This window comes from Bradyrhizobium sp. dw_78 (assembly GCF_018449525.1).
Classification (GTDB): Bacteria; Pseudomonadota; Alphaproteobacteria; order Rhizobiales; family Xanthobacteraceae; genus Bradyrhizobium.
Window position 1 is genome coordinate 114,204 of the sequence record NZ_JAAVUS010000003.1, and the last position, 461,373, is coordinate 575,576.

At 62.6% G+C, this 461,373-nt stretch carries 404 protein-coding genes, 5 tRNA genes, 4 pseudogenes and 2 riboswitches (2 of these 415 running past the window's edge); of the genes and pseudogenes, 235 read left to right on the plus strand and 178 right to left on the minus strand.

Features of this window, described 5'->3' with window-relative positions:
- Positions 1 to 514 carry the 5' portion of a hydroxyacylglutathione hydrolase gene (gene gloB / locus HB630_RS09695; protein ID WP_213772024.1) on the minus strand. Its footprint begins 254 nt before the window's first position, so 514 of the gene's 768 nt are visible here — the first part of the coding sequence; the start codon lies at positions 512 to 514; its stop codon lies beyond the left edge, outside the window.
- Between the two features lie 135 nt (positions 515 to 649).
- Here gloB and HB630_RS09700 point away from each other — a divergent pair, with 135 nt between their 5' ends.
- Positions 650 to 1,387, plus strand: a complete 738-nt coding sequence (locus HB630_RS09700) for a methyltransferase domain-containing protein (protein ID WP_213772025.1) — start codon at positions 650 to 652, stop codon at positions 1,385 to 1,387.
- Positions 1,388 to 1,556: 169 nt separating this feature from the next.
- Here HB630_RS09700 and HB630_RS09705 read toward each other — a convergent pair whose 3' ends face one another.
- The 5 genes from HB630_RS09705 to HB630_RS09725 all read right to left on the minus strand — a co-directional run bounded on the left by HB630_RS09705 (position 1,557) and on the right by HB630_RS09725 (position 8,906).
- The gene (locus HB630_RS09705; protein WP_213772026.1) at positions 1,557 to 2,285 is read right to left on the minus strand and encodes a DUF4167 domain-containing protein; all 729 of its coding nucleotides are present in this window, start codon (positions 2,283 to 2,285) and stop codon (positions 1,557 to 1,559) included.
- A 535-nt stretch (positions 2,286 to 2,820) separates the two neighbouring features.
- The gene (gene prmC, locus HB630_RS09710) at positions 2,821 to 3,705 is read right to left on the minus strand and encodes a peptide chain release factor N(5)-glutamine methyltransferase (RefSeq protein WP_213772027.1); all 885 of its coding nucleotides are present in this window, start codon (positions 3,703 to 3,705) and stop codon (positions 2,821 to 2,823) included.
- Between the two features lie 115 nt (positions 3,706 to 3,820).
- Positions 3,821 to 4,906, minus strand: a complete 1,086-nt coding sequence (prfA, locus tag HB630_RS09715) for a peptide chain release factor 1 (RefSeq protein WP_213772028.1) — start codon at positions 4,904 to 4,906, stop codon at positions 3,821 to 3,823.
- A 48-nt stretch (positions 4,907 to 4,954) separates the two neighbouring features.
- Positions 4,955 to 7,222 carry a phosphoenolpyruvate--protein phosphotransferase gene (ptsP, locus tag HB630_RS09720; RefSeq protein WP_213772029.1) on the minus strand — a complete coding sequence of 756 codons (2,268 nt, stop codon included), beginning with the start codon at positions 7,220 to 7,222 and terminating at the stop codon, positions 4,955 to 4,957.
- A 430-nt stretch (positions 7,223 to 7,652) separates the two neighbouring features.
- Positions 7,653 to 8,906, minus strand: coding sequence for an aspartate kinase (locus HB630_RS09725; RefSeq protein WP_213772030.1), 1,254 nt, complete (start codon positions 8,904 to 8,906; stop codon positions 7,653 to 7,655).
- Positions 8,907 to 9,065: 159 nt separating this feature from the next.
- Here HB630_RS09725 and HB630_RS09730 point away from each other — a divergent pair, with 159 nt between their 5' ends.
- From HB630_RS09730 to HB630_RS09740, 3 genes are all read left to right on the plus strand, one after another.
- The gene (locus HB630_RS09730) at positions 9,066 to 9,533 is read left to right on the plus strand and encodes a PH domain-containing protein (protein ID WP_213772031.1); all 468 of its coding nucleotides are present in this window, start codon (positions 9,066 to 9,068) and stop codon (positions 9,531 to 9,533) included.
- A gap of 18 nt (positions 9,534 to 9,551) precedes the next feature.
- Positions 9,552 to 10,340, plus strand: a complete 789-nt coding sequence (gene ubiG, locus HB630_RS09735) for a bifunctional 2-polyprenyl-6-hydroxyphenol methylase/3-demethylubiquinol 3-O-methyltransferase UbiG (RefSeq protein ID WP_213772032.1) — start codon at positions 9,552 to 9,554, stop codon at positions 10,338 to 10,340.
- A gap of 127 nt (positions 10,341 to 10,467) precedes the next feature.
- On the plus strand, positions 10,468 to 11,367 hold the full coding sequence (locus HB630_RS09740) for an EamA/RhaT family transporter (protein ID WP_213772033.1): 900 nt from the start codon (positions 10,468 to 10,470) through the stop codon (positions 11,365 to 11,367).
- Positions 11,368 to 11,488: 121 nt separating this feature from the next.
- Here the strand turns inward: HB630_RS09740 and HB630_RS09745 are convergent, their stop codons facing one another.
- From HB630_RS09745 to HB630_RS09760, 4 genes are read right to left on the minus strand one after another with little or no spacing between them, the layout of a single operon-like run.
- Positions 11,489 to 11,971: a DUF1178 family protein gene (locus HB630_RS09745; protein WP_213772034.1), complete on the minus strand. Its 483-nt coding sequence runs from the start codon at positions 11,969 to 11,971 to the stop codon at positions 11,489 to 11,491.
- Positions 11,968 to 12,846, minus strand: a complete 879-nt coding sequence (locus tag HB630_RS09750; RefSeq protein ID WP_213772035.1) for a carbon-nitrogen hydrolase family protein — start codon at positions 12,844 to 12,846, stop codon at positions 11,968 to 11,970. Before HB630_RS09750 ends, HB630_RS09745 begins: the two co-directional genes overlap by 4 nt.
- Positions 12,843 to 13,118, minus strand: coding sequence for a glutaredoxin 3 (grxC, locus tag HB630_RS09755; protein WP_213772036.1), 276 nt, complete (start codon positions 13,116 to 13,118; stop codon positions 12,843 to 12,845). The genes HB630_RS09750 and grxC overlap by 4 nt, the downstream gene beginning before the upstream one ends.
- Before the next feature lie 30 nt (positions 13,119 to 13,148).
- Complete coding sequence (locus tag HB630_RS09760) at positions 13,149 to 13,958, minus strand: ComF family protein (RefSeq protein ID WP_213772037.1); 810 nt, start codon at positions 13,956 to 13,958, stop codon at positions 13,149 to 13,151.
- Positions 13,959 to 14,040: 82 nt separating this feature from the next.
- Here HB630_RS09760 and HB630_RS09765 point away from each other — a divergent pair, with 82 nt between their 5' ends.
- The gene (locus HB630_RS09765) at positions 14,041 to 14,898 is read left to right on the plus strand and encodes a methyltransferase domain-containing protein (protein ID WP_213772038.1); all 858 of its coding nucleotides are present in this window, start codon (positions 14,041 to 14,043) and stop codon (positions 14,896 to 14,898) included.
- A gap of 142 nt (positions 14,899 to 15,040) precedes the next feature.
- On the opposite strand, the gene mutT is transcribed toward HB630_RS09765, so the two are convergent.
- The 3 genes from mutT to HB630_RS09780 all read right to left on the minus strand — a co-directional run bounded on the left by mutT (position 15,041) and on the right by HB630_RS09780 (position 17,864).
- Positions 15,041 to 15,451, minus strand: coding sequence for an 8-oxo-dGTP diphosphatase MutT (gene mutT / locus HB630_RS09770; RefSeq protein ID WP_213772039.1), 411 nt, complete (start codon positions 15,449 to 15,451; stop codon positions 15,041 to 15,043).
- Positions 15,452 to 15,472: 21 nt separating this feature from the next.
- Positions 15,473 to 16,717 carry a bifunctional glutamate N-acetyltransferase/amino-acid acetyltransferase ArgJ gene (argJ, locus tag HB630_RS09775; protein ID WP_213772040.1) on the minus strand — a complete coding sequence of 415 codons (1,245 nt, stop codon included), beginning with the start codon at positions 16,715 to 16,717 and terminating at the stop codon, positions 15,473 to 15,475.
- Between the two features lie 223 nt (positions 16,718 to 16,940).
- Positions 16,941 to 17,864, minus strand: a complete 924-nt coding sequence (locus tag HB630_RS09780) for a peptidylprolyl isomerase (RefSeq protein WP_213772041.1) — start codon at positions 17,862 to 17,864, stop codon at positions 16,941 to 16,943.
- A 335-nt stretch (positions 17,865 to 18,199) separates the two neighbouring features.
- Here HB630_RS09780 and secA point away from each other — a divergent pair, with 335 nt between their 5' ends.
- On the plus strand, positions 18,200 to 21,037 hold the full coding sequence (gene secA / locus HB630_RS09785; protein ID WP_213772042.1) for a preprotein translocase subunit SecA: 2,838 nt from the start codon (positions 18,200 to 18,202) through the stop codon (positions 21,035 to 21,037).
- Between the two features lie 278 nt (positions 21,038 to 21,315).
- Here secA and HB630_RS09790 read toward each other — a convergent pair whose 3' ends face one another.
- The 4 genes from HB630_RS09790 to HB630_RS09805 form a co-directional block, all read right to left on the minus strand.
- Complete coding sequence (locus HB630_RS09790) at positions 21,316 to 22,782, minus strand: murein L,D-transpeptidase family protein (protein ID WP_213772043.1); 1,467 nt, start codon at positions 22,780 to 22,782, stop codon at positions 21,316 to 21,318.
- 261 nt (positions 22,783 to 23,043) lie between these two features.
- Complete coding sequence (locus HB630_RS09795) at positions 23,044 to 24,006, minus strand: acetyl-CoA carboxylase carboxyltransferase subunit alpha (protein ID WP_213772044.1); 963 nt, start codon at positions 24,004 to 24,006, stop codon at positions 23,044 to 23,046.
- Between the two features lie 229 nt (positions 24,007 to 24,235).
- Entirely contained in the window at positions 24,236 to 25,219 is a 984-nt protein-coding gene (locus tag HB630_RS09800; RefSeq protein ID WP_213772398.1) for a site-specific tyrosine recombinase, read from the minus strand.
- Between the two features lie 108 nt (positions 25,220 to 25,327).
- Positions 25,328 to 25,474 (minus strand): histidine kinase, encoded by a 147-nt coding sequence (locus tag HB630_RS09805; RefSeq protein ID WP_213772045.1) that lies wholly within the window; start codon positions 25,472 to 25,474, stop codon positions 25,328 to 25,330.
- A 216-nt stretch (positions 25,475 to 25,690) separates the two neighbouring features.
- Here HB630_RS09805 and HB630_RS09810 point away from each other — a divergent pair, with 216 nt between their 5' ends.
- From HB630_RS09810 to HB630_RS09820, 3 genes are read left to right on the plus strand one after another with little or no spacing between them, the layout of a single operon-like run.
- Positions 25,691 to 26,317 (plus strand): shikimate kinase, encoded by a 627-nt coding sequence (locus tag HB630_RS09810; protein ID WP_213772046.1) that lies wholly within the window; start codon positions 25,691 to 25,693, stop codon positions 26,315 to 26,317.
- Positions 26,314 to 27,462, plus strand: a complete 1,149-nt coding sequence (gene aroB / locus HB630_RS09815) for a 3-dehydroquinate synthase (RefSeq protein ID WP_213772047.1) — start codon at positions 26,314 to 26,316, stop codon at positions 27,460 to 27,462. Before HB630_RS09810 ends, aroB begins: the two co-directional genes overlap by 4 nt.
- 6 nt (positions 27,463 to 27,468) lie before the next feature.
- Positions 27,469 to 28,776 (plus strand): HlyC/CorC family transporter, encoded by a 1,308-nt coding sequence (locus HB630_RS09820; protein ID WP_213772048.1) that lies wholly within the window; start codon positions 27,469 to 27,471, stop codon positions 28,774 to 28,776.
- A 229-nt stretch (positions 28,777 to 29,005) separates the two neighbouring features.
- Here HB630_RS09820 and HB630_RS09825 read toward each other — a convergent pair whose 3' ends face one another.
- Complete coding sequence (locus HB630_RS09825) at positions 29,006 to 29,293, minus strand: BolA family protein (protein ID WP_213772399.1); 288 nt, start codon at positions 29,291 to 29,293, stop codon at positions 29,006 to 29,008.
- 108 nt (positions 29,294 to 29,401) lie between these two features.
- On the opposite strand from HB630_RS09825, the gene HB630_RS09830 reads away from it, so the two are divergent.
- A complete protein-coding gene (locus HB630_RS09830; protein WP_213772049.1) occupies positions 29,402 to 30,058 on the plus strand; it encodes a DnaJ domain-containing protein in 657 nt (218 codons plus the stop codon).
- Between the two features lie 12 nt (positions 30,059 to 30,070).
- Here HB630_RS09830 and HB630_RS09835 read toward each other — a convergent pair whose 3' ends face one another.
- Entirely contained in the window at positions 30,071 to 30,763 is a 693-nt protein-coding gene (locus tag HB630_RS09835) for a VTT domain-containing protein (RefSeq protein WP_213772050.1), read from the minus strand.
- A gap of 305 nt (positions 30,764 to 31,068) precedes the next feature.
- Between HB630_RS09835 and cobS the strand changes: the two genes are divergently transcribed.
- From cobS to HB630_RS09860, 5 genes are all read left to right on the plus strand, one after another.
- A complete protein-coding gene (gene cobS / locus HB630_RS09840; protein WP_213772051.1) occupies positions 31,069 to 32,067 on the plus strand; it encodes a cobaltochelatase subunit CobS in 999 nt (332 codons plus the stop codon).
- 161 nt (positions 32,068 to 32,228) lie between these two features.
- The gene (cobT, locus tag HB630_RS09845; RefSeq protein WP_213772052.1) at positions 32,229 to 34,133 is read left to right on the plus strand and encodes a cobaltochelatase subunit CobT; all 1,905 of its coding nucleotides are present in this window, start codon (positions 32,229 to 32,231) and stop codon (positions 34,131 to 34,133) included.
- Positions 34,134 to 34,283: 150 nt separating this feature from the next.
- Entirely contained in the window at positions 34,284 to 35,354 is a 1,071-nt protein-coding gene (locus tag HB630_RS09850) for an esterase-like activity of phytase family protein (RefSeq protein ID WP_213772053.1), read from the plus strand.
- A gap of 52 nt (positions 35,355 to 35,406) precedes the next feature.
- Entirely contained in the window at positions 35,407 to 36,363 is a 957-nt protein-coding gene (locus HB630_RS09855; RefSeq protein ID WP_213772054.1) for a tripartite tricarboxylate transporter substrate binding protein, read from the plus strand.
- A 94-nt stretch (positions 36,364 to 36,457) separates the two neighbouring features.
- Positions 36,458 to 37,570 (plus strand): NADH:flavin oxidoreductase/NADH oxidase, encoded by a 1,113-nt coding sequence (locus tag HB630_RS09860; protein ID WP_213772055.1) that lies wholly within the window; start codon positions 36,458 to 36,460, stop codon positions 37,568 to 37,570.
- 57 nt (positions 37,571 to 37,627) lie between these two features.
- On the opposite strand, the gene HB630_RS09865 is transcribed toward HB630_RS09860, so the two are convergent.
- The 3 genes from HB630_RS09865 to HB630_RS09875 all read right to left on the minus strand — a co-directional run bounded on the left by HB630_RS09865 (position 37,628) and on the right by HB630_RS09875 (position 41,601).
- Positions 37,628 to 38,743 (minus strand): DUF2336 domain-containing protein, encoded by a 1,116-nt coding sequence (locus tag HB630_RS09865; RefSeq protein ID WP_213772056.1) that lies wholly within the window; start codon positions 38,741 to 38,743, stop codon positions 37,628 to 37,630.
- 164 nt (positions 38,744 to 38,907) lie between these two features.
- Positions 38,908 to 40,035, minus strand: coding sequence for a DUF2336 domain-containing protein (locus HB630_RS09870; RefSeq protein WP_213772057.1), 1,128 nt, complete (start codon positions 40,033 to 40,035; stop codon positions 38,908 to 38,910).
- Positions 40,036 to 40,221: 186 nt separating this feature from the next.
- Positions 40,222 to 41,601: a patatin-like phospholipase family protein gene (locus tag HB630_RS09875; protein WP_346656062.1), complete on the minus strand. Its 1,380-nt coding sequence runs from the start codon at positions 41,599 to 41,601 to the stop codon at positions 40,222 to 40,224.
- Between HB630_RS09875 and HB630_RS09880 the strand changes: the two genes are divergently transcribed.
- Positions 41,594 to 42,160, plus strand: coding sequence for a hypothetical protein (locus tag HB630_RS09880; RefSeq protein WP_213772058.1), 567 nt, complete (start codon positions 41,594 to 41,596; stop codon positions 42,158 to 42,160). The genes HB630_RS09875 and HB630_RS09880 overlap by 8 nt on opposite strands.
- Positions 42,161 to 43,144: 984 nt before the next feature.
- On the opposite strand, the gene HB630_RS09885 is transcribed toward HB630_RS09880, so the two are convergent.
- The 5 genes from HB630_RS09885 to rpmB all read right to left on the minus strand — a co-directional run bounded on the left by HB630_RS09885 (position 43,145) and on the right by rpmB (position 47,849).
- Entirely contained in the window at positions 43,145 to 43,735 is a 591-nt protein-coding gene (locus HB630_RS09885; RefSeq protein ID WP_213772059.1) for a septal ring lytic transglycosylase RlpA family protein, read from the minus strand.
- Positions 43,736 to 43,891: 156 nt separating this feature from the next.
- On the minus strand, positions 43,892 to 44,371 hold the full coding sequence (locus tag HB630_RS09890) for a hypothetical protein (protein WP_213772060.1): 480 nt from the start codon (positions 44,369 to 44,371) through the stop codon (positions 43,892 to 43,894).
- 425 nt (positions 44,372 to 44,796) lie between these two features.
- Positions 44,797 to 45,822 carry a hypothetical protein gene (locus HB630_RS09895; RefSeq protein ID WP_213772061.1) on the minus strand — a complete coding sequence of 342 codons (1,026 nt, stop codon included), beginning with the start codon at positions 45,820 to 45,822 and terminating at the stop codon, positions 44,797 to 44,799.
- Between the two features lie 44 nt (positions 45,823 to 45,866).
- The gene (locus tag HB630_RS09900; protein WP_213772062.1) at positions 45,867 to 47,186 is read right to left on the minus strand and encodes a DNA cytosine methyltransferase; all 1,320 of its coding nucleotides are present in this window, start codon (positions 47,184 to 47,186) and stop codon (positions 45,867 to 45,869) included.
- Positions 47,187 to 47,540: 354 nt separating this feature from the next.
- Complete coding sequence (gene rpmB, locus HB630_RS09905) at positions 47,541 to 47,849, minus strand: 50S ribosomal protein L28 (protein ID WP_213772063.1); 309 nt, start codon at positions 47,847 to 47,849, stop codon at positions 47,541 to 47,543.
- 507 nt (positions 47,850 to 48,356) lie between these two features.
- Between rpmB and HB630_RS09910 the strand changes: the two genes are divergently transcribed.
- The 5 genes from HB630_RS09910 to HB630_RS09930 all read left to right on the plus strand — a co-directional run bounded on the left by HB630_RS09910 (position 48,357) and on the right by HB630_RS09930 (position 55,399).
- Positions 48,357 to 49,175: a DUF3108 domain-containing protein gene (locus tag HB630_RS09910; protein ID WP_213772401.1), complete on the plus strand. Its 819-nt coding sequence runs from the start codon at positions 48,357 to 48,359 to the stop codon at positions 49,173 to 49,175.
- A 538-nt stretch (positions 49,176 to 49,713) separates the two neighbouring features.
- Positions 49,714 to 53,241 carry a helicase-related protein gene (locus HB630_RS09915; RefSeq protein ID WP_213772064.1) on the plus strand — a complete coding sequence of 1,176 codons (3,528 nt, stop codon included), beginning with the start codon at positions 49,714 to 49,716 and terminating at the stop codon, positions 53,239 to 53,241.
- 41 nt (positions 53,242 to 53,282) lie between these two features.
- Positions 53,283 to 53,552 (plus strand): RNA-binding S4 domain-containing protein, encoded by a 270-nt coding sequence (locus HB630_RS09920; RefSeq protein ID WP_213772065.1) that lies wholly within the window; start codon positions 53,283 to 53,285, stop codon positions 53,550 to 53,552.
- Between the two features lie 154 nt (positions 53,553 to 53,706).
- Positions 53,707 to 54,045, plus strand: a complete 339-nt coding sequence (gene fdxA, locus HB630_RS09925; protein ID WP_213772066.1) for a ferredoxin FdxA — start codon at positions 53,707 to 53,709, stop codon at positions 54,043 to 54,045.
- A gap of 538 nt (positions 54,046 to 54,583) precedes the next feature.
- Complete coding sequence (locus tag HB630_RS09930; RefSeq protein ID WP_249780777.1) at positions 54,584 to 55,399, plus strand: CarD family transcriptional regulator; 816 nt, start codon at positions 54,584 to 54,586, stop codon at positions 55,397 to 55,399.
- 194 nt (positions 55,400 to 55,593) lie between these two features.
- Here the strand turns inward: HB630_RS09930 and HB630_RS09935 are convergent, their stop codons facing one another.
- Positions 55,594 to 57,021, minus strand: a complete 1,428-nt coding sequence (locus HB630_RS09935) for a M48 family metalloprotease (RefSeq protein ID WP_213772068.1) — start codon at positions 57,019 to 57,021, stop codon at positions 55,594 to 55,596.
- Positions 57,022 to 57,333: 312 nt separating this feature from the next.
- On the minus strand, positions 57,334 to 58,068 hold the full coding sequence (locus HB630_RS09940; RefSeq protein ID WP_249780802.1) for a thermonuclease family protein: 735 nt from the start codon (positions 58,066 to 58,068) through the stop codon (positions 57,334 to 57,336).
- Positions 58,069 to 58,320: 252 nt separating this feature from the next.
- Here HB630_RS09940 and HB630_RS09945 point away from each other — a divergent pair, with 252 nt between their 5' ends.
- The 3 genes from HB630_RS09945 (at position 58,321) to HB630_RS09955 (ending at position 61,622) form a co-directional block, all read left to right on the plus strand.
- A complete protein-coding gene (locus HB630_RS09945) occupies positions 58,321 to 59,538 on the plus strand; it encodes an ABC transporter substrate-binding protein (RefSeq protein WP_213772069.1) in 1,218 nt (405 codons plus the stop codon).
- 152 nt (positions 59,539 to 59,690) lie between these two features.
- Entirely contained in the window at positions 59,691 to 60,479 is a 789-nt protein-coding gene (locus HB630_RS09950; RefSeq protein ID WP_213772070.1) for an enoyl-CoA hydratase, read from the plus strand.
- Between the two features lie 210 nt (positions 60,480 to 60,689).
- Positions 60,690 to 61,622, plus strand: a complete 933-nt coding sequence (locus HB630_RS09955) for a class I SAM-dependent methyltransferase (RefSeq protein ID WP_213772071.1) — start codon at positions 60,690 to 60,692, stop codon at positions 61,620 to 61,622.
- A gap of 113 nt (positions 61,623 to 61,735) precedes the next feature.
- Here HB630_RS09955 and HB630_RS09960 read toward each other — a convergent pair whose 3' ends face one another.
- The 3 genes from HB630_RS09960 to HB630_RS09970 form a co-directional block, all read right to left on the minus strand.
- On the minus strand, positions 61,736 to 62,542 hold the full coding sequence (locus HB630_RS09960) for an enoyl-CoA hydratase/isomerase family protein (protein ID WP_213772072.1): 807 nt from the start codon (positions 62,540 to 62,542) through the stop codon (positions 61,736 to 61,738).
- Between the two features lie 295 nt (positions 62,543 to 62,837).
- Positions 62,838 to 63,998 (minus strand): acyl-CoA dehydrogenase family protein, encoded by a 1,161-nt coding sequence (locus tag HB630_RS09965; protein ID WP_213772073.1) that lies wholly within the window; start codon positions 63,996 to 63,998, stop codon positions 62,838 to 62,840.
- A 26-nt stretch (positions 63,999 to 64,024) separates the two neighbouring features.
- Positions 64,025 to 65,089 carry an acyl-CoA dehydrogenase family protein gene (locus HB630_RS09970; protein WP_213772074.1) on the minus strand — a complete coding sequence of 355 codons (1,065 nt, stop codon included), beginning with the start codon at positions 65,087 to 65,089 and terminating at the stop codon, positions 64,025 to 64,027.
- A 282-nt stretch (positions 65,090 to 65,371) separates the two neighbouring features.
- Between HB630_RS09970 and HB630_RS09975 the strand changes: the two genes are divergently transcribed.
- Positions 65,372 to 66,154 (plus strand): SDR family oxidoreductase, encoded by a 783-nt coding sequence (locus HB630_RS09975; protein WP_213772075.1) that lies wholly within the window; start codon positions 65,372 to 65,374, stop codon positions 66,152 to 66,154.
- A 161-nt stretch (positions 66,155 to 66,315) separates the two neighbouring features.
- Here the strand turns inward: HB630_RS09975 and HB630_RS09980 are convergent, their stop codons facing one another.
- Together HB630_RS09980 and HB630_RS09985 are read right to left on the minus strand one after the other, a co-directional pair.
- Positions 66,316 to 66,594, minus strand: coding sequence for a GlsB/YeaQ/YmgE family stress response membrane protein (locus tag HB630_RS09980; protein WP_213772076.1), 279 nt, complete (start codon positions 66,592 to 66,594; stop codon positions 66,316 to 66,318).
- A gap of 54 nt (positions 66,595 to 66,648) precedes the next feature.
- Positions 66,649 to 67,248: a YidB family protein gene (locus tag HB630_RS09985; protein ID WP_213772077.1), complete on the minus strand. Its 600-nt coding sequence runs from the start codon at positions 67,246 to 67,248 to the stop codon at positions 66,649 to 66,651.
- A gap of 266 nt (positions 67,249 to 67,514) precedes the next feature.
- Here HB630_RS09985 and HB630_RS09990 point away from each other — a divergent pair, with 266 nt between their 5' ends.
- Entirely contained in the window at positions 67,515 to 67,733 is a 219-nt protein-coding gene (locus tag HB630_RS09990; RefSeq protein ID WP_213772078.1) for a hypothetical protein, read from the plus strand.
- A 53-nt stretch (positions 67,734 to 67,786) separates the two neighbouring features.
- Here the strand turns inward: HB630_RS09990 and HB630_RS09995 are convergent, their stop codons facing one another.
- Entirely contained in the window at positions 67,787 to 68,395 is a 609-nt protein-coding gene (locus HB630_RS09995; RefSeq protein ID WP_346656063.1) for a hypothetical protein, read from the minus strand.
- A 333-nt stretch (positions 68,396 to 68,728) separates the two neighbouring features.
- On the opposite strand from HB630_RS09995, the gene ppk2 reads away from it, so the two are divergent.
- Positions 68,729 to 69,646, plus strand: coding sequence for a polyphosphate kinase 2 (ppk2, locus tag HB630_RS10000; protein ID WP_213772079.1), 918 nt, complete (start codon positions 68,729 to 68,731; stop codon positions 69,644 to 69,646).
- A gap of 51 nt (positions 69,647 to 69,697) precedes the next feature.
- On the opposite strand, the gene HB630_RS10005 is transcribed toward ppk2, so the two are convergent.
- The 6 genes from HB630_RS10005 to HB630_RS10030 all read right to left on the minus strand — a co-directional run bounded on the left by HB630_RS10005 (position 69,698) and on the right by HB630_RS10030 (position 76,661).
- The gene (locus tag HB630_RS10005) at positions 69,698 to 71,008 is read right to left on the minus strand and encodes a TAXI family TRAP transporter solute-binding subunit (RefSeq protein WP_346656064.1); all 1,311 of its coding nucleotides are present in this window, start codon (positions 71,006 to 71,008) and stop codon (positions 69,698 to 69,700) included.
- A gap of 339 nt (positions 71,009 to 71,347) precedes the next feature.
- On the minus strand, positions 71,348 to 72,364 hold the full coding sequence (locus HB630_RS10010) for an alpha/beta fold hydrolase (protein ID WP_213772080.1): 1,017 nt from the start codon (positions 72,362 to 72,364) through the stop codon (positions 71,348 to 71,350).
- Between the two features lie 25 nt (positions 72,365 to 72,389).
- A complete protein-coding gene (locus tag HB630_RS10015) occupies positions 72,390 to 73,511 on the minus strand; it encodes an ABC transporter ATP-binding protein (protein WP_213772081.1) in 1,122 nt (373 codons plus the stop codon).
- A 14-nt stretch (positions 73,512 to 73,525) separates the two neighbouring features.
- Positions 73,526 to 74,419 carry an ABC transporter permease gene (locus tag HB630_RS10020; protein WP_213772082.1) on the minus strand — a complete coding sequence of 298 codons (894 nt, stop codon included), beginning with the start codon at positions 74,417 to 74,419 and terminating at the stop codon, positions 73,526 to 73,528.
- On the minus strand, positions 74,416 to 75,279 hold the full coding sequence (locus HB630_RS10025; RefSeq protein WP_213772083.1) for an ABC transporter permease: 864 nt from the start codon (positions 75,277 to 75,279) through the stop codon (positions 74,416 to 74,418). Before HB630_RS10025 ends, HB630_RS10020 begins: the two co-directional genes overlap by 4 nt.
- 65 nt (positions 75,280 to 75,344) lie before the next feature.
- Positions 75,345 to 76,661 (minus strand): PotD/PotF family extracellular solute-binding protein, encoded by a 1,317-nt coding sequence (locus HB630_RS10030; protein ID WP_213772084.1) that lies wholly within the window; start codon positions 76,659 to 76,661, stop codon positions 75,345 to 75,347.
- 715 nt (positions 76,662 to 77,376) lie between these two features.
- Here HB630_RS10030 and HB630_RS10035 point away from each other — a divergent pair.
- Positions 77,377 to 77,453: transfer RNA gene (locus tag HB630_RS10035), tRNA-Arg, on the plus strand.
- Positions 77,454 to 77,581: 128 nt separating this feature from the next.
- Here HB630_RS10035 and HB630_RS10040 read toward each other — a convergent pair.
- From HB630_RS10040 to HB630_RS10050, 3 genes are all read right to left on the minus strand, one after another.
- The gene (locus HB630_RS10040; RefSeq protein ID WP_213772085.1) at positions 77,582 to 79,066 is read right to left on the minus strand and encodes a mechanosensitive ion channel family protein; all 1,485 of its coding nucleotides are present in this window, start codon (positions 79,064 to 79,066) and stop codon (positions 77,582 to 77,584) included.
- Positions 79,067 to 79,338: 272 nt separating this feature from the next.
- Positions 79,339 to 82,500 carry a multidrug efflux RND transporter permease subunit gene (locus tag HB630_RS10045; RefSeq protein WP_213772086.1) on the minus strand — a complete coding sequence of 1,054 codons (3,162 nt, stop codon included), beginning with the start codon at positions 82,498 to 82,500 and terminating at the stop codon, positions 79,339 to 79,341.
- 53 nt (positions 82,501 to 82,553) lie between these two features.
- Entirely contained in the window at positions 82,554 to 83,801 is a 1,248-nt protein-coding gene (locus tag HB630_RS10050; RefSeq protein ID WP_213772087.1) for an efflux RND transporter periplasmic adaptor subunit, read from the minus strand.
- Positions 83,802 to 84,074: 273 nt separating this feature from the next.
- On the opposite strand from HB630_RS10050, the gene HB630_RS10055 reads away from it, so the two are divergent.
- The 4 genes from HB630_RS10055 to HB630_RS10070 all read left to right on the plus strand — a co-directional run bounded on the left by HB630_RS10055 (position 84,075) and on the right by HB630_RS10070 (position 89,460).
- Positions 84,075 to 84,674 carry a TetR/AcrR family transcriptional regulator gene (locus HB630_RS10055; RefSeq protein WP_346656065.1) on the plus strand — a complete coding sequence of 200 codons (600 nt, stop codon included), beginning with the start codon at positions 84,075 to 84,077 and terminating at the stop codon, positions 84,672 to 84,674.
- Between the two features lie 463 nt (positions 84,675 to 85,137).
- Complete coding sequence (locus HB630_RS10060) at positions 85,138 to 86,121, plus strand: efflux RND transporter periplasmic adaptor subunit (RefSeq protein WP_346656066.1); 984 nt, start codon at positions 85,138 to 85,140, stop codon at positions 86,119 to 86,121.
- Complete coding sequence (locus tag HB630_RS10065) at positions 86,118 to 88,463, plus strand: ABC transporter permease (protein ID WP_213772089.1); 2,346 nt, start codon at positions 86,118 to 86,120, stop codon at positions 88,461 to 88,463. Before HB630_RS10060 ends, HB630_RS10065 begins: the two co-directional genes overlap by 4 nt.
- On the plus strand, positions 88,453 to 89,460 hold the full coding sequence (locus tag HB630_RS10070) for a biotin/lipoyl-binding protein (RefSeq protein ID WP_213772090.1): 1,008 nt from the start codon (positions 88,453 to 88,455) through the stop codon (positions 89,458 to 89,460). Before HB630_RS10065 ends, HB630_RS10070 begins: the two co-directional genes overlap by 11 nt.
- Before the next feature lie 69 nt (positions 89,461 to 89,529).
- On the opposite strand, the gene greA is transcribed toward HB630_RS10070, so the two are convergent.
- Positions 89,530 to 90,012 carry a transcription elongation factor GreA gene (gene greA / locus HB630_RS10075; RefSeq protein ID WP_213772091.1) on the minus strand — a complete coding sequence of 161 codons (483 nt, stop codon included), beginning with the start codon at positions 90,010 to 90,012 and terminating at the stop codon, positions 89,530 to 89,532.
- A 39-nt stretch (positions 90,013 to 90,051) separates the two neighbouring features.
- Entirely contained in the window at positions 90,052 to 91,074 is a 1,023-nt protein-coding gene (locus HB630_RS10080) for an LLM class flavin-dependent oxidoreductase (protein ID WP_213772092.1), read from the minus strand.
- 505 nt (positions 91,075 to 91,579) lie between these two features.
- Between HB630_RS10080 and HB630_RS10085 the strand changes: the two genes are divergently transcribed.
- The 4 genes from HB630_RS10085 (at position 91,580) to HB630_RS10100 (ending at position 95,640) form a co-directional block, all read left to right on the plus strand.
- Positions 91,580 to 92,476: a LysR family transcriptional regulator gene (locus tag HB630_RS10085; RefSeq protein WP_213772093.1), complete on the plus strand. Its 897-nt coding sequence runs from the start codon at positions 91,580 to 91,582 to the stop codon at positions 92,474 to 92,476.
- Positions 92,477 to 92,591: 115 nt separating this feature from the next.
- Positions 92,592 to 93,902 carry an MFS transporter gene (locus HB630_RS10090; protein WP_249780780.1) on the plus strand — a complete coding sequence of 437 codons (1,311 nt, stop codon included), beginning with the start codon at positions 92,592 to 92,594 and terminating at the stop codon, positions 93,900 to 93,902.
- Between the two features lie 28 nt (positions 93,903 to 93,930).
- Positions 93,931 to 94,857, plus strand: a complete 927-nt coding sequence (locus HB630_RS10095; protein ID WP_213772094.1) for an ABC transporter substrate-binding protein — start codon at positions 93,931 to 93,933, stop codon at positions 94,855 to 94,857.
- Positions 94,858 to 94,965: 108 nt separating this feature from the next.
- Entirely contained in the window at positions 94,966 to 95,640 is a 675-nt protein-coding gene (locus HB630_RS10100; RefSeq protein WP_249780806.1) for an aspartate/glutamate racemase family protein, read from the plus strand.
- Positions 95,641 to 95,708: 68 nt separating this feature from the next.
- On the opposite strand, the gene HB630_RS10105 is transcribed toward HB630_RS10100, so the two are convergent.
- Both HB630_RS10105 and HB630_RS10110 read right to left on the minus strand, forming a co-directional pair.
- The gene (locus HB630_RS10105) at positions 95,709 to 96,131 is read right to left on the minus strand and encodes a hypothetical protein (protein ID WP_213772096.1); all 423 of its coding nucleotides are present in this window, start codon (positions 96,129 to 96,131) and stop codon (positions 95,709 to 95,711) included.
- A gap of 219 nt (positions 96,132 to 96,350) precedes the next feature.
- On the minus strand, positions 96,351 to 96,599 hold the full coding sequence (locus tag HB630_RS10110; protein WP_213772097.1) for a hypothetical protein: 249 nt from the start codon (positions 96,597 to 96,599) through the stop codon (positions 96,351 to 96,353).
- 226 nt (positions 96,600 to 96,825) lie between these two features.
- Between HB630_RS10110 and HB630_RS10115 the strand changes: the two genes are divergently transcribed.
- Positions 96,826 to 98,514, plus strand: a complete 1,689-nt coding sequence (locus tag HB630_RS10115; RefSeq protein ID WP_213772098.1) for a methyl-accepting chemotaxis protein — start codon at positions 96,826 to 96,828, stop codon at positions 98,512 to 98,514.
- 36 nt (positions 98,515 to 98,550) lie between these two features.
- On the opposite strand, the gene HB630_RS10120 is transcribed toward HB630_RS10115, so the two are convergent.
- The gene (locus tag HB630_RS10120) at positions 98,551 to 98,892 is read right to left on the minus strand and encodes a hypothetical protein (protein WP_213772099.1); all 342 of its coding nucleotides are present in this window, start codon (positions 98,890 to 98,892) and stop codon (positions 98,551 to 98,553) included.
- A gap of 147 nt (positions 98,893 to 99,039) precedes the next feature.
- Between HB630_RS10120 and HB630_RS10125 the strand changes: the two genes are divergently transcribed.
- Both HB630_RS10125 and araD read left to right on the plus strand, forming a co-directional pair.
- Entirely contained in the window at positions 99,040 to 99,675 is a 636-nt protein-coding gene (locus HB630_RS10125; RefSeq protein WP_213772100.1) for a response regulator, read from the plus strand.
- Positions 99,676 to 99,970: 295 nt separating this feature from the next.
- Complete coding sequence (gene araD / locus HB630_RS10130; protein WP_213772101.1) at positions 99,971 to 101,707, plus strand: L-arabinonate dehydratase; 1,737 nt, start codon at positions 99,971 to 99,973, stop codon at positions 101,705 to 101,707.
- Between the two features lie 105 nt (positions 101,708 to 101,812).
- Here araD and HB630_RS10135 read toward each other — a convergent pair whose 3' ends face one another.
- From HB630_RS10135 to HB630_RS10155, 5 genes are all read right to left on the minus strand, one after another.
- Positions 101,813 to 102,373, minus strand: a complete 561-nt coding sequence (locus HB630_RS10135; RefSeq protein WP_213772102.1) for a flavin reductase family protein — start codon at positions 102,371 to 102,373, stop codon at positions 101,813 to 101,815.
- Positions 102,374 to 102,562: 189 nt separating this feature from the next.
- The gene (locus HB630_RS10140; protein WP_213772103.1) at positions 102,563 to 104,701 is read right to left on the minus strand and encodes a prolyl oligopeptidase family serine peptidase; all 2,139 of its coding nucleotides are present in this window, start codon (positions 104,699 to 104,701) and stop codon (positions 102,563 to 102,565) included.
- Between the two features lie 194 nt (positions 104,702 to 104,895).
- On the minus strand, positions 104,896 to 106,083 hold the full coding sequence (locus HB630_RS10145) for an aminotransferase class V-fold PLP-dependent enzyme (protein ID WP_213772104.1): 1,188 nt from the start codon (positions 106,081 to 106,083) through the stop codon (positions 104,896 to 104,898).
- A 104-nt stretch (positions 106,084 to 106,187) separates the two neighbouring features.
- A complete protein-coding gene (locus tag HB630_RS10150) occupies positions 106,188 to 106,925 on the minus strand; it encodes a thermonuclease family protein (protein WP_213772105.1) in 738 nt (245 codons plus the stop codon).
- A gap of 306 nt (positions 106,926 to 107,231) precedes the next feature.
- Positions 107,232 to 108,968: a hypothetical protein gene (locus HB630_RS10155; protein ID WP_213772106.1), complete on the minus strand. Its 1,737-nt coding sequence runs from the start codon at positions 108,966 to 108,968 to the stop codon at positions 107,232 to 107,234.
- A 448-nt stretch (positions 108,969 to 109,416) separates the two neighbouring features.
- On the opposite strand from HB630_RS10155, the gene HB630_RS10160 reads away from it, so the two are divergent.
- Positions 109,417 to 110,274 (plus strand): caspase family protein, encoded by an 858-nt coding sequence (locus HB630_RS10160; RefSeq protein ID WP_213772407.1) that lies wholly within the window; start codon positions 109,417 to 109,419, stop codon positions 110,272 to 110,274.
- Between the two features lie 206 nt (positions 110,275 to 110,480).
- On the opposite strand, the gene HB630_RS10165 is transcribed toward HB630_RS10160, so the two are convergent.
- A complete protein-coding gene (locus HB630_RS10165; RefSeq protein WP_213772107.1) occupies positions 110,481 to 111,380 on the minus strand; it encodes an HlyD family efflux transporter periplasmic adaptor subunit in 900 nt (299 codons plus the stop codon).
- Between the two features lie 460 nt (positions 111,381 to 111,840).
- Between HB630_RS10165 and HB630_RS10170 the strand changes: the two genes are divergently transcribed.
- Positions 111,841 to 112,509: a Crp/Fnr family transcriptional regulator gene (locus tag HB630_RS10170; RefSeq protein WP_213772108.1), complete on the plus strand. Its 669-nt coding sequence runs from the start codon at positions 111,841 to 111,843 to the stop codon at positions 112,507 to 112,509.
- A 1-nt stretch (position 112,510) separates the two neighbouring features.
- On the opposite strand, the gene HB630_RS10175 is transcribed toward HB630_RS10170, so the two are convergent.
- The 3 genes and pseudogenes from HB630_RS10175 to HB630_RS28335 form a co-directional block, all read right to left on the minus strand.
- Positions 112,511 to 115,681 carry an efflux RND transporter permease subunit gene (locus HB630_RS10175; RefSeq protein ID WP_213772109.1) on the minus strand — a complete coding sequence of 1,057 codons (3,171 nt, stop codon included), beginning with the start codon at positions 115,679 to 115,681 and terminating at the stop codon, positions 112,511 to 112,513.
- A complete protein-coding gene (locus HB630_RS10180) occupies positions 115,681 to 116,589 on the minus strand; it encodes an efflux RND transporter periplasmic adaptor subunit (RefSeq protein ID WP_213772110.1) in 909 nt (302 codons plus the stop codon). Before HB630_RS10180 ends, HB630_RS10175 begins: the two co-directional genes overlap by 1 nt.
- A 232-nt stretch (positions 116,590 to 116,821) precedes the next feature.
- Positions 116,822 to 116,938: pseudogene (locus HB630_RS28335) on the minus strand (OmpA family protein); the annotation flags it as partial.
- Positions 116,939 to 117,288: 350 nt separating this feature from the next.
- On the opposite strand from HB630_RS28335, the gene HB630_RS10185 reads away from it, so the two are divergent.
- Both HB630_RS10185 and HB630_RS10190 read left to right on the plus strand, forming a co-directional pair.
- Positions 117,289 to 118,095 carry an N-acyl homoserine lactonase family protein gene (locus tag HB630_RS10185; protein WP_213772111.1) on the plus strand — a complete coding sequence of 269 codons (807 nt, stop codon included), beginning with the start codon at positions 117,289 to 117,291 and terminating at the stop codon, positions 118,093 to 118,095.
- 47 nt (positions 118,096 to 118,142) lie between these two features.
- A pseudogene (locus HB630_RS10190) lies at positions 118,143 to 119,036 on the plus strand (NAD(P)-dependent oxidoreductase); the annotation flags it as partial.
- A 103-nt stretch (positions 119,037 to 119,139) separates the two neighbouring features.
- On the opposite strand, the gene HB630_RS10195 reads toward HB630_RS10190, so the two are convergent.
- Positions 119,140 to 119,589, minus strand: coding sequence for a MarR family transcriptional regulator (locus HB630_RS10195; RefSeq protein ID WP_346656071.1), 450 nt, complete (start codon positions 119,587 to 119,589; stop codon positions 119,140 to 119,142).
- 329 nt (positions 119,590 to 119,918) lie between these two features.
- Here HB630_RS10195 and HB630_RS10200 point away from each other — a divergent pair, with 329 nt between their 5' ends.
- The 3 genes from HB630_RS10200 (at position 119,919) to fahA (ending at position 122,990) form a co-directional block, all read left to right on the plus strand.
- A complete protein-coding gene (locus tag HB630_RS10200) occupies positions 119,919 to 120,143 on the plus strand; it encodes a DUF2783 domain-containing protein (protein ID WP_213772408.1) in 225 nt (74 codons plus the stop codon).
- A gap of 43 nt (positions 120,144 to 120,186) precedes the next feature.
- Positions 120,187 to 121,533, plus strand: coding sequence for a homogentisate 1,2-dioxygenase (gene hmgA, locus HB630_RS10205; protein ID WP_213772114.1), 1,347 nt, complete (start codon positions 120,187 to 120,189; stop codon positions 121,531 to 121,533).
- 185 nt (positions 121,534 to 121,718) lie between these two features.
- Positions 121,719 to 122,990, plus strand: a complete 1,272-nt coding sequence (gene fahA / locus HB630_RS10210; RefSeq protein ID WP_213772115.1) for a fumarylacetoacetase — start codon at positions 121,719 to 121,721, stop codon at positions 122,988 to 122,990.
- Between the two features lie 49 nt (positions 122,991 to 123,039).
- On the opposite strand, the gene HB630_RS10215 is transcribed toward fahA, so the two are convergent.
- On the minus strand, positions 123,040 to 123,507 hold the full coding sequence (locus tag HB630_RS10215) for an Lrp/AsnC family transcriptional regulator (RefSeq protein WP_213772116.1): 468 nt from the start codon (positions 123,505 to 123,507) through the stop codon (positions 123,040 to 123,042).
- Positions 123,508 to 123,627: 120 nt separating this feature from the next.
- On the opposite strand from HB630_RS10215, the gene hppD reads away from it, so the two are divergent.
- On the plus strand, positions 123,628 to 124,743 hold the full coding sequence (gene hppD / locus HB630_RS10220; protein WP_213772117.1) for a 4-hydroxyphenylpyruvate dioxygenase: 1,116 nt from the start codon (positions 123,628 to 123,630) through the stop codon (positions 124,741 to 124,743).
- Between the two features lie 259 nt (positions 124,744 to 125,002).
- Here the strand turns inward: hppD and HB630_RS10225 are convergent, their stop codons facing one another.
- Both HB630_RS10225 and HB630_RS10230 read right to left on the minus strand, forming a co-directional pair.
- On the minus strand, positions 125,003 to 126,322 hold the full coding sequence (locus HB630_RS10225) for an MFS transporter (RefSeq protein WP_213772118.1): 1,320 nt from the start codon (positions 126,320 to 126,322) through the stop codon (positions 125,003 to 125,005).
- A 142-nt stretch (positions 126,323 to 126,464) separates the two neighbouring features.
- Complete coding sequence (locus HB630_RS10230) at positions 126,465 to 127,586, minus strand: CoA transferase (protein ID WP_213772119.1); 1,122 nt, start codon at positions 127,584 to 127,586, stop codon at positions 126,465 to 126,467.
- 337 nt (positions 127,587 to 127,923) lie between these two features.
- Here HB630_RS10230 and HB630_RS10235 point away from each other — a divergent pair, with 337 nt between their 5' ends.
- Positions 127,924 to 129,963, plus strand: coding sequence for a HAMP domain-containing methyl-accepting chemotaxis protein (locus HB630_RS10235; protein ID WP_213772120.1), 2,040 nt, complete (start codon positions 127,924 to 127,926; stop codon positions 129,961 to 129,963).
- A gap of 152 nt (positions 129,964 to 130,115) precedes the next feature.
- Here HB630_RS10235 and HB630_RS10240 read toward each other — a convergent pair whose 3' ends face one another.
- A complete protein-coding gene (locus HB630_RS10240; RefSeq protein WP_213772121.1) occupies positions 130,116 to 130,481 on the minus strand; it encodes a DUF3175 domain-containing protein in 366 nt (121 codons plus the stop codon).
- 235 nt (positions 130,482 to 130,716) lie between these two features.
- On the opposite strand from HB630_RS10240, the gene HB630_RS10245 reads away from it, so the two are divergent.
- The 5 genes from HB630_RS10245 to HB630_RS10265 all read left to right on the plus strand — a co-directional run bounded on the left by HB630_RS10245 (position 130,717) and on the right by HB630_RS10265 (position 135,450).
- Positions 130,717 to 132,174, plus strand: coding sequence for an MFS transporter (locus tag HB630_RS10245; RefSeq protein WP_249780781.1), 1,458 nt, complete (start codon positions 130,717 to 130,719; stop codon positions 132,172 to 132,174).
- Between the two features lie 6 nt (positions 132,175 to 132,180).
- Entirely contained in the window at positions 132,181 to 133,008 is an 828-nt protein-coding gene (otsB, locus tag HB630_RS10250) for a trehalose-phosphatase (RefSeq protein ID WP_213772122.1), read from the plus strand.
- 164 nt (positions 133,009 to 133,172) lie between these two features.
- On the plus strand, positions 133,173 to 134,645 hold the full coding sequence (locus HB630_RS10255) for a trehalose-6-phosphate synthase (RefSeq protein ID WP_213772123.1): 1,473 nt from the start codon (positions 133,173 to 133,175) through the stop codon (positions 134,643 to 134,645).
- Positions 134,646 to 135,022: 377 nt separating this feature from the next.
- Positions 135,023 to 135,112 (plus strand) — tRNA-Ser (locus tag HB630_RS10260).
- A gap of 74 nt (positions 135,113 to 135,186) precedes the next feature.
- Positions 135,187 to 135,450, plus strand: coding sequence for an integrase arm-type DNA-binding domain-containing protein (locus tag HB630_RS10265; RefSeq protein ID WP_213772124.1), 264 nt, complete (start codon positions 135,187 to 135,189; stop codon positions 135,448 to 135,450).
- Positions 135,451 to 135,865: 415 nt separating this feature from the next.
- Here the strand turns inward: HB630_RS10265 and HB630_RS10270 are convergent, their stop codons facing one another.
- The gene (locus tag HB630_RS10270) at positions 135,866 to 136,732 is read right to left on the minus strand and encodes a MurR/RpiR family transcriptional regulator (RefSeq protein ID WP_213772125.1); all 867 of its coding nucleotides are present in this window, start codon (positions 136,730 to 136,732) and stop codon (positions 135,866 to 135,868) included.
- 390 nt (positions 136,733 to 137,122) lie between these two features.
- On the opposite strand from HB630_RS10270, the gene HB630_RS10275 reads away from it, so the two are divergent.
- From HB630_RS10275 to npdG, 11 genes are all read left to right on the plus strand, one after another.
- A complete protein-coding gene (locus tag HB630_RS10275) occupies positions 137,123 to 138,133 on the plus strand; it encodes an LLM class flavin-dependent oxidoreductase (RefSeq protein ID WP_213772126.1) in 1,011 nt (336 codons plus the stop codon).
- Positions 138,134 to 138,403: 270 nt separating this feature from the next.
- Positions 138,404 to 139,261, plus strand: coding sequence for a xanthine dehydrogenase family protein subunit M (locus tag HB630_RS10280; RefSeq protein WP_213772127.1), 858 nt, complete (start codon positions 138,404 to 138,406; stop codon positions 139,259 to 139,261).
- 17 nt (positions 139,262 to 139,278) lie between these two features.
- Positions 139,279 to 139,752 carry a (2Fe-2S)-binding protein gene (locus HB630_RS10285; protein ID WP_213772128.1) on the plus strand — a complete coding sequence of 158 codons (474 nt, stop codon included), beginning with the start codon at positions 139,279 to 139,281 and terminating at the stop codon, positions 139,750 to 139,752.
- Positions 139,752 to 142,028: a xanthine dehydrogenase family protein molybdopterin-binding subunit gene (locus HB630_RS10290; protein ID WP_213772129.1), complete on the plus strand. Its 2,277-nt coding sequence runs from the start codon at positions 139,752 to 139,754 to the stop codon at positions 142,026 to 142,028. The genes HB630_RS10285 and HB630_RS10290 overlap by 1 nt, the downstream gene beginning before the upstream one ends.
- A 338-nt stretch (positions 142,029 to 142,366) precedes the next feature.
- The gene (locus HB630_RS10295) at positions 142,367 to 143,497 is read left to right on the plus strand and encodes a M20/M25/M40 family metallo-hydrolase (protein ID WP_213772130.1); all 1,131 of its coding nucleotides are present in this window, start codon (positions 142,367 to 142,369) and stop codon (positions 143,495 to 143,497) included.
- Positions 143,494 to 144,648, plus strand: a complete 1,155-nt coding sequence (iadA, locus tag HB630_RS10300; RefSeq protein ID WP_213772131.1) for a beta-aspartyl-peptidase — start codon at positions 143,494 to 143,496, stop codon at positions 144,646 to 144,648. Before HB630_RS10295 ends, iadA begins: the two co-directional genes overlap by 4 nt.
- A gap of 227 nt (positions 144,649 to 144,875) precedes the next feature.
- Positions 144,876 to 145,838, plus strand: coding sequence for a tripartite tricarboxylate transporter substrate binding protein (locus tag HB630_RS10305; RefSeq protein WP_249780809.1), 963 nt, complete (start codon positions 144,876 to 144,878; stop codon positions 145,836 to 145,838).
- A gap of 109 nt (positions 145,839 to 145,947) precedes the next feature.
- Complete coding sequence (locus HB630_RS10310) at positions 145,948 to 146,412, plus strand: tripartite tricarboxylate transporter TctB family protein (RefSeq protein ID WP_213772133.1); 465 nt, start codon at positions 145,948 to 145,950, stop codon at positions 146,410 to 146,412.
- Positions 146,413 to 146,458: 46 nt separating this feature from the next.
- A complete protein-coding gene (locus HB630_RS10315) occupies positions 146,459 to 147,949 on the plus strand; it encodes a tripartite tricarboxylate transporter permease (RefSeq protein WP_346656067.1) in 1,491 nt (496 codons plus the stop codon).
- 97 nt (positions 147,950 to 148,046) lie between these two features.
- The gene (gene cofH, locus HB630_RS10320) at positions 148,047 to 150,458 is read left to right on the plus strand and encodes a 5-amino-6-(D-ribitylamino)uracil--L-tyrosine 4-hydroxyphenyl transferase CofH (RefSeq protein ID WP_213772135.1); all 2,412 of its coding nucleotides are present in this window, start codon (positions 148,047 to 148,049) and stop codon (positions 150,456 to 150,458) included.
- 8 nt (positions 150,459 to 150,466) lie between these two features.
- The gene (npdG, locus tag HB630_RS10325) at positions 150,467 to 151,135 is read left to right on the plus strand and encodes an NADPH-dependent F420 reductase (protein WP_213772136.1); all 669 of its coding nucleotides are present in this window, start codon (positions 150,467 to 150,469) and stop codon (positions 151,133 to 151,135) included.
- A 341-nt stretch (positions 151,136 to 151,476) separates the two neighbouring features.
- On the opposite strand, the gene HB630_RS28340 is transcribed toward npdG, so the two are convergent.
- Both HB630_RS28340 and HB630_RS10335 read right to left on the minus strand, forming a co-directional pair.
- Complete coding sequence (locus HB630_RS28340; RefSeq protein WP_249780782.1) at positions 151,477 to 151,914, minus strand: hypothetical protein; 438 nt, start codon at positions 151,912 to 151,914, stop codon at positions 151,477 to 151,479.
- A gap of 566 nt (positions 151,915 to 152,480) precedes the next feature.
- A complete protein-coding gene (locus HB630_RS10335) occupies positions 152,481 to 152,978 on the minus strand; it encodes a hypothetical protein (protein ID WP_213772137.1) in 498 nt (165 codons plus the stop codon).
- Positions 152,979 to 153,456: 478 nt separating this feature from the next.
- Between HB630_RS10335 and HB630_RS10340 the strand changes: the two genes are divergently transcribed.
- The 3 genes from HB630_RS10340 (at position 153,457) to HB630_RS10350 (ending at position 154,501) form a co-directional block, all read left to right on the plus strand.
- Positions 153,457 to 153,660, plus strand: coding sequence for a hypothetical protein (locus tag HB630_RS10340; RefSeq protein ID WP_213772138.1), 204 nt, complete (start codon positions 153,457 to 153,459; stop codon positions 153,658 to 153,660).
- Positions 153,661 to 153,770: 110 nt separating this feature from the next.
- Positions 153,771 to 154,094 (plus strand): metalloregulator ArsR/SmtB family transcription factor, encoded by a 324-nt coding sequence (locus HB630_RS10345; RefSeq protein WP_213772139.1) that lies wholly within the window; start codon positions 153,771 to 153,773, stop codon positions 154,092 to 154,094.
- Positions 154,091 to 154,501: an SRPBCC domain-containing protein gene (locus HB630_RS10350; protein WP_213772140.1), complete on the plus strand. Its 411-nt coding sequence runs from the start codon at positions 154,091 to 154,093 to the stop codon at positions 154,499 to 154,501. Before HB630_RS10345 ends, HB630_RS10350 begins: the two co-directional genes overlap by 4 nt.
- A gap of 156 nt (positions 154,502 to 154,657) precedes the next feature.
- On the opposite strand, the gene dosP is transcribed toward HB630_RS10350, so the two are convergent.
- Positions 154,658 to 157,228, minus strand: a complete 2,571-nt coding sequence (dosP, locus tag HB630_RS10355) for an oxygen-sensing cyclic-di-GMP phosphodiesterase DosP (protein WP_213772141.1) — start codon at positions 157,226 to 157,228, stop codon at positions 154,658 to 154,660.
- Between the two features lie 73 nt (positions 157,229 to 157,301).
- Here dosP and HB630_RS10360 point away from each other — a divergent pair, with 73 nt between their 5' ends.
- Complete coding sequence (locus HB630_RS10360) at positions 157,302 to 157,550, plus strand: hypothetical protein (protein ID WP_213772142.1); 249 nt, start codon at positions 157,302 to 157,304, stop codon at positions 157,548 to 157,550.
- Between the two features lie 389 nt (positions 157,551 to 157,939).
- On the opposite strand, the gene HB630_RS10365 is transcribed toward HB630_RS10360, so the two are convergent.
- The 5 genes from HB630_RS10365 to HB630_RS10385 form a co-directional block, all read right to left on the minus strand.
- A complete protein-coding gene (locus HB630_RS10365) occupies positions 157,940 to 160,642 on the minus strand; it encodes an EAL domain-containing protein (RefSeq protein ID WP_213772143.1) in 2,703 nt (900 codons plus the stop codon).
- A 167-nt stretch (positions 160,643 to 160,809) separates the two neighbouring features.
- Positions 160,810 to 162,633, minus strand: a complete 1,824-nt coding sequence (gene recQ, locus HB630_RS10370; RefSeq protein ID WP_213772144.1) for a DNA helicase RecQ — start codon at positions 162,631 to 162,633, stop codon at positions 160,810 to 160,812.
- A gap of 113 nt (positions 162,634 to 162,746) precedes the next feature.
- Positions 162,747 to 163,499, minus strand: coding sequence for a polysaccharide deacetylase family protein (locus tag HB630_RS10375; RefSeq protein WP_218626075.1), 753 nt, complete (start codon positions 163,497 to 163,499; stop codon positions 162,747 to 162,749).
- A 14-nt stretch (positions 163,500 to 163,513) separates the two neighbouring features.
- Positions 163,514 to 164,542, minus strand: a complete 1,029-nt coding sequence (locus tag HB630_RS10380; RefSeq protein WP_213772145.1) for a homoserine O-succinyltransferase — start codon at positions 164,540 to 164,542, stop codon at positions 163,514 to 163,516.
- Positions 164,543 to 164,805: 263 nt separating this feature from the next.
- On the minus strand, positions 164,806 to 165,684 hold the full coding sequence (locus tag HB630_RS10385) for an acyl-CoA acyltransferase (protein ID WP_213772146.1): 879 nt from the start codon (positions 165,682 to 165,684) through the stop codon (positions 164,806 to 164,808).
- Positions 165,685 to 166,057: 373 nt separating this feature from the next.
- On the opposite strand from HB630_RS10385, the gene HB630_RS10390 reads away from it, so the two are divergent.
- The 4 genes from HB630_RS10390 to HB630_RS10405 all read left to right on the plus strand — a co-directional run bounded on the left by HB630_RS10390 (position 166,058) and on the right by HB630_RS10405 (position 170,724).
- On the plus strand, positions 166,058 to 166,342 hold the full coding sequence (locus HB630_RS10390) for a phosphopantetheine-binding protein (protein WP_213772147.1): 285 nt from the start codon (positions 166,058 to 166,060) through the stop codon (positions 166,340 to 166,342).
- A 259-nt stretch (positions 166,343 to 166,601) separates the two neighbouring features.
- Positions 166,602 to 167,996, plus strand: coding sequence for a cytochrome c (locus HB630_RS10395; RefSeq protein WP_249780783.1), 1,395 nt, complete (start codon positions 166,602 to 166,604; stop codon positions 167,994 to 167,996).
- Positions 167,993 to 168,490, plus strand: coding sequence for a (2Fe-2S)-binding protein (locus HB630_RS10400; protein ID WP_213772149.1), 498 nt, complete (start codon positions 167,993 to 167,995; stop codon positions 168,488 to 168,490). Before HB630_RS10395 ends, HB630_RS10400 begins: the two co-directional genes overlap by 4 nt.
- The gene (locus HB630_RS10405; protein ID WP_213772150.1) at positions 168,487 to 170,724 is read left to right on the plus strand and encodes a molybdopterin cofactor-binding domain-containing protein; all 2,238 of its coding nucleotides are present in this window, start codon (positions 168,487 to 168,489) and stop codon (positions 170,722 to 170,724) included. The genes HB630_RS10400 and HB630_RS10405 overlap by 4 nt, the downstream gene beginning before the upstream one ends.
- A 158-nt stretch (positions 170,725 to 170,882) precedes the next feature.
- Here HB630_RS10405 and HB630_RS10410 read toward each other — a convergent pair whose 3' ends face one another.
- Positions 170,883 to 172,241 carry a VWA domain-containing protein gene (locus tag HB630_RS10410; protein ID WP_213772151.1) on the minus strand — a complete coding sequence of 453 codons (1,359 nt, stop codon included), beginning with the start codon at positions 172,239 to 172,241 and terminating at the stop codon, positions 170,883 to 170,885.
- 6 nt (positions 172,242 to 172,247) lie between these two features.
- A complete protein-coding gene (locus HB630_RS10415) occupies positions 172,248 to 173,195 on the minus strand; it encodes an AAA family ATPase (RefSeq protein ID WP_213772152.1) in 948 nt (315 codons plus the stop codon).
- A gap of 144 nt (positions 173,196 to 173,339) precedes the next feature.
- Here HB630_RS10415 and HB630_RS10420 point away from each other — a divergent pair, with 144 nt between their 5' ends.
- Positions 173,340 to 174,104, plus strand: a complete 765-nt coding sequence (locus tag HB630_RS10420) for a trypsin-like serine protease (protein WP_213772412.1) — start codon at positions 173,340 to 173,342, stop codon at positions 174,102 to 174,104.
- 14 nt (positions 174,105 to 174,118) lie between these two features.
- On the opposite strand, the gene HB630_RS10425 is transcribed toward HB630_RS10420, so the two are convergent.
- Entirely contained in the window at positions 174,119 to 175,048 is a 930-nt protein-coding gene (locus tag HB630_RS10425) for a response regulator transcription factor (protein ID WP_213772153.1), read from the minus strand.
- A complete protein-coding gene (locus tag HB630_RS10430) occupies positions 175,038 to 178,409 on the minus strand; it encodes an ATP-binding protein (protein WP_213772154.1) in 3,372 nt (1,123 codons plus the stop codon). The genes HB630_RS10425 and HB630_RS10430 overlap by 11 nt, the downstream gene beginning before the upstream one ends.
- Before the next feature lie 163 nt (positions 178,410 to 178,572).
- Here HB630_RS10430 and urtA point away from each other — a divergent pair, with 163 nt between their 5' ends.
- The 7 genes from urtA (at position 178,573) to HB630_RS10465 (ending at position 185,233) form a co-directional block, all read left to right on the plus strand.
- Positions 178,573 to 179,835, plus strand: a complete 1,263-nt coding sequence (urtA, locus tag HB630_RS10435) for an urea ABC transporter substrate-binding protein (protein WP_213772155.1) — start codon at positions 178,573 to 178,575, stop codon at positions 179,833 to 179,835.
- 122 nt (positions 179,836 to 179,957) lie between these two features.
- Positions 179,958 to 180,884 (plus strand): urea ABC transporter permease subunit UrtB, encoded by a 927-nt coding sequence (gene urtB / locus HB630_RS10440; protein ID WP_213772156.1) that lies wholly within the window; start codon positions 179,958 to 179,960, stop codon positions 180,882 to 180,884.
- Between the two features lie 18 nt (positions 180,885 to 180,902).
- Positions 180,903 to 182,051 (plus strand): urea ABC transporter permease subunit UrtC, encoded by a 1,149-nt coding sequence (urtC, locus tag HB630_RS10445; RefSeq protein ID WP_213772157.1) that lies wholly within the window; start codon positions 180,903 to 180,905, stop codon positions 182,049 to 182,051.
- Between the two features lie 10 nt (positions 182,052 to 182,061).
- Positions 182,062 to 182,817: an urea ABC transporter ATP-binding protein UrtD gene (urtD, locus tag HB630_RS10450; protein WP_213772158.1), complete on the plus strand. Its 756-nt coding sequence runs from the start codon at positions 182,062 to 182,064 to the stop codon at positions 182,815 to 182,817.
- 26 nt (positions 182,818 to 182,843) lie between these two features.
- A complete protein-coding gene (gene urtE, locus HB630_RS10455; protein ID WP_213772159.1) occupies positions 182,844 to 183,533 on the plus strand; it encodes an urea ABC transporter ATP-binding subunit UrtE in 690 nt (229 codons plus the stop codon).
- 30 nt (positions 183,534 to 183,563) lie between these two features.
- Positions 183,564 to 184,793 (plus strand): formamidase, encoded by a 1,230-nt coding sequence (gene fmdA / locus HB630_RS10460; RefSeq protein WP_213772160.1) that lies wholly within the window; start codon positions 183,564 to 183,566, stop codon positions 184,791 to 184,793.
- Positions 184,794 to 184,894: 101 nt separating this feature from the next.
- On the plus strand, positions 184,895 to 185,233 hold the full coding sequence (locus tag HB630_RS10465; protein ID WP_213772161.1) for a zinc ribbon domain-containing protein: 339 nt from the start codon (positions 184,895 to 184,897) through the stop codon (positions 185,231 to 185,233).
- An 18-nt stretch (positions 185,234 to 185,251) separates the two neighbouring features.
- Here the strand turns inward: HB630_RS10465 and HB630_RS10470 are convergent, their stop codons facing one another.
- From HB630_RS10470 to HB630_RS10480, 3 genes are all read right to left on the minus strand, one after another.
- Complete coding sequence (locus HB630_RS10470; protein ID WP_213772162.1) at positions 185,252 to 185,968, minus strand: DUF1614 domain-containing protein; 717 nt, start codon at positions 185,966 to 185,968, stop codon at positions 185,252 to 185,254.
- Positions 185,969 to 186,044: 76 nt separating this feature from the next.
- Entirely contained in the window at positions 186,045 to 186,968 is a 924-nt protein-coding gene (locus HB630_RS10475; RefSeq protein WP_213772163.1) for a 3-keto-5-aminohexanoate cleavage protein, read from the minus strand.
- A gap of 38 nt (positions 186,969 to 187,006) precedes the next feature.
- Positions 187,007 to 187,954, minus strand: coding sequence for a 3-hydroxyacyl-CoA dehydrogenase (locus HB630_RS10480; protein ID WP_213772164.1), 948 nt, complete (start codon positions 187,952 to 187,954; stop codon positions 187,007 to 187,009).
- 422 nt (positions 187,955 to 188,376) lie between these two features.
- Between HB630_RS10480 and HB630_RS10485 the strand changes: the two genes are divergently transcribed.
- Positions 188,377 to 189,153: an SDR family oxidoreductase gene (locus tag HB630_RS10485; protein ID WP_213772165.1), complete on the plus strand. Its 777-nt coding sequence runs from the start codon at positions 188,377 to 188,379 to the stop codon at positions 189,151 to 189,153.
- A gap of 100 nt (positions 189,154 to 189,253) precedes the next feature.
- Positions 189,254 to 190,200: pseudogene (locus HB630_RS10490) on the plus strand (IS630 family transposase).
- A gap of 113 nt (positions 190,201 to 190,313) precedes the next feature.
- Here HB630_RS10490 and HB630_RS10495 read toward each other — a convergent pair.
- The 6 genes from HB630_RS10495 to HB630_RS10520 all read right to left on the minus strand — a co-directional run bounded on the left by HB630_RS10495 (position 190,314) and on the right by HB630_RS10520 (position 199,764).
- Positions 190,314 to 192,236 (minus strand): diguanylate cyclase, encoded by a 1,923-nt coding sequence (locus HB630_RS10495; protein WP_213772166.1) that lies wholly within the window; start codon positions 192,234 to 192,236, stop codon positions 190,314 to 190,316.
- A 324-nt stretch (positions 192,237 to 192,560) separates the two neighbouring features.
- Complete coding sequence (locus HB630_RS10500; protein ID WP_213772167.1) at positions 192,561 to 194,915, minus strand: TonB-dependent siderophore receptor; 2,355 nt, start codon at positions 194,913 to 194,915, stop codon at positions 192,561 to 192,563.
- 235 nt (positions 194,916 to 195,150) lie between these two features.
- Entirely contained in the window at positions 195,151 to 195,543 is a 393-nt protein-coding gene (locus HB630_RS10505) for an MAPEG family protein (RefSeq protein ID WP_213772168.1), read from the minus strand.
- Between the two features lie 30 nt (positions 195,544 to 195,573).
- Complete coding sequence (locus HB630_RS10510; protein WP_213772169.1) at positions 195,574 to 196,662, minus strand: lipocalin-like domain-containing protein; 1,089 nt, start codon at positions 196,660 to 196,662, stop codon at positions 195,574 to 195,576.
- Positions 196,652 to 199,114, minus strand: coding sequence for an FtsX-like permease family protein (locus HB630_RS10515; RefSeq protein WP_213772170.1), 2,463 nt, complete (start codon positions 199,112 to 199,114; stop codon positions 196,652 to 196,654). Before HB630_RS10515 ends, HB630_RS10510 begins: the two co-directional genes overlap by 11 nt.
- Positions 199,111 to 199,764 (minus strand): ATP-binding cassette domain-containing protein, encoded by a 654-nt coding sequence (locus HB630_RS10520; RefSeq protein ID WP_213772171.1) that lies wholly within the window; start codon positions 199,762 to 199,764, stop codon positions 199,111 to 199,113. The genes HB630_RS10515 and HB630_RS10520 overlap by 4 nt, the downstream gene beginning before the upstream one ends.
- A 116-nt stretch (positions 199,765 to 199,880) precedes the next feature.
- Between HB630_RS10520 and HB630_RS10525 the strand changes: the two genes are divergently transcribed.
- Positions 199,881 to 201,176, plus strand: coding sequence for an MFS transporter (locus HB630_RS10525; protein WP_249780784.1), 1,296 nt, complete (start codon positions 199,881 to 199,883; stop codon positions 201,174 to 201,176).
- A 182-nt stretch (positions 201,177 to 201,358) separates the two neighbouring features.
- The gene (locus tag HB630_RS10530) at positions 201,359 to 202,609 is read left to right on the plus strand and encodes an MFS transporter (RefSeq protein ID WP_249780785.1); all 1,251 of its coding nucleotides are present in this window, start codon (positions 201,359 to 201,361) and stop codon (positions 202,607 to 202,609) included.
- Positions 202,610 to 202,654: 45 nt separating this feature from the next.
- Here the strand turns inward: HB630_RS10530 and HB630_RS10535 are convergent, their stop codons facing one another.
- From HB630_RS10535 to HB630_RS10550, 4 genes are all read right to left on the minus strand, one after another.
- Positions 202,655 to 202,897 (minus strand): hypothetical protein, encoded by a 243-nt coding sequence (locus HB630_RS10535; protein ID WP_213772173.1) that lies wholly within the window; start codon positions 202,895 to 202,897, stop codon positions 202,655 to 202,657.
- A 163-nt stretch (positions 202,898 to 203,060) separates the two neighbouring features.
- Complete coding sequence (locus HB630_RS10540) at positions 203,061 to 204,299, minus strand: MFS transporter (protein ID WP_213772174.1); 1,239 nt, start codon at positions 204,297 to 204,299, stop codon at positions 203,061 to 203,063.
- 116 nt (positions 204,300 to 204,415) lie between these two features.
- Positions 204,416 to 204,571, minus strand: a complete 156-nt coding sequence (locus HB630_RS10545; protein WP_213772175.1) for a hypothetical protein — start codon at positions 204,569 to 204,571, stop codon at positions 204,416 to 204,418.
- Positions 204,572 to 204,764: 193 nt separating this feature from the next.
- Positions 204,765 to 207,020 (minus strand): TonB-dependent receptor, encoded by a 2,256-nt coding sequence (locus HB630_RS10550; RefSeq protein ID WP_213772176.1) that lies wholly within the window; start codon positions 207,018 to 207,020, stop codon positions 204,765 to 204,767.
- A gap of 110 nt (positions 207,021 to 207,130) precedes the next feature.
- Positions 207,131 to 207,330, minus strand: a riboswitch (cobalamin riboswitch).
- 148 nt (positions 207,331 to 207,478) lie between these two features.
- Here HB630_RS10550 and HB630_RS10555 point away from each other — a divergent pair.
- Genes HB630_RS10555 through HB630_RS10565 form a run of 3 tightly spaced genes read left to right on the plus strand, consistent with a single transcriptional unit; the run spans position 207,479 to position 210,145 of the window.
- Positions 207,479 to 208,504: an iron ABC transporter permease gene (locus HB630_RS10555; RefSeq protein WP_213772414.1), complete on the plus strand. Its 1,026-nt coding sequence runs from the start codon at positions 207,479 to 207,481 to the stop codon at positions 208,502 to 208,504.
- A complete protein-coding gene (locus tag HB630_RS10560) occupies positions 208,501 to 209,283 on the plus strand; it encodes an ABC transporter ATP-binding protein (protein WP_213772177.1) in 783 nt (260 codons plus the stop codon). The genes HB630_RS10555 and HB630_RS10560 overlap by 4 nt, the downstream gene beginning before the upstream one ends.
- Before the next feature lie 7 nt (positions 209,284 to 209,290).
- A complete protein-coding gene (locus HB630_RS10565; RefSeq protein ID WP_213772178.1) occupies positions 209,291 to 210,145 on the plus strand; it encodes an ABC transporter substrate-binding protein in 855 nt (284 codons plus the stop codon).
- 174 nt (positions 210,146 to 210,319) lie between these two features.
- On the opposite strand, the gene HB630_RS10570 is transcribed toward HB630_RS10565, so the two are convergent.
- The 10 genes from HB630_RS10570 to soxX form a co-directional block, all read right to left on the minus strand.
- Complete coding sequence (locus tag HB630_RS10570; protein ID WP_213772179.1) at positions 210,320 to 211,360, minus strand: MBL fold metallo-hydrolase; 1,041 nt, start codon at positions 211,358 to 211,360, stop codon at positions 210,320 to 210,322.
- A gap of 61 nt (positions 211,361 to 211,421) precedes the next feature.
- Complete coding sequence (locus tag HB630_RS10575) at positions 211,422 to 211,898, minus strand: heme-binding protein (protein ID WP_249780811.1); 477 nt, start codon at positions 211,896 to 211,898, stop codon at positions 211,422 to 211,424.
- A 44-nt stretch (positions 211,899 to 211,942) separates the two neighbouring features.
- The gene (locus HB630_RS10580) at positions 211,943 to 212,398 is read right to left on the minus strand and encodes a DsrE family protein (RefSeq protein WP_213772181.1); all 456 of its coding nucleotides are present in this window, start codon (positions 212,396 to 212,398) and stop codon (positions 211,943 to 211,945) included.
- A gap of 11 nt (positions 212,399 to 212,409) precedes the next feature.
- Entirely contained in the window at positions 212,410 to 212,841 is a 432-nt protein-coding gene (locus tag HB630_RS10585) for a hypothetical protein (protein WP_249780812.1), read from the minus strand.
- Positions 212,842 to 212,891: 50 nt separating this feature from the next.
- Complete coding sequence (gene soxB / locus HB630_RS10590) at positions 212,892 to 214,640, minus strand: thiosulfohydrolase SoxB (RefSeq protein WP_213772183.1); 1,749 nt, start codon at positions 214,638 to 214,640, stop codon at positions 212,892 to 212,894.
- 28 nt (positions 214,641 to 214,668) lie between these two features.
- Positions 214,669 to 214,965 carry a hypothetical protein gene (locus tag HB630_RS10595; RefSeq protein ID WP_213772415.1) on the minus strand — a complete coding sequence of 99 codons (297 nt, stop codon included), beginning with the start codon at positions 214,963 to 214,965 and terminating at the stop codon, positions 214,669 to 214,671.
- A 23-nt stretch (positions 214,966 to 214,988) separates the two neighbouring features.
- On the minus strand, positions 214,989 to 215,852 hold the full coding sequence (gene soxA / locus HB630_RS10600) for a sulfur oxidation c-type cytochrome SoxA (protein ID WP_213772184.1): 864 nt from the start codon (positions 215,850 to 215,852) through the stop codon (positions 214,989 to 214,991).
- Between the two features lie 17 nt (positions 215,853 to 215,869).
- Complete coding sequence (gene soxZ, locus HB630_RS10605; protein WP_213772185.1) at positions 215,870 to 216,181, minus strand: thiosulfate oxidation carrier complex protein SoxZ; 312 nt, start codon at positions 216,179 to 216,181, stop codon at positions 215,870 to 215,872.
- 25 nt (positions 216,182 to 216,206) lie between these two features.
- On the minus strand, positions 216,207 to 216,701 hold the full coding sequence (gene soxY / locus HB630_RS10610) for a thiosulfate oxidation carrier protein SoxY (protein WP_213772186.1): 495 nt from the start codon (positions 216,699 to 216,701) through the stop codon (positions 216,207 to 216,209).
- Positions 216,702 to 216,732: 31 nt separating this feature from the next.
- Positions 216,733 to 217,029 (minus strand): sulfur oxidation c-type cytochrome SoxX, encoded by a 297-nt coding sequence (gene soxX / locus HB630_RS10615; RefSeq protein WP_346656072.1) that lies wholly within the window; start codon positions 217,027 to 217,029, stop codon positions 216,733 to 216,735.
- A gap of 220 nt (positions 217,030 to 217,249) precedes the next feature.
- On the opposite strand from soxX, the gene HB630_RS10620 reads away from it, so the two are divergent.
- From HB630_RS10620 to HB630_RS10630, 3 genes are all read left to right on the plus strand, one after another.
- A complete protein-coding gene (locus tag HB630_RS10620; RefSeq protein ID WP_213772188.1) occupies positions 217,250 to 217,933 on the plus strand; it encodes a DUF938 domain-containing protein in 684 nt (227 codons plus the stop codon).
- Positions 217,934 to 218,027: 94 nt separating this feature from the next.
- A complete protein-coding gene (locus tag HB630_RS10625; RefSeq protein WP_213772189.1) occupies positions 218,028 to 219,284 on the plus strand; it encodes an MFS transporter in 1,257 nt (418 codons plus the stop codon).
- A 99-nt stretch (positions 219,285 to 219,383) separates the two neighbouring features.
- Positions 219,384 to 220,640, plus strand: a complete 1,257-nt coding sequence (locus HB630_RS10630; RefSeq protein WP_213772190.1) for an MFS transporter — start codon at positions 219,384 to 219,386, stop codon at positions 220,638 to 220,640.
- Here HB630_RS10630 and HB630_RS10635 read toward each other — a convergent pair.
- The 9 genes from HB630_RS10635 to HB630_RS10675 form a co-directional block, all read right to left on the minus strand.
- A complete protein-coding gene (locus HB630_RS10635) occupies positions 220,591 to 221,085 on the minus strand; it encodes a VOC family protein (protein ID WP_213772191.1) in 495 nt (164 codons plus the stop codon). The genes HB630_RS10630 and HB630_RS10635 overlap by 50 nt on opposite strands.
- A 54-nt stretch (positions 221,086 to 221,139) precedes the next feature.
- Positions 221,140 to 221,685 carry a carboxymuconolactone decarboxylase family protein gene (locus tag HB630_RS10640; protein WP_213772192.1) on the minus strand — a complete coding sequence of 182 codons (546 nt, stop codon included), beginning with the start codon at positions 221,683 to 221,685 and terminating at the stop codon, positions 221,140 to 221,142.
- A 108-nt stretch (positions 221,686 to 221,793) separates the two neighbouring features.
- Positions 221,794 to 222,831 carry an amino acid ABC transporter substrate-binding protein gene (locus tag HB630_RS10645; RefSeq protein ID WP_213772193.1) on the minus strand — a complete coding sequence of 346 codons (1,038 nt, stop codon included), beginning with the start codon at positions 222,829 to 222,831 and terminating at the stop codon, positions 221,794 to 221,796.
- Between the two features lie 60 nt (positions 222,832 to 222,891).
- Positions 222,892 to 223,488, minus strand: coding sequence for a L,D-transpeptidase (locus tag HB630_RS10650; protein ID WP_213772194.1), 597 nt, complete (start codon positions 223,486 to 223,488; stop codon positions 222,892 to 222,894).
- Between the two features lie 554 nt (positions 223,489 to 224,042).
- The gene (locus tag HB630_RS10655) at positions 224,043 to 224,654 is read right to left on the minus strand and encodes a sigma-70 family RNA polymerase sigma factor (RefSeq protein WP_213772195.1); all 612 of its coding nucleotides are present in this window, start codon (positions 224,652 to 224,654) and stop codon (positions 224,043 to 224,045) included.
- A 260-nt stretch (positions 224,655 to 224,914) separates the two neighbouring features.
- Positions 224,915 to 225,655: a response regulator gene (locus HB630_RS10660; RefSeq protein WP_213772196.1), complete on the minus strand. Its 741-nt coding sequence runs from the start codon at positions 225,653 to 225,655 to the stop codon at positions 224,915 to 224,917.
- A gap of 1 nt (position 225,656) precedes the next feature.
- The gene (locus tag HB630_RS10665) at positions 225,657 to 227,399 is read right to left on the minus strand and encodes a DUF3369 domain-containing protein (RefSeq protein ID WP_213772197.1); all 1,743 of its coding nucleotides are present in this window, start codon (positions 227,397 to 227,399) and stop codon (positions 225,657 to 225,659) included.
- Entirely contained in the window at positions 227,369 to 229,405 is a 2,037-nt protein-coding gene (locus HB630_RS10670) for an ATP-binding protein (protein ID WP_346656073.1), read from the minus strand. The genes HB630_RS10665 and HB630_RS10670 overlap by 31 nt, the downstream gene beginning before the upstream one ends.
- Positions 229,406 to 229,463: 58 nt before the next feature.
- Positions 229,464 to 229,850 (minus strand): hypothetical protein, encoded by a 387-nt coding sequence (locus HB630_RS10675; protein ID WP_213772199.1) that lies wholly within the window; start codon positions 229,848 to 229,850, stop codon positions 229,464 to 229,466.
- 300 nt (positions 229,851 to 230,150) lie between these two features.
- On the opposite strand from HB630_RS10675, the gene HB630_RS10680 reads away from it, so the two are divergent.
- The 8 genes from HB630_RS10680 (at position 230,151) to HB630_RS10715 (ending at position 238,356) form a co-directional block, all read left to right on the plus strand.
- Positions 230,151 to 231,770, plus strand: a complete 1,620-nt coding sequence (locus HB630_RS10680) for an ABC transporter substrate-binding protein (protein ID WP_213772200.1) — start codon at positions 230,151 to 230,153, stop codon at positions 231,768 to 231,770.
- A 103-nt stretch (positions 231,771 to 231,873) separates the two neighbouring features.
- Complete coding sequence (locus HB630_RS10685; protein ID WP_213772201.1) at positions 231,874 to 232,887, plus strand: ABC transporter permease; 1,014 nt, start codon at positions 231,874 to 231,876, stop codon at positions 232,885 to 232,887.
- 10 nt (positions 232,888 to 232,897) lie between these two features.
- Positions 232,898 to 233,797 carry an ABC transporter permease gene (locus tag HB630_RS10690; RefSeq protein WP_213772202.1) on the plus strand — a complete coding sequence of 300 codons (900 nt, stop codon included), beginning with the start codon at positions 232,898 to 232,900 and terminating at the stop codon, positions 233,795 to 233,797.
- 7 nt (positions 233,798 to 233,804) lie between these two features.
- Positions 233,805 to 235,607, plus strand: a complete 1,803-nt coding sequence (locus tag HB630_RS10695) for an ABC transporter ATP-binding protein (RefSeq protein WP_213772203.1) — start codon at positions 233,805 to 233,807, stop codon at positions 235,605 to 235,607.
- 35 nt (positions 235,608 to 235,642) lie between these two features.
- Positions 235,643 to 235,825 (plus strand): DUF4089 domain-containing protein, encoded by a 183-nt coding sequence (locus tag HB630_RS10700; protein ID WP_213772416.1) that lies wholly within the window; start codon positions 235,643 to 235,645, stop codon positions 235,823 to 235,825.
- Between the two features lie 7 nt (positions 235,826 to 235,832).
- Complete coding sequence (locus tag HB630_RS10705) at positions 235,833 to 237,230, plus strand: AtzE family amidohydrolase (RefSeq protein ID WP_213772204.1); 1,398 nt, start codon at positions 235,833 to 235,835, stop codon at positions 237,228 to 237,230.
- A 2-nt stretch (positions 237,231 to 237,232) separates the two neighbouring features.
- Positions 237,233 to 237,631, plus strand: a complete 399-nt coding sequence (gene hpxZ / locus HB630_RS10710) for an oxalurate catabolism protein HpxZ (protein ID WP_213772205.1) — start codon at positions 237,233 to 237,235, stop codon at positions 237,629 to 237,631.
- Positions 237,628 to 238,356 (plus strand): GntR family transcriptional regulator, encoded by a 729-nt coding sequence (locus tag HB630_RS10715; RefSeq protein ID WP_213772206.1) that lies wholly within the window; start codon positions 237,628 to 237,630, stop codon positions 238,354 to 238,356. Before hpxZ ends, HB630_RS10715 begins: the two co-directional genes overlap by 4 nt.
- Positions 238,357 to 238,361: 5 nt before the next feature.
- On the opposite strand, the gene atzF (HB630_RS10720) is transcribed toward HB630_RS10715, so the two are convergent.
- From atzF (HB630_RS10720) to HB630_RS10730, 3 genes are all read right to left on the minus strand, one after another.
- Positions 238,362 to 240,158 (minus strand): allophanate hydrolase, encoded by a 1,797-nt coding sequence (gene atzF, locus HB630_RS10720; RefSeq protein ID WP_213772207.1) that lies wholly within the window; start codon positions 240,156 to 240,158, stop codon positions 238,362 to 238,364.
- Positions 240,159 to 240,170: 12 nt separating this feature from the next.
- Positions 240,171 to 240,905: an isochorismatase family cysteine hydrolase gene (locus HB630_RS10725; RefSeq protein WP_213772417.1), complete on the minus strand. Its 735-nt coding sequence runs from the start codon at positions 240,903 to 240,905 to the stop codon at positions 240,171 to 240,173.
- A 225-nt stretch (positions 240,906 to 241,130) separates the two neighbouring features.
- Positions 241,131 to 242,405, minus strand: coding sequence for an NAD(P)/FAD-dependent oxidoreductase (locus HB630_RS10730; RefSeq protein ID WP_213772208.1), 1,275 nt, complete (start codon positions 242,403 to 242,405; stop codon positions 241,131 to 241,133).
- A gap of 325 nt (positions 242,406 to 242,730) precedes the next feature.
- Between HB630_RS10730 and HB630_RS10735 the strand changes: the two genes are divergently transcribed.
- Genes HB630_RS10735 through HB630_RS10750 form a run of 4 tightly spaced genes read left to right on the plus strand, consistent with a single transcriptional unit; the run spans position 242,731 to position 246,064 of the window.
- On the plus strand, positions 242,731 to 243,648 hold the full coding sequence (locus tag HB630_RS10735; protein WP_213772209.1) for a branched-chain amino acid ABC transporter permease: 918 nt from the start codon (positions 242,731 to 242,733) through the stop codon (positions 243,646 to 243,648).
- Complete coding sequence (locus tag HB630_RS10740; protein WP_213772210.1) at positions 243,645 to 244,592, plus strand: branched-chain amino acid ABC transporter permease; 948 nt, start codon at positions 243,645 to 243,647, stop codon at positions 244,590 to 244,592. Before HB630_RS10735 ends, HB630_RS10740 begins: the two co-directional genes overlap by 4 nt.
- Positions 244,585 to 245,355, plus strand: coding sequence for an ABC transporter ATP-binding protein (locus HB630_RS10745; RefSeq protein ID WP_213772211.1), 771 nt, complete (start codon positions 244,585 to 244,587; stop codon positions 245,353 to 245,355). Before HB630_RS10740 ends, HB630_RS10745 begins: the two co-directional genes overlap by 8 nt.
- Complete coding sequence (locus HB630_RS10750; protein ID WP_213772212.1) at positions 245,345 to 246,064, plus strand: ABC transporter ATP-binding protein; 720 nt, start codon at positions 245,345 to 245,347, stop codon at positions 246,062 to 246,064. Before HB630_RS10745 ends, HB630_RS10750 begins: the two co-directional genes overlap by 11 nt.
- 165 nt (positions 246,065 to 246,229) lie before the next feature.
- On the opposite strand, the gene HB630_RS10755 is transcribed toward HB630_RS10750, so the two are convergent.
- From HB630_RS10755 to HB630_RS10765, 3 genes are all read right to left on the minus strand, one after another.
- Complete coding sequence (locus HB630_RS10755) at positions 246,230 to 247,666, minus strand: glutamine synthetase family protein (protein WP_213772213.1); 1,437 nt, start codon at positions 247,664 to 247,666, stop codon at positions 246,230 to 246,232.
- A 175-nt stretch (positions 247,667 to 247,841) separates the two neighbouring features.
- The gene (locus HB630_RS10760) at positions 247,842 to 249,200 is read right to left on the minus strand and encodes an aromatic ring-hydroxylating dioxygenase subunit alpha (protein WP_213772214.1); all 1,359 of its coding nucleotides are present in this window, start codon (positions 249,198 to 249,200) and stop codon (positions 247,842 to 247,844) included.
- A gap of 100 nt (positions 249,201 to 249,300) precedes the next feature.
- On the minus strand, positions 249,301 to 250,206 hold the full coding sequence (locus HB630_RS10765) for a helix-turn-helix transcriptional regulator (protein ID WP_213772215.1): 906 nt from the start codon (positions 250,204 to 250,206) through the stop codon (positions 249,301 to 249,303).
- Positions 250,207 to 250,362: 156 nt separating this feature from the next.
- Here HB630_RS10765 and HB630_RS10770 point away from each other — a divergent pair, with 156 nt between their 5' ends.
- Both HB630_RS10770 and HB630_RS10775 read left to right on the plus strand, forming a co-directional pair.
- Entirely contained in the window at positions 250,363 to 251,907 is a 1,545-nt protein-coding gene (locus HB630_RS10770; RefSeq protein WP_213772418.1) for a benzoate-CoA ligase family protein, read from the plus strand.
- A 105-nt stretch (positions 251,908 to 252,012) separates the two neighbouring features.
- A complete protein-coding gene (locus HB630_RS10775; protein WP_213772216.1) occupies positions 252,013 to 252,825 on the plus strand; it encodes an alpha/beta hydrolase in 813 nt (270 codons plus the stop codon).
- Positions 252,826 to 252,906: 81 nt separating this feature from the next.
- Here the strand turns inward: HB630_RS10775 and HB630_RS10780 are convergent, their stop codons facing one another.
- Positions 252,907 to 253,716, minus strand: coding sequence for an SDR family oxidoreductase (locus tag HB630_RS10780; protein WP_213772217.1), 810 nt, complete (start codon positions 253,714 to 253,716; stop codon positions 252,907 to 252,909).
- Between the two features lie 399 nt (positions 253,717 to 254,115).
- On the opposite strand from HB630_RS10780, the gene HB630_RS10785 reads away from it, so the two are divergent.
- The 10 genes from HB630_RS10785 (at position 254,116) to phoB (ending at position 263,967) form a co-directional block, all read left to right on the plus strand.
- A complete protein-coding gene (locus HB630_RS10785) occupies positions 254,116 to 255,510 on the plus strand; it encodes an OmpA family protein (RefSeq protein ID WP_213772218.1) in 1,395 nt (464 codons plus the stop codon).
- Positions 255,511 to 255,514: 4 nt separating this feature from the next.
- Positions 255,515 to 255,811 carry a hypothetical protein gene (locus tag HB630_RS10790; protein WP_213772219.1) on the plus strand — a complete coding sequence of 99 codons (297 nt, stop codon included), beginning with the start codon at positions 255,515 to 255,517 and terminating at the stop codon, positions 255,809 to 255,811.
- A 273-nt stretch (positions 255,812 to 256,084) separates the two neighbouring features.
- A complete protein-coding gene (locus HB630_RS10795) occupies positions 256,085 to 257,140 on the plus strand; it encodes a YbhN family protein (protein WP_213772220.1) in 1,056 nt (351 codons plus the stop codon).
- A gap of 31 nt (positions 257,141 to 257,171) precedes the next feature.
- On the plus strand, positions 257,172 to 258,470 hold the full coding sequence (locus tag HB630_RS10800; protein WP_213772221.1) for an ATP-binding protein: 1,299 nt from the start codon (positions 257,172 to 257,174) through the stop codon (positions 258,468 to 258,470).
- Positions 258,471 to 258,610: 140 nt separating this feature from the next.
- On the plus strand, positions 258,611 to 259,621 hold the full coding sequence (gene pstS / locus HB630_RS10805) for a phosphate ABC transporter substrate-binding protein PstS (RefSeq protein WP_213772222.1): 1,011 nt from the start codon (positions 258,611 to 258,613) through the stop codon (positions 259,619 to 259,621).
- A 231-nt stretch (positions 259,622 to 259,852) separates the two neighbouring features.
- On the plus strand, positions 259,853 to 260,842 hold the full coding sequence (gene pstC / locus HB630_RS10810; protein WP_213772419.1) for a phosphate ABC transporter permease subunit PstC: 990 nt from the start codon (positions 259,853 to 259,855) through the stop codon (positions 260,840 to 260,842).
- 18 nt (positions 260,843 to 260,860) lie between these two features.
- Complete coding sequence (gene pstA, locus HB630_RS10815; protein WP_213772420.1) at positions 260,861 to 261,706, plus strand: phosphate ABC transporter permease PstA; 846 nt, start codon at positions 260,861 to 260,863, stop codon at positions 261,704 to 261,706.
- The gene (gene pstB, locus HB630_RS10820) at positions 261,703 to 262,524 is read left to right on the plus strand and encodes a phosphate ABC transporter ATP-binding protein PstB (protein ID WP_213772223.1); all 822 of its coding nucleotides are present in this window, start codon (positions 261,703 to 261,705) and stop codon (positions 262,522 to 262,524) included. The genes pstA and pstB overlap by 4 nt, the downstream gene beginning before the upstream one ends.
- An 11-nt stretch (positions 262,525 to 262,535) precedes the next feature.
- A complete protein-coding gene (gene phoU / locus HB630_RS10825; RefSeq protein ID WP_213772224.1) occupies positions 262,536 to 263,252 on the plus strand; it encodes a phosphate signaling complex protein PhoU in 717 nt (238 codons plus the stop codon).
- Between the two features lie 13 nt (positions 263,253 to 263,265).
- Positions 263,266 to 263,967, plus strand: coding sequence for a phosphate regulon transcriptional regulator PhoB (gene phoB / locus HB630_RS10830; RefSeq protein WP_100384553.1), 702 nt, complete (start codon positions 263,266 to 263,268; stop codon positions 263,965 to 263,967).
- A gap of 365 nt (positions 263,968 to 264,332) precedes the next feature.
- Here the strand turns inward: phoB and HB630_RS10835 are convergent, their stop codons facing one another.
- Positions 264,333 to 264,845, minus strand: a complete 513-nt coding sequence (locus HB630_RS10835; protein WP_213772225.1) for a GcrA family cell cycle regulator — start codon at positions 264,843 to 264,845, stop codon at positions 264,333 to 264,335.
- Positions 264,846 to 265,325: 480 nt separating this feature from the next.
- Here HB630_RS10835 and HB630_RS10840 point away from each other — a divergent pair, with 480 nt between their 5' ends.
- From HB630_RS10840 to HB630_RS10850, 3 genes are all read left to right on the plus strand, one after another.
- A complete protein-coding gene (locus HB630_RS10840) occupies positions 265,326 to 266,537 on the plus strand; it encodes an aspartate aminotransferase family protein (protein ID WP_213772226.1) in 1,212 nt (403 codons plus the stop codon).
- Positions 266,534 to 267,460 (plus strand): ornithine carbamoyltransferase, encoded by a 927-nt coding sequence (argF, locus tag HB630_RS10845; protein ID WP_213772227.1) that lies wholly within the window; start codon positions 266,534 to 266,536, stop codon positions 267,458 to 267,460. Before HB630_RS10840 ends, argF begins: the two co-directional genes overlap by 4 nt.
- Before the next feature lie 115 nt (positions 267,461 to 267,575).
- A complete protein-coding gene (locus HB630_RS10850; RefSeq protein ID WP_213772228.1) occupies positions 267,576 to 268,577 on the plus strand; it encodes an Hsp33 family molecular chaperone in 1,002 nt (333 codons plus the stop codon).
- Positions 268,578 to 269,288: 711 nt separating this feature from the next.
- Here HB630_RS10850 and apaG read toward each other — a convergent pair.
- Entirely contained in the window at positions 269,289 to 269,681 is a 393-nt protein-coding gene (gene apaG / locus HB630_RS10855) for a Co2+/Mg2+ efflux protein ApaG (RefSeq protein ID WP_213772229.1), read from the minus strand.
- Between the two features lie 351 nt (positions 269,682 to 270,032).
- On the opposite strand from apaG, the gene HB630_RS10860 reads away from it, so the two are divergent.
- Genes HB630_RS10860 through HB630_RS10870 form a run of 3 tightly spaced genes read left to right on the plus strand, consistent with a single transcriptional unit; the run spans position 270,033 to position 273,175 of the window.
- The gene (locus tag HB630_RS10860; RefSeq protein WP_213772230.1) at positions 270,033 to 271,286 is read left to right on the plus strand and encodes an OpgC domain-containing protein; all 1,254 of its coding nucleotides are present in this window, start codon (positions 270,033 to 270,035) and stop codon (positions 271,284 to 271,286) included.
- A complete protein-coding gene (locus tag HB630_RS10865) occupies positions 271,283 to 272,149 on the plus strand; it encodes an SGNH/GDSL hydrolase family protein (RefSeq protein ID WP_249780786.1) in 867 nt (288 codons plus the stop codon). The genes HB630_RS10860 and HB630_RS10865 overlap by 4 nt, the downstream gene beginning before the upstream one ends.
- 12 nt (positions 272,150 to 272,161) lie before the next feature.
- Positions 272,162 to 273,175 carry an SGNH/GDSL hydrolase family protein gene (locus tag HB630_RS10870; RefSeq protein ID WP_213772231.1) on the plus strand — a complete coding sequence of 338 codons (1,014 nt, stop codon included), beginning with the start codon at positions 272,162 to 272,164 and terminating at the stop codon, positions 273,173 to 273,175.
- A 73-nt stretch (positions 273,176 to 273,248) separates the two neighbouring features.
- Here HB630_RS10870 and HB630_RS10875 read toward each other — a convergent pair whose 3' ends face one another.
- Positions 273,249 to 274,445, minus strand: coding sequence for an O-succinylhomoserine sulfhydrylase (locus HB630_RS10875; protein WP_213772232.1), 1,197 nt, complete (start codon positions 274,443 to 274,445; stop codon positions 273,249 to 273,251).
- A 71-nt stretch (positions 274,446 to 274,516) separates the two neighbouring features.
- Positions 274,517 to 274,596: riboswitch (SAM riboswitch) on the minus strand.
- A 94-nt stretch (positions 274,597 to 274,690) separates the two neighbouring features.
- Between HB630_RS10875 and HB630_RS10880 the strand changes: the two genes are divergently transcribed.
- A complete protein-coding gene (locus HB630_RS10880; protein ID WP_213772421.1) occupies positions 274,691 to 275,797 on the plus strand; it encodes a 2'-deoxycytidine 5'-triphosphate deaminase in 1,107 nt (368 codons plus the stop codon).
- 76 nt (positions 275,798 to 275,873) lie between these two features.
- Here HB630_RS10880 and HB630_RS10885 read toward each other — a convergent pair whose 3' ends face one another.
- A complete protein-coding gene (locus HB630_RS10885; protein WP_213772233.1) occupies positions 275,874 to 277,589 on the minus strand; it encodes a tetratricopeptide repeat protein in 1,716 nt (571 codons plus the stop codon).
- An 899-nt stretch (positions 277,590 to 278,488) separates the two neighbouring features.
- On the opposite strand from HB630_RS10885, the gene HB630_RS10890 reads away from it, so the two are divergent.
- From HB630_RS10890 to HB630_RS10905, 4 genes are all read left to right on the plus strand, one after another.
- The gene (locus HB630_RS10890) at positions 278,489 to 278,854 is read left to right on the plus strand and encodes a Rieske 2Fe-2S domain-containing protein (protein ID WP_213772234.1); all 366 of its coding nucleotides are present in this window, start codon (positions 278,489 to 278,491) and stop codon (positions 278,852 to 278,854) included.
- The gene (locus HB630_RS10895; protein ID WP_213772235.1) at positions 278,841 to 279,197 is read left to right on the plus strand and encodes a hypothetical protein; all 357 of its coding nucleotides are present in this window, start codon (positions 278,841 to 278,843) and stop codon (positions 279,195 to 279,197) included. Before HB630_RS10890 ends, HB630_RS10895 begins: the two co-directional genes overlap by 14 nt.
- Positions 279,194 to 280,435: an amidohydrolase family protein gene (locus HB630_RS10900; RefSeq protein WP_213772236.1), complete on the plus strand. Its 1,242-nt coding sequence runs from the start codon at positions 279,194 to 279,196 to the stop codon at positions 280,433 to 280,435. The genes HB630_RS10895 and HB630_RS10900 overlap by 4 nt, the downstream gene beginning before the upstream one ends.
- Positions 280,436 to 280,530: 95 nt before the next feature.
- Positions 280,531 to 281,844 (plus strand): MFS transporter, encoded by a 1,314-nt coding sequence (locus HB630_RS10905; protein ID WP_213772237.1) that lies wholly within the window; start codon positions 280,531 to 280,533, stop codon positions 281,842 to 281,844.
- Here HB630_RS10905 and HB630_RS10910 read toward each other — a convergent pair.
- Positions 281,841 to 282,815, minus strand: a complete 975-nt coding sequence (locus tag HB630_RS10910) for a LysR family transcriptional regulator (RefSeq protein WP_249780787.1) — start codon at positions 282,813 to 282,815, stop codon at positions 281,841 to 281,843. The two genes, HB630_RS10905 and HB630_RS10910, sit on opposite strands and share 4 nt — an antisense overlap.
- Before the next feature lie 256 nt (positions 282,816 to 283,071).
- On the opposite strand from HB630_RS10910, the gene HB630_RS10915 reads away from it, so the two are divergent.
- Positions 283,072 to 283,145 (plus strand) — tRNA-Gly (locus HB630_RS10915).
- Positions 283,146 to 283,199: 54 nt separating this feature from the next.
- Here the strand turns inward: HB630_RS10915 and HB630_RS10920 are convergent.
- Positions 283,200 to 283,769 (minus strand): MarR family winged helix-turn-helix transcriptional regulator, encoded by a 570-nt coding sequence (locus HB630_RS10920; RefSeq protein WP_213772238.1) that lies wholly within the window; start codon positions 283,767 to 283,769, stop codon positions 283,200 to 283,202.
- 301 nt (positions 283,770 to 284,070) lie between these two features.
- Between HB630_RS10920 and HB630_RS10925 the strand changes: the two genes are divergently transcribed.
- The 6 genes from HB630_RS10925 (at position 284,071) to HB630_RS10950 (ending at position 291,342) form a co-directional block, all read left to right on the plus strand.
- Positions 284,071 to 284,670 (plus strand): UbiX family flavin prenyltransferase, encoded by a 600-nt coding sequence (locus tag HB630_RS10925; protein WP_213772239.1) that lies wholly within the window; start codon positions 284,071 to 284,073, stop codon positions 284,668 to 284,670.
- Positions 284,671 to 285,012: 342 nt separating this feature from the next.
- A complete protein-coding gene (locus HB630_RS10930) occupies positions 285,013 to 286,473 on the plus strand; it encodes a UbiD family decarboxylase (RefSeq protein ID WP_213772240.1) in 1,461 nt (486 codons plus the stop codon).
- Between the two features lie 104 nt (positions 286,474 to 286,577).
- Positions 286,578 to 287,543, plus strand: coding sequence for a tripartite tricarboxylate transporter substrate binding protein (locus HB630_RS10935; RefSeq protein ID WP_213772241.1), 966 nt, complete (start codon positions 286,578 to 286,580; stop codon positions 287,541 to 287,543).
- A 169-nt stretch (positions 287,544 to 287,712) separates the two neighbouring features.
- Positions 287,713 to 288,117 carry a tripartite tricarboxylate transporter TctB family protein gene (locus HB630_RS10940; protein WP_213772242.1) on the plus strand — a complete coding sequence of 135 codons (405 nt, stop codon included), beginning with the start codon at positions 287,713 to 287,715 and terminating at the stop codon, positions 288,115 to 288,117.
- Positions 288,117 to 289,616 carry a tripartite tricarboxylate transporter permease gene (locus HB630_RS10945; protein WP_213772423.1) on the plus strand — a complete coding sequence of 500 codons (1,500 nt, stop codon included), beginning with the start codon at positions 288,117 to 288,119 and terminating at the stop codon, positions 289,614 to 289,616. The genes HB630_RS10940 and HB630_RS10945 overlap by 1 nt, the downstream gene beginning before the upstream one ends.
- Before the next feature lie 49 nt (positions 289,617 to 289,665).
- The gene (locus HB630_RS10950) at positions 289,666 to 291,342 is read left to right on the plus strand and encodes a thiamine pyrophosphate-binding protein (RefSeq protein WP_346656068.1); all 1,677 of its coding nucleotides are present in this window, start codon (positions 289,666 to 289,668) and stop codon (positions 291,340 to 291,342) included.
- A 74-nt stretch (positions 291,343 to 291,416) separates the two neighbouring features.
- Here the strand turns inward: HB630_RS10950 and HB630_RS10955 are convergent, their stop codons facing one another.
- Genes HB630_RS10955 through HB630_RS10965 form a run of 3 tightly spaced genes read right to left on the minus strand, consistent with a single transcriptional unit; the run spans position 291,417 to position 294,636 of the window.
- The gene (locus tag HB630_RS10955) at positions 291,417 to 292,592 is read right to left on the minus strand and encodes a thiolase (protein WP_213772244.1); all 1,176 of its coding nucleotides are present in this window, start codon (positions 292,590 to 292,592) and stop codon (positions 291,417 to 291,419) included.
- The gene (locus HB630_RS10960; protein ID WP_213772245.1) at positions 292,589 to 292,981 is read right to left on the minus strand and encodes a Zn-ribbon domain-containing OB-fold protein; all 393 of its coding nucleotides are present in this window, start codon (positions 292,979 to 292,981) and stop codon (positions 292,589 to 292,591) included. Before HB630_RS10960 ends, HB630_RS10955 begins: the two co-directional genes overlap by 4 nt.
- On the minus strand, positions 292,978 to 294,636 hold the full coding sequence (locus HB630_RS10965; protein WP_213772246.1) for a long-chain-fatty-acid--CoA ligase: 1,659 nt from the start codon (positions 294,634 to 294,636) through the stop codon (positions 292,978 to 292,980). Before HB630_RS10965 ends, HB630_RS10960 begins: the two co-directional genes overlap by 4 nt.
- Before the next feature lie 261 nt (positions 294,637 to 294,897).
- Between HB630_RS10965 and HB630_RS10970 the strand changes: the two genes are divergently transcribed.
- From HB630_RS10970 to HB630_RS10985, 4 genes are all read left to right on the plus strand, one after another.
- The gene (locus HB630_RS10970) at positions 294,898 to 296,103 is read left to right on the plus strand and encodes an FAD-dependent monooxygenase (RefSeq protein WP_213772247.1); all 1,206 of its coding nucleotides are present in this window, start codon (positions 294,898 to 294,900) and stop codon (positions 296,101 to 296,103) included.
- A gap of 22 nt (positions 296,104 to 296,125) precedes the next feature.
- Positions 296,126 to 296,818 (plus strand): DUF2848 domain-containing protein, encoded by a 693-nt coding sequence (locus tag HB630_RS10975; RefSeq protein WP_213772248.1) that lies wholly within the window; start codon positions 296,126 to 296,128, stop codon positions 296,816 to 296,818.
- Positions 296,819 to 296,868: 50 nt separating this feature from the next.
- Positions 296,869 to 297,249, plus strand: a complete 381-nt coding sequence (locus HB630_RS10980) for a cupin (protein WP_213772249.1) — start codon at positions 296,869 to 296,871, stop codon at positions 297,247 to 297,249.
- A 387-nt stretch (positions 297,250 to 297,636) separates the two neighbouring features.
- The gene (locus HB630_RS10985; RefSeq protein WP_213772250.1) at positions 297,637 to 298,284 is read left to right on the plus strand and encodes a GntR family transcriptional regulator; all 648 of its coding nucleotides are present in this window, start codon (positions 297,637 to 297,639) and stop codon (positions 298,282 to 298,284) included.
- Positions 298,285 to 298,440: 156 nt separating this feature from the next.
- On the opposite strand, the gene HB630_RS10990 is transcribed toward HB630_RS10985, so the two are convergent.
- The gene (locus tag HB630_RS10990) at positions 298,441 to 298,953 is read right to left on the minus strand and encodes a cupin domain-containing protein (RefSeq protein ID WP_213772251.1); all 513 of its coding nucleotides are present in this window, start codon (positions 298,951 to 298,953) and stop codon (positions 298,441 to 298,443) included.
- 209 nt (positions 298,954 to 299,162) lie between these two features.
- On the opposite strand from HB630_RS10990, the gene HB630_RS10995 reads away from it, so the two are divergent.
- Complete coding sequence (locus HB630_RS10995) at positions 299,163 to 300,029, plus strand: LysR family transcriptional regulator (protein ID WP_213772252.1); 867 nt, start codon at positions 299,163 to 299,165, stop codon at positions 300,027 to 300,029.
- Positions 300,030 to 300,051: 22 nt separating this feature from the next.
- Here the strand turns inward: HB630_RS10995 and HB630_RS11000 are convergent, their stop codons facing one another.
- Entirely contained in the window at positions 300,052 to 300,831 is a 780-nt protein-coding gene (locus tag HB630_RS11000) for an alpha/beta hydrolase (RefSeq protein ID WP_213772253.1), read from the minus strand.
- Between the two features lie 360 nt (positions 300,832 to 301,191).
- Between HB630_RS11000 and HB630_RS11005 the strand changes: the two genes are divergently transcribed.
- From HB630_RS11005 to HB630_RS11030, 6 genes are all read left to right on the plus strand, one after another.
- Complete coding sequence (locus HB630_RS11005) at positions 301,192 to 302,391, plus strand: ABC transporter substrate-binding protein (protein ID WP_213772254.1); 1,200 nt, start codon at positions 301,192 to 301,194, stop codon at positions 302,389 to 302,391.
- Positions 302,392 to 302,435: 44 nt separating this feature from the next.
- Positions 302,436 to 303,314, plus strand: a complete 879-nt coding sequence (locus HB630_RS11010; protein ID WP_213772255.1) for a branched-chain amino acid ABC transporter permease — start codon at positions 302,436 to 302,438, stop codon at positions 303,312 to 303,314.
- Complete coding sequence (locus tag HB630_RS11015) at positions 303,315 to 304,346, plus strand: branched-chain amino acid ABC transporter permease (protein ID WP_213772256.1); 1,032 nt, start codon at positions 303,315 to 303,317, stop codon at positions 304,344 to 304,346.
- Position 304,347: 1 nt separating this feature from the next.
- On the plus strand, positions 304,348 to 305,115 hold the full coding sequence (locus HB630_RS11020; RefSeq protein ID WP_213772257.1) for an ABC transporter ATP-binding protein: 768 nt from the start codon (positions 304,348 to 304,350) through the stop codon (positions 305,113 to 305,115).
- A 1-nt stretch (position 305,116) separates the two neighbouring features.
- Entirely contained in the window at positions 305,117 to 305,872 is a 756-nt protein-coding gene (locus HB630_RS11025) for an ABC transporter ATP-binding protein (RefSeq protein WP_213772258.1), read from the plus strand.
- Positions 305,873 to 306,101: 229 nt separating this feature from the next.
- Positions 306,102 to 307,556 carry an amidase gene (locus tag HB630_RS11030; RefSeq protein ID WP_213772259.1) on the plus strand — a complete coding sequence of 485 codons (1,455 nt, stop codon included), beginning with the start codon at positions 306,102 to 306,104 and terminating at the stop codon, positions 307,554 to 307,556.
- Between the two features lie 29 nt (positions 307,557 to 307,585).
- Here the strand turns inward: HB630_RS11030 and HB630_RS11035 are convergent, their stop codons facing one another.
- Entirely contained in the window at positions 307,586 to 308,479 is an 894-nt protein-coding gene (locus tag HB630_RS11035; RefSeq protein WP_213772260.1) for a LysR family transcriptional regulator, read from the minus strand.
- Positions 308,480 to 308,639: 160 nt separating this feature from the next.
- On the opposite strand from HB630_RS11035, the gene HB630_RS11040 reads away from it, so the two are divergent.
- The 10 genes from HB630_RS11040 (at position 308,640) to HB630_RS11085 (ending at position 318,708) form a co-directional block, all read left to right on the plus strand.
- On the plus strand, positions 308,640 to 309,431 hold the full coding sequence (locus HB630_RS11040) for a crotonase/enoyl-CoA hydratase family protein (protein ID WP_213772261.1): 792 nt from the start codon (positions 308,640 to 308,642) through the stop codon (positions 309,429 to 309,431).
- A 225-nt stretch (positions 309,432 to 309,656) separates the two neighbouring features.
- Entirely contained in the window at positions 309,657 to 310,847 is a 1,191-nt protein-coding gene (locus tag HB630_RS11045; protein ID WP_213772262.1) for an ABC transporter substrate-binding protein, read from the plus strand.
- A gap of 189 nt (positions 310,848 to 311,036) precedes the next feature.
- On the plus strand, positions 311,037 to 311,906 hold the full coding sequence (locus HB630_RS11050) for a branched-chain amino acid ABC transporter permease (RefSeq protein WP_213772263.1): 870 nt from the start codon (positions 311,037 to 311,039) through the stop codon (positions 311,904 to 311,906).
- Positions 311,907 to 311,908: 2 nt separating this feature from the next.
- A complete protein-coding gene (locus HB630_RS11055) occupies positions 311,909 to 312,856 on the plus strand; it encodes a branched-chain amino acid ABC transporter permease (RefSeq protein ID WP_213772264.1) in 948 nt (315 codons plus the stop codon).
- Complete coding sequence (locus tag HB630_RS11060; protein WP_213772265.1) at positions 312,853 to 313,614, plus strand: ABC transporter ATP-binding protein; 762 nt, start codon at positions 312,853 to 312,855, stop codon at positions 313,612 to 313,614. Before HB630_RS11055 ends, HB630_RS11060 begins: the two co-directional genes overlap by 4 nt.
- 1 nt (position 313,615) lies before the next feature.
- Positions 313,616 to 314,320 (plus strand): ABC transporter ATP-binding protein, encoded by a 705-nt coding sequence (locus HB630_RS11065; protein WP_213772266.1) that lies wholly within the window; start codon positions 313,616 to 313,618, stop codon positions 314,318 to 314,320.
- Positions 314,321 to 314,629: 309 nt separating this feature from the next.
- Positions 314,630 to 315,148 carry a flavin reductase family protein gene (locus HB630_RS11070; RefSeq protein ID WP_218626077.1) on the plus strand — a complete coding sequence of 173 codons (519 nt, stop codon included), beginning with the start codon at positions 314,630 to 314,632 and terminating at the stop codon, positions 315,146 to 315,148.
- 35 nt (positions 315,149 to 315,183) lie between these two features.
- A complete protein-coding gene (locus tag HB630_RS11075) occupies positions 315,184 to 316,662 on the plus strand; it encodes a 4-hydroxyphenylacetate 3-hydroxylase N-terminal domain-containing protein (protein WP_213772267.1) in 1,479 nt (492 codons plus the stop codon).
- Positions 316,663 to 316,687: 25 nt separating this feature from the next.
- Positions 316,688 to 318,376, plus strand: a complete 1,689-nt coding sequence (locus HB630_RS11080) for an FAD-binding protein (protein ID WP_213772268.1) — start codon at positions 316,688 to 316,690, stop codon at positions 318,374 to 318,376.
- Positions 318,373 to 318,708, plus strand: coding sequence for a 2Fe-2S iron-sulfur cluster-binding protein (locus tag HB630_RS11085; protein ID WP_213772269.1), 336 nt, complete (start codon positions 318,373 to 318,375; stop codon positions 318,706 to 318,708). The genes HB630_RS11080 and HB630_RS11085 overlap by 4 nt, the downstream gene beginning before the upstream one ends.
- A 129-nt stretch (positions 318,709 to 318,837) precedes the next feature.
- Here HB630_RS11085 and dctP read toward each other — a convergent pair whose 3' ends face one another.
- Positions 318,838 to 319,722, minus strand: a complete 885-nt coding sequence (gene dctP / locus HB630_RS11090) for a TRAP transporter substrate-binding protein DctP (protein ID WP_249780789.1) — start codon at positions 319,720 to 319,722, stop codon at positions 318,838 to 318,840.
- A 322-nt stretch (positions 319,723 to 320,044) separates the two neighbouring features.
- Here dctP and HB630_RS11095 point away from each other — a divergent pair, with 322 nt between their 5' ends.
- Positions 320,045 to 320,827 (plus strand): Crp/Fnr family transcriptional regulator, encoded by a 783-nt coding sequence (locus HB630_RS11095; RefSeq protein WP_249780790.1) that lies wholly within the window; start codon positions 320,045 to 320,047, stop codon positions 320,825 to 320,827.
- Here HB630_RS11095 and atzF (HB630_RS11100) read toward each other — a convergent pair.
- Positions 320,820 to 322,235 (minus strand): allophanate hydrolase, encoded by a 1,416-nt coding sequence (gene atzF / locus HB630_RS11100; RefSeq protein ID WP_213772270.1) that lies wholly within the window; start codon positions 322,233 to 322,235, stop codon positions 320,820 to 320,822. The two genes, HB630_RS11095 and atzF (HB630_RS11100), sit on opposite strands and share 8 nt — an antisense overlap.
- Positions 322,236 to 322,339: 104 nt before the next feature.
- Between atzF (HB630_RS11100) and HB630_RS11105 the strand changes: the two genes are divergently transcribed.
- The 3 genes from HB630_RS11105 (at position 322,340) to HB630_RS11115 (ending at position 325,368) form a co-directional block, all read left to right on the plus strand.
- Positions 322,340 to 323,629: an NrtA/SsuA/CpmA family ABC transporter substrate-binding protein gene (locus HB630_RS11105; protein WP_346656074.1), complete on the plus strand. Its 1,290-nt coding sequence runs from the start codon at positions 322,340 to 322,342 to the stop codon at positions 323,627 to 323,629.
- A gap of 117 nt (positions 323,630 to 323,746) precedes the next feature.
- Positions 323,747 to 324,508, plus strand: coding sequence for an ABC transporter permease (locus tag HB630_RS11110; protein ID WP_213772271.1), 762 nt, complete (start codon positions 323,747 to 323,749; stop codon positions 324,506 to 324,508).
- An 80-nt stretch (positions 324,509 to 324,588) separates the two neighbouring features.
- Positions 324,589 to 325,368 carry an ABC transporter ATP-binding protein gene (locus tag HB630_RS11115; protein WP_346656075.1) on the plus strand — a complete coding sequence of 260 codons (780 nt, stop codon included), beginning with the start codon at positions 324,589 to 324,591 and terminating at the stop codon, positions 325,366 to 325,368.
- Between the two features lie 97 nt (positions 325,369 to 325,465).
- Here HB630_RS11115 and HB630_RS11120 read toward each other — a convergent pair whose 3' ends face one another.
- Together HB630_RS11120 and HB630_RS11125 are read right to left on the minus strand one after the other, a co-directional pair.
- The gene (locus HB630_RS11120; protein ID WP_213772272.1) at positions 325,466 to 327,331 is read right to left on the minus strand and encodes an EAL domain-containing protein; all 1,866 of its coding nucleotides are present in this window, start codon (positions 327,329 to 327,331) and stop codon (positions 325,466 to 325,468) included.
- A gap of 270 nt (positions 327,332 to 327,601) precedes the next feature.
- Positions 327,602 to 329,260 carry an FAD-binding dehydrogenase gene (locus tag HB630_RS11125; protein WP_213772273.1) on the minus strand — a complete coding sequence of 553 codons (1,659 nt, stop codon included), beginning with the start codon at positions 329,258 to 329,260 and terminating at the stop codon, positions 327,602 to 327,604.
- Between the two features lie 342 nt (positions 329,261 to 329,602).
- Between HB630_RS11125 and HB630_RS11130 the strand changes: the two genes are divergently transcribed.
- The 7 genes from HB630_RS11130 to HB630_RS11160 all read left to right on the plus strand — a co-directional run bounded on the left by HB630_RS11130 (position 329,603) and on the right by HB630_RS11160 (position 335,614).
- Positions 329,603 to 330,160 (plus strand): hypothetical protein, encoded by a 558-nt coding sequence (locus HB630_RS11130; protein WP_213772274.1) that lies wholly within the window; start codon positions 329,603 to 329,605, stop codon positions 330,158 to 330,160.
- A 145-nt stretch (positions 330,161 to 330,305) separates the two neighbouring features.
- On the plus strand, positions 330,306 to 330,497 hold the full coding sequence (locus HB630_RS11135) for a hypothetical protein (protein ID WP_213772275.1): 192 nt from the start codon (positions 330,306 to 330,308) through the stop codon (positions 330,495 to 330,497).
- Positions 330,498 to 330,533: 36 nt separating this feature from the next.
- Positions 330,534 to 331,124 (plus strand): SCO family protein, encoded by a 591-nt coding sequence (locus HB630_RS11140; protein ID WP_213772276.1) that lies wholly within the window; start codon positions 330,534 to 330,536, stop codon positions 331,122 to 331,124.
- A 221-nt stretch (positions 331,125 to 331,345) separates the two neighbouring features.
- A complete protein-coding gene (locus HB630_RS11145) occupies positions 331,346 to 332,182 on the plus strand; it encodes a transporter substrate-binding domain-containing protein (protein ID WP_249780818.1) in 837 nt (278 codons plus the stop codon).
- 155 nt (positions 332,183 to 332,337) lie between these two features.
- On the plus strand, positions 332,338 to 333,978 hold the full coding sequence (locus HB630_RS11150; protein WP_213772278.1) for a lysine--tRNA ligase: 1,641 nt from the start codon (positions 332,338 to 332,340) through the stop codon (positions 333,976 to 333,978).
- Positions 333,979 to 334,142: 164 nt separating this feature from the next.
- A complete protein-coding gene (locus HB630_RS11155) occupies positions 334,143 to 334,523 on the plus strand; it encodes a DUF952 domain-containing protein (RefSeq protein WP_213772279.1) in 381 nt (126 codons plus the stop codon).
- Positions 334,520 to 335,614, plus strand: a complete 1,095-nt coding sequence (locus HB630_RS11160; RefSeq protein ID WP_213772280.1) for a quinone-dependent dihydroorotate dehydrogenase — start codon at positions 334,520 to 334,522, stop codon at positions 335,612 to 335,614. The genes HB630_RS11155 and HB630_RS11160 overlap by 4 nt, the downstream gene beginning before the upstream one ends.
- Here HB630_RS11160 and HB630_RS11165 read toward each other — a convergent pair.
- The 5 genes from HB630_RS11165 to HB630_RS11185 form a co-directional block, all read right to left on the minus strand.
- Complete coding sequence (locus HB630_RS11165; RefSeq protein WP_213772429.1) at positions 335,611 to 336,864, minus strand: MATE family efflux transporter; 1,254 nt, start codon at positions 336,862 to 336,864, stop codon at positions 335,611 to 335,613. The two genes, HB630_RS11160 and HB630_RS11165, sit on opposite strands and share 4 nt — an antisense overlap.
- 86 nt (positions 336,865 to 336,950) lie before the next feature.
- Positions 336,951 to 337,685: an MBL fold metallo-hydrolase gene (locus HB630_RS11170; protein WP_213772281.1), complete on the minus strand. Its 735-nt coding sequence runs from the start codon at positions 337,683 to 337,685 to the stop codon at positions 336,951 to 336,953.
- 24 nt (positions 337,686 to 337,709) lie between these two features.
- A complete protein-coding gene (locus HB630_RS11175; RefSeq protein ID WP_213772282.1) occupies positions 337,710 to 338,012 on the minus strand; it encodes a DUF6460 domain-containing protein in 303 nt (100 codons plus the stop codon).
- 101 nt (positions 338,013 to 338,113) lie between these two features.
- Positions 338,114 to 339,841, minus strand: coding sequence for a cisplatin damage response ATP-dependent DNA ligase (locus HB630_RS11180; RefSeq protein ID WP_213772283.1), 1,728 nt, complete (start codon positions 339,839 to 339,841; stop codon positions 338,114 to 338,116).
- On the minus strand, positions 339,838 to 340,878 hold the full coding sequence (locus tag HB630_RS11185) for a ligase-associated DNA damage response exonuclease (RefSeq protein ID WP_213772284.1): 1,041 nt from the start codon (positions 340,876 to 340,878) through the stop codon (positions 339,838 to 339,840). The genes HB630_RS11180 and HB630_RS11185 overlap by 4 nt, the downstream gene beginning before the upstream one ends.
- 174 nt (positions 340,879 to 341,052) lie before the next feature.
- Between HB630_RS11185 and HB630_RS11190 the strand changes: the two genes are divergently transcribed.
- The 3 genes from HB630_RS11190 (at position 341,053) to pdeM (ending at position 345,413) form a co-directional block, all read left to right on the plus strand.
- On the plus strand, positions 341,053 to 341,994 hold the full coding sequence (locus HB630_RS11190) for a methyltransferase domain-containing protein (protein WP_213772285.1): 942 nt from the start codon (positions 341,053 to 341,055) through the stop codon (positions 341,992 to 341,994).
- Positions 341,995 to 342,060: 66 nt separating this feature from the next.
- Entirely contained in the window at positions 342,061 to 344,694 is a 2,634-nt protein-coding gene (locus HB630_RS11195) for a ligase-associated DNA damage response DEXH box helicase (RefSeq protein ID WP_346656076.1), read from the plus strand.
- Between the two features lie 53 nt (positions 344,695 to 344,747).
- Entirely contained in the window at positions 344,748 to 345,413 is a 666-nt protein-coding gene (pdeM, locus tag HB630_RS11200; protein ID WP_346656077.1) for a ligase-associated DNA damage response endonuclease PdeM, read from the plus strand.
- Between the two features lie 57 nt (positions 345,414 to 345,470).
- On the opposite strand, the gene HB630_RS11205 is transcribed toward pdeM, so the two are convergent.
- A complete protein-coding gene (locus tag HB630_RS11205) occupies positions 345,471 to 346,334 on the minus strand; it encodes a LysR family transcriptional regulator (protein ID WP_213772432.1) in 864 nt (287 codons plus the stop codon).
- Between the two features lie 94 nt (positions 346,335 to 346,428).
- Here HB630_RS11205 and HB630_RS11210 point away from each other — a divergent pair, with 94 nt between their 5' ends.
- The 4 genes from HB630_RS11210 to HB630_RS11225 all read left to right on the plus strand — a co-directional run bounded on the left by HB630_RS11210 (position 346,429) and on the right by HB630_RS11225 (position 350,733).
- Positions 346,429 to 347,343, plus strand: a complete 915-nt coding sequence (locus tag HB630_RS11210; RefSeq protein WP_213772286.1) for a DMT family transporter — start codon at positions 346,429 to 346,431, stop codon at positions 347,341 to 347,343.
- Positions 347,344 to 347,359: 16 nt separating this feature from the next.
- On the plus strand, positions 347,360 to 348,148 hold the full coding sequence (locus HB630_RS11215; RefSeq protein ID WP_213772287.1) for an MBL fold metallo-hydrolase: 789 nt from the start codon (positions 347,360 to 347,362) through the stop codon (positions 348,146 to 348,148).
- Between the two features lie 248 nt (positions 348,149 to 348,396).
- Positions 348,397 to 349,584 carry a urate hydroxylase PuuD gene (locus tag HB630_RS11220; RefSeq protein WP_213772433.1) on the plus strand — a complete coding sequence of 396 codons (1,188 nt, stop codon included), beginning with the start codon at positions 348,397 to 348,399 and terminating at the stop codon, positions 349,582 to 349,584.
- Positions 349,585 to 349,776: 192 nt separating this feature from the next.
- On the plus strand, positions 349,777 to 350,733 hold the full coding sequence (locus tag HB630_RS11225; protein WP_213772434.1) for a fatty acid desaturase: 957 nt from the start codon (positions 349,777 to 349,779) through the stop codon (positions 350,731 to 350,733).
- A 5-nt stretch (positions 350,734 to 350,738) separates the two neighbouring features.
- Here the strand turns inward: HB630_RS11225 and HB630_RS11230 are convergent, their stop codons facing one another.
- From HB630_RS11230 to HB630_RS11245, 4 genes are all read right to left on the minus strand, one after another.
- Positions 350,739 to 351,326, minus strand: coding sequence for a TetR/AcrR family transcriptional regulator (locus HB630_RS11230; RefSeq protein WP_346656069.1), 588 nt, complete (start codon positions 351,324 to 351,326; stop codon positions 350,739 to 350,741).
- 96 nt (positions 351,327 to 351,422) lie between these two features.
- Positions 351,423 to 352,214: a TIGR02186 family protein gene (locus HB630_RS11235; protein ID WP_213772288.1), complete on the minus strand. Its 792-nt coding sequence runs from the start codon at positions 352,212 to 352,214 to the stop codon at positions 351,423 to 351,425.
- Positions 352,211 to 353,134, minus strand: coding sequence for a TSUP family transporter (locus HB630_RS11240; protein WP_213772289.1), 924 nt, complete (start codon positions 353,132 to 353,134; stop codon positions 352,211 to 352,213). Before HB630_RS11240 ends, HB630_RS11235 begins: the two co-directional genes overlap by 4 nt.
- A gap of 189 nt (positions 353,135 to 353,323) precedes the next feature.
- Entirely contained in the window at positions 353,324 to 356,578 is a 3,255-nt protein-coding gene (locus HB630_RS11245) for a tetratricopeptide repeat protein (protein ID WP_213772290.1), read from the minus strand.
- A gap of 434 nt (positions 356,579 to 357,012) precedes the next feature.
- On the opposite strand from HB630_RS11245, the gene HB630_RS11250 reads away from it, so the two are divergent.
- The 3 genes from HB630_RS11250 to HB630_RS11260 all read left to right on the plus strand — a co-directional run bounded on the left by HB630_RS11250 (position 357,013) and on the right by HB630_RS11260 (position 362,591).
- Complete coding sequence (locus HB630_RS11250) at positions 357,013 to 358,803, plus strand: acyl-CoA dehydrogenase C-terminal domain-containing protein (RefSeq protein ID WP_213772291.1); 1,791 nt, start codon at positions 357,013 to 357,015, stop codon at positions 358,801 to 358,803.
- A gap of 87 nt (positions 358,804 to 358,890) precedes the next feature.
- Entirely contained in the window at positions 358,891 to 360,099 is a 1,209-nt protein-coding gene (locus tag HB630_RS11255; RefSeq protein ID WP_213772292.1) for an acetyl-CoA C-acetyltransferase, read from the plus strand.
- Positions 360,100 to 360,374: 275 nt separating this feature from the next.
- Entirely contained in the window at positions 360,375 to 362,591 is a 2,217-nt protein-coding gene (locus HB630_RS11260; protein ID WP_213772293.1) for an FAD-dependent oxidoreductase, read from the plus strand.
- A gap of 88 nt (positions 362,592 to 362,679) precedes the next feature.
- On the opposite strand, the gene HB630_RS11265 is transcribed toward HB630_RS11260, so the two are convergent.
- Entirely contained in the window at positions 362,680 to 363,144 is a 465-nt protein-coding gene (locus HB630_RS11265; protein ID WP_213772294.1) for a MarR family transcriptional regulator, read from the minus strand.
- A gap of 294 nt (positions 363,145 to 363,438) precedes the next feature.
- Between HB630_RS11265 and HB630_RS11270 the strand changes: the two genes are divergently transcribed.
- The gene (locus HB630_RS11270) at positions 363,439 to 364,260 is read left to right on the plus strand and encodes an alpha/beta hydrolase (protein ID WP_213772295.1); all 822 of its coding nucleotides are present in this window, start codon (positions 363,439 to 363,441) and stop codon (positions 364,258 to 364,260) included.
- 93 nt (positions 364,261 to 364,353) lie between these two features.
- Here the strand turns inward: HB630_RS11270 and gstA are convergent, their stop codons facing one another.
- Positions 364,354 to 364,968, minus strand: coding sequence for a glutathione transferase GstA (gene gstA / locus HB630_RS11275; RefSeq protein ID WP_213772296.1), 615 nt, complete (start codon positions 364,966 to 364,968; stop codon positions 364,354 to 364,356).
- 147 nt (positions 364,969 to 365,115) lie between these two features.
- Between gstA and HB630_RS11280 the strand changes: the two genes are divergently transcribed.
- Complete coding sequence (locus tag HB630_RS11280; RefSeq protein ID WP_213772297.1) at positions 365,116 to 365,604, plus strand: MarR family winged helix-turn-helix transcriptional regulator; 489 nt, start codon at positions 365,116 to 365,118, stop codon at positions 365,602 to 365,604.
- Positions 365,605 to 365,700: 96 nt separating this feature from the next.
- A complete protein-coding gene (locus HB630_RS11285) occupies positions 365,701 to 367,071 on the plus strand; it encodes a glutamate--cysteine ligase (RefSeq protein WP_213772298.1) in 1,371 nt (456 codons plus the stop codon).
- Between the two features lie 163 nt (positions 367,072 to 367,234).
- Here the strand turns inward: HB630_RS11285 and HB630_RS11290 are convergent, their stop codons facing one another.
- Positions 367,235 to 367,906, minus strand: a complete 672-nt coding sequence (locus tag HB630_RS11290) for a TetR family transcriptional regulator (protein ID WP_213772299.1) — start codon at positions 367,904 to 367,906, stop codon at positions 367,235 to 367,237.
- Between the two features lie 83 nt (positions 367,907 to 367,989).
- Here HB630_RS11290 and HB630_RS11295 point away from each other — a divergent pair, with 83 nt between their 5' ends.
- Both HB630_RS11295 and HB630_RS11300 read left to right on the plus strand, forming a co-directional pair.
- The gene (locus tag HB630_RS11295) at positions 367,990 to 369,135 is read left to right on the plus strand and encodes an NAD(P)/FAD-dependent oxidoreductase (protein ID WP_213772300.1); all 1,146 of its coding nucleotides are present in this window, start codon (positions 367,990 to 367,992) and stop codon (positions 369,133 to 369,135) included.
- A 240-nt stretch (positions 369,136 to 369,375) separates the two neighbouring features.
- Positions 369,376 to 369,930: a PAN domain-containing protein gene (locus HB630_RS11300; protein ID WP_213772301.1), complete on the plus strand. Its 555-nt coding sequence runs from the start codon at positions 369,376 to 369,378 to the stop codon at positions 369,928 to 369,930.
- Positions 369,931 to 370,111: 181 nt separating this feature from the next.
- Here HB630_RS11300 and lepB read toward each other — a convergent pair whose 3' ends face one another.
- The 3 genes from lepB to HB630_RS11315 all read right to left on the minus strand — a co-directional run bounded on the left by lepB (position 370,112) and on the right by HB630_RS11315 (position 373,035).
- Entirely contained in the window at positions 370,112 to 370,882 is a 771-nt protein-coding gene (lepB, locus tag HB630_RS11305) for a signal peptidase I (RefSeq protein ID WP_213772302.1), read from the minus strand.
- The gene (gene tldD, locus HB630_RS11310) at positions 370,879 to 372,306 is read right to left on the minus strand and encodes a metalloprotease TldD (protein ID WP_213772303.1); all 1,428 of its coding nucleotides are present in this window, start codon (positions 372,304 to 372,306) and stop codon (positions 370,879 to 370,881) included. Before tldD ends, lepB begins: the two co-directional genes overlap by 4 nt.
- Positions 372,307 to 372,459: 153 nt before the next feature.
- Positions 372,460 to 373,035: an invasion associated locus B family protein gene (locus tag HB630_RS11315; RefSeq protein ID WP_213772304.1), complete on the minus strand. Its 576-nt coding sequence runs from the start codon at positions 373,033 to 373,035 to the stop codon at positions 372,460 to 372,462.
- Positions 373,036 to 373,539: 504 nt separating this feature from the next.
- On the opposite strand from HB630_RS11315, the gene coxB reads away from it, so the two are divergent.
- The 9 genes from coxB to HB630_RS11360 all read left to right on the plus strand — a co-directional run bounded on the left by coxB (position 373,540) and on the right by HB630_RS11360 (position 384,538).
- Positions 373,540 to 374,379 carry a cytochrome c oxidase subunit II gene (gene coxB, locus HB630_RS11320; RefSeq protein ID WP_213772305.1) on the plus strand — a complete coding sequence of 280 codons (840 nt, stop codon included), beginning with the start codon at positions 373,540 to 373,542 and terminating at the stop codon, positions 374,377 to 374,379.
- A 76-nt stretch (positions 374,380 to 374,455) separates the two neighbouring features.
- Complete coding sequence (gene ctaD / locus HB630_RS11325) at positions 374,456 to 376,087, plus strand: cytochrome c oxidase subunit I (protein ID WP_213772306.1); 1,632 nt, start codon at positions 374,456 to 374,458, stop codon at positions 376,085 to 376,087.
- A 60-nt stretch (positions 376,088 to 376,147) separates the two neighbouring features.
- Positions 376,148 to 377,089 (plus strand): heme o synthase, encoded by a 942-nt coding sequence (locus tag HB630_RS11330; RefSeq protein WP_213772307.1) that lies wholly within the window; start codon positions 376,148 to 376,150, stop codon positions 377,087 to 377,089.
- 19 nt (positions 377,090 to 377,108) lie between these two features.
- Complete coding sequence (locus tag HB630_RS11335; RefSeq protein WP_213772308.1) at positions 377,109 to 377,276, plus strand: CoxF protein; 168 nt, start codon at positions 377,109 to 377,111, stop codon at positions 377,274 to 377,276.
- A 47-nt stretch (positions 377,277 to 377,323) separates the two neighbouring features.
- The gene (locus HB630_RS11340; protein ID WP_213772309.1) at positions 377,324 to 377,974 is read left to right on the plus strand and encodes a cytochrome c oxidase assembly protein; all 651 of its coding nucleotides are present in this window, start codon (positions 377,324 to 377,326) and stop codon (positions 377,972 to 377,974) included.
- A 92-nt stretch (positions 377,975 to 378,066) separates the two neighbouring features.
- On the plus strand, positions 378,067 to 378,963 hold the full coding sequence (locus HB630_RS11345; protein WP_213772310.1) for a cytochrome c oxidase subunit 3: 897 nt from the start codon (positions 378,067 to 378,069) through the stop codon (positions 378,961 to 378,963).
- Positions 378,964 to 379,057: 94 nt separating this feature from the next.
- Positions 379,058 to 379,447, plus strand: a complete 390-nt coding sequence (locus HB630_RS11350) for a DUF983 domain-containing protein (RefSeq protein ID WP_213772311.1) — start codon at positions 379,058 to 379,060, stop codon at positions 379,445 to 379,447.
- Positions 379,444 to 380,223, plus strand: a complete 780-nt coding sequence (locus tag HB630_RS11355) for an SURF1 family cytochrome oxidase biogenesis protein (protein WP_213772312.1) — start codon at positions 379,444 to 379,446, stop codon at positions 380,221 to 380,223. Before HB630_RS11350 ends, HB630_RS11355 begins: the two co-directional genes overlap by 4 nt.
- Before the next feature lie 631 nt (positions 380,224 to 380,854).
- Positions 380,855 to 384,538, plus strand: coding sequence for an autotransporter outer membrane beta-barrel domain-containing protein (locus tag HB630_RS11360; RefSeq protein WP_213772313.1), 3,684 nt, complete (start codon positions 380,855 to 380,857; stop codon positions 384,536 to 384,538).
- A 212-nt stretch (positions 384,539 to 384,750) separates the two neighbouring features.
- Here the strand turns inward: HB630_RS11360 and HB630_RS28345 are convergent, their stop codons facing one another.
- From HB630_RS28345 to HB630_RS11375, 4 genes are all read right to left on the minus strand, one after another.
- A complete protein-coding gene (locus HB630_RS28345; protein ID WP_249780792.1) occupies positions 384,751 to 385,488 on the minus strand; it encodes a sensor histidine kinase in 738 nt (245 codons plus the stop codon).
- A gap of 117 nt (positions 385,489 to 385,605) precedes the next feature.
- The gene (locus HB630_RS28350; RefSeq protein ID WP_249780793.1) at positions 385,606 to 385,992 is read right to left on the minus strand and encodes a response regulator; all 387 of its coding nucleotides are present in this window, start codon (positions 385,990 to 385,992) and stop codon (positions 385,606 to 385,608) included.
- Between the two features lie 315 nt (positions 385,993 to 386,307).
- Entirely contained in the window at positions 386,308 to 386,445 is a 138-nt protein-coding gene (locus tag HB630_RS11370; RefSeq protein ID WP_213772314.1) for a hypothetical protein, read from the minus strand.
- A 507-nt stretch (positions 386,446 to 386,952) separates the two neighbouring features.
- Positions 386,953 to 387,180, minus strand: coding sequence for a hypothetical protein (locus tag HB630_RS11375; RefSeq protein ID WP_213772315.1), 228 nt, complete (start codon positions 387,178 to 387,180; stop codon positions 386,953 to 386,955).
- A 720-nt stretch (positions 387,181 to 387,900) separates the two neighbouring features.
- On the opposite strand from HB630_RS11375, the gene thrC reads away from it, so the two are divergent.
- The 4 genes from thrC (at position 387,901) to HB630_RS11395 (ending at position 392,156) form a co-directional block, all read left to right on the plus strand.
- Entirely contained in the window at positions 387,901 to 389,319 is a 1,419-nt protein-coding gene (gene thrC / locus HB630_RS11380) for a threonine synthase (protein ID WP_213772316.1), read from the plus strand.
- A complete protein-coding gene (locus HB630_RS11385; protein WP_213772317.1) occupies positions 389,316 to 390,605 on the plus strand; it encodes a pitrilysin family protein in 1,290 nt (429 codons plus the stop codon). The genes thrC and HB630_RS11385 overlap by 4 nt, the downstream gene beginning before the upstream one ends.
- A 60-nt stretch (positions 390,606 to 390,665) precedes the next feature.
- The gene (locus tag HB630_RS11390) at positions 390,666 to 391,253 is read left to right on the plus strand and encodes a GNAT family protein (RefSeq protein ID WP_213772318.1); all 588 of its coding nucleotides are present in this window, start codon (positions 390,666 to 390,668) and stop codon (positions 391,251 to 391,253) included.
- A gap of 243 nt (positions 391,254 to 391,496) precedes the next feature.
- Positions 391,497 to 392,156: a hypothetical protein gene (locus HB630_RS11395; protein WP_213772319.1), complete on the plus strand. Its 660-nt coding sequence runs from the start codon at positions 391,497 to 391,499 to the stop codon at positions 392,154 to 392,156.
- A gap of 52 nt (positions 392,157 to 392,208) precedes the next feature.
- Here HB630_RS11395 and HB630_RS11400 read toward each other — a convergent pair whose 3' ends face one another.
- From HB630_RS11400 to HB630_RS11420, 5 genes are all read right to left on the minus strand, one after another.
- A complete protein-coding gene (locus HB630_RS11400; protein WP_213772320.1) occupies positions 392,209 to 392,694 on the minus strand; it encodes an ATP F0F1 synthase subunit B in 486 nt (161 codons plus the stop codon).
- A gap of 5 nt (positions 392,695 to 392,699) precedes the next feature.
- Positions 392,700 to 393,254 carry a F0F1 ATP synthase subunit B' gene (locus HB630_RS11405; protein WP_213772321.1) on the minus strand — a complete coding sequence of 185 codons (555 nt, stop codon included), beginning with the start codon at positions 393,252 to 393,254 and terminating at the stop codon, positions 392,700 to 392,702.
- A 73-nt stretch (positions 393,255 to 393,327) separates the two neighbouring features.
- Positions 393,328 to 393,555: a F0F1 ATP synthase subunit C gene (locus HB630_RS11410; protein ID WP_009796340.1), complete on the minus strand. Its 228-nt coding sequence runs from the start codon at positions 393,553 to 393,555 to the stop codon at positions 393,328 to 393,330.
- 41 nt (positions 393,556 to 393,596) lie between these two features.
- Positions 393,597 to 394,340 (minus strand): F0F1 ATP synthase subunit A, encoded by a 744-nt coding sequence (locus HB630_RS11415; protein ID WP_213772322.1) that lies wholly within the window; start codon positions 394,338 to 394,340, stop codon positions 393,597 to 393,599.
- A 71-nt stretch (positions 394,341 to 394,411) separates the two neighbouring features.
- Positions 394,412 to 394,789, minus strand: coding sequence for an AtpZ/AtpI family protein (locus HB630_RS11420; protein WP_213772323.1), 378 nt, complete (start codon positions 394,787 to 394,789; stop codon positions 394,412 to 394,414).
- 287 nt (positions 394,790 to 395,076) lie between these two features.
- Here HB630_RS11420 and HB630_RS11425 point away from each other — a divergent pair, with 287 nt between their 5' ends.
- From HB630_RS11425 to HB630_RS11435, 3 genes are all read left to right on the plus strand, one after another.
- Positions 395,077 to 395,700 (plus strand): 2-hydroxychromene-2-carboxylate isomerase, encoded by a 624-nt coding sequence (locus HB630_RS11425; RefSeq protein ID WP_213772324.1) that lies wholly within the window; start codon positions 395,077 to 395,079, stop codon positions 395,698 to 395,700.
- A 191-nt stretch (positions 395,701 to 395,891) separates the two neighbouring features.
- Positions 395,892 to 396,365 carry a hypothetical protein gene (locus tag HB630_RS11430; protein ID WP_249780821.1) on the plus strand — a complete coding sequence of 158 codons (474 nt, stop codon included), beginning with the start codon at positions 395,892 to 395,894 and terminating at the stop codon, positions 396,363 to 396,365.
- A gap of 78 nt (positions 396,366 to 396,443) precedes the next feature.
- Positions 396,444 to 396,917, plus strand: a complete 474-nt coding sequence (locus HB630_RS11435) for a secondary thiamine-phosphate synthase enzyme YjbQ (RefSeq protein ID WP_213772326.1) — start codon at positions 396,444 to 396,446, stop codon at positions 396,915 to 396,917.
- A 70-nt stretch (positions 396,918 to 396,987) separates the two neighbouring features.
- On the opposite strand, the gene HB630_RS11440 is transcribed toward HB630_RS11435, so the two are convergent.
- Positions 396,988 to 398,670 (minus strand): MFS transporter, encoded by a 1,683-nt coding sequence (locus tag HB630_RS11440; RefSeq protein WP_213772436.1) that lies wholly within the window; start codon positions 398,668 to 398,670, stop codon positions 396,988 to 396,990.
- Positions 398,671 to 399,060: 390 nt separating this feature from the next.
- Here HB630_RS11440 and HB630_RS11445 point away from each other — a divergent pair, with 390 nt between their 5' ends.
- Entirely contained in the window at positions 399,061 to 399,729 is a 669-nt protein-coding gene (locus tag HB630_RS11445) for a response regulator transcription factor (protein WP_213772327.1), read from the plus strand.
- A gap of 137 nt (positions 399,730 to 399,866) precedes the next feature.
- Here the strand turns inward: HB630_RS11445 and HB630_RS11450 are convergent, their stop codons facing one another.
- From HB630_RS11450 to HB630_RS11475, 6 genes are all read right to left on the minus strand, one after another.
- Positions 399,867 to 403,367 carry a hybrid sensor histidine kinase/response regulator gene (locus HB630_RS11450; RefSeq protein WP_213772328.1) on the minus strand — a complete coding sequence of 1,167 codons (3,501 nt, stop codon included), beginning with the start codon at positions 403,365 to 403,367 and terminating at the stop codon, positions 399,867 to 399,869.
- A gap of 273 nt (positions 403,368 to 403,640) precedes the next feature.
- A complete protein-coding gene (hemA, locus tag HB630_RS11455) occupies positions 403,641 to 404,870 on the minus strand; it encodes a 5-aminolevulinate synthase (protein ID WP_213772329.1) in 1,230 nt (409 codons plus the stop codon).
- Positions 404,871 to 405,063: 193 nt separating this feature from the next.
- On the minus strand, positions 405,064 to 406,125 hold the full coding sequence (locus tag HB630_RS11460) for an MBL fold metallo-hydrolase (protein WP_213772330.1): 1,062 nt from the start codon (positions 406,123 to 406,125) through the stop codon (positions 405,064 to 405,066).
- A 133-nt stretch (positions 406,126 to 406,258) separates the two neighbouring features.
- On the minus strand, positions 406,259 to 408,403 hold the full coding sequence (locus tag HB630_RS11465; protein ID WP_213772331.1) for a methyl-accepting chemotaxis protein: 2,145 nt from the start codon (positions 408,401 to 408,403) through the stop codon (positions 406,259 to 406,261).
- Positions 408,404 to 408,786: 383 nt separating this feature from the next.
- Positions 408,787 to 409,506, minus strand: a complete 720-nt coding sequence (locus tag HB630_RS11470) for an outer membrane beta-barrel protein (RefSeq protein ID WP_213772332.1) — start codon at positions 409,504 to 409,506, stop codon at positions 408,787 to 408,789.
- A gap of 343 nt (positions 409,507 to 409,849) precedes the next feature.
- Positions 409,850 to 410,482, minus strand: coding sequence for a TetR/AcrR family transcriptional regulator (locus HB630_RS11475; RefSeq protein WP_213772333.1), 633 nt, complete (start codon positions 410,480 to 410,482; stop codon positions 409,850 to 409,852).
- A gap of 128 nt (positions 410,483 to 410,610) precedes the next feature.
- Between HB630_RS11475 and HB630_RS11480 the strand changes: the two genes are divergently transcribed.
- From HB630_RS11480 to HB630_RS11490, 3 genes are read left to right on the plus strand one after another with little or no spacing between them, the layout of a single operon-like run.
- On the plus strand, positions 410,611 to 411,801 hold the full coding sequence (locus tag HB630_RS11480) for an HlyD family secretion protein (protein ID WP_213772334.1): 1,191 nt from the start codon (positions 410,611 to 410,613) through the stop codon (positions 411,799 to 411,801).
- Between the two features lie 13 nt (positions 411,802 to 411,814).
- Positions 411,815 to 413,401: a DHA2 family efflux MFS transporter permease subunit gene (locus HB630_RS11485; protein WP_213772335.1), complete on the plus strand. Its 1,587-nt coding sequence runs from the start codon at positions 411,815 to 411,817 to the stop codon at positions 413,399 to 413,401.
- Positions 413,401 to 414,939, plus strand: a complete 1,539-nt coding sequence (locus HB630_RS11490) for an efflux transporter outer membrane subunit (RefSeq protein WP_213772336.1) — start codon at positions 413,401 to 413,403, stop codon at positions 414,937 to 414,939. Before HB630_RS11485 ends, HB630_RS11490 begins: the two co-directional genes overlap by 1 nt.
- A 65-nt stretch (positions 414,940 to 415,004) precedes the next feature.
- Here HB630_RS11490 and HB630_RS11495 read toward each other — a convergent pair whose 3' ends face one another.
- Positions 415,005 to 415,397, minus strand: coding sequence for a very short patch repair endonuclease (locus HB630_RS11495; RefSeq protein ID WP_213772337.1), 393 nt, complete (start codon positions 415,395 to 415,397; stop codon positions 415,005 to 415,007).
- Between the two features lie 100 nt (positions 415,398 to 415,497).
- Between HB630_RS11495 and HB630_RS11500 the strand changes: the two genes are divergently transcribed.
- Positions 415,498 to 415,776: a hypothetical protein gene (locus HB630_RS11500; protein ID WP_213772338.1), complete on the plus strand. Its 279-nt coding sequence runs from the start codon at positions 415,498 to 415,500 to the stop codon at positions 415,774 to 415,776.
- Here HB630_RS11500 and HB630_RS11505 read toward each other — a convergent pair.
- The 4 genes from HB630_RS11505 to HB630_RS11520 form a co-directional block, all read right to left on the minus strand.
- Positions 415,769 to 416,854, minus strand: a complete 1,086-nt coding sequence (locus HB630_RS11505; protein WP_213772339.1) for a hypothetical protein — start codon at positions 416,852 to 416,854, stop codon at positions 415,769 to 415,771. The two genes, HB630_RS11500 and HB630_RS11505, sit on opposite strands and share 8 nt — an antisense overlap.
- The gene (locus HB630_RS11510) at positions 416,847 to 418,217 is read right to left on the minus strand and encodes a DNA cytosine methyltransferase (protein ID WP_213772340.1); all 1,371 of its coding nucleotides are present in this window, start codon (positions 418,215 to 418,217) and stop codon (positions 416,847 to 416,849) included. Before HB630_RS11510 ends, HB630_RS11505 begins: the two co-directional genes overlap by 8 nt.
- Before the next feature lie 19 nt (positions 418,218 to 418,236).
- Positions 418,237 to 418,794, minus strand: coding sequence for a DUF6538 domain-containing protein (locus HB630_RS11515; RefSeq protein WP_213772341.1), 558 nt, complete (start codon positions 418,792 to 418,794; stop codon positions 418,237 to 418,239).
- Positions 418,795 to 418,887: 93 nt separating this feature from the next.
- Positions 418,888 to 418,962, minus strand: a tRNA-Thr gene (locus HB630_RS11520).
- A 266-nt stretch (positions 418,963 to 419,228) separates the two neighbouring features.
- Between HB630_RS11520 and HB630_RS11525 the strand changes: the two genes are divergently transcribed.
- From HB630_RS11525 to HB630_RS11545, 5 genes are all read left to right on the plus strand, one after another.
- Positions 419,229 to 419,447: a hypothetical protein gene (locus HB630_RS11525; protein WP_218626081.1), complete on the plus strand. Its 219-nt coding sequence runs from the start codon at positions 419,229 to 419,231 to the stop codon at positions 419,445 to 419,447.
- A 75-nt stretch (positions 419,448 to 419,522) separates the two neighbouring features.
- Positions 419,523 to 421,226 (plus strand): FAD-dependent oxidoreductase, encoded by a 1,704-nt coding sequence (locus HB630_RS11530; RefSeq protein ID WP_346656070.1) that lies wholly within the window; start codon positions 419,523 to 419,525, stop codon positions 421,224 to 421,226.
- Between the two features lie 17 nt (positions 421,227 to 421,243).
- Entirely contained in the window at positions 421,244 to 421,552 is a 309-nt protein-coding gene (locus HB630_RS11535; RefSeq protein ID WP_213772342.1) for a UBP-type zinc finger domain-containing protein, read from the plus strand.
- A 153-nt stretch (positions 421,553 to 421,705) separates the two neighbouring features.
- Positions 421,706 to 422,209: a hypothetical protein gene (locus HB630_RS11540; protein WP_213772343.1), complete on the plus strand. Its 504-nt coding sequence runs from the start codon at positions 421,706 to 421,708 to the stop codon at positions 422,207 to 422,209.
- A 68-nt stretch (positions 422,210 to 422,277) separates the two neighbouring features.
- Entirely contained in the window at positions 422,278 to 423,102 is an 825-nt protein-coding gene (locus HB630_RS11545) for an alpha/beta hydrolase (protein ID WP_213772344.1), read from the plus strand.
- A gap of 21 nt (positions 423,103 to 423,123) precedes the next feature.
- On the opposite strand, the gene HB630_RS11550 is transcribed toward HB630_RS11545, so the two are convergent.
- The gene (locus HB630_RS11550) at positions 423,124 to 423,702 is read right to left on the minus strand and encodes a TetR family transcriptional regulator (protein WP_346656078.1); all 579 of its coding nucleotides are present in this window, start codon (positions 423,700 to 423,702) and stop codon (positions 423,124 to 423,126) included.
- A 204-nt stretch (positions 423,703 to 423,906) separates the two neighbouring features.
- On the opposite strand from HB630_RS11550, the gene HB630_RS11555 reads away from it, so the two are divergent.
- From HB630_RS11555 to HB630_RS11620, 14 genes are all read left to right on the plus strand, one after another.
- Entirely contained in the window at positions 423,907 to 424,845 is a 939-nt protein-coding gene (locus tag HB630_RS11555) for an SDR family oxidoreductase (RefSeq protein WP_213772345.1), read from the plus strand.
- 32 nt (positions 424,846 to 424,877) lie between these two features.
- Positions 424,878 to 425,537 (plus strand): epimerase, encoded by a 660-nt coding sequence (locus HB630_RS11560; RefSeq protein ID WP_213772346.1) that lies wholly within the window; start codon positions 424,878 to 424,880, stop codon positions 425,535 to 425,537.
- Between the two features lie 161 nt (positions 425,538 to 425,698).
- Positions 425,699 to 426,988 carry a UDP-N-acetylglucosamine 1-carboxyvinyltransferase gene (gene murA / locus HB630_RS11565; RefSeq protein WP_213772347.1) on the plus strand — a complete coding sequence of 430 codons (1,290 nt, stop codon included), beginning with the start codon at positions 425,699 to 425,701 and terminating at the stop codon, positions 426,986 to 426,988.
- A gap of 74 nt (positions 426,989 to 427,062) precedes the next feature.
- On the plus strand, positions 427,063 to 427,497 hold the full coding sequence (locus HB630_RS11570) for a DUF2948 family protein (RefSeq protein WP_213772348.1): 435 nt from the start codon (positions 427,063 to 427,065) through the stop codon (positions 427,495 to 427,497).
- A gap of 201 nt (positions 427,498 to 427,698) precedes the next feature.
- On the plus strand, positions 427,699 to 428,994 hold the full coding sequence (gene hisD, locus HB630_RS11575) for a histidinol dehydrogenase (RefSeq protein WP_213772349.1): 1,296 nt from the start codon (positions 427,699 to 427,701) through the stop codon (positions 428,992 to 428,994).
- 7 nt (positions 428,995 to 429,001) lie between these two features.
- Positions 429,002 to 429,505 (plus strand): UPF0262 family protein, encoded by a 504-nt coding sequence (locus HB630_RS11580; RefSeq protein WP_213772350.1) that lies wholly within the window; start codon positions 429,002 to 429,004, stop codon positions 429,503 to 429,505.
- A 42-nt stretch (positions 429,506 to 429,547) separates the two neighbouring features.
- Positions 429,548 to 430,015, plus strand: coding sequence for a low molecular weight phosphatase family protein (locus HB630_RS11585; RefSeq protein ID WP_213772351.1), 468 nt, complete (start codon positions 429,548 to 429,550; stop codon positions 430,013 to 430,015).
- A 342-nt stretch (positions 430,016 to 430,357) separates the two neighbouring features.
- Entirely contained in the window at positions 430,358 to 430,981 is a 624-nt protein-coding gene (locus HB630_RS11590) for a Maf-like protein (protein ID WP_213772352.1), read from the plus strand.
- Entirely contained in the window at positions 430,971 to 431,201 is a 231-nt protein-coding gene (yacG, locus tag HB630_RS11595) for a DNA gyrase inhibitor YacG (RefSeq protein WP_213772353.1), read from the plus strand. The genes HB630_RS11590 and yacG overlap by 11 nt, the downstream gene beginning before the upstream one ends.
- A 101-nt stretch (positions 431,202 to 431,302) precedes the next feature.
- A tRNA-Phe gene (locus tag HB630_RS11600) sits at positions 431,303 to 431,378 on the plus strand.
- Positions 431,379 to 431,721: 343 nt separating this feature from the next.
- Positions 431,722 to 433,071 (plus strand): MFS transporter, encoded by a 1,350-nt coding sequence (locus tag HB630_RS11605; RefSeq protein ID WP_213772354.1) that lies wholly within the window; start codon positions 431,722 to 431,724, stop codon positions 433,069 to 433,071.
- Positions 433,072 to 433,348: 277 nt separating this feature from the next.
- Positions 433,349 to 433,693 (plus strand): hypothetical protein, encoded by a 345-nt coding sequence (locus HB630_RS11610; protein WP_213772355.1) that lies wholly within the window; start codon positions 433,349 to 433,351, stop codon positions 433,691 to 433,693.
- 96 nt (positions 433,694 to 433,789) lie between these two features.
- On the plus strand, positions 433,790 to 435,346 hold the full coding sequence (locus HB630_RS11615; protein ID WP_213772356.1) for an NAD(P)/FAD-dependent oxidoreductase: 1,557 nt from the start codon (positions 433,790 to 433,792) through the stop codon (positions 435,344 to 435,346).
- A 7-nt stretch (positions 435,347 to 435,353) separates the two neighbouring features.
- Positions 435,354 to 435,857: an ureidoglycolate lyase gene (locus tag HB630_RS11620; protein WP_213772357.1), complete on the plus strand. Its 504-nt coding sequence runs from the start codon at positions 435,354 to 435,356 to the stop codon at positions 435,855 to 435,857.
- A gap of 24 nt (positions 435,858 to 435,881) precedes the next feature.
- Here HB630_RS11620 and HB630_RS11625 read toward each other — a convergent pair whose 3' ends face one another.
- A complete protein-coding gene (locus HB630_RS11625; protein WP_213772358.1) occupies positions 435,882 to 436,523 on the minus strand; it encodes a TetR/AcrR family transcriptional regulator in 642 nt (213 codons plus the stop codon).
- A 167-nt stretch (positions 436,524 to 436,690) separates the two neighbouring features.
- Between HB630_RS11625 and HB630_RS11630 the strand changes: the two genes are divergently transcribed.
- Together HB630_RS11630 and HB630_RS11635 are read left to right on the plus strand one after the other, a co-directional pair.
- Positions 436,691 to 439,852, plus strand: a complete 3,162-nt coding sequence (locus tag HB630_RS11630; RefSeq protein WP_213772359.1) for a multidrug efflux RND transporter permease subunit — start codon at positions 436,691 to 436,693, stop codon at positions 439,850 to 439,852.
- A gap of 15 nt (positions 439,853 to 439,867) precedes the next feature.
- Positions 439,868 to 441,016: an efflux RND transporter periplasmic adaptor subunit gene (locus HB630_RS11635; RefSeq protein WP_213772360.1), complete on the plus strand. Its 1,149-nt coding sequence runs from the start codon at positions 439,868 to 439,870 to the stop codon at positions 441,014 to 441,016.
- 164 nt (positions 441,017 to 441,180) lie between these two features.
- Here HB630_RS11635 and HB630_RS11640 read toward each other — a convergent pair whose 3' ends face one another.
- The 3 genes from HB630_RS11640 to HB630_RS11650 form a co-directional block, all read right to left on the minus strand.
- On the minus strand, positions 441,181 to 441,375 hold the full coding sequence (locus tag HB630_RS11640; protein WP_213772361.1) for a hypothetical protein: 195 nt from the start codon (positions 441,373 to 441,375) through the stop codon (positions 441,181 to 441,183).
- A 234-nt stretch (positions 441,376 to 441,609) separates the two neighbouring features.
- A complete protein-coding gene (locus tag HB630_RS11645) occupies positions 441,610 to 442,623 on the minus strand; it encodes an aldo/keto reductase (RefSeq protein ID WP_213772362.1) in 1,014 nt (337 codons plus the stop codon).
- Between the two features lie 266 nt (positions 442,624 to 442,889).
- Positions 442,890 to 443,315, minus strand: coding sequence for a PaaI family thioesterase (locus tag HB630_RS11650; RefSeq protein WP_213772363.1), 426 nt, complete (start codon positions 443,313 to 443,315; stop codon positions 442,890 to 442,892).
- 79 nt (positions 443,316 to 443,394) lie between these two features.
- Here HB630_RS11650 and HB630_RS11655 point away from each other — a divergent pair, with 79 nt between their 5' ends.
- Together HB630_RS11655 and HB630_RS11660 are read left to right on the plus strand one after the other, a co-directional pair.
- A complete protein-coding gene (locus tag HB630_RS11655) occupies positions 443,395 to 444,027 on the plus strand; it encodes a CoA pyrophosphatase (protein WP_213772364.1) in 633 nt (210 codons plus the stop codon).
- A gap of 133 nt (positions 444,028 to 444,160) precedes the next feature.
- The gene (locus HB630_RS11660; protein ID WP_213772365.1) at positions 444,161 to 445,357 is read left to right on the plus strand and encodes a hypothetical protein; all 1,197 of its coding nucleotides are present in this window, start codon (positions 444,161 to 444,163) and stop codon (positions 445,355 to 445,357) included.
- Positions 445,358 to 445,407: 50 nt separating this feature from the next.
- Here the strand turns inward: HB630_RS11660 and HB630_RS11665 are convergent, their stop codons facing one another.
- Positions 445,408 to 445,713, minus strand: a complete 306-nt coding sequence (locus tag HB630_RS11665; RefSeq protein ID WP_213772366.1) for a hypothetical protein — start codon at positions 445,711 to 445,713, stop codon at positions 445,408 to 445,410.
- Positions 445,714 to 445,931: 218 nt separating this feature from the next.
- Here HB630_RS11665 and HB630_RS11670 point away from each other — a divergent pair, with 218 nt between their 5' ends.
- Positions 445,932 to 446,441: a hypothetical protein gene (locus tag HB630_RS11670; protein WP_213772367.1), complete on the plus strand. Its 510-nt coding sequence runs from the start codon at positions 445,932 to 445,934 to the stop codon at positions 446,439 to 446,441.
- 185 nt (positions 446,442 to 446,626) lie between these two features.
- On the opposite strand, the gene HB630_RS11675 is transcribed toward HB630_RS11670, so the two are convergent.
- Complete coding sequence (locus HB630_RS11675) at positions 446,627 to 447,799, minus strand: beta-propeller fold lactonase family protein (protein WP_213772368.1); 1,173 nt, start codon at positions 447,797 to 447,799, stop codon at positions 446,627 to 446,629.
- Between the two features lie 381 nt (positions 447,800 to 448,180).
- Between HB630_RS11675 and HB630_RS11680 the strand changes: the two genes are divergently transcribed.
- The 4 genes from HB630_RS11680 to HB630_RS11695 all read left to right on the plus strand — a co-directional run bounded on the left by HB630_RS11680 (position 448,181) and on the right by HB630_RS11695 (position 451,875).
- Positions 448,181 to 449,128: a TAXI family TRAP transporter solute-binding subunit gene (locus HB630_RS11680; protein WP_213772369.1), complete on the plus strand. Its 948-nt coding sequence runs from the start codon at positions 448,181 to 448,183 to the stop codon at positions 449,126 to 449,128.
- 125 nt (positions 449,129 to 449,253) lie between these two features.
- Positions 449,254 to 451,362: a TRAP transporter permease gene (locus HB630_RS11685; RefSeq protein ID WP_213772370.1), complete on the plus strand. Its 2,109-nt coding sequence runs from the start codon at positions 449,254 to 449,256 to the stop codon at positions 451,360 to 451,362.
- Positions 451,323 to 451,733, plus strand: coding sequence for a DUF1850 domain-containing protein (locus HB630_RS11690; RefSeq protein ID WP_213772371.1), 411 nt, complete (start codon positions 451,323 to 451,325; stop codon positions 451,731 to 451,733). The genes HB630_RS11685 and HB630_RS11690 overlap by 40 nt, the downstream gene beginning before the upstream one ends.
- Positions 451,702 to 451,875: a hypothetical protein gene (locus tag HB630_RS11695; protein ID WP_213772441.1), complete on the plus strand. Its 174-nt coding sequence runs from the start codon at positions 451,702 to 451,704 to the stop codon at positions 451,873 to 451,875. The genes HB630_RS11690 and HB630_RS11695 overlap by 32 nt, the downstream gene beginning before the upstream one ends.
- Before the next feature lie 104 nt (positions 451,876 to 451,979).
- Here the strand turns inward: HB630_RS11695 and HB630_RS11700 are convergent, their stop codons facing one another.
- Positions 451,980 to 453,524, minus strand: a complete 1,545-nt coding sequence (locus tag HB630_RS11700) for a sodium:proton antiporter (RefSeq protein ID WP_213772372.1) — start codon at positions 453,522 to 453,524, stop codon at positions 451,980 to 451,982.
- A 234-nt stretch (positions 453,525 to 453,758) separates the two neighbouring features.
- Here HB630_RS11700 and HB630_RS11705 point away from each other — a divergent pair, with 234 nt between their 5' ends.
- The 4 genes and pseudogenes from HB630_RS11705 to HB630_RS11720 form a co-directional block, all read left to right on the plus strand.
- Positions 453,759 to 454,535 carry a hypothetical protein gene (locus HB630_RS11705; RefSeq protein WP_213772373.1) on the plus strand — a complete coding sequence of 259 codons (777 nt, stop codon included), beginning with the start codon at positions 453,759 to 453,761 and terminating at the stop codon, positions 454,533 to 454,535.
- Between the two features lie 257 nt (positions 454,536 to 454,792).
- Complete coding sequence (locus tag HB630_RS11710; RefSeq protein ID WP_213772374.1) at positions 454,793 to 456,703, plus strand: propionyl-CoA synthetase; 1,911 nt, start codon at positions 454,793 to 454,795, stop codon at positions 456,701 to 456,703.
- A 181-nt stretch (positions 456,704 to 456,884) separates the two neighbouring features.
- Positions 456,885 to 457,160: a hypothetical protein gene (locus HB630_RS11715; RefSeq protein ID WP_213772375.1), complete on the plus strand. Its 276-nt coding sequence runs from the start codon at positions 456,885 to 456,887 to the stop codon at positions 457,158 to 457,160.
- 116 nt (positions 457,161 to 457,276) lie between these two features.
- Positions 457,277 to 457,390: pseudogene (locus HB630_RS11720) on the plus strand (PhnA domain-containing protein); the annotation flags it as partial.
- 184 nt (positions 457,391 to 457,574) lie between these two features.
- Here the strand turns inward: HB630_RS11720 and HB630_RS11725 are convergent.
- The gene (locus HB630_RS11725) at positions 457,575 to 458,270 is read right to left on the minus strand and encodes a cell cycle transcriptional regulator TrcR (protein WP_213772376.1); all 696 of its coding nucleotides are present in this window, start codon (positions 458,268 to 458,270) and stop codon (positions 457,575 to 457,577) included.
- Positions 458,271 to 458,485: 215 nt separating this feature from the next.
- On the opposite strand from HB630_RS11725, the gene ispH reads away from it, so the two are divergent.
- Genes ispH through rnhA form a run of 3 tightly spaced genes read left to right on the plus strand, consistent with a single transcriptional unit; the run spans position 458,486 to position 460,904 of the window.
- On the plus strand, positions 458,486 to 459,454 hold the full coding sequence (gene ispH, locus HB630_RS11730; RefSeq protein ID WP_213772377.1) for a 4-hydroxy-3-methylbut-2-enyl diphosphate reductase: 969 nt from the start codon (positions 458,486 to 458,488) through the stop codon (positions 459,452 to 459,454).
- A 5-nt stretch (positions 459,455 to 459,459) separates the two neighbouring features.
- The gene (locus HB630_RS11735) at positions 459,460 to 460,443 is read left to right on the plus strand and encodes a homoserine kinase (protein ID WP_213772378.1); all 984 of its coding nucleotides are present in this window, start codon (positions 459,460 to 459,462) and stop codon (positions 460,441 to 460,443) included.
- Positions 460,440 to 460,904: a ribonuclease HI gene (rnhA, locus tag HB630_RS11740; protein ID WP_213772379.1), complete on the plus strand. Its 465-nt coding sequence runs from the start codon at positions 460,440 to 460,442 to the stop codon at positions 460,902 to 460,904. The genes HB630_RS11735 and rnhA overlap by 4 nt, the downstream gene beginning before the upstream one ends.
- A 144-nt stretch (positions 460,905 to 461,048) precedes the next feature.
- Here the strand turns inward: rnhA and HB630_RS11745 are convergent, their stop codons facing one another.
- Positions 461,049 to 461,373, minus strand: the 3' portion of a protein-coding gene (locus HB630_RS11745; protein ID WP_213772380.1) for a peroxiredoxin. 161 nt of this gene lie beyond the right edge of the window; the window shows 325 of its 486 coding nt (coding positions 162-486); its start codon lies off the right edge, out of view; the stop codon is at positions 461,049 to 461,051.

Sequence of the window (461,373 nt, forward strand, 5' to 3'; positions counted from 1 at the left end):
CATGCCCGCAATAGAGATTGAAGTCGTCGGGCAGTGCGCGCAGCTTCAACAGCGAGTCCCACATCATCGGATAGGTGCCCTCGAACACCCGTCCGCAGCCGATCGAGAACAGCGTATCGGCCGCGAACAGCGCCTTTTCATTGTCGAAGACATAGCTGACATGGTCCAGCGTATGGCCCGGCGTTTCCAGCACGCGCGCCAGCAGGCTGCCGATCTTGAGCACGTCGCCCTGGGCGGTGCGCTGGTCGACATCGGCAATCTTGGTCGTCTTGTCGTGGGGCGCCACCACGCGGCATCCGTATTTCTGCTTCAGCTCTGCGACGCCGCCGACATGGTCGTGATGATGATGGGTGATCAGGATGTCGGTCAGCGTCCATCCTTCGCGTTCGAGCGCCTTGATGATCGGGGCTGCTTCGGGAGCGTCGATCGAGGCGGTCGCCTTGGTGGCGGAGTCGTGGATCAGGTAGCCGAAATTGTCGGTCAGGCAGGGGAACAGGCGAATCTCGGCGGCCATGACAGCTCCTCGGTCCAGATATGGCGGCAGCACTGAGCGCAGCCACAAGAAGTCCCGATTTATGGCGTTAACGCCAAATCGGCAAGGCGATATTGAGGCGCGCCGATGAGGTCCGGGGCATGTTAGATTGGCGTCATGAGCATCGACGTCATCGATCTTCGCGATTTCTATTCGCAGCGCCTCGGCGTCGTGGCGCGGCAGTTGATCAATCGCGGCATCCGGGCGCGCTGGCCGAAAGCGGATGGCCAGCGCGTGCTTGGCCTCGGCTATCCCACGCCCTATCTCGGATTGTTTCGCGAAGACAGCGAACGCTGCATCGCGTTCATGCCGGCGGCGCAAGGCGTGTTGAAGTGGCCGACCGAGCGGCCGACGCTGGCGACATTGGTCGACGAAATGTCGCTGCCGTTGCCGGACGCGGCCGTCGACCGGATCCTGCTGGTTCATGCGCTGGAAATGTCCGACGATCCCGATGGTCTGCTGCGCGAGGTGTGGCGGGTGCTGGCGCCGTCGGGCCGGATGATGGCGGTGATACCGAACCGGCGCGGGCTGTGGACGCGCACCGACAATACGCCGTTCGGTCACGGCCGGCCCTATTCGCGCTCGCAGATCACGCAATTGCTGCGGCAGGCCTGGTTTACGCCGACGGCGTGGGGCGAGGCGCTGTTCATGCCGCCGGTTGCGGGCGGCTGGTTCCTGCGCTCGGCGATGGCGTGGGAGCGCGCCGGCGCGGCGTTGTCGATGCCATTCGCCGGCGTGCATATCGTGGAAGCGACCAAGCAGGTCTATCGCCCGATCCCGGCCCGCCGCGAAAGCAAGCGGCTGATCCCGGCGCTAAGGCCGGTGCTGGCGCCGCCGTCGCCGGCCAGGGGATAATTTTGCAAGGATAGGTTTGCTTTGCGGGATGGATGGGTAAAGGCGCAACTGCGCGCCGCCCTTCAGTTCATCCAACAAACAAAAAAGGGTGGGCACGCTGCGCGTTGCCCACCCTACGGACTCCCGGAATGACGATCGTGCTTTCGAACGCGATCGTCAGGCCAGTTGCCTATTCGCCCGGATTGAAATCTTCGCCCTGGGGTGCCGGCGCGGCCATGTTGTTGTCGGGGCGCGGGCCGTGCGGCCGGCGCCGGCGGCGCGGCGGAAACCGTTCGCCGCCGCCATTGCCCTCGTAGCCGCCAGGGGCGCCGTTGACGGGCGGCTGCGCGCCGCCGGTGATGAACGAGGGCAGGCGGTCGACGCCCCCATTGTCGGCTACTACCGGCTGCGGCTGCTGTTGCGGCTGGTACTGGGGCTGCTGCCGATGCTCGCGATTATGGTTGTGCTCGCGGGGCTGATGCTGCTGCTCGCGCGGATAGGGTTGATTGTCGCGCGGAACGAACGGCTGTTGCTGCACCGGAACGAAGCCGGGCTCCTGCCCGAAATTCGAATAATCGCCTTCGTCGTCGCCGTCCTCCGTGGACGACGTCTCGCTGTCGATGCGCGGTTGCGGCTGGTTCTGCCGCAACTGTTCCTGGGCCGCAGCGATCAGGCGAAAATAATGTTCGGCATGCTGATAGTAATTTTCGGCGGCAACCGGATCGCCGGAAGAGCGCGCGTCGCGCGCCAGTTGCACGTATTTTTCGGCAACATGGGACGCGGTGCCGCGAATCTTGATGTCGGGTCCGTTGGACTCGAACACCCGGGTCATCGGGTTCTGGCCGCGCCGGTTGTTATTGTTGTTATTATTATTGTTGTTCCGGTTACGCATCCGCTTGTTGTTTTGACCGTTTCTCATGTCCTGCCTTTATTCCAGCCCTGAAGTTTTACGCCTCGAAACCTAACGTCTTGGGGTTGTTCGCCTTGAAGGGTTAAACACCTTGAATTGCCGGTATCATCGGATTGCCGGTATCGTTTGGCCCGGCGCAATTCGCGTCACAGGCACAATGGCGGTGCAGTTCGATTCCACACCCGTTTCGCCATACGTCTCGGTCAACAAAGACGCGATCCCCCACAGCCCGGCACACGACACGCCGGCTGCATCAAATCATTCCGCCTGCCAAAACGAACACAGGTTTGTCGCGTGAGCTTTCAAGCGCAATAACAGGCTTTCGTTCGCTTTGCGGTCAGCAGCAGCGTAGCTCTTAAAAGCCGTCGCGCTTGATGAGACCTGCGTTTTTGGAACCCTTACCCGGGGCGGGCTCTCGCTCTGAGAACTCTGGCCTTCACCCGTGTGGTAGCTACGGGGCCAGTAACCCTGGACCGATGTTGTGAGGGAACGTAGTCGCTCCCGCCGGATATTCCAAGTGGTTTTTTTGCACCTCAATCAGGCTTTATGGGGGCAATTTCAGGCCCGCGACAGCGCGCGGAATGCCTGCCAGGTCGGCCTTGGGCGGCCTTTCATGTATTAACCCTGTTGCTGTCATCAATCGTTCAACCTGGCCGCTTTGGCCGCGCCCCACCTCCACGGCGAGAACCCCGTTGGGCGCGAGAAGCGAAGCTGCCTGCGGGATCAGCGTGCGATAGGCGGCAAGTCCGTCCGGACCGCCGTCCAGCGCGCGATGCGGGTCGTGATCGCGAACTTCCGCGGCGAGGCCGGCGATGTCATTGGTGCGGATATAGGGCGGATTCGACACGATCAGATCGAAGCCGCCGCCCAATGCCGATGCATAGTCGCACGCAACAAAGCCGGCGCGATCGCTTAAACCGAGCCGGGCGGCATTGGTCCTCGCAGCCGACAGCGCGGCGCCGCTGATATCTGTGCCTATGCCATAGGCATCCGGCAGCTCGGACAACAGCGCCAGCAAGATCGCGCCGGATCCGGTGCCGATATCGGCGATCGACCTGCGCCGGTCCGGGCGAGGTGCGGCGCGCAACATTTCCAGGGCCAACTCAACCACCGTCTCGGTGTCAGGCCGCGGCACCAGCGTCGCCGGCGACAATTGCAGCGGCAGCCCCCAGAATTCCTTGGCCGCGAGAATCCGCGCGACCGGTTCGCCCGCAAGGCGGCGGCGGACGAAATCTTCGAGGCGCGCAGCTTCCGCCGCGGTCAATTGCCGCGCGGCCTGCGCGATCAGGCCGGTCAGATCGAGATTCAATCCGGCGCCGATCAGAATCCGCGCGTCGAGTTCGGCGGTATCGATGGCGGCGGATTCGAATCGCCTCGTCACAGCGCGCCGCGCGATCTCGATGGTTTGCCCGGCGAGGGAATCGCTCACGCGACATGCCCGCTCAAAATCGCGCGACCGGGGTTATGGGTCCCTGCGTTCGCAGGGACGACGCCGAGATTGTTGCCCAGTCGCGGCGATGGCCAGGACGACAGCAGGGCGGCGCTCACGCCGCGGCGCCCTGGGCGGCAAGCTGGGCCGCCTGATGTTCCGTCGTCAAGGCGTCGATGAGTTCGCCCAGCGCCTCGCCCGAGATCACCTGCGGCAGCTTGTAGAGCGTGAGGTTGATGCGGTGATCGGTGACGCGCCCTTGCGGGAAATTATAGGTGCGGATGCGCTCCGAGCGGTCGCCGGAGCCGACCTTCTCGCGGCGATCGGCCGAACGCGCCGTATCGATGCGCTGGCGTTCGGCATCGTAGATGCGGGAGCGCAGGATGTTCATCGCCGACGCGCGGTTCTTGTGCTGCGAGCGGCTGTCCTGCATCATCACCACGATGCCGGTCGGAATATGGGTGATGCGGATCGCTGATTCGGTCTTGTTGACGTGCTGGCCGCCGGCGCCCTGGGCGCGCATGGTATCGATCTTGAGATCGTCGCTCTTGATGTCGACGTCGACCTCCTCGACCTCCGGCAGCACGGCCACGGTCGCCGCCGAGGTGTGAATGCGGCCCTGCGTCTCGGTATCGGGCACGCGCTGCACCCGGTGTACGCCGGATTCGAATTTCAGTTTTGCGAAGGCGCCGCGGCCGCGCACCTCGGCGATGATTTCCTTGTAGCCGCCCATCGTGCCTTCGCTGGCCGAGACCACCTCGACCTTCCAGCCCTGCAGGCTGGCGAAGCGTTCATACATCCGGAACAGGTCGCCGGCGAACAGCGAGGCTTCGTCGCCGCCGGTGCCGGCGCGGATTTCCAGCACCACGTTGCGGTCGTCCATGGCGTCCTTGGGGAGAAGCGCGATGCGAATCTGCTGTTCGAGCTCGACCACGCGCGCATGCAGCGAATCGAGCTCGGCTTCCGCCATGCCGCGCATGTCGGGCTCGGTCGCGGGATCGGCGATCAGCGTTTCGGTGTCGGCAATCTCGGCGCGGGCGGCGCGATAGGCTTTCACGGCGTCGATCAGCGGATTGAGCTCGGCGAGCTCGCGCGTGATGCGCACGTAGTTCTCCGAATTCACCTGGCCCAGCAGTTCGGCCTCGAGCGAGGCATGGTGCGCCAGCAGGACATCAAGTTTGGCTTCTGGAAGCGTCGACATGGTTTGGTCTCGAATCACGAAGAGGGCGCCACACAAAGACGGGCGCAGCTACAACGCAAGCCCCTCGGCCTCGGCGAATTCGATCAGCTTCTGGCGGATCGAGACGCTGCCGGACGGCGCGTCGAGCAACGGCATTATCATCGCTTCGGCTTTCCTGGCGTCGAGATCGAGGATCATGGCCTTGACCGGGCCATGCCCGGTCGCCGACAGGGATAAAGAGCGATAACCCAGTGCGATCAGCGCCAGCGCGCCGATCGGCTTCGACGCCATCTCGCCGCACAGCGACGCTGATTTCTTGGCCGCTTGCGCTTTTTGCACGATATCGCGCAACGCCCGCAGGATCGGCGCCCCCATCGTGTCGAACCGCTCCGAAACCTTGGCGTTGCCGCGATCGACCGCGAACAGGAACTGGAACAGGTCGTTCGATCCCACCGAGACGAAATCGACCTTCTTCAGGAGTTCGTCGAGCTGGTAGAGCAGCGCCGGCACTTCCACCATGGTGCCGATATCGATGCGTTCCGGCAGCGCATGGCCATGCTGGCGCAGATAGGTCAGCTCGCGCTCGACCATGCCTTTGGCGAGGTCGAATTCGGCCACTTCGGTAATCATCGGGAACATGATGCGCAGGGCCCGGCCGCCGCCGGCGCGCAGCAGCGCGCGGATCTGGCCGCGCAACAGCCCCGGCCGGTCGAGACCGAGCCTTATCGCGCGCCAGCCGAGTGCGGGGTTTTCCTCGATCACGGCTTCCATATAGGGCAGCGCCTTGTCGCCGCCGATGTCGAGGGTGCGGAACGTCACCGGCTTGGAGCCGGCGGCGTCCAGCACCGTGCGGTAGAGCGCGAGCTGGTCGCTGGATCGCGGCAGGCTCTGCCCGACCATGAATTGCAGCTCGGTGCGGAACAGGCCGATGCCGGCGCTGCCGGTGTCGTCGATATGGGGCAGGTCGATGGTGAGGCCGGCATTGATCATGAGTTCGACCGGCTGGCCGTCCTTGGTCACGCAGGGCTTGTCGCGCAGCGCCGAATATTGCGCCTGCCGCCGGGCGCGGAACCGCACCCGCTCGGCATAGGCCGATTCGATTTCCACCGACGGCCGGACATAGATCTCGCCCGAGGTGCCGTCGACGATGATGGCGTCGCCGGGATCGGCGATGCCCGGCGCGTTCGGCACCTCGCCGACCGCGGGAATGCCGAGCGCGCGCGCCACGATCGAAACGTGGGAATTGGCGGTGCCTTCCTCCAGCACCAGTCCGCGCAGGCGCTTGCGGTCGTAGTCGAGCAGCGCCGCGGGCCCCATCGCGCGCGCGATCAGGATGGCGTTGTCGGGCAGTTGCTCGCGCGACGGCGCGTGATCCTGCCCGACCAGTTGCCGCATCAGCCGGTGGCCGAGATCCTCGAGGTCATGCAGGCGGTCGCGCAGATAGGGATCGGTGGAGCGCAGCATGCGGGCGCGGGTGTCGGATTGCACGCGTTCGACGGCGGCTTCCGCGGTGAGGCCGGTGGCGACCGCCTCGTGCAGCTTGTGCGACCAGCCATGATCGTTGGCGAACATCCGATAGGCCTCCAGCACCTCGCGGTGCTCGCCGCCATCGGCGACGTCGCCGCGCTCCAGCATGCGGTCAAGATCGGCGCGCAGCTTGGCCAGCGCGGCGTCGAGCCGCTTGATTTCCTTCGGCAGGTCCTCTGCGATGTAATTGGTGATGACGACGCGCGGCTCGTGCAGCACCACATGGCCGAGCGCGATGCCGTCGGACAGGATCGCGCCGGTCTTGTGCAGCGAATGCCGCGCGGCGGGCTCGGCGCCGGGCTGCGCCAGCGCGGACAATTCGCCTGAGGCGATCATCTCCGCCAGCACCATCGCCGTGGTTTGCAGCGCCTCGACTTCCTCCTCGACATAGGTGCGCTTGGCGCGGTTCTGCACCACCAGCACGCCGAGCGTGTTGCCGGCGCGCAGAATCGGAACGCCGAGGAAGGAGTGATAGATTTCTTCGCCGGTCTCCGGGCGGAACGAGAACGCCGGGTGGCTTTGCGCGTCGCTTAGATTGAGCGGCGTCGCCTCGCTCGCCACGAGACCGACAAGGCCTTCATGCGCGCTCAGGACGGTGCGATGCACCGCGTCGCGGTTGAGACCTTCGGTGGCATAGAGTTCCAGCGTGTTGTCGACGCGCAGCACATAGACCGAGCAGACTTCGGCCACCATGTTGGCCGCGATCAGCACCACGATCTTGTCCAGCCGCTCCTGGGCCGAGACCTGCTCCGCCATGGTTTCGCGGAGCCGTCTCAACAAGACGCGGGGACCTCCCGACGCGCTCCGCATAGGTCGAAACCCTCCTCCGTGAACCCAGCCCGCCGGGTGGCCGGGAGCTGGCGTTAAACCCAGACAAAACAACAATTTTATTCATTCGGCGCCGTCACAAGCCATCGAATGAGCCTTGGAAACCGGCCGAATCGGAGAACCGAAACTGCGTTGCAGTCTACGGCAGCCCGCCCGTCAGGCCGTATAGCGAATTGAGGCTTGTTTTGCCAAGCAAAACGCCTGCCAGAGACAATAATGTCTCCACGAGCCCAATGCTGCGGGCGCTAAGAGAAAAACGTTCTAAACTTTGGCCGAACGCTGTCGATTTCCGAGCGCAGCGCGCCGCAGGGCGTGGCTTCCGCCAAAGCCGCGTCTGGAAAACGCGTCAAAACAAGGAAAATGGGCTTGGTTCTGATTCGATCGGAACCGAAAAGGCGCTAAAATCGTGGCTTCAGGCCTGGTCGAGACCGTAAAGCGTGTGCAGCGTGCGCACCGCGAGTTCGGTATAGGCTGCGTCGATCAGCACCGAAAACTTGATTTCGGAGGTGGTGATGGCGCGGATATTGATGTTGCGCGCGGCCAGCGCCCCGAATGCCTGGGCCGCGACGCCGGCATGGCTGCGCATGCCGCTGCCGATCACCGAGACCTTGGCAACGTCGGTGGCGCTGTCGAGCCGGGCGTAGCCGATCTTGCCCTTGGCCGAACTGATGGTGTCGCGGGCGCGGTTATAGTCCGAGGCCGGGACCGTGAAGGTGAGGTCGGTGGTCTTGCCGTCTTCCGAGACGTTCTGCACGATCATGTCGACATTGATATTGGCATCCGCGAGCGGGCCGAAGATCGAGGCGGCGACGCCCGGCTTGTCCTCGATCTGGCGCACGGAAATCTGGGCCTCGTCCTTGGAAAAGGCGATGCCGGTGACAACGTGGCTTTCCATGATTTCCTCCTCGCTGCAGATCAGCGTGCCCGGCGGCGTTCCGTGCGGGTCGATATCTTCGGGCTTGTCGAAACTGGAGCGGACGAAGATCGGCATGTTATGCACCATGCCGAGTTCGACCGAACGGACCTGCAATACCTTCGCGCCCTGCGAGGCCAGTTCCAGCATGTCCTCGAACGCGATCCTGTCGAGCCGGCGCGCCTTGAGAACCACGCGCGGGTCGGTCGTATAGACGCCGTCGACGTCGGTATAGATATCGCAGCGGTCGGCATGGATCGCGGCGGCGATCGCGACCGCCGAGGTGTCGGAGCCGCCGCGCCCGAGCGTGGTGATTCGCCCGCTCTCCCGGTTGATCCCCTGGAAGCCGGCGATGACGGCGACTTCCTTGCGTTCCTTGAAACGGCTGATCAGTTCGGTGCCGTCGATCTCGAGGATTCGCGCCGAGGCATGGGCGTCACTGGTCAGAATCGGAATCTGCCAGCCCTGCCATGAACGCGCCTGGATGCCGATCGCCTGCAGCGCGATCGCGAGCAGTCCGGACGTGACCTGTTCCCCGGACGCCACCACGGCGTCGTATTCGCGGGCGTCGTGCATCGGCGAGGCGTCGCGGCACCATTCCACCAGCTCGTTGGTTTTGCCGGCCATCGCCGAGACCACCACGGCGACATCGTGCCCGGCATCCACCTCGCGCTTCACGTGGAGCGCGACGTTGCGGATGCGGTCGAGATTGGCGACGGACGTGCCGCCGAATTTCATGACGAGGCGACCCATGACGGCGCGCTTATTCCTCAACAGGATAAATAGGGTGGCCCGCACAGAAAGCAAAAGCGCGGGGACCGAAAGGCGCGTATACATAGCGGCGCGGCCGGGGGCAAGCGGGTTCCTCCTGATTTGAGGAGGGCCCCGGCGCTGGGATCAAGGCTTTGAAGTATGGGGCGTTATATCGACGATATTCTGCAGCCCGGCGAGAAGGTGCTGTATTCGACCAACGCGCATTGGATATTCTACGGACCGGCGGTCGCGGCCTGGATCGTGGTTGTGGCGCTTCTCGTGATGTCGCGCATGACCACGACGGACGGTATCATTCTATTGTGCCTGCTGGCTTCCGCCGCGGTGGCGCTGGCGGCGTTGTACTGGACCGTCAAGGCCTGGTTCCATCGCTGGACCACCGAGACCGACGTCACCAATCTGCGGGTGGTCCACAAGGCCGGTTTCATCAAGCGCCGGACCTTCGAAATGAGCCTCGACAAGGTCGAAAGCGTCGATGTTAACCAAACCATTCTCGGCCGTATCCTGAACTACGGCGACGTTACGGTACGGGGCGTCGGCGAGGGAGCCGAGACGATCAAGATGATTGCCTCGCCGCTCGATTTCCGCAATCACATCACGGCGCGGTAAGGAGCGGCGCGTTCATCCATGTCTACGCAACAACAGAGTTTTCCGGCCCAGAACGGTCCCGACGATGTTTCGGTCGCCGTGGGCAGCACGGTCGACCCGGCCGAAGTCGCGAAATTTTCCAAACTGTCGGAACAGTGGTGGGATCCGAACGGCAAGATGGCGCCGTTGCACAAGATCAACCCGCTGCGGCTAACCTATATCCGCGACGCCGCCTGCCGCAAGTTCGAACGCAACGTCAAAAGCCTGAGCTGCCTGTCGGACCTGCGCGTCCTCGATATCGGCTGCGGCGCCGGCCTGCTGTGCGAGCCGCTGACGCGGCTCGGCGCGCAGGTGATCGGCGTCGACCCGTCAGCCAGCAATATCGCGGCCGCCAAACTGCATGCCGACAAGGGGCACCTCTCGATCGACTATCGCTGCACCACGGTCGAGCAGATGGATGTGCGCGAGCGCTTCGATATCGTACTGGCGATGGAAGTGGTCGAGCATGTCGCCGATGTCGGCGTGTTCCTCAACCGCTGCACGGCGATGCTGAAGCCCGGCGGCATGATGGTGCTCTCGACGCTGAACCGCAACTGGAAGAGCTTTGCGCTTGCCATCGTCGGCGCCGAATATGTCCTGCGCTGGCTGCCGCGCGGCACCCATCAATGGGACAAGTTCGTCACGCCGAGCGAACTCGCGCGCTATCTGCTCGACAACAAGCTCGTCATCACCGAGGAAACCGGCGTGGTCTACAGCCCGTTCGCGGACCGCTGGAGCCTCTCCTCCGACACCGATGTGAATTACATGGTGATCGCGGAGTGGGCTTAAAGAAGTTTTTTGATGTGTCGTCCCTGCGTTCGCAGGGACGACAGGCTCGTCATGCGCGGGTTTGGTTGACCGCGTCAGCCATGCCCGGCACGGCGGCCGACTTTAGCCGCCAGCCAAATCCCCCTGCATGATCAGCATCGCCGCGCTCTGGATTCCCTTTACGATCATTGCCGCGCTGGGACAGGTCGCGCGTAATGCGATGCAGCGCAGCCTGACCGGGCCGCTCGGCACCTGGGGCGCGACCAACATCCGCTTTCTGTTCGGCTTCCCGTTCTCGCTGGTTTTCTTCCTCGCGGTGATTCTTGCGACCGGCGACGCCGTGCCGTGGCCGTTCGCGGCGTTCTGGCCGTGGTTGATGCTGGGCGCGCTCAGCCAGATCGTCGCCACCGGCTTGATGCTGCTCGCCATGAACGACCGCTCGTTCGTGGTGACGACGGCCTATCTCAAGACCGAGGCGATCCAGACTGCGATCTTCGGCTTCGTCTTTCTCGGCGATCATCTCACCGTTCTGAAAGTGATCGCGATCCTGATTGCATCGGTCGGCGTGATCATCACCGCGCTGCGGCCGGGCGCGGAAAAAAGCTTCGCCGAACTGAAGCCGACCGTCACCGGCCTGGTCGCGGCGGCGGCGTTTGCCTTGTCGGCGATCGGTTTTCGCGGCGCCATCCTCACCGTGCCGGGCGTTTCTTTCGTGACGGCCGCGTCTTACACGCTGGTGCTCGGCCTGTTCGTGCAGACGCTGGTGCTGACCATCTATCTGCTGGCGCGCGCGCCCGGGATATTGCGGAAAATTGTCGGCCTGTGGCGGCCGTCATTGTTCGCCGGCTTCATGGGCGCGTTCGCTTCGCAATTCTGGTTCCTGGCGTTCGCACTCACCGCCGCTGCCAATGTGCGCACGCTGGCGCTGATCGAGGTGCTGTTCGCGCAAGCCGTGGCGTATTACTCGTTCAAGCAGCCGCTCTCGGCGCGCGAGCTTTCCGGCATCGCGCTGATCGTGGTTGGGGTCGGGATGTTGGTAGCGGTGTAGAACCCGCGTCGTCATTCCGGGGCGATGCAAAACATCGAACTCCGATGTGCAATGGCACATCGGAGAATCTCGAGATTCCGGGCTCACGCGAAGACGCGTGCCCCGGAATGACGCTGACGCGTCAATTCCTATCGTCGGGCAGTACCGGCAGCGGCGACACCTCGATACCTTCCTCGACCAACGCGCGGGCTTCGTCGGGCGAGGCCTCGCCATAGATCGGGCGATGCTCGATATCGCCATAATGCATCTTGCGGGCTTCGTTCGGAAAGCGCTCGCCGACATTGTCGGCGTTCTTGACGATGTGATCGCGCAATTCCTTGAGTTTGGCGCGCAACTCGCGCTCCTGCGCCATCATCAGCGGCGTCGCCGCAGCCGCCGGCGCTGCTGCAGTCTCGGCGGCGACGGGCGCCGGCGCGGGAACGGCGTCGCCGCGGCCCTTCTTGCCGACGATCTGCGGGGCCATGATGGCGCGCTCGATCCTGTCGGAACCGCAGACCGGACAGCCGATCAGCTTGCGCTTCTCCTGCGCCTCATACGCCGAGGAACTTTGAAACCAGCTTTCGAATGCATGGCCGCGCTCGCAGCGCAGGTTGTAGTGGATCATGCCGAGCCCCGCACCAGGTGCAGATGTTCGGGCCCTGCCTTGGGATCGGCGACGCTGAAGCGCCTTCCATGCTGCAACGACGGGATCGCCTTGCGCGCGGCCTCGACCCTCGCCGGATCGATCTTGGCCAGGAAAACGCCGGGCTCGACACCGCCTTCGGCAAGGATTTCGCCCCAGGGCGCGACGATCAGCGAATGGCCATAGGTCTCGCGCTTGTTCTCGTGCAGGCCGGCCTGCGCCGCCGCGAACACGAAGCAGCCATTCTCGATGGCGCGGGCGCGCAACAGCGTATGCCAATGCGCCTCGCCGGTCTTGCGGGTGAAGGCGGAGGGCACGGTAAGAAACGACGCGCCGGCTTCGGCCAGCGCGCGGTACAGCGCCGGAAAACGCACGTCGTAGCAGATCGTCAGGCCCATGCGGCCCCACGGCAGATCCGCGATCACGGCGGTTTCGCCCGGCTGATAATTGGCGGATTCGTGATAGCTCTCGCCGTTCCCCAGATCGATGTCGAACATGTGGATCTTGTCGTAGCTCGCGATCACACCGCCGTCCGGTCCGATCAGGAACGAGCGATTGACGGCCCGTTCGGCGGAAGCGCGCAAGGCCAGCGAGCCGATATGCAGGTGGATCTTCAGTTCGGCCGCGAGCGCGCGATAGGCTTTCAGCGAGAGATCGTCTTCCTCGGCGGCGAGATGCTCGAACAGCGCCGTGCGGTTCAATTGCATCATGTTGCTGACCTCGGGCGTCAGCACATAATCGGCGCCCTGGGCCGCGGCTTCGCGGATCAACCTGCTGCCCTGTTCGAGGTTTGGCTCCGGCAACAGCCCGGTGCGCATCTGCACCATGGCGGCGGTGAAGCTGAGGTCGGTGCTCATGAGCTGGCCTTTTCGCCGGCGAGCAACGCATCGAGCTTGCCCTCGCGGTCGAGCGCGTAAAGCTCGTCGCAGCCGCCGACATGGAGTTCGCCGATAAAGATTTGCGGGAAGGTCGAGCCGGCGCCGGCGCGGTCATACATTTGCTGGCGCAGCGCGGGATCGGTCGCGACGTTGAGTTCGGTGAACGCGGTTTTCTTCCGCGTCAACAGCGACTTGGCCGCGCTGCAATAGCCGCAGCCCGGACGGGTGTAGATTTCGATGGCAGCGGTCATGGCTTGCTCGGGTTTGCAAAGGAGCCTGAATTATATGGGAGTTTTATGGGTATCCACAACCCGCGCAAACACCAGCACGTCGACGGAAGCCGCCTTGGCGCGCAACAGCGCCCGCGCGCAGGCGTCGACGGTGGCTCCGGAGGTCAGGACATCGTCGATCAGGACCACGCGGCGGCCTGCAATGTCGCCGTTGCGGTCGTTCGCGACCTTGAACGCGCCCTGCACATTGCTGGCGCGTTGCGCGCGCGACAGCCCGACCTGCTGCTCGGTCGGCCGCACCCGCCGCAGCGCTTCCGAAGCCAGCCTGACGCCGCTCTGCCGCTCGATCACCCGCGCCAGCGCGCCCGACTGGTTGTAACGGCGCGACCAGCCGCGCCGCCAATGCAGCGGGACCGGGACCAGGATGTCGGCTTGCTCGAGCAGTTCGTGGCCGGCGCGTGCCATCCAGCGGCCCATCGTGGGGGCCAGGTCGGTGCGGTCCTGGTATTTCAGCGCATGCACCAGCACGCGCGCGACGTCGTCATAGCGCACCGCGGCGCGGGCGCGCGCATAGGCCGGCGGGTTGGCGATCGCTTCCATCGACAGCAATTCAGGACCGGGATCGTAAATGAAGGGAATGCCGAGCCGCGGGCAAAACGGCGGCGCAATGAACGACATCTTGGCCCAGCAGGCCGCGCAGACGCCTTCACCGCTGACCGGCTCGCGGCAAGCCACGCACAGCGTCGGCAGCGCGATATCGAGCGCGAGTTTTGCCGCCTGCGACCACGCCCCGCGGCAAGCGCCGAGCGCGCCGCGCAAATGGCCGGAGATCGACCGGGATGGCAGGGTTTCGGCTTCCATAGGCGGTAAGGTTAGCCTTGGCGCGCCGGGCGCTCAAGCGCGCCGGATTGCCAGAACAGGGGCGGGCGGCGTACCAACGCGCATGGCCAACACCAGCGAAGCCACTGCCGCACCCCTGCTGTTCGACCGCGCCCTGCTGCAAACGCGGCAAAGCCGCGCGCGTAAGCTTGGGCCCGCGATGTTCCTGCTGGATCGGGTCGCGGAAGACATCGGCGAGCGGCTGCAAGCGGTGCTGCGCGATTTCTCCGATGTCGCGGATGTCTGGACGCCGGGCGATTTGCTGCGGGGGCCGGTCCGCGATCGCTTCAAGAGCGCGACGCATGTCGATCCCGATGGCTCGCCGCGGGAGGCGCTGCCGCTGCGGCCGGCATCGCTCGATCTCGCCATCTCCGGGCTGGCTTTTCAATTCGTCAACGACCTGCCGGGCGTGCTCAGCCAGATCCGCCGCGCCTTGAAGCCCGATGGGCTGCTGCTGGCGGCGATGATCGGCGGCGACACATTGACGGAACTCCGGCAATCCTTTGCCGCGGCGGAGGCCGAGCGCGAAGGCGGCGTCTCGCCGCGCGTCGCGCCATTCGCCGATCTGCGCGACGTGGGAGGCCTGTTGCAACGCGCTGGTTTCGCGCTGCCGGTCACCGATCTCGATCACCTTGTGGTGCGCTACGACAACGCGTTCGCGCTGATGGCCGATCTGCGGCGCATGGGCGCGACCAATATCCTGTTCGAGCGGCGGCGAACGCCGACCCGCCGCGCGACGCTGTTGCGGATGGCGCAGATTTACAGTGAGCGTTTCGCCGACGCGGACGGCCGCATCCGCGCCACCTTCGATGTGATCTGGCTGTCGGGCTGGGCGCCGCATGAGAGCCAGCCCAAGCCGCTGAAGCCGGGATCGGCGAAAGCCAGCCTGGAAGCGGCGGTGAAGCGGGCGCCGAAGACTTGAACCGACGTGCGGCGAAATCCAGCCATTGTCATTGTCGGGCTTGAACCCGGCAATCCATCCGCCTGGTAACAACTCTTCCCGGAGGTCGATGGATGCGCCGGTCAAGCCCGCACATGACGATCAGGGGCGTTGCGCCTCCGCCTCACATCAGCAAATCGACCAGATGCGGGATCAGCGGAATGTCCGCCGCCGGCATCGGATAGTCGCGCAATTTATTGGCGCGGACCCAGGCCAGGTTCTGGCCCTCGCGCGCGATCGCGATCCCTTCCCAGCGCCGGCAGATATAGAGCGGCATCAGCAGATGAAAATTCTCATAGGCGTGGCTGGCGAAGGTCAGCGGCGCCAGGCATGGCTCGCTCACGGTGATGCCGATCTCTTCCTGCAATTCGCGGATCAGCGTCTGTTCCGGCCGCTCGCCGGGCTCGATCTTGCCGCCGGGAAATTCCCACAGGCCAGCCATCGCCTTGCCTTCGGGGCGCTGCGCGATCAGCACCCGCTTGTCGGCATCGACCAGCGCGCAGGCCACGACGAGGGTGAGCTTGAGATCAGCCATGCTCGGCGCATGCCTTCGGGTTCATGAGCGGTAATCGCCGTTGATCGCGACATATTCCTTGGTGAGGTCGCAGGTCAGCACGCGGTCGCGGCCTTTGCCCAGGCCCAGCCCGACCTTGATCTGGATCTTCGGATTCTTCATCGCGGCGGAAACTTCCGCCTCGTCATAGGACGGATCGCGCGCGCCGCTTTTGGCGACGCGGATGCCGTTGAAGGAGATCGCGAGCTTGTCGCGGTTGGCGGGCTCGCCGGCCTTGCCGACCGCCATCACCACGCGGCCCCAATTGGCGTCCTCGCCGGCGATCGCCGTCTTCACCAGCGGCGAATTCGCGATCGACATCGCGATCCTGCGCGCGGATGCTTTCGTCGTCGCGCCCTCGACCACGATTTCGACCAGCTTGCGCGCGCCTTCGCCGTCGCGGGCGACCTGTTCGGCGAGATCGGCGAGCACAGCGTGGAAGGCCTTGGTGAATGCCTTCAGGCGCGGGTCGCTGGCGCGGCTGATCTTCGGCGCCCCATGCGCGGCGGCCGCGCCGGTGGCAAACGCCAGCAGCGTATCCGATGTCGAGGTGTCGCCGTCGATGGTGACGGCGTTGAACGTGTCGTCGACGCCGGCCTTGAGCAGCGATTGCAGCGCGCCGGCTGAGATCGGCGCATCGGTGAAGATGAACGACAGCATCGTCGCCATGTCGGGCGCGATCATGCCGGCGCCCTTGGCCATGCCGTTGATCGTGACCGTGGCCTTGCCGAGCTTCACCCTAGCGGTCGCAACCTTGGGGAAGGTGTCGGTGGTCATGATCGCCCTGGCCGCTTCCATCCATTCGCCCGATACGGCCTGTTCGGCGAGCGAGCCGAGCACACCGTCGAATTTGGTCGCATCGAGCGGCTCGCCGATCACGCCGGTCGAGGCGAGAAACACCTCGCCCACGCCGCATCGCAGCGCCTTGGCGGCGATCTGGGCGGTCAGCGCCGTCGCCTGCCGGCCGCTTTTGCCGGTGAACGCGTTGGCGTTGCCGGAATTCACCACCAGCGCCCGCGCCTTGCCGCCGCCGGAAAGCTTGCTGCGGCACCACTCGACCGGAGCCGACGGGCATTTCGATTTGGTGAACACGCCGGCGACCGTGGTGCCGGGATCCATCATGGCGAGCAGCACGTCGGTGCGGCCCTTGTAGCGAATGCCGGCGGCGGCGGTGGCGAGCTTCACCCCGTCGACGACGGGCATATCGGGGACATCGGTCGGGGCGAGCGGGGAGACGGCAGTGGACATGCGTGAATTCCGCAAAACAGCAGGATGAAATCAGTCGTCAGGACTCAGAACATAACGGTCCGCCTTGCGCGCAGATGCGTAAATTTGTCCGCGCTTCCGGCCAGCCATACTTTGCTCACCACGTCTTTGCTCGCGTAACGAGGTTTAAGACGGTGATGGCCGGGACAAGCCCGGCCATCACGATGCTAAATACTATTGGCTGCGAAGAAGTGACAGCAGATTTTTACTTCTTGGCGGGCGCCATCTTGGAGTCCTTCGCCGCGTCGGGCGCCGGGGCGGCCGGGGTCGCCGGCGTGTTGGCGGCCTGGTCCAGACGCTCGATCTTGGCGCCTTCCCGCAGCTTGGCGACGTAATCGGCCTGCGCCTTGCGCGCGACATAGGTCTCGATCTGGGCCTTGACCTGGTTGAAGTCGGGCGCCTGGCGGTTGCGCTTTTCCTCGACCTTGATGATGTGCCAGCCGAATTGCGACTTCACCGGGTCGGAAATCTTGCCGGGTTCGAGCGCGAAGGCGACGGCGGAGAATTCCGGCACCATCTGGTCCTTGGTGAAGAAACCGAGATCGCCGCCGTCCGACGCGCCCGGATCCTTGGATTTCTTCTTGGCCAACTCGGCGAAATCGGCGCCGTTCTTGAGTTCCTTCTCGATTTCCTTGGCCTCGTCCTCGGTCTCGACCAGGATATGCCGGGCATGGACTTCCTGCTCGCCGGTGATCTGCTTGGCGGCGTCGTCATAGACCTTCTTCATGGCATCGTCGGTGGTCGCCGCCTTGCCTTCGGTCGCCAGCAGGCTGTCCATCAACAGCCGGTTACGGGCGAAAGCGAGCCGCTTCTTGAACTCCTCGCTGTCTTCGACCTTCTTGTCCTCGGCCGCCTTGGCGACGAGTTTCATGTCGATCAGGAACGCGATCAGGTTTTCCTGCTTGGTCGCGGGATCCATCTTGTCGAGGCTCGGCCCCAGTTCCTCTTCAGCGATCGCCATGTCGCTCTGGCGGATCTCCGAGCCATTGACCTTGGCGAGCACCGGGTTGGCGTCGTCGGCGCGCACCGGGGAGTTTGCGAACAGAATCATTGCGAGACAGCCCGCCATTGCGGCAGAGGCCAGGCCAAGGCGCAGGCCGGTTTTCGTTTCCGGAAACGAGGTGGTCATGAAAGATCCTTTTGGGGCTGTTTGAGCGGGCGGACACTCGCCCAATCGCGGGGCCTTGGCAACGCGAAAGTCTGTCATAAAGGATGAATTCCTTGACAGCTTCGCGTTGTTGACAAGGCCCGGACCCAGCCATATCTCTGCCGAAACCCGGACAGCGGCAAGGGCGTTTGTCGGCTGTGCTTCTGGCCGCTGAACCTTGGATTGCTGAATTCCAGCTCATTTGACGGTCGCTGCCGGATCGGGGCCAGCGCCGTGATGTGTCACGACGAGTTGATAGGTGCCCCGGTGAACCGATTTATGGCTGCTACGCCGACCCGCACAGACAGGAATTTGGTATGATCGGCGCGCTTGCCCGGAGGTTTTTCGGTTCCGCCAACGACCGGCGGGTCAAAGGGTATCAAGCCCGGGTCGATGCCATCAATGCGCTTGAGCCCGAAATCGCGGCGTTGTCCGACGAAGCGCTGAAAGCGCGCACCGGCGAATTCCGCAAGGCGCTGGCGGAAGGCAAGACCCTCGACGACCTTCTGGTGCCGGCCTTCGCGACCGTCCGCGAGGCGGCGAAGCGCACGCTCGGCCAACGGCATTTCGATGTGCAGTTGATCGGCGGCATGGTGCTGCACGAAGGCGATATCGCCGAGATGAAGACCGGCGAAGGCAAGACGCTGGTCGCGACGCTGGCGGTCTATCTCAACGCGCTGGCCGGCAAGGGCGTCCACGTCGTCACCGTCAACGACTACCTCGCCAGCCGCGACTCCGGCTGGATGGGGCAGATCTACGGTTTCCTCGGCCTCACCACCGGCGTGATCGTCCACGGCCTCGACGACGCCGAGCGCAAGGAAGCCTACGCGCGCGACATCACCTACGGCACCAACAACGAATACGGCTTCGACTATCTGCGCGACAACATGAAGTACCGCCTGGAGGACATGGTCCAGCGCGGTCACTTCTACGCCATCGTCGACGAGGTCGATTCGATCCTGATCGATGAGGCGCGCACGCCGCTGATCATTTCCGGGCCGCTCGACGACCGCTCGGAATTCTACAACACCATCGACACCTTCATGCCGAAGCTGCAAAAGGTCGCCGATTACGAGGTCGACGAGAAGCAGCGTTCGGTGACGCTGACCGAAGCCGGCATGGAAAAGATCGAAGTTCTGCTGCGCGACGCCGGCCAGCTCAAGGGCGATTCGCTCTATGACGTCGAGAACGTCTCGGTGGTGCATCATATCAACCAGGCGCTGCGCGCGCATTCGCTGTTCCAGCGCGACAAGGATTACATCGTCCGCGACGGCGAGGTCGTCATCATCGACGAGTTCACCGGCCGCATGATGCAGGGCCGCCGCTATTCCGAGGGTCTGCACCAGGCGTTGGAAGCCAAGGAGCATGTCCAGGTCCAGCCGGAAAACCAGACGCTGGCCTCGATCACCTTCCAGAATTATTTCCGGATGTACGAGAAGCTCTCCGGCATGACCGGCACGGCGCTGACCGAAGCCGACGAATTATTCGACATCTACAAGCTCGAAGTGGTGGAGATCCCGACCAACCTGCCGGTGGCGCGTCTCGACGAAGACGATGAGGTCTATCGCACCCAGAACGAGAAACATGGGGCGATCATGGCCGAGATCGAACGCGCCAACGCGCGGCTGCAACCGGTATTGGTCGGCACCGCTTCGATCGAAAAATCCGAGGTGCTGGCCGAGTACCTGAAAAAGAACGGCTACAAGCAGATCGATTTCGGCGCCGAATCCGGAATGGACAAGCTTTACGCAGCAGCCCGCGCCGGCAAGCCGGCCAAGCTGTTCGCGGTGTTGAATGCGCGCTTCCACGAGCAGGAAGCCTATATCGTCGCGGAAGCCGGCGTGCCCGGCGCGATCACGATCGCGACCAACATGGCCGGCCGCGGCACCGACATCAAGCTCGGCGGCTCGCTCGAGATGCGGATCCAGCAGGAGACCGGCGGTATCACCGACGAGGCCGAGAAGGCCGCCAAGATCGAGCAGATCAAGGCCGATATCGAACGCTTCCGCAACATCGTGCTCAAGGCCGAGGATGTCATCGAGATCGAACCCGCCAAGGGATCGAAGCCGGCCAGGACCGTGACCCGGCCGGGCGGGCTCTACATCATCGGCTCCGAGCGCCATGAATCGCGGCGCATCGACAACCAGTTGCGCGGCCGCTCGGGACGCCAGGGCGATCCCGGACGCTCGAAATTCTTCCTGTCGCTGGAAGACGATCTGATGCGGATTTTCGGCTCCGACCGGCTCGACACCATGCTGACGCGGCTTGGCCTGAAAGAGGGCGAGGCCATCATCCATCCCTGGATCAACAAGGCGCTGGAGAAAGCGCAGCAGAAGGTCGAGGCGCGCAACTTCGACATCCGCAAGAATCTGCTGAAATATGACGACGTCCAGAACGATCAGCGCAAGGTGATCTTCGAGCAGCGCGTCGATCTGATGAAGGATGACAGTGTCGCCGAGACTGTCGCCGACATGCGACACGCTTTTGTCGAGGACGTCGTCACCAAGCACGTGCCCGAACACGCCTATGCCGAGCAATGGGACGTTGCCGGCCTGAAGGAAGAATTGAAGCGCGTCCTCGAGATCGATCTGCCGGTCGATGAATGGGCCAAGGAAGAAGGCATCGCCGACGAGGAATTGCTGTCGCGCATCGAGAGCCGCGTCGACGAGCACATGGCGGCCAAGGTGGCGCAATGGGGCCCGGACGTGATGCGTTATGTCGAAAAGACGATCCTGCTGCAAACGCTGGATCATCTATGGCGCGAGCACCTGGTGATGCTCGATCATCTGCGTCAGGTGATCGGGCTGCGCGGCTACGGCCAGCGCGATCCGTTGCAGGAGTACAAGTCGGAAGCCTTCAGCCTGTTCGAGGCGATGATCGCTCACCTGCGCGAGGCGGTGACGGCGCAACTGATGCGCGTCGAGATCGTGCCGCCGGAAGAGCCACAGCCGGTGCTGCTGGCGATGGAAGCGCACAAGCTCGATCCGAACACCGGGGAAGACGAAATGGCCTTCGCCGACGCTTCGCTAGTGCCGGCGGTAACCGCTGCCCGCGATCCCAAAAATCCGGCGACCTGGGGCAAGGTCGGCCGCAACGAGGACTGCCCCTGCGGCTCCGGCAAGAAGTACAAGCACTGCCACGGCAGATATGCCTGAGCGAATCAGGCGAGATACGCTGACATCATCACTTAAGATCTTGTGATAATTGGATGCGTAGCAACCATTAAGCCCCACCGTCATTCCGGGATGGTCCGCAGGGACTTAGACCCCAGACGCGCAATTGCGCATCGGGGAATCTCGCGATTCCGGGTTCGATGCGATGCTGTACATCGAACCGGAATGACGACGGTACTTCACGGCTACTTCATCGGGCTGCGGCTTCCGCGGACCCGATGGCATTCTCCGGAAATGGCATTCCCCGGAACGACCGCCTGTTAGCGCGTCGCCGAGAAGCGGCTGTTGAATGAGTTCGACTGCACGACCGGCTGAGCGCCAGCGACCAGCGTGTCTTGTTGTGCAGGGGCCGCCGCAGCCGTTGCGGGCTTATCGGTTGCCGAGGGTTTCGGTGCCGGCTTGGTCGCGGCTTGCTGGGTTTCGGGTTTTGCCGCCTCGGGGCGTGCCGGCACGCCGCGTCGGGCTTCGATCACTTTCGGCTTGGCCGGAGCGGCGGGAGGCGGCGGTGGCATGGCCGCCGTGGTGTCGGCGGCCGCGGCGCCGAAGCCGACCTTGTGGGCCAGGTTATGGAAGAATCCGTCAGATGGCGCATTTGCATTCGGTGCTGCCGCGGCCACTCTCGTTGCCGGCGGCGTGACCGCAACGACCGGCTGCTGTTCGTCGGGCTGCGCCAGATTCGGCGGGTGCGGCGGATTGACGTGATCGATCGGGATCGTTCCGGGCAGCCGCTCATGCACCAGCGAAAGGCCTTGGCCGCCTTCGGACAATCCGGTGTTGCCGTCGGGCAGCGCCGCGGCGAAGATCTTGTTCATGCCGCCGTCGATCCCGGTATTCATCCTCGCGACCGGCGTTCCCTTGGAAACCAGCTTGGCGAATTCGGCGTCGTCCTGCTCCTGTTTCTGGCGCACGGCGTCGGCGATTTCATCCGGGATCACATAGGCCGGGCATTTGGCCGAGGCATCGAACACAGGGTCCTTGGTCGCATTTGGCGCCCTCGCCGCGTCAAAGACGTATTTCTTTTCGCAGAAATCGACCTTCGGCTCCTGTTTCGTCACCTCGAAATGATCGTTGCCTTCCTTGATCATGCGCCAGAACGGCATGTTCGGGTTGTTGCGGTGCCTAGCCATGTTCACCGGCGTCATCCGGAACGGATAGGCCTGGAACTGGAAGGCGCGCTGGCCGCCGAAGAATGATTCCCGCCCCAGCGAATAGATTTCCGCGATCTGTTCGTCGGTCATGGCGTAGCAGCCGCGCGACGAGCAGTCGCCATGCACCATCAGTTCGGAGCCGGTGCGGCCCAGCGCCTTGTCGAAGGCGTTGGGGAAGCCGGTGTTGAACGAAAGATAATAGGCCGATTGCGGGTTCATCTGCGCCGGCGAGATCGAGTAAAAGCCCTCCGGCGCCTGGCGGTCGCCCTCGCGGACCTTGGGGCCCAGATCGCCCGACCAGCGGCAGATCGGATAGGTTTTCAGGAGCGCGAAGCGGCCGGACCGGTCCTGCTTCCAGATCTCCAGTTCCGCCTCTTCCTTGAACAGCCGGACCAGGATCGGCGACTGCAGATCCATGTTCTTTTCGTTGATCGCGGCGACCAGCTTCGGGGAAACCGGTTGATTGGCCTTGGCGTTATTGGCGAGCGAGACTTCGTCGCTGTTGCAGCCGGCCAGCAGCGCACCGGCCGCCAGCGCGACCGATGTGATAAGTGCGCGAACCAGCGAGCGATGGATCAATGCGAAGCTCCACACCCAACGGGCAATTCCACGCCCCAACTATAGTGTCCGTGCCCTGAAGCCATTGTTTAAAATACTACTCTTCGGGTCCCCCGCTCGCAAGCCGACCGGGGCGTGGCAGCGGGTTCCTGGCCCGGCATGGTCAACAAGGATTAAATACCGGGCTGTGGGCCTAATTGCGGCCAAAACCGCCGATTTTTGCAAGATGCAAGCGGTTCTAGTCCGCGCCGAGGGTCAGGCGCAAAGCCGCGGCCGCGCCGCTCAGGCCAGCTTCCGGCCGATATCGAGGAATTTCTGACGTCGCTGCTGGCGGATCGCGTCTGGGCTAAGGCCGCGCAGCTCGCTGAAGGCTTGGGCGATCGCCTCGCCGGTGGCCGCGATCATGGCTTGCGGGTCGCGATGGGCGCCGCCCGGCGGCTCCTTCAGGATGGAATCGATCACGCCAAACCGCAGCATGTCCTGCGCCGTGATCTTCATGCTGGTCGCCGCTTCCTGGGCCTTGGTCCCGTCGCGCCACAGGATCGAGGACGCCGCTTCCGGCGAGATCACGCTGTAAATGGCATGTTCGAGCATCAGGACGCGGTTGGCCGTCGTGATCGCGATGGCGCCGCCGGACATGCCCTCGCCGGTGATGATCGCGACATTGGGCACGCGCAGCGCCAGGCAGGCGTCGGTCGACCGCGCGATCGCCTCGGCCTGTCCGCGCTCCTCGGCGCCGATGCCGGGATAGGCGCCGGCGGAATCGACGATCGACAGCACGGGAATGCCGAAGCGCTCCGCCATCTCCATCAGGCGCACCGCCTTGCGGTAGCCTTCGGGGCGCGCCATGCCGAAATTATGCTTGATGCGGGATTCGGTGCTGGCGCCCTTTTCCTGGCCCATCACGCAGATGCTCTCGCCGTGGAAACGGCCGAAGCCGCCGATCAGCGCGGCGTCCTCGCCGAATTTGCGGTCGCCGGCGAGCGGGGTGAATTCGGTGATCAGGCCGCCGATGAAATCGGTCAAATGCGGCCGCTGCGGATGCCGCGCGACCAGCGTCTTCTGCCACGGCGTCAGATTGGCGTAGAGGTCGCTCAGCGCCTGCGCCGACTTCTCCTCCAGCCGCGAAATTTCCTCGTTGATGTCGCTGCCGGTCACCGCCAGCATGCGCAGTTCGTCGACCTTGGAGTCGAGTTCGGCGACGGGCTTTTCAAAGTCGAGATAGCTGCGCATGTGATCCGGCATCAAAGCAATATAAGGACGAACGCGATTCGGCGCGAAGCGGCTTCGGGCGATTTGAAGAAGGTAATGATCTTCAATTGGTTAGCGTGTATTTCGGGGTGCGGTGAGGCCGGTTCGGTGGGACGCTGGCGGAAACGCCCGCAGGCGGGCGGATGGCTCTTTCGCGGCAGAACGCGCCCAAGTCAAGGTGCCAAGTCGAGGTGTCCCGGCAAGGCAGTGCTTCGGCGTGAGGTTATTTCTCCGCCAGCGGATGCAGGTCGCGCACCAGGCTTTTCAGGCGCTCCTCGACCACATGGGTATAAATCTGGGTGGTCGAGATATCGGTGTGGCCGAGCAGTGTCTGCACGATGCGCAGGTCCGCGCCGTTGTGCAGGAGGTGGCTGGCGAAGGCGTGGCGCAGCACATGCGGGCTGACCAGCCGCGGGGCGAGCCCGGTAGAGGCTGCCAGTTCCTTCAGGTCGCGCGCGAAATGCTGACGGGTCAGGTGCCCGCTTTCGCCAAAGGACGGAAACAGCCATTTCGAGGCCGGCGAGGCCGGATTGTCTTTTGATGCCGGGGCGCCTTTGTTCTTTTCGCCCTTGAGCCCCTGCATCGCCGCAAGGTAATCGACCATCGCCTGCCGCGAAGCCTGGTTCAGCGGCACCAGCCGTTCCTTGCCGCCCTTGCCGCGCACCACGATCATGCTGGTATCGCGGCGCGAGGCCGACAGCGGCAGCGCCACCAGTTCGGAGACCCGAAGGCCGGTAGCGTAGAGCACTTCGAGCAGGCAATAGAGGCGGATCGCGCGAAGCCGTTGCTGCGCGGAAGCCTCCGGCACGGCGGCAAGCTCCTTGGCGCGCGTCAGCAGGCGGTCGACGTCCGATATCGACAGCACTTTGGGCAGGCCGCGGCCGCGCTTCGGGCCGGACAGGATCGCCGCGGGATCGTCGCTGCGGATGCGTTCGTTGAGCAGGAAACGAAACAGATGCCGGGTCGCCGACAGCCTTCGCGCCACGCTCGACGACTTGAATCCGCGCGTATCGAGATCGGCGAGGTAGTCGCGCAGCGCCTGGGTTTCGGCCTTGGCAAGGGTTTGGCCGCTGCGGCCGAGGAATTCGGAAAGGTCGGTGAGATCGCGGCGATAGGCATCGATCGTGTTGTCGCCGGCGCCCTGTTCCGCCGCCAGCATGTCGAGGAACAGGCCGATCAGCTTGGCGTCAGAATTCTTGGAACCCAGATTCTTGGAACCCATCGGTCACCGCCGTCCCCGCAACGCGCCGGCCCCTCCGTCAGGGCGAAGCCGCACCGGATGCGCCGCTCGCATCCGCAAGCCGGACCGTAGCTTCTATTTCTTGAGAAATTTGTCGGGCGGGATCGTGACGGTCATTTGCCGCGGCTTCGGATTGACGAAGTTGGCGAGGGCGAAGATCACCCCATAGACAATCCCGCAGATGAGGGCGACGACCGTCAGAAAGCGGAACAGGCTGGGCATCGGCGAAGGCCTTTGGCAGGCGTATTGATCACGGAATCATCAGCTTAGCGGCAGGTGACCAACCACCATCATGTTCGTTCCGGCGTTGCAAGGGCGGCGTCCACCCATCGGGCCGTCGTCCGAGGGCGTGTTTTCCGGATCCTGCTCTAGCAACGGTATCAGCGGGGGTAGTATGGTGGCGGACCATGCGGCAAATCCGCCACAAAAGGTTTTTTGATGTCTGAGACCGCCTTGCCGGCACCCATTGGCGCTTCCCAGGAGGCCGGGATTATCTCGGCGCTGGGAACGCGCTCGGTCGTGCTGGTGGGCATGATGGGCGCCGGCAAGTCGACCGTCGGGCGAAGGCTGGCGGCGCGGCTGCGGCTTCCGTTCCTCGACGCGGATATCGAAATCGAGGCCGCGCACCGGCTGTCGATCCCGGACATTTTCGAAACCTATGGCGAACCCTATTTCAGGGATGGCGAGGCGCGGGTAATCGCGCGGCTGCTCGACAGCGGACCCGGCGTGCTTGCCACCGGCGGCGGCGCCTTCCTGCGCGAGGATACCCGCGAGCGGATTCGCCGCCAAGCGGTCTCGATCTGGCTCAAGGCCGATGCCGATGTCATCATGCGCCGGGTCAAGCGCCGCGCCGACCGGCCGCTGCTGAAGACCGCCGATCCGGCTGGAACGGTCGATCGTCTGATCGGCGAGCGCGAACCGTTCTACCGGCAGGCCGATCTCACCATCTGGTCGCGCGACGTGCCGCACGACAAGATCGTCGATGAATGCCTCGATGCCCTGCATGGCTGGCTGTGCGGCGGCGCGACCGCCGCGACCCCGAACACCTTGGACGCTACCGGATGACCGCGCCGCTGAAACATTCTGCTTCCCTGACCGTCGAGGTCGCGCTCGGCGAGCGCGCCTATGACATCATCATCGGCCGCGACGTGCTGCAATCGCTCGGCGCCCGTATCGCCGCGCTGCGGCCCGGCGCGCGTACCGCCATCGTCACCGACCGTACGGTGGCAAAACATTGGCTGAAGCAGACCGAGGCCGCGCTGTCGGAAGCGGGCATTGCGACCTCAGCCATCGTGGTCGAGGAAGGCGAGGGTTCCAAGAGCTACGCCGGTCTCCAGCAGGTCAGCGAGGCGCTGATCGCAGCCAAAATTGAGCGCAACGACCTAGTGGTGGCGCTGGGCGGCGGCGTGGTCGGCGATCTCGCCGGTTTCGCGGCGGCGATCCTGCGCCGCGGCGTCGATTTCGTGCAGGTGCCGACGTCGCTGCTGGCGCAGGTCGATTCGTCGGTCGGCGGCAAGACCGGAATCAATTCACCTCGCGGCAAGAACCTGCTCGGCGCATTTCACCAGCCGGTGCTGGTGGTGGCGGATACCGCGGTGCTCGACACCCTGTCGCCGCGCCAGTTCCGCGCCGGCTACGCCGAGGTCGCCAAATATGGCCTGCTCGGGGACGAAGCGTTTTTCACCTGGCTCGAAGCCAACCATGCCGGCATCTTCACCGGCGGCGCGGCGCGGGAGCACGCGATCGCTACCTCCTGCCGCGCCAAGGCGGCGATCGTGGCGCGCGACGAGCGCGAGACCGGCGAGCGGGCGCTGCTCAATCTCGGCCATACGTTCGGCCACGCCCTGGAGGCCGCGACCGGGTTTTCCGATCGCCTGTTTCATGGCGAAGGCGTTGCCGTCGGCATGGTGCTGGCGGCCGAATTTTCCGCGCAGCTCGGCATGATCGGAGCATCGGATGTGGTCCGAATCCGGCATCACCTTGCCGAAGCGGGTCTGCCGACCCATTTACAGGATATAGCAGGCTTCACCCAGGAAGGGTTGGCGGATGCCGACGCGCTGATGGCGCTGATGGCGCAGGACAAGAAGGTCAAGCGCGGCCGTCTCACCTTCATCCTGCTCGAGGCGATCGGACGCGCCGTCATCGCGCCTGACATTCAACCGTCTTTGGTTCGTGATTTTCTGGCGCGCAAACTGGCGCAGAGCAATTGAAAGCTCATGGACTGGATCACGCTCTCGATCGTCATCGTATGTCTTTTGATATCCGCTTTTTTCGCGGCTAGCGAAACCGCGCTGACCGGCGCCTCGCGCGCCAGCATGCTGCGGCTGTCGAAGCAGGGCAATCGCGATGCCGACGTCGTCTCCAGCCTGTTTGCGATGCGCGAACGGCTGATCGGCGCGCTGCTGCTCGGTAACAACATCGCCAATATCGGCGCCTCGGTGCTGGCGACCGGGATCTTCACGGCGTGGTTCGGCGATGTCGGCGTGCTCTACGCCACCGGCGTGATGACGGCGCTGGTCGTCATTTTCGCCGAAGTGCTGCCCAAGACCATCGCCATCAACGCGCCGGACCGGGTCTCGCTCGCGGTCGCGCGCCCGATGAAGCTGATGGTGTATCTGCTCGGGCCGCTGCTCGCCGTCGTCGAGGTGATCGTCCGCGGGTTGATGCGGGCGCTGGGGATCAGGATCGGCGCCAACCAGCCGATCCTGTCGCCGACCGAACGGCTGCGCGGCGCGGTCGATTTGTTGCATCACGAGGGCAAGGTCGAAAAGCAGGACCGCGACATGTTCGGCGGATTGCTGGATTTGCGCGAGCTCCAGGTCTCCGACGTGATGGTCCATCGCACCGAGATGGTGATGATCAACGCCGATCTGCCGGCGGAAGAACTGGTGCGCGAGGTGCTGGCGAGCGAGTACACCCGCATTCCGCTCTGGCGGGACAAGCCCGAAAACATCATCGGCGTGCTGCACGCCAAGGATCTGTTGCGCGCGATCCGCAACGCCGACGGCGATACCTCGAAGATCGACGTCTCGACGATCGCGCTGCCGCCCTGGTTCGTGCCGGAGATGCGCTCGGTATCCGAACAGCTCAAAGCGTTCCGCCGCCGCAAGACCCACTTCGCGCTGGTCGTCGACGAGTATGGCGAGGTCGAGGGTATCGTGACGCTGGAGGATATCCTGGAAGAAATCGTCGGCGATATTTCCGACGAGCAGGATGTCGTGGTGGCGGGCGTCCGCGCCCAGCCCGACGGCTCCGTGGTGGTGGACGGTTCGGTGCCGATCCGCGATCTCAACCGCGCGATGGACTGGCGTCTGCCCGACGAAGAGGCGACCACCGTCGCCGGTCTCGTGATTCACGAGGCCCGTTCGATCCCCGAACGCGGCCAGAGCTTCACCTTCCACGGCTTCCGCTTCCGCGTCCTGCGCCGCGAGCGCAACCGCATCACCGCGCTGCGAATCGTGCCGGTGCCGCGCGAGGCCGAGGGCGAGGGGAAAAAGCCGAAGCGGGCCGGCACGGCATCTTAAAGCGAAGCGGATAGCGGTTCGCGTGAAGAAAACGCGTTAAAACAAAATGGTAGAGCCCGCGTCTGATTCAATCAGAACCGATAAGGCATCTAGGGCCGCGGCAAGCTCGACTGTCATTTCGGGACACGCGATAACGTGGACCCGGAATCCAGAAGTTATTGGCTCGAGATTCCGGATCGCCGCTTCGCGCCGTCCGGAATGACGATGGCCGAGGGCGGAACCAGGAATCTCAGTCTTTCTTTTCGCCCGGCGTCTGCGCGCTGATCGCCAGCGCATGCACGGGGCCTGCGAGTTCCTCGACCAGCGCCGCATTAATCAGGCGGTGGCGTTCGATTCGGCTCTTCCCTTCGAACGCGGGCGACACAATATAGATTCGGAAATGCGTCTCGCCGCCCGGCGCGTGGCCGGCGTGGCCTTCATGCAGATGTGACTCGTCGGCGACGTCGAGACTTTCCGGTGCGAAAGTTTCGCGCAACTTGTTTGTGATAGCCTGCTTGACGGGTCGATTGCTGCTCATCGTCTGGGCAATACGACCGCGGCTGCAATTCGTCAATGGCGTGTCAGGAGTGAGGTATTCGCAATGTCAAGACTTGAAGCCTTTTGCATTGCGTAGTCAAAGTCAGCCATGCCGATTGATTCATCCAAATTCTTCGATTCCATTCGCATCAAGCCCAACAAGCTGAGCGCCAAGCAGCAGGCTCAGGCGCGCGAAGCCGCGACCGGGTGCGAATGGCCTGGCTGCAACAACAAGGGCCCGCATCGCGCGCCCAAGGGCCGCTTGCAGGACAAGGAGTATTGGCACTTCTGTCTTAACCATGTCCGCGAGTACAATCAGTCCTATAATTTCTTCCAGGGCATGAATGCCGATGCGGTCGCGCGCTATCAGAAGGATGCGCTGACCGGCCACCGTCCGACCTGGAAAATGGGCGCCAACACCAGCGCCAAGCGCGGCAAGGGCGACGCCGAGGCTGATCTCGAAGGCGCCTCCGATCCGTTTCATATGTTCAGCGAGCTCAACGGCCGTGGACGCTGGCGGCCGGGTCCCGGCGCGGCGGACAGCGAAGTCAAGGGCGAGCCGCGCAAGGTGTTCAATGCCGAGCGCAAGGCGTTGCAGGTGATGGGTCTCGGCGCCGAAGCGACACTCGAGGACGTCAAGACGAAGTACAAGGCGCTGGTGAAGCAGCATCATCCCGACGCCAATGGCGGCGACCGCTCCACCGAGGATCGCCTGATCGAAATCATCAAGGCGTATAATTATCTCAAGACCGTCGTTCGCAGCTGACGTTGGCGCGATTCACGTCTCGCGGTGAGCGTCGGGACGGCTGAACAGCGGCCGGGGCGGCGGTTCAATGGCGTTGCCGCCCTGCCGGCGGCGGATCACCCAGGTGACCAGCGCGATAACGATTGCGCTGCCAAACACGGCCAGCATCCAATAATGCCTGCCCAGGCCGGCATGAGGCGGAAGCCCGGCATATTTGTGGAGCGCCGACACCGCAAGCACGCCCGGCAGCACATGTGCCGGCGCCCACAGCAGGATCGCAGGGATGTTGACGGCGTAGAATCGCAGCGGCGGCATCGCCAGCGCCCCGGCCGTGATCGGCACGAACGCGCGTATCGGCGGCACGAAGCGGGCGAAGAACACCGCCAGCGCCCCCCAGCGATGAAAGAACGCCGCGCTCTGCGCGATCACCCGCGGATAATTCGCCAGCGGCCAAGTGTTGAGGATCTCGCGCTGGCTGCGGTGACCGATCCAGAACGCTGTGCCGTCGCCCAGCAGCGCGCCGGCAATCGCTGCCGCCAACACCCATTCGATCCGCAATTCTCCGCCGGGCACCAGCGCGCTCAGCGCCAGGATGATGGTCGAGCCCGGCACCACCGAGCCGACAACGGGAACGGCTTCCAGCAACGCCGCCAGGAATAGCGTGAAATAGGCCAGCCCCGCATGGGCCGAGGCGAAAGCGACCAGTGGTTCGATATAGGAGCTCACTCAATTCCCGCGTTGGCATCGCCGCCCGATTCGGCAGGCCTAGCATAACCCCTATCCGGGCGGGAAAGTGCCGCCGGTGCCGGCCTGCGCCGCGACTCAGGGCCGAACGAGCCGAAAGTGCGGCGGGAATCGCAGGGCAGCCTTCCAAAAACCAGCGTCAGCGCCTATCTTGATGATAAGGCAATGGAACTTTGATTGGCCTCCGGGCTTCTGCCCGCCGTTGCTCTCTGCTAGGTTTCGGATAGCACCCTTCCGCAGCCACACCGCAATCTGGTTTCGGGACCGCCCGAGACCCCGGAGGACTGATGACGACCGCCGCCATGACCAAATCAGCAGAAATCACCGGCTTGCCCGACATGAAGGTGTCGGTCCGTCAGGTTTTCGGAATCGACAGCGACCTCGAAGTCCCGGCCTATTCCGAGAGCGATCCGCACGTTCCGGAAGTCGATGCCGACTACCGTTTCGATCGCGCCACCACGCTTGCGATCCTGGCCGGCTTTTCCAGAAACCGCCGCGTCATGGTCACCGGCTATCACGGCACCGGCAAATCGACGCATATCGAGCAGGTGGCGGCGCGGCTGAACTGGCCCTGCGTGCGCGTCAATCTCGACAGCCACATCAGCCGGATCGATCTGGTCGGCAAGGACTCCATTGTCGTCCGCGACGGCAAGCAGGTCACCGAATTCCGCGACGGCATCCTGCCCTGGGCTTTGCAGCACAATATCGCGCTTGTGTTCGACGAATATGACGCCGGACGCCCCGACGTGATGTTCGTGATCCAGCGCGTGCTCGAAGTCTCCGGCCGGCTGACGCTGCTCGACCAGAACAAGGTGATCAAGCCGCATCCGTGTTTCCGCCTGTTCGCGACCGCCAACACCGTCGGTCTCGGCGACACATCGGGCCTCTATCACGGCACCCAGCAGATCAACCAGGGCCAGATGGACCGCTGGTCGATCGTGACCACGCTGAATTATCTTGCCCATGACGAAGAGGTCGAGATCGTGCTGGCGAAAGCGCGCCATTATCGCAATCCCGAAGGCCGCGACATCGTCAACAAGATGGTGCGGCTGGCCGATCTCACCCGCAACGCCTTCGCCAATGGCGATCTGTCGACGGTGATGAGTCCGCGCACGGTGATCACCTGGGCGGAAAACGCCGAGATCTTCAGCGATATCGGGTTTGCGTTCCGCGTTACTTTCCTCAACAAATGCGACGAACTGGAACGGCCGCTGGTCGCCGAATTCTATCAGCGCTGCTTCAACGCGGAGCTGACGGAATCGTCGGTCAACGTGGCGTTGAGCTAAGGACCAATGACCAATGATGTGGTCCCGGACAAGCGGAGCGCGATCCGGGACCCATAACCACAGGACGTGGTTGTTGCGAAGATTGGGACCGCGTCCGCGCTCAACGACTCTTTCCTGAGGTTATGGGTCCCCGCTTTCTCGGGGACGACGGTGAGATCGAGATGACCACCTCCAACATCAAATTCCGTACCGGAGCCAAGGAAGCGCCGACCGAGCCGTTCAAGCGCGCGGTCGCGGCCTGTCTGCGCGCGATCGCCAAAACGCCTGAACTCGAAGTGACGTTCGCCGCCGAACGTCCGGGGCTGTCGCCCGGTAAGGCCCGGCTGCCGGAGCCGGCGCGCAAGATGACCAGGCGCGATGCCGCCATCGTGCGCGGCCATGCCGACTCGATCGCCTTGAAGCTCGCCTGCCATGACCCGAAAGTGCATCGCAAGCTGATGCCGGGAAACCCGCAGGCCCGCGGCGTGTTCGAGGCGGTGGAGCAGGCGCGGGTGGAAGCGATCGGCTCGCGGCGGATGTCCGGGGTCGCCAAGAATCTCACCGCCATGCTCGACGATCACTTCCATCGCGGCAAGTTCGATGAGATCACCGATCGCGCCGATGCGCCGCTGTCCGACGCGCTGGCGATGCTGGTGCGCGAGCGGTTGACCGGGCTCGCCCCGCCGGTGGCGGCACGCAAGATGGTCGATCTCTGGCGGCCGATTCTGGAGGACAAGATCGGTTCGCGTCTCGATCAGTTGAGCCGCGTCACCGAGGATCAGGCGAAATTCGGCGATCTCGTGCATGATCTGTTGTCGGCGCTCGATCTTGGCGACGACCGCGACGCGGAGGCCGACGAGGACGAGAACCAGGACGAAAATCCGGATGGCGAGAGCGATCAGTCGGGCTCCGAGGGCTCGCCCGACAGCGACGCGGCGCAGGAAATGACCGCCGATCAGGCGCAGACGACAACCGACGAAATGTCGGAAAGCGCGATGGAAAGCGCGCAAGCCTCGACCAGCGACACCTTCGACGACGGCGAGCTCGGCGACGACGAGACGCCGGGCGAGGCGACGCGGCCGAACACGCGTGGCGCCAACGAGCCGCGCGGGCCGGAATATCATGCGTTTGCGCCGAAATTCGACGAGGTCATCGCCGCCGAAGATCTTTGCGATCACGACGAACTTGAGCGCCTGCGCAGCTATCTCGACAAGCAGCTCGCGCATCTGCAAGGCATCGTCGCGCGGCTGGCGAACCGGTTGCAGCGCCGCCTGATGGCGCAGCAGAACCGCGCCTGGGAATTCGACCTCGAGGAAGGCATCCTCGATCCGGCGCGGCTGTCGCGCGTGGTGACCGATCCCCATCACCCGTTGTCGTTCATGAACGAAAAGGAAGCGACCTTCCGCGATACCGTGGTGACGCTGCTGCTCGACAATTCCGGCTCGATGCGCGGCAGGCCGATCACGGTGGCGGCGACCTGCGCGGATATCCTGGCGCGGACGCTGGAGCGCTGCGGCGTCAAGGTCGAGATCCTCGGTTTTACGACGCGGGCTTGGAAGGGCGGCCAGTCGCGCGAGGCCTGGCTTGCCGCCGGCAAGCCGGCCAATCCCGGACGCCTCAACGATCTCCGTCACATCATCTACAAGGCGGCGGACGCGCCGTGGCGGCGTTCGCGCAAGAATCTCGGGCTGATGATGCGCGAGGGCCTGCTCAAGGAGAATATCGACGGCGAGGCGCTCGACTGGGCGCACAAGCGGCTGCTCGCTCGGCCCGAGCAGCGCAAGATCCTGATGATGATTTCCGATGGCGCCCCGGTCGACGATTCCACGCTGTCGGTCAATCCCGGCAATTACCTGGAGCGGCATCTGCGCCACATCATCGAGGAGATCGAGACCCGCTCGCCGGTCGAGCTGATCGCGATCGGCATCGGCCACGATGTCACGCGCTATTATCGCCGCGCGGTTACCATCGTGGATGCCGAGGAACTCGGTGGCGCCATCACGGAAAAACTCGCGGAACTGTTCAGCGAGACCCACGGCGCTGCGCCCGCTCCAAGCAACCGTCCCCGGCGCAAGCTGCATTCGTAAGAATGAGATCATGAAGCTGTCATTCCGGGGCCCGCCACCGGGTCCGCGCTTTGCGCGGACCGATGACGGGCTCGCGCCAAGTGGCGTATCCCGGAATGACGGCGGTATGCGCCAGGCGTCCGTGCCCGAAATCAGCGGACGCCGTATCTGATGCGACACGACATCGGCCGCCGCCGCTTCCTGCAATCCAGCGCTGCGATGCTTTCCACGCTTGCGCTGCCCGGCGTCGCGCGGGCGCAGCTTGCGACGGAACTATCGTCGAAACAGGGGGCATTGGATGAACACTCGGTCGCGGCCCCGATCTCGATCGAAGTCAACGCCCGGCCGATTCCTTCGTTCGATCCGCGCGACCGCTCCCATGTGCGGTTCGGCTCATTGCAATATCGCGGCGGGCTGGTGCTTACCTCGCGCTTTCCGGGGTTCGGTGGCTTGTCGGGAATCCGGCTTGACCGCAAGGGCGAGCGCTTCATCTCCTTCAGCGACAAGGGAAGCTGGTTCACCGGCCGCATCCTTTATCAGGAAGGCGAGATGACCGGGCTCGCCGATGTCGAGGCCGCGCCGATGTTGGGAGCCGACGGCCGGCCGATCACGGCGCGGGGCTGGTTCGACACCGAATCGATCGCGCTCGACGGATCGTTCGTCTATATCGGGCTCGAGCGCGTCAACCAGGTGCTGCGGTTCGATTTCAGCAAGGGCTTCACGCGCTCACGCGGCGAGGTGGTGCCGATGCCGCCGGCGGTGAAGACGCTCCCGTTCAACCAGGGGCTGGAAGCGCTGGTGGTGGTGCCCAAGGGGCTGCCGCTGGCGGGTACGCTGATCGCGCTCTCCGAACGCGGGCTCGATGCCGACGGCAATCTCATCGCGTTCCTGGTCGGCGGCCCGTCGCCGGGGCAATTCAGCGTCCGCCGCAGCAACGCCTACGACATCAGCGATGCGACGCTGCTGCCTTCGGGCGAACTCCTGGTATTGGAGCGGAAATTTTCGTTCGTTGCCGGTGTTGGTATTCGCATCCGCCGCATCCCGCTTCAATCGGTGGCGCCGGGCGCGTTGGTCGACGGCCCGTCGATCTTCGAAGCGGACCTCGGCGACGAGATCGACAACATGGAAGGTATCGACGCCTTCATTACACCCGAAGGCGACACCGTGCTGACGCTGGTTTCCGATGACAATTTCTCGTTGATCCAGCGCACGCTGCTGCTGCAATTCACGCTGCTGCAATGAAAGCCGCCCGGAACGGTTCTTGCATCGTTGCGACGATTGAAAAGGAATGTTGATGAGCAAGTTGTTCCGTTTGTTGTGTGTTCTCTCAAGTATGTTCGCTGTCGCCCACGCGGAAACCTGGCCATCGCATCTGATCAGGGCGACGATTCCGTTCGGCGCCGGCAGTGCGACCGACGTGGTGCCGCGTCTGGTGTTCGATCGCCTCGCGGCTGAACTCGGGCAATCCATCGTGGTCGAGAATCGCACCGGCGCCGGCGGCACGCTCGGTACGGCGATGGTGGCAAAGGCCGATCCCGATGGTTACAGCGTTCTCGCCCATTCCTCGGCGCTGACGATCGCGCCCGCGATTTTTCCCGATCTGCCATTCGATGCCAGCCGCGATCTTTCAGGCGCGCTGATGATCGGATCCAGCGCCAATGTGATGATCGTGCCGGCATCGCGGCCGTGGAAAACCGTGCAGGATTTCATCGCCGACGCCAAGGCCAAGCCCGGCTCGATCTCCTTTGGTTCGGTCGGCATCGGCAGTGCGGTGCATATCAGCGCGGAGAAATTCCGGCTTGCGGCCGGCATCGAGGCGACCCACGTGCCTTATCGCGGCGGCGCGGAGGTGATTGCCGATCTCATCGCAGGCCGCGTCGATTTCTATTTCTGTCCGCTGGCGACCGCGCTGCCGCTGATCCATGCCGGTCAGGTGCGGGCGTTGCTGGTCTCGACGCCGAAGCGCGTCGCCGATCTGCCCGATGTGCCGGCACCGCCTGAAATCGGCTTGAAGAACGCGGACAGCGCGATTTGGTTCGCCATGTTCATGCCGGCGAAGACGCCGCGCGACATCATCAGCAAGTTTCACGATGCCGGGGTCAAGGTGCTCTCCGAACCCGCGATGCAGGCCAGCCTGAAGCAGCTCGGCGTCGAAGTGCTGCCGATGTCGCCTGAAGAAATCGACGATCTCGTCAAGCGGGAGACCGCAGCCAACATGGAAGTGATCAAGGCTGCGGGAATCAAGCAATAGGAATCAAATAATAGTGGGCGCGGTTGAGCAGAGCCGGACGGTTCATTAGATTGAGGCGAGATGATCGATCCTTCTCTTTCGCAGGATATCCTCGATGAGCACCCTGTTCTCCCCGATTCAATTACGCGGTCTCAAGCTGGCCAACCGCATCATGGTGGCACCGATGTGCCAATATTCGGCAATCGATGGCGAGGCCAGCGACTGGCATTTCACGCATATCAACACGCTGGCGCTGTCGGGCGCGGCGATGTTCTGCATCGAGGCCACCCACGTGGAAGCGATCGGCCGGATCACGCCGGGATGCCTCGGATTGTGGAACGACGCCACTGAAGCCGCGCTGAAGCCGATCTTGGCCTCGGTGCGCAAGCACTCCAAAACCGCCATGGCGATGCAACTCGCCCATGCCGGCCGCAAGGGATCGAGCCATACGCCGTGGAACGGCGGTCAGCAGATCCCGCTTGCCGAAGGCGGCTGGCAGACGGTGGGTCCTTCCGCCCTGCCGCACAAGGAAGGCGAACTGGCGCCGGTCGCGCTCGATGCGGCGGGTCTGACACGGGTGCGCGATGCGTTCGTCGCGGCCGCCAGACGCGCCGAGCGGCTGGGTCTCGATGCCCTCGAACTGCATGGCGCGCATGGCTATCTCCTGCATGAGTTCCTGTCGCCGATTTCGAACCGGCGCACCGACCAATATGGCGGCGGCCTGCAAAACCGCATGCGTTTTCCGCTCGAAGTCTATGATGCGGTGCGCGCGGCGTTTCCGGAAGCGAAGCCGATCGGCGTCAAGGTATCCGCGACCGACTGGGTCGAGGGCGGCTGGGACGTCGCGCAGACCGTTGAATTCGCCAAGGAACTGAAGAAACGCGGCGTTGACTGGATCGATGTCTCTTCCGGTGGGGCCTCGCCCTTGCAGAAGATTCCGCTGTCGCCCGGCTATCAGGTGCCGTTCGCGCAGGCGGTGAAGGAAGCAACCGGCGTCACCACCATGGCGGTCGGCCTGATCACGGAAGCCAAACAGGCCGAAGAGATCGTCGTCTCAGGCAAGGCCGACATGGTCGCGCTCGCCCGCGGCATGCTTTACGATCCGCGCTGGGGCTGGCACGCCGCGGCCGAACTCGGCGGCCAAGTCGAGGCGCCGCCGCAATATTGGCGCTCGCAGCCTTCGACGCTGAAGGAGCTGTTCGGCAAAACGACGTTCGGCTCGCGGTGAAGGATCGCCGCTCTGCGCCGGGGAATCGCCGGTTTCGGGCTCGCGATTGAATCCGGTTCAGGTGGCGTGCGGTTCGGCCATCTGCAGGCCGTCGGCGGAGGCGTCCTTGCGCGACCGGTAGACGCTGAGGACCTGCTTGGAGGTCTCGACATTCAGTTTTTGGAAATCGCGCTTCATCCGGTCCAGATCTCCCGCGGTGATCCGATAATTGGGCGAGCCGAGAAACAGCAGCGACATCGTCGTCGCCCACGAGAAATCAAGCGCCTTGGCCAGGATCAGGATGACTTCCCTGTTGGTGTCGACCAGCGCGCGCTCGACGACGTCGATCGGCACGTCGCACAACAACGACATGGCAACCGCCGTCTCGTTGAACTTGAGCGAGTGCGCAAACTCGAAGACCTTGTCTTCGTTCAGGCCGCCATATTGATGGAGTTTGCCCACCATGCGCTTGGCCGCGAAATAGTTCTTCGACGCCGGTCCGAATTTCGCGTGGATCGTGCCGGTGACGTCGGTGACCACGGCCTGGATCAGGTCCCCCATGTCGGGACGCTCGCGCTCGAGCTTCTTTTTTACTTCGTCGGAGGCCTTCGAAATCAGTTGCTGGAACAGATGCCTTGGAATGTCCTTGCGCAGGCCAAGCTGTTCGGCCAGGATCGAGTCGTCTTCGGAGCGCTGCAAAAGGTGCAGAAAGCCGAAACCGGAAAAGCGCGCGCCTTTGTTCGCCGCCACCGAGCTGACAACCTCCGGCGATCCGCGCACCACCAGCACGTCGGTCACGGCGTCGGAAATCGACTTCCGCTTCGAGATGGCCAGCAAATGCCGCTGGCTTTTTGATTTTGCACTGGCAACCAGCGTTTTGACGTCGAGCCGATCCGATTGCCGGAGCACGGGGCCGGCGACGTCGATCGAATCGTCGAAGGCGAGATCCCGGATGACGTCGAGCGGCGCGTTGTTGCTGGGAGCGAGCTTGTTCGCCAGCTGGACGCGCGCGGTGAGTTCGATTTCCTCGGCCAGGCGGCCAATGACCCCGCCGAAGGTCCGGATCTGGTCTTCGGAATAGCGGCCGGCGATGAGGATATCGGTCGCGTGCCACAAGGCCCGCAGGCAGCTTTCGGCCGTTCCCCTGGAAACCGCCTCTTCCAATTCCGCCAGAAACGACTTCGATTCAGCCATCCAACAATCCGATGAACGAAATTTCTTTCCAATCAATCGTGGCGCATTAGAGTGCCCAGGGACTCAACGAGTCGTGAAGCTTGTTCCGGCGTCCCGTTGTCTTGATTAACAAAGCGCTAACAGCCGAAGCCGCCGAGCCAGCATTAAACGAGGGCTGTCATGCTTTAATGCCGGGTTGGCGAGGAGTTTGCCCGAACCTGCCAGAATTTCAGCACGCGGCGCGCATGCTCGGTTGTCAGCCGCGCAAACTGGGCGCGGGCCTTGACCAGCTCATGCAGCGCGATCGAGCCGGTGGCGAGCCGGCTTTCCAGCACCGCGCTGACGGTGTCCCAGCCGAGCCCGGCCACCTTGCAGGGCACCAGAATGCCGTCGTCGCGCAGGCTTTGCATCAGGGGACGGATCACCTCGATGCTGGAATGCGACAGCGCGGCCAGCGCCGCCACGGTCTCTTCATATTTCCGCTGCGTGGCAAAGGCGAACAGCGCCGCCTCGTTGAGTTCGCCGTTCTCGCGCAGCAGGGCCACGGCGCGCCGGGCCGCGTTGAAATCGCGCGCCCTGGACATCTCGCGATCGACGCCGGCCGACACCGCCGCGATGGCGCCACGGATCTCCTCAAACAAATGGGGCGGCGCCTGCGACAACAGCCGAGCCCGGACCGTTTCGGTCGCATTGCGCAATAATTGAAGGCGGAGACCGGCCGGCAAATCGACGCGAATCCCGGTTGCGACCGCAAGCTCGGGATCGGATTCGGCCTGCGCCACGACGATGGCGAATCCCGCGGCCGAAACCCGCGCGCCGGGATTGGCGATCAGGCGCCGGCTCACCGATGGATAGCGACGTGCCAGCAGCGCGTCGGTGACGATTTCCTTCAGCCACCAGCGGCCCGAGACTGCCAGCAGATGCGGTTCGCTCTTGGTTTGGGCGATCTCGACCAGATCGTCGGTGCTGAGACGGGCGGATTCGGTCAGCACCGGTCCGGCGATGGCGATCTCGTCATGCCGCGCCAGCCGGCGGATCACGGCAGGCGGCGCCTGCGAGACCGGCGCCAGCTGCGCGCTCATCTCGGCCAGCGCGATCCGGGCACTTACGTCGGCGATCGCCCGGAGCTCGATGGTCTTGACCAGCCGCTCGAGCACGTCGTCGAACAGCGCGATCTGTTCCTCGTTGTAGCTGCCCGCCTGCGACAAAAACAGGTCGGTGACGCGCTTGATGGTCTCAAAGCGTTTTTGCTCGGATCCGACATGGATGGCCGCTTCGACTTCGTCGGCGATCGCTAGGTCTATGGCTGGCATCGCTCGTCCTGAGCGGTTGGGGCGCTTCTCGCCGACACATCACCCTATGGAAAAGAACTGAATGTTCCGTAAAATTTTAACAATCCACCCAGCGCCCAAAAGCGGTCCGCCGCGGATGAACATTTATGAAACGCAACAGCCGGGACAAAGGTCCATCGGCTCGCTTGCGCATGTCGATCGCGGCAATCAGACCAGCTCGGGCTCCGCGAAAGCCGGAGGCACTTCGAATGCTGGCGGCGCCTCGAATGCCCGTGGCGCTTCGGAGGCATCAATCCCCGGCGCGCCGATGTCTTCATGCGGCTGCCGGGGTGCGGACGGCTTCCCGTCCGGACCGTGGTTCAGCCAACGCTCGGCGGCGGCGCGGCCGCTGCGGTGCAGCAGGCCGATGAAGTTGCGCCCGAGATCGACCGGGCTGCGCTGGGCCAGTCCCTCGATCTCGTCTTCCGCCGCGATCCGGGAGAGCCGCAAGGCCCGCAGCGCTGGCGTCGAAGCGGCGTCGCGCGCCCATTCGAGCGCGGCGAATTCGGCGTTGAGCACCGCATTGGCCGTGATCTGGTCGAGACGGCGGTCGATCGCCGCCATCGTCACCGGAATATAGCTGTCGCGCGACGGCGTGACCTGAACCACCAGCACGTCGCTCGCCTCCGATTCCTGCACCAGCCGGAGCAGCGGCGGGTTGGCGCCGTAACCGCCGTCCCAATAGGCGTCGCCGTCGAGGTCGACCGCGCAATGCAGCTGCGGCGGACAGGTCGAGGCCAGCAGGACATCGGCCGTGAGATCCCGGTTGCGGAAGATCTGCAAGGCGCCGTCGCGCACCCGCGTCGCCGCGACCAGCAGTTTCGGGCAGGCCGGATCCTGCAACTTGGCGAAATCGATGTCCTTGGCCAGCGCTTGGCGCAGCGGATCGAGATCGAACGGATCGAACTGTCCCGACCGCAGCGCCGGGCCGAACGCCACGGTGCTGCCGGCCGGCGAAAATCCGCCGATCAGCATCAGCGAGCGGAACGACGCTTCGCTGGTCATCCGGCCCCAGAATCTTCCAAGCAGCGCATGCGCGCCTTCGCGGCCGCCGGAGGCCAGCCCGCTCGCCAGCAGTGCGGCGTTGACCGCTCCGGCGCTGGCGCCGCTGATGACATCGAAGCTGCATTCCGGCTGCTCCAGCAGCCGCTCGAGCACGCCCCAGCTGAAAGCGGCGAACGAGCCGCCGCCCTGCAGCGCCACCGACAATTTTCGCGGCGGCCAGGCTTTGGCTTCGGTTGCGTGCCTGGTAGCGGCCGTCTTGTCCAAGGCGGCATTGTGCGCGGCGGTTCGCGCGTCCGCGACGATGGCCTGCACCTCCGCCGCCGCCGCGAATTGCGGCAGCACGTTTGCGATCGTCGCCCGCTCGGGAACCTTGATGATCTCGGCAATTCCGGCGAGTTGCGGTTCGCTCGCCTGCGCTGGCGCGATTCCGGCGGTGGCGCGTTCGCCAATGCCGATAGCTTTGATGTCACTGGTTTTGACGTCAGCAGCTTCGGCGTCGGCGGTTGCGTGAGGTGGCGGCGTGTCCGCAGCCGTCATGGTCACGGAAACCGTAGCCTCTGAACTTGTGGTCTCCGAACGCCTGGCGTTGAAGCTTGCGGTCCCTGAATTCGAAGTCTCTGAATTTAACGTCCCGGAACTTTTGGCGGGCGCGGCCGTCCGTGATTCCGTCGACCAGATCGCCGCAACCAGCCGTTCGCGCACGCTGCGCGGCTTGATCTCTGCAGTCGTCTCCGCCTGTGGCGGCAAATCCGACGCCGCTTTCTCGGGCGCGGCCGCTACCGGCTCGGGAATCCTGGCCTCAAGAGGCTTGGCTTCAAAAGATTTGGCACCGAGAGGTTTAGCCTCGGGAAGGGGCTCAGCCTCGGGACTTTTGGCAGGCGCGGTCGCGCCGGCCGACCAGATTTCGGTGGCCGACAGCAATCCCATCGCGGCGCTTCGCGCCGGAGCCGTCGCATGCTGCGTGGCGCTATCCGAATTGCGGCCATCGTGCGCGACTGATGGATCTTTTCCATTCATGTTCGCAACCACATTACGCCTTCCCGACTCACACGATGCCACGCAGCGAATCGCTTGGCCAGACCGGGGCGCGCGCTGCTCGTAAAAATAAACTTCGCGTCCACAGATTGACTGTGTTGATTGCGTCACAAGCCATGTTGGCGCGAGCCTCTCGTCGTAATGAGATGCGAAGCCGCGTCCCGCGGCGCAGGTCGCGTCCGGGTTCGGCATGCACAGTTTGCCCTGAAGACAGAGGGCGCAGGCGACCCCCAAGAGAGGGCGCAGGGAATGCCGGGTGTCCGTTGCACCCGCAGCCTCGCGTGCAAAATAAAAAGCACACGAGTAAGTCACCACAGGTACAGCCGGCTCAGCCGGCATTCCCCGCGCAATGGTTTTAACGGCTTACTCCGCGCTCTCCCCGGTGACCGGGCACTTTTGCCACCGTCGCCCGCGAGACGCGGCAACGCGTCTTCGCGAGCTTGACGCCAGCGTCGGGGCGTCAGGACCACACGGCTTCACCGTCCGCGAAAGCGCGCTTCGTCGTCGCGCGCGCCCGCGTCCACCGCATCCCGCCGCAACGTCCGTGACGACGCGTACGCCCCTCCCATCGAGGCGGGACGCGCGGCAGATGCGGGTGATTTGGCCTTGGGGTCAAGCGGGAAGGGAGGCTCCTTTTGCGTATGGCGGCCGCGACCGCCGGGGTCCTTCCGTACTTTCCAGTGCTGTGGCTTCATCCTTCGAGACGGCGCGAAGGAGCGGCTCCTCAGAGTCTGACTGAAAAAACGAGCCATGAAATCGGGTTTTTCAAGGAGTTCGCCATGGCCGGGACAGGCCCGGCCATGACAAAAAAGCGATTCACGTTCAGATGGTTAGGAGGAGCCCGCAAACATTGAACGCTTTTTCAGTCAGACTCCGAGGATGAAGTCCGCTTGGACTCTCATGGTGAGGAGCGCGGCATCGCCGCGCGTCTCCGGACGATGCGGAGTCTGTCATCGAGCGCGCATTCGCGCGACCCGTTGGCACCGCCTGGAGAACCACGAGGCCACGGATCCCCGATCATGATTCAAACCCAGGCACAACACGCTCAGCTCTAACGCACGACGTCCAGTTTGACCTTCGCGGTGCCGTTGTTGACCATGTCCAGCGCTGCCGCCGCCGAATAGGACACGTCGACAATGCGTCCGGGAACGTAAGGGCCGCGGTCATTGACGCGGACGGTGACGGATTTTCCGGTGGCGACATTGGTCACGCGCAATCTCGTGCCGAACGGCAAGGTTGGATGGGCGGCGGTCAATTCGTTTGTGTCGAATTTCTCGCCGCTCGCGGTCTGTGTGCCCTCGGTGTAGAAGCTCGCAATGCCGCGCGAGGCGATCGGCCCGGCATCATGTGCCGCTGTCTTGAACGGCGTGTGTTTTCTCGCAACCGTCACGCGCCCGGCGGCTGCGACCCGGCTCTCCCGGTTGCGTTCCAGCCGGGCCTCCCGGGGACCGGCATTGAATTCGGATTTGCCGGTCACGAGTGAGGATTGCGCGCAGGCCGCCAGCGAAGCCGCGCCGGCGAGGATGGCAAGCCATTGCGTGGCGCGCCGGATCCGGTTCGCCGAAACAAGACACGTGTTCAAATAGGCGCGGCGTGCATCGATTCCGATGCACGGCGCGCTGGCAAAGCGGATGAAAGACATCGTCGCACCTGCTTGCCCCGCCCGCGTCGAAGTCCGGCAGGCAATGGAGGCCAAACCGTGTCGGCCCCACGCCAGGTGCGTCATCGCCGTTCGATTTTAGTTCGGTGTGGTTATTGGGCCACGGTCACGCCCGCGCGTGAGGCTGCCAGCAGCGCCCTATTGCTGGGTGAAGCCGGCTTCAAACGACAGGCTGACATTCGACGTCGGCTTGAATTCGACGCCGGCATGCGCGCGATAGCCGGTCGCAGTGTTCGTCGTGGAATTGAAGGCAGAAAACGGGTTACCGATGCTCGTGTTGTATTGCACGGTATCCAGCCCGCCGAAGATCTTGAAGGGCGATGCGCCGGTCTCGTCCTTGAAATTGTAGCCGAACTGCACGCTCTGATAGCTGAGCGTGCCGATGCTGCCGAGCGTGTCGGCTTGCGTGAAGCCGAAGCTGTTCGCGCTGACGCCCATGGTGCCGCTTTCGCCGCCGACAAACCAGCCATCCGGCAGATTGCCGCGTGCGGCGGAAAAGCCGCCGCCTCCGGCTGCATTGAAATCAAAGTTCGGAAAGTTGCTGTAGCTGTTCAAGCCTTGCACGCCGGAGAGACTGCCGCCGAAACCGAACGGGCCGCCCGGTATCCAATAGCTCAAGGGAGCAGCCTGGGCGTGAGCCGCTCGCCCGCCCAGACAGAGCGCCAGCAACAGAATTGCGAGACCTGATTTACGAGAGAAAAGGGACATCCGCGCGACCGTCAAGTGTACACAAATTATACGCTCGGGAGACCGGAAAAGCCAGTGTAGGGCGGATCGCTCCCGGGAGTGTGCGGAAACATTCGTTCCGCAAAGAGGACGCAGGGAATGTCGGCATCGCCTCGGCAAACTTGACACCGGCCATCAGGGGTCAGTCCGCGCGGCTTCACTGTCCGCCTCGGCGCTGTCTGCACGCCGTAGCCTTGCCGCGGATAGGCCGCATGATCTCGCTGCATTTCTCTGGTGAGACAGTGTCCATTTACAGGCACGATCCCTGACATCCGTGAACCCATGCTCCAATCACAAACGCGCACAGGCTTTCCAGTCTAATCCTCCTCTGGATCGGTCGCGAGTTCGGGTTTTTCCAGGCGATCGATAAGCCATTCATGTTTCTCGCCGTTCTTTCCAAACCGGAAAATGAAGGTTCGTCGATCCGGGCTTGCAGACGCGTTAAGATCCAGGAGAGTGGGCGCGAATTGGTCCAACTGCGAAATCGGCTTCCTGACATATCGCTCAACGAAGGTGGCCATCACGCTGCCGGCTTCGTTTTCCAGATGGTCCCAGGCTGCGTCACCAATAAACGCTATTCCCTGAGCGGCCTCGAAAGCGGCTTTCAGATCGGATAAGCGGGGGTTCGGCGTCGGGTCTAAAACCAGAAGGACCGGCCGAAACCCCGAGCCCCTGCAATCTTTTGCAAAGTTTATCTCCTCGGCAAATCTGCCCTGCCCGCTCGCGGCAATGGTAACTCGCAGCTTAAATTCGTAAGCGTCTTTCCCAACAATGCAGTCCACCTGCCGCCCCTTGTTGGTGTCGCTCAGCCTGCGAATTGGAGAGCGCGTCGATGGAAACGGAGTTCCCCCCAACGAACTCGCCAGAATGGGCTCAAACAAGTACCCGGTTTCCTGTCCGGCTCGATTGTCGATGTCGAAGAACCATTTGCGCCATGTGAGCCACGATGCGAGCACATCGGTTGGAATGCCGCCAAACTCCAGCAGCGCTCTTGGCGATACTTGGACCATGGTTGGCAAGGGTTGAGCCGAGAGGATGATGGAATACTTACGTCGACGCTTGTGAAGTTCGCACAAACACTCAAAATACGTCTCAAAATCTGCAAGCTGATCTGAAAATCGGAGATAATGAGAAACGAAATCGTTCGCCTCGGCACGTTCCTGGAACCACGAAAGCGGGATTTTGTAGTAGTCTGCCTCGGCGCTTCGCGGGAGTTCGGGCAAGTCTTTGCTTAAATCTTTGCGGTCATTGTCCGAGGCAATGACAGAAAGCAATTTTAGCAACTCTGCGTCTTCAAGCGTGATGTTGATCTCGCGACCTGTGCCCAAGATGCGAGCCTTCATTAGCCGTCTCGATTGGTCGAGACTTAATCTCGCGTCTCGCGCCATCAAACGGTACTCGCTTCGGCAGGCACAAAACTCATACCGGTCTGATTCTCAGAGAGCGTTGCGAGCATCCTCTCGGTTTTGGAAAGTGCGGGGCTCTTGCCGCTGGCGTTGGTCAAATGGAAGTCAACAAGACCGCCTGCGGCTGGACTTCGTACCAGATCTGCCCCGGCTGCGCCATCGAGGCTTGCGAGATGATTTGCCAGGACCTCGGCTGCCAACGGCGGAAACGCGTTTCCAATTTGTTGCGCGATACTTCGCGTCGTGCCGTGGAACTTAAACTTATCCGGAAACGATTGAAGCCGCGCCGCCTCTCTCAGTGTGAGCGGACGATCTTCAAGGGGGTGCAGGAATTCCCGGGTTGCGGCGCTCGTTATTGTCAAAGAATTTAGAGCAGCGACAAGCCGTTTGAGCCCGCTTGGTGCTCCCCCCCTCCGTTCTGTCGGAGTGCCGTCCATAACGCGTCGATTGGCGCGGCGTCGGTAACTTTCATGCCACATTGCTTCGGGAAGATCTTTCATTGTTTGCCCCTCAGCAAGATGCTTTGCGATTTCCTGGGAAACTGACGAAAGGCCTTCGATGGCATGCTGATCTACCCCGCCGCTTGAGTTGCCGCTCCTCATTGCGGCATCGTAGCGTGTTTGCGGAGGCCCAACGTAGGGAACGATCTCACCATTTTTCTGGGCGGCGCTGCCTAGTCCTGCGAGTGCGTCCATCAATGGCGGTGCAAACGGCAGGTGACTTAACGCCTGGTGCTTGCCCGCATTGTAAGAGTGCGTCGAGCGCGGGAACTCGAAATCTAGGCCAAGGGAGTTGCCGATGATGAGGATGCGCTTCCGGGCTTGCGGAAGTCCGTAGGAAGCGAAATTGACTTTCTCAAGCCTCACCCGGTAGCCGATCGAGATGAACTTGCGAACAAGGGCTACGACGCTATGCCCCTCGTTGGAGGTCAGGAGCCCTTCCACATTTTCGAATAAGAACCAACGGGGGCGCACCCTTTCGACAATTGAGAAATAATTGAAGATCAGCCGATTGCGCTGGTCCAATCCGCTCTTGGCTCCGGCACTGCTGAAACCCTGACATGGCGGGCCGCCAATGAGAGCAAATGCCCCCGTCTTTCCGTCCAATTCCTTCTCAAAGCGGGGATCCAGATCGGCAAGGTCGATGCAGTGAGAGCCGTCTCCCAGATTCGCTTGATAGGTCGCGCAAGCATCTCGATCGACGTCTGCGGCGATGACCGGCTTGAGTCCCGCACCCGCAAAGCCAAGTGACATGCCCCCCGCACCCGAGAAGAGAGAAATAACCTTGTCATTGTGCTTCATGAAGATGTGCTTGTCTTGCAGAGGCGGCCGACGCTCTTTGGACCTCTGCGATCAGAGTGCTCAAAATCCCGTAAGAAGACTAGCAATCCGCTTGGTTTTCCCCGTGCAATTGCTTGTCGATCAAGGCGTCGATCGATCGATGGTCAAGGCCGGCTAGCAGCGTCTTTGCCCAAACGCAAAATCCGATGAACGCCTTCCGGCGGGACAGCCTTCCGACCCGATGATGTCTGTCGCGGCGAAACAGGGCTTCTGACGCATTTACGTCCCTAAAACAAAACGGCCGGATCTTTCGACCCGGCCGTTCAAAACTCTCATAGCTGTTTTGGCCCGGCTCTCGTAAGCCGCGCCGTCGCCTCAGCTCGCCTGCTGCTCCGGCGCAGCCGCGGCGCGCTTCTTCTCGATCGCACGCTTCAGGTCGAGGGCGCGGGGCGAGAGGTTGTCGGCGCGGGCCTTGAGCAGGAAGGCGTCGAAGCCGCCATTGTGGTCGACGCTCTTGATTGCGTTGGTGGAGACGCGCAAGCGCACATTGCGGCCAAGCACATCGGAAATGAAGGTGACGTTGCACAGGTTCGGCAGGAACCGGCGCTTGGTCTTGATATTGGAGTGGCTCACCTTGTGGCCCACCTGCGGGCCCTTGGCCGTCAGTTCACAGCGCCGCGACATCGTAACAAATCCTCTGCCATCCCCGCTTCGCTTCCGGCCCATCCTGGGGCCGCCGCGGGGGTCCAAATTCACGTCCATCTTGGGAACCGCGGACGTATAGGGGCTCAACCGCGGGGCGTCAAGGTTTTAACGCCGGCCCGAACCCGCAAAGCAGGCCGGTTTCATCAGAAGTTCCCAAGGTTTACATAAAGCTTATAGATCAAGGCCGATAGCGTTTTCGAGCGAAATGGCTTCCGGTTCGCGTGAAGAAAACGCGTCAAAACAACAAACTAGAGCCTGTCACATACCGGGTTTGAGTCATCATATAAACGGCGTATTCCGCGCCGAAATCGGTTGGGCGTCGTTATGGCCGTGTTTTGCCGTGGAATTCGTTATTTCAGCCGGAATGCGCGTTGCCTGCCGGGTATTGTTGCATAAATGAACCGTCGATCGCGCGTAATCAGGGGCTGCCGTTTCGTGACTACGTTCAGGACGACGTCGCCGCGTCCGGCGTTTTGGCTGCGGCGGATGCCGGGCAGTCTCGCCGCGCTGGCGCTGCTGTGGCTGGCCGCCCCGCACACCGCCTCGGCGCAGGGCAAGCTCGACGCCCGCTACGAGGCGACGCTGGCGGGGATTCCCGTCGGCAACGGCGCCTGGACCATCGAGATCCTGGACGACCAGTTTTCCGCCGCCGCTTCCGGCGGTACCGCGGGACTGCTGAAAGCCTTTGCCGGCGGCTCCGGCACCAGCGCCTCGCAAGGCCGCATCGTCAACGGCGCTTTGGTCGCGACCAATTATGAAGGCACCGCGGCGTGGTCGAAAAAATCCGAAGTCATCCATATGACGCTGGTCAACGGCTATGTGAAGGAGTTCGCGATCGATCCGCAGCCGCCGGTCGATCCGGACCGGCTTCCGGTCACCGATGCGCAGCGTCACGGCGTGTTCGATCCGATGACCGGCGCGTTGTTGCGCGTGCCCGGCAATGGCGAGGTGCTCGCCCCGGATTCCTGCCGCACCGGCGCCGCGTTTTTCGACGGCCGGATGCGCTACGAGCTCAAGCTCGACTTCAAGCGCATGACGACGGTGAAATCCGAGACCGGCTACCAGGGCCCGGCGCTGGTCTGCGCGGTCTATTTCACGCCGGTCGCGGGCTATATTCCGGAGCGCCCGGTGATCAAATATCTCACCGCCCAGCGCAACATGGAGATCACCTTCGCGCCGCTGGCGGGTACCCGCATCCTGGTGCCCTACCGGATGGTGGTGCCGACCCCGCTCGGCACCGCGATGCTGGAAGCCACCCGGTTCGTCACCCAGGCGACGCCGCCGCGCGTCGCCAAGACGCAGTGAACGCCGCCGTCATTCCGGGGCGATGCCACCGGGTCCGCGCGAAACGCGGCCCGATGACAGGCTCCGTATCGAACCACGATGGACAATGGCGCATCGGAGAATCTCGCGATTCCGGATCGCCGCTTTGCGTCGTCCGGAATGACGATGCGCGCGGAATCCAGTTGACTCTTTGCCGCTTCTGATTCGACTCCGCCATCGCGCCATCTTTAGGAATTTCGCCGGAAAACAGCAGCTTGTGAGACCGCAGCAAACTTGATCTAGTGCGATGATGGATGGCCAACGCGAGATGTTGCGGTGAACGAAGCAGGACATAGGGCTGAGTCAGCGATTCGGGCGCGATTTGTTCCCACCCCGTTCCAGAGCTTAAGCCACTGTCGAACAAGCGTCGCAAAGTGAGACACTTATCAAGTCAGGCGACGACAGCAGCCCGAAGCGTTTTCGAGCGAAGTGGATGCCGGTTCGCGTCAGGAAAGCGCGTCACAACAAAAGGATAAAGCCCCGCTTCTGACAGGACCAGGACCGGAGCCTCAACGAAACCATGGCCTTTTCTCCCTCAGTGGCGGCGTTCACCCAGGAACGCGCTCCCGGCGCCGGCGTCACCGCCGTGCTCGGGCCGACCAATACCGGCAAGACCCATCTCGCCATCGAGCGGATGCTGGCGCATTCGTCCGGCCTGATCGGCCTGCCGCTGCGGCTCTTGGCGCGCGAGGTCTATAACAAGATCGTCGACCGCGCCGGCGCGGAGTCCGTTGCGCTGATCACGGGCGAGGAGAAGATCAAGCCGCCGAAGGCGCGGTTCTGGGTCTCCACCGTGGAGGCGATGCCGCGCGATCTCGACGTCTCGTTTCTGGCGGTCGACGAAATCCAGATCGCGGCCGATCTCGAACGCGGCCACGTCTTCACCGACCGCATCCTCAACCGGCGCGGCCGCGACGAGACGCTGCTGTTGGGTGCGGCGACGATGCGCCCGATTATCGAGCGGCTGCTGCCGGGGGCGTCGATCGTCACCCGGCCCAGACTGTCGCAGCTCGACTATGCCGGCGACCGCAAGATCACGCGGCAGCCGCGCCGCACCGCGATCGTGGCGTTTTCGGCCGATGAAGTCTATGCGATCGCCGAACTGGTCAAACGACAGCATGGCGGGGCGGCCGTGGTGCTGGGCTCGCTAAGCCCGCGCACCCGCAATGCCCAGGTGGCGATGTTTCAGAACGGCGACGTCGATTATCTGATCGCCACCGACGCGGTCGGCATGGGGCTCAATCTCGACGTCGATCACGTCGCCTTCGCCTCCGACCGCAAATATGACGGCTATCAGTTCCGCCGCCTCAACCCGTCCGAATTCGCGCAGATCGCCGGCCGCGCCGGCCGCGCCACCCGCAACGGCACCTTCGGCACCACGGGGCGCTGCGCGCCGTTCGAGCCGGAACTGGTCAATGCGTTGCAGAACCACACTTTCGAGAGCGTGAAGATGCTGCAATGGCGCAATCCGAAGCTGGATTTCGCCTCGCTCGGCGCGTTGCAGGTCTCGCTGGCGTTGTCGCCCGCGCATGAGGCGCTGACCCGCGCGCCGATCGCGGAGGATCAGCGGGTGCTCGATCACGTCGCGCGCGACGCCGAGGTGCGCGAAATGGCGCATGGCACGGCCGCGGTGGAGCGGCTGTGGGACGCCTGCCAGATCCCGGATTACCGCAAATTGTCGCCGGCGGCGCATGCCGAACTGGTGGCCACTTTGTATGGTTTCCTGATGAAGCGCGGCCGCATTCCCGACGCCTGGTTTGCGGCCCAGGTCGATCAGGCCGATAACGCCACCGGCGATATCGACACGCTGTCGGGCCGGATCGCGCAGATCCGGACCTGGACCTTCGTGGCCAACCGGCCGGACTGGCTGGCCGACGCCGAACATTGGCAGGGGATTACACGCGACGTTGAAAATAAATTGTCCGATGCGCTGCACGAACGGCTTACGGAGCGTTTCGTTGATCGCCGGACCAGTGTATTGATGCGCCGCCTGCGGGAGAACACCATTTTGAATACCGAAATCGGCAAGACCGGCGAAGTGATCGTCGAAGGCCATGTCATCGGCCGGCTCGACGGCTTTACCTTTGCGCCCGATGCGGCGGAGGCCGGTTCCGACGCCAAAGCCTTGCAGGCGACCGCGCAAAAGGCGCTGGCCGGCGAGATCGACGCGCGTGCCGAAAAACTGGCCGAAGCCCCCGACGACCAGTTCGTGCTGGCCTCCGACGGCACGCTGCGCTGGACCGGCGATGCCGTGGCCAAGCTGGTCGCGGCCGAGGAGGCGCTGCATCCGCGCATCCGCATCATTGCCGACGAGCGCCTGAGCGGGGCGCCGCGCGAGAAGGTGCAGGCCCGGCTCGATCTGTGGCTGAAGACCCATATCGAGAAGCTGCTCGGCCCGCTGTTCGAACTGTCCAAGGCCGAGGACATCACGGGGATCGCGCGCGGCATCGCGTTCCAGATGGTCGAGGCGCTCGGCGTGCTGGAGCGGCAGAAGATCCAGGGCGAGATGAAGGATCTCGATCAGCCTTCGCGCGCAAGCTTGCGCAAATACGGCGTGCGGTTCGGCGCCTATCATATCTATTTCCCGGCGCTGTTGAAGCCCGCGGCGCGCTCGCTGGCCTCGCTGTTATGGGCCGAAAAGCAGGACAACGCCGATCTGTCGGCGCTGTCGGGCGCGCAGCATCTGGCCTCCAGCGGCCGCACCTCGTTCCCGATCGACAAGGCGCTGCCCCGCGATGCCTATCGCGTGCTCGGCTACAAGCAATGCGGCGAACGCGCGGTGCGCGTCGACATCCTGGAACGGCTCGCCGATCTCATTCGCCCGGCGCTGGCGTGGCGCGAAACCGTGTCGGGCGAAAAGCCGGCCGGTGCGTTCGACGGCCGCGGCTTTGTCGTCACCCAGGCGATGACCTCGCTCACGGGGTCGGCGGGCGAGGATTTCGCCTCGGTGCTGCGCGCGCTCGGCTATCGCATGGAGCGCCGCCCGCCACTGCCGCCGAAACCGGCCGTGGCCGAAGCGCCCGCCGCCGAAGCGGCGCCACCTGAGGTGGTGTCATCCGAGACGGCCGCACCCGACGCGGCCTCCTCCGGGATTTCCTCGCCGGAGGCGATCTCGTCGGTGTCCACCGAAGCCGACGCCATCGGCGTCGAGCCGGTTGCGGCCGCCGAGACCGGCGATATCGCTGACATCACGGAGGACGCGCCGCCGGCCGTCGAAGAGGCCCCCGCGCCGTCGGTGGCGTTGTTGCCCGATATCGCCTTCGCGCCGGTGACGGCGACAGAAGAGCCGGCGCCGGCCGATGCGCCGCAGCAGGAATCTCGGGAAGAACCTGTTGCGACCAGCGAGGCCGATGCCGCGCCGGATATGTCGTCGGGACCGGTCGCCGCCGAAACATCGGCCGAGATCGCCGCGCCGGTCGAGGCCGCTGTAACCGCTGACGCTGTCACGGAAGCGGCTCCGGAAGCGCCGGCCGAACCCGAACTGGTCGAAGTCTGGCGGCCCGGCGGGCGTTCGGAAGACCGCAGGCCGCGTCACGAGCGCCATCGCCAGCGTCATCCGGGTCCTCAGGATGGCGCACAACCCGCCGCTGCTTCGGGTGAAGCCGGCGAGGGCGACAAACGCGAGCATCACCGGCGCGGAAGGCGGCATCAGGATTTCCGCAAGCCCCGCGCCGACGCACCGGCGGAAGCCGCCGCTCAATCCCAACCCGGCGCCGAAGCTGCGACGACGACGCAAGCCCCGCGTGAGGACAAGGGCGGCCGGCGCGAACGGTTCGAAGGCAAGGGCCGGGACAGGGACGGGCGCCGGGATAAATTCCAGGGGGCTGGTAATAAGGGCCCTCATGATAATAAAGGCCCGCGCGACAAGGGTTCGCGCGACAGGGCTGGCCGCGACGGCGGCCGCGACAAGCGCGATGGCGGGCCATCGCATCGCCAGTATGCGACCAGCGCCAGCCCGCGCGAGCGCGACCGTCCGATCGATCCGAATTCGCCGTTCGCCAAGCTGGCGGCGCTGAAGGAACAGCTCGCCGCCGGCCGGAAGGATTAAGGCGTTCGAGCGAAAGCCTGCCCCGTTTCGGATGAGGTGATTTGGAGCGCCAGCGTCTGGATAAATGGTTATGGCATGCGCGGGTGGTGAAAGCCCGCGCCAGCGCCGCCGCGCTGGTCGAGGCCGGTCATGTCCGCATCAACGGCGTGCGCGAGAAGGCTCCCGGTCACGGCGTCAAGGTCGGCGACGTCGTGACGATCGGGCTCGATCATGGCGTCCGCATCCTGAAGGTCATCGGGTTTGCCGAGCGGCGGGGCGACGCGCAGGCCGCGCGCGGGCTCTACGACGAGGTACGGGAGCGGCCGGCATGACGCCTGCGGCTTTCCGGCAATTTCTTGCTTTCGGGCCGTCCCGGTCTGGCGCAGAACCGGCTGGAAACGTTTCGCGAAAGCGATCCGCTTCCCTTGCGGCTGCGGACTTCCTGCGCTAGCAAGCCACTCAAAATCGATCGTTTCGGAGTTTTGGATGACTTACGTCGTCACTGAAGCCTGCATCAAGTGCAAATATACTGACTGCGTCGAAGTCTGCCCGGTGGACTGCTTTTACGAAGGTGAGAACATGCTCGTCATCCATCCGGATGAATGCATCGATTGCGGGGTGTGCGAGCCTGAATGCCCGGCCGATGCGATCAAGCCGGATACCGAGCCGGGGCTGGAGAAATGGCTCGGGGTCAATTCCGAATACGCCAAGAACTGGCCGAATATCACCCAGAAGAAGGAATCCCCGGCGGACGCCAAGGATTTCGATGGGGTCGAAGGCAAGTTCGAGAAATATTTTTCTCCGAAGCCGGGTACCGGCGACTGATTATCGCGTTTTGAGTGCTCTGCCCCGGACCTTGGATGGCGGGATGGTTTCCGGCTCGCGCCAGGAAAGGTGCGGCAAAAAATAGAGCCTCGGTTCTGATTCCATCAAAACCGTAGCCCGGCAGGCCGCCGCGGGGACACAAAACGGTGAGCGCCAGCCGGCCTTGCTGCCCGTTCGTTTAACCCTAACAGCGGTTGATAAGACCAAAACTGCTCGCGCAGGGGCTGTGCGGAGCCGTAAATCATTGATTTTTGCGGAAAATGTGTTATATTTCATACAATGCAAGCCGAACCCGGCCATGCGTATCTTGTGGCGTAAGAGGTTCCCGTAAAAACATCGAACAGGGGCGTGGCAGTTCCGCGCGCAGGCTGTGTCACAGAAAACGCGTAAAAAGAGTGCTTCCAAGAGTTCAAAGAGTGCGAAAAAAGTCGCTGCGGCGAGCCGTGGTGCAACCAAGAGCCGTGCCCGGGCGTCTCTGACGACAAGGACCGCCCCCAAGGCTTCGGCTGCAAAGTCCTCCAAAAACAAAAGAAGCTCAATGCCCCACAAGACTGCGAAAACTGCCGGTAAAGCGACCGGATCGAAGGCCCCTGCTTCGAAGGTCGCCGCCAAGACTGCTGCACCGAAGACCGTCGCCAAGGCTCCTGTTGTCAATAAGGCTCCCGTCGTCGCCGCCAAGGCGCCCGTTGTCAACAAGGCTCCGGTGAAGCCGGTTGCCGCTGCCCCTCGCGTCGAGGAGCCGAAGAAGGTGCTGACCCAGCGCCAGGGCTTCAAGACCAGCGAATTCGTGGTTTATCCCGCGCATGGCGTCGGCCAGATCCTGGCGATCGAAGAGCAGGAGATCGCCGGCGCGAGGCTTGAGCTGTTCGTGATCAATTTCATGAAGGACAAGATGACGCTGCGGGTGCCGACCGCCAAGATCGCCAATGTCGGCATGCGCAAGCTGTCGGAGCCGGCGCTGGTCAAGAAAGCGCTGGAGACCCTGAAGGGTCGCGCGCGCGTCAAGCGCACGATGTGGTCGCGCCGGGCGCAGGAATATGAAGCCAAGATCAATTCGGGCGATATCGTCGCGATCGCGGAAGTCGTGCGCGATCTCTATCGCTCGGAGTCGCAGCCGGAGCAGTCCTACAGCGAACGTCAGCTCTATGAAGCCGCCCTCGACCGTCTGTCGCGCGAGATCGCCGTCGTGCAGCATGTGACGGAAACCGAAGCGGTCAAGGAGATCGAAGGCCAGCTCGCCAAGAGCCCGCGCCGCGGCGCCAAGGTCGAGACCGAAGCCGGCGCGGCCGACGAGGCCGATGCGGATGAGGCCGACGACGGCGACGATACCGCGGTTGCGGACGAGGCGGCGTAAGCGCTTCTTTTGCAGAATGAGAAATGAAAAGCCCGGTCCGAAAGGCCGGGCTTTTTGTTGGTTGGTTGTCATTCCGGGGCGCAAGCGGAGCGAGCGAGCCCGGAATGACGAAGTTGCTGCGCGAGATTCCCCGATGCGCAATTGCGCATCCGAGGTCTGGTCCTTCGGCCCATCCCGGAATGACAGCTACGCCGTCAATCCACCACGATCTTGACGCGATCGCGAACCTTGACCTGGGTGTGGTCGTCGAGGCCGTTGAGGACGCGGAAGCGGTCCACCGGGCGGTCGACGCCGGTCATGCGGTGCGACAGCGATTCCACGGTATCGCCGGGCTGCACGGTGATGACCTTGATGCGCAGCGGCCGCGCCGCCTGGATCTCGTCCAGCGTCAGCCGGCGGAACGAATTCACGGTCTCGCGGGCGTTGCGTTCGCTCTCGGTGGTCTTCTGCTTGGCGGCGAAGATGAAGCGGTAGACGTCGCTGCCGAAGCGCAGCGCATAGACCTTGAATTGCCAGTCGTCGGTATGCGCGCTGGCGGAGGCCGCTGGGAAACCGTTGATGGTCTGGTCCTCGATCGAGGGCTTGTCGACATTCTCCATCCAGCCGGAATTGAGATAGTCGCCGAGGCTTTGTTCCGCCGCCACCCGCACGACGTCGAAGCGCATCGCCTGCGAGCCGCCCTCGCGCACGCCGATCACGGCCTGCGCGGTATTGTCGAGCGTGAAGGTGTCGGGCGCGGTAAAGGTGAAACCGAGCTTGGGATGCAGGAAGCGGTGGCCGCGCACGAATCCTTCGCTCGGATCCTCGCCATAGACGATGTTGTCGATCGCCGCGAGATAGTCCTCGCGGTCGCGCTCGCCATTGTCGGGTGAGGCATATTGCTTCGCGCTGGCCTGGGCGCTCTGGATCCGCTCCGGCGTCGCCGGATGCGATGACAGGAAGTCCTGGGTGCGCGGATCGTCGGTCGGGGTTTTTCCTGCCTTCAGATCGGCGTTGCGCTCCATCGACGTCAGGAAACGCGACGCGCCATAGGGATCGAAATGCGCGCGCGCCGCGATACCGACGCCGATGCTATCCGCCTCGAATTCCTGCTGACGCGAAAAGCTCGCCAGCGTCAGCTTGGTCTTGGCGAGCGCCAGCGCGGTCATGTCCGGATCGTTGCCCATGTCGTTGACGACGCGGGTCACGACGGCGGCCTGGCGCGCCTGGTCCTCGCGGATCGCGGCGTGCTTGGCCAGCACATGCGCCATCTCGTGCGACAGCACCGAGGACAGTTCGGAGGTGTCGCAGGCCAGCGCGATCAGGCCGCGGGTCACGTAAAGCTGGCCGGTCGGCAGCGCGAAGGCGTTCACCGCGCCGGAATTGAGGATCGTCACCTTGTAGGCCTGGTCGGGCCGTTCGGAAGCGGCCACGAGCCGGTCGACCGTCTTGCTGATCAGCGCCTGAAGTTTGGGGTCGTCATAGGCGCCGCCATAGGATGACAGGATGCGTTCATGCTCGCGCTCGGAGGCGGGCGTCGGGGCCACCGTGCGCGCCGCGACCGCCGGCTTGGCCGGACTTGGCGCCGGGGCGGCGGTCTGGAAGCGGCCCATTTCGCCGCAGCCGGAAAGCGCGATCGCCATACACAGCAGAACGGGAGCCGCCCAAAGGTGGCAGCCTGTCCTTCCCTCGCGCCGTCCCGCTCGCTTCGACACCGCCGCCGCTCTTGTTTCCGCCGGCGAGGGTCTGATCGCTTGTCCGCGATCAAACCTCCGCTTCGGCCTCTCGTTTGGGCATCATCTTGTCCGAAAACCGGATTCCGCGTCGCGCCAACGCGGCCCGCCGGATCATGCCCTATATCGTGATCCGATCGGATTGAATCGGATCACGATTTTATCTCTTTGTCTGGGCATGACCTTTTCGGAAAACCGGTATCCACTTTTCCGGATCATGCCCTAATTTTCGTCCAGCACTTCAATTTGCCCCACCCGGAGCGCTTCAATTCGCGGTCCGCCACGGGCCTCGATAAAGCCCCGCACCCGAACGCGCCGATTTTCCAATGACTTGAGCGCAACCCCAGCGGCCTCATAGGCCGCTATCATGCGCTTTGGAATAGTCACAGCAAAGTCCCGTGTCCAGTTCCGTCCGAAATTCAGATAGGTCGTAGACCCCGCCTGCCGGACGGACAGAACCTTGCCCTCGACCAAGGTGAATCGCCCGACCCCTGCCAAAATATCGCCCGGACTTTCCGCGTTTTTTATGGCCGACGGATCGGCCCAGATCCCGCGTCTGTCCCGCCGCGCCGCCGCTTCGGTCGCCGCCAGCAGCGCGGCGCAGTCCTTGTCCATCACGTTCGCCGCGGCCAGCGCGTCGCCCTGCGCCAGCAGCGCGACCTGCACCGGCGTCTCGGACCCGTCGACAAACACGAAAGCGGGCTCGCGTCCGTAACGATCGGGCGTATCGTCGTCGCCGCGCAGCGTCACCTCGCGGCCGGCCAGGATCGCCGCCAGCGCCGCCACGCGGCTCGCCTTTGTGTCTTGGGTTGCGGCGGGCTCGATGCCGGCGAGGCGGACGTCGCGTCCATCCTGAAGGCGAAGCGTGCGGGTATCGATGATGTCAGTGACGCGTCCTTCGCCCAGCACCTCGAAGGCGCAACCCGCCGCGGCGTGCGCAGCGCCGGCCGCCACCATAAGGCCGCCGAGCGTAAGGGCCGCGCCAGCCGTGCGCCGGAATTCGATTGTTGTTGCCGACAGGAACATCACGCCATGTTCGCACAAGATTTATTTCTACAACACTTCCCGCACCGCCTGTATTCCGTTTGGAGGAAAAGATCGGGCGACCGATCTGGCCGCGGCTTGCCGCTGCCTGTCGCTTGCGGCATGATCGCAACAACAGATTTCGAGGCCGCGACAAGGCGGCCCGTTCGCAGGGGGGAAGTATTGATGAAGCGCGTGTTTTCCGGAATTGTCGCGGCGCTGCTAGCCCACGTCGCGACCGCGGCGATGGCGCAAGAGATCGCCAGGGACAAGCCGCCGCTGAAACTCGGCGGCATCCTCGACATGTCCGGTCTTTACGCCGACATCACCGGTCCGGGTGCCGAGACGGCCGCCAAAATGGCGGCGGAGGATTTCGGCGGCGAGGTGCTGGGCCGCAAGATCGAGATCATCGCCGCCGACCATCTCAACAAGGCCGACCTCGCCGCCAACATCGCCCGCGACATGTTCGACCAGCAGGGCGTCGAGATGATCTACGACGTCGCGGCGTCGGCGACCGCGCTGGCCGCCAACGAGATCGCCAAGGCGCGCAACAAGATCATCATGTTCAACGGCCCCGGCTCGATCCGCCTGACCAACGAGGCCTGCGGTCCCTACAGCGTCCACTACACGTTCGATACGTTCGCGCAGGCCAATGTGACCGGACTTGCCGCGGTGAAGTCCGGCCTCGATACTTGGTTCTTCCTGACCGCGGATTACGCCTTCGGCGCCGACCTGGAAAAGGACACCAGCAATGTCGTGCTCAAATCCGGCGGCAAGGTGCTGGGCAGCGTCCGCCATCCGCTGAACACGTCGGACTTCTCCTCCTATCTGTTGCAGGCGCAGGCCTCGAAGGTCAAGGTGATCGGGCTCGCCAATGCCGGCGGTGACACCATCAACGCCATCAAGCAGGCGGCGGAATTCGGCATCATGAAGGGCGGGCAGAAGATGTCGCCGCTGCTCGCCTTCGTGACCGACATCGACGGCGTCGGGCTGGAGACCGCACAGGGCCTGCTGCTTACCGAAGCCTTCTATTGGGACCTCAACGACGACACCCGCGCTTTCACCAAGCGCTTCATGGCGCGGACGAAGCGGCCGCCGACCTCGGCGCAGGCCGGCGTCTATTCGTCGGTCACGCATTATCTGCAAGCCGTCAAGGCCGCGGGAACCACCGACCCGGCCGCCGTCATGAAGATCATGAAGGAGACGCCGATCAACGACATGTTCGCCCAGAACGGCCGGATCCGCGAGGATGGCCGCATGGTGCATGACATGTACCTGTTCGAGGTCAAGAAGCCGTCGGAATCCAAGGGACGCTGGGACGACTACAAGCTGCTGGCGACCGTGCCCGGCAACGAGGCGTTCCAGCCGCTCGAATTGTCGCGCTGCCCGCTGGTGAAGAAATGATGGCCGAAGGCTGTTATTCCGGATGGCGCGTTAGCGCCAGACCCGGAATCCAGAAATTATCTGGCACGGCTCTATCACAGCGAGATTCCGGGTTGGACGCTTCGCATCGCCCCGGAATGACGGAGTTCTAATAACAACAAAGGCAACACCGCATGACCGACATCGTCCTGCAAAACCTCGATCAGGGTTTGCTCACCATCACCATGAACCGTCCCGACCGGCGCAACGCGCTCAATCCGGACATGACCAGGGGACTGGTCGAGGCGGCACGGCGTGCGGCCGAGGACCATGAAGTTCGCGCGGTGCTGCTCCGGGGCGCCGGCGGCACGTTCTGCGTCGGCGGCGACGTGAAGTCGATGGCGGAGGCGCGCGCGCCGCTGCCGTTCGAAGCCAAGATGGCCAATCTGCGCCGCGGCATGGAAGTCTCGCGCATTCTTCACCAGATGCAAAAGCCGGTGGTGGCGCAACTCGATGGCGCGGCGGCCGGCGCCGGGCTTTCGATCGCGCTCGCCTGCGATTTCCGCGTCGCCGGCGCCTCCTGCAAGATCACCACGGCGTTCGCCAAGGTCGGACTGTCAGGCGATTACGGCGGAACTTATTTCCTGACCCATCTGCTCGGCAGCGCGAAGGCGCGTGAGCTTTATCTGCTGTCGCCGGTGCTGACGGCGCAGGAAGCGCTCGGGCTCGGCATGGTGACCAGGGTTGTGGCCGACGCCGAGGTCGAAGCCGCAACGCATGAACTGGCGATGTCGCTGGCGCAGGGACCGTCGGTGACGCTGGGCTACATCAAGCGCAACATCAACAACGCCGAGCACCTGTCGCTGGAAGCCTGTTTCGACGCCGAGGCGATTCATCATACCCGCGCCGGCGAAACCGCGGACCATAAGGAAGCCGCCAAGGCGTTTGTCGAAAAGCGCAAGCCGGCGTTCTCAGGTCATTGATCATGATCGGGAACCTCGAGCGTGACGCGGCCATTCGCGCACCGTGGCGCGGATGACGGTCAAGCCGCGGGTTCATTCGATATGATGCGCGCAAATCTCGCCTGAAATTCTCCTAAAGAAAGCCGGTTTTTTTGCGTAGTTCCATTCTCAGGGAACGCGATCACGCGGGAACTGCATTAAAACGCGTTGTGGTTGAAGGGAGGTTTCGCAATGAACTCTCGCGTCACACCAACACAGGCTGAGATCGTTTCGCATTGCCCGTTCTGCGCCTCGGACGATATTCACGATACGCAGTTGCGTGCGCTCGAGGACAGCAGCGGGCGGCTTTATCTGGTCTATGAATGCGGTTCCTGCACCGGCCGCTTCGTGGCCGACCGGCCCGGGCGAATCGAAAAGGTCGAAGACGAGGCGGCGGACACTTTTTCATCGCCCGAACGGGTCGCCCAGCAGCGCGCGCATTTCGCCTGGAAACGGATTTTCGACGAGAACGACTACCCCTATTCGATCATTCCGCTGATCGAACGCTGGGCGCCGGGACGGCGCGTGCTGGACCTTGGATGCGGTGCCTCGCAGCTATTGCCGATGCTGATGAAGCGCGGCTTCGACGTGGTCGGCTTCGAGGGCGATCCCGCCCGCGCCCAGGTGGCGCGCGAGAACGGCGTCACCATCGTGTCCGGCGACTGGCGCAAGATCGGCGACGTGCTCGGCCCCCATCGCTTCGATTGCATCGTGTCCGATCAGGTGTTCGAGCATATGCTCGATCCCGTCGGCACCTTGCGGTCGCTCAAGGCCCTGCTCGCCGACGACGGCGTGCTGATTTTCCGCTTTCCCAACGAAGGCAGCTGGCGACGCAAGACCGAACTGGCCTGGGCCCGGCTTCGCGGCAATAACCGGCCGCTGTCCTACTTCGTCGATCACTGGAACTATTTCAACGAGCGGGCAGCGCGCATCTGTTTCTCGGCAGCCGATTACGAGGTGCTGCGGATCAAGAAGGATTTGAGCCTGCACGGGTTTCTGGTGCGGAAGGTGTTCCCGAATCTCGCGGTGGTCCCCGGCCTGCCGCAATTCATCGCGCGCACCATCGCCTCGGTCGACAGCAACGCGCTGTCGAACGGACTGACGGTGGTGTCGCGGCCGCATTGAAGGTTCCGATTGGATCCGAAGTCTTGCATCGGATTTCGTCATCCGGGTCCACGCTATCGCGTGGCCCGGAACGACGTTGGAAAAATTCACCGGCCCTTGCAGCCGGAAAAAACTCAGCGTGCCTTGAAATTGGCGACGCGGCGTTCCGCGGTGGCCTTGATGCCTTCCTTGAAGTCCTCGGTGGTACGGAGCCGGGTCTGCTCGGCGAGTTCGTGGTTGGTGGCGGCGAGCACACGGTCGGCGAGGCCGGCGCGCATGGTGGCGCGGGTCGCAAGCAGGCCGAGCGGCGAGCATTCGGCGATTTCGCCGGCGAGTTTCAACGCTGCGGCGCGGACCTGATCCTGCGGCACCAGTTCATTGGCAAGGCCCCATCGATAGGCTTCTTCTCCGGTGACGCGGCGGCTGGTGTAGAACATCAGTTCCGCATTGTTCTTGCCGATCAGTTCGGGAAGCGTCGCGGTCAGACCGAAACCCGGATGGAATCCGAGCTTGGTGAAATTCGCGGAAAAGCGCGTCTCGGGGCAGGCGACGCGGAAATCCGCCGAGATTGCCAGCCCCAGCCCGCCGCCGATGGCCGCGCCCTGGACTGCCGCGACGATCGGCTTCTGGTTGCGGAAGATACGCACCGCCTGGATGTAGAGATGGTTGATCGAGCCAAGGCCGTCGGCCGGATCACCTTTGGCTTCGCTGGCGTCCTGTTCCTGCGGCGCCGGATCGTTGAAATTGGCGCCGGCGCAGAACGCCTTGCCCTGGGCGGCGAGCACGGAAGAGCGGATTTCGATGTCGCGATCGAATTCCTCCAGTGCGTCGGCGATCTGGTTGATCAGCGAGATGTCGAAGAAATTCAACGGCGGCCGCCGGATTTCAATCAGGCCGACATGGCCGTGCTTCTCGATGCCGATATCCTTGTAGGTGCTCATATGGTGGTCTCCGTGGATTTCAAATCTCTCTGCAGCGGTGCTGTGCTCCCCCTCACACCTAATTCGGGTTTACCCGAGTTAGGATTTTATATTATCGAAGTCGGATAAGTCCGACTTCGATGGGAGAGGACCGGGGTGAGGAGTTACGGTCTATCGTTGGTCTGTAACCCCTCACCCGGCGCTAAAGCGCCGATCTCTCCCAAAGGGAGAGGTTGGAAAAGTGTGCGTCGCTCCAGATTCTTGTTTTGACGCGTTTTCTTCACGCGAACCGGTATCCACTTCGCTCAAAAACGCTCTACCGCAAGCCGAGCCCGCGCGCGATGATGCCGCGCAGCACTTCGGTGGTGCCGCCCTGGATCGTCAGCTTGGGCGCGGTCTTGATCGCGAACGACAATTGGTGTTCCAGCGTCGCGCGGTTGCTCGCCTCCTCCTCGACAAAGGCGGCGAGATCGCGAACCCGCTGCGGCAATTGCTGCTCCCACACCGTGCCGATATCCTTGACGATCGAGGCTTCCACCACCGGCTCTTTGCCGGCTTGCAGCATGCCCGCCACCGAAACCGACATCCGCCGCATGGTGTGCAGTTGCGCGACCAGACGCCCGATGCCTTCGGCGCTGCGGGTATCCGGATTCTTTCCGACCGCGCGGACCAGTTCGGTGAGCACGTAATAGGTTTCCAGGAAACGCTCCGGTCCGGAGCGCTCATAGGCGAGCTCGCTGGTTGCCTGTTTCCAGGCGCCGTCGATCTCGCCCAGCACATAATCGTCAGGAACGAAGGCGTCGGTGAACACCACCTCGTTGAACTCGAATTGCCCGGTGATCTGGCCGATCGGGTTCACCTTGATGCCCGGTGTCTTCATGTCGACCAGGAACTGGGTCAGGCCGTGGCGGCGGTTCTCCTTGGTCGGCGGCGAGGTGCGGAAGATCGCGATCATGTAATCGGCCATATGCGCCGAGGTGGTCCAGACTTTGCTGCCGTTGATCAGATAGCCGCCGTCGGTTTTGGTCGCCTTGGTCTTCGCCGCGAACAGGTCGGAGCCGGAATTGGGTTCGCTCATGCCGATCGCGAAACAAAGCTCACCGCGGCAGATGCGCGGCAGGATGTCCAGCTTGACGTGCTCGGGCGCGTATTTCAGCAGCACCGGGCCGCTCTGCCGGTCGGCGACGAAGAAGCGCCGTGTCGGGGCGTTGGCGACGCGCATTTCCTCGGTCACCACGTAGCGTTCGAGGAACGAACGCTCATGGCCGCCATATCTCTTCGGCCAGGTCATGCCGAGCCAGCCGCGTTCGCCGACCCGGCGGGAAAATTCCGGCGCGTCGGCATCCTCGCGGTCGGGCTGATGCGGATCGAAGGTGCCGGCGGCGATCTCCTCGGCGAGGAAGGCGCGCACTTCCTTGCGCAAGGTCTCGCATTCGCTCGGCAGTCGGATCGGATCGAAACGAAGGGCTGCGGTCATTTTAAAGGCTCGACTTTCTCAGGATATCAGCGCGCCGCGACCAGCGGCCACAATTCGTCGGCGCCGCGCGCCGCGACCCGTTTGCCGAGTTCAACCGCCCAATAGCTTTCGGAGCCGAAATCATCGCGCCAGGCCAGCGCACGCAGCGAATAGCGGTGCAGGATGTGCTCGGTCGTGAAGCCGATCGCGCCGTGGACCTGATGGGCGATGCTGCCGCCTTTTTCGGCAGCTTCCGCGCAACGGATTTTTGCGGATGCGGCTTCGAGGAAGATCTCGTCGTTGAAAGCGGTCGCGTTGGCGATCGCGTCCGCGGCCGAGGTCGCGGCCGCCAGCGCCGCCGCCGATTCGCCGGCGAGCCGCGCCAGATTGTGCTGTACCGCCTGGAATTTCGCGATCTTCTTTTCGAACGCGACGCGCTCGCCGGCGTAGCGCACGCTGATGTCGAGGATCGATTCCAGGCTGCCCGCGATTTGCAGGCTGCGCGCCACCCCGCCCATCAGCATCAGGCTGTTCTGGTCAAAATCCTTCGGTGCGGGCTTGATCGCGGACGGCCGGGCCTTGTCGAAGGTCACGGTATCGCTGTTGTCGCCGCCCAGCCCGAGGCCGGCTTCGATCCGGGCCGCCGCCGCCTCGACCAGCGCGATCGAGGCGCCGTTGCTGCCGGTTGCCAGCACGGCGATGTGCCGGGCGTCCTTGGCAAAGGGAATGCCGCGCGCGCGGCCGGACAGGGTGCCGTCGGGGTTCAGCGCGATGCGGTCTTTTGGATTGGCCGGCGCGACCGTCATCGCGCCGTCCGGCGAGGTGATCCCGGCTTGCGACAACAGCCATCCCGCCAGCATGGTCTCGGCCAGCGGCACGGCGAGGGCAAAGCGCCCGGCGGCGCTCAGCACGCTGAATCCTTCGGCCAGGCTCGCGCCCGAGCCGCCGCAATCTTCCGGGACCCACGACAGCGGCAATCCGGCTTCGGTCAGCGCCCGCCACAGCGGTTCTTTCCAACGGCCTTCCTTGTCATGATTGATGGTCTGGGTGTCGGCGAGATCGGCGAAAATCTTTTCCGCGGTCTCGGCAACAATATTCTCACTCTCCGCCACAGCGTTCCTCGTTACGATCCGCATCGCCCGGCGCTCTGCGGGGTGGTCCCGCCGGGTTTCGGATGACGCCTCTTGTTGCATGGCATGATGGGGAAAAGCCACCCGCATGACAAGCGCCGGTGGTCGCAGGGCGGCCTGCGAGACCGGCATAAGTCACAGTCGCAACTGGATTAATTCCGCAGAGCGAACTTTGATGGATTCGCGGGCAATCCGCCGCACAATATGGTAGACCGCGCCGACGCGGCGGATGGGACTGCCCAAGATCAGATAGGGGAAGTGCGGATGTCGAAGGATGGTTTGTGCGCGATTATCACCGGTTCTGCGTCCGGCCTCGGGGCTGCGACCGCAGCCATGCTGGCCAAGGATGGTGCGCGCATCGTCATCAATTACGCATCGAGCCAGAAGGAAGCCGAACAGACCGCCGATCTCTGCCGCAGCGAGGGCGGCGAGGTCGTGGTCGTGCAGGGTGACGTATCGCGTGACGAGGACTGCCGCAAGATCGTCGCGGCGGCGGCGCCCTGGGGACGCCTTGATGCCCTGATCAACAATGCCGGCATCACCAAGCACATGGTGCATGACAATCTCGACGGCCTGTCGGCGGAGGATTTCCAGCGGCTGTTCGGCGTCAACACCATCGGCCCGTTCCAGATGGTCCGGGCGGCGCGAGGCCTGCTGGAAGCGGGCGCCAAGGCGTCCGGCCTTGCCGCGTCGGTGGTCAACGTGTCGTCGGTCGCCGGCATCAGCGGCATCGGCTCGTCGGTCGCCTATGCCGCGAGCAAGGGTGCGCTCAACACCATGACCCAGTCGCTGGCCCGGGCGTTGGCGCCGCTGATCCGCGTCAACGCCGTCTGTCCCGGCTATATCGACACGCCGTGGTTCACCAAGGGACGCGGTGTCGAGGGCGCGGCCAAGGTGCGCGATGCCGTGGTCGCGAAAGTGCCGCTCAAGCGCGCTTCAACGGCCGACGATGTCGCCAACCTCGTCTATTTCCTCGCCACGCCGCGATCGAGCAACGTGACCGGCGAGATGATGCGGATCGACGCCGGCGCGCATCTGATTACGTGAGGGTTTAAGTTGTTATTGTGGGTCCGTGCCTGAAGGCGCATTCTGGAATGACGGTCGAGCCTGCTCTGTTCTGATTCAATCAGAACCATGCTCTCATATATTGTTTGACGCGTTTTCTTGACGCGAACCGGAATCCGCTTCGCTCGAAAACGCTATGGCCGTCACTTATTTCCCAGGTCGGGAATCACGCGGCTCGCCACCAGCCGGTTCCAGATGAACAGCACCACCAGTGCGCCGATGGTGGCGGTGATGAAGCCCGCGCCCTGATCGGGACCGTAATGGCCGATCAACTGGCCGATGAAGGTCGCCAGAAACGCGCCGGCAATGCCGAGGATGGTGGTGAGGATGAAGCCGCTTGGATTGTTCGGGCCCGGCGAGAGCAGGCGCGCGATAATCCCGGCGACGAAGCCGACAATAATGATCCAGAGAATTCCGCTCATGGCAATCATCCTTTCCTGAACAGGCAGCTAAAAAAGCCGGCTATTTTTTTCGCGTCAAAGCCGTCCGGACAGTTCGTTGTCGGTCGGCAGCCGTCCGTCCGGCGTCAGATGATGGATCGCGCCGGGCAGATATTGGCTGAGGCCCTGGAGCAGTTCGTCGCGCGACAGGCCGCTTTGCGCCGACAGATGGTCGATCTGATCCGCGCCGAGCGCGTTGGCGAGATCGCCCGGCGAAATCGGCTTGTTGGGGCCATTGCCGACCCATGAATTGGCGGTTTCGCCGTGGCCGTTCTGCTGAAGTTGCTTGAGCAGGTCGCCGAGTCCGCCGCTGATGACGCTTCCCGCGGCGCCGCCGGCGAGCAAGCCGCCGAGACCGCCCGAAAGAACGTTGCCAAGGCTACCGCCAAGACCACCACCACTAAGACCGCCGCCCGCTACGTTGCCGGGCAGTGAGGTAGGCGCGGGCGATGAAGGCGCGGATTGCGGCGCCGCGCCGGGCTGGCTTGCGGTGAGATGTTTGAAGGCCTTCCAGGCCAGCAGGCCGAGGATCGCCATGGTCATCGGCGACATTCCTCCGCCGGACGATTGGTCGCTTGGGGTGCTCGGACCGCGCGGGCCGTTCTGCATGCCGTTGAGTACGTCGAGTAAACCCATGGTTCTCTCCTGCCGCTCGCGTGTCAGCCCCGTGCGAAAACATAACGGCACGTCATGACGGTTACAAGGCGCGGCTGCGCGCCGGCGGCGGGCGGCCGTACGAGCGCCGTGGCCGAAAACCCTGCTAAACAAAGTCCCAGGCGATTATTTCCAAGGCTTCCAAACGCAGTTGCCAACGAAAATTCCAAAGGAAAATTCCAAAACCAATTATGCCAAACATTTAACGGAATTCGGAAATGATTCTGAACCGAGCACGGAGACAGGGCATGAAACGAGTTTGCACGGCTTGCGCCGGTGCGGCCTTTGGGCTGCTCGCCTTGGCGGTGACGGCGAACGCCGCGCCGCCGACCGTGACGCCATCGCCGGGGTATGATGCGAGATTGCAGGAGCAGCGGGCCGCGCCTCTGAATTGGGATGCGGCGCCCGCGCTGGCCCCGCGGGTTCACCGGCGCCGCGTCAGGAGAACGCACCACGTTTCGCATTGACCGGCGCCGCTGCGGCCGGGATGACTGGCGATCACGGATGACGGCGACGCGATTCAGCCGCGCTTGGCTTTGCTCGCGGTCGAGCCGAACAGCATCTTCTTCAGATCGCTGATGCGTTCGGAAAGCCGCGGCCATTGGCAGGAGAACGTATGCTGCGCGCAATAGCGCGCCCTGGCCAGCATCTTCGAATTGGCGGCGACGGCCAGCGGCTTGTTGGGCGCCTGCACCGGCAGCGGAACCCTGGCTGGCTCATTTTTGAAGATGGCCTGCTGCAATTCTTGCTGCTGCTGTTGTTTCGCGGCGAATGCGGCGGCGATGTTGTCGCGACGCTGCCGATCGAGAAATTCGGTATATTGCTCGTCGATATGCTTCTGCTCCTCCGGCGTCGGATTGGGACCGGCGATGTCGAAGCTGCGGTTCTGCATGAAGTCGTAATAGGTGTAGCCGCCGCTGGGCTTGCGGCGTCCGGCGAACTTCGCGTTGCATTGGGTCAGCGCCGAAGTCTTGTCCTCCTTGGTCGCGGCCTTCTCGGCTGCGTCGGCGCACTCCTCGAAGTCCTTTGGCGTATGCGACCACCATTGCGCATGCGTCAGCGACGGTTGCAACAATATGCAACCAACCACCGCAGCGATCGGCAAGGCGGGCCAACGCAATGTAATCACGGACAAATTTCCCCAGACGGGTCAAAACGGCCGCGATAGCCCGGCCGCCGCGACGTTAGCCAATTGTCGCCATTATTCGCCGATTTGTCACCGGGTACCGGATGTTTTTCCCGGCCGAGTTGCGAGAATTTTTTACCCCGTGTGGTGGGTGAAACACATCCCCATCGGCCTCCATCTCCGCCCTGATGTCGGTTTTGGCGCGCCCTGCCGCCGGTCATGGCCGGATTGCAAACGGCCATTCCGCCGGAACCGGATCCTGTCACAACGCCGTCACCGGTCATGGAAATTGTGCGGCGCGAACCGCATGGAATTGCCAATGGAGGACTCCTGAAGATGAGCCATTCCGACATCACCAGCGATGAAGCCCTGCGCGCGCGGATCGACGCCGACATGCGGGACAGCCTCGACGAAGAGCTCGAAATGGAATTCGACGAAAGCCGGCTGGAGCCATTCCAGGCCGGCGATGAAACGCGCGAGACCCTGGATCGTGACGTCTATTTCAGGGAGCTGTTCCGGCTCCAGGGCGAACTGGTCAAGCTGCAAAGCTGGGTCCAGCACCACAAGCTCAAGGTCGCGGTCCTGTTCGAAGGACGCGACTCCGCCGGCAAGGGTGGTGTCATCAAGCGCATCACCCAGCGTCTCAATCCGCGCATCTGCCGCGTCGCCGCGCTTCCGGCGCCGAACGAGCGCGAGCGCACGCAATGGTATTTCCAGCGCTATGTCGCGCATCTTCCCGCGGGCGGGGAAATCGTACTGTTCGACCGTTCCTGGTACAACCGTGCCGGCGTCGAGAAGGTGATGGGCTTCTGCAACGACGAGCAGTACGAGGAGTTTTTCCGTTCGGTGCCGGACTTCGAGCGGATGCTGGTGCGGTCGGGCATCGTGCTGCTCAAATACTGGTTCTCCATCACCGACGAAGAGCAGCAATTCCGCTTCCTGATGCGGATCCAGGATCCGCTCAAGCAATGGAAGCTGAGCCCGATGGACGTGCAGGCCAGGGCGCGCTGGGAGCAATACACAAAGGCCAAGGAAATCATGCTGCGGCGGACGCACGCGCCCGAGGCGCCGTGGTGGGTGGTCGAGGCCGTGGACAAGAAACGGGCGCGGCTCAACTGCATCTCGCATTTTCTCAGCCAGATTCCCTATCAGGAAGTCCCGCACGAACAGGTGGTCCTGCCGGAACGCGTCCACAATCCGGCCTACCACCGCGATCAAATCCCGCCCGACATGTACGTTCCGGCGATCTATTGATCGGACGTTATCCGGGAGCTGGATGATGCTTCGAAGAAAATTTATCCAGCTCTAGCTTGCGCGCATGCGCGGCATGGAGTTGGCGTTGGCCGCGGTTGCGCCGAGCGCGGCCCGCCGGTCGACCACGGCGTGATGGAACTGATCGAGCACGAGGCTGTAGGCGGCGAGATCGCCTTGCTCGATCGCGCCGTCGTCATAGCATTCGAGCGTTTCGCGAACGAACTGGTCGGCCTCGCATTGCAGGGCGTCGAGTTCTTCGATGGAATCGATCTGCCGCACCAGCCCGATCGCGGCGAGCAGCTTTTCGCGGTGCAGGATGTTCAGTTTCCGCTCGTCGCGTTTCACGTAGTGGCGCACCCCCGCGACGCCCGAGCCCAGCACGGAAAACAGCAAAACAGCGCCCCAGATATAGTCGCTGTAATTGTCCATGAAGGAGCGTTCATTGCCGTCGATATAGGCGGCGGCGCCGCGATGCGCGGGCACCGCGGCATCCTTGTCGGTATCGGGTTTCTCGATTTTCGCCGCGCTCGGCACTTCCTTCGCGAGCGAGGGCCGCGCCGCAAAGAGCTGCCGGGTCAGCGCCGCGACCGTGCCTTCCGACAGCGACTTTGGCGCCACGATCAGATGATTGACCCCGAGCGTCTCGATCTTGTCGTCGGGCCGCGCCGGCAATGAGCTGAACGCGCTGCCGGGAATCTCCTCGGATTGATAAAGCGGATGCCGCGAGGCGATCGCTTCCGACACGTCGACCGGCAGGAAGGTCGGCTCACCCCTGGCGCGCGTGGTCGCTGCGATGGCTTCGGAGGTGACCTTGCTGTCGAGCGGGCCGACCGTCATGAACGCATCGATCGTGGTATCGCGCGCCATCTCGGCGATCTGGTTCGGGTTGAATAGCGCGATCGCCACCTTGTCGGGATCGACGCCGGATTCCTTCAGGATGACGCGCAGCAGCGTGATGTTCACCTGGGTCCGGCCGACGACGCCGACGCGGTGGCCCGCCAGATCGCCGATGGCCTTGATTTTCGGCTTGGCCGGCTTGCCGGATCCCTTCCGCGCGGGAGCCCACAATACCGCGACATTCTTGCGCAGGATGGCCACGGATTCGGCGCCGTCGGGCATTTCCTCATCGCTTCGCACCACCGCGAGATCGGCCTTGCGCGCCCGGAGCGCCGCGATGCTGTCGATCGGGCCGGCGGTGGTCATCACCGAGAGCCGGACCGGATCACCATCGCGGGCGAAGGTTTCCGCCAGCGCCTGAGCCAGATCATGGTCGTCGCTGCCCGATGGCCCCACGGCGATTCGAAGGGTCGTCGGTCGCATGATCATGAGGGCGATGCCGACGGCGGCGGCAAACAGCAGCAATCCCGTCGCCAGGAGCAGGAGCGGAGAGCTTCTGTTTTTTCGGCGGCGAAGAGACAAGTCTCCCGCGCCGGTCAAACCGTCTGAAGAGGACATGATGCGGCCGTGCTGCTGACGATGATCCAGGCGGATGCCGGCGAGGATAGCACGCTTCCCGGCCGCGGTCATACCGGATCGGGTCATCCGGGATGCCGGCTGACAGGATCGCGGACCAATGGAAGGTTAAGTCAAAACCGCCCCGAACCAGACCGGCCGGGCGCGATCGCGGCCGGCACCCGCAATGTCCGGAAATCGATCTGATATCCGGGCACAATTCGCCTTTATGGATGCCTTGAAGTTCGCTTAACTGGCAAGAAGCTCTTTAAGCGCAGCATCCAGAACCTTGATGTCGTCGGGACTGGTGCCCGGACCGCCGGCGAAGTGGCCCCAATAGGTCTCAACCACTCTCAGTTCGGCGTTCGGCATGTGCTTGACCTCGAAGGCGCTGTCTTCCTGCGGGAAGTACAGGTCGGTGGAGGCCGGCATCACGAAGGCCTTGGCCTTGATGGCCGACAGCGCTTTGACGTAGTCGCCGCCATAGATCGGGTTGTTGGATATGTCGCCGTACTGCCAGGTCCACAGCATCGTCAACAGGTTGTTGGCGTCCTTGGAAAGCAGCCAGCCTTCCCAGAATCCGACCAGGAAATCCTCCAACGAAGCGTAGCCCAACTTTTTGATATCGGCTTCGAGGCGATAGAAGGTCTGAGAAAGGCCCCAGCCGGCATAGACGCGCGCTGCCGCACGCAGGCCCTTGGCGGGCTGATCCTTGTAGAAGCCGTCCATATAGGCGGAATCGGCCTGAAGGGCCGCCTTCACGCCTTCCAGGAAGACGAAATTGTGCCGCGAGCATTTCGCCGAACCCTGGAACGGCAATATCCGCTCGACCATGTCGGGGAAAATGGCGCCCCAATGGAATGTCTGAAGCGCGCCCATCGACCAGCCGGTAACGAGCTTGATTTTCTTGATGCCGAATTTCTCGACGACGAGGCGCTGCTGCTGCACGACATTGTCATAGGCCGTGATGTTCGGAAAGCGCGAGCCGTTGAACGGAGCCGGTGTATTGCTCGCCGAGGTCGACAGGCCATTGCCGAAAATGTTCGGGATAATGATGAAATACTTTGCGGGATCGAGCGCCATGCCGGGCCCGATCAGCCACTCGTTCTCCAGATGCGTTCCGGAATACCAGCAGGGATAGACGATCACATTGTCCTTGGCCGCATTGAGCGTGCCATAGGTTTTGTAGGCCATCTTGGCGCCGCGCAGGATCTGCCCGCACTGCAAAGTGACATCGCCGAGTTCGAAGATTTCATAGTCCACCATAGCCGATCCCCTGTTCTGGTTTAATCTACGCGGATAGTGCCGTTGTTTTTGAAAGCAGGCGTCCGAGGCTGGTCGGCCACGCCGCCAGCACCACATCCCCGATCGTGTACGGGTCCCGGAAGTAGGTGCGCTCCGGCACATAGGCGACGAATTCGTCGGTGCCGATCGCGTCCAGCATGACCTTGACGAAGTTGCCCTGGTATTCGACCGCCAGAACCCGGCTCGCCAGCGACGACCTGTCCGCCGCCAGATCGAGGCCCGGACGGACGAGATCGATATCGTCGCGCCGCACGGCGACGTCTACCGTGTCGCCCTGGCTGACGCGGGAGTTGCCGATCGGCACCGCGACCGCCTTCATCTCCGGGGCCGTGAGACTGACGCGGTCACCGGAGATGGCGCCGACCCGGCCGGAAAACACGTTCTGACCGCCGAGGAATTCGGCGACGTAGCGATCCCTGGGGGTGGCGTAGACATCGCGCGCTGGTCCCGCCTGCATGATCTGCCCGCGATCCATCACCACCACCATGTCGGCCAGGGCAATCGCCTCCAGTTGCGAATGGGTGACGTGAACGAAGGTGATGCCGAGCTCGCGCTGCATCCGCTGCAGCTCGACCCGCATTCGCACCCGCAATTGTTCATCGAGGGCCGAGAGCGGTTCGTCGAGCAAAAGCACGCGCGGCTCGGTAATGGCCGCCCGGGCCAGCGCGACACGCTGCTGCTGCCCGCCGGAGAGTTGCGCCGGCAGGCGGTTGGCAAGTTCGGTCAGCCGGACCTTTTCGATCATCGCATCGGTCTGGCGATAGCGGTCCGCCTTGCTCATGCCCCGTATCCGCAATGCGAAGGCGATATTGTCGCGCACGGTCAAATGCGGAAACAGGGCGTAGGATTGAAACATCATTGCGGTGCCGCGCTCGACCGGCGGCAATCCCACGACGTCTTCGCCGCCGATCAGGATCTCGCCGTCGGTCGGATCCTCGTGGCCCGCGATCATGCGCAAGATCGTGGTCTTGCCGCAGCCGGATGGCCCAAGGAAACAGCAATAGGCGCCGTCCGGAATTTTCAGGTTGATGCCCTGCACCACCGTATGCACGCCGTCGTAGCTCTTGGTGAGACCCGCAAGCTCGATGTCTCCGCGCTTGACCGCCATTGCCGTTACTCCAGTCAGTTTTCGTTGGCGCGGGCGCTTCGCCGCCGCTGCATGAACACGATGGTCCCGAGCGCGGCAGCGATGATGACAAAGGAAATGATCGTGGTGACGGTTCCCAGCGCGTAGAGCGACGGCGACGTGACATTGAGCGTCATGCTCCATATCTCCAGCGGCAAGGTGTTTTGCGGGCCGGCCGTTTGCAGGGTGCGGGCGAACTCGTCGTAGGAAAGCGTGAACCCGAATAGCGCTACGGCGACCAGCCCCGGCGCCAGCACCGGAATGATCACCAGCCGGATGGTTTGCCAGGTCGTCGCCCCGAGATCGCGCGCGGCCTCTTCCCAGGCCGGATTGAATCTCGACATCACCGCGAACATCACCAGCACGCCGAACGGCAGCGTCCAGGAGAGTTGCGCCCCGAGCGCGGAACCGAAAGGCGAGGTATCGATGCCGATCGCGTTGAACAACAGGCCGACGCCGATGCCCAGCACCAGGCCGGGTGCCACCAGGCTGCCGATCATCAGCGCGAAGACGATATTGTCTCCGGGAAAGCGGCGGCGAAACGCCATCGCGGCCATGAACGAGACCACCACCGTGATCGCGGTCACCACTATGGCCAGCTTGATGGAACGATCGAATGCTCCCTTGACGTCGCCGGTCCTCACCTGCGTGAAGAGGTCGACGAACCAGTGCAGCGACAGTCCCTTCATCGGGAACACCAGCCCGCCGCGAACATCCTGGAACGACAGGATGTAGATGCAGATCATCGGACCATAGAGCGCGATGACGTAAAATGTAAAAAGCGCAGCCAGCACATAGAACGTCCACGGCCGGCCACCGCGGCTCGGCGCGATGGCCTTCTTGCTGACGCGCGGAGGATCCATCACGGCGGTGTGCGGCGTCGCGCTCATTGCGTGATCTCCTTGCGGATATCGACGGTGCGCAGGATGAAGGAGACCACGGCGAGCAGGATCACGGTCAGGACGATCGCGCTTGCCGCGGCGCCCGGATATTGGAGCACCGAGATGTCCTCGTAGAAAGCGCCCACGACCGAGGCCGATCCGCCGCCGGACATCACCTTGGTGACGAAGAAATCGCCCATCACGATCGAAATGACGAAGATCGACCCCAGCGCGATCCCGCTCTTGGAGAGCGGCACCACGATCAGCCGCATGATGTCGAAACGGCTGGCCCCCGCATCCACCGCCGCCTCGATCACCCGCTTGTCGATCCGCGCCATCGAATTGAAGATCGGCACGATCATGAAGATCGTCAGCTGATGCACATAGGCGACGACGACGGCGAAGCTCGAATACAGCAGGAATTCAAGCGGTTCGCGAATGAGGCCAAGCCGCAACAGCGCCGAGTTGATGAGCCCCTCCTTTCCCAATAGCGGAATCCACGAAATCATCCTGATGATGTTCGACGTCCAGAACGGAACCGTGCAGATCAGAAACAGGCCGATCGCGAGCAACGGATTGCGGACGTGGAAGACCAGGAAATACGCGATGAAGAAGCCAAGCAGCAGCGTGAAGAACCAGGTGAGAACCGTGAACTTGATGGTTTCGAGATAGAGATTGAACGTCAGTCCGGACGTCAGAACGGTTGCATAGTTCGCAAGCGTGAACGTCGGAATCAGGCCTCCGAAACCGTCGGTCTCGAACACGCTTGCGACCAGCACCACCAGGATAGGCAAGACGAAGAAGGGTATCAGGACGAGCATCAGCGGCGAGATATAGAGCCAGCTCTGTATCGGTCGGGAAATGGTCATAAAGGCCTCTGGATTTGTCTTCTGGTCGGCATTGACCGACCGGAAGCTTTGCCGACGAAGGTCGATCAGGCGACCTTGAAGTCGTTCCAGCGCTTGTTCATGTAAGCCGCCTCATCCATCAGCGTGTTCCAGCACGAAATATTGGTGACGCGATCGACAAAGGAGCCGCCGTCGCGGACCGTGCCGGCCACCTCCATCGGCACGCCGTAGGGATCGGTGACGGGTTCGGGGGCGGGCTTGCCTTCGTACCAGAAGGCGTATTCGGCCGGGGTCATGAACTTCTTTGCGGTGGAGGGGACCGGGCTGTAGTAGCCATAGCGGCTGACGAACGCGCCCTGCCAGCCCGACATGTACCAGTTCATGTATTCATAGGCGGCATCCAGCTTTTTGCCGGTCAGATGCTTCATCAGACCCATGCCGTTGCACCAGCCGCGATAGCCCTCCTTGCCGTCCTTGATGTTGACCGGGGCATAGGTGCAGGGAATCTGCTTCACCCGGACGGCGGCGACAGCCGGCGACCACATCGATTGAATGACGACCTCACCGGCGGCCATCAACTGCACCGACTGGTCGAACGTGGTCCAGGTGGCGCGGAATTGTCCGGCCTTCTTCAGTTCGATCAACTTGTCGCAGGTGAAGTCGATCTCCTTCTTGCTCATGTTTCCCTTGTTGCCGTATTTGATCAGGCCCGCGCTCTCGAAACACAGCGCCGCGTCCATGATCCCGATCGCAGGGACATCGAGGATGGCGGCTTTGCCCTTGAATTTCGGATCGATCAGGTCTTTCCATTCGGTCACGGTATGACCCACGAGGTCCGGCCGATAGCCGATGGAGTCGGCATTGTAGACCTGCGGAACGTTGGTCAACCAATCCGTGACGCCGTCGTGCAATTCCGTCGAATCATGTTTCTCGATGTAGAGCGCTTCGTAAGGTGAAATGCCCTGGCGGGGAATCTTGTGTCCGTCGAGCTCTCCCTTGGTGAAGATCGGCAGGAAATTATTGAACTCCGCGATCTTCTTGGCTTCGATACCCTGGATAACGCCGCGCTTGGCGGCGAGCTTGGCCTGCCAGCCCTCGAGATCCGCTATATCGACGCTGTTCGGCTGCGTGATGAATCGATTGATGGCCGCCGAGGTGTCGAGATTCTGCATCGTCACCTTGAAGCCGAGATCTTTCGCTGCCTGATCGCCGATCGCCTTCACGACGGAATAGGAGACGCCGACGTGGCGCAACTCGATATCCTTGATCTCCTGCGCCCAGATGGTCGGAAAACCGGTGATGACGCCTGATCCCGCAACGGCAGCGCCTGCCTTCAGAAACGATCGCCGATTGACGCGCTTGGGAGACGTTGTCGGATTGTCTTTTTCATCCTTGGCAGTCATTTCTCACCTCTGGTCAATGTTCGACACCGGGGATGGACTGCGGATGGTACAGTTTGCAACCGCTACCGGCATTGGCAGGGTTGGATTTCGACAAGCATAAAGATCGTCACGCTTGCCACTACCAGCAGTTCATTTGTCGCTCGTGACAAAAAGTGTCTGGCAAACGGCACGCGCGCGAAACTAGCTTTTTCACCCAGAGCTGAGGGTCAAAACACGTATTTATTTTGAGCTAAGAAACAGATATGCGCTGCCGGAGGTGCCACCCTGACGGCCGCCGATATTATCGGCAGCGTGGCGCTACAACGTTCACGGACAACACGCTTATCACCCTCTGCGTCTAATTGATGTGCATTTTGAGAGTTAATTTGCTTGATTGCATACGGCGAGACTTTCGGACTCATTCGTCGCCGACGTCGGACCGCAATTGGAGATCATGCCCCTTTTTGACCGAGGCAACAGCTGCTCGATGGTGCTTTTGACCACTGAGCTGACAGCCGTATCAGCGGAGCATCATTGCCGGATCTCGCGAACAGGGCGAAGCCCGGTCAAGCATTGGCCGACCTCGTTGTCGGGTGCCGCGGTCGACCGAAATAATAGAGTGTTTTCCGGCAAACCGGCCTGCGACCCGGACCAATACGCGGCCGGCAAGGACTGGCGATCATGCGCCCGTTCTGCTATGGACCCGTCCTGCGCCCGCGTCTGACCGCGGGTCTCCGGTCCCGTAGCTCAGCCGGATAGAGCGACGGTTTCCTAAACCGTAGGTCGGAAGTTCGAGTCTTCCCGGGATCGCCAGCGCGCCTGTTGCGCTTTGCGTAATGAAATCAACCGTTTCTCCGTTCAACCCGTCCGCGCCTTGAAAAGGCTGTGTGCGAAGGGCGATCGGCGCCGCCGATCCGGGATCGCCAGGGGTTGCGGTCCGGTCATATCGATCCGTCCCGATCGGACTCAAAATGGAAGAAGTTTCGAATGCGGGGCAGCAGCCGGCCGCCCATGTCGACATTCTCGGTCGCGCGGGTCATGGCTTGCCGATGGAGGATATCCAGCCCGTGCCTCGCCGACTTTTCGAATGCAGATGCCAGTTCGGGATCCGTCGAGATCAATGGCGCGATGGCGTCGTGAGGCAGGATGTAGATCCGGCAATATGTACGTGCCGTCGCCGTCGCGGCGTGAGGCGTTCCCGTAAAGAGACCGATTTCACCGATATATTCTCCAGCTCCAATGCAACCGATGGTCTCGGCGGCAGCCGCCTCGGTCTGTCGCGTGACTTCCAGTATGCCTGATGCAACGACATAGAGATTGGTGTCCGCGGCTCCCTCAACGAAGAGCTTTTCGCCGGGCTCAATTAAGCGCGATTTCAGTTTGTCGACGAGGCCGTCTATCTGCTGTGCCGTAAGACATTCGAATAGAACAAGGCCATGAAGGAGTCTGCGCGCCAAGTCGGTTGTCGTTGACGAAATCTTATCGGGTTCACCGTGCTGACGTTTCTTTTCAAGAAACCCGCCATAATAAAGCTGCTGGCGCGCGCGCCTGAGAAGCAGATCCTTTGCCGGCGAGAGATCCTTTGTGCTCTCCACGAAAAACGAGATCTTATAGACGTTTCGCTTTGATCCTAGTTGGATGAGAACCGCCGTTGGCTCAGGCATTCTGAGAATGTTCGGGCAGAGCAGGGTTGCTTGCTGGAGCGTATCAATGATGTTTTCCGGATTCGCACGTTCAGGACACGAGATCTCGACGGACGCTGCCCGGCGCTGGCGAGGAACACTTCTGTTGATGATCTCGGCCTTGGCGATATGACTGTTGGGAATGATCGCGACATCATCCCCGTCAGTCTGAATGCGGATCGATCGCCAATTGATCTGCACGACCTGTCCTTCGATCTTGTCGTCAATCTGAATTCTGTCACCGACACCGAACGGCTCCTCGACGCCAACGGCCATTCCGGCAAATACGTCGGCGAGGGTATTCTGCAGCGCGAGGCCAAGGACAATCGCTAACACCCCGGATGTCGCCAAAAGACCGGTGACCGGAAGGGCAAATACCGAATTCAGGACGACAAGCGCTGTCGCGATGTAGATGGCGGCGCCGAAGAGATCGGAAAACAGCGTGGTCTGGCGCGCGCGTCGATCACGGTGAAAGCTGAGCCAGAGAAGCGAGACAATGATCCTGGCCCCCAGCAACCACCAGGCGCCTCCGATCGCTCGCATCCACAACGCCGCGCTGTCGAGCGGCCCGCTGGGAGGCGGAAAGATCGGAGAAACGCCCCGTCTCAGAAGATAGATGCTGATCGCCGCGAATACCGCGGAGTCGAATGTGAGACGGATGCGGTCCGGAAAGCGACGTAAGGCGAGGATGCCGATCACGGTGATCGCAACAAGCACAGCGGCTGGAATTAAAGTCGGACTCATGCCATCGCCATGATCGCTATTTGGGCTCCACGCCAAGCATGCCGGTTAATCGAACGCGGGGATAGGCGCGATAATGTGGTACGGCAAGCTTCCGCCGTGGCGTTTTCTGCCTACCGGAGCATCGTCTCCGCCGGCATATTGGACAGAAATGCGACAGGTCGCCAAGTGGGGCAAGATCACAAATAGTGCGAGTGCCTTCGCGAAGGAGGGCAGGGGCAGCGCGAGCCGGCGCCTGTTCGCAATCCTCGCCGCAGGACTCCGATCCTGCGGCGTTACACTACATGCGCAACTTCCTGGGCTTTCGCCTGCCGCTTCTTGCGGCTGATCTTGCGGACCACGGTGTAGAAGGCCGGCGTGAACAAGAGGCCGAACGCCGTCACCCCGAGCATGCCGGCAAAGACAGCCGTACCGAGCGATTGCCGCATCTCCGAGCCGGCGCCGGTTGCGACCACCAGCGGCGCGACGCCGAAGATGAACGCCAGCGACGTCATCAGGATCGGCCGCAGCCGCGTGCGCGCCGCGGTGACGGCGGCCTCGGCGGGGGTGGCGCCGTTTGCCTCGGTCTGCCGCGCGAATTCCACGATCAGGATCGCGTTCTTGGCGGCAAGTCCGACCAGCACGACGAAGCCGATCTGCGCCAGCACGTCGATCGGCATGCCCCGTATCAACAGCCCGGTTACGGAGGCCAACAGGCACATCGGAACGATCATCACCACCGCGAGCGGCAGATTCCAGCTTTCATACTGCGCCGCGAGCACCAGGAACACGAACAGGGCGGCCGCGCCGAACACCAGCAGCGATGACGTTCCCGGCAGTTGCTGCTGGAAAGCGAGTTCGGTCCATTCGAAGCCGATGCCGGGCGGCAAGACTTCGTGGGCGAGTTCTTCCATCCGATGCAATGCGGTGCCGGTTGCAACGTCGGGAGCGGCGACGCCCATTACTTCGGCGGCGGGAAACAGATCGTAGCGGGGCACGCGGTAGGGCGCATTCTCCGGCTTCAACTGTGCCACGGTGCCGATCGGCACCATCTCGCCCGATGCATTGCGCGCTTTCAGCCGCGTGATGTCCTGCGGATCCTGACGGAAGCCGCCGTCAGCCTGCGCGATGACCTCGTAGGTACGGCCGAGATAGTTGAAGTCGTTGACATATTGCGAGCCGAGATAGAGCTGCAGCGTGTTGAACACGTCGGTCGGCGTCAGGCCTACCTTTTCGGCTTTCTCGCGATTGATATCGGCATAGACCGACGGCGAGCGGGTACTGAACAAGGTGAAGACGCCGGCAAAGCTCGGATCCTTGTTGGCGGCGGCGACCAGCGTCTGCGCCGCTTTGGCGAGCGCTTCCGATCCGAGACCGGCGCGATCCTGCAGCATCATCTTGAAGCCACCGGCACTGCCGATGCCCTGCACGGGCGGCGGCGGAATCGTCAGCACATTGGCTTCCTGGATCACCGAGAGGCGCTTGCGCAGATCGGCAAGCACGCTGTTCGCGGTCACGCCCTTGACGTCGTGATTGTACAGCGAGGGCAGGGCCGAGAAGATCGTCGCGGCATTGGATGCGATGGTGAAAGTGGTCGCGTCCAGCCCGGCGAACGGTGCGACGTGCTCGACTCCTGGCGTCGACATGATGATGTCGATCGCTTTCTTGACCACCGCTTCGGTGCGGTCGAGCGTTGCCCCGGGCGGCAACTGCACCACCGTGATGAGATAGCCCTGGTCCTGCTCGGGAATGAAGCCTGTCGGCGCGCGGAAGAACTGGAAGCCGGTGATGCCGATCAGCGCCACATAGATCACGAGCACGACGCCGGTGATCTGCACCAGCCGCCGCGTCAGCCGTCCATAGCTCGTCGACAGCCACTGGAATCCGAAATTGAAGCGGTCGAATCCGGCCTGCACCAACCGCGCGATCCATGAACGGCGCGCCGCGTGGCCGGGCTCGTGGGCCTTGAACAGCACCGCGCACAGGGCGGGGCTCAGGGTCAGCGAGACGAAGCAGGAGATCAGGGTCGAGGCGGCGATGGTGATCGCGAATTGCTGGAAGAACAGGCCGGTGATGCCGGACAGGAAGGCCGACGGCACGAACACCGCACACAAAGTCAGCGCGATCGAGATCAGCGCGCCGCCGACCTCGTTCATGGTGACATGGGCGGCCTCTTTCGGGCTCATTCCCCGTTCGAGGTTGCGCTCGACATTTTCCACCACGACGATGGCGTCGTCGACGACGATGCCGACCGCCAGCACGAGGCCGAACAGCGATAAATTGTTCAACGAAATGCCGAGCGCATAAAGGAAGGTAAAGGTGCCAACCAGCGACACCGGGATCGCGATCACGGGAATGATGGCGGCGCGCCAGCTCTGCAGGAACAGGAACACGACGCCCACCACCAGAAGGATCGCGATGAAGATCGTCTTGACCACCTCGTCGACCGATTTGCCAACGAAAATGGTGGGATCATAGATGATCTTGTAGTCGAGGCCGGGTGGGAAGTCCTTGGCCAGCGTTTTCATCGCGTCGAGCACTTCGTGATCGACAGCGAGGGAATTGGCGCCCGGTTGAGCAAATATCAGCAGCGGCAGGCCCGGCTGACGGTCCATGTAGGCGCTCGAACCGTAATCGGAGGCGCCGATCTCGACGCGGCCGACATCGCGCAGGCGCGTCACGCGGCCCTCGCTGTCCGACTTCAGCACGATCGAGGCGAACTCTTCGGGCGTGGAGAGCCGGCCGAGCGTCTGCACGTTGAGCTGATAGGCCTGCTTTGATGCGATCGGCGGCTGGTTCAAGATGCCCGCCGAGACCTGGATGTTCTGGGCGCGCAGCGCGGCAAGAACCTCGCCCGCGTTCAAATTATGCGCGGCGACCTTGTCCGGATCGAGCCAGATGCGCATGGCGTAATCGCGGCCGCCCTGGAACTGTACGTCGCCGACGCCCGGCAGCCGCGCCAGCACGTCCTTCACGTGCAAGGTTGCGTAGTTCGAGGTGTAGAGCAGGTCGCGGGAGCTATCCGGTGAATAAAGATGGACGGCGAGCAGGATGTTGGGTGTCGACTTTCTCACCTGTACACCGAGTTGCTGGACGTCCGCGGGGAGGCGGGGCAGCGCGTCCTGCACCCGGTTCTGCGTCAGCATCTGCGCGACGTTGAGGTCGGTGCCGATCCGGAAAGTCACGGTGATGGTGAGCTTGCCGTCGCCAGTCGACTGGCTGTTCATGTAGATCATGTTCTCGACGCCGTTGATCTCCTGCTCAAGCGGCGTGGCAACCGTCCGTGAAACAACGTCCGCGGACGCGCCCGGATAGGACGTGGTGATCTGGACGGTGGGTGGCACGATCTCCGGATATTGCGCAATTGGCAGCATGGCGAGCGCGCCGAGCCCGATCAGCGTCAGGAAGACGCTGAGGACCGTGGCGAAGATCGGCCGGTCGATGAAGCTATGGGACATGGAAAGCTCCTGCCTCGGTCCAGATGGTTTGGCGAAAATGTCTCAGGCTTGGTTCAGCCTCGACCTTCCGCGGCCGCGTCGTAGTGGATGGCGCCGTCCTGCGGCGCGACCTTGGCGCCGGGAATGGCGCGCACCAGGCCATCGATGATGACGCGGTCGCTCGCGTCCAGCCCGGACTGGATCACGCGCAATCCGCCGCGAAGATCGCCGGTAGTCACGATCTTGGGCTTCACGGTCGCATCGGGGGCCACCGTCATCACCAGTCGCTGCGACTGGTCGAGCACGACCGCGGAGTCCGGCAGCAGATAGACCGGTGCGGGCGGTGCGATCGCGACTCGAAGCCGGGCGAATTGGCCCGGCGCCAGGAACAGGTCCGGGTTCGGTACCGTGGCCCGCGCGTGAATGGTCCCGCTCGAACGGTCGAGCGAATTGTCGATGAAGTCGAGCGTACCTTCGCGGCCGAAACTGTTCTCGTCGCTGAGGCCGATCGCAACCTTGTTGGCCAGCGGACCGCCGATGCGGGCGCGCTCGCGCGAGAAGGTCAGGAAATCGGATTCGCTCATGTCGAAATCGAGATAAAGCGGATCGAGTGAAACCAGGGTCGCCAGCAGCGTGGTCGGGCTGGTAGCGGCGCGGCTGCCCGCGACCAGGCTTCCGATCGAGACCTGGCGCGCGCCGATGCGGCCGGTGAACGGCGCCCGCACGTGGCAATATTCGAGGTCGAGCTCGGCGTCGCGGATGCGCGCCGTGGCGTCCTCGACCGCCGCCTGCGACGTATCATGGTCGGAGGTCCGCTGGTCGACCGTCTCCTGGGTTGCGAATTCATTGCGCCGAAGCGACTGCGCGCGCGAAAGCTGAGTGTTGGCGAGTTCCACATGGGCCGTCGCGGTCTGTAGCGCCGCTTTGGCCTGCTCGAGCTTGATCTCGTAGGGGCGCGGATCGATCACAAAGAGAAGGTCGCCCTTGTGTACGATCTGGCCGTCCTTGAAGTGGATCTCGGTCAGCGTCCCGCCGACCTGGGCCCGCAGTTCGATGCGGTCGATCGCCGAGAACTGGCCGAGAAAGCCGACCCTGGTATCGACCTCTCGCTGCAAGGGCTGACTGACCGTCACCAGGGGGGCAGGAGTCGCAAGTGCCACCGCCTGGCTTCCCTTGGGAGGTCCGAAGCCGAAATAGACGGCGAGGAGACCGAGAACCACCGCGGCGCCGACCGCGGCCGTTCTCCAGGTCCGCCGGCGCGGCGGTGCGGGTTCATCAAGCGGTTCTTTTTCGAGCTTCGAGCGATCTGTGATCTGATCCATGAGGCTGTCCATAAATCCTTGCCATGCGGTCCGAAATTCGGCGGCCCCGCCACCGTGCCGTCCGCTCCAACGTGTCGAAATCGGCATGCCAGGCGCTTGTCATTCGGCAGCGGAAAAGTCTCGGTCGGGGTTGATATTTGGAGCAGGAGCTCCAAATATTGTTGGCGGGATATAAACTCCGGGAGGCGTGGTTCAAGGATTTTTGGAGCAATGACATCAAAAATAATCAAGGGAAGCATCCAGGGAAGCAAACGCGGTCGGGGACGGCCGGCAGTGTTCGATCGCGACCTCGCGTTGAGAGAGGCGATGAATCTGTTCTGGGAGCGTGGCTATGAGGGCACGTCGTTCGACGACTTGATCGCCGCGATGGGGATCAGTTCGTCGAGTTTCTACAATTCGTTCGGCAGCAAGGAAGCGCTCTATTGCGAGGCCACGCAGTCTTATCTGGAGTGGTCAGGCCACTGGTTCTTCGCCATTCTCAACGATCCCTCGATCGATGCGAAAACCGCCTTCGCGCGGCTGTTCGCCGCGACGGCGGAAGAGTTCACGCGCGGCGATCACCCGCTCGGCTGCATGATTTCGCTCGCGGGTACGCATTGCCCGCCGGGAATGAAGAACATTCGCGAAATGATGGCCGAGCATCGCGCCTTTTCGGAAGGCGCGATGGCGGAGCGCATGCGAAAGGGTATCCAGGATGGCGACCTGTCCGAAGATACCGACTGCGACATGCTTGCGGCCTATTATAGCGCCGTGGCGCGGGGGCTTGCGGTGCAGGCGCGCGATGGCGCATCGCACGAGAAACTGGCCGAGATCGGCCGGCTGGCGATGCGCGCCTGGCCAGCCCGGCAAGGCGCGGAGAAGGTCATAGCTTGACCGCACCCGCCGCCGAGCGGTCGTTCGCCCGTTCGTGAAAGGGCTTGATCAGTCCTCAAGGGGAAAGCCCCGCCATGCGGCGTGGCAATGACGAACAGATCGATCTTCGATAGAGCCTCTCGCGTGTACGATCAGGAAAACCCGCCGACGTAACCGCGCGAGTCGCTGAGGCTGGCGCTGCCCGACATTTTTATGACATTGCTTCCGTGTGGCTTCCGCTTGCCGCGCGTTCGTCCGGCTTCCGTTGGACTTGTTGTCTCCGCGCAGAGGAGGCATGATCGGCGCCATTAACGCCAACGGGTGATCGAACGGCACACGGATCCTCACTCACATGACGGCAATTGATCAGCAACCGGCAACGACGCGAAGTTCAGCCTCTGCCGAGTCCATAGCGGCCTCGTCCCAGACCTCCGATTCTCCGGCGTCTTCGTCCGCGCCGTCCCCGGAGCCGCCGGGACCCAAGGTGGCCCGGGCACCGGCCATCATCGTCACCATCATCGTCGCTGCGATGGTCGGGCTTTCGCTGTGGTATTTGGTGCAGCCACAGCCGCTCATCATCCAGGGAGAAGCCGACGCTACCCGCATCGATATTGCCGCCCGTGTCGACGGCAGGGTCGGCAAGCGCCCGGTGTCGCGCGGCGACAATGTCAGCGCCGGGCAATTGCTGTTCGAAATCGACAATCCGGAGCTCGTCACCAAGCTGCATGAGGCGGAGGCGGGGATGGCGGTCGCGTCCGCACAGCTTGCGAATATCGAAGTGGGCACGCGCGCCGAGGTGATCGCGCAGCGCAAGGCTGCGGTCGAAAGCGCCACCGCCGATCTCACATTCGCGCAGCAAACCTATGATCGCGTCAAGCAATTGGCCGGAACCGGCGATACGCCGATCCAGCGCCTCGACGAAGTCACCAACTCACTTCAGGTCGCGCAACGCAGCCTCGATCAGGCGAAGTTGGCTTATCAGGCGGCGGTCAACGGCTATACGCCGGAGGAGCGTGGTGTCGCGCGCGCCAACGTCGCCAAGGCGCAAGCGTCGGTCGACACGATCAGGGCGCAGGTCAACGAATTGACGGTGAAGGCGCCGGTCGCCACGCAGGTCTACCAGATCGGCGCCGAGCTCGGCGAATATGTTTCGCCCGGCGTGCCGCTATTGTCCCTCATCGACTTGAACGATGTCTGGTTGCGTTTCGACCTTCGCGAGGATCTGGCGAAGGGACTGAAGGTGGGGGATCAGTTTCAGATGCGGGTTCCCGCCCTCGGCGACCGGTTGATCACGGCGGAAATCCGCTTGATTGCGACCAGAGGCGAATTTGCGGGCTGGCGAGCCACACGCGCGACCGGCGATTTCGACCTGCGCACTTTCGCGATTCGCGCCTATCCGGTTTCGCCCGTGCCCGGACTGCGGCCCGGAATGAGCGTCTATGCCGAGTGGCCGGGCAGGAGACCATGAGGGCGCCGCCGCAGCCCGGCATTCTTCTCGTCGCCACCCGCGAATTGCGCTGGATGCGGCGCGATCGCCTCGCGCTGCTGCTGACGATCGGCGTGCCGATCATCGCCTTTACGATTTTGGCGATAACCTTCGGCAACGCCGTCATTCGCAATCTCCGGGTGACGGTCGTCGACAGCGACCGCTCGCCGACATCGATGATCTATGTGCAGGCGGTGGCGTCGGCGCCCGGCGTCACCGTGTCCGAGCGCTCCGGCGATATGACCAGCGCGATGCACGCCATCCGCTCCGGCGAGGCGATCGCCGCCATCTATATCCCGGAGAATTTCGAACGGGATCTGGTCGCCCGCAAACGCCCCCAGATCGTCGTGCTTTATAACCGGCAGTATTTCACGCCGGGCAACAGCGCCTCGGCCGCGATATCCAGCGCGATCGCCACGGCGACGGCCACGTTGTCCACACCATCAGGCGCGAACGGTACATTCGCGCCGGGCTCGCTGGTCGTGGAGCAATATGTTCTGACCAATCCCGAATTGAATTACGCGCAGTTTTTGCTCCGCGCCGTTCTACCCACCGTCCTCCACGTCATCGTGGCGATCGCCGCCGGATATTCGGTCGGCTCCGAATTTTCGCGCCGCAGCGTGCGGGGCTGGCTAAAGGCGGCAGGGGGCAGTCCGCTGGCGGCGCTGGTCGGAAAGCTGGCGCCGCTGTTCGCGATCTTTGTGATCATGATGATCGTGGAGGCCGGCATCATCCATGGTCTCTACCAGGTTCCGTTCCGGGGCGATGCTTTGCTGATGGGAGCCGCGGCCTGCCTGCTGGTCATCGCCTATCTTTCGCTCGGCAGCCTGTTGCAGCTTCTGGCCGGCGATCTTGCGCTCGGCCTGAGCCTGACCGCGCTGTTCTGCAACCCGGCCTTCGGCTTTGCCGGCGTCGGCTTTCCGGTGCTGGCGATGAATGGTTTCGCGCGCTTCTGGGGCGCGCTCCTGCCGCTGCGCTGGTACGTCCAGATCCTGTTCGACCAGGCCGTTCGCGGATTGCCGACGGCGGTGTCCGCGCAGCCGTTCATGATCCTGGGCGCGCTCGCCTCGCTATTGTTCGGATTGAGCTGGTGGCGCCTGCACGCCATCGCCCGGAAAACACCGGCGCCCGTTGTCGATCATCTACCGATGACAAGCTCCTACCAGGCCCCCGGCGTCGGAGCCGCGATGGTCGCCGAATTCCGCCGCATCCTCAACGACCGCGGCGTCTTCGGCCTGATCCTGATCGCGCCCGTGATCTACGGTCTTCTCTATCCGCAGCCCTATCTCGGCCAGGTGTTGCGCGGCATCCCGATCGCGGTGGTGGATCAGGATCACACTGAGCTCAGCCGCCGTCTTGTTCAGACCGTGAACGCCGACGAGGCGGTCAGCGTCGCCGTTCGCGCCGACACGCTGGCGGACGCGCAGGCTGCGCTCGCACGGCGCCAGGTGTTCGCGATCCTGGAAATTCCCGAGCGGACCGAGCGGGAGGTGTTGAAGGGCAATCAGGCGCGGCTCGCCGCCTATGTCGATTCGGCCTATTTCCTTCTGTACAACCGCACGCTGCAGGGCATCTCCGAAGCGAGCAATGAAGTCACCGAGGAAGTCGCCACGCGCGGAGCCCGGATCGATGGCAGTCTTGCCCATGCGGCTCTGATCCGGAACGCCCCGGTCGATTTGTTGGTGCAGCCGCTGTTCAATCCGACCGGCGGCTATGCGAGCTATGTCGTTCCGGCCGCCTTCGTGCTGATCCTGCAGCAGACGCTGCTGCTGGGCGCGGCTACGCTGGGAGGGGTGACATTCGAGCAGGGCGGAATCCAGGGGCGGCGGCGACGCGCGAATGCGCGCGCCATCGTAGGCCAGGCGCTTGCGCATCTATGCCTCGCGATGCCGGGAATCGCGCTGTATCTGATCATCCTGCCGCGCGTCTATGGCTTTTCGACCTTGGGAGGTCTCCTCGATCTGTTCCTGATGGTGCTGCCGTTCGTCCTTTCGGTCAGTTTTCTGGCGCAGTTCGTCAGCCTGTGGTTCAAGCGGCGGGAAACGGCGGTGATCCTGTTCATCGCTGTGAGTTTGCCGCTGTTTTTCCTGGTCGGCGTATCCTGGCCGGTCGAGGCCATCCCGGAGTTTCTGCGCTCGGCCAGCCGTCTGTTCCCGAGCACCTCCGCGATCGACGGTCTCGTGCGCATCAATCAGATGGGCGCCACCCTCCATGACGTTTCGCGGGATTGGGCGGCGCTCTGGATTCTGGCCGGCGTTTACGGGCTCCTCGCCATCGTGGCGGCCAACCTTTTGAACAGGGTGGAGATCCGCCGTGAGCATTAGTCCAGCCCTCCGTCGATTTGCCATTCTCGGGATCATCGTCCTGATCGGATTGGCCGGGGCCTTCGCATATCGATCGCAGGCGGCGCGGTTGTCGCCGCCGCCGATTGTCGGGGTTGTGCATCAAACCGAAATTCGCATCGCTCCCGAGACCAGCGGGCGGCTTGCGTCCTTTGGTGTGAGCAAAGGACAGGAAGTCCACAAGGGCGATATGCTGGCGGTGCTCAGCAGCCCCGAGCTTACGGCTGCCGTTCAAGAGGCGAGGGCCAACGCCGCCACCGCGAGAGCCGACCGGGCCAATGTCGACGCCGGCATCCGCAAGGAGGAAGTCGACATCGCGGCGCAAAATGTCACCATCGCGGAATCGAATCTGGTCCTTGCAAGACAACAATACGCCCGCGCCTCGACGCTCGCCTCCAAGGATTTTGCAAGCAAGCAGCAGCTTGACGAAAGGACATCGGAACTCGGCAAGGCCGAAGCCAATCTCGGCCTGGTGCAGGCGACTTACGCGCAGAGCAAGGCTGGTCCGACCAGAGAGGAACGCGCCATCGCCGAAGCAAAGGTCGTTTCCGCCGAAGCCGCGATCGCTGATCTTGAAGCCCAGCTCGCCAAAACGACGCTTGTGGCACCCGTGGATGGCGTTGTGAATCTTCTGGTCGCCGAACCCGGTGAAGCGATCGTCCCCGGACAGCCTGTCATGACGCTCGGTGTCGGACGCGAGAGCTGGTTCACCTTCACGATCCGGGAAGACCTTCTCGGAGCTATCGCCGTCGGCAGCCCTGTTGAACTGCTGACCGCGAAGGGGGCCCGGATCGAGGCGCGGGTCACCGAGCTGCGTCCGCTCGGCGAATTCGCGGTCTGGCGTGCGGCGCGTGCCGTCGGCGATCATGATCTCAACAGTTTTCTGGTCCGGGCGGATCCGATAACCGCGACCCAGGGGCTGGAGCCGGGAATGACCGTTTGGCTTGACCGCGCTGCTTCCGGAGCGGACGTCAAGTAGGAGCGCAAGATCCCATGCGGGATGCTGCGCGCTGGTACAAATCGATCGGCGGGCTTGTGAAAGTGCCTGCTATGAGATCGCGATGATCTCAAGCTCCTGACCGGATGTGCCGACGACGTCCCCGACGCCTTTGCCCATCAGAAGCCTCGCCACCGGCGATACGAAGGAAATCGAGCCGGTCTTGGGATCGGCTTCGTCCTCTCCCACGATCCGATATTTCTGCATGCGCCCATCGTCACGCCTGAAAGCCACCGTGCTCCCAAAGGCAACGATGTCGGTTGACGCAGGCCTGGCGATGACCTGAGCCGTCCGAAGTCTCGCCGCAAAGTAGCGCGCGTCACGCAAGGGAGACGCTGCCTGCCGCCGTCTTTCGTTCACGTCTTCGATCTTCTGCGCGCACTCGTAGACCTCGCGGGCCTGGGCGAGCTGAAATTCCAGAGCTTTCAATCCCGCTTCGGTTACAAGGTTCGGGTGAGGTGAAACCGGGCGGTCCGGCAGCAGGGTTTCCGACGCCGTTTCGGCACTGTCTTCCTTGGTGAAAGCAACGCTCAATACGGGCTCCTTTCAAATGAGAGATGTCAGGCCGGTTTGTCAGCGCCATCCCAGCGCCGGAGCGACATGGGTCAAAATCGCTTCGATCACATGCGCGTTGTAGGCAACGCCCAACTGGTTGGGGACGGTCAACAGCAGCGTGTCGGCCTCGGCGATGGCTTCGTCTTTCCTGAGCTGATCGATCAGGATATCCGGCTCGGCGGCATAGCTGCGGCCGAAGATCGCCCGGGTCTTGTCGTCGATGAATCCGACCTGGTCCTCATCTTCGCGGCCCTGCCCGAAATAGGCCCGATCGCGATCGTCAATGAGAGCGAAGATGCTGCGGCTGACCGAGACCCGTGGCTCACGCGCATGGCCGGCCTCGCGCCAGGCGGCGCGGTAGGCCCGGATCTGGGCCGCCTGCTGCACATGGAAAGCCTCGCCTGTTTCGTCGTCCTTGAGCGTCGAGCTTTGCAGGTTCATCCCGAGTTTTGCCGCCCAGATCGCCGTGGCGTTCGAGCCGGCGCCCCACCAGATCCGGTCCCTCAGGCCGTCAGACCAGGGTTCCAGGCGCAATAGCCCGGGCGGATTTGGAAACATGGGCCGCGGACTCGGCTGGGCGAAACCTTCACCGCGCAGCAGGTCGAAGAAGACCTCCGCATGACTCCGCCCCATCTCGGCGTCATTCTGGCCCTCGGCCGGTTGATAACCGAAATAGCGCCATCCATCGATCACCTGCTCGGGCGACCCTCTGCTGATGCCTAGCTGCAGGCGCCCGCCGGCGATAAGATCGGCGGCGCTAGCATCCTCGGCCATGTAGAACGGGTTCTCGTAGCGCATGTCGATCACCGCCGTGCCGATCTCGATGCGGCTGGTCTTCGCGCCGACCGCCGCCAGCAGCGGGAAAGGCGAGGCAAGCTGGCGGGCGAAGTGGTGGACGCGAAAATAGGCTCCGTCCGCGCCCAATTCCTCGGCGGCAACGGCGAGGTCGATGGATTGCAGGAGGGTGTCCGCGGCCGAGCGGGTCTGTGATTGCGACGAGGGCGTCCAGTGCCCGAACGAGAGAAAGCCGATCTTCTTCATGCGGGCAATCCATTACTATCCAGGTTGGTTGGCGACCGCCGGTGTGCGGTACACCCGCTTCGCCGGCGGTCTTTCCAGGGTCGGTCTTCCGCGCATATGGACCGTAATCCGAGCGCCGGCGGGAATCGAACGTAAGCTATTGATATCCCGGAGCGGGTCCAGCCGTGGCTTGCAAAAACATTCGAATATTTTAGCAGGCTGGACCAGGCACCGAATCCGGCGCCGCTTCGCCCCGATGCCGGCCCGCGCGCAACATGTCAGCCACATCTATGACCCTAACCTATTGATATCGTTGTCCTGAAAGCGCCTCCCCAACCCTTGGGCCGGAAATTCGAGTCTTTCCGGGATCGCCAGCGCCTGGAATGGATTGATGCCCTCATCGGGCGTCCCGACCAGGTTCGGGGTGCTTCCTCAAACCCGGCAGTCTCCATTCTATCGCGCCAACGGTCGCGCCGCTAAAAGCCGTGGCGATGCCAACCGGCCTTTCCATAAGCGAGTTGATTGCATGCGCCCGCGAAGCCTTGATCTCAATCTTCTGGTGATGCTCGAAGCCCTGGTCGCCGAGCGCAGCGTGTCGGGGGCGGCGCTGCGCCTCGGCCTGACCCAGTCCGCGGTCAGTCATGCGCTGCGCAGGCTGCGCAACAATTTCAAGGATGAGCTGTTCATCCGCTCGTCCAGGGGAATGCAGCCCACCCAGCGCGCGATGGAAATCGCCGACGCGACGCGGGTCGCGATCGAGAATATCGGCGCGGTCATCGAGCAGTCAAAGACCTTCGATCCGGCGACGGCGATGCGATCGTTCCGGCTGCGCATTTCCGAATATGTCTCGAGCCATCTGCTGCAGCGGCTGTGCCCGGTGCTGCGAAGGATCGCGCCGGGCATTCACGTCAACGCCGCTCATTTTTCCGGCGATCGGCACGAGAACGAGATCGTCGGCGACGAAATCCATATCCGCCTCGGCGAATCGCCGCAGCTAGCGGGACGCGATGATACGATGCGGGTGATGGAAGAGCGGTTCGTGGTGCTGATGAACCGGAAAAACCCGCTCCGCTCGAAGAAGATGACGCTGGCGCTGTACGCCTCCTTGTCCCACGTCAAGGTGGCGGGCACGATCGGCACCAATGTCATCGACGATGCGCTGAAGGTAAGGGGATTGCGGCGCGAGATCGCCTTTCAGGTGCCGAGCTGGCGGGATGCCCGTCATATCGTCGCGGCGACCGATCTGGTGGCCGCCATCCCGGCTCGGTGGGCGCTGGATCGCGACACTTCGCATCGCTGCGTGACGTCGCCCTTCCCGCTGAACGACGTGACATTCGCAATCGATCTGGAATGGCATTCGCGCTTCAGCCGGGATCCGGCCCACGCCTGGATGCGGCAGCTAATCTCCGAGCAGTTCCGCTAACGGCATCATATGAACGATATTCATTTTCTGTATGACAAATATGAATTGTCCCGCCGCTCCGATCTGTGGAAATGTGACATGCGAATAATAATCAAAAGCCGACCGGAGGAACGCATTGGGCATTCAGAAACGATATCTCGTCTACGTCGGGCTGTTTGTCCTGATGTTCATCAATTATCTCGACCGGGTGAATCTGTCGGTGGCCGCCAAGGCCATCGCCGAGACCTACAACCTCTCGCCCATCGACATGGGTTACATTTTCTCCGCGTTCCTGTGGACTTACCTGATCTGCCTGATCCCGATGGGGCTGCTGGCGGACCGGTTCGGCGGACGCGCCATCACCTATGCGACGCTTGGCCTGTGGTCGCTTGCCGGCATCTGGACCGGAACAGCGGCAAGCTACGGCTCGCTGTTCGCCTCTCGCCTGGTGCTCGGAATCGGTGAATCCGCCAGCTATCCGGCCGGCGGCAAGATCATCCGCGAGTGGGCGCCTGGCGGCGAACGCGGCATCGCTGCCGCGTTCCTCAATTCCGGGGCGCATGCCGGCCTTTGCGTCGGTTCGGTCGTGGTCGGCGCGCTCATCCTCCAGTTCGGATGGCGGGAATCCTTCTACGTCACCGGCGCCCTGGGGCTGACGCTCGCGCTCGCGTGGCTGGTGTTCTATCGCCGCCCCGAACAGGCGTCATGGCTGAGCCGGCCGGAGCGGGACATGATCCTCGGCCAGCGCGGAGAGGCCGCGCAGCGGCTGAACGCGGACATGACGCAGTTCGACGCGCTGAAGGCGTTGCTGCGGAGCCCGTCGATGCTGGCGCTGGCGCTTACGCAGGGCTGCGCGGGCTACACGCTCTATCTGTTCATGACCTGGCTGCCGAGCTATCTGGCGGCGACGCGCGGCATGGACGTGCTGAAGACCGGGCTGTTTTCGGCGATTCCCTATGGCGCCGCCGCCATCCTCGGGCTGGCGATCGGCTGGTTCAGCGACAAATTGCTGAAGCGGTCGCGCGGCACCAATGCGGAGCGCCGCAAACTGATTGCCGCGCTGCTGCTGCTGTCGTCGGTGATTCTGGCGACGCCGTTCGTCGAATCGATCTGGCTGATCGAAGGCCTGATCAGCGTGTCGCTGGCCTGCGTCGCGACCGCGATGGCGATGAACATCGCCCTGACCGCGGACCTTCTGACCGATGGAAGCTGCAACGGCGTCGCCACCAGCCTCCTGATCATGGGAGGCAATGTGTTCGGCACCGCCGCGCCGATCGTGACCGGCTATGTCGTCGCCGCGACCGGTGGCTTTGCCGGAGCCTTCCTGATCGCCGGCGTTCTGTTACTCGGCGGCGCCCTCGTCATCCTGTCGGGCGCCCGCAACCCGATCCAATTGACCGGCCCGGCCGTCGCGCCATCGCCCAACCGAACGGCGCAGGCCGTCTAACGAATTCCGAGAAGAGGTCTTCAAGAGAATGGAAAAGCTGGTGTTTACCGCGGTGTCGCGGAACTATTTCAACATGCCGGTCTGGATCGCGCAGCATCAGGGAATGTTTGCCGATGAAGGGCTGGACGTTGCGATCGAGCTCTACGAAGGCGTCGACGAAGTCACCAACCGGCTTCGCGACGGCCGGGCGCAGCTCGCTTACGGCATCACCGAACATGTGGTCCTCGACAGCGAAGGCGGCGGCGCGCTGGAAATCATCGGCGGCAACGTCAACCGGCTGCCGTTCTCGTTCGTCGGCGGCAAGAACATCAGGAGCTTCGAGGACCTGCGCGGAAAGACCGTGGGCGTGTCCTCGATCGAAGCCGGCAGTTCGTCGCTGGTGATGAAATTGATGTCGGCGCGGGGGCTTGAATATCCGCGCGATTACGACATCAGGGCGGTCGGGCCGATTTTAACGCGGTGGGAAATGCTGCAATCGGGCGAGATCGACGCCGGGCTTCAAGGCGCGCCCCTGAACTACATCGCCGTCGATCAGGGCTTTCCCAGCCTGTGTGAGCCGCGCGCGGAAGTGCCGTATTTCCAGTTCACCTCGCTGAACGTGGACCGGCGCTGGGCGCGCGCCAACCCGGCCATCATGAGAAAGTTCATGCGGGCGTTCGTGCGGGCGCATGAGTGGTTTTTCACCAACCGCGAGGGTGCGACATCCGTTGCGATCCGGGAGACCGGAATCACGCGGGAATATGCCTTGCGCGCCTGGGACGAATACACCGCCGACCAGATTTTCCCGCGTGACGGAGACGCCAGCACGGAAGCGGTGCAGGCCCTGATCGAGATCAGCTCCCTGATCCGGGCCGTGCCCAACCGCGTCAAATCCTCGGCTGACGGCTATATCAACCGCGACTATCTGCGTGCGGCGCAAATGGAAGTGTTCGGACGTTCGTCCGTTCGGGCGTAACGCGGCATGCTGTCCCCGATGCGCCCTGCGATCGATTATGGCGACCGCCTGCGCGCGGGCGTACTGATTCCATCGGGCAATTCGGTCGCGGAACCCGAATTGCGCGCGATGCTGCCCGCCGGCGTGTCGATGCTGGTGACGCGACTGCCGCTGCTCGGCAGCAGCCGTACCGAACTGATGGGTATGCTGGATCAGCTCGAGGCGTCGGCGAAGCTATTGGCCGATGCAAAGGTGGATGTGGTGGTATTTCATTGTACCGCGGTGTCGACCTTCGCGCCAGATCTCGCCCAGGGCATTCGTGAGCGGATCGAGGCCGCGACCGGCATCCGCTCGTTCAGCACGGCCGAGGCGATCCTGACGGCCCTGGCGCGTTTGAAGGCCCGGCGCATCACCCTGCTGACGCCCTATATCGACGAAGTGCATCAACGCGAGGCCGCGTTTCTCGAGTCCAATGGCGTCGCGGTCGCAAGCGACGCGAACCTCGGCATCGATACCAATACCGAGATGTCCAGGCTGGAGCCTGGCGAGATTCTTCACTGGGCACTGAAACACACGCGCGGTTCAACAGACGCATGTTTTCTGAGCTGCACGGCGATCCGCTCCGCTCCGATCATCCACAGCCTGGAACAGGCGCTCGGCATTCCCGTCATCACCAGCAATCAGAGCATGGCGTGGCATCTGCTCCGTGGCGGCGGGGTTTCCGCCGCCGGCCAGGGAGTCATTGAAGGAGCTGTTCCAGGAACGGTTCAAGGATTCGGCCGGCTGTTCGAGTTCGACCGTTAGAGCGCGATCGCCTCATTTCGCTCTCTCACCTGGCGCTGCTCCACGCGCCTCCTTACTGGCTTGTCGTGTCACTTGGCCTTGTCGTGCTCCGCGAGACCGGCCGCCTTGTAGTCATAGGTCGGATAGAACTCGGTGTGATAGGGGCCCCAGGCGGTGGTCTCGAAGATGCGGTTGACCTCGCGCAGCCGTGAGGCGGGAAGCCGCAGCGTCACGACCTGTCCGATCCCCATCAGCACATTCCAGCTCACGACTTCGACGCCGGGCGGCGGGAACGCCTTGTAGAATCCCTGCTTCTCGAGCTGCGCGTTGAGTTCGTTCAGCGGGCGCGACTGGTCGTGCTTCAGGAACACGGTGAGCAGGATGGCGTTGTCCGCGGTCGGCGCCGCATTTGCGGCAGGCGCCGCGGCCGTCTGCGCCAGGGCGCTTGCGTTCAACGCCAAAACACCGGCCAGCGCGGCAGCCGCCGTCAACCATCCAATCCTTCGTCCCATTCTACGTCTCCTGGTTTCCGAGGTGTCCGGCCTGAGATCCAGGACGATCACGGTTTAATCAGAGTGCCGTGTATCCTGAAACGCTTCCAGCGCAACCTTCGGCCTCACCGGCTTTTGATGTTTCCGCTATGCCCTTGCCGATATCGCGGGCGCAGGCCGAAACATGCATCGCACAGGTACGCGCGCATTTGCGAGGATCGGCGACGGTGCGGCGTTCGATTAATACAACTCAAGATCGTCTGCGAACGCGCGCGGACGAGGCGCCGGCCGTGCCGTCGCGGCCCTGGGCTCGGCCGGAATGATCGTGATGCTCCAACTCGGCGGGACGCTCGATCTGTGCTCCAGCACCGACCGGACAAAGCCGGTCACCGCCGATCCGTCATGCGTGACGGTGATGGCCCTGCCGTTGAACTGCGCGGTGCGGAAACGACGGACTTGCTTCGGATCGGTCGTCTCGAACGTCAACATGGATGATGGATGCTCCCAATCTGCCGCCATTCTAGCCGCCGATCATTAGACTTGTATGAACATCCCGATCCGTAGAAGTCCGGTGGGTTGCGGCGGCGCGAGGCTGCTGGCGCCGTCGGATGACTCAATGTCGCAGCCGGTGACGGCGCGAGAGCCGGTTAATCGTATCTTAGATAAGTCTGCCGATAAGCTGTACTCCGGTTTCATTTCTCGCGTCAGGTCGCCGATGAATTTCGTCAACAAGATCAAAATCCGCTCCAAGCTTCTGATCGTACTGGCGCTCTCGGCGCTGTCCCTGGTCGCCGCCATCGCCGTCTCGACCTCGATCCTGCATGAAAGGATGCTCAATGACCGCATCGACAAGCTGCGGGCGATCGTCGAGACCAGCCACGGGCTGGCCCAGGCGCTTGAGGCGCAGGTCCAGGCCGGGAAATTGACCCACGATCAGGCGCTCGAGCGTTACAAGAATGAAACGCGGGCGATGTGGTATGACGATCATCAGAGCTACGTCGCGGTCGGACAGGCGGACGGCTTCTGGTTCGTCAATCCCGGCGCACCCAACGTCGAGGGTACCCGCGGCAAATTGATGCCAAATGGCCAATACACCCTAGACGGAATCAACGGAGCGGTCGGCAGCGGCGATGAAGGCCTGTTTACCTACGACTATCCCAAGCCGGGTCAGACCGAAAAGCTGCCCAAGCTCACCTTCGCCAAGAAGTTTAAACCTTGGAATTTCATGATCACTTCCGGCGTCTGGATCGATGATCTCGATGCCGCCTATCACAAGACGGTGCTGCATTTGGCCGGACTTGGCCTTGTCATCCTTGTGGTCATGGGAGGCCTGGTGCTGGCGCTGAGCCGCAACATCGCGGGCTCGCTGACGCGACTCGCCGCAAAAATGGAGAGCGTCGTCGCCGGAGATCTGTCGGTGACGATCGAGGAGGCGACGCGTTCCGACGAAGTCGGCCAGATGGCGAAATCGCTCGAGGTGTTCAAGGAAAACGCACTTGCGGTGCGGCGGCTGCAGGCGGAGCAGGCAGAGCAGGCCAAGAAAGCCGAACAGGAGAAGCGGCAGGCGCTCTATGCGATGGCGGACGGGTTCGAGGGCCGGGTCGGTGGGGTGGTCGACACCGTCTCGCAGGCCGCCCATGCCATGCAGGATACCGCCAAGACGATCGCGGGAAGCATTTCCGGAACGCAGCGGCAGGCCGGCGCGGTCGCCTCGGGCGCCGAGGAAGCCTCGGTCAACATCCAGACGGTCGCATCCGCCTCGGAAGAGCTGACGGCTTCGATTTCCGAAATCGGCCGTCAGGTCACGCAGGCGTCCCATGTCGCCAAGACCGCCGCGCAGGAGAGCGAAGCCACCAACCAGAAGGTTCTCGCGTTGGCCGGCGCCGCGCAGAAGATCGAAGAGGTCGTCGCGTTCATCAACCAGATCGCGAGCCAGACCAATCTGCTGGCGCTCAACGCCACCATCGAGGCGGCGCGCGCGGGGGATGCCGGACGGGGATTTGCGGTGGTCGCCTCGGAGGTCAAGGCGCTGGCGACCCAGACCTCGCGCGCGACCGAGGATATCCGGTCGCAAATCACCGCCATCCAGGATGAAACGACCGGCGTCGTCACCGCCATCAAGCGCATCTCGCAGACCATTGCCGAGGTCGATGAGATCTCGACGGCGATCGCCGCGGCGATGGAGCAGCAGGCGGCGGCGACCCAGGAAATCACCCGCAACGTGCAGGAGGCTGCGCAATCCTCCAACCAGGTCTCGCAGAATATCGGCGGCGTCAATTCCGCGGTCCGCGATACCGATGGCGCCGCCTCGAACATGCTGGGTGCGGCGGATGTGCTGGCGGCTCAGGCCGGAACGCTGCGCAGCGAGGTCGACAGCTTTCTTGCCACGGTCCGCGCGGCGTAAGCACCGGGCACGTCCCGCGGCGGTTTCCGCCGCGGATCAGGCCCCGGACAGGCTTTCGTGCGAAAACGCTACAGGTCCGCCGGTTGTGGCGTTCGATGCATGGGCATCCAGCAGCGACTGCAAGGCGACGGTCAAGGCCCTGCTGCAGGCGTCCAGCGTTGCATTCACCATGACATAACAGGGTGTGATGTCATCCAGGACGGCAACGTCCTCACTGGCTTCCTGGCCGTCACCGGCGGTTTCCCTGGCGATAGCAAGATCGAGCATTTCCGTGCCAGCCTTGAGCTGTTCGATCAGGGACGCGAGGGTTGCAACGACCGAACGACAGGTGTCGTTCCGGCCACCGGAGCAGGTATCGCCGCTTGCTGGATTAAGCATGGTGGTTCTCCTCGCCGCGGTGTTAGGGCCGACAGCCCTACTTGAGTGTTAACACGCGGTCCCGTACAAATACGGCTTGGGCTGGTCCGGCGAATAGGCACCGGGACCGTTCGGCTTGCCCTCATGACGAGCGATGGATGATGGCGCATGGCCGACAAATCCCCATCCCGCGGCGAGATATTTGTCGTCGATGACGATCCCGCCGTTCGCGAAACCCTCTCGATCGTGTTGTCGGCCGGCGGCTATCAGGTCATCTGCTTTGCGGACGGCGCCGCGCTGCTGGCGGTTGCGCGAACCCGGGTGCCCGCGTGCATCCTGCTCGACGTACACATTCCCGGCAAATCCGGCCTCGATGTCCTGAAGGAGCTGCGCGGCGAGGATTATCCTGCGCCGATCTTCATCATTTCCGGGCAAGGCGACATCGCGATGGCGGTGAGCGCGATCAAGAACGGCGCTCTGGATTTCATCGAGAAGCCGTTCAGGGGGCATGAACTTGTCGCCCGGCTGGAGGAGGCGATCGGGGCTTATGCGCGCCGGCAGGCGGAGAACTCTGCGTCGAAAGTCGGATCGCTGCATTTCCCCGGGCGCGAACCGTTGACCCGGCGCGAACGCGACGTGCTCGAACAGTTCACCGCCGGCGCCTCGAACAAGGAAGCCGGACGCTCGCTCGGAATCAGCCCGCGGACGATCGAGGATCATCGCGCCAATATCATGCGGAAGCTTGGTGCCCGGAATGCCGCCGACCTGATCCGCATCGTCATGACGGCTCAGCGGGCGTCCTGAAATAATTTCCATTGTCCGGCGGCCGCCGTGCTGTTTCGGCGCCGTTTTTTGTGCGCCGCAAAAAGCCGGCGCAGGCGATGTATCGTGTATGGCGACGATGTCGGCCGATCTTGTAATCCCCTAACTTTCATGCGCAATGCGGATACCGGTCAATTCATCCTGGGGTATGATCCAACTGCGTTGAGACACACTCGTTTCCCATCTTCTTGTTTGAGCATGATCTTTCCGGAAAACCGGTACACACTTTTCCGGATCATGCTCTGGACTCCTCGATTTTTCCCGTTCAGGTGCAGCCATGACAGCAAAGAAAGATCCAAAAACGCTTCGCAGCGCGCGCTGGTTCGCGCCTGATGATCTTCGCGCCTTCGGCCATCGCTCGCGCGCCATGCAGATGGGCTACGCGCCGGAAGAATGGAAGGACCGCCCTATGATCGCGATCCTCAATACCTGGTCGGATGCGCAGCCCTGCCACATGCATTTCAAATCGCGCGTCGACGACGTCAAGCGCGGCATCTTCATGGCCGGGGGCTTTCCTTTGGAATTGCCGGCGCTGTCGCTGTCGGAATCGCTGCTGAAGCCGACCACCATGCTCTACCGCAATCTGCTGGCGATGGACGCCGAGGAATTGCTGCGCGGCCACCCCATCGACGGCGTGGTGCTGATGGGCGGCTGCGACAAGACCACGCCAGCGCTGCTGCTGGGCGCCACCAGCATGAACCTGCCGGCGATCTATCTGCCCGCGGGTCCGATGCTGCGCGGCAACTGGAAGGGCAAGACGCTGGGCTCCGGCTCGGACGCCTGGAAATACTGGGACGAGCGCCGCGCGGGGAAAATCTCCGACAAGGATTGGGTCGATGTCGAGGCCGGCATCGCCCGCAGCTACGGCACCTGCATGACCATGGGCACCGCCTCGACCATGACGGCGATCGCCGAAGCAATTGGCATGACCTTGCCGGGCGCGTCGTCGATTCCGGCCGCCGACGCCGGCCACATCCGCATGGCTTCCGAATGTGGACGGCGCATCGTCGAAATGGTCTGGGAGGATCTGACGCCGAAAAAGATCCAGACCCGCCAGGCTTTCGAGAACGCGATCACGGTGGCGATGGCGATGGGCTGCTCGACCAACGCCATCATCCATTTGATCGCGCAGGCCCGCCGCGCCGGCCAGGACATCGGCCTCGACGATTTCGAAAAGGCCAGCCGCAAGGTGCCTGTCATCGCCAATGTTCGGCCCTCCGGCGATAAATATCTGATGGAGGATTTCTTCTATGCCGGCGGATTGCCGGGTTTGATGGGCCGCATTCGGGAACATCTGCATCTCGATTGCCTGACCGTGACCGGCCGGACGCTCGGCGACAATATCGCGAGAGCCGAAGTCTATGATGACGACGTGATCAGGACCACCGCCGATCCGATCTATGCCGAAGGCGCGCTGGCGGTGCTGAAGGGCAATCTTGCGCCGGACGGCTGCGTCATCAAGCCCTCCGCCTGCGAGCCGCGCTTCCTCAAACATACCGGCCCGGCGCTGGTGTTCGACGATTATCCCGCGATGAAGAAGGCGATCGACGATCCAGATCTCGACGTCACGGCCGATCACGTCTTGATCCTGCGCAATGCCGGGCCGCAGGGCGGACCCGGCATGCCGGAATGGGGCATGCTGCCGATCCCCACCAAACTGGTGAAGCAGGGCGTGCGCGACATGGTGCGGCTGTCGGATGCGCGCATGAGCGGCACCAGCTACGGCGCCTGCATCCTGCATGTCGCGCCGGAATCCTATATCGGCGGGCCGCTGGCGCTGGTGAAAAACGGCGACCTGATTACGCTCGACGTCGCCGCGCGCACGATCAATCTCGACCTCTCCGATGCCGAGATGGAAAAGCGCCGCGCCGAATGGACGAAGCCGGAGACCCGGTTCGAACGCGGCTATGGCTGGATGTTCACGCGTCACATCCGGCAGGCCAACGAAGGCTGCGATTTCGATTTCCTCGAAACGGACTTTGGCGCCCCGGTCGGCGAGCCGTCGATTTATTAACTCATCATTAGGCCGTCATTCCGGGCCTGGCCCTTTGGGCCATCCCGGAATAACGGATATTGGGTGACAAGGAGACGGTAGTTTTCGCCATTCTGCCGTGAACTTTCACAACATTCCCGGCCTGAACAACTTCCGATATTTCCGGGTCTCGGCACCGGAAATCATGAACTCGCCGTCACCGCGATAATGGATCGTCTTCGGATATTTCGGCGAAGTGGCGACATGCGCTTCGACCACTTCAAACACGAAGACATTGTATTTCCTGATCCAGCTCGTATCGACCAGTTTGCACTCGAAATTGGCATAGCATTCGTCGATCAGCGGCGCGCGAACCTGCTTGCCGGGCTTTGCCGAAAGGCCGAATTCGGCGAATTTGTCGATATCCCGCCCCGAGCTGTTGCCGATCTTCACCACCTTGGCGGCGAGATCGACGGTCGGAACATTGATCACGCATTGCCGGCTGTTGCGGACCAGGTCGAAACTATAATTGGCGGACGAGATCAGGCAGCCGACCAGCGAGGGCGTGAATTCCATCACCATGTGCCAGCCCATGGTCATGATGTTGGTCTGGCCTTTATGAGCGGAGCTGACGAGGACGATCGGACCCGGCTCGAGAAAGCGGCGGATGTTGCTGACCGGAAAATTGGTCTTGGTGGTGTTCGGCATGGCGTTCATTCCTGCCTGTCATTCCGGGATGGTGCGCTAGCACCAGACCTCAGATGCGCAATTGCGTATCCGGGAAATCCATAGCGCCACGTTCTATGCTGCGCCATGGATTCCGGGTTCGCTTCGCGTCTCGGAATGACGGAATAAATTGATGGAGCGCAGCCCGGATGAAGCGAAGTGAAATCCGGGTTATGAAATCGCGCCATTCTTGTCCGCCATCCCGACTGCCCACAGCGCAAACGCATAGGCGATCGCGACTTCGTCGAGCCGGTTGAAGCGGCCGGAGGCACCGCCGTGGCCGGCGCCCATATTGGTGCGCAACAGCACCGGGCCGCCGCCGGTCATGGTTGCGCGCAGCCGCGCGATCCATTTCGCCGGCTCCCAATAGGTGACGCGCGGATCGGTCAACCCGCCCATCGCGAGAATCGCCGGATAATCCTTTGCCGCAACGTTGTCGTAAGGCGAATAGGACAGGATGGTCTTGAAATCATCCGCGCTTTCGATCGGGTTGCCCCATTCCGGCCATTCCGGCGGCGTCAGCGGCAGGCTGTCGTCGAGCATGGTGTTGAGCACGTCGACGAACGGCACTTCGGCGACGATGCCGGCGAACAATTCGCCGGCCTGGTTCGCCACGGCGCCCATCAGCATGCCGCCGGCACTGCCGCCATGGCCGACGATACGTTTGGGGCCGGTGTATTTCGCCTCGATCAACGCACGGGCGGAGGCTGCGAAATCGTCAAAGCTGTTGGTCTTCTTCTCGCGCTTGCCGTCGAGATACCAGCCCCAGCCCTTGTCGGAGCCGCCGCGAATATGCGCGATCGCGTAGACAAAGCCGCGGTCGACCAGCGACAGCCGGTTGGCCGAGAACGACGCCGGCATCGCCATGCCGTAGGATCCATAGCCATACAGCAACAGCGGCGCCTTCCTGTCGCGGGTGAGGCCCTTGCGATGCAGGATCGACACCGGCACCTCGGCGCCGTCATGCGATTTCGCCATGATGCGGGTGGTGACGTAATTGGCAGGATCGTGGCCGGACGGAATCTCCTGCCGCTTGCGCAAGGTGCGCGCCCGGCTCGTCATGTCATAGTCGTAGACTTCCGACGGCGTCGTCATCGACGAATAGGAGAAGCGCAGATTCGTGGTGTCGAATTCGTAAGACCCCATGGTGTCGAGCGAATAGGCGGCCTCGTCGAAGGCGATCGCGTGCTCGTCACCGGTCTTGAGATCGCGGATGATGATCGCGGGCAATGCATTGGCGCGCTCCAGCCGCACCAGATGGCCGGCATAGAGATCGATGTCCATTACATAAACGCCGGTGCGATACGGGATCAGGTCGCGCCAGTTGGCGCGCTCCGGCGCGGCCAGCGGCGCGGTCATGACCTTGAAGTCGATGGCGTCGTCGGCGTTGGTGAGGATGAACAATTCATCGCCGCGGTCGGCGATCGAATATTGCACGCCGGTTTGACGCGCCGCGACCAGCCGCGGCGGCGCGTCGATCTTTGCAAGGTCGATCAGCCGCTGTTCGGAAGTTTCGTGGTCGCCGCCGGCGATGACGCAGAAGCGGCCGCTGGTGCTTTCATGGATATGGGTGAACCAGCCGGAATCCTGCTCCTCATAGATCAGCACATCGTCCGCTTGCGGCGTGCCGAGGCGGTGCCGCCAGACCTGCATCGGGCGGTGATTGTCGTCGAGCTTGACGTAGAAGAACGCGCGCGAATCCGCGCTCCACACCACGGCGCCGTCGGTCTCCTCGACGAGGTCGTCGCGGTCTTTCTTGCTCGCCCAGTCGCGCACCCGGATCGAGAAATATTCCGAACCCTTGATGTCGGCGCTCCAGGCTTCGAGCCGGTGATCCGGCGAATGGCGCGCGCCGCCGAACCTGAAATATTCCTGGTCGGCGGCCAGTTCATCGCCGTCGAGGATGATCTCGTGCTCGCCGCCGTGGCGCGGCATGCGACCAAATTGTTCGTGTTGGCCACCCTCACGGAATTTGCGGAAATAGGCGTAAGCGCCGTCCGGGGACGGCACGCTGGAATCGTCTTCCTTGATTCGCCCGCGCATCTCGGCGATCAGCTTTTTTTGCAAGCCTGCGGTATGGCCGAGCAGGCTCTCGGTATAGGCGTTTTCTGCTTCGAGATAGTTGCGGATATCCGGATCTAGGATCGACGGGTCGCGCAGCACCTCCTGCCAGTTGGGATCCTTCAGCCAGGCATAATCGTCCGTCACCGTGACGCCGTGCAAGGTAAAGGCGTGCGGACGGCGCGGCGCGACGGGCGCCGGCTGAGAAGCGCCCCGGCTGTGCGGGGTCTGGCTAACTGCGTGAGACACGTGAATCCTCGCTCGGTTCCGTCGGTTGCGGACCGACTCTATATCGGATCAAACATAGAGAATTTAAAGAAGCGCCAAAGTTCGCGGCGGGGCGGATTTCGGGGCACGCCCATATTCCGATATATATAACATGCGTCATTCCGGGATGCGCCGTATGCGAGCGCCCCGAAATCACGAGAGAAGGCGAGATCGGCTCAGGCGCTCACGCTTTCGCCGAGCCATTCGATCGCGGCTTCGGTGCCGCCCTTGCCGTGCGGGATATCGAGCGCGTTCAGCGCCACCTCGATCACGCCCAGCGTTCCCAGGATCATCGGCGCGTTGACGTGTCCCATATGGGCGATCCGGAACGCCTGGCCCTGCAATTCGCCGATGCCGGTGCCGAGCACCACGCCGCATTTTTCCTTGCAGTAACGTTGCAGCGCGATTGGATCGTATCCATCGGACATCGTCACGGTCGTGACCGTGTTCGCTCGCTCGCTCGGCTCCCCGATATTGAAGCCGAGCACCTGGCCTTCAGACCAGACAGCCACTGCGCGCCGCACCGCTTCGGCCAGCAGGCGATGGCGCTCGAATGCGTTCTCGAGGCCTTCCGCGAACAGCATGTTGATCGCCTGGCGCAGCGCGAACAACAGATGCACCGGCGCAGTGCCGGCATATTTGCGGTAATGCTCGCTGCCGTCGCGCTCGGTCCAGTCCCAATAGGGCGTCCGCAGGCCGGCGGTCTTATGCACCTCGCGCGCGCGATCATTGGCGGCGACGAAGCCGAGGCCCGGCGGCGTCATCAGGCCTTTCTGCGAGCCGGACATCGCGACGTCGATGCCCCACGCGTCCATCTCGAACGGCATGCAGCCGAGCGAAGCCACGGTGTCCACCATGAACAGCGCGGGATGGCCTGCGGCCCTGATCGCCTTGCCGATCGCTTCGATATCGTTGAACACGCTTGATGCGGTGTCGACCTGGACCGCGAGTACCGCCTTGATGCTGTGGCTCTTGTCCTGCCGCAGCCGGGCTTCGACGTCGGCCGGCCGGATCGCGCGGCGCCAATCACCCTCCAGCACTTCGACCTCGGCGCCCATCGCCTTCGCCGCGTTGCCCCAGTTGACGGCGAAGCGCCCGCTTTCCAGCACCAGCACCTTGTCGCCGCGCGACAGCACGTTGGAGAGCGTCGCTTCCCACGCGCCGTGGCCGTTGGCGATGTAGATATAGGAATGACCCTTGGTCGCGAACAGCCGGCTGAGATCGGCGAGCAGGCTTTCGGTCAGTTCCACCATCTCATGGGAATAGATGTCGAGCGCCGGGCGATGCATCGCCTGCAGCACTTCATCGGGCATGGTGGTAGGCCCGGGGATCGCCAGGAATTCCCGGCCCGCGCGAACGGTCATTGGTTGGCTTTCCTTAAATTTGTCGCGGCAGGCCACGCTGCCGCAGTCTGGAGAGGCAAATGCGCATGGGGGTTGTACGCGGGCAGGTCTGCCAAGAAAAGCATCTATCTCTTGGTCTCGCGGCAGCCCGCGGCCTCGGCGTCCTCGACCGAACAGAACCAGCGGGTGCCCTTGCTGATCTGCATCTTGATCTGCGCGTACCAGCGGCTTTGTTTGGTATGGTAAATACATTCACCGGCGCTGTTGACGTTGCCCTTGATAGTGCAGTCGGGCGACGGCGCGACCGGTCCGGAGGCCGACGCCATCAGGATCGCGTGGGCGTTCGGCGGCGGTTTGGTGGCGCCGAGGATCGCCGTCTTCTTGTTGCGGATGCGCCAGTCCCAGGGCGCGATGAAGGCGCCCTGCCACATGCCGGCTTTGGCCTCGCGCGCCGCCTTTTCGTCGGCGTCGTAATCATGGGAGAAGCGCGTATAGGCCAGCGCCCAGCCGCTCTTCACCAGCCATTTCTGGATGTCCTCGCCGTCGACCTCGCATCTGGCGACGATGCGGCCGCGGCGATCGGTTCGCTCGCTGTGACAGGTCCAGTTCTTGTTCTCGGTGTGATGCAGCAGTTCGTCGCGCGCGGCGATGCCGCAGGTCCAGCGTTCGCCCTGGGTGTTGAGGCAAAGCTGATCACTCGACGGCGCGTCGATTCCGCCGAGGCGGATGCGGGAAGCGCCGATCTGGATCTGGTCGCCGTCGCGGATTTTTGCCGCGCCGCTGATGTCGGCGGCCTCGGCCGGGGTCAGCAGGAATTCCGGCAGGAAAAGGACGGCGATCGCGAGCAGGAATTTTTTGCGCATTCAAATGGCCATGTTTAAAGCAGCTGCGGAAATATCAAGCGGCCGAATTGTGGTGCGGATTGGGTCGGCGTACCAGCACCTTGGTATAAGGTGGGCTTTCAACTTAATGCGAGAAGCAGATCGCAGGCGGGTTTGAGTCACGCGAATGATCCGATGCCGTCATTCCGGGATGGTCCGAAGGACCAGGCCCGGAATCTCGAGATTCTCCGATGTGCAATTGCACATCGTAGTTCGATGCTAACGCATCGCCCCGGAATGACCGAGACTGGATTTTGCTCCACAGCAATGACGGAAGACGGTCCGACGCTAACCACTTGCGCACCGCATCAAGGTCCGCCGCGCCAGCGCAAGTCCCATCAGCACGAAGGCCGAGGTGACTTCGGGGCCGCCGACCAGGATGCGGATCGGGGTTTTCATCTTGTTCCATTCATAGGCTTTGAACGGGCCGCGTCGTCCGCCTTCGCCGAGATGACTGATGATGCAGTGCAATGCCGGCGTGAAAGAAGCGGGTTTTGCGCCGAGATGGCCAAGCGCGATCAGCGCCAGCGCCGCGTCGAACACGTTCATTTCGGCGGAGATCAATTCGTTCTCGACATAGCCGAGCACCCTGTCGCGGATCAGGGCGAAAGCGCCTTCCGGGTCGACCGCGCGCTGCGCGGATGGCGACAGGCTTGAGAATGCGGCATAGCAGCGGCCGAAATAGGCGCAATAAAGCTCGGGCAGATAATAGATATGCGACCTGGGATCGCTGAACGCGCCGCTTTGCACCAGCCGCTTCTGAAAACCGACGATCCTGCGTAACGTATCGAGCCGTTGCGGCGTCTCGATTACTTTCCAGCGCGCCAGATTGCGGAAGCTGACCTCGATCACGTCGAGATTAAGCGTCGGGTCGAGATCGTTGCCGAACGGCCGCGCGCCGGCGAGGTTATCGATCCAGGTGGCGATGCCGCCGTCGTAATCGATGTTGTCATTGAGCGGCACCGTGACCCGCGGCTCGTTGACGCCGGCGCGGACCTGATAGCCGGCGTAAAAGTCCAGCAGCGGCTGCGATAGGATCGGATCAGTGGAGCCGGCTTGCGTCGCGGCCGAGAACGAGCAGGCGGTGGTGTCGCAATCCGGCACATAGACGTCGAAGCCGAGATCCTGCTTGATCTGGGCGAAGAACCGGGAAAAGCGCGGATGCGGCAGCGGCGCCAGCGCCGTGATCACGCTGAAAGGGGCGCCGTCGAGCGCGCGGACGTCCTCCTTGCTGGTGACCAGGCAGAAATCCACCATCGCCTTGATCGCACGTTGCGCGGCGCTGGTCTCGCCGGCCGATGCGAGGCCGGTCTCGATGAAGCCCAGCAAGGCCTCGGTGAAGAACGCGTCGTAATAGGCCGAGCGATGGCGGATCTGGATCGGCTCCCACATCGGCTCGGCGATGCCGCGCCACGGCGGATTGATCAATTCGCGGGCCGGCGAGCGCGCGATGAATACCCGCGCCAGGTTGAACAGCAATGTCGAATTCTTGTAGCCGCGGGCGTTGAGGCCGGACAGCGCCATCAGCAATTCGCGGCCGCCTGCGTCGGCATCGCCGATCAGGTTGAAGGCGGCATAGGTCGGGATGAAGCCGTTCGAGCGGTACGAATGCAGCAGATGCGCGCCGCAGGTCCGGATCGCCGCTTCGATCTCGCCCAGGCCGGGGGCGCGCCCCGGCGCCGGCATGGGCGGAGGCGCGGGATGCGCCAGCCTGATGGTGTCGAGCAGCGCTGCGACCGGCTGGCCGACGGAGGCCCAGTCCGGCAAGGCCTCGTCGCGGGCTCGGACCAGGGCGTGCCGGAGCGATTGCAGGCGTGACCCGTCGCACAGCTCTGCAAGTCCGGTCCGGCGCAGCAGCGTCCGCAGCGCCGGGTTGCCGAGCGCGGTCTTGTAGAATTGGCCGAGGTGGCGGTCGCCGCCCTGATATCTCAGCAGCACGGGGTCGCAGACGTCGTAAAGCGAAGGGCCATCTTTCTTGGCCGTGAGCGCGCGGCAGGCGGCGCCGGCGATTTGGCTAAGATTCATGTTGGTTAAGATTCATGGCGTGTGTTTCCGCGCGGATCCCATCGCGCGTCCTGCCAGGTCGGGCCATCCGCGGCGCGGCTGCCACACCTTGCAATAACCCGCAAGTCCTTGAAAACCTATCCGAATAGCCGGAAAATACAAAGCTGATCCAGGTCAAGGCGTGCTGCTGTGAACAGAAACAGAATGACGCTGGCAAGTTGAGGGAAAATATTAACCAAAGGCCGGTGCTATGCGCGGCCGAAAACGTTGGTTCCAACGGAGGCCTGCAGGGTGGTGTCCGGGGAAGTCCGGGTTGCCGGGCGGGCCCCGGTAGGTTAAAGGGTGGTTTGTTGCGGTGCCGCAAATTGCGTGCAATTCGACGGCGAATCTGCCCTGCAACCCCTCAAACCTAGACGGCATTGGCGCGACCGATTTTGCGCGCCTGTGACGATGACAGGAATGAATCGTGATGCATGTAGGTCCGCTTCGTCTCTCGCGCCGCTCGATCGGCATCGCCGTTGCTGTGGCGGGCGTGCTGTCGCTGGCGATCGGCGCCCATGCGGCGTTGAACATGCGGGCGCTCGACGCCGCCAAGGCGACCGCGAGCGACCAGGATAACGGCGTCGCCGGGCACGCGTCGCGGGTCGCTCTCATCATCGGCAACGGCCATTATCCCGACGCCAATGCGCCGCTGACCCAGCCGATCAACGACGCCCGCGCCCTGACCGAGGCGCTGCGGCGTGATGGCTTCGAGGTCGATGTCGTCGAGGACGCCAGCAAGGACGATATGAGCCGTGCGGTCGCCCGCTTGAAAGCAAGGATCAATCCCGGTTCCGTGGTGATGCTGTTCTTCGGCGGTTACGGCGTGCAGGTCGGCCGCGAGAGCTACATGGTCCCGGTCGACGCCGCGATCTGGAAGGAATCCGATGTTCGCCGCGACGGCGTCAGCATCGAGGCGGTGCTCGACGTGATGAAGCAGAAGGGCGCCCGCGCCAGGCTCGTCGTCGTCGACGCCTCGCGTCGTAATCCCTATGAGCGCCGCTTCCGTTCGTTCTCGCATGGCCTTGCGCCGATCAACGCGCCGGACAACGCGCTGATCCTGTCGTCGGCCACGCCGGGACAGGTCGCCGATGATTCCAAAGGCCAGTACAGCGTGCTGATGACCGAACTTCTCAACAACCTCAACGCGCAGACCGGGGCCGAAGCCGCTTTCAACAAAACCCGCGGCGCCATCGCCCGAGCCTCCGAGGGCCAGCAAGTGCCGTCGGTGTCGTCGTCGCTGTCGGAAGACGTCCACTTTGCGGCGAGCGGAAACACCGGCGGTTAGTTTTTTCATTGTCATTCCGGGTTCGCTCGCAAGAGCTCGCGCCCCGGAATGACAAAACTGAGCCGTCTGGGAATATTCCCCGGACTCCTACTGCTTCCACTTGTTCGGGCGCTCCCTCTCCCACAAGGGAAGACGGAGCGCACTGTGATCGCCGCGACATCTAAACCAATGTTACGGCTTAGATCGCCATGACTCGGGCTATCCACTCACTTCGTATCCGCGCTTTCGGTCACCGGCCGCACCAGATCGCCTTCGCGGAGTAGCGCACCGGCCCGCGCCACCACCATGTCGCCGTCGGCAAGCCCGTCGCGGATTTCGACCTGTCCGCCGGATATCAGGCCGACCTCGACGCGCCTGGTCTCGACCCGTTCGCGCCGCACCACCTGCACCACGGTGCCGGCGGTCGAGTAGAGCACGGCGGTCAGCGGCACCGAGACGCCGCAGCTCTCGCTGGTCTTGATCATCGCGCGCGCCGACGAATTCACCAGCAGGCGCTGGTTCGACGTCACCGCGATGATAACCTGGCCGAGCTGGGTGTTGGGCTCGACGGTCGGCGCCACCCGGCTCACCTTGCCGTCGACATCAGCGGCGCCGATCGCCTTGATCCGCGCGGCCTGGTCGACCTTCAGCTTCGACAGATCCTGGGTTGCGACCTGGCCCAGCAGGTCGAACTCGCCGCGGGCGATGATCGTAAACAGCGCCTCGCCCCTGGCCGAAGCCACCCCGCCGATCACCGCCGACGAATTCAGGATCAGTCCCGCGACCGGGGACTGCACCAGCACCGTGCCGCTCTCGGGCAGGCTGAGCCGCGCCAGCGTCTGGCCGGCGCTCACGCTGTCGCCGGGCTCGGCCAGGATGTCCGCAACCTTCAGCCCCAGCCGCTCGGGCCGCACCACGGTCTCGTTCCGCGGCCGGACAAGGCCGGAAACCTCGACGATATCGGAGAAGCAGGCCCTGGTTGCCTTGAGCACCGTGACGGCCATGCCCCGCGGCGTGTCGTCAGACTCGCTGGCGGCGAAGGTGGGATGGAGGGAAAGGCAAAGGAATGCAGTAGCGGCCAGCATCGGCAGCTTTCGCGAAACGTCACGCGCGGTGAAAGTGCTCATTGGCGTTCCCGTCGGATTTCGGAAGTCATGGATATCAGACGACCAGTTGGAGCGCCTAGCAGTAATCGTCATGTCATGAACGACTTCGGGATTGAGTGAGCGGCGCCTGCGATTTTCAGGGCTCTCATGGCGGTATTATTTCAACCCGGACAAGCCAATATCGATTGCCGCCGCGCCATGCCGGGCGTGCCTGACGGTTTTAGCCTGTCCCGGAAAGAGCAAGCTGCTCACAGCCGTCAAAATAATCCGGCGGCGCGGCAGAATTATGTGACTTGTGACACACTCTCTCGACCGTGAATTTTGATACGTCTGCATTTGACGCTTTCAGAGCATGATCCGAACTCGTGAAGGTCGCGTTCGCGCCAAGCGGGAACGGCTTTTCCGGCAGGATTGCTCAACAAGAAATGAGATCAGAATTCGATTCAATCCGGCCCGATGATGATTTTCCAGGGGCATTGCCTTGAGCAAACAGACCGAATTTGCGGTTATTCTGAAGATGAATCCGATGTTCGCGGATTTGGGCGCCGACGAATTGCAGCGGGTCTCCGGCCTTTGCCACACCCGGCATCTGGCGTCCGGCGAAATGCTGTTCCGGAAAGGCGATCCCGGCGACGCCCTGTTCGGCGTCCGGCGCGGACAGGTCCGGATCGAGACCGGCGCTTCCGACGGCGCCCGCCTGACCCTGAATTTCATGGGGCCCGGCGATCTGTTCGGCGAGGTCGCGGTGCTCGACGGCCAGAGCCGCGCCGCGGATGCGACCGCAGGCGAGCCCACGGAATTGTTCGTGTTGCGGCGCGAGGATATTCTCGGCTTTCTCGAGCGTGAGCCGAAAGTCGCGATCAAGCTCATCGCGCTATTGTGCCAGCGCATCCGGTGGCAAAGCGAGCGGATGGAAGTTTTGCAGCCGCTGCCGGTCCGGTTGGCGCGGCGGCTATGCGCGCTGGCCTCCGATTTCGGTTCCGAAGTGCATATTTCGCAGCAGCAGCTCGGCATTTTCGTCGGCGCTGCGCGCGAAAGCGTCAACCGCCAGCTTCAGACCTGGCGCAAGGACGGCATTCTGGATTTGCAGCGCGGCCGCATCCTGCTGCAGAACATGACCAAGCTGGCCGCGGTGGCAAGGAACGAGTAGCTCACTCCGCCGCCGGTGAACGCACGATCGACGGCGGCTCCTTGCGATCGGCTGGCTTCTGATCGTCCGGCGGATTCGCGCCGGGCTCTGTCGCATCGGGGTCGGTGCCAGCGTCCGAGACCACCAGCCGTCGGCCGAAGCGCAGGATCAGCGAGCCGAGATCGTCCATCACCATGAACATGGCCGGCACGAACACCAGCGACAGCACGGTCGAGAACAGCAGGCCGCCGATCACCGCCAGCGCCATCGGCGAGCGGAACTCGCCGCCGGCGCCGAATGCCAACGCGCTCGGCGTCATGCCGGCGGCCATCGCGATCGTGGTCATGACAATCGGGCGCGCGCGCTTCCGGCCGGCGTCGATCATCGCTTCGTCCCGCGGCTTGCCTTCGCGGATGGCTTCGATGGCGAACTCCACCAGCATGATGGCGTTCTTGGTCACGATGCCCATCAGCATCAGGATGCCGATCCATACCGGCGTCGTCAGCTGCTTGCCGGTGATCAGCAGCGCCATGATCGCGCCGCCGATCGAGAGCGGCAGCGAGAACAGGATGGTGATCGGCTGCAGAAAGGTCCCGAACAGCAGCACCAGCACCGCATAGACCATCATCAGTCCGGCGGTGATCGCGGTGGTAAAGCCGTCCTGCAATTCGTTCAGGCTTTCGGCGTCGCCCGACGGGCTCACCTTCACGCCTTTCGGCAGGCTTTTCATTACCGGCAGGTCGGCGATCTTCCTGGTGGCGTCGCCGAGCGCGGCTGACCCGACGAGGTCGGCCGCCACGGTGGCCTGGCGCTCGCGGTCGTAGCGGCTGATGCTGGTCGGGCCCTGGTCGAGCTTGACATCGGCGACCACCGACAGCGGCACGCCGCCCTTCTCGCCGTGCTGGCCGAGCGGCACGCGCAACTGCTCGAGCAGCGGCAGGTCGCCGCGCGCGGAATCCTCTAGCTGGACACGGATCGGCACCAGCCGGTCGCCGGCGTCGAATTTGGCCAGCGCGGGACCGACATCGCCGATCGTGGCCACGCGGATGGTCTGCGACAGGCTCTCGGTGGAAACGCCGAGCCGCGCCGCCAGATCCGCCCGCGGCTGGATCCGCAGTTCGGGGCGGTCGAGCGACACTTCCGAAATCACGTTGGAGATGATCGGGATCCGCTTCATCTGCGTCGCCAACTCGCTGGCGACGTTGCCGACGATGTTGCTGTCGGCGCCGGTGACGACCAGCGAGATGGCGCGCAGGCCGTTCTCGTCCAGGAACCAGAATCGGATGTCGGGAACGTCATCGAGTTCGTTGCTGATCTCGAGTTCCAGTTCGCGCTGGGTGATGCCGCGTTCGGATTTCGGCGTGTAGTTGATGATCAGCGCGGCGCGGCGCACTTCCTGGATTCCCGGCGGCACGCGGCCGCCGTCGACGAACACGCTTCTGACCTCGGGATACTTGCGCAGCCGCGCGGCGATTTCCTCGGTGACCTTCTCGGTATAGGCGAGCTGCGAGCCGGGCGGCAATTCCACCGCCAGCAGCGAGCGCGCGGTGTCCTGCGCCGGCAGGAAGCCCCGCGGCAACAGCGTGATGCTCCAGATCGAGGCGGCGAAAATGCCGAATCCGATCAGCACCGTGATGAAATAGTGCCGTACCGACCAGGTCACGAGCCTGGTATAGGCCTGCAGCGCGCGTCCCGGCGGCGGATCGTCATGGCCGTGATCCCGGAGGAAATAGGCGGCCAGCACCGGTGTGACAAAGCGCGCGGCGAGCAGCGAGAAGAACACCTGCACCGAAACCGTGATGCCGAACTGCTTGAAGAATTGCCCGGCGATGCCGGACATGAAGCTTGCGGGAGCGAAAATCGCGATGATGGTCAGGCTGATCGCGATCACGGCGAGGCCGATCTCGTCGGCGGCTTCCAGCGCCGCGCGATAGGGCGACTTGCCCATCCGCGTATGGCGCACGATGTTCTCGATCTCGACGATGGCGTCGTCGACCAGAATGCCGGTCGACAGCGTGATGGCGAGAAAGCTGACGAGGTTCAGCGAGAAGCCGAGCAGGTCCATCGCCCAGAACGCCGGGAAGATCGACAGCGGCAGCGAGATCGCGGCGATGATGGTGGCGCGGATGTCGCGCAGGAATAGCAGCACGATGACGACGGCCAGGATCGCGCCTTCAAACAGGGTCGAGATCGCGGCCTCGTAATTGCCCCTGGTGAAATCCACCGAGCTATCGATCAGCTTGAGATCGACATCGGGATATTGGGCCTTGAGCGCGTCGATCCGCTTCTGCACCAGGCCCGCGACCACCACGTCGCTGGCGCCTTTGGAACGTTTGATGCCGAGCGCGACGACCGGCTCGCCGTTGAAGCGGGCGAAGGTGCGGCGGTCGGCGATGGTGTCGGTGACGGTACCGAGGTCGTCGAGGCGCACTTCGCCGCCGGAAAACAGCGGGATCATGGTGCCGGCCAGTTCGTTCAGCGTCTTGGCGCCGGCCAGCGTGCGGATCGCCTGGTCGTTCCGGCCGATCTCGGCCCGTCCGCCGGCCAGATCGACATTGGTGCCGCGCAGGCTCTGGCTGACATTGACGGCGGTCAGCCCCGCCGCCTGCAGCTTGTCGGGATCGAGCGAAACCAGAATCTCGCGTTCGACGCCGCCGATGCGCTCGACCTGGGCGACGCCGCGCACGCCCTGCAAGGCGCGTTTGACGACATCGTCGACGAAATAGGACAATTGCTCGGGCGTCTTGCCCGGTGAAATCGCGGCATAGGTCACGATCGGCAGGCCGATCACATCGACGCGCTGGATCAGCGGCTCGTTGACGTTTTGCGGCAAATTGGCGCGGACGCGGGTGACGGCGTCCTTGACGTCGTTCAGCGCCCGGTCGGTGTTGGTCTCCAGTGCAAACTGGATCGTCGTCACCGAAAGCCCGTCGGTGATCGACGAGGTGATGTGCCGCACGCCCTCGACGCCCGATACGCCGTCCTCGATGGTCTTGGTAACCTGCGATTCGAGCTCGGCCGGCGCCGCGCCGAATTGCGACACCGCGACTGAGATCACCGGAATGTCGGCGCTCGGCAGCCGCGTCACCGCGAGCCGGGTGAAGCTGACCCAGCCCAGCACCAGCAGGATGATCGAGAAGACGACCGACGGCAGCGGATGTCGGATCGACCAGGCCGAGATATTCAGCGCCATTATCGTCCCCGCATGCGGTCGAGTTCGTCTGCGAACATGGTCTTGATCTGGTCGCCGTCATGCAGCGAAGAACCGGCATCGGCGACGACGATCTCGCCGACATCGAGGCCTTCGAGGATTTCCGTGGAAGTATCCGAGACCAGGCCAACCCGGACGTTCCGCGTCTCGACAATATTTCCCTTCACCACCTGGACGGTCAGATGGTCGATGGCGGTTCGCGGAATCGCCACGCCGCAGCTGCGCTTGGCGTCGATGCTGGCGCGGGCGAACATGCCGACCTTGAGCGAGGAGGTATTGGTCAGCGATATCCTGACATGGCCAAGCTGGCTGCCGCGATCGATCTCCGGCGCGACCAGCCTGACACGGCCGATGAGATCGGGCGTGTCGTCCCGGCTGATCCGCACCGTCGCCCCCGGATTGAGCTTCAGCATCTGGACCGCCGGCACCTGGGCGTCCAGCTCGAGCTCGTTGTTGATCGCAATGCGGAACATCGGTCCGGCCTGCGGCGAGGCCGGCGCGCCGACACTGGTTTTGACCTCGGTGACAAGTCCCGCCGCCGGCGCGCGCAGCGAGATCGGTCCCTGGCCGGATCGCGGCGACGGCGCGCTCAGCCGGGCCAGTTCCTGGCCGTCGGTGACGGTGTCGCCTTCATGCACCAGCAGGTCGGTGACCTTGGAGCCTTCCTGGTCGGTGCCGACCACCGCTTCCCGGCGGGGCACGACAAAGCCGGTGACCCGCACCAGGTCGGAGAAGCAGGCGTTGGTGGATTTCGTCACCAGGACAAGGGCCTCGCCCGTCGCATCGTTTTTCCTCGGAGGTGACCGATGCCCGAAAAGATAATATCCGGCGGCCAAGGCGACGATGCCGGCCACCGTCAGCGCGGGTTTGAGGGATTCGGAAAGCGTCATCGCCGGATCAATCCAGGCCTGTCATGGTGTCGCGCGGTGCTTGCGGCGTTGCTTCGGTCGCCAGAATGGGGCGGGGTAAATTCCGAAACGACGGGTGCCCGATAATGCTGCAGGACGCATTTTAGCTGCAAAACCAGCCCCGGCGCCACGCCCCGATCGCGCTTCCGATCAGCTGGATTCCGGTCAGTTGGACCCAGATCATTGGGATATTGATCACTTGCATATTGACCACTTACACGCGGCGGTTCACTTCCGCCAGCGGCTGGCTCGGATCCTTGAGCCTGGTCTTGCCGTAACCGACCATCGCCGGACCGCGGCTGGCGACGACGAATTTTTCGATTAAATAGCGTTAAAACCAGACAGGCCACAATCGATTGCGGCCGTGGCGACATTAACTTGGCGGAAGACCCGTTATCAAACCGGGTTCGCCCACCGTCAACCGCTTGCAGCTTCGCACTTATGGCGACATTCGACCGCGACGGCCGTCGATCCGTTCGAGAATATCGCGCCGTCCAGCAATGCTTCGCCGCGCGAGGACGCTTCCGCAGTTTCAGCTGAAATCTTCAGTCGGCAATGTGATTGGCCTCCCATTGAGGCCATGGTGTCATGCGGCGGACGCGCAGCCCGCCGTTTGACCTTTGCGCGGGACGATGGCTTGCTGCGGTGGTCGGCCAGCTCCAACCAAAAAAGAGAAAACCGATGGGAAACGTCCACGAAGTCTACGCGCTGCGTTACGCGACGATGTCGCCGCGCACGCCTCATTTGAATCACCTTATTCCGGATCCGCACGAGACCACGACCCAGGACCTCGACTACTTCGTCTGGCTGATCCGCGGTGGCGGCCGCGACATCCTGGTCGATACCGGGTTCAATGCGGAGGAAGCGCAGTCACGCGCGCGCCAGCTCACGCTCAACCCGGTCGATGCGCTGGACCGGTTCGGCGTGAAAGCCGGCAGTATCGCCGACGTCATCGTCACCCATCTGCATTACGACCATGCGGGCAATCTCGACCGCTTTCCCAATGCGCGGTTTCATCTGCAGGAACGCGAGATGGCCTATGCCACCGGCCGCTGCATGTGCAACGGCATGTTGCGGCATCCGTTTTCGCTCGCGCATGTGACGCTGATGGTGCGCCATGTCTATGGCGAACGCGTTGCGTTCTATTCCGGCGACGGCGAGATCGCGCCGGGCGTGACGGTGCATCGCGTCGGCGGCCATTCCGACGGCTTGCAGGTGGTGCGGGTGGAAACCGCGCGCGGGCCGGTGGTGCTGGCCTCCGACGCTTCGCATTACTACAGCAATCTGCACCGCCGCAGCCCGTTTCCGATCGTCTACAATATCGGCGACATGGCGATGGGCTGGGAAATCGTCGAGCGTCTGGCGGGCCATCCCGACCGCTTCATCCCCGGCCATGATCCGATCGTGTGCGAGATCTACCCGCGCGCCAGCGACAAGGTCGACGCCTTTGCGTTGCACCTCGCTCCCTCGCGCTCCTTCGCCAGATAAAAGTGCGATAGAGCAAAAGCCCGAACAAAACGCGTCAAAACGAAAAGACGAGGAAACAGATGCCAGACGACAAGACCATCGGCTTCATCGGCCTGGGTGTGATGGGGGAACCGATCTGCCGCAATCTCGTGAAGAAGAGCGGCGCGAGGGTGACTGTGTTCGACCTTGCGCCGGAACCGCTGGCGCGGCTGCGGGCCGAAGGCGCTACAGTGGCCGGATCGGTCGCCGAGATCGTCACCAAAAGCGACATCGTGTTCCTGTGCCTGCCGAGCGCCAAACATGCACGCGCCGTGTTCGAGGGCGACGGCATCCTGAAGAATATCCGGCAAGGACAGGTCGTCGTCGATCTCGGCACGTCGTCGGTCAACCAGACCCGCGATTTCGCCGGACAATTGCAGGCCAAAGGCGGGTCATGGGCCGATGCGCCGATCGCGCGAACGCGGCAGGCGGCGCAGGACGGCACGCTCAGCGTGATGGTCGGCGCCTCGCCGCAACTTTACGCCGCGATCGAGCCTCTGATCCGCTGTTTCGCCACCGACGTGACGCTGTGTGGCGAGGTCGGCGCGGGGCAGGTGACCAAGATCCTCAACAACATGGTGCTGTTCGAGACCGTTAACGCCTTGGCCGAGGCGGTCGCGGTGGCCAAACGCAACGGGGTCGATCCAAAGCTCCTGCTCGATACGCTGTCGAAAGGCTCGGCCGACAGTTTTGCGTTGCGCAATCACGGCCTGAAGGCGATCGTGCCGGGTATGTTTCCGGATCGGGCGTTCTCGACGGAATACGCGTTGAAGGATCTGTCTTACGCGCTCGAACTGGCCAGTGACGCCGGCATCAAGATTCGCGGCGCGGAATTGATCGGCAGGATTTTGCAGGAAACGATCGATGCCGGTTCGGGCGAGGCGTATTTTCCGGTCATGGCGAAGTATATCGATCACCCCTGATCGTCATTCCGGGGCGCGAAGCGAACCCGGAATCCAGAGGTTGTTGCACGAGATTCCGGGCTCGCGTCTTCGACGCGCCCCGGAATGACGGCGGTGAATTGCGCTAATACCCCTCCGCCTCGCTCGCCTCTTCGCTGGTCTGAACCAGGTCGAGGCTTTGTTCGATCTTGCCGAGCAGCGCCGCGAAATCCTTGCGTTCCTGGGGCGAGAGGCAGGACAGGATGGTGTTCTCTTTCCGCAACAGGCGTGGGATCAGTTCTTCGTAGAGCGCCTTGCCCTTTCGTGTCAGGCGCAGATTGTATTCGCGGCGGTCGGCCTCGTTCTCGACGCGCTCGACCAGCTGCCGCGCCGTCAGCGCGGTGACGGCGCGGCTGATGGTGGATTTATGCGTGCGGGTGCAATGGGCGATATATTGTGCGCTGCACGCGGCGTTGCGGAAGCCGAGCGTCGCCAATACGCGCCACTCCGGAATGTCGAGCCCGTAATGTTCGCGATATTCGCCGGACAGTTCGGCGCTGACCTCGGCCGCCAGCCGGTTCAGCCGGAACGGCACGAATTTGAAGAGATCGAGCGTGGTGTCTTTTTCGGACGCGTTTTCTTGACGCGAACCGGCATCCGCCCCGGATCGCGTCCGGGGCCTGACGCCGCTTGAAAACGCCTTTGGCAAAAATCGCTCCAATTTGAGTTGCGCGAAAACCCGGTGCGAGGCTAAGATAGTTGCAGATGAGACTAATTTAGCGGGGATGAACCCCGTTGGCCAGAGCAGGTTGCTTGGCCGAAGCAAGTTGGAAACGCATGACGCAGCCGCCCGAAGTCCCGTTCGGTTATTGCCGGCATCCCGACCATGACCGGAGCGCCGGCGACGCCGCCCATCGTCGGATCATGGCATTGTTGACGGGCTCGAACTTCGCCAAGCCGGACGAGGCGTTGCGCGCCATCGTCGAGGCCCATCGCGGCTTGAGCGATGCGCAAAGCGCCGATCTCGACGCGGCGCTGGTCCTGATCCTCGCCGACCATATCGGCGATCTTGCCGCGCTGGATGAAGCGATCGCGCTGGCCAAGCGGCGAATGCTGGCGGCCGAACAGCAGCAACAACAGCAGCAGTAAATCAGGCGAATATTATTCGCCGCCACGCCCAAGGAGGATAATGATGAACATCAACGCCTCGCCTCACGTCATCAATCGCAATTCCGTTAACATCACGCCGGGCTACATGTCCGGCTTCGGCAACAGTTTCGAGACCGAGGCGCTGCCCGGCGCGCTGCCGATCGGGCGTAATTCGCCGCAGCGTTGCGCCTATGGGCTCTATGCCGAACAACTCTCCGGCTCGCCGTTCACGGCGCCGCGCGGCGCCAACGAACGCTCCTGGCTCTATCGCATCCGTCCGTCGGTGAAGCATTCCGGGCATTTCGCCAAGGCCGATGCAGGCTTGTGGCGCACCGCGCCGTGCCACGAAATCGAGATGCCGATCGCGCAATTGCGCTGGGACCCGGCGCCGATCCCGAAGCAGGAGATGACGTTCCTGCAGGGCGTACAGACCATGACCACGGCCGGCGACGCCAATACCCAGGCCGGCATGGCCTCGCATGTCTATCTCATCACCAAATCGATGGTCGATCAGCATTTCTACAATGCCGACGGCGAGATGCTGTTCGTGTTGCAGCAGGGCGATCTGCGCTTCGTCACCGAGTTTGGCCGTATCGATGCGGGGCCCGGCGAGATCGTGGTGATCCCGCGCGGGGTGAAATTCCGCATCGAGATTCCGTCCGGTCCGGCGCGCGGTTATCTCTGCGAGAATTATGGCGGCGCGTTCACGCTGCCGGAGCGTGGCCCGATCGGCGCCAATTGCCTGGCCAATTCGCGCGACTTCCTGACCCCCGTTGCGGATTATGAGGACAAGGACACGCCGACCGAATTGTTCGTGAAATGGGGCGGCGCGCTGTGGAAGACGACGTTGCCGCATTCGCCGATCGACGTGGTGGCGTGGCACGGTAATTACGCGCCGTATAAATATGATCTTCGGACCTTCTCGCCGGTCGGCGCGATCGGATTCGACCACCCCGATCCGTCGATCTTCACCGTGCTGACCTCGCCCTCGGAAACCGCGGGCACCGCCAATATCGATTTCGTGATTTTCCCGGAGCGCTGGATGGTGGCCGAAAACACCTTCCGGCCGCCGTGGTATCACATGAACATCATGTCGGAGTTCATGGGGCTGATCTACGGCGTCTATGACGCCAAGCCGCAGGGCTTCGTGCCGGGCGGCATCTCCCTGCATAATTGCATGCTGCCGCACGGACCCGATCGCGAGGCGTTCGACCACGCCAGCAATTCGGAGCTCAAGCCGGTCAAGCTGACGGGCACGATGGCCTTCATGTTCGAGACCCGCTATCCGCAACGTGTCACCGCCCATGCCGCGAAGTCCTCGACCTTGCAGGACGATTACGCGGATTGCTGGAAGGGGCTGGAAAAGCGGTTCGATCCGAACCGGCCGTAGTTTCCTGTCGTCATTCCGGGGCATCGCGCAGCGATGAACCCGGAATCTCGCGCCCATAACTTCTGGATTCCGGGTCTGCGCCATCCAAGTCGGCTGTTGCCGACTTGGGTAATTTGAGTGGCCAAACTCGGGTAAACCCGAGTTTGGGCGGCGCATCCCGGAATGACATTTTCTTGGAGAATTAAGTGACCCATCCCAACGACCCCACTCTCCGCTCCTTCATCGACGTCGATCCGACGTTGGACTTCCCGATCCAGAACCTCCCCTACGGCGTGTTCTCGACTGCGGACGGGCTCGCTCCACGCGTAGGGGTCGCGATCGGTGATGACGTGCTCGATCTCTGGCAGCTTGCGCAGGATTGCCGGATTGATGTTGCCGAACTTGGCGTGTTCGCGGCATCGACGCTCAATCCCTTCATGGCGCTGGGACCGAAGGTATGGTCGCGAGTCCGCGCACGCATCAGCGAATTGCTGCGCCATGACAATCCGGAACTGCGCGACAATGAAAAATTGCGCCGTCGCGTGCTGGTGCCGATGGCCGATGTCAAACTGCATCTGCCGATCGCGGTTTCCGGTTATACCGATTTCTATGCCTCGAAGGAGCACGCCACCAATATCGGCGTCATCTTCCGCGGCAAGGACAATGCATTGCAGCCGAATTGGCTACATATGCCGGTCGGTTATAACGGTCGCGCGTCGACGATGGTGGTCTCCGGCACCAAAGTGCGGCGGCCGCGCGGCCAGTTGAAACCGGCGAACGCCGAGGTGCCAAGTTTCGGGCCGTGCCAGCGGCTCGACTTCGAGCTCGAAATGGGCGTCGTGATCGGGCAGTCCTCGACGATGGGCGAAATGCTCAGCGAAAACCAGGCGGAGGAGATGATCTTCGGTTTTGTGCTGCTCAATGATTGGAGCGCACGTGACATCCAGCAATGGGAATATGTGCCGCTCGGGCCGTTCCAGGGCAAGGCGTTCGCGACCTCGATCAGCCCGTGGATCGTCACCCGCGAGGCGCTGGAGCCGTTCCGGGTGAACGGGCCTGAACAGAAGCCGACGCCGCTGCCTTATCTTCAGCAGACGCGCCCGAACAATTACGATCTGCAGCTCGATGTCGATCTGCGCGCGGTGCAGATGAAGCAAGCGATGCGGATCTGCCGGACCAATTTCAAATACATGTATTGGTCGTCGGTGCAGCAATTGATGCATCACGCCTCAAGCGGCTGCGCGATGAATATCGGCGATCTTCTGGGGAGCGGCACCATCAGCGGCCCGGAGAAGCATCAGCGCGGCAGCCTGATGGAGATCAGCTGGAACGGCACCGAGCCGTTCGAGTTGCCGGGGGGTGGCAAGCGCACGTTCCTCGAAGACGGAGATTCGCTCGCATTGCGCGGCTGGTGCCAGGGCGACGGCTACCGCGTCGGTTTTGGCGAAGTGGAGGGGACGATTTTGCCGGCGCAGTGACGGTTGATATTCGAAGCGCGAATTTTTCTTGATTTCGAACAAGGCCAGCTCAGTCTCGGAGCGGCAATTTCGAGCTTTCCTTCAAACGGTCCAGCACGATCGATGAGCGCACATGCGCCACGCTCTGGTGCGGCATCAGCACGTTGTTGACGATGTCGGACAGGCTCTTGAGGTCGCGCAGCACGGCTTTCAGCACATAATCGGCGTCGCCGGTCAGCGCATAGGCTTCCTGAATTTCGTCGACGCGGTTGACCAGCGCGCGAAACTTCTTGGCGTTGTCGGGCGAGTGGGTCGCAAGCGTGATGTGGATGAAGGCGATCAGGTTAAAGCCGAGCGCTTCGCCGGCGAGATCGGCGTGATAGCCCGAAATGACTTTTTCCTCTTCCAGCCGCATGCGGCGGCGCGAGCATTGCGATGCCGACAGGCCCACCCGATCGGCCAGCTGTTGGTTGGTCAGCCGGCCGTCGTCCTGCAACGCGCCGAGGATCTTGAGGTCGAAGGTGTCGACGGAGATCATGCGTCTTTTATCACTTATATGCACAAACCATGCGTAATTATAGCATAATGCCCGCGGATTGCATGAACTTTGCGGCCCGAGCCGCGCAAAATCCCGATAGCCAAAAGAGGGAGATTCGCCATGGGTCCGTTTCCGCATGACGCGCCGGCCGCCACCATCAGCGCCGACAATCCGATGGGCACCGACGGCTTCGAGTTCGTCGAATATGCGCATCCGAAGCCCGAAGAACTGCACGCGCTGTTCAAGCTGACGGGATATGAGCCGGTCGCGCGCCACAAGACCAAGAAGATCACGGTCTATCGCCAGGGCGACATCAACTATCTCGTTAATGAAGAGCCCGGCACCCACGGCTTCGATTTCGTCTCGGCGCATGGGCCGTGCGCGCCGTCGATGGCGTTTCGTGTCGTCGACGCGAAACAGGCCTATGAACGGGCGCTGTCGCTGGGCGCGGAGCCCGCCGGTGCTTCATCCGCAGAAAAGACGCTCGATGTTCCCGCGATCAAGGGTATCGGCGGCAGCCTGCTGTATCTGGTCGATCGCTACGGCGCCAAGGGCTCGGCCTATGACGCCGAGTTCGAATGGCTCGGCGCCGAAAACCCGCATCCGGTGGGCGTCGGATTGTTCCACGTCGATCATCTGACCCACAACGTCCAGCGCGGCCGCATGGATGTCTGGACCGGCTTCTACGAAAAATTGTTCAACTTCCGGCAGATTCGTTATTTCGACATCGAGGGCCGCGCCTCCGGCCTGTTCTCGCGGGCGCTGACCAGTCCCGACGGCAAGATCCGGATTCCGATCAACGAGGATGCCGGCGATTCCGGCCAGATCGAGGAATATCTCAACGTCTATCGCGGCGAGGGCATCCAGCACATCGCCTGCGGCGTGCATGATATCCACGACACGATCGAAACGCTGCGCGAGGCCGGGCTGCCGTTCATGCCGTCGCCGCCGGACACCTATTTCGACAAAATCGACAGGCGGTTGCCGAAACATGGCGAGGACGTCACGCGCCTGCAAAAGAACGGCATCCTGATCGACGGCGAGGGCGTGGTCGACGGCGGCCAGACCAAGGTGCTGCTGCAGATATTTTCCGCCAATGCCATCGGCCCGATCTTCTTCGAGTTCATCCAGCGCAAGGGCGACGACGGCTTCGGCGAGGGCAATTTCAAGGCGCTGTTCGAATCGATCGAGGAAGACCAGATCCGCCGCGGTGTGCTCAAGGTGGAGGCGGCGTAGCTTCCTTGGTCATTTCCGGGGCGTATCGTAGATACGAGCCCGGAATCCCGATGTAATAACCTCCGGATTTCGGGTTCGATGCTGTCGCATCGCCCCGGAATGACGGTGGCTGGGTTTTTTCGCTCGCGATGACGCGAGAATTATCCTCCTGCCTTCCACGTGCGGATCAACTCGCCGATATCCACCATCGCTACGCCACGGATCGCCGACGGCATGCGCGAGAAGCGGGCTGCTGACGCCATGGCAGGCGATGCATACCTCACGCGTCGGCAAGTATTGCTGTCTGCGTTGTCGTCCCGGGCTTGTGATCCTGCGTGTCCGGAATCCGGATCGCCGCGGTCGCGAGGAAATTGACCACGCTCATCGCGACGATATACCAAATCCAGGAGAGTTTATCGCCCGTGGCTGTGATGATCCACGTAAAGACGATCTGTGCAGTGCCGCCGAAAATGGTGACGCCGAGTGCGTAGGCGATGGAAAGTCCCGAGGTGCGCACGGCCGCGGGGAAAATCAGCGGAATAAGCGAGATACTTGCGGAAGAACACACGGCATGAATGGCCATCAGCGCGGCCATGGCGATGACCAGCACCGGCGGCGAGCCGGAGGTCACCACGACTTGCAGAACCGGATAGAGCAGCAGGGCAACGATCAGGCGCGGCACCAGCGCGATCCGCTTGACGCCGAACCTGTCCGCGAGAACGCCGCCGACCAGCGAGAACACCACGCCGCTGACGCCGGTGGCGAGATTGGCGGCCATCGACCAGCCCTGGCTGTAATGCAGCGTGTTGATGGCGTAGGTGGTCGTGTAGATGAAGAAATACTGGGTGATCGTTGCACCCGAGACCACCAGGATGCACAGCAGGATCTTTTGCCAATGGCCGATCAGCACCTCGGAGAGGACCTTTCCGATGTTGCCGTGGGCTTGTTCGGCATCCATCGTCTCGTCGAGATTGCGGCGAATGTAATAGCCGATGGGCGCGATCAGAATGCCGAGCAGGAAGGGTACCCGCCAGCCCCAGCTATCGGTAGCGCCAGGCGTGATCAGCGCGGCCAGCAAAAGGCCGACCAATCCGGAAATCACGCTGCCGATATTCTGGCTGGCCAATTGCCAGCTCCCGAAAAAGAAACGCCGATGGGCCGGCGCGCTTTCCAGCAGATAGGTCGTCGCCGGTCCCATCTCGCCGCCGGTCGAAAACCCCTGCAATAGCCGCGCGAACACCAGCAGGACAGGCGCCAGCACGCCGATGTCGGCATAGGTGGGCAACAGCCCGATCATGCCGCTGCCGACCGCCATCAGCCAGATGGTCAGGGTCATGGCGGGGCGGCGGCCGAACCGGTCGGCGTAGGCGCCGATCAGAATGCCGCCGAGAGGACGCGCGACAAATCCGACGCCGAAGGTGGCGACCGTGAGCAGCAGGCTGACGCTCGGATTGTCCGTCGGGAAAAAGGCCTTCGCAAGCCAGACGGCGAAGGCCGCATAAACCGTGAAATCGTAGAATTCCAGCGCATTCCCGAGAATGGCTGCGGTTACCCGTATGTGCGAGGAGGGCGTGCGGCGGACATCTTCGGTTTGGCTCATGAGAACTTTCGGCACGGATAAATGGCTGGCGTACAATGAAGCAAGAAGCCTGCCTTGTTTGCCGGGCGTATTAGATCGTGCCGTGGATATATATAGTCACGAATTGGGTAAGTCGAATTTGCCCGAGCGACGACTACCCCGTTCAGCGACCCCGTGCGGAGCCTTGCCATTCGCTTGTCAGCGCCAGGAGATCCGCGGTTTCCGTATCCCGCGCCGCCGAGGGTGTGCGCGAGAAGCGCGGCGCCGGGGCGGGTTGTGTCACGCCGTGGCGGGTGACGAAGACCTCGCGCGCCGCCATGTGCGGATGATGGGGCGCTTCCGTCATGGTCAGGATCGGCGCGAAGCAGATGTCGGTGCCTTCCATGATCGCGCACCACTCAGTGCGGGTTCTGGTCTTGAATGCCTCCGCAAGCTTTTGCTTCAGCGCGGGCCAGGCCTCTTGGTCCATCTGCGCGTCGAAGTCGGGGTCGGAAAGTCCGGCATGTTCGCGCAACAGCGCGTAGAATTGCGGCTCGATCGAGCCGATCGAAATGAAGTTGCCGCACGAACATTCATAGACGCCATAGAAATGTGCGCCGCCGTCGAGGAAATTGCTCTCGCGCCCTTCGCGCCAGCGGCCGTCAGCGGACAGATCAAAGAACATCGACATCAGCGATGCCGCGCCGTCGCACATCGCGGCGTCCACCACCTGGCCCTGGCCGGATTTCTTCGCTTCCAACAGCGCCGCAAGCACGCCAACCACGAGATAAAGCGCGCCGCCGCCGAAATCGCCAACCAAATTGAGCGGCGGTACCGGCTTTTCCGCGGGGCCGATCGCGGCCAGCGCGCCGGTGATCGAAATGTAATTGATGTCGTGGCCGGCCGCCTGCGCCAGCGGGCCTTGCTGGCCCCATCCGGTCATGCGGCCATAAACGAGACGCGGATTGCGCGCCAGCACCGCATCGGGCCCAAGACCAAGGCGCTCCATCACGCCGGGCCGGAAACCTTCGATCAGCGCATCGGCATTCGCCAGCAGGTCGAGCACCCGCGTAACCGCGGCCTTGTCCTTCAAATCGAGCTCGACGACCTTGCGCCCGCGCGCCGCTACCGATTTCAGGTTCTTGTTGGCGCCGACGCGATCGAGCGTGACGACCTCCGCGCCCATATCCCCCAGCATCATGCAGGCGAACGGGCCGGGGCCGATGCCGGCGAATTCGACGATGCGATATCCGGCGAGCGGGCCGGAGGTGCGGGTAGAGGATTGGGCGGCTGCTTTATCGAGCACGTTGTTTTTCCATTGGTGCGTTTCCCTGCCCGACTTTCCCGCCTCGGGACGGGCGAGGCAAGTGCGATTTGGGACATTTTCAGTTCCGTGGCTTCGTCCATCAAGACGCAGCGCGCCAGCTGTCGAATACGATCGGCGATCCGTTCGTTCTCAGCGCCGTCTCGATGGCCGGCATCCGTATGACGCCGCTCGCGCGATCTCGCCGGCTGCGCTCCGGCGATGAGAACTCGACCTGAGCGCGAATTTACGGCCTTTTATCCATTTTACGCTAGTGTGCCGGGCTGGATCGGGCGCCCGGCGTACCGATACCGGCCGGAAAACGGGGGCAGGGATGGGAATGTCGAAGCGCGTCATGCAGCAATCGCTGTTCTTGAAACTTCCGGCCTTGCGGTTTCGCGGCAAGATCATGCTCGGCTTCATGGCCGTTCTCGTGATCTCGGCAGCCAGCATGGGCATCGCCTATCTTGGCTTTGAGCACGTCTCGTCAGGTGTGGCATCCTACCGAAAAAGCGTGTCGGAGGCCGATCTGGCGCGCACCATCGATCGCGACGTGGTCCTGTACCGGGGCTTGGCGCAATATTACGTGGTCACCGGCAAGGATGAGGACAGCAAGACGGCGCTGGCGGCCGAATCGGGTTTGAAGGACGCCATCGATCAGGCGATGAAGGGCACGACGAATCCGGCGGTGCTCGATCAGATCACGCGGCTGGCCCGGGAATTTCGTACCTTTACCAAGATTTTCGCCGACATCCTGAAGGTCAAGGGCGAGAGCATGCTGGTGTCGCAGAACCAGCTCGCGCGCGGCGGCAACATGCTGCGTTACAAGCTCGATGAGCTGGCGGGCGACGCCGGGGAAGCCGAGCTTCCGGCCATCGAACTCGGCATCAAGCAGGTAACTGCGCAATATCAGGCGATGACCGCGCTCGCCAACATGTTCGCCATCAATTCGGACCAGGCGGTTGCCGCCGCCGCGCTGGCGCGGCTGAAATTCGTCGAGAATTCGATTCACGCAATTTCGACGACCGATGACAAGATCGTGCATGGCCTCGGCGAGGCGGCCGGGCTGCTCGACGACTACAAGCAAGCCCTGAGCAAGCTGGTCGATAATGCAAAATCGATCCAGCAGCTGACCGGCGAGATGACCGATTCGGCCACCTCGATCATGCAGGGCTCAAGCACGATGAAGGCGGACCTGCTTGCGGATCAGCAAAGGCTGGAGGCCGAGTCCGATGCGACCATCGGCCGGACCGAGCGCCTGATCGTGATGCTCGCGGTCGGCGGCTTTCTGCTTGGCGGCGTGCTGGCGGCCTTGCTGGGCAGGGGAATATCCCGGCCGATGACCGCGATGTGCAAGGCGATGCGCGAACTCGCCGGCGGCAAGTTCGACGTCGTGTTGCCGGGACTCGGCCGCAAGGACGAGCTTGGCGAGATGGCCGGCGCAATGGAGGAATTCAAGGTGCAGGCGGTCGCCAAGGCCGAACGCGACGCCGCCGAGCAGGACGCCCGCAACAAGGCCGGCAGCGCCGCGCGCCGCGCCGAGCTCATTCGCTTTGCCGACGAATTCGAGGCCGCGGTGGGCGCGATCGTCTCCAATGTCTCGGCATCGGCCGAGCAACTCGAATCCGCCGCCGGAACGCTGACGCGGACCGCGGAAACCACACAAAGCCTGTCCGGCAAGGTCGCAGGCTCATCCGAGGAGGCCGCGAGCAACATGCAGTCGGTGGCGTCGGCCACGGAAGAGCTTTCCGCTTCCGTCGACGAAATCGGAAAGCGGGTGCGCGAATCCAACGGGATTGCCGAGGCGGCGGTCGTCCAGGCGCGGCAAACCGACGAACGCATCGGCAGATTGTCGCGCGCCGCGCAGGAGGTCGGCGACGTCGTCAAGCTGATTACCGCGATCGCCGAGCAAACCAATCTGCTGGCGTTGAACGCCACCATCGAGGCCGCCCGCGCCGGCGAGGCCGGCCGCGGCTTTGCCGTCGTCGCTTCCGAGGTCAAATCGCTGGCGAGCCAGACCGCGAAAGCGACCGACGACATTTCGTCCCATATCGCCGGCATGCAGGAAGCGACGCAGGAATCGGTTGTCGCCATCAAGGAAATCGGCGGCACCATTTCGCAGATCTCCGGCATCGCTTCGTCGATCGCCATCGCGGTGGAGCAACAAAGCTCGGCCACGCAGGAAATCGCGCTCAGCGTTCAGAAGGTCGCGCGCGGCACCGACGAGGCGTCGGCCAGCATCGTGGAAGTCAATCGCGGCGCGACCGAAACCGGGTCGGCGTCGGAGGGCGTGCTGAACTCGGCGCGGACACTGTCAAGCGAAAGCACGCGCCTGCGCGCGGAACTCGATCGCTTCATGGCCAATATTCGCGCGGCCTGAGTATCTCCGTCGCCCCGGCCTCCGAGCTGGGGCCCATAACCACCGTCGCTTGTTGTTTTAATTCAGGAAGTGACGGGCTTCGTGCCAACATCTCCGTCACGGCGTATGGGTTCCGGCTCAAGGCCGAGACGACGATAAAGACGGGATGACTTTCAATCTCTCCCGAACTGGTGCTTCAACTCGACCTTGGCGCGTTGCAGCCGGTCGCGCTGCGCCTTCGGCAAGGTCTTGCCGGCGCGGTTGATATAGAATGTCAGCATGGACAGCGCGGAACGATAGGCCCCCGTTTTGCGGCGCGAGCTGTGCTCCGCCGAAAGCTTGAGCGAGGCCGCGATTTTCTTTGGATCGGTGAGCGTGAAAACGCCGCGTTTCAGGTCGAGCGCGTCGCTTTCGCGCGTCACGCGTTGCGACCAGCGCTTTGGCGATGGCTTTGCGGCGGCCTTTTTCGGCGCCGGGCCGGTTGTGCGCTTTGTCTTTGGCGTCGATTTACGCGTCGCAATTCTTCGGCGTTCGGCCATGGATGACTCCCGTCATATCGGCAATGTCGGCGAAGAACAGCGGCTGACCGGATTCGTTCCTGAAGCCGCAATATGGAACCCGATGGCCTCTGCGGCGTTACTTTCAGGGGCGGGCATCATGGTTCCGCGATGAAGGTTTGAAGACCTTGGAATGTCGCGTTCCAGGGTTTTCGTCATTGGCCTTGGTCTGATGGACTTCCAACTGAAACAGCGAAATTCCGCGTCGAAGACAGCTATGCCCGCCACGAATTCCGCGCCGGCGAACGACGATCGCGTTATCGAGACCGATATCGCCGCCCGGCTCGACAGCCTGCCCTGGAGCGGCTTCCACACCCGCGTCGTGTTCGCGCTCGGCATCACCTGGATTCTCGATGGCCTTGAAGTGACGCTCGCGGGTACGCTGTCCGGCGCGCTGAAAGCGAGCCCGTCGCTGCATTTCAGCAATTTCGATGTCGGATTTTCCAACAGCGCCTATCTCGCCGGCGCCGTGCTCGGCGCGCTGGGTTTCGGATGGCTCACGGACCGGATCGGCCGCAAGAAGCTGTTCTTCATCACGCTGGCGCTCTATCTCACAGCGACCGCTGCGACCGCGCTGTCGTGGGGGCTGATGAGCTATGCCACGTTCCGTTTTTTCACCGGCGCCGGTATCGGCGGCGAATATACCGCGATCAATTCGACGATTCAGGAACTGGTGCCGGCGCGTTATCGCGGATGGACCGACATCGTGATCAATGGCAGCTTCTGGATCGGCACCGCGATGGGCGCGGTCTGCGCGATCGTGTTGCTCGATCCCGCGGTGATCGGGTCCGATCTCGGCTGGCGGCTCGCTTATTTCGCCGGCGCCTGTCTCGGGCTGGTGGTGCTGGTGATGCGGATGTGGATTCCCGAAAGTCCGCGCTGGCTGATCATTCATGGCTATCCCGATCGCGCCGACATCATCGTCGCCGATATCGAGCGATCCGTGATCGGAAAGGCGCAGGAGCCGCGCCAGCATCGCTGGCCCAAGATCAAACTGAGGATGCGCGACCACACCCCGTTGCGCGAGGTGGCGCACACGCTTTTTTCCGTCTATCGGCAGCGTGCGCTGGTCGGACTGGCGCTGATGGTGGCGCAGGCTTTTTTCTACAACGCGATCTTCTTCACCTTCGCGCTGGTGCTGAGCGAATTCTACGGCATCGCGGCGGACCGGATCGGCTGGTACATTCTGCCGTTCGCCGCAGGCAATTTCCTGGGGCCGCTATTGCTCGGCCGGCTGTTCGATACGCTGGGCCGCCGGGTGATGATCACCTTCACCTACGGCATCTCCGGTATTCTGCTGGCGCTTTCCGGCTATCTGTTCGCGCATGGCCTGTTGAGCGCGCAGGGCCAGACCATCGCCTGGATGGTGATTTTCTTTTTTGCTTCGCCGGCGGCCAGCGCCGCCTATCTCACCGTTAGCGAGACCTTTCCGCTGGAGATCCGTGCGCTGGCGATCGCGCTGTTCTATGCGGTCGGAACCGGAATCGGCGGCGTCGCGGGGCCGGCGCTGTTCGGCGCGTTGATCGATACCGGATCGCGCGGCAGCGTTTTCGCCGGTTATCTGTTCGGGGCGGGATTGATGGTGGCGGCGGCCGCGATCGCCTGGCGCTATTGCATCGCCGCCGAGCGCAAGCCGCTGGAATCCGTCGCACGGCCGTTGGCTTTTGTGGAGTAGAATGACATGAACGAGAAGTTGGCGGAGAAGCTGGTGCCAGAGGATCGATCGTTGGAACAGTCCATCCCTGATGCCGCCGTTCCGGTGTCGCGCGGGCGGTTGCCGCGGCTAAGCGAGACGGCGCTGCTGCTCGATATCGACGGCACGCTGCTCGATCTTGCACCGACGCCGCGCGAGGTCTGGGTGCCGCCGGGCCTGGCCAAGACCCTCAACGGCCTCCTGGAGCGGACCTCGGGCGCGCTGGCCTTCGTCAGCGGCCGCTCGTTGAACGATATCGATCTGATCTTTGCGCCGGACCAGTTCCCGGCGGTGGGAGGCCACGGCGCGGAAATGCGGCTCTCGGCCGATGGCGAGGCCGTCGCCAGCCATGCGCCGCCGATGGACAAGGAATTGAAACGGCGGCTCGCGGCCATCGCCAAACTCAGCCCGGGAATCCTGCTCGAAGACAAGGGCTATTCGCTGGCGCTGCATTACCGGCTGGCGCCGCATGCGGAGAAGGCGATCTATGAGGCGGTCGCGCTGATCCGGGCCGATCTGCCGAATGCGCCGATCGAGGTGCTGCCGGGAAAATCCGTATGCGAGATCAAGCATTCCGGGTTCAACAAGGCGTCGGGCGTGCTTGAACTGATGAAGCACGCGCCCTTCAAGGGCCGCCGCCCGCTTTTCATCGGCGACGACGTCACCGACGAGTCGGTGTTCGCCATCATGCCCGAGCTGAACGGTTTTGCATTTTCGGTTGGCCGGCATGCGCAAGGCGTGACCGGTCACTTCGATCAGCCCGGCGATGTCCGCACATGGCTTGCGCATCTGCTCGATGCAGAGGCAGGGCCATAATCGGTTGGCGATCATCGATTTCGGGCAATATTTGGCTTTTTTATTGAAATCATCGGGCTCCCACAGGCGTGCCCGAATTTGGTTTCAATTCGTTGAAAGGGTGCGCTGGAACCATATTGATGAATGGCTGTTAATACACGAGTGATTACCCAGGAGGGGACCCTGTGAATCTCGTCGTTGTTTCAAATCGCGTTGCGCGCGGTACAGCCCATGAACCCATGACCGGGGGGCTCGCCGCTGCGTTGTTGCCGGTGGTTGAGAAGTCCGGTGCGATTTGGGTCGGTTCCAGCGGCCGCGTCCGCGATGGCGCGCAAAAAGAGCCTTTTGCAGAAATTGAGGCGCTCGGAGCCGGTGCGCTAGCGATGCTCGACCTGCCGTCCGCGCATTACGGCGGCTATTATGAAGGTTTTGCGAACTCGGCATTGTGGCCGGCGCTGCATTCCCGTAGCGACCTGATCTGCGCGACCGAGGAGGATTATCGTTCTTATCGCGAAGTGAACAGCTTCATGGCAAGGGCGCTGCTGCGCTTCGTCAAGCCGGACACGGCGTTCTGGATCCAGGACTATCACTTCCTCGCGCTGGGCGCGGAACTGCGTCATTTGGGCGTGACGCGTCCAATCGGCTTCTTCCTGCATACGCCGTGGCCGACGCGTGCGATTATGGGCGGCGTGTCTCATCATCGCGAATTGATCGAGGCGATGCTGGCCTATGATCTGATCGGGTTCCAGACCCAGGACGATCGCGAGAATTTCCTCGATTATCTTGCTTCGGATCTTGGACTGGAAATAAAAAATAGCGTGGTGACCTCGCGCTACGGCAAATCACACATCAAGGTATTTCCGATCGGCATCGACCCGCGGAAATTCGCCGAGCAGTCCGCCAGGGCGGCGTCCCATCCCGACGTGTCGCGGCTGCGGCGAAGCCTGAACGGCGAGAAACTCGCGATCGGTGTCGACCGGCTGGATTATTCCAAGGGGCTGGTCAACCGCATCAAGGCGTTCGACCGCATGTGGACGATGCAGCCTGCGCTGGCGCGAACGGTGTCGTTGTTGCAGATCGCAACGCCGTCGCGCGGCGCGATCGAAGCCTACGGCAATCTGCAAAGCGAACTTGCCAAGCTGGTCAGCGACGTCAATGGCCGACACGGCGAGGTGGACTGGACTCCGATCCGCTACCTCAACAAGGGCTATAGCCAGACCGTGCTGGCGGGCCTCTATCGCACGGCGCAGGTCGGCGTGGTGACGCCGCTGCATGACGGCATGAATCTCGTCGCCAAGGAATATGTCGCGGCCCAGAACCCGGCCGATCCCGGCGTGCTGGTGCTGTCGAAATTCGCCGGCGCCGCGAACGAACTCGATACCGCGCTGCTGGTCAATCCGCACGATATCGACGGCATGGCGCGGACCATTGCGACCGCGGTCACGATGCCCCTGCACGAGCGGCGCATGCGCTGGGAAGCGATGATGGCGAAGCTTCGCGCCAGCACCATCCAGCAGTGGTTTGCCGATTTCGTCGATGCGTTGCAGGAAACAGCGCAGGAGACGCGGTCCGAGAGAGATCCGGCAGAGCCGTTGATCGACGAACCGCTGGCCGTACGGTCGCTTCGCTCGGCCGGTTCCGGTGTGCAGTATCACTGACCGCGCGGCAATCCATCGCCGGCTGATCGCGGTACGATGCGCCATCCTTGATGGCGTTATGTTTCGGCGCGCCCGGATGATCCGGGGCACGACGTCTTTTGCCTCAATCCGTCTTTGCCTTGGCCGATGCGAATACGCCCTGTCCCGCTGGCGGCAAGCGCCGCGCCGAAGGTCATGCCGTCTCCACAAAACCGAATGGCCGCTCCGGTCGGTCGTCCTTGCCGGCCGGTTTCCGCCTCACCGGCTTTCGCCAGCGCCTGCCGGCCGCCGCCGGAAATGCAAAATTATCAATAATATTCAATCGGTTGGGAAAATTGCGGCGATCCCGGCCACAGTCCCTTGCAAAACTCCTCCCGCGCCTTCAAGAGAGGGCATCCGGAGAGATGGCCGAGTGGCTTAAGGCGCACGCTTGGAAAGCGTGTGTGCGGGAAACCGTACCGTGGGTTCGAATCCCACTCTCTCCGCCAAAATCTCCCAAAAACCCTGCAAATTAAGCCCATTCCGCACTTTGTGGCCCCTTCTACCCCTGCCGATACGCCCGATGGTCGCGGCCTTTATCTGCAAGTCACGAAAAGGGGGCGCCGGCGACGTCACCCGGTCTTGGCTGTTCCAATACTCTTGGAACGGCAAGGTGCGGCAGGTGGGCCTCGGGTCGTACCAGCAGGCCTCGCTGGCTCAGGCAAGAAAGCGCGCCAAAGCCGCGCGCGACAAGCTGGCCAACGGCATCGATCCGATCGGCGAGAAGCGATTGCGGTGGGATGAGATCGGCGAACGCATGCAAACGCCTAGCCTGACAGATGTCTGAAGGCCCCTTTCCGAGTGCATTTTTCAGCCCTGATACGGGCTGCGGTTAGGCCGATGGGATGTCTATCCCAACAAGGATGTTGCGAAGTGGCAGATATCGTTACCCGGCTCGTCGCTCCGAAATAATGAGCCGTATTCGAGGAAGCCGGAGGTTGCGAATTGACGTTGAAAGGCCATCGTCGTCGCGCTCGATGTGAGCGCGTGCTTATGGCCCTACACACGAATGCTGCTGACTGCCTGCAGTTCGTGTTGTGCATCCTGCATCAAAACGCTGCTCAATAGTCACGCCGCCGCGTCGACAGGCGTCTAAGGTAAATTCAATCGGCCGACCGATCTCCTTCGTATCCGCAGGACGATCTTCTGCATTCCCGGAAATCAGTATCCGGCTTTTGTCGGTCCGGCCTCAAAAACGGTCTTCAACCAGTCAAGCGAACGAAGCGCTCGCTTAGGGAGGCCACCTTTTCCAAACGGTTGAGATTTTGTCGAACTGCGTCCGGTTGGGCATGCACGCAGAATGCGAGTAAAAGATTGGTAATGGCAACGGCGGCCACGAAAGAATTGCCGTAGAAGTCGGAAATGGCAGGGGCGATCAGGCTGTAGTCGCTGAGTTGAGCGGCTGGCGAATTCCGCGAATCGGTAATGGCGCTAGTGGGCGCCCCGGCGGACTTGGCGATCTGAATCGCGTCCACCGTCGCCTTGCTGTATCGGGGAAAGGAATATGCGATCAGGACATCCTTTTCGTTTGCCCAACTCAGCTGCTCGAACATGGAATCGCTCGATACAATGACCGTGACCTTGGGTGAGATCTTGGTGAGATAGTGGCCCAGCAGGATGGCTGGCGAACGCGATGATCGAAGCCCGACAATATAACAGGTTCGCGCAGCGCATATGGCATCCACCAATTCCTGCAGAGCCTTGCAGTCGACGGTTTCGAGCGCCGCACGAAGATTGGAGATTTCCCGATCGGCCAGATGCTCGACAAGTTTCGACTTGTCCTTGATTTCGTCGCTGCCGATGAGGCGGTCCACGGGGGACAGAGTTTCAAGCAGCCCCTGGCGCAGGAAATCCTGCAGTTCGGGATAGCCGTGGAAGCCGAGCATTCTCGCAAAGCGGACGACCGTCGATTCGCTTGCGCCGACGCTCGATGCGATTTCCGCCGCCGTCAAAAATGCCGCTTTGTGTCCGCTTTTCAAAAGGAACGCCGCGATTTTATTGTGCGTGACGGACAGCGATCGCTCAATGACGTTTAAGCGCTCGAGCAGGGTTCTTTCTTGCAACTTCATCTCCCGTTTTCCGAACTGCGAATTCAGAAGTCATATAGTGACTATTATTAAGGCAATAACGCAAGTCTTGCATCAATGACGGAATACTGTTATCTCGGTAAATTATAGCAAGCGCTCCTGCACTTTTGGGCATGTTAACAATCGGGTTCTCCCTCGGAAGTCTCGTTGGAAAGTCTCGGTGGGTTCGAAAATATCTTGTTCGCGACGGGTAATGGCGGGCCTTGCTCTCGTTCAGCCAGAACTGCGCATTGTCGCGTGTGTCGATCTCTCCCGCCATCGGCGTAACGCGATAGGTCCCGGCGGAAACTCCATCGTTTCCGGACGGAGGCGGTGTGTCATCTGCGACCGCCGCACTGGGTATGCAAGACTTGATATCAAGGTGAAGTTCGAATGACGAGGATCGGTTTTGCTACGGGCTACGACCACACCGTTCGTATCCAGGACTTTGCCAACGCAATACGTGCGGCGGAGGATCGCAATTTTGAGATTGGATTCTTCTCCGAGACATGGGCGCTGATGCGCGACTCGGTCACGGCCATGGCGGCGTTTGCGATGGCCACCAATAAAATCAGTTTGGGCTGTACCCAGATTGTCCGTCTTCGCAGCCCCGTATTGATGGCGCAGACGGCGGCGACCCTCGACGAGTTTTCCGGCGGACGAATGGTGATATGCCCGGGGGCGGCATCAGAGGTTCATGCCAAACGCCACGGATTCGAGCATGTGACGCCCGCGCTAGCTCTGAGGGAATGGGTCGAGGTTTTCCGGCTGATGCTGTCTGGTGACAAGGTCGATTACCAGGGCAAGCTGTTGAAAATCGAAGGCGCCCAATTGGGCTGGAAGCCCGTTCGTTCCAGGATTCCACTTTGGTTTGCCGCGACGAGCACGACCGGTCTTCGGCTTGCGGGAAAATTGGCTGATGGAGTCCTGCTCAATACCGTTTCATCCCCGGAATATGCAGCCAACGCTATCAAGATCGTGAAGGCGGCGGCCGAGGAAGAGGGGCGCGACTGGAAGGATTTCCAGGTTGCTATTCTCATCAATACCTCGGTCGAGGACGACCCGGATGCCGCCATCGACGCGGTGCGTTGGGAAGTCGCTAACAAGTTCATGCCCGAAAAGGTCGTCTCGCAATCAAAGGCGCGACAGCGCGTCGGAGAACCCTATATCGACGAGGATGAATTGCCGCGTCTTCATTCCGCGTATGCGACGGGAGGCAAGGAAGCCTTGGCAAAGGCCCTCAGCAAGAAAACAGTCCAGGGTCTGACAGCAGCTGGAACGCCGGCCGATGTCGTGAAGAAGATTCAGGAGTATCGGGACGCCGGGGTACATCTTCCGATCGTCAGGCCCGCGGCCTGGCATCAGAATGAAGCAATTCTCAATCTGTTCGCTCCCCGAAATTAGGCGCGGAGTATTGCGGGTGAGCTTGTGAACCAGATTTCTTGCCGGCAGTCGGAGATCGAGATTCTATCATCGATCAATGACGGGAGATCGCGCGACGGGAGTGCGTGCGGGAAGGACTGGGGCTTGTATAGCGCGGGCCGATCCGGGCGCCGCCGTTGCGAGCGGCATGACGAGAAAACGAGACGGCCAAGCGGATGTAACCGTCGATACTGGTTCCGTCCGGCCGCCGAGGATCCCGGCAAATCACGCCGACGCTGACCGGGAGCCGTCATGAAGCCGCCAAGCTTTGCATACGCGTCGCCTTCGACTTTGGCTGAAGCCGTCAATCTGCTGGCCTCGGGCAACGGGAATGCAAAAGTGATTTCGGGCGGCCAAAGTCTGATGCCGATGCTGGCATTCCGTCTCGCTGCGCCCGATTTGCTTGTCGATCTCAAGCACCTGAAGGATCTCGGTACCATCACGATCGGCGACGATGGTGTCAGGTTGGGTGCCAAGGTCCGATGGTGCGACATCGAGAACGACCGACGATTGGTCCGTAGTCATCCTTTGCTTGCGGAAGCCATAAAACACGTCGCGCATTATCAGGTCCGTAACCGGGGAACGATCGGGGGTTCGCTCGCGCATGCGGACCCGTCTGCCGAGATGCCCGGCGTGGCGTTGACCTGCGACGGTGAGATGACCATCGTGGGAAGCGGTGGCACCCGAGTAGAAAAAGCATCCTCGTTCTTTACCGGTCCGTTGCAGACGAGTCTGGAGCCGGACGAAATTGTTACCGAACTCCACCTTCCGGCCTGGCCCGCCACGAGACGCTGGGCGTTTCGGGAGTTTGCCCGCAGAAAAGGCGACTTCGCGATGGCCGGGGTGCTGCTTTTCTATGATCTGGATCACAGGAATTGCGCGGTCGACGCACACATCGGCGCGATCGGCATTGCCGATTGCCCGATCAGACTGTCCGCGGCAGAGGCGGCGCTAAACGGAAATGCGGTCACGGAAGACTGCATTGCTGCCGTGGCAGCGGCAGCGAAGGAATCGATCGATCCGCCGTCCGACATCCATGCGCCCGGTGCCTATCGTCGCGCGCTGCTGGGTACGTTACTGGCTCGCGGCCTTCAACACTCGATCTCCTGAGGACCTGGACACGCCGGATGCAAGTTGCATTTGAACTCAACGGAGATCCGGTCAACGCGGACGTCGAACCCCGCACGACGCTTGCCGACTGTATCAGGGATCGTTTGGGGCGGACCGGGACTCATGTCGGATGCGAGCATGGTGTTTGCGGGGCTTGCACCGTGCTCGTCAATGGCGAGGCCGTCCGTTCCTGCCTGATGCTGGCCGTGCAGGCACAGGACGAAAAGGTTGTCACGATCGAAGGGTTGTCCGGAGACCAGTTGTCTCCCCTGCAGGCAGCGTTTCGCAAACACCATGCGCTTCAGTGCGGCTTTTGTACGCCGGGTTTCATCACCACCGCCCACGCGCTTCTTACCAACGAGCCGGACGCCGACCAGGAAAGGATACGCGAGGTCCTGTCGGGCAATCTGTGCAGATGCACCGGCTACATTCCGATCGTGGAGGCTATTCTGGATGCCCGCAGTCACTATGCCCGCGACGGGGAAAAGTGATGAAGGTCTCGAATTCCTACGTCGGCCGTCCGATGGAGCGCGTCGAGGATCTTCGCATGGTGCGAGGCAGGGGCACCTACGTCGCAGACGTCAATCGGCCTGACCAGCTTTATGCGGTGATCCTGCGCAGTTCCGTTGCTCACGGGACGATCCGCTCTATCGACTTCACCCGCGCTCTCGAACTACCGGGAGTCAGGCATGTCCTGACCGCTGGCGGTCTGGGCGATTTCGTCCCGCGCATTCCCGTGCGCTTGCAATCGCTGCCCGAGCTTGAGCCGTTTCACCAGCCGGTGCTTGCGGACCGGAAGGTTCGCTATGTCGGAGAGCCCGTTGCGGTCGTGATCGCCGATACGGCGGCGATCGCTGAAGATGCCCTGGAGCATATCGTTCTCGATATTGAAACGCTGCCTGCCGTCGCCGGCCGGGAACAGGCCGAAACCGAGCCTTCGCTTCTTTTCGAAGGCCATGGCTCCAACACCGCAATTACCTGGAGGGCTTGTCTCGGCGACGCCGATGCGGCGTTCAAGTCCGCAGACTACGTGCGACGCGAACGGTTTAAAGTTCAGCGCCACACCGCAATGTTCATGGAGCCGCGAGGCTTCGTTGCCGAATGGAATGCTGTTGCGGGTGAAATGACGGTCTGGGGCACGGCAAAGACGGCCTTTTACAATCGTCGCGTGCTTGCCGCTGCTCTCGGCCTGGACGAGCACGCCGTAAAGCTGGTCGAGGTCGATGTCGGCGGCGGATTCGGGTCGCGGGGAGAATTTTATCCCGAGGACTATCTGATTCCCGCCGCGGCCATGATCGCGCGGCGACCCGTGAAGTGGACCGAAGATCGGCGGGAACACATGATGAGTGCCAATCACTCGCGCGACATCGAGTGTGACGTTGAGATCGCGGTGAGCCGTGACGGGCGCTTCCTGGGACTCCGCGGTCAGATCTGGGCGGACATTGGCGCCTATCTCCGGACAAATGGTTCAGTTGGTCCGCGGAATGTCGCGCAATGCATGTCCGGTCCTTATTGTTTCGAGAGCGTCGATCTCAGGAGCTCGATGCTGGTGACAAACAAGACCCCGACCGGCAGTTACCGGGGGCCGGGAAGGTTCGAGGCCGATTTCGCCCGCGAGCGCTTGATCGATATCGTTGCAAGAGATCTTGAGATGGATCGTCTCGAGTTGCGACGCCGCAATCTGGTCGCGGACAGCCAGATGCCATATCCGCTTCCGACCGTGACCCCATTCGAAAGTACGAACGAACTCGATAGCGGCGACTATCACGCGGTGTTCGACCGTTGTCTGGCGGAATTCAAATGGGAAGACAGGAGCAAACTGCGCGGCAGGTTGATCGACGGCTATTATCACGGCCTCGGAATCGGCAGCTTCATAGAGGGCGGCGCCGCGGGGCCAAAGGAAGACGCGCGGCTCGTTCTCGAAACGGATGGTTCGCTTTCGGTATATCTCGGCTCGTCCGCGATCGGCCAGGGACTGGAAACGATCATGTCCCAGATTGCAGCCGACGCGATGGAGGTTCCTTTTGAGAGGATCACGATCAATCACGGATCGACCGATCATGTGAAGGACGGCTACGGCTCGTATCATTCGCGCTCGACGGTGATGGGCGGCTCGTCAATTCTGCTCGCGGCGGAGAAATTAAAGGAGCTTATTCGCGAGACCGCTGCGAAACGCTTCAATTGCAGTCCCGCCGACGTCTCGATCGACGGGGAGAAGGTCAGCCATGCCGGCAATCACCTGACGTTTTCAAATCTTTCGGACATTCCGCTGGAGGTCGAAGCCTCGTTCTTCAACAGCAAGCACACCTGGGCATACGGCACGCAGGCGGCATATGTCGCGGTCGATCCCGGCACAGGCCATGTCAAGGTGATCGATTATCTCTCGGTCGAGGACGTTGGCCGGATGATCAATCCCCTGACGCTGCACGGACAGGCGATCGGGTCGATCGTGCAGGGCCTCGGCGGGACCTTCCTTGAGCATCTCGTTTATGATTCCGAAGGCCAGCTCCTGACCGGCTCGTTTGCCGACTATCTGCTGCCGACGGCATCCGACTTTCCCAACATCCGGTCGATTACGCTTGAGTTGAAGCGGTGCCCCAACAATCCCCTGGGAGCAAAGGGCGCAGGCGAGGGCGGCATAATTCCGGTCGCGGGCGTGATCGGCAATGCGGTGGCCGACGCCCTGTTTCATCTGAACGTCCAGCCGAACGAACTGCCGCTTTCCCCTCCGCGCCTATGGCAATTGATTGAGGAAGCTCGACAGTAACGTATCGTTCTGTCGCGCGCCGACCGGCCCGTATGAAAATCGCGCCTGTCGATGGTCTCCCGTTCCGCGCTGAGGATGTCTGGATAGCCGACGGCTCTTCCCGTTCTGCGATGACCGACGTCCCGCAAGCGGTCGCCGGTACAACCGCGTTTCGCGCCGTGCGCCGCCTTGTCAGATTGGATTTCGGTTGTGCCGCGCCAAGCGACTACGGGGGCCGCCCGACATCCTTGCGGGTGATCAGGCCAGTGAAGAAATAGCAGAATACTTGCATCAATGACGGCAATATGTTATCATCTTGTCAAGTTTGCAACGGTGTAATTAACAGTGGTGGGCAGGGTTTGCTTGATTTGATCGAGGTGGATACCGGTTTCGGGGAAGCGCTTGTTCAGGAAGCGCTCGCCATCTGCAGAATACCGTCTCCCACCTTTAGCGAGGGAAACCGCGCGCAATACATCGCCGACCGGCTCCGCGAGTTTGGCCTGAAGCAGGTCGAAATCGATCATCTATCCAACGTGACGGCCTTGCTGCCTGCGGACGAGTGTCGAGCTCCTCCCATCATGCTCGTTGCGCATATCGATACGGTGTTTCCCGAAGGAACCAATGTCGAGCCCCGCTGGGATGGTCGGTATTGGCGGGCGCCGGGAATCCGGGACAACAGTGCATCCGCCGCGATCACGCTACTGCTGCCGGAACTGTTGCGCCGCAACGGCGTGAGATTGGCGCGCGATCTCATATTGGCATTCTCTGTCGGCGAAGAGGGGTTGGGCAACCTTCGCGGCATGCGCGCCTTGATGGATCGATACGGCGATCGGGTCTCGGCGGTTATCGCCGTCGATGGAAATCTGGGTATCGTCAATCACATCGCGATCAGCGTGCGGCGGCTGGAAATCGCGGTCAAGACGGCGGGCGGTCATAGCTGGGCGGATGCTGGCAAGCCGAGCGCCGTGCATGTGCTTGCACGCGTCGCCGGAAAAATAAGCGAGATAGCGGTGCCTTCGAATCCGAAGACCGTTCTCAATATCGGAACCGTGAACGGAGGCACCTCCGTCAATGCGATCGCCCAGCAGGCCAATCTTTCGCTCGATATAAGGTCGCTGGATCATGCTGTCGTGCAGGCGCTTGAAGCGGAAGTGCGAGGTATCGTCGGCGCCATTCCTGCCGACGAACAGATTGACGTTGCAATTTCCGTAATTGGAGATCGCCCGGGAGGAGAGATCGCCTCCAGTCATCCGCTGGTCCGGGCTATCCTGGACGGACTTGCGGGAGTTGGGGTAACGGGGTCGTTGTTGCCGGGCAGTACCGACGCCAACATCCCTCTTTCTCTTGGCATAGCCGCGGCTTCGATGGGTGTCACTTCCGGAGGAAGCATTCACACCCTGCAAGAGTTTCTGGATCCTGAAAGTCTGCCGGTTGGAGCCGGCGCTCTTTTGCGGACTCTCATCTTGATGCAGGAGGATGCAAAGCCGTGATCACCGTATTGAGGAACTGTCGTCTTCATAATCCCAGGGAAGTCGGGATTCGCGATGTACTTGTCGCGGATCATCGTATCGCAGCCGTCGAGAGCTCTTTGCCGCGAGTTGGTTTGTCTGACGTCAGGGAAATTGACTGTCAGGGCAAAATAGTGGCGCCTGGGTTCATCGACAGCCACGTCCATATACTTGGTGGCGGCGGCAGCAACGGCCCAATCACCCGCGGGCCCGAACTGAATCTCACGGAATTTACCACCAACGGAACAACCACGGTGGTCGGATTGCTGGGCGCCGACGGGTTGACGCGAGACTTGATGGGCTTGCTGGCGAAAGCGCGCGCTCTCGAGCTCGAAGGAATGTCAGCTTACATTCTTCTCGGCGCTTACGATCTACCGCTTCCTTCCTTCACCGGCGATCTCAAGAAGGACATCGTCCTGGTTTCCAATGCGCTCGGCATCGGCGAAGTGGCGATCGCGGACGAACGTTCGTCGCAGCCGACGCTTGAGGAGATCATCCGTATCGGTGCCGATGCCCGCATCGCCGGGCGCCTGGCCGGTCGCGGCGGATTCGTCAACATCCATATCGGACCGGGAAAGAAAGGCATCCAACTGCTGTTCGACGCGGTCGAACAGAGCGATCTGCCGCCCAACACCTACTTGCCCACACACTGCAATCGAAACGGCGCCGTGCTTGACCAGATGGTCAAGTGGGGCGAGCTGGGCGGACCGATAGATCTCACCACCATCAGAACCATCCCGGGATTCGTTGCGTGTCCCGACGCAGTGGAGTTCTTGCTCGGGAAAGGCGTGCCGCTCGAACGGCTCAGCATGAGCACAGATGGCGGAGGAGTTTATCCCCACCTGTCGGACGCGCGGGGCAACTCCACAATGGCGCGCTGGGAGACCAGCGCTCTCCATTATGAATTCAAGAGCGTGGTGGATGCAGGCATAGATATTGCATCCGCGTTAAGCATAGTGAGCGCAAATCCGGCCCGGCATTTGCGACTCTATCCGCGAAAGGGCGTGATCGCTGCAGGATCGGATGCCGATCTTGTCGTTCTCAATGAGGATCTGACCATCGATAAGGTTATCGCCATGGGGCAGTTGATGGTGGATGGCGGACAGGCGGTCGTCAAAGGAGTCTTCGAATAGCGTGTCCGACATCGTCAAAGCCGATTTCAGGAATTGTTGAGCGAGGCTCTGATCTCCTTGATTGCGGCTAATCGTTCAGAAGGTTTCGAGCGCGGCGGGCATGATGCCGCTTCCGTCGGAACTGCCCGAGTTTACGCCCCTGATCGCAAAACAGAGCGTTCGTAAGCGACGTTCTGCGATCTCCTGAAAGAGGGCGTGCCGAGAGTGAATGGAGAAGCGACGTGGTCATGAAACTGAGCCGTATCGTATTGTCGGTTATATTGCTATGCGGCTTTGCGCAGTCATCCCAGGCGCTCGACTATCCCACCAAGTTCGTTCGACTGATCATTCCCTTTCCGCCGGGAGGCGGATCGGAAGCGCAGGCAAGAACGCTGGCCATGCAGCTCAGCAAGATGTGGAATCAGCAGGTCATCGTCGAGAACAGGCCCGGAGCAGGGACGACCATAGGCGCGGCGTACGTGGCCAATTCGGCGCCCGATGGCTACACGCTCTATTTGAACAGCGTTTCTCACACCGTGGCTGCCAGCCTCTACAGCAACCTCAGATACGATCCCGTCAAGAGCTTTACGCCGATCTCGCGCCTGTCGACCTCTCCGTTCATATTGCTGGTCAATCCCTCGCTTGGCGTAAATTCGATGGCTGATTTGCTGGCGCTGGCGCGCAGCAAGCCGGGTAAACTGAACTATGGAACGACCGGGGTCGGCGCCGGTCCGTATTTGGCCGCGCAAATGATGGTCGCCACTACCAAGATCGACGCGCGGCACGTTCCCTTCAACGGCTCGGGGCCGCTGCTGACGGCGGTGCTCGGAAATGTCGTCGACTTCGGCTTCGGCGATCCGAGCGCGTTGCCGTCGATCAAGGCCGGCACGTTGAAGGCGCTGGGCGTGACCAGCATCAAGCGTTCTGCGATCCTTCCTGACGTGCCGACGTTCGATGAGACCATTCAAAAAGGCTTCGACATGGCGAATTGGAGTTCGATCCTGGCGCCCGCCAACACGCCGCCCGAAATCGTCAACTTCATTAACCAGTCGATCGCTACGGCCGTGAAGTCGCCCGAGATGATCAAGGCCTTTGCCGCTCAGGGCTTTGAGCCAGCACCCAGCAGCCCGGAAGAACTTCGCGAGCTGATGATTTCCGAAGTAAAGAAGTACCACGATGTGCTGGAAGCGGCAGGCGTCAAGCCGCAATGAAAAGTCGGGGTTCTTCGTTGTCGAGCGCTGCATCCTGTCACGGACGTAACTCGCTCGACGTGGTTTGCGGAGAATTTATTTTCGAGTTGCGCGACAGGAAGTCGGAGAGATGAAGCCGTTCGCGAGAGTTAGTAGGGATCATTATGCCGGCGGCCTGGTGGCGCTGATCGGTCTGGGAACGATCGCTCAGGCCAGCCGCTACGATCTCGGGACTCGAGAGATGATGGGTTCGGGATTCTTTCCGATGATACTGGGAAGCGTTCTGCTGGCGGTGGGAGTGCTTATCTTCGTCAGCGCGGGCCGCGCTGCAGCGGACCGGCATGAGGGAAACGATCTCGGCGCTCCGGAGTGGCGGGGATGGGTCTGCATTATCGCCGGGATGTCGCTCTTCATTTTTCTCGCCGAAAGGCGTGGCCTTTTGCCGGCGACATTCGCATGCGTCTTCGTTTCCGCGCTTGGCGATAAAAACTCCAGCTTCAAGAGCGCGTTGGTCCTCGCTGCCGGCATGAGCGTTCTCGGCATCGCGCTGTTTTCATACGGGCTGAAAATTCCCCTCCCCGTGCTGAACTGGTGATGTGATGTTTGCGACGGCGATAGCGGATCTATCTCATGGTTTTGGAGTGGCATTCCAGCCGCACAACTTCCTGGCGTGTCTCGTCGGGGTGTTGATGGGTAATCTCGTCGGCGTCCTTCCCGGCATGGGGGTGATGGCTGCGATTTCGATTCTGCTTCCCGTTACATTTTCGATGCCGCCTGTGGCGGCCATTCTGATGCTCGCGGGCATCTATTATGGCGCCCAATATGGCGGAGCGATCTGCTCGATCCTGCTGAACCTGCCATGTCACCCGCCGCATGCGGTGACCTGCCTGGATGGTTACCCGCTCACGCAGCAAGGCAAGGGCGGAACCGCTTTGGGAATCACCATGATGGCGTCGTTCGTCGGCGCATCGTTCGGCATAACCGAGATGATCTTTTTCGCGCCCGTGCTTGTCAGGGTGGCGCTCAAATTCGGTCCTCCGGAAATTTGCTCACTGATGCTGTTGGGGCTTTTGGCAGGCTCGACGTTGACGCGCGGGTCTCCGCTGAAGGGCGTTGCAATGACGACGCTTGGCCTGACGCTCGGCCTTGTCGGTTCGGACGCGTTGAACGGAACGGAACGATTCACATTCGGCCTGCTTGATCTGGCCGACGGCATCGACGTCGTCGCGCTGGCTCTCGGCTTGTTCGGCATCGCCGAGTTTCTAAAAAGCGTAAACAAGATCGTTCCTCTTCATGCGTCCCGGGCGAAGCTCCGGCTCCGGGACATGCGGCCTAGCCGGGCGGATATCAAGGCGGCATCGATTCCAATGCTGCGCGGGACGATCATCGGCAGTTTGTGCGCGCTCATTCCTGGAACGGGCCCGACGATCGCTTCGTTCATCTCATATGCCACTGAAAAGAAGCTCTCGAAGACGCCCGAGAGATTCGGCCGCGGTGCGATCGAGGGAGTCGCCGCTCCGGAAGCCTCGACGCATTCTGCGGTGCAGGGCGATTTCATTCCGACGATGAGTCTCGGCATTCCCGGCGACGCGGTAATGGCACTGCTCCTTGCGGCGCTTACGATTCAGGGAATTAGCCCCGGTCCGCAATTGATCAGCGACCATCCCGATATTTTCTGGGGCCTGATCGCAAGCTTCTGGGTCGGAAATATTCTTCTTGTCGTTCTCAACGTGCCGCTGATCGGGCTGTGGGTAAAGCTGCTTACGGTGCCCTACAAGTATCTATATCCCAGTGCCCTGTTTTTCGTTTGCGTCGGAGTCTACAGCACGAACAACGACCTGTTTCAGGTCGGCGAAACGCTCGCGATCGGTATTGCCGGCTACGTGCTGCTGACGCTTGGTTTTCATCCAGCGCCGATACTTCTCGGTTTCGTTCTCGGGCCCCGTTTCGAGGAAAATCTCCGCAGGACGATGCTGATCTCGCGGGGCGATTTCGCGGTGTTCGTGGAGCGGCCGATCAGCGCCGTCTTTCTCGCGCTTTGTGTCATCCTGATCGGAACGCAGATCTATTTGAAATGGCGCAAGGACAGCGTCGAGGAGCCGTCTGCTCCGGCCCCGATCTTCGATAGTTGACCTACACGGGAGGCATGTGGATATGCTTGTTACCGGGGGTGTCTAACCATCTAATGTTGACCGGAACGCGGGAAGTGCGCTGCCCGAAGGGACGATCATGCTGACGGCAGAAATCACGCGTCTGTTTTCGCACGAGGAAGCTCGTTGGCGGCTTGCGACATTCGAAGCACAGCCGCTTCAGGAATTGCTGGGACGATCACGGGCCTTGAAGCGAGAAGGTCATGGCTCAGCGATCAGCTATTCGCGCAAGGTGTTTATTCCGTTGACTCAGCTCTGCCGGGACGTGTGCGGTTACTGCACTTTCGCCCAAAGTCCCCGGCAGGTTCGAAAGCCGTTCCTGTCGCCTGAAGACGTACTGTCCATTGCCCGGGCGGGCGAGAAGATGGGATGTCGCGAAGCCTTGTTCACGCTGGGCGACAAGCCGGAATTGCGTTACGAGGCCGCGCGCGAGGCACTACGTGAACTCGGCTTTGCAACGACGATGGACTACCTGGTTGCGGTATGCGCGCTGGTCCTGAAGGAAACCAGCCTCCTGCCTCACGTTAACGCCGGCGTGATGAGCGAAGAAGAACTTGTGCGGCTGCGCAGGGTCAGCGTTTCGCAGGGGATCATGCTGGAAACGATTTCGCCCCGCCTGGGTGAACGCGGCGGCGCGCATTTCGGCTCGCCGGACAAGGACCCGCAGCTTCGAATGGCGATGATCGCCGCAGCCGGCCGACAACGCATTCCGTTCACCAGCGGGATTCTGATCGGTATCGGCGAGACTCGGCTCGAACGCATTCAATCGCTACTGGCGTTGAAGAATCTGCACGAGCGCTACGGTCATCTTCAGGAAATCATCATTCAGAATTTCCGGGCCAAGCCCGACACGCGCTTTGCAAACAGCCGGGAACCGGATATCGACGATCTGCTCTGGTCCGCCGCCGTCGCTCGGCACATCTTCGGCGCGGCCATGAACATTCAGGTGCCGCCCAATCTTAGCTATTCCGATTTTCCGGAATTGCTGGACTCGGGTATCAATGATTGGGGCGGCATTTCCCCCGTGACCGCCGACCACGTCAACCCGGAAGCGCCCTGGCCGGAGATCGCGCAGCTTCAAAGCGCGACGGAGAGGGCCGGCTGCACCCTGCAGCAACGTCTTGCAATCTATCCTTCCTATGTGGCGAATGCGGGCAAATGGCTGGATCGTGCGCTGATGCATAAAGTGCTGCGCGAAGTCGATGCCGATGGATTCGTCCGCGAGGACGGCTGGATGCCGGGATCGCTGGAACGCCTGCCGACGCCACCGCCTGCAGTGCGAGCGGATCGCGGCATCGATGAGCTACTCCAGCGCGCCGCAGCGGGATCGCGCCTGTCGGAAGGAGACATCGTCAGGCTGTTCTCGGCCCGAAGCGGCGACGTCGATGTCATCTGTTCCGCCGCGGATGAACTGAGAGCACGGATGAATGGCGCTATCGTCCGCTATGTGGTCAACCGGAATATCAACTATACCAATGTTTGCAGCTATCGATGCAGCTTTTGCGCGTTCTCGAAGGGAAAGACCAGCGAGACTCTGCGCGGCAAGCCCTATGACCTGGCGCTGGATGAAGTGGCGCGGCGCGCGCGCGAGGCGTGGGATCGCGGTGCGACTGAAGTCTGCATGCAGGGCGGTATCAACCCAAGCTATACCGGCGAAAAGTATCTGGAACTGCTGCGTGTGGTGAAAGCGGAGGTCCCGGGTATGCATGTGCATGCCTTCTCGCCGCTGGAGATTTCGCAGGGCGCGTCGACGCTCGGAATAGGTACGCGCCGCTATCTCGAAATTCTGCGCGACGCCGGTCTCGGCTCGTTGCCTGGCACGGCGGCCGAAATACTCGACGACGAGGTGAGGGCATCGATCTGCCCCGACAAGCTCAACACCCGGGAATGGCTGGACGTCATCGCCGCGGCGCATGAGGTGGGCTTACGCACGACGTCCACAATCATGTTCGGTCATATCGAGCATCCGGCAAGCTGGGCCAGGCACTTGCTGCATCTGCGCGACCTGCAGGAACGAACCGGCGGCATCACCGAGTTCGTGCCGCTGCCGTTCGTGCATATGGAAGCGCCGATGTCGCTGCGGGGACAGTCGCGTATCGGGCCGACATGGCGTGAAGTGCGGTTGATGCATGCGGTCTCGCGCCTCGTCCTCAACCCGCTGATCACCAATATCCAGGCGTCGTGGGTCAAGCTCGGGGAAGCCGGACTCGCGGCCCTGCTTCAGAGCGGCGTTAATGATCTCGGTGGCACCTTGATGAATGAAAGCATTTCACGCGCTGCGGGCACGCAGCATGGCCAGGAATTCGCGCCTGAACAGATGGAAGCGCTCATCGAGACGCTGGGACGGCGGCCGCAGCAGCGCACGACGCTCTACGGGCCGGTATCGAGAGAGCGCTACGAGGCGAGCTTTGGCGTGCCCGCGCTGGCCGAACTCATTATGACGCCGTTCGGATCGAGGACTTCTGTCCGCGACGGTTTAGCAAGCTTCTGAGGAAAATAATGGCTTCAACCAAATATACGATCTGTGTCGTGGGTGGAACTGGCGCCGAAGGTGGAGGTTTGGCGCTGCGCTGGGCGCGACACGGTCACGATGTCGTCATCGGTTCTCGCGATGGCGAAAAAGCAAGGATGGCGGCGCGGGAGCTGAATGGCCTGCTTGGAACAGAGGCCATCCGGGGCGTGGAGAGTCGGGACGGGGTGCAGTTTGCCGAGATTGTCGTCCTGGCTGTGCCGTTCTCGGGCCAGATGTCGACGGTGGAGTCCCTGAAGGATGCGTTACGGGGAAAGATTCTGATCGATGTTACGGTGCCGTTAGTTCCGCCCAAGGTCTCAAGGGTGCAATTGCCGGAATCGGACTCCTGCGTGGTTGCAGTTCAATCGTTATTGGGAGATCAGGTTCGCGTCGTTTCGGCGTTTCAAAACGTCTCCGCACATAAGCTGAAACATCTCGACACACACATTGAATGTGACGTGCTTGTCGCCAGCGATGACAAGGACGCCCGACAGATCGGCATTCAGTTGGCGGCTGATGCGGGCTTGCGCGGTATCGATGCGGGTGCGCTTGCCAACTCGGTGGTGGCTGAAAGCCTGACATCGGCATTAATCTGGATTAACCGGACCTACAAGGTGCCCGATGCTGGCATCCGCATTACGGGACTTCCAATCTGATCGAGTGAAAGAGACTACGGCTTGTCGAGTTGATCCTGTCCGAATTGGCCGCAGTCGTTCGCGCGAGACAATATAGGTGCCGAAGAGCTATCCAACCAAATCCAACCTTCCGTCGAACATCTTCGCCCACACTTAGGCCCATACTAGCGTGAAGATTGCACGCGAATTGGAGCGAATGCGAGAGAGGTCCGGCGCACAGCTCGTGCCTGCGGCTCAAGGGTTTCTCGAATTCCGGCGAACGTATGCACATGAGGGTGAGATATATAGATTTGGACACTCTCTCCGCCAAAATCTCCCAAAAACCCTGCAAATTAAGCCAATTCCGCACTTTGTGGCCCCTTCTACCCCTGCCGATATCCATTAAGCATTTTCCTCAATCCCGGTAGGGTTGCGCTATTCTGGGCGCTGATCTTCTGGTCATGCTCGTAAAACTCAGCGCTGCAGCGATTACCCGCAAGCCAGAATACCGGAGACCCGGCCGATACGCCGATGGCGGCGGCCTTTATCTGCAAGTTACGAAAAGGGCGGATGCCGGCGACGTCACCCGGTCTTGGCTGTTCCAATATTCTTGAAACGGCAAGGTGCGTCAGATGGGTCTCGGGCCGTACTAGCAGGTCTCGCTGGCTCAGGCACGAAAGCGCGCCAAAGCCGCACGTGACAAGCTGGCCGACGGCATCGATCCGATCGACGAGAAGCGATCGCAGCGCAGAGCGGCGGCTGTCGAGGTCGTCCTGCCCCGGACCTTCGAAGCGTATGCATCCGACTACATCGCGACGCATTCGCCATCGTGGCGAAACGAGATCCGCGCGCCATTCGTGGCGTCGTCCTCAACCGCGGCGCATCGAAGTCCAGAACGGAACGGCTTTGTGCCGAAGGTAGCTCTGATCAATCGAAGCGACTCAGTGAAAAGGAATTGATCTCGCAATTCGGCAAGACCTGATTTCCGATCCCTCTCGCTCCCGTAACCGGCGAGAGGGCGCGGCGCTCGGATTGCGTTGCATCGATCCGAGCCGCTGACCAGTCGTCGGTGTCCTCGTTCATAAAACAATACCGACAGCCCGAGGCCTGACTCACAGGCGCGGCGGGAAGTCCCCGATAAGTAAGAGTACGGGGCATCTGAGCTGATGACAGCATAGACGGCGCTCGCATCATGCAATGTCTCGCTCAAAGCCGGCCTTTACCGGAGATGGTGAAGCCGGCCGGCAGGTCGCTAGAAGTGGCGGCCCGCCAGATTTCGGCCTGGCGTCCGCGACGCAGCGCTAGGCCGTTGGTGGAGGCCTGCCGTCGTCGTCTCGGCGCGATGACGGTAGGTGCCCGGGTCAAGCCCACGCGGTTGCTGAAAGCGCTAACTATCCTTTTGCTGCTGCTTTCGGAACCGCATGCATATCAGACCCACAATTGCACCCAACAGCATCAAGCCGAAGGGAATTTCAGTTAAACTGGAAAGCTGTTTGTAGTCGGCGAGCTTTATCGCTCCGAGGGAAAGGAACATGATGATGAGCAGGCCCAATATTGTCGTAAGCCGGTTCACCTCTGCTTTATCGGTAGCGCCAGCAACCCGCTTTAGGCCGGGAAAAACGGTGCCATACTTGATCCGGTTAAAGATCGATAAGCCAAAACCTGCGGCGATGAACGCAGCAATTGCGATGAAGCCCATCAATGCCTTGTCGGCTTTCGATGGCGCGAACGGCGCAATTGTTAAGAGTGCAAAGCACACAAAGGACACAGTGCCAAAGATGGCTTGGATATACCATGGCTGTTTCATAATGGGCCCCGGCAAAATCGATATTGGCAATACCGGCAGCGTATCGAGCGGTTCTTTCCAAAGCGCTAAGTAGGACATTGATATTTCGGGCGTTACCTCCCGTTTCCGGCATGTGCTGCCAGACTCCCGAATAAGCCGGTTCCAGCCCGGTAGCGGCGCTGCCGCCCGGAGAGCCATCCCCTGACACGGCAAACGCGCCAAACCGCCTCTAAACGCGTCCGTTCCTAGGTGCTGGTGGCCTCCAGCCGACAATCGCTAGCGGCTGGATTCATCGTTCCTCGTTTATTCTATTGCCGGCGAATTTTGGCGCCGTTAGGCCGACCATTGCGAATGGCGTCTTCCGCCATTTTTTGATCGTCAGTTAGCTCATCATAATGGTCGCCGGCAGAGGAAATTGACTCCCCGTTCCGGACCTCACGATGATCATGCCGATATACGATTAGCTTGCCCACCGTCTTCTCCTTTTAGATTGTCCAGGGCTCATCATCATTTTCTGGATCATGACGGCTTTCGCGATCGTCGACCTCATTGCCTTGTTGCTGATCCGCTCGCAAGCATGCAGCCAATTTTCTTCACTGCTAAAGCGTTGGAATTGTTGGACCGCAATTCCGCAACGCTCAACCTCCTCTCCGCCAGCCCGCCGATTGCATGCGATAGCGCGATAGCTGCGCAAACACTGCCGATGACCGAACGCATCGATTTCATGGGGGCCTTATCGGTCCTGATTGAAGCAGGATCGGACTCCAGTATTTTATTTTGACGCGTTTTCCTCACGCGAACCGGAATCCATCCCAGATCAAGTTCTCGATTGACTCATTCATAACTAGTCAGTTATTGATCTAATCAATAGCCAACGAGTTATGAGTTTCGATGCCATACGATCACGACCTGATCTTCAAAACGCTCGCCGATCCGACGCGCCGAGCCATCTTCGAGCGGTTGTGCCGTGAAGGAGAGCAGACGGTCGCGGCGCTGACGGCTCAGGCCGGGGTCTCGCAGCCGGCGGTCTCAAAGCATCTCGGCATCCTGAAGCAGGCCGGGCTGGTGCTCGACCGCCATGAAGGTCGCCAGACGCACTACAGCGCGAAGCTCGGCGCCCTGGTTCCGCTGATCGACTGGACAAGCCGGATGGCCGGGTTCTGGCAGAGCCGATTCGACGATCTCGAAGACCTGCTGAAAAGGATGGACCAATGAACGAGAAATCGACCGAAACGCTTTCCGTCGTTGTCGAACGGGAGATGCCCTATCCGCCGGAAAAGATCTGGCGCGCGCTCACTCACCCGCACCTGATCGAGGAGTGGCTCATGAAGAACGACTTCGAGCCTGTCGTGGGCCACCGTTTTGATTTTCGCGCAGACTGGGGCGCCGTCGATTGTGAGGTCAGGATCGTCGAGCCGAACAAAACCCTGTCCTACACATGGGTAGCGCTTGGCCTCGAGAGTGTCGTCACCTGGACTCTCACCGCGACCAGCGCGGGGACCTATCTGCGCATGGAGCAAACCGGCTTCCGGCCGGATCAGCAACAGGCCTATCAGGGCGCCAGGTTCGGGTGGCAGCGATTCTTTACGAACCTGGAGCAGCTCCTGGCGCGGACGGACTGAAGTTTGCAAGTGGCGCTTCGGCTCGTCTTCGGGGGCTCCCGTACCGGCGGATTGGCGCGAGTCCTTTGCCGGCTGTCATGTCTCGGCTATCATCTCCATGACCTGAGCTGGCGGCAGGCTTCGCCGATTGCTCGCGAAGCCGATCGGCAAAACAGCTCAGACGTGGCTCAGGAGCAATTCGGCGGCGTCCGGTTGGCCCGCGGTGATCCACTGCTCGAGATCGCAGGGTGCCATGGGCTTGGCGAAATAAAAGCCCTGGGCGACCGTGCAATTGAGCATATGGAGCAGCCGGGCCTGATCCTCGGTCTCGACGCCTTCCGACACCACGGTCATGCCGAGGCTCTGTCCGATGCGCACCACCGCCGTGGTGACGGCCTGCGCGCTCGGATCGGTCTCGAAATTGCGCATGAAGCTGCGGTCGAGCTTTAGTTCGTTGATCGGCATCTGGGTCAGGCTCGACAGCGAGGAGAAGCCCGTTCCGAAGTCGTCCATCGACAGGCCGACGCCGAGCTCGTGCAGCCTGCTCAATGTCTTGAGCGTTTCGGGACCGGCGTCCATCATGACGCTTTCGGTGATTTCGACCGTGAGGCAGTTGCTGGGCAGGCTGAATTCGTGCAGCAGGTTCGTGACGAATTTAGGCAGGGCAGAATCGTTGAAATGCGATGGCGACAGGTTGACCGAGACGGCCGGGATCGAAAGACCGCCGCCGCGCCATTCGGCCATCTGGCGGCAGGCTTCGCGCAGCGACCATCTTCCGATGCTTTCGACCAGCCCGATTTCCTCGGCGAGCGCGATGAAGCGGGCGGGCGAGATATGGCCGAGCACCGGGTCGTGCCAGCGGGCGAGGGCCTCGACACCGTGAAGCGTCTTCGAACCGAGATGGATCTGCGGCTGATAGTGGAGTTTCAGCCTGTTCGACGATACCGCGGTTCGCAGCGCCGTGCCGACCACGAGCCGCTCTTCGGCGATCTGGTTCATCTCCGGACTGAAGAAGCGATAGGCGGCGCGGCCGGCGGCCTTGGCCTGATACATCGCCATTTCGGCATGGTTGAGAAGCGTCTCGGGATCGGAGCCGTTGTCCCGGAATATGCTGATGCCGATGCTGGCGGAAAGCGGCAGGGTGTAGCCGGACACTTCGGTCGGTTCGGAAACGGCCCGCAGGATCTTGTCGGCCTTGACCGATACTTTTGCGATGTCGCAATCGGGCAGCACGATGGTGAAGGAGTCGCCGCCGGTGCGGCTGACGATCGCAGAGACGTCGTCGGTGGCCCGTTGCAGGCGATAGGCGGCCTCGATCAGCACCTTGTCGCCGACAGCGTGGCCAAGGCCATTATTGACGTCCTTGAAGCGATCGAGATTGACCGCGAAGAAGGCGATCTTCCGGCTCTCGTCGCGTGATTTCCGAAGCAGGTTTTCGATTTCATCGAGCAGCCGTGTCCGGTTGGGCAGGCCGGTTAGGGCGTCGAAGTTGGAAAGCAGCGCGATCTGGCGGCGCGTTTCCTCCCGTTCGATGGCAAGCTTGCTCAGATGCAGGCAGGCCTTGACGATTTGCTCGTGAAACGGGCTCGGCCCGCGGGGCTCGCGATAATAGAAGGCGAAGCTGCCGGCGATACGGCCGTCGCGCAGCTTGATCGGCGACGACCAGCATGCTCTCAGGCCGTGCGGCAAAGCGAGGTGCTTGAAAGATGCCCAGAGCGGGTCTGTCTCGATGTCGGTCACATAGACCGGCTTGCCGCGCCAGGCGGCTGTGCCGCACGAGCCGGCGGTCTCGCCGACCGGCACGCCGTCGATCGCCTCGCTATAGGCCGCGGGCAGGCTGGGGCCGGCCAGCGGCCGCAATTTGTTTTCACTGTCGACCAGCACGATGGATGAGACAATGTCCGGCGCGATCTGCTCGACACGACGGCACAGGAATTCGGTGACTTCGGAAAGCGAAAGGCCGCTGGCGAGGGCTTCGAGCACGTCATCCTGCAAGGACTGAACACGCTTGAGCGCCGTGATATCGGTTATCACGACAACGACGTTAGAGACTTCACCCTGCTCGTCCAGAATTGGATTGATCGCGGCGGAAACCCAGACCGTGTTGCCGTGGCGATCATAGATGAGAATGTCTTCGGTGAAGCCCTGCTTTTCCCGGGCTCCGCGCCGGATGCGGGCGAGCGCGTCAGGCTCGGTGTTCTTGCCGGCCAGAAAGTCGGTCGGTAGTCTGCCGAGGACCTCTGGAAAGCTGTAACCGAACAACTCGGTGAAGGCGCGGTTGCTGTAGATAATGCGGCGATCCCGATCGAGCATCAGGATGGCGCGATGGGTTCTGTTGACCACCAGCGACAGCAGGCGCAATTCTTCGCGCTGCTGCCTTTCTTCGGTCATGTCCCGCAGGAATCCCATATAGTGGATCTTGCCGCCGACGTCGATCTTCGACAGCGAGAACGAGCTCCAGACCTGGGTGCCGTCCTTGCGGACGATACGAATTTCGCGGCTGGTCCCGACGATCCTGTTCTTGCGGCCCTTTCTGTTGGCCTCGATATAGCTGTCGTGGTGTGGTTTGATATCGCTGGGAACAAGGAGCGTGACCTCCTTGCCGAGGACTTCCTCCCGGCTATATCCCCAGAGCTTCTCGGCGGCGGCATTGAAGAAATTGATGCGATTGGTGTCATCGATCAGAACGACGGCATCGACAGCCTGCTCAAGCGCTGGAACAAGAATCTGACGATCATCGATATCCATTCGGGCCACCTGAAAGCGCGAGTATGATTTGAGCCGACCGAACATGGCCGCGTGCGGCATGCGGTCGACCGATATGACCACCCTGGCACAAGAGGTGAGGGTGAAGACGCGAAATGACTTCGTGGTAAAAATGAATCGATCGCCCCGCTTTCGAAGCCGCGCCGTAATCGGCGCGATCTATCGACGACAAGGCGGCACGCGTCTGTGCGAAAACCCCGCCGCGCTGCAGGGCATGTCTGGGACGCATATCCGGCATCTGATGCCTGTTCGAGATTCCGGCACAACCGATGCGCCGGGTGTGCATGTGTTCAACCGTTCTTAGGGGCGCACCGGTTAAGTATTATTGAAATTGATCCGGGGCGCGGTTGATCAACATAGAGAAATCAAAACAGCGAATATGAAGGTAACTGCGACACGGATCGTTAAGCACGAGGTGCGGCGCATCGGTTCTGCGGATAGAATGCTTCGCCTTGCGAAAGATGATTTGGCGGAAGACATCCGGTCTCCGGAAACGATCTGACGGGCGGGTTCCGATAGCCGGTTGATTTTAGTTAAATGAGATCGATCGCTAGCCCGGCTGCCGCGATTTCGTGCGAAGCTTCATCCCGAAACCATAGCGAAGCAATCCGAAATGGATCCCGGCTCGCGTGGAGTCTCCGTGTCAAAAGATGGGCAAAGCTCCGGTTCTGATCCTGTCGGAACCGTAAAGTTCTAGGCCGCCACCACCCGGTCCTTGCCCGATGACAACAGCGCTCTGATTTCCGCAGCGGGCCGCGGGCGACTGAACAGAAAGCCCTGCATCTCGGTGCATCCAAGATCGCGCAGCATCTCCCTTTGCGGTTCGGTCTCGATACCTTCCGCCGTCGTCGTCATGTGTTGCGCGTCGGCGATGTTGACGAGCGCCCGCACGATCGCGGCCGAGCCCTCGACTTCCGTGATGCCGTCGACAAAGGAGCGGTCGATCTTGATCTTGTCGAACGGAAATCGCCGCAGATAGCTCAACGAAGAATATCCGGTGCCGAAATCATCGAGCGCGATCCGGACGCCGAGCGAGCGAAGGTGTTGCAGCAGGCTCCGCGCCGTCTCGTCATCACGGATCAGAACGGCTTCGGTGATTTCGAGCTCGAGGCGGTTGGCCGGCAAACCCGTTGCGGCCAGCACATTGACCACTTTCAGCGAAAACGCATCGCTCCGGAGCTGGACCGGCGAGACGTTGACCGCCAGCCGGACGTGCGGCGGCCAGTTCATGGCCTCCGCGCAAGCGGTGGCGAGCGCCCAGTCGCCGATCTCGCAGATCAGGCCGGTCTCTTCGGCGACCGGGATGAACTCGGCGGGCGATATCATCCCGCGGACAGGATGGCGCCAGCGCAACAGCGCTTCGCAACCGACAATCTCGTTGTTGTGCAAATTGACGACCGGCTGGTAATGCAGTTCGAACGCGCGATCGGCAATGGCCTGGCGCATGTCCAGCTCGAGCGCGCGGCGCGCTTTGACGCGGGCGTCCATTTCGGCTTCGAAAAAGCGATAGGTCCGGCGTCCGTCGGCTTTGGCGCCGTACATGGCGAGATCCGCGCTTCGCAGCAATTGATCGAGGTCGGTAGCGTCATGGGGAGCCAGCGCGATGCCGATACTGGCGTCCGTCATGACGTGATGGCCGAGACATTCGTAGGGTTTGCGGATCGTCTCCTGAATCCGTCTGACGAGTTCCATGACGTCGTCCGGCTCTCCGGCGCCGGTCTGGACGATGGCAAATTCGTCGCCGCCCAGCCGGGCGACGAAATCCGTTTCCCTGATGCAGTTCCGCAAGCGCGACGCGACCTCCTTGAGGAGTTCATCGCCCACGGGATGGCCGAGCGAGTCGTTGATGCTCTTGAATTCGTCGATATCGATATAGAACATGGCGAGCCGCTCGCCCCGTCTCACTCGCTCAAGCTCGCGTTCGAGCTGTTCGCGAAACAGCGCGCGGTTCGGCAGGTCCGTCAGCGCGTCGTAATGCGCGAGATGCGCGATTTGCCGTTCGGCGCGCCGACGTTCGGTGATGTCTTCCTGCGTGGCGACCCATCCCCCGCCTTTCAGCGGCTGGATTCCGATCGAGATCTCGCGCCCGTCGGGGAGTTCCATGATGCTGTGGGTCGTCTGCTTTTCGGCCACGGTGTGCAGGACGCTTGTACAAAACGCCTCGATATCCCCCTTGAACGAGCCGTTGGCTTTTCGATAGGCGATCAGATCGCGGAAATGAACGCCGGGCTTCACCACGTCACACGACGGGCCATAATACATGTCCACATAGCGCTGGTTGAACAAGACGACCCGCGCGTCCCGGCCATACAACAACAATCCCTGGGACATGTTGTTGATGGCGGTATCGAGACGCTCTTTTTCGAGTTCCAGTCTCCGTTCGGAATTCCGATGCTGCTGCGAGAGCTTTCGAACGATGAGGAACAAAGTGAGGCCGATCACGAGGGTCGCGAGCGCGGCTGCGCCGACCAGAAACCGCGTCTGTGCCCGCCAATCGGCCAGTGCCGTCGATATCTTCACCGTCGCGAGGACCAGGAGCGGAAACTGGCTCAGCGTGTGTGCCGCGGCCAGCCGGTCCTCGCCGTCGACGGGGCTGAGCAAACGCAAGGTCGCGTGGTCGGTGTTCACCAGCAGCTTCTGCACCGGAGCGTCATGCAGATCACGTCCCATCATGGCTTCGATATGGGGATAGCGCGCCAACATGGTCCCGTCGCGATGCAGCATCTGGATCGCGGAGCCTTCTCCGAGCGTAAGCGATTCGAAGAAAGTCTCGAAATTGGCCGGTGACAAGCCTCGGGCAACGACGCCCAGAAACGTGCCATCAGGGCCGACAATCTTGCGTGCGATCACGGTGGTCCATCCGGCGGAGAAGCGGCTCCGGAGCGGCGCGATCACGATGTCGGGCGATTGCGGGTCGTTCTTGAAGCGCTGGAAGTAGTCGCGATCGGCGATATTGATCGAGGGCAACGGTGAGGCCATCGACGAATTAACAAGCTGGCCGCTGGCGTCGAAAATATTGATTCGGGTCATGTCGGAGAGGTTGCTGACGAATGTCCGAAGCGCGTTGTGGGCGTCTTCCCCCGACATTTGCCGGTCGAATGCGGCGGGTGTCGCGATTCCGGTCGCCTTCATGCGCCGGATGAAATCTCTCTGGATGGCGTCGAAATTGTCCAGCTCCCGGTCGAAATGACGGGACAGCAGCAGAACCGTGTTTTGCAGTTCGCGCGCGCTGTTCGACAAGGCGCGTTGCCGAAAGCTGATGATCGTGAGGGAGGTGCCGATCGCAATCGCCGCAATCAGCAGGATCCCGCCGAGGATCAGCAGATTGAGCGGATTGCGGTGATCGAGCGCCGCGGGATCGTCATGGCGGCCGTTCTCGGCGATGTTGTCGGGCATGCCCCCCTCCTGAGGTACATCCCTACGATGTTTAAGTGGATGAACCCTTGGGAAGTTCGGTTAGCGAAGCCTTAACGGCTGCCGAACCTGACAACGAGCGTTTCTGAACAGCTCATAAGGCGATTCGAGAAAGCGGCCGCTGCTCCGGGCCATCTTTCCCGATCCGGTCAATTTCCTTCGGCGTTCACCAGGGCGATCAGGTCATGCCCATAACTTTCAAGCTTCTTGTCGCCGATGCCGGGGATGCTGCGAAGTTGTTCCGGCGTCCTGGGGCGTATCGACGCGATGCCGTCGATCGTGGCGTCGTGCAGCACGACATAGGCCGGCACACCGTGTCGGCGCGCCACCTCGGAACGCCACGCCCTGAGCCTGCCGAGCAGGGCCGTATCGCCCGCGGCGGAGGGACTGGAAGCAAGGTCGCCGCGCCTCGATCGGGTCCGGCTGGGGCGCTGCGCCGGTTCCTCGCGCAGCGATATTTCGGTCTCGCCCTTCAGCACGCCGCGCGCGGTCTCGGTGAGCTTCAGCGCGCCAAAGGCTTCGTTGTCGGATTGAAGGTAGCCCATCGCCACCAATTGACGCAGAGCGGAACGCCACTGCCTTTCATTCAGTTCGCGGCCGATGCCGAACACGGAAAGTCCGTCGTGCCCGAACTGCTTGACGCGCTCGGTCAGGCGGCCGACCAGAACGTCGATCAAATGCATCGCGCCGAAACGCTGTCCGGTGCGGTAGGCGCAGGACAACAGCTTCTGTGCGATGACCTTGCCGTCGCGTACCTGCGGCGGCGACTGGCAGTTGTCGCAATTGCCGCATCGGGCCGCCTTCAGGGTTTCCCCGAAATATTGAAGCAGCCGGCTTCGCCGGCATTCGGCGGTCTCGGCCAGGCCGACAAGGGCGTCGAGCTTTCCGATCGAGACGCGTTTGAAGGCCTCGGTGCCCTCGGACTCGTCGATCATGCGGCGCTGCTGCACGATGTCGGACAGGCCATAGGCCATCCAGGCGCTGGAAGGCTTGCCGTCACGCCCGGCGCGCCCGGTCTCCTGGTAATAGGCCTCGATGCTTTTCGGCAAATCAAGATGCGCGACGAACCGCACGTCCGGCTTGTCGATGCCCATGCCGAACGCGACCGTGGCGACCATCACGATGCCGTCCTCGTTGATGAAGCGATCCTGATGGCGCGTGCGCAGATTCGCGTCGAGGCCGGCGTGATAGGGCAATGCCGGGATGCCGGCCCTGTTCAACGCGGCCGCCGTGTCCTCGACCTTGGCGCGCGACAGGCAATAGACGATGCCGGCGTCGCCGGCATGGCGTTCACTGATGAAGGCCTTGAGCTGCGTCTGCGCGTTCTGCTTGGCGACGATTTCATATTTGATGTTCGGGCGGTCAAAACTTGCGACAAAGCGCGGCGCGTGGGCAAGCCCGAGGCGATCGACGATCTCCTGGCGGGTCAGTTCATCCGCCGTCGCCGTGAGCGCAATGCGCGGAACGTTCGGAAAGCGTTCCGCTATCGCGGACAGGCCGATATATTCGGGGCGGAAGTCGTGGCCCCATTGCGAGACGCAATGCGCTTCGTCGATCGCAAACAGGGCGATCCTGGCGCGGCCGAGCAGGGCGAGGCAGCGCGGCGTCAATAGCCGCTCCGGCGCGACGTAGAGCAGGTCGATATCGCCGGCGATCAGCCGCTGCTCGACCGCCGCGGCCTCTTCCCATGACAGCGTCGAATTCAGCACCGCCGCCTTGACGCCGGCTTCGGTGAGCCCTGCGACCTGGTCGCGCATCAGCGCGATCAGCGGCGAGACCACGATTCCGCAGCCTTCGCGCAACAAGGAGGGTAATTGATAGCACAGCGACTTGCCGCCGCCGGTGGGCATCAGCACCAGGCAATTGCCGCCACCGGCGACATGTTCGACGATCTCTTCCTGCGCGCCCCGGAAGGCCGGCAGGCCGAACACGGAATTCAGCAGCGAGAGCGCGTGGGAAAGGGGGGCGGGCACGTCTCAGGTCTATTCCTGATTCGGACCGTCACGCCTATTCACTTTCGCGCCGGACCTGGATGAAATAGGTGTGGCAAACCGCGAAAGACCGGCTTTTCCGCGAGAGAGGGCGCTCAGGCGCCGGCCGCCCACAGCGCTTCGGCGATGCTCAGGTTGGAAACCTTGCGGCGCGACGCCGCCTCCAGCGCCTGGCGCAGCAGTGCCGGCGAACAGCCATAGGGGCTTGGCTCGGCCGCGACGTCGTGGCTGTAGAAGATCAGCCAGCCATTGGTCTCGACCGCCGCGTCGAACGCGCGTTCGATGCCGTCGCGGTCGATCTGCCGTTCGATCAGCGGCATGGCGTGCAGATATTGCAGGTCCACGGTGCCACTGTTGATGCCGGGAAAAATGCCGCGGGACGAGCGGAACAACTTGCCAAGCTGGCCCTTGCGCGAAACCGAGCCCAGCCCGTAGGGATAGGCGAAGTTCTCGATCCGGATCGATGGGTCCAGCCCGAGCAAATAGCGCCGATTGCGCTCGACCTCATCCGCCATCGCCGTCGCGGACAGGTCGGTCGCGCGCTTGTGCGAGAAGGTGTGGCAGGCAATTTCGTGCGCCCTACGGTGAAGGCCGACGATGTTCTCGGCGCCGATCGCGGTCCAATGGCCGGACCACGTATCGGCCAGTCCGCCGGCGACGTAGAACGTCCCCCGGGCGCCGTATTCCTCCAGCAGCGCGGCGCCGGTGGTCGCGGCGCTGACGGGCGCGTCATCGAAGGTGAAGCTGACCATCGGACGCTTGTTGAGCAGCCGGTGCGGCGTGGCGCACAGATGTCGCGCGAGCCGGTTGCTGACGCGCGCCTTGAGGGAAGACCACACCGGGGACATGACGCGCGTGCTTTCTATCGCCGGTGCGACGCTTCGGCCGTAGGCTTGACGCCTTCGGAAAGATATTCGAGCCAGTTGCGGAAGATGCTTGACGCCGCCTCGCCGGATGCAAGACCGGGACGAAGCGTGAGCCTGGGAAGCTCGATACTGAGCGGGATTGTGCGCTCGGCGACTGCGCGCTTGCGGTAATGCGCGAGCTTTTTTTCGGTCTCCTGGTCGAAATAATGCGCGGGCGTATCCGGAAAACGATCGCGCTGACGCGACAGATACCGGGTGATGTCGCGGAGATATTCCCGCTGTAGCGACAAAGCTTCGTATTCCGGATATCCCTGGAAGAACACGAAGCGGCTGCGCAGCTGCTTGACGAAGATGTCGACGCCGGCATCCGGCGATTCAGTCAAGATCTGATATCCGTTGGCGGCAAGATCGCTTCTACGCAGCGCATGAAGGCGCGAATGCGCAATCTTGAGCGGCGATGCGACGTCTTGTGTCAGGCGATCGTCGATCACTTTGAAGCAGTCGTAGACGCCCGAACATTTCTCATCCAGAAGCTGCCGCTCGATCCCGTCGAGATGCAGGACCGCGGCATGTGCGGCGAGGCACGACCAGATCGCAGAGCGCGTGTTGATCTTGGCCCAGTCGACGATCGCAACGAGATCGTTCCAGAATGGCTCCTCACGCAGGGCCGCCGCATTCGGCGCAGCGTCGGTGACGATCACTCCGTCGAAACGCAGGCGGTCGAGATCGGCGATGTCCCTGTAGCGCCCATGCATCAATTGCTGGGTCTGTTCCGACCGTTTCACCGACGGCAGCGAGAAATAATGCAGATCGATATGGCGGTTGCCCGCTTCTGCCTGCAACAGGCGCGTGAACTTGCGTTCGGTGGCCTGCAGCGCCGAGTCCGGCATGCTGTTGATGAGGCCGATGGTGAGCGCCGTATCGGCGGCTTGCTGACGGTTGTCGAACGCATCGGCCTCGCCCAACTGGGTGGGCGCCAGAGCCGGGCTGGCAACAGGCCGATGTTTGCCGCATAGCACTGTCATGCCAGATTCCATCCGATCTATTCCGCAGGCACCCGGGCCATCGGTGCAGCGCGCCATGACCGGCGCAGGCCCCGCGCATCTCGACATGCGCTTAATTTTTATTCGCTCAGATTGTTTCTAGAGATGGGCGGTGAGGCCGGCAATAATTCGCGAAGAGATTGAGGAAATAACCCTAATGCGAGAGCGCGAATTGACTAAAATTTGAATCAAATGTCGGATGCACAGGCACGGCAGTCATATTGGGATTTTGCCTGTGCCCGGATTTAAGGCCCGTACAATACGAGCTCGGTGTCGGTCAGGTCGGCGAGGCGTGGCTGGTGCGGGCCCTTGAAATATTTGCGGCCGCGCCATTCGGTATAGAAACCGATCAGGCCCGGCACGCGGCCGTTGGCGTCAAGGATCACCGAGAGCTTGCCGTGCCAAACCAGATGCTTGCCGATGGCGCCTGAGCATCGGACATATTCGGCGATATCGCGGCAATAGATCAGTTGCATCGCCGGCGGCGCGATCCATCCCTTGCGGATACGAACCGGCTGCAGGATGAACGGCAAGGCGCTGCCGTCGGCCGTGCGGCCTACCAGGCTGAGGCAGCCATAGCGTGCGTGCCGCGTCAGCAGCTCGACCTCGGATAAGGCGAGGCCTTCGATCGCCTGCGTATCGGGCGAGACGGTCTCGATGGTCATGCCGGCCTTCGCGCGCGACAGCGCCGGAATAGAGAAGAACAGGCCGCTGCAATAACAATTGAAGCCCTGCGTCTCGATGATGGGCCAGGTCCATGTCGCGGCGCTGATGTTGATGTAGGTAACATCCTTGTGCTTCTGCGCGATCTTGGTCAGCAGCGGTGCGTAATTCCGAAACGCCGGCTCGACATACCAGCTCGACAGGTTGCAATGGATCTTGGTCTCGCCGCCCTCGGCCCTCGCCGTATATAACAGCAGGAGAATGCCGACCGGCGCGCCGCCATTGTCGAGCATATAGCCGAAGCGCGGATAGCCTTGAGGCACCTCGCGCCTGGCCTGGCGGCGCAGCCCCTGCATCCAGTATTCGCGCGACCGGCCGACAAATCCGCGCGTCAAAAGCTCAGCGATCGCGTCGATATCGGCCTCGGAGATTTCGCGGCAGCGGATCTGTTGCTTGAGCACGGTTTAGCTTCCTGCACGTTCCTGCATGCGATGCCTCCGAATCTTGTCGGTGCGGAGTTCCTGCGCAAGATTTCGCGTCTGGTGTGACATCGATCGCCACAGCACCCGATCAAGGCAACGTTCGAGGATTTGAAGGGCTTAGGGATTTAATTCAAATGCGTCGATGAAATTCAGGGTAAACGGATCTGACATCAGGGTTGACGGTTAATCAGCGGTATTTCGATGCTTCTGATTCCTGCAATCGGATCAACGTTTGCGCAACCGTCATTGGCGCTAAGGGCAGAATGACAGTTTGCGTCAACGAGAGGCGCTGTTTCCCGGACGACGCCGGAGCTAAAAGGCGGCCTTCAGTGCGGCAAGAGGGAAAAGCGGAATGCAGGAATTTGGCGCCGACGTTCAGACCAGGATACTGGCCCTTGTCCAGCTGACCCTCGAGCAGAATAAAATCGGCGCTGAAGTCGGTCCGCAGACGCGGCTGGTGGATGCCGGGCTGACATCGAGCGATATGGTCGACCTGATGCTGGCTGTCGAAGCCGAGTTCGAGTTTACAATCCCGCAATCCGAAATCACGCCGGAGAATTTCCGGTCGGCCGAAACGCTGGAACGGATGATCGTCCGTCAGCTTGAGCCGGCGGCGGTCGCCCGATTGATCGCCTGAAACCCATCGGGCGCCGGATCCGCCGGACATTGGCGTGATCCACCATCTTGCCGTCGACGGCCGCGACCTTGCTGTTTCTTTGCGCCGTTTCGAGCGTCGCAGGGTGAATAGCGGCCGAAAACATGCTGTTTCGTTCAAGGGGAAAGTCAACAGGCGGTGATCGACGCCTTGCAGCAGGCCCGGCAAAAAGGATATGTGTTAAAATAATTCGGCCATAGACCGTCCCAAGGACAAGGCAGGCATGACAGGTTCGCCGCGAATGATCGCAGCTGCCATTGCCGGCGTTTTGATCGCCGCCGGAATTGCCGGCTTTGCCGTAACGTGGCGCCCGGCGATTGCCGCCGTTGAGCCGCCTTCGCCGCAATCGTTCGACCCGGTGCTGGTCAAGCGCGGCCGCGAACTCGCCGCGATCGGCAATTGCAATGATTGCCACACCATGCGGGGCGGTTCGAGCTTTGCCGGCGGCCTTCCGGTGCCGACGCCGTTCGGCACGATCTACTCGTCCAATATCACGCCTGATCCGGACACCGGGATCGGCCGCTGGCCGGAACAGGCCTTTCGCCGTGCCATGCGGTCGGGCGTCGATCGCGACGGGCAGCATCTCTATCCGACCTTTCCCTACGATCATTTCACCAATGTCAGCGACGAGGATGACCGGGCGCTCTATGCGTTCCTGATGACGAGGCCGCCGGTTCACGCGCCCGCCCGCGACAACCAGCTTTCTTTTCCGCTCGATCAGCGCTTTGTGGTCGCGGGCTGGAAATTGCTGTTCCTCCGTCATGGCGGCTATCAACCGGACGGCGGCAGGAGCGCGGAATGGAATCGCGGCGCCTATCTGGTTGAAGGGCTGGCGCATTGCGGCTCCTGCCATACGCCGCGCAACGGCCTGGGTGCGGAACGTCCCGATGCGCAATTTGCCGGCGGCGATGTCGATAACTGGCATGCCTACGCGATCAATTCACAATCGCCGTCGCCGGTGCCGTGGAACGCGGACACGCTGTTCTCCTATCTGCGTCGGGGCTGGGATTCCGACCACGGCACTGCGCGCGGGCCGATGGCGGAGGTGGTCAGCAACCTGTCGTCGGTCAGTGAAAGCGATGTACGGGCGATCGCGCTCTACATGGCGGATGTGTTCGGCGCGCCGGCGCCGGATCGCATCCGGCATGGCGAGGCCGTGCTGGCGCAAGCCAAGATGCGAGCCAAGACGCAAGCCGGAGCGCCGGCCGCGCAGGCAGCGAATGGCGCTGCGACGCAAGATTGGACCATGAATGCAACTGGCGCGTCGATCTATGCGGCGGCCTGCGCGACATGCCATGAAAGTAACCGGGCCTTGCCCTATGGCGGCGTCAATCTGGCGCTGAGCACCGCCCTCAGCGGCCCCGATCCGCGCAACGCCGTCAACATCGTGTTGTCGGGCGTTCGTCCGGTGCCGGGCGAGCGCAGCCCGATCATGCCGGGCTTTGCCGACAGCATGAACAATGAGCAGATCGTGGCGCTGTTGCAGTTCCTGCGCGGCCGGTTCTCCAACCAGCCGGCATGGAGCGGCGTTGCAAAGACCGTCTTGGATGCAAGGCGCATGCAGACCGTGTTTCTCCAGACATCGCCGGGACCATCCAATCCGCCCGCCGATGCAACACAGCGAGGCGGGCCATGATGACATTGAAGGTCAATGGCAAGGACCATGTGGTCGATGCCGATCCCGATACACCGTTGCTCTATGTGCTGCGCGACGATCTCAAGCTCAACGCCGCGAAGTTCGGCTGCGGGCTCGGCCAGTGCGGGGCCTGCACCGTGATCGTGGATGGCAAGGCCGTGCTGTCCTGCGTGACGCCGCTGCTCCTGCTTGACGGCAAGCAGGTGACGACCCTGGAGGGATTGGGAACGATCGAAGCTCCGGCGCCGATCCAGCGCGCCTTCATGGAAGAGCAGGCGGCGCAATGCGGCTACTGCATCTCCGGCATGATGATGCGGGCGCAAGCGTTGCTGCAGCGAAATTCCAAGCCGACCGACGCGCAGATCCGCGCCGAACTCCAGCCCAATCTGTGCCGCTGCGGTACGCATATGCGGATCATGCGTGCGGTACACCGGGCCTCCCGGTTGATGGACAGTGCCGACGCTTCTCCAGTGATCCAGAGGAGCGCGCCATGAACGCGCCCGTGATTCTCGATCGCCGCCGCGTGCTCGCCGGTGGCGGCGCGCTGATCGTCAGCTTCTCGCTCACCGGTGCTTTCGCCGAGGAAAAAAGCCCGCCGGGTGTTGTTACAGCGCCAAAGCCGCCCGGCAGCCTGAAGGATGCGCCGTTGCTGGATTCCTGGATCCGGATCGAGGCCGACGGCAAGATCACCGCGTTCACCGGCAAGGCCGAACTCGGCCAGGGCTTCAAGACGGCGTTCCAGCAGATCGCCGCCGAACAGCTCGATATTCCCTTCGCGTCGCTGACGGTGGTTACGGCCGACACGCACCGCACCGCGAACGAAGGCTATACGTCCGGCAGCCATTCGATGCAGGACAGCGGCACCGCGATCCTGAACGCCGCCGCGCAAGCGCGTGCGTTATTGGTGGCGGAGGCCGCGCGGCGTCTTGATCTGCCGGAAGACACTCTGCGGACCGAAAATGGCGCGGTGATCGCGCCGGATGGAAGGCGTCTTGGGTATGGCGATCTGGTCGCGGGCGACATGCTGCATGTCCAGGCGCAGCCGACATCGAAGCTGAAGGATCCCGCGAGCTTTGGGATCATGGGCCAGCCGGTGCCGCGCCTCGATATCCCGAACAAGGTCACGGGCGGGGCGGCCTATGTCCAGGATATGCGTCCGCCCGGCATGGTGCATGCCCGGATTGTCCGCCCGCCGAGCTATGGCGCGCAACTAACGGCGTGCGATACGGCGGCGGTCGAGAAGATGCCGGGGGTCGTCAAGGTCGTTCGCGACGGCAATTTCCTGGCCGTGGTCGCGACAAAGGAATTTTTAGCGGTGAAGGCGATGCGCGCGCTGTCGGCCGCCGCGCAATGGAAGGAGACGGCAAGCCTGCCGAAGCAGGACGACCTGCTTCACGTGCTGGCGACCGGCCTGCCGTCGCAGGATTCGGTGATTTTCCAGCACAGCAATCCGTCGGCCGTCGGTCGGAAAACCCTGGAAGCCACCTATACGCGGCCCTATCAGTCGCACGGCTCGATCGGTCCGTCCTGCGCGGTCGCGCAGCTGGTGGATGACGCGATGACGGTCTGGACCCACACCCAGGGCGTCTATCCCGACCGCCAGGGCATCGCCGAGATGTTGCATATGCCGCAGCCGAGCGTTCGCCTGATCCATGTCGAGGGCTCCGGCTGTTACGGCCATAACGGTGCCGACGATGTCGCGGCCGATGCGGCCCTGATCGCGCGCGAATTGCCGGGCGTACCGGTACGGGTGCAATGGATGCGCGAGCAGGAGCATAGCTGGGAGCCGTATGGCCCGGCGATGGTGACGAAGCTGAAGGCCTCGCTCGACGAGAACGGCGCCATCGCCGACTGGAATTTCGAAGTGTGGAGCAACACGCATTCGATGCGTCCGGGCGGCGCCGGATGCCTGCTGGCGGCGCAGCATATCGCGCAACCTTTCGCCGTGCCGCCGGCCAAGCCGCTGCCGTTGCCGGAAGGCGGCGGCGACCGCAATGCGATCCCGATCTACACATTCCCCAACGCGCATGTGGTGCATCACTTCCTTCCCGACATGCCGTTGCGGATTTCCGCGATGCGCGGGCTCGGCGCCTATCACAACGTGTTCTCGATCGAGAGTTTCATGAGCGAACTGGCGCTGGCGGCCGGAGCCGACCCCGTCGCGTTCAGGCTGAAGCATCTGGACGATCCGCGCGGCCGCGATGTCGTCATGAAGGCGGCCGAGGGTTTCGGCTGGCGAGAGGGTCAGAAAGCGCCGCCCGGTCATGGCTATGGCTTTGCCTTCGCGCGCTACAAGAATCTCGCGGCCTATTGCGCGATCGCCACCGAGATCGAGGTCAACCGCGAGACCGGGCAGCCGCGCCTGCTGCGCGCGGTCGCGGCCGTCGACAGCGGCCAGGCGGTCAATCCGGACGGGCTGGCCAACCAGATCGAAGGCGCGATCATGCAATCGATGAGCTGGACGTTGTTTGAAAGCGTGACTTTCGACGATACCCGAATCACCAGCATCGACTGGCAGACCTATCCGATCCTGCGGTTCAATTCGGCGCCCGACAGCATCGACGTCCATATCATCAACCGTCCGGGCCTGCCGTTCCTCGGCAGCGGCGAGACCGGGCAGGGGCCGGCGGCGGCGTCGATCGCCAACGCCATCGCCGACGCTACCGGAAAACGGCTGCGCAACCTGCCGCTGACGCGCAAGCGCATCAAGGATGCGATCGACGCGTAACAAAGACTTTTCGTCGTCCCGGCCTTGCGCCGGGGCCCATAACCACCGTTCTTTGTATTGATCAAAGCCGGAGCCGCAGGCATCGCATCATCGATGCGCTTTCGTGGTTATGGTGTTCCCGCCTTCGCGGGAACGACGATAATGGATATGGCTCATCCTTACTGATAGGTCGCGACGATGTCCGACACCGCGCGCTCGAGCTGCTGCGCGGTGGCGCATTGGCGCACGACAGTGCAGAAGGTCGCATAGCGCGGCATCTCGGAATCGCCGAAGCCCCAGGCCGTGCGTCCCTCGGGATTGAGCCAAACTAGCCGCTTCGACCGCTCCGCGATGCGGCGCAGGATATCCGCGCGCGGATCGAGGTTGTTGCTGCGGGCGTCGCCGAGCACGATCACGGTGGTCTGCTGCGTGATCGCGCTCATCCATTGCTTCTCGAAATCGGCGAAGGAATTGCCGTAGTCGGACGAACCGAAGCCGACCTTGGACATGATCTCCTGCATCGCCTGTTCCGGTGATTGGGTTTCCAGGAGGTCGCTGACTTCGATCAGATGTCCGGAAAAGGCGAAGGAGCGTACATCCGATACCACCTCGTGCAGGCTGTGGATCAACAGCAGGAAGAAATCCGAGACACGCGCCACCGAGCCGCTGACATCGCAGAGCGCCACGATCTTCGGCCGGTCGCGCCGCCGCCGCTTCCAGGCGGTGAGGAAAGGCACGCCGCCCCAAGCGGCGTTGCGGCGGATGGTCCGACGCACGTCGAGATGGCCACGCCGCTGCCGCTTGCGCGGCTTGCTGTAGCGCTCGCGCAGGCGGCGCGCGATCTGGCGGATCAGTAGCTGCATCTGCGCGACCTGCCGGGGTTCGATCCGCGACAGCGGCGCGTTGCGCAGGATCTCGTTGCGAAGATTCTCCGCTTCCTCTCGGCCGTAAAGCAGCAGCGCCTGCGAGACCGTGTCGCGGACATTATCGCGCAACACATTCAATGCCGCCGTCAGCCGTTCCGTCAGCGCGGTATCGGTCGCGGCCAGATCATCAAGGTCATCGCGCAGGCGCGCAATGCCCATCAGATCGAGGATACGGCTTGAAAATATCCCGCGCTGGGTGAAATACCGGATATCGGGCAAAGAAGCTGCGCTCGACGCAGCGGCGATGGCGGCGGCCATCTCCGTCCGGTCCTGCGACAGCAGCATCTGCGCGAGCGGGCCGAGACCGCTGGCCGATTGATCATCTGCACGCCCCGTTGTCTGGCTCTTTGTCGCTTCTCTTTCTTCGCCGCGGCTGCCGGGCTCGGTCTGCGAAGACTCCGGAAGATCGAAGAAAAGGTCAAAACATTGGCCGAGCGCTTTCTTCTCATCCTCGGTCTTGGCCAATGTCAGCAGGAGCGTGTCGCGCAGGATGCCGCGGTCGGAAAAGCCGACATTGGCGACTGCGCGCATCGCATCGATGCTTTCGGCCGGCGAGACCCGGACTCCCGCTCCCCGCGCCGCGCGAAAGAAGCGATGCAGGTTCTCCCGCATTCGTGCTCAGCCGAACACGTTGTGGTGCGATGCCCTGGCGACGAAAGTCGTGACCTGCGGCAGCGTGGCCTCGATATCGGCCTCGTATTTCAGGAGTACGTTGAGCGTATCCTTGACCATCTCATGGCCGAGTTCGGACGCCTGCAGCAGCACCAGCACGCGGGCCCAGTCGATGGTTTCGCTCACCGACGGCAGCTTTTTCAGGTCGAGCGTGCGGACCTGATGGATGAATCCGACGAGCTGCTTGCGCAGCGTTTGCGAAATGCCGGGCACGCGGCTTTCGACGATGCGCTCCTCGAGCCTTTGTTCGGGGAAACCGATGTGAAGGTGCAGGCAGCGCCGCTTCAGCGCGTCGCCGAGATCGCGCTCGCCATTGGAGGTCAGGATCACCGTCGGCGGCACGGCGGCGACGATGGTGCCGAGTTCGGGGATGCTGACCTGGAAATCGCTGAGGATTTCGAGCAGCAGCGATTCGAATTCGGCGTCCGATTTGTCGATCTCGTCGATCAGCAGCACGCAGCCCGTGGGCTGTTCCAGTGCCTGCAACAACGGGCGCGACTCGACGAATTCCTTGGAGAAAAATACGTCGCCGAAATCGTGCAACTGGCCCAGCGCCGCGTGCAGCGTCTTTGCGCCGCCGAGCACCTCGCCGAGCTTATCCTTCAATATCTGCGTATACAGAAGCTGCTTGGCGTATTTCCACTCATAGAGCGCCTTGGCTTCGTCGAGCCCTTCGTAGCATTGCAGGCGAATCATCTTCAGCCCGCGCCAGGCGGCGATCGCCTTGGCAAGCTCGGTCTTGCCGACGCCCGCGGGACCTTCGACCAGGATCGGCTTCTCGATCTGCTGGGCGAGATAGACCGCGGTCGCGATCTGCCGGCTCGCCATATAGCCCTGCGCGGCAAGGCCGCTCTCGACGGCTTCGATGGCGGCCGAAGGCCGATGTTCAGCCACGGATTTTCACTCCCGATATCCAGTCTTCATGGTGTTCTGCCCGCGTTCCAGGGAAAGAACAAGCCCGGTGCCGCGCCGATTTGACCTTCCGGGCCGGTCCACTTGCCCTTGGCGGCTCGCTTGATGGCCGCTATTGCTGCCGCGATGAAAATCCTGACCCGAATGTTCGCCGGCATGGCGTTGCTGCTGGCCAATCCGGCGCTCGCGATCGTCGGCGGCGCGGCGCCCTCGACCGAGGGCGTCGGCCGCTCCGTTGTCACCATCGTCGGCTCGCGCGGCAATTTCTGCACCGGCAGCCTGATCGCGCCCAACCTGGTGTTGTCGGCGGCGCATTGCGTCGGGCCTGGGGCGATCTACAAGATCGTCGAATATGGCGTGGACCACCAGCCGCGGCTTGAGGACGTCACGAGGGTCGCGGCCCATCCCGGTTTCAATATGCAGACGATGCTGGCGCATCGCGCGACCGCCGATGTGAGCCTGTTGCAGCTCAGAACGCCAAAGAAGAATCCGTCACCGATCGGCGCGCCTGCGGCGCCGCTTGCCGCGGGGGATCGTTTCATTGTTGCGGGCGTCGGCGTCACCATTCGCGGCGACGGCAAGAGCGGTGGCACCGTCCGCACCGCGGACCTCATTGCGACCGGTCAACCGGGCACGCTGCAGATTCGTCTGGTCGATCCCTCAGGTGTGGGCGTACGCGCCGGTCTTGGCGCCTGCACCGGCGATTCCGGCGGACCGGTGTTCGAGGATCAGCAAGGCAGGGCTGTCATTGTCGGTGTCGTCAGCTGGTCGACGGGACCGAACGGCGCCAGCGGCTGCGGCGGTCTGACCGGCGTGACCCCGCTCACGCTTTATCGCGACTGGATCGCGAAGACCGCACAACAGTGGGGGTCGACTCTGGCGGCGCCGTGATCGTTTTTGATTGATTATGAATTTTTTCGGCTGGCATTGGCCGCGATCGCGGCCGCGGCGGTGCGGTTCTCGACACCGAGCTTGGCGTAGATCTGTTCGAGATGCTTATCCACCGTCCTCGGACTGAGACCAAGGATCTGGGCGATGTCCCGATTGGTCTTGCCCTTGGACAGCCACGACAGCACTTCGCCCTCGCGCGTGGTCAGGCCGAGTTCGCTGCTGAACCTGGCCGGCAAATCCGGGGTCGCGTCCTTGGCGAGGCGGAGCAGGAATTCATTCGGTCCGAGCTTTCCCATATATTGCAGTTGAAGCTGCTCGTTGGAGGGAAACGACACGGTGGTTTGGGACTTCGATCCCGCCTTGCCTTTCTGAGCCTGCTCCAGCCATTGCAGCATGGAAGCCGGCAGCTCCAGATCATCGTCTGCGCCGGCTGCGAGATTATCCGATAGTAATTTCTGCGCCTGCGGCGTTGCCCATAGGATCTTGCCCTGCCCGTTGACGGCGAGCAGGAACCGTCCGGACACGTCGAGCGCGGCGCGGGCGCTCTGGGTCAGCCGCGCATTGGCTAGGTGGACCCGGATCCGCGCCAGCATTTCCTCGATCACGATCGGCTTGGTCACGTAATCGACGCCGCCGGCTTCCAGCCCGCGCACGATGTGTTCGGTCTCCGCAAGCCCGGTCATGAAGATCACGGGCACGTTGCTGAGGCCGGCCTCGCGCTTGAGGCGCCGGCAGGTCTCGAAGCCGTCGATGCCGGGCATGACCGCGTCGAGCAGAATGATGTCGGGCGTGATCTGATCGACGATCCGCATCGCGGCGGCGCCGTCCATCGCGACCATGACCGTCATGCCGGCGCCGTCGAGCGCATCGGTCAGCAGCCGCAGCGTTTCCGGCGAGTCGTCGATGACAAGCGCAACGTCACGCTTTTTGGCCTCAGTGATCATAGCTGTGCAGCGTTTTCAGGGTTGCCATGTACTGATCGAGATCGAAGCGGTCGATCAGTATGCGCATTTGCGACACGAAGCCGGCATGTTCGGGCCGGTCGTTGCCCATCTCTTCGAGCTTGACCTGGATGGCGCGGATGTAACCCATATGGCCGAGATCGAGCAGTTCCTCGACATCCTTCAGTGGCGGCCTTGATCCGGCGTCCGGCTTCCACGGCGGCGTGGCGACCGTATCGGTCTCGTACTGCCACTCGATCTTGAGCAGCTGGCGGATCGATTCCAGCAGCCGGGGAATATCGATCGGCTTCATCAGGTAGCCGTCATGGAACGGCTGCGCCAGCGGTGTGCCGTGAGCTTCCAGCGCACTTGCCGAAACCATCAGGATGCGGGCCTGATGATGGCCGGTCGAGCGCAGCATCTCCGCGACCTGCCACCCGTCCATGCCCGGCATTGAGATATCGAGCAGGAACAGGTCGGGACGGCAGTGCTGCGCCAGCGTCAGGCAGGAAGGGCCATCCGGCGCGCTGAGCAGGATGAAGCCGAGCGGCGTCAGCACTTCGCGCAACAGGTCGCGCTGGACCGGGTCGTCGTCGGTGACCAGGATGGTCTTGCGCGTCCCGTGATAGCCGAAGACGGCGGCATCGACCGGCGCATCCCGGGTCGGGTTGGTGACCTCCGACAGCAGCATCTTCACGCGGAACGTGCTGCCGGCGCCGACTGTGCTGGTGACCTTGATATCGCCGCCCATGACGCCCGCCAGCAGTCGGCTGATCGTCAACCCGAGCCCGGTTCCGGTTTGCGGCTGGGCGACGCCGAGTGCGCCGCGCTCGAAGGGTGCGAAAATGCGCTCAAGATCGTCTGGCTGGATTCCCGGACCGGTGTCGGTCACCTCGAATTCGGCGACCGGGCTGCGGTAGTGAACGACGAAATGCACGCTGCCGGCCTGCGTGAACTTGATTGCATTCGACAGAAGGTTGATCAGGATCTGGCGCAGGCGCTTCTCGTCGGAGAATACCGCAACGGGAAGGAAGGCCGGGCGTTTGAAAATGAAGTCGATGCCCTTGGCGGCCGCCTGCAGGCGGAACATGCCGACGAGCTGATCGAGGAAGTCGTGCAGGCGGACCTCGTCGCGCGACAAATGCAGCCTGCCGGCCTCGATCTTCGAAATATCGAGAATGCCGTCGATCAACCCCGATAAATGATCGGCGCTGCGGCGCACCACGCGGACCTGATCTTTCGGCTTCGGTTGCAGGCTCGCATCCTGCTCCAGCAACTGCGCATAGCCGCTGATGGCATTCAGCGGCGATCGCAATTCATGGCTCAGGCCCACGACATAGCGGCTCTTGGCGAGGTTGGCGGATTCGGCGACTTCCTTGGCGCGCTGGAGCGCGGCGTCGGTGCGCTTGTGCGCGTCGATTTCCTGGATCAGAAGCGAGGTCTGCCGCCGCGTTTCGGCTTCCGCCGCGCGCCGGCTCTGCTGGGCGAGCACGAACAGCCACGCGACGACGCCGATGATGATCGTCAGTGCGAAGAACGCTTTCCAGAGCACCGCGGATAATTGCAGATTGTCGGCGTGAACCGCGGCCGCTGTTTGCAGATAGATCAGGCCGAGCGTCAGTCCGACCAGGCCGGCGGAGATCGCGAAGACGCCGAGATAATGTCCGAGTTGCGAATTGATCAGCGCGTAGACCGGCTTCGGCAGGCGGTCGCCGAGTGTCTCGGTGACCTGCGCCTGGAACCTAGCATGCGGCTTGCAAAGGTCGTGGCAGCGCGCGTCGAGCGAACAGCATAGCGAGCAGATCGGGCCTGCATAAGCGGGGCACGACGCCATATCCTCCGGCTCGAACGAATGCTCGCAGATGCAGCACTGGATCGCTTCGAGATTTTGCCAGCTCCGCTTCGGCTTGCGCGCGATGTAATATTTTCCGCCGGTGATATAGGCGATCGACGGGGCGACGATGAACGCCACCGCCAACGCGACGAATGGGGAGAGCGCCTTCGCCGTCGGCCCGAACAGGCCATAGAAGGCGCTGATGGAAACCACGGTGGCGATCGTCATCGCGCCGACGCCGACCGGATTGACGTCATAGAGATGTGCGCGCTTGAATTCCATGTGCCGCGGCCGCAGGCCGAGGGGCTTGTTGATGATGAGGTCGGCGACCAGCGCACCGACCCAGGCGATGGCGACGTTTGAATAAAGTGCGAGCGTCTGCTCGAGCGCCTTGTAGACGCCAATCTCCATCAACAGCAATGCGACCAGCACATTGAAAACCAGCCAGACGACGCGGCCCGGATGGCTGTGGGTCAGGCGGGAAAAGAAGTTCGACCATGCGATCGAGCCGGCATAGGCGTTGGTGACGTTGATCTTGAGCTGGGAAAGGACCACGAAGGCGCCGGTCAGCGCCAGCGCGAGGTTCGGCTGCGACAGCACATAGCGAAACGCTTCGAGATACATGTGCGCGGGCTCGGCGGCATGTTCGGCGGACACGCCATGCTCCAGCGCAAAAAACGCCAGGAACGAGCCGGCGAGCAACTTGAGCGCGCCAAGGACGATCCAGCCCGGACCGGCGCTGAGCAGCGCGATCCACCATGCCGATTTCGAGGTGTGGCGGTCGCGCGGCAGAAAACGCAGGAAGTCGACCTGCTCGCCGATCTGCGCCACCAGCGAAAACACCACCGAGGCGGCGGCGCCGAACAGCAGGAGATCGAGACGCCCCGCGGGATCTCCGTGTTCGCCGGGAAATTTCAGCCATTCGGAAAAGGAGAGTGGATTGGCGTAGGCGATCGCCGCGAACGGCAGGATGTGAAGGATGATCCATAGCGGCTGCGTCCACAATTGGAAGCGGCTGATCAGCGTGATGCCGTAGGTGACGAGCGGGATGATGATGACGGCGCTGAGCAGATAGCCGACGGGTCGCGGGATGCCGAAGCACAGTTCCAGCGCGGTGGCGAGGATCACCGCTTCGATGGCGAAGAAAATGAAGGTGAAGGAAGCATAGATCAGCGAGGTGACGGTCGAACCGATATAGCCGAAGCCGGCGCCGCGGGTCAGCAGATCGATGTCGATGCCGTATTTTGCGGCATGATAGGCGATCGGCAGGCCGCAGCAAAAAATGATGACGCTGACGACCAGGATGGCGGCGATGGAGTTGGTGACGCCGTAATTAAGCGTGATGGTGCCGCCGATCGCTTCCAGTGCCAGGAAGGAGATCGCGCCGAGCGCGGTGTTGGCAACCCGAGCGGCGGACCAGCGCCGCGCGCTTTTAGCTGTAAAGCGCAGCGCGTAATCTTCCAGCGTCTGATTGGCAACCCATTGATTATACTGGCGCCTGACGCGGTCTATCCGCTGCCGCCCTGCCACTCACTGCTCCTTGCTCTGCAAAGAATGACCCTGCAATCCCCATTCCAAAATCTACGTCGCTATTTTGCGGTGCAGTATACGCGATCTTGCGTATCCGTGCGTTGCACAATCCGATCGATGCTCGTGGGCCAATCGCGTGTCCTCGAACAGGAATGGGGTGCTCATGTCAGACGAAATCAAACCGGGACTGAAGTCTCCGCTTCGGCGCAAGCTGCTGATGGGAATGGCCGCCCTGCCGGCCATATCGATGCTTCCGCGTCCTTCCTTCGCAGACGTTCCGGCGACTTCCGCCATCAATACCACCGGTCTTGCGGTGACCGACAGCGAGGTGACGGTCGGCATCCTTCATTCCGTGACCGGCACGATGGCGATCTCGGAAACCGGCTCGGTGGAGGCGGAAAAGCTCGCGATCTCCCAGATCAATGACGCCGGCGGCGTGCTCGGGCGTAAGATCAAGTTCATCCAGGAAGACGGCGCCAGCGACTGGCCGACCTTCGCCGAGAAGGCGAAGAAGCTTCTCGTCAACGACAAATGCGCCGCCGTCATGGGCTGCTGGACCTCGGCCTCGCGCAAGGCGGTGCTGCCGGTGTTCGAACAATATAACGGCATGCTTTATTATCCGACCTTCTACGAGGGCCTCGAGCAGTCCAAGAACGTCATCTATACGGGGCAGGAAGCGACCCAGCAAATCCTCGCCGGCCTCGACTGGGTCAACAAGACCAAGGGCTCCAAGACCTTTTATTTGCTCGGCTCCGACTACATCTGGCCGCGCACCTCGAACAAGATCGCGCGCAAACATATCGAAGGCCATCTGGAGGGCTGTAAAGTCGTCGGCGAGGAATATTTCCCGCTCGGCAACACCCAGTTCAACTCGGTCATCAACAAGATCAAGCTGGTCAAGCCGGACGTGATCTACGCCATTATCGTCGGCGGTTCGAACGTCGCATTCTATAAGCAACTGAAAGCCGCCGGCATCGATCTGTCGAAGCAGACGCTTCTAACCATCTCGGTGACCGAAGACGAGATCGACGGCATCGGCGGCGAGAACATCGCCGGCGCCTATGCCTGCATGAAATACTTCCAGTCGCTCGACAATCCCAACAACAAGGTGTTCGTGCCCGCCTTCAAGAAGATGTGGGGTGAGAAGACGGTGATCGGCGATGTCACCCAGGCGGCGTATCTTGGCCCTTGGCTGTGGAAATTAACAGCCGAGAAGGCCGGAAGCTTCGACATCGACAAGATCGCGGCGGCTTCGCCGGGCGTCGAGTTCAAGGGTGCGCCGGAAGGTTACGTCCGTATCCATGAAAACCATCATCTGTGGTCGAAGACGCGGGTTGGCCGGGCCAAGGCCGATGGCCAGTACGAGCTGATTTACGAGACCGCCGATCTGGTCGAGCCGAACCCCTTCCCCAAGGGTTATCAGTAAGGCCGCCAGTCACCTGAAACGCTCATCCGCTGCTGCCGGCGTGGGCCGCATTGCCCACGCCTCCTATCCCGGCGTCGCGAATCCGTTCGCGGCGCGGGCCTGACAGATCACGGAGGACAGATATGTTCGGCGACTATTCACTCGGCGATCTCGGCGCCATCTTCGCGATGCAGGGCTTCGCCGGCCTGATCCTGTTTTCCGTCTACGTGCTGATGGCGCTGGGACTCGCCATCATCTTCGGCCAGATGGGCGTCATCAACATGGCGCACGGCGAATTCATGATTCTCGGCGCCTACGTCACCTGGATGACGTCGAACGCCTTTCAGCAATATCTGCCTTCGCTGTTTCCCGGCTACTTCTTTGTTGCGATGATATTGGCCTTCATCGCCTCGGGCGCGCTCGGCATGCTGGTTGAATGGGGGCTGATACGCCATCTCTACAAACGCCCGCTTGATACGCTGCTCGCGACCTGGGGCTTGAGCCTCATCCTGCAACAGGCCTATCGCTCAATATTCGGGGCGCGCGAGGTCGGTGTCGATCTGCCGGAATGGATGATGGGGTCGTGGCAAGCCACCGATACCATCCAGATCCCGATCAACGGCATGTTCGTGATGGCGCTGACCATATTGATCACGATCGCCGTTTCCTACGTCCTGTTCTGGTCGCGCTGGGGCAGGCAGGTTCGCGCCGTGGTGCAGAACCGCGTGATGGCCGGCGCCGTCGGCATCAACACCGAGAAGGTCGACCGTTACACCTTTGGCCTTGGCTGCGGTATCGCCGGGGTCGCCGGCAGCGCCTTCACCATGATCGGTTCGACCGGGCCGACCGCCGGCCAGCTCTATATCGTCGATACCTTTCTTGTCGTGGTGTTCGGCGGCGCGGCGAGCCTGTTCGGCACCATCGCATCGGCCTTCACCATCTCCCAGACCCAGTCGACCCTGGAATTCTTCCTGTCGGGGTCGATGGCCAAGGTCATCACGCTGCTCGCGATCGTCGCCATCCTGATGATGCGGCCGCAAGGGCTCTTCGCGCTCAAGGTTCGCAAATAAGAACAAGAAAGCACGGTCATGATCATCAACTCGCGCTTCTTCGATCGTTCCGAACTGATTGGGTTTATCGCACTCGCGCTGCTGCTCTTCATCATCCTGCCGCTGACGCTCGACATTTTCCGCCTCAACCTTGTCGCGAAATACCTGACCTATGCCTTCGTCGCGATCGGCCTGGTGCTGTGCTGGGGATATGGCGGCATCCTGAGTCTGGGGCAGGGCGTGTTCTTCGGCCTCGGCGGCTATTGCATGGCGATGTACCTCAAGCTTGAGGCCTCCAGCGTCGCGAACACCAAGATCCAGTCGACGCCGGGCATTCCCGACTTCATGGACTGGAACCAGATCACCGAGCTGCCGATGTTCTGGAAGCCGTTCCACAGTTTTCCCCTCACGCTGCTGGCGATTATCCTGGTGCCCGGCATTTTCGCCTTCATTATCGGCGCGGCGATGTTCAAGCGCCGGGTCGGCGGGGTCTATTTCGCGATCATCACGCAGGCGATTGCGGCCATCCTGACCATCCTGATCGTGGGCCAGCAGGGTTACACCGGCGGTATCAACGGCATCACCGACCTGCGGACCCTTCACGGCTGGGACATTCGCACCGACCATGCCAAGTTCATCCTCTATTTCGTCGAGGTGCTCCTGCTGTTCGGCTGCATCGTGGTGGCGCAGTTCATTCGCCTGACCAAACTCGGCCGCATCCTGGTGGCGATGCGCGAAAAGGAGGACCGGGTCCGCTTCTCCGGCTATAGCGTCGCGAATTTCAAGATCTTCGCGTTTTGTGTGGCCGCGGTTTTCGCGGCGATCGGCGGCGCCCTGTTCACGCTGGAAGTCGGCTTCATGTCACCGTCCTTTGTTGGCATCGTGCCGTCGATCGAAATGGTGATCTACACCGCGGTCGGCGGCCGGATGTCGATCTTCGGCGCGGTGTGGGGCTCGTTGCTGGTGAACTTCGCCAAAACCAGTCTTTCGGAATCGTTCCCGCAACTCTGGCTGTTCGGGCTCGGCGCACTGTTCATCGCCGTCGTGCTGCTGTTTCCCGGCGGCCTGTCCGGAATCTGGCAGGATTACGTTCAGCCCCGGATCGATCGCCTGATCTCATCGCGCAAGCCGAAATCAGGCAATGGCTGGGCCGACAAATCTGTCGCCGACAGCGCGCCGGCAGAGTGAGGAGGTCACCATGCTCGTAGGTCATCAGCCCAAGGAATTCCTGCTCGCGGTCGAGGCGCTCACCGTTTCCTTTGACGGCTTCAAGGCCGTCAACGATCTTTCTTTCTATGTCGAGGAAAACGAAATCCGCGTCATCATCGGTCCCAACGGCGCCGGCAAGACCACGGTGCTCGATCTGATCTGCGGAAAGACCAAGGCGACGTCGGGCTCGATCCAGTTTCGGGGCAAGGAGCTGACCCGGATGAAGGAGAACGAGATCGTCCAGGCCGGGGTCGGCCGCAAATTCCAGACGCCGTCGGTTTACGACGATCTCACCGTGTTCGAAAATCTGGAAATCTCCTATCCGCGCGGCCGCACCGTGTTCGGTGCGCTGACGTTCCAGCGCGATGCCGCGGTGCGCCAGCGGGTCGAGGAGGTCGCCGAGATGATCTTCCTGAAGGACAAGCTCGACATGTATGCCGACCTTCTCAGCCACGGCCAGAAGCAGTGGCTCGAGATCGGTATGCTGCTGATCCAGGATCCGGACCTGCTGATGCTGGACGAGCCGGTCGCCGGCATGAGCGTCAGCGAGCGCGCCAAGACCGCGGAACTGCTCAATCGCATCATCAAGGACCGTTCGGTGCTGGTGATCGAGCACGACATGAAATTCGTCGAGGACATCGCCCACAAGGTGACGGTGCTGCACCAGGGCCAGATCCTGTCGGAAGGGACGATGGAGCACGTCAAGAACGATCCCAAGGTCATCGAAGTCTATCTCGGGCACTAAACCACGGAAGCCAAGGAGCGGTATCGATGCTGGCAATCTCGGATCTTCACGTCGCCTACGGCCAGAGCGAGGTGCTGCATGGCCTCAACGTGTCCGTCGCGCCGAACGAGATTGTCGCCATCATGGGCCGCAACGGCATGGGCAAAACCACGCTGATGAAATCCTTGATGGGAATCATGCCGACCAAGAGCGGCTCGGTGACGATGGATGGTGCCGAGCTCGGCGGCCTGAAGAGCTATGAGCGAGTCGCCAAGGGGCTCGCTTACGTACCGCAGGGCCGCATGATTTTCTCGACCATGACGGTGAAGGAGAATATCGAGACCGGTCTCGTGGTGTCGGGCGAGAGCGAAGTCCCTGGCGATATCTACGAGCTGTTCCCGGTGCTGTTGGAAATGAAGGGCCGGCGCGGCGGCAATTTATCCGGCGGCCAGCAGCAGCAATTGGCGATCGCCCGCGCGCTGGCGACCAAGCCCAAGGTGCTGTTGCTGGATGAGCCGACCGAAGGCATCCAGCCGTCGATCATCAAGGACATGGCGCGCACCTTGAAGCGCATTCGCGACGAACGCGGATTGTCGATCGTGGTCTCCGAGCAGGTTCTGAGCTTCGCGCTCGATATCGCAGACCGGGTTCTCGTCATCGAGAACGGCGCGATCGTCCGTGACGATGCACGCGCGAATGTCGATGCCGCGCAGATCTCGAAATTCTTGTCGGTCTAAATCTCAAACTTGTAAACAGGGGAGCTTTTGATGCCAGAAACACTGATCAAGGTTGATCTCACGCAGTCGGCCTACGAAAACGACATGATCCACAACCGCTGGCATCCCGACGTTCCGATGGTGGCATGGGTCAATCCGGGCGACGATTTCATCGTCGAGACCTACGACTGGACCGGCGGCTTCATCAAGAACAACGATTCCGCTGACGATGTGCGCGACATTGATCTGTCGATCGTGCATTTCCTGTCCGGCCCGATCGGCGTCAAGGGCGCCGAGCCCGGCGACCTGCTGGTGGTCGATCTGCTCGACATCGGCCCGAAGAAGGACAGCCTGTGGGGCTTCAACGGCTTCTTCTCCAAGCAGAACGGCGGCGGATTCCTGACCGAGCATTTCCCGCTGGCGCAGAAATCGATCTGGGACATCAAGGGCCTCTACACCTCGTCGCGTCATGTGCCCGGCGTGAATTTCGCGGGCCTGGTTCATCCCGGCCTGATCGGTTGTCTGCCCGACCCGAAACTGCTGGCGACGTGGAACGAGCGGGAGAGCGCGCTGATCGCGACCAATCCGGACCGCGTGCCGGGTCTCGCCAATCCGCCTTTCGCCGCGACCGCCCATGCCGGCCGCGCCAAAGGCGATGCCAAGGCCAAGATCGGCGCCGAGGGCGCGCGGACGGTGCCGCCGCGCGAGCATGGCGGCAACTGCGATATCAAGGATCTGTCGCGCGGCTCGAAGATCTATTTCCCGGTCTATGTGCCGGGCGGCGGCCTCTCGATGGGCGATCTGCATTTCAGCCAGGGTGACGGCGAGATCACCTTCTGCGGCGCGATCGAGATGGCGGGCTGGCTGCACATCAAGGTCGATGTGATCAAGGATGGCGTCTCGAAATACGGCATCAAGAATCCGATCTTCAAGCCGTCGCCGATCACTCCGAACTACAAGGACTATCTGATCTTCGAGGGCATCTCGGTCGACGAAGCCGGCAAGCAGTATTATCTCGACGTTCATATTGCCTATCGCCAGGCCTGCCTGAATGCGATCGAATATCTCAAGAAGTTCGGCTATTCCGGCGCGCAGGCCTACACGATCCTGGGCGTGGCGCCGGTACAGGGCCATATCAGCGGCGTGGTCGACGTTCCGAATGCCTGCGCCACGCTGTATCTGCCGACCGAAATCTTCGATTTCGATATCATGCCGTCGTCGGCCGGCCCGATCAAACATATCAAGGGCGGCGTGGATGTGCCGCTGTCGCCGGACAAGTAATCCATGCGCGGCGGGGGGCGCGCGGGGCGGCGACTGTTGGTCGCCCCGCGGCCGCACTGCCGGGATATTTCGTTGAATCATGATTGCGCGGGAAAGCAAAAATGCCGGTCTACGACTATCTCTGCAACGATTGCGGTCCGTTCACCGATATGCGGCCGATGTCGGAATGCGACGCGCCGCAGCAATGCCCGCGATGCGCGAATTCAGCGCCGCGAGCGATCCTGACGGCGCCGAATTTCTTTTGCATGCCGTCCGACAGGCGGAAAGCGTATGCGACCAACGAGCGCAGCGCCAATGCGCCCAAGACGCTTGGTGAATACAAGGCGTCGCATGGGCCGGGCTGCGGGTGCTGTTCCGGCAAAGCGTCGCGCCTTGTCACCAAGACCAGGAGCGGCGCCAAGGGTTTTCCGACCGCGCGCCCGTGGATGATCAGTCACTAGATTATAAGGCAATCCTGTCTAGCGGCCCGGCCGCATCCGGGAGGGCGCAGCGATGCCGGCGAGCAGGACGGCAAGAATGCCGGTGAGAAAGATGCCGTCGAAGGTCCCGGCGCCGCCGATCGAGGCGACCGGCGCGCCAAGGCCGGTGATCTTGTCGAGATTGAGAAGATCGGCGCCGATCAGCGTGCCCATCGAGCCGCCGATATAGGCCAGCGGCGGCGCATATTCGCGTGAGAGGATGAACGCCAGGATCGCTGTTGTCACGACCGGTGCAAAGACCGGAACCGCGATGCCGATGCCCTGCACCGGCGTAGCCATTGCATGGATGATCGCGGCGATGATCACCACCGCCAGCGCTGCCTTGAGCCAGAGCTGATACCGGATCACGAGATAGGCCGACATCATGGCCGGGATCACCGCGCCGCCGATATTCACCGCCAGAACCGTTCCGGGCCATTGCGTCACCAGCGGCACAACATAGCGCATGCCGTAGAATTCGATAATCTGCCCGGACCTCTCCGGCGTTCCCGGCAGAATTGCGATCGGCACGTTGAAATAGCTGCCGATCAGCGAGCCGAACAACAATAACAGCGCCGCGCCAGGCCCGATCCCGAGCCGCATATAGGCGTATCTGAGAATGCGGAGCTGGATCAGGATGACGAGGCCGATGAACAAAATCACCAGGATCGAGAACAATCCCGGCGTCATCGGCAGGTAATGGACCTGTGACCTCATGATGTCCGTGCTTCAGTTTCGACGATCGACCTGAAGCATCTCACGAGACCGGGGCAAATCAAATAGCCTCGCGCCGTCAGACCTCCAGCTTGTCGCCGCCTTTCAGGTCGAGAATTTCGCGCGCCTCGTCCGGCGTCGCCACTTCAAGGCCCAGGCCTTCGATGATCTTGCGCGCCAGCTGCACCTGTTCGGCGTTCGACGTCGCCATTCGTCCCGGCGCCGCCCACAGCGAGTCCTCGAGGCCGACACGGATATTGCTGCCCATCGCCGCCGCCATCGCCGCGATTGGCAATTGGTTGCGGCCGGCGCCCAGCACCGACCAGATGAACTTGTCGCCGAACAGCCGCTCGGCGGTGCGTTTCATGTGCATGACATCTTCCGGATGCGCCCCCGTTCCGCCCTGCAGGCCGAATACCGTCTGCACGAACAGCGGCGGTTTCACCATGCCCTGGTCGAGGAAATATTTCAGGTTGTAGAGATGAGCGGTGTCGTAGCACTCGAACTCGAAGCGCGTGCCGGTCTCGGATAACGTCTTCAGCACATATTCGATGTCCTGGAAGGTGTTGCGGAACACGATGTCCTTGTTCTCGAGATGCTTGCGCTCCCATTCATGGTCGAATTTCTTGAAGCGGTTGAGCATGCCGAAGAACGCAAAATTCATCGATCCCATGTTGAGGGACGCGACTTCCGGCTTGTAGACTGCGGCAGGACGCACCCGTTCGTCCACCGTCATGGTCGGCGCGCCGCCAGTGGTGAGGTTGATCACGGCGTTCGAACGCTGCTTGATGATTTTCAGGAACGGCGCGAACGCCTCCGGACTCTGGTCGGGCCGGCCGGTCTTCGGATTGCGCGCATGCAGATGCACGATCGCGGCGCCGGCTTCGGCCGCGTCGACCGCCGCATCGGCGATCTCCTGCGGCGTCACCGGCAGGGCCTTTGACATCGAGGGGGTATGAATGGCGCCGGTCACGGCGCAGGTGATGATGACTTTGCGGCTCATGTTGGGCTCTCTTCCTCGGAGTTATGATTCTTTGGGGGCTATGACGGATTATTCTTGGTCTTCTTGTGCGCGGCCAACGCCGCGAGGCGTTCGTTGCGCCGCTGCGTCAGCGTCGCGATCCGCTCGGGTGACGGCTGGTGCGGCCATGCCGCGATCACCCGGTCCACATTCGGGCTTTGGTAGACTTCGGGGCCGGCGGCGGTCGCGGCAAGCTCCTTGTAGAAGCCGGTGTAGCGCGCGCAATAATCCGGGATGCCGCCCGGCGCGTTGAGTTCGATGGTCTCGAACGGACCGAGGAACGACCAGCGCAGCCCGAGGCCATCCTTGACGGTGTGATCGAGATCTTCCGCCGAAATATAGCCTTCACCGACCAGCCGGAAGGCTTCGGCGAGCAGCGCGCCTTGCAGCCGGTTCAGGACAAAGCCGTTGATCTCGCGCTTGACGGTCACCGGCACCTGGCCGATCTCGCGATAGATCTGCCGCGTCCGCTCGATGGTCTCGGGCGACGTCCACGGTGCGCCGCACAATTCGACCAGCGGCACGAGGTGCGGCGGATTGACGGGATGCCCGACCAGACAGCGCGCGCGGCCCGGCAGCGCCTCCGTGAAACGCGATGCGGTGATGGCCGACGTCGAGGACGCCAGCACCGCGCCGGGCGGCGCCAGCCGGTCAAGTTCGGCAAAGATCGTTTTTTTCTGCTCGACCAGTTCCGGGCCGTTCTCCTGCACGAATTCAGCGCCTTCGACGGCCTCCTTGAGACTCGCCGCAACGGTGAGCCGCGCCGCGGCGCCGTCGGGATCATCCGCCAGCCCGTGACGCGCCAGCGCGCGCAATTCGTCCCGGATCAGGCCGGGGGCTGCCGCGAGTGTTGGTGCGTGCGGATCAGTCAGCCGAACGTTCCAGCCGGCGCGGGCAAAGATCGCCGCCCAGGCTCGTCCAATCAGGCCGACGCCGACGATGGCGACCTGGCGATTCTCATTTTTCATTGTGTGCTCGCTGGCTGGAACAGGTCTCGCGCGGGCGCGAAGGGCTGCGATGCCCGATATGGCGTGTCGCTGGATATCAACTCTCTCCTCCCTGACGCGGCCGCGCTGTGCGGCTCTTCTGTTGTTCGGCAGGCGGCGCACCGTTTGGGTCAGGCGCGCGGCCTTGCTTGCCGTGATTATTGACCGCTATCAGAACCGAGGTTCTGATCTTTGATTTGACGCGTTTTCTTCACGCGAACCGGTATCCACTTTGCTCGAAAGCACTATAGACTTGCAAAAGACCGGGCCGTTGTCGATTCCCCTCTTTGGATCCTGCTGCATGGGAGAATTGACTTCAGTCTCGCTCGAACCGGCCGGCGCCGCGTGGCTTTGCCGGCATTCTTGCTGTTAAATTCATTTCAAGCGACATTCACGGAGCGATCATGGATCTCGACATCATGGGTTTGCGTGTGCTGGTCACGGCCGGCGCCAACGGCATCGGCCACGCCATCGCGTGCCGCTTTGCCGGCGAGGGCGCCAGGGTTCACGTTTGCGATGTCGACGAAGCCGCGCTCTCGGCGCTGGTGTCGGGCGACCCCCGGATCACCTCGACTCCCTGCGATGTCTCCGACCGCGCTGCTGTCAAGAAGCTGTTCGAGGAGGCGACGGCAAAGCTCGGTGGCCTCGATGTACTGGTCAATAACGCCGGTGTTGCCGGGCCGACGTCCAAGGTCGAGGACATGAATCCCGAGGACTGGGACCGCTGCCTGGAGATTTGCCTGACCGGACAATTCAATTGCACGCGGCTCGCCGTGCCGCTGCTGCGGCAGAGCAAGAATGCGTCGATCGTCAACATTTCTTCTGTCGCGGGCCGGCTCGGTTTTGCCATGCGTGCGCCCTATGCCGCGGCAAAATGGGGCGTGATCGGTTTCACCAAATCGCTGTCGATCGAGCTTGGGCCGGACAACATCCGCGTCAATGCGATTTTGCCGGGCCTCGTCGCCGGCGACCGGCAGCGCCGCGTGCTGGAAGCCAAGGCGCAGCAGCGCGGGATTTCCTATGCGGAGATGGAGCGCACCGCCTTTTCCTACACCTCGATCAAGGAATATGTGACGCCGGAACAGATCGCCGACCAGATCCTGTTCATGTGCAGCCTGCGCGGCAAGACCATTTCCGGCCAGGCGATTTCGATCTGCGGCGACACGCAAATGCTCGGATAGCTGCTCCCTAGAGCATTTTCCGTTCTGATTGAATCGGAGGGGATTCCCAAGGGGATGCGGATCTGATTCAAGCTTCGTGCTGGATCGGAGGCCAGCATGGATGGCAAAGGCGCTTTCGATTGACCTTCGTGATCGTTTGATCGCCGCGGTGGCTAAGGGGATGTCGCGCCGGCAGGCTGCGGAGCGCTTTGGCGTAAGTGCCGCCAGCGCGATCCGCTGGTGTGCGCTTGAGCGGGATGCCGGTGATGCGAGGCCGAAGCGGCAGGGCGGCGATCGACGCTCGGGACGGATTGAGGCCCATGCCGTGCTGATCCTGAGCATTGTCGAGCAGACAAAGGATATCACGATCGCAGAGGTTCAGGCAAAGCTGGCCGAGCAGAGTCTTTCCTTCGGCATCGGCACCCTCTGGCGCTTCTTCGACCGTCACCGGATCACGCTCAAAAAAAGTCGGCGCACGCCTCCGAGCAGGAGCGCCCGGACGTCGTGAAGCGGCGGGAGGACTGGTTCGACAGTCGGCTTCATCTCGACCCAGAGCGCCTTGTTTTTATCGACGAGACCTGGGCTTCGACCAACATGGCACGCCAGCGAGGGCGCGCTCCGAAAGGCGAAAGGCTGCTCGCCGCCATTCCCCATGGTCACTGGAAGACCACGACCTTCGTCGCGGGCCTGCGCCTCTCCGGCATGATGGCGCCCATGGTGCTCGACGGGCCGATCAACCGTGATGCTTTCCAGGCCTACATCGACCAAGTGCTGGTGCCCGAGCTCAAGCCCGGGGACGTCGTCATCATGGACAACCTATCGAGCCACAAGGGCGTGAAGGTTCGCGAGGCGATCGAGACGATGGAGGCAACGCTGCTCTACTTGCCGCCCTACAGTCCGGACCTCAACCCCATCGAAAACGCCTTCGCCAAACTAAAGGCATTCCTGCGCAAAGCCGCCGCGCGCACCGTCCACGGCCTTTGAGCAGCTATCGGACGCGTCATCGATCTCTTCACCCCGAACGAATGCCTCAATTACTTCAAGGCCGCAGGATATGATCCAGACTGATTGGAAAATGCTCTAGCGTTTTCGAGCGAAGTGGCTTCCGGTTCGGGTGAAGAAAACGCGTCAAATCAAACGAGGTGAGTCTCGGTTCTGATTCCACCAGGACCGAAACGCCTCTATTGGTCCGGCGAGAATTGAAGCGGCACCTGCTCGACGAAGCTGTGTTTCAGCGCGCTGCTGGCGAAGCTTCGATTGCGGCCATGTCGTTTTGCCTCATAGAGCGCGATATCCGCATCGCCAATCAGCGCCGTTGCGTCCAGGGTGGACTCGGTTTTGGCGGAAACGCCGACACTGACCGTCACGGATCCATGCCTCGATGCGGCGTTGGGAATACCGAGCGCTCTGACCGTCAGCCTGACCGCCTCTGCGATACGAAGGGCATCTGCCTCGGAAACGTCGGGAAGGACGATGACGAACTCTTCTCCTCCGTATCGCGCCGACATGCCGGACGTGTTGAACGTTGCCTCGGCAATGACTTTTGCGACGGCTTTCAAGCACTCGTCGCCGGCCTGATGGCCATAGGCATCGTTATAGCCTTTGAAATAGTCGATATCGATCAACAATATCGATATGACGTCGCAGGCTTCGTATTCGCGGCGAATGAATCCGTCGAATGTTCGACGATTGGAAAGGCCGGTCAGTCCGTCGGTGGTGGCAAGCTGAGCGAGACGGGTATTGAGCGAAGTCAGCTCGTCTTCCATCATCTTGCGCTGGGTGATATCTCTCAGTACCCCGACAAATTTCGTCTGGCCGCGATCGTCCTGTTCCGACGCCAGTTTGAGGCGGATTTCGACCCAGGCGATCGACCGGTCGGCGCGCGCGATTCTGAAAGCAACGGTATTGGTGGAATCCGCGCTTGGCTGGGCGGTGGCGGCCAGGACACGCTCCTTGTCGTCCGGATGCACAAGATCGAAGCACGATTTTCCGATCAGGTCGTTTCCATGCAGGCCCAGCACCGGCTCGACGGACGGCGACACGTAAAGCAGGGTTCCATGTCCCTCGAGCAGGATCACGATGTCGGCGATGTTGTCCGAGAGCAGCCGATAGCGTCTTTCGCGTTCGAAAAGCTCGCGTTCCGTCTTTCGCCGAAAGCGGAATTGCGACCACAATAATGCCGCCGAAACAACGATCAGGCCCAGCATCATGGCGCCGACCAGCGCATCGGTGCGCAACGCGGCCCGCCAGCTCGAAAGAATCTCGCTCTCGGAACGGGCGACGGTCACAACGAGTGGATATTGCGGGGTTTCCTCATAGCCGAGATATTTCACTTTGCCGTCGAATGACGAAATGGTCCTGTAATATCCGACCGGGCTGAGCCCGATCTGTTTTGTGAACAGCTCTGTTTTCGACAGATCGGCGCCGATATTCGCGGATGGCGCGCGGATCAGAACGATGCCATCGTTGCGTAACAGGCCGATGGCTCCTCCGGGTCCAAACTGGAAGCCGTTGTAGAACGCATTGAAGTAATCGCAGTCGATCGTGGCGATCAGGACACCGCCGAAACCGCCATCCTGCCTGGTGACCCGCTTCGAGAGCACGATGGTCATGCGGCCGGTCAGTCGCGATTTTACCGGGCGGCTGATCTTGAGTGCCGTGTCGGGTGCGTCGCGATGGTAGATGAAATAATCGCGGTCGGCAGTATCGTAACGCGGCAGCTCTGCAAGCGACGAATATTGCCACGCACCGTCGGCGTCCAGCACGCTGATTTCGTAGAGTTGCGGCAACGCGCTGACGGTGTCCGCGAGGAACGAGTTAAGGCGCTCGGGCAGCGGTGTCCGGTATTTCAGAAGTTCGACAATGCCGCTCATGGCGATGTCGACCGACTGAATCGTGTGCGAGGCGTGTTCCGCGAGCGAGTGAGCAAGGTTCTGCGTTGTGGTCTGGCCGTGATCGAGGGTGGCGGCCTTGGCTCCCAGTGCCTTCCAGACAACGATTTCCAGCACGCACGCGCTGGTCGCCAGCACAAGAAAAGCCGCGATCATGATCGGCGCGATAGGCCGGCTTAGTGGCGTGCTGGTTGCGGGGACGTGATCTGGCATATCGCGGGCGCCAATGGGAAAAAGGTAAACAGACCATAGGCACGATATGCCTTCCACGGCGACAAGGCCGTTCCGCGCTTTTGATTCAATTGCCGCTTATGCCGCGATCAGCATCGCGATCGGGTGATCGCCCGGACGCCGGCTGGCGTGGCGCCGTTCATCATGGGTTCGATGGAATGGCGCTTACACGATGCGCGAGCTCGCGCGTCCGCTGTACACGACCTTTGTCCTCCCCCGACTTTGCCTGACGTCAGTCCGGTGCAGGAAATGCGGGGAGAGGAGCCGTCTACGGATCTTATTTTGTGCCGTGATGCGAAAGCCGGTTTATTCGTGGTAGCGAACGGTAAGGAAGGCGCTCAATCCTTCGCCGACAAATCCGCCGGCGCCGTTGGCGGCAACGAAGTAGCGTTCGTTGGTGATGTTCTTCACATTCAAGGCAACACCCCAATTGGCATTGTCCCAGCCGATCATCGCATTGCCGATCACGAAAGCGGGGACCGTGTTGACATCGGTCGTGTCGCTATAGGTCTTGTCGCGATAGTTCAGGCCGGCGCCGATCTGGAATCCGGGAATTCCTCCGATCGAGAATTTGTAGGTGCTCCAGAGGTTGGCCATATAGGCCGGTACGCCCTGCGGATGATTTCCTACCGTCGTTGGGGTTTGCGGAGCGCTGGTGACGACGGCTTCCTGCGCCGTCGCATTGGCGAGCAGGTGCCATTGATCGGTGATGGCGGCATCGAGCGAGGCTTCGACGCCATTGGTCAATTGGCTGTCGAACACGATCGTATCGGTGGCAGAGATAAGGGTTGCGACGTTGTCACGTGAGACGTTGAAGACCGAGGTGTTCAGGATGACCTTGTCATTGAGTAGCGAGAACTTGACTCCAGCCTCGTATTGCAGTGCCGATTCCGGTGCGCCGATGCCGTTCTGGGTATTTTCCGAGTTGAAGTTCGTGAGATAGCTCTTCGAAGCCCCGATATAGGGCGAAATGCCGGGGAAGATCTGGTACAGGGTGCCGACGCTCCAGCTTACCGGCGCGTCGTTGCGGGAGAGCGGCACGCCGGCGATGATCGGCACGGCGGTAGAGGTAAAGCGGCCCGGCACGGTGGTCAGCGGATCGAGCTCCGTGTCGTACCAGTCCTGGCGAACGCCGAGGCGTAGCTTCCATTTGTCGGTCAGATCCATCTGATCGGTGGCGTAGAGGCCGTAATAATCCGCCACCAGGTGATCGTTGTCGCAGGAATGCTTGGCGTCGCACTGGAAATTCAGGCTGGCCGGAGTCAGCTCCGGTGGCGTCGGCGCGAAAATATTGGCGATGTTCGGAAGATCGGCCGTCGTTCGCTGCGTATCCATGACCTGATGCTGATATTCGAATCCGGTCAGCAGCGTATGCCGGACCGAGCCGGTACCGAATTTCCACACCGGCTCGAACTGATAGTCGAGGCTGCCGTCGGAATCATTCTGCGAGCGCAATTGCCGCCCTTCCAGCGAGTCGCCGACAATGCGCGTGCCGCTGCTGCTGTTGGCGGCGGTCATGCTGTCGTTGTTGCGCATGACGTCGATGTCGCGATGCGTATAGGAGAGCCGGTTGTTGATCGTCAGGAAATTCGTGACGTCCCACGCGTCGGTCAGGGTAGGGCGGATGTAATCCTGATTGGCGAACGAAAACGGCGTCGAGTATTTGGCGCTGGTCGCGACGCCGGTGATCGGCGAGCCGTTCATATAGATCAGGCCGTAGGAATCCGGCGTCTGCTTGATGTGGCGAGCATCGAGCGCGAAACTGAGCGTGTGGTCCTCGACATGCCAGGTGAATTCCGGTCGGATTTCATAATCCTGGCTGGCGAGGTCGCGAAAGCCGTCGGCGCGCGAGAAAGTGGTGTCGAGCCGGTAATTCAGGCCGTCGATGGTGGTGGGGCCGGTGACGTAGTTGCTGTTGGTGACGGTGCCAAAGGATCCCGCCTGCAGGCTGCTGCCCCAATGGAACACGGGCGAGGGATCATAATGGACGATGTTGATGGTGCCGCCGGGCGGGCCGCTGCCGAATAGCGCCGAGCCGGGGCCTTCCAGAATTTCAACCCGCCGCACGCCGTTGAGCGAATGGGACAGACCGCCAAGCTGATCGCCGTCGGAAAAGCCGTCGGTATAGACCTGGGCGTTCAGGCCGCGGATCAGGAAGTGGTCGAAATAGCCCAGTGAATCCTGGCCGCCGGTATTGACGCCGCTGGCATTGGTGACGGCATCGCGCAGCATCGTGGCGCCCTGCTCAGTAAGAACCTCGCGGGGAATGATCTGCACGCTGGCGGGCAGATCTTCCAGTTTGGTGCCGGTCTTGCCGAGCGAAGGCGCCTGTTGCAGCGGCGGGCCGGAATTATTGTTGTTGGGGCCGTTGCCGTCATCGACCACGTTCGCCGTCTGGGCCGCCGGCTTTGGCGGCTGGGTCGAGCGCGCTGTCCTTCGTCGCGCAGAAGGCTTTGCCGCCGCCGACGTCTGCCTTTGCGCCGGACGATTTTTCGGCGCCTCGACCTGCACGGGAGGAAGGTTTGCCGGCCTCTCCGTAGTCTGTGCCTGCGCCGATGCGGGCACGAAGGCCGCCATTGCGATGCAGAACAATCCGGTGGCACGATATGCGTTACCGCGCCGGGCGTTGGTGATCTCCGGCCCCTGAACAGTCTTTGCCAATTTCACGTGACGCCCCGCTGACAGATTAGAACCATACTAATGAGCAGCAGCGATCCATCGCCGCACCCCATGCGCGAACGAACACAGATCCGACGATGCTATTCCGAGGGGCTTGCGCGCGGCTGTCTTGAATCGCTCTAAACGCAGCGGGTCATGCTTCGCCCGGCATCACGAAGACGGGCGAACCGATCTTGGCGGCTGATGATCGCGAGAGCGATGCCAGCTCGAACTATCGCTAGAGATGAATGAGATTGCTGATGATGGCGCCGAACGCACCGAGCCAAAGAATGATGCAGCTCAGCCCTTGAATCGCAAACCCGGGCCCGCGCTTTTCGACGGCTCGCATATAACCGACCATGTAGAGAATACGGCCGATGATCCAGACCAGGCCGAGCGCCGCAGCACCGGCATCGCCGAGATAGATGGCAAACAGCCAGAGCGACGGCAGGAAGATCGGCATCCATTCCAGCGTATTCATCTGCACGCGAAACACCCGTTCGAAGTCGGGATGGCCGGAAGTGGCCGGCAGTTTGACGCCGTAGGTCTTGCGGGCTCGCGTCACCTGGATGCTGGTGAAGAGATAGAGCAGGACAGCCAGGCAGGTGATGAGTGCGGTGAATGGATACATTGCGAGATCCCCTATAAGTGACGATGGTTTTCAGTAGCCGGTCATCTCGAGATAGCCCATGCCGTTGTGGCTCCCGGCAAAGCGGATCGGCCCCTCCCAATAGGGAAAGCTCGTTCCCATCCAGCTTCGCGCATTCAGGGCGGTGGTCTCGATGGCCAGGCCCCGCGTAGGGATTTCGATGCGCCACGCTGTCGGCAGTCTGCGAGCTTCGGTCGCCGTGAACGCGGTTGGCGTCATCTTGATCTGCGCCGGAGCGATCGGCTCGGACGTGCCGGCGGGTGATATCCAGTTGCCGGAGGCATAGTCGGTGCCGTCGTTCTGGCGCAGCCGAAACAACATCAGCTTCTCGTTCGTATTCAGATGCAGCGAGAACCAGTCCCATCCGGTCTGGTCGGATGCAAGCGGCTGGCTACTCCATTCACGGTCCAGCCATGCCTGTCCGCTGACCTCGACGGGCTTGCCGTCGATGGTGATGCGGCCCGTCGCCGTAAAGAACGGCTGGCTGAAATAATATGACGCCTGCTCGCGTTCCGATTTTTTGCTGTAGCCGCCATCGCCCTGAAGAACCAGCGGCCGGTCCGCACCTAACCGCAGCGCGTAACTGAAGTCTGCGCCGGAGGCCGTCAACTCGAGTGGCGCGACGGTCCTGTCATTCAGGCCGTTGAGCCCGCGCATCTCCCAGGAATCGATCCAGGCTTCAAACGGCTTGGCGTTCACGCCGGCCTGGCCGATGCCGCCGCGCGCGAATTTCTCGCTGAACCGGTGAAGGTCCATCCGGGTCACGGCGGCGTGGCCCATCCAGATCTGCTGACTGGCCCAGCCCTGTTGTTCGGGGCCGGGTTTGGAGGCCTGGCGGAATAACGTCCATTGCACACCGCAGGCCGCACCGCTCGAATCCACGAGGTTTGCGGTGATGTACCACCATTCGATCCGGTAATCCGGATGCGAGCCGAGATCTTCGGGGAACGAAAATATCTTGCCGGGAACGACGGCCGCAAATCCATCCGCCTTCTCGCCGAGCCCGGCGAAGCCCTGCGCCAACGAATGTCGCGGGCGGAGGCCGAGAAGTGCTGCGCCGCCCGTGAACACGCGGCGCGATATCAGGCGCCTATCGTTCATTGGCGAAAACTTTGACCAGATTTGCCGGCTGCATGCGCGAAAGCTTGAGCGCCGGAATCAATGCGGCGAGCAACGCGGCCAGCATGGCGACGCCGACCAGCTCGAGCAGTTGCAGCGGAAAGACATCAAACGGCAGCCGCCAGCCGAACGCCTTCACATTCACCACCGCGATCAGGCACCACGCCACCAGAAGCCCCAGTGGCAATGCCAACAGCGTCGTGATCAGCGCCACCGACATGGTTTTCAGAACTTCGATCGATGCCAGTTGCCGCCGCGTGATTCCGATTGCCCATAGCGGCGCGAGCTGGGGTAGCCGGGAATTGCTCAGTGTCAGCAGGCTGGTCAATAGCGCGACGCCGGCGATCCCAAGCGTGAAACTGTTCAGCGCTGTGGTCACCGCAAAGGTCCGGTTGAAGATTCGCGTCGAGTCGGCCTTCAGCGTCGCCTGGTCGATCAGATTGCGGCCATCGAGGCCGAATTTGCCTTGCAGCGCCGACATCAGCGCCGGAATTTCGCCGGGCGCAACGCGCAGGCCCAGCCGGGTTCGCGGAATATTGGGAAAGCGCCGCGTCAGCGCGGCGAAGTTGACGGCGACCTGTCCCTTGGGGTTGCCGTAGTCCGCATAGATGCCGACGATTTCAAGCGTCCAGTTGCCGCCGGGTGCGGGCATATCGATGTGATCGCCGATGGCGAGGTTCAGGCGCCGGGCCAGTTGCTCGCTGACAAACCCCGTATCGCCCGGACGAAGACGGACCCAGGCATTGTTTGCGGACCGAAGCAGCGGCCAGTGGTCGCGATAGGTCGCGTGGTCGGGAAGGCCGAGAATTTCGACCGGCGCGCCGTTGATTTCCGTCTCGGCGCGGCCGCCCGGCAGGATCGCCTGCACCTCGGGGCGCTGGCCCAGCCATGCCCTGATCTCGTTGGCCCGCGCATCGTCTGATGCGTTGATATAGACATCCGCCGCCAGCCTGCCGTCCAGCCAGGTGATAAACGTCCGGCTGAAGGTTTCCACCATGGTTCCGACGCCGACATTGACCGCGAGCGCGAGCAACAGCGCCATCAATGCCAGCGATAATCCTGAGAGCTGCTGGCGGCTGTCGGCCCAGCACCAGGCCACCAGCGCATCACGAGCGCTGCGCTGGCCGAGCGAGAGCGCCAATTCCAGCAAGGCGGGCAGCGCCAGCGCCGCGCCCAGCAGCAGCGCCGCCAGCACGGCAAATCCGGACAACAGCGAATCGCCGAACCACAGGCAGCCGCCGGCCGCGATCAGCACCACAAGCGCAACGCCGCATTGGATGACGAGCCAGCGACGCTGTTGCTGTTGCCAGGCCTGGGGCTGCGCCGCGACCAGAATAGGAAGCCGCGCCGCCTTGGTCAGGCTCGCGGCCGCCGCCGCCAGCGCGCCGAGGATGCTGATCGCAAGTCCTGCGATCCACCATTGCGGTTTTAACGTCAGCTGTCCGGGAATTTCCGCGCCATAAAGGCCGCGCAGGCTGGCGGCCACGTCGGGCAGCAGCGAACCGGCGATCAAGTAGCCGCAGACAAGCCCGATGATGCCCGCGGCCAGCGCCAGCGTGACCAGTTCGAGCAGCAGCACGGCGTTGAGCAGGCACGCTGACACGCCGCAGGCGCGCAGCGTCCGCAGCATCGGCAGACGCTGCTCGAAGGCGAGCCCGATCGCCGAATTGACGATGAACAGTCCGACGAAAAACGACAGCAGGCCGAACGCTGTCAAATTGAGATGAAAGCTGTCGGTGAGGCGTTCGAGATCGCTTTCGGCATCGGCGGCGACCAGGCGGAGCCTGTCGCCGGCGACAGTTTCGAGCGGCAGGCGCGGCTCTTTGGCCGGGCCGACCAAAAGACGCGAAATCCGGTCCGGCATATTCAGGAGCCGTTGCGCGACGCCGATATCGACCACCAGCACGCCCGGCGCCAATTGTGGCTGCACATGCAGCGGCGGCAGCGATGCGCCGTTGCTCGCAAGCAACGAGGCGCCTTCCGGCTCATGGAGTTCGGAAAGTGTTTCGGGCGCCGCCAGCGTCTGGCCCGGCGGCGCGATGAACGCCTGTGAATTCCCTTTTCCGATCGCCGGCGCATTGCCAATTTCGGCAGGCAGCGTGACCGGTTCGATGCCCAGCAGCCGGAACGATCGTCCGCCGATCTGGAGACGGCCCTCGACGACGGGCGAGACCGGCCAGCCGGCGCGGCGCAGGTCGGTGAAAAGCCGTTGCGGAAAAGCCGCTCCGTCCTTGCCGGCCAGCATCGGCGTTCGCGCGCCGCCGAACGCCGCCGCTGCCCGGTCGTAAGAACTGCGGGCCTGCTGGTTCAGCGCCTGCACGCCGCTCCATAGGGCCGTCGCCGAAATCAATCCGATCAGCAAGGTCGCAAGCTGCATCGGATGCCGCCGCCAATGGCTGAGCAGAACCGCGAGAATCCAGATGATGCGACTCATGCGATCAGCCCGGCGTGGAGATTGATCTGGCGGTCGAGCGTGGCGGCGAGGCGCGCGCTGTGCGTCACCATCAGGAAGCCGCAGCCGGTACGAGCGACCAGATCGCGCGTCAGCGCCAGAACCTGGTCCGCGGTCGCCTCGTCGAGATTGCCGGTGGGCTCGTCCGCCAGCAGCAGCAGGGGCTTCACCGCCAGCGCGCGGCCGATGGCAACGCGCTGCTGCTGGCCGCCGGAAAGCTGCTCGGGATAGCGCTTCAGCAGATGGCCGAGGCCAAGGCGTTCGACAAGTTCGGCGTGCCAGGCAGGCTCGTGACGGCCGGCGATGCGCGCCTGGAAGGCGAGATTGTCTTCGACATTCAGGCTCGGGATCAGGTTGAACTGTTGAAACACCAGGCCCAGCCGGTCGCGCCGCAGTTCGGCCCGGCCGGCATCGGTCAGATCGCCAACCAGTTTGTCTGCGAGCCGGATGTCGCCGCCGTCGGCGCGATCGAGCCCCGCGATCAGGTGCAGCAGCGTGCTCTTGCCGCTGCCGGATTCCCCGGTCAGCGCGACGCGCTCGCCCGCGGCGATTTCCAGGTTCACGCCGCGGAGCACGGCAACCTGCTCTCCGGCGGCGCGATAGGTCTTGGTCAGATGGCGGACGCTCAGCACGATACGGTTGTTACCTTTCTCAAATTGTCGGGTTGCAATGCCGACGATGCCGTGGATAGCATCAGATGAGGCTCGTCGACAGGGCTGTCAGAATAAACGCTGAACGGGGAGTAGCCATGAGCACGCAACCGACGCCCGAGGGCGCCTGGAAAATCACGTTTCTCCTCTTCTTGTTCATGCTGGTGAATTTTGCGGACAAGATCGTGGTCGGTCTTGCCGGCGTCCCGATCGCGACCGAACTGAAGCTCGAGCCCGACCAGTTCGGCCTGCTCGGCTCCTCCTTCTTCCTGCTGTTTTCGATCTCGGCCATTGCCGTCGGCTTCATTGTCAATCGTGTTGCGGCACGCTGGGTGCTGCTGGCACTGGCGCTGGTGTGGGCCCTGGCGCAGTTTCCGATGGTGGGCAGCATCGGCTTCACCACGCTGTTGATCTGCCGCGTCATCCTCGGCGCCGGCGAGGGCCCGGCTTTTTCGGTGGCGGCGCATGCGGTCTATAAATGGTTTCCCGACGAGAAACGGACCTTGCCCACGGCGATCCTGTCCCAGGGATCGGCGTTCGGTGTGGTCCTCGCGGTGCCGGCGCTGAACTGGGTGATCGTGAATTATTCCTGGCATTACGCCTTCGGCGCGCTCGGCGTGGCCGGCCTGATTTGGGCCGCGGCGTGGCTTGTCCTCGGCAAGGAAGGTCCGTTGGCGCAGACCGCAGCGATGGCGGCGAGCGAGCCGCGGATTCCCTATTCCCGGCTTCTGACGTCGCGAACCTTCGTCGGCTGCTGCGTCGCCACGCTTGGAGCCTATTGGGCGCTATCGCTCGGTCTCACCTGGTTCACGTCGTTCATCGTCAATGGGCTGGGATTCTCGCAGCAGGCAGCGGGCCTTATTTCGATCCTGCCCTGGGTATTCGGCGCCGTCATCGTGATTCTGAGCGGCTGGATTTCGCAACGGCTGATGGCGCGCGGCATGACCACGCGCGGCGCGCGGGGCGTGCTCGGCTCGGTTCCCCTGATCGTTGCTGGATTGATCATCGCGACGCTGCCCTATGTCGATAACGCCGGCTTGCGGATCGCGCTGCTCGTGATCGGGTCCGGGCTTTGCGGATCGATCTATGTGGTCTGTCCGCCGATGCTCGGGGAATTCACGCCGGTGTCGCAGCGTGGCGCGGTGATCTCGATCTATGGCGCGATCTATACGCTTGCCGGAATCGTGGCTCCCTGGGTGATGGGCAGCGTAATCCTGCACGCGGGAGGAATCCTGCAAGGGTACATGACCGGCTTCACCATCAATGCCGTTGTCCTGATCGTCGCGGGCCTGTTAGGCTTGCTGCTGCTCCAGCCTGACACCGAACGCGCGCGCTTGATGGGACAGCAGGTGGTGCGGTCCAGATTCGCCTGGAGACTTATCGGTCCCGATTGAACAGAACCGGGCTCTCATATTTTTTGACGCGTTTCCCCGGCGCGCCCGATTCCGTTTAGCCCGAAACGACATGGAGCATGATCCGGAAAGTGGAAACCGGTTTTCCCTCTCGACAAACGTGGAACGCGTTTGCGATGCTGGATATGGTCCCTACGAAATGCAGCAAAGCTGGTGATCTTTTTATGAGCGATACGAGAGCTATCCCCGTCAACGCATCCCTATCCACGAAGCGGTCTTTTGCGGCGATGCGCCATCCGGGCTTTCGCGCCCAGTTCATCACTTTCGTGCTCGCCATGATGGCGGACAATATCGAGCACGTCATCAGCTACTGGATGCTGTATCAGAAATTTCACTCGCCGGCCTTGGCGGGCTTCGCCATCGTTTCGCATTGGCTGCCATTCTTGTTATTCTCAGTCGCCTCCGGGGCGCTCGCGGACCGTTTCGACCCGCGCCGGATCATCCAGATCGGCATGGGCCTTTTCATCATTGCATCTCTGAGCTGGAGCTATTTCTTTGTCACCGGCGCCCTGCAGATGTGGCAGGCGATGGTGATTTTGGTCATTCATGGTTGTGCCGGGGTGCTGTGGCAGACGCCGAACCAGATGCTGCTCTACGACATCGTCGGACCGTCGGATCTGGAGAGCGCGGTACGGCTCAACGCGATGGCGCGTTATCTCGCCGTCCTGGTTGGGCCGGCCGTCGGCGGCGCCATTCTGCTGGTGTTCGGGCCGGCGCCCGGCATCATGCTCAACACCATATTCTATCTGCCGCTGGTGCTATGGCTCATGAATGCTCCTTATGGTCCGCGCTACCGCGCCGGCACGCCTGCGCCGCGTCGCGCGGTCAGGGGGCTTGGCGACATCATGCAGACGATGCGCGACATAAAGGATCATTCCGTCATCGTCTCGATGACGCTGCTCGCCGGCGCGGCGTCATTCTTTGTAGGTAATGCCTATAGTTCGCAGATGCCCGGTTTCGCGAACGATCTCGGCCATGGCGATCCTGGGGCATCCTACAGTTTGTTGCTGGCCGCGGATGCCGCCGGCGGACTGCTCGCGGGTGTGGTGCTCGAAGGTGGCGGGTTGCTGCCGCCCAAGTCCCGCACCGCGATCGTGCTCGCGATGCTGTGGTGTGCCGCGCTCGCGACTTTCTCGCTGGCAAAAACCTATCCACTGGCTCTCGGCTTCCTGTTCGCCGCGGGATTCCTGGAATTGTCCTTCAACGCAATGGCGCAGAGTCTTGTCCAGTTGAATGCTCCATCCGATAAGCGTGGACGCGTCATCGGTCTGTTCAACATGTCGAGCCTCGGCCTGCGCGCCTTCAGCGGCATTTCGGTTGGCCTGCTCGGTAGTCTCATCGGCGTGCATTGGTCGCTTGCGCTGTCCGCTCTCGCCACCTTGGCGTTCGCCGGCAGTCTGCTGCTCCTCCCGTAAGGATTCTTCCTCTGTAGCTTGGCCAGGCCGTCAGGGGCGCCGCATCTATTGGTTCACGACAAGCCGCAATTGCGGCTTTAGTGCTCTCTGTAAATCGGCCTCGATCTTCTTAACGCGAGGATCCGACGAGCGGACAGCGCAGACCGAATATTGGCTGACCGATTTGACGAGGGCTTGGTGCTCTGCCTTTGTCTTGGTGATCTCATCGCTTGAGAGCTTCAGCACCAGCCCGCCGAGATGGACCAGGATCTCGTCCAGCGCTCTATCAATCTTTGCAATCTCATCCATGGCGCTCCTCCTCTCGGAGGAGGTAAATGGTTCGCGAACCGGAGCGTTCCGGTCCCACCACGGTTACGGATAATCAAAGATTAATGGTCGGGAACTGGCCCCAAAGATAGTGTCAGCAGGCCGGGAATTTCGCGCAGATCATGTTCCGCTCTGGAGACTAGGTTCAGGAATGCGCGAGCTTGGCGCCGGCCTCTGCCGAACTGTCCTGCGGCTTGCGGTCGGTGATGAACCCGAGCACGACCGTCAGGGCCATGAATATGGCTGAGGCTCCGAACACCCAGCGCGGCAGGCTCTGGTCCATGATCCAGCCGAACAGCAACGGGCTGATGATGCCGCCAACGTTGAAGCCGGTGGAGACGATTCCAAAGGCCCGCCCGGCCGCGCCCCGCGGCACGGCGTTGCGTACCAGCATGTCGCGCGACGGCGTAATCACGCCGCCGAGGAATCCGGCAAGCGCCATTGCCATCGTCAACGCCACTGGCGGCAGCGTCATCAAGGCGACGACGAGCACGATGGCTGCGTTGATCCCAAAACAGACGGAGGCGACCTGTCCATGGTGCCGGGTGCGGTCCGCCAGGAATCCACCCGCCAGCACGCCGACCGCGCTGCCGCCCAGGAACACCGTGAGCGCGATATTGGCGGTGGTGAACGCCGTGCCATAGCCGCTCATCAGTGCGACCACGCTGAAATTATTGATTCCGGAGCTGGACAGGTTGAGCAGCGCGAAAAACAGCGTCAGCACCATCAGGGCCGGCGTGACGATATTTTGCCGTGAAGGCCCTGCGCCCTTGGTGTTGTGATCGACGCGGTGTGCATCGGGGGTGCGGAGCGCCACGATCAACAGCGCCACCAGCGGCCCGGCCGCGCCGGTCACGATCAACGTATTGTTGCCGCCGATCGTGCCGGCCAGCGCCGCTACGATGGCCGGCGCGACCGCGCCGCCGAGGAAGCCGGCAAAGGTATGGATCGAAAAGGCGCGGCCCATCCGTGCTTCGTCCATATGCGCCGAAAGGATCGCGTAGTCCGCCGGATGATAGACGCTATTGGCAAGTCCCAGCAGCACGGCGCTGGCGATCAGGCAGGTATAGCTTAAGTACAGGCCGAGCATGATCAGCGCGAAGCCGCCGAGGGCAAGGCCCATCAGCAGGATTTTGCGGGCGCCGATATGATCGGCGAGATAGCCGATCGGCGCCTGAGTCAGGCCGGAGATGACGGCGAAGACGGTGAGTGCGAAGCCGAGATCGATATATCCGACGCCAAGTTTTTCCTTCAGGAAGGGAAACAGCATAGGCAGCACGAACATATGAAAATGACTGACCCAATGGGCCGTCGAAATTCCGGCAAGCGTGCGCAGCGAGTTGGCCGCCCTCGTTTGTTGCGGTGCGGCGTAAACGTCGACCATTTGAATTGAACCCCGATTAAGCAATCGCCCGGCAAGGCGCGCGACTAACTATCGTTGGGCCGGGTTATTTGTCCATGAACGAGGTTGCATGGCAGCCCCGGCGCACCCGGCCGGGATCACAGCGGCTCGTCGTCGGTGCCGTTGCGATCGCGCTTCGGCGTGGCGATGTCGCCATCCTCGAAATCGTCGTCTTCGGTCGATGCAGGCGGCGGCTTCTTCGGCTGATCGCCGTGCTCTTTCGGAGTTTCGTTCTTTCTACCGATCCCATTCATGTCGATCTCCTGCATCAATGACATGTTAACCGCGATGCAGGGCCGTGCCACTGCTTTCCAGTGCCTCTGATCTAGGCTTGCCTAATGTATGATCAATGATCGGGTTGGATCGTTTTTGACATATTCCAAAATTCTCCCGACAGTGCGCCGGGAAAATTTTGTCGCATCAGGTCAGAATGAGTCGATCTCTCCGTCAGAAGGTCGCGCCGGCCTTCAACATGTAGGTCCGGCCAGGCAGCGGATAGGCGGCGAAGGCGCCGGGCGTGGAGGCGCTGGCGACCGCATAATCATAGTACAGCGCGTTGAAAACGTTGTTCACACTCAACGACCAGAAATACCGATCATAGGCGCCGCTCAGTTTGACATCGACCGTCGCATTCGCCGGAATCAAAGGCTGCGTGTTGGGTTGATCGTTGTCCATGCGCCGGCTGCTCCAGTAACGCACCGTCGCGTCGGCAACGAGAAATTTCTGCCAGATGTTCCAGCTGACGCCGGCGGTCGCCGAATAGCGTGAAACCAGCGGGATGTCGTTGCCCGCGAAGGGACCTTCCCGGAAGATGGCGCGCGTATAGGCGAATCCGCCGCGGAACAGCAGCGTATCGCTGGCGCGATAGGTGGCGCTGGTCTCCGACCCGTAGCGCCGGGTCGGATCGAGATTGTAGTCGACGAAGTTCACCGGATCGAAATGAATCTCGTTGGTCAGGTCCATGTCGTAGATGCTCGATTGCATCTCGAACCCGCCTGACTTGACGCGGAAGCCTCCCTCGATGTCCTCCGAGGTCTGCGTCTTGAGATTGAAGTTGCCCTGCACGGGATTGAAATCGGCGTCGAACAGCGGGCCGGAAGCGATTCGTTCATCGACGTTCGGCACGCGAAAGGCGCTGGCGGCTCGGGCGAAGACCGAAAAGACATCGTTGAAGCGATGCTCGATACCGATATGCAGGGCGTGATTGATTTCCTGGCTGTTGAGCGGGAGCGCTTGGGCGTCGCCGAAATAGCCGGGCGCCATCGGATCGAGCCTATCGTGGGCGTCCACCGTCGTCTGTTGAATCCGGGCGCCGTAGGAAAAATCGGTGGTTGGAAGCAAGCCGATGGTTTGCTGCCAGTAAGTCGCGATGGTCTGCTGGGACAGGTCATAGCTGTGGATCGGCGGCGTGCTCCGCAATTCGCCGCGCTCCGAATGATAGCTCGCGTCGTAATAGTCGATGCCGGTCAAAATGGTCGAAGGCAGCCCGGCGACCAGGCTTTTGATGCTCAGCCGGGGCGTCAAAGACCATGTCTGCAGCCTCGTATTGTCATAACTGGCGTTGAAGTCCTGCAGCGGAAGGCTGCCGAAAAAACCTGCCTGCTGTCTCTTGTCGCGCACGCCGCCATCGACAATGAGGTCGACCCCGTTCACCAGCGTCTTGGTGAAACCCGCCGTTGCATTGGCACCCTGCTGATTGCCGTAATCGAGCGGCGTGTCGGTGCCGGATCGGTCGGTGGCCAGCTCGTTGATGCCAAGAGCCGGGTTGACGGTCCGGACGCCGGGAAATCCGAGATGCTGGTTGTCGCCGGAGACGTTGAAAAACGCCGTGAGGTCGGGCGTGGTGTATCGCAGCTCGCCGACGCCGTTTTGTTGCGAAAGGGCGTTGTTGGCGCGGTAGCCGTCGGAGTTGATTCCGTTGCCGAAAAAGGATGTCGACCACGGCCCGTGACTGGCCGTCGCCGAGATCGCGGCCATCTGCTGGTTGAACGATCCGACGCCGGCTTCGGCGCGTATCGAGACCGGCGGCCCGCCGGCGCCGGTCTTGGTCACGATATTGATGACGCCGCCGACGGCATTGTCGCCGTAAAGCACCGCGCCGCTGTTGCCCCGGGTGATTTCGATGCGCTCGATCGAATCCAGCGGAATGGTCGAGAAATCGACGCCTTGCAGGTCGATGTCATTCACCCGCCGGCCGTTGATCAGCAGCAGCGTATTGGCCGTGGCGAACGCTCCGAAACCGCGCATGTCGACCGACGTGCCGGCGCCGGCGACGCCGCCATACAGGGTTTGTATCTGTACGCCGGGAACCTGCGCGATGATCTCCGGCAGCGTCTGGGCCGGGGATCGCGCGATATCCTGCGCGGTGATGACGGTTGAAAATGCGCCGACGATGCCGTCGAACTGTCGCTGGGCCGTCGCCGCGGTGGTGGTGGTGCTGTTGCCGCTCGGCGCGCTGTCCGCCGTCGCGGTCGAGGAGATGTTCGGGGCGATGCGGCGTGGACCCGAATCCCGGTCCGTCAGCGGCTTCGCGCGCGTCTGGTTATCGTCGCGCGGCGGGCTGATCTCGACCGGAGGCAGGTCCGGCGACGCCGCCTGCTGCGCCCTGGCTGCGGAAACTCCGAACGACAGGATCGGCACAAGAAAACTGGACGCGAGCAGGCGGCTGCGCCGCCGCCTGATGGCAACACTCCTGGAAGGCATGGTTGGAACCTCGGTATGACGTCAGTGGCACGTCACAGCGAACCAGTCCCACCATCATGCTTGCGCATAGCGGTGATGCTAATGTCTGTGCTCCCCGACCGACATCTTCGCGTGTGACCACGGCTGACGGCAGGTCTCCTGGCTCGCGGGTCGATACCTCGCATCGCCTTCCCAGGACCGAGAGCCCAGTGGCATGTGATACGAGATTCACCGCTTACAGTTGCGGGGGCAGCTACGGCATTGGGAGAAACTCCCGCACCGCATTCCCTTTTGATCCCCTTGAAGGGGAACCGTCGGCGATTACGGTAGAAGTTTGGCAAGGCTCAAGTCAATCCTATCGTGACAGGTGCGTAATCCTGGCTGGACGAGTGCGCCTTTTTTGCCGCATGTGCCGACTTGAAGCTTAGATCAATATTGGCTTCGCCGGTTGAGGATGACGGATGGGCATTGAAAGCGTGATGGGAAGGCCCGACATCGCCGCGCGCCGGCGCGCAACCGCGATGGCCGCGCTCATTGTGCTGGTCGTGCTGCTGGTGCTGCTCTCGCTCGGGATCGGATCGGTGCGGCTGTCGCCATTGACTGTGATCGATGCGCTGTTCGGCGGCGGCAGCGACGCGCAGCAAGTGATCGTGCGCGAGATCCGGCTGCCCCGCACCATCCTGGGCTTTGCGATCGGAGCCATTCTCGGGCTGTCGGGCGCCGCGTTGCAGGGATTGCTGCGCAATCCCCTGGCGTCGCCCTCGCTGTTCGGCGCGCCGCAAGCGGCGGCGTTCGGCGCGGTGGTGATCATCGCATTCGGCCTTGCCGACGTGCGTTCCTACGCGCTTCCGGTCGCCGCGATCATCGCGGCATTCGCGTCGGTGTTCGTCCTGCTCGCCGTCGCGGGCCGCAACGCCGGGCTGTTGATCCTGATTCTGTCGGGGCTTGCGATCTCGAGCCTGGCGGGGGCGGCGACCGCGCTGGTGATGAACTTGTCGAGCAATCCCTTCGTCGTGCTCGAAATCGCGTTCTGGCTGCTCGGCTCGCTGGAGGATCGCAGTTTTCGCCACGTCATGCTGGCGCTGCCCTTCATCATCGCGGGCGCGGCGATCCTGTGGAGCCAGCGCCATGCGTTTCGCGCGCTCAGCCTGGGCGAGGAGGCGGCGCAAAGCCTCGGCGTCGATGTCGGACGGCTGCGGCTCGGCGTGATCCTCGGCACGGCGCTCGGCGTCGGCGGCGCGGTCGCCGTGTCGGGCACGATCGGCTTCATTGGCCTGATCGCGCCGCATCTGGTGCGGCCGCTGGTCGGTTACGATCCCGCGCGCCTGCTGGCCCCGAGCGCACTCGCCGGCGCCGCGCTGCTGCTCGCGGCCGATATCGCCGTGCGCATCATTCCCTCAAGCAGCGACATCAAGGTCGGCGTGCTGACCTCGATCATCGGCGTACCGTTCTTCCTCTATCTGATCATGCGCGAGCGCCGCGCGCTCGGCGGAGGCGTTGCATGATGGCCGATGCCCTTCTCAGCGCGCAAAGCGTGTACGTCAAACTGGCCGGCCGCACGGTGCTGAACGACATTTCGTGTACCCTGCCGCCGGGACATCTGGTTGCTCTGGTCGGGCCGAACGGCGCCGGCAAGACCACGCTGTTGCGGGCGCTGGCGGGGTTGTTGCCATCGGATGGAGACATCCAGATAGGCGGCGACGCGTTGTCGTCGCTTTCCTTGCGCGACCGCGCCAGGCGCTTCGCCTATCTGCCGCAGGGCCATATTGTGTACTGGCCGCTGCCCGCACACGACATCGTGGCGCTCGGCCGCTATCCGCACGGCGCGACCGATCCCTCGCGATTGGCGCCGGAGGATGCCGAGGCGGTGTTGCGTGCGATGCAGGCCGCGGATGTGATGGAATTTGCCGCGCGCCGCGTCACCGAATTGTCCGGCGGCGAGCGCAGCCGCGTCGCATTGGCGCGGGTGTTCGCCGTGGAAGCGCCGGTGATCCTGGCGGACGAGCCGACGGCTTCGCTCGATCCGCGTCACCAGCTCGACGTCATGAAAAGCCTGCGCATGGCCGCTGACAAGGGTGTGCTGGTGATCGTGGTGACGCACGATCTCGGGCTCGCGGCGCGGTTCGCCGATACGGTTCTGGTGTTGTCGCAAGGCCGCCTCGCGGCCCACGGAGCTCCGGGTGAGGCCTTGTCGGAGCGCGTCATGGCGGAGGTGTTCGGGATCAGCGCCTATCGCGCGGAATATCAGCATGAGGCCGTCATCGTGCCCTGGGCGGAAATCTGAAAAGGCGATGAAGAGCCGCGCCGGATTTTTATCACGAAGGATCGCCACGGCGGCTCTGGCGCTATCCTGCATGGCGCTGTCGGCCGCGCGGGCGGAGGGCCTGCCGCGGATCGTCTCGATGAATGCCTGCACCGACCAGCTTCTGATCGCGCTCGCCGATCCCGGGCAGATCCTCGGCATCAGCCGCTTCGCACGCGACGCGTGGCAATCCAGGATGGGCGGCGATCCGCGCGATTATCGGGTTCTGTCGGGCGCGGAAGAGGTTTTGGTGCTCAGGCCGGACATCGTGGTCGCGAGCCTGTTCGACCGGCGGACGACGCGCGAACTCCTGAAGGCGAAAGGCTTTCATCTGGAGGAATTTGGCGTGCCGAATTCGCTCGATGAAGTCAAGGATCAGATTCGCCGGATGGAGGACATCGTCGGCCATCCCGATCGCGCCGCGGCGGAAATCGCCCGGCTCGACCAGGCGCTAGCGCGGGCGCGTCAGGCTATGAGCGGTAAACATTATTCGGTGCTGCCGCTGCAGCGGCGCGGCTGGGTAACCGGCAGCGACAGCCTGCTTGGTTCGCTCTTGAGCGAGGTTGGCCTCTCCAATGCCGCCGGTGAACTCGGCGTCACTTCGGGCGGTTACGCCACGCTGGAGGCGATCGTGAACGCCAGGCCCGATTTCATCGTGGTGTCGGAGGCCGGTGATCATGCGCCGGACGAGGGCAGCGCCTTTCTGCTGCATCCCGCGCTGGAGCGGTTCTATCCGGCGAGCAAGCGCATCGTGATTCCGGACCGACTCGCCGTCTGCGGCGGCGTGTTGCTGGCGGATGCGCTGGATAGGCTGGTTACGGAGCTGGAGCGGGTTGGGAGGTAGGTGCTGCCCCAAGATTTGTCATTCCGGGATGGTCCGAAGGACCAGACATCAGATGCGCAGTTGCGCATCGGGGAATCTTGAGATTCTCCGATGTGCAATTGCACATCGGAGTTCGCATCTTCGATGCGCCCCAGAATGACTGAGAAGATTGTCCGGGTCAAACGAGATTGACCTTTATCCCCTTAGCACCGGGCCGCCGGCCTTTTTCCAGGCATCGAGGCCGCCGGCGATATGGGCGGTGTTGGCGAGGCCCGCATTCTTCGCGGTGGCGACGGCCATCGCCGAGCGCTCGCCGAACGCGCAGAAGAACACGACGCGGCGTCCGGTCGCCGCCGCGACTTCGCGCAGCATGCCGCCCGGCCGCAGACTCTCGCCGATTGCGGGATAGGGGGCGTGAAGCGCGCCCGCCAGCGTGCCGTGCCTGTCACGTTCGCCGTTCTCGCGCAGGTCGACCAGCAGCATGTCGGGCCGGCCGAGGCTTTCGATCGCATCGCGGGCGCTGAGCGCGAGGCCCTGCTTCGCAAGTTCCTCCTGGTGCAGCCCGACATGCATGTTGGCCGGCACCGCCACATCCATCATTTTCGGATTGGGCAGATTGAGGTTGTTCATCAGCTCGACATATTGGTCGACCGAGCGCACTTGCAGCCGCGGATTGTAGCGTTTCTCCTCGCCGATGGTGGAGACGGTGTCGCCCTTATAGTCGTGGGCGGGAAACACCATGGTCTCTTCGGGCAGTTTCAGCAGCCGGTTGAAGATCGAATCATATTGCGCCCGCGCGCTGCCGTTCTGGAAATCGGTGCGGCCGGTGCCGCGGATCAGCAACGTATCGCCGGTGAAGACGCGATCGCCCATCAGGTAGCTATAGGAATCGTCGGTATGGCCGGGCGTGTACATCACGTCGAGCGCAAGGCCCTCGATCGTGACCCTGTCGCCGTCGGCGACCCGCATCGCCACCACATCGGCCTTGCTCTGCTCGCCCATGATGGTGACGCATTGGGTGCGGTCGCGCAGCTCGCCAAGCCCGGTGACATGATCGGCGTGCAGATGGGTGTCGACGGCCTTGACCAGCTTGAGGTCGAGTTCGCGCAGCAACTGGCAGTAGCGGTCGGCCTTCTCCAGTACGGGGTCGAGGATCAGGGCCTCACCGCCGATCCGGCTGGCGAGCAGATAGCTATAGGTTCCGGAAACGCTGTCGAAGAGCTGGCGAAAAATCATGGTCGAATTCTACCGTGTTCTGGCCAAATCATAGACGATTTTTCGATATATTCCTATTTTTCTAGAAATCAATTCTGTCGCGGATGGCGTCGAGCCCGGCTTTGGCGCAAACCTCGTCCTTGTCGCCGCCCGGCGCGCCGGACACGCCGATGCCGCCAAGCAGCGTGCCGCCCGCTTCGATGATGAGCCCGCCGGCCAGCACGGCGACATGGGGCAATCGGGCGAGGCCGGGATCGGTCTTGCCGGACTGGATCGACTTTTCGAGGTCGCTGGTATTAGTGCGGAAACTCAGCGCGGTGTAGGCCTTGCGGGTCGCGGTATCCGGGGCGGGCGGGCCGGCAAAACGGTCCCGCAGCATCACCTGCGGCTGGCCGAAGCGGTCAACCACCGCGACCGCCACCTGGTATCCGTTGTCGCGGCATTGCTGGAGCGCGGCCTGCGCCGCCGCAAGCGCGATTTCCGGCGACAGCGATTTGTAGGTGACGATCGCATCGTTGTCGGCCATCGCGGAAGACCAGCCCAACGCCAGCAAGGTCATACCGAGGGCGGCCGGATATCGCAGCGCGATTGCCATCGTCCTCGTCATGGCCGAACGTAGCTCCAGCCCTGTTCCTGCAACTCCATCAAATGAACGACGCCGGACGGAACGACGGTGGCCTCGGGCAGAATGGCAATCTCATGGCCTTCCGCCTTTTCCATGCCCTGCCGGGTGTTGTCGCAGGCCGAGAACTGGATCTTGCCGGGAAAGACCATGTCCTTGAGCCGCTTGATGCGGTCCTTCACCGGCGAAGTGTCGGCGCGCAGCATGTGCAGGCCGGGCCCATAGGCGACGATATCGATGTCCACATCCTCGTGCCTGCTCTGATAGTAGCCGATCACGTTGGCGGCGTTGTTGATCACGAGGTTCATGATTTGCGGATCGTTCTGATCGATCTGAATGGCGACGTGGTGTGTCTTGCCGTCGGCGGCCGAACTTGCGGAGATATATCCGATCGACATCAGGGCGACCGTTGCTATGCGAAGAATAAAGTCACGCATGAGATCACTCCTCAAGGCCGGACCAGCGTGTAGCCGTTTTCGGTCAGCGACAGGATTTGGCCGACGCCGACCTGAACCGGCGTCGCGGCGGGAATATAGGGCGGCCGCTTGCCGGTTTCGCGTTCGATCGTATCAACGGTGTTGAGGCAGATATCGAACTTTACGCCCTGCGCGACCAGGCTCTCGATCAATTTGCGGTTGGGATTGTCCGGAAACAGCAACTCGATGCCGGGGCCGAACGCCACCACCTCGATCGCGACCTTGTCGGGATCGTAGAGTTTCAGCAGATTGAACGCGACGCTGATCACCAGGCTTTGTTTCTTCGGATCGCTGTCCGAGAGCTGCAAGGCGATGCGATGCTCGGCGAACGGTTTGTCCGGCAGCGGCGCGGGCTCTGCGCGCGCCGTCGAAAAGGCCGTTGTCGTTACGATCGCCGCCATCATGGCGAAGCTGACGGCGCGCGCGATCGACCATCGCTGTTTCATCAAGGGCCTCATCCTTGTTCCGCGAGGCCCGGATTGTCGTCGACGCCCTTCAGCGTGACGCCCGACTTGCGCGGATCTCCGATTTTTCCGGCGCGCAGATAGTTGGCGAGGACATCCCACACCGGCGTTCCCTTCTGCGCGTTGACCGACGCCCATCCGGCTACCTTGTAGCTCTTGCCGGCTTCGATGGCGCGGCCATTGTCGAGCGTCAGGCCGGATATCCGGCGGCCCGCCGCCTCGGCCGGCGAACAAATATAGGCCATGCCGCCGGCGCGGACCATGTCCCCGCCCTGCTGGTAATAGGGATCGGCATTGAAGAGATTGTCGCAGACATCTTCCAGGATCTCTTTGATCTGGCTCCCGGTCATGCGCTGGACATAGGTTTCCGGGTAGGTGATCGCGGTCTCCGCCAGCACATCGTTCATGGTCACAGGCTGATCCTGCAAGACCGTGGTGCCCCAGCGGAACCCCGGCGAGAGCGCGATCTCGGCGTCGAGTTCGCGGCGCAGCGCATCGCAGATCAGCCGGTCCATCGTGCCGTCGAAATTGCCGCGGCGATAGAGCAGGCGGTCGGCGGTCGCGATCTTCTCGGCGTAAGTCGCCGCATAGGGTTCGCCGATCCTGTCGATCAGCGCCTGCATCCCGGGATCGGGCTTCAGCAGTTCGGAGAACACCGGGAACAGCCGGTAGCGCACATCGGCGACCTTGCCCTTTGCCAGTTCGAGATCGAGCACGCCCAGGAATTTTCCGTTCGAGCCGGCATTGGTGACCAGCGTGACCCCGCCGGCGTTTCGGACCGCGACCGGCTGCGGCACGGCGTCATGGGTGTGGCCGCCGAGGATGACATCGATGCCGCTGACGCGGCTGGCGAGCTTGAGATCGACGTCCATGCCGTTATGCGACAGCAGCAGGACCGCATCGACCTTGTCATGGATGCGCAGCGCATCGACCAGTTTCTGCAATTCGTCGTCGCGGACACCGAAGGTCCAGTCCGGCGTAAACCGCTTGGGATGGGCGATCGGCACATAGGGAAAGGCCTGGCCGATCACGGCGACGCGATATCCGCCGATTTCCCTGATGATCGAGGGTTTGAACACGCGCCCCGTTGCAGGGTCGAAGGCCCTGGCGTCGTTGAAGGCGGCTTCCTCGGTGAGAAAAACGTTCTGCGCCAGGAACTCGCCCTTGAAGCGCTCCAGGTTCTTGCGCAGCGCCGCCTCGCCATAGGTGAATTCCCAATGACCGGTCATCGCCTCGATGCCGAGCAGGTTCGCGGCCTCCACCATGTCGGCGCCCTGCATCGCGTTGGCCTGTCCGGTGCCTTGCCACAGATCGCCGCCATCGAGCAGCAGGGTGCGTCCCGGGCCTGCGTCATTGCGGAACCGATCGATCAGCGTCTTCAGATGGGCAAAGCCGCCGAGCCTGCCGAACCGCGCGGCGGATTTTTCGAAATCGAGAAAGGTGAAGGCGTAGGCATCGGCACTGTCGGGCCTGATGCCGAAGCGGTCGAGAAAGGCTTTGCCAACCAGATGCGGCGGTCGTCCCCGCATCTCGCCGAGGCCGAGATTGACGCTCGGCTCGCGAAAATAGACCGGCTGCAACTGCGCATGGGTATCCGTCATGTGCAGGATGCGCGCGTTGCCGAAGCGTTCGAGATCGTAAACGCTTGGCGTGTCGGCGCTGCGCGCGAGGCGCGGCAATCCGCCCGACAAGGCGGCCGCACCTGAAATCCTGAGAAAGTCGCGGCGGCGGACGGTCATGCGATGTTTCAGCGCTTCCGGCTAAGCATCAACGGATTTCGAGCGCCTTCCAGGCGTCCTTCTCGCTGGTCGCCTGCAAGATCGAGGCCCTGGCCAGGGCTTCGGCTTCTTTCGCCGACGCAACGGCCTGATCGAAATTGCCGGCGTCGGCGGCTTTGTTCGCGGCATCCAGGGCGGCCTGCGTCGTGGTCCACTGATCGCGCAACCGGCCTGCCTCTTTGTTGGCAGCCTCGGCCGCGGCATAGGCGGTCTTGAAATCAACCTCCGACGCGGCCTGTGCGGGTGATAGTGCTGCGATCAGCAGCGCGGACGACAGCGCGAGCACCGAGACCTTGTTTTGAAACACGCTCACGGCCGCGCTCCCGGACCGGAGATCGGCAACCCGTTGCTGACATAGGACAGATAATATTCGAGATTGCGGTATTCGTCCGATTGCGGCTCGAGCGGAACGCCGCGGGTCTGGATGTTGCAGGTGACGAAGCGGCGGCTGATCGTGCCCATGCCGCCCCATTCGGATCGGTAGATCGGCATCGCGTTGAGAATGCCGAGCGCGGGTGCGAGGATTTCGGCACGGATCCGCTCGCCGGGATTCTGCACATGGCAGCTCGCGCAGGAGAAGTTGAGTTGGCCGCGGCGCGTATAGAAATAGCGCTTGCCGTCCTCGAACGCTTCAAGCGCGCGCGGATCATTGGGGATCTTGATGTCGAACGGTTTACCGCGCGAGGTGAACGCCATATAGGCGGTGAGCGCGGCCATGTCGTCCTTCACATAGGAAATCGGCGCCTCGCCATTGGCCTCGCGGCATCGATTCAGCGCCAGTTCGAGCGTGACGACCTTGCCTTCCTTCCCGTCGAAATAAGGATAGTCCTGACGGATGCCGATGCCGCCGTTGGGGAAGCAATCGGCATAGGTCTTGCCGTTCCTGAACGGCGTGGAGAACATCTCCTTGCCGGCTTCAAGGGAAAATTCATAAGGCGGAAATTCTTCCTTTTCCTGCCACTGCCGGCGCATGTCCTCGTTCATCGAATAGGGTCCGTTGACGAAGTCCTTCAGCTCCAGCCTGGGAAATTTGTCGGTGAAATATTTCTGGAACGCTTTCGCGTCCGCAGCCGGATCGATGCTGTCGGCGGCGATCGCGGACGGTCCGATAACGATCAGCGCCGCCAGCGCGACGGCGGCCGAAGCAAACTGGATCGCGGATTGCAGCTTCATATTTGCCGGCTCGCGCGTCACTGAATCTTGGCGGTGGTCGTGTCGGATGCGCCCTTGTTGTCGACCCAGCTGATCTTGAGGTCGTCGCCCCTGTTGCCGCCCTTGAAGCTGAACTTGACGTAGGGGTCCTTAGAGACCGCGGCGCCCCAATCGGCGACGAACACGCTTTTGCCGTTACATTCGAAGGTCAATTGCTGGATGAAGTGCGGCGGGATGATTTGCCCCTGCGCATCCTTGACGAAGCCGGAATCCATCGGGTGCTGGATCAGCGCCTGGACTTCGGTGATGTCGCCGTTTGCGGTGGCCCGCACGCGAATAGTCGATGCCATCGGAATACTCCTCGAACGTTCTTTGTCAGCCGCCGCAGCCGCCGACGGTCACCTTGACTTCCTTGGTCGCGCTGTAGAGCTTGCCGCCGGCTTCCACGATCGCGGTCACATTGCTCGTCTTCGCCATTTTGAGCCGGTTGGCCACGCTCGGCAGCGTGCCCGGCGGAATTTGGTAGGACGCCGCCAGCGCATTCGGATTGTCGGCGACGAGAAACGAGATCGAGGTCACATCGTCCAGCGTCGTCGCGACCGAAACCGGCACCACCGCGCCGTTCTCCGCGATCTCGGGCGCGTCGAGCCTGACCTTGTCGGACGGCTCGGCGGTCTTGCCGTAAAGCGCCTTGATAGCGTCGGCCTCGCCCTTCTGCTTGAACGCATCTTCCGGCCATTTGTCGTTGGCCGCGGCCAGTGCCGGTATCGCGCCGAACGGAACGCCGCCAAGGCCGATCAACGCGACGGTCGCGGTGCCTTTCAGGATCAGCCGCCGCGCCGCCGAAAATCCGTTGTCAGTCGAAATCATCCGAAGTCTTTCCTAAAGCGCGCGTTCGCCGTTACAATGTCTGCAGGAAATCCACGATCGCGTCGATCTCCTGCTCGGTCAAAATCCGGTTTCGCCCGAACGGGGGCATCACGGTCTGTGGATTGCGCCTGGTCTCATCGTTGAGGATCGCCACCAGATCCTTGCGGTCGGGATATTTGCGCTTGATGTCGGCGAGTTCCGGGCCGATCGAGCCGGGAAGATCGCCGCCCTTGATGACATGGCAGGTCAGGCAGTTGCCCTTGCCGCGATCGAACGCCAGTTTCTGGCCTTCGGACGCCGCGGATTGCGCGCGGGCCGGGCCCGTCAACAGCGCAGCACCGATCGCAAACGCCAAGGCCAGCGCCGGAACCCGCACGGGGTTCGTCGAACGGATCTCTGTCAAAGGCATTTTCCGCAAATTCATCCCGGCAGCTTTGGAATTATAGGGTGTCAAAAGCAGAAACGCCATCAGATGGCAATGGCGACAACGGGATCGCGGCAGTAAGGTAAAAGCAGTAAATTAGTCGCCAATGCTGCGGAGCTGCGTCATGGCTGAGTTTGTCGTGGAATTCGGCAAAGACGGCCGTCCGGTTGAGCCCGACGGACGCCTCGATGCGGCGGCGTTCCATCGCAACCATCAGCCGATTTGGGACGTGTTGCAGCGCTTCCTTGCCGGCAGATCCGGGGATGTCGTCGAGGCCGGCAGCGGCACCGGTCAGCACGTGGTCCATTTCGCGCGCCACACGCCCGACATCGTCTGGTGGCCGGGCGATCTCAACGAGCAGCATCTCAAGAGCATTGCGGCCTGGCGGGCGCATGCCGGGCTATCGAATATCCGCCCGCCGTTGCGGATCGATTTGTCCGATCCGGCCTGGTGCGCCGAGATGCGCGATGGCCGCGGTCCCGGCAAGCTGCTCGCGGCCTTCTGCGCCAATGTGATCCATATCGCGCCGTGGCGCGTGGCCGAAGGCCTGTTCGCGGGAGCGGGGCGCTACCTCGGCGCCGACGGGCGGCTGTTTCTCTATGGGCCGTTCAAGCGTGGCGGCAAGCATATCGCCGTCAGCAATGCCGTGTTCGACAGCGCGCTCCGCGACCAGAATCCCGAATGGGGCGTGCGCGATGTCGCCGACCTTGAAGGCCTGGCGGCCGATGCGGGTCTGGCGCTGATCGAGATGGTCGAGATGCCTGCCAACAATCTGATCCTGGTGTTCGGGCGAACCGAGACAGCCTGACCGCCGATGCATGGCCCGCGCCCGCTCGCGCCGGTTGATCGCGCCACCGCGTCTCTCCATAGTGCCGGAACCGGGAGATTCTGCGGACATACCGATGGCCGACACCATAGCGACCGACGAGATAGCCACCAACGAAGCCGCCGCCGATGCGCGCGTCCGAGCCAATGTGCTGCGGCTGGCGGCGGCGCAGGCGCTGACCGGCGCGAATTCCGCGGTCATTTTCGCCACCGGCTCGATCGTCGGCGCGACGCTGGCGCCGGATATGTCGTTCGCTACGGTGCCGATCTCGATGTATGTGGTCGGGCTTGCCGCCGGAACGTTGCCGACCGGCGCGATCTCGCGGCGTTATGGCCGTCGCGTCGCCTTCATCATCGGCACCGGCTGCGGCGTGCTGACCGGCCTGCTCGGCGCGTTCGCGATTCTGCATGGTTCGTTTCCGCTGTTCTGCTGTGCGACCTTCCTCGGCGGACTATATGGGGCGGTGTCGCAATCCTATCGTTTTGCCGCCGCCGACGGCGCCAGCGCCGCCTACCGGCCGAAGGCGGTGTCGTGGGTGATGGCCGGCGGCGTGTTCGCCGGCGTGCTCGGCCCGCAGCTTGTGCAATGGACCATGGATATCTGGCAGCCCTATCTGTTCGCGTTCAGCTTCGTGGTACAGGCCGCAGTCGCCGTGGTTGCGATGGTCGTGCTGTCGGGGATCGACGCGCCGAAGCCGGCGCCGTCCGATCTTCACGGTGGCCGTCCGCTGCTGGAGATCGTGCGGCAGCCGCGGTTCATCGCCGCCGCGCTGTGCGGCATCGTCGCCTATCCCATGATGAACCTGGTGATGACGTCGGCGCCGCTGGCGATGAAGATATGCGGTCTGCCCGTCAGCGATTCCAATTTCGGCATCCAGTGGCACATCGTTGCGATGTACGGGCCGAGCTTTTTCACCGGGACCCTGATTGCCCGTTTCGGAGCGGCGAGGATCGTCGCCACGGGGCTGCTGCTGGAGGCCTGTGCCGCGACGATCGGACTGTCGGGCATCACGGCGATGCATTTCTGGGCCACGCTGTTCGTTCTCGGCGTCGGCTGGAATTTCGGCTTCGTCGGCGCGTCGGCCCTGGTGCTGGAGACCCACCGGCCGCAGGAACGCAACAAGGTGCAGGCTTTCAACGATTTCCTGGTGTTCGGAATGATGGCGCTGGGATCGTTCTCCTCCGGCCAGTTGCTGGCGAATTACGGCTGGTCGGCGGTGAATATGGTGGTCTATCCGCCGGTGCTGCTGGGATTGGCGGTTCTGATGGTGGCTTCGCTCGCGAGGCGCCGTCGGCTGCGGGACCTCGATCGAGTTCCGGATCCAGGCATCTGACCGCGCGACGGCTCGATTGCCATCGAAGCATCGCCGGTTGCGGGGCTGTTAATTTCGTCGCCATCCCGATAAGAGCGCGAAGCGTTAAGAGAAAAGAAGTTGGACGCATCCAGCCATCCCTCCATCGTCACCGACGAAACCTCGATCCGCTACGACGGCTGGCGCATCGTCGCGGTCTGCTTTCTGGTGGGGACGTTCGGCTGGGGCTTCGGTTTTTACGGCCAGAGCATTTATGTCGCCGAACTGCATCGCCTGCACGGCTGGCCGACCTCGCTGATCTCGAGCGCGACGACCTTCTTCTATCTGCTGGGCGCTTTGCTGGTTGTGTTCATCAGCGAGACGATCCGAGTCTTCGGCCCGCGCTATTGCCTGTTGGCGGGTCTATTTTCTTTGGCCGTGGCGGCCGTCCTGATCGGCCAGGTCACCGAGCCCTGGCAGCTTTATGTCGCCGATGGCGTTCTTGCCTTCGGCTGGGCGGGCACCAGCCTCGGCATCATCACCAACACGCTCGGCCTCTGGTTCGACAAAAGGCGGGGCCTGGCGCTGAACGGCGCCAGCTTCGGCGGCATTGCCGGCGTGCCGCTATTGGTCGCCGCGATCGGTGCGTTCGGATTTGCCGGCGCCTTGCTGACGGTCGCGGCGGCGATGCTGGTGCTGATGGTCCCGGTGGTCCTGATCTTCGTCGGGCAACCGCCCGGCCGCCGCGGCATCGTATCGACGTCTGTGAAACCGGATGCGCAGCCGGCAACGCAGATCCGCGCCGAGGCGCTTCGCAATGTCGCATTCCTGAGCATATCCATCGCGTTCGCGCTGGTGCTGTTCGCGCAGGTGGGATTCATCGTCCATCTGGTTGCTTTTCTCGATCCGGTGATCGGCCGCGAGCAGGCGGCGGTCGCTGTTTCGCTGTTGACCGCGATGGCGTTGATCGGGCGAGTGCTGTTCTCCGCGGTGATCGACCGGCTCAATCAGCGGCTGGCGTCGGCGATTTCGTTCGCCAGCCAGGCTGCGGCGCTCGCGATCGTCATCAATTCGCGCAGCGCAATCGTGCTGACGGCGGCCTGCGCGTTGTTCGGATTTTCGGTCGGAAACCTGATTACGTTGCCGTCGCTGATCGTGCAGCGCGAATTCGACCCGCGCTCGTTCGGCGTCTTGATCAGCCTGATCACGGCGATCAATCAGGTCACCTACGCCTTCGGTCCGGGTGTGATCGGCCTGTTGCGCGATATGTCGGGCAGCTACGCCCTGCCATTTTACGGCTGTATCGGGCTGGAATTGGCCGCAGCGATCCTGATCGTGACGGTGAAGGCTACGCCTCTCGTTGTTGCAGCAGGTCCTCGAGATCGAGCCGCTTCGTGAACATCGCCAGCGTTCCGTCCGGCGTAAGCGGCCATTGCTCCTTGGGGCGGTCCCAATAGAGTTCGACGCCGTTCTCGTCGGGGTCGCGCAGGTACAACGCTTCGCTGACGCCATGGTCGCTGGCGCCGTCGAGCGGAATTCCGGCACCGATCACGCGATGCAGCGCGTCCGCCAGCGAAGGGCGGGTCGGGTAGAGGATCGCGGTATGAAACAACCCGGTCGTCCCCGGTGGCGGCGGATGGCCGCCTTTGCTCTCCCAGGTGTTGAGCCCGATATGGTGATGATAGCCGCCGGCCGAGATGAACGCCGCACCGGAGCCCATCCGCTGCATCAGCTCAAATCCCAGCACGCCGCAATAAAAGCCGAGCGCGCGATCGAGGTCGGCCACCTTGAGATGAACGTGTCCGATCCGCGTGCCCGCGATAATAGGTGGATTTTCCGGCATATTCGCTCCATCGCCGATGTAGAGGCCTACCGCGATCTATGCAGCGGACGACGATCACGCAAGCTCGGACACTTCGCCGTCCGGCAATCCGAATTCGAACGTGTTCAGCGTCATCGAGACCAGCGTGTAATAGCCGCACAGCCCGACGATCTCGGTGACGCCGCGCTCGCCGACCATCCTGACGGCCTCGTCGTACAGCCCCTTGGCGACGCCGTGGCCTTCATGCAGCGATTTGGCGACGTCGTAGACCAGCTTGGCCGTGGGGTCGTCGAATTGCGGCGTACGGCGGTCACGGATGTCATCGATGATCTTCGGATCGAGGCCGCCCTTCAGCGCAAGACGCTTATGGGCGTACCATTCGTAATGCGCCGTCCAATGCCGCGCGGTGACCAGGATGGCGATTTCGGAAATCCTGGCGGGGAATACCGTATCGAAGCGCAGGAAACCGCCCAGGCGCGTGGCATGCCGCGCCATTTCCGGGCTGTTGAGCCAGGCCATCATCGGTGGCGGCGGTGCGCCACGCTTGCCGGCGATCGATTCGTCGTAGGTTTGCTTCTGGTCCGCGCTCATTTCGCCAGGCGAAAGCAGTTTCAGGCGCATCTCTGTTTCCTTTTGTTTTAAACGGCAGACATCCGGGCCTTCGGCGGGCGACGGCATTTTATCAAGGGAGCCGTTACCCGGCGGGTGCAGGACTATCTGGTCGGGAGGCTATCTGATCGGCGGGGCGTACTGAATGCCGCCGTTGCTCCAGAGCTGATTGAGCCCGCGCGGAATGTGCAGCTTCGATCCGCTGCCGACATTACGGTCGTAGACCTCGCCGTAATTGCCGACGTGACGGATGATACGGGCGGCCCAGTCCTTGGTGAGCCCGAGATCCTCGCCATAGCTGCCTTCGGTCCCGACCAGCCGCATCACGTCGGGTTTCTTCGATTTCAGGGCTTCATCGATGTTCTTCGAGGTGATGCCGAGCTCCTCGGCGTTGATCATCGCATAGAGCGTCCACTTCACGATCAGCATCCAGTCGTCGTCGCGCTCGCGCACGACGGGGGCCAGCGGTTCCTTCGAAATGATATCCGGCAGGATGACGTGATCGTCCGGTTTCGAAAGATTCAGCCGCAGGGCATAAAGCTGCGACGCGTCGGAAGTGAAGGTGTCACATTTGCCGGTGTCGTAGGCCTTGACGACATCGTCCAGCCTGTCGAACTTGATTTCCTCGTACTTCATGTTGTTGGCGCGGAAATAATCCGCGAGGTTGAGCCTGGTCGTGGTGTTGTCCTGAACGCAGATCTTGCTGCCGTCGAGCGCCAGCGCTGAATCGATATTGCGCGAGCGCGGCACCATGAATCCCTCGCCGTCGTAATAAGCCACCGCAGGAAAATAGAGATCGTAATTGGTCTCGCGCGACATGCTCCATGTCGAGTTGCGCGAAAGAATGTCCACTTTGCGATTCTGCAATTCCTTGAAGCGCTCATCGGTGTCGAGCGGAATGAACTTCGCTTTCGTCGGATCGTCGAAGATCGCGGCCGCGACCGCGCGGCAGAAGTCGACGTCGAATCCGCTCCAGTTGCCATTGCCGTCGGGAATCGAGAAGCCGGGCAGGCCGGTATTGACGCCGCACAGCACCTCACCGCGCCGCAGCGTCCGCTTCAGGGTCCGGGTGTCATATCGTTCATAGGTGACGGCGGCAGCCGCGACCGCGAATGCAATCACGAGCCCGATGAGCAGGCCGCCTCGAAATGTGCGCATGATGTATCTCTCGCCAATGGATGAAGAAACAACGGGCTGGGAAGGAAGCGGCCGGCGCGATCACAGCTCCGGCTTCTGCTTCACGATCACCTTGGTGCCGACCGGGATGCGGTCGTAAAGGTCGATCACGTCGGCATTGACCAGGCGGAAACAGCCGGATGAAATCGCCGTGCCGATGGTCTCGGGCTGATTGGTGCCGTGGATGCGGTAGACGGTGGTGCCGAGATACATCGCGCGGGCGCCGAGCGGATTGCCGGGACCGCCGGCCATGAAACGCGGCAGATAGGGCTGGCGTGCGATCATCTCGGGCGGCGGCGTCCAGTCCGGCCACTCCGCCTTGCGCGTGATGTTCAGAAGGCCCTGCCACTGGAAGCCGTCGCGGCCGACGCCGATGCCGTAACGCAGCGCGCGTCCGCTGCCCTGGATCAGATAAAGATGCCGTTCCGCCGTCGAAATGATGATGGTGCCGGGCGGTTCGGTGCTGCGGTAGGAGACCATCTGCTTGCGGAACTCCGGATCGAGTTCGACATTCTCTTCCGGCACCAGGCCCGGCTGGTCGCCCGGATCTTCCGGCTGCTGAGCAAAGCTCTGCGAGACCGATAATGCCAGTCCGGCTGCGGCGACGATCATCCAGATCAGATGCCGTAACTTGATCATGCAAAGCTCTCCTGTTGGCGCCGCCGGAAGATGCTGCCGCCATTTGCCGATTACTTCGGGCCATCAAATCGTACCGATAGCGGAATGGCAAGCAGGGCCGGCCATGACGGATGAACGCGGCCCACGGCGCTTTCGGTTTTTCGAAAGCCGCCATGTCGGCAAAATGTCTTGAAAGCCGTATTTCGGCGCAGGCCAGAGCCGCAGGCCGAACGAAACAGGCGCCACCGCGTCGCCGCACCAGAACGCAGCGAACCCCAACAGGCGGTGCGACGGCGGCCGCGGTTGAACGGAGGTCGAAAAACAGCGGAGACGGAAAATCCGCTCCCGATACAGAGCGGCCCGGATGGGGGCATGCCATCCGGGCCGTTGGAGATTTGGGAGGTTAGAAAACTTGAGAGGCTAGAAAACGATGACAGCGGGTCGTGGTCTCGCTGTCACAGGAAGGAGGCCGTCGTGGAGACCTCCAAACGATTCATGGTCAATATAGCAAAGATTTTTTTCCGGGCGATGTCGAAAATTGTTTCAATTGTATCGTTGCATGAACGTGATGAAGGTCACGCGGCAACACTTCCAAGGCCGGCGCCCTTGAGCAGCTCGGCGAGTTGCTTGCGGGCGTAGAACATCCGGGTCTTCACCGTGCTTTGCGGAATTCCGATGATCTCGCCGGCCTCCTCGACCGATTTCTCGTGGTAGTAAACGAGGTTGATGATCTCGCGATGCGCCGGCGAAAGCTTGGCGATGCAGGCGCGGAGGATGGCGCTGGTGTTGGCGCGTTCCATCGAGGCTTCCGGCGTATCGGCGGGGTCGGCGATTTCAAGCACGTCTTCCTGTTCGATGTCCTCGTACCGGCGCTGGCGTATCGCGGTCAGAGCCTTGAAACGGGCGATCGACAACAGCCAGGTGGAAACCTGGGAACGGCCCTCGAACTGGCGCGCGGTGCGCCACACGTCGAGAAAGACCTGGCTGACGAGATCTTCCGCCGTCGTGGCGTCCCGGACGATCCGCAGGATGAAGCGATAGACCCGCAGATGATGCCGGGAATACAGGATGTGCATCGCCGTCCGGCCGCCGTCGGCAATACTCTCGATCAGCAGTTCATCGGAGGTCGCCTGGGCGGCGATGATGCCCTGGCGGGCCGCTGCGTTGATGGCAATGACGTTCTGCATGACATACTCCCAAGAATTCGCCGCTTGGCGGCGCCTCGTTGGGAAAATTGATAGTCAGCGAACGTTTCGGGGTGTCTGCGTGAAAAGCGGAAAATGGTTTCGTCGTCGGGAGAATTGTTTCGTCGCGGTCCTGGCGACGAAACAATCGGGCAGTAAACGTGAATGATTTCAACGTCGGCGGCGTTTGGAGGCTGTACGGTGAGCGGCTTGGAACAAATTCCAGCCGCCGTGGCGTGTGGTTCAACCCGTAAGGGCAGCGCTCACGCCTTGTCGCCGACGGGAGAAAACAGATATCCGCCGCCCCGGATGGTGCGGATGACCGCAGGCTTGGTCGGGTCCGGCTCGATCTTGCGCCGGATTCGCATGATCCGCAGATCGACGGCGCGGTCGAACGCCTCGCTGTCGCGCGCATTGGCCAGTTCCAGCAGCCGCTCGCGCGACAGCACCCGCTTCGGATTGGCCGCGAAAACCTTGAGCAGGCCGAATTCGGAAGCGGTCAGCGGATGCTCGTTACCCTCGTCGTCGCGCAGCGCCTGCGCCCCGAGATCGAGCCATTTGGTGCCGAATCGCACCAACTGATCCTTTTCGGCCTTGGCGGCGGCAGCTTCCGAACCCATCGCAGCCTTGGCCGGCGTGCTTCGCCGCAGCACCGAACGAATCCGCGCCATCAACTCGCGCAACTCGCAAGGTTTGGCGACGTAATCGTCGGCGCCGAGTTCCAGCCCGACCACGCGGTCGATCGGGCTTGCGGTCGCGGTCAGCATGATGACGGGGACATTGGTGCGGCTTTTCAGGTCGCGGATGATGGAAAGCCCGTCTTCCTCCGGCATGTTCAGATCGAGCACCACGAGATCGGGAGCGCCGGCTTCGATCGCGGTGCGCAGGCTCTTGCCGCCCTCGCACAGCGTCACCGCAAAGCCGTGCATCTTGAGGTATTCGCCGACCATCTCGCGCGCCGGCGCCTCGTCGTCGACAATGATGATGTGCGGGCTTTGGCTCATGTCATGACATCTCGGTCGCGGGCAGCGCGAGGGCGAAAGTCGATCCCTGGCCGGGGCCGGCGCTTTCCGCGGTTACCTGACCGCCATGCATGTCGAGAATGCGTTTGACGATCGACAGTCCGAGGCCGGTCGAGCTTTCGCCGGCGGTGGGTTTGGCGGAGAGCCGCTGGAAACGGCCGAACAGCCGGCCGAGATCCTCGGGCGACAGGCCGGCCCCCTCATCGGCGATGCGGATGAGGGTGTGGCCCTGTTCCTGGCTCACCACGATCGTGATCTTGCCGCCGATCGAACTGTATTTGATGGCGTTGCTGACGAGATTGTCGATGGCTTCCCGCATCCGGTCGGCGTCGCACATGGTGACGATATTGGGTGGCGCCGACACCGCGATGGTCTGCTGCTTGTTGGTGGCCAGCGGCCGGTTGGCCTCGGCGACCTCGCTGACCAGGGCCGAGACGTCGACCGCCTCGCGGCGGATCGTGATGTCGAAAGCGTCGGCCATCGCGTCCGAGATCAGGTGATCGACCATCAAGGTCAGGCGCTTGGTGGCGTCGCGAATGTGCTCGACCTGCGCGGTGACGCTTTCCCTGGAGGAGCCGGCGCCGATCAGCTCGGTCAGCATCTCGGTACGGCCGAGGATGACGCCGAGCGGATTCTTCAGGTCATGGGCGACGGTGCCGAGAATCTCGTTCTTGAAGCCGTTGGCGCGCTGCAGCCGCAGCCATTGCGCCGAAAGCCTGCGATTGGCCTGCATCAGCGCGCGGGTGCGCTGCGCGACACGGTCTTCGAGCTGCGTGTTCGCCTCATGGAGCTGTTGATAGAGGATGACATTGTCGAAAGCGATCGACAGCCGGCTGCCGAAAATCTCGACCAGCGACCGGTCGGTTTCGGACAGCGGCCGTTCCGCCTGCAGCAGCACGACGACCTCGCGCCCGCTGCCGGTGCGGATATAGAGCACCGAGCGGTGATCGGCGAATTCATGCTTGCGCCGCCTGAAGGCGTCCTCCACCATCGCGCGCAGATCGGGATCGAGCGATTTCGACCCGGTGGTGCCGATGAAGCGGCTGTAGCAGCCCGACCCCGCCAGCACGGAAAGCTCCTCGACCAGTCCGTTGTCGCGCAGCACCAGGATGCCGGCGCAATCGACATTCAACAGCGAGGCTATCTGCGTCAGCACGCCCTCGGCGAGCCGTTGCATCGATTTGAAGTCGTATAGGGTCGATGCGGCGTCGATGATGATTTCCAGCCCGCGCCGGGTTTGCACCATGCGCTCGAGCTGCTGGTAACTGCGTAACGCCGCGGTCAGCGAGGTGAACAGCTTGTCCGCGGTCAGCTCGGTCTTGGCCTTGTAGTCGTTGATGTCGTACTGGACGATGACGCGGCGCTCGGGCGCCTGTCCGGGCTGCCCGGTGCGCAGGATGATGCGGACGGTTTCGTTCTTGATGTCGTTGCGGATGTACTCGACGAGGTCGAGGCCGGCGGCGTCGGTTTCCATGATGACGTCGAGCAGCACGGCGGCGACGTCGGGATGCTCCCGCATCAGGATGCGGCCTTCCGCCGCAGAATAGGCCGACAGGATTTCAAGCGTCTGCCCGTTCAGGCTGTAGTCGCTGAGGGCAAAGCGGGTGCCTTCATGGACGGCCTGATCGTCGTCGATCACCGCGACCTTCCATTTTCGCGCGGTGGAGACTTCCGGAACGGCGCCGGTGTCTTCGATCAGGTGGAGGACATCGTCCGGGTCGGCCATCGAGAGCTTCCGTCGCTTTCCGTGTTGGCGGTTGCCGGACCGCCTTGTGAGGTTTTCGGCATGATAATGCGAAAGGTAGTACCTTGTCCCAGCCTTGAATCCAGCATCATACGGCCGCCGAACTGCTGGGTAACCAGGGTATAGACGATATGCAGGCCGAGTCCGGTGCCGCCTTCGTTGCGGCGGGTGGTAAAGAACGGGTCGAACGCCCGCCGCTGCACCTCCGGGGTCATTCCGGCGCCGTTGTCGGCGAAAACGATCTCGACGTCATCATCCGGACCGCCGGAACTGGCGGAAATCGAGATCGTGCCGGCGCGGCCGTCGGCAAAGGCATGATTGGCGGCGTTGAGGACGAGGTTGGTCAGGATCTGCCCATACGATCCCGGATAGCCGTCGATCGCCAGGCCCTCCGGCACATCCAGGGAAAGGCTGATTCCCGCCTTCTTGAGGACCGGCCACAGGCTGGCGACGATCTGGCCGGTCGCCTCGTTCAGCAGGAATTGCCGGCGCTCGGCATGGGAGCGATCGACCGCGACCTGCTTGAAGGACTGGATCAGTTCGCCGGCGCGATTGAGATTCGCAACCAGTTGCTCGGCGGCATCGCGCGAGGAGCGGACGAATTCTTCAAGCTGCGACCGCCGCAACCGGGTGTCGGATTTCAGTTCGGCGTCGAACATTTCGGTGCGGCGGGCGAAACTCGACGCCACCGTCAGGCTGATGCCGAGCGGATTATTGACCTCGTGGGTGACGCCTGCAACCAGGCCGCCGAGTGCCGCCAGGCGTTCGGCGTCGATCAGATTTCGCTGGGCGGCGCTCAATTCGAGCAGGGCGCTCTCGGCCTTCTCCTTTGAGGCGCGTAATTCGTCTTCGGTCGCGCGCTTGGCGATGGCGTTCTCGCGGAAGACGTCCACCGCGCGGGCCATCGCACCGATTTCGTCGCGGGCGTCCGTTCCCTGCACCCGCCGGCCATAATCGCCCGACGTGATCGCCTGCATCGCCGACATGATCTGATAGAGCGGCAGCCGGATGCTGAGCGCGATCACCACGCCGGCGCTGAGGATGATGCCGAGAAAGATCACCGCGATGGACAATACCCGGCGCGAGATATTGGCCAGCGTCCGGTCGAAGGTCTCCTGCGCCTTCTGCTCGCGCTGGCGCATCTTGACCGACAATCCGTCGATGGCGCCGCTGGTTTCGGCCTGGCTGGCGTCGATGCCGTTGCGCAGCAGTTCGGTTCGGCTGGAAAGCTCGTCCGATAATTTTGCCAGGCCTTGCCGCAACGCTTCCGTCCGCTCGTTCAGGTGCTCTAACGCCACGCGCTGCAAGTCGTTGTCGGCGAGGCCGGTCATGACCGGGATGGTCTTCTCGATCGTCTCGGTATTGCGGCGGGCTTCCTCGGCGGACGCTGCCGCCAACGAGAAATAATAGGAATTGGCGGCGACCAGCAGGGCCGTAAAGGCCTCGCGGGACCTGCCCAGCGCCGGCCAGATCAGTGCGTCGCGGTGCCCGGTCGCGCCCTCGATGATCGAATAGAGCCCGGCCATGTCCTTGGCGGGGCCCAGCACCTGGTCTTCGTAGGTTTTCGTGATCTGCGCCTGCACGGCGCGCAATTGGCCGAAGCCGTTGAGGAAACGCTCGGTCGCGCGTTCAAGCTCCGCCGCCGATCCGGAGAGCATCGGATCGGCCGACGCGTGCGTGGTCAGCGTGCCCAGAATGGCCTCGCGCGACTGCAATATTTCCGCGGAGAATTCCGGACCCGGCTGGTTGATGTAGCGGTGGATCAGGTTCTGCAGCCGGCTGGTCTCGCTCCCGAGCAGCGCCAGGGTGTTGTCGGATTCCCGCACCTGCCGGACATCGTCCCAGGCCGACCGGAGCACCTGGACGTCGTTCCAGATCATGACGGCCAGCACCACGACGACCGCCGTGTTCAGCGCGGCGATCGACAGGATGCGCCAGCGGATCGGCACCGCGCGGACCAGCCCGACGATTCGGGAGCGAACGCGCACGGCGAGGCATGTCGGCCGTTCCGCGGTTTCGTCCTGCCGGGCTATCGCCAAGATCGATTCACTCCGTCTGCCGGATCGGTTCGATCCGCTCCGTCACCGCGGCCCGAAAAGGGGTGGAGTGGATCGGCCGCGCTCCGGAATCGTAAAACGCCAGACCGACCGATCCATCGGGCTCGAAACGGCGGTGGATTTCGCTGCCGATCAACGTCGCCTCGCTGCGATTGGGATCGATCGTGCCGGTGTGGGTCTGCCCGATGCGGTGATGGATGGCGGGCCGTTCGGCGATCAGGCGTCCCATCGATTCAAGCGCCGCTATGGCCGGGGGATCGTCACGCCGGCTATCCGCGGCGCGAAACTGCGGCGCGCCCGCCGAACCCGCCGTCAGAAACAGCGCAGCAGCGACCGTCACGGTCCGCGATAGGCTGACCTGGCTGTACACAGGCAATCTGACCCCTCGGTGAAGTTGTCGACGGTCGGGCCAAAAGGTTCAAGCCGATGTAGCTGGTCATGCTGGGCATGGCCTCTGCTTCACGCCGAGGAAAGGCCAAGCGTAGTTTCGGCTATAAAATAGGCAAATATCCATCTTTGTATGCAATGATGCTGCTGTATGGGCGCGGTCTGGATGGGAGGGTTCTTAATAAAAATACAAATAAATCAATGTCTTAATTCTGTGCTGGGCCTTCGCTAGGGTCTGGCACAAACCTTGCGACATAGCTCCAAAGCCATTTGGTGTTTGGAGCATCCTATGAAGCGTCGCGATTTCCTGAAATCCGCATCCGGGCTGGCTGCGGGCGCCATGGTGCCCGCCCCCGCGATCTGGTCACCGGCCAAGGCGGATGCCCGTTCCGAGACCTTGTTGATCGTCTCGGAAGGCGGGCCCAACAATCTCGACATTCATGGCGTCGGCACCAACGTCCCCGGCTATGAAGTGTCGTGGAATTGTTATGACCGTCTGATCAGCCACGAGATGAAAAGCGGTCCGGGTGGGGTGCCCTATTACGACCGCGACAAGTTCAAGCCCGAACTCGCCGAGGACATGAATGTCGGCGACATGTCGGCGACGTTCAAGCTGAGGAAGAACGCGAAGTTTCACGACGGTACGCCGGTGACGGCCAAAGACGTCAAATGGTCGCTGGACCGCTCCGTCAGCGTCGGCGGTTTCCCGACCTTCCAGATGAGCGCGGGCTCGCTGACCAAGCCCGAACAGTTCGTGATCGTCGACGACTACACGGTGCGGGTCGATTTCCTGAAGAAGGACCGGCTGACGATTCCCGATCTTGCCGTCATCGTGCCCTGTATCGTCAATTCCGAACTGGTGAAGAAGAACGCCTCGGAAAAGGATCCGTGGGGCCTCGAATACACCAAGCAGCAGACCGCGGGTTCCGGCGCCTACAAGGTGACGAAATGGACCGCCGGCACCGAAGTCATCATGGAGCGCAACGACGACTGGGTTTGCGGGCCGATGCCGAAGATCAAGCGCGTGATCTGGCGCATGGTGCCGCAGGCCGGCAACCGCCGTGCGCTATTGGAACGAGGCGACGCCGACATTTCCTACGAATTGCCGAACAAGGATTTCCAGGAGCTCAAGGCCGCCGGCAAGGTCAACATCGTGTCGCTGCCGTTCTCGAACGGCATTCAGTATATCGGTATGAACGTGACCAAGCCGCCCTTCGATAATCTGAAGGTGCGCCAGGCCGTGGCCTACGCCATTCCCTATCAGAAGATCATGGACGTGGTGATGTACGGCCTCGCCAATCCGATGTTCGGCGCGCCGGCCGACAAGGCGACGGAAGTCGCCTGGCCGCAGCCGACCAAATATTTCACCGATATCGACAAGGCCAAGGCGCTGATGGCCGAGGCCGGTTATCCCAACGGCCTCGAGACCACGCTTTCGTTCGACCTCGGCTTCGCGCAGGTCAACGAGCCGCTCTGCGTGCTGGTGCAGGAAAGCCTGGCGCAGATCGGCATCAAGACCACGATCGACAAGGTGCCCGGCGCCAACTGGCGCACCGAATTGAACAAGAAGGAGATGCCGCTCTTCACCAACGTGTTCTCGGGGTGGCTCGATTATCCCGAATACTTCTTCTACTGGTGCTATCACGGCAATAATTCCGTCTTCAACACCATGAGCTACAAGTCGCCGGAGATGGACAGGTTGATCGACGGCGCGCGTAATGCGGCCGCGATCGGCGACAAGGCGACCTACGATGCCGACGTGAAGGGCTTCGTCGATCTTGCCTTCAGCGATGTCCCGCGCATTCCGCTGTACCAGCCCTTCGTCAACGTCGCGATGCAGAAGAACATCTCGGGCTACGAATACTGGTTCCACCGCCGTCTCGATTACCGCTCGCTGGTCAAGGCGTGAGTAAATGGCGAATGGCGAATAGGGAGTAGCGAATGGCTGCAGACGGTCGCGATAATCCATTCGCCACGCGCCATTCGCTATTCGTCGGCGCGGAGCGCCTGCCATGCTGAGCCTGATCGGCAAGCGGCTGATGTTCGCGATCCCGAGCCTGATCGGGGTGGTGATCGTCACCTTCTTGCTGACGCGCGCGCTGCCCGGCGATCCCGCGGCGTATTTCGCCGGTCCTGCGGCGACCAAGGAGGCGGTCGATCAGATCCGGAAAAAGCTTGGCTTCGACAAGCCGCTGATCGAGCAGTTCTTCCGCTACACCGACGACCTCGCGCATGGCGATCTGGGCACCTCGCTCACCACCGGCCAGCCGGTCGCGGATGAAATCCGCAATCGCCTGCCGGCGTCGGCCGAACTGACGCTGCTCGGGCTGCTGGTCTCGATCGTGATCGCATTGCCGCTTGGCGTGTTGGCGGCGACCCGTCCGGGCTCATGGATCGACCATCTCTGTCGCGTGACCACGACGGCCGGGGTTTCGCTGCCGGTGTTCTTCACGGGTTTGCTGCTGGTCTATATCTTCTACTTCCAGCTTGGCTGGTCGCCGGCGCCGCTCGGACGGCTCGACGTGTTCTACAGCGCGCCGCCGACGGTCACCGGTTTCTACCTGATCGATACTCTGGTCGCGCGTGATTTCGAGGCATTCCGTTCCGCGCTCAACCAGTTGATCCTGCCGTCGGCGACGCTGGCGATTTTCTCATTGGCGCCGATCGCGCGAATAACGCGCGCCTCGATGCTCTCGGTGCTGGCGTCGGATTTCGTCCGTACTGCACGCGCCAGCGGTCTTTCGCCGACCACCGTGATCATCACCTACGCCTTCCGCAATGCGATGCTGCCGGTCATCACCACGCTCAGCATGGTGTTCTCGTTTTTGCTCGGCGCCAACGTGCTGGTCGAGAAGGTGTTCGCCTGGCCCGGCATCGGCTCTTACGCGGTGGAAGCGCTGATCTCGTCGGACTTCGCGCCGGTGCAGGGCTTCGTGCTGACGATGGCGGTGATGTATGTGCTGCTCAATCTCCTGATCGATATCCTCTATGGCGTGATCGATCCGCGCATGCGGCTGGAAGGGTAGGGAGGCAAGGATGAGTAGCGTTGCGCCTGCCGCCGAACCCGTTGCTCCCGCGCGAAGCTCGGGTTTTGCCGCGATGTTCGAACATACGCGCTATGTGCTCGGCGAGAATCGCGTAACCGGCTTTGCCTTCGTTCTTCTGATCATCATCATTTTCGCGGCACTGTTCGGCCCGGCTATTGTGCCCTACGATCCCTTGGCGTCCGACACGGCGATGGCGCTGAAGGCGCCGTCATGGGCGCACTGGTTCGGCACCGATCAATTGGGACGCGATATTTTCAGCCGTGTCGTGGTCGCCACGCGGCTCGATACCTTTATCGCGGTCGCATCGGTCGTATTGGTGTTCCTGATGGGCGGCCTCGCCGGGATCGCCGCCGGCTATTTCGGCGGCTGGACCGACCGCATCGTCGGGCGGATCGCCGACACCATCATGGCATTTCCGCTGTTCGTGCTGGCGATGGGCATCGTCGCCGCGCTCGGCAACACCGTGCAGAACATCATCCTGGCGACGGCCATCGTCAATTTCCCGCTTTACGCCCGTGTGGCGCGCGCCGAGGCCAATGTCCGGCGCGACGCCGGCTTCGTGCAGGCGGCGCGGTTGTCGGGCAATTCCGAGTTCCGGATTTTGCTGGTGCATATCCTTCCCAACATCATGCCGATCATGATCGTGCAGATGTCGCTGACCATGGGTTACGCGATTCTCAATGCGGCCGGGCTGTCGTTCATCGGCCTCGGCGTGCGGCCGCCGACGGCGGAATGGGGCATCATGGTCGCCGAAGGCGCGGGCTTCATGGTCTCGGGCGAATGGTGGATCGCGGCGTTTCCAGGCCTCGCGCTGATGGTCGCGGTGTTCTGCTTCAACCTGCTCGGCGATGGCCTGCGCGACATCGTCGATCCGCAGCGAAGGACGTGACAAAGCCATGACCGCGCAGCCGCTGCTCGACGTCCATGACCTCACGGTGGAATTCGCGACGCGGCGCGGCGTCGTCAAGGCGGTGCAGCAGGTCAATATCTCCGTCGCCAAAGGCGAGACGCTCGGCATCGTCGGCGAATCCGGCTCCGGCAAGTCGGTCACCTCCTATGCGGTGATGCGGATCCTCGACCGTGCCGGCAAGATCGCCGAGGGCTCGGTGATGTTTTCCGGCATCGACGTGAGAACCGCGAGCGAAAGCCAGATGCGCGACCTGCGCGGGCGCGAAATCTCGATGATTTTCCAGAACCCGCGCGCGGCCCTCAATCCGATCCGAAAAGTCGGCGACCAGATCGAGGATGTGCTGCGTCAGCACGAACAGGCCGCCGCGATCGATCGCGGCGAGAAGGCAATCGGGGCGCTGGAACAGGTCAGGATCGCCAGGCCGCGCGAACGCTATCACGCCTATCCGTTCGAACTGTCCGGCGGCATGTGCCAGCGTGTGGTGATCGCGCTGGCGCTGGCGTGCAATCCGCAGCTTCTGATCGCAGACGAGCCGACCACCGGCCTCGACGTCACCACGCAGAAGGCCGTCATGGATCTGATCGTCGAGCTGACCAAACGGCGCGGCATGTCGACGATCCTGATCACGCATGATCTGGGGCTGGCGGCGGCCTATTGCGATCGCGTGGTGGTGATGGAAAAGGGTCGCGTCGTTGAAACCGCGAAATCCGCGGACATCTTCGCCAACCCGCAACATGCCTATACCAGGAAGCTGATGCGCGCGACGCCGCGGCTCGGCGCCTCCCTGCGCGATCTGCTGCCGGAGGAGGAGACCGTGCCATCCGCTGCGTTCTCCTCGCCCGGCCCATCCCTCGTCATGGCCGGGCTTCATCCGGCCATCCATCCTTCCTCGAACGGCCCTTCGCAGGAGGCGATGGACCCCCGGATCAGGCCCGGGGGTGACGAAGACACAAAGCCGCTTTTGCTGGTCGAGAAGCTGGTGAAGGAATATCCGCGCCAGGGCGCTACGGCGACGTTGACCAGGCTGTTCTCCAGAACGCCGCCGGTTGAGCTCGAGCAGTTCCGCGCGGTCGACGGCATTGGTTTTGAGATCGGGCATGGCGAAAGCGTCGGCCTGGTCGGCGAATCCGGTTGCGGCAAGTCCACGACGTCGATGATGGTGATGCGGCTGCTCGACCAGACCTCGGGCCGCATCCTGTTCGACGGCGAGGAGATCGGCGGCATCCTGCCAAAGGCATTCGCGCGCTCGCCGCTGCGCAAAAGCATCCAGATGGTGTTTCAGGATCCGACCGACAGTCTCAACCCCCGCTTCACCGCCGAGCGTGCGATCGCCGATCCGTTGATGCAGCTCGGCGGCGTCAAGGGACGCGACGCCTTGCGCGCCCGTTGCGAGGAACTGGCGGAGCAGGTCGGTCTGCCGGTCAACCTGCTCGATCGTTTCCCGCATCAATTGTCGGGCGGACAAAAAGCTCGCGTCGGTATCGCGCGCGCGATCGCGCTGCATCCCAAGCTTGTGATTCTCGACGAACCGACCGCGGCGCTCGACGTCTCGGTGCAGGCGGTGGTCCTGAATTTGCTTCAGGACCTCAAGCGGTCAATGGGCATGAGTTATCTGTTTGTGTCGCACGATTTGAACGTGGTACGATTGCTGTGCGACCGCGTTATCGTGATGCGGGCAGGTCGAATTGTCGAAGAAGGGCCGTCGGAACGCGTCCTTGGCGATCCGCAGGATGCCTATACCAGGGAGCTGCTGACGGCGATTCCACATCCGCCGCGGCCGGCTCACTGAGTGTACTGAAATTGAACGTAGTGAATGGGAAGATGATGGCCGCCGATCCGCTTGACGAATATATCGATGCCGTTGGGAAAGCACTGGCGCTTCCGGTCGAGGAAGCCTGGCGGCCGGAGATACGGGCCAATCTCGCGGTATCGCTGAAACTCGCGCGGCTGGTGGACGAGTTCGTCCTGCCGGACGAAGCCGAGCCCGCCAGTGTCTTTACCGCCTGATATCGACATGAACGCAACTTCAGGAGAACTGACGGCTTCCGGGATCGCGCAAGCTGTCGCCAGCAAAAAGATGTCGGCGCTCGACGCGACCGAGGCCGCGTTGGCGCGGATCGACAAGCACAACCCCGTGCTGAATGCCTTCACCGATATCACGGCGGATCGCGCCCGCGCCAAGGCGCGGGCCGTCGACGCCGCCATCGCCGCCGGCCAGAATGCCGGCCCGCTTGCCGGGGTGCCGTTCGCGGTAAAGAATCTGTTCGATGTGCAGGGCCTTGCCACGCGGGCCGGATCGAAGATCAACCGAGACCTACCGTCGGCGCCGCGTGACGCGACGCTGATCGAGCGGCTGGAAGCGGCCGGCGCGGTTCTGGTCGGCGCGCTCAACATGGGCGAATATGCCTACGACTTCACCGGCGAAAATGTGCATGACGGATCCGCGCGCAATCCGCATGACGTGACCCGGATGACCGGTGGCTCGTCGGGTGGCTCGGGCGGCGCGGTCGGCGGCCGCCTGGTGCCGGTGGCGCTGGGGTCCGACACCAACGGCTCGATCCGGGTACCGTCGTCGTTCTGCGGCATTTTTGGACTGAAGCCGACCTATGGCCGGCTGTCCCGCGCGCGATCGTTTCCGTTCGTCGCGAGCTTCGACCATCTCGGTCCGTTCGCGCGCAATGTCGGCGATCTCGCGCTGGCCTATGACGCCATGCAGGGACCTGATGCCGGGGATGCGGCATGTTCGGCGCGCGCGGTCGAGCCGGTGACGGCGCTGCTGACCCAGGATATCGGGAATTTGAGGGTCGCGGTCGCCGGCGGATATTTTCAGGAGAATGTTTTCCCCGAGGCGGTCGAAGCCGTTGGCCGCGTCGCCAAGGCGCTGGGCGTAACTCGGACGGTCGAAATTCCGGAGGCGGCGCGCGCCCGCGCCGCGGCCTATGTGATCACCACGACGGAGGGCGCCTCGCTGCATCTCGATCGGCTGCGGCGGCGGGCGGGCGATTTCGACCCGGCGGTGCGCGACCGGCTGCTGGCCGGCGCGATGGTTCCGGCGCCGCTGGTCGACCGCGCGCAGAAATTCCGCCGCTGGTATCGGGCGCAAGTGCTGGAACTGTTCAAGTCGGTCGATGTCATCCTGGCGCCGGCAACGCCCTGCACCGCGCCGAAGCTCGGACAGACGACCTTCGTGCTCGACGGCGTCGAATTGCCGGTGCGCGCCAATGTCGGCATCCACACCCAGCCGATCTCCTTCATCGGCCTCCCCGTGGTTGCGGTGCCGGTTCCGCTGGAGCCGATGCCGATCGGTGTGCAGATCATTGCGCCGCCCTGGCGCGAGGATATTGCGCTCCGCGTCGCCCATGCACTTGAGCGCGCCGGCGTGGTTGCCGCGCCGTCGCCGAAAGGATTCTAGAAATGCAGGTCGATCTTCCCGAAGTCGTCGCCGAGGTGACCGAGCAATTCGCCCGCTACGAGAAGGCGCTGGTCAGCAACGACGTCGCCGTGCTCGGTGAACTGTTCCGGAAGGATCCGCGGACGCTGCGTTACGGGATTGGCGAAAATCTCTATGGCTATGACGCGATCAACGCCTTTCGCGCCGCGCGCTCGCCGGCCGGGCTGATGCGCCGGACCGCAAAGACGGTGATCACCGCCTATGGCCAGGACTGCGCGGTGGCGTCAACGCTGTTTTATCGCGATACCGTGCCCGGCAAGGTCGGACGCCAGATGCAGACCTGGGTGCGGTTTGCCGAGGGATGGAGAATCGTTGCGGCTCACGTCAGCGTCATCGACGAGCCGCCGGGACAAGCTACATGAGCCTCGACGATCTTCCGACCGGCGCCCGTCGGCGGCCGGCAGAAGCGATGGTCCGGCGCGTCGATCGCGCCACGCCCAGTTCCTACAAGATCACCCGCGCGGAAGAACTGCGCCTGCAACTGGCCGATGAAATCGTGCGCGGCGCGTTGCGGCCGGGTGCCGCGCTCGATGAGACCGATATCGCTCGCCGCTTCAACGTATCCCGCACGCCGGTGCGCGAGGCGCTGCGTCAGCTTGCCGCCAGCGGCCTGATCGATGCGCGGGCGCATCGCGGCGCGGTGGTGGCGCGTCCCTCGATCGAGCGGCTGACCGGGATGTTCGAGGCGATGGCCGAGCTGGAAGCGTTGTGCGCCGGCCTTGCCGCGGAACGAATGCAGCCGGTCGAGCGCCACGCGCTGGAGGCGGTCCATGAGGAACTGCGGATGCTGAGCTATACCGGCAATCCGGAGCGATTTAACGAGGTCAACGAGCGCTTCCACAATACGATCTACGCCGGCTCGCAAAACGAGTATATCGCGGAGATGACGCTCGCGACCCGGGTGCGGGTACAGCCGTTCCGCCGCGCCCAATTCCGCAACCTCGGACGGTTGGCGAAATCGCATGCCGAGCACGACCGCGTCGTGGTGGCGATCCTGCGCGGCGACAAGGCCGGTGCGGCAAGTGCGATGCGCACCCATATCGAACTGGTGCGCGGCGAGTACGAGCTCTACGCGGTTTCGGTTTAAGCTGGCTAAATCGTCGCCGTTCCCGCCATGAAGGTGCGCCAGCCGCCGAACGAAGAAATATCGCGCGCGCCGCCGACATCGGCGGATTCGACGATGAAGCCTTTCACGCCACGGCCGTCGGCGAGGCGCACCGTGCCGATCGAGAGCGGCGGCGGCACTGCGGCGACGAAATTTCCGAACGCGGCCGCCGGCAGAGCCCAGACTTCCAGTTCGATCGATGACCCCGAACCTGCTTCAATGCGCAGCATGCCGGGTCTGGCCGGCGCCGTGTCCAGCGCATAAAGCCGGTAGTCCGGCGCGGTTTTGGCGGTCCCCAGCAATCGCCCGCCGATGGACGTCAATTCGCCGTTGAGCGTCATGCCGGACAGATGCGCGCCGACCACGGCGATCGCGATCTCGTCGCCCTGCGTGCCGGCCGGCAATGCCGCAAGCGGCGGCTGCGGCAAGGATCTGCTGCCCAGAGGCAATCCGGTGTCGGCGTGGAAGGCGCGGCCGATGCTGGCGAGTTGCGCGTCCCGTCCGCCGGGCGCCAGCAGCGTAATTCCGAACGGCGCCCCGTCGGCGCGCATCGCCGCCGGCAAGGCGAGCCCGCAGAGGTCGAGCAGGTTGACGAAATTGGTGTAGGTGCCGAGCCGGCTGTTGAGCTCGATCGGATTGGCCAGCACTTGCGCCGTGCCGTAGACCGTCGGGGCCGTCGGCAGCACCAGCGCGTCGATATCGGCGAAGGTGCGGTCGCTGACCTTGCGTAGCGCCTGCAAGCGGTAAAGCGCGGCGAAGGTGTCGGCGGCGGTCAGCCGCGCGCCGGGAAGGGTGATCTCGCGCGTCACCGGATGAATCGCATCGGGCGACGACGCCAGCAGGTCGCGGATCACCAGATAGCGTTCCGTGATCCACGGCCCTTCATAGAGCAGCCGCGCGGTTTCATAGAACGGCTCGAGGTCGAATTCGACCAGCGTGGCGCCCAGCGCGGCCCAGCGCTGGAGCGCGTCCCGATAGGCGTGTTCGGAAGCCTTGTCGCCGAAGAAGATCAATTGTCCGCTGCGCGGCACGCCCAGCCTGAGACCGGCCGGAAAGGCCGTCATCCGCGCCAGCGGCCGGGTGCGCGAATAGGGATCGGCGGCATCGGGGCCGGCCATGACCTCCAGCGCGGTGACCGCGTCGTCCGTCGTCAGCGCGAAAATCGAGACGCAGTCGAGGGTGCGGCACGCCGGCACCACGCCGGATGTCGAGATCAGCCCGAGGCTCGGCTTCAGCCCGACGATGTTGTTCAGCATCGCCGGAACGCGCCCGGAACCGGCGGTGTCGGTGCCCAGCGCCAGCGGCACCAGCCCGGCCGATACGGCGACAGCCGAGCCGGAACTCGATCCGCCCGGAATCAGATCGCCGCGGACCGGATTGCGCGGGATGCCATACGGCGAGCGCACGCCGACCAGGCCGGTGGCGAACTGGTCCAGATTGGTCTTGCCGATGACGATCGCGCCGGCCGCGCGAAGTTTCGCGACCACGGTGGCGTCGCGCGCCGGCGAATAGGCAAAAGCCGGGCAGGCGGCGGTGGTCGGCAATCCTGCCGCGTCGATATTGTCCTTGATGGCGACCGGGACGCCATAGAGCGGAAGCTGCGCCGGATCTTTTGCGGCGAGCGCTTCCGCTTCCGCCAGCGCGTCGCTTTCGTTGCGCAGGCTGATGAAAACAGCGGGGTCATGATGGTCCCGGATGCGCTGAAAGCTGCGCGCCACTGTCTGCGCAGGCAATATCGTGCCGGCACGATGGGCGGCGACAATGGCCGCAACGGTTTCTGTCACGTGAAGATCCACTCAGGAAATATAGCGTTTCCCGCCACCTGTAGCATGGGTTGGCAGCGCCTCCACCATCGCTTCGAGAACCGCCGCCGAATCGCTGACCCAGCCGAAGATGCCGCCCTGGGCCTTGATCATCTTCAGGCCCATCTCGTGGAATTCGGGAAAATACGACGCGCAGCAATCGGCCAGCACGATGCAGCGGTAGCCGCGGTCATTGGCCTCGCGCACCGTGGTGTTGACGCAGACCTCGGTGGTGACGCCGCAGACCAGCAAATTCTCGATGCCGTATTTGCGCAGGACGTCGCCCATTTCCGTCGCGTAGAACGCGCCCTTGCCCGGCTTGTCGATGACGATTTCACTGTCGAGCGGATATAGCGCCGGGATGATGTCGTGGCCGGCTTCGCCGCGGATCAGGATTCGCCCCATCGGGCCGGGATCGCCGATGCGAAGGCTTGGCGCGCCGCGCTCGACCTTGGCCGGCGGCGCATCGGAGAGATCCGGCAAATGCCCCTCGCGGGTGTGGATCACCAGAATTCCGGCCTCGCGCGCGGCTTGCAGCACGTCGGCGCAAGGCTGTACCGCCCGTGCGAGTTGCGAGACATCGTTGCCGAGGGTCTCGCCGAAACCGCCGGGTTCGAGGAAGTCGCGCTGCATGTCGATGATGACCAATGCAGTTTCGGTCCAGTCCAGCTTGACCGGACCGGGTTCCGCGGCGAGCAGGCTGGTGCTTTCCGGACTGAGGCTTGCCATGATCGACGGCGCTCCCGACAGGTGGTTCATCGCGGTTGAAGCAAGCGGCGTGCCATTGTGTACATCGGTGTAATCGAACCGGTTCATGGAAATCACCTCGCACTATCAGTTGTTTGGCTGCATCGCTGAGCGATATTTACGGCTGGATTGAACGCCCGGATCGATCCCTTTTGCTTATTCTGTAAGCAATCTGGCCGGCTGGGATCGAGTGCGAGGGCGCGAGCGTTAGCGGACGACCTTGCTGCTGCCCTGCGTGATCAGGCGCGCGGCGCGCTGGTCGCGCGCGTAGACCCAGAGCCAGCTGATGGCGACGCTCAGCCGGTTGCGCACGCCGATCAGGAAATAGATGTGCGCGATGCCCCAGATCCACCACGCAAGGGCGCCGCGTAATTTGATGCGCCCGAAATCGATCACGGCCCGCCGTTTGCCGATCTGCGCCAGGCTGCCGGCATGTTTGTAGCGGAACGGCGGCAACGTCCGGCCGCTCAGCCGCGCCTTGATCGCCTGTGCGACATAGCGTCCCTGTTGCTTGGCTGCCGGTGCAATGCCCGGTACCGGATTGCCGTCCGGGCCCGCGATCGCGACCGTATCGCCGATGGCAAAAATGTCGGGATGGCCAGGTACCGTGAGGTCGGGCCGTACCTGCAGGCGTCCGGCGCGATCCGCCGGGGCATCCAGCCATTCGGCGGCGGGGGAAGCGCGTACCCCGGCGGCCCAGATGATGGTCCGGGCCTCCAGCTTGTTGCCGCCATAGACGACGCCGTCGGCGGTGCATTCGGTGACGGCCTGTCCCAGCACCACTTCGACACCGGCTTTCTCCAGCGCATGTTGCGCATAGGCCGACAGCTCGTCGGCGAAGCCGGCGAGCACACGCGGCCCGGCCTCGATCAGCACGACGCGCGTTTTGCGGGTGTCGATGTTGCGGAAGTCGGGCGCCAGCGTATCCTGCGCCAGCTCGGCGATGGTGCCGGCAAGTTCGACCCCGGTCGGGCCGGCGCCGATGATGACGAAGGTCAGGAGCGCGGCGCGGTGTGCTGGATCGCTTTCGCGTTCGGCGCGCTCGAAGGCGACCAGGATTCGCCGGCGCAGCGTGGTGGCGTCTTCCAGCGTTTTCAGTCCCGGCGCGAACGGCTCCCATTCGTCATGGCCGAAATAAGCGTGCCGCGCGCCGGTCGCGAGAATGAGCGTGTCGTAAGGCAACGCGTCGCTGTCATCGAGCAGGATGCGTCCGGCGGCCGTGTCCACGCCGGTTACCGTGGCGAACAGGGTCGTGACGTCATGGCGGTCGCGCAGCAGATGGCGGATCGGCCAGGCGATCTCCGAGGTCGCCAGCGAAGCGGTCGCGACCTGATAGAGCAGCGGCTGAAACAGATGATGGTTGCGCCGGTCGATCAGCGTGATCTCGACGCCCGCGCCGCCGAGGCCGAACGCCGCTTCCAGCCCGCCGAAACCGGCGCCGACGATCACCACGCGATGGGGGTTTGACGTCGCGGCGGTCATGAACTCCGGTCCTCGGTCGTCGCGTTGTTCGGCACTGTCATAAGCTATGCCTTCCGGCATGCGGTCCAAGAGTAACCTGCTTCTCGTTCGCTTGGTGCGCCACATCGACTGTTATGGCCTGCGACAAATCGGACGCGGCTGGACAAATCGGCGGGGCGGTCGTCCAGAACTATAATTCTTGCCATCCGCGCATGTCGCGAATTATGGTTCATGGCTGCAGGGGGAGCCACGACACATGCAGCATGAAATGATCCACGCTTCAGTTTCGCACGGTGGCGGCGGATTTGCGCTGCCGCCGTTTTGTTGCGGCTTGAAATAAGGACCGATGCTGCTCGTCGCCGAACAATTGCTGAATGGACTGCAGTTCGGGCTGTTGCTGTTTCTGCTCGCGGCGGGACTGACGCTGGTGTTCGGCATCATGGACCTCGTCAATCTGGCGCATGGCTCGCTTTACATGATGGGGGCCTATTTCGCCGCGAGCTTGGTGGCGTGGAGCGGCAGCTATGTCATCGGCGTGGCGCTGGCGCTCGGCGCGACCTTCCTGCTCGGCGTCGTGCTGGAATTCGTCGCGCTGCGGCATCTCTATGGCCGGGATCATCTCGACCATGTGCTGGCGACGTTCGGGCTGATCCTGTTCTTCAACGATGCGGTGCGGCTGATCTGGGGTCCGGAGGGGCTGTCGCTGCCGCTGCCGGCCTGGCTCTCCGCGCCGATCCAGATCGTGCCGGGCTTCTTCTATCCCTCCTACCGGCTTGCGATCATCGTGGTCGCGTTGGCCGTCGCCTTGATGCTTTATTGGGTGGTGATGCGAACCCGGATCGGCATGCTGATCCGGGCCGGTGCGTCCAACCGCGAAATGATCGGCGCGCTCGGCATCAACATCAAACTGCTCTACACGCTGGTGTTCGGGCTTGGCGCCGCGCTCGCCGGTCTTGCCGGGCTGATGCAGGCGCCGATCCTCACGGTGCAGATCGGCATGGGCGAGAACATTCTCATTCTCGCCTTCGTCATCATCGTGATCGGCGGTATCGGTTCGATTCGGGGCGCGTTCCTGGCGGCGATCTTTGTCGGCATGATCGATACGCTCGGCCGCGCCTTCCTGCCCGAGCTGTTGCGCAAGATGCTGAGCTCGGCCGCCGCTTCCACCGCGGCGCCCGCGATCTCCTCGATGCTGATCTATCTGGTGATGGCGATCGTGCTGGTGGTTCGGCCGGAGGGGCTGTTTCCGGCCAGCAAGCGATGAGTTTTGCGTTCAATGCCCGCAACGCGGCCGCCGCGCTCCTGGTCGCCGGTCTGTTGCTGCTGCCGCTCTATTCGTCGCTTAGCGGCAACGTCTTCGTCCTTACGCTGTTCACCCGCATCGTGATCTTTGCGCTCGCGGCCGTCAGCCTCAATCTGATCATGGGCTATGGCGGGATGATGAGTTTCGGCCACGCCGCCTATCTCGGCATCGGCGGCTATGCGGTCGGCATTCTCGCCTTTGAGGGCATTGGCTCCGGCTTCATCCAGTGGCCGGTGGCGCTGCTGGCGTCCGCGCTATATGCGCTCGTGATCGGCGCGCTCAGTCTGCGCACCCGCGGCGTCTATTTCATCATGATCACGCTGGCCTTTGCGCAAATGGCCTATTACGTCGCCTCAAGCCTGGCGCGTTACGGCGGCGACGACGGCCTCACGATCTACAAGCGCAGCAACTTTGCCGGCCTGATCAATTTGTCGAGTCGCGTGCCGTTCTATTATCTCTGCCTGGCCTGCCTGTTCGGCGGCATCTACCTGATCTGGCGCATCGTCAATTCGCGCTTCGGCCTGGTGGTGCAGGGCCTGCGTTCCAATGAAGCGCGGATGCAGGCGATCGGCTTTCCGGCGACGCGCTACCGGCTGGTCTGCTTCGTCATTGCCGGCACGATGTGCGGCCTCGCCGGTGCGCTGCTGGCGAACAATACCGACTTCGTCAGTCCGGCCGCGATGTACTGGACCCGTTCCGGCGATCTCATGGTGATGGTGATCCTCGGCGGCATGGGCACATTGTTCGGGCCGGTGATCGGTGCGATCGCCTATCTGGTGCTGGAAGACGTGTTGTCGCGGTGTACTGAATATTGGGCGCTGATCATGGGACCGCTATTGCTGTTGATCGTGCTGTTCGGGCGCGGCGGCATCATGGGGCTGCTCGGGAGGCGGGGCGATGGCTGAACCCCTGCTTGGCGTGGAAAATCTGGTGCGGCGCTTCGGCGGCATCACGGCGACCGACAACCTCTCGCTGGAGGTCGCCAAGGGTGAGCTGCACGCCATCATCGGCCCCAACGGCGCCGGCAAGACCACGCTGATCAGCCAGCTCACGGGGCAATTATCGCCGGATTCCGGCACCATCCGCTTCGCCGGACGGGACGTCACCCGCCTGCCGGCCTGGCGGCGCAGCGCGCTCGGGCTGGCGCGCTCGTTTCAGATCACCTCGCTGCTGCCGGACTTCACCGCTGCGGACAATGTCGCGCTCGCCGCCCAGGCCCATGACGGTCATTCCTTTTATTTCTGGGGCAATGCCCGCAAGGAAAAACATCTGCGCGAAGCCGCGCATGCGGCGCTCGGCCGGGTCGGACTCGGACATCGCGCCGATACCGTGGTCTCGAAACTCAGTCACGGCGAGCAGCGCGAGCTCGAGCTTGCGGTCGCGCTTGCCACCGGGCCGCAATTGCTGCTGCTCGACGAGCCGATGGCAGGACTCGGCGTCGCCGAATCAGCGCGCATGGTGCAATTGCTGCAAGAGCTGCGGCGCGAATTCACCATCGTCCTGGTCGAGCATGACATGGAAGCGGTGTTCGCGCTCGCCGACCGCATCAGCGTGCTGGTCTATGGCCGCGTGATCGCGTGCGGCGCGCCGGATGCGATCCGCGCCAATGACGAGGTGAAGCGCGCCTATCTCGGCGAACAGCACGCGGTGGTTGGGCATGGCCGATAGCGCGCCCCTGCTCGAAATCGACGGCATCGAAACCTGCTATGGGGTGAGCCAGGTGCTGTTTGGCCTGTCGTTGCAGATTCGGAGCGGCGAGATGGTGGCCCTGATGGGCCGCAACGGCATGGGCAAGACCACCACGATCCGCTCCATCATGGGACTGACGCCGGCGCGCGCGGGCGCGATCCGTTTTGCCGGTCACGACGTTCGCAAACTGCCTTCGTTCCGGATCGCGCAGCTTGGCATCGGCCTCGTCCCCGAGGGACGCCAGATCTTTCCCAACCTGACCGTGCGCGAAAACCTGGTCGCCGCGTCCGGCAATCGCCTGCGCCGTTCCGATCCCTGGACCCTCGACAGGATCCATGCGCTGTTTCCGCGGCTGGCCGAACGCGGCAATAACATGGGCGGCACGCTCTCCGGCGGCGAGCAGCAGATGCTGGCGATCGGGCGCGCGCTGATGACCAATCCGTTGCTGTTGATCCTGGACGAAGCGACCGAAGGTCTCGCGCCCCTGATCCGCGATGAAATCTGGGATTGCCTGTCGATGCTGAAGGCGCAGGGCCAGTCGGTGCTGGTGATCGACAAGAATGTCGAGAACCTCACCCGGATCGCCGACCGCCATTACATCATCGAGCGCGGCCGGACGGTGTGGGGCGGCACGTCCGGACAGCTGATCGCGGAGCCCGAATTGCAGCACCGGTATCTGGGGATTTGATGGGGGATGTGCGGCCGTCGATCCACGCGATGCAGCCCTGCTCGTCATTCCGGGGCGCGCGAAGCGCGAACCCGGAAGCTAGCTGACTTGAGTACGGCGCTTAAATAACCTCCGGATTCCGGATCCATCGCTGCGCGCCGGTCCGGAATGACGGAGGATGCGTTTTCAAAACATCTCGAAATATTCGCGATGCTCCCAATCCGAGACTTCCGCCTGGAAACGCTCGATCTCGGCATTCTTGATGTGGACGTAATAGTCGACGAATCCCGCGCCCAGCGCCTCGCGGAAAAACGGATCGTCGTTGAGCGCGAATACCGCCTCGCGCAGGCTCTTCGGCAATAGCGCTGCCTTGGTCTCATAGGGCGTGTCGGCGGAGGGGCCGGGATCGAGCTTGCGGTCGACGCCGTCGAGCCCGGAGAGAATTTGCGAGGCCATGTAGAGATAGGGATTGGCCGCCGGCTCGCCGATCCGGTTTTCGAGCCGCGTGGCGGGATCGCCGTGGCCGCCGAGCATGCGGATCATCACGCCCCGGTTGTCGCGGCCCCAGATCGCGCGGTCCGGCGCCAGCGAATAGGAGCGATAGCGCTTGTAGCCGTTGATGGTCGGCGTCGTGAACACCGCCGAAGCGCGGGCATGCTCCAGAAGCCCGCCAAGGTAATGACGGCCGAACGTGGACAGGATCTCGCCGTCGTCCTTGGCCATGAAGGCGTTCCCGCCGCCGGCGCGCGCGACGATCGACTGATGCAGATGCCATCCCGACGCGAACACATTCGGCAGTTTCGGGCGGCACATGAAGGTCGCGTGATAGCCGTGCCGCCGCGCGATCTGCTTCACGGCTGAACGGAACAGCACCATGTTGTCGGCCGGCGTCAGGCCAACCGTCGGGCGGAAGGTGAATTCACACTGGCTCGGGCCGAATTCGACCTCGATCGAACGCAGGGGCAGGCCGAGCGCCAGGATATCGCGCCGGAGAATCTCAAGCACCGGCTCCATCTGGTCGTAGCGCTGCTCGGTCAGATATTGATAGCCATGCGACAGCAGGCTGACCGATGGCGGCTGGCCGGGCTGTCCGGCATCTTCCGGCGCCATTCTGGCATCGTCGAGCTTGAAGACATGGAATTCAACCTCGAGACCGGCGACGAAATCGTAGCCGCGCGCGCCGAGCTTTTCCAGGACCGACCGGTAAAGACTTCGCGTCGCGAACGGCACCGGCCGCCCATCGGTAAAATAGATGTCGCATAACAGCCAGCCGGTGGTGGGTGCCCACGGCAACACGCGGAACGTCGTGGGATCGGCCACCATCAGCACGTCCGCCGCGCCCTCCATCTCCCGCATGCCGAAGCCGCCGCCGGCCGTGAACACCGGAAACACCGTGCGGTGCGAGGTGTCCTTGGCCAGCATGGTCGTGGTGATGGTGCAGCCGCTTTCGAGCGAGGCCAGCGCTTCGCTGGCGACCAGGGTCTTGCCGCGCAGGATTCCGTGCTGGTCGGGAAACGATAGCCTGATGACTTCGAGTTCTTGCTCTTCGACGATGCGGCGCAGGTGCTTTGCCGCCTCTTTCTGTTCATCCGACCAGAGGCCGTGACGCTCGACAAAACTCAACGCGCCGTTCCCCCCAATATGCCGATGATCGTAATCCCAGCCTCGTCATGCGCGGGCCTGACCCGCGCATCCATCCCAAAGGAATTGACTTGATTCAACACGATGGATTGCCGGGTCAAGCCCGGCAATGACGAAGTGAATGGATCGGCGTCAATACGCCCGCGTGAAGAATCCATCACTCCGCTGCCGACAGATGGCGCACTTTATTGGCAATCTCCTCCGGCACCGGTGCGGCCCACGGCGCGCCGCGGCGCCGCTTCACGTCGACTTCCATCCAGAAGGTTTCCCAGCCGCGCGTTGGGCCGATGCCGTCCATCGTCGCAGGGCCCTGGATGCTGCGTGCATGTGCGCCGTCGAGAAACATGAACGGCTTCTCGCCGCCGGTGACCTTGTCGATTTCCTGCCGCAGCAGGCGGCGATATTGCACGATGGCCTTGTCGGCCTGGCCGAGATGCTCCTTGGTGCGATCCTGGATCGCGCCCAGCGATTCCACCGCCCACTGATCGTGGACGTTGATGTCGCTGCCCATGCCGGTATAGGTCGCGGTCGCCTGCTCCTGCGGATCGAAACCGTAATCGTTCGACCTGTTCTTGCGCGACGTGTAGTCGGGCAGTTCGTAGAGTTCGAGGCGCTGGTCCCGCATCTTCTTCTTGTCGACCGGCGTCGAATAGGAAGTGAAGATCGCATACCAGTAGCAATTCTCGTCATCGACCGGCACATGCCACTGCGTGATCGTCATCTCCGTGCTCATGGGAATGACGAAGCCGTGCGGGAAAAGCTGGTTGGTGACGCGGACGTGGGTGCGCTCGTCGTCGATCTCGCGCAGCGCGATCAGCCGCAGGCCATATTCGGTGTGCTCGATATTGATGATCGGCCGGTCATATTCGCGCAGGATTTTCGTCATCGGCATGTCGGTGCCGGCGGAGGCGCCGCGGAACTGCTTGCCGTAAGCCGCCGAGGTATCCTCATCCTCGAAGAAGCGATGCAGGAAGGAGGCGTGCGACGGATCGATGCCGACTTCGAGCGCCTGCAGCCAGTTGCAGTTAATGTGGCCCTTGAATGCGAACGTATAGGCGTCCGGCGCGACGAAGCAGTCGATCTCGGGAAAGGCCGGCGGCTCGCCTTCGCCGAGGTAAGCCCAGAGGATGCCGCTCTTCTCGACCACGGGGTAGGAACGCTGCCTGATACCCTTGCACAGCGTCGAGCCTTTGGGCTCGGCGGGCGTTTCCAGGCATTGGCCTGACGTGTCGAATAGCCAGCCGTGAAACGCGCAGCGCAGGCCGCCCGGTTCGAGCCGGCCGAAAGCGAGGTCGGCGCCGCGATGCGCGCAGTGCCGCTCGATCAGGCCGTAGCGGTCTTGCTCGTCGCGAAACAGCACCAGGTCTTCGTCCAGCAGCCTGACGGCCCGGACCGGCCGCGGCCCCTGCAATTCATCCGCCAGCGCCGCCGGCTGCCAGTACATCCGCATCAGTCTCCCGCACGGATCTTTCGGTCCGGTGCGGGTGATTAGGTCGTTCTGCTCCTGGCTCATCATGGCTGGTCGCGTCCTTTCGCGGTCGCGCGCGGAACTTGATTTGAAATCAAGTTACTAGGCCTGCATTCCCCTGCAAGCTGATTCCTTGGGCGCAAACTGCCTAGGAGGCGCTGCGCAGGCCGAACATGCCCGCCTCGTCATGCAGTACCGGCCTGACCGCGTCGATCAGGCGGGCTGCTGCGGCATCGATGGAAAGACCCGCGGTATCGACCACGGCGGACGCACGCGCATAAAGCGGCTCGCGGCTGACCAGAATGTTGCGCAGTTCGGCCATCGCCGAACGATCGTCGGCCATCGGGCGCAGGTCGCCCTGGCGTCGCACCCGCGCCATGTGTTCTTCCGGCTCGGCCTTCAGCCAGATCGTATAGAACGACGACAGGATCAGATCGAAGGTCAGCGGCTCGGAGACGATGCCGCCGCCGGTCGCCAGCACCATCAATTCCCGCCGCGCCAGCAATTGACCGAGCGCGGCCTGCTCCATGCGCCGAAAACCCTCCTGGCCGTAAAGCGCGATGATCTCGGCCACGGATAATCCGTTCTGCTGCTCGATCTCCTTGTTCAACTCGACGAAATTCCAGCCGATCTTCTTCGCCAGCATCTTGCCGAGCGTGGATTTTCCGGCGCCGCGCAGTCCGATCAGGGCGATGCCGGCGAACGGTGTTTGTCGCGGCGCCGAAGCGCCGCCGCCGGCGAGGATGTCCTTGGCCTGGGCAATCTGGTTTGGCGTGGCCTTGCGCAGGAGATCGCGGATCACCTGCCAGTCCGGCGCCGGTTCGGAGGCCGGGATGAGGTCCTCGAGATGCGCGCCCATCGCGTTCGATACCCGGCGCAGCAGCACGATCGAGACGTTGCCCTTGCCGCTTTCAAGCTGCGCGATGTAGCGCTCGGAAATGCCGGAAACCTTGGCGAGCACCTTGCGCGACATGCCGCGCAACGCCCGCATGGTGCGGACGCGCTGGCCAAGCTGCTGGAGAAAGCCGGTTTCGGGGTCAAGATTTCGGGTCATATCCGGCCATGAATGCGCAAGTCTCGGAAACATAATGCCGATGAAGATTGACAGCAAGCGCGCTTGCTGGCTTTATATGAATTATAATTCTTAAAAAATCGGGGAGGGATACGTCGTGACATGCGTCGTGATCCGTTTGGGCTTCCGGGGCGCGCCATGAGCGGCGGTTCCTACAATGCTGTAACTTGGCTGCTCGACCGTAATGTCGATGAGGGCCGCGGCGGCAAGCTCGCCTTCACCGATACCGTTTCCGAACTGACCTATGGCGGTCTGCAACAACAGACCTGCCGCGTCGCCAACATGCTGCGCCGTCTCGGCGTCCGCCGCGAAGAGCGCGTGGCGATGATCATGCTGGACACGGTCGATTTTCCGGCCGTGTTTCTCGGCGCAATCCGTGCCGGCATCGTGCCGGTGCCGCTTAATACGCTTCTGACCCCGGATCAATATGCCTACATCCTGGCGGACTGCCGGGCGCGGGTGCTGTTCATCTCCGAAGCGCTGTTGCCGGCCGTGAAAGACATGGTCGGCCGGATGCCGGACCTCGAGCGCGTCATCGTTGCCGGCAAGGACGCGCATGGCCACAAAAAACTGTCCGAGGAGATCGCGCGCGAGAGCGATTCTTTTGCGACCGCCGCGACCCATCCCGACGAGCCGGCGTTCTGGCTGTATTCGTCGGGCTCGACCGGCATGCCCAAGGGCGTGCGGCACCTGCATTCCAATCTGGCTGCAACGGCGGAAACCTACGCCCGGCAGGTGCTCGGCATTCGCGAGGACGATGTCGGGCTGTCGGCGGCCAAGCTGTTCTTTGCTTACGGCCTCGGCAACGCGCTGACCTTTCCGATGTCGGTCGGCGCCACCACGGTGCTTAATTCCGAGCGCCCGACGCCTTCGGTGATGTTTTCGCTGATGAACAAATATCATCCCAGCATCTTCTTCGGGGTGCCGACCTTGTTCGCCTCGATGCTCAACGACGAGACATTGAAAGAGACGCACGCCGGCAACCGCCTGCGTATCTGCACCTCTGCCGGCGAGGCGCTGCCGGAATCGGTCGGCAACGGCTGGAAGTCGCGTTTCGGCGTCGACATTCTCGATGGCGTCGGTTCGACCGAACTTCTCCATATTTTCCTGTCCAACGCACCCGGCGATATCAAATACGGCTGCTCCGGCCGTCCGGTACCGGGCTACAAGGTGCGGCTGGTCAATGAATCGGGCCAGGACGTGCCCGACGGCGAAGTCGGCGAACTGCTGGTCGATGCGCCCTCCGCCGGCGAGGGCTACTGGAATCAGCGCAGCAAGAGCCGCCATACCTTCGAGGGCCACTGGACCCGCACCGGCGACAAATACATCCGCGACGCTGATGGCCGCTACACGTTCTGCGGCCGTTCGGACGACATGTTCAAGGTGTCCGGCATTTGGGTGTCGCCGTTCGAAGTCGAGAGCGCGCTGATCACCCACCCCTCGGTGCTGGAGGCCGCCGTGGTGCCCGAGGCCGATCCGGAAGGCCTGTTGAAACCGAAGGCCTTCGTGGTATTGCGCCCGGGCACAACAGCGGACGGATTGCATGAAGCGCTCAAGGAGCACGTCAAGCAGAAGATCGGCCCCTGGAAATATCCGCGCTGGATCGCTGTCGTCGACAGCCTGCCGAAGACCGCGACCGGAAAAGTCCAGCGCTTCAAGCTGCGGGATGGCGACAAGGTTTAGCCGTCATGACCGGGCTTGACCCGGCCATCCACGCCTTGTGTGGAGGTTAAGCGACAAGTGGATGCCTGCGACACGCGGCATGATGAATGAAGCAAGAGCAACTGCATGATCCTCTCACCCACCGGTTTCCTTTCGATCGGCGCTTCCGAACTCGAATACCGGATGATCGGGCCGCAGCCCGATGAAGCGCCGACCATCGTGATGCTGCATGAGGGCTTGGGATCTGCGGCGCTGTGGGGCGATTTTCCGGACAGGCTGCAGGCGGTCACCGGCGCCGGCGTTTTCGTCTATTCGCGCGCGGGCTATGGCGGCTCGACGCCGGCAAAACTGCCGCGCCCGCTGGACTATATGCAGGTCGAAGCGCTGGAGGTATTGCCGAAGCTGCTCGATCGAATCGGCTTTCGCCGCGGCATGCTGCTCGGACATTCCGACGGCGCTTCGATCGCTGCGATCTATGCCGGCGGCCATCAGGATCATCGCGTGCAGGGGGTGGCGATGATCGCCCCGCACTTCATCGTCGAGGATATTTCGATCGCCTCGATCGCCGGGATCAGGACCGCCTACGAGACCACTGATCTCAGGGCCAGGCTGGCGCGCTGGCACAAGGACGTCGACAACGCATTCCGTGGCTGGAACGGCGCCTGGCTCGACCCGGAATTCCGCAACTGGGATATTTCGGAATATCTCGCCTATATCCGCGTGCCGGTTGCGATCATCCAGGGGGCCGGCGATCAATACGGCACGGCGCGTCAGATCGAGATCGCGCAGGAGGAATGCTATTGCCCGGTCGACGTGATGTTGATTCCCGGCGCCGGACATTCGCCGCAGCGTGAAGCGACAGAGGCGACGCTGGAGACGCTCTCGCAATTCGCAAGCGCCGTTTTGCACGGCGCGAGGCCGGTAGCTTCGGATAAATGAAAGTCGAGACCTGAAGACCAAGGCTTGACGGTCAAGATTCGAAGCCTTGCCGGTTCTGATTGAATCAGAACCGCGCAAGCCTCAGCTATCCCACCCCTCACCCTTGAGGCCGGGATTGGCATAGACGATGCCGCCGTCGACGGTAAGGGTGGCGCCGACCACATAGTCGCCGGCGCGGGAGGCGAGGTAGATCGCCGCGCCCGCCATGTCTTCATCCGTGCCGACGCGTCCCGACGGCACGTGCGTCGCCACCGCATCGGTATGGTCCCGCGCCGCGCGGTTCATATCCGATTTGAACGGTCCCGGCGCGATCGCGGTGACCACGATATGGTCATGGATCAGCTTGGTCGCCATCCGCCGCGTCAGGTGGATCAGCCCGGCCTTGCTCGCGGCATAGGAATAGGTCTCCATCGGATTGACGAAGATACCGTCGATCGAGGCGATGTTGATCACTTTCGCCGGCCTCTCGGCGGTCGCCGCCGCGCGCAGCGGAACTGCCAGCGCCTTGGTCAGGAAGAACGGCGTCTTGACGTTCAGGTTCATCACCTTGTCCCAGCCGCTTTCCGGGAATTCGTCGAACTCGGCGCCCCACGCCGCGCCGGCGTTGTTGACGAGAATGTCGAGCCTCGGCTCGCGCTTCCCGATCTCGGCCGCCAGAAGGCCGATACCGGCCATCGTGGAGATGTCGATCGGCAAGGCGATGCATTCGCCGCCATATTCACCGGTCAATTCCTTTGCGGTCGCCTCGCATGGCGCGGCCTTGCGCGCCGTGATATAGACCTTTGCTGCGCCTTGGCTGAGGAAGCCGCGCGCGATCATCTTGCCGATGCCGCGCGATCCGCCGGTCACCAGCGCGACGCGGCCGTTGAGCGAGAACAGATCCTTGAACATGTGACCTCCCTTGTTGTTGCTCGTGGTTCTGGGCGGCAGCGCTCAACGAGTCAAGCAAGGGTCCGCAACCAGCCCGTCGTCCAGCGTCGGCGGGATGCGACGGCATGGCGCGTAGGTGGCGTGATCCCGAGACGCCGATTCGGCCCGGCTCTTGCCAGGAGCGGCCGTCGCAAATAACGGTCGTGTCCACAGCGTTTTCGAGCAAAACGGATTCCGGTTCGCGTCAGGAAAACGCGTCAAAACAGAAAAATAGAGTCATGGTTCTGATTCCATCAGAATCCGGCTCCGCAAGCGCCTGATCGGACGTCTGACGATTGAGCGCACCACCCCCTGCCATTTCGAGTTTGACAGCCCGGCAAGGGTTTGTTTTCTCTCGCCTCCCAGACCTCAGGACATCGAATGCAGAGACTTTTCAGGTGGAGCAGCAAATGGTGGCCGGGATTGATTCCTCTGGTCATCCTTTGGGCGATCGCGGCCTGGTCGACTACCGCGCCACTTGAAGCCGATCTGGCCGCGCAAAGCGCCGCCGCGTCGAACGATACGGTGCTCGACAAGCGGCGGATCGAGGTGGACGGCCGTGATGTCACCTTTGCCGCCGATGCATTCTCCGAAGACGGACGCCGCAGCGCGGTAGCCGCGGTAAAAGCCGTGCCGGGTGTGCGGCTGGTCAATGATGAAACGCGCCTTGTTGCTGAAGCCAAACCCTTCGTCTGGTCGGCTGGGCGAGACGTGGTCAGGGTGACGCTGGGCGGAAGCGCGCCGTTGCCGGCGAGCAAGAGCAAATTGCTCGATGCCGCCCGCGCTGCGCTCGGCGGTGTCGAAGTCGTCGATCAGATGAATTTGGCGCGCGGCGCGCCGCCGCGCTTCGAGAGCGCGGCGCTGCTCTTGATCGACCAGATCGGGAAATTGAAAGACGGCAAGATCACCATTTCGGATACCCAGGTCAGCCTTGCCGGCATGGCGCGCGACCTCGGCGGCCGGGAAGCGATCGCGGCCGGTCTGAAAAATCTCCCCGAAGGATTTTCCGTGGTGGCGAACGACATCAAGGCGCCGCCTTATGTTTTTCAAGCCTACAAGGATCCGGTCGCCGTGACGTTGACGTTGACCGGCTATGTGCCGGACAACGCCGTACACGCGGCGCTGGTCGCGGCGGCGGGACGGAAATTCTTCAATGAAAAGGTGGTCGACAATCTCAAGGCCAGCGTCGGCGCGCCCGGCGGATTTGCGGCCGCCGTGGCGCCGGCGCTGGGGGCGCTGTCGCGGCTATCGACGGGAACGCTGGTGGTGTCGGACCGGGAGGTGAACCTCTCGGGCGATGCCTTCTATGACGCGGCGTCGCTCCAGATCCGTAATGGTCTGGGCAAGGATTTTCCGCAGGGCTGGCAGTACAAGGCCGACATTTCCGTCAAGCCGGCGGCGGCGCCGGTGGATGCCACGGTGTGTCAGCAGCTGTTTTCGGATTTGCTCGGCAAGGGAAAAATCCTCTTCGAGTCCGGGCGCGCGACCATCGATCCGGATTCGGCGGGGTTGCTCGACCGGCTGATTGAGACCGCGTTGCGATGCCCGAACGCGAACATCGAGATCGCCGGACACACCGACGCCGACGGCGACGATGCCTCCAACCAGGCGCTGTCCGAGAAGCGCGCGCAGGCGGTCATGGACTATCTCGTCAAGGCGGGGCTGCCCGCCGATCGCTTTACGGCGGCGGGCTATGGCAGCACCCGGCCGGTAGCCTCCAACGACACCGACGAGGGCAAGGCGCAGAACCGCCGCATCGAGTTCGTGGTGAGGTAAGGTCATGGCGTATCTAGCGATGTTTCATTGGGGTTGGCTGTTGGGCGCGCTGTTGCTGGGCCTTGTGGCGGGCTGGATTGCGGTGGTGCAGCGCGGCCGGGGTGTTTCGAAGGTGACCGCGCGCTGGCTCGCGGTGCTGGTGGCGGCGCTTGTCGCTGCGGCGCTGGCGCGCATCGTTCCCGGTCGTCCCGGCTATTGGCTCGATCTCGGCCTTGTCATGTTCGCATTGTATCTGATCGGTTGTGCGCTCGGATCGTGGTTGCGCGACCGCGCGCTTTCGCGTCATACGCCTCCGGCCTGAATTGTCGTAGACCGGTCCCGGCGGCGAAGCGCCGGAACGGCCGTTTGCGGGAAAGGTATTTGCCGGAAAGCCCACCGGGCGGGCGAATGCAGCAAAACTATGCATCCGCCGTCATCAATTCCTACCTAATATATTGAAGGATCGTGTTTTATTCACGCCAGGCGAATTCCACTGCGGCTCAAAACGCGCTACGACATTGGGCCAAAGGGTGAAACTTGGCGTCGGCGGTGTTCACCCGGCGGCTGTGTCGCAGGATCGCAATTCGAGGTCTAGATGCTGGAAGCAATACGCAGGGCGATATCGTTTCTGCGCCAGAAGCAAATCCTGCATAAGCTGGGTGTTGCGGTCAGCATCGCCGTCATCGGCATCGCATGCTACGTGCTGTACCACATGCTGCGGGGCATGGATGTCGACGACGTCGTCGAAGCCATCAAGGAGACGGAACCCCGCTCGATCGCCCTGGCCGCCCTGTTCGTGGCCGCCGGCTATTTCACGCTGACCTTCTACGATCTGTTTGCGGTTCGTGCGATCGGCCGAGCCGATATTCCCTACCGCGTCAACGCGCTTGCAGCCTTCACCAGCTATTCCATCGGCCACAATGTCGGCGCCAGCGTCTTCACCGGCGGCGCGGTGCGTTACCGCATTTATGCCAATTGGGGGCTGAATGCGATCGACGTCGCCAAAATCTGCTTTCTCGCCGGTCTGACCTTCTGGCTCGGCAATGCCGCGGTGTTGGGGCTGGGGATCGCCTGTCACCCGGAGGCGGCCGCGGCGATCGATCAACTGCCGCCCTGGCTGAACCGGCTCTTTGCCTTCGGCATCATCCTGGGCCTGGTGGCCTATGTGGCCTGGGTGTCGGCGCGGCCCAGGGTGGTCGGACGCGGACTCTGGACGGTGGTGCTGCCGGGGGGATCGCTGACGCTGTTGCAGATCCTGATCGGAATTGTCGATCTCGGTTTTTGCGCGCTGGCGATGTACGTCCTGGTGCCCGACGAGCCCAATCTGGGGTTCGTCGTGGTCGCGGTCATCTTCGTCTCGGCGACGCTGCTCGGCTTTGCCAGCCATTCGCCCGGCGGACTCGGGGTGTTTGACGCCGCCATGCTGGTCGGGCTGTGGCAGATGGACCGGGAGGATCTGTTGGCCGGGATGCTGCTGTTCCGCCTCCTCTATTATATTGCACCTTTTGTCATATCTGTAATCTTGCTGACGTTTCGGGAGGTTATCCTGGGGGCGAGAAACAAGCGCCTGCGCCAGGTGGCGCAAGGGCTCGAGGTCGAACCGCATCGCGAAGCCGCTTACGTGCGGGAGCGCGGAGATCCGAGTGCCTGACGATGCGCCCCCGAACGGGAGAGCCGGCTTTATGGCATTAGAAGCCCCTTCCACTTCCTTTTATTCGCCGTGGCCGGACCGGTTGCGGCACTCGGCCATTGTCCTGCTGGTCGCGGGCCTCGCTTTGGCCGTCCTGGTCGCGTTCGGGGAATTGTCGCCGCTTCGCGCCACCGCGGTTTTTGCCTGCATCGCCGCGGCGGCCCTGGTGCCGTGGCGGCTGCACAACGCGGCCGCGTCGCGTGAAGACGCTCGCGGCGTCAATCCGGTCGAAACCGCTGCGGTCAGCGCCGTCGTCGCCGGCATGCCGGATCCCGCCGTGCTGCTCGACCGCGCCGGCCGCGTGATCCACCTCAACGCCGCCGCGGCGCAACTGGCGCCGGCGCTGCGCAGGAACGAGCTCGCCCAGTTCGCCCTGCGCTCGCCTGAAATCGTCACGGCGCTGCGGGAGGCGATCGCGACCTCCGAAACCCGGCGCGCCACCTATCTCGATCACGTGCCGGTCGACCGCTGGATGGAACTGGTGGTTACGCCGGTGCCGGTGCCGACCTTGTTCGGCGGCACCGACAAATGCATGCTGATGACATTCCACGATCTGACCCCGCTGCGCCGGGTCGAGGAAATGCGCGCCGACTTCGTGGCCAATGCCAGCCATGAACTGCGCACGCCGCTGGCGGCGCTGTCGGGCTTCATCGATACGCTGCAGGGGCCGGCCAAGGATGACGCCAAGGCGCGCGAGCGGTTCCTCGGCATCATGCATGCCCAGGCGACGCGCATGGCGCGGCTGATCGACGATCTCCTGTCGCTGTCGCGGGTCGAACTCTCGGCCCATGTCCGCCCGGACACGCTGGTGGATATCGTTCCGATCATCCGCCAGGTGGCCGACGGGCTGGAGCCGCTGGCCCGCGAGCGCCAGGTCGTGATCGATATCGACCTGCCGGAGACGCAGGTCGCGATCGCCGGCGACCGCGAGGAATTGCTGCGGCTGTTCGAAAACCTGATCGAGAACGCACTGAAATACGGTGCGTCCGGCGGCAAGGTCATCGTCTCGCTCACCTCGGCGATGTCAGGCGAAGGCGTGCCCGAAGTCCGCGTCATGGTGCGCGATTTCGGCCCCGGCATCGCGCCGGAACATCTGCCGCGGCTGACCGAGCGGTTCTATCGGGTGGATGTCGGCGATAGCCGCGCCCAGGGCGGCACGGGGCTCGGATTGTCACTGGTTAAACATATCGTTAACCGGCATCGCGGCCGGCTTTTGATCGAAAGCGTGTTGAAACACGGCGCCACTTTTACCGCCTGTTTTCCCCAGGCGAAAACCGCGTCCGGCACATAAAATCAAGCAATTTCAATTGCTTGAATGTGTCATCTGACTGTCATCAAACCTTCGTAAAAGCGGCACCGACCGCTCCTAAACGGACCGGCGTGAGCGCGATCGGGCGCGTCTGGCGCTTCGCTCACAGATGGAGACCAGCAATGAAATTCCTGAAAGCTATCGTCGCTGCCGGCCTGGTCGCCGCATCGACGTCGGCGTTTGCCGCTGACATCACCGGTGCCGGCTCAACCTTTATCTTCCCGGTCCTGTCGAAATGGGCGGATGCCTACAAGAAGGAATCCGGTGCGGGCGTGAACTACCAGTCGATCGGATCGGGCGCCGGCATCAAGCAGGTCCAGGCCAAGACCGTGACCTTCGGCGCCACCGACAAGCCGCTCACGGTCGATCAGCTCGACAAGGACGGCTTCGCGCAGTGGCCGATGGCGATGGGCGGCATCGTGCCGGTCGTCAACATCGATGGCGTCAAGGCCGGCGACATGGTGCTGGACGGCGACACTCTCGCCAAGATCTATCTCGGCACCATCACCAAGTGGGATGATGCGGCGATCAAGAAGCTCAATCCGAAGCTCAGCCTGCCCTCGGAGGCGATCTCCGTGGTTCACCGCGCGGACGGTTCAGGCACCACCTTCAACTTCACCGACTACCTCTCCAAGGTTAGCGCGGACTGGAAGTCCAAGGTCGGTTCCGACACCGCGGTCGAATGGCCGGTTGGCGTTGGCGCCAAGGGCAATGAAGGCGTATCGGGCAATGTCGGCCAGGCCAAGAACACCATCGGCTACGTCGAATACGCCTACGCCAAGCAGAACAAGCTGACCTACACCGCGATGGTCAACAAGGGCGGCAAGACCGTCGAGCCGACCGCCGACGCTTTCCAGGCGGCCGTCGCCAACGCCGATTGGGCCAACGCCCCCGGCTACTACCTGATCCTCACCAACCAGCCCGGCGACAAGTCGTGGCCGATCGTCGCCACCACCTTTGTGCTGATGCATAAGGATGGTTCCGACAAGGCTGCCTCGCAGGAAGCGCTCAAGTTCTTCAAGTTCGCTTTCGACAAGGGCGGCAAGATGGCCGAAGATCTCGACTACATCCCGATGCCGGAATCGGTGGTCAAGCTGATCGAGAAGACCTGGTCTTCCGAAATCAAGAGCTAAGCTTACGAGTGGCAACTCGTGCTTCAACGTTCCGGGGGCACGAGTGAAACGAGCAAGCCCGGAGTCCATGACCGGCTTACGGATGATGGACTCCGGTTCTGCGCCAGAACGGGGCGCTGCCCGGAACGACGCATGAATTCGGTTATTTGGTTGCCGAAATCGCTCCGGCATCTGGCGGCTCCTGATGACTTCGGTACACTCTTTAACGAGTAGGGGATTGGCGTGGCAGACATGGCCGTTCAGAGCGATGTAATGGAAGCCGCCGGACCTTACGATCGCGCCAAGGCGCTCAGCGCCTTCAGGCTTGGCGATGTCACCTTTTACTGGCTGACCCGCGTCTGTGCGGTCTCGGTGCTGCTGATCCTCGGCGGCATCATCATTTCACTCATCATCGGCGCCTGGCCGGCCATGATGGAGTACGGCTTTGCGTTCCTGTGGACGCAGCGCTGGGCGCCGTCGGCCGATCCGCCGGTGCTCGGCGCGCTCGGTCCGATCTACGGCACGCTGGTGACCTCCTTCATCGCCATGCTGATCGCCATTCCGGTCGGGCTCGGTATCGCCATCTTCCTGACCGAGCTCTGTCCGCAATGGCTGCGCCGTCCGATCGGGATCGCCATCGAGCTTTTGGCCGGCATTCCCTCGATCATCTACGGCATGTGGGGATTCTTCGTCCTTGGCCCGTTCCTGGCCTACACGTTCCAGCCATTCATGATCGGCCTGTTCGACGGCATTCCGGTGCTCAGTTCGATCTTCGGCGGCCCGCCGTCCTATCTCAGCCTGTTCAACGCGGCGCTGATCCTCGCCATCATGGTGCTGCCGTTCATCACCGCGATCTCGGTCGACGTGTTCAAGACCGTGCCGCCGGTATTGAAGGAAGCCGCCTACGGCGTCGGCTGCACGACATGGGAAGTGGTCCGCAACGTGGTCATTCCCTATACCCGCGTCGGCGTCATCGGCGGCGTCATGCTGGCGCTCGGCCGCGCGCTCGGCGAGACCATGGCGGTCACCTTCATCATCGGCAATTCGTTCCGCCTCTCGGCCTCGATCTTCGGACCGGGCACCACGATCTCGGCGGCGATCGCCAGCGAATTCGCCGAGAGCGACGGGCTGCATCAGTCGGCGCTCATTCTGCTCGGGCTGTTGCTGTTCGTGCTGACCTTCTTCGTGCTGGCTGCGGCGCGGCTGATGCTGATGCGGCTGGAAAAGAAAGCGGGGAACTAGGTGATGAACCCGATTCCCGTGAATCCGATTTACAGGCGCCGCCGCCGCAAGGACATCGTCATCCGCGGGCTGTGCATGGCCGCCGCGCTGTTCGGCGTGACCTGGCTCGCGCTGATCCTGATCACCCTGTTCTACAATGGAGTTGCAGGCCTGAGCCTGCAGATTTTCACGCAGAATACACCGCCGCCGGGCTCGACCGATGGCGGCCTGCTGAACGCCATCGTCGGTTCGGTCATCATGACCGTGATCGGCGTCGGCATCGGCGCGCCGCTCGGCCTGTTCGCCGGCACCTATCTTGCCGAATACGGCAAGCATGATCGCCTGACCTCGGTGATCCGCTTCATCAACGATATTCTGCTCAGCGCGCCGTCGATCATCATCGGCCTGTTCATCTATGGCGCGGTGGTGGTGCCGATGGGCGGGTTCTCCGCCCTTGCCGGTTCGCTGGCGCTGGCGGTGATCGTCATTCCCGTCGTGCTTCGAACCACCGAAGACATGCTGGGGCTGGTGCCCAATCCGCTGCGCGAGGCGGCGTCGGCGCTGGGCCTGCCGCGTTCGCTCGTGATCAAGAGGATCGCCTATCGCGCCGCGCGCTCCGGCCTGATCACCGGCGTGCTGCTGGCGACCGCGCGCGTCGCCGGCGAGACCGCGCCGCTGTTGTTCACCGCGCTCAGCAACCAGTTCTTCAGCCTCGATCTGACCAAGACGATGGCCAACCTGCCGGTGACTATCAACAATTTCGTGCAGAGCCCCTACGCCTACTGGAAAGAACTGGCCTGGAGCGGGGCCCTGCTCATCACCTTGACCGTGCTCGCGTTGAATATTGGTGCGCGGTACCTTGGCGCCGAAAGGGCTGCAAAATGACCGAAATATCGATCTCGACGGCTAATGCAGGCGGGCCGGCTCCTGCGGCGCCGCTGCCCGAGGCGCCGGCCAAGGTCAGCGCGCGTAACCTGAATTTCTACTATGGCGAGAACCACGCGCTGAAGAACATCAACCTCACGCTGGGCACCAATCGCGTCACCGCCTTCATCGGGCCGTCGGGCTGCGGCAAATCGACCTTGCTGCGGATTTTCAACCGGATGTACGACCTTTATCCGGGCCAGCGCGCCACCGGCCAGCTGATGCTCGACCAGACCAACATCCTCGATCCCAAGCTCGACCTCAATCTGCTGCGCGCCCGTGTCGGCATGGTGTTTCAGAAGCCGACGCCGTTCCCGATGACGATCTATGAAAACATCGCCTTCGGCGTCCGGCTCTATGAGAAGATCTCCAAATCCGAGATGGACGAGCGGGTGGAGAAGGCGCTGCGCGGCGGCGCGCTATGGAACGAAGTCAAGGACAAGCTGAACGCTTCCGGCCTCAGCCTGTCCGGCGGCCAGCAGCAGCGGCTTTGCATCGCCCGCACCGTCGCGGTGCGGCCCGAGGTGATCCTGTTCGACGAGCCGTGTTCGGCGCTCGATCCGATTTCGACCGCCAAGGTCGAGGAATTGATCCAGGAACTGGCCGAGCACTATACCATTGCCATCGTCACCCACAATATGCAGCAGGCGGCGCGCGTCTCGGACAAGACCGCTTTCATGTATCTCGGCGAACTGATCGAGTTCGACGACACCAACAAGATTTTCACCTCGCCGAGCGATCGACGGACCCAGGATTACATCACCGGCCGGTTCGGCTGAGGAGGTAGAAGATGGCTTCTGAACATACCGCCAAGGCGTTCGACAGCGACCTTCAGGAACTGACCCGCCTGGTTGCCGAAATGGGCGGCCTCGCCGAGCGCATGATCACCGAATCCGTCGATGCGCTGATCCGCCGTGACGTCACGCTGGGCAAGCATGTCGTGGCCTCGGATCTCGAGATCGACAATCTGCAGCGCGTGATCGAGGAGCGCGCGGTGCTGACCATTGCCCGGCGTCAGCCGATGGCGGTGGATTTGCGCGAGATCGTGGGCGCGATGCGGGTTGCGACCGATCTCGAGCGGATCGGCGACCTCGCCAAGAACATGGGCAAGCGGGTCGCCGCGCTGGAGAGCGATTTCCAGCCGCTGAAGCTGATCCGCGGCCTCGAGCACATGACCGATCTGGTGCAGTCGCAGGTGAAGTCGGTGCTCGACGCTTACGCGGCGCATGACTTGCCGGCCGCGATGACGGTCTGGAAGGGCGACGAGGAAGTCGATGCGATCTGCACGTCGCTGTTCCGCGAACTGCTGACCTACATGATGGAAGATCCGCGCAACATCAGCTTCTGCATTCACCTGATGTTCTGCGCCAAGAACATCGAGCGGATCGGCGACCACGCCACCAACATCGCTGAAACGGTGTTCTACATGATCGAAGGTCAGCAGATACTCGACCCGCGTCCGAAGGGCGACATGACGACGTTTGCCACAACCGTACCCGGAAACTGAGGGAAAGCTACATATGAGTGCGCGCATTCTGGTGGTTGAAGACGAGGAAGCGCTTACCACGCTGTTGCGCTACAACCTTGATGCCGAAGGCTACGATGTCGAAACCGTCGGGCGCGGCGACGACGCCGACACGAGGCTGAAAGAACGTGTTCCCGACCTGATCGTGCTGGACTGGATGCTGCCGGGATTGTCCGGCATCGAATTATGCCGGAGGCTGCGGGCGCGGCCGGAGACGCGGCAGCTTCCGATCATCATGCTGACCGCGCGCGGCGAGGAAAGCGAGCGGGTCAGGGGGCTCGCCACCGGTGCTGACGATTACATCGTCAAGCCGTTCTCTGTGCCGGAATTGCTGGCGCGGGTGAAAGGCCTGTTGCGCCGCGCGAGCCCGGAACGCCTCGCCACCGTGCTCACCTATGGCGACATCGAACTGGATCGCGAGAAGCGCCGCGTGGCGCGGTCGGGACGTCCGATCGATCTCGGTCCGACCGAGTACCGGCTGCTGGAATTTTTCCTGGAGCATCCGGGACGGGTATTCAGCCGCGAGCAGTTGCTCGACAGCGTATGGGGCCGCGACATCTATATCGATGAGCGCACGGTGGATGTGCATATCGGGCGGCTGCGCAAGCTGCTCAATCCGGGCCGCGAACAGGATCCCATTCGCACCGTGCGTGGCGCCGGCTACGCGCTCGACGATCGCTTCGCGAAGGTGGAATAACGAACCGTATCAACAGTACACGTCATTCCGGGATGGTTTGAAGAGCGAGAATATTTTCGGTTCTAGAGCGCCGTAGCTTTAGGCTGAATCGCCGTCACGCTCTATTTTATTGTTTGAGCATGATCTTTTCGGAAAACGGGTGTCCACTTTTCCGGATCATGCTCTAACGGCATCAGAACCGAGGCTCGGCTCTTTTGTTTTGACGCGTTTTCTTCACGCGAACCGGAAGCCATTTCGCTCGAAAACGCTATAGGCCCGGAATCGCGCGCAATAAACTCCGGATTCCGGGTTCGATGTTTCACATCGCCCCGGCATGGCCGGGGCAGGATTGCGACGTCGCCGTCGGTTCTCGTAATGGCAGGCCTTTACCGCGCCGGCTTCGCCGGCTGGCGCCGGCGATCGCCGACGGGCTGGTAGGCGACGCGCGAATGGTGCGCGCAATAAGGCAGCCCGGCTAGCGCCTTGCCGCCACAGAAGAAAAATTCCGGGCTGGAAGGATCGCCGACCGGCCAGTGGCAAGTGGCCTCGTTGAGCTCCAACAGCGACAGGCGCTGGCCGATCGGCACCACATTGTCATAGGTGATCGGATCCGGCTCCATCTCGACGTCGAAGGCATGGGCCAGCGCGGTGTTGCCGCGTGAGACCGGACGCGAGACCCGCATCATGTGCTGGGCCGGACGCGCTTTCCGCGGACGCGGCGCCGCCGAGGACGGGCTCTTGGCGCGGCCGGAAAGGCCCAGCCGATGGACTTTGCCGATCACGGCGTTTCGCGTCACATTCCCGAGTTCCGCGGCGATCTGGCTGGCGGAAAGTCCGGCTTCCCAGAGTTTCTTCAGCTGTTCGACGCGATCGTCGGACCAGGTCAATACCGTCGTCATCGCATTCTTCCCTTCGCGCCGCACCGGCCTTTGAAAGGGGCGGCACCACGATCCAAAGCTCCAAAATCCCTGCGGTCAGAATCCCTTAGCCCTCGCCGGACGCGCTTATCGCGCCCGAACGTGTACGCTGAACACACAGGACTTAGAGGGTTAAAACTGCCGCACGAGATGTCGTATCTGACAGGCCAAACGCTACAATATGGCGTGACTCGGGCGCAAGAGTCCGCAGCAGTGCGTCCACATGTTCTGCGATTTTAACCTTGCAATTCGATATTTTCGCGGCACCGGAATCCTACGGGGATTCGGAATCTTGACTGTCGTAAATTGGATACGGTGCAGCCGGTTGACACCTGCCGCCGCGTGCCTAGAATGACACTTACGTGCCGCCCCTAAAAGGCGGCACGTTTCGTTTTCCGGCCGGCTGTTGTTGCGTCGCGCCAATGCGCGCACCGCAGGCGGTGTTAACCTTCAGTGATAGCCATGACCAAAAGCGCCGCGTCGCATTTGCTTCCCGTATTCGCCAGGGTCGATCTCGGTTTCGAGCGCGGCGAGGGCGCCTGGCTGATCGCGACCAATGGCGAGCGCTATCTCGATTTCACTTCCGGCGTCGCGGTGAACGCGCTCGGCCACTGTCATCCGCATCTGGTCGCGGCGCTGCAGGAGCAGGCCACCAAACTGTGGCACATGTCGAACCTGTTCATGAGCCCGGATGGTGAGCGGCTCGCGGCCAGACTGTGCGCGCAAAGCTTTGCCGATTTCGTGTTTTTCGCCAATTCCGGTGCCGAGGCGATGGAATGCGCGATCAAGGTTACGCGCCGATACCACGCCGCCAAGGGCCACCCCGAACGCTATCGCATCATCACCTTCGAGGGCGCGTTTCACGGCCGGACGCTGGGCACGCTGGCCGCGACCGGCTCGCCGAAATATCTCGAAGGTTTTGGGCCGCCGCTCGACGGTTTCGATCAGGTCGCGCTTGGTGATCTCGACGCCGTCAGGAAGGCGATCGGCCCGCAGACCGCGGGCATCCTGATCGAGCCGCTGCAAGGCGAAGGCGGCGTGCGCGCCGCGCCGCACGCCTTCTTCAAGGCCTTGCGCCAGCTCTGCGACGAGAACGGCCTGCTGCTGGTGTTCGACGAGGTGCAGACCGGCATGGGCCGCACCGGCGAGTTGTTTGCGTATAAGCGCCTCGGCGTCGCGCCCGATGTGATGTCGCTGGCGAAAGCGCTTGGCGGCGGTTTCCCGATCGGCGCTTGTCTCGCGACCGCCGAGGCGGCCTCCGGCATGACGCCGGGCTCGCACGGCTCGACTTTCGGCGGCAATCCTCTTGCCGTTGCCGCTGCGAACGCCGTGCTGGACGTCATGCTCAAGCCCGGCTTCTTCGAGCATGTGCAGAAGATGTCGCTGTTGCTCAAGCAGAAACTGGCCGCGGTGGTCGACCGCTATCCCAATGTGCTTGCCGAAGTGCGCGGCGAGGGATTGCTGATCGGTCTGAAAGCCGTGGTGCCGTCGGGAGATCTGGTGGCGGCGCTGCGCGATCAGAAGCTGCTTACGGTCGGCGCCGGCGATAACGTGGTGCGGTTCCTGCCGCCGTTGATCGTGACCGAAGCGGAGATTGACGAGTCGGTGCAGCGCCTCGATCGCGCCTGCGCGGTCCTGGCCAGCGGTCAGTTGAAACAGGCGGCGGGAAAATGAGCAAGGCCCTCCGACATTTTCTCGATATCAACGAGCTTCCGACCAGAGAGCTGCGCAACATACTCGCGGCCGGCGCCGCCATGAAAGCGAAGCAGAAGGCGCACGAGAAAGCCGAGAGGCCGCTGGAAGGCAAGACCTTGGCGATGATCTTCGAGCGGCCTTCGACCCGCACCAGGGTGTCGTTCGATGTCGGCATGCGTCAGCTCGGCGGTGAATCGATCATGCTGACCGGTGCGGAAATGCAGCTTGGCCGTGGCGAGACCATCGCGGACACGGCGCGGGTGCTGTCGCGTTATGTCGATGCCATCATGATCCGCATTCTCAGCCATGATGCGCTGCTGGAACTCGCTGAATATGCCACCGTGCCTGTCATCAACGGGCTGACGCGGCGCTCGCATCCCTGCCAGGTGATGGCGGACCTGATGACGTTCGAGGAACGTCGTGGCCCGATCGAGGGCCGCACCATCGCGTGGACCGGCGACGACAACAACGTGCTGGCGTCGTGGGCGCATGCGGCGGAGCGGTTCAAATTCACGCTCAACGTCGCGACCCCGCCGCAGCTGGCGCCGAACAAGGCGATGAAGGACTGGATCAAGGCGACCCAGGCGCAGGTCGTGCTCGGCAATGACCCGGAACAGGCGGTGCGCGGCGCCGATTGCGTGGTGACCGACACCTGGGTCTCGATGGGCGACAAGGATGGCGAGCATCGTCACAATCTGTTGCGGCCGTACCAGGTCAACGCCAAGCTGATGTCGCTGGCCAAGCCCGACGCGCTGTTCATGCATTGCCTGCCCGCCCATCGCGGCGAGGAAGTCACCGACGAGGTGATGGACGGCCCGCAATCGGTTGTGTTCGATGAGGCGGAGAACCGCCTGCATGCGCAAAAGGGCATTCTGGCGTGGTGTCTCGACGTGGTGGCGTAGCCGCCTGCCAAAATGGTTGCCGCCCCGGCCAGGTGAAGCGCGAACGCGGGACGACGATGATTTGCGCCTTGCCAACCCCTTTCGTTCTGCGCCCATCGACCCCAGATAAAGCGCCATGACCTCGCAATTCCCCGGCATCAAGCCCTCCGCTGAAACCCCGATCCGCGCGCCGTCGGCCGTGCCGGTCGACGATGCGGTGCTGCCGTTTGAAGTCGGCGCGCTCGATCTGCGCGGCCGCCTGACCCGGCTCGGCCCCGCGCTCGATGAGATTCTCACCAAGCACGATTATCCGCCGCCGGTCGGCAAATTGCTCGGCGAGGCGATCGTGCTGGCGACGCTGCTGGGCTCGGCGCTGAAATTCGACGGCCGCTTCATCCTGCAGACGCAGACCGACGGTCCGGTTTCGTTTTTGATCGTGGACTTCCAGTCGCCGGATCGCATGCGCGCCTACGCGCGCTATGACGCCAGTCGGCTGAAGGACGGTCAGAATTCTGCTGCGCTGTTGGGAAAGGGCCATCTTGCGATGACCATCGACCAGGGCCGGGACATGAGCCGCTATCAGGGCCTGGTGGCGCTCGATGGCGGCAATCTGGAAGATGCCGCGCATGAGTATTTTCTGCGCTCCGAGCAGATTCCGACCCGGGTGCGGCTTGCGGTCGGCGAGGAATGGCGTGGCGGCGACGGTCCCAAACATCGCTGGCGCGCCGGCGGCATGCTGCTGCAATTTCTGCCGAAGGCGCCCGACCGGGCGCGGCTACCCGATTTGCATCCGGGCGATGCGCCGGAAGGCACGGTCGCACACATGGTTGAGGAAGACGACGCCTGGATCGAAGGCCAGTCGCTGATCTCGACCGTCGAGGACATCGAACTGATCGACCCGGATCTGTCCGGCGAGCGGCTGCTCTATCGGCTGTTTCACGAGCGGGGTGTGCGGGTGTTTTCGCCGTTGCCGTTGCGCGCGCAATGCTCGTGCTCGCGCGATGCGGTGTCGGCGATGCTCGGGAGTTTTGCGCCGCAGGATCGCGCCGACATGGTGAAGGACGGCAAGGTGGTCGTGACCTGCGAGTTTTGCAGCTCGGTCTATGAATTCACGCCGGACGAAGCCGGCGTGGAGTAGCCCTTGCAGGCCGGTCCACATTCACCGGTTGGGCTGCAGCGTCCTTCTCGACGAGAGTACGATCGATACGCGTAAGTTCCCTCGCCAGGTCCCGCCACCGCGAGCGAAAGCGGTCCTCCGATAATTTCGGAAATTCCGAATTTCGGTTGACGGCCGGGTAGAAACAGGAATATTGCGATTCAGTCCCGCCTCGATACAGAGGGGCGCTTCGCGGTCGTCACGAACGTTGGGAGCGGGATGCGATGGACGCGACAGGCCGGAAGACGAACGGCACTGACGCGGACGGCGAAGTCGTGTGGTCCTGACGCCCCGACGCTGGCGTCAAGTCGGTGACAATGCTTCGCATTGCACTGACGACGGTGACAATAAAGCCCGGTCACCGGGGAGAGCACGAAGGAAACCGTTAAAACCATTGCGCGGGGAATGCCGCGTGAACGGCGGCACACCTGTGGCGACTAACTCGTGTGCTTTTTATTTTGCACACGGGGCTATGGGTGCGGCGCGCACCCGGCATTCCCTGCGCCCTCTCTTGAGGGTCGCCTGCGCCCTCTGAATTCAGGAGGGCAGAATGTTTCCGGAAAAACTCGCGCGAATGCGCGGCGAGATCATCCAGTCATGTCCGCAAACGATGCGCTGTTAAAAATCCTGTGCGATACGTGTGCGGAGCGCGTTTCAATCCCTCCCCCGCGAGCGGAACGGAGCAAGGTGTAGCTAATTCAACACCCGCCTGTTGTCGGGACTGTCGAGCGAGAAGGTCGGCACCTCGATCTCGAAACGCTCGCCGCTTTCGCTGACCATCTGATAGCGTCCGGTCATGAATCCCGATGTGGTCGGAAGCGGCACGCCGCTGGTATATTCGAAGCGTTCGCCCGGGGCGAGCACGGGCTGCTCGCCGACCACGCCTTCGCCGCGAACCTCCTGTTTGCGGCCTGATGCATCGGTGATGATCCAGTGCCGCGTGTGCAGTTGCACCGTCTCTTCACCGGAATTGGTGATGACGACGGTGTAGGACCAGAAATATTGGGATCGTTCGGCCGACGAGCGCTCCGGCATGAAGTTCGGCTCGACGGTGACTTCGATCTGACGGGTAATGGCGCGGTACATCTGGGTTCAACTTTCGGAAAATCGGACGATATCATACCGAAAAAATCCGGCGGGACCAATCGCATACGGCGCCGGCGGCGTCATCCGCAATCGCCGTTTGAACATAGTTTAAGTCCAAGGATGAAGCGTGTTTCCCGGAGCAGGATTTCAATTGAGTTGAATCATACTCGTCGTCCATCTTCTTGTTTGAGCATGATCTTTTCGGAAAACCGGTGCCCACTTTTCCGGATCGTGCTCTACCGTTAAAGCCGCGTAACTTGCCTGGGACCGCAGGGCCGGTACTATTCGTTGGTACGGTCTTTCGGGCTGCGTGAAGTGCGCAAAAAGCCACCTTGTTTCAACCGGTTCCAGATGACGTCGGTTGCCGATCGAATTGCCGGACCACCGCTCGCGGCTGCGCGAGATGTCCCGCTGGCGCAGGCCGAGGCGGCGCCGGCGATTCCGCGTTCCGCGGTCAGCGAGCGTGAGCTGCGGCTCGATCTGTTCCGCGGCCTCGCTCTGTGGCTGATCTTCATCGATCATCTGCCGTCCAATTTTCTGACCTGGTTCACGATCCGCAATTACGGCTTCAGCGACGCCACCGAAATATTCATTTTCATTTCCGGCTATACCGCTTCATTCGTATACGGCCGAGCCATGCGCGAGGCCGGCTTCGTGGTCGCGACCGCGCGCATCCTGCGGCGGGTCTGGCAGATCTATGTCGCGCATGTGTTTCTGTTCACGATCTTCCTCGCGGAGATTTCCTACGTCGCGACCAGCTTCGAGAACCCGCTCTATAGCGAAGAGATGGGAATCATGGATTTTCTCAAGCAGCCGGATGTCACCATCGTCGAGGCGCTGCTGTTGCGATTCCGGCCCGTCAACATGGACGTGCTGCCGCTTTATATCGTGCTGATGCTGTTTCTGCCGTTCATCCTGTGGCTGATGAAATGGAAAGCGGACCTGACGCTGGCGTTGTCGGTCCTGCTCTACGCCGTCACCTGGCAGTACGACCTGTCGCTGTCGGCCTACCCGAACGGCGTCTGGGCCTTCAATCCGTTTGCCTGGCAATTGCTGTTCGTGTTCGGCGTCTGGTGTGCGCAGGGAGGCGCCAAGCGGATGTCGCGCATCCTGGCCTCGCCCGTCACGTTATGGATTTCGCTGGCCTATCTGCTCGCCGCGTTCTACGTCACGCTGACCTGGTATGTTCCGCAGATGAACCATCTGATGCCGCGCTGGCTCGAGCAATGGATGTATCCCATCGATAAGACCGATCTTGACGTGTTGAGATTTGCGCATTTTCTGGCTCTGGCGGCCGTTGCCGTGCGGTTTCTGCCGAAAGACTGGTCCGGACTTAGATCACCCTGGCTGCGTCCGCTGATCCTGTGCGGTCAGCATTCGCTGGAAATCTTCTGCCTCGGCGTGTTTCTGGCATTCGCGGGGTACTTCATCCTGGCCGAGATCTCCGGCGGCGCCGTGCTGCATTTCGTCGTCAGCGTGACCGGAATCCTGATCATGTCCGGCGCGGCGTGGCTTTTTTCGTGGTACAAACATTCGGCCGACAAGAATGCGTCGCGGACGAAAAGCCCCATTGGTAACGCCGATCTGGCGGGGGGAAGTTTATGAGGTTCAACTCGGGAGCGATCCTGGCGCTCGTGCTGCTGGCCGGCCTGTTGGCCGCGACTTCCGGACGCGCCGACGATGCTTCTCAAGCTGTCCCGCAAGCTAAATCAGAGGATAACGCGCGAGCTAATTCTCAGGATAAATCTCAAGACAATTCTCAAACTAAATCCCAAGATGGATTCCATGATGGATCTCAAGTCTGCGATGTCCCGGACTATCTGCTCAAAAGCGACAGCGCATTGCCCAAGGTCGCGGATGCTATAAAAAATGGCCATACGCTGGATATTCTCGTGATCGGCAGCCGGTCGTCGACCATCAACGCGTCGGAAGCCAGCGCCTACCCGGCCCGATTGCAGGCGATCCTGACCGAAAAATTGCCGGCGGTTACGGTTAACGTCTCCGTAGAATTACGGGCCAAGAATACGGCGGAGGAGATGGCCGCCGAATTGCCCAAGCTGATGGAGGACAAGAAGCCCGCCTTGGTGATCTGGCAGACCGGCACCGTCGATGCGATGCGCTCCGTCGATCCCGACGATTTTCGCGGCGCTGTCGATGAAGGCGTTATTGCCTTGCAAAAGGCGGGAGCCGACGTCATTTTAATGAATCTGCAGTATAGCCCGCGCACGGAAACGATGATTTCCGCGCCGCCATACCTAGATAATATGCGTGTGGTGGCGCAGCAGTATGACATCCCGCTGTTCGACCGGTTTGCCATCATGCGTCAATGGAATGACTCGGGAGATTTCGACTTTTTCAGCGCCTCGCACGGCCTCGATCTGGCGAAGCGCGTTCACGACTGTCTAGGCCGCGCGTTGTCCAGCTTTGTGCTCGACGCAGCCCGCATCAATGCGGTCCAGCAGAATTAGGATACAGCGTTAATGAGTTTTAACCGCCCTTTTCCTGCAATGAAATCGTTGGCCGTGCCCGCCGTGGCGGCGCTTGTGCTGTCGGTGGCTGTGTTGATGCTGCCGGCGCGAGCCCAGGCCGCCCAGCAGGCTGTTTCAGCCGGCGGCTTGACGTCCGAAGCCGTCAAGACGACGGTGGCCCAAACCACTGGCGCAGGCAATGTTGCCTCCGTCAGTCAGGCCAGTCCGGCGCCGCCGAACAGCATCGCCGGCAAGGCGATCGAGAAGGCGAAGGAAATTGCGAAATCCGCGGGCGACATTTTCAGCCGCGTGCCCTGCCTGCCGCCGAAAGGCGTTCAATCGACGGGATCGCTGCCGCATGTGGCGGCCAAGCTGGCATCGGGACAGCCGGTGGTGATCGTGGCGTTCGGATCGTCGTCGACGCAGGGGTACGGCTCGTCGTCGCCGGAGTTCTCTTATCCCAGCCGGCTCGCCGCGCGATTGCACCGGCAGTATCCGGGCGCGGATATCACCGTCCTCAATCGCGGCGTGGGCGGCGAGGATGCGCCCGAAATGATGAAGCGGTTCCAGACTTCGGTGATCGATGCCAAGCCGGATATGGTGATCTGGCAGGTCGGCACCAACGCCGTGCTGCGCAATCTCGATCCGGGGGAGACGCAAAAACTGGTCGATGACGGCGTTGCGCGCATTCAGGCGGCCGGCGCCGACGTGGTGCTGGTCGATCCGCAATATTCTCCGAGGGTGTATGAGCGCGCGGAAAGCGCGAGCCGGGTGGTCAGGATGCTGAAGAGGGTCGCCGAACTGCATCATGTCGGTATTTTCCCGCGCTTCGAGGTGATGCGCGAATGGCATGATCAACAGGCGCTTCCCGTCGACAGTTTTGTGATTGCCGACGGCCTGCACATGAATGACTGGGGCTATGCCTGCTTTGCCCAGTTGCTCGGCGACGACATCATCAAATCGGTCGGCCAGATCAAGCTCGGCGTCAATGTGCCGTCCACCGTGCAGAAATATCGGCCGATGTAAGTTTTGTCATTCCGGGTCTGGTGCTTACGCACCATCCCGGAATGACAGGTCAGATTGTGTCGCGCAGGCTGAGTCACGCCTTTTCCAGCGCCGACTGCAAATCCTCGATCAAATCGTCGCGGTGCTCGAGGCCGGCGGAGAGCCGGATGAAGCCTTCGCTGATGCCGAGTTCGGCGCGGGCCTCCGGCGTCAGACGTTGATGCGTGGTGGTCGCCGGATGGGTGACAAGGCTCTTGGCGTCGCCGAGATTGTTTGAAATCCGCGCGATCTTCAAGGCATTGAGTGCGCGGAATGCCGCCGCCTTGCCGCCCTTGACCTCGAAGCCAACCAGCGTCGAGCCGCCGCGCATCTGCTTCTTTACGGTCGCCGCCTGCGGATGATCGGCGCGGCCCGGATAGATCAGCCGCGAGATTTTCGGATGCTTTGCCAGCACGTCGGCGATCGCGGCCGCGGTTTCGGTCTGCGCGCGGACCCGGACTGCCAGCGTCTCCAATCCCTTCACCATCACCCATGCGTTGAACGGCGATATCGACGGGCCGGTCTGGCGCAGGAAATTGTGGATGTGCTCGGCAATGAACGCCTCCGACGACAGGATGATGCCGCCGAGGCAGCGGCCCTGGCCGTCGATATGCTTGGTTGCCGAATACACCACGACATCGGCGCCGAGCGACAGCGGGCTCTGCCAGATCGGCGTCGCAAACACGTTGTCGACGATCAGCCGCGCGCCGCCTTGATGCGCGATCTCGGCGATGGCGGTGATGTCGAGCACGTCGAGTGTCGGATTGGTCGGGCTCTCCAGGAAACAGGTCCTGGTGTTCGGCCGCATCGCCTTCTGCCACTGATCGAGATCGAGGCCGTCGACCAGGGTCGATTGAATGCCGTAGCGCGGCAGCAGATCCTCCACCACGTAACGGCACGATCCGAACATCGCCTTGGAGGCCACGACATGATCGCCGGCCTTCAGCGGGGCGAGAATAGCCGTCGTCACCGCGGCCATGCCGGTCGCGGTCGCGCGCGCGGCTTCCGCGCCTTCGAGCTCGATCATGCGGCGCTCGAACATCGCAATATTGGGGTTGGAAAAGCGCGAATAGAGATAGCCCGGTTCTTCGCCCTTGAACCGCGCCTCGCACTGCTCGGCGCTGTCATAGACGAAGCCCTGGGTCAGAAACAGCGCTTCGGACGTTTCGCCGAATTCCGAACGGATCGTGCCGGAATGGACCAGCCGGGTTTCGGGACGATAGCGGGCGGTGGGAGAGTTGCTTTCAGACATGTGACCTCCATCGTGGCCACCTCGAAAATGGCCACAAAAAAACCGGCCTGGAAAACTCCAACGGGCCGGGATCACGCATGTCCCCGGCCTGTTTAGCTATTTATTTAACGTGGCTGCAAGCCGGCCGGCTCAAATCACCACGGGATAAGTTATGCTCTTATTCCGTCGTGCCCTTTTCGTCAAGACGGCCATCGGATAACGGATTAAAAGCTGTATTTCCAGCGTCTGGCATGGTGGATCAGGAATTGTCGTTCACGCTTCAACCCGGTGCCAATGGCATTCTGCCCGACCGCATGATCGCGGCGATGGCGGATGCCGGCCTGATCCTGCCGGCCTACCCGTTCGTCGAAAGCCAGATCCAGCCGGCCAGCCTCGACCTGCGGTTGGGCGATATCGCCTACCGGGTGCGCGCCAGCTTCCTGCCGGGGCCCGGCGCGACCGTGGCCGAGCGCATCGACGAATTGAAGCTGCACGAAATCAACCTGAGCGACGGCGCGGTGCTGGAGACCAACTGCGTCTATATCGTGCCGCTGCTGGAGAGCCTCGCGCTGCCGGCGAACATCGTCGCCGCCGCCAATCCGAAAAGCTCGACCGGCCGGCTCGACGTGTTCACCCGCGTGATCGCCGACGGCACGCGTCGGTTCGACATGATCGGCGCCGGCTATCACGGCCCGCTTTATGCCGAGATCAGCCCGAAGACATTTCCGGTGCTGCTGCGCGAAGGCTCGCGGCTGTCGCAGGTGCGCTTTCGCGTCGGCGATGCCATCCTCAGCGCCGATGAGCTCGACGCGCTGCACGATGCCGAGCGGCTGGTCGATATCGATGATGCCGATCTCGCCAGCGGCGTCGCGCTGAGCGTCGATCTCTCCGGCGAAAACGCCAACGGCTTCGTCGGCTACCGCGCCAAGCGCCATACCGGCGTGGTCGATATCGATCGCCGCGGCGGCTATGCGGTCGGCGAATTCTGGGAACCGATCCTGGCGCGGCCCGACGGCAGCCTCATTCTCGATCCCGGCGAGTTCTATATCCTGGCTTCCAAGGAAGCCGTGCAGGTGCCGCCGGATTATGCCGCCGAGATGGTGCCGTTCGATCCCCTGGTCGGTGAATTCCGCGTGCATTATGCGGGCTTCTTCGATCCCGGCTTCGGCTATGCCGGCGCCGGCGGGCAAGGGTCGCGCGCGGTGCTCGAAGTGCGTTCGCGCGAGGTGCCGTTCATCCTCGAACACGGCCAGATCGTCGGCCGGCTGGTCTACGAAAAAATGCTGGCGCGTCCCGACGCCGTGTATGGCCAGCGCATCGGTTCGAACTACCAGGCGCAGGGCCTGAAGCTTTCCAAGCATTTTCGGGTTTAGCCGGCTTAAAGCTGAAGCTTCTCTGTTCTGGCTCTTTCTAGAGCGCGATGGCGATCCAGCCTAAAGCTATCGCGCTCTATTGTTCAGGCAGCCCTGCCTCGACAGCGAGTCGGATGATTCGATTATTCCCGGTGAGAAAAATCGGGCTGGCATTCTTGGTCGGCAGTGAGACGTTGGTCGCGTTCGAGCCGGGTCGTAGTTCGAGCGCTTTCGCCATCGTTGCCTTTGCTTCCTGATCTCGTCCGAGCTGATGATAGACGGCGGCCAAAAGAATTTGCGTGCGGCCTGTACCGGGCGTAATTGCCAGTGATTGCTCCAGCCAGTGGGCCGCCTCGTCATAGCGTTCCAGCAAGGCGCAGGCCATTCCCGCTCCTAGCAGCCAGGTCCAGCGCGAAACTTGCGGAGTGTCGTACTCGTCGGCCTGTTTGAACGTCGCCAGCGCCTCGTCGAAGCGGCCTTGCAGCGTTTCCGCCAAACCCAGATTGAACAGCGCTGTGCCATCCCAGGGATCCAAACTCAACGTCTTGGCGCAGGCGATGAGACTTTCGGAGATGTTGTTGGTTGCCGTGAGAAAACGGCAATAGGCTTCGAGGACCGGAATATAGCGTGGCTTGAGCTGCAAGGCGTGATCCAGGATCGACCGTGCCCGGTTTTCCGTCGCGGGGATATCGGCCGGATCGTACCAGACTGTCTGAACGCCACGCATGAGGTGACTGGCAAGTGCGACTTCGAGGTCGACATTGTCGGCGTCGGTTGCAAGCGCTTTCTCCAGCATGGCTTGCGCGGCGCGAAAGCGGTCCGGCGTGGTCTGGTTGATGACGGCCGTTGCCTGCTGGATCACGACCTCGGCGCTGTCGTCAAGCGGTTCGCCGTCGTTTCCGCCTTGCTTCGGACCGCCGGAATTGAGCAGCGCGTTGAGGCGAAGCGCCAGGGGATGACCGAGTCTTGCGGCGAGGCGAGATTGCTGGCTAGCCAAATCTCCCGCGGCTGCGTCGAGCCCAACCGACGTGGTCCACCGCACTTCGCCGGAGGCTGCAGAGGTCATGCGCGCCTGCATTTGCCAGGAACCCGCGCTCTGCTGCAACTCGCCGCTTACGACGAGGTCGGCTGGGTCGGCGGACTTGCCCTGCGGTGCCACCACCCGGATTCGATCGATCTTTGCCAGACCATCGACAAGGCGCTCGGTGACGCCGGCCGCCACCGCGGCAAACTGCTGGTCGCCGCTTGCGGCGATCGGCATCACGGCAATGATGGGGGGCTTTCGTCCAAAGAGGGAGATCGGTCCGAAGATCGGCACGGCGGCAAGCCCGATGAGGGTACCGAGACCTGCGATGACGGCGAACGCCGACGAGCCACGCAGCCCGAACGGATGAAGCTTATGCCTCCTTGGCCCCATGAGCACCGGCGGCGTTGCAGCCGCGGCTTCCAGTTCGCTATCTGTTGCAATGGCAGCCGCTTCCGGCTCGTCGGTGGCGGCTGCAGGGCTGGATTCGCTCGATATTTCGGTATCAAACAGATAGCCGCGCCCCGATACCAGGCGGACCAGCTCGCGCCGATCATCGCCAAGCGCGGTTCGAATCTCGCGGATGCATTGGAACAGGCTGTCTTCGCCGACATGGACGTTCGGCCAAATCGCCTCGATCAGCTCCTGCTTGGAGAGGACCCGCCTGCCGCTGGTAGCAAGCAAATGCAGCATGGCGAAGGATTTAGGCCGCAGCCTGATCGCTTCGCCGTCACGACCGCGCAACTCGCCTCGCTGCAGATCGAGTTCATGGCCTGCAAAACGGATCAAGCGTTCCTACGACTTCGAAAGCTGAGGTAAGACCGCGGGAGATAGCAGCAAAATTCTGGAATGTCATCGCCGATGCGGTCACGATCTCGTCGCCGCCAGCCGGAGGTTTGGCGCAGTGAGCCGTGCCGCCCTGAAGACAAATTCATGTCTCAGATCGAACCAATCGGGAAGCCGCTCAACGGACAAGGCTGGCTCCGACGATCCACCTGCAGCTATCGGTGCGGGTGGCCGGGAATCGAGGGATTGCCCCGATCGTCTGCCAAATCGGCGTCTTTTCGCTTCAATGTTGGCTCTATCGGAAGGATTTCAGAGAGATTTCAGAATCTCTACGTGGCGCTGTAAGGACTTTCGCGTGGTCCTGTGAGAAGGGGATGGCGGGTTTGGCTCGCAAGGCGCCGAGGTTCGGCGGCTGGCAGGCCATGTCCATGCAGCGCTGCGAAGAGTGGCCTGTTTGGAACCGCCGTCGGGGCCGATTGCAGGGTTCTTGGCACATATGCTGGCCGGCTTTGCGCTGGCCGACGGCGGGGCCATTTTCTGTGCGCCAACCGGTATCGCCATCGAATGAGCGCGCCGTCACACCGGTAGGTTACCGTATCATTCGGTATGTTCATGTGGCGAAATGGCGAAACGGCCCCGCTGCAACGCAGGAAATGCTTAGACTTTAGTTGACGTATGTCGATGGTTCATATCGCTTTTGGCGTCGAACCACCCGATGTGGTGCCCAAACGGGGCCGTTTCGCCCTCCGCGCGATCATGTGCGGCGCACCATACGTGCGGCGTATCGCTTCTTCACGAAACGAATATTGCTGAGGTTGGCCCGGCCACTAAGAATGCTTCTAACGAGGTTCGTTGCGGTCGCCGATTTCTGATCGGGGCAGATACGCACAGGGTGAGGAAGCATGACCGAATACAATGCCGGAAGAGTCTCGGACTATGCTGACGGCGACCGCAAGGTTGTCGTCTGTGGCGAGTCCGAGGTGGGTGTCTTCAAGATCGATGGCGAATTCTACGCTTGGCATAACCGCTGTGCGCATCGCGCCGGACCGATCTGCCAGGGCCGCATCATGAAAAGGGTGCTCGAGCCGGTCGCGGAGGACCACACGGTCCGTGCCCAGGCCTATGACGAGGCCGAGTTCAACATTGTTTGCCCATGGCATGGCTACGAATACAGCATCAAGACGGGAGCCCACCAGGGCAATCCGCGCATTCGTCTGCGCAAGGCGGAGATATCGATCCGGGACGGAGAGATCTATGTCCGCGTCTGACAGCCGCCGCAACGATCCATATGGCTGGATCGACGCCATGGCGCCCGACCTGTTGCGGTCGTCCCGCGAACTGGTCGCGAGCGATGAGGCCTATCGCGTGTCCGATGAGGCTGTTGCGCAAATTCTGACGGCGGCAATCAGGCTGTATGTCGCGAAATCGGATGGCGAAGAAAGAACATTTCCGCCGATAGCCGGTCAACGCGACAGCGAAATGACTCCCACTGAACTGTTGTCCGCCGTCGCCGAGATGCTGCGCGCGCTGCATTTGAGTCCGATGGAGCTTGCGCTGTGGTACCGCCGCCGGCCCGACGAGGACAGTTATTATCCCGGAGCGAAATCATGAATATACAGAGCAAGATCAACCCGCAATTTGCGCCCACGCAGCAGATCGATGTTTACACCGATACGCGCGATGTGCTCGCGCACGCCAAGCGCAATGCGATCAAGCGTGGGTTGGATGACTGGTTCATTGTCGATATCGATGCCCATCACGTCGAGTCGGTCTCCTGGAAAGAAGTCGTCACCTACATCGAAGATCCCGTGATTCGCGATAACGCGATGCGGTATCAGATGGAGCGGATCGGCGCCCCTCCCTACGGCCTCAATGGCGACCTCGGGCTGCGTTATCAGTCGGTCGGCGGCCGCATCCCCCATCAGGATGACCAGCGCGAGGCCGTCACTGAAACGGACGTGCATCGCGACGTCGTTCTGACGCGCCGCGCGATGGATTCCCTTGGCGTGGACAACATGGTGGTGTTTCCGACGCCGATGCTGTTTCTCGGCATGCACCCCCAGCCCGAAATGGAGGTGTGGCTTGGCCGCGCCTATAATCGCTGGATGAGTGAGCGGATCCTTGCCGGCGATGATCGCATCAAGACCTTGATCTATCTCCCGTTCAATACCCCGCAGGAAGCCGAGCGCGCGGTAGAGGAGTTTGGCGACAACAAGGGCGTCATCGGCTTCTGCGTGACCAGCACGCGCTACAAGCCGGTGCATCACAACGACTATATGCGGCTCTATTCGATGATCGAGGAACGCGGCAAGCCGCTCGCGTTTCACGCCGGCTATCATTGGCAGGACCCGTCGCTTGCCACGGTGAACCGTTTCCTCGGCATGCACGCGCTCGGATTCGCGTGGTGCAACATGGTCCACATGACGAACTGGATCCTCAACGGAATTCCCGAGCGCTTTCCGAAGCTGAAGTCCATGTGGGTCGAAAGCGGGCTGGCATGGATACCCTTCCTGATGCAGCGGCTGGACGATCAATATCTGATGCGGCCGTCGGAAGCGCCTCAACTCAAGCGCATGCCGAGCGAATACATGAACACCAACTGCTTCTATACGACGCAGCCGATGGAGACGACGCACCCGAAGGCCTTGCAGAATACGTTCGAAATGATCAAGGCCGAGACGCAGCTGATGTTTTCGTCGGACTGGCCTCATTTCGACTTCGACCTGCCGCAAGAGATCTGCGACCTGCCGTTCCTCGACGAGCAGGCCAAGCGCAACATCCTCGGCCTGAATGCAGCACGGCTTTTCAATCTCGACCCTACGCCGGTGAAGAAGCTGGTTCAGAAATGATCAGCGACCGATTTGCCTGACAATAGGCATCGTCCAATCAGAAGCGGCTCAGAAAAGCCGCGTGGAAAATAACGCGTTCAACGACGGGGGGGATCATGTCGACGATTGCCGCAGCGGACTATTCGGTCGAACGAGCAAAATCCGGGGAAGTCATCAGCAAGGTCTGGCGAAGGCTCATCCCTTTCCTGTTCGTCTTGTACATCATCAACTATCTGGACCGGATCAACATCGGCTTTGCGGCGCTGTCGATGAATAAGGATTTGATGTTCAGCGCGACCGTTTTCGGCCTGGCCAATTCAATCTTCTACTTCGGATACGTGGTCTGCGAAATTCCAAGCAACCTTCTGATGGCGCGTTTCGGTGCGCGTGTCTGGATCGCGCGCATTCTGATCTCCTGGGGACTGGCGTCGGCGGCGACCATGCTGGTGGTCGGACCATACAGCCTCTATGCCATACGGTTCCTCGTCGGCGTTCTCGAGGCCGGTTTCGTTCCGGGTGTGCTGCTTTACCTGACGTACTGGATCCCGAATTCGCATCGGGCCCGCGCCAATGGATACCTCATGATGGCGCAACCCGTCGCCATGGCCCTTGGCGGAGGCATATCAGGCCTCATCCTTGAGCATTTTAACGGCGCCATGGGCCTTCAAGGTTGGCGGTGGATGTTCTTGTGCGAGGGACTTCCCGCTGTCGTTCTCGGCTTGGCTTCTTATTTCTACCTGACCGATAGGCCGAGCGACGCAAGCTGGCTTGCCGAGGGCGAAAAGGCTGCGCTCGCTTCACTCGTCAGAGAGGAACGAATTGCGGGCCCGGTACGGCAAAAGCCGTCGATTCTCAAGCAAGTGATGGAGCCCAGTATTCTTCTGCTGGCCGTGGCATATTTCTGTCTAGTCAACACGATCAACGCCAACGCCACCTGGATTCCCACGATTGTGCGCGATGTTCTGAAAACGTATTCGCTGACATCCGTGGGACTTGTCACGGCGATTCCGGCCGTCTGTGCGCTCATCCTCATGCCGATCTGGACGCGAAATTCGGACAGGACGCAGGAGAGAAAGGGGCACGTGATCACAGCCCTGATAATGGCTGCGGTCGGTTGGCTGATGGTGATCTATTTTTCGCAGCCTGAACTCCGGCTGGCGGGACTCATCTTCACGGTGTCGGGGGCGTTTTGCGCCATGAGTGTTTTTTGGACGTTGCCCCAGGCGATTCTCTCCGAGGAAGCGAGGCCGGCCGGCATCGGGCTCATCAGCGCGGTGGGGCTGCTCGGGTCAGCGGTAAGCCCGGCGGTGATCGGCATACTTCGTGACCTGACGGGCAATTTCAACGCCGGACTTTTCTATGTCACAGCCTTGCTGGTGGTTTCGATGGTGCTGATCTGGGCTGTAGGTCGTCGCCACCGAGTATCTTAAAGCATGGTCAGCTTGGATTGCAGGCGTGTGGCGGCGATGAAGGCCTCGATGACCGGAGAAAGTTCCTTATAGGCGATGGCGAGTTCGAACTGGACGGGAGTTCCGGCTCCCGTCAATTCGCGGAACGCAACGCCTTGACGTCCGCCTTTCACCAGCGCGCGCGAGACCAAAGCGACGCCCATGCCTCCGGCAACGAGGCTCACGATTGTATCCATTTGCGGGGCTTCCTGACCGACCAACGGGAAGAAGCCCGCCTGTAGGCAGGCGGTGTGAATGATGCGGTGAAGACCCGGGCCTTGGCGTTCCGGAAACAGGATCCAGGATTCGCTGGCCATATCCGTCAGCGCAATTTCTTCCTTTTGCGCCAGCGGGTGCTCTTCAGGGATCGCGGCGACCAAGCGGTTTTGTGCCACGATTTCAGATTTCAGATATTGTGCGTCTTGCAGCGGAGGAATGACGAAGCCGAGATCGATGCTACTCTTTTGCAGCAACTCGATTTGCTGTCCGGTCATCGCCTCCCGCAGTTCGAGTTTGATCTGCGGGTAGTGTTCGCGAAAACGCAGCAGGATCGCGGGAAGAATCTCTCGGGCTGCACTTGCGACGAACGCTATTCGCAGCAGGCCGGTCAACCCTTCGCCGGCCTGACGTGCGGCCAACATGGCGCGCTCGGCCTGTTCGACCGTTCTGCGAGCCTCCTTCAGGAAAATCTGGCCGGCCTCGGTCAGCCGCGTGATCCTGTTTGTCCGTTCGATCAGGGTTGTGCCGATTTCATCTTCGATCCGTTGAATCGTTGACGTAAGCGGCGGCTGGGCCATGTTCAGCCGCTCAGCCGCGCGACGAAAGCTCAGCTCTTCCGCGACGGCGATAAATTGCTTGAACTGTCGAAGCTCGATCATCCCAGGAGGGATCCCATGGCCATCCGCAAGGATGGCCTGATTGAATGGCCGGTCCCAACCGCGAGCCCGATGCATCGGGCCGGTCTTCTGCGGGAATCAGGTGATATCCGATCACATGCCGGCGTGTCTGCAACTTATCCGGAGTTTCCGATGGGTCACAAGGGCGCAGCCCATGCGCAATGGATCTCGGCCGTTTAGTTAGGGCCGGCGCCATGGTTGCGACGGGCATCCGGAAAATCCGGCCCTGGACTAGGGGGGAGGGGCAGCCATAGCAGGTCATCAACCCGCTTGGCGGCGCGCGCAGTCTCGGGTAATCAGGAGAGGCAAATCTGCGGGCGTAGTTCAATGGTAGAACGGCAGCTTCCCAAGCTGCATACGAGGGTTCGATTCCCTTCGCCCGCTCCAATTCTCTCGGTGCCCGGTGGGGCTGCAGCGGATGAATCTTGCCGCCGGCCTCTTCTACTGGCGCGGTGAACCTGCCTGCAAGGCAGGCGATGTGTAGTCCAGCAACCGGATGGACTGATCGGCGGTCCGGACCAGATCGGACATCACCTTGCGAAGTTTCTTGAAGTCGTTCGCGGAAAGACAGCTGAACAGCATGTCATTTGCCGGCCGTTGAACCGGCGCAAGCTCATTGAGCAGTGCTCTCGCTTTGGCTGTGATGGTCAGAACGACCCGGCGCCGATCCTCGGCGTCGGTCGCCTTTTCGACCAGGCCGGCGGCCACCAGTTTGTTGATTTCGATGGTGATGAAAGCGCCGCTGAAGTGCAGGTGGTCGGCGACCAGGTTGACCCCGACCTTCTCTTCGTTTCCGCTCAAATGGGCGATCGCGATCAGAACGGTGTACTGGGTGCCGGAAAGGCCGATCACCTGGCCAATCTGGTTGCGTATTTCCTGCAGGCGGGCGGCGAAGGCCAGCGTGTCGTGGAGGAACTGGCGAAATGCTTCGTCTGAACCGCCGACCAGAAGCTCGGGCCGTGAAACCGTGGGCTCGTGAACGACTTTCTTTGATCTGGCTTTCGTGACCATTCGATCTCCGGACGAGGCCGTCTTGAGGCGAGCAACTGTCAAGTTGAATCGATTCGCATGCAGTTGCCGAAAATGCAAGGCAGTGCCCTGCCGCCGAGCACTTCTATTTTCCTATCTAGCTTTATAATAAAGATATATCGGGAGAACGATCCGGCAAATCCCCATGCTGGTTTTAGGCGGGTGCCCGCTGTAAAAGGACGGGCGTCCCCTTGGGTCGTTCCGGTCAAACCGGACTGTCGAGTCGGCGGGGCACTCCCCCGTTCCTGCAAGGAGCGATATCAGTGACTGGATTGCGTATTTGATGAGCACATCGCCACAACGATTGATCGTTGGGATCACCGGAGCCTCCGGCGCAATTTATGGCGTTCGGCTCCTGGAGTTGTTGAAGCCAACTCCGGTTGAAACCCATCTTGTCGTGAGCCGGTCCGCACGGGTTTCGCTGGCGCAGGAATCCGATGTGAAGCTGAGTGACGTGATCGCGCTGGCGGATGTCGTCCACCAAGTGGACAACATCGGGGCTTCGATTTCTAGCGGATCGTTCAAGACGCTCGGGATGGTCGTTGCGCCATGTTCGATCCGCAGTCTTTCGGAGATCGCAACCGGCGTAACCTCATCCTTGCTGACGCGGGCTGCCGACGTTGTCCTGAAAGAGCATCGCCGCCTCGTTTTGATGGTTCGGGAGACCCCGCTTCATCTCGGGCATTTGCGTGCGATGACCGCGGTGGCTGAAATGGGAGGCATCATCTATCCTCCGGTGCCGGCGTTTTATGCGCGCCCCGAAAGTCTTGATCAGATGGTCGATCATACGTTGGGGCGCGTGCTTGACCTGTTCGATATCCCGAACGACGCCGTCAGCCGGTGGTCGGGATTGAACTCCGGAGCGGGTAAGGATCAGTCCTAAGAGTTCCTCGCGGAACAATTGCCGGAAAAAACATCAGCGCTGAATCCGATCACCTGCGAGGATGTCCGCAATCGTGCTGTCTGCGGGGCCGTGCCTTGGAAAGGCGCCTTGATTCGAGGCCGATGCGCCTCCGCTGCTCATGGATGAGACCGTTGGCGTCCTGCGGAGGGGGGGCGATGAGTGATCCGAGCGCCCATATTTTGCCCTTGGTCTGCTTGCGAAGCAGGCTTGACTACCTTTGTGGCATAGCTATCGTATTTTTATATTGAGGGACAGGGCCGGCGTTTGTCGGCTTGTCCGTCGGTTGGCTTACTTCGCGGTGAATTGGGAGATACGAACTGGATGCCGGTGTCAGATATTCTCGACACGCGATTTCGCTCCGCGTTGTTGCGGTTGGCGCAGAAGGATCGCGTGTTGACATACGATCGGGCCGCCGCTGTTGCGGGGCGGGCGCCTGCAAACGAGCCGGCTGATCCGCATCTCGAAGTCGCCGCGATTCTGAAAAAGCTGGATGGTCGTCAGGCGCTGCTGTTTCCGTCGGTGATCGGATACGAAACCCCGGTCATCGGCAATTTGCTCAGTTCGAGGGAAAATTGCGAGGCGGCTTTCGGCCTCGACTTCAACGGCATTCGTGGTGTGGTTCAGCGCGCGATGGGGTCGCCGATCCCGCCGAAAGTCGTGACGGATGCTCCCGTTCATGAAGTCGTGATGACCTCCGGCTTCGACATCCGCAAGATCCTGCCTGCGTTGTTCCATGCGCCGGGAGATGCCGGCCGATACGTCACCGCCGGAATCGTCGTCGTCAAGGATCCCGTCACCGGCATCTACAACGCGTCGTATCACCGGTTGCAACTGCTGGGACCGGACCGGGTCGCCATCAAACTCGATTTCGGGCGTCATCTGCGTCTCGCCTTCGAGCGTGCTAAAGCGCGGGGCGAGGCGTTGCCGGTCGCGGTCTGCATCGGTACCGATCTGGCGCTGCATTTCACGGCGGCGACGATGGGTTCGCAGATGCCGGAAACCGCGGACGAACTCGCTGTCGCCGGTGGTCTTGCCGGACAGGCGCTGACGGTCGTCAAGGCCGTGTCGCAGGATCTTCTGGTGCCGGCGGAGAGCGAATTCGTTCTCGAAGGAAAAATCCTCGTCGATCAGGTCGCGCCGGAAGGTCCGTTCGGCGAGTTCATCGGCTTCGCGGCGCCTGCTGCCGACGCGCCGGTGCTTCAATTCACTGCCGTCACGCAGCGCAAGCGCCCGATCTATCATGTGATCAACGGCTTCGGACGCGAGACCATTATTCTGCGCAAATATGTCCTTGAGGCCAGCCTGCTCAAGGTTCTGCAGTCGGCGGTCCCGATCGTGACCGACGTGGAGATGACATCCGGCGGGCTGCATCGCTTCCATGCCGTGATCCAGGTCAAGAAGCAGACACGCCAGCACAATGGTTTGCAGCGAAATGCGATGATGGCTGCATTCGGCGCCCTGAAGGATCTGGATCTCATCACGATGGTCGATCACGACATTGATATTCGTGACCCGATCGATGTCGAATACGCGATTGCGACGCGGATGGAGGCTTCGTCCGATCTCATTCTCATTCCGGGGGCGAGAGGGCACGAATATGTGCGCGTCAGCAAGGATGGGATTCGCACCAAGCTGGGCATCGACGCCACCGTGCCGTTTGAAGACCAGGCAAAATTCCGCCGTGTCGAGTTCGCCGAGACGAACGTCGATGCCGAAACGTTTACTTCGGGGCGGGCGGCTGCGCTGCGCGCGCTGGATGTTGCGGGAATAGATCTTGCATGACGTTTCGCGTGTGGCTGTTTCAAGCGTAAACAGCCCTCTGTGGGTGTGGACGTGGGGCGATGCAGCCGGCGGGCTGTCTTGTTCGGTACTGGAAGGATCGCGGAATGAAGAGACTTGTCGTAGCCGCCTTTTCATTATGGGTGGCCATGGGTTTCACCGTGGCGTCGGCGGAAGAATGGCCGACGAAAACGATCCGGCTTGTCGTGCCCTATGCGCCGGGCGGCTACACCGACGCCGTGGCGCGGATTACCGCGAACTATCTTGAAAAGGCGCTTGGCCAGACCGTGATCGTCGATAACCGCGCGGGCGGCGGCGGCATTGTCGGCACCGACCTCATTGCGAAATTGCCGGGCGACGGTTACTCGCTTTGTGTTTGCAGCGTGGGCGCGATCTCGATTTCCCCGGTGGCGCAGGGCGTTCAATATGACCCGCTGAAAGATTTCAAGCCGATCAGCATCGTCAGCACCATTCCGCAGACCGTGATCGTGAATCCGTCGCTTCCGATAAAATCGATCCAGGATCTGGTGAGCTACGCCAAGGATCATCCGGGCCAGTTGAATTTTGGATCGAGCGGCGCGGGCGGCCTGATGTATTTCTCGGTAGCGCTGTTCCAGGCGCGCACCGGCACCAAGATGACGCATGTTCCTTTCAAGGGCGGCTCGCCGGCCACGGCTGCCGTGGTTTCCGGCGAGGTCAATCTGGCGTTCACGAACATGACAGATGCGCTGCCTCAGATGGAGGCCAACACGGTTCGCGCCTTGGCCGTGACGTCGACGCAACGAAGCGAGTTCGCGCCGCAGCTTCCCACCATCGCCGAGACGGTCCTGCCGGGTTATAGCGCGGAATCCTGGAACGGTATTCTGGCGCCCGCCAGCACGCCGGACGCCATCATCGACAAGCTCTCCGGTGTCTTCAAGAAGATGGCGGCTGATCCCGACGTGCAGAAGAGCATGGCGATCGCGGGTGCCTCGACGGTTTTCACGACGCCGGCGGAATACAGAAGCAGGATAGCCCAGGAACTGGAGCAGTGGAGAAGCCTGCTCAAGGAAATAGCGGACAAGAAGACCTGACGGCGGATTCTTGATCCGAAAGCGATGCGCCCGGCGGCGCATCGGGAGTCAAGCCGGAATACACTCAATCAGGATGCGGCCAGCCGGAGATTGCTTCGGATGGCGGTTGCGACGGGACGAATTCATGAAACCTATCACGCGGTTTGGAAACATCGACTTCCTTTCCGGATTGCTGCTGGCCGCGATCGCGATCATCGCGCTGTGTTACATCCGCACATTGACAGTCGGAACCGTCCTGGAGATGGGCCCCGGTTACTTTCCTCTCGGCCTTGCGCTTGTTCTTCTTGGTCTCGGACTGTGCCTTCTGGTGAAGGGGCTGTTCGTCGATGCGCCGCCCGTCGGTGAATTCCATCTGAGGCCGCTGTTTTTCATCCTGCTGTCGTTCGCCGCGTTCGGACTCCTGATTGAGCGTGCGGGGATCATGGTGGCAATCCTGGCGCAGGTGGCCGTCGCGCATTTTGCTTCCCGGGAAACGACCGTTCTTCAAAGCGTGTTGACCGGTATCGGCTGCGCTGTGGTCTCCGCAGTGGTGTTTGTGCTGATTCTCCAGATTCCGGTGAGCATCCTGCCATGATGAGTGTTTTCGGGTTACTCGGGCATGGCTTCGCCGTTGCCGCGACGCCGACAAATCTTTTCTTCTGTCTCGTCGGCGCCGTTTGCGGAACGCTGATCGGGGTGTTGCCGGGGCTGGGCCCGGTTGCCACCATCTCGCTGCTGCTGCCGGCGACGTTCGCGCTCGATCCGACCGCCGCGATCATCATGCTGTCCGGCATCTATTACGGCGCGCAATATGGAGGATCGACCACCGCAATCCTCGTCAACATTCCCGGCGAGTCGACCTCGGTCGTGACCGCCATCGACGGTTACAAGATGGCGCAGCAGGGCCGCGCCGGCGAGGCGCTGGCGATTGCGGCGATCGGTTCGTTCATCGCGGGCTGTTTCGGCACGGTGGTGATCGCTCTTCTGGGGCCGCCGCTGGCGCTTATGACCCAGCGATTCGCCTCGCCGGATTATTTCTCGCTGATGGTGCTGGGGCTGGTTTCCGCCGTCGTCCTGGCTAACGGGTCTGTGTTTCGCGCCATTTCCATGATTTTCCTCGGACTGCTGCTTGGCATGGTCGGGATGGATATCAACACCGGCGAAGCCCGCATGACGTTCGGCTTCGTGGAACTGTCCGATGGCATCGACTTCGTTGCCCTGGTGATGGGCCTGTTCGGCGTGGCCGAGGTCATCTCCAACCTCGAGGATGTTTCGGTCCGGATCGTCAATCACACGCGGGTCGGTAGCATCTGGCCTTCGTTCCGGGTCCTGAAAGGCGCGTGGGGCGCGGTGATGCGGGGGACCCTGTTGGGAACGGTTTTCGGCATTCTTCCGGGCGGCGGCGCGACCATGGCGTCGTTTTCGGCTTACGCGCTCGAAAAACGCATCGCGAAAGATCCCTCGCGCTTCGGCAAGGGCGCGATTGAAGGGGTGGCCGGTCCGGAATCGGCCAACAACGCCGCCGCGCAGACCTCGTTCGTGCCGCTGCTGACCATGGGAATTCCGACCAGCGCGACCATGGCCTTGATGGTGGGCGCCTTGACGTTGCACGGCATCGCGCCGGGACCCATGATCATTTCGCGGCAGCCTGACCTGTTCTGGGGTTTGATCGCGAGCATGTTCTTGGGCAATGTGATGCTCGTGATCATCAATCTTCCGATGATCGGCATCTGGGTTCGGCTGCTCGCCGTGCCCTACCGCGTGCTCTATCTTATCATTTGCGTGGTTTGCGCGATCGGTGTGTACTCGGTCAACAATTCCAGCTTCGACGTCTATCTGACGATCGGCTTCACGCTGTTGGGATATGTCCTGCGCAAGCTCCACGCGGAACCGGCCCCGCTGTTGATGGGATTCGTGCTCGGACCGATGGTAGAGGAGAATTTTCGCCGCAGCCTGATTACGTCGCACGGAGACCCGATGATCTTCCTGCAACGGCCGATCAGTTTTGCGCTGCTGTTGCTCAGCGTGGCGCTGCTGATTTCGATGGTGATGCCTTCGATCAGCCGCCGGCGGGAAGAAGTCTTTCAGGAATGATGGTCATAACGCGCGCCCGATGCCGGGCGCTGGATGGGAGTTTCAGGCTGTGAACATTCACGATCCGGTTAAACCTGCGGTGTCGAGCGTCCGTGAGCGGAACGGCGGCGAAATTCTCGTCTCCGCGCTGCGGCTGAACGGGATCGACACGATGTTCGGGGTGCCCGGCGAGAGCGCGTTGCCGGTCTTCGACGCGGTCCATGACGCCGATGCGAAGGTCCGCTTTATCGTCTGCCGTCACGAAGCGACGGCATCGCATATGGCCGAAGCCGACGGCAAGATCTCTGGCAGGCCCGGAGTCTGCATCGTGAGCCGCGGGCCGGGCGCCATGCACGCGATGGTCGGGATGCATACAGCCTATCAGGATTCGACGCCGATGCTGTTGATCATCGGCCAAGTGCCGCGCCTGCACCGGGGGCGCGAAGCCTTTCAGGAAATGAACTATACGCGCACCTTCGACGATATGACGAAATGGGTGGCCGAGATCGAATCCCCGGATTTGATCCCGGAATATGTCAACCGTGCCGTTCAGATCGCCATGCAGGGACGGCCGGGGCCGGTCGTGCTGTCGATTCCCGAAGATGTGCTCAGCGCGACCAGCGGCGTCGCGGACGCGGCGCCGGCCTGCGTCGTCCATGCGGGACCGTCCGACGCCCAGATGCAGCAGGTCAAGGCGCTGCTGCAACAGGCCCAGCGCCCGCTGATCATCGTCGGCAATCTGGGCTGGACGCCGGAGGCGATCGAGAAGTTCGAGTCGTTCGTCGCTCGCAACGACATTCCGGTGGTCGCGGGCTTCCGTTCCCAGGACATCCTGAACAACGACAGCGAGCAATATATCGGGGATCTCAGCCTTGGCTGCAGCCGTGTACTGATGGCGCGCGTGAAGGCGGCGGACTGTCTGCTGGTCATCGGCGACCGTCTCGGCGACATCACCACCGGGCATTATTCGCTGCTGGATGTGCCTACGCCGAAGCAGACGCTGATTCATGTGTTTCCCGGTCCCGAGGAACTGGGGCGGGTCTATATTCCGACGCTCGGCATCCAGGCCAATGCATCGCTCTTTGTCGATGCGCTTGCAAAGCTTGAGCCTTTGAAATCGGATGCCTGGGCCGGGTGGCGCGCCGATACGCGGCGCGACTATGCTGCCTATCAGCAGACGAAGTCCGACGTCATCGGATTCGATCTGGCACAGGTCATCGTCTATCTGCGCGAGCACCTGCCGGAAGATGCCGTCATCACCAACGGCGCGGGCAATTATACGGTCTGGCTTCACCGGTTTTACCGGTACCGGAAGCCGAAAACGCAACTGGCGCCGAAGTCGGGTTCGATGGGGTATGGCTTTCCGGCCGCGATTGCGGCGCAACTGCGCTTTCCGAAGCGGACGGTGGTCTGCCTGGCCGGAGACGGCTGCTTCATGATGGCCTCGCAGGAATTCGCGACCGCCGTTCAACAGGGACTTCCGATCGTCGTCATTGTCGTCAATAACGGGATGTACGGCTCGATCCGGATGCATCAGGAGAACAATTTTCCCGGCCGGTCCAGCGGGACCCATCTGTTCAATCCGGATTTTGCCGCCCTGGCGCAATGCTACGGCGCGCATGGCGAAGCGATCGACAAGCACGAGGATTTTCCCGCGGCCTTCGAGCGTGCGGTGGCCGCGAAGCGGCCCGCCATTATCGAACTGCGCGTCGACAGCAAGCAGCTCACGCCCGACCGGCGTCTTTAGAGTTTTAAACGCCGGTTCTGATTGGATCAGAATCGGCTCTCATATATCGCAGTCTCACATCATCCGCGGCGAAATCACAGCGCCGCGGACGTGCCGAGAATGGCGGTGGATTGGCTGGATGCCGCGTTTCCGCCGTTGCCGTTGACCAGCGCCGTGGTGGCGCCGCTGACCTGCCGGGCGCCGCAGATGCCCCGCAGTTGCAGCACGGCCTCGATCATCGCGAACACGCCGTACATGTTCGGCTGAACGCAGGAGAGGCCGCCGCCATTGGTGTTGACCGGTAACCGGCCTCCCGGACCGATGGTGCCGCCTTCGACAAACGGGCCGCCTTCGCCCTTTGCGCAGAACCCGAGATCTTCCAGAAACAGAATCGGATTGATGGTGAAGGCGTCGTAAAGCTGGAGCAGATCGATGTCAGCGGGCTGTAGTCCCGCCATGGCGTAGGCTCTTTGGCCGGAATCGCGGGCAGGGGTCACCGTCAGGTCGTTCATGCCCGACGCCGTGCGATGCCACGCGGCCGTGCCGTGGCCCAGCACATAGACCGGTTGCTGCGGCCTGTCTTTGGCGGCGTCCGAACGCATCATCACGAAGGCGCCGGCGCCGTCCGTCACCAGGCAGCAATCGTGGACCGTGAATGGATCCGACACCATCCTGGCGCCAAGGACGTCCTCGATCGTCAGCGGCGACCGGGCGAAGGCGTCCGGATTCAACTGTGCCCAGCGGCGGGCCGCGACGGCGACCTCGGCCAGATGGCGGCGCGTCGTTCCGAATTCGTGCATATGCCGCGCGGCGATCAGCGCATAGCCGGACGGTGGATTGAATGGTTCATACGGGGCGTCGAACGGGGCGGGGTCCAGCAGGTTGCGCGCGGCGGTGCGTTCCTTGCGGCCGAACGCAGCGGTGCGCTGTGTGCTGCCGTAGCACACGAGGACCGCGTTGCAGATACCGGCCGTCAGCGCCAGCATCGCGGGCTGAAGATGGGCGACGAAGGCCGATCCTCCGATATTGGTGCCTTCGATGAAGCTTGGCCTGATCCCGAGATATTCCACGACGTTGAGCGGCCACATCGCCGCGCTCAGATTCGCCGTACAGAGTCCGTCGATATCGCTGAAACTGAGGCCCGCATCCTCAACGGCGGCGCGCGCGGCCAGCGCAAGAATTTCGATTTCGCTGAATCCCGGCGCTTCCCCGCAGCCGGCCAGCCCAACGCCGGCGATCGCGGTCGACCCGCGCAAACGAATATCGCTCATGACGTTTGATCTGCCGGCTTGAAGACGACAAGGCCGCTGCCGTTGTTGGTAACGATTTCCGCCCGAACGCTCATTCCGATCTGGACCTCATGCGGAGAAATGCCGCGAACGCTGCTCATCATCCGCACGCCTTCGCTGAGATCGATCAGCGAAACATTGTAGTCGCCGCCATGCTCCGGCTTCCGCCTGACAGTCGTCACCGAATACACCGTGCCCCGTCCGGACGGTTCGATCCATTTCAGGATCCGGCCGGAACAATGCGGGCAGATGGTTCGGGGATAGAACACCGCACGGCGACAGTCCGCGCATTGCTGGATGAAGAACCGGCCCTGATCGAGCGCAGCCTGATACGCGGCTTCCGGGCCGAGCGTTTCCGGTGGCAGTATCATGAGGGCGGGATTTCCTTTGCGTTCTCTTTTTCCTGCAGTTCCCGCCAGAGGATTTTTCCGGCTGGCGATTTCGGCAGGGTGTCGACGAATTCGACCACGCGCGGGTATTTGTAGGCGGCCATCTTCTGCCGCGACCATTCGATGAAGGCCGCTTCCGTGAGCAAACCACGGGCGCTGTCCCGAAGCCGCACCAGCGCCTTGACGGTCTCGCCTCGGTAGGCATCCTTGATGCCGATCACGCAGGCCTCGACCACGTCTTCGTGCTGATAGAGGAGATTTTCGACTTCGGCCGGCCACACCTTGAGGCCGGAAGCGTTGATCATGCGCTTCGCCCGATCGGTCATGTAGAAGAAGCCGTCGGCGTCGCGGTAGCCGATGTCGCCGGTGCGATAGAAGGTTTGTCCGTCGACGTCGATGAAGGCCTCGCGCGTGGCGTCAGGCTGGTTCCAATATCCCTTGAAGACCTGCGGGCCGTATACCGCGATTTCCCCGGCCTCGCCGACCGGCAGCTCCTGACCGGTCGCAGGATCGATGATGCAGGAACTGGTATTGAAAAACGGAACGCCAAGGCATTGCGGCCGCGGCTGTTCGACAAGATTCAAATGCGTGGTCGCAGCCGATTCAGTCATGCCATAGGCTTCGATGAACGGCAGCCCGAGCCTGTCGCGCAGCCGCTTCCACACCCCGTCCGGCATGGCGGCGCCGCCTGACGTGACGCGCCGAAGCCGGGAGAGATCGAAATCCGCCAGCCGCGGATTGGCGAGCAGATCGATCACCGCAGTGGGGGCGAGCGCCGCGTGGGTCACGCCGTAGCGGGCCATCAACTGGGTGGCAAGATCGCGCTCCCAGCGAGGCAGGATGACGACCGTGCTTCCCGCGAATACCGGACTTGTGACCGCGTGATTGAAGCCGGACACGTGATACATCGGCGCGGCCCCGAGCGAGGCGTCGCCCGGCCGCAGCCCATGCCAGAAGGTCAGGCCCATGGCGTTATGCACCAGGTTCCCGTGGGTCAGCATGCAGGCTTTCGGTTTGCCCGTCGATCCGGAGGTAAAGGGCAGGGCGCAAACGTCGTCCGGCGTGGCTACCGGCGCGTCCGGAGTTTCACCCGCGGCCATGACGTCGCGCCAGGCAACGCAATCGTCGAATGTTCGCGACGGCTCGGTGAGCCAGTCTGGCAGCTTGAAGTCGCTGTCGTCGGGCAAATAGTCCGCATAGGTCGCGACGACGATATCCGTGACGCCTGATCCGCCGACTGCGGCGATGGCGGTCTCCGCGAGGTCTTGCGCGCAGACGATCAGTCGCGCACCGCTGTCGCGCAGATAATGCGCGACCTCGCTGGTGCGGTTCATGGGGCTGATCGGAACAATGATCATGTCCGCCCGCAGCACGGCGTAGCTCGCGATCAGCCATTGCGGCGAGTTCTGCATATAGAGGGCGACGCGGTCGCCGCGTTGCAGGCCCGCGCGGCGCTGAAGCCAGCCGGCGAACCGCTCGACCTCGATTCGGAACGCCCGGTACGAGAGGGCGGTCCCGAAAAACTGCAAGGCGGCGAGATCGGGAAAACGGTCCGCCGTGACGTTAAGATGGTCGGTGAGCGTCGCCTTCGAGAGCGCAAACCTGAGCGGGTTGCCGCTCCGATACCGCACCTGCATGAATATCCTCGAATGATCATGGGCGAGACGTAAGTTACGGTATTTTATCGACGCGGATGCCGAAACAGGCAAAGTTGAAAACAAGCAATTCAAATTTGGGCCGCGCCGCTGCAGAAAATGCCCGCATCAAATGTCCGGAATGCCTGCCCGGTCAGGCGGCGAAACCGGGCAACTCCGCATTGACACTGAAAATATAGTAAAATATCACTGTCGTAGTAATCCCGCTTGCTGCGGCAGGCCGGCGTGAAGAGAGGGACGGTCTTGCCGGAGACAGAGAAGCGCGTCTTTATCGCTGGTGCGGGGCCGGTGGGGCTGGTTGCCGCCGCGAGCCTCGCAAGGCAGGGGATCCCGGTGACGGTATTCGAGGCGTCGGCGGAACTCAGCACCGAGTCGCGCGCATCCACGTTCCATCCTCCCACGCTCGACATGCTGGGCGATATCGGCGTGGTCGATGCGCTGATCGCGCAAGGTCTGGTCGCCCCTACCGTGCAGTACCGGACCAGGGGTGGCGGCCCGATCGCGCAGTTCGATTTCGGCGATATTGCCGATCTGACGGCTCATCCCTATCGGCTCCAGAGTGAGCAGTTCAAGCTGACGAGGATCATCGCCGACAAGTTCAGTTCGGACGACAATCTCCGCATTGAATTCAACCGGAGGGTCGAAGGCGTTACCCAGGACGACAGCGGCGTCGAGGTCGAGATTCACGAGCCCGACGGTTCGATCGAGCGTCGCCGCGGGCTGTGGCTGATCGGCGCCGACGGCGCGAGAAGTGCGGTGCGCAAGGCGCTCGACATCCCCTTCTCCGGTTTCACCTGGCCGGAGCGCTTTCTGGTGGTCTCGACGTCGTTTGATTTTTTCGAAGCGTTCCCGGATCTTTCGTCGGTCAGCTACGTGGCGGATCCGCGGCAATGGCATTTTCTGCTGCAGGTTCCGGGAATGTGGCGCGTCATGTTCCCGATCGCGGTCGAGGTGTCCGATGACGAGGCGTCCAGCCGGGAATTCGCCGTTTCGACATTGGGCAGTTTGATTCCGGCGGCGGCCGAAGCCAATATCCTCCATACGACGCTCTATCGCGTGCATCAGCGCGTCGCGGATTCCTTCCGGAAGGGGCGGGCCTTTCTTGCCGGGGATGCGGCGCATATCAACAATCCGCTTGGCGGCATGGGGATGAATGGCGGCGTTCACGACGTCGTCAATCTGTGCGGCCGGCTGGCGCGGGTCTGGCGCAAGGAGGCTCCGGAAGCCGAGCTCGACCGCTACGACCTGCAGCGGCGCTTGGTCACCGTGGAGCATGTGCAGCGGCAAACCATCGAGAACAAGCGGAATCTCGAGGCGAGCGACCCGAAGGATCAGGAAGAGTTCCGTGTCCGAATGGCGCGGACCGCCTCGGAGCCTGCGATGGCGCGCGAATATCTGCAAAAGATATCGATGATGGCGAGCCTGAAGCGGGCATCCGAGCTCGGTTGAATTCAACGTGTTGGAAAGAACGATGTCTGGTCAGAGTCTGAAACTCAGGTTTGTCGACGGGAAGTCCACGGTGACGGAGACCGTTGACGTTAAAAGATGCGTGATCGCCGGCTGGACCGGAAGGGATCCGGTGGCGCTTGAGGAGCACATTGTCGAGCTGGAGAAGTTGGGCGTCAAACGGCCGGCGACGGTCCCGATCTTTTACCGCGTCGCGGCAGCCCGGCTGTCGACTAGCGATGCGATCGAGGTGCTTGGCGATACGTCGAGCGGTGAGGTTGAATTCGTCCTGTACCAGAAGGGCGGACGGCTTTGGGTCGGCGTGGGCTCCGACCACACCGACCGCGAGGCCGAGACGATCGGCATCACGCTGTCCAAGCAGATGTGCGACAAGCCGATCGCCGATGAATTCTGGGCCTATGACGACGTCGCGGCGCACTGGGACGAATTGCAGCTTCGCGCTTACATTGTGAGCGACGGCGTTCGCGTTCTCTATCAGGAAGGCTCCATCGCCTCGATGCGATCTCCGGGCGATTTGATCGGGCGCTACGACGGCGGGGCGGCTCTTCCCGAGGAGACGATGATGTTTTGCGGGACGTTCGCGGCGCTTGGCGGCGTGCGGCCGTCGGCTGTTTTTGAGATGGAGCTGGTCGATCCGCGCCTCGGCCGCTCGATCAAAAAGCTCTACACGATCGAAAAATTGCCGGTGCTCGGGTGATGAACCTCGTTCCGGGTGGCAGATAGACGCATAAAGCAAGAGGTGATGACGTGGCTGTAAACAAGAAGCATGACGAATTCCATACGCTCGATATGAATGCGGGTTGGGAAGTGCCGCCTGGTTATCCGTCGGGGATCAAGCAGAAGATCCTGTCCGGAGCGCTGGACGAGGCCAACAAGAAGGGCAGCCGCACCCGGCTTCTGAAATTCGATCCCGGCGTATTCACGGTTGATCCGTTCGTCCATGAATACTGGGAAGAGGTGTTCCTGGTGTCGGGCGATCTCACCGTTGGAAATGACAAGCAGGGCAAGGGCGGGGAATCGTTTTCGCCGTTTACCTACGCCTGCAGGCCCCCCGGTGCGTTTCACGGACCCTTCAAGTCCGAGGCGGGCTGCCTGCTGCTCGAGATGCACTATTTCGATCCGGCATAGACCGCTGCCCGACGACAGCTTTATCCGGGCGATGCAACGCGGTCGGATGGGCTGTTGCCGCAGGTCGCATCGGTCTGGCCAGGTTATTTATGGCGCTTTTTGAACGAAGTGGCTTCCGCTTCGCGTGAAGAAGGCGCGTCAAAACAAAAGGTCGAGTTTCGGTTCTGATTTCCATCAGAATCGAAACGGCTCTGGTGGGCGAGAATTCCGGTCAGCCGGTGTCTGAGTTTGTCAGCCGGAGGCAAAGGCGCGGCAGGCATCCTTCAAGAGGTCATCATGGTCCGTCGTCAACGGCAGGAAGAGCCAGGAAGGACAAGGTCCGCTCCCGACAAGGCGCCGCGTAGCGGTCCTGCTCATCTTGCAACCGCAAGGGCGAAAGCGGAGGGCGTGCGTCGGCTTTCCCTGCGTGACCAAGCCTATGAGGCCATCAAGCACGATATCATCACCTGTGCGCTACGGCCCGGCGAATATATCAACGAGAGCCTGCTGAGCGAGCGGCTGAAGTTTGGCCGAACGCCCGTGCATCAGGCGATCGACCAGCTCAAGCTTCAGGGCCTCGTGGATATCATTCCACGCAAGGGTATCATCGTCCGGCCGGTCAATCTCGCGGAGATCATGCAGGTGGCCGAGGTCCGCATGATCAATGAAATGGAATGTGCGCGGCTGGCGGCGGCTCGGGCGTCGAAGTCGGAAATCGGGGTGATGCGCGACATACTGGCCAAGGCCGATAAAGCCAGGAACACGCGCGACATCGAAGCCCTGATGATGCTCGACCGCGACTTTCACAGCATGCTGGCCCAGTCGGCCAAGAACATTGTCTTGTCCGATTTGCTCAGAACGCTCCACGAGCGATCGCTGCGGGTCTGGTTCATATCCCTTAACGACGCCGAGCACCTGAAAAAAGTACATCGCGAACACGAGGTTATTGTCGAAGCCCTGGTCGCGGGTGATGCGGACCGCGCGGCGGACGCGATGCGGACGCACATTCTGTCCTATCGCGGCAATATCGCGCGGCACGTCGATCCGGCGGCATGAGGAAAGGCATGTGAGCGACCTTCCCCAAGCGCCATATCGACGGCGTCAACGCTGTCCGGCTGACCGATTTGCGGTGCCGGTTACGCGGTCCGATCGGAATCGACGAACAGCCTGTGCCCTTCGCGTCCGCCAAGCAGGACGTGAAATGCTGCGAGCTTATTTTGGAATAGCAGGCTTTAGGTCGGTCCAGCCGAACACCGTGCGGGCTTCGATCTCGGCGATGTTATCCGGCCGTGGGAACGGCGCGGGAGCCGGTTCCCCGGCTTTCTTCGGTCGTCCGATTTCCTTGTGGAAGTCGTCGAGACCGCCCGGGCAGAAAAACAAAATCAAAACCAGCGGCTCGGTGCCGGTGTTGTTCCACTGGTGCTTGCGATTGAAGCCGAGAAAAACCGCAGACCCGGCGGCAACCGGGACTTCGTCCCTGCCGTCGAGCTTGATGGTGCCGGTTCCGGAGGCGACGTACACGATCTCTTCGTTCGCGCTATGGGTATGTTCACGGATGAAGCAGCCCGGCGCGACGCTCTGCGAACTCAACGAAAATTTCGTAATGCTGTTGACCGCCCTGTCATTCAGCAGGTTTCGGACGAAGCCGTTCGCGGGCACCGGCTGCCAGAACGACTCGCCTTCTGCCGAGCCCACCACCTTGATTTCACCAACGGCTTCACTCATTCCGACGTTCTCCATATTCCCGGCCGCTGCACAGCCACGAAATCTGCAAGAGCAGCTGCGTAAAGTGTACGGGACCGGCGGGTGGGGCGGAAGGGCACAAAAAGGCGGCTATATTCCTGACATTTTCGAATTAATCGGGTCCGGTCTTGTCTCGTTTGGGGGCAGCCCGATATGGCGCGCCCACGGATATCCGGGGACGGCATCCGAACATGGCGTCTGAACTCGAGGTTTTCATCCTTGTCGCTGAAAGCGGCGGGTTTGCCAGCGCCGCCCGGCGGCTGCGGCTGACGCCGTCTGCGATCAGCCGCCGCGTGGCCCAGCTCGAGGATCGCCTCGGCGTGCATCTGCTTTCGCGCACGACTCGGAAAGTGGAGCTGACTGCGGCGGGGGAGGCCTATTTTCTGCGGATCAAGCCCTTGCTTGCGGCAATATCGGAGGCGACGCAAAATCTCGAGACGTTTTCACCGGTCCCTGCCGGTCAACTCCGTATCAGCGCTCCCGCCGCGTTCCTGGAGCGCAGGCTGGTGCCGCTGGTCGGTGAATATCTGGAGGTGAACCGGCAGATGCGCATCGAGATGGTGCCGTCGGAATTCAGTTCGAGCGACGAATTCGATTTCACGATCCAATCGCTGCCGTCTTCCGATCAAGGCAAGGTTTCGATCAAGATCGCGGCAAATCCCTGGATCATCTGCGCGGCGCCATCCTACCTGGCAACGTTCGGTACGCCTGAACATCCAAGGGAGTTGCAGGCGCATAGTTGTCTGACGATCAGCACCCATCCGCATTGGCAGTTCATCGTCGATGGAAAAGAATTGACCATCGTGCCGCCGGCGCGCTTCATCAGTTTCGGCGGCGCCGTGTATCGGGCCGCGCGGGAAGGGCTGGGCATAGCTCGGCTGGCGGCCTTTCTGGTCAGTGAAGACCTGAAAAGCGGAGAACTGGTCAGGTTCCTGGATCAGTACGGCAGTTCGCGCGAACGCGATTTCTATCTTGTGGCTGACAAAGAGAAAATATCGCTGACGAAGTTCGCCGGCTTCGCGGATTTCATCAAGACGAAGTTCGCGGCAGGGTTCTGAGGTTCAAATCCATGTCGGAGCATCAAACAGAATGACCGGTCAGGAAATCATCGAGAACGGCGTTGTATTCGTCGCTTCTGGTCTCCGGGATAAAGTGCCCGCCCTCGTTGAGGACGACGTATTTCGAGCCGGCGATGCTGCGCGCGACTTCGTCCGACATATATTTCGGCACCAGCGTATCGTCGCGAGCCGCCACGACCAGTGTCGGCGCCCGGATGTCCGGGATCAGCGACGTCATGTCGGATTGCAGGATCGCATTGATCCGACTGATGGTGATTTCGATGTCCGGCGGCCCGCCGCCGGCCTCGAACGCCTGATCGTGTCGTTCGGCATATTCCGGCGGATAGCGGAAGAAAATTCCTGCCTTATGGAACAGATCGACTTCGCCCAGTTCCAGCAGCGATCGGCGAAATTCGAACACGCGCCGGAAGTAATTTCCCGGCTTGCACCATGTCGAGGAGAGCACGATGCGCGATACCCTGTCCGGCATTTTCGCGGCCAACATCTGAGCGATCGCGCCTCCCGTCGAATGGCCGACGACGATGGTGGATCGGACGCCCGCTGCATCCAGGACCGTTCTGGCGTCATCCGTCATCTGGTCGAGGGAGTAAGTCTGCCGGCTACGGGCGCTGGCTCCTGTTCCGCGCTGGTCGATCGTGATAACCCGGAAGCGGTCGCTGAAATATCGGATCTGCCGATTCCAGAAAGAGCCGACGCCTCCGAAGCCAGGGATAAACAGGATCGCATCGCCTCGTCCCTTGTCTTCGTAAAACAGCGCAGAGTCGGGTCCGGCGTGGGGCATTTCGCACTCCTGGTTGCTGCGGTTTCGAAACAATCGCGTAACCGGAGCGCACGGGTAGTACAGAACCTTCGGAACGATAAGCGTCAAAAAAATCAACAATGGCCGTGCGCGGATGGTCAGTTATTCATGCGCCCGAGAAAAGCCGGAGTGGATGCCGTCGATCGGAGCGCCATGCAATGGAATTGAGCAGAAATGGCCTGCTAAATCGGCAGTGCGCCCTGCGATCTTCTGTGAAGGTGATCTTTGCGAAGGTGTGTTCGTGAGTTTTTTCTACGTTGCCGCTGTGCTGACATCGATTGATAGTCAATCCGTGGCAGAGCGTGCGTTTGGTGTGAGTACTTCAAAGGAGCTTGAGCTAATATGAATCGATCGCGGATGTTGATGGGCGGGAGCGTCGCTCTGCTTGCCCTTTTCCAAGTCGCTCTGGCCCCGGGTGTCCAGGCGGCGGAGCCGTTCAAGGTCGGCTTCATCGGCGCATTCTCCGGTCCATTCGCCTCCCTCGGCGAAGGCTTTGACCGCGGTGCGCGGCTTTATGAAAAGCTGCACGCCAAGGATCTGCCGCCGGGCGTCACGGTCCAGGTCATCCGCCGGGACGATGCCGGCAGCCCCGACAATACGCGGCGCATCGCGCAGGAACTGATCGTCAGGGAGCATATCAAGGTGATTGCCGGGATTGCGCTGTCGCCGCAGGGCTTTGCCTTGGCAAAGCTGGCGACCGAAGCAAAGATTCCGGTTGTGCTCATGAACGCAACGACGTCGAGCCTGACGCGGTCATCGCCATATTTCGTGCGCTTCTCCTACACCCAGTGGCATACGGCGTATTCGATCGGTGTCTGGGCCGGCAAGCAAGGCATTAAAACCGCCGACAGTCTTGTCGCCGACTACGCCGCCGGCGTGGATTCGGAAGTCGCCTTCAAGAAGGGATTCGAGGAGAACGGCGGCAAGCTCGTCAATGCCGTTCGCGCTCCGATGGTCACGACCGACTACCTGCCCTTCATGGAGAGGATCAAGGCCGACAAGCCGGATGCCGTTTTCACCTTTGTGAATGGCGGCCGCATGGCGTCGGTGTCGAAGTCATTCACCGATACGGGACTGAAGGCGGCCGGCGCCAAGCTGATCGGCCCTGGCGACGTTGCGCTGGATGACGAAGTGCGAAACCTGCCGCCGGACATCGCGGGGGTCATCACGGCCGCAAGCTATACCGTCGGCAACAAATATCCCGGCAATGTGGAGTTTGTGAAAGCCTGGAGGGCTGAGTACGGCGCGGACTCGACGCCGAACGTGACCGCCGTTTCCGGTTGGGATGGGATGTCGGCGATTTATAGCGCAGCAAAGGAGCTGGGTGACGGCGCCGATTCCGATGCCATCCTTAAATATCTTTCGAACTGGAAGGGAACCGATAGTCCGCGCGGCGACGTATCGATCGATCCGGCGACGCGGGATGTCGTCTTGCCGATCCAGATCAACAAGGTCGAGATCGTCGACGGCAAGCCGACCAACGTGACGATGGAAACGTTGCCGCCGCTCAAGGATCCGTGGAAGACATTCAACCCGGAATAAGTCCGAGCTGTGTTGATGCCCCGTAAACAAATAAAGGATGGTTCGTGAACTGGAGCGAGCTTCTGGTCAGCATTCTCTTTACGGGAACGGCCTACGCGATGGTGCTCTACGTCATCTCGGTCGGTCTGTCCGTGACGATGGGACTGCTCGGCATCGCAAATCTCGCCCACGGCGCATTTGCGATGGCGGGTGGCTATCTGCTGGTCGAACTGCTGGGACGGTTTTCCCTGCCGTTCGGTATCGCGCTCATTGTCACGGGTGTCGTCGTCGCCGCCGTCAGTGTCGTCCTTGAACGGCTATTATACGTGCATGTCTACAAGTCGGGAGAATTCGACCAGGTTCTCCTGAGCATGGGCATCATCTTCGTCGCATCGGCCCTCGCGCAGTACATCTATGGCCCGATACCGATGAGTGTCACCATTCCCGCCTCGCTCGGCGGCGGTGTCGAAATCGGCGGGCGGTCATTCCCGCTGTACCGGTTGTTTCTGATCGGCTGTGGCGTGGCGACCTTTGTCGGGCTGCTGGTGTCGATCGAGCGCACCAGCATCGGAGCTCGGATCAGGGCGACCGTCGACAACCGCGCGATGGCTGAGTCGATCGGGATCAATACGGGGGTGCTGTTTTCGATTGTGTTTGCGTTTGGCAGCGCGCTGGCCGCCATTGGCGGCGGCCTGGGCGCCGACATGATCTCGGTTGCGCCGGGCTATCCGTTGGAAAATCTCGCCTACTTCCTGATCGTCGTCTCGGTCGGCGGATTGGGAACGGTCAGCGGGCCGTTCGCGGCGGCGCTGTTGCTGGGAATAGGCGACAGCGCCTGTAAAATCCTGGCGCCGCAATTCGGCGCGTTCTTCATCTACGTGGCGGTGTTCGCGGTTCTGCTGGTCCGGCCGCAGGGCCTGTTCGGCCGGTTGCAGGTGCAATAAATGTCATCGGCAAAGGACATCGCGGTTTCGCAGTTGATGTCGCTTCGCAGGTTGCATCCTGCCGAGCTTGTGCCCTGGATCTGCGCGGTGGTGGTTTGGTTCTTTTTTCCGACCTACCTGCCATTCGCGACGCAAATTGTCATCATGATCCTGTTCACGCTCTCCTACGACATCGTGGTGGGGTATGCCGGTATCATCATTCTCGGGCATACCGCATTCTTCGGTGTCGGCGCCTATTCAGCCGGGCTGCTCACGCTGGCGGGCTGGCAGGAGCCGATCTCGGGATTGCTCATGGCGGGCATTGCGGCTGCGGCGGTCGGCATCACGGCCGGCGCCATTATCCTGCGTACGGCGGGTCTGACATTGCTGATGCTGGGGCTCGCGCTGACGCTTCTGTTCGGCGAACTCGCCAACCGCTTTCCCGAGATCACGGGCGGGCATGATGGTTTGCAGGGCATCACGACCTCGCCGATATTCGGGCGTTTCGATTTCGATTTGTTCGGCCACGTGACGTTCATCTACAGCGTCGCCGTTCTATTTGTGGCGTGGGTTGCGGTTCGCGCCCTGGTTCATGCGCCGTTCGGGCGTTCTCTGGTCGGCATTCGGCTGAATCCGGCCCGCATGCAGGCGATCGGCGTGCCGGTGCGGCAGCGGAAGTTGGTTGCCTTCACCATCAGCGCGGGGCTTGCGGGTGTCGCCGGTGCATTGTCCGCCCAGACCACGCAATTCGTGTCGCTCGACGCGTTCGGACTCGGTATGGCCGGGACCGTCCTGATCATCCTCGTGATCGGAGGCCGGGGACGGCTTTATGGCGCTTTCATCGGCGCGCCGGCCTATATGATCGTGCAGGACGCCTTGGCCAAGGATGATCCCGTCTTCTGGCTGTTCTGGCTCGGCATCATCCTGATCCTTGTCGTGTTGTTTGCTCCGAATGGGCTGTTGGGTCTGTTCAGCAGAGCCGGAACCTTCTTGAAGTCGAAATGGAAATCTGCCGCAACGGACCCGCGGCAGCCGCAGAGCGAGCGGAGGTAACATGCGTACTCCGGTAAGAGGCTTGCCGTTCGCGCTTCGCACCAGCGGCCTGACCAAGTCGTTCAACGGTCTGAAGACGGTCTCCGGCGTCGATTTCTATCTGGAGGTGGGGGCTCGCCAGGCGCTGATTGGTCCAAATGGCGCCGGCAAAACCACCTTCATCAATCTTTTGACCGGGAGCATTCCGCCGACCAGCGGCACGGTCTGGGTCAACGAAGAGAACGTCACGCCGCTCGCAGCCTACCAGCGCGTCAAGCGCGGTCTGGCCAGGACATTCCAGATTAATTCGCTGCTGCGTGAATTGAGCGTGCTGGAGCATGTGCAACTGGCCGTCGCCGAGCAGGTCGGCGCCGGTGGAAAGCTGTTTGGCGGGCGGCGGGTGCAACGCGAAACCGCCGAGGCCGCCTACGATATTCTGGAGCAGCTCAAGCTCGAACAGAGCGCGATGTTGCCGATCACCGAGCTCTCATACGGCCGGCAGCGGCTGGTCGAGATTGCGATCGCGCTGGCGCTCAAGCCGGCTGTGCTGCTGCTGGACGAACCGGCCGCGGGTGTGCCGCCGGCGGATTCGCATCTGGTGTTCGAATTGATCGAAGCGCTGCCGTCGAATGTGTCGGTTCTGTTCATCGAGCACGACATGAAGCTGGTCGCGCGGTTTGCCGAGCGGATCAGCGTTCTCGTCGCTGGCGAGATCGTGCTCGAAGGAACGCCGCAGGAGATCGCGGCCAGCACTCTGGTCAGGGATATCTACCTGGGACACCGGCACTGACATGCAAGCTGAGCAACAACCGAACGACGCCGTCCTGCTGTCCTGCGACAGGCTCAATGCCGGCTGGGGCGCGACGCATGTGATCTCGAACATCAGTTTCGAGCTTCCGGCGGGCGAGACGCTGGCGATCCTGGGACGCAACGGAGTCGGAAAGACCACGCTGATCTCGGCGATCGCCGGCCGGGCGGACGTCAGGAGCGGCACGATCAAACTTGCCGGCCAATCGATCGAGACGCTCGCTCCCTATGTCCGGGCCGGGCTGGGAATAGGCTTCGTTCCGCAGGAGCGGGAAATCTTCCCGTCGCTGACGGTGGAGGAAAATCTCACCGTGGCGTACCGGCCGGCCAGGAATGGCCAGAGCGTCTGGAGCCTGGAGCGGATTTACGATCTTTTCCCCCGTCTCAAGGAACGCCGCCGTCTCGGCGGGACGAAGCTGTCCGGCGGCGAGCAGCAGATGCTCAGTATCGGGCGCGCGCTGATGGGCAATCCCAAGCTTCTGCTCATGGACGAACCGATGGAAGGGCTTGCGCCGATCATTGTCGAACTCATCGTCGATTCCCTGAAGCGCATCCGAAAGGAATCCGGCATTGCTATTCTGCTGGTCGAACAGCACGTCGATATCGCGATGGAGTTCACCAACCGGCTGATCGTGCTCGATCGCGGGGCAATGATCTTCAACGCGGCCGATGGCCAGCAGGCCGTCGAGCGTTCGTTCATCGAGACATTGGTGGGTGTGGAAACCATGGGGGCCGGCTGAGCCGATCGAATTTCCACATCCGAATCAGACAGGGGCAGGTGCGGCGCGATGGTGCCGACCGGCCGAGGGGAAAACCTATGAAAGCCATACGCGAAGACGAAGCCCTGGATTCTTGTTTTGACGCGTTCTCTTCACGCGAACCGGTATCCACCCCGGATCAAGTCCGGGGCAGGCTTCGCTCGAAAACGCTCTAAGTTAACCTCAAACCCGCAGTCGAGAACGAGTTCAAATGAGATCAGACCTTGCTTTTGCGCCAGCTACCGAGCTGCTGCGCCTGATGGAATCGCGCGAAGTTTCCTCACGGGAAATTCTGGAACTCCAGCTGGAGCGCATCGCCAGATTCAACCCAACGGTCAACGCCATCATTTACCTGGACGTCGACGCGGCACGCGCCCGTGCGGATGCCGCCGACGCCGACCGTGCCCGGGGCAAGATCTGGGGCAAGTTGCACGGCCTGCCGATGACGGTGAAGGACGTTCACAACGTCGCCGGCTGGCCGACCACCTATGGCGATCCGGCCAACCGCGATTGGCGGCCGGAGCGGAATGCCGCGGTGATCGACCGTCTCATCGGTGCGGGCGCGATCATCTTCGGGAAGACGAACGTCCCGTTCAACTCGGCCGACTTTCAGAGCTTCAACGCGATTCATGGCACGACCCATAATCCCTGGGCGCATGGGCGGACGCCCGGCGGATCTTCGGGAGGCGCTGCGGCGGCTTTGGCGGCCGGGTTGAGTCCCGTCGAATTCGGCTCGGACATCGCGGGATCGATCCGGTTTCCGTCGCATTTCTGCGGCGTCTACGGACACAAGCCAACCCACGGCATCGTTACCGCCGAACATAATCTTCGCCGCGGCGCATGGCTCGACAATGACCTGCTGACCTCCGGTCCAATGGCCCGCAGCGTCGAGGACCTTGCGCTGTTGATGGATGTGGTGGCCGGTCCCGGTGGACCAGCGGCAAAGGCCTGGTCGCTGGATTTGCCGGCGGCGCGCGCCACGCAATTGCCGGACTTCCGGGTCGCCCTGATCGAGGATTCCGCGGTGGCGCCGATCGATGCGCCCTATCGCGCGCGTATCCGCGAATTCGCTGGCCTGCTCCGCGGCGCGGGCGCAAACATCGCGGCCGATACTTTTCCCGCTTTCGATCAACGGGAAGCGCATGAGACCTTCATCAGGCTGCTTCGCGGCTCGGCGGCGGCAAGCCTTCCTGAGTCCGTTTACGATACGGCGGTGCAAATCTCGGAAGGCCTTGCGAAGACGGATATGAGCTACAAGGCGCAGCTCCGCCGCGCCCAGGCGCAGCGGCATCGCGACTACATCTTCGCGGAACAAAATCGAATGCGCATCAAGCAGGCTTGGGCGGAATTCTTCGAGAAGTTCGATATTCTTCTGGCGCCGGTCACGCTGTCGTCGGCATTCCCGCTTGACGAGCAGACGGTACGGGAAGAGCGCACCCTGAACGTCAACGGCAGACTGGTCGACTACAACGACCAGATGTTCTGGGCCGGTTATTCCACGCTTCCCTCGCTGCCCGTCACCTCGATCCCGATCGGATTCGATGCGAACGGGCTGCCCGTGGGCTTGCAGGTGATCGGGCCTTATCTGGAAGACCGGACAACGCTGGCTTTTGCCGCGGCCGCAAGCGCCATTCAGTCGTTCGTGGCGCCGCCCGGATTTTCGTGACCAGAGAGAAGCTGGCGTCGCCGTCCGCTCTAACGCAGCCGGCGCACCATGAAGTCGAGAAACAGCCGGTTGCGTTTCGGGATCAGGTTGCGCTTCAGCATGATCGCCGTGGTGCGAAGCGGGGGACTTTCCCAGTCCGGCAAGACCCGGATCAGGCGTCCCGCCTTGAGATCGTTGGCGCATAGAACGTCGTTGAGGATGCCGATGCCGACGCCGCTCAGCACCAGTTCCCGGACCAGGCTGATATTGGCCACTGTCGCGTGCGCGGCGGCAACCTCGATCTGCTGTTTCTGCGAGCGCTTGAGGAATGTCCAGACGCCGTCCTTTCGTTGCAGCTCGGTCACGATGCAGCGGTGTTCCGCCAGCTCGGCCAGGGCCTTTGGCGTGCCGTGGGTTTCGAGATATTTCGGTGAGGCATAGGCGGCGCGCCGGAGCGTCGTGAGGCGGCGGTGAACGAGGCGGGAGTCGGGCAGGCCGCCGAGGATGATCGCGATGTCGTGCGGTTCGCGCACGAGGTCGACAACCCCGGTGTTGATGGAGATGTTCAGCGATATTTCCGGATAAGCCAGCGCGAAGTCGGCGACCGCCTTGCCGAGCCAGGCATTGCCGAATTCCATGGGGATGCTGACGCGGAGCGTGCCGCTCAGACCGGACTGCAATTCGTCGACTTCGAGGATGGCTTCCTTAATTTCCGCATCGACCCGGCGGGCGTAATCGATGAGCCGCGTGCCGATCGGCGTCGGCGCAAGGCCACGCGAATTCTTCTTCAGCAGCAAGGCGCCGATGTTCTTTTCGAGCAGAGCCAGCTTGCGGCTGATGGTTGCCTTGGAGAGGCCTGTAATTTCGCTGGCGCGGGTGAGCGAGCCGGCGCGGACGACTTCCGCGAACAGGAGCATGGCGTTGACGTCAAAGGCTTCGTTCATCATCGTCCCACGTCAAAAACGGACAGCTCCTTTTCGAATTTAAGTATAGCTCCGGTGTTTGAGGCCGCCTAGCGTTCGCGACAAGCTGCGATGTGCATTGGCGCGGGAAGCGGTGTACGTGGACCGTTCCGGTCTGGCGTGGTTTCAGGATGGATCCGGAATGACTTCTGATCTGGTCACTTACGAGCTCGAGGACAATATTGCGCTTATCGGCCTGAACCGGCCGGACAAGCGCAACGCCATCAACGATGATCTCCTGCGTGCGCTGAGCGAGGCCGTCACCCGCGCCGGCGATGAAGCTGACGTCGGCATTCTTTTCGGTCACGGGCCGAACTTCTCTTCCGGCCTCGACCTGGCCCAGCTTGCCGAACGGCTTCGCCCCGATGCGCCATATCCGCGCAAGCGAAAGCGATATATCTGGCACACCGCGTTTGACCTCATCGCCCGCGGCACCGTCCCATTCGTGGCGGCGCTGCATGGTGCGACAATTGGCGGCGGTCTCGAGCTTGCCGCGGCGGCGCATCTTCGTGTGGCGGATGAAACGACCGAGTTTGGATTGCCGGAAGGGCAGCGGGGCATCTTCGTCGGCGGCGGCGGCTCGGTGCGAATCCAGCGTATCGTCGGCTATACGGTGATGGCGGACATGATGCTGACCGGCCGGATCCTGAATGCGGAAGAAGCCCGGCAGGTGCATCTCGCTCAATATGTGGTGCCGCCGGGCCAGGCGCTCGCCAAAGCGCGGGAAATCGCCGGCAAGATCGCCATGAATACGCCCCAGACGAACTGGCAGATCACCAATGTCCTGCCGCGGATCGGCGAGCTGTCGCATGACGACGGATTATTCATGGAATACCTCAATACGTCCATGACAAGGCCGCCCGAGGCCCGGCAGCGGCTGAACGAATTCCTCGAGAAAAAGGCCAGCCGGTTGAAACTGCGGAACATGGAATGACGATGGTCCATCGCCGTCCCGGTCCGCGTGGCGGCGCTGGTGGATGGATCGGCGCTGCTCTCTCGATCAATAAGAGGTCATGTTTTGGGCTTTATGCCTAAACTTCTCTCAAGGGACCTTCCCGGCCGGCCCATGTCTTGACAACGAGAGCGGGGGCATGGCTAAAGTGACAGTGATGTTTCACAAGTTGTGCAGCGGCCATATCGCCATGCAAGGGAGTTCGAAATGAATCTCCGGACGTTCCTCAAAACTGCCCTGGCGGGCTCGCTCGCGCTGGCCACGGCGCTGCCGGCTTATGCCGACAGCACCGGCATAACCCCGACGTCGATCAAGATCGGCTTCATCGGAAGCCTCACCGGGCCGGCGGCGATCTGGGGTTCGGGCAACCTCGCAGGCGCCGTTCTTGCTTTCGAACAGCAGAACGAGGCCGGCGGCATCAACGGTCGCAAGTTCGAGTGGGTTTCCATCGACGATGAATCCTCGGCGCCGAAGGGAATCGCCGGCTTCAACAAGCTGGTGCAGACCGAGCAGGTTTTCGCGGTGATCGGCCCCAGCGCCAGCGCGGTCGGGGTTCCCATGAAGAGCGTGCTCGCGAGTTCCGGCGTGCCGGTCATCATTCCGAGCTTTTCCTCGCCGGACATGACGGAGCCGCTGATCAAGAACGTGTTCCGGACCGGCACGCTGAACGACCGCATGCAGGGCCGCGCCATTGCGGACTATCTCGTTCAGATATTGAAGCTCGATCGCGTGGCGATCATGCGGCAGTCGGACCAGTACGGTGCGACCGGAGCCGGCGCGATTACCGACCGGTTGAAGGAATTGGGCAAGGCCCCCGTTGCAGTCGAGACCTTCAATGCCTCTGACACCGACCTGACATCGCAGGTCCTGCACTTGCGCGGCGCCGACCCGCAGGCGATCGTCATTTATGGTTATCCGGCCCCGAGCGCCATCGCGACCCGGCAAATCCGCGAGCTGGGTATCAAGTCTGAAATCATCGGCTCTTCCGCCACCTCGAACCAGAACTATCCCGAAATGGTCGGAAAGGTCGGTATCGGCGTCAAATTCGTGGCGGTGGGCGATCTCCCGGAATCCGATGACAAGCCAATGGCGGATTTTCGCGCCGCGTTTCAGAAGCGCTATCCCGATCTTGCGCGACAGGGTCGCCCGGCGACAAGCGACGTGACCGGCTACGGCGCAGCGAAGAATGTGATTGAAGCTCTGCGACGCGCCGGCAAGGACGTCACGCGCGAGAATTTCATGGCGGCGCTCGAAACCTTCGATGGTTACAGCTCCGGCGTGACCATGCCGACCTATCTCTCGCCGACCCGCCACGAAGGCAATTCGCAAATGCGGATCGCGATCATCACCCCCGAATTGACGCGTGAGATATTGCCCGGCGCAATCGACGCGAAATAGGACGTTACAGCGGCTTCGGGCGGAAGTGGATTCCGGTTCGCGTGAAGAACCGCGCCAAACCAAAATAGCAGGGCCCGGTTCTGATTCAATCAGAGCCGATAAGGTTCAAGATCAGGGAATGGCGTCGAACTGACGGCGCTATCTTGATGTTTCATCGTTTAAGCTGCCAGCGCCGAGACGCCCGCCCTTATGGATATTCTTCAGATCGTTGCGAACGGGGTGCCGGCCGGCATGATGTACGGGCTGGTCGCGCTCGGCATTGTGCTCATCCATAACGGCACCAATGTCGTCCATTTCGGCTATGGCGAGCAGATTACGCTGTCGGCCTATATCGTGGTCGTGTTGCAGGTCATTTTCCACGTCCCGTTCTGGCTTGCCTGCCTGGTGTCGATCGTGCTGTCGGCCTTGTTCGGACTGGCCATCTATCTCGGCATTCTCGGCCCCCTACGCCGGACGCCCCTGATCGTGCAGATCATCGCGACGCTGGCCATCGGTCTTGGAATACGCGAAGGGCTGCGGGCCTTCATGGGGCCGGACCCGTGGCCGTTTCCGGCAATTGTCGCGAATAAAGTCTATGACGTGCATGGTGTGTTCATCACCACGGCGAACATCGTGGTGGTGACGGTTTCCATCGCGATCGCGGCGCTGCTGTTCCTGTTCTTCCGGCTGTCGCGATATGGGCACGCGATTCTCGCGGCGTGCGAGAGCCCGCGAGGGGCCTCGATCGTCGGGATTTCGGTGAAGCAGGTGTCGGCGGCGATCTGGGTCCTGGCATCGGTGCTGGCCGCAGTTGCCGCGTTATTGATGGCGCCGGTGCTGACGCTGTCGCCGGACATGGGATTGATCGCGATCAAGGGATTTTGCGCGGCTATTTTGGGCGGTTTCGTCAGCCTGCCCGGCGCGATCGTCGGCGGGGTCCTGCTCGGGCTGATCGAGACCGCGGCAGGATATTATATTTCCACCGCGACGAAAGACATGGTCGCTTACGGCGCGCTGATCGCCATGGTGATCTTCATGCCGCAGGGGCTGCTCGGAAAACGCCAGATAAAGAAGGTTTGACGATGGACAAGCGCCTGATGCTTGCCTTGTTGATCGCCTGTCTCGCCGCGCTGGCGGCCGGACCGGCATTTCTCTCCGTGCATGCCATTGTCCTGATCACGCTGATCGCGACGACGTCCATCATCACCTCGGGCCTCAGCATCGTCACCGGGCTTGCGGGGCAGATCACGCTGGCGCAGGCGGCGTTCTGCGCTTTCGGGGCCTATGGCGCTTCATTGATGTCGTCCTATGCGGGAGTCCCGATGTGGGTGACGATCCCGGTCGCGACCGTGATCACGGCCTTCATCGGTTACGGCCTCGGTGTGGCGTCGCTGCGCGTGGAAGGCCACTATCTGGCATTGGTGACGCTGGCATTCGCCGGGATCGTCAACCTCGGAATTCTGAACCTTGCCGATCTGACGGGCGGCGCGGTGGGGCACGCCGTCGAGCCCTTTGTGTTTTTCGGATATTCGCTCACCTCGCCGACGCAGCTTTATTATCTCTCCATGATTTCGGCGCTGATCGTGTTGTGGGGTGTTTTCAACCTGATCCGGTCGCGTTGGGGCCGCGCCTTCAGCGCACTTCGCCAGAGCGAGGTGGCGTCGCTGAGCCTGGGCGTCGACGTTCGCCGCGCCAAGGCCGTCGCGTTCGGGCTGAGCGCCGGGCTCGCGGCGCTGGGCGGCGCGCTGCAATCGCTCCAGACCACCTATCTCGATCCGGTTCAGTTTACGGTCCTGACCGGCGTGTCGTATCTGTCGGTCATGGTGATCGGGGGGCTTGGCCGGCTGTCCGGGGCCATCATCGGGGCCGCGATTTTCGTGTTGCTGCCCGATTTGCTCGGCGCCTTCAAAACCTACATGGGGTTGATCTTCGCCGTGCTGTTGCTCGGGATTATCATGGTCGCGCCCTCCGGGCTGGGAGATCTCGTCTCGCGTCATCGCTGGTTCAAGTCGCGGGAGGCCGTTTCGTGAGCGGATTGCTGTCGCTCTGCGACGTCACCGTCCGCTTCGGCGGGCTGGTTGCCGTCAACAACGTCAGTATCGACGTGCAGGAGGGCATGATTCACAGCCTGATCGGGCCGAACGGCGCGGGAAAGACCACGATCATCAATACGGTGACCGGCGTGTATGCGCCGACAGAAGGAGCGATCTATTTTGACGGCCTGCCCCTGGCCGGGGTCCCGCCCAATCAGATCTGCCGCCGCGGGCTCACCCGGACCTTCCAGAACACCGAGCTTTTCGGTGAGATGACCGTGGCGGACAACGTTCGGGTCGGGATGCACAGCACGGCGGAATATGGAATCGTATCCGCGATCCTGGCGTCGCGGCGCTGCCGGGCGACCGAAGCGAAAATCAGCGAAAAGGTCGCTGAATTGCTCGATATCGTGAATCTGACGGATCAACGTGGAACGGCGGCCCGCGCGCTTCCGCTGGCCAAGATGCGCAGGCTGGAGCTGGCGCGCGCGCTCGCCGCCAATCCCAAGATGCTGTTGCTCGACGAGCCCGCGGCGGGACTGCGCGCATCCGAGATCGAGGAAATGAACGCGACGCTGCTGATGCTTCGCGACAAGCTCAAGATCGCGATATTGCTGGTGGACCACGTTATGCCGGTGGTGATGGGCGTGTCTGACCGGATCACGGTGGTCAATTTCGGCCAGAAGATCGCCGAAGGAACGCCAAAGGACGTGCAGTCGAATCCGGCCGTGATCGCCGCCTATCTGGGGCATTAGGATGCTGGAAGTCGAACATCTCAATGCCGGTTACGGCCTGGTGCAGGTTCTCAACGACGTCACGCTTTCGGTGCCGGAAGGCGCGATCGTGACGCTGCTCGGCGCCAACGGCGCCGGCAAGACCACCGCGCTGAATACGATTGCGGGATTGATGCGGCCGTGGTCCGGGCAGGTGACGTTCCGCAACCGGCGATGCGACGCGCTCCCGGCGCACCGGATCGTGCGGCAGGGGTTGTCGCTTGTGGCGGAACAGCGTGAACTGTTTCTCAGCATGACGATCCTGGAAAATCTGATGCTGGGCGCCTATACGCGCAATGACCAGAAGGAGATCCGGGAAAGCCTGGAACTGGTGTTCGAGATCTTTCCCCGTCTGGCCGAGCGCAAGGCCCAGGTGGCGCGCACCTTGTCCGGCGGCGAACAGCAGATGCTTGCGATCGGCCGCGGGCTGATGGCGAAGCCGTCCTTGCTGCTGCTGGATGAGCCCTCGCTTGGCATCGCGCCGCTGGTGGTGCTGGAAATTTTCGACCAGATCCGCAAGATCAACCGGCTCGGCGTGTCGGTCTTCGTGGTGGAGCAGAATGCCAAGATCGCGCTTGAGGTCGCCAGCTATGGCTACGTGATGGAGAACGGACGCATCACGGTCGAGGGCGCGGCGGATGTGCTGCGCAGCAATCCGAAGATTCAGGAAGCCTATCTCGGCATCTAGTTCGTGACGGCCATGACAATCGCCGGGACGCGGCGCTGCTTAACTATTCAGCGTACAGGTCTGCGGCCACAGGCTTTCCAGTCCGGCCGTGTGCGGCCCGGCTGAAATATAACAATACGAATATATTACAATGGCTTACGGCCAGTGCCGACGCGGCCGGCGGCCGCGGCTGCCGGCCGCCCGGCACACGAAAAGCGCGCCAGGGCAGGCGCGTCTTTGGGCTTGACCGGGTCTCCGAGATACCTTTATTACAAAGGTAAATCATGCGGTATAATTGGCTTTCTGTGGCGCTGTTGCCGGAGTTTCGAGTTGATTGATCGTCACGCCTTTCGCAGGGCTTTGTCCCAGTTCGCCACCGGCGTTGCGGTCGTCACGGCGCGCGGCGATGCCGGCGCCGCGGTCGGCATGACGATGAGTTCGTTCAATTCGGTGTCGCTCGATCCGCCGCTGGTGCTTTTCAGCGTGGAGCGGAAAGCCTACAGCCTGCCGTCGATGCTGGCTGCGAACGGATATGCCGTGAATATCCTGAGCCGGCAGCAGGAAGCGCTTTCGAACCAGTTCGCGAAATCGCTCGGCGACAAATGGAGCGATGTCGAACACAGCCTCGGCCATGCCCAGTCGCCGCTGATTCACGGTGTACTCGCTCATTTCGAATGCGAGCCCTATGCCAACCACGACGGCGGCGACCACGTCATATTCATCGGCCGCGTCATCCGGTTCACGGCGCGAGAGGACGGCGAGCCGTTAGTGTTCTTCCGCGGCAAATACCACAATGTCAGCCTGCACGACCAGCGCCAGCCGGCATGGCCGCTGCCGATCCATTACTGAATTCGTTTTCGTTGCATTGAAGAAGGACAGATAGAATGATGAAAACTGGCAAACAGCATATCTCCGGGCTGCGAGATGGGCGCACGATTTTCATCGATGGCGAACGCGTCGATGACGTGACGCAGCACCAGGCCTTCGCGCGATCTATCGCATCGGTGGGCCGGCTGTTTGATTTCGCGTCCGCGCCGGAAAACCGATCGCTGATGACCTACACCGCGCCCAATGGCGAGCCGGCCAACCGGATATGGGAGCTGCCGCTGAACTACGCCGATCTGGTGCAGCGAAGGCGTGCGCTTGAGACGTGGGGCGGCCTGCATGGCGGCTTTATGGGGCGCGCGCCGGATCACGTCGCATCCTGTATCGCAGGCATGTATATGGGTCTCGATGTCTTTGAGGCTTATGACCGGGACCGGGCCAAGGCCCTGGCCGACTATTATGCCTATGCGCGCGACCGGGATCTTTACCTGACCTATGTGATCATCAATCCGCAGGCCGATCGCTCCAAGAGCGCTTCGCAGCAGAAGGACGCGTTTCTGACAGCTGCCGTCGTCGATCAGGATGCCGAAGGGATCACGGTTCGCGGCGCCAAGATGCTTGCGACCGGCGGCATCATGGCGGATGAGGTGTTTGTCACCAGCATCCAGCCGCTTCAGCCCGGCGACGAAGCGCACGCATTGTCGTTCGCGATCCCGATGAATGCAAAGGGCCTGACCCTGCTCTCGCGGAAGTCGTACGAGGAAGCCTCGCCATCGGTATTCGACAATCCGTTGTCCAGCCGCTTCGATGAGAATGACGCGGTGATTTATTTCGACGACGTCAAGGTGCCCTGGGATCGCATCTTCATCTTCAAGAATCTCGAAATGTGCCAGAAGCAGTTTCATGCGACCCCGGCTCATGTCTATCAGAATTACCAGGCGATGGTGCGCCTGTCCGTCAAGGTCCGTTTTCTGGCGGGGATCGCCCAGCGGATCGCCGAGATCAACGGCATCGTCGGCTTCCCGCAGGTGCGCGAGACGTTGGGCCAACTGGCCGCGGAGGTCGGGATGGTCGACGCCTTCGTCGCCGGCATGGAAGCCAAGGGCACGAATTATGGCCGCTATTTCATACCCGACCGGCACATGCTCTACGCGGCGCTCACGCTGACGCAGCAGCTTTATCCGAAGATACTGAATACGCTGCGCGACCTCGCCGGCGGCGGTATGATCATGTTGCCGTCGTCGGTCGACGATTTCAACAACCCGCAGATTGCAGCACTGATCGGACGGACCCAGCAGTCGCCAGCGGCGAACGCAACCGACAAGGTGAAGTTCTACAAGCTGGCCTGGGATGCGGTAGGATCGGAGTTTGCATCCCGCCACCAGCAATATGAGATGTTCTATTCCGGCGCGACCTTTGTTACCAAGGGGCACTCGTTCCGGACGTATGACTGGGGCGCGGCCCGCGAGCTCGTGAGTCAGATGCTGGACGGCTACGACCTTGAAGACGAACTGAAGCGATCGGAGGCGCCCGCGTAGAGGAGAGCGCAACTGGGGACAGCGAATGCACCTTGAGACCGATGTTCTGGTGATTGGCGCCGGCGGCGCCGGCATGTATGCCGCGCTCGAGGCGGACCGCGCCGGTGCCTCGGTTATCCTCGCCGACCGCAGCCTGATCGGTCGCGGCGGGGCGACCGTCATGGCGCAGATGACGGTTGCGGTCGCGCTCGGCGAGCAGACGCCCGATCACTGGGAATATCATCTTGCCGATACGCTCACGGCCGGACGCGGCCTGTGCGACGAGCGTCTGGCGGCGATATTATGCGAGGACGGGCCGCGACGCATCCGCGAGATGGATGACTGGAAGGTCGGCTGGGCGCGCGAGGACGGTCATATCAAGCAGGCGCAGGCGCCGGGCCACGATCGGCCGCGCTGTGTCTATGTGGACTTTCTGTCGACCGGTCCCGCGGTTTCCCGGACCTTGCGCACGCAGCTCAACGGCGTGAGCGGGATCCGCCGCATTGGCGATCTTGCGATCGTCGATATTGCCGTCCGCGACGGCGAAGCCTGCGGTGCGGTCGCGCTGCATGTCCCGACCGGACGCATAGTGACGATCGCCGCGAGGTCGGTCGTGATCGCAACCGGTGGGTTGACGCGGCTCTACCGGCGCAACAGCGCGTCATCGAACATGGGGGGCGACGGCTACGCGCTTGCGCTTCGCGCCGGCGCCGAACTCATCGATATGGAGTTCGTGCAGTTCTTTCCGATCGGTCATCTCGCACCCCGGCTTGTCGGCATGGACCCGATCATGTGGGACCCGTTTCGCTACAAGCTCGGCGGCAAGCTGCTGAATTCAGAGATGCAGGAATTCGAGGAGGGCTATGCCAGCGCTGATACGCGCAGCGACGGCAATTACGTGCTGACGCGCGATCTCGCGACCTATGCCATCTCGAAGGAGGTCGAGGCCGGACGCGGCAGCCCGGCGGGCGGCGCCTATCTGAGCTTCCAGCATATCCCCGAGGCGGACATTCGCCGGGCCTTCGGTCCGGTCGTCGACCGGCTGGCCGCCAACGGGATCGATCTCGCCCGTCAGCCGGTGGAGGTGGCGCCGATCGCGCATTATCATATGGGCGGCATCCGGGTGGATGATGCGCTCCAGACGAAGATTGCGGGACTTTATGCCTGTGGCGAAGCGGTGGGCGGCGCCAACGGCGCCAACCGGCTTTCCGGCAATGCGATCACCGAGGCTTTGGTGTTTGGCGCGCGCGCCGGCCGTCATGCCGCGCTTCGTGCGTCGAATGGCGCGGTCGCATGGTCGGCGGAGGCCGCGCGTCCCGCGGTCGATCTGGTGAACAGCGCCACGCGGCGGGATGCTCCGAATACCGCGGCCATGATCGTCGAGCTTCAAGCGCTGATGGCCGAGAAGGCTGGCCCGTTCCGCACCGACGAAAACCTCCGCATCGCCGCCGACGCGCTGGCGCGACTGACCAGGGATATCGGCGAGACGCCGCTTTCGTCTGCCGACGGGTTCGATCCCGTCCTGGTCGACTGGCTCGACCTTCGCAACATGTTGCTGGTGGCGCAATCTGTCGTGCTGCCGGCGCTTGCCCGCACTGAGAGCCGTGGCGCGCACCAGCGCGAGGATTACCCGGGCCTCGATGACAGCTGGGCCGTCAATCAGCTTGTCAGTCTCTCGGATGGAAGGCTCGAACTCAGCCGAAGTGCGCCGGTGACGGGAAGGGGCGCCGCATGAAGGCAACGCTTGCCATTCAGCGTGGATCGCCCGGCGAGGCCTCGCACACCGAGACGCTGGAAGTGGCCTTCGAGCCCGGCCAGTCGGTGCTTGATGGTCTGCGGGTGCTGCGAAGGGATATCGACCCGTCGCTGGCGTTTCGCTTTTCCTGCATCAATGCCAACGCCTGCAAGGAATGCATGATGCTGATCGACGGCAAGGTGGACTACGCCTGCACCGTGCGCCTTAAGGAAGGTGTGACCACGCTCGCGCCGCTTCCGAAGAAGAAGCTGATCCGTGATCTCGTCACAGAGATCGCACCGCCCGACGAGCGGCTTCTGCCGTCGTCTTAGAGCCTTACCGGTTCTGATTGAATCAGAGCCGGGCCCCCATATTTTGGTTTGACGCGTTTTCTTCACGCGAACCGGACGCCACTTCGCTCGAAAACGCTATAGGCCCGCCTCTCCAGAACGCGGTCAAATTCACTCCACGATCGCCGCCGCCTCGGCCGGGACTCTGGCCCGCCAGGCGGCGATCGGCGCTTTCGCCGCGTCGCGAAGTGCTGCGATAATCGACGGGTCGACCGGGGCTCGGATATTCACGCCATTTAATCGCATCTGTGCGAGGTTCTCGGACATCCGGTTGGCGAGAGCCTCGAACTGACGCTTTTCCGTTTCAGCCGCGGCCATCGTGACCTGGTCCTGAACCTCCGCCGGAAGCATTTCGAAAGCGTCCATGCGGACGAAGGCGAGCGAGATGGGAACGGCGTAGTTGATCGGAGTGAAGTGCGGCAGGTAGCGCCAGAGCCCTTTTTCGGCGCCTCCGTCGCCGGAGGTGAGGATCGCATTCAGCTTGCGGTCCTTTACCCCGGCGAGCGCCTCATTGAATGGAAGATATTCGGCCTTCGCGCCCATCACCCGCATGACCTCGGCCGAGTTGTAGTCAAAGGTTCGTATCGTTGCCGCGCGAAGATCGTCGGCGTTATCGAGGGCCCGATCCGACCACAGGCCGGTCGAGGGCCATATGGTCATATAAAGAAGCTTGAGCCCCCGTGTTTGCAGCGCCCTCTCATAGAACGGACGCGCCTTCGTGTTGATCGTCTTCGCGGCATCGATCGATTGTGCGACAAACGGCAGCGACGCAAGGCCGAACACGGTGTCGGATGCCTCGAGCGGCCCGGCGAAGGCGTCGCCGCCGGTGATGCGCCGCTCGCCCGCCGCGCGCAGCATCTCCCCCGAACTGATTCCGAGTTCGTTATCGAAGGCATTGGTTGTCGTCACCAAACCTTCGGTGCGTGAAGACACCAGCCCGCCGAATGTGGCCAGACCCAATCCCGAAATATTGCTGCTCGGATATTCGGTCGCCATTTGCCAATTCACGGGGGCATCGGCCGGCCTGTTCATTGCGGGGGGCGCTTTGTCCGGATGACGCCAGTCATAGATACTCGGTTTCCCGTGAATTTGGATCGAAGCCGGATGGCTGTCGAATGACACCCATTGGTTATCAGAACAGGATCATGCTGTGTAGGCCGGCGCGGCATGGCGGCAGTTCCCAAAGCTGGTGCGCCCCTTTTCAAACCGTCCTTTGATATCATACCCCCGTTCGGAGGCTGCAGACCGGCGGCGTGCTGGAACCTTATGCGATGAGATGGTTTTCGAACGAATTTTTCAACGCCGGAATCTGGACGACATGGTAGCCTTGGTCATGGCAGACGGCAGTCCCGGCGACGAAGGCAGGCTCGTTGTGAGCAATGCGGAAAGCGAAAGCGCCGCCGGCATCATGCTGGTGGAGTCCGAAGGACTTGTCCGGAATACGCCTAAACTCCTCGGTGGGCTGAACGAGGCGGATCGTCGGCGCGTACGCGATATCGGCCGGGAGGTCGTGTTCGAGGCCGACCAGCCGGTATGGCGCCAGGGCGACGTCCACGAGGGTATCTATCTCATCAATTCCGGCAGAGTCCGGACATTCTATCTTGCCCCCTCCGGGCGAGAGGTTACGCTGGCCTATTGGTTTCCGGATAATTTTGTCGGTGGTCCGGATATCCTGGGCGGCGGCACGCATATGTGGTGCTCTTCCGCTACCCAAAGGACCTCGGCCACTTTCCTGCCCGGACCGGCCCTCAGAAAGCTGACGTTGGAACATGCGCCGATCGCGGTAGCGATGCTCGATGCGCTCGCGTTCAAGGCGCGGTGCTACTCAGCCATGGCACAAATGATGGGAACACGCTCCGCGACGGAACGGCTTGAACGCCTGCTGGCCTTTCTCGCGACCGTTTACGGCATGAAGGGCGATGACGGAATCATGATCGCGGCGTCCTTCACCCATGCCGAGTTGGCGAGCCTGATCGGATCGACGCGTCAATGGGTCACGACTCAATTCGCGCGGCTGCAGGATCGCGATATTCTTCGCTATAATCGCGGGCTTATTGTCGTTCGCGATCTTCCTGCCCTTGGCTTGTCCGGCCTCAAATAGCTGCCGAGCGTCTGCGCCGAGCCCTGCCTTGCGGGTGGGCGTCGCTTTTCCGCACCTCGGCCTCGAATCTCGATGCAAGCGAACCAAGCCGTTCGTCGGACCAGGCCGGCGCGAGCAATGTGACGCCCATGGGCACGCCGCAGGAAAGGATCCCGCTTGGAACGGCGATCGCACAAAGCTCCAGCAGGTTGGCGAAATAAGAATAGTGGCCCAGACGATTGTTGAACTCGATGGGATTTTCTTCCATTTGTTCGATCGTGTAAGCGCGGGCTGCCGTCGGCACCACCATCGCCGAGATCGACGAGAACAGCTTTTCGGCTCCGCGTTTCAACGAGGCCAGACGGTTCATGCTGTCGAATACCTGCGCCGCCGAAAAATTGTCGGCGACTTTCAGCACCTGATGGATCACGTCGAGCAGCGCATCCGGATGTTTCGATGCGAAAGGGCCGAGTGCTGAACGCCGTTCGGCGATCCACGGGCCGCTGAACAAAAGCTGTCCCGCCTCCGCAAACGGAGCGAAGTCTATTTCCACCGGCTCGCCGCCGATGTCTGCAAGGCTGTCGCAGGCTTCTTCGTAAATCGATAGGCCTTCATCCATGCCGAAGAATTTCAGGTCACACTTTCCAAGCCGTCCGAAGGTGAATCGCTGACCGTCCACGGGCCGGACATCGGTTGTGCGGGCTGGCGCGTTTCGGCAATAGGGATCGTCGATATCAAAGCCGTCGATGATCCGCAGGATCTCCATCCCTTCCGAAACGCTGTCCGAGAATATCGATACACAATCGAGGGATCGGCAATTTGGCACCAGGCCTCGCGTCGACACGCGCCCGATGCTGGGCTTGATTCCGACGATGCCGTTGAAGCCCGCGGGGATCCTTCCCGAGCCGCCAGTGTCCGTCCCGAGCGCGAACGAGACGTGTTTCGCCGCGACGGCAACCGCCGATCCCGAGCTTGACCCTCCGGAGACGTAGAGCGGGTTTGCAACGCTCGCACAGGTGCCATAGGCGGATCGCGCACCGGACAGGCCGGTTGCGAATTGATCGAGGTTGGTCTTGCCCATGCAAATGCCGCCGGCATCGAGCAGCAACTGAACAGCATGTGCGGACTGGTCGGGAGTATATTTAAAGCCGGGACAAGCCGCTGTCGTCGGCATCCCCGCGACATCGATGTTGTCCTTGACCCCGAACGGAATGCCGTAGAGCGGAAACGCTTCTCCCCGCGAGCGGCGTAACTCGATCGCGTCGCACCGCTCCATCAGCCGGGTTCGCGATTCGACATGGATCCACGCATTCGTGTTCGAGGCTTCCGCGATTCGGGTTGTCGCGCGCGAAATAATATCCCGGATGCCGGCGCCACTAGCATAGGTTTTCCGCAGAGTCTCGAGAGAGAGATCAATTTCGTTTTTCAAAGCTGTCTCCGCGATCGAAGGATGATGGCAAGCCGCGATGTAGTACAAATGAGCAAGACCGGTGCCAACGGTGAACGAAAGCGCGTTCTGCTGCACGGTTGCAGGTGGATATCAGAGAAATGCAGCGGCGGAATTCGAATAAAGGTGGGCGGCGCCTGGGCTATAAATTGCAAACGCCGGAAGATCGGAGCGGTCGAGGGGACAATTTCTCCAGCGACTGCATGATTTCGATGCAGCTCGCGGCCGGTCTGCCATTTATTGCCATTGCCAACGCGACGGTGCCGGGCTTCGCACGTCAATGCTCAGCGTTGTTTGTCGGCTGGAAACATGCTCGGGGACCGTTGAAAGCGATTGGCACATCGCTTGCTAAGATCGCTTCAAGGCGTGGTTTTGGATCACTGAAGATCAGGAGAATTGGGATGTCTATCCTCCGAGTCGTCATGGCGGGCTTGGCCGTCCTCCTTGTTTCTCTTGGGCCGACTAAAGCCGAGTTGATGAAGGCGCGGCTCGCTCAAAATCTCAGCCCGATATCCGGCATCACGATTATCGCCAAGGCGGAAGGCTTTTTCGAAAAACACGGGCTCGACATCGAGGTCAGCAATTTCACGACCGGCAAGCAGTGCCTGGATACGCTTATCGGTGGTGGCGCCGATATCGCCACGACTGCGGAAGCGCCGGTGACCGCGGCGGCCATGAGCGGACAGCCGATCGCCTTCGTCGCGGGCATGGAATATTCCGATCTGAAGACGCTCGTCAGCGTCAAGGCGGGATTGAAGACGAAGGCCGACCTGAAGGGAAAGAAGATCGCGTTCACGGCCGGAACCGGTAGCGAAGTCTACACCTCGGCGCTTCTCAAGGCGGCGGGGCTCTCGGCGAGCGACGTGACGCTTGTCAATCTTCGTCCCCAGGAGATGCTGGCCGCATTGGCGGCTGGGAGCATCGATGCGTTCGATACCTGGGAGCCCAATGTCGCCAACGCGAAAAAAGCGCTTGGTGCGGAAGTTGCCGAACTCGATACCAAGGGAATCTATTCGGAGACCTTCAATATCGTGGTGATGCAGGCCGGCCTTTCGTCCAATCCTGCCTTGACCGAGAAGTTCCTGGCTTCGATCATTGAAGCCGAAACCTGGATGAAGGCGCATCCGGAAGAGGCGATGGCGATCGTCGCAAAAGTCGTCGGCTTGAAAGAGGAAGACCTTTCGCCAATCTGGAACGACTACGTCTACCATGTTGCGATCGGACCAAAGCAGCTTGACGCGCTGGAAGCCCATTCAAGTTGGCGGCTTGAGAGCGGCAACCACCCGCCCGGAGCGGCGATGCCTGACTTCTCGAAGGTGATCTTTCCCGATTCGCTTCGCAAGCTGGACGCCTCGCGCGTGACCTATAAGCAATAGACCGGTTGCCGGTTCGCCTCGCCGGTCGAGAAACAATAATGGCCGGACCCAAGTGGACGCGATGCTGACGTTGAAGACCGATCGGGCCCCGGACCGTCAATTGGCGCGGGTTCGCCGATGACAGAGGGACAGCGCGGCCGCCTTTACACGACGGTGGCGATACTTTCGGTGCCGATATTTCTCGTTATGTGGGAAATCGTGTCCCGTTCCCATATCGTCAATGCCGTCCTGTTTCCTCCCCCCACGGTCGTTGCGGTGGCGCTATGGGAGTGGATCGAGTCCGGGCAGTTCGCGGTAGATCTGCTGGCCAGTGTCGCGAGGGTTGCCGCCGGTTTCGTTCTCGGCTCGATTGCCGGAATCGTTTTCGGCATCCTGACGGGGCAATTTCCGCTGTTCTCCGCCTTTCTCGGGCCGATCTTTCACCTTCTTCGCCCGATCCCGCCGATTGCATTCGTGCCTATCGTCATTCTTTGGTTCGGGCTTTCCGAATCCGGGAAAATATTTCTCGTCTTTTGGGGCGTGTTCTTTACCGTGTGGCTATCGGCTCATCTGGGCGTACAAAAAGTCGACCGTGGATTGATCCGGGCGGCGCAGATGCTTGGAACGCCCAGACGGCGTCTGCTCGGCGAGATCATTTTCCTCGGCGCGCTTCCATACATCGTCGTGGGGCTTCGCACCGCGGTCAGCATTTCGTTCTACACACTTGTTGCGGCGGAACTGGCCGGCGCGTTTTCCGGAATCGTCTATCGGATCGAGATCGCGCAGCAGAATATGCAGACCGGTCAGGTCTTGGGCGGTCTAGTGGCGCTCGGACTGATCTCGTTCCTCGCCGATCGAGGGTTTGCCGCGGTTTCGCAGCGCGCGGTCTGGTGGCGCTAGTGACCCTGCAGCCGAAAAATGAATTCGCTGGAAGCCTTGGCGGTACCCCGACGGAGCAGCTGTCTGCGAAGGCTGTCGAAATCGACGTGTCCGATGTGAGCATCGTCTTTAATTCGAGAAAGGGATCGGTTGTTGCCGTCGACAGGGTGTCGTTCCAGGTCAGGCATGGGGAGTTCGTATGCCTGCTGGGTCCCTCCGGCTGCGGCAAGTCCACGCTCCTGAATGCGATCGCCGGCTTCGAGCGGCCTTACGATGGTGAAGTCAGGGTGCTGGGCAAGGCTGTGACCGCGCCGGGGCCGGACCGCGGGATGGTATTTCAGCAGCCGCTTTTGTTTCCGTGGAAATCAGTTCGCAGCAACATTGCGCACGGGCCGGTCATGCTGGGCAAGTCGCGCGCCGAGGTCGCAAAGATTGCCGACGGTCTGATCGACATGATCGGGTTGACCCGCTTCGCCGATGCCTATCCCCACACCTTGTCGGGAGGAATGCAGCAGCGCGTCTCGATTGCACGCGCGCTCGCGAACCGGCCGGGGATCCTGCTGATGGACGAACCGTTTGGTGCCCTGGACGCGCAGACTCGCATCATCATGCAGGAAAATTTACTCCGGCTATGGTCCGAGTTTGGCACGACGATCGTTTTCGTGACGCACGACATCGAAGAGGCAATCTATTTAGCCGATCGTGTTCTGGTCATGAGCGCGAGTCCCGGGCAGATCCTGCGCACGATAGATGTCGGTCTTCCTCGCCCGCGCTCGCCGGGCCTGCTGCTCGAACCCGAATTTACGCTGCTGAAGGGAGAATGCTTTGCATTGATAAAACAGCAAAGCCAGTTGGCATTTGAGCAGATGGGCGCGCGATGAGAGTTGCGTCGATTAGAACGTTTTCGAGCGAAGCGGATACCGGTTCGCGTGGAGAAAACGCGTCAAAACAAGAATCTGGATGGAGAGTCGCGCCAGGTCAGGCGACGATGGAAACGCCGTCGTGGAGCGGGAGCTCCGCAACCGAGTCCAGGGATTTTTCGATCTGCTCCGGCGGCATCGGGCGGGCGAACAGGAAGCCCTGCAGCAGATCGCAGCCGAGTTCCTGCAACAGCAGGTGATGGTCGGCGGTCTCCACGCCTTCGACCGCGACCCGCAGCCCGCAGGCCTGGGCCAGCGTGATCATGCCGCCGAGGATCGCGCGCTGCTTTTCGTGCTGCACGAGGAAGCTGCGGTCGATCTTGACGACGTTGCATGACAGGCGGTGTAGATATCCGAGATTGGCGTAGCCGGCGCCGAAATCGTCCAGCCACAATTCGACGCCGAGCTTCTTCAGTCCGCGCAGGCAGTCCTGGATGTTGTCCGAATTGCCGAGCAGCACGCCTTCCGTCAGTTCGAGCACGAGGCGATTGGCCTCAAGCCCGGTTTCCTTGAGAATGCGCTCGACCATCGACACCAGCGACGGCTGCGACAAATTGAGCGGCGAAAGGTTGACGCTGACCTGGATGGGCTCGCGCCAGCGGATCGCCTCCCGGCAGGCGTTCAACAGCACCCACTCCGTCAGCGGCTCGATGAAGCCGCTCTGTTCGGCCGCTGGAATGAACTCGACGGGGGAAATGCTGCCGCGGACCGGATCGGTCCAGCGCGCCAGCGCCTCGAAGGCGATCGGGCGCCGGGTCGCCGAATCGTAGATCGGCTGGTAGCAAAGATGGATGTGTCCGTCGTGGAGCGCGGCGCGAAGATCGTTGGCGAGCGCGGCGATCCTGCGGGATTCTTCGATGATGCGCGGTGCTCTCCGCCCTTTGCGGCTTACCGGGGTCTCCTGCGTCGATCCCGTCGTGGAGCGCTCGAGCTGGGTGTCGTAAAGCCGGGGGATGCCGAGTCCGCTATGCTTCGTCGCATAGAGCGCCTTGTCGGCCAGCAGCATCAGGTCGTCGGCTTCGGCGGCCTGTTCGGGCGCGCAGGCGATCCCGATGCTGACGCCGATCTGCGCCTCGCCGAATCCGCCAAGCGAATAGGTTCCGCTCAGCGCGGTCGTGATGCGCTGCGCGGTTGTGACGGCCTCGGCCGCGGAAGTATCCGGCAAGACGATTGCGAATTCGTCGCCGCCCAATCGGGCCGCCGTATCGCCCTTGCGCACACGCTCCAATAGCCGTGCCGCAACTTCTTGCAGGAGGGCGTCGCCTGCCGCGTGGCCGAACTGGTCGTTCACGTCCTTGAAGCCGTCGAGATCGAGGCAAAGCAGGGCGCAGGGGACGCCGGCCCCGGCGTTCTTGAGCGCGTCTTCGAGGCGCGTGTTGAATAGCCGGCGATTGGGCAGCCGGGTCAGGCCGTCATGCTGGGCGAGGAATTCGATCTGCGCCTCGGCGCGCCGGCGCTCGGTGATGTCCTCATAGGTACAAACCCATCCGCCATCGTCGAGCGGCTGGTGATGGATCGCGATCAGGCGTCCGTCGCCGAGCTCCTGCAGGAACGTTCCCTTCTCGCGCTTGTCGATGAACGCCTTGCGGGCGGAATAGATGTCGTCGGCGGTGCGGCCCGGATAGTTGCCGATCGCGCAACTGTCGACCAGAATGTCGTAAAGACGCATGCCGGTGCGAAGCCGCGACATCGGCTGGTTGTAGATTTTGCAGAATTGCTCGTTGACGAGCTGAAGCCGGTCCTGCGCGTCGTAGAGGCAGATGCCCTGCGGCATCGTCGCGATGGCGTGTTCGAAGCGCTGCCGGAACGCGCCGGGGCGGGAGAAACGCCATGACAGGTCATACTTGACGGCGGCCAGCATTTGCGCGAGCCGGCGGCGGCCGACAAGCGAAGCGGACAGGCGCTCCACAATGCGTCGCCACATACTCACACTTCCACTCTTATTCGAATGAACCAGGGCATGATCCCGATCCGAAGGGCGGCGTTGGTGCTAAAGTGAAAACCGGTTTCGGAACGATCCCGCGCGAACAGAAAATAGAACGATGAATCTGATCCGGCGTAACCGGGCAAATTCTCAAGATCCTTCAATTGGACCATAAGACCCTAAGAACAGTGTTAAGAAAATCGCGTTCCCAGTGAAGCTGTCGGGTTTGATTAATACTTCGTCGCCGACCACCAGGCCGGTTTCCCGCTCTTATCCTGCCAGCTTCGCCGCCGCGCGCCCGGCGTTGCGTCCAGAAAACAGGCAGCCGCCCAGAAAAGTGCCCTCCAGCGAACGATAGCCGTGCATGCCGCCGCCGCCAAAGCCGGCCGCTTCGCCGGCGGCGTAAAGCCCCGGCACGATCTTGCCGTCCTTGCCGAACACGCGCGAGTCGAGGTCGGTCTCGAAGCCGCCCAGCGTCTTGCGGGTAAGGATGTTGAGCTTGACGGCGATCAGCGGGCCGTGCGCGGGATCGAGGATCCGGTGCGGCGCCGCGGCGCGGATCAGCCGGTCGCCGATATAGCGGCGCGCATTGTGGATGTTCATCACCTGAGTATCCTTGACATAGGGATTCGCGATCTCGCGGTCGCGCGCCTCGATCTGGATCTTCAGGTGTTCGAGCTTCAATACGTCGTTGCCGGCAAGCGCGTTCATGCCGCCGACGAGATCGGCGAGATTGTCGCGCACCACGAAATCGGCGCCGTGGGTCTTGAAGGCTTCCACCGGCGCCGGCGCGCCTTTGTTGATGGCGCGCCGTGCCGTCATCAGCCAGCTCTTGCCGGTGAGGTCGGGATTCTGCTCCGAACCCGACAGCGCGAATTCCTTCCGGATGATGCTTTGGGTCAGCACGAACCAGGAATAATCATGGCCGCTGCGCATGATGTAGCCAAGCTGACCGAGCGTATCGGACCCCGGAAACAGCGGCGAGGGCAGCCGCGAGCCGGTGGCGTCGAACCACAGCGATGATGGTCCGGGCAGGATACGAATGCCGTGGCGCGGCCAGATCGGATTCCAGTTCCGGATGCCTTCCACGTAATGCCACATCCGGTCGCGGTTGATGAGCCGCGCGCCGGCGGCTTCGGTGATGCCGATCATCCGGCCGTCGACATGTTCGGGTACGCCGGAAATCAGGTTGTTCGGCGCATCGCCAAGCCGCTTCGGCCAGTTCTTTCGCACCAGGTCATGATTGCCGCCAATGCCGCCGGAGGCGACGATCACGGCCTGCGCGCGCAAGGCGAAGTCGCCGATCACCTGGCGTGAAGAGCTTTGGCCGCGTGCGATGTCTGTCGGTTCCAGCACCGAGCCGGCGACGCCAATGACGGCGCCGTTGGCGATCGTGAGCGCATCGACGCGGTGGCGGAAGCGGAAGGCCAGAGCGCCGCGGGCCTGCGCTTCCCGCGCACGGCGCTCGAATGGGGCGACCACGGCCGGGCCGGTGCCCCAGGTCAGATGAAACCGCGGCACCGAATTGCCGTGACCCATCGCGTCGTAGCCGCCGCGTTCGGCCCAGCCGACCACTGGAAAAATACGGTGGCCCATCGCCCGCAGCCATGCGCGCTTCTCGCCTGCCGCGAAGGCGACATACGCTTCCGCCCAGCGCTTCGGCCACAGATCCTCGTCGCGGTCGAAGCCCGCCGAGCCCATCCAGTCCTGCAGCGCCAGGTCGTAACTGTCCCTGATGCCGAGCCGGCGCTGTTCCGGCGTGTCCACCAGGAACAATCCGCCGAGCGACCAGAAGGCCTGGCCGCCGAGGCTTTGTTCCCCTTCCTGCTCGACCACGATAACGCGCTTGCCGGCGTCGGTAATTTCGGTGGCCGCAACCAGTCCCGCCAGCCCGCCGCCGACCACGATTATGTCCGCATCATCGGCCATCATCGCGCTTCGACCCCTCATAGCGTTTTCGAGCGAATTGGCTTCCGGTTCGCGCGAAGAAAACGCGTCAAAACCAGAATCTAGGCAATTGAAGCCTGCGCCGTCAGCAACGGTCAACGACAAAAGGTTCCCTGAACAGCAATTACTACCCCAGGTAGAACAGGAATCTGTTCCAGTTTGGGACCATCGCGGCAAGGTGCAGCGGCCGCGCAACACTTAATTTGAATTTGTTTTGAGGCAGGCGGAGCGTCTGGACAAAAGGCCGAGCCCGCAACAGGCTGGCCACGTTCTTGCATCACCGAGGATCGGATTCAGTTTTCGACAATTTGGATAGGGCAGGACATGAAGTTGATGACGGGATTGCTCGCGGCGATTCTTTTGCTCGCGGGAGCAGGAGCTAGTCACGCGGTGGTTCGGATCGGCGAGGATCGTGGCGGCCGGATCGGAACTTATGTCGACAAATATCAGGATCTGCGCAGTTCCGGCCAGAGCGTCATCATCGACGGCCTCTGCGCCTCGGCCTGCACGATTGTCCTGGGCGCGGTTCCCCACGACAAGATCTGCGTGACGTCCCACGCTACCCTCGGGTTCCACGCGGCATGGGATTTCGGCGCCAACGGCCACGCAGTCACCAACTCCGAGGCGACGCAGATGCTGTATTCGATGTATCCGGCGGCGGTCAAACGCTGGATCGCGGCGCGCGGCGGGCTGACTCCGCATATGCTGTTCCTGCAGGGCAGACAGTTACAGGCGATGTACCGCCCCTGCTACCTCGACGCCCAGGAGGCGTCCACAGCAAGGACGCCGGCCTCGCTTGGACATGACGCCGGCCCGGAGGGCCGCGCCAATGCCCGGTGGAGGCCCTCTTCCGGCAAAGACCGCGTCCGGGCGGAACGGTAGCGGCTTTTACCTCCGAAGGACGTGATCGGTTGAGCGCTTCAATGGCGCTTGTCCGATAGGCCCGCTGGCCTTATCTGAATATGGCATTTCGGTGGATGGCGGTGACGCCGTGCCACCGAATGTCTGTTCATTCGGACGGTTGCAAATGGCCCAGCCGGTATCCTCGCAGCCTCTATCCCCGGCGCTTCCGGCCGACCGGAACGTGGCGCGGGCGATCGTCGTGGGCGGCATGGGGCTTGGGGCGGTCATGCTGATCGCGGCGCTGGCGCTGTGGTTCCATTACGGAACGGCGGTGTTCTTCGAGACCATCGCGGCCGGCATTTCGGCTTGCCTCTGATTGGCATTCGAGGCGACTTCACAAGGGAATTTCGGCATGAATCGGACTACCCGCCCGCTGGTCATCGTCGGGGCTTTCGCCGGAAGCCTTGTGGTCGGGCTCGTGCTGATGCTGTGGGCGCTCGGCGGCTTGCGAACCGTGGCGGCGCCTGCCGCCATTGGCGGGCCTTTCCAGTTGACCGACCAGAGCGGTCAACCCGTGACCGAGAAGAACCTGCAGGGCCGGCCGACGCTGATCTTCTTCGGTTTCACCCATTGTCCCGATGTGTGCCCGACCGAGCTGTTCGAGATTTCCGAAGTGCTGCGGGCGATGGGCCAGGACGCCGATCGCGTTAACGCCTATTTCGTCTCGGTCGATCCCGAACGGGATACGGCGGCGGCGATGAAGGATTATCTGTCGAGCTTCGATCCCCATCTGAAGGGGCTGACCGGCGATCCCGCGGCGGTGGCCAAGATTATTTCCGATTACCGGGTTTACGCCAAGAAAGTGCCGCTCAAGGATGGTGATTACACCATGGATCACACCGCGCTGGTTTATCTGATGGACCGCGACGGCCGGTTCGTGGCGCCGTTCAATCTCAAGCAGCCGCCCGAGCAAGCCGCGGCGGACCTGAAGCATTATCTCTGAAGGCCGGAACAGATTTTCGGGAGGCCGGAGCGGGGACCGGCTCCTGTCTCTGGCCTCGAACGCCCTCGCCTTACCGGCCGGATGGTCTATAAGGCCGTGCGGCCAAAAAACTGTCGGCGATGCCATCAACGTCAATCATCTCATCCGGCAATGACAGATTGCTGAAAATCATCCGGACTATTCTGGCTGCGGCTGGATTGTCGGCCTGTCTGGTGCCGGCCATGCCGTCCGGCGCAGCGGCGCAGGCGCAACCCGTTGCCAGGCCCGCGGCCAGGCCGGGAACGGACGCGGCGCCGCAGACCGTGCCGGGTTTCTGGGATCCCCGGCGGCGCCCGGAGCGGCCGGACCTCTCCCGTCTCACGGTGATCCGGTTTTTGACCGAAACCGACTATCCGCCCTTCAATTTCACCGGCGCCGACGGCAATCCTGCCGGCTTCAATGTCGATCTGGCGCGCTCGCTCTGCGAGGAGATCAAGGTTACCTGCACCATCCAGATGCGGCGCTTCGAAACCCTGGTCGATGCGATCACGAGCAACAAGGGCGACGCCATCATCGCCTCGCTGGCCGTGACCCCGCAATTGCGGACCCGCCTCGATTTCACCGATCCGTACTACCGGGCGCCGGCGCGCTTCGTGTCGCGGCGCGAGTCCGTGATGCCGGAAGTGCGGCCGGAATATCTCGAGGGCAGGAAGGTCGGCGTCATCGCCGGCTCCGCGCATGAGGCCTATCTCAAGGCGATGTTCACCGACGCGGAATTGCATTCCTATCCCAATGACGATGCGCTGCGGACGGCGCTGCGCCGCGGCGAGGTCGATTTCATTTTCGGCGATGCGATTGCGCTGGCGTTCTGGGTCAACGGCACCGATTCCGGCGATTGCTGCGCGTTCTCAGGGGGGCCGTTCGTCGAAAGCCGCTATTTCGGCGAGGGCGTCGGCATCGCCGTGCGCAAGGGCAACGACCTGATGCGGCAGGCGTTGAACTGGGCGTTGTTCCGGGTCTGGGAAAAAGGCCGCTACACCGACCTGTGGCTGCATTATTTCTCGGTCAGCCCGTTTTAGCTAAGACCTCGTCATTCCGGGGCGATGTGAAACATCGAACCCGGAATCTCGTCATTCCTGGTCTGGTGCTAACGCACCATCCCGGAATGACGAGCCAATCAATTTTGCATTTTGGTGCGGAAAGGCTAGTTTCCGCGCCCCGGAGACCTTCTTAGATGTCCACGATTGAATTAGCCGTCAGCCCGAGCGATTTGCGCGCGCTCGCCGAACAATCCAACGCCTGGCCGTTCGAGCAGGCCAAGCAGATCGTCGCGCGGCTGAAGAAAACGCCAAAGGACGAGGTGCTGTTCGAGACCGGCTATGGCCCGTCCGGCCTGCCGCATATCGGTACCTTCGGTGAGGTCGCGCGCACCACCATGGTGCGCCACGCCTTTCGTGTGCTCACCGAGGACAGGATCAGGACGCGGCTGATCGCCTTCTCCGACGACATGGACGGCCTGCGCAAGGTGCCGGACAATGTGCCGAACAAGGAACTGCTGGAACAGCATCTCGGCCGGCCGCTGACGCGCGTGCCCGATCCGTTCGGCACCCATGACAGCTTCGGCGCCCACAACAATGCGCGGCTGCGCGCCTTCCTCGACACCTTCGGCTTCGACTATGAATTCACAAGCTCGACCGATTATTACACGTCGGGAAAATTCGACGCGGCGCTGCTTCGGATGCTGGAGCGGCTGGACGCGGTGATGAAGATCATGCTGCCGTCGCTGCGCGAGGAGCGCGCGGCCAGCTATTCGCCCTTCCTGCCGATCTGTCCGCGCACCGGCATGGTGCTGTATGTGCCGGTCACGGCGCATGACGTGAAGGCGGGCACGATTTCCTATGAGGATCCCGAGACCAAGGAGACGGTCACGCTGCCGGTCACCGGCGGCCATTGCAAGCTGCAATGGAAGCCGGACTGGGCGATGCGCTGGTTCGCGCTCGGCGTCGATTATGAAATGGCGGGCAAGGATCTGATCGATTCGGTCAAGCTGTCGGGCAAGATCTGCGCTGCGCTCGGCGGCACGCCGCCGGAAGGCTTCAATTACGAGCTGTTCCTCGACGAGCACGGCCAGAAGATCTCGAAGTCGAAGGGCAACGGGCTCACCATCGACGAATGGCTGCGCTATGCCTCGCCGGAATCGCTGTCGCTGTTCATGTATCGCGAGCCGAAGGCGGCGAAGCGGCTCTACTTCGACGTGATCCCGCGCAACGTCGATGAATACCAGCAATTCCTCGAAGCCTTTCCGCGGCAGGACGGCCGTCAGCAACTGGCCAATCCGGTCTGGCACATCCATTCCGGCCATCCGCCGAAGGCCGACATGCCCGTCACCTTCCAGTTGCTGCTGACGCTGGTGTCGTCGTCGAACGCGGAGAACGCCGAGACCTTGTGGGGTTTCATCGGGCGGTATCGCCCCGGCGTCACGCCGAAGACCTATCCGAAGCTCGATGCGATGGTCGGTTACGCCATCAACTATTATCGCGACTTCGTGGCGCCGACCAAAAAATTCCGCGAGCCGACCGAGACTGAACGCGCCGCGCTGCAGGATCTGCGCGATGCGCTGTCGCAAATGCCGGCGGGATCGTCGGCCGAAGATATCCAGAACGTGGTCTACGAGATCGGTCGCCGCGAACCGTTCCTCGATCCCGTCAAGAAGGGCAAGGATGGCAGGCCGGGCGTCTCGCTCGACTGGTTCAACATGCTTTATCAGGTGCTGCTCGGCCAGGAGAAAGGCCCGCGCTTCGGCTCTTTCGTCGCGGTCTATGGTCTGCCAAATGCGGTGACGATGATCGACGGCGCGCTGGCGCGCTCGGCGTAAGGCAAGGTTCGGACCGCGAACCCTGCTTGTCAGGCGCGGGCTTCAGGAACTGTTACCCTCAAAAGACCGGTTTCCACGCTTCGATGCAAGAGCCCGAATGCGGCTCTTGAAGTAGGCCAACGCCGCCGATACGGTCGCGGCAGGCCCCGGAAATCTCCGGAAGAATGCCAAAAGATTCAACGATTAAGCAGGACGCTCGCCAAGTGCGCATCTACAAGATTTGTCCCGCTTCGGCCTGGCGCGAGGCCGAGCGGCAAGGGGTGTACCGTGGCAGCGCCGACGATATCCGCGACGGCTTTATCCATTTCTCCACGGCGTTGCAGGTGGCGGAGACGGCCAGAAAGCATTTTTTCGGGCAGGCCGGGCTGTTCCTGGTCCAGGTCGACGCCGACGTGCTCGGGGACGCACTGCGCTGGGAGCGCTCGCGCCATGACGAGCTGTTTCCGCATCTCTATGGCGAACTCGATCTCGGCGCGGTCATCAGTGTGCTGAACATGCCGGCGCGCTCCGATGGGACTCACGACATACCGGAGCTTCTGCCGTGATCCGCGCCTTCGACGCCTTCTCGCTGCCGCTGTTGCGCTGGTTCGATCCGGAGGATGCGCACCGCCTGGCGATCCAGGGCCTGCGCCTGTTGCCGCCGGTGCGGTTGCGGCCGGATGATCCGAAACTGGCGGTGCGGGCCTTCGGCCTGAATTTCCCCAATCCGATCGGCATGGCTGCGGGCTTCGACAAGAACGCGGAAGTTCCCGATGCGCTGCTGCGGCTGGGGTTCGGCTTTGTCGAGATCGGCTCGGTGACGCCGAAGCCGCAGGCCGGCAATCCGCGGCCGCGGCTGTTCCGGCTCGAGCGCGACGAGGCCGTGATCAACCGCATGGGCTTCAATAATGACGGCGCCGAAGCCGTGCTGCGCCGGCTCGCCGCGCGCGCCCATCTCGGCGGCATCGTCGGCGTCAATGTCGGCGCCAACAAGGATTCAGCGGATCGCATTGCCGACTATGTGAAACTGATCGAGACCTTCGCGCCGGTCGCGAGCTATTTCACCGTCAATGTGTCGTCGCCGAACACGCCGGGCTTGCGCAATTTGCAGCAGGCGGCGGCGCTTGACGATCTGCTGGCGCGGGTGATCGACGCCCGTGAACGCGTGCGCGCGAAAGCGGGCGATTCGCCGGTGCTGCTCAAGATCGCGCCGGATTTGAGCCTGACCGAGCTTGATGACGTCGTTCACATCGCGCGGTCGCGCCGCGTCGACGGCATGATCGTGGCGAATACCACGCTGGCGCGGCCATCGACCTTGCGCGAGCGGACCCGCGCCGGCGAGCAGGGCGGATTATCCGGTCGGCCGCTGTTCCGGCTGTCGACGCGGATGGTCGCGGAGACCTATGTGCGCGCCGAGGGTGCGTTTCCGCTCATCGGCGTTGGCGGCATCGATAGCGGTGGCGCCGCGTTGACCAAGATCCGCGCCGGCGCCAGCCTGATCCAGCTTTATTCGTCGCTGATCTATAAGGGCCTCGGTCTGGTCGAAAGCATCAAGAGCGATCTGTCCTCGACCTTGCTGCGCACCGGACGGGAGTCGCTGTCGGAGATCGTCGGCGCGGATGCGGCGACGATCACGGCCGAGGATTGGCCGGTTTAGTGGAACGAGGCTTTAAGCAGCGACGGGTAGCGCAAGGCTTCCAGCCCGCCGCGCGCGGCATAATGCGCCAAGGCGACCCAGAGCCCGGCATTGCCGAACGAGCGCAGTGCGAACCACGCGGCAAGAAAGGTCGCGAGCGACAGCACCATCAGGTTGCGCATGTCGCGCGCCCAGGTCGCGCCGATATAGACGCCGTCGAAGGCAAAGGCGAACACGCCGAGCAGTGGCGAGATAATGACGAAGATAAGATATATGCGCGCGTCATGCCGGACGTCGATGCTCGCGGTCATGACGTCGATCAGCCTTGGGCCGAACAGCGCGAACACCGCCGTTACCGCCAGCGCGAAACCAAAACCCCAGAATACCACCAGCCGCGTCGCGGTAGAGAAGGCGTCCTTATCGCGCGCGCCGTAAGCGCGGCCGCAGAGTTGTTCGGCGGCATTGGCAAGGCCGTCGAGAAAGAAGGCGCTGATCAGCAGGAAGTTATTCAGTATCGCGTTGGCGGCGAGCGTCACGTCGCCGGCACGTGCGCCCTGTGCGGTGAAAAACAGAAACACCGATATCAGTGCGGCGGTGCGGATCATGATGTCGCGGTTGACCGAAAGCATGCGCATCAGCTTGGCGCGGTCGAACAGCGTGGTGCGCGGCACCGCCAGCCGGCCCTGCGAAAGGCGCCACGCGATCAGGACGCCGATCGCAAGCCCGGTGGCTTCCGCGATAATTGCGGCGATCGCCGCACCCGCAATCCCGATGTCGAACACCAATACCAGCAGGATCGTCGCGGTCATGTTGATGAGGTTGATGGCGACCTGCACGCCGAGCGCCAGCGTGGCGCGCGCCTGCCCGATCAGCCAGCCCAGCACGACGTAATTCGCCAGCGCCAGCGGCGCCGACCAGATCCGGATGATGAAGTAGGTTCTGGCGGCGCGGGTGACGCCTTCGCTGCCGCCCATGGCGCCGAGCAGGACGGCGGCAAGCGGCAGTTGCAGCATGATCAGCCCCGCACCGATCAAGCCCGCGACGATAAAGCCGCGCACCAGGATCGCCCGGATCTCCTGCGTTTCGCCCGATCCGAGCGATTGCGCCGTAAAGGCCACCGTGCTCATGCGCAGGAAGGCGAACAGCCAGAACATGCAGTCGAACAGCACCGAGGCCATTGCGACGCCGCCGAGCAGCGTGGCGTCGCCGAGGCGGCCGATCGCAGTGGTCGAGACGATGCCGATCAGCGGCGTCGTCAGGTTCGCGACCATCGCGGGGCCGGCGATGGCAAAAACCTGCCCCGTCGTCACTTGGGAGGGAAGGCGTAACGGGCGTAATTCCACGTGGTTCGATGCCCCTAGAACTCGATGGCCATGCCGTCATCCGCGGCCGTATGGGCAAGCCTGTCGAGCCGCTCCAGCATGTCGTCGCCCATATGCGTCAGGATCAGCCGCTTCGGCCTGATCTCGGGCAGATGGGCTTCCAGCGTATTCAGGCTGAGATGGTTCTTCACTATCCTGTCGTAGGTATAGGCTTCGGCGACGAACAGATCGGCGTCGCGCGCCAGCGGGATCAGCGTCTCCGTCCACTCGGTGTCGGCGCTGTAGGCGAGGCTGCGGCCTTCCGCCTCGATCCGGTAGGCGAGGAACGGACCGCCCGACTCGCCATGCACGACCGGAAACGGCGTGACTTTCACATCACCGAAGCTGATTGTTTGCTCGGGCTTCAGTGCGACGATGGACAGATCGAATCTCTGTTTTGTGCCGGAAGAATTCTCGAACAGCGCCTCCATCACCTGCTTGAGCCGGGTTTCGATGCCTTCCGGCCCGGCGATGAGCAGCGGACGGCTGCGCCGGGAGAATTGCGCGTCGAGCAGCAGGAACGGCAGGCCGGCGAAATGATCGCCGTGGAAATGCGTGATCAGGACCAGATCGATATCGTTGCGGGCGATGCGGAGTCGCTTCAGCGCCGGCAGCGTGGAGGCTCCGCAATCGATCAGGAAATTGACGCGCTCGCCGGTGACGTGAAAGCAGGTGTTGCCGCGGCCGCCGGAGCCGAACGCATCGCCGCAGCCGACAAATCGCAATTGCATCGGCTGTGACCTGCCTCGCGACGATTATCGGGGGCGCGGCGTGCTGAACAGCCGGGACAACAGCCAGATCGGGATCACGATCACGGCGCCCAGCAGAAAGTAGCGCCACAATCCGTTGATCGCGTCAAAGCCGAGGTCCCAGATCCGACGGAACAGCAGGCGGATGCTGTTGACGATATTCCAGGGGTCGAACCCGATCGCGGCCAGCACGACGCCGACCAGGATCGACAGCAGGATCAGCCGGAACGCCACGGTCAGCGGCGAACCGCCGAGAAAGCGGGACAGCCCGTCATGGCTTGCCGGCAATTCCCTGGTGTCATTGGGCATCGGTCGTCTCCTGCGGATTCGAGGCGCATTCTATCGCGTTTTCAAGCGAAGTGGATACCGGTTCTACGGCAGAAGGCAGATGGGGAACCGGTCTGTCGCCGTCAATGGCTGCCGGCCGCTGTCGACTCGGTCTTCAGTATTTGCCGCAGCGTTTCCAGCCGGTCGGCTTCGCGCGGCGGTTTGTCCCAGCGCAGCCGGTTGATGCGCGGAAACCGCATCGCGACGCCGGATTTATGCCGCGGCGAGCGCGCCAGTCCCTCGAAGGCAACTTCCAGCACCAGCCCCTGATTCGGCTCATGCACCACATGCCGGACCGGACCGAATTTCTCGGTGGTGTTGCGGCGCACGAAGCGGTCGATCTGCACCAATTCCTCGTCGGTGAAACCGAAATAGGCCTTGCCGACCGGCACCAATTGCTCGCCGTCCTCGCCCGAGGTCCAGACCCCGAAGGTGTAATCGGAATAATAGGACGAACGCTTGCCGTGGCCGCGCTGGGCGTACATCAGCACTGCGTCGATGACGTGCGGATCGCGCTTCCATTTCCACCATTGTCCTTTCGGGCGGCCGGGCAGATAGGGCGCGTCGCGGCGCTTCAGCATCACGCCCTCGACCGCCTCGGCATCCTCGCCCGCACCGGCGCCGGCCGGATCGGCGCGCGCGGCCTTCAGCGCGTCCCAATTGTCAAAGGGAATCGTCGACGACAGGTCGATCCTCGCGTCGTCAAGCTTTTTGACGAATGTCTCAAGCCGCGCGCGGCGTTCGGCGAATGGCAGTTCGCGCAGATCGCTCTCGTTGTCGGCCAGCAAATCATAGGCACGCAGATGGATCGGATAATCCTTCATCAGTTTTGGCGAGACCAGCTTGCGGTTCAAACGCTGCTGCAACACGTTGAAGGTCTGCACCCTGCCATCGCGCAGCACCAGCAATTCGCCGTCAATGGTGCCGGCTAGACGCAGCGACGGCAGCAGGTCGGGAAAGCTTTTGGTGATGTCTTCTCCGCTGCGCGAATAGAGTCGCATCTGCATGTTGCCGCGCTCGTCACGGCCGCTCACGGCCTGCACGCGGATACCATCCCATTTCCATTCCGCGATGTAGTCGGAGGCATCGAGTCCGGTGAAATCCGTATCCTCGATCGCATGCGCCAGCATCACTGGACGGAACGGCGCCGGATCGCGATTGACGGGCTTTTCACCGTGGCCCTCGAGCCAGGCGAACAGGTCGAGATAAGGCGGTGCCAGGCCCGGCCATAACAGTTCGATCTCATGCGGGTCCTTGTCGCCGAGCGCGCCGGCGGCGGTCTTGGCCAGCCGCGCCGAAATGCCGATCCGCATCGCGCCGGTGACCAGTTTCAACAGCGCCCAGCGGCCGGTTTCGTCAAGCTCGTCGAGCCAGCGCGCGAGCTGTTTCGGCAGCTCGGTCTTGCCGAGGGTACGCAGCGTGGTGACAACTTCGGTCAGCGTGGGCGGCGGGGGATTGTTGTGGAGGTTGTGTGTTTGCGGGCCATCATCGGTACCGCCCGTATGGTAGCCGGGAAAAGACTCGTTCTGATTGACCTCCCGCTTCGGCCACATCAGCGCCACCGTCTCCGAGAGGTCGCCGACGTAATCATAGGACAGCGCGAACAGCACCGGGTCGGTGCGGGCCGCGATCAGGTCGCGGATCAGGCCGGGCTTGGCGTGCTTGAACGACAGCGCGCCGGTCAACGCCGCCAGCGCGTAGCCGCGATCGGGATCCTCGACCGCACGGAAATAGTTGGTAATCAGCCGCAGCTTGTTGTTGCGGCCGGGCTCGTAGGCCAGACGATCCAGCAGCTCGGCGAACCGGTTCATGCCTCGGTGTCCTCGCCCGCCGGCAGCGTTTCGCTGTCGTCCTCGTCGCCATAGCCGACCAGATCGAGCGGCCGCGCGGAAAGGCCGCGTGTCTTGCACCAATGCACCAGCGCGTCTTCCTGGCCGTGCGTCACCCAGACTTCGCCGGCGCCGGTGGCGCCGATCGTCGCTGTCAGCCCGTCCCAATCGGCGTGGTCCGAGATCACCAGCGGCAGTTCGACGCCGCGCTGCCGGGCGCGGGCGCGCACCCGCATCCAGCCCGAGGCGAAGGCGGTGACCGGATCGGGAAACCGCCGCGTCCAGATATCCGAGATGGCCGTGGGCGGCGCCAGCGTGATCGTGCCGGCCAGATCGGCTTTCTTCATGCCTTTCACCGGACGCAGATCGCCAAGCGCCACACCCCGGCTTTCGTAATAGCGCGTGATCTTTTCCATCGCGCCGTGCAGGTAGACCGGCGCGTCGTAACCGGCCGCGCGCAGCAACGCGATCACGCGTTGCGCCTTGCCGAGCGAATAGGCGCCGACCAGATGCGCGCGCTCCGGAAACAGCGCCACCGACGCCAGCAGCTTGTTCACTTCGTCGGCAGCGTCGCCGTGGCGAAACACCGGCAGCCCGAACGTGGCCTCGGTGATGAAGACGTCGCAGGACACCACTTCGAACGGCGCGCAGGTCGGATCGGGCGCATCCTTGTAGTCTCCGGAGGCGACGATGCAGGTGTCCTTGCAGGAGACCGCGATCTGGGCCGAGCCCAGCACATGGCCGGCGGGATGGAATTTGACGGTGACGTCGCCGAGCCGGATTTCCTCGCCATAGCGGATCGCTTGCGTGGCCGCGGCAAAATTGTCTCCGTAGCGCAGCCGCATCATGTCGAGCGTTTCCTGCGTGGCCAGCACAGCGCCGTGACCGGGGCGGGCGTGATCGGAATGGCCGTGGGTGATGACCGCGCGCTCGACTGGCCGCACCGGATCGATATGAAAGCCGCCCGGCTTGCAGCACAGGCCGGCAGGGGCAGGCATCAGAATATCCTGTGGACGCATTCCGACTATATAGGGCGGCGGGGTCCTGATTTTTAGCCGTCATGCGCGGGCTTGACCCGCGCATCCATCTCCGAAAGAATCTTGGGTCAATGGATCGCCAGATCGCAAGCGGGTTTACGTCGTCTGCGCAAGGCGAACGACCACGCCCGATAATGACGGATTTAGTTCCAAAAAATGCCTGCGCGCCTGTTTCTGTCTTCCGGCAATCTGGTCGCCGACCGCCGGTTCGAATTTGCACGTGATCTGCGATTGAAGGGCGATCTCGTTGCTGCGGCGGATCTGCTTGTTCAGGCCGTCGAACTGGCCCCGGATTTCGCATCGGCCTGGTTCACGCTCGGCGAAATCCGCGACGAACTCGGCCAGCGCGCGGCGGCGATCACGGCGTTCCGGCGGACGCTCGCCGCCGATCCCGACGATCGCCACGGCGCCAGCCTTCGTTTGACGCGGCTCGGCGCCGAACAACTGGCGGCGATGCCGAAGGCCTATGTGCAGGCGCTGTTCGATCAATATGCGCCGCGGTTCGAGGCCTCGCTGGTCGGCGACCTCGGTTATCGCGGTCCGGCGCTGTTGTTCAAGGCGGTGCTTGCGGTCCGGTCGGCTGCACGCAAGCCCGCTTTCTTCAAGCGCGCCATCGATCTCGGCTGCGGCACCGGTCTGGCGGCCAGGGCCTTTGCCAGGGAAGTCGATCGGTTCATCGGCATCGATCTGTCGGCGCGCATGATCGAACAGGCGCGCGCCACCGGCCTGTATGCGGAGCTGGACGTCGCCGACATGGTGCAGGGGTTGCGCGGCCGGCCCGATGCCAGCGCCGACCTGGTTCTGGCCGCGGATGCGATGGTCTATGTGGCCGATCTCGTGCCGGTGTTGAACGAAGCTAGGCGCGTGCTTGTGGCGGGCGGCCTGTTGGCCTTCACGGTCGAAACCCATGACGGCGAAAGCACCGGCGGCGACGGCGTCATCCTCGGCGAAGGGCTGCGCTACGCCCATAGTGCGCCTCATGTGCGCGCCGCAGTCGAGGCCGCCGGCCTCAAATTGTCGCTCTGCGAGAATCTGTCAGCCCGCAACGAGGATCATATGCCTGTGCCCGGCCTGGTCGCGGTGGCCACCAAGGGCTGATTTTCTGGTCCGCTCGACCGTGGGCCCGCCCTCGACGAAACGACTCCCACGGCTTAGCTCTTGGGCGTGCCAGGCATTCCCCTAACCGCACCATCGGCCGAGACGGCCGCGCTACTGCCGGACCGTTTCCGCCAATGGTTCGCCGCGCGTGGCTGGTCGCCGCGCCGACATCAATTGGCGCTGCTCGAAAAAGCCCGCGACGAGCGCTCGGCGCTGTTGATCGCACCCACCGGCGCCGGCAAGACGCTGGCCGGGTTTCTGCCGACCTTGGTGGAGCTGTCCGATTTATCGCCATCTGCCCGCTCTGCTCTCCTCCTGCCGCGCAGCGGTGGGGCGGGGGGAGGGGAGACTTTCGCGCCGCCGTCGCGGGCTGAATTCATCTCCACCGGGCGCGGCGTGCAGAAGAGCCGCGGCCTCCACACGCTCTACATCTCGCCGTTGAAGGCGCTCGCGGTCGATATCGCGCGCAATCTGGAAGCGCCGATCGCCGAGATGGGATTGCCGATCAAGGTCGAGACCCGCACCGGCGATACGCCGGTGTCGCGGCGGCAGCGCCAACGGCGCTACCCGCCGGACATCCTGCTCACCACGCCCGAGCAGCTGGCGCTGCTATTGTCCTCCGACGATGCGCCGTTCCTGTTTTCTTCACTGAAGCGCGTCGTGCTCGACGAGCTGCATGCGCTGGTGACCTCGAAGCGCGGCGATCTGTTGTCGCTCGGTCTGGCGCGGCTATGGCGGCTGGCGCCGCAGATGCGGGCCATCGGCCTGTCGGCGACGGTCGCCGAGCCGGAATCGCTGGCGCGATTCCTGGTGCCGCAACGCGGCGGCAAAAGCGACACCGCCGATCTCGTCATTGCCGGCGGCGCGGCCGCGCCCATCGTCGAGATGCTCGACACGCGCGAACGGCTGCCCTGGGCTGGGCACACCGCGCGTCACGCGCTCAGCGAGATCTACGATCTGATCAAGCACAACAAGACCACGCTGGTGTTCGTCAACACCCGGAGCCAGGCCGAGATGCTGTTTCAGGATCTGTGGCGCATGAACGACGACGGGCTGGCGATCGCGCTGCATCACGGCTCGCTCGATGTCGCGCAGCGCCGCAAGGTCGAGGAGGCGATGGCGACGGGCAAGCTGCGTGGTGTGGTCTGCACCTCCTCGCTCGATCTCGGCGTCGACTGGGGCGATGTCGATCTCGTCATCAATATCGGCGCGCCCAAGGGGTCGTCGCGGCTGATGCAGCGGATCGGCCGCGCCAATCACCGCATCGATGAAGCCTCGCGCGCGGTGCTGGTGCCGGCCAACCGCTTCGAGGTGCTGGAGTGCCGGGTCGCGATCGACGCCATCGCCGAAAACGCGCAGGACACGCCGCCGCTGCGGACCGGCGCGCTGGATGTGCTGGCGCAGCACGTGCTCGGCTGCGCCTGCGGCGAACCGTTCCTGTCGGATGAGCTTTATCAGGAGGTGCTGACAGCTGCGCCTTACGCCAACTTAACGCGAAGCGATTTCGATGATGTGGTCGATTTCGTCGCCACCGGCGGTTATGCGCTGAAGACCTATGAGCGTTTCGCCCGCATCAAGCAGGACAAGTCCGGCCGCTGGCGCGTCGCCAATCCGCGGGTACGGCAAAGTTATCGCCTGAATGTCGGCACCATTGTTGAAGACACCATGCTGAAGGTGCGCTTGGTGCGCTCGCGCGGCGGTGGTTCGGGTTTGACCGGCATGGTGGGGCGCGGCGGCCGCATGCTCGGCGAGATCGAGGAAGCCTTCATCGAAGGTCTCGTGATTGGCGATACCTTCGTCTTTGGCGGCGAGGTGGTGCGTTACGAAGCGTTGGTGGAAGATCAGGTCTACGTTTCCCGCGCCAATGACAAGGACGCCAAAGTGCCGTCCTATATGGGCGGCAAGTTTCCGCTCTCGACCTATCTGGCCGAGCGCGTCCGCAAATTGCTGGACGACAAACGTGCGTGGAGCGGTTTGCCGGACCAGGTGCGCGACTGGCTGACGCTGCAAAAGGATTTCTCGCGGGTGCCCGGCGTGCGCGAGCTTCTGGTCGAGACTTTTCCCCGTGCCAACAAGCATTACCTCGTCTGTTATCCGTTCGAGGGACGGCTGGCGCACCAGACGCTCGGCATGTTGCTGACGCGACGGATGGAGCGGGCCCGGGTGCGGCCGCTCGGCTTCGTCGCCAATGAATATGCGCTGGCGGTGTGGGGACTCGGCGACATGTCGTTCATGATCCGCCACGGCCAACTCGATCTCGATGCGCTGTTCGATCCGGATATGCTGGGCGACGACCTCGAAGCCTGGCTTGCGGAATCGGCGCTGATGAAACGCACCTTCCGGACCTGCGCGGTGATTTCCGGCCTGATCGCGCGGCGTTTCACCGGCGAAGAGAAAAGCCGCCGCCAGGTGCTGTTCTCGACCGACCTGATCTATGACGTCCTGCGCAAGCACCAGCCCGATCACGTGCTGTTGCGCGCCGCGCGGGCCGACGCGGCGACCGGGTTGCTCGATCTGCGACGGCTCGGCGACATGCTGTCGCGCATCCAGGGGCGGATCATCCATCGGGAACTCGACCATGTTTCGCCGCTGGCGGTGCCGGTGATGCTGGAAATCGGCCGCGAGTCGGTTTATGGCGAAGCCTCCGACGAGCTGTTGGCGGAAGCCGCCGACGAACTCGTCAAAGAGGCAACCGGATAGAGACTGTGACGACACGCGCGCAAATCCCGCAACAAGAGCTTTCCCCCGCGCGGATTTCGACAGTCGATATTACCGGCGTGACGCTGGTCGCCGATCTCTCCGGTGCGCTGTTCTGGGAAGAACAGCGGCTGCTGGTCGTCTCCGATCTGCATCTGGAAAAGGGCTCCAGTTTCGCCGCGCGCGGCGTGCTGCTGCCGCCTTACGACACCGCGGCGACGCTGACCCGGCTTGCCGCCGTGATCATGCGGCATGATCCGCGCATGGTGATCGCGCTCGGCGACAGCTTTCATGACCGGAGCGCCCATCACCGGCTGTCGGCGCCGGATCGTGGAGTGATCGCGGTGTTACAGGCACGGCGCGACTGGATTTGGATTTCGGGCAATCACGATCCGGCATCGCCGTCCGGTCTCGGCGGCACGGTCGCGAGTGAAGTGTCGATCGGCCCGATTATATTTCGCCACGAGCCGACCGGCGCCGCGGGCGAGATCGCCGGCCATCTGCATCCGAAAGCACGCGTGGCGACGCGCGGACGTTCGATGGAGCGGCGCTGTTTTGCCTGCGACGGCGAGCGCGCGGTGATGCCAGCCTTCGGCGCCTATGCCGGCGGCCTGAACATCCGCGACGCGGCTTTTGCCAAGATATTCGGAACGCCGGGCTTCATGGCGCATGTGCTCGGCGACAGACGCCTGCACAGCATCGCTTCGTCACGGTGTTATTGAGCGTGTCTTCACCTCTCCCACAAGGGAGAGGGAACACACTTTCTCTGGTGCTTCCGCTCAAGCCGCTTTCGCCTGCACATCGTCGCAGAATGAGGCGAGGCGATCGGCAAGCCGCAGCGTGGCCGGGCTGGCATTGGGCGCGGCCACCAGCGCCACTTCGGTCCTGTCGATCGGCGCGAAACCGTCTTTCGCGGTCAGCACGCGATGGTCGGCCTGGATGGCCATTTCGGAAAGGATGCTGAGACCAAGGCCGGCGGCAACCGCGGCCTGGATGCCGGCGAGGCTCGAACTGGTATAGGCCATGTGCCAGGCGCGGCCTGAGCTTTCGATGGCGTGGATGGCGCGGGCCCGGTACAGGCAGCCGGTAGGAAAGCCGATCAGCGGCACCGAAGCAATTTTCGAATCGATCGGATGTGCCTTGCTGGTGACCCAATGCACGCGCTCCGGCCAGGATGCGATGCCGCCCGTCTCATTGGCATCACGCTTGAGCAGCGCCAGGTCGATCTCGCCGCGCTCGAGGTCGCGCCGCAGATACACGCTTTGATCGGCGCGAACGTCGAGCCGCAGGCCGGGTTGCGAGCGCGAGAACGCCGCCAGCAATTTGGTCAGCCGGTAGGCGGCGAAATCCTCGGGGATGCCGAGCCGCACCGCGCCCTCATGGCCGGGGCGCGCCATCACGTCGCGGGCTTCCTCGGCCAGCGACAGCAGCCGCCGCGCATAGGACAACAGCCGCTCGCCGGCCTCGGTCGGCGTCACATCCTTGCCGGTGCGGTTCAACAGCGGCTGGCCGACATCCTCTTCCAGCCGCTTGATCTGCTGGCTGACGGTCGACTGGGTGCGGTGGACACGCTCGCCGGCGCGGGTGAAGCCGCCGGCGTCCACCACCGAAACAAAACTGCGCAGCAGTTCGAGATCGAACATCGGATTGCTCATTTACAATTCCACTGACAATCAGTTTATCATTTAATTTCCAAATATCAACGGATGGGCCTACATCGGCGCCGAGGAGAATGCCATGTCGCTCGCACCACCCGTTGCGGTTCCCAGTGCCCGTTTCAACCTGCTGCCGCTCGCGATCGGCCTGTTCTGCCTGCTCTGGAGCTTTGCCTTTGTCGCCGGCAAGATCGGCGTCACCTATTGCCCGCCGCTGATCCTGCTCGCCGCGCGCTTCTCGCTCGCCGGGATCCTGATCCTTGGCATTTCCGCGGTGCGCGGTGAGGCATGGCAGTTCAGCTGGCGCGACGCGGTGGTGTTTGCGATCCTCGGCATCGCCAATAATGCGCTCTATCTCGGGCTTGGCTATACCGGGCTGAAGACCGTTTCCGCCGGACTGGGCGGCCTGATCGTCAGCGCCAATCCGGTGTTCACGGCGGCTCTGGCGGCGCTTTTCCTCGGGGAGCAACTCACTTGGCGCAAGGTCGCAGGCCTTGTGCTAGGCATTGTCGGCGTCGGCTTCATCGTCTGGCACAGGATGTCGGTCGGCACCGACAGCCTGTACGGCATCCGGTTCACGCTGGTGTCGCTGGCCTCGCTTGTCGGCGGCACCCTGCTGTTCAAGCTGCTGGCGCCGAAGGGCAGCCTCTGGATCGGCAACGGCGTCCAGAATCTCGCCGCTGGAATCGTGCTGCTTCCCTTTGCCGCTGCGTTTGCAAACGTCGGCGACATCGTGCCGAACGCGCAGCTTGCGGGGGCGTTCGTCTTCCTCGTGCTGGGCGGATCGATCCTGGCCTCGCTGTTGTGGTTCCATCTGCTGAAGGTGTGCGGCGCGACCGCGGCCAGCGCCTATCACTTCCTGATGCCGCCGCTTGGCGTGTTATTCGCCTTTCTGGTGCTCGGCGAGCGGGTCGAATTTCGCGACCTGGCCGGCATTGTCCCGGTCGCTCTCGGCATCTATCTGGTGACACGTCCGGCCGCGCCGGTGCGGCCTTGAGAAAGCGAGGTCTGCCATGAATTCGCTTCGGATGACGTTGATCGGCGGCCCCACCGCGCTGATCGAAATCGATGGCTTCCGCCTCTTGACCGATCCGACCTTCGATGCGCCGGGGACGGCCTATCAATTGCCGCATGTGAAGCTAGAAAAGCTGATCGGCCCCGCGCTCGGCATTGAGGCGCTTGGCAAGGTCGATGCCGTGCTGCTCAGCCACGACCAGCACTCCGACAATCTCGACAATTCCGGTCGGGATTTTCTGCGGAAAGCTCCTCGCGTGCTGACGACGTTGGCGGCTGCGAAGCGGCTCGGCGGCAACGCGGAAGGCCTCGCCCCGTGGGCGACCACGGAACTGACCGGCACGGACGGCCGTTCGCTCACCGTCACCGCGACGCCGGCGCGCCACGGCCCGGCGGGGATCGAGCCGCTGTCCGGCGACGTCATCGGCTTCGTGCTGACCTCGGCAAAGGCTGGCAGCCGCCCGGTCTATATCAGCGGCGATACGGTCTGGTATGACGGCGTGGCGGAGGTGGCGCGGCGCTTCAAGGCCGGCGTGGTGATCCCGTTTGCCGGTGCCGCGCAGACCCGCGGGCCGTTCCATCTGACCATGGACACCAACGATGCGATCGAAACCGCGCGCGCCTTTCCGGATGCGGTGATCGTGCCGCTTCATACCGATGGCTGGGCGCATTTCCGCCAGAGCGCCAGTGACCTGCGGGCGACCTTCGACGTGCTTGGCTTCGGTCCGCGCCTGAAACTGCTGGAGCCCGGCGTCGCCACCGATATCGCGCCGCTGCGTCAGGCGTGAGCGTCGCCGAGGCTCGCGTCCGCCACCGCCGCTGATTCAGTCGACGAGGTTCGGCTGCTTCGTTGGGCCGCCGCGAGGTGCCGGACGCCGCACGGAATCCGGAACGAGGTTTGCGATAGATCAAACCCACAGTCTTCCGCCACAAGCTAAAAAGTCAGGTTCGCCGGGCGAGGGGCAACGGCGATCACCGATCCCGGCACTGTATTCCGGCCGGTTGGGTTCGCGCCCGCTGGATGCAGTAACGGATGATGTGGGAATCGATACTGACGGAATGGGCCAGCCTGATCCTGCGCTGGCTGCATGTGGTCGCCGGAATCGGATGGATCGGCAGCTCGTTTTACTTCATCCACCTCGATCTCAGCCTGAAGGCCCGCGGCGACCTGCCCCAGGGGGTTCAGGGCGAGGCATGGCAGGTCCATGGCGGCGGGTTCTACCGGATCATCAAATATCTCGTGGCCCCGGCGGCGATGCCCGACGAGCTGACCTGGTTCAAGTGGGAGGCCTACACGACCTGGCTGTCCGGTTTCGCCCTGATGGTCGTCGTCTACTATCTCAATGCGGAATTATTCCTGGTCGATAAATCGGTTCTCGATCTGACGCCGTTGCAGGCGGGATTGTTCAGCTTCGGCAGCCTCGTCCTGGCTTGGCTGCTTTACGAGGCGGCGTGTCGATCGGGGTTGGCGCAGTATGAGTTGCGTTTCGCGCTGGGCGGCTATTTGTTCCTCGTCGGACTGACCTACGCCTTCACGCACGTTCTCAGCGGGCGCGGCGCCTTCAACCAGATCGGCGCGATCATCGGAACGATCATGGTCGCCAATGTTTTTGCGGTGATCATTCCCAACCAGAAGAAGATCGTCGCCGCGCTCTTGGCGGGGCAACCGCCCAATCCGCAACTTGGCAAGGCGAGCAAGCAACGCTCGGTTCACAACAATTATCTGACCTTGCCGGTGATCGTGCTGATGATCAGCAATCACTACCCATTGCTATTCGGCACCCGTTACAACTGGCTGATCGTCGCGATCATTCTGGCGCTTGGTCCGATCATCCGGCATTTTTTCAATGCCCGGCATGCGGGACGGAAGTCGCCATGGTGGGTATGGGGTGTCGCCGGAGCCGGCATGGCGGCCGTCCTGTTGCTGTCAGCGGCTGGCCCCCGGGATATCAAGGACGGGTCGTTGAACACCTCACCGGCGTTCGCCGAGGTCGAGGAGATCATCATGTCCCGATGCAGCATGTGCCACGGCGCCGAGCCAGTCTGGGACTCGATTGTCACGGCGCCCAGGGGCATTCTGCTGGATGATCCGGTTCATATCCGCCTCAACGCGCGGCTGATCGGCCGCAACGCCGTGTGGTCGAGCGCAATGCCGCCGGGAAACGTGACCGAGATGACCGGCGAAGAGCGTGCGCTGATCGCGGCATGGCTGGCGCAGCGTTGAGATCGACCCCCGCCACGACGGTTCGCGGTGAGCCGTTGTCCGGTGATCATGGGTGTCATGCCTTCGTTTAAGGCGAAGTGATCGTTATTCGAGCTTGGCGCTCCATTTCATTTAATGTACAAATTGTCCACTTATTTTGTCGCGCCAGCTCGGAAGAGTGCGGCGTGAAAATAGGAGGGCTTCATCGTGACGATGGAAATGCATGCCGATCGCCTGATCGAGGGCCGGGCCCTCACGCCGGTCCAGCTCAAGGAGCTTTCGGTGCGCTCGAACGCACCCGGACTGGTTCGCTCCATCACGCATTATGCCGCGATTGCGGTGATCGGTGCCCTGATCTGGCGGGTGATGGCGAGCTATGGCGGATGGTTCGCCATCCCCTTGATCGCGATCCAGGGCTATCTGGTCGCCTTCCTGTTCATGCCAATGCACGAAGCGGCGCATAAGACCGTGTTCAGGACCCGGTTTCTGAATGTCGCGCTCGGCCATTTGTCAGCGTTCATCATCGGATACCCATACGAATATTACACGTTGTTTCATTGGGAACATCATCGCTTTACCCAGGACCCGAAGCGGGATCCCGAACTCTTGAACGGCACCATTCCCACGTCGGATACGCGGCTCGCGATCGCCTACACGGGAATCCAGCAACTGACGAAGCGGGTCGTGCTGATGTTCCGGCACGCCATCACGGGCAAGGTGGTGGTGCCGTGGATTCCCGAGAACAAGCGCAGCCTGGTGGTCCGGGAAGCCCGCGCCTATGCGCTCGTTTATCTGTTGCTGCTGATCGCCTCGGTGGCGTGGCCGACCGCAATGCTGCTCTGGTTCTGGCTGGTCCCGCTGGTGCTGGGCCAGATGATCCTGCGCCCGTATCTCTATGCGGAGCATACCGGTTGCGAGCGCACCCGCAGCGCCTTCGAGAATACAAGGACGACCTATACCGGCGCGCTGACAAAATGGTTTGCCTGGAACATGCCGTTCCACGCCGAGCACCATGCCTATCCGTCGGTCCCGTTCCACGCCTTGCCGAAGCTGAATGCGATGGTCGCCGACCGGATCGTGTATCGGGGGCCGGGATATCGAAAAGTCACGCGACAGACCTGGGCGTGGTTTCGCCGCGCCCGCAAGAGCGAAGCGGCCTCCGCCCTGTAAGCGCGTTATTTTTTTGTCAGCACCGAAGCGACCAGCTTCTCGGCGTAATCCCTGGTCAGGCTGCGGAAGCCAAAGACATATTGATAAAACAACGTCCCGTAGATGCGGTCATACAGGTCGCCGGCCGGCTCCGGGCTAATGATGCTTCCGTCTTTCTGGCCGGCCTTGATGATGCCGACGGCAATGTCCCGTCGAAGCGCAAGATAGCGCCCCGAGAAGATCTTCGCCGAACCGGTGCCGGCGATGCATTCGGCAACGACCGCCAGTTGTACCTTGCCGAAATCGCCGTTGAGGGCCTCGACATAGGCCGACGCATGCTTTCGCAGACGGAGCAGCGGATCGCCCTTGTCCGGCAATGGCAGCATCGCGGACGCCTGCCGCAGGAACGCGTCGATCAGGAGGGCTTCCCGGGTCGGCCACCATTTGTAGATCGTCATCCTGGAAACGCCGGAATCGCGGGCGATGGCGTCGATGCTGGCCGCGGCGAGGCCTGCCGACGCCATGATGCGATAGGCGCTATCGAGGATCGCCTGTTCGGTTTCGCCGGATCGGGGACGGCCCCGGCGAACCGGCTTGGCTTCGGCGCTGGTCACACCAAACTCTCCTGGATCATGGTCGGGACGGAATATACATCAGCAACAGGCGCTGCGAGGCATCGCAATGCCTGATTCAGCCGCTTCGAACCATCATCAATCCTTCCGGAAGACGATGGATGCCATCCAGCCGCTCATCAGCGCCATGAAGACCGTGAACAGCCCATAGACGAAACCGTTCTGGCGCGCATTGGTCGCGACGAATTGCTCGAAGCCGACCTTGACGATGTCGAACGCGGTTTCGGTATGCGTCACCAGCGCGCCGCCGGAAAACAGCTTGATCTCGATATTATAGGTGCCGATCGGCACTTCCGCCGGAAGCGGAATGCCGGTGCGGAACAGCGTCGGCGTCAGGAACGTCACCGCCGATGTCGCCTCGCGATAGAGGCCGTGTTCGGAACGCAGCCTGACAAAGGCGCTGCGAAACGCGTCGTTCGGCACCACGTCGGCGTAATCGGGACCGACGCGCTGCGTGAGCAGCACGTTGTTGAGACCGAGCTGTTGCCGGCGCTGCACCTCGGGCGATGCGACGGCCTCGAGCGGCCGGTTCGAAAACACGGCGAGATAGGTAGGTACCTGGAGAAACTGCCGGTAGTCGGTGTTGATCCAGATACCGAATTTTCGTTCTTTGCGCCGTGTCACCATGTCGGCGAGCGGGCCGCTGACGGTGACGACGAGATCGTAGGCCGTGCGGCCGGCCGGCGTGGACGCGTCTTTCTCGACCGATCCGAACAGCACCAGTTCCTCGCCCGAATAGTTCGGTGTCACCGTCACGCGATGATTGGAGACCGAGACGATCAGCCGTTCCGCCCGTGCGGCGGGAATCGCGAAAGCTGCGCCCAGCATTGTCGCAACGGCAATGGCGACGAGTGAAGCGCGCGCGGTCATCCGGCGTCCCCTTCGCGGATGGTGAAGAGGTCGTCGGGCCGGATCGCCAGTTCGACCGCGAAGCGAATGCCGACCGCGAGAATCAACAGCCCGAGCAGCAGCCGTAAATGTTCGCCCCGGATCTTCTGGCCGGCGCGGGCCCCGAACTGCGCCCCGGTCACGCCGCCGACCATCAGGATCAGCGCCAGCACGGCGTCGACAAGATGATTGGTGACGGCGTGCAGCATGGTGGCGAACAGCATCGTCACCAGCGTCAGCACCATCGAGGTGCCGATCACGGTGGAGGTCGGCACCCGCAACAGATAGATCATGATCGGAATCAGGATGAAGCCGCCGCCGATGCCCATCACCGCGCCGACAAAGCCGATGAGGACGCCGACGGCAACGACCGGGATCACCGACAAATAGATCTTGGACCGCTTGAAACGCACCTTCAGCGGCAATCCGTGGATCCAGCCGTGGCTGCCCGAACGGCGCGGCGATACGGCTACGCCGCGGCGCACCCGCAGCATCGCCCTCAGCCCTTCCCAGAACATCAGCCCGCCCACGGTGGTCAGTAGCGCCACATAAGACAACGCGATCATGAGATCGAGCTGGCCGAGCGCGCGCAGCTCCGTGAAGGTCCAGACCCCGAGCGCCGTGCCGATGATGCCGCCGGTCAGGAGCACCGCCGCGAGGAGCGGATCGATGGCGCGGCGGCGCCAATAGGAGATGGCGCCGGAAAACGAGGAGGCGGCGATGTGGCTCGCGACCGAGGCGACCGCGACGGCCGGTGTGATGCCGATGAAGATCAGCAGCGGCGTCATCAGGAAGCCGCCGCCGATGCCGAACATGCCCGACACGAAACCGACCGCGGCGCCCATCGCAAGGATGAGGAAAATATTGACCGGAATGTCGGCGATCGGGAGGAAGATCTGCACGCGGGTCTGCTTCGGATAAAGCCTTGAGGCTGGCCGAAACCGCCCACGGCATGGTTTCTGGAGCGCGGATCGATTTCCGCGCCCCTGCATAACCGAAATTGCAGACAGGGGGGACTGGAGAATCAGTCGGCTGCAGCCGTTCGGGCGATCGGCCGCAGGGTAACCGCGGATAAGGTGAATGATTTCAGGCTAACGCGAAGCGCGTTTGGTCAAAACCGGCTTGGCCGCGGGTTTCGCCAGGTTGGTCTGCGCCGATGGATTGTCCCATCCGCCGGCCGGCGTCGCCACGTTGACCGCGTCGTCGGGCTGCTGTTCGGGCGTGAAGGTCTGGATCGCGAGCTTTGCCGCGGCGAGCGACTGGGCATCGAGCCGCTTGGCGATATCGTCGCGCTTGCGGGCGGCGTCGGCGTCGCCCTGCGCCGCAGCCAGGCTGAACCATTTGAAGGACTCGGCGAGATTCTGTTCGACGCCGATGCCGCGGGCGTAGAGGATGCCCAGGTTGAACTGGCTGTCCGCCACGCCGCGCTCGGCCGCCTTGCGGAACCATTGCACGGCGCTCGCGTAATTGGCGCCATTGCCGCCGCCGTCGGCGTCCAGCACGGCCAGGTTATGCATGGCCTTGGCGCTGCCGCGATCGGCAGCCTGCATGTAGTAGCGCCGGGCGATATCGGCATCCTTTTTCACGCCCATGCCTTTTTCATAGAAGGTGCCGAGCCTGAATACCGCCGGCACCACGCCGGCGCGCGCCGCGCGGTCATACCATTTCGCCGCCTCTTCGAGATTCGAAGCGACACCCTTGCCCTCGGCGTAGCGCACACCGATTTCGTAGGCCGCGGTCGGGTCGCCCTTGAGCGCCGCCGTGCGCAGCGCCGGTCCGCCGATCGCGTCCGGCAATCTCTCGGTCGACGGTATCTGCACCGTGCCGAGCCTGGCGCCGCTTGGCGCCGGTATCGTGCCGGTCACGTCAGCGCCCGGTCCGGGTAGGCCGGAAGGCATGATCGGGCTCTGCGGAATCGATGCCGAGGCGTAGCTGTCGCCGTCATCGGGTGCGGAAGTGTTGAACGACTGCCGGTTGATCGGTGTCGGCGAAGTCATCGAAGGCATGGCTGGCACCGGGGCCGGTGCCGGCGTCCTGGCGCCTTGATCGGCGGCCGACGGAGCCGGAGGCTCGCCCGGATTTGCAGCGACCGGCGGTTGAGGCCCGCTGCTGCCGTCGAGCAGGGTCATCGCCATTTTAAAGCTGCCGAGCACGATGATGACCACGCTGGCGCCGACCAGCAGCGAGCGGATCTTCGAGGTGATCGTCGAGGCTTCCTTTGGCTTGTCGCCGGCGATGGCGGCGGCCCTGGTTTTCGGCTTGGCATTCGCCTTGCCGCTGGTCGGTTGCGCAGCCGCGGCCGCCTGGGCCGCGCGGCGGGCTGCGGCGATGAAATTGGTGGTGCTGGTCGGCTCGGGTGCAGCCTTGGAAATCTCGCTGATCGCGTTTTCCGAAGCGGCGATGCGCTCGGACGGAGAGGTCACCCGTCCCGCCGGCCGGGTTCCAGGTTCGAGCGGATGATCGGGCGGCAGCTCGGGCGCGACGGTGGCGCGCGCGGACGGGGCATGCGGTTCGAGAATTTCGCTGATGGCTTTCGTCGCCAGCGCCGACTCGATCGGTGGCACGGCATGGAAGTCGCGCGGCGCGGCGTCGAAATGCGCCCCGATCGCGGCCGGATTGGGCAATTCCGGCTTCGGCTGCGCCGGCATCGCGATGCGGGGCGCGGCCTGCGGCATCGGCGGCATGTTCGGTTGTGGCGCGGCCGGCGCAGGCCGGACCGTGCGCAGGTCACCTTCGATCGTCGCCAGCCGGTCGACGACATGGCCGAGCGTGTTGTGAACGGCCTCGAGCGAATCCTGGGTATGGCGGTCGCGCTCGGTCTGGCTGAAGCGGATATCGGACAATTCGCGCTTGACGATCTCGGCAAGGCCGGAGTCCTGCGGTGCGGCCGCGCTGCGGCCGGTTTCCGCCAGCGCCCGGAAGCTGGCCTGCTGGGTTTCGAGATGGCGCAGGATATCCTGCAAGCCGTCCTCGACCCGGCCGAGATGGCCGCCGCGATGATCGGCGGAGGCTTCGAGCCGTTCCAGCAGATACGACACCCGCTGTTCGAGATGGGCGAATGTCGACGCGCTGTCATTGCCGACCGGCATGCGGTCGAGACGGTCGGACAGCGCCCGCACCGCGCTTTCCAATTGCTCCGAATTGTCGCTGGCGGCCGGCCGGTGTTCGCGGCTTTCCAGCGACGAGGTCAGCGCGGCGATGCGCTGTTCGAGCATGGCGAAGGAATCGCTGTTGTTGCCGGCGTGGGCGAGCTGGTCGACCTTGGTCGACAGCGTGTGCAGGTCGTCGGTAAGCCGCACCAGGGCGTCGTTGGAGGCGACATTGGAAACGATGGAGCGAAGCGCGGCGATCGCGCTTTCGAGTTGCCGCACGGTCGAAGGATCGTCATTGGCGCGCAGGATCAGGTCGAGCTTGGCGCCGAGATTGCGGATCGCCTCGTCATAGCCGGTCAGTTGCTCCGCAGGCGTCAGCGAGCGCAGCGCCTCGCGAATTTCTTGAAGCGCGCGTTCGATGCCGGCCAGCGCCTGGCCGTCGATGCCGCTCTGGCGGCTGTCGTCGATGCGGCGCGACAGCGAGCGGATCTCGTTCTCGATCGATTCGATCGCGCGGCGCGGCATCGCCTCGATGATAGCGGCGCGGATCTCGCCGAGTTCGGTGCGAAAAGCCGATATCGATTGCTCGATCCCGTCGGGGCGCTGCAGCGCCTCGATCTGGCTCGTGATCTTGAGGAGATGGCGCTCGAGCGAGGAGAAATCCGGGCCTGCCGGTTTCGCGGGCGCCGGCATCGCGGGCGCGATCGGCGGCGCGTGGCGCGGCGGGATCGGCCGCGGCGCAGCGTTATCCAGTTCGTTCTGGCGTGCCGCGATTTCGGCGATCGCGGAATCGAGCGACACCGGGCTCAGCGATGGCGACGGGCGATAGACCTGCGCGGCGGCGCGCTCGACCATGTCGGATGGAAGCTGCCGGTCCTGAAATGGGCCGGTTGGCGCGGCCGCCGGATTGGAGATCTGCGCCAGCCGCGCGTCGAGCCGCGAGATCGCGTCATTCAGTTGCCGGGCAACGCCGGGTTCGGTGCGGGGCCCGTCGTCGCGCGGCAGCGGCCGTGAAATTCGCTCGATCTGGCGGGTAATCGAATCCAGCCGCTGGTGAATGTCGCCGATATCGCGCGAGGGCTGCGTCGCCGGGCGCTGACCCGCGCCGGCGCGAAAATTCGGAGGCTGGGAATCGCCGATCGTGGAATTGATCCAATCGTTGAGCGACATGCCGGCGCGGCGCGCCGCCGCCTCGGCTCTCTCGCGCACGGATGGATCAATTCCCTCAACACTCCACGATACGCGCGAATTCATGCTCTGATCCGGTTCCGACCCCGGCGCCATCCTTGCGCCTTCAGTCTCCCCGCGCGTCCCAACTGAAGAGACAATCGAATTTCGCGCAGGTCGTCTGCCTTGGACCTCGACTTTTTCGCGTTACGGTAAATAACGGGTTAAGGAATTAGGCTGCGCGGCCATAAAGTTATCGCCCTCGGCGCATCGGCCTGGATGCCCGGGGGAGCGCGGTCGCCCCGGGCCGGCCACGATGTCGCAACACCTGCCGCGGGCGGGTGGAAACGGCTATAGCGTTTTCGAGCGAAGTGGATACCGGTTCGCGAAGAAAACGCGTCAAAATAAAGAACTGGAGCTGGTTCTGATTTAATCAGAACCGGAGGTCCAGATCGGGAACTGGACGATTGCTGGGCCGCAAGGTCTCCCTTAAAGGAGAGCCAACGAGCCGGGAGGATACGATGCCGATCTACAAAGCGCCCTTGGAAGACGTCCATTTTCTGCTCAACGACGTGTTCCAGATCGATCGCTACGACAATCTCCCCGGCTTCAGCGACGCTTCCGCCGATGTGCGGGACGCGGTCCTGGCCGAGGCCGCCAAGCTCAGCGAAGAGGTGTTGCAGCCGCTCAACCGGGTCGGCGATCTTGAAGGCTGCGTCCGCCATGATGATGGTCGGGTGACAACGCCCAAAGGCTTCAAGCAGGCGTTCGACCAGGTCGCCGAAGGCGGCTGGCTGGGCCTGTCCGCGCCGGCCGAATATGGCGGCCAGGGGCTGCCGGTGACGCTGACCCAGATTGTCACCGAATTGATGTGTTCGGCCAATATGGCGTTTTCGATGTATGGCGGCCTTACCCAGGGCGCCACGGCGGCGCTATTGGTGCATGGCGCGGACGCACAGAAGAAGATGTTCGTGCCGAAGATGGTGGCGGGGAAATGGACCGGCACCATGAACCTCACCGAGCCGCAATGCGGCACCGATCTCGGCCTGCTGCGCACCAAGGCCGTCAAGCAGGCCGACGGCAGCTACAGGATATCAGGCACCAAGATATTCATCTCCGCCGGCGAGCATGATCTTGCCGACAACATCATCCATCTGGTGCTGGCCCGCATCGAGGGTGCGCCGGCCGGTATCAAGGGTGTGTCGCTGTTCGTGGTGCCGAAATTTCTCGTCAACGCCGACGGATCGCTGGGCGCGCGCAACGGCGTCTCCTGCGGCTCGATCGAGCACAAGATGGGCATCCACGGCAATTCCACCTGCGTGATGAATTACGATGGCGCCACCGGCTGGCTGATCGGCGAGGAAAACAAGGGCATGCAGGGCATGTTCGTGATGATGAACGAGGCGCGGCTCGGCGTCGCCGTTCAGGGCCTGGCGCAATCCGAGGTCGCCTATCAGAACGCCGTGGTCTATGCCCGCGACCGCCTGCAGGGCCGTGCGCTGTCCGGCCCGCAGGCGCCGGACAAGCCGGCCGATCCGATCATCGTGCATCCCGACGTGCGGCGCGCGCTGCTGACCATTCGCGCCTTCAACGAGGCCGCGCGCGCGATGGTGGTATGGACGGCGCTGAAAAGCGACGTGGCGCACCGCTCCAGCGATGCCAAAGACCGCGAGGCCGCCGACGATCACATGGGCCTGATGACGCCGGTCATGAAGGGCATGATGACCGATCTGGGATTCTCCAACACGGTGCTGGCGCAACAGGTCTATGGCGGCCACGGCTATATCGCCGAGAACGGCATGGAGCAGTTCGTGCGCGACGCCCGCATCGCCATGATCTATGAGGGCGCCAACGGCATCCAGGCGCTCGATCTCGTCGGCCGCAAGCTGCCGCGCAACGGCGGCCGAGCGGTGATGGCGTTCTTCGGCGAGGTCGCGGCCTTTGCCAAGGAGCACGGCGCTGACGAGGCGATGAAGCCCTTTGTGGCGCCGCTCAGCACCGCGCTCGGCCATTTGCAGCAGGCCACCACCTGGCTGATGCAGAATGCGATGGCGAAGCCCGATAATGCCGGCGCCGCCGCCACCGACTATTTGCAATTATTCGGTCTCGTTGCCTTTGCGTTGATGTGGGCGCGGATGGCCAAGGTCGCGCAGGACAAGATCGCGGCCGGCGGCGCGACGCCCTACCTCAATACCAAGCTGGTGACCGGCCGCTTCTTCATGGAGCGGATGCTGCCGGAAACGGCGTTGCATCTTGCGCGCATCCAGAGCGGAGCTGCGACCACGATGGAAATGGCGGCCGAAGCTTTTTGATGAGAGAATCTCCGGCGCGGCCGCTATATGATCCGCGACAACCTGCAAACAGCCTATATATTATGATCCTCATACCGGGAGGGCGTCATGCCTGAGGCTTATATCTACGATCACGTTCGCACGCCGCGCGGCCGCGGCAAGGCGGACGGCGCGCTGCACGAGGTGACTGCGCTGGCGCTGGCCGCCGTTCCGTTAAAGGCTCTGAAAGAGCGTAACAATCTTGCCGAGGATGTTGTCGACGACGTCATTCTCGGCGTGGTCGATCCGGTCGGCGAGGCCGGCTCGGACATTGCGCGCTTCGCGGCGCTGGAAGCGGGTCTCGGCGAGGCCGTGCCCGGCGTCCAGATCAGCCGCTTCTGCGCCTCCGGCCTCGATGCCGTGAATTTCGCCGCGGCCCAGATCATGAGCGGCCAGCATGAACTCACCATCGGCGGCGGCGCCGAATCGATGAGCCGCGTCGGCCTCGGCGCCTCCGGGGGCGCCTGGCCGATGGACCCGTCGATCGCGGTGCCAGCCTATTTCATGCCGCAGGGTGTTTCCGCCGATCTGATCGCGACCAAATACGGTTTCTCGCGCGACGACGTCGACGCCTATGCGGTGCAGAGCCAGCAGCGCGCCGCGAAGGCCTGGGACGAAGGCCGCTTCAAGAATTCGGTGGTCCCGGTCAAGGACGTCAACGGGCTGACCATCCTCGCCAGGGATGAGCATATGCGGCCTTCGACGACGATGCAGTCGCTGGGCCAGTTGCAGCCGTCCTTTGTGAGTTTCGGCCAGATGGGCGGGTTCGACGCGGTGGCGATCCAGTCGCATCCGGAAATCGAGCGTGTCAATTATGTCCATCACGCCGGCAATTCGTCCGGCATCGTCGATGGCGCCGGCGCGGTGCTGCTCGGCAGCAAGGAGGCCGGCAACAAGCATGGCCTGAAGCCGCGCGCGAAAATCCGCGCCTTCGCCAATATCGGCTCCGAGCCCGCGATGATGCTGACCGGTCCGGTGGACGTGACCAGGAAGCTGTTCGAACGCTCCGGCATGAAGAAATCGGATATCGATCTGTTTGAATTGAACGAGGCGTTCGCCTCGGTGGTGCTGCGCTACATCCAGGCTTTCGACATCGACAACGCAAAAATCAACGTCAATGGCGGCGCCATCGCGCTCGGCCATCCGCTCGGCGCCACCGGCGCGATGATCCTCGGCACCGTGCTCGACGAGTTGGAGCGCACCGACAAATCGACCGCGCTGGTCACGTTGTGCATTGGCGGCGGCATGGGCACCGCGACGATCATCGAACGGGTTTGATGCGTAGCAACCATTAAACACGGCTGTCATTCCGGGATGGTCCGAAGGACCAGACCCAGAATCCGGAAGTTAGTTACGAGATTCCGGGTTCGTGCTTTGCGCGCCCCGGAATGACGGTAGAGACGTAGACGTAGGGTGGGCAAAGGCGCTTTTGCGCCGTGCCCACCATTCTGATCAAGCCACGTTTTGGTGGGCATGCTTCGCTTTGCCCACGCTACGATCGAGATGAACACAACCGCAGCGCCGAGGGCAGTCGGCATCGAGGGAGCACCACAATGGCCTTCAGGAATTTCAAACTCGAGACCGACGCCGACGGCATCGCGCTGGTGACATGGGATACGCCGGGCCGTTCGATGAACGTGCTCGACGAGACCTCGGTCAACGAACTTGAAGCGATCGTGAAGGAGACCACCGCCGATGCCGCCGTAAAGGGCGTGGTCATCACCTCGGGCAAGGACGCGCTGTGCGCGGGCGCCGACCTGTCGATGCTCGAAGGCATGGCCCGCACCTACGCCGACCTGCTCAAGGAGAAAGGCGAGGTCGCGGCCAACCAGATGCTGTTCGACCAGAGCCGCCGTTTCTCGCTGGTGTTTCGTTCGATCGAGACCTCCGGCAAGCCGTGGGCCGCCGCAATCAATGGCCTCGCACTCGGTGGCGGCTTTGAACTGACGTTGTCGTGCCATTACCGGGTCGCTGCGGAAAATCCCAAGACCCGTCTTGGGCTGCCGGAAATCAAGGTCGGGCTGTTCCCCGGCGCCGGCGGCACCCAGCGCGTGCCGCGCATCGTGGCGCCGCAGGATGCGATGCAGTTGTTGCTCAAGGGCGAGGCGATCACGGTCGACAAGGCCAAGGCGCTGAAGCTGATCGATGCTATCGTTCCCGCGGCCGATCTGATCCAGGCGGCCAAGGACTGGATCAAGGGCGGCGGCAAGGCGGTCGCGCCCTGGGATGAGAAGGGGTTCAAGCTGCCGGGCGGGCCGGTTTATTCAAAGGCCGGCATGATGATGTTCCCGGCCGGCAACGCGATCTTCCGCCGCGAGACCTACGACAATTATCCCGCGGCGCGCGCCATCATGCAGTGCGTCTATGAAGGCCTGCAATTGCCGATCGACGCCGCGCTGCGGGTCGAGTCGCGCTATTTCGCGAAGATCCTGCGCAGCAACGAAGCTGCGGCGATGATCCGCAGCCTGTTCCTGTCGATGCAGGAATTGAACAAGGGCGCACGCCGCCCGCAGAACGTGCCGCCGACCAAGGTCAAGAAGCTGGCCGTGATCGGCGCCGGCTTCATGGGCGCCAGCGTCGGCTACGTCTCGGCGCGCGCCGGCATCGAGGTGGTGCTGATCGACCGCGACCAGGAAAGCGCCGACAAGGGCAAGGGGCATGCGACGTCGGTGATCGACGATCTTATCAAGAAGGGCCGCGCCAAGGAGGCTGATCGCGACGCCATCCTGTCGCGCATCTCGGCGACGCCGGATTACAACGCGATCAAGGATTGCGATCTCGTTATCGAAGCGGTGTTCGAGGATCGCAAGGTCAAGGCGGAAACCTACGCCAAGGCGCAGCCGCTGTTGAAACCGGGCGCGATCTTCGCCTCCAATACCTCGACGCTGCCGATCAATTCGCTGGCGGAGGAATTCAAGGACCAGGGCAAGTTCATCGGCATTCATTTCTTCTCGCCGGTCGAGAAGATGATGCTGGTTGAAATCATCGTCGGCAAGAATACCGGCGATGTCGCGCTCGCCACCGCGCTCGATTACGTCCGTGCGATCGGCAAGACCCCGATCGTGGTCAATGACAGCCGAGGCTTCTTCGCCAACCGCTGCGTGCTGCGCTTCACCGCCGAGGGGCTGGAAATGCTGATGGAGGGCGTGCCGCCGGCGATGATCGAGAACACCGCGAAGATGGCGGGGATGCCGGTCGGGCCGCTCTCCTTGTCGGACGAAGTCGCGCTCGATCTCGTGCTCAAGATCATGAAGGCGACCGAGGCCGATCTTGGCGCCAACGCGATCGATCAGGCGCAGAAGAAGCTTCTGGTCGAGATGGTCGAGAAGCAGGGCCGCCTTGGCCGCAAGAACGGCAAGGGTTTCTACGATTATCCCGAGAAGGGCAAGGGCCAGAAGAGCCTGTGGTCGGAGCTTGGCGGTTTGCAGCCGAAGCATCTCGATCCCGATACGCTTGACATCGAGGAGTTGAAGCAGCGCTTCCTGGTGGTGCAGGCGGTGGAAGCCGCGCGTACCGTGGAAGACCACGTCATCACCGACATGCGCGAGGCCGATGTCGGCTCGATCCTCGGTTTCGGCTTCGCGCCGTTCACCGGCGGCACGCTGTCCTATATCGATTTCATGGGCACGAAGAAGTTCGTCGAGCTGTGTCACAAGCTCGAAGCCAAATACGGCTCTCGCTTCGCGCCGCCGAAATTGCTGGTCGAGATGGCTGCCAAGGGCGAGACGTTTTACGGCCGCTTCCCGCCGAAGAAGCAGGCGGCGGCGTAAGGTCGTCCTTCAACCGCGACGATCGACGTCGCGCCAGGCGGTGACGCGCCCCCGCAACAAGTCCGGGGGGCAGTCGGCGGCGATGCCGTCACGCCCTGCGTGACAGCAGGCGGTCCCGGATCGCGAGCACGTCCGCCTGAATTTTCTTGAGTTCGTCGTTCGAAAGTCCCAGCGCATCTTGTACGCAGGCCGGAATGCCTCGGGCGCGGCTTTTCAGGGCACGGCCAGCCGGAGTCAAACGCACGCGCACCTGGCGTTCGTCGTCCGGATCGCGCGTGCGTGTCAGATAGCCCGACGTCTCCAATCGCTTCAACAGCGGGGTCAGCGTGCTGGAATCCAGCAGCAGTTTCTGTCCCAGTTCCTTGACGGTCTGGTCGTTATCGGCCCACAGCGCGACCATCACCAGATACTGCGGATAGGTCAGGCCGATGGCGTCGAGCAGCGGCCGGTAGAACTGGTTGAAGGCGTGTTCGGCGGAATAGATCGCGAAGCACAAAAAGCTGTCCAGCGACAGCTTGTCCTCATTTGCGGGCGGGGAAGGTCTGGAGCCCATTGGTTGTCCTCACATCAGCGTGAACCGATAGATAGATAGCGCGCTATTGAATAGCAAGCGATTGACGGCGTGGCGCTGCCCTCATATAATTTGTGCGCGATTTAATCGTTAACGTACAAAACTGCTGCCGATCGAAAGGATATCTCGATGTCACAATCCACTCCTACCCGAGTCGTGTTGAGCCGGCGCGACGCTGTCCTTGCCGCTGCGGCCCTGTCGGTCCCGCTGGCGCTGCCTTCGGCGTCCGGCGCCGCAACGCCTTCCCATGCATCAACCGCAAAAGGAGCTACCTCGATGACCACGATCACGACCAAGGACGGCGCCAGGCTGTTCTACAAGGATTGGGGCAAGGGGCAGCCGATCGTCTTCTCTCACGGCTGGCCGCTCTCGTCGGACGCTTGGGACAATCAGATGCTGTTCTTCGGCCAGCACGGATACCGGGTCGTTGCCCATGATCGCCGCAGCCATGGCCGCTCCGACCAGACCTGGGACGGCAACAACATGGATCAGTACGCCGACGACCTCGCTGAATTGATCGACAGGCTCGATCTCAGGAACATCGTCATGATCGGGCACTCGACCGGCGGCGGCGAGGTCGCACACTACATCGGCCGCCACGGCACCAGCCGGGTCGCGAAGGTGGTGCTGGTCGGCGCGGTGCCACCGCTGATGCTGAAGACGGCAGCCAATCCCGAAGGGACGCCGATCGACGTGTTCGACAATATCCGCAAGGGCACCGGCGGCGATCGCTCGCAGTTTTTCAAGGATCTGACCATGCCGTTCTACGGCTTCAATCGCAGCGGTGCGAAGGTGAATGAAGGGCTGCGCGACAGTTTCTGGCTGCAGGGCATGCAGGGAGGCGTCAAGGGGCAGTATGATTGCGTTCGCGAGTTCTCGGAAGTTGACTACACCGGCGACCTAAAAAAGATCGACAAGCCGACGCTGGTCATTCACGGCTCCGACGACCAGATCGTGCCGATTCAGGCTTCGGCCGAGAAGACCGTCAAAATCGTCAAGGGTGCCCAGCTCAAAGTGTTTCCCGACGCCCCGCACGGTCTCGCTCAAACGGAATCCGACAAGTTCAACGCGGAAGTGCTGGCCTTCATCAAGGCGTAGGGCGCGGATGCGCCTCTGGAAAGCGAACTTGCCTCCGATAAAGAAGAGGGCCGGATCGATCGATCCGGCCCTCTTCCTTGTCGTAAGGAAGCATTACGCCGCGTGCAGCAGCCCTTCGGCCTTTAGCGCGGCCTGCACGTTGGGCCGGGCCGCGACGCGGTCCTTGAAGGCCATCAGGTTTTTCATGCCGGAGACATCGATCTTCATGCGGTCCGCCCAGGCCAGCATCGTGAACAGGTAGCCGTCGGCGACCGTGAACTGCTTGCCCATCAGATAATCGCGGCCGGCCAGCTGGGAGTCGGCATATTTGAACTTACCGGTGATACGATCGGCGAAGAACTTCTTCACTTCATCCGGAATCGCCGGATTGAACAGCGGGCTGAAATTCTTGTGCAACTCGCTGGTGGTGAAGTTCAGCCATTCCAGCATCTTGTAGCGCTCGTCGGTGCCGTGGGCGGGCGCAAGATTCTTGCCCGCCGCCTTGTCGGCGATGATCTGAACGATCACCGGCCCTTCGGTCACCAGTTCGCCGCTGTCCAGCATCAGCGCCGGCACCTGGCTTTTCGGATTGATGGTGGCGAAATCCTCGCCGTTTTCGGTTGTTTTCGCCCTGAGGTCGACCTTCACGAGTTCGTGGGCGAGGCCGGCTTCATGCAGCGCAATGTGGGGCGAGAGCGAGCAGGCGCCGGGCGCATAATAGAGTTTCATCGGGCTTTCCTTCCGTGGACGTGGGTTGTCGGAGACCGGGGGCGAGCGAATGCCGGAGCGACTAAATGCAGATACCTGGAATAGTCAAGATTGATGCAGCTGCATTTAGTGCGGTACACTTAGCCCTATGAATTTACGGACCGGACCATGAAGCGCAAACCGTCAACCGAAGCGACCGCCGCCTGGATTCGCCTGATGCGGGTCCAGAGCCGGGTGCTGGATGCGGTCGAGCAGGAGTTGAAGAAGGCCGGTTTCCCGCCGCTGGCCTGGTATGAGGCGTTGTTCGAACTGTCGCGCGCGCCCGCGGGCGAGATGCGGCCGGTTGAACTGGAACGGCAAATGCTGATACCGCAATATTCGGCGTCGCGGCTGATCGACCGGCTGGTGGACGAGGGGCTCGCGGTTCGCCGCGAATGCAAGATCGACAAGCGCGGCCAGTTCGTCGAGATCACCGAAGCCGGACGCGAGCTGCAAAGGAAGATGGGGACCGCCTATTCGGCCGCGATCGAAAAGCATGTCGGTTCGAAACTGTCCGATGCGGACGCCGTGAAACTTTGCGGCCTGCTTGACCGCCTGGGCTGTACGTGTGACGACGCCGCGGTGCTCGCCGCCAGAGACGGCGTGGCCGTCCGATGATATTGTTCCTGTATTTCGCATCTCCGGGCCGCTCGGTTTGGGGATATATCCGACACCGTGCGCGTTCGGTCGAAGCGCCTTTCATCCGGAATTCGTATGGCGCGTGACCAGATCGATATGACGCCGCTGCAATCGCGCGACGAATTGGTTGCGTGGCTGGAAGCTGGCGTAAAACCCCCATCCGAATTCCGGATCGGCACCGAGCACGAGAAAACGCCGTTCACGCTTGAGGGCCATCATCCGGTCGCCTATGAGGGCGCGCGCGGCATCGGCGCGCTGCTGGACGGCATGAAGCTTCTGCTCGGCTGGGAGCCGATCATGGAGCACGGCAATATCATCGGTCTCTACGACGTCACCGGCGGCGGTGCGATTTCGCTCGAACCGGGCGGACAATTCGAATTGTCGGGCGCGCCGGTCGAGACCGTGCATCAAACCCAGTCCGAATTGATGGCGCATCTGGCGCAGGTGCGCGAGATCGCCTCGCCGCTCGGCATCGGATTTCTCGGACTCGGCATGACGCCGTCATGGTCGCGGTCGCAGATCCCGGCGATGCCGAAGGGCCGCTATAAGATCATGACCCGCTACATGCCGAAGGTCGGCAAATACGGCCTCGACATGATGTACCGGACCTGCACGGTGCAGACTAATCTCGACTTCTCCTCGGAAGCCGACATGGTCAAGAAGCTCAGGGTGTCGGTGGCGCTACAGCCGGTTGCCACCGCGCTGTTCGCCAATTCGCCGTTTACCGAGGGCAAGCCCAACGGCTTCCTGTCGTTCCGTTCCGAGATCTGGCGCGACACCGACAACGCGCGCGCCGGCATGATCCCCTGGGCGTTCGAGCCCGGCATGGGGTTCGAGCGCTGGGTCGATTATGCGCTCGACGTGCCGATGTATTTCGTCAAGCGCGGCGACGATTATATCGACGTCGCGGGGTCCTCGTTCCGCGATTTCTTCGAAGGCAAGAATCCCGCATTGCCCGGCGAGCGTCCGACGCTGTCGGATTGGGCCAACCACCTTTCGACGATTTTCCCCGAGGTGCGGTTGAAGCGTTACCTGGAAATGCGCGGTGCCGACGGCGTGCCGTGGCGACGGCTGCCGGCGCTGTCCGCGTTCTGGGTCGGCCTGCTCTATGATCAGACCAGCCTCGATGCGGCGTGGGATATCGTCAAGCACTGGAACGCCCATGAACGCCAGGCGTTGCGCGACGATGTCCCGCGCCTGGGCTTCAAGGCCCGGATCCGGAGCCGCTATCTGTTCGAAATCGCCCGGGAATGCGTGACGCTGTCGCATTCGGGCCTGCGGCGGCGCGGCCGGATCGATCAGTTCGGCCGCGACGAAAGCCGTCACATCGAGCCGCTGGAGCAAACGATCGATTGCGGGCACAGCCCCGCCGAGGAGCTGCTGGAGAAATTCCATGGGCCCTGGAAAGGCTCGGTGGAACCGGCCTATGAGGAATACGCTTTCTAGTTGGATTTTTCTTCAAATCGTTATCCAGCTCCAACTTTCTGTTTGAGCATGATCTTCCTGTGCAAACGCGTTCCGCGTTGGTCGCGGGGGAAAACCGGTTTCCACTTTTCCGGGTCATGCTTCAGGTGGCGCGGACGAAGCAGGTCTCCCGGCGAGGGGCCGCCTATCGGACGGTTCCGATGCCGGCCAGGATGAGGTCGATGCCGGCCAGGAATTGCTCGCGGTCGTCGTGTTCGCGCAGCTGCATCGCCACCCGATGCACGAACGGATACTCCACAGGGTCGAGCTGCATCCACCGCGTAGCAACGGCTGCCAGGAAGGCCGATCGATCCGTCTCGTGCGCGTGCAGGCGAGCGTTCGCGGCGTTCTGTCCGGCGACGCCGAGGATGTAGTTCACGAGTGCGGACGCGGAGTCGAATTGCGCTTGTTCGGGGACGCCGAGCGCCTGGAGCCGCCCGCCGATGCTTTCTAAAATCTGCAGCATCGCGGACCGCCACGGCTCACGGAACAGCTGGGCGCCCACCCAGGGGTGCGCATCGATCGCATCGAATACCCCGAGGGCAATGGTTCGGATCGCCTCCTGCGGCTCCGCAGCACCGACCACCTCGGCCATGACACGGGCGACGACGTCGTCGGTGGCCGCCGCGAGCAGATCGTTCTTGTCGGCGACGTGCCAGTAGATCGCCCCGCTCCCTGTTGCCAGGCGAGCTGCGAGCGCGCGGAAGGTCAGGGCGCTCTCGCCGTCGGTATCGAGGATTTCGATCGCCGCCTCGACGATCCGCTCCTTCGAGAGCGCGTCCGTGCGCCGTTCGGTCCGCTGAGTCTTGGTCGCCATAGGCACCATCTTGACATGATTGGAACGTTGTTCCAATGTTTATTTATGGAACGGCATTCCAATCCACCTTTCAAAGGAATCCGATGATGACACCGGTCACGATCGTCGGCGCGGGCCTCGGCGGCCTCACCCTCGCACGCGTTCTCCACGTCCACGGCATCCCCGCGACGATCTACGAGGCGGAGTCCTCGGCTGAGACCCGCACCCAGGGCGGACAGCTCGATATCCACGAGCACAACGGGCAGCTCGCACTCAAGGCAGCAGGTCTGTTCGACGAGTTCCGCGCGATCATCCACGAGGGTGGCGCGGCGACGCGCGGGGTCGACCAGCACGGCACGGTACTGCTCGACCAGCCCGACGATGGCGCCGGTAGGCGTCCCGAGGTGCTTCGGGGCGATCTGCGGCGGATTCTCCTCGACTCCCTGCCTGCGGAGACGATCCGGTGGGGAAAGAAGCTCACCGGCGTCGCGGCGCTCGGCGACGGCCGGCACAGGCTGGCGTTCGCAGACGGGTCCAGCGTCTGTACCGAACTCCTCGTGGGTGCGGACGGCGCCTGGTCGAAGGTCCGGCCACTGCTCTCGGCCGCCAAGCCCGAATATGTCGGTACGTCGTTCATCGAGACCTACCTGTACAACGCCGACGAGCGGCACGCCGCGGCGGCCGAAGCGGTCGGCGGCGGCGCACTGTTCGCGTTTGCCCCGGGAAAGGGGATCGTCGCGCACCGGGAGGCGGGGGGCGTTCTTCACACCTATGTGGAGTTGAGCCGCCCCGCCGAGTGGTTCGCCGGCATCGATTTCGACGCCGCCGCCGCGACGGCTCGAATAGCGGCCGAATTCGACGGATGGGCGCCGGCGCTCACCGCACTGATCACCGACGGCGACACCCCGCCGATCCTGCGCATGATCCACGCGCTCCCGGACCGGCACCGATGGGGCCGCGTATCCGGGGTGACGCTCCTCGGTGATGCCGCGCACCTGATGCCGCCGTCCGGCGAGGGCGCGAACTTGGCGATGTTCGACGGCGCCGAACTTGGGAATGCGATCGCCGCGCACCCTGGCGACATCGAAGCGGCACTCACCGTTTACGAAGAGGCCATGTTCCCCCGCAGCGAGTCGGAAGCCGCAGATGCGCGCCTGACCCTGGAACTCTGCCTCGGCGACCGCGCACCGTTCGGACTCATCGACTTCTTCAAAGGCGCGCTCATGGGGCAGCACAAAAGCAAGCCTTGAATCGACCGCCCGGCCCGGCGTCAACCAATTCGTCCGCGCCGGCTATCGCGTTTTCGCGCGAAGCGGATTCCGGTTCGCGTGAAGAAAGCGCGTCAAAACAGAATGTTAGAGCCCGGCTCTGATTCAGCCAGAATCCGATAAGGCTCTGGCTCGAGAGTCGTTCATCTGCCGTACAGGTTGATGGCGATCAAATGGCAGGGGCTAATCGCGGTCCGGTCCAGAAAATTGAAAGCGTCGCGAATGTTGGGAGGCCGCCTGCTCAGGGCGTGTTTGGTGATATCCGTTTTTTCGGTGGCCATCGCGATCACGCGGCCGGCACAAGCCCAGGCCAATTTCGATCGTCCGGGCGGCGATTATCAGAATTCGCCGGTTGCGTCGGGAGATCCGGTGGACTGCGCGTTGGCGTGCGAGCGCGACCGGCGCTGCCGGTCGTGGAGCTTCAGCTATCCGACGGAGATCGCGGGCAGCGCGCAGTGCTGGCTGAAGAACAGCGTGCCGGCGCGGGTGTCGGATAATTGCTGCATTTCCGGCGTGCGCGGCGCCGGTGTGGTCGAGCCGCGCAATGGCGGCATCGAAACCTCGATCGACCGCGCCGGCGGCGATTACCGCAGTTTCGACCTCAAGAGCGGCGAGGGCGACGAGGCCTGCAAGCTGGCCTGTACCGCCGACAACAAATGCCGCGCCTGGACCTATGCGCGTCCGGCCTATGTCGGACGGCAGGCACATTGCTTCCTGAAAAAGGAAATCAAGCCGCCACGGCGCCGGCCCGGATTCATCTCGGGCGTGGTGCGGTAGCCGTCCCGTTTGCGTCATTCCGGGATGGTCCCAACGGGTCCGCGCACAGCGCGGCCCAGATCTTGGGATGCGCAATCGCACATCGGGGAATCTCGAGATTCCGATCGCCGCCTCGCGTCGTCCGGAATGACGACGATGCTTAACGGTTGCTACGATTGAGCCGCGTGGTCACGGCTGCGCTTCAATGCACCGCGGTGAAGAACCGCGCGAGGCGAAAACCGGATAGCCAGGTCCATACCGGCTGGCCGCGGATGCCGAGATCCCACGATCCGACCACGGCGTCGGCGCGGCCGACCAGGTCGTCCACCGGCAATAATCCGACGCCGCCGTCCCGGACCGAAACGCGGCTGTCGGCCGAGTTGTCGCGGTTGTCGCCCATCACAAACAGCCGCCCCGCCGGCACCGTCACTTCGGGCGTGTTGTCGAGGCGGCCATTGTCGTAGAGCTTGAACATCTTGTGGCTGACGCCGCCCGGCAGCGTCTCGATGTAGCGGCGCGCCGGCTCGGTGCCGCCATTGTCGTCCTCGGCCTCGTCGAGGCCGTCCGGCTTCAACTCCGCGGCGCGGTCGTTGATGAAAAGCTGGCCCTGCCGCATCTGGATGCGGTCGCCGGGCAGCCCGATGACCCGCTTGACCCAGGCCTGCGAGCGGTCGCCGGGCCAGCGGAACACCACGACATCGCCGCGCTTGGGCAATGCCCCGAACAGGCGTCCGGTTTCGGGCAGCGTGATCTGGATCGGCAGCGACGCGTCGCTATAGCCGTAAGGAAATTTCGAGGCCAGCAGCGCATCGCCGATCATCAGCGTCGGCTCCATCGAGCCCGACGGCACGTAAAACGGCTCGGCGATGGCGCCCTTCGCCAGGAAAACGATCAGCACGATCGCTACCAGTTGGAGGGCCTGATCGAGCCAGGTGCTGGCCTTTGCCGGGGCCGATATCTTGTCAACGCTCATGCGCCGGTTCCTCCAACGGTGATTCGCTCCATCCGCAAGGTCGGCTGGCCGACGCCGACCGGGACGCCCTGGCCGTGCTTGCCGCAGGTACCGATGCCGGAATCCAGCGCCAGATCGTTGCCGACCATGGTGATGCGGTGCAGGTCGGTCGGCCCGTTGCCGATCAGCATGGCGCCTTTCAGCGGCGCACCGAGCTTGCCGTTTTCGATCCTGTACGCCTCGGTGCATTGGAACACGTATTTGCCGGAGGTGATGTCGACCTGGCCGCCGCCGAAATTCGCCGCATAGACGCCGTTCTTGACGGAAGCGAGGATCTCGGCCGGATCGCGTTCACCGGCCAGCATATAGGTGTTGGTCATGCGCGGCATCGGCACATGGGCATAGCCCTGGCGGCGGCCGTTGCCGGTGGGTTTCATGTTCATCAGCCGGGCGTTCTGGCGATCCTGCATGTAGCCGACCAGAATGCCGTCCTCGATCAGCACCGTGCGGTTGGTCGGCGTGCCCTCGTCGTCGATCGACAGCGAACCGCGCCGCGAGGCGATGGTGCCGTCGTCGATGACCGTGACGCCCTTGGCCGCCACCTGCTGGCCCATCAGGCCGGCGAAGGCGGAGGTCTGCTTGCGGTTGAAATCGCCTTCGAGGCCGTGGCCGACCGCTTCGTGCAGCATCACGCCGGGCCAGCCGGCCCCCAGCACGACGTCCATTTCGCCGGCCGGAGCAGGCACCGATTCAAGATTGACCAGCGCCTCGCGAATGGCCTCGTCGGCGGCCTCGCGCCAGGCCTTGGTCTCGATGAAGCGCGCATAGCCTTCGCGGCCGCCATAGCCTCTGCTGCCGCTTTCCTGGCGGTCGCCCTGGCCGGCGACGACAGAAACATTGACGCGCACCAGCGGGCGGATGTCGCGATAGCTCTCGCCGTCCGGGCGGAGGATTTCCACCACCTGCCAGGTCGCGCCGAGGCTGACCGTCACCTGGCGCACCCGCGGATCCTTGTCGCGGACATAGGCGTCGATCTCGGCGAGCAGCTTGACCTTGCTCTCGAAGCCGGGTGCATCCAGCGGGTTGTCGTCGCCATAGAGCCGGACGTTGGTGTGCGGCGGGGCGGCCGCGAATGTTCCCGCATAGCCGCCGCGTACCGCGGCGACGGCGTCGGCGGCGCGGATCAGCGCCGGCAGCGACACGTCGGAGGAATGGGCATAGCCGACTGCGTCGTCCTTTACCGCGCGCAGGCCGAAACCCTGCGAGGTGTCGTAGGTCGCCTGTTTCAGCCGGCCATTGTCGAACATCAGCGCTTCGGTCTGGCTGTATTCGAGGAACAATTCGCCGTCGTCGGCCCCCGACAGTCCCCGCGCCATTTCATGGCGCACGGCATCGCGGTCGAGATTGGCGCGGTCGAGCAGCGAGGTTGTGGCGGAATTGGTCATGGCGGCTCCAGCAAACGGCGCAAGCGACTGATATGGTCGTTATTCCCGATGGCGCGGGAACCCCTGACCCGGGATAATCAACCCAAAGATAGGCACGATCGCGGCAAAAAGGGAGGGTGCGCAGGACGGTGCCGGATTACGGATGCGTAACCCTCACGGCAGCTTGTCATATCCCTCTGCGAGGCCGTTGAGGCTGAGCGGAAAGCCGATGCCCTCTTCCGGGGTCTCGAAAATGATGAAGGTGGCGGTTTTGGCGGATCTCAACTGCCCCAGCAGCTTGTCGTCCATCACGACTTCGGCAACGCAGCCATTGGGCAGGCAACGCACGAAGCCGGCGCGGCCGACATCGACATTATCGAGCTTGAGGCCAAGCCCCGAGGGCAGCAGCACGCCGAGCGGCGCCACCACCCGCATCAGCCGGCTCTTCTGGTCGGCGGTCTTGAGCAGGATGACGGTCAGTCCGGCGTTGGAACGGTCTTCCGCAACCACGCTCTGGATCAGCGCGCATTGTTCGGTCTGGGCGCCGGGCGGGGTGTCGCAGCGGATCTGCCAGTCGCCGTGGACCGAGCGCACCGCGCCTTGCGCGTGGGCGGCGGCGGTGAGGCCGAGAAGGCCGGCAAAGGCCACGATCCGGCAGAGCCATCGGCGCCGCGCGGCAGACAAGGGGAATGCTGACAATCGATAGATCCGGTTTGTGTCGTGTCTGTTCAGGTTTTGTGAAGGCCCCATCGGGCGCGATCCTTGCAATATGCCCTAGGCCAATATGCCCCCAGCCAGCTTTCCATCGTCAATTGGCCCGGGCAATTCGGTGCGAACCTTGGATTTGATACGTCTTGGACTGATACGGCAATGACGGCGCCTTGAGGGCAGCCCGGCATCAGTCGAACCATCCGGAAGTGGCGAATCAGGTTCCTGTGGAGCACCATCGCCGTGCCTACATCGGGCCGGACGCGTGTCAAGCGCAGCCAGACGCCAAATCAGGCGCTTTTGCCTGATGTCACGGGAAAATGTCACCCTCGGCCAGACTATAATGCATCGCTACACGACCTACTACTGCATTGCGAGGGGCTGCGAATTATGGTTTGAGAAGCTATATTTCGACGCGTTCTAGCGATCTGGACGATGTGCTCCTAAAGTGCATGCCACGGTCGTCAAAAAAAGGGGCGGGATCGTGTGAGCATTCAGCCGTCCGGCGGGATGCTCAGGGGGTAACATCAGGGGAGCGCGAGCGGCATGAAGATGTCGAAGGGCGAAATCGGGCGTCGGTTGCTGGGATTCATGGTGGCCGGCGCGACGCTGGCAGCCGGGAGCACGGCGTTCGCCGAATTAGGTCAGCCGGCGCCATGGGAGGCCGGGCTTCAGGAAGCCGGCTCTCCGGTGATGGAAAACATCATCTGGTTTCACAATTTCCTGCTCGTGGTAATTACCCTGATCACGCTGCTGGTGCTGGCGCTTCTGATTGCGGTGGTCGTGAAGTTCAACGCCAGGGCCAACCCGGTTCCCTCCAGGACCACCCACAATACCCTGATCGAAGTGGCCTGGACCTTGATTCCCGTACTGATCCTGGTCTGCGTCGCGGTGCCGTCGTTCCGGCTGCTGTTTCTCGAGCTCGATGTTCCGAAGGCCGACCTGACCGTGAAGGCGACCGGCAAGCAATGGTACTGGTCTTACGCCTATCCCGATAACGGCAAGTTCGAATTCGATTCGCTGCTGGCCCAGGACAAGCAGCCCCGGCTGCTCGGGGTCGACAATGAGATGGTGGTTCCGGTGGACAAGGTGATCCGGGTGCAGACCACCGGCGCCGACGTGATCCACTCCTTCGCGGTGCCGGCCTTTGGCATCAAGATCGACGCCATTCCAGGGCGCCTCAACGAAACCTGGTTCAAGGCCACCAAGACCGGCATGTATTACGGCCAGTGCTCGGAATTGTGCGGCAAGGATCACGCTTTCATGCCGATCGCGGTGCGGGTGGTGAGCGACCAGGAGTTCACGGCCTGGGTCGAGGATGCCAAGAAGAAATTCGCCAGCGCGCCGGCGAACCAGTTCGCCTCGGCGGCGGGAGCGGCGCAATAGGCCGAAGATTTATCGGCGCATCGATGAGGACAAGCGCGGACCGCAAGGTCTGAAAAGGACTAGGCAGGATTTGAACATGGCAACGACGGCAGCAACACCGGCTCACGACGATCACAGCCAAGATCATGCACATGACGACCACGCGCATCCGACCGGCTGGCGGCGATATCTTTATTCGACCAACCACAAGGACATCGGCACGATGTACCTGGTGTTCGCGGTCATCGCCGGCATCATCGGCGCGGCGCTGTCGATCGCGATCCGCGCCGAGCTGATGTTTCCCGGCGTGCAGATTTTCCACGAGAGCCACACCTACAACGTCTTCGTGACCTCGCACGGCCTGATCATGATCTTCTTCATGGTGATGCCGGCGATGATCGGCGGCTTCGGCAACTGGATGGTGCCGCTGATGATTGGTGCGCCGGACATGGCGTTCCCGCGCATGAACAACATCTCGTTCTGGCTGCTGCCGGCGTCGTTCGCGCTGCTCATCATCTCGACCTTCGTCGAGGGCGAGCCGGGCGCCAACGGCGTGGGAGCGGGCTGGACCATGTACGCGCCGCTGTCGACCACAGGCCATCCGGGACCGGCGGTCGATTTCGCGATCCTGGCGCTGCATCTGGCCGGCGCCTCCTCGATCCTCGGCGCCATCAACTTCATCACCACGATCTTCAACATGCGCGCGCCGGGCATGACCCTGCACAAGATGCCGCTGTTCGTCTGGTCGATCCTGGTGACGGTGTTCCTGCTGCTATTGTCGCTGCCGGTGCTGGCCGGCGCCATCACCATGCTGCTCACCGACCGCAATTTCGGCACCACCTTCTTCTCCGCCGAAGGCGGAGGCGATCCGGTGCTGTTCCAGCATCTGTTCTGGTTCTTCGGCCATCCGGAAGTGTATATCCTGATCCTGCCGGGCTTCGGCATGATCAGCCAGATCGTCTCGACCTTCTCGAAGAAGCCGGTGTTCGGCTATCTCGGCATGGCCTACGCGATGGTCGCGATCGGCGGCATCGGCTTCGTGGTGTGGGCGCACCACATGTACACCGTCGGCATGTCGTCGGCGACGCAGGCCTATTTCGTCGCCGCCACCATGGTGATCGCGGTGCCGACCGGCGTGAAGATCTTCTCCTGGATCGCCACGATGTGGGGCGGCTCGATCGAGTTCAAGGCGCCGATGCTGTGGGCGATCGGCTTCATCTTCCTGTTCACGCTGGGCGGCGTCACCGGCGTCGTGCTCGCCAATGCCGGCGTCGACCGCGTGCTGCAGGATACCTATTACGTGGTCGCGCACTTCCACTACGTGCTGTCGCTCGGCGCGGTGTTCGCGATCTTCGCCGGCTGGTACTACTGGTTCCCGAAGATGTTCGGCTACATGTATTCGGAGACGATCGCGAAAGCGCATTTCTGGTTCACCTTCGTCGGCGTCAATCTGGTGTTCTTCCCGCAGCACTTCCTCGGCCTCTCCGGCATGCCGCGCCGCTATGTCGATTACCCCGACGCCTTCGCCGGCTGGAATTTGGTGTCGTCGATCGGCTCCTATATCTCCGGCATCGGCGTGCTGATCTTCCTCTATGGCGTGATCGACGCGTTCGTGCGCAAGCAACAGGCCGCCGATAATCCGTGGGGCGTCGGCGCCACCACGCTGGAATGGACGCTGTCGTCGCCGCCGCCGTTCCATCAGTTCGAAGTGCTGCCGCGGGTACAGTAATCATGTAAAAGGCGCGGTGCCCCGATGGGCCCGCGCCTTTAACCGGAAGTGAGAGTTATCTTGTCAGTTGTCGATCACAATGCCCTGGACCTGTCGTCGCCCCGGATTTCGGAAGCCGACGTCGCCGATTACATCGCGCTGTTGAAGCCGCGGGTGATGTCGCTGGTGATCTTCACCGCGCTGGTCGGCCTCGTGATCGCGCCGGTTCATGTTCATCCGGTGCTGGCGATCACCGCGATCCTCTGCATCGCAGTCGGCGCCGGCGCCTCGGGTGCGCTGAATATGGCGCTCGAGGGCGACATCGACGCCTTGATGACGCGCACCGCGAACCGGCCGATCCCGCGCGGGCGCATCACGCAGCCGGAGGCGACCGCGTTCGGGCTGACGCTGGCGTTCTTTTCGGTGATGACGCTCGGCATCCTCGTCAACTGGCTCGCCGGCGGCCTGCTCGCCTTCACGATCTTCTTCTACGTCGTGATCTATACGATGGCGTTGAAGCGCTGGACCGCGCAGAACATCGTGATCGGCGGCGCCGCGGGCGCGTTGCCGCCCGTCGTGGCCTGGGCGGCCGCGACCGGCTCGCTGTCTGTCGAGCCGCTATTGTTGTTCCTGATCATCTTCTTCTGGACCCCGCCGCATTTCTGGGCGCTGGCGCTGTTTCGCAGCGACGATTACGCGCGCGCCGGAGTGCCGATGCTGCCCGTGGTCGCCGGCCCCGACGCGACCCGGCTGCAGATCCTGCTGTATACGATCGTGCTGGTCGCGGTTGCCTTCGCGCCCTGGCCGCTCGGCTATTTCGATGCGGTCTATGGCGTGACCTCGCTGCTGCTCGGCGCCGTCATGCTGGCGCTTGCGGTCAATGTCTATCGCCGCCGCGAGCGCAGCGAATCATTGCGCGCGAACCGGAAGCTGTTCGCCTTCTCGATCCTTTATCTGTTCGCGCTGTTCGCGACGTTGCTGCTTGAGGTCGTGGTCCGCGCTGTTGCACCGTTGGTCTGGTAAGGGGGCGCATGGCGACGGAATGGACGAGCCGCGGAAGCCACCAGATGGAATCATCCTCACCGAGGCGCAGCTCAGGAGCCGCCGCCGCCGTTCGATCGCGATCGCCTGGGCGCTCGGCGTCCTCGTGGTGTTGTTTTTCGCCGTTACCATGGTCAAGGGGCCGGCCGTTCTCGTGCGCCCCCTATAGTTGTTGTCGGTATAGTTGCAGCGGCCGATGTCATTGATGTGAGCGACATGGAAAACCACAAGCCCGCGACGATGACGCCACCGCCGACCGGCGGCCATGATGCCGGCCCGCGCCGCGGTTTGACGCGCGACGCCGTGGTCGGCGCGACTTGCGGTCTGGTCGTGGTGCTGATGGTGGGCGCGGCCTATGCCGCCGTGCCGTTCTACAACTGGTTCTGCCGCGCCACCGGTTTCAACGGCACCACCCAGGTCGCGACGGCGGCGCCGACCTCCGCGCCGTTGTCGCGCAAGGTCGCGGTGCGCTTCGATTCCAACGTGGCGGGCGGGTTGCCGTGGAAGTTCGAGCCGGAAAAGACCGAGATCGAAGTCAGGATCGGCGAGGTCGTCACTGTCTACTACACCGTGACCAATCAGGCGGCGCGGACCACGACGGGGCAGGCGGCCTATAATGTGGCGCCGCTGACGGTCGGCGCGTATTTCCAGAAGATCAATTGTTTCTGTTTCACCGAACAGACCATGGCGCCCGGCGAGACCCGCCAGATGCCTGTGGTGTTCTATGTCGACCCTGCCATCGTCAAGGACAGCGACAATGACGGGCTGAATACGATTACGCTGTCCTACACTTTCTATCCCGTGCGCGATCCGGCGCCGCAGCCCGTTGCGGCGCGCGAGCCGGACCAGCGCAAGGGGAGCCTCTGATCGCCGCAATGGTGGATTTCGGGATCGGGAGAGTTTGATTTTTTGAGACGAGACGTGCCGAACAGCAACGGCACGCGAACGGAGGGGCTGCAATGGCGACTGCGCAAGTCAAGCATCACGACTACCATCTCGTCGATCCGAGCCCGTGGCCGGTCGTCGGGTCGGTCTCGGCCTTCATCATGGCGACCGGCGCGGTCACCTGGATGCACCACATGTTCTCGGCTGCGCCGATCATCTTCGGCATCGGCGTGATCGGGGTGCTCTACACCATGGCGAGCTGGTGGACGGACGTGATCCGTGAAGCCCAGTACAAGGGCGACCACACCCGCGTGGTGCAGATCAGCCATCGCTACGGCATGATCCTGTTCATCGCCTCCGAGGTGATGTTCTTCGTCGCCTGGTTCTGGGCCTTTTTCAACTCCGCGCTGTTTCCCGCAGATCCGGTTCACGCCGCGCGCGACGCGATCTTCGGCTGCGGCGCCAGCACCGCGATGGGCGCCTGCAGCGTGCCGGGCACTTGGCCGCCCAAGGGCATCGAGACCTTCGATCCCTGGCATCTGCCGCTCCTCAACACGCTGATCCTGCTGACTTCGGGCACCACCGTGACCTGGGCGCACCACGCGCTGCTGGAGAACGATCGCCAGGGCCTGAAATACGGCCTGATCCTGACGATCCTGCTCGGGATCACCTTCAGCTGCGTTCAGGCGTTCGAATACAGCCATGCCGAGTTCTCCTTCGCCGGCAATATCTACGGCGCCACCTTCTTCATGGCGACCGGCTTCCACGGCTTCCACGTGCTGATCGGCACCATCTTCCTGATCGTCTGCCTGGCACGCGCCTATGCCGGGCATTTCACGCCGACACAACATCTCGGTTTCGAATTCGCCGCCTGGTATTGGCACTTCGTCGACGTGGTCTGGCTGTTCCTGTTCATCTGCATCTATGTCTGGGGCCACGGCGCGGAAGCCATTGCGAACGGCGCCGGCTGATCGCGGATTCGCTGCGCCGGTGCTGCAGCCACTGTGCTAAAAGGGGCGGCTGCGGGGCCGCCCTTTTGTTGACGGCGAGCTGGAAGACGAGCGCATGCCAGACGAGACATTGCCCACGCTAACCCAAAGCGCGATGCGCGGCCTGGCCTGCCGGTGTCCGCGCTGCGGCAAGGGCAAGCTCTATTCGGGTTTCCTGACGCTGCGGCCGAAATGCGAATCGTGCGGGCTGGACTATGCGTTCATCGATGCCGGCGACGGGCCCGCGGTTTTCATCATCATGATCGCGGGCGCGGTCGTCGTGGCCTGCGCGCTGATCGTCGAGGTCAAATACGAGCCGCCGTACTGGGTTCACGCGGCGCTCTGGCTACCGCTGATTTTGGTGACCACGTTGTTGCCGCTGCGTTCGATGAAGTCGCTGCTGATCGCGCTGCAATTCCACCACAAGGCGGCGCCGGGCCGGCTGATCGACCGCGCGCCGAAATGACCGGAACAGCGGCGAGCCTGCGCCGCATCGGCGGCCTCGGCGTCTTTACGCTTGCGATGGTGCTGTTGTTGGTCGGGCTCGGCATGTGGCAGTTGCAGCGCCGGGTCGAGAAACACGCCTTGATCGCGGCGCTGACCGAGCGGCTCGCGGCAGCGCCGGCTTCGCTGCCGCCGGTCGCGCAATGGGGCATGCTCACGCCGGCGAGGGACGAATTCCGCCGCGTCCGCTTTTCGGCGACTTATCAAGCACTGTCGGATGCGATGGTCTTCAGTTCCGGCTCGGCGGTTCGCACCGACATTTCCGGTCCCGGCACCTGGGCTTTCGTCCCGGCGCGGCTGGAAAGCGGCGAAACCGTCGTGATCAATGCGGGCTTCGTGCAGAACACGATGCAGGACCGCGGACAAGAGGATCGCGCGGTCAAACCCCTCGTCATCGGCGCGCCCGTGAGGCTCACCGGCTATATCCGCTTTCCCGAAGCGGCGGGCCTGCTGACGCCACAGGAAAATCAGGCCAAACGGCTGTGGTTCGCCAGGGATCATCTGGCGATGGCCCGCGCGCTCGGATGGGACGGGGACGGCCGAATCGTCGCGCCGTTCTATATCGATCTCGAGCAGCCCGTGCCGGCCAGCGGCACGCCGAAGCCCGGTCCGCTGGAGGTGCATCTGCCGGACGATCACCTGCAATACGCCATCACCTGGTTCACGCTGGCAGGCGCGGTGGTGATCGCGTTCGGGGTGTGGCTGCAAGGCGCGCGGCGGTCTTCCACCGTCAAATGATTCGTTTCCGGCATCACGAAGCCATGCCCGCCGACCTGTCCGTCGAATGATATCTCCTGCAGCATTGCCGAAATCGACCCGCGTGGAACCCTCCGCGGTCGGATCAATCCGCGTCTCGGATACGGGCGTTTGTTACCAAGACGTTCCAGCGCGGCAAAAAAATGGACGCAACGCTTCCGATATCAATCCGCCCAAATTTCAACCAGATGGTGTGCTATCGAGAAGTTACTTGGGCAGAGGGGTACAGCCATAAGGCGTACCCATGGAACAGCGCCAGCTTGAACGCGCTCGGTCGATTTTGTCGACGCTCCGCGCGAGCGTCATGTTTCCATGTTCCCGTAGCCACGCGCGCATAAGATGCGGTAGGGCGGCCGTTGCTTGCGAGGGCATCCTTGGCGTGCGCGACAAGCGCCGGGGAAAGTCCGCATGCGCGCGCCCTCGCGACAAAGGCCTTTGCTCGGATCCTTGCTCGGCCGAACGCCTCCCACCCTGCCTTCATCGACGAACGCGCGCGATGACGGAACAGGCGGCTGCACCGATCCTCGCGTGTTCAGCTCTCCTTGGCAGTTTGAAGCGCCATCGGCCTTTGCTGAAAGTCTCCGTTTTATCGGCTGCGGTTGTCCCGGCTCTCATGGCTGAGCCGGCGCGGGCTGCCACGATAGTCGTCACCAATCAGTCGCAGTTCGATGCCGCCGTTGCTTTGGCAGTCCAGGCGGGCCACGCGGATACGATCGATGCGACCGCGGCCGGAACGATTGATGCAGGGTCGTCTCTGACGCTCCCGGCTGCTGCCACGTCGATCAATCTCTCGTTCGAAAGTTTGGGCATCGGCGCCACTACCGGTGACGGAGCCGTGACGCTCGGCGCGGAAACAACCGTCTCCTTTGGTCAGGCTGCCAATCCCAGCGCGCTGGATATCGGCTTCGGGCACACCGGCACCCTGAACATCAACGGGGCGTCTCTCGTCTTCAATGTCATAAACGAAGGAAACCAGTTTAATATCGGCCTCGATGGCGGCAACGGCATCGTCAATATGACGAGCGGATCCGTGACGATCAACGATTCAAATGCCGCCGCCGGTGTCATCGGCAGCATATCCATCGGCTTTCCTTTTGGATCCACGGTAGCAAACGGGACATTCAATCAATCGGGCGGCACCGTTTCGGTGTCGGCGGGAGCACTGAACGTTGGTTTCGCGAATGGCAACGGCACCTACAATCTGACCGATACCGCCTTGCTGCAAGATCGGGGCGGAACCGTTTATATCGGCGCCAGTACCGGCGGCGTTGGTGTCGTGAACATCGCGGGCAGTGCCACCATCGATCTCGAGTCCATCGGGAGCGGTGGCCAGTTGTACGTTGGTGACGATCTGGGCGTCGGGACCATCACCCAGAGCGGCGCCAACTCCACGGTGATTTTAAATGTTACCAATATCGCTCAATTCGGCAGCAACGCGTCCAGCGGGCCGAGCTTGGGGGGAACGGGGACCTACAATCTTCTGGCCGGAACGTTGATAATCGGGAATGGCAGCATCGGGCTTGGGGGCGCCGCCTTTGGCATGGATGTTGGAGGATTTGGATTTCTAAACCAGAGCGGCGGCGTCTTGAACGCAAGTGCTCCGGTCATTATAGGCAACTCAGGCACCGGCACCTATAACATGAGCGGCGGCGCCGCGAATTTCGGCGCCGGCCTGAAGATCGCTGTTCTCGCGGGATCGGTCGGCACGGTCAACCAGACCGGCGGTCTGCTGAGGATATCCGGTGGCAACCTCGTCGTCGGCGGCGCCGGTGTCGGGACATATAATCTGAGCGGCGGCGTCCTGCAGGCCGGCGGCGTCAACGGCATCACCGGCACCGGCAACCTGAACCTTGGAGGCGGCACGCTTCAGGTCGTCGGCTCCGCCTTGACCACAAACATTGCTACGGGCCTGACGGGCGCGAACTCCACCATCGACACCAACGGCTTTGGCGCAACGTGGAATGGGGGGCTGTCCGGCGCCGGGGGATTCGTAAAGGCCGGCGCGGGCATTCTGACTCTCGCTGGAACCGACACCTACGCCGGCGCGACCGCCATCAACGCCGGCACGCTGCAGGCCGGTGCGGTGAACGCGTTCTCTCCGAACAGCGCCTTCACGATCGCGCCCGGCGCGACGCTTGACCTCAATAATTTCAACCAGACGATCGGCTCGCTCGCCGGTGCGGGCGAGGTCGTGCTGGGCTCGGCTAATCTGACGACCGGCAACAACAACACCAGCACCACCTTCTCGGGCGACATCGTCGGCGCCGGCGGGCTGGCCAAGATCGGTTCGGGCATCCTCTCCCTGACCGGCGCGAACACCTATGCCGGCGGCACCATCGTCAACGGCGGCTTCATCAACTTCAATTCGATCGGCAATTTCGGCTCAGGGCCGATCATCCTTGACGGCGGCGGGCTGCAATGGGCTTCGGGTAACACTGCCGACATCTCCCCGAAGCTCGGCGCGTTTGGCTCAGGCGGCGCGACGTTCGACACCAATGGCAATGATGTCACGCTCGCCGCCGCCATGTCCGGCGTCGGGGGGCTGACTAAAGTCGGCGCCGGCACGCTGCTCCTGTCCGGCACCAACACCTATTCAGGCAGCACCACCATCAACGGTGGCACACTCGAAGTGGAGGGCGCGATCGGCGATACCAGCAGCGTGGCGGTGAACTCCGGCGGCACATTATCCGGTACCGGCATTATCGATCCGGCAATGACGACGATCGCCGGCGGCGGCACGCTGGCACCCGGGACCCCCGGCGGCTTCGGCACGCTGACGATCAACGGCACGCTCCTGTTTGAAGCCGGCAGTAACTTTGCGATCAATATCGGTCCGGGTGCAGGCAACAATTCCCAGTCGGCGGTGATCGGATCGGCCACGCTCGGCGGCAATGGCACCGTGGCGGTGACGCCGCTGCTCGGGCGCTATGATGGGGCAGTCTATCAGATCCTGACCACGACGGCGGGATTGGGCGGGATATTCGCCGGGCTCGGCGTCAACGGGGAGTTTGTCGGCAACATCGCGCTCGACTATGCGCGCGATCCCGGCGATGTCGATCTGGACGTTTCCGGCACCTCGCTGCTGGCGGCGCCCGCGGGGGCCAATCAGAATCAGCTGCATGTCATCAATGGCATCAACAACGGGATCCTCAATGGTCCCGCCAATTCGCCGCTGCCGGCGCAGTTCCAAAGCCTCGGCAATCTCCCGGGTCCTTCGCTGCTGAACGCGCTGACACAATTGGACGGCGAGGCCGGTACCGGCGCCGAGCGGGCGGCGTTCCAGTTGACCAACGGGTTTCTGACGTTGATGCTCGATGCATCCGTCAATGGACGCTCCAACATTGGCGGCGGAGGCGGGCCGGCCATGGGCTTTGCGCCAGAGACCCAGACAAACCTGCCGCCCGATATGGCGCTTGCCTATGCCTCGATCCTCGGCAAGGCGCCGCCGAAACAAAGTTTCGAGCAGCGCTGGACGGCCTGGGGTTCGGCCTATGGCGGTGGCAATATCGCCAATGGCAATCCGACGACCGGTTCCAGCAATCTCAACACGAGCACCTACGGCTTTGTCGGCGGCGCAGATTATCACGTGTCGCCCAACGCCACCGTCGGCTTTGCACTCGCCGGCGCCGGCACCAATTGGAGCCTGGCCAATGCACTCGGCACCGGCAGGAGCGACGCCTTCCAGGTCGGAGCCTACGGCATCGACCGGTTCGGTCCGGCCTATATTGCCGCCGCGCTCTCCTTCGCCAATCATTGGTTCACCACGAACCGCACCGCGTTCGGCGATCAGTTGACGGCGAAATTCGACGGCCAGAGCTACGGCGCGCGCCTTGAAGGCGGCTACCGCTATGCGGTGCTGCCGACGCTGGGCGTGACGCCGTATGGCGCTTTGCAGTTTCAGGATTTCCACACCGCGCCCTACAGCGAAAGCGATGCGACCGGGGGCGGCTTCGGGCTCGCCTACAATTCCCTCAATGCGACCGATGTGCGCAGTGAACTGGGCGCGCGTTTTGATTCTCCGATGCTGCTCGATGGCAAGCCGCTGCTCCTCTACGGCCGCCTCGCCTGGGCGCACGACTTTGTCAGCAATCCGTCCCTGAGCGCGGCGTTCGAAGCGCTGCCCGGCTCAAGCTTTACGGTCGATGGCGCGCCGATCCCACATGACTCGGCGCTCACCACCGTCGGCGCGCAGCTCTTCCTGTCTGCCAATTACTCGCTGCTCGCCAAGTTCGACGGCGAATTTGCTCCAGATTCGCAGACCTATGCCGGCTCAGGCACGCTGCGCTACACGTGGTAAGCGCTGTGCCGTCCCTTCAAAAAAGAGCGAATATCTTGGACGGCCTCTGCGGAGTGGGACGCTGGTTCGCGTGGAGAGCATGCGTTGAAAACAAGGTACTGGCGCCCGCTCGGATTTAATCAGGGAACGGAGGTCCGTTGGCGGCCGCGAAACCCTGCATCCCGTCATGCCCGGGACCGCCGCCAAGGACTGGGGCAAGTAATTCGGGCGGCTTACGTTGTAAGAGATGCCAGGGGAACGTTGAGCGCGTAGACAAAACCGCTGGGCTCGTAGGTCAGCTTGACCTCGCCTTTCAACTGCCTGCCGAGTGTTTCGATCAGGCGGGTGCCGAAACTTTGCCTGGTCGGGGCCTGCACCACGGGGCCGCCGTGTTCTTTCCAGAAGAAATGCAGCCGTAATGCCGGTTCATCCAAACTCCAGGCAATCTCGACGCGGCCGGCGGGCACCGACAAGGCGCCAAACTTCGTGGTGTTGGTGCAGAGCTCATTGAGAGTCATCGCGATTGCAATGACCGCCCCCGAGGTGATCTGAATATCCGGCCCTTTGATCGAGAATTTCGAAACGGCCGGATTGTCAAAAGCCTCGGTTGCGCCCTGGACGATTTTCCGCAGGCTTGCGCTGGTCCATTGTGCCCTCAGAAGAAAATCATGAGCCCGGCCAAGCGCCAACAACCGGCCTTCGATCGCGTGCTGGGCATGCTCGATGCCGGGAGCCTGGCGGAGGCTTTGGGAGACAATCGCGCTCACCGTCGCAAGCGTATTCTTGATGCGGTGGTGGAGTTCTTCCACGATCAGCTTTTGCAGCTTGTCGGATGATTCGCGCTCCTTGGCCTCGATGCCGGCGTGGGCAAGAAGAACATGGGCGTTGACCTCGGCCTGGGTCAGCAGCAGCCGGAGACTGGCATTTTCTGCCTCCAGAATTTCCTTGGAACGCGTCGGATCTGCATCCATCAAATCGGAGGCCGGTCGGTTATGGTCAGTTTTGGGCATATTTGGAGAATATCACCGTCGATCCGGTTTCGCCCATATCTTTAGCGGATCCAGACCCGGATGGGACCGGCCGCGACGTCAGGCCGGGCCCATCATATTCTGCATTTCGGCAGCCATTTTGCCTGATTCCAGCGGTTTGGCGAAAAATCGGCTGCCGGTCGGCATATCGTTCCCCGACAACTTCAGTTGTCCGGACACAAGGATGATTTTGATCGCCGGCCAATGCTTGGAAACTTCGTGCGCCAGCTGAAGCCCGTCCATGCTGCCAGGCATCTGGACGTCGGTGAACAGCAACGCGATATCGGCCCTGGACTTGAGCACAGCAAAAGCCTCGTCGGCATCGACGGTTTCTATCGAAGAATAGCCGGCATCTTCGACCATATTGACCGCTTGCATGCGCAGCAGCATCTCATCTTCAACAACGAGCACAATTTGCGGCGTTGCAGAGGGACGCAGAGCCATCATGAACGAACCTCGTTAGGCAACATACCAAATATCCCTTCTATTTGGCGGTGCGCCGTCACGGTCCCCGGCTCCCAGGACAGAGCATGATTGCTCCCTGGCTTCGCAATCCAACACAGGCATTTCATCCGGCATCGACTGGGATCATGCTCTCATCACTCCAGTTTGAGCATGATCTCCGGGCCAATGTGTTCCGCATTTGTCGCGCGGGAAAACCGGTTTTCATTTCGCGCAAACCGGGCCTTCCGGGTCCGGATCATGCCCAGATGATCGTTCGCAGTGAGAACTCCCAAACGCGCAACGCGCGGCAGCGCCGCCCTATCTGGTCGCGATCGGAAGCTTGGCCTCTTCTTCGGTGAGCAGCTTCAAGAGCAGTTGCCGGTGGGTTTCGTTCTTGGCCAGAGCCAATTGCCTTCTGTAAATGATCAGGTTTTCGCAGCGCATAAATTCTTCCATCGTGCCCTCCTTCAAGGGATTTGTCTGTTCTGGGTTTGCAGCAAGGAAAGTTCTGTAGCGTTTTCGAGCGAAGTGGATTGAAGAAAACGCGTCAAAACAAAGGTGAGAATCCGGTTCTGATTCAATCAGAACCGATATGGTTCTAGGTTGGCCGAGCTCGCAATTCGCCGCGGAGCCAGCCCCCTATCTCGGCCAAATTCAGCGGATCAGGAAGTCCCACCTCGCGCTGATAGACCGGACCGGGAGCAGGGCATTCGAACATTCGGCCCTCAACGCCGAAAAGATCGCTGGTGATATGCGCCGGGGCGGTTCCTGTCTGGCCCTTAGGGGAGGGCAATTGCTGGTTGGTCATGGTGTTTCGCCTTGATCAGGCGGGAGCGCAACACTCTCAGTCACCGATAGATGCCGAAGGCGGGACGGTGATGTTAGAACTATGCGCCACTCATGATCGGAAAGCGACATAATTCCTCATGGGAATATGGGCCGCTGCGCCTTTAAGGAAGAAATCTACCCTAATGGGGAGCGTATCTTGGTCGCAGCATCGTAAATCATGACCTGCAACATCGGAAACCTTTGAAACAGGTCGGCCCCGGCTTCTTGGGCGGCCTTTTCATCATGGTAGTGAGCCTTGAAATGACCATCAACGACCAGCGAGAAGCCCTCGGCAGGCGCGACATCCGCCCTTTGAATGTTTCTCGGCTGAGTTTCTTCGGCTAGTGAAATTGTTTTCTTCATGTGGCGCCTCGCATTGCTGTGTTCCTAAAAAGGCGGCCCGGCGTCCGGGGCAAACGAGCCTGCGGTTCATCGGATGCCTTGATGGGATGTTTTAATTCGGTGTCGTGATCGGATGTCTCGGGAATCCGCGGCATTCGCTAGCCGGCACCAAGTCGGTCCCGCGACATTGGTTCCCGCGAGAGTGTCACGTCGGCTGACGAAAAGGGGATACAATCATGAGCTTATCACGTTAACGTCATCACATCCGTTGTTTGCCGGATTTTCATGAAGCGGCCTGTCCGAGACGCATCGCTTAGCGCCGCTCATCGAGGATGAGGTTCCGGTATCGGCTGTACGAAAATTGAATTGGGAAACCATTCCACCGGCGTCGTCCCGGACAAGTGAGCATAGCGAATGCGATCCGGGACCGATAACCACGGATGCTCGTGTTGTGGAAAGCCAGCGCAGCAGTTCTTCCTGCCGCGGGTACCGGTAGTTATGGGCCCCCGCGTGCGCGGGAGCGACATTCGAAAGATTGCACCCACACGCCCCATTGGCCCGCAAGGCGTCGCTTCCGGCCCGGTGATGGCGCGCCCGAAACCCCTTTTTCTGCGCGTCATTGCGGCATTTCCCATTGTCCCGAAAACGCTCTATGGTGCCGCCCGGCTTTGTCATCGGAAAATGACAATTGTATATTAATATCAAAGGCTTATGAGAATAAAAAAGCCTTTGGAGGGCGGTTTGACGCAGTACATTTCGACCCGGGGCGAAGCCCCGGCCCTGGGCTTCTGTGACGTGATGCTGACCGGGCTTGCCCGCGACGGCGGCCTCTACGTGCCGGAAACGTGGCCGCAGCTTGCACCGCAGACCATCGCCGGATTCTTCGGCCGGCCCTATTGGGAAGTCGCGGTCGATGTTCTCAGGCCGTTTGCCGGCGGTGAAATCTCCGACGCCGATCTCGGCCGCATGGCCAATGAGGCTTACGCCACGTTCCGTCATCCCGCGGTGGTGCCGCTCGACCAGAGCGGTCCCAATCAATTCGTGCTGGAGCTGTTTCACGGTCCGACCCTTGCGTTCAAGGACGTGGCGATGCAGCTGATCTCGCGGCTGATGGATCATGTGCTGGCCCAGCGGGCGCAACGTACGACCATCGTCGTTGCGACCTCGGGCGATACTGGCGGCGCCGCGGTCGAAGCCTTCGCTGGCCTCGACAATGTCGATCTGATCGTGCTGTTTCCGCATGGCCGGATCTCCGACGTGCAGCGGCGGATGATGACAACGACCGGCGCCGGCAACGTCCATGCGCTGGCGGTCGAGGGGACCTTCGACGATTGCCAGGCGATCGTGAAGGGATTGTTCAATCATCACGCGTTTCGCGACGCGGTTGCGCTGTCGGGCGTGAACTCGATCAACTGGGCGCGGATCGTCGCCCAGGTGGTCTATTATTTCACCGCGGCGGTCGCGCTCGGCGCGCCGGCGCGGACGGTGGACTTCACCGTGCCGACCGGGAATTTCGGCGATATCTTCGCCGGTCTTGTCGCCAAGCGCATGGGTCTGCCGGTGCGCTGGCTGCGGATCGCCTCCAACGTCAACGATATTCTGCCGCGCACGCTCAAGACCGGTATCTACGAGGTGCGCGAGGTTCACGCCTCGGCCTCGCCGTCGATGGATATTCAGGTTTCCTCGAATTTCGAACGGCTGTTGTTCGAGGCCAGCGGCCGCGATGCGGGCATCGTCCGCGCGCTGATGGCGTCGCTGCAGCAATCCGGGCGGTTCGTGTTGCCCGACGCGATGCTGGCGGCGATCCGCGCCGAATTCGACGCCGGCCGAGCCGATGAGACCGAAACCGGCGCCGCGATCCGTGCTGCGTGGCGCGAGGCCGGCGATCTGGTCGATCCCCATACCGCGGTGGCGCTGGCGGTGGCGGACCGCGACACTGCGGATTCCATGGTCCCCAATATCGTGCTGTCGACCGCGCATGCCGCGAAATTTCCCGACGCGGTGGAGGCCGCCTGCGGCGTGCGTCCGCAATTGCCGGCCTGGCTCGAAGGCCTGATGACGAAGCCCGAGCAGATCAAGGTCATGAAGAACGATCAGGTTGAAGTGGAGCGGTTCGTGCGGTCGGTCAGCCGTGCCGCGAAGCAAGGAGTTGCCGGATGAGCGTCGATGTCACCAAGCTTCCCTCCGGCCTCACGGTCATTACCGACACCATGCCGCATCTCGAGACCGCGGCGCTCGGGGTGTGGGCCGGCGTCGGCGGCCGCGACGAAAAGCCGGACGAACACGGTATCTCGCATCTGCTTGAGCACATGGCGTTCAAGGGCACTGCGCGGCGCAGTTCGCGCGAAATCGTCGAGGAGATCGAGGCGGTCGGCGGCGATCTCAATGCCGGTACCTCGACCGAGACCACGGCCTATTACGCGCGGGTGATGAAGGCGGATGTGCCGCTGGCGCTCGACGTGTTGTCCGACATTCTCACCAATCCCTCTTTCGTGCCGGACGAACTGGAGCGGGAGAAGAGTGTCATCGTGCAGGAGATCGGCGCCGCGCAGGATACCCCCGACGACGTGGTGTTCGAACATCTCAACGAACTCTGCTATCCGGACCAGCCGATGGGCCGCTCGCTGCTCGGAACGGCAAAGACCCTGAAGGGCTTCGACCGCGATACGCTGCGCGGCTACCTTTCGACGCATTATCGCGGCCCCGACATGGTGGTGGCGGCGGCCGGCGCTGTCGACCACAAGCGGGTGGTTGAGGAAGCGGCCGAGCGGTTTGCCAGTTTCGATGCGACGCCCGCCCCGAAGCCGCAACCGGCGATGTTCGGCAAGGGCGGTTCGCGCGTGGTGCATCGTGAACTCGAGCAGGCGCATCTGACGCTGGCGCTCGAGGGCGTGCCGCAAACCGACCTGTCGCTGTTTTCGTTGCAGGTCTTCACCAACACGCTCGGCGGCGGAATGTCGTCGCGGCTGTTCCAGGAGGTGCGCGAGAAACGCGGGCTGTGCTACTCGATCTATACTTTCCACGCACCCTATGCCGATACCGGCTTTTTCGGGCTTTATACCGGCACCGATCCCGCGGACGCGCCGGAGATGATGGAAGTGATCGTCGACGTCATCAACGAATCCGTCGAGACCTTGAGCGAGGCGGAAATCGCGCGCGCCAAGGCGCAGATGAAAGCCGGGCTGTTGATGGCGCTGGAAAGCTGCAGCTCGCGCGCCGAGCAGCTGGCGCGCCACATCCTGGCCTATGGGCGTCCGCTGACGGTGGAAGAACTGGTCGCCCGGATCGATGCCGTAAGCGTGGAATCGACGCGGAATGCCGCGCGCGGCCTGTTGTCGCGCAGCCGTCCGGCGGTTGTCGCGCTTGGCAGCGGCAGGGGTCTGGACACGGCGGTGTCTTTCGCGGAAGGATTGACCAGATCGAAGGCCAAAGCCCGCCTTCACTAACAGGCGCGCCTGCACGGCGGGCTGTTGCGCGGTGGCCGGTCTGACATCGGGAGGCATGTCATGGCGTTGTTTCGTTTACCATCCAGCGGAACGGCCGCACTCGCCCCGCGTGGTCAGGGCCTGTTGCTGCGTGCGCCGCAGATGTCCGACTTTCTGCAATGGGCGCAGTTGCGCGAAACCAGCCGGAACTATCTGACTCCGTGGGAGCCGATCTGGCCGTCCGACGATCTGACCCGCTCGGGATTCCGCCGGCGTCTGCGCCGTTATGCCGAGGACATCGCCGCCGACCGGTCCTATCCGTTTCTCATCTTCCGCGAATTCGACGGCGCCATGATCGGCGGCGTCACGCTCGCGAATGTTCGCCGCGGCATCGTGCAGGCGGGCACCATCGGGTACTGGGTCGGGCAGCCTCATGCGCATCGCGGCTACATGACGGCGGCGCTGCGCGTGCTGCTGCCCTCGCTGTTCGGTGAACTCAATCTGCACCGCGTCGAGGCGGCCTGCATCCCCTCCAACGCGCCGTCGATCCGGGTGCTGGAGAAATGCGGCTTTTCCCGCGAGGGGCTGGCGCGGCGCTATCTGTGTATCAACGGCGTCTGGCAGGACCATCTGCTGTTCGGCCTGTTGCACGAGGATTTTCGCGGTTGAGCAGGATTTGCAGCGTTTTCTAGCGAAAGCCTGCCCCGGACTTTGGATAGCGGGGTGGATTCCGGTTTGCGCGAAGAAAACGCGTCAAAACAAAATGCTAGAGCCGGTAGGGGATTTAGATACCCGAAATAAGAGCCCAGATCCGGTGCCTTGGGTTCGCCGCCATTGCGGCGTAGGGCCCCGGAAACCGACGATTGAGTGATGAGAGAATTAGGTGCGTTTCATGGGAAAAGGACAGTGGTCATGACCGGCCGGGCAGGCAGGTATCGGACGATCGCGATCTTGGGCGCAGCCGGTTTGGCTATCGGTTGCAGCCTTGTGGTTTCGCCGGCGTCGGCGCAGTCGATCACCGATCGCATCAAGGGTCTGTTCGGCGGAAAACCGGACGCGCCGCCAGCGCAGGAATCGTCGCCGGGGGCGCCGCCCGCGAACCAATCGGATAATATTGTCGACTGCCCGCCGGTCAGTATTCGCGCCGGCGCGTCGACCTTTGCGGTGGGATTGCCGGGCAAGGACGCGACCGGCAGTGATTTGCGCTATCAGGCCTCGATCACCCGCACCGCGCGCGACTGTACGATTAACGGCGGCGAGGTCACGGCGCGGATCGGTATCCAGGGGCGCGTCATCGCCGGACCGGCCGGGGCCCCGGCGACCGTCGAGGTTCCGATGCGCGTCGCCGTGGTTCAGGGCGGCATCACCGAAAGCACCATCGCCACCAAGGCCTATACGACGACGGTGCAGATGTCGGAGGACGGCTCGGTGCCGTTCACGCTGGTCGCCGACGACCTAGTCTATCCGCTGCCGCCGGGCGCTACCGGGGATTCCTACATCTTCTATATCGGCTTCGATCCGCAGGCCCTGGCACCGGAGCCGAAGCCGCGGGCGGCCAAAAAGAGGAAATAAAAAAGCCGGCGCGATGGTCTCGCGCCGGCTTTTGCTGAAGTCGTTGAATTCGTCAGTTCAGCTTGTGGCCGACTTCCGCGATGCCTTTGGCGAGCAGGTCGTCGGCGACCTGGCCCTTCACCGACTGCGACAGGATCGAGGAGGCGGCCGCAACCGCCGCGTTGGCCGCGGCTGACCGGACATCGGCGATCGCCTGCGCTTCGGCCAGCGCGATCTTGCCCTCGGCGGTCTTGGTGCGCCGGGCGACGAAATCTTCCATCTTGATCTTGGCTTCGGCGGCGATCCGCTCGGCCTCGGCCCTGGCCGCGGCGATGATGTCCTGCGCCTCGCGTTCCGCGCTGGCGCCGCGGGTTTTGTAGTCCGCGAGCAGCTTGGCGGCTTCGTCCTTGAGGCGGCGCGCGTCGTCGAGTTCGGCCTTGATGCGGTCGCGGCGGTGGTCCAGCGCCGTCAATACCGTGCGGTGTACGCCGACATAGACGAACACGATCATCAGGATGACGAAGGCGACGGCAACCCAGAATTCCGGTTCAGCGAACATCTAACCTATCCCTTCAAGGACGCGTCGACGGCGCTGTTCACCGACTGGGTATCGGGCTGCAAACCGGTCAGCTGCCGCACGATCGCGGAAGCCGCATCCGCAGCGATGCCGCGGACATTGCTCATCGCCGCCTCGCGGGTCGCGGCAATGGTCTTTTCCGCCCCGGCCAGCTTGAGCGACAGCTTCTCTTCCAGGGTCTTGCGCTCGGCTTCCGATGCCGCGTTGAGCTTTTCGCGGGTTTCCGCGCCGATCGCCTGCGCCCGGGAACGGGCGGAGGCAAGCTCGCTCTCATAGGCCTTCAGCGCGGCGTCGGACTGGTCCTTCAGCTTTTGCGCCTCGGCCAGATCGCCGTCGATGGCGTTCTGGCGTTCGTCGAGCAGGCCGCCGACGCGCGGCAACGCGATCTTCGAGGCGATCAGATAGAGCGCCACGAACGCAATCGCCAGCGACACCAGTTGCGAGGCAAAGGTGTCCTTCTGGAACGGCGGAAACGGATGTTTTTGGCCGTCGGCTTCGGTGTGGGCGGTCGTGCCCGTGGCCTCGCCATGACTCTCAGCCATTGGCTTCTCCTGTCCGGCTTAGCGCGCATTCCCTGAAGAAAACGCGCAGGCAAGTCTCAGAGTGCAACAAGTCTCAGAGCGCGAAAAGGAGCAGCAGCGCGATCAGCAGCGAGAAGATGCCGAGCGCTTCGGTCACGGCGAAGCCGAAGATCAGGTTGCCGAACTGGCCCTGGGCTGCGGAAGGATTGCGCACCGCGGCGGCGAGATAGTTGCCGAAGATGATGCCCACGCCCGCGCCGGCGCCACCCATGCCAATGCAGGCAATACCAGCGCCAATGTACTTCGCGGCAATCGGATCCATGAAACGAACTCCCTAGTTGAGGTTTGGTGAAGAGGGCCGGATCAGTGGCCCGGATGGATAGCATCGTTGATATAGATGCAGGTGAGGATGGTGAAGACGTAAGCCTGCAGGAACGCGACCAGCAGTTCGAGCGCGGTCAGCGCGATTACCATGCCCAGCGGCAACACGGCGCCAAAGTAACCGGCAATGCCGAGGCCCGCCAGCAGCGGAATGAAGCTTGCGAACACCGCCAACGCGATATGGCCCGCGAGCATGTTCGCGAACAGACGCACCGAGTGCGAGATCGGTCGCAGGAAGAACGAGAACACCTCGATGAACACGACCAGCGGCAGGATGAAGATCGGAATGCCCGAAGGAACGAACAGTTTGAAGAATTTCAGGCCGTTCTTGTAGAAACCGTAGATCAGCACCGTCAAGAACACCACCATCGCGAGTGTCGCGGTGACGATGAGGTGGCTGGCGATCGTGAAATTGTAGGGAATAACCCCGACGATGTTCGACACCGCGATGAACATGAACAGCGAGAACACCAGCGGAAAGAATTTCATTCCATCCTTGCCGGCCGTCGATCGGATGGTGTTGGCGACAAATTCGTAGCTGATTTCCGCGATCGACTGCAGGCGGCCAGGCACCAGCTGCCGGCCCGCGCCGATCATCAGCAGCGAAATCAGCGCCACCGTGCCGAACATGTAGGCCGAGGAATTGGTGAAGGCGATCTCCTGATTGCCGATATGGCCAATCGTAAAGATCTTTTCGATATTGAACTGTTCGATCGGATCGATCATCCGCGTGGCATCTCTAAGGTACCGCCGGCCACGCCGGCGCTCTGCAATTCAATTCGTCCGGCTTTTCGCCCTTAACGGCCGCTTCTGCCCGGAACCACGCCCGCCGATCTCACCAGGTTGACCACGCCGGCGACGAAGCCGACCAGGACAAACACGATGAGCCCCCAGGGCGAAGTCGACAACAAGTGGTCGAAACCCCAGCCAATCAGCGCTCCGACAATGACGCCGGCGATCAACTCCGAGGAAAGCTGGAAACCGCGCGCCATCGCCGAGGCTCTGGCCGACCCGTCTCCGCTTCCAGATCCGGGTTGGTCAGTCTTGGCTTGGCGGCTGCCGCGAATTTGGGACAACCGGTGATCCAGACTTCCGAGCCTTGCGGAAAGCGCAGCCTCGTCGGACGACGATGTATCGCGATTTCCGTTTCCGCCGTCGTCGGTGCCTTCAGCCATGCTGCGCAGACCCGAAACGATGCCGCGTTGGTGGAAATGACGCCCCGTCACCCTCAAAAGCCGCGCGGACCATACTTACCGCCTCCAATCAAGTCAAGATTGCGTGGTAATAAGCTAGTATATTGATTTGGCTGAATTTATTGGACAAAATTCGGCGCTGTCACAAGGCTGCCGCCACGCTGCGGCAGTGATCGCGCGGCGGATCGATCTTGCGCCCCATGGGCGGGTCTGTTGGGATGCATCGAAGCGTTTCAGATGCTTATCACCAATCCTTTTCGGGAAGCCGCATGCCGCGTCAGGTCGACTATTATTTCTCGCTTCAATCTCCGTGGGCCTATATCGGACACGCCTTGTTCCGGGAGGTCGTCGCTACCTACGATCTTGAGGTGAATCACAAGCCGGTGGTGTTGGTCGATCTGTTTTCGGAAACCGGCGGGCTGCCATTGCTCAAGCGCCATCCGGTGCGGCAGCGCTACCGGATGGTCGAGTTGCAGCGCTGGCGCGACAAACGCGGCCTGAAATTTCATTTGCAACCGGTACACTGGCCGTTCAATGCGCGGCTGGCCGACGGCGTCGTGATCGCAGCGATCGAGGCCGGCCACGACCCCGATCCGTTGCTGCGGCGGGTCTATCCGGCGGTGTGGGAGGATCAGCTCAACCTTGCCGATCCCGCGGTGCTGGCCAGGTTGGCCGACGATTGCGGGCTTCCCGGCAGCCAATTGGTCGAACGCTCCGGATCGGACGCGATCAGCGCGGCCTATGAGCAAAATCGCCAGGATGCGCTGACGGCCGATGTGTTCGGCTCGCCGGCCTATGTGCTCGACGGCGAGGTATTCTGGGGGCAGGACCGGATCGAATTGCTGGCGGATGCGTTGAAATCGGGCCGGGCGCCCTATCGTTCGCAGGTCTAGAGCAGGATGACTTTTCTTCGAATCGTCATCCAGCTCTAACTTTCTATTTGAGCATGATCTTTTCGGAAAACCGGTTTCCACTTTTCCGGATCATGCTCTTGTACAAGGAGCGTGCAGCTTTAACGCGGAGCACTTCCATGATGACAGCCGCGCCGCCTTCGAAATTGGTCGCCATCGCTGCGGCCGCGGTGATGATGTTTGGCCTCGGACGCGCCAGCCATGCCGCGGGGCAGCCGGCGCCCGATACCGAGAATGGCCGTTATACGCTGTCGCCGGTCGCCGATGGCGTGATCCGGCTCGATACCCGGACCGGTGCGGTGTCGAATTGTGCCAACAACGGAACCGGCTGGGCCTGCTATCTTGTGCCCGACGAACGCGCGGCGTTCGACGATGAAATCGGCCGGCTGCAATCCGAAAACGACAAGCTTAGACAACAACTGGCGGAACGCGAGCCGACCGTCTCGGGCAAGATCGACGAGGCGCTGCCGAAATCGGACACGCTGAAGAAGCCCGAGCCGCAAGCGGGCGATAGCTCGCGCAAGATCGAAATTCCGCTGCCCAGCGACCGCGACATGGACCACATGATGTCGTTTCTGGAGCAGGCCTGGCGGCGGCTGGTCGACATGGCCAATCGGATGCAGAAGGACGTCAGCGGCAGGATTTGACGAACACCGGGGTTGCTGCGATCTCCCCGCATGGAATCGGAATTCCAGCGTTCACCGCGACGACATCGAGAGAGCTTCATGATTTCATCCAGGCCCGCCACCCGCACCGCGCTGTCGACGGTCGCAGCAAACGTCATCGTGTCGTCGCGCTTGACGATCCAAACATCCGGAGCCGGCTTTACCGATCTCACGGGTGAGGTAGTGAAATTTGTGAACGACGCGCGCGCCCGTGAAGGGGCCGTGACGCTGTTCATCCGTCACACTTCAGCGTCGCTGACGGTCCAGGAAAATGCCGATCCGTCGGTGCTGCGCGACCTGATGACGGCGCTCGACCGCTTTGCGCCCGAGGATGCGGGATGGAGCCACGACACCGAAGGTCCCGACGACATGCCCGCGCATGTCAAGACCATGCTGACCGCGACATCGCTGCAGGTCCCGGTCCTGAACGGTGAACTCGCGCTGGGGACGTGGCAGGCGATCTACCTGATCGAGCATCGCGCCCGGCCGCACCGGCGCGAGGTGGTGCTGCAATTTGCCGGAAGCGCCGGCTGAAACCAAATCGGCCGCGGATCGCTCCGCGGCCGGTTGCCGGTGAATCGAATAGATCCGCGTTCTCAGGACCTCAGACGTTGCTGATGTCGACGTCCTTGGTCTCGGGAATGAAGATCATGCCGATGACAAAGGTCATCGCCGCGATCACGATCGGATACCAAAGGCCCGCGTAGATATTGCCGGTCGCCGCGACAAGTGCGACCGCGATCGGCGGTAGCAGGCCGCCGAACCAGCCATTGCCGATATGATAGGGCAGCGACATGCCGGTATAGCGGATGCGGGTTGGGAACAGTTCGACCAGCGCCGCGGCAAGCGGCGCATAGACCATCGTCACCAGGATCGCGAGATAGGTGAGGACGGCGATCAGCAGCGGCGTGTTGATCTCGGCCGGGTTGGCGCCCTTGATCGGATAGCCCGCCGCGCCGACCGCGTTGGTGACGGCCGTGGTGAACGCTCCGCGCTGGGCGGCGAAGGTCTTGGCGTCAAGCGATGCCCCGTTGACGGAGTCGAACGACTTGTCGCCGACCGTCACCTTGGCGAGGCTGCCGGGCGTACCGTTCTCCATCTTGAAGTTCACCGACGAGGCGATTAGCGCGTTGCGCGCCACGTCGCAGGAGCTCGTGAACACGCGCCCGCCGACCGGATCGAACAGCAGATGGCAATCGGCGGGATCGGCGGTAACCGTCACCGGTGCGCTGGCCAGCGCCTTCTCCAGCGCCGGGTTGGCGGCGTGGGTGAGCAGGCCGAATGCAAAGTGATAGGTCAGGGCGCCGAGCAGGCAACCGGCCAGGATGATCGGCTTGCGGCCGATTTTGTCGGACAGCCAGCCAAACAACACGAAGCCGGCGGTCGCGATCGCCAGCGCCACGATCACCGCGATATCGGCAGCGTTGGCCGGCACCTTGAGCGTGCTGACGAGGAAGATGCGGGCATAGAACTGGCCACCGTACCAGATCACGGCTTCGCCGGCGACGAGGCCGAGCAGCGAGAACAGCGCGATCCTGCCGTTGGTCCAATTGCCGAAGGCTTCCGTCAGCGGCGCCCTGGAGCGCGTGCCTTCGTCCTTCATCTTCTGGAACATGGGCGATTCCGACAATTGCAGACGGATCCAGATCGAAATGCCGAGCAACAGGATCGACAGCAGATAGGGAATGCGCCAGCCTCCGGAAAGTCCGGTCGCCGCGAAGGAGTCGGGGCTCATGCTGTTGCGCACCACATAGACGGCGATCAGCGACAGGAACAGGCCGACGGTCGCCGTCGTCTGAATCCAGGATGTGTAGAAGCCGCGCCGGCCATGAGGCGCATGTTCCGCGACGTAGGTCGCCGCGCCGCCATACTCGCCTCCAAGCGCGAGCCCCTGCAGGCAGCGCAGGAAAATCAGGATCGCGGGCGCCAGCCAGCCGATGCTGTCATAGGCCGGCGTCAGGCCGACTAGGAAGGTCGAAAGGCCCATGATGGTGATGGTGACGAGGAAAGTATATTTGCGTCCGACCAGGTCGCCGACCCGGCCAAACACCAGCGCGCCAAACGGCCGTACCAGGAAGCCTGCGGAAAACGTCAGCAACGCGAAGATGAATTGCGTATTGGCGTCGAACGCCGAATAAAAGGCTTTGCCGATCTGTGCGGCGGTCCAGCCGTAGAGATAGAAATCGTACCATTCGAAAACGGTGCCGAGCGAGGAAGCGAAAATGACCTTTCGCTCTTCAGCCGTCATTCCACCGGTGCGGGCTTCGCGGCCCGCTGCTGCTGCCATTGTCATCGTTCGCTCCCCGAGTTCATTAATTCGTTTGTATTGTTGTATATGGCTGCCTTCACGCGCCGGATTTGGACCCAGATTAGCGTGAGGCGATTTGCCACGGTAACATCGCGGTGAAATCCGGCGAATACGACTTTCGGCGTTTCGCACGGCCCTGTCTGTCAAAGCGATGCACATCCATGCATCACGGGCGCTCCTGGATAGCGCTCTCGGGCCTGCTGTGTTGCAGCGCACAAAACGACGTGGATTAACTGCTTTGCCGCAGAGCAACATTGCGCGCTTGCATGCGGCTGCGGGGCAGAGGACAATCGGTGAAAGAAAAAAGCTGGTGTCGCCGGAATTGAGGGAGCGGCCAAGGCCCATGCCGGAGCGTCTCGTAAGAAAGAAATGACTGCAAGCACCCACCTCATCATTGCCGATGATCATCCGTTGTTCCGCGATGCGTTGCGGCAGGCGGTAGCCGGCGTTGTAAGCTCCGCGAAGATCGATGAAGCGGGGTCGTTCGAAGAATTGACCTCGTTGCTCGAGCAGGATTCGGACGTGGATATGGTGCTGCTGGATCTGTCGATGCCGGGGATCAGCGGCTTTTCGGGATTGATCTACCTGCGTGCGCAGTACCCGGCGATTCCGGTGGTGATCGTGTCGGCCAGCGACGATGGCGGCACGATCCGCAGGTCGCTGGATTTCGGGGCCTCGGGATTCATCCCCAAGCGGTTCGGCGTCGAGACCCTGCGCGACGCGATTCTGAAAGTCATGGAAGGCGACGTCTGGGTGCCGCCGGATACCGATTTGTCTTCCGCGGCGGACCCGGACATGAGCCGCCTGCGCGACCGGCTGGTGACGCTTACGCCGCAGCAGGTGCGGGTGCTGATGATGCTGTCGGAGGGGCTGCTCAACAAGCAGATCGCCTATGAGCTCGGCGTGTCGGAGGCGACGATCAAGGCGCATGTCTCCGCGATCCTGCAAAAGCTCGGCGTCGAGAGCCGCACCCAGGCCGTGATCGCCGCGGCCAAAATCGCCGGCGGCCAGTGGAAGCAGGACGCTCCGTCGGCGTAACAATAATTTCGAGAGCCCGGTTCTGACCGAATCAGAACCGAAGCTCCAGATTGTTGTTTTGACGCGTTTTCTTCACGCGAACCGGTTCCCGCCCCGCTATCCAAGTCCGGGGCAGGCTTTCGCCCGAAAACGCTTTATTATTCCGCCGCCGCCATCCGCCGGGCGCGCCACTGCCCGATCAGGGCGCGCAAGGATGCCGGCTTGACCGGTTTGTTCAGCACCGCGATTTGCTCTTCCCGCGCCGCCGCCCTGACATGCGGACTGCGGTCCGCCGTGATCAGGATCGCCGGCAGGCTTTCGCCGAAGCGGCGGCGGATGTCGCGGATGGCGGCAAGGCCGTTGCCGCGGTCGAGATGATAGTCCACCAACAGTCCGGTGACCCGGCCGCCGGCGGCGTCGATCGCCTCGATGGCGGCGTCGGGATCGGCGACCGCGATGACCTCGGCGTCCCAGGCCGTCAGCAGCGTCCGCATGCCGTCCAGGATCGCCGCATCGTTCTCGATGCAGACGATCAGGGTGCCGCTCATCGGCGCCTTGGAAAGCGGCGTGGCGCTGGTGACAGCGGCGGTATAATTGACGGCTTTTGCGGTCGGCACCGTCACCGAGAAAAGCGAGCCGCCGCTGACATTGGAATCGAGTGCGATGCCGTGGTTGAGGACGCGGGCGAGGCGTTCGACGATCGACAGCCCCAGGCCCAGGCCGCGGGCGATCCGCGCGCCCTGTTCCAGCCGGTGAAACTCCTTGAAGATCTCGCCGCGCTTGAGTGTGGGAATGCCGACGCCGGTATCGTAGATGCAGATCTGCAGCGATTGTCCGCGGCGCCGGCAGCCGATCATGACGCGTCCGCGCGGCGTGTACTTGATGGCGTTGGAGATCAGGTTTTGCAGCAGCCGCCGCAGCAGCAGCCGGTCGGATTCGACCGGCAGCGAACATGGCACGAAGGTCAGCTTCAATCCCTTGGCCCGCGCCATCGGCGCAAATTCGATTTCGAGCGAGCGCATCAGGTCGCCGATCTTGAAGCTTGTGACCGACGTCGTCATGGCGCCGGCGTCGAGCCGGGAGATATCCAGGAGCGCGCCGAGAATTTCTTCGATGGCTTCGAGCGAATCATCGATGTTTTGCACCAGCCGCGAATCCTCGCCGCCGGTTTGCCGCTCGACCAGGCTGGTCACATAGAGCCGCGCCGCATTCAGCGGTTGCAGGATGTCGTGGCTTGCCGCCGCCAGGAAGCGCGTTTTCGAGATGCTGGCGTCCTCGGCGGCGCTCTTGGCCAGCGCGAGCTCCGAATTCAGGCGCGTCAGTTCCTCGGTGCGGTCGCGCACGCGTTTTTCCAGCGTCGCGTTGGCGCGCTCCAGCGCTTCGGCGGCCTCGAACGAGGGCGTGACGTCGGTGAAGGTGATGACCAGGCCGCCGCCCGGCATCCGGTTGGCGCGCACTTCGATCACCAGGTGACGATCCGGAAGACGTTCCAGATAAGGCTCGCCCTGGCGGGTGTAGGCGGTCAGGCGCCGCTCCACCAGCTCCCGGCTGTCGCCGAAACCGGGAGGGCTGACCGCGCCCATGAATTCGAGAATCTCGCGCAGCGGAATCCCGAGCTGAACGAGGTGGGGCGGCAGGGCGAGGATCTCGCCGAATTGCCGGTTGGAGCAGATCAGCTGCAGGTCGGCGTCGAACACGGCGATGCCCTGCCGCACATGGTTCAAAGCGGTCTGAAGGATCTCGCGGTTGAAATGAAGCGCGGCGTGGGCGTCATCGAGCAGCTTGAGCGCGGCCTTGGCGGAGACGGTACGTTTGCGCAACAGCAGCGACATTACCAGGCGCGAGGAGGCCGCCCCGATCGAGGAGGCGATCAGGTGTTCGGCGTGCTGCAGCAGTTCGAAGTCGGCCGGCGCGGATGGTTCGAGAGAGAGAGCCGAAAAGCTTTCGAATGCGTGGCGGGACCGCTCGGGGCCCAGATACTGCGCCACGGTGGTCTGAATGTCCTGAACGGTGACCGTGGAGCGCCAGCGCCGGAGCGTCGGCGTGATCGGCGTCAGCGCCCGCGGCACGAACAGATCGGCCTGCACCAGTTCGATCGAGGTCGGCCGGCGCATGAGCGACAGCACCACATAGGCCAAGATATTGAGCGAGAGGCTCCAGAGCGCGCCATGCAGAAGCGGCGGCAGATCGGCGCCGAACAGCGCCTGCGGCCGCAGCGCCTCGATCCCGAACGGGCCATGTTGCAGCAGCAGAAGGCCGGCCGTATTTCCTTCCAGGAAGCTCGGTAGGAACAGCGTATAGGTCCATACGGCGATACCGACCAGCATGCCGCCGATCGCGCCGGCGGCGGTCGAGCGGCGCCAGAACAGGCCGCCGAAGAACGCCGGCGCGAGCTGCGCGACGGCTGCAAAGGACAACAGTCCGATCGCCGCCAGCTGGGCGTTGCCGAGCGCGTGATAATAAAAATAGGCCATCACCATGATGGCGAAGATCGCGAAGCGGCGCACGCTGAGCAGGAAGTCGCCAAAATCCTTCCGCCCGCCGCGCGCTTCGCCGCCGCGTTGCAGCACCAGCGGCAGCACGATGTCGTTCGACACCATGATCGAAAGCGCGACGCATTCCATGATCACCATCGCGGTCGCCGCCGACAGGCCTCCGATAAACACGGCGACGCTGAGCAGCGGCGCATGGCCCTCCATCGGCAGCGCCAGCACATACATGTCGCTGTCGACTGCGCCGAACGGGAACAGCACAAGACCCGCGAGCGCGATCGGGATCACGAACAGGTTGATGGCGACGAGATAAAGCGGAAACAGCCAGCGCGCCCGTCCGACTTCGGCATCGCCTGAATTCTCGACCACGCTGACGTGAAATTGCCGCGGCAACATCAGGATCGCGCAAAACGACAGCAGTACCATGGTCAGGAAATTGCCGATCGACGGCACATAGCCGATCGCCCGCACCGCTTCCGGCGTCTTCATCGCCCGTTCGATCAATTCCGCGGGGCTGAACATCCAGAAGGTGACGAAGGCGCCGGCGGCGAGAAAGGCCACCAGTTTCACGATCGATTCGGTGGCGATCGCGAGCATCAGGCCGTGTTGATGCTCCGTCGCATCGGTCTGGCGGGTGCCGAACAGCACCGCGAAGGCGGCCATCGCGATCGTCACCATCAACGCGATGTCGCCGACCAGCGGAATCGTGGAGAACGCCTGGTCTTCGCTGAGGATCGTCTCCAGCGACGACGCCACCGCCTTGAGCTGCAGCGCGATATAGGGCACCGATCCGATGATCGCGATCAGGGCGACGGTCGCGGCGACGGCCTGGCTCTTGCCGTAACGCGCCCCGATGAAGTCGGCGATCGAGGTGATGTTCTGCGATTTGGTCAGCTGGATCACCCGGCGCAGCAGCGGCGTGCAGAAGGCGACCAGCAGGATCGGGCCGACATAGATCGCGAGGAAGTCGACGCTGGTGCGGGTGGCGAAGCCGACCGAGCCGAAAAACGTCCAGGACGTGCAATAGATGGCGAGCGACAGCGGGTAGATCAGCGCGCCGGCGCGGCCGCGCTGCGCCGCCGACAGGCGGTCGCCGCGGCTGGCCACGAAAAACAGGAACCCGATATAGCCGAACGCGGCTGCAATCACGCCCCAGTCGTGCAGCATTGCTGCTTGCTCCTTCGCGCACCCTACTTTTGAACCTAGCGCTTTGCCTGGACCCAGGCGACAGCGAATTTCTTAATGGAATTAAGAAATTAGAGCGTTTTCAACCGAAGCCTGATCTGGACTTGATCCGGGGTGGATGCCGGTTCGCGTGAACAAAACGCGTCAAAACAACAATCCGGAGATTCGGTTCCGATTCAAACAGAACCGATCATGCTTTCAGGGGCGCCGTTAAGCCGGATGCGGGCAGGATAGGTTCGACCGCGAGAGACGCGGCTATTCGGCCGCGAGCGATTTCTCGTTAAGCGGCAGGTCGAGGCGCTCCCAGACCTGCAACAGCGCTTCGGCCAATTGGTCGATCAGCCCGTCGTCATGATAGGGCGAGGGGGTGATCCGCAGCCGCTCAGTGCCCTTGGCGACCGTCGGATAGTTGATCGGCTGGATATAGATGCCGTGTTCTTCCAGAAGGATGTCGCAGGCCCGCTTGCAGCGCTCGGGGTCGCCGACGAACAGCGGCACGATATGGGTGTCGCTCGACATCACCGGCAGGCCGGCGCCCGTCAGGATCGCCTTGACGCGGGCGGAGCGGTCCTGGTGGCGCTCGCGCTCCCAGTTCGAGGTCTTGAGATGCCGGATCGCGGCGGTCGCGGCCGAGCAGATCGCCGGCGGCAATGCGGTGGTGAAGATAAAGCCGGGGGCGTAGGAACGCACGGCGTCGATGATATCGGCGCTGGCGGCGATATAACCGCCGAGGCAGCCAAAGGCTTTGGCCAGCGTGCCTTCCAGGACATCGATGCGGTGCATCACGCCGTCGCGCTCGGCGATCCCGCCGCCGCGCGGACCGTACATACCGACCGCATGAACCTCGTCGACATAGGTCATGGCGCCATAGCGCTCGGCCAGATCGCAGATCTTCGCCAGCGGCGCGACGTCGCCGTCCATCGAATACAGGCTTTCGCAGGCGATCAGTTTCGGCCGGTCGGGCCCGGCGGCGCGCAGCAGTTCTTCAAGATGCGCCACGTCGCTGTGGCGGAAGATCTGACGCTCGCAACCGGCCTGGCGAACGCCTTCGATCATAGAATTGTGGTTGAGCGCGTCCGACAGGATCAGGCAGTTCGGAATGAGCTTGGCAAGGGTCGCGATGCCGGTCTGGTTCGAGACATAGCCCGAGGTGAACAACAGCGCCGCGTCCTTGCCGTGCAGGTCGGCCAGTTCCGCCTCCAGCTGCACCAGCGGATGATGGGTGCCGGCGATATTGCGGGTGCCGCCGGCGCCGGTTCCGACCCGGGTTGCGGTCTCGACCATCGCGCCGACCACCTTGGGGTGCTGGCCCATGCCGAGATAGTCGTTGGAACACCAGATCACGACGTTGCGCGAACCGCTCGGGGAATGCCATGTCGCATGCGGGAACCGGCCTGCGATCCGCTCCAGATCGGCGAAAACCCGGTAACGCCGCTCCTCATGCAGGCGAGAGAGGGCGGCGCTGAAAAATTGGCTGTAATCCATGGCGGAAACCTGGAAACGGGGCTTTGGCCGGAGCGGCGAGCCTCTTTTTAGAGCTTTTCCAGCTTTAATGTCGAGCCGAAATCAGTTTTCGACCGCGCCCTCAACGGGAGGCCGGGTTGCCCGCAACGCGCATCAAGAATTGATCGCGATCAATGTGATGGCTCCGGTTTGATTGTTGTCGTTATTGTTTGAGTCAGGTGGTTCTGAACCGGAGCACGCCTTCGGTCGCCTCGGATGTCAGCCGTCCCTCGACCAGCATGTAATTGACATGCGCAATCAGTTCGCCGGCAGCAAAGCCCATCTGGTGCGGATCCAGCACGTGCTTGTGGAACACTACGGGCACCAGTTGCGCCGAGGTCTGCGGAACTTGCCGGCAGGCGTCGGCGATCAGCCGGCAGCGCTCCTCGTGATGATCGGCCAGTTGCTTGATGCGCGTTTTCAACCCGTAGAACGGCACGCCGTGGCCGGGCAGCACCAGCACATCATAGGGCAGGGTGGTGGTCAGGCTCGCCAGCGAAGCCAGATATTCGCCGAGCGAATTCTGGTCGGGTTCGACCGCCCAGACGCTGACATTGGGCGAGATCTTGCTCAGCACCTGGTCGGCGGCGAGGAACAATTTGTCGGCGGCGCAATACAGCATCACCTGGTCCAGCGCGTGACCGCCGCCGGTGATGACCTTGAAGCGCCTCGTGCCGATGCAAACTTCGTCGCCATGCGAGATGCGGCGATAGGACGGCGGCAGGACCGAAACCCGCTTCAGATACTCCTGGCCGCTGCCGAGCAGCTTGTCGGTCAGGCTCTCATCCATGCCGTGGCGCCGGAAGAACAGCCGCTGCGCGGTGCGGCGCTCCTCGGTGCCGCGATTCTGGTGATAGACCGATTGCAGATATTCGACCTGCGACATCTGGAACGGGCAGCCGAAGCGCTCGACGATCCAGCCGGCGAGGCCGACGTGATCGGGATGGGAGTGGGTCACGATCAGCCGGCTGATCCTCACATGCCGAAGCGGGCCCTCGAACAGCGTGGTCCAGGCGGCGATCGACTCTTCATTGCCGAAGCCGGAATCGACCATCGTCCAGCCGTCGCCATCGGCCAGAAGATAGATGTTCACATGGTCGAGGCGGAACGGCAGCTTGAGCCGGACCCACAACACGCCCGGCATCACCTCGACGACCTGATCCGGGCCGGGATGATTTTCCCAAGGGTATCGCAGTGCTTCCGCTGAAGAGTGAACCGTGTCGGTTTTTGAATTCATCGCATCATCGGCTTAACGTCACAATCCGCAGCGCGCCAGCCCGAAAAAACATCGCGGCTTGAGTAAAAGACAGCAGGCAGCGCGGTTTTGCCGCCAATTCCGTCCATCCATGCAAGGCCGTCATTCCAGCACCCTACGCCGCGCGTATGTTGGTGAGGAACGTGTCGATTTCCGCGCGCAAAACCTCGGCCTCGCGGCGAAGCGCACCCGACGCGTTCAGCACCTCATTGGCGGCTGTTCCGGCCTCGGCGGAGGCGGTGGAGACGCCGACAATATGGCTCGAGACCTCGCCGGTGCCGCCGGCGGCGTGCTGGATGTTGCGGGCGATCTCGCGGGTCGCCGCGCCCTGCTCCTCGACCGCCGCGGCGATCGCGGTGGTCACCTCGTTGATCTCGCCGATGGTGCTGCCGATGCTGCGGATCGCGCCGACGGCGGATTCCGTCACCGCCTGCATGCTGGCAATCTGCGAACGGATTTCGTCGGTGGCTTTCGCGGTCTGGCTGGCGAGATTCTTCACCTCCGAGGCGACCACTGCAAAGCCGCGGCCGGCTTCGCCGGCGCGCGCGGCTTCGATGGTGGCGTTCAGTGCCAGCAGGTTGGTCTGCGAGGCGATGGTCTGAATCAGATCGACCACGACGCTGATGCGGGCGGCGTTGTCGGCAAGGCCCTGCATGGTGGCGTCGGTGGCGCCCGCTTCATCGACGGCCTTGCGGGCGATATCCGCCGAGGTGACGACCTGGCGGCCGATTTCGGTGATCGACGACGACAATTGCTCGGTTCCGGCGGATACCGTCTGCACGTTGACGGAGGTCTCCTCCGCGGCCGATACCACCGCGCTCACCAGCGCGCTGGATTGACCGGCCGTCGCCGACATGGATTCCGCCGCGCTTTGCATCGAACTGGCCGAGTTCTGCAGGCCTTCCAGCGCGCCGCGGACGGCGGCTTCGAAGCCGGCAATCTGCGCCTCCATGCGGGAAGCGCGTTCCGCCTTGGCGGCGCGGTCCTTGTCCTGGTCGGCGCTGAGCGCACGCGCCTCGATCATGCCCTTGCGAAAGACTTGCAGCGTCTCCGCCATCGAGGCGATCTCGTCGCGCTGGTCGCTCTGATAGATCTCCGCCGCGAGATCGCCGCCGGACAGAAGCTGCATCGAGCGTTGCAGGCCGTGAATCCGGCGCAGGATGTTGCGGCCGACATAGAGCCAGACGAACAGGATCGATCCGGCGAGCGTAAGGACGCCGAGCGCCAGCATGATGGTGGTGGCGAGGGAAATCTCCTGTCGCGCCTGCGTGGCCGAGGCGTCGGTTTCCTGCTGCACCCCGTCGACGAGCTGCTGCACGTTCACGCCGAGGCCGGCATTGAGCTTGCCGGTTTCTTCGAGAATCTGATCGCCGTGGTCGTTGGCGTCGAGTTCCTTCTGGCGGATTGTGAAGACGCCGGTCTTGCCTTCTCCCAGCGCCAGCAATTTCTGTGCGGCGTTTCCGAGCGCAGTGGCGTCCGGACCTTTCGGCAGCATCTCGAGATTCGATGTCAGAAGCTGCCTGGTGTCCCCGAATTCCTTTTCGATCGCCCCGAGCGTGTCGCGGCTGCTGGCTGAAAGCGCGGCGATCATCTGCGACGCGGCGAGATGACCGCTGGCGATGACATGGCCAAGCTGGTCGACGGTTCGCGCGGCCTCCGTGGCGTCGTCGATGGAAAGGTTCGCGGAGACGAGGACGGCATTGATCTCGCTTTGCGCATCCATCATCGCCGGGCTCGCGGCGGCCACAAAGCCGGCCTGCGCGCTGCGCAGCGCGGCGTATTGCTTGTCATGCAGGGCGGCAGCCTCCAGCCGGTCGCGGGCGGCCGAGCGCAGGCTCTCGATGGTGTCGTCGATATGCTTGACGGTCTCGCCCAGGGACGCGACGACGGTCTTGTCGGCGCCAAGCCGGGCGATCTCGCCGAGCTTGGCGAGGGCCGTCTGCTGGGTTTCCTTCATTTTTCGGGTGCGTTGGTCGAGCATTTCGGTGTTGCGCGAGGCCAGCAGCGCCGGGCCATGGCTGGCGAGGCTGGCGCTCTGGGCCGCCAGCTGGAGGCTGGCGGCGAGGCGCGGAATATCCCGCCCGCTCAAAGCGGTCATTGCGCCGCCGAGCTGCCGCAGTGCCAGACCCGCGCCGGCGCTGATGACGATGGCCATGCCCGCGATGACGACAAAGGCTGCGAAGAGGCTGCCCCTGATGCCCCATTGCGGGCGGAAGAAACCAAAAAAAGACTGGCGAGGGGGTGTGTATTGTTGAGCCATGCGTTCTGCCTTGCCCGTGCGTTCATCCCAAGGATGAAATACCGGGGCAGTATCGCGTCGCCGAGTTAATAAAATTTCGAAATCCAGCGGTTTTTGCGCAATTTTGCATATGCGCGGCGTTCCGCGACGGCGAATCAGATCCGGGCGAGGACGGAGGTTCGTAAACAAAACGTTTCAAACGGAATGAGAGCCCCTGGTCCGAAGCTCTTTACACCAGAGCATGATCGTTTCGGAAAACCGGCGCCCACCCATCGGGGCGTAGCCCGAGGGCATGCTTTTTCCGGATCATGCTCCAGGCTCGAAACCACAGGCGCGAAACTATAAGGCCCGAAAACAAAAAGGCCGGCGCGAGGCCGGCCTTTCCGTCAATCGATTGGAGGCGATCAGTACTTCGCGACGACCGGGCCACCCCAGTTGAAGCGATAGTTGATGCCGGCCTTCACAGTATGCTCGTCGTCGTGGAACCGGTTTCCGACGATGTCGGCGGGGCCGCTGGTGAAGGTGCCGCTGCCGAAATTGTAATACTGGTATTCGATCTTCGCGGACCAGCTGGGCGCGAACATATATTCGACGCCGCCGCCGACCGTGTAACCGTCACGATGGTTGCCGTCGGTGGTGAAGGCCACCGGCACGCCGCCAGAGAAGGCGTTGATATGATCGCCGTCCTTGAAGGCATAACCGCCCTTGGCGTAGATCAGTGCCGGTCCGATGGCGTAGCCGATGCGGCCGGTGACCGATCCGAGTTCGTCGTTCTTGGAGGTCACAAGCGTGCCACCGGGAAACAGAACGCCGTTGTTGTTGCTGGTCAGCCAGCTGTATTCGGCTTCGATACCGACCACCCAGTTCGGTGCGAACTGATAGTCTGCGCCGCCCTGGACACCGCCGAGGAAGCGGCCGTCGCTGCCGCTGCCGGACAGGCTGTTGTTGCCGTCGAACGCACCGCCGATGTGGCCGCCGATATAGAAGCCGGTCCAGTTATAGATCGGGGTCGGCGCATAGGCCGGCGCCTTGGTGTAGGGGCGCGCCGCGAGGTCGGCTGCAAGTGCTGGCGCGGTCGCGCCGAGGGCGACGAGAGCCACAGTGGCGAGTAGGATCTTTTTCATTGGTCTTGTTCTCCAACTGATCATTTGAGATTAGCCGCGTGTCGGCTCCATCTATGGCGCGCACTTAGACAGGTTTTGAATAAAAAGCTGTCACCCATTGGTCACACCAAGCGAGAACCCAACCTGTTGGGACACAACAAATTTTCGTGTTTAATAAGGCCTAAATGAAAGCTAAAAGAAGCCTTAATTGGCACCTTTAGCGCATTAATTAGGCTCTTGTTCACGCCGCAATAACGCCCTTGTGAAGCCGTCCTCAAGTTACGCCAGGACGGCCGCTTGCGGCCAGGACGGTTCTTTAGATTTCATCGAAAACCGGGGGGCGCTGGGCGCGCGCGGGCGCGAATCATTTTGCGAAATGCGACAGGAACATCTCCACCGCGGCCTGGACATGCTCCTGCATCTCGGCGGGACTTATCGGGGCGGGGGGCTGACCGATCAGGCAATGCAGGTGATAATAAGAGATCACAGCGCCCAGAAACAATTTGGCGGCGAGACGCGGATCCGGGCAATGCAACTGCCCGCGCTGCGTCGCCGCCCGCAGATAGGCCGTTACCCGCTTGAGCGTGGTTCCTGGTCCCCGCTCATAGAAGATCGCCGCCAGGTCAGGCGCCCGGTGTGCGTCGGCTATAATAATGTGGAAAAGCGAAGATCCTTCGCCCTTGGTCAGGAGCTGCATCAGGCTCATGCCGAGCTCGAACAGCGCCGCTGCCGGCGGCTCGTCCCGTGCGAGCGCGCTTTGCGGGCCGGCAACCTTGGCCGCCTTGGCGCTGATCAATTCTTCGAACAGGGCTTCCTTGCTGGAAAAATGCCGGTAAAGCGTCTCCTTGGAGGCTTCCGCCTCCGAGGCGATCATCTGCATCGTCGTATCGGCAAATCCGTGCTTCAGAAACAGACGCTCGGCCACTTTGGCGAGTTCCTCTCGCCGCTTTTCTCCCCGGGGAACCCTGCGAACGGTCTTGGCTTTTGTCTCTGCCATTGAATTTCTTGGATAACCTGCGCTGGTTGACTCGGCTTGCCCGAATTTTATAGTGCGTACCGATGAGTTCGGTTAAGTCTCCGGTTTCTTCGCCGGCTCCGGCACATACGCCCAAAGAACGGGATGCGATGACCGACACTGATACCGACCATGATGCCGCAAGTCACGAAGATGCAAAGCGGCCCGCGGGGAAAACTCCGCAATCCGCCGCCCCCGAAGCCGAAAATTCCGGCGGCGGCAACAAGACCGACGATCCTGAACAGGCTGAACAGGAAACGCGGAAGAACCGCCGGCCGCTGGTCGTCACGATCGGCGCGATCGTCGTCGGCGCGCTGGTGATCAGCGGCATCGCCTATTGGTTCGAAACCCGCAATCAGGAAAGCACCGACGACGCCTATACCGACGGCCGCGCCGTCAACATCGCGGCGCAGGTCGCCGGCACCGTCGTTTCCCTCGACGTCAACGACAACCAGTTCGTCAAGAAGGATCAGGTGCTGATCCATATCGATCCGCGGCAATACATCAACGACCGCGAACAGGCGGAAGGCGCTTTGGCGACGGCGAAAAGCCAGTATGAGGGGCAGCAGCTCGGCGCCGAGATTGCGCGCAAGAATTTTCCGGCCCAGCTCGGGCAGGCGCAGGCGCAACTGGCGAACGCCAAGGCCAACCTGGCCAGGGCGCAGGCCGACTACGATCGTCAGCAAAACCTGCCCAAGCTGGCGACGTCGCAGCAGGATATCGACGCCGCCACTGCGGCGCTCAAGCAGGCGCAGGCGCAGGTGATGCTCGCGGAAGCGCAGGTCACGCAGAATTCGCCGGTCCCGCAGCGAATCGGGCAGACCGATACCGAAGTCGGGCAATTGAAGGGGCAGGTCGAGCAGGCCCAGGCGCGGCTCGACCAGGCCAATCTCAATCTGTCGTGGACGGAGGTCAGGGCGCCGCAGGACGGCTGGATCACCAAGCGCAACGTGGAAGTCGGCAACTACATCGCCGCGGGCCAGCAGATCTTCTCGATCGTCGCGCCCGAAGTCTGGGTGACCGCGAATTTCAAGGAGAGCCAGCTCGCTTATATGCGGCCGGGGCAGCCGGTCCGAATCAAGGTCGACGCTTATCCGTCGCTGGACCTGCGCGGCCATGTCGACAGCATCCAGCTCGGCTCGGGCTCCAAATTCACCGCCTTTCCGCCGGAAAACGCGACCGGAAATTTCGTCAAGGTGGTGCAGCGCGTGCCGGTCAAGATCGTGATCGATTCTGGCCTGGATCCGAAGCTCCCGTTGCCGCTTGGCATTTCCGTCGGGCCGACGGTCACCGTCCAGTGAGCGAGGCAGGCAAGTGAGCGATACCGGCGCAGCGGCGGCGCAAGCGGACGCGGCCTGGAAGCCAGCGTACAATCCCTGGCTGATCGCGGTGTCGGTGACGCTGGCGGCGTTCATGGAGATCCTCGACACCACGATCGTCAACGTGGCGCTGCCGCACATCGCCGGCAGCCTTTCCGCCAGCAGCGACGAGGCGACCTGGGCGCTGACGTCCTATCTGGTCGCCAACGGCATCGTGCTGACGATTTCGGGCTGGCTCGGCGACCTGTTTGGCCGCAAGCGCTATTTCATCATCTGCATCGCGATGTTCACGGTGTGCTCGTTCCTTTGCGGCATCGCCGACAGCCTCACCCAGCTCATCATCTTCAGGCTGGCGCAGGGCTTCTTCGGCGGCGGCCTGCAGCCGAACCAGCAGTCCATCATTCTCGATACTTTTCCGCCCGCCAAACGCAGCGCGGCTTTCGGCGTCACCGCGATCGCAACCGTGGTCGCGCCGGTGCTCGGGCCGACGCTTGGCGGCTACATCACCGACCAGGCGAGCTGGCGCTGGATTTTCTTTCTCAACATCCCGGTCGGCATGCTGGCGGTGTTCCTGGTCTCGATTCTGGTCGAGGATCCGCCGTGGGAGAAAAACAAGAAGAGACGCGGCATCGACTATATCGGCCTGTCGCTGATCACGCTGGGGCTCGGCGCGCTGCAGATCATGATGGACCGCGGCGAGGACGAGGGCTGGTTCGAATCCAGTTTCATCTGGGTGATGGCCCTGATTGCCTTCCTGGGTATTCTTGGCGCGATCGGATGGCTGCTCACCGCCGCAAAGCCGATCGTCAATCTGGCCGTGTTCAAGGACCGCAATTTTGCCGCCGGGTGCATCCTGATCGGCGCAATGGGAGCGATCCTGTATGCGAGCGCCGTCATCATTCCGCAATTTGCCCAACAGACCCTGCAATACACCGCGACCTGGGCCGGGCTTGTGCTGTCACCCGGCGGCGTGGCAGTCATCGTGCTGATCCCGATGGTCGGTAAGTTAATGACGGTGGTGCAGACCCGCTACGTCATCGGCATCGGCTTCATGATCATGGGCGGGGCGCTGTTGTTCTCCAGCACGATCACGCCAAATGTCGATTTTCGCACGCTGGTGATGATGCGCACGGCGCAGACCGCCGGTCTCGCCTTCCTCTTTGTTCCCATCAGCACCGTGGCCTATATGACGCTGCCGCGGCGGCTCAACGGCGATGGCGCTGCCTTGTTCTCGATGTTCCGCAACGTATTCGGCTCGATCGGGATTTCATTGTCGACGGCGCAGATCACGCAACGCTCGCAGGTGCATCAGACCTATTTGTCGCAATGGGCCAGCCCGTTTCATGCGCCGTACCAGGCCCTGATCGCCACTTACGAACAGGCGTTGCGTTCGATGGGCCGCGTCGGTGTCGCTGCGCATGACGTCGCGGTCGGACGCGTCTACCAGGTCTTCCGGACCCAGGTGACGGTGCTGGCCTATTCCGACGTGTTCTATTATTGCGCGATCGTTGCGTTTATCGTGGCGCCGTTCTGTTTGTTCCTGTCGCCCAAGATCGGCGGCGCCCGCGGTGGGGCCCATTGATGAAGTTCAGAACGCTCAGGAATCTGGCGGCCGCGATCGGCTCTTCCGCCCTGCTGGCGGGTTGCATGGTGGGTCCCGATTTCGTCCAGCCTGATTCGCATCTTCCCGAAGCGACGTTCCAGGGCGACAAGGGCAAACCGGTCGCCGATTCGAAATTGCCGGCGCCGACCGATCCGATGTGGTGGCGGGTGTTTCGCGATCCGGTCCTGACCGGTCTCGAACGGCAGGTGGCGGCCGCCAATCTCGACGTCCGCACCGCGACGCTGCGCCTGGCCGAGAGCCGTTTCCAGCGCGGCGTGGCCGCCGCCGCCCAATTCCCGTCGTTCAACGGCGATGCGAAATATACCCGCGAGCTCTACAGCCAGAACGGCATCGTCAGCCTGCTCACGCCCTTGGCGCCTCCCGGTTTCAGTGTCGGCGCGATCAACGACTACAATACCGGCTTCGATGCGTCGTGGGAGATCGACCTCTGGGGCAGGGTCCGCCGGCAGGTCGAAGCCGCCGACGCCAGCGTCGATCAGGCCGCCGACCAGCGCCGCGACGCGCTGGTATCGAGTCTTGCCGAACTCGCCAGGGATTATATCCAGCTTCGCGGCGTGCAGACCCAGATCAGGATCGCCAACGACAATCTGAAGGTCGACCGCGATACGCTGGCGCTGGCGCAGGCGCGGCAGCAGCGCGGATTGCAGAACGGCCTCGATGTCGAGAACGCGGCGGCCCAGGTCGAAGCCGTGCGCGCGCAAATTCCGCAACTGCAACAGCAGGAATCCGAATATATCAACGCGCTCAGCTTCCTGCTGGACCAGCCGCCGGGCACGCTGCGTAGCGCGCTCGCGGCGCAGCCGTCGGTCCGTACCGGGCCGCCCCGCATTCCGCTCGGCATTCCCTCCGAACTGGCCCGCCGTCGTCCGGATATCCGGGCCGCGGAAGACCAGTTGCACGCGGCAACCGCGACCATCGGCGTCGCCGTCGGCGACTTTTATCCGAGCGTGCAGTTCAATGGCTCCGTGGGCTTCGATTCGCTCAATGTCAGCAATCTCTACAAGCCGCATTCGCTGCAATATAATTTCGGGCCTAGCGTGACGTTACCGATCTTCGCGGGTGGCCGGTTGCGCAACACGCTCGAATTGCGTGAGGCGCAGCAGCAGGAGGCAGCCATCGGCTATCGCAAGACCGTGCTGCAAGCCTGGCACGAGGTGGTCAATGCGCTGGTCGCGCACCGGCTGGAAATGAGCCGCCGTGAACGGCTGCATGCGCAGGCCGATCACGCGCGCGCCGCGCTGGACCTGGCCCGCGCGCGCTACAATGAGGGCGTCACCGAATTCCTGACCGTGCTCGATGCGGAGCGCACACTGTTGCAGGCCGATCAGCAATATGCCGCCAGCACCACCAGTGTCTCGCTCGACCTGGTGCAGTTGTTCAAGGCGCTGGGCGGCGGCTGGGAGACCGAATTCCCAGACGTGCCGTCGGAAACCACGGCCGCCGGAACCGTTCCGGTCGCCGCCTTCGAGGCCGCGACAGCGCCGGCGGCGCAGTAGAGCGTTTTCGAGTGGGAACAGTAGCCGCTAGCGCAGGCTAGCTAGAATGCGAAAGTGTCCTCGCACTAAGTCAGGAAACTGCGCACGGTCAAAGCCACGTGCTCGAGATCTTTGAGCTGACATTCCCAAACTGTCAGCACTTTCCATCCCAGCTGCTTAAGCTCGTCTTCGACCCGCGCATCTCTGACCTGGTTATTCAACAGTTTCTTTCCCCAATACTCCCGTCTCGATTTCGGCGCTCTCGCCGCGGGGCACCCGCCATGTGAATGCCAGAAGCATCCATGAACAAAGATCACGGACCGCCTGGATCTGAATACGAGGTCGGGGCGGCCGGGAAGGCCCTTGCCGTGAAGCCGATAGCGATAGCCGAGTGAATGCACGAGCCTTCGGAGCGCAAGTTCTGGCCCGGTATCGCGAGAGCGAACTGCTCGCATTATCTCAGAGCGGTCCATCGTCATCGAGCTTCCAAAGGCTGATAGGAGGGTCAAGCGCCGCAGGCGATTAACAACCCCCAATAACGTGCTTATAGTGACAGTCAATATTGGCTAGGAGCGTTGAATGCTTTCTGAGGACTTTCGTGCATTTTTGCAAACCAAATTTCGGGGGGGCTCGTCAGGAAAGCCTCTCACGAGCAAAGCCGCCGGCGACGCCGTATCGCGCTGCAAAAAATATGAGCGGATTACCAGCTCCCGTTTACCGGAAAACCTGAACAATTCAATTAAGCTCGAACAGGCACTGCGTAAGCTCGATACGTACGAGCTGGAAACCTACAGCAAAACTGACATGCGAGCGGCCTTAAAGAAGTATTTTAAGTTTCTAAGCGCAACGTTCAAATGACCTCCAGCATCTGGTGAATGCGGTGCTCGTCGCTCACGACGGGAAATTTATTAGCCAAGGCTTGGTAGGCTTCTGCGGAAACAATAATGGACGTCGCCTTTACTTCAAACACCCAGTCAGGGTTGGGGGTAGACGCGCTTGGCGGATTAGTCTCCAGAATTGCTTTACTCACGATCTCCGTATCAAGGCTTCCCAATTTATGCCGCAAAAACGAAGCCGTCACATGCGTCAGCCAAATGCGATACTTGCCGGGGCTGAGCTCCTCTCCCTGCACGACGAAATGGCACAGATTTGGATCGTCAGGAGTAGGCACAGTGAAGTAGGGCTGGATCTTAGCTCCGGCCTCGGTGGTGATAGAAAACTCCTTCACCTTGGTCTTTGCGTTATAGACCCAAAGGTTCTTGCTCTTCTTCCTTGGGCCGCCTCCACCACTTTCGCTCCACTCGGCATAGTAGTCGGTCGGCTTTGGCTTCGACATTGGTTGCTCGAAGTAGAGAAAATCAACCAAACTCTCTTGCCAGAGAAACCACCCAATGCGCATGTCTGGCTCCCGCGCGGAATAGGCATCGGAGACCGGCTGGGGTTGCTCTGACAGACGCTTGGCGGCTACTTGAGGCTTCATGTCGGGGAAGATTTGCAGGATACGCTTCACTGCCTGTTCGCGAGTGATCTGCTTATGATTGTACTCGTCGGCGATGCGCACGAGCGAGGTTCTCTCGTCGATGAGAGCCGCGTATTGCGCAAGAACATCTCTCGCTGCTTCGGTCGCATCCTTAACTGCGGGTATTCTGATAGAGCGCGTACCTGCCGGATGCATGATGCGAGTGCCACACGCCGACAATATGCTCTCCCTTGACCGTCGGCAGATCATCTTCTGCTCGACGCCGAGGTTGCCATGCGTCACATCGATATTGAGATTGCTCCAGCCCGCAGCGGGTATGCCTTTTGCGGCTGCGTACACCGCAGTCCAATCATTCTCCTCAAATTTCCGGCCCATCATCGTAGCGACTTGGGCTGCAAGATACTTATGAGCTTTTACAAACTCATCTTTTGAGAAAACCGGGAGGGTATCAGGCATATTTCAGCTCCGGCAGAGGACTAACCTCAATTCCCATGGCTCGCGCGATAGCTTCACCTACGGCCTTCGCAAGTACAGGAGGTACGGCGTTGCCGATCTGAAACGCTCTCTCCATTCTTGTGCCAGCCAGGTACCAAGTATCGGGAAAGGTCTGCAATGCCAGCAACTCGTCGTCTGTAAGGTACTCGTGCTCGACAAAGACCGGAGGCGTATCGCCTTGACGGCGACCTTGGGTGTGCCACTGTTGACGCGCCAGCTGTTCAGGAGGCACTCCTAGAGGGGCGATCGCAAGTTTCGCGGATTGATGAGCGCCAACAGTAGGAGCAATCCGGTCAAGCGGCCATGTGACTGGTTCATCGTGTGGCCTAACCACATTCTTGACCCAAAGAACGGCTGTCCTCTCGTTCAGCTTGCCGTACTGCCAGTGGCCGCCCTTCCATAGGGTGTCCTTAACCGTGGCCCACGGAAGGAGCTTGCTTGCAAATAGCTGAAGTTGGCTCTTTGGCGCCTGACTATGTGTTGGCTCAGGCCAGGAAAACGCCTCCCCATCTCGCGAGCCGACGATGAATATTCGTTCTCTGCTCTGTGGGGCGCCAAAATCCGCTGCATTCAGCAACTTGAATTTGCATGAGTAGCCGATACGCTCGAACTCGTTGAGAATGATCTCTAGCGATCCCCCCCGCACGGCGCGGCTCTCAAATTTCAGCGCCCCTCCACACTGCGAGCACTTTCCTAAGTCGCCCGCTTGTGTTCCTCTTAACTCGAAAGGCAAAAGCGTTAACGCACTGCACTTCGCGCAGCGGCTCGCCTCAACATCAGTCGAAGTCTGAGCTAGGCCCTTTACATTCTCAAACAAGAACCATCGCGGCCGAATTTCGTCTACGAGCCTTACAAACTCCAAAAACAAACGCCCATCGTCCACGGTCACAGTTTCACGCTTGCCGGATCTTGAGAACGGCTGACACGGCGGACCGCCAGCCATCAGATCTAACTCTCCTCTTTTGATCGCGGCTTGGGACAGAACTCGATCCTTTGAGAGCTGCCTGACGTCGCCTTCAGCAATGACCGCATCGACGAGGAAATCATCTCTGGCTTCCCAAGCGCGTTTGCCTCTCGCAAGGAGGGTCGAGTGAGCATTAGGGGAAATTCTCTGATGGCACCGTTTCTCTAGCTCCAATGCAAACCAATGATCGAAGTTTATGTCCCGCGACCTGAGAGAGCGATTGATGCGAAGGGTTTCACATGCGTGGGGCGCAAATTCGCTAGCAAGCACGGTCCGAAAACCAGCCTGCTCAAGACCGATGTCCAGCCCCCCCGCGCCTGCAAACAGCGAAACCAGTGACGGTCGATTTCCCCCTGCCATCAGTGACTTCTTTCTCGCATCAAACGCAAATTAGTGAACATAGACGATTAACGGGTCGAACGGGGCTTATCCAGTAAAGCATCAGAGCTGCCCACAGGCGTGATTGCCAATCCCATATCCAAAAACACGTATAAGTAGCGACAGGCCAAAGAATGGTAGGGGCGCCAGCTTTCAGAAAGCGGTCGATAGCCCCGAGGCCAAATTTTCCTTGCTGTGCGAGGCGGTTCTGTCGAGCGACCGCCAGCCAGCTCTCTTTTGTCAGGCCGGGGGTGTCCTCGAATCCCTGTGCGAAAGTGCGGTGGAGGATGCCCAACAACGCCGCCACTTGCTTGGCTGTCAGCGGCTTTGGCCTGTCTCGCAAAGCCCTGAGCTGCCGTTCGACCTCTGCGGCGACCTCCGTATATTTCGCCTTGGCGGGTGTCCGGTCAGCGGTGCGAAGCGAGATGCTGATGTGGGTCTTGTACCAGCCAGGTGGCCGTCGCCCTTTGGGGAGCTTTTCTAGGATGGCCCTAACATCTGCCGGGATCGTGCGGTAATACCAATTGTCGGTGCCTTCTCTTTTGCTCGGGGAAGCCATTCTCAAAACCATAGATGCAGCATCCCTGTGTATCAGGGAGCGGCCCGAAAACCACAAGCCTTTCAATAGGCTATTGATATTTCAAGAAAAAAATGGTGCTGCCAGACAGGATTGAACTGTCGACCTCTCCATTACCAATGGAGTGCTCTACCACTGAGCTACGGCAGCATGCCCCGGATCACGAGAATCGGCCGACAGGCCCGGACAAGGCGCGCGATCCTTGCCACAAGCCCCCCTTTCGCGCAAGCGCAGGCGCGGTTTCCAGCCATCAAAAACGGTCCCCGCGCCCCGCGGCCGCTTTCAGGCGATCACGGCCTCGAATCCGGCCCGAATTTCCGGCCGTTCGGCGGCCGCTCGCCGCCAGGCCTTGATTTCGCCCATCGGTCTATTGTTCCGATGCTATTGTTTCGGAAGGCGATGCGGACGGGTTCGAGATGAAGGATGACGGCGACAAAAAATATGAGGGGCAGGCCGTGGCTCCCGCCAAGGCTCCGGTAAGGGATTCGCGGCAGGACCGGCTCAAGCTGGCCTTGCGCGAAAATCTCAAGCGGCGGAAATCGCAGGCGAGAGGACGGGGCGAGGCCGCGACCGCATCTTCCAATATCGATGACCTCTCGCCATATGACGACGGCGGCAAGAAGCCGGGCGAATAGCCGGGCCGGCCGGCGACGGATTCTCTCTTCCTTCCCTGATAGCGTAAACATCGGCGATGTGAGACGGAGGCGAGCGTGAGTATCCCGGCAGCCAACAAAACGATCGCACCGCCCGCCGCGTCATTCCCGCGTCATGAGCAGACCTTCCCGGTGCTGACGCCGGAAGAAATCACCCGTATGCGCCGGTTCGGCGCGGTCACGACCTATAAGGACGGCGAAAAACTGTTCGAGACCGGCGAGCCGGGGCCGGGCATGTTCGTCATCCTGTCCGGCCATGTCGCGATCACCCAGCGCGATGGACTTGGCCATGTCACGCCGGTCATCGACCAGGGGCCGGGCCAATTCCTCGGCGAGATCGGCCAGCTCTCGGGCCGCATCGCGCTGGTCGACGGCTACGCCGAAGGCGATGTCGAAACGCTGCTGATCCCGCCGGAGCGCCTGCGTGCGCTTCTGGTCGCGGAAGCCGATCTAGGCGAACGCATCATGCGGGCTTTGATCCTGCGCCGCGTCAACCTGATCCAGGGCGGCGTCGGCGGACCGGTGCTGGTCGGCGCTTCGAATTCGAGCGGTATCATCCGGTTGCAGGGATTTCTCCGGCGCAACGGCTATCCGCATCACCTGCTCGATCCGGTCAAGGACCATGACGCCGCGGAACTGATCGCGCGTTATTCGCCGCTGCCGGCGGATTGGCCGCTGGTGGTCACGCCGGACGGCACCGTGCTGCGCAACCCGGGCGAATCCGAGCTTGCGCATGCGATGGGCATGGTCCGCCCGCTCGCCAAGAACAAGGTCTACGACGTCGCCGTCGTCGGCAGCGGCCCGTCCGGATTGTCGACCGCGGTCTATGCCGCGTCCGAAGGCCTCAGCGTTGCGGTATGCGATGCGCGGGCGTTCGGCGGGCAGGCCGGCGCCAGCGCGCGCATCGAGAATTATCTGGGCTTTCCGACCGGAATCTCGGGTCTGGCGCTGACCGCGCGCGCCTTCAACCAGGCGCAGAAATTCGGCGCCGAGATCATGATCCCGGTCCAGGTAATGTCGCTCGATTGCTCGCGCGAGGACGGCGCCTTCGGCCTGAAGCTCGACGACGGCGACCTGTTGCGCGCCAGGTCGATCGTGGTGGCGAGCGGGGCGCGTTACCGGCGGCCCGGGATTGCACGGCTCGCCGATTTCGAGGGCCGCGGCGTCTGGTATTGGGCCTCCCCGATCGAGGCGCGGCTATGCGCCGAGCAGGAGGTGGTGCTGGTCGGCGGCGGCAATTCCGCCGGACAGGCCGCCGTATTCCTGTCGGATCACGCCAAGCGGGTACACATGGTGATCCGCGGTGGCGGCCTTGGCGCCAGCATGTCGCGCTATCTGATCGAGCGCATCGAGGCGGCCTCGAATATCGAACTGCTGTTCAATACCGAAGTGGTCGCGCTCGAAGGTACGACGGAATTGTCGCTTGAGGGCGTGCGCCTGCGCAGCCGGCTGTCGGGAGAAGAGCGCGGCATGGACATCCGCAATTTGTTCCTGTTCGTCGGCGCCGATCCTGCCACCGGCTGGCTCGACGGCTGCGGCGTCGTGGTCGACCGCGGCGGTTTCGTGGTGACCGGCGCGCAGTGCAACAGGGCGATAAGCGATCCGGCCTCCGCGCTGGAAACCTCGGTGCCCGGCGTGTTCGCCGTCGGCGACGTGCGGTCCGGATCGGTGAAACGAGTTGGCGGCGCGATCGGCGAGGGTGCGCAGGTGGTGGCGGCCTTGCATGATTTTCTTGGCCGCGCACAGAAGCCGGCGCTCTGACAAATGGGGGTGAATGAATGGCCAGGCACTGCGCCCATATCGCCGGCATCCGCGAGGTCACGCCGAGTGCGCTCGGTTGCGAGGAATGCCTGAAAAGCGGCAGCGCGTGGCTGCATTTACGAATCTGCCGCAGCTGCGGTCACGTCGGCTGCTGCGACGATTCTCCCAACAGGCACGCGACCAAGCATTTCCACGCCACCGGGCATCCGATCATCGAAGGCTATGATCCGCCGGAAGGGTGGGGCTGGTGCTATGTCGATGAAGTGCTGTTCGATCTGTCGGACCGGAAGACACCGCACAACGGTCCGATCCCGCGCTATTATTGAGCAAACCTCGCGCGTGCAGCGACGAGCTTGGCGCAGTTTGTGACAAGTTTGCAAAAAATCCGGGCATCGCACCTACGCATTGACCGGCGCCGCGTGTGGCTATTTGTCATCGAGGGTCGTAACATTCGCCGTCCTTCAAACGGGGAGTGCATCATGGTCCTGGGTATGAGCTTGTCTGCCTTCACGATGGTCCATGTGATCATCAGCCTGATCGGTATCGTCTCCGGCGTCATCGTCATGTTCGGAATGCTCGGCTCGCACCGCATGCCGGGCCTCACCGCCATATTCCTGCTGTTCACGATCCTGACCAGCGCGACCGGCTTTCTGTTTCCGTTCACCAAGCTGTTGCCGTCGCACATGATCGGCATTCTCTCGCTGGTGCTGCTGGCGATTGCGTGCATCGCGCTTTACGGCATGAATCTCTCCGGCGTGTGGCGCTCGATCTATGTCCTCACCGCGATGGCCTCGCTGTACCTGAACGTCTTCGTGTTGATTATCCAGGGCTTCCTCAAGGTGCCCGTGCTGCATGCGCTGGCGCCGAGCGTGCCGCCGGCCGAGCCGCCGTTCGCCGTCGTTCAGGGCATTGTGTTGCTGTTTTTCGTCATTGTGATCGTCGGCGCGGTGCGCCGTTTCCGTCCCGCTGCTACATTCGCCTGACTGCGTATCTCAAATCATGTCGCGCGAGAGCGCGGCAGCTTCGTTTTACCAAGCAGGAGACCTCGCCAATGCCCACGATCAAGACCAAGGACGGCGTCGAAATCTATTACAAGGATTGGGGCGGCGGACAGCCAATGGTGTTTTCGCACGGCTGGCCGCTGTCGGCCGATGACTGGGACGCGCAGATGCTGTTTTTCCTGGATCACGGCTATCGCGTCATCGCCCATGACCGCCGCGGCCACGGCCGATCCACCCAGACCGGCGACGGCCATGACATGGATCATTATGCCGACGACCTTGCCGCTTTGACGGCGCATCTCGATCTGAAGAACGCCATCCACGTCGGTCATTCCACCGGCGGCGGCGAGGTGGCGCACTATCTGGGACGGCACGGCGAGAGCCGGGTGGCGAAGGCGGCGTTGATCAGCGCGGTGCCGCCGCTGATGGTGAAGACCGCGGCCAATCCAGCCGGCCTTCCCAAAGAAGTATTTGACGGACTCCAGGCCCAACTCGCGGCCAATCGCTCGCAATTCTATCGCGCACTTCCGGAGGGGCCCTTCTATGGCTACAACCGGCCGGGCGCAAAAGCCTCGGAAGCCATCATCGCGAACTGGTGGCGTCAGGGGATGATGGGCGGCGCCAAGGCGCATTACGACGGCATCGTCGCCTTCTCACAGACCGATTTCACCGACGATCTCAAGAAGATCACGGTGCCGGTGCTGGTGATGCATAGCGAAGACGATCAGATCGTTCCTTACGTCGCTGCCGGACCATTGTCGGCCAAGTTGCTGAAGAACGGCACGCTGAAGACCTACAAGGGCTTTCCGCACGGCATGCCCACCACGGAAGCGGCCACGATCAACGCCGACCTGCTCGCCTTCATCAAGGGATAACGTCACCGCTGGAGCGGGCGATCATTCAAGGATCGCCCGTATCGCAGCGAAGACCCGTTTCGCCATCGCGTCCGGCTTTTCGCGCGCGCCTTCGGCTGCCCAGCTCTCGCCCCCGATCCGCATCGCGCCGGTCGCGATCATGGCGACCAGCCGGGCCTGAAGCCGTTCCGATTTGCGGCCTGCGCGCTTGACGAGCGCGTCCGCCAGGGCGCGTTCGAACTTCTCGTATTTGACCTGGTCGCGCGCCTGCAGGGCGGGATTATCGTGTTTGAGCCGGGCGATCGCCATCGCTTCGTCCGCGTCAAACTGCCGGGCCACGGCGGCAATCGCGTTTTCCGCGGCGGTCAGCATGGATTCCGTGGCGGGCCGCGCGGCGACCGCGGCAATCAAATCCGCCGTGCTTTCCTCATGCCAGGCGAACACTACGTCTTCCTTCGACGCGAAGTAATGGAAAAAGCTGCGGCGGGAAATATCCGCCGCAGCCGCGATGTCGTCGAGCGTGGTGGCTTCAAACCCGCGTTCCAGGAACAACGCCATCGCCGCCCGGGTCAGCCGTTCGCGGGTCTGCTGCCGCTTCCGTTCCCTCAGCCCGGTCGCCACCGCGCCGGATGCGGATTTTGCCTTTTGCGGCTTGGACTTAGCCGGGCTGGATTTGGCCAGGCTGGGCTTGGCAAGCTTGGGCTTGGCGCGCCTGCGCGCGGCAACGGCCGTCTTCAAAATTTCACCTCTTGCAAAATTGCACTGAGTGCATATTTGGGACCGGCGGACGGGGTCCGCACGAATCGATTGCAGGGAGATATAAGCATGACCGGCTGGACTACCGCAGACATTCCGCCCCAGAACGGCAGGACCGCCGTGATCACCGGCGCTACCGGCGGCCTCGGCTATGAAACTGCGCTGGCGCTCGCCGGCGCCGGCGCGACGGTGGTGCTGACCGGCCGCAACGAGGTGAAGGGCCGCCGCGCGCTCGATCAAATTCGCAGCAAATTTCCGGGCGCCAAAATTGCCTATGAAGACCTCGATCTGGCGCGGCTGGCGTCGGTGGCCGATTTCGCCAGGCGTTTCGCCGCCACGCACGATTCGCTGGATCTTCTGATCAACAACGCCGGTGTGATGGCGCTGCCGAAGCGGCAACAGACGGCTGACGGTTTCGAGATGCAGTTCGGCACCAATTATCTCAGTCATTACGCGCTCACGGCCCGTCTGCTTCCCCTGCTGCGCCGCGGCGATCGTCCGCGCGTGGTCAATCTCTCCAGCCTCGCGCACCGTTCCGGAGTGATCGATTTTGACGATCTGCAGGGTGCAAAATCCTATGACCCCTTCAAGGCCTACTGCCAGTCGAAACTGGCGATGCTGATGTTCGCACTCGAACTGCAGCGGCGCAGCAATGCCGCGGGTTGGGGATTGCTGAGCAACGCCGCGCATCCCGGCTACGCGCTCACCGATCTGATCGCCAACGGTCCGGGCAGCGGGGGCTTGATGGGGCTGTTCGGCAAGATCCTTCGCCCCATTGCCAGTCATTCCGCCGCCGAAGGCGCGCTGCCGACGCTGTTCGCCGCAACGTCGCCGCGCGCGGAGCCGGCCGGTTATTATGGCCCGAACTGGTTCTACGAGTTGAAGGGACCGCCGGAGCCGGCCAAGATCATGCCGCGGGCGAAAGACGCCGCTGTGGCGGCGCGGCTCTGGGATGTGTCGGCCGTTCTGACCGGCGTCTCCTTCGATTCTGCCGCGGTTGCGGCCTGAATCCGTAACGCGACCACGCAACGGAAAGTCGGATGAAGGTCATCCTGTTCGGCGCGACCGGCATGGTGGGGCAGGGCTGCCTGCGCGAATGCCTGCTCGATCCCGGCATTGAAAGCGTGCTTGCCGTTGGCCGCGGCCCGACCGGCCAGCGTAACGCAAAACTGCGCGAAATCCGGCACGACAATTTTCTGGATTATTCCGGAATCGAATCCGATCTCGCCGGATATGACGCCTGCTTTTTTTGCCTCGGCGTCAGCTCGGTCGGCATCGACGAAGCGCGCTACCGGCAGGTGACCCACGATATCACGCTCGCCGCGGCGACGACGTTGTCGAGGCTCAACCCGGGCATGGTCTTCGTCTACGTCACCGGGCGCGGCACCGACTCCACCGGGCAAGGCAGCCTGATGTGGGCGCGGGTCAAGGGCGAGACCGAGAACGATCTGCTCAAGCTGCCGTTCAAGGCCGCCTATATGTTTCGCCCTGCGGCGATCCAGCCGCTGCACGGCATCCGGTCGAGGACCGCCTGGTATCAGGCGATCTATGTCGCGGCGGCGCCGCTGTTCGGTCTGCTGAAGCGCGTCGCCCCGAAATACGTCACGACCACCGAACGGATCGGACGCGCCATGATCAAGGTGGTGCGCGACGGTTATCCGAAACCGGTGCTGGAGAGCGAGGATATCAATCGCGTTTAACCGCGCCGTCATTCCGGAACCGCCCGACAGGTTGGCGCCGCTTCGGAATGACCGTTCGGCGAGGGGCGCCCCCGATCCCATTAAATAGCCACAGATTTCAAGGCTTTTGCCGTAACCTTGTTGGCCCTATAGTTCGGGCCATTGCAACAGCAGGATTCGGCATGGATCGCATTCGCATCGTCGGCGGCAACAAACTGAATGGCAGCATTCAGATTTCGGGTGCGAAAAATGCGGCGTTGCCGTTGATGATCGCGGGGCTGTTGACCGAGGAAACGCTGATCCTGGACAATGTGCCGCGGCTCGCCGACGTGGCGCAGTTGCAGCGCATCCTTGGCAATCATGGCGTCGACATCACCTCGGTCGGGAAGCGTTCCGGCGACCGCGAATATCAGGGCCAGACCCTGCACATCTCGGCGGCGAACATCATCGACACCAAGGCGCCCTACGATCTGGTGTCGCGGATGCGCGCCAGCTTCTGGGTGATCGCACCGCTGGTGGCGCGGATGCACGAGGCCCAGGTGTCGCTGCCCGGCGGCTGCGCCATCGGCACCCGGCCGGTCGATCTGCTGATCATGGCGCTGGAGAAGCTCGGCGCCGAACTGTCGATCGACGGCGGCTATGTCATCGCCAGGGCGCCCGGCGGCCTCAAGGGCGCCAATATCGATTTCCCCAAGGTCACCGTCAGCGGCACCCATGTCGCGCTGATGGCGGCGACCCTGGCCAAAGGCACCACCGTCATCACCAACGCCGCCTGCGAGCCGGAAATCGTCGACGTCGCCGACTGCCTGAACAAAATGGGCGCACGGGTGTCCGGCGCGGGCACGCCGCGCATCCTGGTCGAAGGCGTCAGCAAGCTGCACGGCGCCCGGCATACGGTGCTGCCCGACCGGATCGAAACCGGCACCTACGCGATGGCGGTGGCCATGACCGGCGGCGACGTGCAACTCATCGGGGCGCAGCCGCAATTGCTGCAATCGGCGCTCGACGTGCTGACCGAGGCCGGCGCCGACATCACCGTCAACAATGAAGGCATCCGCGTCGCCCGCAATGGCGCGGGGATCGGGCCAGTGAAGGTATCGACAGCGCCGTTTCCGGGCTTTCCCACCGATTTGCAGGCGCAGCTGATGGCGCTGATGGCCTGCGCCAAGGGATCGTCGCAGATCACCGAGACGATTTTCGAAAACCGCTTCATGCATGTGCAGGAACTGGCGCGGTTCGGCGCGCGGATCAGCCTCGATGGCGAAACCGCGACCATCGACGGCATCGCCAAATTGCGCGGCGCGCCGGTCATGGCGACCGATCTGCGTGCGTCGGTGTCGCTGGTGATCGCGGGTCTTGCCGCCGAAGGCGAAACCATGGTCAACCGCGTCTATCATCTCGACCGCGGTTTCGAGCGGCTGGAAGAAAAGCTGTCGGCCTGCGGCGCTTCGATCCAGCGCATCAGCGATTGAACTTCAGCGCGTCTTCGGCAAAAGTGGATGCCGGTTTTGCGGATAGACTAGGCGCCAATTTTCAGGTGAGGCCGGTGGCGAGCCAGCTCAAATTGATTGCCCTCGACGCCGACGATCTTGCCGTCATTTCCGCGCATGTTCAGGACGCTAGCGTTCAGGTTTCCGATATCGTCTGGCGGCACGGCGAGAAGCGGCTGGTGATCGGGATGCGCCGGCTGGACTGGGAGCCGTCCCTGGCCAAGGAACCCGCCTCGCAACGCCTGATGTCGGCGCTGCGGTTTGATCGCGTGCTGTCATGCAAGTCGCGCAATATCGATCTGGGAGCGCCGGAGACGGAACTGGAGCTGTTGGGAATCGAATTTCAGCCGGGTGAGGCGCCCGGCGGCAGCATCCTCCTGATGTTCATGCATGGCGGGGCGCTGCGGCTGGATATCGAATGTCTCGAATGCGAACTGGTGGACCTCGGCGCCGACGATCTCGGAACCGCGCTGTCCGGGCTGGATGTGTGACTTCTTGACCTCAAAACGTCATTCCGGGGCGCTCGCATTAGCGAGCAAGCCCGGAATATCGAGATTCCGGCTTCGCTGCTTTCGCATCGCCCCGGAATGACGGTACGCAATGACGGGTTCACCCAGCCGGCCCCAGAAGGGTTGACGGCGGTGGGTCGCCGCGCCATTGAGCAGGGTGCCATACTAGCCCGGAAAGCCACCATGCCTGTTCGTCTGGACCGCAGCAGCGCCGATTTCGACCCGCGGTTCGCTGCATTTCTCGCGGCCAAGCGCGAGGTTGCCGCCGACATCGAGAGCGCCGCCCGCGCCATCGTCGATGACGTCGCCGCACGCGGCGACCAGGCGCTGCTGGAGGCGACGCGCAAATTCGACCGGCTCGATCTCGACGCGGGCCGCCTGCGCGTCACGCCGGCGGAAATCGACGCGGCGATCAAGGCCTGCGACGCCGCCACGCTCGAAGCACTGGCCTTCGCCCGCGACCGGATCGAAAGCTTCCACCGCCAGCAATTGCCAAAGGACATGCGCTTCACCGACGCGCAGGGGGTCGAGCTCGGCTGGCGCTGGAGCGCCATCGACGCCGTCGGGCTTTATGTCCCCGGCGGCACCGCGGCCTATCCGTCCTCGGTGCTGATGAACGCGGTGCCGGCGATGGTCGCCGGTGTGTCGCGCATGGTGATGGTGGTGCCGTCCCCCGACGGCAGGCTCAACCCGCTGGTGCTGGCGGCGGCGCATCTTGGCGGCGTCACCGAGATCTATCGCGTCGGCGGCGCGCAGGCCGTGGCCGCGCTCGCCTACGGCACCGCGACGATCGCGCCGGTGGCGAAGATCGTCGGGCCCGGCAACGCTTACGTCGCCGCCGCCAAGCGGCTGGTATTTGGCAAGGTCGGCATCGACATGATCGCCGGTCCCTCCGAAGTGCTCGTGATCGCCGACCGCACTGGCAATGCCGGCTGGATCGCGGCCGACCTGCTGGCGCAGGCCGAGCACGACGCCAGCGCACAGTCGATCCTGATCACCGACGATGCTGATTTGGCCGATGAGGTTGCGCGCGCGGTGGAATCGCAGTTGAAGACGCTGCCGCGCGCGGCGATCGCGCAGGCCTCCTGGAGCGATTTCGGCGCGATCATCCAGGTCAGGAATCTCGACGAGGCCGTGCCGCTCGCCAATGCGATCGCGGCCGAGCATCTGGAGATCATGACGCAAGACCCGGAAGCGTTTTCGAACAAGGTCCGCAATGCCGGCGCGATCTTCCTGGGGCCGCATACGCCCGAGGCGATCGGCGATTATGTCGGCGGCTCCAACCACGTATTGCCGACCGCGCGCTCGGCGCGGTTCTCGTCCGGGCTCGGCGTGCTCGACTTCATGAAGCGGACCTCGATCCTCAAATGCGGGCCGGAGCAGTTGCGCGCGCTGGGGCCGGCGGCGATGACGCTCGGCAAGGCCGAGGGGCTCGAGGCTCACTCCCGTTCGGTTGGACTGCGCCTCAATTTGCCATGAACCGGTCATGACCAAGCCGCCCCCCGTTGACGATTCGAACAATCGTATCGTTGCGGTGACGCTCGACGAGGAGTCGATCGGACGTTCCGGCCCCGACATCGAGCATGAGCGCGCGATCGCGATCTACGATCTGGTCGAAAAGAACCTGTTTTCGCCGGCTGGCGCCGATAACGGGCCGTTCACCCTGCATCTCGGCATCACCGGCAGCCGGCTGATGTTCGACATTCGCCGCCAGGACGGCACGCCCGTGGTGGCGCATCTGTTGTCGCTGACGCCGTTCCGGCGGATCGTGAAGGACTATTTCATGATCTGCGACAGCTATTATCAGGCGATCCGCACCGCGACGCCGGACAAGATCGAGGCCATCGACATGGGCCGCCGCGGCATCCACGACGAGGGGTCGCGCACGCTGCAGGAGCGCTTGAAGGGCAAGGTGCGAGTCGATTTCGAAACCGCCCGCCGGTTGTTCACGCTGATCTGCGTGCTGCACTGGAAGGGCCAGGACGGATGACGGGACGCATGATCGTTCTCCGGCCGTGGGTAGCGTGACCGCATGGCGGCGTTGTCGCGCGCGCGTGTTCCGCAGTCCGTGCTGTTCGTGTGCGGCCTGAACAGCGTGCGCTCGCCGATGGCGGAAAGCCTGCTGCAGCGGATGTTTCCGCAGGCGCTCTATGTCAGGTCCGCCGGCGTCAGGAAAGGCGAGACCGATCCGTTCGCGGTCGCCGTGATGGCGGAACTGGGCCAGGACATTTCCGGCCACAGGCCGATGACGTTTGAAGAACTGGACGACTGGGAAGGGCTCAATTTCGACCTCATCATCACGCTGTCGCCGGAGGCCCATCACAAGGCGCTGGAACTGACGCGCACCCTGGCCGCCGATGTCGAATACTGGCCGACCCAGGATCCCACCGGGGCCGAGGGCAATCGCGAGCAGAAATTAGAAGCCTATCGCGAGGTCTGCGACGGCCTGCTGCTGCGGATCCGCAAGCGCTTTGCCAAGGCCGGGGTTGCGAGCGGGTAGCTGCCAGCTAGAGATTCGGTTCTGATTGAATCAGAACCGAATCTCTAGTTTGTTGTTTTGACGCGTTTTCTTCACGCGAACCGGTATCCACTTCGCTCAAAAACGCTCTAATAACCCGGTCATAAAAGCGTATCGCGAATCTGCCAATTCAGCGAATTCTTGATGGGGACGGGTGGCGCCGGAGCGCCGGAGGAACGGGGCAGCAGGCTGACGCCGGACTGCAACCTCTTCGCCGCAACCTGACCCCGGAGAGAGCGGAGATGCTTGCGGTTGTGTCAGGCAAGCCCTTCCGATAGTTTCCGCGCGCGTTCAGTCCCCACATCCTTTCCCAGCAAAATCCGCATGCTTGGCCGCCCCAAAATCGTTCTTGCTTCCGGTTCGCCGCGACGGCTCAGCCTGCTCAACCAGGCCGGCATCGAGCCTGACGCCTTGCGCCCGGCCGATGTCGATGAAACGCCGCGGCGGGCGGAATTGCCGCGCGCCTGCGCCAACCGGCTGGCCCGCGCCAAGGCCGACGCCGCGCTCAAATCGGTGCAACTCGACGACGAATTGCGCGGATCGTTCATCCTCGCGGCCGACACCGTGGTCGCGGTCGGCCGCCGCATCCTGCCCAAGGCCAATCTGGTCGACGAAGCCTCGCAGTGCCTTCGGATGCTGTCCGGGCGCAATCACCGCGTCTACACCGCGATCTGCCTGGTGACGCCCAAGGAGGCCTTTCGCCAGCGCCTGGTGGAGACCCGCGTGCGCTTCAAGCGCCTCAGCGAGGATGATATCCAAGCCTATATCGGCTCCGGCGAATGGCGCGGCAAGGCTGGCGGCTACGCCGTGCAGGGCATCGCCGGATCGTTCGTGGTCAAGATGGTCGGCTCCTACACCAATGTCGTCGGCCTGCCGCTGTACGAGTCGATTTCACTGCTCGGCGGCGAGGGCTTTCCGATCCGTTTCGGCTGGTTGAATGCCAGCTAAGCCGCGAGGCGCGGGCCGCTCCGGCAAGGGGGCAGCCGGCCGGTCCGCCGGGCCGCCAACCAAGGCCTCGGCGAAAACTTGCCCGATCTGCGGCAAACCCGCTTCCGAAGCCACGCTGCCGTTTTGTTCTCCGCGCTGCCGGGACGTCGACCTGAACCGATGGCTGTCCGGCTCCTACGCCATTCCCGGCCGTCCGGAAGATGACGAAGAGGCGGAATAAGCGTTATTTCCGTGTTATTTGGCGATATTGCCGGACGGGTGGACAGGGCGGTCCGACCTCACTATAAACCGCCCGCTCCGGGGCCTTCGGCGTCCCGAAGTGCCCAGGTAGCTCAGTTGGTAGAGCATGCGACTGAAAATCGCAGTGTCGGTGGTTCGATCCCGCCCCTGGGCACCATTTTCCGGTCATCTGGAATCGCGTTTCACGGCTGATGAAGCTCCGTGTGGCTTCCGAAAATTGCCGCGACGGCTCTGTCGGAGCAATTTTGATACGCACCCCATGCGTTTCTGGCACTACCGAAAGACGCATTTATAGCGTTTTCAAGTGATGCCGGATGCCGATTCGCATGACGGCGGTGCCGTCAAGGCAGGCTTCGTCGACTGCGGTCTTCCGTCCATCAGGAGCGAAAAGGCTCCGGTGACGGCGAGGGATCGGGGGGCTTTACAGGTTTTGCAAGCTGCGCGCATGGTTCCAGCGGAAACCGACGTGACGCGCGGTCAAAGGGGAGTTCTTGGGTTCAATGTCGTCTGTTGCTGTGGAAACGTCTATCGCCGCGCCGGTCAATCCACGCTCCCGCGTGATCCTCGCCAGCCTCATCGGCACCACCGTCGAGTTCTACGATTTTTATGTCTATGCGACAGCGGCGGTGCTGGTTTTCCCTCATTTGTTCTTTCCGGCCGGCAACGACAGAACGGCGTTGCTGGCGTCGTTCGCGGTGTTCGGCGCGGCAATGATCGCCCGGCCGCTCGGCGCGATCTTTTTCGGACATCTCGGCGACAAGCGGGGCCGCAAGATCACGCTGGTCGGCGCGCTGTTGACGATGGGGATCGCGACTTTCCTCATCGGCCTGCTTCCGACCTATTCCGTCGCTGGCTGGTTCGCTCCCGCATTGCTGGTTCTGCTGCGCCTGGCGCAAGGATTTGCGCTCGGCGGCGAGTGGAGCGGCGCGGCGCTGGTGGCCACGGAAAATGCGCCAAAGGGCAAGCGCGCGATCTTCGGGACTTTTCCGCAACTCGGCGCACCGCTCGGTTTCGTCATCGCCAACGGCCTTTTTTTGATGATCGCGGCGATCTTGCCGTCCAACGATCCATCGCGGCCGTCGGATGCTTTTCTCGCCTGGGGATGGCGCATTCCATTCCTGTTCTCGGCGGTGATGGTCATCGTCGGTTTGTGGGTCCGCCTGAATCTCGTTGAAAGCAAAGCATTCGAACGAACCGTGAGGACGGGGCAGGTTCACAAGGTGCCGCTCGCTGCGGCGATCAGGACTTACTGGAAGGAACTGATCCTCGGCACCTTCTACATGCTGGCCACCTATGTGCTGTTCTATCTGATGACCACGTTTTCGCTCAGCTACGGGCGTGCGGCGGTCAACGGCGCGCTGCCCGGCCTCGGCTATGACTACCGAACGTTCGTCCTGATGATGATCGTCGGCGTGGTGTTCTTCGGAATCTTCACGCTCCTTTCCGGTCCCTGGGCCGATCGATGGGGACGCCGCAAGACGCTGATCTGGATCACGGTCGCCATCGCCATCTTTGGTGTGGTCTGGGTGCCGATGCTGGCGGCCGGCTTTGCCGGCGTCATGGCGTGGCTGATTCTTGGGTTCGCCCTCATGGGCATGACGTTCGGACCCATGGGCGCTCTGCTTCCCGAACTGTTTCCGGCGAATGTCCGCTACACGGGCTCGGGCATTTCATACAATGTCTCGTCGATCCTGGGTGCCGCCGTGGCTCCTTTCATCGCGGTCGCGCTTTGGAGCGCCGGCGGTGGAAGTCCGTTCCTGGTCGGCATCTATCTTTCCGCCATGGCGGTTCTGACGTTGCTGGCGCTGCTGATCGGCAAGGAAACAAAGGACGTCGATATCGACGCGTAGGGATTAAGCGGCAACAGAGCTCGCGTGGCGAGGGGGAGCTGTCTCCCATTTTTCTTCAAGAAGTTAAGCCCTTGCAGGCAAGTATGCTTGCTCGACTGTTCGGCACGGGTAGGCAAAATGCCGGATCTGGTGGTACGTCCAATGGAGCGCGCTTGTTCGCGGCTTTCTCTCCGCGTGCGGTGGATTCCTGCCGATGTGCGCGATAACTTAATTTACCGAGCGCTCCACTTTCCGCTGGGCGGGACGATGCTCTCCTGAACATTCGGAGGCCGGCGCCGTGAAGACCATTGCACTTCTGTTCGGACTAAGTGTTCTTTCAACACCGGCGCTTGCACAAACCATCAGCGCCACCGAAGCTTCAGCGCATGTTGGTGAGACAGTCACCGTAAGAGGCGTGGTCGATGAGGTGCATACCACCGGGCGCGGTACCACGTTTCTGGACCTCGGCGGTACGTATCCGGACGAGGCCTTTACCGGCGTCATATTTTCGGAAGATGCGGGAGCGTTTCCGAACGCACAGTCGCTTGAAGGCAGAACCGTTGACATCAGGGGCCCTGTGCAACTCTATCACGGCAGGCCCGAAATTATCTTGCGGTCGGCCACTCAGCTGAAGCCGGAATGACGTGGCTTCGGCCGTTGCCGTCCGTGATGTGCTGCGAAATAGGCAGCACATTGAGCAAATTTGCTGCTTCGCGACGGCTGCGCGGATATGCGATCAATGCGGGGAACCGCACAGGACGCCGCCGCGATGGACCAGGACGGATCGAGAGACGCGAAGGCCCCGATATCGAGGGATCGGACCGCCCGTTCGGGAAACCGCGCCGATCTTGCCGCTCTCAGCGCCCGCGCGCGGGCCGATCTCGCCAGCCTGAGTTATCCCACGACGGGCTGGGTCACCAGGTCCACCACCAGATCCGGCATGCCGGTCCATGCCGTGGTGATCGTCGGTGGCGGACAGTCGGGTCTTGCGATTGCCGCCGCCCTGCGGCGCGACGGTGTCGAGGATGTCGTCATCCTCGACAAGTCGCCTGCCGGCCGGGAAGGCGTCTGGGACGATTTCGCCCGCATGGAGGAATTGCGGACGCCGAAGGCGCTCAACGGCATGGAATTCGGCTGCCCCAGTCTTTCGGTGCAGGCCTGGTACAGCGAAACCTACGGGGCCGACGCCTGGGCCGCGCTGGACCGCATTCCGCGATTGGACTGGGCGGATTATCTCCGCTGGTATCAGGCGACTCTCGAGATCAAGATCGAGAACGATACCCTGGTGACGGACATCCGCGCCGCGACGGGGGAGCCCGGCCTCTTGGAGGTGGTTGCCCAGGCCGGCGCGCGGACGGTGCTATGGACCGCGCGCACGGTCGTTATCGCGTCGGGCTTCGACGGTGCGGGCGCGTGGCGCGTGCCTGCCCTTGTCAGCGACTCGCTGCCGCGCGACCGCTACAGCCATAGCAACGGACCGGTCGATTTCGCGCGGCTCCGGGGCGCCAGAATTGCCATTCTCGGCAATGGAGCGTCGGCGTTCGACAATGCCAATGCGGCGCTCGCCGCAGGTGCTGCGCGGGTCGATCTTTGCTTCCGCCGCGACAGGCTGCCGCGATTCAACCCGCATCGTTATCTCGAGACCGCCGGAACGATGACGCACTTCTCCCGGCTCGATCCCGCAATACGCTGGCGCGTGGCGCGCTATATGCGGCTGGTCGATCAGCCGCCGCCTCCGCGGGGTTTCCGGACAGCGCTGGCCCATCCCGATTTCCATCTGCACCCGGCCTGTCCCTGGCTCTCCGTGGCGCTGCAGGGAACGGAGGTCGCCGTGGAAACCCCGCAAGGGCGGCTGTTGTGCGACCATCTGCTCTGCGCGACCGGCCTTGTCGTCGATCTTGCTGCGCGCCCCGAACTGAGTTCGCTCGCCTCGCAGATCGCGCTGTGGCGCGATCGCTACCAGCCGGAGCCCGACGAGGCCGACGAGCGGCTTGGCGCCTATCCGTTCGTCGCGCCCGACTTCAGCTTTGATCCGCGCGACGAAGCGTCGGCCTGGGTCAGCCGGGTTTTCTGTTTCAATTTCGCCAGCGCCGTCAGCCACGGTCCGCACATGACCTCGATCAGCGGGCATAGGCATGCGCTGCCGCAGCTGGTGCGCGGCGTGACCGGCCGTCTCTTCGAGCAGCAGGCCGGCAGCTTTCTCGGCCGGTTCATCGATTACGCCGACCCCGACCTCGATGTGCCGCTCGACTTCGAATTGACCCATGCCGCCCCGTTCACCTCTGGCCAGAAATGAGATCGCCATGAGCACCGTTACCAGCACTGTTGAAACCGTCACCGTTCCGGTCGCCGAATTGACGCCGGAAGCTTTCGCGCCCTATGGCTCCGTGATCGTGCCGATGGAGGACGGCGTGCCGTTCGGTTCGGCGGATGCGCAACTTGATCTGTCCGGCGGCACGCCCCGCTTTTACGCGATGCGTATTCCGGCCCGCGGCCTGACGATCAGCCGCATCACCCGGCACAAGGCCGTCACCCAGGCCCTGGCCTCCGTGGGCGGAAATAGCTGGTATCTCGGTGTCGCCCCGCCCGGGGCGGCGGACGTTCCGGCGTTCGAGGCCATTCAGGTGTTCCGCGTTCCGGGCACGGTCGCCGTCGCGCTCAAAAAGGGCACCTGGCATGCAGGGCCGCTTTTCGAGGGCGAGGCACAGAGTTTCTTCAACCTTGAATTGGCCGATACCAACATCGTCGACCACGATACCTGCGACCTTGCGAAACATTACGGCCGGATTCTCGGCCCGGTCGGCTGAGACCGCCGCACGCGGCCTTAACGCTTACGCGATGGTCCGGCGCTGCTCGATGCCTTTGTGCGTCGTGTCCTTGCGTTTCGCCTTCGGCTTTTTCTCGAACGATTCGATGACGGTGCGCGCGGTGTGGATGAATTCGGCGCTGGGGCCTTTCCGGCCCGCGGTCACGCGGCAGACCCGCGCGCCTTCCAGAAGCAGCGTGAGCGTGTCGGCGAGCGCCTCGGATTGAACGACGCCGGCGGCGCGGCACAGCGCCGCCAGGCGGTCGCGGTGATGGATCTTCAATTGTTCGATCAGTTTTCGGGCCGGATGATTGTCCTCCGTCAACTCGACGGCGACATTGGCGAGATCGCAGCCGCGGCCGTCCGCGCTGACGCATTCGGCCGCGCGCATCAGCCAGTCGTCCAGCTGGGCCTGCGAATCGCCCGGATGGTCGCGCGCGATCTCCTGCCACATCGTCTCGCCTTCCGCCGCGACGGTCCGCACATAGGCGAGAATGAGTTCGTCCTTGGATTCGAAATGCCGGTAGAGCGTCATCTTGTTGGTGCCGGCCGCGTCGGCGATGGTGTCGACGCCGACCCCGCGAATGCCGTGCCGATGAAACAGCTCGCGCGCCGCGGCGATAATGCGTTCGCGCGGCCGGACGATTGCGGCAGGGACCCCGGACATTTCACGTCCCCTTGCGGGTTTTCATGGCACCACTACTTGACCTAAATGTTACCGATCGGTAACATGGCCTGTTACTGATGGGTAACATCGCGGCGTACTTAACGTCAAGACACCGAATATCAAAACACCAAACATCAAGACATCGAACGTCAAGGTCGGAAAGCTTCATGGTCAATTTCTTCATTCACCGTCCGATCTTCGCATCGTCCATTGCCGTGATCATGGTGCTGGCCGGAGCCATCTGTTATTTCCTGCTGCCGGTTTCACAATTTCCGGACATCACGCCGCCGCAGGTCGTGGTCAGCGCGACCTATCCGGGCGCGAGCGCGCAAGTCGTCGCCGATACGGTGACCACGCCGCTTGAACAGCAGATCAACGGCGTGCAGGGGATGACGTATATGTCGTCCGCCAGTTCCAATGACGGCTCGTCCACGATCACGATCACCTTCGATGTCGGCTACCCCTTGAGCATTGCCGCGGTCGACGTACAAAACCGCGTGGCGCAGGCCGCCGCTTCGCTGCCGCCGATCGTCAACCAGGCTGGCGTCATCATCAAGAAGCAGAATCCCAATTTCGTGCTGATCGTGAACCTGGTCTCGCCGGATCGCTCGGTCGATCCGGTCGCGCTCAGCAATTACGCCTATTTGCAGGTGGTCGATCCCTTGAAGCGCGTGCCCGGCGTCGGCGACGTGCAGATTTTCGGCGAGCGGCGCTATTCGATGCGGGTCTGGCTCGACCCGGACAAGCTCGCCAAGCTCGGCATCACCGCCGTCGATGTGCAGAACGCCGTGGCCGAACAGAACGTCCAGGTCGCAGCCGGCAAGATCGGCGAGTCGCCGTCGCCTCCCGGCACGGCGTTCGAGATGCAGGTCAACGCCACCGGGCGTTTGAGCGATCCCGAGCAGTTCAAGGACATCATCGTCCGCTCCGATCCCGCGACCGGCTCGATCGTGCGGCTGCGCGACGTCGCCCGCGTCGAACTCGGCGCGTTGCAATATTCCTCCACCGCCGTGTTCGGCGCCGACCCGACCGTGGTGCTCGGCGTGTTCCAGATGCCGGGCTCGAACGCGCTCGACCTGCAGCAGCACGTCAAGGACAAGATGGAGGAGCTGTCCAAGCGGTTCCCGAAGGGGATCGCTTATGCGATGCATTACGACACCACGCGGTTCGTCTCGGCGGCCAAGCGTGACGTGATCATCACGCTGGTCGAGGCGCTGATCCTCGTCGTGCTGGTGGTCTTTATTTTCCTGCAGAACTGGCGGACCACGCTGATTCCGACCATCGCCATCCCGGTGTCGCTGATCGCGACGCTCGCGGTGATGGAGATGATGGGCTTTTCGATGAACATGCTGAGCCTGCTCGGCATGGTGCTCGCGATCGGGCTCGTCGTCGACGACGCGATCGTGGTGGTCGAAAACGTCGAGCGGCAGCTGGAAAACGGCCTGCCGCCGCTGCGCGCCGCGCAGGCGGCGATGGCCGAAGTGACGGGGCCCATCATCGCGACGACCGCGGTGCTGATGGCGGTGTTCGTTCCGGTTGCCTTCATCCCCGGCGTGGCCGGCCGGCTCTACAATCAGTTCGCGCTGACGGTCGCGATCTCGGTCGGTATCTCCGCGTTCAACTCGCTGACCTTGAGCCCGGCCTTGAGCGCCGCGTTGCTGCGGCACCGGCCGCCGCCCAATTTTGCGCCATTCCGCTGGTTCAATCAGGGGTTCGACTGGCTCTCGCATAGTTACGCCGGCATGGTGCGCGGCCTGATCCGGCTGCGCTGGGCGATCCTGGGCCTGTTCGTGGTGGTGTTGGGGGCGACCGTCTATTTGTCGCAGCGCATTCCATCGAGCTTCCTTCCCGTGGAAGATCAGGGCTACTTCTTTGTCGTGATCCAGCTTCCGGACGGTGCGTCGCTGCAGCGGACCGACGAGGTTGCCGAGAAGGTCCGCCAGGTCCTGCAAAGCACGCCGGGCATCGACATCGTCGGTTCGATCACCGGGCTCAACTTCCTCACCAACGCGTCGCAGTCAAACTCGGCGGTGGAGTTCGCGATCCTGAAGCCTTGGGACGAGCGGCCGCCTTCGCAGAGCGCCATGCGCCTGGTTGCGGAAGTGCGGCCGAAATTGCTGGCGATCCCCGAGGCGATGGCGCTCAGTTTCGACCCGCCCTCGATTCCGGGTCTCGGCACCATGGGCGGATTCGAATTCCAGGTCGAGGATCTGACCGGGCGAGGCGCCTTCGCGCTGAACGAGGCCACGCAAGCCCTGATCGCCGAGGCGCGGAAGCAGCCCGAGCTCAATCCGATGCAGCTGTTCTCGTCGTTCTCGACCTCGACGCCGCAGTACAACTATGACCTCGACCGTACCAAGGCGAAGCTGCTCGGTCTCAACATCCCCGACGTCTTCAACACGCTGCAGATCTTCCTCGGCTCGCTCTACGTCAACGACTTCAACCTGTTCGGCCGCACCTTCCGCGTGACGTTGCAGGCGGATACCGACCGGCGCGCCGCGGCCAGCGATCTGTCGCGGCTCTATGTGCGCAATGCCAGCGGCGGCATGGTGCCGCTGAGTACGCTCGGCCAGTTGAAGCCGATCGTCGGTCCGGAGACCGTGCCGCATTACAACAATTACGGTTCGGCCCTGATCAATGGCGGGCCCGCGCCCGGCTACAGTTCGGGGCAGGCGGTCACCGCCATGGAGCGGGCCGCTGCGATCGCGTTGCCGCGCGATTTCGCGTTCGAATGGACGGGCATCACCTTCCAGGAATTGAAAGCGGGATCGATCGCCACCATCGTCTTCATCCTGGCGATCGTGTTCGTGTTCCTGATCCTGGCCGCGCAATATGAGAGCTGGTCGATGCCGTTCATGGTGCTGTTCGCGGTGCCGCTGGCGTTGTTCGGCGCGTTCCTGGCGCTGTTCGTGCGGGGTCTGCAGACCGACGTCTATTCGCAAATCGGCTTCGTGATGTTGATCGGATTGTCGGCCAAGAACGCCATTCTGATCGTCGAGTTCGCCAAGCGGCGCCGGCTGGAGGGATTGAGCATCGTGGATGCGGCGATGGAAGCCGCGCGGCTGCGGCTCCGTCCGATCCTGATGACGGCGTTTGCGTTCATCCTGGGCGTCGTGCCCTTGATGATCGCCACCGGCGCCGGCGCAGCGAGCCGCCAGTCAATCGGGACGACGGTGTTCGGCGGCATGCTGGCCGCGACCATCCTCACCCTTTTGTTTGTTCCGGTCTTCTACGCCGTCATCGAAGGCCTGCGCGAACGCGGTCACAAGCACGGGCATGAGCACGAATTGGGTCACGCGCCGGTCGTCGAAGCGGCTCCGGCGGAATAGAACAGGAAGACATCCATGCGAAACTGGAAAATCTGGCTTGGCGGCACAGCCCTCGTTGCCGTGGCTGCCATCGTCGTCATCACCTCGTACCAGAGCGGACCGGAGCTGGCGTCGGCGGCAGCCCCTTCGGGGCCGCCGGCCATGCCGGTCCCGGTGGCCGCGGTCGTGAAGCGGAACTTGCCGGTCTATCTTGAATATTCGGCGCGTACCGAATCCATTCGTGAAGTCTCGCTGCAGGCCAAGGTGGGTGGTTACATCCAGTCGCAGCCGACCGCCGACGGCGCGGACGTGAAGGAAGGCGATCTGCTTTATAAGATCGACGATCGCGACTATCTCGCCGCGCTCGATCAGGCCAGGGCGCAGGCCCAGCGCAACGTCGCGGCGCTTGAATATGCGCGGTCGAATTTCAGGCGCGGCGACGAGCTGGTCAAAACCGGCTTCCTCGCCAAGGACAATTACGATCAGCGCGCCAGCACGCTCGGGCAAAGCGAGGCTTCCGTGGCCCAGGACAACGCTGCGGTGCATACCGCGGAGATCAATCTGGCTTACACGGAAATCCGCGCGCCCTTTTCCGGCCGCCTCGGCCGCAACCGCGCGCCGGTCGGCACACTGGTCGGCGGATCGGGCCTGACGCTCAACACGCTGGTCCAGCTCGATCCGATCTACGTCACCTTCAATCCGAGTGAACGCGAGCTGGCCGACATTCAGGCCGCGCGCGAAGCCGGCACGGTCACCACGAAAATCTCGATGCCGGACGATCCAAAGGTCAGCTACGACGGCGAGCTGACGTTCATCGACAACACCGTCGATCGCTCGACGGGCACGATCACCGCGCGCGCCACGGTCGCGAATCCGAAATTCACGCTGCTGCCCGGACAATATGTCCGCATCCGCGTCCATGTACGGGACGAGCCCAACGCGATGCTGGTGCCGCAAACGGCATTGGGTTCGAGCCAGCTCGGCAAATACGTCTTTGTCGTCGGCGCCGGCAGCAAGGCCGAGCAGAAGCTGGTCACGCTCGGTCCGACCGATGGCGATTCCGTCAGCGTCACCGGCCTTGCCGAAAACGACAAGGTGATTATCGGCAATCTGCAGAAGATCGGCCCCGGTTCGCCGGTGCTGCCGCTGCCGCCGAAACAAGCCGCCAACGACGTGAAAGGCTGAGCGGCTGATCAGGAGCGGCCGCGGGCAGGCTCTCTGCCTCCTGCGGCGCTATAGCGTTTTCGAGCGAAGTGGCTTCCGGTTCGCGTGAACAAGACGCATCAAAACAAAAGAGGTGAGCCTCGATTTTTGATTCCATCAGAACCGAAAAGGTTCCTGGGAAATCGCTACCCGTTATATTCGGTGAATTTCTTGTAGATCCAGCGCCGTCCGTCGTGCCGGCGCCACACCTGGCCCATCAACAGCCGCCCTGTGATGGAGCGTCGGGGAATGATCGTGTTCCACAAATGCCAGACTTCGGCCCAGGCGGGTTTCGGGCTGAGGCCCAGCATTCGAAGCCCTTCGCGGCTTTCGGTTTGCATGACGTGTCCAATCCATGGCGTTTTCGCGTGAGGAAAACGCATCAAAATAAACGTGGTGAGCTTGGTATTGACGCCGCTAGAACCGAGAAGGTTCTGATGGGTTGTCGGACGGCATAGAAGCGTCCGGCGGCTTGGCTCATCGAAATTAGGATGGAAAATATCCCGCGCCTGCGGGGGCGCAATCGAAGCCTTGCCTTAACCTAACCGGTCAACCTTAACCGGGCGGCGCTTCATCTATTCCGCTGTCCGCGCCCTTCGTCCCTCGATCGGATAGGCCGGATCGTTAAAGCCTGGTGTCGAGGGATGACCGCTGACGACAAGGCGATCGATCAGCGCTTCGTCCTCGGCGGTGAAGCGATAGTCGAGCGCGCGCAGGTAGTCGTCCCATTGCTCCTCGGTGCGCGGGCCCGCGATCACGCCGCTGACGAAGGAAGAGTTCAGCACCCATGCCACCGCGAATTGACCGGCGGTGATACCCTTTGCCTCGGCGTGCCGCTTGATCTCCTGCGCGAGCTTGAGCGATTCCGGCCGCCACTCGGTCTGCATCATGCGGGTGTCGTGGCGGCCGGCGCGCGTCTCCTTGTCGGGCGCGGCATCGGGGGCATATTTGCCGGTGAGCACGCCACGCGCCAGCGGGCTATAGGGAACGATACCGAGGCCGTAATAGCCGCAGGCCGGAAAGTGCTCGACCTCCGGCATGCGGTTCATCGCGTTGTAATAGGGCTGGCTGACCACCGGACGGTCGATGCCGAGGTGATCGCAGATGTTGCAGATTTCGGCGACGCGCCAGGCCCGGTAGTTCGAGACGCCGAAATAGCGCACCTTGCCCTGGCGCAGCAGGTCTCCCATCGCGCGCACGGTCTCCTCGAGCGGCGTCGAATGGTCTTCCTTGTGCAGGTAATAGATGTCGATGTAGTCGGTGCCGAGCCGCTTCAGGCTTTCCTCGGCGGCTTGCAACACCCAGCGCCGCGACAGTCCCCCGCGATTGGGATCGTCGCCCATCTGGTTGGCGAGCTTCGTGGCCAGGATCCAGCCTTGCCGGCTGTTGGAGACGGCGCGGCCGACCACCTGCTCGGACTGGCCGCCATTATAGACATCCGCGGTATCGATGAAATTGATGCCGGCCTCGCGCGCTTTGGCCACGATCCGCGAGGAGGTGGCTTCGTCGGTCGGCCCGCCGAACATCATGGTGCCGAGGCAGATCGGCGATATCTTCAGGCCGCTGCGGCCGAGTGAGCGATAGTGCATCGGGTGGTCCTCCAAATATCGGTCGCCATTCCGGGATGGTGCGTCAGCACCAGACCTCAGATGCGCAATTGCGCACCGGGGAATCCCGAACTCAGCTTCTGGATTCCGGGTTCGCGCTGACGCGTGCCCCGGAATGACGGGGCTGGACAGGCAAGAAGAATAGCGGTCGTAAGCCGTTATTGCGAGCGCAAGCGAAGCAATCCAGCGTGAGCAGCAAAGATTCTGGATTGCTTCGTCGCTTATGCTCCTCGCCATGACGAAGACTGTCAGGAATCCTTCTTCAATATCTTGAACACGCCGTTGGCCGTGATGATGGTGCGGCCCTGCACGGTCACTTCCGCATTCATGAAAATGAGGCTGCGCGTGGTGCGGACCACGCGGGGCCGCGTCATCAGGATCTCGCCGATCTTGCCGCTGTCGATGAAATGCACGTCGAGCTGAACCGTCGCCAAGGTCGGATGGCCCGACACGTAGCGGGCGGTCATGCCGCAGGCGCGATCCGCGAATGTCATCAAGAGCCCGCCCTGGACCAGGCCTCGGCGGTTATGATGCTTGTCCTGCGCGACCAGCGCATATTCATGTACGCCGTCCACTGCCCGCTGCCAGAGCGGTCCGACCAGGTTGAGGAAGCCCGTGGTTTCGACCAGCGACCAGCCGTCGGATCTGAGCTTTTCCGCGGTCGCGTCCGTCATGTCAGGGCTTTCCGTCTCGATTGCCGATGCGAGGTTTCCGGTCATTTCATCAATCGCCGGCGTGGTGTAGTCAAGCTGGATGACCCGGCCATTCGATGATACCACCCGGCGGAATATTGCAGAGCTTTGCGCGGCGTTCACGCGCCTGCCTGTGGCCGAACCGGCGCCCACGCTGAAGCGGGCCGCGGTGGCGATCGTCCTTGTCGAAGCGGATGACGCGGCGGAAGGAACGGCCTTCATGCTGACAAGGCGTGCCGCCGGCCTGCGTACCCACCGGGCGCAATGGGCCTTGCCGGGCGGGCGCTGCGACGAGGGCGAGACACCGATCGCGGCGGCACTGCGCGAGCTGCATGAAGAGCTCGGCCTTGAACTGAAGCCCGCGCATGTGCTCGGCATGCTCGACGATTATCCGACCCGGTCGGGCTATCTGATCACGCCGGTCGTGCTGTGGGCGGGCAAAGGCGCGGTGATCTCGGCCAACCCCGAGGAGGTCGCCTCGGTGCATCGGATCGCGCTCGCCGATATCGAACGAAGCGATGCTTTCGATTTTACCGCGATTCCGGAAAGCACGGGGCGCGTGATCCGGTTTCACCACGCCGGCCGGCTCATCCACGCCCCGACCGCGGCGTTGATCTATCAGTTTCGCGAAGTGCTCGCCGGCCGCGAGACCCGGGTTGCCGAACTGGAGCAGCCGGTCTTCGCCTGGAAATAGCCATCGCGGTTTCGAGCGAAGGCGCTTCTGGTCTGCGTCGGCAAAACGCGTCGAACAGGAATGAGACAAAAAGACGTCGTGTTCCTTGCGGTTCCGGGGCTGACTTGCGCGCAGCCCTTGCTACAAGGGCCGCATGGCGTTCCCTGCGATTCGCTTCCACCAATATCTCGCGCTCGCGCTGCTGCTAACCGTGCCGAAGGCAAGCGCGATGGATACAGCCGCGCTGCGGCCGGCAACTGCGGACGCGATGGCGCAGGCGGTCTCCCCGCAGGCGATCTCGGACTATCGCCGCAAGCTGCAGGAATATCAGCAAGCGCGCGCCGCGTTCGATCAGGAGGCGTCCGATTATTGGAGCGCGATCGCCGACAAGCGGCGCGGGCGTAACGCCAAGCGGCGTGAGCATCTGCCGATCGATCCCGACGATTATGTGCTGACGCAGCCGCCGGTCTATAATGGGCCGAAACGGCCGATAAACCCGTTGCCTGAGCAAGAGCCGGAGCGGCCGCCGCGCGAACGCAAATATATTCCGGTCGTGGCCGATCTCCTGAAGGCCGCGGCGGAACAATTCCAGTTCAGGCCGCAACTTCCGGCGAGCGAAACCGAATTCAAGCGGGCCTATGCCCGCTACGCGGCGGCGGCGGGGCTGACGCGCGAGCAGGCGGTGCGGGTCTATTCGTTCGAGACAGGCGGCACCGGCAATTACGATGTGCAATCGGGAATCGAGCACGGCGGCTCGCGCGCGATCTCCACCGCGATCGGCTATAACCAGCTCCTCACCACCAACAGCGTCGAACTGATCGCCGAGCAGGGGCCTGAACTCATCCGGGCGCTCACGGCAAAGGCTGCGCCACTATCCGGCCCGGCGCGCCGGGCGATCGATTACAAGCTTGCGGTGTTGAAGCGGATGGTGGCGCTGGCGCGCTCGGTGCCCGACGATTGGTCGGCGCATGAGAAGCTGGCGGATACGCCGCAGGGCTGGGCGATGCATGCGATGGTGCTGGATATCGATGTCGGGCCGATGCTGCAAACCCACAAGCTCTTGACGTCGGTGATCTTCGCGCGCGCCAAGGGCTATGCTCGTCCGCTGACCGCCGCCGAACTGGAAATGATGAACCTGACCGGTGACGGCACCGGCCTTGACATGGTGACGATGCCGCAGGCCCTGCGCGAACGGGTGCCGACCTCGAATTTCTTCCAGCGCAGCGGCTACGAACGCAATCCGGTGGCGATCCGCCACAACACGGTGGCGAAACTGCTCGCAGTTACTGACAGCAGGATGGACAGCAACAGCAATCTGCCGGGCGCGCGTGAACTGGCGGCGTCGTTTTAATGATTTTGCCTTTTTACCCTCTCCCCCAAGGGGAGAAGGGAAACAGCGTTTTACTCCGAGCCGAACATGAACTTGCCGCTGCCTTCAAGGTACGGGCCGCTCCGCATGTAGAGTTGCCCGTTCTGGCCGATGAAGAACAGCGTGCCCTTCGGCACCTTCCTGGCCCCCTTCAACAGCGCGGCCGCGTTGTTGGTCCCCATCTTGTAGGCAAAGGTCTTGCCGTCCTTGCCGTAGCCGTAACCCATGTCCGGGCTGAGCTCCCAGGGAACAGGCGCCGCGGCTTGCGCGAAAGCCGTCGTTGTCAGCGCGGTCAATGCGCCCGCGAGCAAAAGGGTTCTGGTCGTCAGTCTCGTCATGCGTCCCTCCAAGCAGCCGGTTCGAAAATCTGAAATGGCGGCCCGCCTATTTCTGAACAAATCACGAACATCATTAGCCCGTCAATGTGACAATAGCGTTCGCGATATCACGATTTTTCCGGCGACTTGTGATTTCCCGGTTTCGACTTCGCGACTATCTTCCCGTTTCAGTCTAGAAACGTATTTTGCAAGGCAATGTCATTGGGGGAATGATTCGCATGAGCTTCGTCATGAAAATTTGTTCGGGTGTCGCGCTGTCATGTGTGACGATGGTCTCGCTTGCGCAGATCTCGTTTGCCCAAGTCTCCCCTGCCTATGCCGATGATTTCGAGCTCAGTCACAATCAGCGGATTTCCTGCAGCCGCGGCTTGATGGCCGGAAAGCTCAACACCGCGACGTGCAAATCCTACGCCTATATTTTCAACACCAAAACCTCGGAATATTTCCGTTGCCAGGTCAGCCTGGCGCTGACGCGGGACAACAAGGAAGTGATCAATGTGCAGGCCGACGGCGGCTGCACCAAGAAACCCCGTATCTTCGAGACCGACTCCCATTACTCATTTGACGCGACCGAAACCGAAGCGCCGAATACCAATTCTTTCTTCGGTCCCGGCGGCTACGCGATATGGGTGAGCGACACCACCGCGCAGAAGGCGCGAGGCTGCATCACCATCAGCTCCGGTCTGGGCTCCGACATTTCGAAATGCATCGACATGACCTTCCAGTGACCGGGGCGATCTCGGTCATCGCGCCGGTCTGAAATCCGCTAAAGCGTTTGCTGGCTCTGTGGCCTCATCCTTCGAGACGCGCGCAGAAGCGCGCTCCTCAGGATGAGGTCGTAACACGTGACGTGAAGCCAGACCCTCATGGTGAGGAGGCGCGTTAGCGCCGTCTCGAACCATGAGGCCCCGAATCATCTACTCATGCGTGCGGATGCCGGATGGCCCGGCACCTTAAAGCGCTTGCCGGTATCAGTGACCTTGGTGCCGTTGACTTTCAGGATCGAGAAATCCTGGTCCAGATAGTTTCCGACCATGATGTATTTGCCGTCGGGCGTGAACTGCGCGGCTTCGGGCAGGCCGCCGACCTCGATATCCTGGGTCATGGTCACCTTCTTGCCGTCGATCTTCAGCACCGAGATGCTGCCGTTCTTGTGGTAGAAATAGGTGTTCTTCATATTGGAGCCGCGCAGGATCACGGCGACCGCGAGATCGCCTTTCGGCGACATCGCAAGCCCCTCGGGTCCGTCGCCGACCACCACCCGGTCGATGATGCGCGGCGGCTTGGCCTCGAGATCGATCACGCTGGACGTGTCGACGCTGCCATCGGAGGAGCCGGCGCCGCCATTGTCGGAGGTGAGCGCGATCCTGCCGTTCGGCGTCACCACGACATTGTAGGGCCATTGGCCGGTCGGCAGGTCGATCTTGTTGTAGGTCACCTTGTCGCCGGCGATATCGAGCAGCGACACCTTGCTGGCAGGAAATCGCACGGCCAGCGCCCGCTTGCCGTCCGGCGTGAACATCACATGCGCGACGCTGTCCGGCATCGCGACGGTGTCGGTCAGTTTGACGTCGGTGCCGTTGATCGAGAGCACGCTGATCGAATTGTCGCCGCGGTTCGCCACCAGCGCCATCTTGCCGGATGGGCTGATGTTAAGCCCCGACGGTTGCTTGCCGCCGCTGACGGTCGCGGCGAGCCTGGGCGGATTGGCCTTGAGGTCGATGACGTAAATCTTGTTGTCCGGAACCTGTTTCAGCGCATCGCCGTCCCTGGTCACGTCGACGGAATCCGCCACCAGCGCGATCGAGCCGGTCGGGTCGATGTCGACATTGACCGGCGGTCCGACCACCGAATTCTTCAGCGGCAGCGAAGCTGCGATCTTCGGACTTTCGGGATTGGCGAGATCGACGATCAGGACCTGATCCTTGCCGTCAGGGGCAAGAATCACTTTGCCGTCCGCATCCCATGTCGTCTTCTCATCGAGACCGACGATCATGAACGGCTTGGCATGAACGAAATGAAGGCTGGAGCCGGCGAGCAGGATGGCCGCTCCGACAGATAACCCGAAGCTACGAGATGCAGGCATTAGGCGTTCTCCCAGATCAATAAGACCGGTCTCTGATGGACCGGTTTCACGGACGAAAGCCTACGCGTTCGGATGTGCGGGAGCCATAGCGTTTTAGCCCAAGCGGATTCCGGTTCGCGAGATGAAAGCGCGTCAAAACAAAATAGCATAGCGTTTTCGAGCGAAGTGGCTTCCGGTTCGCGTGAAGAAAACGCGTCAAAACAAAAGAGTAACGCCGGTTACGCCTCAGAGCCGATTAGGCCCCCGGTCGCGCAGTGCAAAGATGAATGCCGCCACGCGGAACGCTTAATTGTCGCGGTCGCGTTTTTCACCGGACGGATGGGTTGACCACCGGTCCCGGTCCGTCCAATTTCCCCATCAGCTACGGGGGAAATAATACAAATGAATTTAAGGTTGATGGCTGTCGTCGCTGCGGTCGGCGTGGTGTTGTCGGGGCCCGCCGCGAGGGCCGAGCAATTTGTCAACGTCCTGACCGGCGGCACATCGGGCGTGTATTATCCGCTCGGGGTCGCGATCGGAAAAATCTTCAGCGACAAGCTTCCGGACGTAAGGACTCAGGTGCAGGCCACCAAGGCGTCGGTGGAGAACCTGATCCTCTTGCAGCAGGGCCGCGGCGAAATCGCCTTCGTGCTGGGCGACTCGCTGAAGGCGGCGTGGGAAGGCGACGAGGAGGCCGGCTTCAAGAGCAAGCTGACCAAGCTTCGCACCATCGGTGCGATCTATCCGAACTACATCCAGATCGTGGCGACGGCCGACAGCGGCATCAAGACGCTGGCCGATCTGAAGGGCAAGAGCCTTTCGGTGGGCGCACCGAAGTCCGGCACCGAGCTCAACTCGCGCGCCATCCTTGCGGCTGCGGGCTTGAGCTACAAGGATATCGGCAAGGTCGAATATCTGCCCTTTGCCGAATCCGTCGATCTGATGAAGAACCGGCAACTGGACGCGACGCTGCAATCGGCCGGTCTCGGGGTCGCCTCGCTGAAGGATCTCAGCACCTCGACGGATATCACCGTCGTCTCCGTCCCCAAGGAGACCATCGACAAGATTGGTCCGCCCTTCGTGGCGGTGACGATCCCGGCCGGAACCTATACCGGCCAGGAAAAGGATGTCTCGACCGCGGCGGTGGTGAATTATCTGGTCACCAGTTCGGCGGTGTCCGACGATCTCGCCTATCAGATGACCAAGCTGATTTTTGAATCGCTGCCGGAATTGGCGAACGCGCATGTGGCCGGCAAGGAGATCAAGCTGGAGAATGCGGCGATCGGCAGCCCGGTACCGCTGCATCCGGGTGCGATCCGCTACTACAAAGAAAGGGGTTTAATTAAATAAGACGATTGCTTAGCGGAGCCTGCCATCGGGCCGCGCCGCGTACACCCGTTGGCGCTTTTGCCCGCGCATGGCGTATCTTTAGATGGCGCGGAGTGATATGGCGTCGCGCGCGGGGGACAACGAAGATGTTGCAGGTGAGGGGCGCCGAGCAGCCCGGCAAGGCCAAATTAGATAATTTCGAGCATGGATTCCCGGAAGGATTCGGGCCGGGCGGCTGGGGCCACTTGGCCTATGCCATAGGCATCGCGTTCGCGGCCTTTCAACTCGTCGTCGCGGCGTGGAGCGTTTTGCCGAGCCAGGTGGTGCGTGGCGTCCATGTCGGCTTTCTGATCCTGATGACCTTCGGGCTGGTCGGCAATTTCACCGCCAAGAGCAATATCGGCCGCAGCATCGGCTGGCTGGTCGGTAGCGCCGGATTCCTGTGCGGGCTCTATCAGTGGATTTTTTATGCCGACCTGATCGCGCGCGACGGTGATCCGACGCCGCTTGATCTGGCGGTCGGAACCCTGCTTGCGGTGCTGATCTTCGAGGGCACACGGCGGCTGATGGGTCTGGCGCTGCCGCTGATGTGCGGAGCCTGCATCCTCTACTGGTTCTTCGGCCAATATCTGCCCGCGCCGTTCAATCATCGCGGCTACGGGTTCGACCAGATCATCAGCCATCTGTCCTACGGCACCGAGGGATTTTACGGTGTGCCGATCTACGTTTCGGCGACCTACATCTTTCTGTTCATCCTGTTCGGCTCGTTCCTTGAACGCGCCGGCATGATTCAATTGTTCACCGATGTGTCGCTCGGCCTGTTCGGCACCACGCTGGGCGGTCCGGCGAAGGTCGCGGTATTCGCCTCGGGCATGATGGGAACGGTCTCCGGTTCGGGCGTCGCCAACGTCGTCACCGTCGGCCAGTTCACCATCCCGCTGATGATCAGGTTCGGCTATCGTCCCGCCTTCGCCGCCGGGGTGGAAGCGACCGCCTCGATGGGGGGACAGATCATGCCGCCGGTGATGGGCGCGGTCGCCTTCATCATGGCGGAGACGCTGGGCGTCGAATATTCCGTCATCGTCAAGGCGGCGGTGATCCCGGCGATCCTCTATTTCGCCTCCGCGTTCTGGATGGTGCATCTCGAGGCCGGCAAGCATGGCCTCGTCGGCATGAAGCGTTCGGAAATTCCAAGCGCCTGGAAGGCGCTGGTGGCGCGCTGGTATCTGGTGCTGCCGCTGGCGGCGCTGGTCTACATGCTGTTCCAGGGCTTCACGCCGCTTTATGCCGGCAGCATCGGACTCGCGCTGACGGTGGCGTTGATCCTCGGCGCCAGTATCTCGCTCGGCTTTTCGAACACGGCCTTGCGCTACGTGTTCTGGATCGGGCTGGCGCTGGTGATCGCGGCGCTATGGCGCGACGGGCTCGACATCATTTCCGCAGCGTGCGTCGTCGGCGTGCTGGTGCTGATCGCGGCGATCACGCGCGGCGGCCGGGCGACATTGGCCGCCTGCCGAGATTCGCTGGCCGACAGCGCCAAATCGGCGCTGACCGTCGGCATGGCCTGCGCCATTGTCGGCAGCATCATCGGCATGATGACGCAGACCGGCGTCGGCACCATCTTCGGCAGCTGGATCATCGGGCTCGGCGCAAAGAGCCTGTTCGTCGCGCTGATCATGACCATGCTGCTGTCGATCCTGCTCGGCACCGGCATTCCGACGATCCCGACCTATATCATCACCGCGGCTTTGGCGGCGCCGGCGCTCGCCAAGCTCGGGGTCGCCCTGATCGCCAGCCACATGTTTGCGTTCTATTACGGCATCATGGCCGATCTTTCCCCGCCGGTGGCGCTGGCGGCGCTGGCGGCGGCGCCGATCGCCAAGGAAAACCCCGACAAGATCGGCTGGGAAGCGATGCGCATCGCGCTCGCCGGCTATGTCATTCCCTTCATCTTCATCTATTCGCCGTCGCTGATGTTGCAGCCCGGCGACCCCCTGGCGGCTCAGCTCGGATTCTACGGCGCGGTGGCATTCGCGACGTTCAAGGCGCTGGTTGCCATCGCGCTGTTCGGCATGGTCGCGATCGGCTTTTTGTTCACGCCGTTGACCTGGCTCGAGCGGGGCGCGGCTTTCCTTGCGGCGCTGTGCCTGCTCGGCGATTTCCGCTTCAGCGACACGCTCGGTTTTACGCTGGCGGTGGCCTGCGTGCTCTGGCAATGGCAGCGGCGTCCGCGCAACGTGGTGGTCGCAGATTGAGCCTGTGCCTGGCCTCCGCGGGCGTCGTGAAGACGCTTTCGATCGCGGCCTTCACGCTGGTATGGACCCATTCGGTTGAAAAGATCGACTGGCAGGAAGATTGGCGCATCACGCAACAAGGCCTCGAACTGGTGCAGGCGCGGGTTAAGGGTTTTGGCGCGGGCATGGAACCCCCGCCTGAGGCGCGGCTCGTCGACGGCTGGTTTCAATGGCAGCCGAAGCGCCCGCCGATGCCGGAACTGGCGCTGGCCAATTCCGGCGCTGCCGGGGAATGGCGACTGTGCCATGATGGAAATTGCCGGACGCTGTCGGATATTTTAGGGCATCCGGTCGGCGTGCATGTCACGATCATGCGCGCCTGCGAACCATGACGACAACAATAATAACGCGGCGCTGTTTCTGGTCTCCGACGAATCGAAATACGTCACCAGGATCGAATTGGTGGTCGATGGCGGGATCACGCCTGAAGTGAGCTGGTCTCCCGCCGTCCCGGCCTTGAGCCGGGACCTGTAGCCAACAATCTTCGTGGCTACGGCAAGCTGGCGCCGCGTCGGGCACAACAATAAACATTCGTGGTTATGGATCCCTGCTTTCACAGAGACGACAGGGAAAGTTTTTCATCCCTGTGCGCTGAGTTCGGCGCGGTCGAACTCTTCCTCGAGCAGATGAAAGGCATCGTCGCCGATCGCCTCGGACCGGCGCAGCGTCAGCAGCGCGCCTCGCGCCGCGCCGATCGCGCGCCGGCGCAGCGGATCGGCCGGCAGTTCGCCGGAGACAACGCCGCCATCGGGATCGCCCTCGGCACGCATCAGCAGCGCGCGGTATTCCAGCCGGAGAATTTCCGCCTCCTCCGACGGATCGCCGTCGATCTCGTCGAGCGCGGCCCGGTAGGCGACGCCGCGGGCGTGGGCGGCCTCGGCCGCCACCGGGTCATCGTCCTTCAGCCGCAGCGCCATGATCAGCGGGCGCAAGGTCAGGCCCTGGATCGCCAGCGACCCCAGCACCACGGCAAAGGCGGTCAGCAGAATGAGATCGCGATAGGGGAAGCCTTCCGGCAGCGCGAACGCCGCCGCCAGCGTCACGATGCCGCGCATTCCGCACCAGGCGACCACGATGCCGCTTTTCACGGTCGGCACCGCCATTGACGTTCCGGGATGAAGCCAGCCGCGCGCGGCCAGCCACCGCAAGGCCGCGCCATAGCTCATCACCCAGGCGATGCGGGCGAAGATCACGGCGGCAAGGACGCAAGCCGCCACGGCGGAATATTCCATCTGCATCGCGCCGTCGAGGCGGGTCCAGATCGGGCGCAATTGCATGCCGATCAGCATGAAGGCCATCACATTCAGGATGAAGACCGCGGTGTCCCACACCGCATAGGCCGGCACGCGCAGCCGCGCCGGCGTTCGCGCCGGCGCGGTGCGGGCGATCGTGATCGCATAGGCGACGATGGTGAGAATACCGGAGAGGCCGAGATGTTCGGCGGCGATCCACACTGTAAAGGTGCCGGCGAATTGCAGGATGATCGCGCTCGGCGCGTCGCTCACGCGCTGCGTCAGCTGCGTCCAGATCCTGGCAAACAGATAGCCGGCCACTAGGCTGCCCGCCAATGCCAGCAGGATCGAGGGCACGAACTCGTTCCACTTGAAATGCGAAAGCGCGGCGGCGCCGACCGCGACCCGGAAGATCAACAGCGCGCTGGCGTCGTTGAGCAGGCTTTCGCCCTCGAGGATCTTGAGGATCCGGTACGGCAGCTTGATCTGGCGCAGGATGGCGGTGGCGGCGGCCGCGTCCGGCGGGGCCACGATGGCGCCGAGCGCGACCGCGGCAGCCCACGGCATGTCCGGCTTCAGCCAATGAACCAGGACTGCGACCACCGCCGTGGTGACGCCGACCGCGAAGAACACCAGCGCCGAGACCGGCAGCCAGTTCTTGCGCAGGTCGCGCAGCGAGGTGTCATAGGCGGCATCGAGCAGGACCGGCGCGACGAACAGCGCCAGCGCCAGGCCGGGCTCCAATGTCCAGGCCGGACTCCACGGCACAAACGCCAGCAATGCGCCGCCGATGGCGAGAAAGGTCGGGTAGGGCACCTTGATCCGCCGCGCCAGCGCCGACAGCACCACGGCGCTGAGCAGTAAACCAATGATCCATTCGAACGTGACCAAGCCGGAAATCCTCGCCGTTCAATTGCAATCGATCGCCGTAACTTAGGGCGTTTTCGAGCCGGGTGGATAGCGGTTCGGGTGTGGAAAACCTGTCGAAGCAAAAATCTGGCGCTTCTGTTCCGGTTCAATCAGAATCGGGTCTCCAGCAGCAAAAATCCGTCGTCATGATGGGGCGAATCCGCGCTAGCATGGCTGATGGCGCGTGCCAAAAAGCGATTTGCAACGGGATAGCCAATGCAGCGGCGTGGTGCGGGACCGGTCCGGAAAGCGGCTGTCGTTGCGGCGCTATGGGGTGCGCTGTCCTGCGCCGCGTTCGCGGCCGGCTCCGGGCCGGCCACGAATCCGCAAGCCGATCCCGCGCCTTGCGCCACCGCCGCGGTTTCCGGCGACGACGACAGGATCGTTGCCGTGTGCGGCGCCCTGATCGACAACGAAAAGACCTCGCAGGCCGACCGCATCAAGGCGCTGATCGCGCGGGCCGGCGTCTATGACCGCAAGGACATGATCGACCGGGCCATTGACGATGACAGCACGGTGCTGCGGCTCGATCCGTCGCTGGCCGATATCTATAACGCGCGCGGCGAACTCTGGCGCAGGAAGGGCGACCGTCCCAGCGCGCTGCGCGATTTCGGCGCTGCGCTGAAACTCGATCCGGATCACGCCGCCGCAAAGGCCAATTACAAGGCGCTGGCACAGGAACTCGAGCGGCTCGGCGCGCTGATGGCCGTCAACAACAAGCCGAGCTTCAATTGCGCCACCGCCAGGCGCGCGGTGGAGAAAGCGATCTGCGCCAATCCGGACCTCGCCAATCTCGACCGCGAGATCTACGCGGTGAATGTCAGGGTGGTCGGCGACGCCACCCGCGACGATCCGCGCGCCGGCCGCGCCTTGCAACGCGAGCAGGATGCGTTTCTGGCGCGCCGCAATGCCGGGTTCGGCCAGCCGGATTACGATCTTCAGAAGGAGATGCGCGCGCGGCTGGACCATCTGCGGGCGATCGGAAAGCATTAGTTGCGCGGCAATGGGACTCGTTCCCTCCCCCTTGTGGGGAGGGTTAGGGAGGAGGGTGAGCCGCAAACGCCGGAGCTCACGGTACCCTCCTCTCCACCTCTTCCCCACAAGGGGGAGAGAGCAGAGTACCGTTCGCGGGAATAATCCGCCTCCCACCGGCGAGTGCATTCTGCTTGACTGGGCCCCCGGTTTTTCCGGCTTGAATCGCCGCCGCTTCCCGTGACAATGGCATTAACGAGCGTGACGGGAGAGACGCCATGAACATCCACGAGAAGAGCCGCTATTGCGAGGTCCATGCCCGCTCGCTGGCCGATCCCGAGGGGTTTTGGGGCGAGGCGGCGCGCGAGATCGATTGGATCGAACCGGCGAAGAAGATATTCGATCCAAGCATGGGCGCTTACGGCCGCTGGTTCGCCGGTGCCGTGGTCAACACCTGCTACAACGCGCTCGATCGCCATGTCGCCGGCGGCCGCGCCGATCAGGTCGCGCTGATCCACGATTCGCCGCTCACCCGGACGGTCACGACATTCACCTATGTCGAACTGCTGAAGGAGGTGCAGGCGCTTGCCGCGATCATGCAGGATCTGGGCGTCGCCAAGGGCGATCGCGTCATCCTCTATATGCCGATGGTGCCGGAGGCCGTGGCCGCGATGCTGGCCTGTGCGCGGATCGGCGCGGTCCACAGCGTGGTGTTCGGCGGGTTCGCGGCGAAGGAGCTGGCGACGCGGATCGAGGACGCCAGGCCGAAATTGATCCTTTCGGCCAGCTGCGGCCTCGAGCCCGGCCGGATCGTGCAGTACAAGCCGCTGCTCGACGAGGCGATCAGGCTCTCCAGCGTCAAGCCCGATGCCTGCATCGTCCTGCAACGGCCGCAGCATCCATGCGAGCTGATCGCCGGCCGCGATCACGATTGGGCCGCGTTGCGCCAGGCGGCTTTCGACGCCGGCAAGGCCGCGCCCTGCGTGCCGGTGCTGGCGACCGATCCGCTCTATATCCTCTATACTTCGGGCACGACAGGAATCCCCAAGGGCGTGGTGCGTGACAATGGCGGGCATCTGGTCGCGCTGAAATGGTCGATGTTCAACCTCTACGGCGTCAGACCCGGCGAGGTCTGGTGGTGCGGCTCCGACATCGGCTGGGTGGTCGGCCACAGCTACATCGTCTACGCGCCGCTGTTTCATGGCGCGACCTCGATCCTGTATGAGGGCAAGCCGGTCGGCACGCCCGACGCCGGCGCGTTCTGGCGCGTCATTTCCGAGCACAAGGCGGCCGCCTTCTTCACCGCGCCGACCGCGTTCCGCGCCATCAGGAAGGAAGACCCGGACGGAAAATTGATCCGGCAATACGACCTTTCAAAATTCCGCACGCTGTTTCTGGCCGGCGAGCGCGCCGATCCGCCGACCGTGGAATGGGCGGAAGCGCAATTGAAGGTGCCGGTCATCGATCATTGGTGGCAGACCGAAACCGGCTGGTGCATCGCCGGCAATCCGGTGGGGTTAGGTCAGCTTCCGGTCAAACACGGCTCGCCGACGGTGCCGATGCCGGGTTATCAGGTCGACATCGTCGACGAAGCGGCGAAGCCGCTGCCGGCCGGCCACATGGGTTCGATCGTGATCAAGCTGCCGATGCCGCCGGCCTGCCTGCCGACCCTGTGGCAACAGGACGAGCGTTTCAGGGAGGCCTATCTCGCCGAATTTCCCGGCTATTACAAAACCTCCGACGCCGGCTACAAGGACGAGGACGGCTACGTCTATGTGATGGGCCGCACCGACGACATCATCAATGTCGCCGGCCACCGGTTGTCCACCGGCGGCATGGAAGAGATTCTCGCCTCCCATCCCGACGTCGCCGAATGCGCGGTGCTTGGCATCAAGGACGCGATCAAGGGCGAAGTGCCCTGCGGCTTCCTGGTGCTGAAGGCCGGTGTGACCCGCAGCAACGCTGATATCGAGAAGGAAGTGGTGGCGCTGGTGCGCGACAGGCTCGGGCCGGTGGCGGCGTTCAAGCTCGCGATCATTGTGGGCCGCCTGCCGAAGACCCGTTCGGGTAAGATCCTGCGCGGCACCATCAAGAAGATCGCCGACGGCGATCCGTGGACGGTGCCGGCCACCATCGAGGATCCGAAGGTGCTCGATGAAATCGGCGAGGCGCTGCAAGGCCGGGCGTGAGTTCTCGCCGTCATTCCGGGGGGCGCGAGCGCCGCGCGCGATCCCGGAATCCAGCGGACGGCAGAAACGGCGGATGAATGGATTCCGGGCCTGCGCCCGTCGGCGCATCCTGGAATGACGAAGAGACTTACAAATTCCTCAATCCACGCTACACATGCGCGCCTGCAAACAGGAATTTGGTATGCGACGATACGCTCCCGCCCATTTCGCCGTGGTGATACTGGCGGCACTCACGCTTGGCGCCTGTGCCTCGCGTAGCGATGCGCCGCCGCCAGTGGGACTGGCGCAGGACGACGACGCTTATTGCCAGTCGGGCGGCAAGGTAGCGGTCGGCTCACCTGACTATGTCTATTGCCGCAGGGACCGTGACGCGGCGCGCAATGCCGCCAACGCACGCTCCGATCAACGCCAGCGCGATCTCGGTCAATACATGATGGATCATCCGGATCATCCCTGACCGCTGAAGCTCACCACAATTTTCCAATTCCTCGTATCGTTTTTTTATTTTGACGCGTTTTCTTGACGCGAACCGGAAGCCACTCGCTCGAAAACACTATGAAAGGAACGCATCACATGGATATCAAGGTCAGGGATTCGAACGGCGCGCTGCTTGCCGAGGGTGACAGCGTCACGCTGATCAAGGATTTGAAGCTGAAGGGATCGTCGACGGTGCTCAAGCGCGGTTCGCGTCAAGAAAACGCGTCAAAATAAAATGTTAGAGCCCGGTTCTGATTCAATCAGAACCGACAAGGCGTTGGCGCCTGCCCATGCGGGGCATGCCGAAGGCGAAGCGGCAATGCGCCGGAAACAGCAACGCGGCGGGTTCGGCCGCCGCGCTGGAAATTTCCCGGGGCGCGAGACCTGAGCGGCCTTATTCTTCCTCGTCCGGCTTCTTGCCGCCGATGGTCTTCAGCTTGGCGAACACGGCGTCGACGTTGAGGTCGTCACGCTGCTTCTCGGTCGGCTCGAATTCGGGTTCCTTGCGGGTGGTCTCGGAGGCCGGCAGCAGGGTGGCGCCGCCATAGGTCGCGGCGACCGGCTTCTCCTTGGCCGCGCGCTGCACCTCGAAATCGAGATCGATCTGCGCGCACAGGCCGAGCGTCACCGGGTCCATCGGCGTCAGGGTCGAGGCGTTCCAATGGGTGCGGTCGCGGACGCTGGCGATGGTGGTCTTGGTGGTGCCGACCAGCCGCATGATCTGGGCGTCTTTCAACTCGGGGTGGTTGCGCACCAGCCACAGGATCGCGCTCGGCCGTTCATGGCGGCGCGACACCGGGGTATAGCGCGGGCCTTTTTTCTTGGCGGCCGGCGGCAGCGTGACCTTGCTCTCTTCGAGCCGGAGCCGGTAATTCGGGTCTCTTTCGCCCTTTTCGATCTCCTCGCGGGTGAGCTGGCCGTTGGAAATCGGGTCCATGCCCTTGATGCCCTGGGCGGCGTCGCCATCGGCGATGGCCCGGACCTCGAGCGGGTGCATTTTGGTGAAATCGGCCACCTGATCGAAGGTCAGCGCGGTATTATCGACCAGCCACACGGCCGTCGCTTTTGGCATCAGCGGTGCATTGCTCATGGCAAATCTCCTTTGTGCTTCGCCCACCTCTTTTGGAGGCGAAGCCGTGATCGTCAGCGATGACGGGAATTGGGTGCTATATAGACCCTTGGGGGCGGCCCGCGCAATGGCCTACGAAAGTGCCTTGACAGCGCCCAAAAGCAGTCCCAAGTCCTAGCTCTAACTGGCCGTTCCCTGCCCGTCGGCGAGGGGTGATTCGGTTCGAGATTTCTCCTATGGCAGCCAAACCAGACCTGAAACTCGTGCTTTGTTCTCCGCGGGGCTTCTGCGCCGGCGTGGTGCGGGCGATCGACACCGTGGAACGCGCGCTCGCGATCTATGGTGCCCCGGTCTATGTCCGGCATGAAATCGTCCACAACCGCTATGTCGTCGACAGCCTCAAGACCAAGGGTGCGATTTTCGTCGAGGAACTGGCTGAAATCCCCGACAATACCAATGCCCCGGTGGTGTTTTCGGCCCACGGGGTTCCCAAATCGGTGCCGGCGGACGCCAAGTCGCGCAATTTCTTTTCGCTGGACGCCACCTGTCCGCTGGTCACCAAGGTACACCGGGAGGCCGCGATCCATTTCAAGCGCGGCCGCGAAATCCTGCTGATCGGGCATTCCCATCATCCAGAGGTTGTGGGCACGCTCGGCCAGTTGCCGCCCGGCGCCGTGACCCTGATCGAGACCGCCGAAGACGCCGCGACCTTCACGCCGAAGGATCCCGACAATCTTGCTTTCGTGACCCAGACCACATTGTCGATCGACGATACCGCCGGGATCGTGGCGATGCTGAAAGGCCGCTTCCCGAACATCTCGGGGCCGCACAAGGAAGACATCTGCTACGCCACCACCAACCGCCAGTTGGCGGTAAAGAAGGTGGCGCCGGTGGTCGACGCCCTGATCGTGGTCGGCGCACCGAATTCGTCGAATTCGCAGCGGCTGCGTGAGGTCGCCGAGCGTGAAGGTTGCCCCATTGCGGTGCTGGCCCAGCGCGCCAGCGATCTAGATTGGTCGCGCTTCGAGGGCATCAAGAGCCTCGGCATCACCGCCGGCGCCTCGGCGCCGGAAGTGATCGTCGAAGAGATCATGGGCGCGTTCGCCGAACGCTACGAATTGCATGTGGAGACGGTCTCGGCCGCGGAAGAGAATGAATTCTTCCCGTTGCCGCGTTCGCTGCGGCCTGAAGCCGCCGCGGAATAGCAAAGATGGCGGTTTACACCGACGTCGCCGCCGACGAGCTTGCGGAATTCCTTCAGCATTACGACATTGGCGAACTGCTGTCCTACAAGGGCATCGCCGAGGGCGTCGAGAATTCCAATTTCCTGCTGCATACGACATCGGGGCATTTCATCCTGACGCTGTATGAGAAGCGCGTCGCGAGGAACGACCTGCCGTTCTTCCTCGGGCTGATGACGCACCTTGCCTCGCACGGGATCAATTGTCCGCTTCCCCTGAAGGACAAGAGCGGCGAAACGCTCAGCACGCTGGCGGGACGGCCGGCCGCGATCATCAATTTTCTCGACGGCGTCTGGCCGCGCAAGCCCAGCGCCGTGCATTGCGCCGGCGTCGGCCAGGCGCTGGCGAAGATGCATCTGGCCGGGCGCGGTTTTGCCCTGTCGCGCGCCAACGCATTATCGGTATCGGGCTGGCGGCCGCTGTTCGAGCAGGCCGCGGCGCGCGCCGATGACGTACAGCATGGATTGCGCGGCTTTATCGAAGCCGAACTTGATTATCTCGAAAGTGGCGTCTGGCCGGATAATCTGCCGCAAGGCCTGATTCATGCCGATCTGTTTCCGGACAATGTGTTCTTCATCGGCGAAGAACTGTCCGGCATCATCGATTTCACCTTCGCCTGCAACGACACACTCGCCTATGACGTCGCGATCTGCCTCAACGCCTGGTGCTTCGAGAGCGATTGCTCGTTCAACGTCACCAAGGCGCGGGCTTTTCTCGGAGCCTATGGCCGCGAACGTGAATTGTCCGACGCCGAGCAGCAGGCGCTGCCGCTATTGGCCCGGGGCGCAGCGTTGCGCTTCCTGCTGACACGGCTGGTCGATTTCCTCAACGTTCCGCCGGGCGCGCTGGTGCAGCCGAAGGACCCGCTCGAATACGTGCGCAAGCTGCGCTTTCAGCAGAGCGTGGCCGGCATCCGCGATTACGGCGTCGCGGCCTCGGGGCTGGTCGCGTGAGTTCGCTTCCCTCGGTCGTCGTTCATACCGATGGCGCCTGTTCCGGCAATCCCGGGCCGGGCGGCTGGGGTGCGATCCTCAAATTCGGCGATGTCGAGAAGGAATTGAAGGGTGGCGAGGCGCATACCACCAACAACCGCATGGAGCTGATGGCGGCGATTTCGGCGCTGGAAGCGCTCAAAAAGCCCTGCGTGGTCGATATCACCACCGACAGCCAGTATGTGCGCCAGGGCATCACCGGCTGGATTCACGGCTGGAAGAAGAACGGCTGGCGCACCGCCGACAAGAAGCCGGTCAAGAATGTCGATCTCTGGCAACGGCTGGACGCGGCGCTGAAGCCGCACGAGGTGCGCTGGCACTGGATCAAGGGCCATGCCGGCCATGACGAAAACGAGCGCGCCGACCAGCTGGCGCGCGAGGGCGTCGCGATGGCGCGGTTGCAGCAAGTGGTCAGGAAGTAGGCGGGTACTCAAAATCCGTCACGGCCGGGCCCGTCCCGGCCATGACGGATTTCTTTTGAACCGCGCTCAAGAACGTGGATGCCCGGGACAAGCCCGGGCATCACGTCATTCCTAGGGCCAGAGCTGTTTAGTAACGACGGAAACTCAGAGCTGCCCGAGCAGGGTGTCGCCGCCGGAGACCTCGACCTTGCCCGGCGCCGCCTCGAGGTTCAGCTTCTTAACCACGCCGTCCTCGACCAGCATCGAATAGCGCTTGGAGCGGATGCCCAGCCCGTTGCCGGAGGCGTCGAGCTCCATGCCGATCGACTTGGTGAAGTCGGCATTGCCGTCGGCGAGGAAGGTGGCCTCATCGCGCTGGTCGGTGTCGCGCTTCCAGGCGCTCATGACGAAGGCGTCGTTGACCGAGACGATCGCGATGGTGTCCACGCCCTTGCCCTTGATGGCGTAGGCGTTGAGGAAAATGCTCGGC

Bases quoted from the DNA above. Each gene is read 5' to 3' on its own strand.
- HB630_RS09700 (WP_213772025.1), top strand. From the start codon at position 650: ATGAGCATCGACGTCATCGATCTTCGCGATTTCTATTCGCAGCGCCTC.
- HB630_RS09705 (WP_213772026.1), bottom strand. From the start codon at position 2,285: ATGAGAAACGGTCAAAACAACAAGCGGATGCGTAACCGGAACAACAAT.
- prfA (WP_213772028.1), bottom strand. From the start codon at position 4,906: ATGTCGACGCTTCCAGAAGCCAAACTTGATGTCCTGCTGGCGCACCAT.
- ptsP (WP_213772029.1), bottom strand. From the start codon at position 7,222: ATGCGGAGCGCGTCGGGAGGTCCCCGCGTCTTGTTGAGACGGCTCCGC.
- HB630_RS09725 (WP_213772030.1), bottom strand. From the start codon at position 8,906: ATGGGTCGCCTCGTCATGAAATTCGGCGGCACGTCCGTCGCCAATCTC.
- HB630_RS09730 (WP_213772031.1), top strand. From the start codon at position 9,066: ATGGGGCGTTATATCGACGATATTCTGCAGCCCGGCGAGAAGGTGCTG.
- ubiG (WP_213772032.1), top strand. From the start codon at position 9,552: ATGTCTACGCAACAACAGAGTTTTCCGGCCCAGAACGGTCCCGACGAT.
- HB630_RS09740 (WP_213772033.1), top strand. From the start codon at position 10,468: ATGATCAGCATCGCCGCGCTCTGGATTCCCTTTACGATCATTGCCGCG.
- HB630_RS09745 (WP_213772034.1), bottom strand. From the start codon at position 11,971: ATGATCCACTACAACCTGCGCTGCGAGCGCGGCCATGCATTCGAAAGC.
- HB630_RS09750 (WP_213772035.1), bottom strand. From the start codon at position 12,846: ATGAGCACCGACCTCAGCTTCACCGCCGCCATGGTGCAGATGCGCACC.
- grxC (WP_213772036.1), bottom strand. From the start codon at position 13,118: ATGACCGCTGCCATCGAAATCTACACCCGTCCGGGCTGCGGCTATTGC.
- HB630_RS09760 (WP_213772037.1), bottom strand. From the start codon at position 13,958: ATGGAAGCCGAAACCCTGCCATCCCGGTCGATCTCCGGCCATTTGCGC.
- HB630_RS09765 (WP_213772038.1), top strand. From the start codon at position 14,041: ATGGCCAACACCAGCGAAGCCACTGCCGCACCCCTGCTGTTCGACCGC.
- mutT (WP_213772039.1), bottom strand. From the start codon at position 15,451: ATGGCTGATCTCAAGCTCACCCTCGTCGTGGCCTGCGCGCTGGTCGAT.
- argJ (WP_213772040.1), bottom strand. From the start codon at position 16,717: ATGTCCACTGCCGTCTCCCCGCTCGCCCCGACCGATGTCCCCGATATG.
- HB630_RS09780 (WP_213772041.1), bottom strand. From the start codon at position 17,864: ATGACCACCTCGTTTCCGGAAACGAAAACCGGCCTGCGCCTTGGCCTG.
- secA (WP_213772042.1), top strand. From the start codon at position 18,200: ATGATCGGCGCGCTTGCCCGGAGGTTTTTCGGTTCCGCCAACGACCGG.
- HB630_RS09795 (WP_213772044.1), bottom strand. From the start codon at position 24,006: ATGCCGGATCACATGCGCAGCTATCTCGACTTTGAAAAGCCCGTCGCC.
- HB630_RS09805 (WP_213772045.1), bottom strand. From the start codon at position 25,474: ATGCCCAGCCTGTTCCGCTTTCTGACGGTCGTCGCCCTCATCTGCGGG.
- HB630_RS09810 (WP_213772046.1), top strand. From the start codon at position 25,691: ATGTCTGAGACCGCCTTGCCGGCACCCATTGGCGCTTCCCAGGAGGCC.
- aroB (WP_213772047.1), top strand. From the start codon at position 26,314: ATGACCGCGCCGCTGAAACATTCTGCTTCCCTGACCGTCGAGGTCGCG.
- HB630_RS09820 (WP_213772048.1), top strand. From the start codon at position 27,469: ATGGACTGGATCACGCTCTCGATCGTCATCGTATGTCTTTTGATATCC.
- HB630_RS09825 (WP_213772399.1), bottom strand. From the start codon at position 29,293: ATGAGCAGCAATCGACCCGTCAAGCAGGCTATCACAAACAAGTTGCGC.
- HB630_RS09830 (WP_213772049.1), top strand. From the start codon at position 29,402: ATGCCGATTGATTCATCCAAATTCTTCGATTCCATTCGCATCAAGCCC.
- cobS (WP_213772051.1), top strand. From the start codon at position 31,069: ATGACGACCGCCGCCATGACCAAATCAGCAGAAATCACCGGCTTGCCC.
- cobT (WP_213772052.1), top strand. From the start codon at position 32,229: ATGACCACCTCCAACATCAAATTCCGTACCGGAGCCAAGGAAGCGCCG.
- HB630_RS09850 (WP_213772053.1), top strand. From the start codon at position 34,284: ATGCGACACGACATCGGCCGCCGCCGCTTCCTGCAATCCAGCGCTGCG.
- HB630_RS09855 (WP_213772054.1), top strand. From the start codon at position 35,407: ATGAGCAAGTTGTTCCGTTTGTTGTGTGTTCTCTCAAGTATGTTCGCT.
- HB630_RS09860 (WP_213772055.1), top strand. From the start codon at position 36,458: ATGAGCACCCTGTTCTCCCCGATTCAATTACGCGGTCTCAAGCTGGCC.
- HB630_RS09865 (WP_213772056.1), bottom strand. From the start codon at position 38,743: ATGGCTGAATCGAAGTCGTTTCTGGCGGAATTGGAAGAGGCGGTTTCC.
- HB630_RS09870 (WP_213772057.1), bottom strand. From the start codon at position 40,035: ATGCCAGCCATAGACCTAGCGATCGCCGACGAAGTCGAAGCGGCCATC.
- HB630_RS09880 (WP_213772058.1), top strand. From the start codon at position 41,594: ATGGTCACGGAAACCGTAGCCTCTGAACTTGTGGTCTCCGAACGCCTG.
- HB630_RS09885 (WP_213772059.1), bottom strand. From the start codon at position 43,735: ATGTCTTTCATCCGCTTTGCCAGCGCGCCGTGCATCGGAATCGATGCA.
- HB630_RS09895 (WP_213772061.1), bottom strand. From the start codon at position 45,822: ATGAAGGCTCGCATCTTGGGCACAGGTCGCGAGATCAACATCACGCTT.
- HB630_RS09900 (WP_213772062.1), bottom strand. From the start codon at position 47,186: ATGAAGCACAATGACAAGGTTATTTCTCTCTTCTCGGGTGCGGGGGGC.
- rpmB (WP_213772063.1), bottom strand. From the start codon at position 47,849: ATGTCGCGGCGCTGTGAACTGACGGCCAAGGGCCCGCAGGTGGGCCAC.
- HB630_RS09910 (WP_213772401.1), top strand. From the start codon at position 48,357: ATGCCGGGCAGTCTCGCCGCGCTGGCGCTGCTGTGGCTGGCCGCCCCG.
- HB630_RS09915 (WP_213772064.1), top strand. From the start codon at position 49,714: ATGGCCTTTTCTCCCTCAGTGGCGGCGTTCACCCAGGAACGCGCTCCC.
- fdxA (WP_213772066.1), top strand. From the start codon at position 53,707: ATGACTTACGTCGTCACTGAAGCCTGCATCAAGTGCAAATATACTGAC.
- HB630_RS09930 (WP_249780777.1), top strand. From the start codon at position 54,584: ATGCCCCACAAGACTGCGAAAACTGCCGGTAAAGCGACCGGATCGAAG.
- HB630_RS09935 (WP_213772068.1), bottom strand. From the start codon at position 57,021: ATGGCGATCGCGCTTTCCGGCTGCGGCGAAATGGGCCGCTTCCAGACC.
- HB630_RS09940 (WP_249780802.1), bottom strand. From the start codon at position 58,068: ATGGTGGCGGCCGGCGCTGCGCACGCCGCGGCGGGTTGCGCCTTCGAG.
- HB630_RS09945 (WP_213772069.1), top strand. From the start codon at position 58,321: ATGAAGCGCGTGTTTTCCGGAATTGTCGCGGCGCTGCTAGCCCACGTC.
- HB630_RS09950 (WP_213772070.1), top strand. From the start codon at position 59,691: ATGACCGACATCGTCCTGCAAAACCTCGATCAGGGTTTGCTCACCATC.
- HB630_RS09955 (WP_213772071.1), top strand. From the start codon at position 60,690: ATGAACTCTCGCGTCACACCAACACAGGCTGAGATCGTTTCGCATTGC.
- HB630_RS09960 (WP_213772072.1), bottom strand. From the start codon at position 62,542: ATGAGCACCTACAAGGATATCGGCATCGAGAAGCACGGCCATGTCGGC.
- HB630_RS09965 (WP_213772073.1), bottom strand. From the start codon at position 63,998: ATGACCGCAGCCCTTCGTTTCGATCCGATCCGACTGCCGAGCGAATGC.
- HB630_RS09975 (WP_213772075.1), top strand. From the start codon at position 65,372: ATGTCGAAGGATGGTTTGTGCGCGATTATCACCGGTTCTGCGTCCGGC.
- HB630_RS09980 (WP_213772076.1), bottom strand. From the start codon at position 66,594: ATGAGCGGAATTCTCTGGATCATTATTGTCGGCTTCGTCGCCGGGATT.
- HB630_RS09985 (WP_213772077.1), bottom strand. From the start codon at position 67,248: ATGGGTTTACTCGACGTACTCAACGGCATGCAGAACGGCCCGCGCGGT.
- HB630_RS09990 (WP_213772078.1), top strand. From the start codon at position 67,515: ATGAAACGAGTTTGCACGGCTTGCGCCGGTGCGGCCTTTGGGCTGCTC.
- ppk2 (WP_213772079.1), top strand. From the start codon at position 68,729: ATGAGCCATTCCGACATCACCAGCGATGAAGCCCTGCGCGCGCGGATC.
- HB630_RS10010 (WP_213772080.1), bottom strand. From the start codon at position 72,364: ATGGTGGACTATGAAATCTTCGAACTCGGCGATGTCACTTTGCAGTGC.
- HB630_RS10015 (WP_213772081.1), bottom strand. From the start codon at position 73,511: ATGGCGGTCAAGCGCGGAGACATCGAGCTTGCGGGTCTCACCAAGAGC.
- HB630_RS10020 (WP_213772082.1), bottom strand. From the start codon at position 74,419: ATGAGCGCGACGCCGCACACCGCCGTGATGGATCCTCCGCGCGTCAGC.
- HB630_RS10025 (WP_213772083.1), bottom strand. From the start codon at position 75,279: ATGACCATTTCCCGACCGATACAGAGCTGGCTCTATATCTCGCCGCTG.
- HB630_RS10030 (WP_213772084.1), bottom strand. From the start codon at position 76,661: ATGACTGCCAAGGATGAAAAAGACAATCCGACAACGTCTCCCAAGCGC.
- HB630_RS10040 (WP_213772085.1), bottom strand. From the start codon at position 79,066: ATGAGTCCGACTTTAATTCCAGCCGCTGTGCTTGTTGCGATCACCGTG.
- HB630_RS10045 (WP_213772086.1), bottom strand. From the start codon at position 82,500: ATGTCCCATAGCTTCATCGACCGGCCGATCTTCGCCACGGTCCTCAGC.
- HB630_RS10050 (WP_213772087.1), bottom strand. From the start codon at position 83,801: ATGGATCAGATCACAGATCGCTCGAAGCTCGAAAAAGAACCGCTTGAT.
- HB630_RS10065 (WP_213772089.1), top strand. From the start codon at position 86,118: ATGAGGGCGCCGCCGCAGCCCGGCATTCTTCTCGTCGCCACCCGCGAA.
- HB630_RS10080 (WP_213772092.1), bottom strand. From the start codon at position 91,074: ATGAAGAAGATCGGCTTTCTCTCGTTCGGGCACTGGACGCCCTCGTCG.
- HB630_RS10085 (WP_213772093.1), top strand. From the start codon at position 91,580: ATGCGCCCGCGAAGCCTTGATCTCAATCTTCTGGTGATGCTCGAAGCC.
- HB630_RS10095 (WP_213772094.1), top strand. From the start codon at position 93,931: ATGGAAAAGCTGGTGTTTACCGCGGTGTCGCGGAACTATTTCAACATG.
- HB630_RS10100 (WP_249780806.1), top strand. From the start codon at position 94,966: ATGCTGCCCGCCGGCGTGTCGATGCTGGTGACGCGACTGCCGCTGCTC.
- HB630_RS10105 (WP_213772096.1), bottom strand. From the start codon at position 96,131: ATGGGACGAAGGATTGGATGGTTGACGGCGGCTGCCGCGCTGGCCGGT.
- HB630_RS10110 (WP_213772097.1), bottom strand. From the start codon at position 96,599: ATGTTGACGTTCGAGACGACCGATCCGAAGCAAGTCCGTCGTTTCCGC.
- HB630_RS10115 (WP_213772098.1), top strand. From the start codon at position 96,826: ATGAATTTCGTCAACAAGATCAAAATCCGCTCCAAGCTTCTGATCGTA.
- HB630_RS10120 (WP_213772099.1), bottom strand. From the start codon at position 98,892: ATGCTTAATCCAGCAAGCGGCGATACCTGCTCCGGTGGCCGGAACGAC.
- HB630_RS10125 (WP_213772100.1), top strand. From the start codon at position 99,040: ATGGCCGACAAATCCCCATCCCGCGGCGAGATATTTGTCGTCGATGAC.
- araD (WP_213772101.1), top strand. From the start codon at position 99,971: ATGACAGCAAAGAAAGATCCAAAAACGCTTCGCAGCGCGCGCTGGTTC.
- HB630_RS10135 (WP_213772102.1), bottom strand. From the start codon at position 102,373: ATGCCGAACACCACCAAGACCAATTTTCCGGTCAGCAACATCCGCCGC.
- HB630_RS10145 (WP_213772104.1), bottom strand. From the start codon at position 106,083: ATGACCGTTCGCGCGGGCCGGGAATTCCTGGCGATCCCCGGGCCTACC.
- HB630_RS10150 (WP_213772105.1), bottom strand. From the start codon at position 106,925: ATGCGCAAAAAATTCCTGCTCGCGATCGCCGTCCTTTTCCTGCCGGAA.
- HB630_RS10155 (WP_213772106.1), bottom strand. From the start codon at position 108,968: ATGAATCTTAGCCAAATCGCCGGCGCCGCCTGCCGCGCGCTCACGGCC.
- HB630_RS10160 (WP_213772407.1), top strand. From the start codon at position 109,417: ATGCATGTAGGTCCGCTTCGTCTCTCGCGCCGCTCGATCGGCATCGCC.
- HB630_RS10165 (WP_213772107.1), bottom strand. From the start codon at position 111,380: ATGAGCACTTTCACCGCGCGTGACGTTTCGCGAAAGCTGCCGATGCTG.
- HB630_RS10175 (WP_213772109.1), bottom strand. From the start codon at position 115,681: ATGGCGCTGAATATCTCGGCCTGGTCGATCCGACATCCGCTGCCGTCG.
- HB630_RS10180 (WP_213772110.1), bottom strand. From the start codon at position 116,589: ATGACGCTTTCCGAATCCCTCAAACCCGCGCTGACGGTGGCCGGCATC.
- HB630_RS10185 (WP_213772111.1), top strand. From the start codon at position 117,289: ATGGGAAACGTCCACGAAGTCTACGCGCTGCGTTACGCGACGATGTCG.
- HB630_RS10200 (WP_213772408.1), top strand. From the start codon at position 119,919: ATGGCATTGTTGACGGGCTCGAACTTCGCCAAGCCGGACGAGGCGTTG.
- hmgA (WP_213772114.1), top strand. From the start codon at position 120,187: ATGAACATCAACGCCTCGCCTCACGTCATCAATCGCAATTCCGTTAAC.
- HB630_RS10215 (WP_213772116.1), bottom strand. From the start codon at position 123,507: ATGATCTCCGTCGACACCTTCGACCTCAAGATCCTCGGCGCGTTGCAG.
- hppD (WP_213772117.1), top strand. From the start codon at position 123,628: ATGGGTCCGTTTCCGCATGACGCGCCGGCCGCCACCATCAGCGCCGAC.
- HB630_RS10225 (WP_213772118.1), bottom strand. From the start codon at position 126,322: ATGAGCCAAACCGAAGATGTCCGCCGCACGCCCTCCTCGCACATACGG.
- HB630_RS10235 (WP_213772120.1), top strand. From the start codon at position 127,924: ATGTCGAAGCGCGTCATGCAGCAATCGCTGTTCTTGAAACTTCCGGCC.
- HB630_RS10240 (WP_213772121.1), bottom strand. From the start codon at position 130,481: ATGGCCGAACGCCGAAGAATTGCGACGCGTAAATCGACGCCAAAGACA.
- HB630_RS10245 (WP_249780781.1), top strand. From the start codon at position 130,717: ATGCCCGCCACGAATTCCGCGCCGGCGAACGACGATCGCGTTATCGAG.
- otsB (WP_213772122.1), top strand. From the start codon at position 132,181: ATGAACGAGAAGTTGGCGGAGAAGCTGGTGCCAGAGGATCGATCGTTG.
- HB630_RS10265 (WP_213772124.1), top strand. From the start codon at position 135,187: ATGGTCGCGGCCTTTATCTGCAAGTCACGAAAAGGGGGCGCCGGCGAC.
- HB630_RS10270 (WP_213772125.1), bottom strand. From the start codon at position 136,732: ATGAAGTTGCAAGAAAGAACCCTGCTCGAGCGCTTAAACGTCATTGAG.
- HB630_RS10275 (WP_213772126.1), top strand. From the start codon at position 137,123: ATGACGAGGATCGGTTTTGCTACGGGCTACGACCACACCGTTCGTATC.
- HB630_RS10280 (WP_213772127.1), top strand. From the start codon at position 138,404: ATGAAGCCGCCAAGCTTTGCATACGCGTCGCCTTCGACTTTGGCTGAA.
- HB630_RS10285 (WP_213772128.1), top strand. From the start codon at position 139,279: ATGCAAGTTGCATTTGAACTCAACGGAGATCCGGTCAACGCGGACGTC.
- HB630_RS10290 (WP_213772129.1), top strand. From the start codon at position 139,752: ATGAAGGTCTCGAATTCCTACGTCGGCCGTCCGATGGAGCGCGTCGAG.
- HB630_RS10305 (WP_249780809.1), top strand. From the start codon at position 144,876: ATGAAACTGAGCCGTATCGTATTGTCGGTTATATTGCTATGCGGCTTT.
- HB630_RS10310 (WP_213772133.1), top strand. From the start codon at position 145,948: ATGAAGCCGTTCGCGAGAGTTAGTAGGGATCATTATGCCGGCGGCCTG.
- cofH (WP_213772135.1), top strand. From the start codon at position 148,047: ATGCTGACGGCAGAAATCACGCGTCTGTTTTCGCACGAGGAAGCTCGT.
- npdG (WP_213772136.1), top strand. From the start codon at position 150,467: ATGGCTTCAACCAAATATACGATCTGTGTCGTGGGTGGAACTGGCGCC.
- HB630_RS28340 (WP_249780782.1), bottom strand. From the start codon at position 151,914: ATGCGTCGCGATGTAGTCGGATGCATACGCTTCGAAGGTCCGGGGCAG.
- HB630_RS10335 (WP_213772137.1), bottom strand. From the start codon at position 152,978: ATGTCCTACTTAGCGCTTTGGAAAGAACCGCTCGATACGCTGCCGGTA.
- HB630_RS10340 (WP_213772138.1), top strand. From the start codon at position 153,457: ATGCAGCCAATTTTCTTCACTGCTAAAGCGTTGGAATTGTTGGACCGC.
- HB630_RS10345 (WP_213772139.1), top strand. From the start codon at position 153,771: ATGCCATACGATCACGACCTGATCTTCAAAACGCTCGCCGATCCGACG.
- HB630_RS10350 (WP_213772140.1), top strand. From the start codon at position 154,091: ATGAACGAGAAATCGACCGAAACGCTTTCCGTCGTTGTCGAACGGGAG.
- dosP (WP_213772141.1), bottom strand. From the start codon at position 157,228: ATGGATATCGATGATCGTCAGATTCTTGTTCCAGCGCTTGAGCAGGCT.
- HB630_RS10360 (WP_213772142.1), top strand. From the start codon at position 157,302: ATGACCACCCTGGCACAAGAGGTGAGGGTGAAGACGCGAAATGACTTC.
- HB630_RS10365 (WP_213772143.1), bottom strand. From the start codon at position 160,642: ATGCCCGACAACATCGCCGAGAACGGCCGCCATGACGATCCCGCGGCG.
- HB630_RS10375 (WP_218626075.1), bottom strand. From the start codon at position 163,499: ATGTCCCCGGTGTGGTCTTCCCTCAAGGCGCGCGTCAGCAACCGGCTC.
- HB630_RS10380 (WP_213772145.1), bottom strand. From the start codon at position 164,542: ATGACAGTGCTATGCGGCAAACATCGGCCTGTTGCCAGCCCGGCTCTG.
- HB630_RS10390 (WP_213772147.1), top strand. From the start codon at position 166,058: ATGCAGGAATTTGGCGCCGACGTTCAGACCAGGATACTGGCCCTTGTC.
- HB630_RS10395 (WP_249780783.1), top strand. From the start codon at position 166,602: ATGATCGCAGCTGCCATTGCCGGCGTTTTGATCGCCGCCGGAATTGCC.
- HB630_RS10400 (WP_213772149.1), top strand. From the start codon at position 167,993: ATGATGACATTGAAGGTCAATGGCAAGGACCATGTGGTCGATGCCGAT.
- HB630_RS10405 (WP_213772150.1), top strand. From the start codon at position 168,487: ATGAACGCGCCCGTGATTCTCGATCGCCGCCGCGTGCTCGCCGGTGGC.
- HB630_RS10410 (WP_213772151.1), bottom strand. From the start codon at position 172,241: ATGCGGGAGAACCTGCATCGCTTCTTTCGCGCGGCGCGGGGAGCGGGA.
- HB630_RS10420 (WP_213772412.1), top strand. From the start codon at position 173,340: ATGAAAATCCTGACCCGAATGTTCGCCGGCATGGCGTTGCTGCTGGCC.
- HB630_RS10425 (WP_213772153.1), bottom strand. From the start codon at position 175,048: ATGATCACTGAGGCCAAAAAGCGTGACGTTGCGCTTGTCATCGACGAC.
- urtA (WP_213772155.1), top strand. From the start codon at position 178,573: ATGTCAGACGAAATCAAACCGGGACTGAAGTCTCCGCTTCGGCGCAAG.
- urtB (WP_213772156.1), top strand. From the start codon at position 179,958: ATGTTCGGCGACTATTCACTCGGCGATCTCGGCGCCATCTTCGCGATG.
- urtC (WP_213772157.1), top strand. From the start codon at position 180,903: ATGATCATCAACTCGCGCTTCTTCGATCGTTCCGAACTGATTGGGTTT.
- urtD (WP_213772158.1), top strand. From the start codon at position 182,062: ATGCTCGTAGGTCATCAGCCCAAGGAATTCCTGCTCGCGGTCGAGGCG.
- urtE (WP_213772159.1), top strand. From the start codon at position 182,844: ATGCTGGCAATCTCGGATCTTCACGTCGCCTACGGCCAGAGCGAGGTG.
- fmdA (WP_213772160.1), top strand. From the start codon at position 183,564: ATGCCAGAAACACTGATCAAGGTTGATCTCACGCAGTCGGCCTACGAA.
- HB630_RS10465 (WP_213772161.1), top strand. From the start codon at position 184,895: ATGCCGGTCTACGACTATCTCTGCAACGATTGCGGTCCGTTCACCGAT.
- HB630_RS10470 (WP_213772162.1), bottom strand. From the start codon at position 185,968: ATGAGGTCACAGGTCCATTACCTGCCGATGACGCCGGGATTGTTCTCG.
- HB630_RS10475 (WP_213772163.1), bottom strand. From the start codon at position 186,968: ATGAGCCGCAAAGTCATCATCACCTGCGCCGTGACCGGCGCCATTCAT.
- HB630_RS10480 (WP_213772164.1), bottom strand. From the start codon at position 187,954: ATGAAAAATGAGAATCGCCAGGTCGCCATCGTCGGCGTCGGCCTGATT.
- HB630_RS10485 (WP_213772165.1), top strand. From the start codon at position 188,377: ATGGATCTCGACATCATGGGTTTGCGTGTGCTGGTCACGGCCGGCGCC.
- HB630_RS10495 (WP_213772166.1), bottom strand. From the start codon at position 192,236: ATGCCAGATCACGTCCCCGCAACCAGCACGCCACTAAGCCGGCCTATC.
- HB630_RS10505 (WP_213772168.1), bottom strand. From the start codon at position 195,543: ATGTATCCATTCACCGCACTCATCACCTGCCTGGCTGTCCTGCTCTAT.
- HB630_RS10510 (WP_213772169.1), bottom strand. From the start codon at position 196,662: ATGAACGATAGGCGCCTGATATCGCGCCGCGTGTTCACGGGCGGCGCA.
- HB630_RS10515 (WP_213772170.1), bottom strand. From the start codon at position 199,114: ATGAGTCGCATCATCTGGATTCTCGCGGTTCTGCTCAGCCATTGGCGG.
- HB630_RS10525 (WP_249780784.1), top strand. From the start codon at position 199,881: ATGAGCACGCAACCGACGCCCGAGGGCGCCTGGAAAATCACGTTTCTC.
- HB630_RS10530 (WP_249780785.1), top strand. From the start codon at position 201,359: ATGAGCGATACGAGAGCTATCCCCGTCAACGCATCCCTATCCACGAAG.
- HB630_RS10535 (WP_213772173.1), bottom strand. From the start codon at position 202,897: ATGGATGAGATTGCAAAGATTGATAGAGCGCTGGACGAGATCCTGGTC.
- HB630_RS10540 (WP_213772174.1), bottom strand. From the start codon at position 204,299: ATGGTCGACGTTTACGCCGCACCGCAACAAACGAGGGCGGCCAACTCG.
- HB630_RS10545 (WP_213772175.1), bottom strand. From the start codon at position 204,571: ATGAATGGGATCGGTAGAAAGAACGAAACTCCGAAAGAGCACGGCGAT.
- HB630_RS10550 (WP_213772176.1), bottom strand. From the start codon at position 207,020: ATGCCTTCCAGGAGTGTTGCCATCAGGCGGCGGCGCAGCCGCCTGCTC.
- HB630_RS10555 (WP_213772414.1), top strand. From the start codon at position 207,479: ATGGGAAGGCCCGACATCGCCGCGCGCCGGCGCGCAACCGCGATGGCC.
- HB630_RS10560 (WP_213772177.1), top strand. From the start codon at position 208,501: ATGATGGCCGATGCCCTTCTCAGCGCGCAAAGCGTGTACGTCAAACTG.
- HB630_RS10565 (WP_213772178.1), top strand. From the start codon at position 209,291: ATGAAGAGCCGCGCCGGATTTTTATCACGAAGGATCGCCACGGCGGCT.
- HB630_RS10570 (WP_213772179.1), bottom strand. From the start codon at position 211,360: ATGATTTTTCGCCAGCTCTTCGACAGCGTTTCCGGAACCTATAGCTAT.
- HB630_RS10575 (WP_249780811.1), bottom strand. From the start codon at position 211,898: ATGACCTTGCTGGCGTTGGGCTGGTCTTCCGCGATGGCCGACAACGAT.
- HB630_RS10580 (WP_213772181.1), bottom strand. From the start codon at position 212,398: ATGCGTGACTTTATTCTTCGCATAGCAACGGTCGCCCTGATGTCGATC.
- HB630_RS10585 (WP_249780812.1), bottom strand. From the start codon at position 212,841: ATGATGGCGGCGATCGTAACGACAACGGCCTTTTCGACGGCGCGCGCA.
- soxB (WP_213772183.1), bottom strand. From the start codon at position 214,640: ATGACCGTCCGCCGCCGCGACTTTCTCAGGATTTCAGGTGCGGCCGCC.
- soxA (WP_213772184.1), bottom strand. From the start codon at position 215,852: ATGAAGCTGCAATCCGCGATCCAGTTTGCTTCGGCCGCCGTCGCGCTG.
- soxZ (WP_213772185.1), bottom strand. From the start codon at position 216,181: ATGGCATCGACTATTCGCGTGCGGGCCACCGCAAACGGCGACATCACC.
- soxY (WP_213772186.1), bottom strand. From the start codon at position 216,701: ATGATTTCGACTGACAACGGATTTTCGGCGGCGCGGCGGCTGATCCTG.
- HB630_RS10620 (WP_213772188.1), top strand. From the start codon at position 217,250: ATGGCTGAGTTTGTCGTGGAATTCGGCAAAGACGGCCGTCCGGTTGAG.
- HB630_RS10625 (WP_213772189.1), top strand. From the start codon at position 218,028: ATGGCCGACACCATAGCGACCGACGAGATAGCCACCAACGAAGCCGCC.
- HB630_RS10635 (WP_213772191.1), bottom strand. From the start codon at position 221,085: ATGCCGGAAAATCCACCTATTATCGCGGGCACGCGGATCGGACACGTT.
- HB630_RS10640 (WP_213772192.1), bottom strand. From the start codon at position 221,685: ATGCGCCTGAAACTGCTTTCGCCTGGCGAAATGAGCGCGGACCAGAAG.
- HB630_RS10645 (WP_213772193.1), bottom strand. From the start codon at position 222,831: ATGCGCACATTTCGAGGCGGCCTGCTCATCGGGCTCGTGATTGCATTC.
- HB630_RS10650 (WP_213772194.1), bottom strand. From the start codon at position 223,488: ATGATCAAGTTACGGCATCTGATCTGGATGATCGTCGCCGCAGCCGGA.
- HB630_RS10655 (WP_213772195.1), bottom strand. From the start codon at position 224,654: ATGCAGAACGTCATTGCCATCAACGCAGCGGCCCGCCAGGGCATCATC.
- HB630_RS10660 (WP_213772196.1), bottom strand. From the start codon at position 225,655: ATGAGCCAAAGCCCGCACATCATCATTGTCGACGACGAGGCGCCGGCG.
- HB630_RS10665 (WP_213772197.1), bottom strand. From the start codon at position 227,399: ATGGCCGACCCGGACGATGTCCTCCACCTGATCGAAGACACCGGCGCC.
- HB630_RS10680 (WP_213772200.1), top strand. From the start codon at position 230,151: ATGAAGCGTCGCGATTTCCTGAAATCCGCATCCGGGCTGGCTGCGGGC.
- HB630_RS10685 (WP_213772201.1), top strand. From the start codon at position 231,874: ATGCTGAGCCTGATCGGCAAGCGGCTGATGTTCGCGATCCCGAGCCTG.
- HB630_RS10690 (WP_213772202.1), top strand. From the start codon at position 232,898: ATGAGTAGCGTTGCGCCTGCCGCCGAACCCGTTGCTCCCGCGCGAAGC.
- HB630_RS10695 (WP_213772203.1), top strand. From the start codon at position 233,805: ATGACCGCGCAGCCGCTGCTCGACGTCCATGACCTCACGGTGGAATTC.
- HB630_RS10700 (WP_213772416.1), top strand. From the start codon at position 235,643: ATGGCCGCCGATCCGCTTGACGAATATATCGATGCCGTTGGGAAAGCA.
- HB630_RS10705 (WP_213772204.1), top strand. From the start codon at position 235,833: ATGAACGCAACTTCAGGAGAACTGACGGCTTCCGGGATCGCGCAAGCT.
- hpxZ (WP_213772205.1), top strand. From the start codon at position 237,233: ATGCAGGTCGATCTTCCCGAAGTCGTCGCCGAGGTGACCGAGCAATTC.
- HB630_RS10715 (WP_213772206.1), top strand. From the start codon at position 237,628: ATGAGCCTCGACGATCTTCCGACCGGCGCCCGTCGGCGGCCGGCAGAA.
- HB630_RS10725 (WP_213772417.1), bottom strand. From the start codon at position 240,905: ATGGCAAGCCTCAGTCCGGAAAGCACCAGCCTGCTCGCCGCGGAACCC.
- HB630_RS10730 (WP_213772208.1), bottom strand. From the start codon at position 242,405: ATGACCGCCGCGACGTCAAACCCCCATCGCGTGGTGATCGTCGGCGCC.
- HB630_RS10735 (WP_213772209.1), top strand. From the start codon at position 242,731: ATGCTGCTCGTCGCCGAACAATTGCTGAATGGACTGCAGTTCGGGCTG.
- HB630_RS10740 (WP_213772210.1), top strand. From the start codon at position 243,645: ATGAGTTTTGCGTTCAATGCCCGCAACGCGGCCGCCGCGCTCCTGGTC.
- HB630_RS10745 (WP_213772211.1), top strand. From the start codon at position 244,585: ATGGCTGAACCCCTGCTTGGCGTGGAAAATCTGGTGCGGCGCTTCGGC.
- HB630_RS10750 (WP_213772212.1), top strand. From the start codon at position 245,345: ATGGCCGATAGCGCGCCCCTGCTCGAAATCGACGGCATCGAAACCTGC.
- HB630_RS10760 (WP_213772214.1), bottom strand. From the start codon at position 249,200: ATGATGAGCCAGGAGCAGAACGACCTAATCACCCGCACCGGACCGAAA.
- HB630_RS10765 (WP_213772215.1), bottom strand. From the start codon at position 250,206: ATGACCCGAAATCTTGACCCCGAAACCGGCTTTCTCCAGCAGCTTGGC.
- HB630_RS10770 (WP_213772418.1), top strand. From the start codon at position 250,363: ATGAGCGGCGGTTCCTACAATGCTGTAACTTGGCTGCTCGACCGTAAT.
- HB630_RS10775 (WP_213772216.1), top strand. From the start codon at position 252,013: ATGATCCTCTCACCCACCGGTTTCCTTTCGATCGGCGCTTCCGAACTC.
- HB630_RS10780 (WP_213772217.1), bottom strand. From the start codon at position 253,716: ATGTTCAAGGATCTGTTCTCGCTCAACGGCCGCGTCGCGCTGGTGACC.
- HB630_RS10785 (WP_213772218.1), top strand. From the start codon at position 254,116: ATGCAGAGACTTTTCAGGTGGAGCAGCAAATGGTGGCCGGGATTGATT.
- HB630_RS10790 (WP_213772219.1), top strand. From the start codon at position 255,515: ATGGCGTATCTAGCGATGTTTCATTGGGGTTGGCTGTTGGGCGCGCTG.
- HB630_RS10795 (WP_213772220.1), top strand. From the start codon at position 256,085: ATGCTGGAAGCAATACGCAGGGCGATATCGTTTCTGCGCCAGAAGCAA.
- HB630_RS10800 (WP_213772221.1), top strand. From the start codon at position 257,172: ATGGCATTAGAAGCCCCTTCCACTTCCTTTTATTCGCCGTGGCCGGAC.
- pstS (WP_213772222.1), top strand. From the start codon at position 258,611: ATGAAATTCCTGAAAGCTATCGTCGCTGCCGGCCTGGTCGCCGCATCG.
- pstC (WP_213772419.1), top strand. From the start codon at position 259,853: ATGGCCGTTCAGAGCGATGTAATGGAAGCCGCCGGACCTTACGATCGC.
- pstB (WP_213772223.1), top strand. From the start codon at position 261,703: ATGACCGAAATATCGATCTCGACGGCTAATGCAGGCGGGCCGGCTCCT.
- phoU (WP_213772224.1), top strand. From the start codon at position 262,536: ATGGCTTCTGAACATACCGCCAAGGCGTTCGACAGCGACCTTCAGGAA.
- phoB (WP_100384553.1), top strand. From the start codon at position 263,266: ATGAGTGCGCGCATTCTGGTGGTTGAAGACGAGGAAGCGCTTACCACG.
- HB630_RS10835 (WP_213772225.1), bottom strand. From the start codon at position 264,845: ATGACGACGGTATTGACCTGGTCCGACGATCGCGTCGAACAGCTGAAG.
- HB630_RS10840 (WP_213772226.1), top strand. From the start codon at position 265,326: ATGACCAAAAGCGCCGCGTCGCATTTGCTTCCCGTATTCGCCAGGGTC.
- argF (WP_213772227.1), top strand. From the start codon at position 266,534: ATGAGCAAGGCCCTCCGACATTTTCTCGATATCAACGAGCTTCCGACC.
- HB630_RS10850 (WP_213772228.1), top strand. From the start codon at position 267,576: ATGACCTCGCAATTCCCCGGCATCAAGCCCTCCGCTGAAACCCCGATC.
- apaG (WP_213772229.1), bottom strand. From the start codon at position 269,681: ATGTACCGCGCCATTACCCGTCAGATCGAAGTCACCGTCGAGCCGAAC.
- HB630_RS10860 (WP_213772230.1), top strand. From the start codon at position 270,033: ATGACGTCGGTTGCCGATCGAATTGCCGGACCACCGCTCGCGGCTGCG.
- HB630_RS10865 (WP_249780786.1), top strand. From the start codon at position 271,283: ATGAGGTTCAACTCGGGAGCGATCCTGGCGCTCGTGCTGCTGGCCGGC.
- HB630_RS10870 (WP_213772231.1), top strand. From the start codon at position 272,162: ATGAGTTTTAACCGCCCTTTTCCTGCAATGAAATCGTTGGCCGTGCCC.
- HB630_RS10875 (WP_213772232.1), bottom strand. From the start codon at position 274,445: ATGTCTGAAAGCAACTCTCCCACCGCCCGCTATCGTCCCGAAACCCGG.
- HB630_RS10890 (WP_213772234.1), top strand. From the start codon at position 278,489: ATGACCGAATACAATGCCGGAAGAGTCTCGGACTATGCTGACGGCGAC.
- HB630_RS10895 (WP_213772235.1), top strand. From the start codon at position 278,841: ATGTCCGCGTCTGACAGCCGCCGCAACGATCCATATGGCTGGATCGAC.
- HB630_RS10900 (WP_213772236.1), top strand. From the start codon at position 279,194: ATGAATATACAGAGCAAGATCAACCCGCAATTTGCGCCCACGCAGCAG.
- HB630_RS10905 (WP_213772237.1), top strand. From the start codon at position 280,531: ATGTCGACGATTGCCGCAGCGGACTATTCGGTCGAACGAGCAAAATCC.
- HB630_RS10910 (WP_249780787.1), bottom strand. From the start codon at position 282,815: ATGCATCGGGCTCGCGGTTGGGACCGGCCATTCAATCAGGCCATCCTT.
- HB630_RS10920 (WP_213772238.1), bottom strand. From the start codon at position 283,769: ATGGTCACGAAAGCCAGATCAAAGAAAGTCGTTCACGAGCCCACGGTT.
- HB630_RS10925 (WP_213772239.1), top strand. From the start codon at position 284,071: ATGAGCACATCGCCACAACGATTGATCGTTGGGATCACCGGAGCCTCC.
- HB630_RS10930 (WP_213772240.1), top strand. From the start codon at position 285,013: ATGCCGGTGTCAGATATTCTCGACACGCGATTTCGCTCCGCGTTGTTG.
- HB630_RS10935 (WP_213772241.1), top strand. From the start codon at position 286,578: ATGAAGAGACTTGTCGTAGCCGCCTTTTCATTATGGGTGGCCATGGGT.
- HB630_RS10945 (WP_213772423.1), top strand. From the start codon at position 288,117: ATGAGTGTTTTCGGGTTACTCGGGCATGGCTTCGCCGTTGCCGCGACG.
- HB630_RS10955 (WP_213772244.1), bottom strand. From the start codon at position 292,592: ATGAGCGATATTCGTTTGCGCGGGTCGACCGCGATCGCCGGCGTTGGG.
- HB630_RS10960 (WP_213772245.1), bottom strand. From the start codon at position 292,981: ATGATACTGCCACCGGAAACGCTCGGCCCGGAAGCCGCGTATCAGGCT.
- HB630_RS10965 (WP_213772246.1), bottom strand. From the start codon at position 294,636: ATGCAGGTGCGGTATCGGAGCGGCAACCCGCTCAGGTTTGCGCTCTCG.
- HB630_RS10975 (WP_213772248.1), top strand. From the start codon at position 296,126: ATGTCTGGTCAGAGTCTGAAACTCAGGTTTGTCGACGGGAAGTCCACG.
- HB630_RS10990 (WP_213772251.1), bottom strand. From the start codon at position 298,953: ATGAGTGAAGCCGTTGGTGAAATCAAGGTGGTGGGCTCGGCAGAAGGC.
- HB630_RS10995 (WP_213772252.1), top strand. From the start codon at position 299,163: ATGGCGTCTGAACTCGAGGTTTTCATCCTTGTCGCTGAAAGCGGCGGG.
- HB630_RS11000 (WP_213772253.1), bottom strand. From the start codon at position 300,831: ATGCCCCACGCCGGACCCGACTCTGCGCTGTTTTACGAAGACAAGGGA.
- HB630_RS11005 (WP_213772254.1), top strand. From the start codon at position 301,192: ATGAATCGATCGCGGATGTTGATGGGCGGGAGCGTCGCTCTGCTTGCC.
- HB630_RS11015 (WP_213772256.1), top strand. From the start codon at position 303,315: ATGTCATCGGCAAAGGACATCGCGGTTTCGCAGTTGATGTCGCTTCGC.
- HB630_RS11020 (WP_213772257.1), top strand. From the start codon at position 304,348: ATGCGTACTCCGGTAAGAGGCTTGCCGTTCGCGCTTCGCACCAGCGGC.
- HB630_RS11025 (WP_213772258.1), top strand. From the start codon at position 305,117: ATGCAAGCTGAGCAACAACCGAACGACGCCGTCCTGCTGTCCTGCGAC.
- HB630_RS11030 (WP_213772259.1), top strand. From the start codon at position 306,102: ATGAGATCAGACCTTGCTTTTGCGCCAGCTACCGAGCTGCTGCGCCTG.
- HB630_RS11035 (WP_213772260.1), bottom strand. From the start codon at position 308,479: ATGAACGAAGCCTTTGACGTCAACGCCATGCTCCTGTTCGCGGAAGTC.
- HB630_RS11040 (WP_213772261.1), top strand. From the start codon at position 308,640: ATGACTTCTGATCTGGTCACTTACGAGCTCGAGGACAATATTGCGCTT.
- HB630_RS11045 (WP_213772262.1), top strand. From the start codon at position 309,657: ATGAATCTCCGGACGTTCCTCAAAACTGCCCTGGCGGGCTCGCTCGCG.
- HB630_RS11050 (WP_213772263.1), top strand. From the start codon at position 311,037: ATGGATATTCTTCAGATCGTTGCGAACGGGGTGCCGGCCGGCATGATG.
- HB630_RS11055 (WP_213772264.1), top strand. From the start codon at position 311,909: ATGGACAAGCGCCTGATGCTTGCCTTGTTGATCGCCTGTCTCGCCGCG.
- HB630_RS11065 (WP_213772266.1), top strand. From the start codon at position 313,616: ATGCTGGAAGTCGAACATCTCAATGCCGGTTACGGCCTGGTGCAGGTT.
- HB630_RS11075 (WP_213772267.1), top strand. From the start codon at position 315,184: ATGATGAAAACTGGCAAACAGCATATCTCCGGGCTGCGAGATGGGCGC.
- HB630_RS11080 (WP_213772268.1), top strand. From the start codon at position 316,688: ATGCACCTTGAGACCGATGTTCTGGTGATTGGCGCCGGCGGCGCCGGC.
- HB630_RS11085 (WP_213772269.1), top strand. From the start codon at position 318,373: ATGAAGGCAACGCTTGCCATTCAGCGTGGATCGCCCGGCGAGGCCTCG.
- dctP (WP_249780789.1), bottom strand. From the start codon at position 319,722: ATGGCGACCGAATATCCGAGCAGCAATATTTCGGGATTGGGTCTGGCC.
- HB630_RS11095 (WP_249780790.1), top strand. From the start codon at position 320,045: ATGGTAGCCTTGGTCATGGCAGACGGCAGTCCCGGCGACGAAGGCAGG.
- HB630_RS11110 (WP_213772271.1), top strand. From the start codon at position 323,747: ATGACAGAGGGACAGCGCGGCCGCCTTTACACGACGGTGGCGATACTT.
- HB630_RS11120 (WP_213772272.1), bottom strand. From the start codon at position 327,331: ATGTGGCGACGCATTGTGGAGCGCCTGTCCGCTTCGCTTGTCGGCCGC.
- HB630_RS11125 (WP_213772273.1), bottom strand. From the start codon at position 329,260: ATGGCCGATGATGCGGACATAATCGTGGTCGGCGGCGGGCTGGCGGGA.
- HB630_RS11130 (WP_213772274.1), top strand. From the start codon at position 329,603: ATGAAGTTGATGACGGGATTGCTCGCGGCGATTCTTTTGCTCGCGGGA.
- HB630_RS11135 (WP_213772275.1), top strand. From the start codon at position 330,306: ATGGCCCAGCCGGTATCCTCGCAGCCTCTATCCCCGGCGCTTCCGGCC.
- HB630_RS11140 (WP_213772276.1), top strand. From the start codon at position 330,534: ATGAATCGGACTACCCGCCCGCTGGTCATCGTCGGGGCTTTCGCCGGA.
- HB630_RS11145 (WP_249780818.1), top strand. From the start codon at position 331,346: ATGCCGTCCGGCGCAGCGGCGCAGGCGCAACCCGTTGCCAGGCCCGCG.
- HB630_RS11150 (WP_213772278.1), top strand. From the start codon at position 332,338: ATGTCCACGATTGAATTAGCCGTCAGCCCGAGCGATTTGCGCGCGCTC.
- HB630_RS11155 (WP_213772279.1), top strand. From the start codon at position 334,143: ATGCCAAAAGATTCAACGATTAAGCAGGACGCTCGCCAAGTGCGCATC.
- HB630_RS11165 (WP_213772429.1), bottom strand. From the start codon at position 336,864: ATGGTCGCGAACCTGACGACGCCGCTGATCGGCATCGTCTCGACCACT.
- HB630_RS11170 (WP_213772281.1), bottom strand. From the start codon at position 337,685: ATGCAATTGCGATTTGTCGGCTGCGGCGATGCGTTCGGCTCCGGCGGC.
- HB630_RS11175 (WP_213772282.1), bottom strand. From the start codon at position 338,012: ATGCCCAATGACACCAGGGAATTGCCGGCAAGCCATGACGGGCTGTCC.
- HB630_RS11180 (WP_213772283.1), bottom strand. From the start codon at position 339,841: ATGAACCGGTTCGCCGAGCTGCTGGATCGTCTGGCCTACGAGCCCGGC.
- HB630_RS11185 (WP_213772284.1), bottom strand. From the start codon at position 340,878: ATGCGTCCACAGGATATTCTGATGCCTGCCCCTGCCGGCCTGTGCTGC.
- HB630_RS11190 (WP_213772285.1), top strand. From the start codon at position 341,053: ATGCCTGCGCGCCTGTTTCTGTCTTCCGGCAATCTGGTCGCCGACCGC.
- HB630_RS11205 (WP_213772432.1), bottom strand. From the start codon at position 346,334: ATGTTCGATCTCGAACTGCTGCGCAGTTTTGTTTCGGTGGTGGACGCC.
- HB630_RS11210 (WP_213772286.1), top strand. From the start codon at position 346,429: ATGTCGCTCGCACCACCCGTTGCGGTTCCCAGTGCCCGTTTCAACCTG.
- HB630_RS11215 (WP_213772287.1), top strand. From the start codon at position 347,360: ATGAATTCGCTTCGGATGACGTTGATCGGCGGCCCCACCGCGCTGATC.
- HB630_RS11220 (WP_213772433.1), top strand. From the start codon at position 348,397: ATGTGGGAATCGATACTGACGGAATGGGCCAGCCTGATCCTGCGCTGG.
- HB630_RS11225 (WP_213772434.1), top strand. From the start codon at position 349,777: ATGGAAATGCATGCCGATCGCCTGATCGAGGGCCGGGCCCTCACGCCG.
- HB630_RS11235 (WP_213772288.1), bottom strand. From the start codon at position 352,214: ATGACCGCGCGCGCTTCACTCGTCGCCATTGCCGTTGCGACAATGCTG.
- HB630_RS11245 (WP_213772290.1), bottom strand. From the start codon at position 356,578: ATGAATTCGCGCGTATCGTGGAGTGTTGAGGGAATTGATCCATCCGTG.
- HB630_RS11250 (WP_213772291.1), top strand. From the start codon at position 357,013: ATGCCGATCTACAAAGCGCCCTTGGAAGACGTCCATTTTCTGCTCAAC.
- HB630_RS11255 (WP_213772292.1), top strand. From the start codon at position 358,891: ATGCCTGAGGCTTATATCTACGATCACGTTCGCACGCCGCGCGGCCGC.
- HB630_RS11260 (WP_213772293.1), top strand. From the start codon at position 360,375: ATGGCCTTCAGGAATTTCAAACTCGAGACCGACGCCGACGGCATCGCG.
- HB630_RS11265 (WP_213772294.1), bottom strand. From the start codon at position 363,144: ATGGGCTCCAGACCTTCCCCGCCCGCAAATGAGGACAAGCTGTCGCTG.
- HB630_RS11270 (WP_213772295.1), top strand. From the start codon at position 363,439: ATGACCACGATCACGACCAAGGACGGCGCCAGGCTGTTCTACAAGGAT.
- gstA (WP_213772296.1), bottom strand. From the start codon at position 364,968: ATGAAACTCTATTATGCGCCCGGCGCCTGCTCGCTCTCGCCCCACATT.
- HB630_RS11280 (WP_213772297.1), top strand. From the start codon at position 365,116: ATGAAGCGCAAACCGTCAACCGAAGCGACCGCCGCCTGGATTCGCCTG.
- HB630_RS11285 (WP_213772298.1), top strand. From the start codon at position 365,701: ATGGCGCGTGACCAGATCGATATGACGCCGCTGCAATCGCGCGACGAA.
- HB630_RS11290 (WP_213772299.1), bottom strand. From the start codon at position 367,906: ATGGCGACCAAGACTCAGCGGACCGAACGGCGCACGGACGCGCTCTCG.
- HB630_RS11295 (WP_213772300.1), top strand. From the start codon at position 367,990: ATGATGACACCGGTCACGATCGTCGGCGCGGGCCTCGGCGGCCTCACC.
- HB630_RS11300 (WP_213772301.1), top strand. From the start codon at position 369,376: ATGTTGGGAGGCCGCCTGCTCAGGGCGTGTTTGGTGATATCCGTTTTT.
- lepB (WP_213772302.1), bottom strand. From the start codon at position 370,882: ATGAGCGTTGACAAGATATCGGCCCCGGCAAAGGCCAGCACCTGGCTC.
- tldD (WP_213772303.1), bottom strand. From the start codon at position 372,306: ATGACCAATTCCGCCACAACCTCGCTGCTCGACCGCGCCAATCTCGAC.
- HB630_RS11315 (WP_213772304.1), bottom strand. From the start codon at position 373,035: ATGGGGCCTTCACAAAACCTGAACAGACACGACACAAACCGGATCTAT.
- coxB (WP_213772305.1), top strand. From the start codon at position 373,540: ATGAAGATGTCGAAGGGCGAAATCGGGCGTCGGTTGCTGGGATTCATG.
- ctaD (WP_213772306.1), top strand. From the start codon at position 374,456: ATGGCAACGACGGCAGCAACACCGGCTCACGACGATCACAGCCAAGAT.
- HB630_RS11335 (WP_213772308.1), top strand. From the start codon at position 377,109: ATGGACGAGCCGCGGAAGCCACCAGATGGAATCATCCTCACCGAGGCG.
- HB630_RS11340 (WP_213772309.1), top strand. From the start codon at position 377,324: ATGGAAAACCACAAGCCCGCGACGATGACGCCACCGCCGACCGGCGGC.
- HB630_RS11345 (WP_213772310.1), top strand. From the start codon at position 378,067: ATGGCGACTGCGCAAGTCAAGCATCACGACTACCATCTCGTCGATCCG.
- HB630_RS11350 (WP_213772311.1), top strand. From the start codon at position 379,058: ATGCCAGACGAGACATTGCCCACGCTAACCCAAAGCGCGATGCGCGGC.
- HB630_RS11355 (WP_213772312.1), top strand. From the start codon at position 379,444: ATGACCGGAACAGCGGCGAGCCTGCGCCGCATCGGCGGCCTCGGCGTC.
- HB630_RS11360 (WP_213772313.1), top strand. From the start codon at position 380,855: ATGGCTGAGCCGGCGCGGGCTGCCACGATAGTCGTCACCAATCAGTCG.
- HB630_RS28345 (WP_249780792.1), bottom strand. From the start codon at position 385,488: ATGGATGCAGATCCGACGCGTTCCAAGGAAATTCTGGAGGCAGAAAAT.
- HB630_RS28350 (WP_249780793.1), bottom strand. From the start codon at position 385,992: ATGATGGCTCTGCGTCCCTCTGCAACGCCGCAAATTGTGCTCGTTGTT.
- HB630_RS11370 (WP_213772314.1), bottom strand. From the start codon at position 386,445: ATGGAAGAATTTATGCGCTGCGAAAACCTGATCATTTACAGAAGGCAA.
- HB630_RS11375 (WP_213772315.1), bottom strand. From the start codon at position 387,180: ATGAAGAAAACAATTTCACTAGCCGAAGAAACTCAGCCGAGAAACATT.
- HB630_RS11385 (WP_213772317.1), top strand. From the start codon at position 389,316: ATGAGCGTCGATGTCACCAAGCTTCCCTCCGGCCTCACGGTCATTACC.
- HB630_RS11390 (WP_213772318.1), top strand. From the start codon at position 390,666: ATGGCGTTGTTTCGTTTACCATCCAGCGGAACGGCCGCACTCGCCCCG.
- HB630_RS11395 (WP_213772319.1), top strand. From the start codon at position 391,497: ATGACCGGCCGGGCAGGCAGGTATCGGACGATCGCGATCTTGGGCGCA.
- HB630_RS11400 (WP_213772320.1), bottom strand. From the start codon at position 392,694: ATGTTCGCTGAACCGGAATTCTGGGTTGCCGTCGCCTTCGTCATCCTG.
- HB630_RS11405 (WP_213772321.1), bottom strand. From the start codon at position 393,254: ATGGCTGAGAGTCATGGCGAGGCCACGGGCACGACCGCCCACACCGAA.
- HB630_RS11410 (WP_009796340.1), bottom strand. From the start codon at position 393,555: ATGGATCCGATTGCCGCGAAGTACATTGGCGCTGGTATTGCCTGCATT.
- HB630_RS11415 (WP_213772322.1), bottom strand. From the start codon at position 394,340: ATGATCGATCCGATCGAACAGTTCAATATCGAAAAGATCTTTACGATT.
- HB630_RS11420 (WP_213772323.1), bottom strand. From the start codon at position 394,789: ATGGCTGAAGGCACCGACGACGGCGGAAACGGAAATCGCGATACATCG.
- HB630_RS11425 (WP_213772324.1), top strand. From the start codon at position 395,077: ATGCCGCGTCAGGTCGACTATTATTTCTCGCTTCAATCTCCGTGGGCC.
- HB630_RS11430 (WP_249780821.1), top strand. From the start codon at position 395,892: ATGATGTTTGGCCTCGGACGCGCCAGCCATGCCGCGGGGCAGCCGGCG.
- HB630_RS11435 (WP_213772326.1), top strand. From the start codon at position 396,444: ATGATTTCATCCAGGCCCGCCACCCGCACCGCGCTGTCGACGGTCGCA.
- HB630_RS11440 (WP_213772436.1), bottom strand. From the start codon at position 398,670: ATGGCAGCAGCAGCGGGCCGCGAAGCCCGCACCGGTGGAATGACGGCT.
- HB630_RS11445 (WP_213772327.1), top strand. From the start codon at position 399,061: ATGACTGCAAGCACCCACCTCATCATTGCCGATGATCATCCGTTGTTC.
- HB630_RS11450 (WP_213772328.1), bottom strand. From the start codon at position 403,367: ATGCTGCACGACTGGGGCGTGATTGCAGCCGCGTTCGGCTATATCGGG.
- hemA (WP_213772329.1), bottom strand. From the start codon at position 404,870: ATGGATTACAGCCAATTTTTCAGCGCCGCCCTCTCTCGCCTGCATGAG.
- HB630_RS11460 (WP_213772330.1), bottom strand. From the start codon at position 406,125: ATGAATTCAAAAACCGACACGGTTCACTCTTCAGCGGAAGCACTGCGA.
- HB630_RS11465 (WP_213772331.1), bottom strand. From the start codon at position 408,403: ATGGCTCAACAATACACACCCCCTCGCCAGTCTTTTTTTGGTTTCTTC.
- HB630_RS11470 (WP_213772332.1), bottom strand. From the start codon at position 409,506: ATGAAAAAGATCCTACTCGCCACTGTGGCTCTCGTCGCCCTCGGCGCG.
- HB630_RS11475 (WP_213772333.1), bottom strand. From the start codon at position 410,482: ATGGCAGAGACAAAAGCCAAGACCGTTCGCAGGGTTCCCCGGGGAGAA.
- HB630_RS11480 (WP_213772334.1), top strand. From the start codon at position 410,611: ATGACCGACACTGATACCGACCATGATGCCGCAAGTCACGAAGATGCA.
- HB630_RS11490 (WP_213772336.1), top strand. From the start codon at position 413,401: ATGAAGTTCAGAACGCTCAGGAATCTGGCGGCCGCGATCGGCTCTTCC.
- HB630_RS11495 (WP_213772337.1), bottom strand. From the start codon at position 415,397: ATGACGATGGACCGCTCTGAGATAATGCGAGCAGTTCGCTCTCGCGAT.
- HB630_RS11500 (WP_213772338.1), top strand. From the start codon at position 415,498: ATGCTTTCTGAGGACTTTCGTGCATTTTTGCAAACCAAATTTCGGGGG.
- HB630_RS11505 (WP_213772339.1), bottom strand. From the start codon at position 416,854: ATGCCTGATACCCTCCCGGTTTTCTCAAAAGATGAGTTTGTAAAAGCT.
- HB630_RS11510 (WP_213772340.1), bottom strand. From the start codon at position 418,217: ATGGCAGGGGGAAATCGACCGTCACTGGTTTCGCTGTTTGCAGGCGCG.
- HB630_RS11515 (WP_213772341.1), bottom strand. From the start codon at position 418,794: ATGGCTTCCCCGAGCAAAAGAGAAGGCACCGACAATTGGTATTACCGC.
- HB630_RS11525 (WP_218626081.1), top strand. From the start codon at position 419,229: ATGAAGGATGACGGCGACAAAAAATATGAGGGGCAGGCCGTGGCTCCC.
- HB630_RS11535 (WP_213772342.1), top strand. From the start codon at position 421,244: ATGGCCAGGCACTGCGCCCATATCGCCGGCATCCGCGAGGTCACGCCG.
- HB630_RS11540 (WP_213772343.1), top strand. From the start codon at position 421,706: ATGGTCCTGGGTATGAGCTTGTCTGCCTTCACGATGGTCCATGTGATC.
- HB630_RS11545 (WP_213772344.1), top strand. From the start codon at position 422,278: ATGCCCACGATCAAGACCAAGGACGGCGTCGAAATCTATTACAAGGAT.
- HB630_RS11555 (WP_213772345.1), top strand. From the start codon at position 423,907: ATGACCGGCTGGACTACCGCAGACATTCCGCCCCAGAACGGCAGGACC.
- HB630_RS11560 (WP_213772346.1), top strand. From the start codon at position 424,878: ATGAAGGTCATCCTGTTCGGCGCGACCGGCATGGTGGGGCAGGGCTGC.
- murA (WP_213772347.1), top strand. From the start codon at position 425,699: ATGGATCGCATTCGCATCGTCGGCGGCAACAAACTGAATGGCAGCATT.
- hisD (WP_213772349.1), top strand. From the start codon at position 427,699: ATGCCTGTTCGTCTGGACCGCAGCAGCGCCGATTTCGACCCGCGGTTC.
- HB630_RS11580 (WP_213772350.1), top strand. From the start codon at position 429,002: ATGACCAAGCCGCCCCCCGTTGACGATTCGAACAATCGTATCGTTGCG.
- HB630_RS11585 (WP_213772351.1), top strand. From the start codon at position 429,548: ATGGCGGCGTTGTCGCGCGCGCGTGTTCCGCAGTCCGTGCTGTTCGTG.
- HB630_RS11590 (WP_213772352.1), top strand. From the start codon at position 430,358: ATGCTTGGCCGCCCCAAAATCGTTCTTGCTTCCGGTTCGCCGCGACGG.
- yacG (WP_213772353.1), top strand. From the start codon at position 430,971: ATGCCAGCTAAGCCGCGAGGCGCGGGCCGCTCCGGCAAGGGGGCAGCC.
- HB630_RS11605 (WP_213772354.1), top strand. From the start codon at position 431,722: ATGTCGTCTGTTGCTGTGGAAACGTCTATCGCCGCGCCGGTCAATCCA.
- HB630_RS11615 (WP_213772356.1), top strand. From the start codon at position 433,790: ATGCGGGGAACCGCACAGGACGCCGCCGCGATGGACCAGGACGGATCG.
- HB630_RS11620 (WP_213772357.1), top strand. From the start codon at position 435,354: ATGAGCACCGTTACCAGCACTGTTGAAACCGTCACCGTTCCGGTCGCC.
- HB630_RS11625 (WP_213772358.1), bottom strand. From the start codon at position 436,523: ATGTCCGGGGTCCCTGCCGCAATCGTCCGGCCGCGCGAACGCATTATC.
- HB630_RS11630 (WP_213772359.1), top strand. From the start codon at position 436,691: ATGGTCAATTTCTTCATTCACCGTCCGATCTTCGCATCGTCCATTGCC.
- HB630_RS11635 (WP_213772360.1), top strand. From the start codon at position 439,868: ATGCGAAACTGGAAAATCTGGCTTGGCGGCACAGCCCTCGTTGCCGTG.
- HB630_RS11640 (WP_213772361.1), bottom strand. From the start codon at position 441,375: ATGCAAACCGAAAGCCGCGAAGGGCTTCGAATGCTGGGCCTCAGCCCG.
- HB630_RS11645 (WP_213772362.1), bottom strand. From the start codon at position 442,623: ATGCACTATCGCTCACTCGGCCGCAGCGGCCTGAAGATATCGCCGATC.
- HB630_RS11650 (WP_213772363.1), bottom strand. From the start codon at position 443,315: ATGACGGACGCGACCGCGGAAAAGCTCAGATCCGACGGCTGGTCGCTG.
- HB630_RS11655 (WP_213772364.1), top strand. From the start codon at position 443,395: ATGACCCGGCCATTCGATGATACCACCCGGCGGAATATTGCAGAGCTT.
- HB630_RS11660 (WP_213772365.1), top strand. From the start codon at position 444,161: ATGGCGTTCCCTGCGATTCGCTTCCACCAATATCTCGCGCTCGCGCTG.
- HB630_RS11665 (WP_213772366.1), bottom strand. From the start codon at position 445,713: ATGACGAGACTGACGACCAGAACCCTTTTGCTCGCGGGCGCATTGACC.
- HB630_RS11670 (WP_213772367.1), top strand. From the start codon at position 445,932: ATGAGCTTCGTCATGAAAATTTGTTCGGGTGTCGCGCTGTCATGTGTG.
- HB630_RS11675 (WP_213772368.1), bottom strand. From the start codon at position 447,799: ATGCCTGCATCTCGTAGCTTCGGGTTATCTGTCGGAGCGGCCATCCTG.
- HB630_RS11680 (WP_213772369.1), top strand. From the start codon at position 448,181: ATGAATTTAAGGTTGATGGCTGTCGTCGCTGCGGTCGGCGTGGTGTTG.
- HB630_RS11685 (WP_213772370.1), top strand. From the start codon at position 449,254: ATGTTGCAGGTGAGGGGCGCCGAGCAGCCCGGCAAGGCCAAATTAGAT.
- HB630_RS11690 (WP_213772371.1), top strand. From the start codon at position 451,323: ATGGCAGCGGCGTCCGCGCAACGTGGTGGTCGCAGATTGAGCCTGTGC.
- HB630_RS11695 (WP_213772441.1), top strand. From the start codon at position 451,702: ATGTCACGATCATGCGCGCCTGCGAACCATGACGACAACAATAATAAC.
- HB630_RS11705 (WP_213772373.1), top strand. From the start codon at position 453,759: ATGCAGCGGCGTGGTGCGGGACCGGTCCGGAAAGCGGCTGTCGTTGCG.
- HB630_RS11710 (WP_213772374.1), top strand. From the start codon at position 454,793: ATGAACATCCACGAGAAGAGCCGCTATTGCGAGGTCCATGCCCGCTCG.
- HB630_RS11715 (WP_213772375.1), top strand. From the start codon at position 456,885: ATGCGACGATACGCTCCCGCCCATTTCGCCGTGGTGATACTGGCGGCA.
- HB630_RS11725 (WP_213772376.1), bottom strand. From the start codon at position 458,270: ATGAGCAATGCACCGCTGATGCCAAAAGCGACGGCCGTGTGGCTGGTC.
- ispH (WP_213772377.1), top strand. From the start codon at position 458,486: ATGGCAGCCAAACCAGACCTGAAACTCGTGCTTTGTTCTCCGCGGGGC.
- HB630_RS11735 (WP_213772378.1), top strand. From the start codon at position 459,460: ATGGCGGTTTACACCGACGTCGCCGCCGACGAGCTTGCGGAATTCCTT.